Source organism: Streptomyces sp. NPDC006174, assembly GCF_040614075.1.
Taxonomy (GTDB): domain Bacteria; phylum Actinomycetota; class Actinomycetes; order Streptomycetales; family Streptomycetaceae; genus Streptomyces.
Genome location: NZ_JBEXTJ010000002.1, coordinates 1 through 461373, shown reverse-complemented (window position 1 = coordinate 461373; position 461373 = coordinate 1). Strand labels below are relative to the sequence as shown.

Here is a 461373-nt window from a genome sequence, read left to right as displayed (position 1 = left end):
CCCGTTGACCTGCACGAACTTCGCTGTTGGGCAGTTGATTTCAGCCACATCGCGTAGTGACCGGTTGAGTTCGGTTGAGTCGAAAAGAGATCACCTCATGGCAAGTGCGGAGAACAAGGATTCAGCCAGTCCGGCGGCGAAGCTGGTGGCCAAAGTGACGCGCATGCTGCGCCTCCAGCGTGAGTGGTCGCAGGACCGGCTCGGCGACGAGCTCGGCTACTCGGCCGCTGCGGTCAGCGCCATGGAGACGTGCGCGCAGCCCGCCAGTGACGCGATGCTGGTGGCGCTGAAGCGCGTCCTGAGCGAAGGCAGCGAGGTCTTCGAGACTGCACGGCTGTACATGCGGATGGAGCGGCTGCCGGAGCAGTTCCAGGACTACGCGCTGCTGGAGCAGGCCGCGATCAGTCTTCAGCTGTTCGCCACGAACGTCATCCACGGACTCTTCCAGACGGAGGCATACGCGCGGGCGCTCATCGGTGGCGGATATCCGCCACTCTCCGACGAGCGCGTGGAGGAGCTGGTCCAACTGCGGATGGCGCGCAAAGCTCTCTTCGACCGCGACCCGCTCCCGATGATCGAGATCATCATCGACGAGGCCGTCCTGCGCCGGGTCATCGGCAGCGAGGAGATCATGCGGGAGCAGTTGCTGTACCTCGTGGAGTGCGCCCGGCGGCGTAACGTCACGCTGCTGGTGCTTCCCCTGGACGCCGGGAAGTACGGGGAGTACGCGGCGGGTCACGGCCAAATGAACCTGGTGGAGACCCCGGATCATGAGCATCTCATCTACCTGGAGGCGCAGGAGGAGAGTCTGCTGATCAGTGACCCGGCAAAGGTGAGCACGTACGCTCAGCGCTATGCGAAGATCCGGTCAGAGGCATTGGGTCCTCGTGAATCGCTGGACCTCATCATGCGGTTGGCAGGAGTGAAGGAATGAGCAGCACCCTCCGATGGTTCACGTCGAGCTACAGCAACGCTAGCGGCGGCGACTGCATCGAGGTCGCCTTCGACTGGCGTACGTCCTCCTACAGCAGCGGCAGCGGCGGTGACTGCGTCGAGGTCGCCGCCTGCCCCCACGTCGTCCACGTCCGTGACTCCAAGGTCACCGACGGACCCGCCTTCGCCGTCGCGCCCGATGCCTGGTCCACGTTCGTCACCTGGGCGGACTGACGTACGCGCGGGCGATCGCCTCGGGGCCGCCCGCGTAGTGCGACATGATCAGCCACTCGTGAAGCTCCTGGTGGCGGAACTGGTACGTCGGTCCCGCCGCCCGCAGCAGCCCCGCTCCGTACGCCCACCTCACGAAGCGGCCCAGGCGGAACGGCAGCCGGCCGCGCAGGAAGAGGAGCGCGAGGAGGTAGCGGCGTGAGGCGGGCATGCCCAGCAAGGCGAGCGGGGCGGTGAGGGCGGCGCCGGTGACGGCCAGCGAGGGCGGCGTGATGGTGAAGAGGCCGACGGCCGGTGGCTGGAGGAACAGTGCCCAGCAGTTGAACGCGGCGATGCCCAGGGCATGTCCTGTGGCGCGCACCACCTCGCCGAGCATCCCGCCGCGAGGGTTGTGCTGCCGCGTCGCCCAGACGTCGGGTTCCGCGCGCCATTCCCGCTGGAAGAAGAAACCAGCCGATGGCCGGTACGAGCGCGATCGCGCCGACGCCCAGCACCATGTCGGCGGCGCGTACGTCCTGCGGTCCGACGTAGCGTACGGAAGTGGTCGACGGCCCCGGTGCGCGGCTGCCGGTCGCCCGGGACGCGGAAGCGCGTGTCGATGCCCGGCGTGCCGTCTCCGAGGAGCTGGGCCACCGCCGCCCGCTCCGCGCTCCGTACGAGACCGGCCAGCCGGGCCGCCGTCGCCTCCGCCTCCGGTCGGCGCTTGAGGATCGCCACGGCGGCCAGCCACGCGGCGAGCGCCGCCAGCGGTACGGCGACGACACCGGCCGTGTCGCCCGGCTCCAGCCCGCCCTTGGCCAGCGTCCGCACCGTCCACAGCAGTCCGCCCACCGTGACCACGGCCAGCAGCGGGTTCAGGTACCGCAGGACCGTGTGGATGCGCTGTTCCCGTTTCGCGTCCATGGCGTCGATCTTCCCCGAACGCCTGTGCCGGAAGCGGAGGTTGAGGTGCGGTTCGGGCAGCGCCTTCCGGAATCGGGCGGTCCGCCGAGGCAGGATGGGGCCATGCCCACGCGATCCGTACCTGTCCTCGTCTACGACGGCGACTGCGCCTTCTGCACGTCGTCGGTGAACGTCCTGACCCGGCGGGTGCGACCGCGCTGCACCGTCACGCCGTGGCAGTTCGCCGACCTGGACGCGCTCGGCATCACCCGGCAGCGGGCCGAGCGCGAGGTGCTGTGGGTATCGCCGCCCGGCACGGTGTACGGCGGCGCGCAGGCGGTCGCCAAGCTTCTGCTGAGCGCCGGTGGAGGCTGGGCCTGGCTCGGCGGGCTGCTCACGCTGCCTCCGGTGCGGTGGATCGCCCACGGCGTCTACCGGTTCGTCGCCGCCAACCGCACGCGGCTGCCCGGCGGTTCACCGGCCTGCGCGCTGCCGGCGGACCGCAGGCCGGGCGCCAGGGGTTAAGGGCCTGTCGTCGAACTGCCGCCTGCCGCGCGACGCCTGGTCCTAGGAGGCGCCTTGCTTCCAGTCCTGGACGAGGAGGCCGAGCATCACCTCGTCCAGGAACTCGCCCATGACCCAGGCCGACGAGCGCAGGACTCCTTCGCGGACGAAGCCGTTGCGCTCGGCGGAACGCAGCATCGCGGGGTTGTCCGCCAGCGTCTCGATCTGGAGCCGGTGCAGGCTGCGTACGATGAACGCGTAGTGGCACAGGGTCGCGACGACATCGGTTCCGTAGCCCTGGCCGCGCGCGGAAGGCAGCAGCGCGAGGCCGACGTGCGCCGACCGGTTGTGGGTGTCGATGCCCCAGAGCGTCGCGATGCCGATGAGCGTGGAGCCGCTCAGCTCCACCACCGAGAACCGGACGTTCTCCTCCTCGTCGCCCGCCGCGGGCCGCGCGCTCTTCGCGTCCGGTGGCATCGGCCGCCACGGCCGGCTCTCGAACCGCGCGGAGTTGACCACGTCGTTGAAGAGTTCGGTCCGCAGGACCGGGATGTCGTCATCGTGGCGAGCCCTGAGCCCGACCTTCTCGCCTCTCAGCATGCGCTCTTCCTAACCGACGATGCTCGGGGCGGCAACCGGTTAAGTGCCTGGCCGCCGCAGGGAGCGTGCGGGCGCACAGGGGGCGCGAAAAGTGGCGCTCGCTTGTCAGTGGCATGCCTTATTCTGCGATCCTGGCCGCGCCCCAACTCTTCTTTCTCTCATCTCGGGCGACGCGCGGCCCCTTTCATACCGTGGGGGTATCAGCAACTGTGCGCACGCGCAGAACCTCGACCGCGACAGCGTTCGCGGTCCTCTTCAGTTCCGTGGTGCTCGTCGGCGGTACGGCGGGCACCGCCGCCGCCGCCGACAGCAGCAGAATCCTTCCCGCAGCCTCGCTCGGCGACATCGTCGCCGACGGCGTGCACCAGCGGGTGTTCATCAGCGACCCGACGTCCGGCAGGATCCTCGCCACGGACTACTCCGGCAAGGTCCTCCGCACCCTCGGCTCACTGCCTGGGGTGAACGGTCTGGAGCTGTCGGCCGACTCCGGCACCCTGTACGCGGGTGTGGCGACCTCGGGCCACATCGTGGCCATCGACACCGCCACCCTGACGGAGTCCGCGCGCTACGACATCGGCCGGGGCACCCGGCCGACCCACCCGGCGCTGGCCGGCGGGAAGCTCTGGTTCGGCTACGGGGCGGCGGGCGACGGCAACATCGGTTCGCTGGACCTGTCCGGCGAGGAGCCGGTGGTCGCACTGGACCAGGACCCGCACCGTACGTGGTACTCCGCACCGGTCCTCGCCTCCTCGCCCGGTGCGCCGGACACGCTGGCCGCGGGCATCGAGGTCCAGAGCCCGGCCGAACTGGCCGTGTACGACGTCGCGTCGGGCACCGCCACCCGGACCGCCCACGTCCACGCGGACGGCGGCAACATGCGCGACCTCGCGCTGAGCCCGGACGGCGCCCAGGTCGTGGTCGCCAGTGCCGCGCCCTACCACCACCAGGTGTACCGGACGTCCGACCTCCAGGTGGAGCAGGGCTACTCCTCCGACGCGTACCCCAACGCCGTGGACATCGCCCCGAACGGGACGGTGGCGGCCGGGATCAGCGGCTGGTACGAGCCGGACGTCTACATCTACCCGAAGGGCGCGTCCAAGACCGTCCCGGTGCGGACGTACGACTTCCCCAACACCGGCACGTCCAGCGGTTCGGACACCCTGGAGCCGGCGGGTCTGGCCTGGGCGCCCGACGGCAGCCGGCTGTTCGCCGTCACGGTCAACAGCGAGGGAGCCCGTTCCTTCCGGGTCCTCACCGACCCGAGCAAGTCCGTCGCCACCGTGACCGTCAGCGCCCCCGCGAAGGCGACGCGCGCCAAGGCGCTCACCGTCAAGGGCTCCGTCAAGGCCTCCGTGGCGCTCCCGGCCGGTACGGCGCTCACCGTGACCCGTACGGACGTCGAGTCCCCCAAGGGCAAGTCGCTCGGCACCGTGAAAACGGACGCCAAGGGCGCGTTCACCTTCAAGGACACCCCGCCCGCCGGCGGCAAGGTGACGTACAGGGCCACCTACGCGGGCAGCGCCAAGCACACTGCCGCCTCCGGCTCCCGTGCCGTCGCCGTCTCGCGCGCCGCGACCTCGCTGAAGCTCAACCGGAACAACTCGCTCCACGCGTACAACAAGAACGTCTCCTTCACCGCGACCCTCGGCAAGACGTACAAGAACCGCGTCGTCGAGATCTGGGCCGACCCCTTCGGCGCCGACAAGCCGAAGAAGCTGGTCAGGAAGGCGAAGGTCAACTCCAAGGGCAACCTGTCCGTCACCGTCAACATGAGGCGCGACACGACGGTCACCGCCGTGTACAGGGGTGACGCGCGGTACGCGGCGAGGACCGCGAAGGCGACCGCCTACGCCAAGGTCGGCGTCTCGGTGAAGCTGTCCAACCACTACAAGACGGCGAAGATCGGGAAGACCAGCTACGCGTTCTACAGCAAGAAGAAGAACCCCGACTTCACCACCAGCATGACCTACTACAAGGGCCGTGCCCAGCGGCTGACCTTCCAGCTGAACTACATGGGCACGTGGTACGAGGCGGGCCAGGAGTACTTCCCGCTCGGCTCCGATGGCAAGTCCGTCGTGACGCTCCCCGGCCCGCACGAGACCGGTTACAAGCTGCGCGTACGGGCCTCGTACATCAACGGCTCCTCCGGTGACAGCGTCAACTCCACGACGCACTCGGCCTGGAAGTACTTCATCTTCACGAAGTAGCCGCCGCCATGTCGCGGGCCCTGAGCGCCAGCCACAGGTCGTAGCGGGCGCTCGGAGGCCGGAGCAGTGAGCGCTGGAGCACGGTCTCCAGCCGGGTGAGGCGCTTGCGGGCGCCGGGTACGGAGATGCCGAGCTCGGCGGCTGTCGGGCCGAGGCGGCCCTCGCGGCCCAGCCAGGCGCGTAGGGTCGCCTCGGCGGCGCCGGACACCGGCTCCAGCTGGCCGGCGGCCCACTCCTGGACGGCGGGGCGGCGCAGGACCTCATCGAGGTCGTGCGCCGCCCCGTCGTCGCGCTGTCCGGACGCTTCCTCGTCACCGGCCTCCGGAGTGCGGACCGGCGGCGGCGTGGCGCGGATGCGCAGGGCCAGGTCGAGCGCCGACTGGTCGGCCAGCCGGTGGAGGTCTAGGCCGAGCAGCTCGCCGATGAGCTTGAGGCGGGCGGCGAGCGTGTTGCGGTGGACCTTGAGGTGGTCGGTCGCGTGCGAGGCGAACGCCAGCCAGGAGGCGGCGGTGGCCACGAGCTCCTGGCTGCCGGGGTCCTGGGCCCGGCGCGGCGCATGGGTCAGGAGCGGCGTGAGCAGGGCCTCGGCCCACCGGCGTCCGGCCGGGCCGACGACGAGCGCCGGTTCCGGAGCGGCGCCGAACCGGACGTGCCGGCCAGGCACTTCGCGGGCCACGGCCAGCGCGTGGAAGGCCTGGCGGTAGCCGGTGGCGGTGTCGGCCAGCGGCAGCCGCTCGCTGACACCGACCACGCACTCCGCCACCAGCGCGGCCACCGTCTCGTCGGTGGCCGCGGCCGTGGCCGTGTCCTCGTGCGCCGGAGTCACCAGGATCAGGTGGCGGGCGTAGACAGGACACCGCACGATCCACGACCGGCCGCCGTCCGCCTCCGCGCAGACCCGCGCCACCTCGTCCCGGCTGTCACCGGGACACTCCACGACACAGACCCGTACGGGATCGGGCAGACGCGGCCGCAGCGCGCCGGCCACCTGGTGCGCGATGGAGAGCTGGCCCGTCATCAGCAGGTGCAGCACCGCCTCCCGGCCGCGCGACTCGGCCAGGTCCACCCGCCGCCGCTTGCGCGCGACCGCCTCGGCCTCCCAGCACAGCGAGAGCGGCATCAGCGCGTCGGCCAGCAGCGTGGCGAGGCCGGCGGCCACGGGCCGGGGCGTGACGACGGCCAGGAGAGGCGCCTCGGTGCGGAGGTCGTCCGTGTGCGGCGCGTGGAGAGGGAAGAGCAGGGTGGTGTGCGCGCCGGTGTCGTGCGAGTACGCCAGGGCTCCACGCTCGGCCAGCGCGCGTACGCCTTCGGCTACGAGAGCGGTTACGTCGGGGGCGGCGGGAGCCTTCCGGGCTTTCGGGGCCTCCGTGGCCTTCGGGCGGGATGTGCTGACCGGCACCGTCCCGGACGCGCTCAGCAGCGTGCCGTCGGAGCCCGCGATTCCGGCCCAGCCGTCGGCGCATCCGGCCAGCCAGCGCAGCAGCTCGGCCGTCCCGCCGTTCCTGGCCAGCCGCTGCATCCGCAGCAGGTCGTCGGCCCGTTGACGTGCTCGCACATGATCCCCCGATCATCACTGCGCTTCACTCCGCACCACATGCATCACGTGCATCGCGTGCATCACGTGCATCACTGTGCGGAGTGTTACCCCCGACCGCGCCCCACTGGGCGCATTGAACCTCCCCGTGCCCCTACCCACCGGTCTAGAGTCCGAACGTGGTGTTCCGGTACCGGCGGCAGCGGCTCACGGGGGTGGTCGCTGCCGCCGGGGCCGGAGCGTCCTCGCCTCGGTCCGGGCCTTAGCCCCGGCCGATTGTCAGTGGTGGCCTCTAACGTCGTCCGTGTCCGGACGACTTGTGAGAGAGGCCCCACCGTGGAGTTCCGCATCGAACGCAGTGCGCTGACCGAGGCCGTCGCCTGGGCCGCCCGCGTGCTGCCGGTCCGCTCGCCCGTTCCCGTACTCGGCGGGCTGCTGCTGGACACGGATGACGGGCGGCTGCGCGTGAGCGGGCTCGACTACGAGGCGTCCGCGCGCATCGACGTGGAGGCCGCCGAGGTGGTGCGTCCCGGCAAGGTGCTCGTCATGGGGCGGCGGCTGCACGACATCTGCAAGGTGCTGCCGGAGGGACCGGTGGAGTGCGCGGTGGAAGGGCCGCGGTTCACCGTCTCGGGTGACGGCGCGCGCTTCGGGCTCTCCGTGCTGCCGCTGGACGACTACCCGGCGCTGCCGTCGCTGCCGCAGGTGCGGGGTGCGGTGGAGGCGGCCGCGTTCGCGGCGGCCGTCGCCGATGTGGCGGTGGCGGCGGGTCGCGACGACACCTTGCCGGCGCTCACCGGGATCCGGCTGGGGCTCGACGCGGAGGCCGGGACGATGACGCTCGCGGCGACCGACCGGTACCGGTTCGCCGTGCGGACACTGCCGTGGAAGGCGGCTTCGGCGGGCGGCGAGAGCGCCGATGTGCTGGTCCCCGCGCGGAGGTTGACCGAGATCGCGCGTTCGCTGGGCCGGTCCGGGCTGGTGAGTGTGGCCCTGGACGCCGGTTCGGCGGGGTTCGAGCACGCGGGGATGCGGACCACCGTACGGCTGCTGGAAGGACGGCTGCCGCGCCACGACAAGCTCTTCGCGATGGAGGACCCGGCGGTGGCGGTGGTGGACCGGGCGCGGCTGGTGGAGGCCGTCAAGCGGGTCTCGGTGGTGGCCGACGGCGACAGCCCGGTGCAGATGGCGTTCTCGGCCGCCGACAACTCCGTACACCTGCAGGCCGGTTACGAGGACGACGTGGCGTCCCAGCGGCTGCCGGCGACGCTGGAGGGAGCGCGGGAGATGACCGTGGCGTTCAACCCGGGGTATCTGGCGGACGCTCTGGCCTCGTTCGAGGAGCCGTCGCTGCGGCTGCTGATGATGGGAGCCGGGCAGCGGGCGATGGTCACGGGCGAGGCGGGGCCGGACGCACACCGGCACCTGCTGATGTCGGTGAAGCCGCCGCTGCTGTGAGGCCGCCGCCACCATGAGGGCGGGGCGGGCCGGACTTCCCCGTACGGAGTCCGACCCGCCCCTCCCTCAGCTGCGTACTAGTCCTGCGGCCGGACCCCGCCCTCGTCCACCACGGACCGCTTCAGCACGGCCTGGGCGTCGAGCAGCGCGCCCTTCGTGCCGATCTCGGTGTCCTCGGTCAGGAAGGTGCGCGAGCCCAGGAAGGCCAGGTCCTCCGGGTCGAAGACCCACTCCGAGCGGGTGGAGAACCGGCCGTCCTCGCGGGCGATGCCCACCCCGTGGCGGCCCAGCGCGTCCACCGCGTCGGGGGCCTCGGTGACACCGGGGATCAAGGCCGCGGCCCGGTAGAGCGCGGCGGCCGTCTCCGGCGGCAGCACGGTCTCGCGGATCAGGTAGCCGATCTGCTCGAACACGGCCTGGGCGTGCTCCTGGCTCTCGTTCTTCGGGGTCAGGGCGGTGAGGTGGTCCAGCAGCCGCTGCGGGTCGGTCGGGAGGGCGGCCAGCCAGCGGTAGGTGGGGCGGCTGATGCCCTCGCGGGTGCTGTCGGTGTCCCCGAACTCGGCGTTGATGGGGGAGGTTTCGCCGTCCTGGCGGATGTAGCCGAGCTTCTTCTGCGGGCCGGGCTTCTGCGCGTACCAGATCTCGCGCTCCGCCGGCGGGCCGGTCACCAGCTTGCCGCTGGTGAGGTCGCCGCCCTGGACCTGGCTGCGTACGTAGACGAACTGGTCGTCGCCGACCGGGCCCTCACCGCTCTTCGCCGCCGCGTCCGAGATCCGGCCGAGCACGAGGGCCACCGGCTGCGCGTTCCCGGCGCGCTCCGAGGCCGACGCGCCGCTCTCCGTCCGTGCCGGAGCGTCTCCGCCGCCCTGCGCGGAGTAGCCCGCCACCAGCGCGCCGGCCAGCGCGAGCGCGGTGACCGGCGCGAGGAAGGACGGCCGCAGGAGGCGCGGGCGAAGGGGAGCGCGGCCCCTTCCGGAGGTGGCGGCGGTGTCGTGGTCGATCTGGTTCATCAGGCGTTCCCTGTGGTGCTCGTGGCGGCCCGGCGGAAGGTCGAATCCGGTGGCGGGCGGCAGCAGCCGCGCCAGCTCGGCGCGGTCGTCCCGGCCGTCGTCGGTACCCGTGGTCGCGGTCATCGCGATCCCCCCTCTCCTGGCAGGACGACGAATGCCGCCCTGCCTCCTACCTCTCCGCGGCCCCGGCGTGGTTCCCGCCCGGACCCCTTCCGTTCCCGCTCCAGGTGTTCGCCCGCGAGTCCGCGCAGCCGCGTACGGGCCCGGGAGAGCCGCGACCGTACGGTGCCGACCGGGACGCCGAGCGCGTCCGCCGCCTGCGCGTAGTCCAGCCCGGCCCAGACGCAGAGCGCCAGCACCTCCCGCTCGGGCAGCCGCAGGCGGTCCAGGACCGCTCGTACGGCGGCCAGTTCGCGCTGGTGGTCCAGCCGCTCGGCGGACGCCTCGGCGAAGTCCTCGGCCTCCTTCGGCTTCGGCTGCCGGGCCAGGAACGCGAGCCGGCGGCCGGCGCCGCGCCGGTGGTTGCGTGCCTTGTTGGTGGCGATGCCGAGCAGCCAGGGCCGCAGCGAGCCGCCTTCCGGGTCGATCTGCTCGCGGGTGCGCCAGGCGGCGAGGAAGGTCTCCGACATCACGTCCTCGGCGGCGGAGAGGTCACCGGTGAGGCGGCAGGCGTGGCTGTGGACGGACTTCGCGTACCGGTCGTAGAGGCCGCCGAAGGCCTCCCGGTCGCCCGCGCGGATCCGTTCCCGTACGCGTGCGTCGTCGTCCCGGCCGTCGTCGGGCGGGTGTGCCGGGCGGACCGGCTGTTCGTTGTGCTCCACACCCCGTACCTCTCCGCGGCGGCCACCGGGTTCCCGTGGCCCGCGTCACAGGAGACGTACTCCTCGCGCACCCGATCCTGCCAACCGGTCCCGGAACGCCGGAACGGGGGGCCCGCCCGGCCGGAGCCGGACGCACCCCCCGTACCGGGGTGGTTCACGCGCAGGAGGTCAGCAGCTCAGGTTCGAGCCGGTGGTGGTGCCGAGGATCTGCGTGAACTGCGTGAACTTGTTGATGCGGCTCTGGACCTGCGCCGGGTTGCCGCCGTTGCACTCGATCGAACCGTTGATGGAGCGGATGGTCTCGCCGAATCCGCGGTTGTTGACGATGGCGTTGTGCGGCGTCATGGTGCCGGGGCCGTTCTGGGTGTTCCAGTACCAGAGGCCGGTCTTCCAGGCCACGGAGGCGTTCTGCTCCACCAGGTAGGGGTTGGCCAGCAGGTTGATGCCGAGGGCGTCACCGGCGGCCTTGTAGTTGAAGTTCCAGCTCAGCTGGATGGGACCGCGGCCGTAGTACGCGGCCTGGCCGGCCGGGCAGCCGTAGGACTGGCTGGTGTCGCAGTAGTGCGGGTAGTTGGCCTCGTTGACTTCCTTGATGTACACCAGCCCGCCGGTCTCGTGGCTGACGTTGGCGAGGAAGGCCGCGGCCTCGCGCCTCTTCACCTCGGTGCTGCCGGTGTTGGCGAAGGCCGGGTAGGAGCTGAGGGCGGCGGTGAGGCCGCTGTAGGTGTAGAAGGAGTTCCGGTTCGGGAACATCTGGTTGAACTGGGCCTCGCTGACGACGAAGCCGGTGCCCGGCTGCTCGCCGCCGCCACCGGTGCCGCAGGCGCCGTTGTCGGCCCAGACGTCGGAGGAGCCGGGCCGCTCGTTCTGGGTCCACCACTTGGCGGTGTAGTTGCGGCCGTTGTACGAGGCGGTCTGGCCGCCGGTGTAGACGGACGAGGAGCTCCAGGCGCTGAAGCAGTTGGCGGCCTGGGCGGTGGCCGCGGGGAGGACGACGAACGCCGCGACGACCGCGGCGAGCGCGACCAGCAGGCTGAGGACACGTCTGATCACGTGAACACACTCCTTAGACGCGGCGCGGCGTCCGGCCGTGCGCCGCCGTGGGGGTGCCGATACTCAAGCGACGATGGTCTGGACCTGTCAAGGTCTAGACCAACCTTCTTGAATATGCCGCGCGTTGTACGTGGGCCGCGCGCCGCCCGCGACAACGATGCCATCAGGCCGCTCAACTGCTCCGATTACCGAAGCGGTCGATCCGGAACATGCTGTGAACAGGGTCCTGGCCGAAGGTAAAAGATTCGGGCGCGTCCAGCATGCGGGACGGTATCGGCCGCCTGACGTGCCGCAGGTTTGAAAGACGCCGATCACTCGTTGGTGAGTTCTCCCGGCACCGGCACCCACCCCCGGGCAAGACTCGGCAGCGCGGCACGAAGCGGCGCCGACCGGGCCGACAGCGGCTCCGGACAGACTGCGGCTGGGGGATGACGTGGAACGAACGACGGACACCCGCGAGGGCGTCGGCGGACCGGGCGAGCAGGCGGTACTGCTGGCGGCGGGCCTCGCGGACCTGGCCATGACCACGGTGGGCGCGGCCCTCACCTCCGTACGCGGACTGCTGCGGCGGTCCGACACGGCCGAGCTGGCGGCCGAGGCCGAGCAGGACCTGATCGCGCGCGGCCGCCTGGCGCTCGACCGGTACGCGGCGGCGCCCCCGGCCCACCTGGAGGTGCTGGCCCGCCATGTGATCGCCCAGCGTGACGGCGAACGTGTCTGAGGGGTGGGAACCGGGCGCCTTCAAGGCCCGGGTGGACCAGGTGCTCCACCGCTTCGCCGCCGAGGAGGCCGATCACCTCACCGCGATCGACGGCTCCCTGGGCCCGGTGGCCGACGCGGTGGAGACGGCCGTGGCGGACGGCAAACGGCTGCGGGCGGCGTTCTGCTACTGGGGCTGGCGCGCGGCCGGACAGTCCGACAGCGACGCCATGGTGCGGGCGGCGGCCTCCATGGAGCTGGTGCACGCGGCGGCCGTGGTCCACGACGACCTGATCGATGACAGCCCGCTGCGGCACGGACGGCCCACCGCTCATCTGGCCCTGCACGAGGCGGTGCGGGACCATCCCGAACCCGCTCTGGCTGCGCGGTCGTTGGCGATGCTCGCCGGGGACCTGCTGATGTCGATGGCCGGGCAGCTCTTCGTCACCAGCGGCCTGCCCGCCGCCTATCTCGGCCGGGCCCGCCCGCTCTGGGCGGCGCTGGCACGGGAGTTGATCGCGGGCGAGTGCCTGGAGATCCTGCACACCGGGTCTGCCGCCCCCGATACGGCGGTCTCGCTCAAGATCGTCCGCTACAAGACCGCCAAGTACACCGTGGAGCAGCCCCTGTTGATCGGGGCGCTGCTGGGCGGCGCAGGTGAACGGCTGCGCGCGGGCTGCTCCGCGTACGGGCTGCCGCTGGGCGAGGCGTTCCAGCTGCGGGACGACCTCCTGGGCCTGTTCGGGGACCCCGCGCTCACCGGGAAGGACGGCTCCGACGACGTACGCGGCCATCGGCCGACCGCTCTGCTCGCGGAGACCTGGCGGCTGGCCGGGAAGGAGGACCGGGACCACCTCCGCACGCTGCTCGCGGCCGGGACGGGGACCGCCGAGGACACCGACCCCGCCGACGCCGTACGCGACCTGATGCGCCGCCTGAAGGCCCCCGACCGCATCGAGGCCATGATCACCGCCCGGGTCGAGGAGGCGCTGCGCGCACTCGACGAGCTGGACCTGCCCGGCCCCGCCGCCACCGCGCTCACCATGCTGGCGCACTCGGCGGCCGTCCGCCGTTCCTGAGCCCCCCGACGCGAACCCACCAGAAAGGCTGTTCCCCGCCATGACCTACACCCAGGCATCGCTGAACGCCCTCCGCCACAGCGGTGACGAACTCGCCGACGCCACGGTCGCCACCCTCTTCGAACGCGGCGAGGTCGGCACGTTCAACACACTGATGCGGTACGTCTCCACCGCCGGAGCCCCGCTCCCCGACGGCCTGCCGGACGTGGCCCGGGAGTACCTGAACGTCACGACCGCGCCGCCGTCCTGGGTGGACTGGGGCGAGATGGAGAAGGCCCGGCTGTTCTTCATCGACAACAACGTGCACATCTCCACGGCTCTCTCCTTCGCCTCCATGCCCGCCTGTTACGTCGTCCCGCACGTGGCGAAGCTGCTCTCGGCGACGCACGGGCTGAACTACCCGTCCAAACGGATGGCGGAGACCGGCCAGTTCACCGTCCACCTGATGCGGCCCGACGCCTTCGAGGCCGGCAGCCGCTTCATCCCGGCGGCACAGAAGGTCCGCCTCCTGCACGCCTCCATCCGCCACCACCTGCGGCGCGAGGGCGCCTGGGACACGGAGAGCGCGGGGGTGCCGATCTGCCAGGAGGACATGATCGGCGGGCAGATGTTCTTCTCGATGCTGGTCCTGGACAGCCTGCACCGGCTCGGCATCCATATGTCCGAGGAAGGCGCCGACGCCTACTACTACGCGTGGCGGGTGGTCGGCGCGATGCTGGGCGTCGACCAGGAGGCCGTACCCAAGTCCCTTGCGGAGGCACGGGAGTTCCTCGACCTCTACATGATCCGGCACATGGGCCCGTCGCCTGAGGGCGCGCTGCTGACCCGGCAGCTCATCGACCTCTACGAGGAGGTCGTCCCCGGCACGTTCTTCGACCCGATCGTCTCCGCCCTCATCCGCCACCTCGTCGGCGACACCTGCGCGGACTGGCTGGAGGTGCCCCGTACCGCCTGGGACACCGTCGCCAAGGCCGTCCCGCACCTGCTCGGCGTCCTGGAGACCATCGAGGACCGCTCCCCGCTCGGCGCCTGGGCCCTGGACCGGATCGGCCACCTCACCACCGTCTTGGAGCTGTCCTCGCTGACCCGGGGCCGCGTCATGCACTACGCGATCCCCGAGCACCTCAAGAAGGAGTACGGCGTCCCGGCCGGGCCCGGCCGCGCCGGCCGCTGGAGCCCTCCGGCGGCGACGGTGCCGGGACCTCGGTAGACCGGCGGAACGACCGCAGGGCCCCGGATCGACGCGGATCCGGGGCCCTGCGGTCGTTCAGGGAGCAGGTGCTCCTCAGGTGCTCCTACAGGAACGAGTTGATCTGGATCGTCTCGGTCCGGCCCGGGCCGACGCCGATCGCGGAGATCGGCGCGCCCGACATCTCCTCCAGCGCCTTCACGTACGCCTTCGCGTTCTTCGGCAGGTCGTCGAAGGTCTGGGCCTTGGTGATGTCCTCGGACCAGCCCGGCAGGTTCTCGTAGATCGGCTTCGCGTGGTGGAAGTCGGTCTGGTTGTACGGGAGTTCCTCGACGCGCTTGCCGTCGATCTCGTACGCCACGCAGACCGGGATCTGCTCCCAGCCGGTGAGGACGTCCAGCTTGGTGAGGAAGAAGTCGGTCAGGCCGTTGACCCGGGTCGCGTACCGCGCGATCGGAGCGTCGAACCAGCCGCAGCGGCGGTCACGGCCGGTGGTCACACCGCGCTCGCCGCCGATGCGCCGCAGCGCCTCGCCGTCCGCGTCGTGCAGCTCCGTCGGGAACGGACCGGCGCCGACACGCGTCGTATAGGCCTTGAGGATGCCGATGACGCGGCTGATCTTCGTCGGGCCGACACCGGCACCGGTGCAGGCGCCGCCCGCCGTCGGGTTCGACGAGGTGACGAAGGGATACGTGCCGTGGTCGACGTCGAGCAGCGTGCCCTGGCCGCCCTCGAAGAGCACGACCTTGCCCTCGTCGATGGCATCGTTCAGGATCAGGGTCGTGTCGGCGACGAACGGCTTGATCTGCTCCGCGTACTGGAGCATGTCCTCGACGACCTTGCCGGCCTCGATCGCGCGGCGGTTGAAGACCTTGGCCAGGAGCTGGTTCTTCTGCTCCAGGGCCGCCTCCACCTTCTGCTCCAGGATCGACTCGTCGTAGAGGTCCTGGACGCGGATCCCCACCCGGTTGATCTTGTCGGCGTACGTCGGACCGATGCCGCGGCCCGTCGTGCCGATCTTGCGCTTCCCGAGGAAGCGCTCGGTCACCTTGTCGAGCGTGACGTTGTACGGAGTGATCAAATGAGCGTTGCCGCTGATCAGAAGCTTGGACGTGTCGACGCCACGCTCGTTCAGACCGCTCAGCTCGGAGAGCAGGACCGCCGGGTCGACCACGACACCGTTCCCGATGACCGGGGTACAGCCCGGCGACAGGATTCCGGAGGGGAGGAGATGCAGTGCGTACTTCTGGTCGCCCACGACGACCGTGTGACCGGCGTTGTTCCCGCCTTGGTATCGCACGACATAGTCCACGGATCCACCGAGGAGATCGGTGGCCTTCCCCTTGCCCTCGTCACCCCACTGAGCACCGAGCAGCACAAGTGCGGGCACAGGCGTACACCCCTTCCGGGCGGGGCATGTCCAAGGCCAGGGGGCGTACGTAAAGGTCGTACCTGCCGCACGACGATGTACGGCAAAGCCTGAGCCGTCGAACCGGGTGCCCCGGAATAGACGAAGCCCCTGGCGCAATAGCGCAAGGGGCTCTTGCACCAAGATGCTACCCGAGGAAGGACCGAGGTGTCGGCTGCAGAGCCCCCCGGCGACGGCGGCGACCAGCTTCTGGTGGTCATCGACCCGGCCGCCCGCCGGACCGACGGCGAGTCCGTCCGTATCGCGAAGGACGTGCTGAGCGCCGGTTCGCACGCCAAGATCTGCCTTCCGGACACGCCGGAGGAGTTCGCCCGCGCCCTGTCCCGGCGGGGCTCGCGCCGCCCGGTGGTGGTCGGCGACGACCACGCGCTGCTGCGTGCCGTGGCCCAGCTCCACCGCGAGCGCAAGCTGGCCCGAGGCGTCCTCTCGCTGATCCCCGTAGGCGCCGCGCACGCCTTGGAGGTCGCCCACGCCCTCGGCGTGCCCCGCAGCGCGGTGGCGGCCGCGCGGACGGCGCTGGACGGGGTGGTGCGGCGGCTGGACCTGCTGGTGGACGACAGCGACGGCGTGGTGCTCGGCCGGCTCTGCATCCCGGCCCCGACGCCGGTGCCCGGCGCGGGGACCCCGCACACGGGCGTCACGGCCGTCTGGGACACCTGCCGCTCCCTGGTGACGTCCCTGGTCCGCCCGGCGGCCCCGGGACCCGCCACCGCGCCTCCGGGGACGTATCGGCTGCGGGTCGAGGCGGACGGCGTGCTGCTGAGCGATCTGGACGCGCCGGTGCGTGGCGTCTCGGTGCTCTCGCAGGGCGACGGAGGCCTGGCCGACGTGGTCGTCCGCACCTCGGCCGGCGCGAACGTCACGGCGGAGGCCAAGGCCGTCACCGTCTCCGGCGCGGACTTCCGCTATCGGGCCGACATACAGACCGGCGGTCCGGTCCGCACCCGGACCTGGACCGTACGGGCGGGCGCCTGGGGCCTGATGCTGCCGCTCCCGGCGAGCGCGGACGGCCCGACGGGCGCAGGCTGAAAGGGTACGTACGGGATACGTACGCGGAGATGTACGGGAATCGGCCGCGGAGGTGACCGTCATGACCAACAGCACGATGCCCCGAACCACTGTCGGATGGCACATCGACCTCGAATTCGAGGAGGACTCCCACCGCACCCGCGCGGCGGCGATGGTCCGCCTCTCCGACGGAACCGAGCTCCGCGCCCACGGCTACGCCAGCCGCCACCCGTCGGACGAGGACCAGCAGCGGGTGGGCGAGGAGATCGCGGGAGCGCGAGCGCTCAACGAACTGGCGATGAAGCTGCTGACCAAGGCCCACGACGAGATCGACGAGGCATCGGGCCGGACGTCGTACCCGCTGAGGTAGGGCCTCCTTTCCAGTCCCTCCGGCGTTTGAGGACCCGGGGCACGGGGTCTGAGCCCGCGTTCTCAGCCCCTCCGGCGTTTGAGGAGCCGGGGTCCGGGGGCAGCACCCCCGAAACGCGGAACCGCGCCCGCGCCCCACCACGTCTCCCCGCACATGGAGACCCGACGAGAAGCCGTCACCGGCACCACCGGCTGCGTGACCGCCGTGCTCGGCGCACTGGCCGGCATCGCGCTCTGGCTCCCGTACGGCAGACGCGGCCTCTCCGGCGCCTTCGAAGGCGAGACCGACGCGGCCGTCCTCTGGCTCGGCCTGCCCGTCATGGCCCTCGGCGGAGCCACCGCCGCCCTGGCCGTCTTCGCCCTCCTACGCGCCCGCCTGCGCCCCGCGCTCGGCCTGCTCGCGATCCTCGCCGCCATCACCGCCGTCGGATACGGCTTCGACGTCCTCGCCGCCCCGCAAGCGGCACAGGACTGCGGCTCACCCTGCTGAGCGAGCAGGCAGGCGCGCCCTACACCTCCACCACCAGCTCCTTCAGCCCCCGGATCACATACCCCGGCTGCCACTCCGGCTCCTCCACCATCCGCAGCGCCGGCGCCTTCCGCAGCAACTCGCCGAAGGAAGCCGTCAGTTCTAGCCGCGCCAGCGGAGCGCCCAGGCAGTAGTGGATGCCCGCACCGAACGAGACGTGCGGGTTGTCCTCACGGGTCAGATCCAACGTCTCCGGGTCCGCGAACCGCTCCGGATCCCGGTTGGCCGAGCCGAACAGCAGCGCCACCTCCGCACCGCGCCCGATCACCTGGCCGTCGACCTCGATGTCGTCCAGCACCCACCGCTCGAACAGCTGCAACGGCGTGTCGTAGCGCAGGAGTTCCTCGATCGCCGTCGGCAGCGACGCGGGCGCGGCCCGGAGCGCGGCGAGCTGTTCCGGGTGGTGGAAGAGCGTGCGCCAGCCGCCCGCCGTGGTGTTCACCGTCGCCTCGTGGCCCGCGTTCAGCAGCAGCACGCAGGTGGAGACCATCTCCTGCTCGGTCAGCCGCTCGCCGTCGTCATGGGCAGCGATGAGCGCCGAGATCAGGTCGTCGCCCGGCGTCCTGCGCCGCTCGGCGATGAGCCCGCGCAGGTACGCGGAGAACTCCTCCGACGCCCGTACCGCCGCCGTCGCCGTCTCCTCCGACGGGTTCAGCTCGTACATCCCGCAGATCGCCGCCGACCACGGCCGCAGCGGTCCCCGGTCCTCCTCCGGCACGCCCAGCATCTCCGCGATCACCGCGACCGGCAGCGGCTCCGCCACCTCCGCCAGCAGGTCGCCGCCGCCCTTGGCCACGAACGCGTCGACCAGCCCGGCCGCCAGCCGCCGTACGGTCGGCGCGAGGTTCTCGACCGTACGCGGCGTGAACGCCTTGGAGACGAGCCGCCGGATCCGCGGGTGGTCGGGCACCTCCAGGTCCAGCAGCCCCTGACCGTTGAGCGTGGTGAACGGCTCGTGCGCGGCGGGCGGTGGTGTGCGGCCGAACTCCTCGTGGGTGAAGCGGTGCAGATACGTACGGCCGAGGCGCCGGTCGCGCAGCAGGGCCGACACGTCCAAGTGGTGCGGGATCAGCCACTGCCCGGTCGGCTCGAACCAGTGCGCCCGGCCGGCGGCGCGCAGTGCGGTGTAGGCGGGATAGGGATCGGCGACGAAGGCGGGCGACCACGGGTCGAAGGACACATGCATGACCCGACGCTACCCGCGCCCGCCACCACCGCAAGAGGCCCTGCGAGTGCCCGGAGGCCCAGGACTACCCCGGCGTCACCAGCCTCGCCTCGTACGCGAACACCGCCGCCTGCGTCCGGTCGCGCAGGCCCAGCTTCACCAGGATCCGGCTCACATGCGTCTTGATGGTGGACTCGGCGACGATCAGGTGCGAGGCGATCTCCGCGTTGGAGAGCCCCTGCGCGATCAGGACGAGCACCTCCGTCTCGCGCTCCGTGAGGTCGCCGATCCGGGCGAGCGCGGGCGGCCTCGGGGCCTCGGCGAGCTTGGAGAACTCGGTGATCAGCCGCCGGGTCACGGTCGGCGCGAGCAGCGCCTCGCCCGAGGCCACCACCCGTACGCCGTCCGCGAGCTGCCGGGCCGAGGCGTCCTTGAGGAGGAAGCCCGAGGCTCCGGCCCGCAGCGCCTGGTACACGTACTCGTCCAGGTCGAAGGTGGTCAGGACCAGCACCTTGGCGTCCGCGTCCTGCGCGACGATCTCGCGGGTGGCCTCGATGCCGTTCATCTCGGGCATCCGGATGTCCATCAGGACGACGTCCGGCCGCAGCGCGGCGACCTGGGTGACGGCCTGCCGGCCGTCCACCGCCTCTCCGACCACCGTGATGCCGGGCATCGCGTTGAGCAGGACGGAGAAGCCTTCGCGGACCATCATCTGGTCGTCGACGATCAGGACCCGGGTGTCGTTGCCGGTTCCGGTGCCCGTGCCGGTGCCGCTCATGCGCCGCCGTCCCGTTCGATGACGACGGTCCGGTCGTCCGGCGCCGCGTTCCGCTCGTCCGTTTCGTTCTCCGCCGGCTCCACCGGCTCCACCGGCAGGAACACCGTGACCTCGTACCCACCGTCCTCCGTCGCCGCCGCCGTCATCACACCGCTCAGCATCGCGACCCGCTCCCGCATCCCGGTGATCCCGTGCCCGGCGCCCGGCGACGGCTTGACCAGGCCCCTCGGCGGCCCGTTGACGATCCGCAGGCCTATCCCGCCGAGCACGTACGAGATCTCGACCCTGGCCGTGGCGCCCGGCGCGTGGCGCAGCGTGTTGCTGAGGGCCTCCTGGATGATCCGGTACGCCGACAGCTCGACGCCCTGCGGCAGCTCGCGGACGGCCCCGGTGATCACCTTCTCCGTCTCCAGGCCCGTCTCGCGGACGTTGTCCAGGAGCCGGTCGAGGACGGCGAGCGTGGGCTGCGGCGCGTCCGGAGCCTCGTAGTCCTCGGCGCGGACGACTCCGAGGACGCGGCGCAGCTCGGTGAGGGCGGCCACCGCGTTCTCCCGGATGGTGACGAAGGCCTGCTCCAGCTCGGGCGGCGGGTTCTCCACCCGGTAGGGCGCGGCCTCGGCCTGGATCGCGACGACCGACATGTGGTGGGCGACCACGTCGTGCAGCTCCCGGGCGATGGTGGTGCGCTCCTCCAGCAGCGTGCGCCGGTCGCGCTCGACGGCGGTGACGGTGCGCTGCACGGTCACCTCGCGCTCGGCGTCGCGGACCTCCTGCTCGGCGTCGCGCCGGACCTGGAAGATGGCGACCACGAGCAGCGCGAAGGCCGAGAGGACGGCCATCGGCGCGGTGATGGACGGATCCCCGCCCTCCAGCACCACTCCGAGCAGCAGGGTCAGCAGCCACATCCAGACCGCCGTACGAGGCCGGGTCCGGGCCGCCACGACCACCAGGACCACCACCTGCGCGATGAAGGCACTGGGCCCCCAGAGCCCCTCGCTGCCCAGGAGCGCGCAGAAGAGCGTCGCGACCCAGGACCCCCAGAACGCGGCGACCGGCCGGACCAGCGTCATCGCGACCGCGATCGCCGGCACCAGCCCCATGAAGATACGGAAATGCCAGTTGGCGAACCCGGCCATCATCACGACGAAGGCGGCGAACAGCACCAGCGCGTGCGGGGTCCAGACGACGGCCCGCTTCAGTCCCTCGGGCAGCCGGCGTATGAACCGCCCCTCCGGTGAGAGAGGCGGCAGCGGGCGGTAGGCGAACACATCGCGGAACAGGTCTTCCCGCAGGCCGTCCATCGCGCCGGCGGCCGCCCGGATCTCCGGGCTACTGGTCTTCGTCTGGGTCTCGGTCACGTTTCCACGGTAGGCGGCGGCCGCGTGGAGGTCGTCCCTACAGATGGTGATTCCGGGCCATCCCTCTCAAGGACTACATGCCCCCTACCGGCAGCCCCACCAGCCCGCTCACGCCCTGCTCACGCCCCCGGCGCACCGCCCGCGCCGGAGTCACGGACGGAAGAACTCCGCGTGCTCGCCGGCCCACTGCGCGAACGTCCTGGCCGGCCGCCCGGTCACCTTCTCCACGGTGTCGATCACCGTCCTGCCTTCCGGCGGAGTGTCCCGGTAGACCCCGATGAGGAACGCGATGACGTCCTCGGGCATCCCGTTCGCCCGCCAGCCGGCGAGCGCCTCCTCCTCGGTGAGTTCGACCAGCTCGATCGCCTCGCCGCGCGCCGCCGCGATCGCCGCCACCTTGTCGCCGACGGTCAGCGCCTGCGGGCCGGTGATCAGGTACACCTGGCCGCCGTGGCCGTCCTCGGTGAGCGCCGTCGCCGCGACCGAACCGATGTCGGACTCGTGGACCATCGCGCTCAGCCGGTCGACGAAGGGCTCGCGGACCACGCCGTCCGCCTTGACGCCGGGTGCCCACTCCAGCGCGTTCGCCATGAACTCGACCGGCATGACGACCGTCCACGCCAGTCCGCTCGCGCGCACCGCGCTCTCCATCGGCGTGTCCCCGCCGCCGTTGAGCACGGTCACGCGCCGCACGCCGGCCGCGCGGGCCAGCTCCATGATCTGCTCGCCGGTCGCCAGCGGAGCGAAGAGGCCGCCGTCGAAGGTGATCAGATGCAGCCCGGTCACGCCGTCCAGCGCGCTCGCCAGCGACGCCGGATCGGCGAGGTCACCACGGACGACGTCGACGCCCGCCGGGAACTCCGCGCGCGCCGGATCGCGGGTCACGGCGCGGACGTGCTCACCGCGCTCCAGCAGCTGCTCGACCACTCGACGGCCGACCGTTCCCGTGGCTCCGGTCACCAGGATCGTCATGGCGGGTCTCCTTCGTTCGGTTCGACGACTACCGACGTCGCTCGGTTCGACGACAACCAACGTAGGGACCCTTGCGGTCAGCTTCCGTCCGCGATGAACGGGGGACTTCAGAGCTCACCACGCCAGCTGCGTGATCTCCTCCGCCACGATCGCGCACGCGTCGGCGGCCGGATCGATCAGCGGGAAGTGCCCGACGTCGCCGAGCAGCGTGAGCCCGACCATCTCGCCGGACTTCGCCGCCGCGTCGACGTACGCCTCCGACACCGCCAGCGGCACGACGATGTCCTCCTCGCCGTGGACGATGGCGGTGGCGATCCCGGTCGGCAGCAAGGCGGCCGGGTCGGCCTGGGCCGTACGGTGGTCGAACTCCGCTCCTCCGCCCAGGAGTTGCGTGACCGCGCCGCCGCACACGCCCAGCTCCACCGCCGTCCGGAAGTCCGCGACCGGCGCCAGCGCGACGACTCCGCGCAGCGGCGGCGGCGCCGGCAGGCGCCACGGCGACCCCTCGGGCAGCACATGCCGCGCCGCCGCCCAGAGCGCGAGGTGCCCGCCCGCCGAGTGGCCGGTGACCACGATCCGGCGGACGTCGGCCTGCGGCAGCTCGCGCGCGGCGAGGGCCGGTACGGCGTCGAGCGCGGCGGCCACGTCGTCGAAGGTCTCCGGCCAGCGTCCCGCGACCGGGTCGCCACCGGGTACCGGCTCGCCCTCGCCGCCGCGCCGGTACTCCACGCTCGCCACGGCGAACCCTCGCCGCGCCAGGAAGCCGGCGAGCGGAGAGACGTGCGCGCGGTCGTACGGGGCCCGCCAGGCGCCGCCGTGCAGCAGGACGACGAGCGGGGCGGCGGTGCGGCCGTCGTGCGGCGCGTAGAAGTCGATGACCTGGTCGGGATGGTCGCCGTAGGCGGCGGTCCGGTCGGGGGCGACGGCAGGATGAGCGAACGCCGACGCGCTCTCGGCCTCGTCCCGATCACGCGCGACAGAGTCCGGGAAACCCGGCGAATCCGACATGCTGCTCAACCGTCCTATGCCTGTGTCCTGTGGCTGGGCCCTGTGCCTGTGTCAGCTGCCCAACTGGGTTGACCTGCGGGGACGGTACCAGTGATCGGCACCGTCCCCGCCCGGTCGCACACGCGTTGACGGTTCGTCAGCCCGCCGGCGTCTCCTCCAGCACCTCGGCCAGCACCCGCGCCGCCCGCTCCGCGTCGGCGAACCCGACGTACAGCGGCGTGAATCCGAACCGCAGCACATCGGGCCGCCGCAGGTCGCCGACGACACCGCGCTCGATGAGGCGTCGCATCACCGGCTCGGCCTCGGCGCAGCGCAGAGCGACCTGGCTGCCGCGTTCGGCGTGCGCGACCGGCGTGACCGAGGTGACCCGGCCCTCCGGTGCGTACGCCGCGACGCACTCCAGGAAGAAGTCCGTCAGCGCCAGCGACTTGGCCCGCACCGCGTCCACCGAGACGCCGTCCCACACGTCCAGTGCCGCCTCCAGCGTGAGCATGGAGACGATGTCGGGCGTGCCGACCCGGCCTCGTACGGAACCGTCCGCCGGTGCGTAGTCCGGGGTCATGCCGAACGGGTCGGCGTGCGAGTTCCAGCCCGGCAGCGGCGAGTCGAAGGCGGCTTGGTGGCGCTCGGCGACGTACAGGTACGCGGGCGAACCGGGGCCGCCGTTCAGGTACTTGTACGTGCAGCCGACCGCCAGGTCCACTCCGTGCTCGTCCAGACCGACCGGCAGAGCGCCCGCGCTGTGGCAGAGGTCCCAGACGGCGATCGCGCCCGCCGCGTGGACGGCGGCGGTCAGAGCGGGCAGGTCGTGCAGCCGGCCCGTACGGAAGTCCACCTGGTTGAGGAGGACGGCTGCCGTACGGTCTCCGAGCGCCTCGGTCACGTCGGCGGGGTCGACCGGCACGATCCGGTGGCCGGTGAGCCGGGCGGCGGAGGCGGCGATGTACCCGTCCGTGGGAAACGTCGTCGCGTCAACCAGGATCTCGTCGCGTCCCTCGCCCGCGAAAGCAGCGAGGCGGGTGGCGGCGACGACGGCCTTGAAGACGTTCACGCTGGTCGAGTCGGAGACGACGATCTGTCCGGCGGCGGCCCCGACGAGCGGCGCGATCCGGTCGCCGATCCGCTCGGGCGCGGTCCACCAGCCGCTCTCGTCCCAGGACCGGATGCGCAGCTCGCCCCACTGGCGGGTGAGGACGTCCTGCACGCGGGCCGGCACGTGGACGGGCAGCGCGCCGAGCGAGTTGCCGTCGAGGTAGACGCCGTCGTCGAGCGCGAAGAGCTTACGGCGGTCGGCCAGCGGGTCGGCGGCGTCGAGGGCGAGTGCCCGCTCACGGAACGTCTCAGACATGGCTGCGCGCCGTCCACAGCTCCGGGAACACGTTCTTCGTGGCGCGCTTCTCCAGCCAGGCCACTCCGGCGGAGCCGCCGGTACCGGTCTTGGAGCCCATCGCGCGGCGGGTGGCGACGAGGTGGTCGTTGCGCCAGCGCCAGACGAGCTCGCCGACGTCGGTGAGCAGCTCGCCGAGGCGGACCAGCTCGTCGTTCTGGTCGTCGGAGGCGTAGATCTCCGCCCACACCGCCTCGACCTCGGGCGACGGCTCGTACCGCTTGGTCAGGTCCCGGCCCGTGACGGACTCCGGGATGGCGTACCCGCGGCGGGCCAGCAGCGCGAGCGTCTCGTCGTACAGGCTCGGCTCTCCGAGCGCCTTCTCCAGCTCGGCGTGCACGCGCGGCGCGCCCCGGTGCGGCACCAGCATGGAGGCGGACTTGTCGCCGAGCAGGAACTCCATCCGCCGGTACATCGCGGACTGGAATCCGGAGCCCTCGCCGAGCGAGCCGCGGTAGGAGTTGAACTGGGCCGGAGTGAGTCCGGCGAGCGGCCGCCAGGACTCGTTGAGCGCCTCCAGCTCGCGCAGCGAACGCTTCAGCGCGTCGCGCGCGACCGGTATGCGGTCCTCGCGCAGCGCGCGGGTCGCGGTCTCCCACTCATGGACGATGACCGTGAACCACAGCTCCATGACCTGGGTGGTGACCAGGAAGACCATCTCGCCGGGGTCGTCCGAGCGGAGGTGCTGGAGGTGGGTCAGGACATCCGCCTGGACGTAGTCCTCGTACGGAGTCGTTCCCGCGAAGTCGAGGTGCGGGTTGTCCGCACCGGTGGCTTCGGGGTCGGGGTGGTTCGTCGACATCGCTGTCTCCTCGACACGAGCTTCCGGGTAGCGGTCCGCCCCTTCCGTGAGGTGATGGAGCTCCGGTCCCCTGCTCGCATACTAAGCGCCTCCCCGCCCTTTGTGCTTGGGCAGGGAGGCGCTCGGGAAGTCAGCTGAGGATGTCGGCGGCGGTCGGCGAGGAGTCGCGCAGGAACGTCGAGCAGCGCTCGTGCTCCTCGGTCTCCCCGATGGACCCGGCGGCCCGCGCCAGGGCGTGCAGGGCGCGGAGGAAGCCGCGGTTCGGCTCGTGCTCGAACGGTACGGGGCCGTGGCCCTTCCAGCCGGCCCGGCGCAGGGAGTCGAGGCCGCGGTGGTAGCCGGTACGGGCGTAGGCGTACGACTCGATGACCCGGCCGCCCTCGTACGCCTCGTCGGCGAGCTGCGCCCAGGCGAGCGAGGAGGTCGGGTACTTCGCGGCGACCTCGGCGGGCGGGGTGCCGGCGGCGAGCAGCTCGCGCGGCTCGGGGTCGTCGGGCAGGTGGGTCGGGGCGGGGCCCCCGAGAAGGTTCTCGTGGATGGACATGGATCAAGTGTGCCTGGATCGGGACGCGGGTGACACCGCACCGGCCGCCTCACTGCCCGGCTTCCGCGCCCGCTCCGGTGGCCGGAAGACGGCTCACCGCCCGGTTTCCCGCGCCCGCTCCGGCTCCAGCGGCGGCGCCACGATGCCGCAGTGGACCGTGCACTCGGGCCGCTCCTCCGCCCGTTTCCGCTCGGCGGTGACCGGCGGCGTGCGGACGGTCCAGCAGGCGATGACCGCGCCCAGCACCAGCAGGCCGGCGCACATCGGCATCGCGCGCCGGAAGGTCGCCGCGAACTCGCCCGCGTCCCGGTACGCCTCCGGGCCCATCCCGGCGAGCAGCGGCAGCGCGGCCACCGCGATCAGGCCGGCCGCTCGGGCGGCGGCGTTGTTGATCCCGCTGGCCAGACCGGCGCGCCCGGTGTCCACGGCGGCCAGGACCGTCGCGGTGAGCGGCGCCACGACCACGACGAGCCCGGCACCGAGCACCAGGACGGCGGGCAGCACCTCACCGACGTACCCGCCGAAGGACGCACTGCCCGGACCCACCCGCAGCATCAGCAGCATCCCGGCGGCGGCCAGCAGCGGCCCGGCCGTGAGCGGGATGCGCGGCCCGATCCGGCGGCCCAGCTCGCCGGACCAGGCGGAGAACAGCAGCATCAGGATGGTCGTCGGCAGCAGCGCGGTGCCGGCCCCGAGCGCCGAGTATCCGGCGACCACCTGGAGCTGGATCGCGGAGAGGAAGAAGAAGCCGCCGAGCGCCGCGTACACGCAGAACGTCACCAGGTTGACCGAGGTGAAGAGCCGCGAGCGGAAGATCGACGGCGGCAGCATCGGATCCGCCCGCCGCCGCTCCACCAGCACGAACGCCACACCGAGCAGCAGCCCGCCGAGCGCCGCACCGATCACCACCGGCGACGCGCCCCGGCCCGGCGCCTCGATCAGCGCGTACGTCACCCCGGCCAGCGCCAGCGCGCCGAGCGCGGCCCCCAGGACGTCGAACCGGCCGTGCGCCGCCGGATCGCGCGACTCCGGTACGTGGCGGAGCGCGACGGGTACGCAGATCGCGGCGAGCGGCAGGTTGAGCAGGAAGACCCACCGCCAGCCGGGCCCGTCGACGAGCCATCCGCCCACGAACGGCCCCACCGCCGCTCCGACCCCGCCGAACCCGGACCAGAGCCCGACGGCCCGCGCCCGGTCGTCCGGATGGAAGCCGGCCTGGATGAGCGCGAGGGACCCCGGCGTGAGGAGCGCTCCGCCGACGCCTTGGAGCGCCCGCGCGGCGATGAGGACCCCGGCGTTCGGCGCGATCCCGCAGAGCAGCGAGGCCAGCGCGAACCACACGACCCCGACCACGAACACGCGCCGCCGACCGTACCGGTCGCCGAGCGCTCCGCCGAGCAGGATCAGCCCGGCGAGCGTGAGCATGTACGCGTTGACGGTCCACTGGAGCGCGGCCAGATCGGTGTCGAGGTCGGCGCCGATGCGGGGCAGGGCGACGTTGATGACGGTCGAGTCGAGCATCGCCATGCCGGAGCCGAGCACGGTGGTGAGCACGATCCAGCGTCCGACGGGCGAGGCGACCCGGATCTCTCCGGGGGCGGAGGCAGCGGCCATGGGGCCAGCGTGCCCCGAAGCGCCCTTCCCCGCACCCCTGGGCACCGTCACGGGGGCGCTGCCCCCGGACCTCCGCTCCTCAAACGCCGGAGGGGCTGGAGCGCCACGGCCCCCACCGCCCGCACCAGCGCCTCCACCCCCCGCTCCACCTTCCCGCGCGGGCACCCCACGTTCAGCCGCACGAACCCCGGCGCCCCGTAGACCGCCCCGCCCATGATCGCGACCCTCTCCCGCTCCACCAGCACCCGCCGCAGCGCCTCGTCGTCCACCCCGAGCGGACGCAGGTCGATCCACGCCAGGTACCCGGCCTGCGGCGGCTCCCACTCCAGCTCCGGAAGGGCCTCGGCCAGCCGCTCCGCGACGTACGCCAGGTTCCCGGCCACATACGCCCGCACCGCGTCCAGCCAGGCCGCACCCTCCCGGTACGCCGCGATGTGCGCGGTCAGCGACAGCACCGCCGGTGAGGCGAGCCCCTCCGCCGTCTCCATGCGCCGCAGGTACTCCGCCCGGTCCGCCGGATCGCCGATGAGCCCGTACGAACCGGTCAGCGCCGGAAAGTTGAAGGCCTTCGACCCGGAGGTGATGAGCGCCCAGCGGCCCTCGCCCGCCACCCGCGTCCACGGCACATGGACGTGGCCCTCGTGCACGAAGTCCGCGTGGATCTCGTCGCTGATCACGGCCACTCCGTGCCGTTCCGCCAGCTCCGCCGTCCGGGTCAGCTCGGCGGCCGTCCAGACCCGTCCGGTCGGATTGTGCGGCGAGCAGAGCACCAGGACCTTCGCGTCCGGCCGTGCCAGCTCCCGTCCCAACGCCTCCTCGTCCCCGACCGGCACCCCGCGCGGCTCCCGGCCGAGCCCGGTGATCGCCTTGCGGAAGCCGTCGTACGTAGGGGTGTGGACGACGACTCCGTCTCCGGCTTCCGTCCACATCTGGAGGAGCTGGGAGAGCTGGCTGAGGACGGACGGGCCGTAGACGAGCCGGCCGGTGTCGATCTCGGTGCCGTACCGGGTGGTGTACCAGTGCGCGATGGCCGAGCGGAAGTCGTCCTGCCACCAGGTGGTGTAGCCGAAGACGCCGTGGTCCAGCCGGGCCCGCAGTGCGGCGAGCACCTCGGGCGCGGTGGTGAAGTCCATGTCGGAGATGGTGAACGGGAGCAGCCCGTCGACCCCGAACCGGTCGGCGACCCCGTCCCACTGGACGCACCAGGTGCCCCGGCGGTCGACGGCGGTGTCGAAGTCGTACAGCTCGGCCATGACGGGCCCTCCCTCTCTCGGCGGCACAGCAACGGGCCCGGCCCTCTGGAAGGAGGACCGGGCCCGACGCCGTACGTCCGTACCGACTGGCGGCGCGGTTACTTCAGCTTCGTGCCGGTCGAGCGCAGGTTCGCGCACGCCTCGGTGACGCGCACGGCCATGCCCGCCTCGGCGGCCTTGCCCCAGGTGCGCGGGTCGTAGGTCTTCTTGTTGCCGACCTCGCCGTCGACCTTCAGGACACCGTCGTAGTTGCGGAACATGTGGTCCGCGACCGGTCGGGTGAAGGCGTACTGGGTGTCGGTGTCGAGGTTCATCTTCACGACGCCGTTCTCCAGCGCGGTGGCGATCTCCTCGGCGGTGGAGCCCGAGCCGCCGTGGAAGACGAAGTCGAACGGCTGGCTGCCGGCCGGCTTGCCGTACTTCTCGGAGACGCCCGACTGGAGGTCCTTCAGCAGCTCGGGACGGAGCACGACGTTGCCCGGCTTGTAGACGCCGTGCACGTTGCCGAAGGAGGCGGCCAGCAGGTAGCGGCCCTTCTCGCCCAGGCCGAGCGCCTCGGCGGTGCGCAGCGCGTCGTCGACGGTGGTGTACAGCTCGTCGTTGATCTCGTGCGTGACGCCGTCCTCCTCGCCACCGGTCGGAGTGATCTCGACCTCAAGGATGATCTTGGCGGCGGCGGCCTGGGCCAGCAGCTCCTGGCCGATGGCCAGGTTGTCGGCGAGGGTCTCGGCCGAGCCGTCCCACATGTGGGACTGGAACAGCGGGTTCAGACCCTTGGCGACGCGCTCGGCGGAGACGGCGAGCAGCGGACGCACGTAACCGTCCAGCTTGTCCTTGGGGCAGTGGTCGGTGTGCAGCGCGACGGTGACGTCGTACTTGGCCGCGACGATGTGCGCGAACTCGGCCAGCGCGACCGCGCCCGTGACCATGTCCTTGTTGTACTGGCCGCCCAGGAACTCCGCACCGCCCGTGGAGATCTGGACGATGCCGTCGCTCTCGGCCTCCGCGAAGCCGCGCAGCGCCGCGTGCAGCGTCTGCGTCGAGGTGACGTTGATGGCCGGGTAGGCGAACTTGCCCGCCTTTGCCCGGTCGAGCATCTCGGCGTAAGCCTCGGGGGTTGCGATGGGCATCTGACCGCTCCTTGGGATGTGCGGGTGTACAGGCGTGTAAGTCCCTGACCTGGGGGCGACGTCATCGTCGCCCCCATCTTCCCAGACTCCTCATCCGGCTCCACCCGGCGGACCCTGTTTCACGTGAAACGTCCGCCGGGTCCGCTTTCGGCTCAGGCGAGGCCGAGGTCGGCCACCGAGTAGACCTGGACGTACGGCAGACCGGCCTCGGCGATGGCCGGGGCGCCACCGCGCTCCACGATCACGGCGACGGCGACGACCTCGCCGCCCGCCTCCCGTACGGCCTCGACGGCGGTCAGCGGCGAGCCGCCGGTGGTGGAGGTGTCGTCGACGACCAGGCAGCGGCGGCCCTTCACGTCGGTGCCCTCGATCCGGCGCTGCATCCCGTGCGCCTTCTGCGCCTTGCGGACGACGAACGCGTCCAGGCCCTGTCCGCGCGTGGCGGAGGCGTGCAGCATCGCGGTGGCGACCGGGTCGGCGCCGAGCGTCAGCCCGCCGACGCAGTCGTAGTCCAGCTCGGCGGTGGCGTCGAGCATGGCCTGGCCGACCAGCGGCGCGGCCTTGCCGTCCAGCGTGATCCGGCGCAGGTCGATGTACCAGTCGGCTTCCAGACCCGAGGAGAGCGTCACCTTGCCGTGCACCACGGCCTTGTCCTTGATCTGCTGGAGCAGGTCAGCGCGTACGTCAGTCATGTGCACGAGGGTAAGCGGTGAGCCCCGGGCCCGGACTCCCGGCTCAGAGCCGCGTCCAGCTCCAGGTCGTCGTGATCTCCAGCGGGTCGATCGGCGTGACCAGGCGAGGCGCGCTGTTCAGGCCGTTCGGCGGCCCGGACTGCGGCTCGACGCAGACCGCCTCGTCCTGCTCGTCGTAGATCACCACCCACTCGCTGCGGCTCTTCACCGTCAGCTCCAGCTGCTCCGGCCAGGTGAGCTTCACGTCCACGCCGTCGGGCATCCCGAAGCAGTCGTCCCACGGACCCGGTACGGGGTCGATGCGGCGGCCGGTCGGCAGGTGGTCCTCGCCGCGCTCCTCCTGCCAGGCGGCGTCGAAGGAGAGCTCGGCGTCCCGGCCTCCGAGGCTGCGGTGGAACCACGGGTGCCAGCCGGCCTGGGCCGGGAAGGACGTGCCGTACGTCTCCACGGCGAGGCCGAGGGTCAGCCCGTCCTCGGTCAGCTCGAAGGTCTGCGTCACCCGGCCCTCGTACGGCCACGGCTCGGCGAGGTCGTAGTAGAAGGCCGCCTGCGCCTTGTCCACGTGGGCGGTCCGCCAGGCGGTGTCCCGGCCGGTGCCGTGGATGGCGTGCGGCGGGGAGTTGAGGGGCAGTTGGTGGGCTGCGTCGCCGTTGCGGAACTGCCCGTAGCCGGTACGGCCGCACCAGGGCACCATCGGGAAGCAGCCGTACCGCTCGCCCTGGCGCAGCAGTTCGGTGGAGCCGATCCGCAGGCTGCTGATCCGGCAGCCGTGGGCGGGGTCGACGGTCAACTCGGCGTCGCCGGCACGGAGCCTGACGTTCACTTCGTTGTCTTCGTTACGGATGGTCTCTTCGCTGCTGCTCACCCGACGACCCTACTGGCGGTCTCCTGGCGGTGCCTCACCTACGGCGCCGCAACGCCCGGCTCAGCACCACGGCCGAGGCCAGCGCGAGAGCGGCGGCCGGTGCGACCCAGCGCAGAGTGGTGCTCGCGCCGCCCGCGTCCGGCGAGGGCACGGGAGCGTACCGGCCGCGCGGAGGCGCGTGGTCGACCTCCTCCGCGCTGCGGCCGATCATGGTGCGGCGGGCGTGCGCGGCCTCGGCGGGCGGCTCGTCGGGGACGGTGAACTCCACTCCGGCGACGGGGTCGAGAGCGGGCGGAGGGACGGCCGAGTCGAATACGGAGGCGGGTTCGGCCGGAGTGGCGGGTTCGGCGGGCGCCGGGAGTTCGGTGGGTTCGGCGGGCTCGACGTCTCCCGCAAGCCCTTCGGCCGAGACGTCCTCCGCGCCGTCGTCCGCCTCCCGTACGGCCAGGGTCTCCGTCACCAGCTGCTGGGTGAAGCGGTCCAGGAGGCGCTGGGCGGCCGCGAGCGCGGCGCCCTCCTCCAGCTCGGCCAGCCGGCCGTCGCCGCTCGCCGTACCGCTGTACGTGAGAGTCGTGCCGCCGTCCGTGCCCGTAGCCTTCTCCGTCTCCGTGAGGGCGAGGGTCAGGGCCAGCTTGACCGCGCCCGTCCCGCGGGCCTCCACGCCCTCGCCGGTCACCGAGAAGCGGTCGTTCTCGGGTCCGGAGAGCTTCAGCTCGCCCCGGTACGTGATGGTGTGGCCGCCGGCCCGGAACTTCCACCGGCCCGCCAGGGGCGACGCGGACGCGTCGGCGTCGCGCTGGAAGCCCGGTACGCAGCGGGCGACCCGGGCGGGGTCTGCCAGCGTGCGCCGCAGGGCCGGGACCGGGACCGGAACGAACACCTGATGCTCCATACGACCGAGCCTAATCGTCACCGGCCCGCACGTCAGGGCTTCCACCCGCACGGCCCTCCCGCACCGCACCCCTCACGCCTCCTCCCAGTACCGCGGGTGGATCAGCGTGGACGGCGCCTGTCCCGGCAGCCGCAGCCGGTCCGCCGCCCGGGCCCCTTCCCGTAGCTCCGCCTCCCCGAGCGAGCGCGCTACGGGCGCACCGGCGCCCAGCCCCGGCTCTCCCACCGCCTCCGCCGCCGCGAGCAGGAAGCCCCAGTCCTCCGCGGGCCTGCCTGCGGAGGCGAGCCGGTCCGGGCTCGCGGTGAAGCCGGAGGGACGGGCCGGGATGCGGTAAGGGCGGGTCGCGAGGCCTCCGGCGCGTACCGAGGCCTCCACCGTCCAGAAGGTGTGCGGCCGGACCACCGGCGGGCCCGCGTGCACCACGAGCCGTCCGCGCGGGGCCAGGGCCTCGGCGATCAGGCCGTAGAACTCGGCGGAGTACAGCTTCGTACTGGCCGTGATGCCCGGGTCCGGCAGGTCGGAGATCACCACGTCGTAGCGGTGGTGGTCGGTCCGCAGCCAGGTGAAGGCGTCCGCGCCGACGGCGGTGAGGCGCGGATCGCGGTAGGCGTGGCCGTTGAGCTCGGAGAGCGCGGGGTCGGTGCGGGCCAGTCGGGTGACGGCGGGATCGATCTCGACGACGGTGACCGAGCGGACGTCCTCGTAGCGGAGGACCTCGCGGGCCGCGAGCCCGTCACCGCCGCCGAGGATGAGGACGCGGGCGCGGGGCCCGTCCATCGCCGGGTGGACCAGCGCCTCGTGGTAGCGGTACTCGTCGCGGGCGCTGACCCGGAGCCGGCCGTCCAGGTAGAGGCCGAGCGAGTCGCGGCCGGTGCCGGTGAGGACGACCTCCTGCACCCCGGTCTGCACGGCGACCCGCACCTGATCGCCGTACACCGCCCGCCGCGCCGCCCGCTCGAAGTCGTCGACCAGGAACGTGGCGGTGGCCAGGACGGCGATCACCGAGCCGTTGACCAGGAAGAGGAGCCGGCGGGAGCGAGGCGTGAGGTCGCGGCGGAAGACCCACAGGACCAGCGCTCCGCCGGCGGCCGCGTTCACCGCACCCGTCAGGAGCGCGCCGGTGAGCTGGCCGAGCATCGGCAGCAGGAGGAACGGAAAGGCCAGCCCGCCGACGAGCGCGCCCACGTAGTCGGCGGCGAAGAGATCGGCCACGGCCCCGCCCGCGTCCTGCCGGTCGACGCGCTGGATCAGCGTCATCAGCAGCGGGATCTCCGCTCCGATCAGTACGCCGATCGCCAGCGAGAACCCGACCACCGCGTACCGCGACTCACCGAGCCAGGCGAACGAGGCGTACAGCACGAGCGCCGAGGAGCCGCCGATCAGCGCGAGGGCCGCCTCGATCAGCCCGAAACCGACGGCGGCGTGGCAGCGTAAACGTTTCGCGAGGAGCGAGCCGATGCCCATCGCGAAGACCATCACGGAGAGCACGACGGAGGCCTGGGTGACCGAGTCACCGATCAAGTAGGAGGCGAGCGCGACCAGTTCCAGCTCGTAGACGAGACCGCAGGCCGCGCAGACGAAGACGGCGGCCAGCACGAGGAACCGGCCGGTCCTCGGCCGTACGGGAAGCCGCGCCGCGCCCCCTCGCAGCGACACCTGCTGGTCGATCATGCTGCGAACGCTACGTCACCGCCCGGTCGCGGCTTGTCACCCACAAGGGTGCAAGTAGCCACAGGAGTGCGAGTGACGCGGCCGGGAGGCGCCAGGCCCCCGGCCGCGCGGGCCCTCAGAGCGCCGACGCCGGAATGCGCACCCCCACCCGGGTCCGGGTGACCACCAACTGGCCTTCCTGCGGGTACGCGTGCCAGGTACGCCACCGCACCTGGCCCTCGATGCGCTGGGCCAGCATCGCGGTGAAGGCGTACGGAGAGCCGGGGAAGGTGCCGGCCAGGCCGTGCGGGTGGTCGCTCACGAGCGCGAGCAGCTCCTGCGCCCGTCCCGCGAACTGGCCCTGCGTCAGGGTCTCGACGCGGGCGGCGAACTCGTACTCCCAGTCGCCGAGCCGCTTGGCGACACCGAGAGGGAGCGGAGTGCTGCTGCCCGGCATGCAGGCGACGGTCTCGGAGCAGACTCCGCGGTCCTCCTGGAGGAGCACCTGGTGGGAGGCGCCGAGGAGCCTCAACTGCAGTTCGGCGCCACCGAGCTGGAGGTCGAGGACGGCGAGGGCCGGGAGCGGCTCCCGTCCCAGGGTCCAGGCCAGGTCGGCGGCGCGGGTATCGGAATAGGCCGTCTGGAGGGTGGTGAGCATGGGTCGGCTCCGCAAACACACATGGACACATGGACAGCGGGCTTCCCCTGAGCATGCGCGTGGGAGGAGGGGGAGCGCCCGATCTGGTCCAACTGGGGTCCGAGGGCTGAATGTTCTCTTGGACGAGGGAATCACGAAGTACGCCGCACTCGCAGCGTTTTTACCCAACTTGACGTGGTTTCCATCCCCTCGGGGGCAGCCCGGTTCAACTGTTCAGCCGTTTTCGTCTGCGTGGCTCAACGACAGGGCGCCCGCAGGGAGTTCACCCTCCGGGCGCCCGGCCTGGAGTCACTGTCGGTGACGGCCTTCCGGCCCGCTCAGCTGCCTCCGCCGCAGCCGCCACCACCGCCGCCGCACGACGACCCGCCGCCGCACGAGTGGCCACCGGAGGAGGAGCCGCAGGACGAGTCGCCTCCGCCACCGCTCACCCACCAGCCACCGCCGCCCGCCGCCGAACCGCTCGCGGCCGACCGCCGCCGGGCCCCCGCCGCGTACGGCCCCTTCCTGACCCTGGTCACCCGCGCCAGGACCACCAGCAGCACGAAGAGGATCCCCACACCGACCAGCACCGTGACGAGGACAGTCATGCCCCTCACCCGCCTTTCTCTCCCCCGAAGCGAGCGGTTCCCCCGTCGCTTCCCGGATCTCTCCGGTTCATCGGTCTTCCTTCGTGACAGGGGGATCCCCCTGTCACGAACGCGCCAAAGCAGACTTGAGCAACTCCAGAGCTTGAGCGCAGGATGGCGCCCATGACACAGGGACACGGACAGGGACAGGCACAAGGCCAGGGACGCCGGGGAGCCGGACACCAGGGACGTCCGCTGCTCAACCGCAGCCTCGCCGGATTCGGTACGACGATCTTCGCCGAGATGTCGGCGCTGGCCGCGCGGACCGGCTCGATCAACCTCGGCCAGGGCTTCCCCGACACCGACGGCCCCGAGGAGATCCGGGAGGCGGCGGTCTCGGCGCTGCGCTCCGGCCACGGCAACCAGTACCCGCCGGGCCCGGGCGTCCCGGAGCTGCGCGCGGCCGTCGCCGACCACCAGAAGCGGTTCTACGGCCTGGACTGGTCGCCGGAGACCGAGGTCCTGGTCACCACCGGCGCCACCGAGGCGGTCGCCGCCGCGCTGCTGGCGCTGGTGGAGCCGGGCGACGAGGTCATCGCGTTCGAGCCGTACTACGACTCGTACGCCGCGTGCATCGCCATGGCCGGCGGCGTCCGCGTCCCGCTCACCCTCCGCGCGCCCGCCTTCCGCCCGGACCTGGACGAACTGCGCGCCAAGATCACCCCGCGCACCCGCCTCCTGCTCCTCAACACGCCGCACAACCCGACCGGCACCGTCCTCACGCCCGAGGAGCTGAGCGGCATCGCGGCCCTGGCGGTCGAGCACGACCTGCTGGTGGTCACCGACGAGGTGTACGAGCACCTCGTCTTCGCCGGCTCCCACCACCCGATCGCGGCCCTGCCCGGGATGCGCGAACGGACGGTCTCCATCTCGTCGGCCGGCAAGACGTACTCGTACACCGGCTGGAAGATCGGCTGGGTGACGGCCGACGCGCCGCTGGTGACCGCGGTGCGCTCGGCGAAGCAGTACCTGACGTTCGTGAGCGGCGGCCCGTTCCAGTACGCGATCGCGGAGGCACTCCAGCTGCCGGACACGTTCTTCACGGAGTTCCGGGAAGGGATGCGCCGCAGGCGCGACCTGCTCGCGGAGGGCCTGCGGAGCGCGGGCTTCCGGGTCTACGAGCCGGAGGGGACGTACTTCATCACCACCGACATCTCCCCGTTCGGCCAGGAGGACGCGTACGCCTTCTGCCGGGCCCTTCCGGAGCGTTGCGGGGTGGCCGCCGTACCGGTCTCGGTCTTCTACGACGACCCGGAGGCGGGCCGCAGCCAGGTCCGCTTCACGTTCTGCAAGCGCGAGGACGTGCTGGAGGAGGCGGTGGAGCGGCTCGGGCGGCTCGGATGACGCCTCCGATGTGACAGCGGCCCGGCCGGCGGTCGTGGTGACCGCCGGCCGGGCCGCTGTCGTGGTGCGAGGTGTCAGGCGCCCTCGGACTCCGTGCCCTCGCCGTCCGTCTTCTCCTCGGCCGGCGCGAGGCCCAGGCGCTCGACGAGCCACTTGTCGAACTCGATCGAGGCGCGCACCCAGCTCACCGTCGAGGAGACGAAGTGCTCCAGGCTGACGCCGGTGCCGATGAGCATCTGCGCCTCACCGATCAGCCGGACGGAGCCCGCCTCGCCCTCCTCGCCCTCGTGGGCGTGGGTGTAGACCTTGGGCCACAGCGTGCGGCGGTTCCAGTCGTCGATGGCGTCCAGGAGGACCGGACGCAGGTCGAGCGCGTGCGGGCGGTCGTAGAACGTACGGACCGAGAAGACCTGCTGCTCGTCCTCGCCCCGGAACATGAAGTACGTCCGGAACTCTTCCCACGGCGCGGCGAGGTCGCCCTCGTCGTCGACGACGTACTTGAGCTCCATCTGGTCGAGGAGCTGCTTGACGAGGTCCTGGTCAGGGACGACGGGGCCCTCCGGTCCTGCCGCCTGCGGTTCGGGCTGGCCCCCGAAATTAGGAATCGAGGACGGATCGATGCTCACCGTTATTTCCCTTCGTGCGGTTGGCGGCCATCCTCTCCCATGGCGGGCGGGGCATGGCAAGCCCGCACGGCCCCTATCCGCCACAAGCTGACACGCCGCGGGTTCGGAGAGGGGCCGGCGGAGTGGTTCCCCAGGTGGCCGGGCTCGCTGCTTACGCGGCCGGGCCGACGATCAGGCCGTCCGCGACATCCTCGCCGGCGCGGTCCACCCGTACGGTGTCGCCGTCCCGGATCTCGCCGGAAAGGATCTCCTTGGCGAGCCGGTCGCCGATGGCCGTCTGGATGAGGCGGCGCAGCGGGCGTGCACCGTACGCCGGATCGTTGCCCTCCTGGGCGAGCCAGACGAGCGCCTCCGGTGTGACGTCCAGGGTGAGCCGCCGGTCGGCGAGGCGCTTCGCCAGCCGCTCGATCTGGAGGCCGGCGATGTGTGCCAGCTCGTCGCCTTCGAGCGCCGAGAAGACCACCAGGTCGTCCAGCCGGTTGATGAACTCCGGCTTGAAGGAGGCCCGCACCACCTCCAGCACCTGCTCCTTCTTGACCTCGGGCTTGACCAGTGGGTCCATCAGGAACTGGCTGCCGAGGTTGGAGGTGAGGACGAGGATGGTGTTGCGGAAGTCCACCGTGCGGCCCTGGCCGTCGGTGAGCCGGCCGTCGTCGAGGACCTGGAGCAGGATGTCGAAGACCTCCGGGTGGGCCTTCTCGACCTCGTCCAGGAGGACGACGCTGTACGGGCGGCGGCGGACGGCCTCGGTGAGCTGGCCGCCCTCCTCGTAGCCGACGTAACCGGGCGGGGCGCCGACCAGGCGGGCGACGCTGTGCTTCTCGCCGTACTCGCTCATGTCGATGCGGATCATCGATCGCTCGTCGTCGAAGAGGAAGTCCGCGAGCGCCTTGGCCAGCTCGGTCTTGCCGACGCCGGTGGGGCCGAGGAAGAGGAAGGAGCCGGTGGGCCGGTCGGGGTCGGCGATTCCGGCGCGCGTCCGGCGTACGGCGTCGGAGACGGCCTGCACGGCTTCGCTCTGGCCGATCAGCCGCTTGCCGAGTTCGGACTCCATCCGCAGCAGCTTCTGCGTCTCGCCTTCCAGCAGCCGCCCGGCCGGAATGCCGGTCCAGGCGCCGACGACGTCCGCGATGTCGTCCGGGCCGACCTCCTCCTTGACCATGGTGTCCTTGGAGGCTTCCTGCTCCGCCTCGGCGGCCTCCTCCAACTCCCGCTCCAGGCCAGGGATCTCGCCGTACAGCAGCTTGGAGGCGGCGTCGAAGTCGCCATCACGCTGCGCTCGTTCGGCCTGGCCGCGCAGCTCGTCCAGGCGCTCCTTGAGCTCACCGACCCGGTTGAGACCCTGCTTCTCCTTCTCCCAGCGGGCGTTGAGGCCGCGCAGCTCCTCCTCCTTGTCGGCGAGGTCCCGGCGCAGCTTCTCCAGGCGCTGCTTGGAGGCGGCGTCGGACTCGTTCTTCAGCGCCAGCTCCTCCATGCGCAACCGGTCGACGGAGCGCTGGAGTTCGTCGATCTCCAGCGGCGAGGAGTCGATCTCCATACGGAGCCGGGAGGCGGCCTCGTCCACCAGGTCGATGGCCTTGTCGGGAAGGAAGCGCGAGGTGATGTACCGGTCGGAGAGCGTGGCGGCGGCCACCAGCGCCGAGTCCGCGATCTGGACCTTGTGGTGGGCCTCGTAACGGCCCTTGAGGCCACGGAGGATGGCGATGGTGTCCTCGACGGACGGCTCGGCGACCAGCACCTGCTGGAAGCGGCGCTCCAGGGCCGGGTCCTTCTCGATGCGCTCGCGGTACTCGTCCAGCGTGGTCGCGCCGACCATGCGCAGCTCGCCGCGGGCCAGCATCGGCTTGAGCATGTTGCCGGCGTCCATGGCCGAGTCGCCGCCCGCGCCGGCGCCGACGACGGTGTGCAGCTCGTCGATGAAGGTGATGATCTGGCCGTCGCTCCCCTTGATCTCGGAGAGGACGGTCTTGAGGCGCTCCTCGAACTCGCCGCGGTACTTCGCGCCCGCGACCATCGCGCCGAGGTCGAGCGAGACCAGGCGCTTGTTCTTCAGGCTCTCGGGGACGTCGCCCTTGACGATGCGCTGGGCGAGCCCCTCGACGACGGCGGTCTTGCCGACGCCGGGCTCACCGATGAGCACCGGGTTGTTCTTGGTCCGGCGCGACAGCACCTGCACGACGCGGCGGATCTCCTGGTCGCGGCCGATGACCGGGTCCAGCTTGCCCTCGCGCGCGGCGGCCGTGAAGTCGGTGCCGAACTTCTCCAGGGCCTTGTACTGGCCCTCCGGGTCGGGTGTGGTCACGCGGCGCCCTCCCCTGCTCGTCTCGAATGCGGCCAGCAGCTTCTCCGCACCGGCCCCTTGCCCGTCGAGGATCTCACCGGCGCGCCCGCCCTTCGCGGCGATCCCGATCAGCAGGTGCTCGGTGGAGAGGTACTCGTCGCCGAGCTCCTTGGCTCGCTGCGCCGCGTCCTGGATGACGGCCAGCAGCTCACGGTTGGGCTGCGGCGGGGCCACGGTGGAGCCGGTGACGCTGGGCAGGGTGCCGAGCAGCCGCTCGGTCTCGCCGCGTACGACGGCCTGGTCGGCCTCGACGGCGGCCAGCAGGTCGGTGATGTTCTCGTTGTCCTCACCCGCCAGGAGCGCGAGCAGCAGGTGCCCCGGGGTGAGATCGGGGTGCCCGTCCTTCACGGCCCTGTCGGTGGCCGCGTTGATGGCGTCCCGGCTCTTGTTGGTCAGCTCGGCGTCCACGTGTCCTTGCTCCTCCTCGCAGCTGGGGGTTGCTTGATGATTCCAACGTGCACAAAGTTGAGTCTATTCCACTCAAGGCAAGAATACGGCACACCGGCGCCTCCGATCCGAGTGAACGGGCTACCGGGCCCGCCTGCCACCGCACCGCCGCCTACGCTTCCCTCATGGCAGACGTACGGAACCTCACCGCCGAGTACCTCGCGTTCTGGCGCGAGCGGCATGTGTGCACGCTGACGACGCTCCGCCCGGACGGCACACCGCACGTGGTGCCGGTGGGTGTGACGTACGACCCGGAGGCCGGCGTGGCCCGTGTGATCACCGGCAGGAACACCCGCAAGGTCGCCAACATCCTGGCGGCGGGACCGGAGGGAGCACGGGTCGCCGTCTGCCAGATGCACAAGGCCCGGTGGGCGACGCTGGAAGGCCGCGCGACCATCCACGGGGAACCGGAGGCCGTCGCGGACGCGGAGAGCCGCTACGCGGAGCGGTACGAGCGCACGCCGAGGATCAACCCGGAGCGCATCGTGATCGAGATCGCCGTGGACCGGGCGCTCGGAAACGCCTGACCGACCCTCCCCGTACGGGGACAGCACAACGGCGCCACCGTGTTCAGGTCACGGTGGCGCCGCTGTGTGGGGGAAGCGCCTGGAGCGACAGGTGACGACGGGGGAATCGCTCAGGCACTGCGGGGGGTGGCGGAAAGGGGTTCTGACGCGATCAGCTCGTGGTCCCGCTGATCGAGGTTCACAAAGATCATCCCGTACCTGACGGCGCAGCGGACGGGCTGCGGCGCGCCACGGGGGCGTCGGAGACAGCGGTAGGCGCGGACGTCTTCGTCCTCTTCCATCACGACGACGATCGGCTCTCCGAACAGGGTGACCATCAACGAGTCGCCACGGCGGGGGAGGGCCGTGAGCAGATCGATGAAATGCCACCCTGAGCGATAGGCGGTTGCCATCTCGCGCCGGAAGGTGCGGTCGTCCGGCGGCGGGGGGGTCATGCCCGGTCCTTCGCGGTCGGGGCGAAGTCCCACCCCATGTCGGGCCCTTGCTCGACGGTCGCAGATGCTCCCGCAAGCTTCGCGGGCGCCGCGTCCCAGGCCAGGTCGGCGGGCGGCCGGGCTTGGGACTGCACGGCGACCGCACCGTCCGTACCTGCCACCTCGGTGCCCAGAGCACCGAGAGCCACGGACACGAGCCCGGCGGAGAAGGCCACGGCAAGCACCGAGCGAAGCGATTTCTTACTCATAGTGGGCTTCGTCCTCACTTCCAAGGTTTCCTCTCCCCCGCATCACAAGACGATGGCTCATCAAGGCACGTCAAACCACAGAAACGATGCATCATGTTCCTGCTGATGCATGTTCCTGGGGGGTGGAGAATTGACCACAGATAGAGCAAAAGCGACACATCCCCACTCTGTCACCACTTTGTGCGACGAGGGGGCGCGGCTCTACACGAGCGCGCTGAGCGTGGGGAAGATAGCCCGCGCCGAAGCGGAGGCGGCTCCGTGCCTCCTGGAGTTCGCCCTGCTGCACCCCGATCCGGACGACCCCGCCTGGCTACGGCCGGTGCCGGCGTTCGCGGCGCTCACGCAGCGGCTCCACCCCATCGAGCGGGAGATCCAGGAGCGGCGGCGGCTCTCGGTGGAGCTGGCCGATGCGTTCGAGCCCTTCATGGCCGTCAGCAGCCAGGCTCCGCCGACCACCCACTCGATCACGGTCGTCGAGGGCATCAACCGCATCAACGCCTCCATCGAACTCGCCCTCTCCGAGTGCCAGTCGGAGGTGCTCACCATCCAGCCCGGAGGCGGCCGCAGCGAGGTCGCGCTCAACATCGCCATGGAGCGCGGAAACACGCTCATGCAACGCGGTGTCGCCATGCGCACGCTGTATCAGCACACAGTCCGGCACAGCCAGGGAACGCTCAATTACGTGGCCCGCATGGCCGAGAGCAAGATGGAGATACGGACGCTCGAGGAACTCGTCGAGCGTCTCATGATCTTCGACCACACGGTCGCCTTCATCCCCGCCACGGAAGACCGGACCGTCGCTCTCGAACTCCGCCATCCGGTCATCGTGAAATACCTCGTCAAGGTCTTCGAGCAGTTCTGGCACCGCGGCACTCCGTTGCAGGAGCAGATCCCTTACGATCCCGGCCCGGAAGGGATTTCCGGAGTACGCCATTCCATCGCCAAACTGTTGGTCGAGGGCCACGTGGACGAGGCCATCGCCCGCCGCCTCGGCATGAACGTACGCACCTGCCGCTCCCACATCGCCAAACTCAGCGTCGCGCTCGGCAGCAACAGCCGCGCGCAACTCGGATATCTCATCGCACGGTCAGGAATCCTGGAATCGGACTCCTGACCGCGCGATCGATCCCCCCGTACGGGAACCCGGACGTGACTGCGCAATGGGGGAGAGCACAGCCGGCGCCCAGGTGGCGCCGAGGGAGTTCCCGGCTCCCCCGACATCTCCACACTCCCCTCGGAACTACGCTGGCACCACCGTCAACTTGTTGCGCTGCATAAAGCAGGGGGATCCCAAATGGGAAGCAATGAAGCCAGATCGGGACATCATCCGCACGCGCCCACCGAGCTGTGCGATCCGGCGCTCCGCCTGTACGAGAAAGCCCTGCGCGCCGGACGAATAGCCCGCCCCGATCTCGCCGACGCCCCTTGCCTGACGGAGCTGGCGCTGCTGCATCCCGACCCGTGGGACGACACCTGGATGCGGCCCGTACCGCCGTCGGCCGCTCTGGCCAACCTCCTGCAGCCGGTCTCCCGCGAGATCGACGAGCGCCTGCGCCTCGCGACCGCGCTGAGCCGGTCCCTGTACCCGCTGACCACCGTGGCCCACGACGACCCCAACCTCGCCATCACGGTGCTGGAAGGGGTCCCGGCCATCCAGACGTCCCTCAACGAGGCCACCGCCACCGCCACGGACGAGATCCTCACGGCCCAGCCCGGCAGCGACCGCCCGGCCGGCACGCTGCGGGAGGCGCTGGCCAACGCCCGTACGGCCATCCGGCGCGGGGCCAGGATCCGGCACATCTACCAGCATCCGGCGCGCTACAGCAGCACCGTCCGGGACTACCTGTCCCAGGTCCCGGCCCAGCACCTGCAGGTACGCACCACCGAGCTGACCGTCGAACGGCTGATCGTCGTCGACCGCGCCGTCGCCTACATCCCCGCCTCCGCCGACCGCACCACCGCACTGCGGATCAGCCATCCGGCCCTGGTCTCCTACCTGATCCAGGTTTACGAGGTCCTCTGGGCCCAGGCCGTCCCGCTGGCCGAGAACCACCAGGCGACCTCACCGGGCGCCCCGGTCACCGCGGTCCAGCACAGCATCGCCCGCCTCCTCGCCGAAGGCCACGTGGACGACGTGGTGGCCCGGAAGATGGGCATCAGCGTCCGCACCTGCCGCTCGCACATCGCCAAACTCATGCAGACCCTCGGCGCCACCAGCCGCACCCACCTCGGCGCCCTCCTCGCCCATTCCGGCATCGCCAGAGCCGGCCACGGCGGCACCTGAGGCAGCCGGAGCGCATACGACAGCGGGGCCGGAAGAGCGTCATGAACGCTCTTCCGGCCCCGCCGCACAAGGCGTGCGCGCTACTCCCCCGTCGCCCTCTTCTGCTTCGGCCGCCACACCACCAGCGCGCTGGTCTGCTGCACGTCCTGGTACGGCACGAGGTCGCGGCGGTACGAGGCGTGCACCTGGGCCTCGCGCTGCTGCATGGCGACCGCCGCGCCGTCCACCGCCGCCGAGAGCTCGGCCACGCGCTGCTGGAGCGCGGTCACCTGGTTCTCCAGCTCGATGATGCGCTTGATGCCCGCCAGGTTGATGCCCTCGTCCTGCGACAGCTGCTGCACCGTGCGCAGCAGCTCGATGTCACGGGCCGAGTAGCGGCGGCCGCGGCCGGCCGTACGGTCCGGGGAGACCAGGCCGAGACGGTCGTACTGGCGCAGCGTCTGCGGGTGCAGGCCCGAGAGCTGGGCCGCGATCGAGATCACGTACACCGGTGATTCATCGGTCAGCTGGTACGGATTGCGTCGACGGCCGTCCATCTCAAGCTCCCTTCGCGGCCTGGAACAGTTCCGCCCGCGGGTCCTCGTCCGCGGTCGCCTTGCGGTAGGCCTCCAGCGCGTCCCTGGCCTCCTGGCCGAGGTCCTTGGGGACCGCCACCTCCACGGTGACCAGCAGGTCGCCGCGGGTGCCGTCCTTGCGGACCGCGCCCTTGCCCCGGGCGCGCATCGTACGCCCGTTCGGCGTGCCGGCGGGCAGTTTCAGGGTGACCGGAGGGCCGCCGAGGGTCGGGACCTTCACCTCGCCGCCGAGCGTCGCCTCCGGGAAGGTGACGGGCACGGTGACCGTGAGGTTGTCGCCCTTGCGGCCGAAGACCTGGTGGGCGCCGACGTGCACGACGACGTACAGATCGCCGGCCGGACCGCCGCGCTCGCCAGGACCGCCCTTGCCGCGCAGCCGGATCCGCTGGCCGTCCGAGACGCCCGCCGGGATCCTGACCTGCATCGTGCGGGCCGACTTGGCCCGGCCGCTGCCGTGGCAGACCTCGCACGGGTCCTGGGCGATGAGGCCGCGGCCCTTGCAGTCCACGCACGGGTCGGTGAGCGAGAAGCCGCCGCCCGTACCGCGCGAGACCTGGCCGGTGCCGACACAGGTCGGGCAGACCCTGGGCGTGCCGTTCTTGTCGCCGGTGCCGGAACACGCCTTGCAGGGCGCCTGGCTGGACATCCGCAGCGGGACCGTGGCCCCGTCGACCGCCTCGGTGAAGCTGAGCGTCACCTCGGACTCGATGTCCTGGCCGCGCCGCGGCTGGACCCGGGTGCCGGTGGAGCCTCGGTTGAACAGCCCGCCGAAGACGTCGCCGAGACCGCCTCCGCCACCGCCGAACCCGCCACCCGCACCGCCCTGGCCGCCGCCCGGCGCGCCTCCGCCGAAGAGGTCGCCCAGGTCGAAGTTGAAGTTGCCGCCCGCACCACCGGGGCCGGCGCGGAAGCCACCGTTGCCGAAGAGGGCGCGCGCCTCGTCGTACTCCTTGCGCCGCTTGGAGTCGCCGAGGACGTCGTTCGCCTCGGAGATCTCCTTGAAGCGCTCCTCCGCCTTGGCGTCACCCTTGTTGGCGTCCGGGTGGAACTCGCGGGCGAGCTTGCGGTACGCCTTCTTGATCTCGGCGTCGGTGGCGTCCTTGGGGACGCCGAGGACCTTGTAGTAGTCCTTCTCGACGAAGTCCTTCGTGCTCATCGACGTCCCTCCTTCCGGACGATCGGCGCGGCGGCCGGCCCGTGGGCCGGCCGCCGGACCGGTCGGTGTGCACCGCGGTGGTCGGACGTGGTGTCGTCAGACCTCCTCGGTGCCACCGCTCTCCTCGTCGTCTGTCTTCTCTTCCTTGGCCGCCGCGGGCGTGGCGCCCGGCTGCGGCTCGGCGACGGCCACCCGCGCGGGGCGGATGGTGCGCTCGCCGATGCGATACCCCGGCTGGAGGATCGCCACGCAGGTCGTCTCGGTGACGTCCGGCGCGTAGCTGTGCATCAGGGCCTCGTGGATCGTCGGGTCGAAGGGCTCGCCCTCCTTGCCGAACTGCTGGAGGCCCAGCTTCGCGACGACCGTCTCCAGCGATTCGGCGACCGACTTGAAGCCGCCGAGCAGCTCGCCGTGCTCCCGTGCGCGGCCGACGTCGTCGAGTACGGGAAGGAGCTCGGACAGGAGGTTCGCGACGGCGATCTCCTTGACCGTGACCCGGTCCCGCTCCACGCGGCGGCGGTAGTTCTGGTACTCGGCCTGGAGCCGCTGGAGGTCCGCGGTGCGCTCGCCGAGCGCCGTACGGACCTGGTCCAGCTGGGCCGTCAGGCCGACGGTCGGATCGGTGTCCCCGGCCGGGGCCGCCGCCTCCTCCTCGGAGGGTGCGGCAACCTTCGGCTCGGCGTCATCAGGGGTGGCGCCGGAGGGGACGTCGGGCTTCTCCTCGAAGCCCGGAGTCTCCTCGGTCACGCCGCACCGCCCTTGGTGTCCTTCTCGTCGTCCACGATCTCGGCGTCGACGACATCGTCATCGGCCTTGGCCTGGCCGTCGCCGCCCGGAGCCTCGGCACCCGGCGTCGCACCCTCGGCCTGGGCGTTGGCGTACATCGCCTGGCCCAGCTTCTGGGAGACGGCCGCGACCTTCTCGGTGGCCGTACGGATCTCGGCGGTGTCCTCGCCCTTGAGCTTCTCCTTCAGCTCGCCGACAGCGGTCTCCACCTCCGTCTTCACGTCACCGGGGACCTTGTCCTCGTTGTCCTTGAGGAACTTCTCCGTCTGGTAGACGAGCTGCTCGCCCTGGTTGCGCGACTCGGCGGCCTCGCGGCGGGCGTGGTCCTCCTCCGCGTACTTCTCGGCCTCTTCGCGCATCCGGTTGACCTCGTCCTTCGGCAGCGAGGAGCCGCCGGTGACGGTCATCTTCTGCTCCTTGCCGGTGCCGAGGTCCTTGGCGGCGACGTGCATGATGCCGTTGGCGTCGATGTCGAAGGCGACCTCGATCTGCGGCACACCACGCGGGGCCGGCGGCAGACCGGTCAGCTCGAACATCCCGAGCTTCTTGTTGTACGCCGCGATCTCGCGCTCGCCCTGGTAGACCTGGATCTGCACGGACGGCTGGTTGTCCTCGGCCGTCGTGAAGATCTCGGAACGCTTGGTCGGGATCGTGGTGTTGCGCTCGATGAGCTTGGTCATGATCCCTCCCTTGGTCTCGATGCCGAGGGACAGCGGAGTGACGTCGAGGAGCAGGACGTCCTTGACCTCGCCCTTGAGGACACCGGCCTGGAGCGAGGCACCGATGGCGACGACCTCGTCCGGGTTCACACCCTTGTTGGCGTCCTGGCCTCCGGTCAGCTCCTTGACGAGCTCGGCGACGGCCGGCATACGGGTGGAGCCACCGACGAGAACGACGTGGTCGATCTCGGAGAGCTGGATGCCCGCGTCCTTGATGACGTTGTGGAACGGGGTCTTGCAGCGGTCCAGGAGGTCCGAGGTCAGCTGCTGGAACTGCGAGCGCGTGAGCTTCTCGTCCAGGTGCAGCGGGCCCTCGGCGGACGCCGTGATGTAGGGCAGGTTGATCGTGGTCTCGGTCGAGGACGAGAGCTCGATCTTCGCCTTCTCCGCGGCCTCGCGGAGACGCTGGAGAGCCATCTTGTCCTTGGACAGGTCCACGCCGTGCCCGTTTGCGAACTGCTTCACCAGGTAGTCGACGACGCGCTGGTCCCAGTCGTCACCACCGAGGTGGTTGTCACCGTTGGTGGCCTTCACCTCGACGACGCCGTCACCGATCTCCAGGAGCGACACGTCGAAGGTGCCGCCACCGAGGTCGAAGACGAGGATCGTCTGGTCGTCCTTGTCCAGGCCGTACGCCAGAGCGGCGGCGGTCGGCTCGTTGACGATGCGCAGGACGTTGAGGCCCGCGATCTCACCGGCCTCCTTGGTCGCCTGACGCTCGGAGTCGTTGAAGTACGCCGGGACGGTGATGACCGCGTCGGTCACCTTCTCGCCCAGGTACGACTCGGCGTCGCGCTTCAGCTTCTGCAGGATGAAGGCGCTCATCTGCTGCGGGTTGAAGCTCTTGCCGTCGAGGTCGATCTTCCAGTCCGTGCCCATGTGGCGCTTGACGGAGCGGATGGTCCTGTCGACGTTGGTGACCGCCTGGCGCTTGGCCACCTCGCCGACGAGCACCTCGCCGTTCTTGGCGAAGGCGACGACGGACGGCGTGGTCCTGGCGCCTTCGGCGTTGGTGATGACGGTGGGCTCGCCGCCTTCGAGAACGCTGACGACGGAGTTAGTCGTGCCCAGGTCGATGCCGACCGCACGTGCCATTTCAATTCCTCCAACTGACTACTTGAGTGGATCTGACTCAAGGATGCACGACACCGGTCCCGGAGTCAACAGACCTGAGTCGACTCCACTCAACTTAGGTGCCGGTACGCGTCACCATCGCGCCGCTCCCCCGACCCACCATCCCACCGTGGGATCGTTCTGTCACAAAATGCCGCGAGACGGTCGCAAACGTCATCGATCGGCTGGTACGGGCACACACATCATCGGACTCCGAACACCGGGCGGGCGCGATGCGGAACGCGAGACAGCGGCGCGTGCGACAGAAGAACCAGAGGAAGAAGCAGCGGCAGAGGCAGCAGGAACGGCACGAACAGCAGAGGCAGCAAGCGCGGCAGCAGCCCCAGCTCCGGCCCGAAGCCGCGGCCGAACCCCGGACACCCCCGCCACCACCGCCCCCGCCCTCACTCCCGTACGCCACCGAGCCCTCCACCCCGCGAAGGCACGCCCCGCACCCCACCGGCACCGCCCGAGGCCACTTCCCCTCCCGCCCCGCCGCACACCTGGCCGGCCTCACCGACCGGGCCGGCCACCTCGCGGACCGCCTCACCCTCCGCGCATCACCTAAAAGGGTGCTGGACCTGACGCTCGGCACCGCCTTCCTGATCGCCACCGCGCCGGCCGTCGCCCTAGGAGCCCTCGCACTCGCACTCCGCCGGGGCCCCGGCAACGTATGGGAGCGCAGTTCTCGTACGGGGCTCGGCGGCCGGGTCTTCACGCTGCGCACCCTGCGCACCCGCCGGTTCCGGCTCGGCCTGCTCTCCCGGCTGCCGCATGTCGTCCGGGGCGACCTCTCCCTCGTAGGACCGGCCCCGCTGGCCCCGGACGACCCGCGCGCGGCGTGGTCCGGCGCCCGGCAGTGGCGGCACGAGCTGCGGCCGGGACTGACCGGACCGGCACAGGTGCGCGCCCGCTCCGGCATGCCGTGGGACGACCCCGCCCTGCTGGACCAGCACTACGCAGAGCACCATGGAGTGGTACTCGACCTCGCGATCCTCGCGGAAGCCGTACGCACCACCCTGCGGACGGCACCCGGGAAGGCACGGTCAACCAAGGCACACCTGAGCGACACAGATCACCGCCCGCCCGGCTACAGCCGGGTGGACTAAGTGGATAGTGTCAGCACAGACTAATTAAGTTACTGCTTAGTAGTAGTGGGCAGTCGTAACTGGATCCCGCTCTCGCAGGCCCGAGGAGCCCCGAAATGCAACTCGCCGCGATCATCGTGTCGCTGGTGCTGACGGTCGTCGGCGTTGCGCTCATCACCCGAGCCGTCGCGCAGATCTACCGCTTCGTCCGTCTCGGACAGCCGGTACCAGCAGGCAGCCGCACCGACGACCCCAAGGCCCGCACGATCACGCTGGCCAAGGAGTTCCTCGGCCACACCCGGATGAACCGGTGGGGCATCGTCGGCTTCGCGCACTGGTTCGTCGCGATCGGCTTCCTGACGCTGCCGCCGACGCTGCTCCAGGCGTACGGGCAGCTCTTCCAGGCCGACTGGGTGCTGCCGATCATCGGCACGTTCCTGCCGTTCGAGATGTACATCGAGTTCATCGGCCTGATGACGGTCGTCGGCATCGTCGCGCTGATGGTGATCCGGCTGCTGAACCTGCCGTCCCGGGCCGGCCGCAAGTCGCGCTTCACCGGCTCGAAGGCCTGGCAGGCGTACTTCGTCGAGTACATCATCCTGATCATCGGCCTCGCGATCCTCACGCTGCGCGGCCTCGAGGGCGCGATCCACCACGTCGACAGCTACGGCGCCGCGTACTTCGTGTCGTACCCGCTGGTCCTCGCCTTCAAGGGCCTGAGCATCAGCACGCTCCAGACGCTCATCTACTTCACCGCGATGATCAAGATCGGCACCTCGCTGATCTGGATGATCACGGTCTCGCTCAACACCAACATGGGTGTCGCCTGGCACCGCTTCCTCGGCTTCCCGAACATCTGGTTCAAGCGGAACGCCGACGGCGAGGTCGCGCTCGGCGCGCTCCAGCCGATGACGTCGGGCGGCAAGGAGATCGACTTCGAGGACCCGGGCGACGACGACACCTTCGGTGTCTCCCAGGTCGAGCAGTTCTCCTGGAAGGGCATCCTCGACTTCTCCACCTGCACCGAGTGCGGCCGCTGCCAGTCGCAGTGCCCCGCGTGGAACACCGGCAAGCCGCTCTCGCCGAAGCTCCTGATCATGTCGCTGCGCGACCACGCGCACGCCAAGGCGCCGTACCTGCTCGCCGGCGGCGGCAAGGACATGGAAGGCAACGAGAAGGCCACCGAGGAGCAGCTCAAGGACGTCCCCGCCTCCGCTCTCGCCGAGGCCGAGCGCCCGCTGATCGGCACCGCCGAGGAGAACGGCGTCATCGACCCGGACGTCCTCTGGTCCTGCACCACCTGCGGCGCCTGCGTCGAGCAGTGCCCGGTCGACATCGAGCACATCGACCACATCGTCGACATGCGCCGCTACCAGGTGATGATCGAGTCCGCGTTCCCGTCCGAGGCGGGCACGATGCTCAAGAACCTGGAGAAGAAGGGCAACCCCTGGGGGCTGGCCAAGAAGCAGCGCGTGGAGTGGACCAAGGAGGTCGACTTCGAGGTCCCGATCGTCGGCAAGGACGTCGAGGACCTCACCGAGGTCGACTACCTGTACTGGGTCGGCTGCGCCGGCGCGCTGGAGGACCGGGCCAAGAAGACCACCAAGGCCTTCGCGGAGCTGCTGCACATCGCGGGCGTCAAGTTCGCGATCATGGGCGGCGACGAGAAGTGCACCGGTGACTCCGCCCGCCGCCTGGGCAACGAGCCGCTCTTCCAGCAGCTCGGCCAGGAGAACGTGGCCATGCTGAACATGGCGTACGGCGAGGACGACGAGGACGCGACGACGAAGAAGCCCAAGTCGTCGAAGAAGATCGTCGCGACCTGCCCGCACTGCTTCAACACGATCGCGAACGAGTACCCGCAGCTCGGCGGCGAGTACGAGGTCATCCACCACACGCAGCTGCTCCAGCACCTCATCGACGAGGGCAAGCTGATCCCGGTGACCCCGGTCGAGGGTCTGATCACGTACCACGACCCGTGCTACCTGGGCCGTCACAACAAGATCTACACGCCGCCGCGCGAGATCATCGCGAAGGTGCCGGGTCTGCGGAACGAGGAGATGCACCGCCACAAGGAGCGCGGCTTCTGCTGCGGCGCCGGTGGTGCCCGGATGTGGATGGAGGAGCGGATCGGCAAGCGCGTCAACAACGAGCGCGTCGACGAGGCCCTCGCCCTCAACCCGGACATCGTCTCCACCGCCTGCCCGTTCTGCCTCGTCATGCTGACCGACTCGGTCAACGGCAAGAAGAACGACGGCCAGGCCAAGGAGTCCATCCAGGTCGTGGACGTCTCGCAGCTCCTCCTGGAGTCGGTGAAGACCCCGGCCGATCCGGCGGGCGAGCCGGAGCAGGTGGACGCACCGGAGCCCGAACCGGCAAAGTGACGTGACGCATCGGCGTGATGAGCGGCCGGACCTGCCTCGGGGGCAGGACCGGCCGCTCTTTCCGTGCCGCATGCGGAGCACGACGAGGCCCGGTCTTTCCGCGCCGCGGCCGGAGCACGACGAGGCCCGGTCTCGGCGGACGACCCGGTCCCTGACGTCCTCCACGACGCTTTTCCTCCCCTGAGCGGCCCTGCGGAGACCCCTGAAATCCCCTGCCCGCGCCCCCTAGGGGATGTCACAGCTCGGCCGCAATGGCACACGGGTTCCCCGGCCCACACCCCCTGCCGACGGGGACCAGGTACGTTCGACGGGTGGCTGGATTCAGGATCGGACGCGGCCGGGACAACCGCACCCCGCAACAACCGCAGCAGCAGCGGCAGCAGCCGTACGGAGGGCAGGCACCACAGCCGCCGTACGGAGCTCAGCCGTGGCCGACGGCAGGAGGCGGCGCGCCCCCGCAGTACGGAGCGCCGCAGGGCACCCCGTACAACGGCGGCGGCCATCCGGGCGGCGGACACGACGGCAGACACGGCGGACACGGCCAGGGCCCCAACGGGACGCGCGGCGGACACGGCGAGCCGGAGTACTTCGGCGACCCCTACGCCGGCGACCCCGCGCCCCACGACCCGTACGCCAACAACCCGGGTCACACGCAGGCGTTCAGCATCGACGACCCGTACGGCGACGGCAACACCTACCGCGCCGGCTCCGCCCCCGCCCAGCCCGCCGGCCCGCGGCTGCCGTGGAAGGCGCTGCTGACCGGCATCGTGACGCGCCCCGGCCCGACGTTCTGGCAGATGCGGGACTACGCGGTCTGGGGCCCGGCGCTGATCGTCACGTTCCTCTACGGCCTGCTCGCGCTGTTCGGCTTCGACCAGGCACGCGACGAGGCGATCAACGCGACGATCTCGACGGCGATCCCGTACGTCCTCTTCACCGGCGTCGGCTTCGTCATCGGCGGCCTGGTCCTCGGCGCGGTGACCAACGCCCTGGCCCGTCAGCTCGGCGGCACGGGCGCGTGGCAGCCGACGGTGGGCCTGTCGATGCTGATCATGTCGATCACGGACGCTCCGAGGCTGCTCTTCGCCGTCTTCCTGGGCGGCGAGAACTCCCTGGTCCAGATCATGGGCTGGCTGACCTGGCTGGCGGCCGGCGCGCTGTTCACGTCGATGGTGAGCAAGTCGCACGACCTGCCGTGGCCGAAGGCGCTGGGCGCGTCGACGATCCAGCTGCTGGCGCTGCTGTCGATCATCAAGCTGGGCACGATCTGAGGCGCTGATGGAGGAGGCCTCCGGGAGCGCGCGTCCTGCGCTCCCGGAGGCCTCCCCACGTACGTACTACGTACGTACAGGGATCACGCGTCCAGAACCTGGCCGTCCCGCCGGACGACGGGCTTCTCGACGCTCCAAGGGAAGTTGATCCACTGGTCGGTCTTCTTCCACACGTACTCGCACTTCACGAGGGAGTGGGACTTCTCGTAGATGACGGCGCTGCGGACCTCGGCGACGTGGTCGACGCAGAAGTCATGGACGAGCTTGAGAGTCTTGCCCGTGTCGGCGACATCGTCGGCGATCAGGACCTTCTTGTCGGAGAAGTCGATCGCGTTGGGGACGGGCGCCAGCATGACGGGCATCTCCAGGGTGGTCCCGACCCCGGTGTAGAACTCCACGTTGACGAGGTGGATGTTCTTGCAGTCGAGGGCGTAGGCGAGCCCGCCGGCGACGAAGACACCACCGCGAGCGATGCTCAGCACGACATCAGGCTCGTACCCGTCGTCGGCAACGGCCTGCGCGAGCTCGCGCACGGCCCGTCCGAAGCCTTCGTAGGTGAGGTTTTCCCGCACGTCACTGGTCATGGTCGATCACACCTGGGTCCGATGGAAGTTCTGGAAGGACCGCGAGGCCGTCGGCCCCCGCTGGCCCTGGTACCGCGACTCGTACCGCTCGGAGCCGTAAGGGAACTCGGCGGACGAGGTCAGCTTGAACAGACACAGCTGCCCGATCTTCATCCCCGGCCAGAGCTTTATCGGCAGGGTCGCGAGGTTCGACAGCTCCAGGGTCACGTGCCCGGAGAACCCGGGGTCGATGAACCCGGCGGTCGAGTGCGTCACCAGACCGAGCCGCCCGAGCGAACTCTTCCCCTCCAGCCGCGAGGCCAGGTCGTCGGGGAGCGAGATCACCTCGTACGTGGACGCCAGCACGAACTCGCCGGGGTGCAGGATGAACGCCTCATCGCCCTCCGGCTCGACGGTGCGCGTGAGGTCCGGCTGTTCCACGGCGGGGTCGATGTGCGGGTACCGGTGGTTCTCGAACACCCGGAAGTAGCGGTCCAGCCGCACGTCGATGCTCGACGGCTGCACCATCGAAGGGTCGTACGGATCGATACGGACTCGCCCGGCGTCGATCTCGGCCCGGATGTCCTTGTCTGAGAGAAGCACGCCCCGAGGATACGCAGAAGCCACGAGCCCGCCCCAACCGGACCGGCGCCCGTGCCTTCCGCCGCTACCCCTACCGCTTCTCGAACCCCACAGGAACGGCCTGCCGCAACCGGGCGCACCGGGGACACCGGATCAACCGCCCCGGCCCGATCCGGTCGGCCCCGAGCTGCTGCATCGGGAACGACGAGGTAGCGAAAACGTGCCCTTCGGCACAGCGGACGACGGTGCGCTCCATCGACTCCATCAAGTCCCTTCCCCAACCACACATGGACGAGAAAGCCACATTAGGGGATGAACAGGACGCCACCACAAGCGGCACTCCGCCTTCTCACGCTACGCCCTCAACTCCCCTCCACCACAACCGCGTCCACCCCGCGCCCGGCATGAACCACACGACGAACAGGCCCTGCGGCTCATCCGCCCGGGGCCTGGCATGGGGTACAGTGTGTGACGATGCAGCGCGGATCGTCAGCGCGCTTCGCGGGTGTAGTTTAATGGTAGAACATGAGCTTCCCAAGCTCAGAGCGCGAGTTCGATTCTCGTCACCCGCTCCACATGAAAGCCCCAGGCCAACGGCCCGGGGCTTCTTTGTTGTCTAGACCTCTTGCCGGGTGTCGTGCCCTCCGCGTGCCCCAAGTCGCGCCAGTACGCACCCGAAGGGCCTAGCGGCCAACGCGATTCCGTCGGGCAAGTTCAAAGCAAGTCAGTGCGCGGAGTCTTGCGACATCGTCTCTCGTGAACACGGCGCGCGCTCGCGCCTCCCTTGGCATGCTTGCGGCCTACAGGTCGGCCAGAAAGAGCCGTCGCACTACACGAGGGGTTGGGTTGGAGTTCCGGGTCCTGGAGTGGCGTGAAGTGATTCCACAGGCGCACGGCGCCTACTTGACGAAGGACAGCTGGGACGACCACGGGTTCGTCACCACCTTCAACCTCTCAGTACGCATGCTGGACAGCCTCGTGGTCCAGATCGGTTTCCTGCGCATCGGGCACGCCGAGATGACGGCAACCGGGTGGTTTCGCACATCAGACCGACTGCCGGCTCGTTTCGAGTCCCTGGAGGGCGGCTACTTCAGCCTGGGGATGGAGGATGACTACTACGAAACGCTGCGGCTCCGCCTCGGCCGAACCTTGGCTCACGAGATCCTGTACGCGCTGAATGACGCGGCCTACGCCGAAGTACCGGACCAGGCGACAGCTGACCTGCCAGTGTTCTCTACATCCCTCCTGCGCGGGCGAACACTCACGGATCTGGATCGCACCCGGCGCGTCGCCCTGGGGATCCGCGCCCGAATTGTCCCTTTCAGCTGGTCGTACACGCCCGAACAAAAGGGGCTGCTTCCTGCCCACGAGTTCACATTCGAGTCGACGCCGGGAACGCTGCCACCGAGCAACCTGCACGCGCTGATCGGCCGCAACGGAGTCGGGAAGTCGAGTCTGCTCCACGGCATAGCTTCGGCCGTTGCAAGCGTAGAACTCGACATCGAGGCCGGCTCTGGTCCCGGGGACGAAGCTGGCCGCTTTGCCAGCTGCGTGGTCATCAGTTTCAGCCCCTTCGACCGTCGCGCCTTCATCGTCCCAGCCGAGGCGGAGATGCCGTTCCACTTCATCCGTCTCCGACACCCGGTGGAAAACCGGCTCAAGTCCGACGAGGAGCTCAAGGAGGAGTTCGTCCACAGCTTCGCCATTGCGCGGGTCGGGGCACGAGGTATCCGCTGGCGTCAGGCCATCGAGATCCTCAACTACGGGGCGAGCGGGTTTCTCGACGAGGACATGGAGGTGATCGAAGCCATGATCAGGGAGGGTCGTCCGGAGACCCTCGCAACGGAGATGGGCAAGGTCTTCGAGAGTCTGAGCTCTGGTCACGCGGCGGTGCTGTTGATGGTGACCCGGCTGATCGAAGTGGTTGGCGAGCGCACCCTCGTTCTGATCGACGAACCAGAGACACACCTACACCCTCCCCTGCTCGCAGCGCTGACGAACGCGCTGTCGAGGCTGCTCGCCGATCGCAATGGCATGGCGGTGGTCGCTACCCATTCCCCCGTCGTGCTGCAAGAGGTCCCGGCGTCCTGTGTGTGGGCCATGGACCGCCACGGGGACGAACTCACCGCCCGTCGTCCCGACCTTGAGACCTACGGCGAGAGTGTTGGCGAGTTGACGTACGACGTGTTTGGCCTGGAGGTTTCCTCGACGGGCTTTCACGCGGCGATTGCCGCGGAGGTCGCGCGCGGCGGAACCTATGAGGAGATCACGAGTCGGTTTACAGGCTTGGGCGCTGAGGCCCGAGCTCTTCTCCGTGCGATGACGTTCTCGCGTGCACGAGAGGAACGCTAATGCGGTGGCCGGAGAAGCCGACGATCACCGTGGAGGAAATCGTGAGGGCCTGTACTCCCTGGCTGACGAAACAAGGCTGGGATGAGGCCATGCAAACTCGGCTTCCTGAGCTCAAAGGACAGGAGAGGCGATACCGGGCTCAGGGTGAATCGGGCAACCTGTTTGAGCTACTACTCTCCGAGTTCGGCGGTCAGTGCAATGACGAAGAGAAGGACCGCCTCATAGCCACCTACGACAGAGCGCTCGTCGGTGGGGGAGGCCGCAAGCTCTACGACGCGCTCAAAGCGGCAGCAATCTACGGCTGCACCATATGTGGGGTTGCCAAGCCGGAAACGATCGACCATCACGCCCCGAAAACTATCTTCCCCCTCTTGGCACTCACGCCCCTGAATCTCGTACCTGCCTGTGGGCCCTGCAACCAAGGCAAGGGCAGATCCTTCTCCACCGACCCTGCCAGGGAGCCGTTCCACCCTTACTTCGATGACCTGGGAAGCGACCGGTGGCTGTTCGCCGATATCCGCCCTGTCAACGAAGGCGCTGTCGCAGAGTTCTCCGTGTGCCCTCCGAAGGACTGGCCGAAGCTCAAGGCCCAGCGGCTGGCTCACCACTTCACAAGCAACAAGCTCGGTACCATGTTCATGTTCGAGGCGTCCCGCCATCTGGCGGCCCGGCGCAGAAAGGACGCCCGTACTTACGAACGCTCGGGCCCTGAGGCGCTGCGACTCGTACTCGTAGACGACGCCGAAAGCATTGCAGCCGTCGACCCGAACGACTGGGAAACGGCTTGGCTCTACGCCCTAGCCGAGTGCGACTGGTACCTCAATGGCGGCATGAACGAGATATGACCAGGCACCGCCGCGACCTGAAGCGAGCTTGAGACGGGCAGCGCGATTCTTCCACTGTTCACACCATGCTCCGCAGGAAACTGCCTAGGCTTGTGGGCAGGTAGACCCGTATGCGTGGCCGGCCCGTGGTACCAACCACGTGGCCCGGAGTAGCCGGACAAACCCCGCCCCGGAACCACCGCCATCCCAGACGCCTCGCCGCAATGGATAACGGGCGCGCCTGAAGCCTGCCGTGTTCGGCACGCCTGGACCAGATCGACGCTGTGGCGTGACCGCCAGACCGCTTTCGCCACAAGACTCCAGCTCACCGCAATCTCGCCGGATAGACCGCACGGGCCACTTCCGACGTGCCACGATGGGGGAGCTCAAGCAAGCCGAGCACAAGGTCAGCGGCAGGGGCGGGAATCCCTGTCCCAGGTCTTCGATCCCTGGGTCGACGTGCCAGGAGAACGGAAACGCCGGAAACCCTCAGCACCGCAGAGATCCACGCTCGACATCTTGGAGGCAGCCGGTTGTTGCGGGTCGGCTCCGCGCGGATCTGAAACGTCGGCAGGTCCTCAGCTAATGGCCACTGTCATCAGGTGGTCGAGCTGAGGCTGACCTGCCACTGAGGCTGATCTACCCCGGGATCGACCACCGCGAGTTGGATTGGGTGGAGACCTGCATGACACCGGACTTCCGGACCCGGCTGATGCTTGTCGTCATCGCCATGCTGCTGTCCCTCGTGGTCGCTCTTGCGACAGCATTCGTTTTCTACGCCGCCAAGGAAAGCTTCCTAGTCACGTTGACTGCCGGAGGCGGCGCCTTTGTCGCCACAATGATGCTGGCCCTCGGAGTGTTCTCACTGTTCTCCCAATAGGGCGCGCCATCAAGCCGTCAAACTGAGATGGGGGGCGGGCCACTACGGTGGCCCGCCCCCCCCATCTGCACCTGACACAACACAAGATCATGACAGGTGAGCAGCCAGCCGCCGCACTTCAGGCAGTCGGGATCTTCTCGGTGCTCTGTCGCTCGTCACCCCTTGTACTCAGCGGCTTGCAGGCGTTGGGAGCGCACCCGCTTATCCAGCCCCTCCGCCACCTCCCGCTGCCGTTCCCCATCGGAGTGCTGGTAGATCAGCGCCGCCTTCTCCGAGGACTGGCCGGCGCGGACCATCGTGTCCTTGAGCGTGGCCCCCGACTGGGTGGACAAGGTGTGGCCGGTGTGGCGGAGGTCGTAGAAGCGGAAGTCCTCCGGCAGGCCCACCTTGGCGCGGGCCCTGCGCCACTTGCGGCCGAAGGTGGACCGCCGGAATGGCGCGCCCCGCTCGCCGACGAACAGGAGGCCGTTGGGCTCCTTCTCCGCGTACCAGTCCAGGTGGCGTTTCACCTCGATGTGCAAGAAGGCCGGGAGGAAGACGGTTCGGCGTCCGGCGGTCGACTTCGTGTCGCCCTCGACCCGGCGGCCTGTGGTCAGCTCCGGCGCGGCGTCGCTGATCCTGGCCGCGAGCGGTTCGAGCGTGACGTCGGGCCGCCGCAGTGCCGCCTGCTCCTCCGGCCGCATCGGCCCGTAGGCGCCGAAGTAGACCATCAGCCGCCACCTGGGGCCCATGGCATCCGCGAGCGCGTCGACCTGTTCGACGGTGGCGGTGGGGCGTTCCTTCGCCCTTTCGCTGCCGGCGCCCCTGATCCGGCAGGGGTTGCGGCGGATCAGCTCGTCGTCGGCGGCCGTCTCCATGATGGCCTTGAGGAGGCGGTACGACTTGGCGACGGTCGTCGCACCGGTTGCCTCCAGCCGTTCGGCCCGCCAGGTGCGCACACCGGGCGGTGTGATGTCGTCCAGGTTCACCGAGGCGAACGTGGGCAGCAGGTGCAACCGCAGGAGCCTGCGATACAGCTCCTCCGTGGTGGCCGAGAGGCCGCGCTCCTCGACCCACTGGACCGCGTAGGCAGCGAAATTGACCGCCCCGGCGTCCGGGTCAACCCAGTGCTTGCGCTCGATGTCGGCCTGGGTGAGCGTGAGCCAGGTCTGGGCGTCCGTGCGCGTCGAGAAAGTCTCCGGGGCCGTACGGCGGCTGCCGTCCGGGGCCCAGTAGCGTGCCTGCCAGCGCCCCGAAGGCAGTTGGCGGACCGTGCCGAATTCACGCCGCCTCTGCGGCTTGCGGGTGGCCATCAGGCGGCCTTCCCGTAGCGGGAACGCTCATCGCGGAGAGTCGGCACGGTGCGCTCCTCGATGTATGCGGCGATGGCGCTCTCGGGTATCCGCACGGGCTTGCCGAGCTTGACGTAGCGGATACGGCGCTCTTGGACGAGTCGCCGGATGAAGCGCACGCCGGTGCCGAGGCGGTGGGCAGCCTGCTCCACGGTGAGGAGGGGGTCGGTGGTGGTCACCTCCTCCGGCTGGAGGGTGCGCTGAGCAGGGACGTGCGGTATCGCCGAAGGGCGCAAAGTTGGTGCTCCGGTTCTGGCCGGCGGGCAGGGCGGCAACCCTGGGCTGGCCTGGTGTCGTTCAGGGATGGGACGGGTGATGCGTCCGCAGCGGGGGTTTGCGTTCCCACTGCGGCGGCTGGATCGGTTCGCTACGCGTCGGAAGCGGGACCGTACTCCTTGTTGACCTTGATCAGCTCGGTCGCGATGGCGTTGGAGACCATCACGTCGGCTTCCTCACGGATGTCCGGGTGGTCGGCGAGGTAGGCATCGAGCTGGTCGCGGGCTCTCCGTGCCTCGTGGTTGGCGCGGTTGGAGGCCCGATAGGTGGCGACGACGTTGTCGATCAGCTCCATGGCGCGGCCCATGGTCGCCAGGCTGGGCGGCCCGACGAAGTTGCTGAGCGGGACGCCGAAGATCTCGGCGAAGCCGATGGCCTCGTCGAGGTTGATGCGTCGCTTGCGGTTCTCGATACGCCACACCGCGGACGGGTTCATGTCGAACCCGGCCTCATTCATGTGGTCGGAGAGCGTCGTGGTGCTCCAGCCGCGCTTCTCTCGTTCCAGCTTGATCCGCACGGTGGCGTTCTCTTCGCCGCTGAGGAGCACCCCCTCGGAGCCCTCTTCGTCATCCGACATCGCCGCCTCCTCTCACTCTCCGCGTTCACCGCCACTTCGGCGCATGCCATAACGCTAGCATCGCTTCTGCTAATCGCAAAGCGCTATGCGATCCGCAGAGATGGTGGTACAGTTGAAACTCCCCAGCAGACCGCATCGGTCCGCCGGCGCGCGCTTCGACCTGCCCAGAAGCACAAAAAGCCCCCCGGTGACCCAACACCGAGGGGCTCAGCGCGCAAACCTCATGCCGCCCATCCCTGAACGACTGACCTGCAAGCCGGGATTGCCGTCCCATTGGCCTGCAAGTAGAGGAGCTACATGTCCAGTATGGACGACCCCGCCCCCAGGACGCCATCTCTTCCCGTCGGCGCAACCGCCTGGCCGCCCGTGGCCGTACCCGGCCGCCCTCGTCCCGACGAGGACGGGCCCTCCTCCGAACAGCACCACCTCGCCTCCGCCTCCGAAGGCGAAGAAGTCCTCACGGCGCTGCGGGAGCAGATCCTGCGGTACGTGGTGATGCCGAGCGAGGAGGCATCAGTGGCGGTGACGTTGTGGGTGGCGGCGACGCACCTGCAGACGGCATGGCAGCACGCGCCGCGTTTGGCGGTGGTGGGGCCTGCGAAGCGGTGCGGTAAGTCACGGCTCCTGGACGTGATCACCGAGAGCGTCCACGATCCGCTCATCACGGTCAACGCCTCGGCCGCCGCGGTGTTCCGGTCGATCACCGATACCCCGCCCACCCTGCTGGTCGACGAGGCCGACACCCTTTTCGGGTCCGCGAAGGTCGCGGAGAAGAACGAGGAGATGCGCGGCCTGCTCAACGCCGGTCACCAGCGCAACCGCCCGACCCTGCGGGTCTCAGGACCCAACCACGAGGTGTCGAAGTTCCCCACTTTCGCCATGGCAGCCCTCGCCGGGATCGGAGACCTGCCTGACACGATCATGGACCGCTCGGTCGTGATCCGTATGCGGCGCCGCATGCCGGGCGAGAAGGTCGCCGAATTCCGTACCTTCCGCGATACCCCGCCCCTCCACGCCCTGCGCGAGCGACTCGCCGCATGGCTGGGCCCACTCCACGCCAGCGCGATGGAACTGACACCCTCCATGCCGGTCGAAGACCGGGCGGCCGACACCTGGCAGCCACTGGTCGCAGTCGCCGACCTCGCCGGCGGCACGTGGCCTTCCCTCGCCCGCAATGCTTGCCGGGTCATGGCAAAGCACGAGGCCGAACAGGACCAGGACCGGAGCAGCCTGGGCATCCGCCTCCTGGCCGACGTCCGCCGCGCCTTCGCCTCCGAGGGCAACCCACCAGCGCTGCGCACCAGTCGGCTCCTGGACATCCTCAACCAGGACGCCGAGACCCCCTGGCCGGAGTACACCGCCAACGGCCTCACTCCACGGGGCCTGCAGATCCTGCTCAACGAGTACGGCATCAGCTCTGCCCCCAAGCGCTTCCACGGCAACGTCCAGGCTCGGGGCTACACCCGTCGGCACTTCGCCGACGCCTGGGCCCGCTACTGCCCCGAGCCCGCACCCGAAGCCGCGACCGGGGCCTGACCCTGCACGACCCGTCACGACTCGTCTCCGCGCAGGTCAAAGCGGTGACAGGTCGAGATCCGGTGACGAGTCGTCTCGACGTCACCGCCAGACCCGCATCTGCCCTGACCAGGCATGCGACATGTCGTGACGGGTCCTCGCGCCCCTGGGCCGAACCTCGCACCTCTTGGAGCACTCCCCCTTGCCTTCACCCACTCTCGCCGCAGGACCGTCGACCGCGCTGCCGCCCTTGGCACCGGCCATCCGCACCGGTGTCGCACTGCTGGCCGTGGCCGCCTTCGCGCTTTCCTACGACGCCCTGCGCCAGATGGCCGCCGCCAGCCACGTCCATCCCGCGCTCACCTACGCCTTCCCGCTCGTCATCGACGGGTTCATCGCCATCGGGATCGGCGCGCTGCTCGTCCTACGGACCGCCCCCTTGTCCGCCCGTCTCTACGTCTCGGCACTGGTCGGCATCGCCACCGCCACCAGCATCTGGGCCAACGTCCTGCACGCCATCCGCCTCAACCAGCAGAACCGGCGCAGCGCACTCGCTCTCGACGACCTCACCGTCGGGGCCATCTCCGCCATCGCCCCGCTCGCCCTGGCCGGAGCCGTCCACCTCTACCTCCTAGTCCAACGGCGCCCTACGCGAACGATGCCCCGCCCCGAGGCGCACAAAGACGGAGCCACCTCTCCCGAAGACGGGGTGACCCCCACACCGGCCCCGGTGCCCGACGCCGATGTGGCCAAGGCCCCTGCGGTATCCGTGTCTCAGCCCACCCAGCCACGTGGCAAACGTCGCGGCCGACCGAGCGCCACCTTCGAGCAGGCAGTGGAGATCGGACGTACGGCCCCCACGGGACGTGGCGGCCAAATCTCTCGCCGCCACATCGAGGCGGCCGTCCACGCCAAGGGACTCGGCATCGGGCGGTCCCGCCTGGACGAGGTCAAGAACCTCCTCCAGGCCGAGCTCGACCAAGCCCGAACCACGGCGTAGGCCCGCGCCCTCCCGCCAACTGCTCGCCTCGGAATCGCCGGGGCGAGCACGGCTTCCCCTTCGTACGGTCAGAGAGCCCCTCATGCACGAACAGTCCACACACCCCCTCCCCCACTCCTCTCGGCACCTGACCTCCACTCCAGCCCCAGGCGGAGCAAGGTATGGCGTTGGACCGTCCAAGGGCCGGTCCAACGCAGGTTCCTCCGCCCCGGGGGTGGCGGAGGGTCTCGGGCCCCAGGGGGCGCCCGAACAGGATCAGCCCATCGACACCTCCAGCGCTGCCGGGCCGCAACCGCGTGCCTCCGAAGCCGCCGCGCTCCACCGCGTCGCCCGCCGCCGCGACCGCAACGAGACCCAGCGCACCGCGCGCGTCGATGTCCGCTACAGCACCGAAGAGAAGGCGGACATCGTCGCCAAGGCCCGCTCGCTGAACATCGCCGCCGCCCACTACGTCGGTGCCGTGGTCATGGCCCACCTCGACGGGGACCTCTCCTTGCCCGGTCAGCGCACCCCGCTCGACGACTACATCGATGAACTCACCACGCTTCGTGGCGAGGTCGCCAAGATCGGCCACAACATCAACCAGATCGCCAGGAAGCTCAACTCCGGCGACCTCCCTCACTCCGGCGACACCGCCACCCTGGCCCAGGCCGAACGCACCCTCGCCGCGGTCGGCACCGCCGTCCGCCACATTGCGGAGGCCGCCAACCAAGCCTTCGCCACAAAGAGCCACCGATGATCGCCAAGATCAGCAGCGGCAAGAGCACGGCCGGCCTCATCCGCTACCTCTACGGACCAGGCCGCGCCAACGAGCACACCGATCCCCACCTCGTCGCCTCCTGGGACGGCTATGCCCCCGACCCCGGCCGCGCCGACGACATCACGGCGGCCAGGAAGCAGCTCGTCGACGACCTCGACCTGCACGTCAAGCAAGCTGATCGACTGGGCCGCGCCCCGAAGCAGCACGTGTGGCACTGCTCCCTACGTGCGGCACCCGGCGACCGCCTCCTCGACGACGGCGAGTGGGCGGACATCGCCCGTCGCGTCGTCGCGGCCACCGGCATCGCGCCAGCGGACGACCCGGACGGCTGCCGCTGGATCGCCGTACGCCACGCCCCCGATCACATCCACATCGCCGCCACAAAGGTGCGAGGTGACCTCCGCTCAGCACGTCACTGGAACGACTACCTCACCGCTGACCGCGAACTCGCAGCCATCGAGAAGGAATACGGGTTGCAACGGGTCATCCGCGGTGACCGCACCGCCGCCAAACGGCCCCATCGCGCCGAACAGGAGAAGGCCCTGCGGAACGGCCAGGCCAAGGCTGCCCGCGAACGCCTGCGCACCGTGGTCCGCACAGCGGCGGCGGCCGCCACAGATACCGAGGAGTTCCTCGGTCTACTCACCCACTCCAAGGGGGTTCTCGTCGAGGTCCTGCACTTTCCCTCGGGAGAACCACGCGGCTACAAGGTCGCTCTGGAGAACGACCGGAACGCCAAAGCAGAACCGGTGTGGTTCTCCGGCTCCACGCTGGCGCCGGACCTCTCCCTCCCGAAGATCCAGAGCCGTCTCGCCACAGCAGAGGTTCCAGCGTCCGCCGCCGAGGAGCGGCTCAGGCCGCACCCGTGGCATCAAGCCACCGCAGCCACCGAGCGCATCCCCCACCACCTCGACCAGCCGGACGCCGAAGCCGCCCAGGCCCACCTGGCCGCCTTCGGCGAAGCGCTCGACGCCGTAGCTCTCACCGCACCGCCGGACATTCGTACCGAACTCCGCTCAGCAGCCTCAGCTTTCGAGCGGGCGACCCGTTCGCGCGTCCGCGCCGAGCACCACCACGCTCGTGCTCTACGCGGCGCGGTCAAGGCGATGCTTCGCGAGCCGGCGCCGAAAGACGGAGCCGCCTTGGCGATGTTCCTCGACGCTGCGCTCCTCGCCGTCATCGCCGCCGCACGCTGGCACGACCGACGAGAGCACGAGCAACAGGTGGCCGCAGCCCACAAGAGCCTGCTCCACCTCCAGGCTGCCTACGACCACACGGCAGCCACGCCCCTACTGGTCCTCGGCCAACGCCGACCGCCCCAGAATCTTGCGGACCAATACGTCCGGCTCATCCGCCAGGCCGCCCCAGCGCACGCCGACCAGATCCTCGCCGACTCTGCCTCGCAGGCGCTCACCACCGCATTGGCCGAAGCAGAGGCCGCGGGCCACGACCCCAAACGCCTGCTGCAGCAGGCAGCAGACGAACGAGCCCTCGACGACGCACGCTCCCCGGCACGCACCCTCACCTGGCGCGTACATCGGCTCTCGCAGAGGCCGGCTGCCAGTCGACGAGCTCTGGCGGCGCAGGCTCGCAGCACCGGACTACGCCACGTGCCCTCGCCCGAACCTGCGGCGACGGCCCCACCCACCATTTCCGCGTCTCGCCCTCGGCGGAGGTGATCGTCCAGCGGCTACCCCTCAGCGTGACCGAATCAACGGCTCTTCTCTGACCGGAGCTGAGAGAGGGTGTGCACGACCGGCAGGTCGAACTGGCCCTTGTCCTGCTCCCAGTAGGCGAGCACCCGAGCCGTGGCTTCGGCCATGTCCGTGGGCAGGCCAGCCGCGCGGAGAGTATCGGCGACCTCTTCCATCTCGGGCGCCCAGCGCCAGGCTCGGGCTGCAACACTCGGCAGATACTCCGGATCGGAGAGGATCGCGGTGATCATGACCTCGGCTTCGGCCGTGAGGTGGTCGCCGACTCCATGGGCGTCGGCGAGCGCGTGAGCGACGCCGGCGAGGGTGCGGGCGGCCTTCTGGTAGCTGGAGAAGGCCATCTTCAAAGCGGAAGCGGAACCGAGTGTGTCCCCGACGCGGCACACGTGCAGCGCAGAGTCCGTGAACAGCGACGCCACCAGATCGACGGCAGAGTCGGCCCCTGCGAGATAGAGCCGTGTGGCACGCCCCGCGCCTGGCGGCTGACCGAAAACGGCACCGTCGACAACTGCGGAGCCAGGGCGGATCTCCTCGGCGATGCGCCGTACGCGTTGCGGGCTGATGGCGTTGACATCGGCATACACCCCCGCGAAGCCGTGCGCGGCCACCGCCGCCGCGACGTCCTCCGCCGCCTGTGGTGGGCAGACCGAGAGGACGATCGCGCTTCGGGACAGCGCCTCCGCGAGCGAGTCGTACGCCGTCGCACCGGCCTCTCTCCCGCGGACCCAGGTGTTCTCACTGCGGCCCTTGGTCACCGACAGCGCCTCATGGCCGCCGGCCACGAGCTCGGCGGTGATCGCCGCGCCCATGGTTCCAGGGTGGAGGACGGTCACGGTGATCACTGGCTGCCTCCGGCGGTGCGCGACGTGGAATGTTCCTCATCCCCATGATCCGCTGTCGTTCGGCACCGGCGGCTTCGGGATCAATGCCTGATGGCCGTCTGGGCACTGATGGCGGATAGAAGTGCCTCCGGTCTCGGACTCGCCGTTCAGGACGGGACAGCGGTACATGGGCCGCGGCCCCGACGGTCCTTGCAGCTCGTCTCACGCTGAAGCCGCGTCATGGGTACCGTGCAGGAGACGAACTCTGTACGGACAGACCGGCGGTCGCGCCGGATCGTCCGGCGGCTGGGAGGTGTCCTGATGCTGGAAGAAGCCGAGGAGATCGGCAAGCGCGCTCGCAGAGCGAGGCTGCGACTGGGCATGCCGCAGGCCGACCTGGCAACAGCCCTGGGGAAGTCGCAGGGCTGGGTGTCAAAGATGGAGCGTGGCCTGATCGAGCTGGACCGGGTCGGCCTGCTCAACCAGGTGGCCGCAGAGCTGCACGTCCATCCGAACGACCTGATCGGACGCCCGTACAGCAGCTCCCCCGACGACAGCCAGTGGCAGATCGCCGCCTCGTCGATCCTGCGCGAGCTACGTCGCTACGACCTCGTTCCCGTCTTCGACGGGGTTCCCCGACCGGCGTCACAGCTATGGCGTGAGGTGACCCGGCTGCACCGCCTGCGGGACACCGCCTCCAACGTCGCGATCCTCCGAGTTCTCCCGGACCTGTTCCGGGAAGCGCGTGCTCTGGCGGAGGACTCGGACGGGCACGAGCGGGAAGAGGCGTATGCCATTTACGCCGTGTGCTGCAAGTTCGCGCACACCGCCGCGCACGCCCTCGGACACCCCGAGCTGGTGGCCATGGCGTGCGAACGGGCCGCGTGGTCAGCCAGGTTGTCGGGAGATCCGGTGCTGCCTGCCGTCGCCGACTGGATGCGCGTCTGGGACATGTGGGCGACGGCTGACTGGGCCGACGCTCTGACCCTCTCGGACAAGGCGATCGCCTCGGTGCAACAGCCGTACGAGCACGGTGATCCGCTGGCCGTACGGGCTTGGGGCACGCTGCAGCTTCGAGCGGCCATCTCCGCCGCTCGGGCCAACCGTCCAGCGGAAGCGGAGGACCGGATCGGACACGCGAAAGACGCGGCGGAACGCATGGACGCGTACGTCGGAGCACCGGTGTACGACCGGCATTCGCTGACGTTCTCCGCCGGGAACGTGCAGATCCACGCGATCAGCGTGGCCCTGGAAATGGGCAAGCAGGGCAAAGCTCTGGAGATAAACCGCCGCACCAGCCCGAGCTTGATCGGAGCACTGCCCAACTCCCGTCAGGGGCACCACCACATGGACGTGGCGCGGGCCTGGCTGTGGGACGGGAACCGGGCAAAGGCCCTCACCGAGCTGGAGACGGCTGAGCGGATCGCGCCGCAGCTCGTGCGGAACCATCCCATCGCCCGTTCAACGCTTCGCAGCATCGTCTACGCGGAACGAGCAGCCACGAGGGAGAAGCTGCGGCACATGTCCGACCGCTTTCACCTGGACGGATAGGGGTCGTATTCCTCCGGCTCATATTCGAGGCTCGTCCTGTCCCTAACTTCGGGGCATGACGCGACGACGTTCCTCTCATCTTCCTTCGCAGGGGACCGAGTTAGGTACGGCGGCACCTTTCCGCCCACTGCTCGGCGACCTCGCCACGGACAGCGCTCGCGATGGCCGTGTGGGTGTCGTAGTCGCTCTCCCTGGTGAGGGCTCTGCGACGACGTACCACCTGCGTCCGCCTGGGGGCGGGGCCCCCTGGTCCGCGCCCGCCGACGGAACGACGCTCCGTCCCGTGCCGGTGAGGGCCACCCACGCCACGCTCTCGGCCGGACGGGACGCGGTCTACGACGCGCGGGCCCGGCAGGGATCGGTTCCCATCGAGTTCCACTTGGATGACGGCTCGACCCTCGATGGCGCGCTCATCCTCACCTTTGTCGAGCTGGAGTGGCTGCACCAGCAGACCAGCCGCCTCGTCGACGCACACGAACGCGCCATCGGCGGCACCCCGTGACCGAGCCTCGGCGACGCCACGCCCGAAAGGCCGCGCCGCGCTCCGTACGCTCCGAAGGCGGAGGCATCGCGCTCACGCTTCTGGCCGTCGCCGGCCTGGTGGGACCGGCCTGGACACTGCGTGAGCAGGCCGCCCCGCTCCTCAACGGCCTCGGTCATCAGCCCGCCGCCGTCTCGGCGGACGCGAGCTCGCCCTCCGACCACTGACTCCGCTCCGCTGTCCGGGACGTTCACCCCACGTTCCCGGCAAACGGAGCCTGCCATGCACCCGGAACATCCAGGCGTGATTCTCCAGGGAGAGATCGTGGACATCCCGTACATCGTCATCGACCAGCTCACCCCCAACCAACAGCAGGTCTGGAAGACCTACTTCGGCGACGCCGACCGCCCCCGCTACATCGAGGAAGGCATCTGGCGTCGTACGCAGGAGAAGGCCACGGCCGAACAGAGCGGCTGGACGGCCGCCGACGACGCCCGGCGGCGGATCATCCACTACCGCTACCGGTACGGCCTGGTCCCCACCACCGCCGCGCCGGCCATCGGCCTGACCGACCTGTACCTCTACCACTCCGCTACCGCTCCAGCGGACGAGATCGACGCGCACCACGACGCCCTGTGGGACTCGCTCGCCACCGGCGGCTGGAAGGAGGCTCCTGGCGGATTCTTATGGACACGCCGGGATCTGAAGTGCCGGATCACCGAGCACGACGCCCACCCCCAGGACGCGGCGGCGGGCCGTACCCTCCCCGTCGGCTACCGGAGCCTGGACGTGCAGATCGCCTCGGTGTCCTACGCACCACCGCCCGCTGTCCGGCAGCTGCCGTGGAACGTCCTCTCCACCGGGATCAGGTGCAAGGACCGCCCCGGTACGCCGACCCGCGTCCCGGACCTGTCTGTCCTCTCGGACCTCCTGCCCTTCCAGGTGGAGATTGGCTGCGGTACGTCGGTAGAGGCGGGTATCCCTCCCCTGCACCGGCTCCATGAGATCTACCGGGTGACCGACCGCCAGGGTCACGAGCCGAGGGAGCACCGCTTCACTCTCTCCCCGACCGCGGACACGCTCCTCCACGAGGTGCTGACGGAGCCGGAGGAGAAGACTGCGGAATTCGTGGTGATGTTCCGCGCCTGCTTCCTGGCCGAACCGACTCCGGCCATGTGGGCGCTGAAGGAGCTGATGGACGCCGGGCACCTCGTCGGCCCGGTCATCACCAACAACTTCGACCTGCTCGCGGCGCGCGCCGGGCTCGACGAGTGCTTCATGCGCCGCTACGACCAGGCCGTACCCGACGTCGAGTGGGTGGACGGCGCCAAGGCCCTCCTCGTCGTCGGCCTGCACGCCGACCGACGCAAGGTCCAGGCACGCGCCCGCGCTCGCGGCATGCAGGTCGTCTACCTGGACCCGGAGGGCTTCTGGCGCGACGGCCAGTTCATGCCGTACCCGCTGGAAGGCCCCCAGGACGGCGACCTGGTGTGCCGGGCGACCGCCGCCGAGGCCCTGCCCGCCCTCGTCAACCTGCTCAGACAGCACGCTGGTTGACCCACCTGCACGAAGAGGGCCGCGCCGGGTGTTGGCGCTAGCGTGACGCACCCGGCCGGCCCGGACTCCCCTGGGCGGGCGAGGGACAAGGAAAGGAGCGTCGACCCATGCGCGTATCCGTCATCGGCTGTGGTCACCTGGGCATCCCCCACGCCGCTGCCATGGCCGAGATCGGCCACGAGGTCATCGGCGTGGACCTGGACCAGGCGAAGATCGACCGCCTCAACGCCGGCGAGTGCCCCATCTACGAGGACGGCCTGCCCGAACTCCTCAGCACCCACACCGCCACTGGACGCCTGCGGTTTACCACCAGCCTCGCCGAGGCAGCCGAGTTCGCCGACATTCACTTCCTGGCCGTGGGCACGCCGATCGACGCGGACGGCCGGAGCTACGACACCGGACAGGTCTTCGGCGCCGCCCGCGCCCTCGCCCCGCACCTGACCCGCCCCACGGTCGTCATCGGCAAGTCCACCGTCACCGTCGGCACCACCCGCGACTTCGGTGCTCTCCTCGCCCGGCTCTCCCCGGCAGGTGAGGACGTGGAGGTCGTCTGGAACCCCGAGTTCCTCCGCGAAGGCCACGCCATCGACGACACCCTGCGCCCCGACCGCATCGTCGTGGGCGTGCCCTCGCCGCGCGCCGAGGACGCGGTACGCGAGGTCTACGCACCCCTCCTGGCGAACGGCATCCCGCTGTTCGTGACCGACCCCGCCACCGCCGAACTCATCAAGGGCGCCGCCAACGCCTACCTCGGCATGAAGATCTCCTTCATCAACGGCGTCGCCGACATGTGCACCGCCGCCGGAGCCGACGTCCAGCAGCTCACCGAAGCCATCGGCCTGGACCCCCGCATCGGCCGCGGCGGCCTCAACGCCGGCCCCGGCTACGGCGGCGGCTGCCTCCCGAAGGACGTCCGCGCCTTCACCGCCTCCGCCCGCACCCTGGGCGCCGCCGAAGCAGCGACCATGCTGCGCGCGGCGGAGGAAGTCAACGAGTCCCGCCCCACCGCCGCACTGAAGCTCATCGAGCAGACGCTCGGCCGACCCGTCAACGGCGTACGCATCACCGTCTGGGGCGCTTCCTTCAAGGCCGGCACCGACGATGTCCGCGAATCCCCCGCCCTGGCCATCGCAGCGCTCATGCACCAACGCGGCGCGACCGTCACCGTCCACGACCCGCACGCCGTGCCCACAGCACTGCGCCGCCACCCCGAACTCGACTACTGCGAAGACCTCGAAGGCTCACTCGCGGCAGCGGAGTTGATCGTCCTGGCCACCGAATGGCCCCACTTCCGCGAGGCCGACCCCAAGGCCCTCGCCCCACTGGTCGCGGACCAGGTCCTCGTCGACCTCCGCAACCTCATCGACGCCGATGCCTGGCGCATGGCCGGATGGACCGTACGCCAGCTCGGACGACCCGCACAGGAATAGCCGAACCCATCGATCGGAGGTCCGACGTGGACATCCTGTGGGACAACATCGAGAAGCTCTCCGCCGTCTGCCGAGCAGCCGGCGCCCACCTCCCCGACGAGGAGCTCAAAGCCCTGCAGGTCGGCAAGGTCGCCGAGGAAGCCGGCGAGGCCATGCACGCCCTCCACGGCCTGAAGGGCCTCACCACCTGCGGCGACGACCACACCTGGTCCGAGGTCCAGAACGACTTGGTCGGCTCCGTCATCGCAGCGCTCCTGGCCATGCACTACATCGACCCCACGGGCGCCCGCGCTACCTTCGACGAGATCGCCCACCGGCGGACGCACAGGGGGCGCGAGGCCGCTGCTACAGCCTGACGGCCTCCGGACCTGGCCGTCGACCGCTCCGGTTGGACGCGGGCGGCGGCCACGTCCGGCACACAAGCTGCGCCGGGCACCTGCTCCCAGCGCGATAGAACTTTCCCTACTTCATCAAGGCGGCTCGCTCCGCTCGCCGCGCGCTCCCCGGCTACGCCGGTCGCGCGGTTGGAGCGAGCACCACGATGGGGAAGACCCGCTGTGGCTGAGGCGGTCGGCTCCATGGTTTAGCCACCTACCCGCTCCACTGATCTAGCTTGAGGAATCGCAACTATTCGACTGTCGAAATAGACAGATAATCAAGGTCGAGCTGCTCTGAATTTCTCATCTGCTCCAGAGTGAAGGAGCTAGTGCCACTAACTTGTGCCGAAATCGATTTAATTACACCTGCGGGCCGACATAGAGATACCCACGCTTGCGCCAACTCGACCCATTTCTGTGCAGCCAAATTTCCAGAGGAACTAGAAATATCCGTCGCCGCTTGCGACGGGCTCACAGATGAAACCGGCGCAAAGGTCGACCAGTCATCAACCTCAGGCAGCACATGAGGCTCAAGAATGAAATGAAGCACAATCTCTATCGAGGTCGCATTCCAACCCGGCAGAGCTTCGGCGCGGATCTGATGAATGTTGCGCAGGGCTGCGCCTTCGTCACTATCGCAAACGTAGCTGATAATTCACCATCAACTCGTACGGTGATCTTGCCTCAACCCCGGCGGCCAGCAAGTGACGCTTCGTCTCTTCGGGGTCGCCGCAGTCGTGCTGAGCTACAACCGCAGCGTGCCGTTCCAAGAGCCGTGCATGGTATTCCGTCATGCGTCCGCCAGCCGACCAGAGATGGACAGCGCGACGGCTTACGCCGAAGAGGCGTGAAACTTGCTCCCAGCTGAGCCCTGAGCGCGCGTGTAGTTGACGGACCTTTATTGCAGGGACAGCGTCTTCTGTAACTGCCTGTGCTCTAACCGCCTCGCCGTTTCCTGTCTGGAAACTAACGTAGGCGATCTCATCGTGCCGGGCGGGAGCCGCGTTGACCACGCTCGTCGTGCCAGCAAATCCCCAGAAGCTGAGGGCAGCGACGGAAATAACTCGAATGTTAGCTGCTGCAACACCAGCCACGCGTGCGCTTGTTCCTTCGCTCCTACTTGCAGTTGAAAGAGCTGTCATTGCAACTCCTACGCGTAGTGCTCCAGGAAATCATCAGTCACGAGATTACTAAAGGCCCTGTAAGCCCCGTCAGCCAGTTCTCTAACCCGTGCACTCACATCAGCAGGTGAAAAATCTTCCGAATTGTCAGTAAATGAATCCAAATCAAGGACCCAGCTGTCAGACGGTAGTGCAGGGACACTCGGCTCGACAGTTCCCCTCGCGGGAATCCAGCCTGAGCGAATCAGCATTCTGTCCACCCCAAGTTCGAAAAGTGACTCACTGAGGGATTGAACTAGGTTAGCTGATTCGCTTCTTTGCGAAACCGCCCATCCGCCAAGCATTTCGGGCCTGAAGAATTCGTTAACCCTCAAGAGGGATTCACCCGAGATCTGATTGATGTAGCGAATTCCGATTCGATCACAAAGGACAGGCTCTGCCACATCGACTAGCGCATTAAGAACAGAGTGGAGCCTTGCGCAAAAGTCATCCCGAGAGACGTACTTGGAAGTCTCCAGAGACACAAACCCATCGGAGAATGAAACCTGCCACTCTCGCCTCTTATCCTGTAGCTGCCAGATCATATCGCGACCAGGTTGCTGCATTACACCTTGAGGCGTAATAACCAAGTTGATGCCGGACTGCTGTCGAGCAACTGGGTACGTGGCCTTCAGTAGCCGACTAAAGCGGTGCTGCCCATCTGATAGCGCCAACTCAGACACTGAAGGGAACCGCACCTGCGCCAGCACACGTGTCAAGGGTGCCCGGGTCAGCGGCACCTCGATCGCGGGCAAGTCACCGAACAGTCCGTCTCCCATACTTCACACTCTACTTCACAGTGCTAGCGGCCGCACCCGGTGCAGCGACACTGGGCCCAAGTGTCGCTTTTGTGAGTCCTTCAGCCTTTGGGGTCTGTGCGCAAGCAGGCATACCCGGTCCCCGAGGGGCGAAGACACTCTCCGGTGCACAACACGCACAGCCAGCCCTGCCATCCACTGGCGCACCCAAGTGGCACCAGGACCAAGGGACGACAGGGGTCACTCCCGGTTCCCATCGAAGGGAAGGCGGGAGCTGCAGGTAACGTTCCACCTGATAGGAGTGCTTGCGCTCCTTCACTACATGTGGTTCCCAAGCTCAGAACCCGAGTTCGATCCTCGTCACCCCCTCCATGACTCAGGGCCCCGGTCATCGACCCGGGCCTTGATTGTTGTCTGGACTTGTCCAGGTGTCGCGTGCCAGATGCCTGCGATTCCGCCGCCGTGCGCCGTGCCCGTACAAGCTGGTCGAGGCCGGCGGCCACCTCCCGATGCCGGTCTGTGTCGGAGTTCTGGTAGATCAGTGCGGCCCGCTCGGTCGACTGCCCCGCTCGGACCGTCGTGTCCATGGGGGTGGCCCCGGAACGAGTTGTAAGCGCGTGCCCGGTGTGCAGGAGGTCGTAGAGGCGGAAGTTCTCCGGCAGGCCGACCTTGGCCCGCGCCTTGCTCCACTTTCGCCCGAAGGTGGAGTGGCGGAACGGCTTCCCCTTCTCCCCCACGAACAGCAGTCCGTCCGGTCCCTTCTCCGCGTACCAGTCGAGATGCCGCCGGAGGTCGTTTCGCGGAGAGGCCGGCAGAACGACGAGCCTCTTCCCGCTTTCGACTTGGTCGGGCTTTCCGCACGCTTGCCGGTGGTCAGCTCCGGAGCGGCCTTCCTGACGCGCACGGTGAGGTCGTCCAGGTCGACATCCTTGCGTCGAAGCTCTACCTGTTCCTCCGGGCGGAGAGGCCCGTACGCACCGAGGAAGACCATCAGCCGCCAGCGGGGCCCGAGCACGTCGACCTGGTCGACGGTGGCGACGGGGCGTTCCGCCGCGGTTTACTCTCCGGCGCCCCGGATACGGCAGGGGTTGCGCCGGATCAACTCGTCCTCGACGGCCGTCTCCAGGATGGCCTTGAGGAGCCGATATCTCTTGGCGGCGGTGGTCTCGGCCCCCATGCGGTCAGCCGTACAGATCGCCAGGACCGCGCGACCCACGCTTGTACAGCGTCAGACTGTGGGCTCTACCAGACCGATCCTGTGCCCCAATCTGTGTCATAGGTGCCGGGTAGCCTGCCCGAGTAGGCGCCGACAGCGGACCACACATCAGCAGGAGGCATCTTGAGCGAGAGCAGCCGCGGCGTAATCTATGTTCTTGCGAATTCCCTTATTCCTGGAGTTCTGAAAATTGGCCGCACCGCAAGGGAGTCGAGTGAACGTGCTAAAGAAATCTCAAACGCAACCGGCGTGCCAGCAGAGTATGAAGTTATATACGACCAGGTTGTTAGCGATGCTAAAGCCGCAGAGAAGGAGCTTCACTCGCTACTACGATCCAGTCGCGTAAACCCGCGCCGGGAGTTCTTCAAAATTTCAATCCGTGAAGCCATTCGCCACGTTCAGCAAATTTGCGATCAGTATAAGGTTAACGAAGCGCGGGAAGCGGTCGAGATAGACGCTCTCCCAGCGCTCGAAGATCGTATGCGCCGATGGCTTCGGCGAGATCTCGTAGCGGTCAGGTTTGTGCAATACCCAGATCTCTGTCTCGTGAAATGGACAGTCCAGCCAGACCATCGAAAGATCGCAGCATTCGAAAACATTTTTGACCTGGCCGTTTTTGGGGAGATTCGCGACCGATGCGAACAGGATCGCCGGCGCCATCATGATGAGCCTCAGTGCGAAGCAGGCGTTTTTTGCCCGACCCACTACTCCCCCAAAGAGAATTTTGAAAAGCTCCTCGAGCTAGACCCGTACTCGATGATCATGACAGGTCTCGAAATCCTCACCACCGAGGCTGCAGACTACGTCGCAGAACTATGGGAGAAGCGTCGAATTGAAGCGCCCCTGCGTCCCGGGTGGAGCATCGTGGGGGTCAATTACTCCATGATGGGACCAGAAGAAGAGTGGCGCGAACTTCTCGCAAGGCGCGGAATTCCAGATAGATCCATGGATAATGACATCGAAGTAGCCTCCGGATGGAAATTACCTCATCTCGACAGATGGGAAATGGGAAACCTTGAAACGGGGCCAACAGGCGAATAGTTCAGAATGCCTGGCTTATTACCTCAACGACTCGCACCGCTGTCACGTTTCCTAGCTCCCAATTGGCGAAGCTCCGCAAGCTCTCAGACAACGTCTCCCGCTATACAGCGTAAGCGGCAGCCCGCCAGATCCGACAACGGCTGCTGGGCTCTTTAGCGCGAGACGGGACCGGTCACCGGGCAGACGGCCACGGCGCGGCAAATCTCGGCAGAACTGCTGAAGGCGCCGGATTGTACGGTCACCGAGGCTGCGCTCGGCCAGCCGAGACCGGCCGCCTACTGGCCTAGCAACGACATGCCCAAGCTCCGAGGAACCCGCATCATCCCCCTCCACCCCGTCGGCTCACCCAGAACACACGACTTGGTGGGGTCCGTTGCACTGCCGACCTTCGTGCCCCTTCCGTGCCCAGCAGAGCGGACAACAGCGGTCAGATACGGTTCCCAGAGACCGGGAGCCATCCACCTGACCAATCCGAAATCGCAGGTCAGAGCCCCTCCAGCAGCGTAAGAACCGCTGATTCCCAAGCTCAGAGCGCGAGTTCGATTCTCGTCACCCGCTCCACGACTGAGGCCCTGGTCAATGACTGGGGCCTTCTTGCTTGCCGTCCAACAGCACCGGCCCGGAGCGTCACTCGCCAGGGACAGCCGGTGAGTGATCGCCCCCATGTTTTCACCCGGAGCATACGATCGCAGGCGTCAAGGCTGAGTACCAGAGAGCCGAGGCAGCGCATGCATACTCCAGTATGCTTAGACTCATGTCCTCAACGACTCGCATCACCGTTACGCTCCCCAGCGACCAGGTGGCGGAGCTTCGCAAGCTCACGGACAACGTCTCCGGGTACGTGGCGGAAGCCGTAGCCCGCCAGATTCGGCATCAGCTCCTGGGCGACGACCTCCGCCGTCACGAGGAAGAGCACGGAGCCTTCAGCGACGAGGAGCTCGCCGAGGCTCGCGCGAAGATCTTCGGCTCCGCCGGCTCCTCCACGGGCGCGGACGCCGCGTGAGTGAGCGTATCGAAACCGTCGTCCTGGACTCGGAAGGGCTCTCCGCCTGGATCGCGCAGGACCGCAAGCTGCTCGCGATGCTTCAGATCTTCCACGACATGGGAGCCGACCTGGTCATCGGGGCCAACACCATCGTGGAAGTCAGCCACTCCCGCACCAACATGCCCCGCCTGAACTGGGCCCTGTCCCGCGTCAAGGTAGAGCCCGTCACCGAGCAGGCGGCGAAAGCAGCAGCGGAACTCCTCAAAGCTGCCGGACTGCACGGACACAAGTACGCCATCGACGCCACAGTCGCCGAGGTCGCCCTCCGCCAGCCGAAACCCGTCGCCCTCCTGACTTCCGACAGCGACGACATGACCAAGCTCTGCGGCAGCCAAGTCCGCATCATCCCCCTCTGACCAGTCCGCCCGCCCGGAGCACGCGTCGCACCAGGAGCTCTCGTGCCCCATCCGTGCCCGGCAGAGCGGACAACAGCGGTCAGATATGACTCCCAGAGACCGGGAGCCATTGACCTGTCCCATCCGAAATCGCAGGTCAGAGCCCCTGCAGTAGCTTAAGGACCGCTGATTCCCAAGCTCAGAGCGCGAGTTCGATTCTCGTCACCCGCTCTTCAGTAAAGGCTCCGGTAACCGACCGGGGCCTTCTTTGTGTTCGCCGTCGGCCCGTGGTGTGGAGGCTCTGGGGACGGCTGGAACCGCGTGGTTGCGGGTGGGCATGGTGTTCTAGCGTGTGCGGGAGTAAAGGGCGGCGGCTCGCCTACGTACGGGGGAGGACCTGCGATGGGTGACGAGGCGGCGCTGGCGGATCGGATAGCCGAGCAGCGGGCCGGGGTCGGTGATCCGAGGGCTCTCGTGGGTGAGCTACGGCGGTCGTTGCTGTTGGTGCCGTTCGACCGGGGTGGGCTCTGGACCGCCGAGTTCGGTGGGCTCCGGTGGGTGTGCGGGTTCACCGACGAGGCTGCGCTGGCCCGGTTCGCCGAGGAGCGAGCTGCCGTAGAGGGGACCGGAGCCGCCTCGCGGGGCTGGGAGTACGCCACGTTCCGGGGGGCGCGGTTGCTGGACGAAGTCATTCCGGCCATCAGGGTGCCGGCCGGCGTCGCGGTGAACGTGGCCGATCCGGACGGGTCGATGTTGTTTCCGCCGGTGGTGGGGATCGTGTCCGATGCCGTCGCCGTCGATGCGGACGTACCGAGCGGGGGGCGGGAGCGGTGAGCGGCACAGGGGCGGAAGACCTCAACATCAGTCCGGTCAGCGTTCAGCAGATCACCACCGGGCTGCGCGAGGCCGTGGCGGAGTTGAAGGAGATCGGCACCGGTACGGGGGCGGTGCTCGGCAAGGGACTCTCCGAGTTGTCCATGACCGGCATGGAGGCCGGCCACCACGGGTTGTCGGTGGACTTCGAGGACTTCTGCGAGCGGTGGGAGTGGGGCGTCCGGGCGCTGGTCCAGGACGCCAACGCGATCGCGGCGAAGCTGGGGCTGGCGGCGGGGATCGTATGGGAGGAGGACCGGTACGTCGAGGGCACGATGAAGATCGCCGTGAACGCCGGCGTTGGGAATCCGCATGCGTCCGAGGACGAGATCGTGCAGCAGGACTGGGGCGATGTGTTCACCCCGGACTATCTGAGTCCGGACTACAGCCAGGAGTCGTTCGAGCGCACGGCCGACGAGGCTGGACAGACCTGGAAGGACACCGGGCGGGCGCTCGTCACTGAGGGGAACGGCGGACGTCAGGCGGACCAGCTGAACGAGATGTTTGGCGTGGACCGGGACGCGTTCGATCGATCCGTGGACGACATGTTCGGCCCCTCCCCCGAGGAACGGGCCCGACAGCAGGAGCAGGGCGGGGGGAACTGAGTCATGGGGTTCGGGGATTTCGTCCGGGATATCACGCCCGATGTCGTCGAAGACGCCGTCGAGGACGGTGTCGAGTGGGCCGGTGACCGGGTCGAGGACGCCGGGAACTGGACCGGCGACCGGCTGGAGGACGCCGGCTGGGAGTCCGGGGCGGACTGGGTCCGCGAGAAGTCCCGGTCCGTGGCGAACCGGATGGGCGCCGAGGTCGACGAGATGGACCTGGGGCAGACCGAGGACAAGACCAAGCTGATCTACGGCAGCCCGTCCGAGATTCGGTCCACCGCCACCCACCTGCGCAAGCTCCAAGGCGCGTTCGACAAGGTCGGCGGGGGGCTCAAGGAAGTCGACTCCTCCGCGCTCAAGGGGCAGGCGGCGGACGCCTTCCGGTCATCGGTGTCGGTCGAGCCGCCGAAGTGGTTCAACGCCGCCGATGCCTTCGAGAAGGCTGCGGGCGCTCTGGACGCCTTCGCCGGGACCGTCGAGTGGGCCCAGGGGCAGGCGCAGACCGCGATCGACAAGTGGAAGGCCGGGACGAAGGCGTCGGAGGAGGCCAGGGACGCGTACAACGAGAAGACGACCACGTACAACAAGGCCGTCGACGTCTACAACGCGAAGCCCGCCGACGAGCGTGATCCCTCCACCCTGCCGCCCAAGCCTGGGACCTTCAGCGATCCGGGCACGGCGCGGATGAAGGAGGCGCAGGAGCTGCTGGCGGAGGCGCGCAAGCAGCGGAACACCGCCGCCGAGACCGCCCGCAAGGCGGTGACCGCGGCACGGGACGCCGCCCCCCAGAAGCCGCGCTACGCCGAGCAGGCCATGGACGGGCTCGCCGAGTACCAGGTCATCAAGACCCACCTCGCGGGCGGCGTCGTCAAGGGCGCGGCGGGGATCCTGAACTTCGCGCGCAGCGTCAACCCGACGGACCCGTACAACATCACGCACCCCGCGGAGTACGGGCTCGCGCTCAACAACACCGCCGCCGGGCTCGTCCGGGTCGCCAACGACCCCTGGGGAACCGGCAAGCAGATGATCGACGGCTTCATGAAGGACCCCGCCGAAGGGTTCGGCCGGCTCCTGCCCGATGTCGTCCTCACCGTCGCGACCGGCGGGGCGGGGGCGGGCGTCAAGGGGGCCCGGGTGATCAAGGAGGTTGCCGACATCGCCTCCGACGCCCGCAGGCTCGAACGCGCCGCCCCCGAGGGCACCCACAACCGCCCGGACGGTGAACGTACGACTGGGGGCACCGACCCGGTCGACCTCGCCTCCGGCCGCATGTTCCTTCCACAGACGGACGTGGTATTGCCCGGCGTACTGCCCCTGGCCTTCACCCGCCGGGCGGAGTCGGGTTACACCGCCGGCCGGTTCTTCGGACCCTCCTGGTCCTCCACCGTCGACGAACGCCTGGAGATCGACGCGGTCGGCGTCATCCATGTCACCGATGACGGGCTCCTGATCACCTACCCGCACCCGGTGCCGGGGCTGCCCACGCTTCCGGAATCAGGCACCTCACGGAGCGCCCTGAGCCGCGACGACGCCGGCGACTACACGCTCACCGACCCCGAGACCCGGCTGACCAAGCACTTCACCGGCCCTCCCTGGGCGGAACCTGGCGAAGACGGCACCGCCTGGCTCGTCCAGATCACCGACCGCAACAGCAACACCATTACCCTGGACCGCGCTGCCGACGGCACGCCCCTGGCGCTCGTCCACTCGGCCGACCACCGCCTCGTCCTGACCGTGGCCGAAGCTCGAGTCACCGGACTGAGTCTGATGGACGGCACGGGAGCGGTCCATCCCCTCAGGTCCTACGGCTACGCGTCCGGCAACCTCTCCACCATCACCCAACCGTCCGGGTCAGCCCTCACCTTCGAATACGACGACGCCCGCCGGATAACGGCCTGGACCGACTCCAATCGGAGCCGGTACGTGTATGTGTACGACGAGCACGACCGGGTGATCGCGGCAGGAGGCGAGGCCGGTCACGTCGAACTCGCACTCTCCTACGGTCACCCCGTCCCGGCCACAGGCCACCGCGTGACCACCCTGACCACTGCCGACGGCCACGCCACCCGACACCTGATCGACGCCCGGTGCCGGGTCCTTGCCACCACCGACCCGCTCGGCCACACCACTCGATCAACGTACGACAGCCACGGCAGACACCTCACCCGTACTGATCCGCTCGGCCGCGTCACCGACTTCACGTACGACGAACAAGGCCACCTGCTCACCGTCACCCGCCCCGACGGCAGTCGGCTCACGACGAAGCGCGACCCGTCGGGAAGCCACATGGAAACGCGAGGTCCGGACGGCGGGCGCCGTCTACAGGAGTTCGACGAGAAGGGCAACCTGACAGCGCTCACCGACGCGGCCGGGCACACCACCCGCTGGAACCTCGACGCACAGGGGCGGCCGGCTTCGGTCACCGACGCGCTCGGGGCCACCACCACGATCCACTGTGACGCAGCGGGCATGCCGACGGAGGTGAAGGATCCCGCGGGTGGCACCACCCATGTGAAGCGCGACGTGCTGGGGCGCCCCGTGCGCATCACTGATCCCGCCGGCGGCACCACCCGTCTCGAGTGGGACGTGGACGGTCGACTGGCCCGCAGGGTGGCCCCCGGCGGCGCGACCGAATCGTGGACCTACGACGGCGAGGGCAACTGCCTCACCTACACCGATCCGGTCGGCGGCGTCTCATCCTTCGATTACACCCACTTCGACCTGCCGGCGGCCCGCACCCATCCGGACGGAGCCCGCTACTCATTCCGGTATGATGCCCACCTGCAGCTCACCCAGGTCGTCAATCCGCGAGGAATGACCTGGAATTACTCATACGACGCGGCCGGCCGCATGATCTCGGAGACAGACTTCGACGGCCGCACCGTGTCCTACCACTACGACGCCGACGGGCAGCTCAGCTCCCGCACCGACGCCCTCGGCCAAACCATCTCGTTCAAGCGCGACCAGCTCGGTCGGGTCATCGAGAAGGACGCCGACGGGCAGGTGACCGTCTATACCTACGACCAGGCCGGACGCCTTCTGCAGGCGTCGAGCCCGGACAGCGAACTCCTCTACCGGTACGACCGCCGAGGCCAGGTCAAGACCGAGCTGGTGGACGGATACGCCATGGCCTACGCGTACGACGCCGTGGGCCGCCGCACCCGCCGCACTACACCCACCGGGCAGGTGACCGCGTACGCCTACGACAGCAGTGGGCGACCCGCACACCTGACGGCAGGGGGCTGCCGGGTCGGCTTCACCCACGATGTCGCCGGACGGGAAACAGCCCGCGTATTCGGCGGCTTCCTCACCGTCGCCTCGGCGTGGGACGAGGCCGGGCGGCTCTCTGCCGAGGAACTGACAGCCGATGGCCGCGCACTCAACGGCCGTAGTTACTCCTATCGCTCGGACGGCCACCTCACCGAACTGTCCGACCGGCTGTCGGGCTCACGTACCTTCGGCCTCGACGCGGTCGGCCGGGTCACCGCGGTGCACGCGCGAGGCTGGAAAGAGCGTTACGCCTACGACGCCGACGGCAACCAGACCGAGGCCGTCTGGCCTGACACACATCCGGGCAGCGATGGCGCCGGACCTCGGTCCTACACCGGCACGAAGCTCATCCGGGCCGGAGGCACCCGTTTCGAGTACGACGCCCTCGGGCGCGTCACCCTCCGCCGGAGGGCCCGGCTCTCCCGCAAGCCCGAAATCTGGCGCTACACATGGGACGCCGAAAGCCGTCTCACATCGGTGATCACCCCGGACGGCACCCGCTGGCGCTACCGATACGACCCGCTGGGACGTCGCACCGCCAAGCAGCGCCTGTCCACCGACGGCGGGACCGTCGTCGAAGAGGTCAGGTTCGCCTGGGACGGCCTCACCCTCTGCGAACAGACCATGCGAGAGTCCGCTCTCCCGAACACCGTTGTCCTCACATGGGATCACCGCGCCGGAGTCCCTCTCGCCCAGACCGAACGCATCCTGACCGCCGACACCCGTCAGGACGAGATCGACCGGCGGTTCTTCGCTATCGCCACCGACCTCGTCGGTGCCCCCACCGAACTCGTCGACGAGTCGGGCGACATAGCCTGGCGCACCCGCACCACCATCTGGGGCACCACTGCCTGGGCACGGACGAGTACCGCCTACACCCCTCTGCGTTTTCCCGGCCAGTACTACGACCCGGAAACCGGCCTCCACTACAACCTCTTCCGCCACTACGATCCGGAAGCAGGCCGCTACGTCTCTCCCGACCCCCTCGGTCTGGCGCCCGGACCGAACCCCGTCGCCTACGTCGACAACCCCTTCACATGGTGCGACCCGCTGGGCCTCATGCCCAAGTGCCCCAAGGAGAGGGCCCAAAAGGTTTCCGACCAGGTGATCGAACGGGCCCAGGAAGGGAAGATGAGGAAGTCCGGCAACTACCACGCCGACACACGACACCAGTTCAGCGACGACCGGGTTCTGGAGATCCTCAAGAACCCCGACGCGGTCTACCACTCCCAGGGGCAGCGGGGAAACCTCACCTTCCGGCAAGGAGAAGACGTCGTGATCACCAAGGGGCCGGGCGCCGGCGCGGGGGATGTCATCACCGCGTACGGTCCTTCGGGGATCCGAGGGGAAAGCGGCGCCAAGGCATTCGGCGGGTCGCCCGACGACCCCGGCCTGCCGGTGACCCATGACGATATTGTGAACGGCAACATTCCGGACAGCCGAGGCGGCACGCTGGCGCCCGCCGAGCAGATCCGGTGAGGTGGGACACCTGTGGAAATCGCCCTGAACACCCTTCGCGCCGTGGTGACGGACACTCCGCTCACGCCCACCCCGCGCCTCGCCCTCGACATCCCCCATTTGGTCGTCGGTGAGTTCACCGACCGGGCGGAATTCGAACGGCTGCTGCCCGGCACCTTCGGAAGCCAGGAGTGGCTGGGGTCGGAGAACGACGACCTTCTGTTTGACAACGGCAGCCGCGAGCTGGTCGGCGTGGGCCTCCACCTGCCCGCCGTATCCGGCCCGGCAGAGGCCGGGGTCCGCCTTTCCACCGAGCCCCGGGCCGTCCGGGGCGGGCTCCGTGCGGAGGAGGCACACGACTTCGCCCTCGCGCAGACAACGGTGCTGTGCTGCGACCCCGAAGCGACGGAACTGGCCTGCCTGCGGGATCTCGCGGTCCTCGACACTCCGCTGGATGCCCGGATCGGTATCGCCCCCGACCTGACGCTCCTGGTCCAGGCCGGGGCAGTCGTCGGCTGGAGTCTGGCCGACCCTGTCCGATACCTGACGACCGGGTACGCCGTCGCCGACCCGGCGCCGCCGGCGCCATCCACCAGGCGGCGACTGGCCGAGTGCCTCGCACTGATCACCCGGCCGTTGGTTGACGACGTGATGGACAAGGAACCGGACGCCTGGCGCCGACTTCGGACGACCGAGCGGGCCCTGCGCGAACAGCGGGAGGACCTGAACAGGGCAGCAGCGCTCCACCGGCTTGTGGCCCGCCTGATCGAGGACTACGAGAACTGGTGAGTAGGACAGGTCTTGGGTTTACTTCTCTCACTGTTCGCCCCGACATCTCGACGTACCGGCCGCCGCGAACCGCTGGAACCATGCCGAGCTCGAGGAGTTCCGACGGCGCCATGCCCGCGACTCCTTCGACCTGAGCGACTTGCAAGCGCGACAGGGCGGAGCCGACCGGATCGGCGACACGAAATGCGCCGCCTACGGACTCGACGAGCAGGCAATCACCGGGGTGCGGCAATGGGCACAGGCATGGGGCGACGGCCTCGGCGAACGACTCCAGGAACTGGACGTTCCGCACGAAGACTGATGGCCGCATGGAAGCCGGACGCTCGGCAGGCTATGCATCGGGCTGTTCAGACCTCAGCAGCCGTGCCCTCCGTGCCCAGCGGAGCGGACAACAGCGGTCAGGTACGGCTCCCAAAGACGATGCCCATCCATCCCGCCCAACGGGAAAGCACAGCTCAGAGCGCCTTCGGCAGCCCGAGAACCGCTGATTCCCAAGCTCAGAGCGCGAGTTCGATTCTCGTCACCCGCTCCACGAAAGAGCCCCCGACCGGCCGTCCAGGGCTCTCCTGTTGGTCCGGAGCGGAACGCGGATGTCGCCGACCGGCTTCGGTCGCCAGCCAGGCCGGGGTGTACATCAGCCCAAGAAGGGCCTGCCGCGCCGCCCCCGGCCGTGCTTGTACCAGCGACCTGCTCACGACACTGTCGCGTTCGAAGCCGTGCGGTCCACCGGGTGACGTGCAGCCGAGAACCAGGGCGCGCACCCGGTGCGGGTGGCGGGCTGCGAGTTGCTGAGCCATGCGTCCGCTCATGGACGTGCCGTAGACGTCGGCCCGGCCGACACCGAGGTAGTCCCAAGGGCATGAGGTGCGGCCGGGGTGTCAGGCGGCGATGAGGTCCTGCTCACGATCCGGCGTTCCGACCGTGGGCTGCTTGTTCGGCAGTGCGAGCCGGAAGACCTTGTGCCACGCGGAGAACACCTGCTTGGGCAGCGGGCCGGTGACGTACTCCAGCTCGTACTTCTCGAACAGCGCGCGCACCTTCACCGCGACCTCGGCGTACCGGTTGCTCGGCAGGTCCGGGAACAGGTGGTGCTCGATCTGGTGCGACAGGTTGCCCGTCATGAAGTGCATGGCCTTGCTGCCGCTGATGTTCGCCGAGCCCATCATCTGGCGCAGGTACCACTGGCCGCGTGTCTCGCCCGTGATCGACCGGCGTTCGAAGACCTGTACGCCCTCGGGGAAGTGCCCGCACATGATCACTGAGTGGGTCCAGATGTTGCGGACCAGGTTCGCGGTGAACGTGGCGGCGAGTGTGGTGAGGAAGGAGGGGCCCGAGAGCAGCGGGTGGATCACGTAGTCCTTGAGCACCTGCTTGCGGATCTTGCGGCCCACGGCCTTGGCCCGCGCGCGGAACTCCGGGTTCTTGCGGCGGCGCTTGTGGAGGTTCTTGCCGAGCTCCAGGTCGTACGCGGCGATGCCGTACTCGAAGAAGCAGGCGTTGAGGAAGTTCCACAGCGGCTGGCCGAGGTGGAAGGGGTGCCACTTCTGGTCCTCGTCGACGCGCATGATGCCGTAGCCGAGGTCGTTGTCCTTGCCGATCACGTTGGTGTACGTGTGGTGCAGCTCGTTGTGCGAGTGCTTCCACTGATCGGACGGCGAGACGTGATCCCACTCCCAGGTGGTGGAGTGGATCTTCGGGTCGCGCATCCAGTCCCACTGGCCATGCAGGACGTTGTGGCCGATCTCCATGTTGTCCATGATCTTCGCCACGGACAGCCCGGTGGTGCCGATCAGCCACGCGGGCGGGAAGATCGAGAACAGCAGCACACCTCTGCTGACCAGCTCCAGCTTGCGCTGCGCCGAGATGACCCGCCGGATGTAGGCGGCGTCCTTCTCGCCGCGGTCGGCGATCACCTCGTCGCGGATGGCGTCCAGCTCGCGGCCCAGTTCATCGATCTGCTCCGCGGTCAGGTGGGCGGTGGGGTCGATGGCGGTCAAGGTGCTCCTACCGTTCGATGTCGCAGGGGCCCGCCGCGGCGGACACACAGGTCTGGATGAGGACGCCCGGCTCGGCCTCGGTGATCTCGCCGGTACGTAGGTCGCGGACGGCGCCGGCCTTGAGCGGCGTGACGCACCCGAAGCAGATGCCCATACGGCACCCGGAGGGCATGAGCACGCCGATCTCCTCGCCGATGTCCAGCAACGGCGTGGCGCCGTCCGCGTCGACGGTTTTGCCGGTGGTGCTGAACGTGACCTCGCCGCCGTCACCGACGACGGCGATGCCGGGGCGGAAGCGTTCGGTGTGCAGGCGCTCCTGGACGCCGTGCTCTCTCCAGTGCTCCTCGGCGGCGTCGAGCAGGCCCGCGGGCCCGCACGCCCAGGTCTCGCGCTCGGCCCAGTCGGGCACAAGCTCTTGGAGACGGGCGATGTCGAGCATGCCGTCCGTGTCCGTGTGCACCTCGGTGAGCCGCAGTTTCTTGTCCGCGACCAGGCCGTGCAGTTCGTTGCGGAAGATCACGTCCTGCGGCTGTGGCGCGCAGTGGACCATGACGACGTCGTCGAGTTCGATGTCGCGCAGCATGCCCATCACGGGCGTGATGCCGCTGCCGGCCGTCAGGTAGAGCACCTTGGCGGGCTTGGCCTGCGGCAGGACGAAGTCACCGGTCGGCTGGTCGAGCTGGATCAGCGTGCCCGGTTTCGCCCTGCGGACCAGGTGGTTGCTGACCTTGCCGCCCGGGATCGCCTTCACGGTGATCGTGACACGGCCGTCCCGGCGGTTTGTCGGCGAGGTGATGGAGTAGGCACGCCACAGGCGCACTCCGTCGACGTCGACCCCGATCCTCATGTACTGGCCGGCTGTGTGGCCGCGCCAGCCCCGCCCCGGCCTGATCACGACCGTCGCGGCGTCACTCGTCTCGAAGCGCACGGCCTCGATGCGCCCCCGGAGGTCAGCGCCCGTACGAAGCGGGCTGACCAGGTCGAGGTAGTCCGACGGCAGCAGCGGCGTCGTGACCATCTCCAGCAGTTTCCACGCCCTGCCGCGAAGGGCTGTACTCGTCATGACCCCAGCTTGCTGCGCCTGTAGGCGTAAAGTCCTGACCACAGGACGTAAATCTGGTCGACTGAATTGTTCGCAGGGAACAAAAAATGAGCTATGCAATCCGGAGGGCCAGCGAACTGACCCTGGATGAGACGACGGTCACCGCCCTTCGGGCCGCACTCAAGACCACCGCCGACGAAGTCGTCCAGGCGATCATCGACGAGGTTCCTCCCTACGCCCACGCCTTGTCGGGCCGCATGGGCGCCACCATCCGCAGAGCCGTCCGCACCGCCCTGGGGCACTACCTGGACCTTGCGAGCGGGAATGCCACAGGCGGCGACGCCGGGGACGCCGCCTACGAGCTGGGCCGCGGCGAGGTGCGCGACGGCCGTTCCATGGACGCCCTGCTCAGCGCCTACCGCGTCGGCGCCCGGGTCGCCTGGCGATGTCTGGCAGCGGGTGCCGTACCCGCCGGTCTGCCCGCCGCCGAGGTCGCGAAGTTCGCCGAGCTGACCTTCGCCTACATCGACGAGCTCTCCGCCGCGAGCGCCGCGGGCCACGCCGACGAACTCGCCGCCCGGGGCAGAGCCCACGAGCGCCACCTGGAACACCTGGCCCGCGACCTCCTCGCCGGCGCGAGCCCGGACGTGCTGCTGGCCTCCGGCCAACGGGCCAGGTGGCAGCCTCCGGTTTCGCTGACCGCCGTCCTGCTGCCCGCCGCCCAGGCCCGGCCTGCCTACCGGACACTCGACCCGAGCACCCTCGTCCTCGACGATCTGCCGGATGCCACCGGTGTGCTCCTCGTCCCCGATGCCGACCGATCACGTCTCCTACGGCAGCTGACCGACCGCGCCGCCGTGGTCGGCCCGGCCCGGCCATGGACCCGCGCGTCCGCCTCGTACGCACGAGCCCTACGCGCGCGCTCCCTTTCCTCTGACATTCGCGACACCGAGGACCACCTGCCCGACCTGGTGCTCAGCGCCGACGTGGACGCGTTCGCAGACCTGCGCGCCCGAGCCCTCGCACCGTTGCAGACCCTGCCCGCCGCAACCGCACGACGGCTGGAGGAGACGTTGCGGGCGTGGCTGCTGCACCAGGGCAGGCGGGACGAGGTCGCGGCGGCGTTGTTCGTCCATCCCCAGACGGTTCGATACCGGATGTCGCAGCTGCGGGAGCTGTTTCCCGATCTCGCATCACCACACCGGGTCCTTGAACTGACGCTGGCGGTCGGCCTCCGGGTCCGCTGACGCGTCACCAGTACACCTCCGCGTCCGCGAGCGTCCGGAAATCGTGCTCGTTCCCGGTGCCAAACCGCTATGACCCTGGAAACGGCGTTCCGGTCGTCCTGACAAGGGCCGGGCCGCTCGTCCCAACAGGGACCACCGCCGTCCTGCGGCAGCCCGTACCTCCCTCCCGGCAGCCGGCCGGCCGACCGGCCGGGGCCGACCTGTGCACACCGCGCGAGGGATGATGGGAGGGAGTACGAAACGTGAGGTCAGGAGCTCCCATGACAAAGCTGGTTCACCGACCTCGTGAGGACGCGGAGTTCGATTTCATCCTCGGGAGAAGCAAGGTTCCGGTTCTCACCTACTTCACCGGGGCATGGCCCAAGGCGATCGAGCCCTGTCGGGCGATGGATTTCGTCGCGGGCGACATCGCCGCCGCCTACACGGGCCGCCTGACGGTCGTCCGCACCGACATCACGCGTTGCCCGGCGGCAACCGAGCGATACGGGATCACCGGAGCCCCGTCCTGCCTCCTGCTGAAGGAGGGAGCGGCGGTGGCGCACGGCACGGGGCCTATGACCATCGACGAGGTACGGAAGTTCCTGGACGGTCACCTCTGAGCGGCCGCTGCGGCACCCGGACCGCCGCTTCTCGTCGCGTTCGAAGCGGGCGCGGGGGTTGGCAGCCCAGCTGTACGGTCGATCTTCGGCATCGTTTTCCGAGTCTCTGGGCAGGACTCGACACCGAATGCGCATTCGTCGTGGCGGCGCTCCGCGATCTGCTCCCGAGAGCTCTCCATGACGTCCACCCCTGCATCTACATCCCGCCTGGAGACTGTCACGGACGCGGCCGTCGCGGAGGTCTCGCTGGAGGACTGCCCGACTCGGCCGTCAAAGCCCTTGGCCGCCGCCTCCGCTCGTGCCCCATCCGTGCCCAGCAGGGTGGACGACAGCGGTCAGGTACAGCTGGCCGGCGGAGACCATGGCAATCCCGGCTTCCTCACGAGCCGCTTCCCCGCTTCCGACTTGGTCGGGCCTTCCGTCCGCTTGCCGGTGGTCAGCTCCGGTGCGGCCTGGAGGCGTCATCGGATGCCGACCGCTGCCGCGAGGCGCGTCCACCTGCTCCACCGTGGCGATCTCCCGCTCGGAACGCCACTCCTTGAGGCTTTGGTGTCTGTCCAACAGGCTTTCGGGCTTGCGCTTTCCGTTGCGGCAACTTCTACGGTCATGTGTGTGGCCGGAGAGACCGGCCCGGCGAGGGAGGCACCGGCATGGCCTGGTCGATCGCGGAGGTGGCGCGGATGTCCAAGGTGACATCGCGGACGCTGCGGCACTACGACGAGATCGGCCTGCTGCCGCCCGCATGGATCGGAAGCAACGGGCACCGCTACTACGAGGAGGCCGATCTGCTGCGGTTGCAGCAGATCCTGCTGATGCGGGAGCTGGACCTGGGGCTGCGCGAGATCCAGGCGGTCCTGGACAGCCGGCTCGACCAGGTGGCCGTGCTCCGTGAGCACCACCGACGGCTGCTCGCGGGACGGGACCGGCTGGAGACGCTGGCCCGTACGGTCGGCCGCACCATCGCCGAACTGGAAGAAGGCGGGGACAACGGAAAAATGACGAGGATCAACAAGCCTGAGAATCTGTTCGAGGGGTTTCAGGCCCCCTCGGAGGCCGAGGCCGAGGTACGGGAGCGGTGGCCGCTGGCATGGGAGCAGACCCAGCAGGCAGTCGAGGCGATGACCTCCGAGGACACGGAGCGCTGGCAGCGTGAGGTGACGGCGCAGATGATCCGTATGGCGGAGTTCATGGTGGCCGGCACACCGGTCTCCGACCCCGCGGTACAGGCCGAGGTGGATGCCAACTACCAGCAGATCAGCCGGTTCTGGACCCCGGACGCGGCCGCGTACCAGGGAGTGGGCCAGACCTATGTCGACGACCCGCAGATGCGGGCGAACTTCGACACGATCGCCGAAGGCCTCGCCGTCTACCAGCGCGATGCCATGACCGTGTACGCCGACGCCCGGCTGAGCTGACCGCACGCGCCTCAGGGCCGTGCGGCGGGTCATGAACGCAGCCCGTTAATTCCTCGGTTCGGGGTGGTGTGCTTGATCCGGCCCCTGCCCAGGTAACGGCGATGACGTTGGGATGAGTACGCCTTGTCGGCGCTGGGGTGATCAGGCTTTACCACTCAACGGACTTGTCTGGCCGAAAGCGTCAAAATGACCGTGTCGCCTGATGCCCAGCTGTCCAAAGCGACGGGATATCGCTTGGCCGTACAACTACAGGCTGCTCTCATGAATCTCCTATCTCGTACGACTGCCTGTGGGGCGGTCACGTGTCCAAAAGGGGACTTAGTGAGCAGTGTTGGAGGATTCCGTCCGGCTCTCGCCACCGCGGTGGTGGTCACGCTGACGGGCGGTCTCGTCGCGAGCGCCACCTCGCCGGCGTCGGCGGCGGCGTCGTGCGCGACGAACACCTACACCAGGCAGTTCTTCCCGAATACCAATTTCTCGGGCACTCCGAAGCGCACGGACTGTGACACAGCGGTGGGCGAGAACTGGGGCACCAAATCGCCCGGCGTCTCCGGCGTCGGCAAGGACAACTTCGGTGTCCGGTGGAGCATGAAGCGCGACTTCGGCTCCGGCGGTCCCTTCACGTTCACCGCCTCAGGCCAGGACGGCATCCGCGTCTACCTCGACGGCGCACGCAAGATCGACCTGTGGAAGAACGGCACCACCAACGTATCCAAGACCGTCAACCTCACCATCCCCAAGGGAACCCACACCCTCCGTATCGACTACGCCAACTGGACCGGTAGCGCCGCCGTCAGATTCGCCTACACACCCCGCACTGGGACCACCGTGGACCGCGTCGCGCCACTGGCGCCCACCGGACTGTCGATCGCACGGAACGCCGACGCCAAGCGGAACGTCCTGCGCTGGTCGGCGAACAAAGAGATGGACAGGGCCGGTTACCGCGTCTACCGCCGTACCCCCGGCCAATCCTCCTTCGGCAGCCCCATCGCCACGGTCACCGGCACGACCTTCACCGACACCACCGCCGGCACGACCACCCACCTCTACGAGGTCCGCGCGGTCGACAAGTCGCGCAACACCTCCACGGGAACCGCCGATGTCTCGGTCACCGGCAACCCGGCCTTCCTGCGCCAGTACTTCGCCACCACTAACTTCACCGGCACCCCCAAGCGCACCGACACCGACACCGCGATCAACGAGAACTGGGGCACCAGATCGCCCGGCGTCTCCGGCGTCGGCAAGGACAACTTCGGTGTCCGCTGGCAGATCACTCGCGACTTCGGCTCCGGCGGTCCCTTCACCTTCACCGCCTCAGGCCAGGACGGCATCCGCGTCCACCTCGACGGCGCACGCAAGATCGACCTGTGGAAGAACGGCACCACCAACGTATCCAAGACCGTCAACCTCACCATCCCCAAGGGAACCCACACCCTCCGTATCGACTACGCCAACTGGACCGGTAGCGCCGCCGTCAAGTTCGCCTACACACCCCGCACCGGGACCACCGTGGACCGCGTCGCCCCACTGGCTCCCACCGGGGCGAAGGTGGTGTACGACAAGCGCACCGACTCCGCGACCTTCTCCTGGGCGCGCAACCAGGAGATGGACCTCTCCTACTACTGGGTCTACCGGGAGTACGCAGCTGGTGGCTGGGGCGCCATGGTCGGCACCGGCAAGACCACTTGGACCGAGACCGGACTGCCCCGCAACGGCAGGCCCATCCGTTACTACATCAGCGTCACCGACCGCGCCGGAAACCTGTCCGAGCGCACCCCCTTCCTGACGGTCAACCCGGTCGACACGGTCACCCCGACCGCACCCGCCATCTCGGTGTCCCACATGGCCGACACCTCCAGTTCTCTCAAGGTCAGGTGGGACAAGCGGACCGAGGAGGAAATGAGCGACGGCGGCACCATCAGCGTCTACCGCTCCACGGGTGACACACTCGGCAACAGCCCCGAACTCATCGGCACGATGTCGCAGGAGTCGTCGCCCACGTCGGTCTACATGTACGTCGACAAACTGCGGGCGTTCGACGGCACCACCTACACCTACGCCGCCGTGGTGACCGACGCCGCCGGCAACGCGTCCCCGATGTCCAGGCCGGATTCAGTGACACCCGACAACGTTCCCCCGCCCGTGCTCACCGGCCTGACCGCAACGCCGCGCGCGGACGGCACCGTACTGAGCTGGGACGCCCCCGCCGAGAGCGGCCTGCGCTATGCCTCCACCCGCGTCGTACGGGGGCCGGACGGCAGCATCGGCTATGACAGCGACGGGTGCTCCGACGCCGCCGCCCGGGACAAGCTCGCCCTGCCGAACGCGATGCTGTGCGCCGGACCGGCGGACGGCCAGACGGTGACCTTCCTCGTCACGGCGTTCGACGAGTGGGGCAACCACATCGACTTCTCCCTGGCTTCCACCGTCACCGCCACCGAACTCGACAACGGGCCCGACGATGCGATCGGCGAGGGCTCCGGGGCGCTCACCGTCCTCAACCCCGACGACGTGGTCAGAATGGGCTTCTTGGAGTGGGCCTGCACCGACGGGACTGCCTGTTCCGACATCACCGGCTACCGCGTCGAGCGTTGGAACGTCGCCACCAGGACGTACGAATTGGTCACCTCCGTCGCGGTGGCCCCGGGCCGCCGGTACCGCGCCATTGCGCGCCCCGCGCTCGGCGAGACGTCGTTCTTCCGGATCACCGGGACCCTCGCGGACGGCACACCGGGCGCCGTTGCGCACTACTCGGTGGCCAGGGGCTCCTACGTGTGAGCCCGGAACCCGTGCCACCGGCTTCGCGACGGTGGCACGGGTTCTGACCACAAAAGATCAGCAGAACGTCCGCGGCAGCACTGATCGCTGGGAGAAGCACTGTCCGTCGCGCACCGCGGCGAGGGGCCGCGACCCTGAAGTCGCGTCCCCTCGGGCCCCGTCCGTGCCCGGCGGAGCGCACAACAACGGTGAACAGCAGTGCCGAAAGTGCCGGGCGGAAAGGCGCTCACGATGGCGTATCACCAGCGCCGGTCCGTCACCGCTCTTTGACAAAGGACCAGGTCAACTGTTCGGGGCTTCGCCGTATTCCAGACCCCTCCAGCATCAGGGCCGCAGCTGTCGCGGAGATCTCGTCGGAGGACTGCGCGGCGCGGTAGTAGGTCTTCACCCGCCGCCGGCCAGGTCGCAGGTCGCGGTCGTCGACGTGCCGTCGTTGCCCGTCAGTCTTACGGTGATCCGGCCGTCGGGCGCCCGGCTGTAGGCGATCGTGCAGGTCAGTTGGCGTAGGGCCGTGGGGGTCAGGGTCTTCAGGGGCAGGGGCAGCGTGGTCGTGAGGCTGTTGTCGGTGGTTGCTTCTGTCGTGACTGTCTGGCCGTCGTGGGCTCGTGGGAGGGCTGTGGTCAGGCCTGCGGTTCGGTCTTGTTCCTGGGGGCCGGCCAGGAGCGCCAGGACGGTCTTCTCCGTGGGAGGCGGTCCTGGAGTGGAGTCGGGCGCGTCCGGATTCACGTAGGACGAGCCGAATTCCGTCGACGGTGTTCTGACCGTCCGGATCACCGGGGTCAGGTCTCCGTCCGTCGTGTGGAAGAAGAGCAGCATGTCGTCTTCGCGGTTGTAGAAGGCCTCGACGGTCGCCGGGCCGCCCGCCTCGATGACGTCCGTCTCCTGGATGCCGCAGCCGGCCAGCAGCGGTACGACGGCCGCGACGGTCAGAGCCGCCACACGCGTGCGCCTCATGCGGTGGCCTCCTCGGCGTGGAGCGGGATCTCCACCGTGAAGACCGCGCCGCCGTCGGGCCGGTTCCCCGCGCGGATCGTTCCGCCGTGCAGGCGTACGTTCTCCTGCGTGATGGCCAGGCCCAGGCCGCTGCCGGCCGAGCGGGTACGGGCCGCGTCGGCCTTGTAGAAGCGGTCGAAGATGTACGGGATCGACTCGGCGCGGATGCCCGGGCCCTGGTCCGCGACTTCCGTGATCAGTACGGGCGTTCCCGTCGGGCGTTCGCCGGTGCGCAGGCCCACCGTGACCGGTGCGCCGCCGTGGCGCAGGGCGTTGCCGACCAGGTTGGCGATCACCACGTCGAAGCGGCGCGGGTCGAGGCGCGCTCGGATGCCGGCCGGGAGTTCGGTGCGGACCCGGTCGTCCTCGTGCCAGCGCCGGTTCTGGAGGGTCTTGCGGATGGCCTCGGCCACATCGACCTCGTCGGCGTTCAGCTCGGCCGCGCGGGCGTCGAAGCGGGAGATCTCCATCAGGTCCTCGACGAGTACGGCGAGCTTGCCGGTCTCCGCGCTGACCAGCCGGACCGCGCGGGCCGTGTCGGCGTCCAGCCGGTCCGCGTCCTCGTCGAGCACCTCGGTGACGGCGAGCATTCCGGCGAGCGGCGTGCGCAGTTCGTGCGAGACGTCGGAGGCGAAGCGGCGCGCCCGGGCCTCCGCTTCGCGCAGTTCGTGCACCGAGTCCTCCAGTTGGGCCGCCGACTCGTTGAATGTGCTCGCCAGGTCTGCCAGTTCGTCGTTGCCGCGCACCGCGATCCGTGTGTCCAGCCTTCCGCTGCCCATGCTCCTGGCCGCCCGGCGCAGCTCCCGTACCGGGCGGAGCACACTGCGCGCCGCGAGCAGGCCCGGCACCAGCGCGATGGCGAGGCCCGGCAAGGCGCCGTCGCGGGCGGCTCGGAGGAGGGCCTCGACGTTGACCTGCTCGTCGGTCATCCGCATCACGGCGTACAGGACGAGTCCGCTGCGGAGCGTGCTGTACGGGCCGGTCCTGAAGACCGTGGGCATGGCGATCGTCAGGTACGGGACGCCGTCCTTCACGACCCGCTCGAAACTGCCGTACGGGTTGGCCAGCGCGGCCCGGCGCAGGTCAGGGGTGATGACGGTGGAGACGGGGTTCTCTCCGGAGGAGGCGCGGACCGCACCGTACTCGGCGAACACCACCCACGGGCGCGGCTTGCCCTTGCGGGCCAGGTCGCGCAGGACCTCCTCCAGGCCCTCGCCCTGGACCGGCAGGCCGAAGCCCGTCTGCTGGACCTGCTCGCGGAACGTCGAGACCGCCGTGTCCTGCGCGGTCTTCAGCAGCGCGTTGCGGGCCTCGCGGTAGGTCAGCGCGGACGTCGTGCCCGCGCTGACGACGGCGACGAGGAGGAAGGCGGCCAGGAGGCGGGTGCGGAGGCCGAACGCCCGGATGCGCGTACGTTCGTGCGCCTCCGGACCCGGTGGTGTTCCGCTGCCGCGCCGGCGGAAGGACCTGGTCACAGCGGGCCGAAGCGGTAGCCGAAGCCCCGCAGCGTCTGGACGTAGCGAGGGCTGCCGACCTCGTGCTCGATCTTGCCGCGCAGCCGGGCGACGCAGGCGTCGACCAGCCGGGCATCGGCGTGGAACGTGTGCTCCCAGACGCTCTCCAGGAGCTGCTGCCTGCTGAACACCTGCTCCGGCGCGGCGGACAGGTGCAGCAGGAGCCTCAGCTCGGACGGGGCCAGTGACAGCGGCCGGCCCGCCCTGGTGACCGTCAACCCGACCCGGTCGATGGTGAGTTCGCCGTACACCTCGATCGCCGGACGGCCCGGGCCGCTGTCGTCCATGCGGCGCAGTACGGCACGGATCCGGGCCTCGATCACCTCGGGACGCGCGGGCTTGACGATGTAGTCGTCGGCGCCGGCCTCCAGGCCGATGACCACGTCGAAGTCGTCGCCGCGCGCGGTGAGCATGATGATCGGCAGCTGGCTGTGGTCGCGGACCTGCCGGCAGACCTGTACGCCGTTCATGCCGGGCAGCATCAGGTCGAGGAGGAGCAGATCGGGGCGGAACTCGGCCAGCGCGGCGAGTCCGGCCTCGCCGGTTCCGGCCGTCCGTACGTCGTGGCCGCGGCGGCGCAGACCGAGTTCGACCCCCTCGCGCACGGCGGGGTCGTCCTCGATGAGGAGCACGCGGGGCATCGGTGGGTCTCCCTGGGTGATGGGCTGGGGTTGCGGCGGTGGAGCCCGCGGTGGTCAGGAGGCGTGGACTCGTTGGCGTACACGCAGGAGGCGGTCGGTCGGTTCGGTGGGCCGTGGCCGGCGCCGGCCACTTCAGCGGTGTTTCAGGTACGCCTGGAAGGCGCGGTGCAGCGCGCGGTTGGCGCTGCCGTCCAACGGTCTCTCCCACTCCCCCGAGGTCTCGACGACCTGCCCGCCGGTGCCGAGCTTCCACCGCAGCAATCCGTACGCGCGTTCGCTCGGATCGAGAGTGGAGGGTACCCCGCGCATGTCGTAGACGTCCGCGCCGAGCGCGTGGGCGTCCAGGAGCATCCGCCACTGCAGAGCGTTGGAGGGCCGGACCTCGCGGCGGTGGTCGGCCGAGGCGCCCGTCTGGTACCAGGCCCGGCGGCCCACCGTGATCATCGTGTGGGCGGCCAGGATCTCGCCCTGGTGACGGGCCAGGTACAGCTTCATCCGGCCCGGTTCCTCGGCGTTGAGCGCCGCGTGCTGGCGCTCGTAGTACGCGAGCGAGCGGCCGAGGCGGAAGCCGTCCCGCCGCTCGGTGAGCGCGAGCAGCCGGCAGAACTCGGGCAGGTCCGCAGCGCTGCCCACCACCACCTCCACGCCCTCCTTCCTGGCTCGGCGGACATTGCGGCGCCACTCCTGGTTGAGCCCGGACCACAGGTCCTCGGTCGTGCGTCCGGCTAGCGGCACCTGGAAGACGTGCCGGGGCTGGGCGTCACCTCCGTCGGCGCCGTCGTTCTCGCCGGTCGCGTCGCCGCCGCAGCGGCGCCAGCCCCGGGCCCGCAGCCGCTCGGCGACGGCGGTGCCGAGCGGGTCGACCTCGGTGGCCAGGACGTCGGCCAGACGGCGGCCCGGGCCGGTGAGCGGCTTGAGCCGGGCCGCGCTCCAGCGCCGGTGGGCCGGCGACGGGCCGATGCGTACGGCGAAGGCGCCGGTGCGGCGCAGGTGCTCCAGCAGCGGGACGAGCCAGGCGTCGAGGTCGCTGTCGCTCCAGTCGGCTACGGGGCCTTCGGGGAGGTACGCGAAGTACTTACGGGTGCCGGGGAACTGCCGCAGCAACACCAGGGCCACGCCCGTCAGTTCACCCGCCTCCGGGTCCGGCCCCCAGCCGAGCAGCTGGGAGCTCCAGCCCTCCTTGACGTCGGCCCAGGACGGGCACTGGAGGAAGCCGGCGCCGAGGGCCTGGCCGGCGGAGGACGCGAGGAAGGCGCGGTACGTCTCGGTGGTGATCGTTCGCAGGGTCGTGTCACGGTTCCGGGATGTGGTTCGCGGGGTCGCGTCCCGGTTCCGAGGTGTGGTTCGCGGGGTCTCATCTCCGTTTCGGGGTCGGCGCGCGGGGCTGGACGACGACGACGGCACGAGCAGCGCTGACACGGTCTGGCCTCTCCTTATGCCCGGGCCTGTCGGCCGGGACCGCTCCCGAGGTTTTCTCGGGGATGCGGAGGATGCTCACAGCGGTTCATGACCGGCCCGCGCGGCGCATGTGACCGGACCATGACCGTTTCCCACCAGTCGCCGTCACACTGCCCAAACGCCTCTGACCTCGGGTTTTCCGGCTCTACAGTCACGACATCGCTGACTCGTCCCGCGCTTGTCCCGCTTCCGCCTCGCGCTCGTGGCACTTCCGGAGGTCCCGTTGTCCCGCTCGTTCTCCGCTCACGCACGTGCCCGCGTACGTACCGTCCTCGTCGCCGCCCTGCTGATACCGCTCGCCGCCTGCTCGGCGAGCGGCTCCTCCGGCTCCTCCAACACCCCGGTCGCCGAGGTCACGCCGAGCCCCGACGACCGGCCCGTCACCGTCGCCGTCACGCCCGCGGGAGCGGAGGCCGCGGCCGGCGAACCCGTACGGGTCACGGCTTCCGGCGGCAGCCTCACCTCGGTGACCGTCACCGACGCCGCCGGTCACCGGCTCACCGGCAAGGTCGCCGCCGACGGCCGGTCCTGGGTCTCCGACCGCAAGGCCGTACCCGGCACCGCGTACACGGTGAAGGCGGCGACCCGGTCCTCCGGCGGCACCGCCAGGACCACCGGCGCCGGCTTCACCACGGCTCCGGCCGGCAAGGTCAACAAGGTCGACCGGCGGCCCGGCGCCGGCTCCACCGTCGGCATCGGCCAGCCGGTCTCGCTGGTCTTCGACCGTCCGGTCAGGAACCGCGCCGAGGTCGAGAAGCAGCTCAGGATCACCACCTCCAACGGCACCGAGGGCTCCTGGGGCTGGATACGCGACTGGTCGGGCCGGGACAGGGTCGACTGGCGGCCCCGGACGTACTGGAAGCCCGGCACCGAGGTCACGCTCGACGCCGAGCTGAACGGCACCGACTCCGGCCCGGACGGCGGCTGGTTCGTCCGCGACTACACGACCCGCTTCACCATCGGCGACCGGCAGATCGTCCGGGTCGACCTCGACCGTCACCAGCTCTCCCTCGTACGCGACGGAAAGACGGTCCGCCGCCTGCCGGTCTCCGGCGGCACACCCGGCGGTGACAGGCGGTCCTGGCGCGGAACCGCCGTGCTCATGGCCAAGGAAGGCACGATCAACATGAACTCCGAGACGGTCGGCCTCGGCGACGCCTACGACAGGATGGTCGACCACTCCATGCGGCTGACCTGGTCGGGCATGTACGCGCACGCCGCGCCGTGGAACGCCCGGTACCTCGGCCGGGCCAACCGGAGTTCCGGATGCATAGGCATGAGCGACGCGGACGCCGCCTGGTTCTACGCGCAGGTGCGGCCCGGCGACCCGTTCGAGATCACCGGCAAGGACACCAAGGGCGTGGTCGAGCCCGGCAACGGGTTCGGCGCGTGGAACCTCTCGTGGGCCGAGTGGCAGGAGCGGAGCGCGTTGCGCTGAGGCTCGACGGGCCGGTCAGGAACGCGTTGCGCTGAGGCCGCGTCCGTCGTCGGGGTCCGGTCACGGAGGCGTGTCGCCGCGTTGCGACGTCTCCTCCAGCAGCTCCCGCAGGTCCTTGAGCCGGTCCAGGCCCTTCACCGGGCGGGCCGTGCGGTGGTTGGCGGCGAGGCGGGTGCGGTGGCGGTGGAGGAAGGACCAGTAGCCGGCGGTGTACGGGCAGGCCTCGTCGCCGGTGCGGTCGGTGGGGCGGTAGGCGCATGGGGCGCAGAAGTCGCTCATCTTGTTGATGTAGGCGCCGCCCGAGGTGTACGGCTTGGTCGTCATCCGGCCACCGTCGGCGTACTGGGACATGCCGACCACGTTCGGCAGCATCACCCAGTCGTAGCCGTCGACGAAGCAGCGGTGGAACCAGTCGGTGACGGCCGCCGGGTCCCAGCCGTCCTGGAGCGCGCGGCTGCCGAGCACCATCAGGCGCGGGATGTGGTGGGTCCAGCCGGTGTCCCGTACCTGGGCCAGGACCGTGGAGAGGCAGTTGGCGGTGACCGCGTCGGCGTCCAGGTCGAGGAACCAGTCCGGCAGCGGAGTGGTGTGGCGCAGCGCGTTGCGGTGGCGGTACTCCTCGCCGAAGTGCCAGTAGAGGTGCCAGACGTACTCGCGCCAGCCCGCGATCTGTCGTACGAAGCCCTCGACGCTGTTGAGCGGCGCGTCGCCCTCCCGGTACGCCTGTTCCGCCGCCTCCACGCACTCCGCCGGGTCCAGGAGGCCGAGGTTCAGAGGTGCGGAGAGGAGGCTGTGGCTCAGCACCGGGTCGGCGGCCAGCATCGCGTCCTCGTGGCGGCCGAAACCGGCCAGGCGGTGAGCGACGAAGTGGCGGAGCGCGGTGCGGGCCTCGCGCCGGGTGGCCGGGAAGCGGCGCGGGCCGTCCCGGCCGACGAAGGAGACCTCGCCGTCGCGCTCCCAGCGGTCCAGGTCGCGGCGGACCTCCTCGTCGATCTCGTCCTCGCTCGGCCGCCAGGGGCCTCGCACACCGAGGGTCTCCTGGCCGCGCGGCGGCGGTTCGCGGTTGTCGTGGTCCAGGTTCCACCGACCGCCGGCCGGGTTGTCGCCGTCCATCAGCAGGTCGTGCCGCTCGCGCACCCAGTGGTAGAAGCCCTCCAGCCGGAGGGTCCCACCCTTGTCCCCGCCGCCGCTCTTCCCCACCCACTCCGCGAAGTCGTCGTGGCTCACCAGGAACCCCTTCGCCGGGAGCACCTCCACGTCCTCCAGGCCGTTCACGAAGTCCAGCGCCCGGCGTGAGGTGGGGTGGCGAACGGTCAGAGGGCTCGATGCCCGGCGTCCTCGTACCTGCTCCAGGCCCTCCGTGTACGTCTCGGCCCGGACATAGGTGACCCGGTCGCCGAGCTCGGCCGCGCGGTGCCGCATCGCCGAGAGGACCAGGTGCGCCTTGGCACGGTGGAAGCGGCGTCGGCGCAGCACCGAACGCGCCTCGATCATGATCACCGGCGCCTTGTCGTCCGGGCCGCCGTGGCGCGGGTCGAGGAAGTGCGGACCCAGCTGGTCCCCGAACAGCCAGTGCGGGCGTGGTGCCATGGGAGGGGCCGCCTCTCAGCTCCGGTGGTCGGCCCCGACGATGCTGGCAGCCTCCGCCCGTATGCGGAGGCCGACACTCCGTCGTGCCGTACGCCGACACTCCGTCGCGGTCCTGTCGCGCCTCTCGCTTCGGCCGCCCCCGTAAGGTCGAGCCCGTGAACCAGCCTCCCGGAGAGCCCGAGCAGCAGGCGCTCTTCGGCTGGGAGGAGGCGGTACCCGCCGACCCGCCGAGCCGCGGCGGGTTCCGGGACAGCGCGCGGGCCCGGCGGATGCTCGACGTACGGGAGGTCTACGCGGAGCCCGCCGCGCTCGACTCACCGCGCGGCCGGCAGATCCTCGCGCGACTGCCCGGCGTCCCCGTCACCGAGGTGCCCGGCCATTGGCGCATCCCCTCCCTCCACGGCAACGAAGGCAACATCGGCCGCTGGACCCGGATCAAGACCGAGACCCTGGTGCTCGGCGTCCGGCAGTCCCTCACCACCCGGCCCAACGGCAGGTCGGCCGACTGGATCGCGCCCGGCGCCTCCAACGGCTGCGCCATGGCGTGCGCGTACTGCTACGTCCCGCGCCGCAAGGGCTACGCCAATCCGATCACGCTCTTCACCAACATCGAGGCGATCACCGCTCACGTACGGCGTCATGTACGGGCGCAGGGGCCCAAGTCGGAGCCGAACCAGTGCGATCCGCACGCCTGGGTGTACGACATCGGCGAGAACGGCGACTGCTCCGTCGACGACCTGATCTGCGACAACACCGCCGACCTCATCGCCGCGTTCCGCGAACTGCCCAGCGCCAAGGCCTCGTTCGCCACGAAGTTCGTCAACCCCGATCTGCTGGCGCTGGATCCGCGCGGCCGCACGCGGGTGCGCTTCTCGGTGATGCCGCCACAGGACGCCCGGCTGCTGGACCTCCGTACCAGCCCGGTCGCGGAACGCATCGCGGCCGCCGCCGACTTCCTGGACGCCGGGTACGAGGTCCACTTCAACCTCTCGCCCGTGGTCCTGCGGCCCGGCTGGCAGCGCGACTGGGCCGAGCTGCTCGACCACCTGGACGATGTCCTGCCCGGCCGCGTGAAGGCGCAGGCGGCCGCCGAGATCATCATGCTGACCCACAACCAGCAGCTCCACGAGGTCAACCTCGGCTGGCATCCGCGGGCCGAGGAGCTCCTGTGGCAGCCGGCCGCGCAGGAGACGAAGCGCTCGGAGAACGGCGCCGTGAACGTGCGCTACGGCCGCGAGGTCAAGCGTGACGCCCTCGCGCGGTTGCGCGAGCTGATCGCGGAGCACGCGCCGTGGCTGCGGATCCGGTACGCGTTCTGAGCGTTCAGGCAGAGGCCGCGGCGGTCAGCGGTCGTCGGCCTCCGCGAGCGTGTGGGCGACGAGAGCGTTGGCGTGGCCGTGGCCCAAGGCGTGTTCGGTCTTGAGCCAGCTGACCAGCTCCATGTGCTTGGTCAGCGGCGAGGAGCGGATGAGCTCCTTCCACTCGGCGACCGGGCGGCCGTACTTCTTCTCGATGGCGGGGAAGTAGCTGGCAGGGCCCTTCACGGCGGCGCTCATGGAGTGTGTCCTGTCTGTTCGTCGCGGAGGATCGGGTGGGTGTCGTTGCCGTTGCTGTGTGTCTGACGCGTATGACTGGCGGCGGCCGGAAAAGTCATCGGTCCCGCAGCACAGCAGTTTCCTGTCAGCGCGATCACCGACGTGCGGCCGTGGCCGGTACGGGGAGCAACCCCCGTACCGGCCACGGCCTTTGATCAGTCGGCTAGCGCGTCATCGCGTTGTCGCGTTACGGGACGAGCCGGAGCAGCTTGTTCGGGGAGCCCGAACCGATGCCGGTCAGGACGTTGTTGGTCGCGCCGTTCACGAGAGCGGTGCCCACGGCGGCCGGGGAGGCGCCGGGGTGGTTGGTCAGGTGGACCGCGGCCGCGCCGGCGACGTGCGGCGCCGCGAAGGAGGTGCCGTTGCCGGTGTAGGTCGCGGTGTCCGAGGTGGCCCAGCCGGCCGTGATGTCGGAGCCGGGCGCGAAGAGGTCCACGCGAGGGCCGTAGTTGGAGTAGCTCGCCCGTGCGTCGGTCCGGGTCGTGGCGCCGACGGTGAGCGCGGTGTCCACGCGGGCGGGCGAGTAGTTGGACGCGAGGGCGTTGGAATTGCCCGCCGCGACCGAGTACGTCACTCCGGCCGCGATCGACCGGCGTACCGCGTCGTCCAGCGCGGTGCTGGCCCCGCCGCCGAGCGAGACGTTGGCGACGGAGGACGCCGTACGGTTGGCGGTGATCCAGTCGACGCCCGCGATGACGCCGGCGGTGGTGCCGGAGCCGCTGTTGTCGAGGACGCGCACGGCGACGATCTTCGCCTTCTTGGCGACGCCGTAGGTGGTGCCGGCGGCGGTCGTGGCGACGTGCGTGCCGTGGCCGTTGCCGTCCTGGGCGGTGGCGTCGTTGTCGACGAAGTCCCAGCCGTACGAGGCCCGGCCTGCGATGTCCTGGTGGGTGATGCGGACACCGGTGTCCAGGACGAAGACGGTGGTGCTGCCGCCGCCGGAGTCCGGGTAGGTGAACGTGCCGTTCAGCGGCAGGTTCGGCTGGTCGATCCGGTCGAGGCCCCAGGGCGCGTTGGTCTGGGTGGCCGTCGAGTGGACCTGTCGGTCCTGCTCGACCGAGGCGACCGCCGGGTCGGCGGCGAGCCGCTTGGCCTGGCCGCTGCTGAGCTTCGCGGCGTAGCCGTTCAGCGCGGAGGTGTAGGTGCGCTCGATCGTGCCGCCGTAGCCCGCTATCAGCTTCCGGCCCTGCGTAGCGGACGCGCCGAACCCGGCCGTCTCCTTCAGCGTGACGATGTAGCTGCCGGGAACCGCGTCGGCCGCGCCGGCGTGCAGGACTCTGCCCTCGGGCGCCGGGGCGGGAGCGGCCTGCGCCGGTAAGGCCGCACCTGCTCCGACGGCGAGCGCCAGTGTGGTGGCCGCGGCGATCGCTCCGGCGATCCTTCGCTTGGTGGTGCGCACTGCTGCCATGAAGAAGTCTCCTCGAACGGTGGCGCGCCAGGGGTTCACGCGCCGGGATGCGGCGTACGGGGTTTCGTCCGCCGCGTCCGACGATGGCGGCGTGCGATCGGGCGCGGCAAGGACGGTCGGCCAGATGTCATGACCGCGCCATACATGTAACCCAGCGTCAACTCGCCTTACACACAGGGCAATACGGCCGTTGCGTGCGGTGCATGAACCGTCGTCCGGGCTGTCCTCATTCGCCGGACAGCCCCGGCCCGCCCGCCCGCTCTCGCTACGATCTTCAGCTCCCGAGCATTGGAGTACCGCCATGAGCGAACGCCCCGTCCACACGGTGGAAGTGCCCCTGGGCGACGGCAGCGACGAGACCGTCCGGGTCCAGATCCGCGAGGTGGACGAGGCCCTCGTCCGCGTCGGGCGCGGCGGCCGTACGGTGGCGCGGGCCGAACGGACGCTCGGGCAGATGCTGGACACCGTACGGCCCGTGGCGGAGAGCTTCGTGGGCCGGTTCTCCGGCATGGCCCAGGCGCCGGACGAGATCACGCTGGAGTTCGGGGTGTCGCTGTCGGCCGAGGCGGACGTCGTCATCGCCAGCACCGCGACGGCGGCCAATTTCTCGGTGAGCCTGACCTGGAACAGGCGCGACACCCCGGCCGCCGACGCCGATACTGGGGCCGTACAGGGCAGTTGATACGGGTGGGGGCCCAGTGACAGACGTACCGCAGGACAGCGGCGGAGCCGGCCGGCAGCGGACTCCCGGGCCGCCGCGGGATCCCGGTCCCGGATACGGCCCCGAAGCCGCCCTCGCCGCTGCCGTCGTCCGCGTCAGGGGCCGGGACGGCGTCATCGCGGGCGCGGGCTTCCTGGTCGCCGACGATCTCGTCCTGACCTGCGCCCACGTGGTCTCCGACGCCCTCGACCGGCCCCGGGAGGAGGCCGTGGAGGCCGGGGCCGTGGTCGCCGTCGATCTGCCGCTGGCCGGGGCCGCCGGTGGAGCGTACGACGGTGGTGACCGGACCGCCGAGGTGCGGCGCTGGATCCGCGTCGAGCCCGACCGGACCGGCGACATGGCCCTTCTGTGGCTGCCGGAACCGATCCCCGGCGCCCGCCCGCTGCCCATGGCCGACCCCCCGCGGGGCGTCTGGCACCACGCCGCCCGGGCCGTCGGCTTCACCGACGACCATCCCGGCGGCATCTGGCACAGCGGTACGTTCAAGGGGCCGACCCGCGAAGGATGGATCCAGCTGTCCCGGGGCGACGGCGAGGACGTGTACGTCAAGCGGGGCTTCAGCGGCAGCCCGGTCTGGGACGACGAACTCGGCGCGGCCGTCGGGCTGATGGTGGCCGCCGAGCCCGGACGCGGGCCCCAGCAGGCGTTCGCCCTGCGGACCGGGACGCTGCTGGCCGCTCTGCCCGAGCTCGTTCCCCTGGTCACTCCGGCCACCCCTTTCCGCGGGCTGGACACCTTCCAGGAGTCCGACGCCGCGGTCTTCTTCGGACGGAGCGGCGACATCGACCGGGTGGCCGCCGCGGTGGAACGCGACAGCCCGGTCACCGTGTACGGCCCTTCCGGCTGCGGCAAGTCCTCGCTGGTGCTCGCGGGCGTGGTGCCGAGGCTGCGGGAGGACGGGTACGCGGTGCTGGTCGTCAACGCCGGGCACCTCGCGTCCCTGCGCCACGCGCTCGCCACCGAGCTGTACGACCTGCACCTGAAGGCGCGCGCGGAGAGCACCAGGAGCATCGAGCCGGTCGAGAGTGCGAAGGCCGTGGCGTCCTTGCTCGGCGAGCAGGGGCTGGCCGGCACTCTCCACGACACCCTCGGCCCCCGGGCCGCCCGGGTCCTCGTCGTCGTCGACCAGGCCGAGGCGCTCCTGGACCGTTCCGAGGCCGAGGTGGCGGAGGCCGCCGCTCTGCTCTTCCGGAAGCGGCAGCCGAAGGGCATCCGCGTCCTGCTCACCCTCCGCTCCGACTTCATGGACGCGGCGCTCAACCACCCGGTCATGGGCACGGCGCTGGACGGCGGGACCACCATCCCGCTCACCCCCATGTCCCGGCGCCAGCTGGAGGAGGTGATCCGCGAGCCGGTCAGGCCCCTGCCGGCCGTGGCGTACGACCCCGGGCTGGCGGAGCGCATCCTGAACGACGCCGGCGGCGCTCCCGGCATCCTGCCCCTGCTCGGCTTCGTCCTCACCCAGCTGTGGGACCGGCGGGCCGGCGGACGGCTGCGCCTGGAGACGTACGACGAGCTCGGCGGGGTCTCCGGCGCCTTGGCGCGCCACGCCGAGAAGGCCTGGCGGGAGTGCGTGGACCCGGCGGACGAGGCCGACGCGCTGCGGCTGCTCACCGGGCTCGTCCGGGTGGTGCCCGGCGGTGAGGCCCCGCTGCGCCGGATGATCACCCGCGAGGAGGCGGGCGAGGCACGGTGGCGGATCGCCAAGGCGCTGGCCGGACGACGCCTGCTCGTTCTGCACGGCGACCGGAACGGACCGCAGACCGCCGAGCTCGCCCACGAAACCCTGATCACCACCTGGCCGGCGCTGGCCGGCCAGGTGAAGGCCGACAGCGACCTGCTGGCCGCACGGGCGGAGCTGCGCCACGACCTGGACCGCTGGGAGAAGGCCGGACGCTCACCCGACCTGCTGCCCGGACCGCTTCAGCTGGGCTCCCTGCGACGCCGGTTGTCAGCTCGTGAGAGTGAGATGTCGTCCGAGGAACGGGAGTTCATAGTCCTCGCCCGCCGCCGTCACCGCCACCGGCGCGGCCGCGCACGGGCCGCGTGGGTCGCCGCCGCGCTCGTCCTCGCGCTCGTCGTCGGGCTCGGCACCTTCCTCGTCCAGGAGTCCCGGGTCAGCGCCGTACGGGAGGCGGAGGGACGGTCGCGGTCGCTGGCGACCCTCTCGGACGAGCTGGCGAAGCGGGATCCCGGTGGAGCGGCCCTGATCGCCATGGCGGCCCACGACCTCGCCCCGACCCAGGAGGCCGACAACGCGCTGCTGCGGCGCTACGACCACTTCGTACAGGACAGGTGGGCCCTGTCCGGGACCGAAGGCCTGATCGACCAGGTGGCGACGAGCACGGACGGCCGGGTGGTCCTCGTGACGACCAAGGTCGGAGGCGTGACGAGCTCGAAAGGGGGCGCCGTGCTCTTCGTCCGGGGTGTCGGCGAGCGGATCGTACGGGCCCGGCTCCCCCTCGCCGAGCAGGTCTTCTTCCCGATGGTCAGCAGGGACGGCCGCAGGATCGCCTACCTGTCCACCCAGGACGGCGGCACCCTGGCCTGGCACGACGTGAACCGCGAGGGTGCCGACGAGGCGGCGGTGCTCGGCCAGGAGGAGAGAATCCGCGGTGCGGAGTTCGGGGAGCCGGGATCGGCGTTCGACCAACGCCTCGGCCTCGCGGACCTCTCCCCGGACGCCCGCGAGGTCGTCACGGCGACCGACGGCACAGTGCGTATCCGGGAACTGGCGACTCGACGGACACGGGAGCTGCCCGGGCGGCTGCCCGCGATCGACCGGGTGTGGTTCGGGCCGGACAGCGACACGCTCGTGGCTCATGTGCGCCCCGACGCCGAGCAGGAGAAGGACCAGATCGCCTCACTGGTGGCGGTCGACACCGGCACGGGTAGGACGCGGAAGCTGGCGACGGGCGTCCGTGCGTCGGCGGTCCCCGCTCTCGCCCTGTCGGGCAACGGCGCGGTGCTGACCGTCTGCCGAGAGGGACGTTCAGGGGCCGGCGTCGCGTACGAGGCCGTCCGCGTGGCGGACGGCCGGGTGCTCACCCGGCACGCGACCGGAGAGCTCTCCAGCTCGTGCAAGAGCATCGCGGCCGACGGTGCGGGCGGCCACTTCGCGGTCCGTGCGGTCGGGGCCACCTGGCATGTCGTCGGGACGCGTCCGGGAAGCAAGGTACGGGAGGCCCTGGGGCCCACGAGCCTGCCCAAACTCCAGGACGAGGACCTGTCCCTCGTGGGAGATCCGGAGGAGCCCGTACTGGTCATCCGGGACGAGACCTCGGTGACCGGCCGTGTCCTGGGCTGGAACACCGTCAGGGCCGACAGCCCTCCACTGCTGCTCAGTGGCGCGGCCTGGGGCGAGGGTGGCGAGACGGTGGTCCGGCTCGGGGAGGACGGCGACAGGATGGGCATCGTGCGCATGGACGCGGAGGGATCGACCGTCGTCAAGGAGGTGAAACGGCCCTCGCGGAAGGCATGGTCGGAATTCGGACAGGGTCCGCCGCAGGTGAACGCCGGCCGGAACGGACAGCTGGCCGCCGACCACATCGGCGCGAACAAGGTCCGGGTCTGGGAACTCCCCTCACTGCAGACGGCCACCGACATCGTCGCCGCGCCACCTCCCAAGGACCGGATGGTACGGATCCTCTTCGGACCGGGCGACGAGTTGCTGACCGTCTCCGGCTCCACCGTCGAGCACTGGAACGCCCGGGACGGCCGGCGTCTGTCGAAGCCGTTCGACGTCCGCGACCTGGAGTTCGCCGCGAAGGAGGCGGCGGAGTTCACCGCCTCCTTCCACCCCGAGCCGGGACACGTACAGATCCTGGTCGCCGGTGAACCGGTCATCCATGCCGTCTCGCTGCGCACGGGCAAGGAGAACAAGAAGCTGCGGGTCGAGCTGGGACCCGACGTCAGCACCGCCGTGCTCGACCGGAGCGGCGATTTCGCCGTCGTACAGACCAAGGGCTCCATGGTGGAGGTGTGGTCGGTGCGGGAGGCCGGACATGCCTCGCGGCGGGTGCTCGGCCCGGTCGGGCCGCTGGACCAGTTCGGCGGGTTCCAGCACGGCTTCCAAGGGGACGGCTCGAAGTACTTCCTGGCCAACGGCAACTCCATACGGTTCCAGGACGTGGCGGACCCCGACGATCGCGGCGAGTCCTATGTGTTCGCGGAGGACCAGGAGTTCCTGTCGGCGTCGCGCGACGGCAGGACGCTGCTGCGGCGCATCGACAAAGAGGTGGTGAACATCCTCCACCTCGACCCGAAGCTCTGGAAGAGGGAGCTGTGCGACACCCTCGGCCGCGACCTGACCACGGACGAGCGCCGGGGCTTCCCGGCCTGGCTGCCGGACCGGATCTGCCCGCCCGGCGGCCGCTAGGAGGTGTCCGGCCGGTCAGCCTTCCCCGGCGGTACGGGTCGCCTGGACCGCCTCCTCCGGGTCCAGCCCGGCGCCTTTCTCGTACGCCTCCGAGAACGCCGCCGGGCCCAGCGTGGTCCGGGCCGCAGCGGTGATGCGGTCGACGTCGGCGCGTTCGGCGGGCGGCAGCGGCGCTCCGGCGCGGCGGCGGGCGGCTGCCGCCGCGCCCAGGAGGATGGCCGCGCGGGTGGCGGCGGAGGTGTGGGCCGGTAAAGCGGACGCGCCGGCGAGGCCTTCCAGGGAGAGGGCCAGGGCTCGGGGTTCGGCCAGGTCGCGGGCGATCTTCAGGCCGGCCAGGTGGTGGGTCGTCGCCGTGTGCGCGTCGCCGCGCAGCTCGGCGACGAAGCCGAGTTCGGCCAGGAGGAGGTGGTCGCCCGCCTGGGAGGAGACGTCCGCGTAGCCGTCGCGGAGGTGCCGCAGATGGGCCTCGGCGGCGTCGAGGTCGCCCGAGCGGCGGGCGCCGAGGGCCAGGCCCATCTCGGAGTGGATCTCGCCGTACTTGTAGCCCTGTTCGGCGGCGATCCGGCGCGCCTGCTCGTGCAGGTCGCGAGCGCGGTCGAAGTCGCGGGCCAGCAGCGCGAGCCGGCCGAGCCCGGAGAGCCGCGCCGACACCTCCGCCTCCAGGCCCAACTCCCGCGCCATGAGCAGCCCTTCGTGCTGGCGGTGCTCGGCGTCCTCGTACGCCCCCTTGATCTCGGCGAGTGCGGCGAGCGGCGAGACCGTCTGCAACTCACCCCACCGGTCGCCCAGTTCACGGAAGATGCGCGCGCTGCGCGTGCCGTCCCGGCCGAGGCCGGCGAGGTCGCCGCTGACCAGCGCCAGCGTCGCGCGCAGGCCGAGCGCGGCTGCGCTGCCCCACGGGTCGTCGGCGGCGGTGAACAGAGTGAGAGCGCGGGTGTTCAGCGCGCCGCTTCCGGCCGCGTCGCCCGCGCTGAACAGGCCGTACGCGCAGAGCCAGAGCGCGCGGGCCCGGCGTACGGGGTCGGGGATGGCCTCGGACGTGGAGGCGGTGCTGCGGCCGTCGGCCGTGTCGGCGGCGGCTCCTGGATCGCCGGTCAGGAGCGCGAAAGCAGCGTGGAGGAGGGTCAGTTCGTATGATCCGTCGGCCACCGCGAGCACGGCGGCCAGGCTGCGGCGGGCCTCGGTCAGGCGGCCGCGCAGCAGCCACCACCAGGCCAGCGCGGTGGCCAGCCGGACGGCCTCCGCCGGCTCGCCCGCGCCCGCCCGGCGCACCGCCTCGTCGAGCGCGGCGCGCAGGTTGCCGGCCTCCGCGTCCAGCCGGGCCAGCCAGGGCCGCTGCCCGGCGCCGCGCAGAGAGGGCTCGGCCTGTTCGGCCAAGGCCCGGTAGTGGAGGAGATGGCGGTCGCGTACGGCGGTGAGGTCCTCCATCTCGTGGAGCCGCTCGGTCGCGTACGCGGCGACGGACTCCAGGAGGCGGTAGCGCGGGCCGGTCGGTCCGGCCGCCACGACCACCAGGGACCGGTCGACCAGCCGCGTGACCAGGTCGAGCACCTCGTCCCGCGCCACGCCGTCGCCCGCGCAGACCGCCTCGGCCGCCGCCAGGTCGCAGCCGTCGCTGTGGGCGGCGAGGCGGCGCAGGACGATGCGCTCGGGTGCGCTGAGCAGCTCCCAGCTCCAGTCGATCACCGCCCGCAACGTCTGCTGTCGGGCCGGTGCGCCGCGCTGCCCGAAGGTCAGGACCCGGAAGCGGTCGCTGAGCCGCGCCGCCAACTCCCGTACGCCCAGAGCCCTTACGCGCGTGGCGGCGAGCTCCAGCGCGAGCGGGATGCCGTCGAGACGGCGGCAGATCTCGGCGACCGCCCGGCGCTCGGGCTCCTCCGGCGCGTCCGGGTCGCGCGGAAAGCCGGGGGCGGACGCGGCGGCTCGTTCCATGAACAGCCGTACCGCGTCGGCGGGTCGGAGCGGCTCCACCAGGAACATCGCCTCGCCCGCCAGGCCGAGCGGCTCCTGGCCAGTGGCGAGGACCCGCAGGCCGGGAGCCGTACGCAGGAGGAGCTCGGTGAGTTCGGCGGCGGCGTCGACGACGTGCTCGCAGTTGTCCAGGACGAGCAGGGTGCGGCGGTCGCGCAGAGCGGCGGCGAGGCGGTGCGGGAGAGAGGGCGTGGAGCTGCCGGTGCCCGGGAGCGAGCGGGGCGCGTCGTCGCGGATGCCGAGGGTGGCGGCGACGACCTGGGCGAGGTCGGCGGGGGTGCCGGAGCGGATACCGGAGAACTCCACCAGCCAGGCCCCGTCGGCCAGTTCGCCCGTCCGCGCGCTGTCCCGCTCGGCGGTGGCCGCCGCCACGGCCAGCCGGGTCTTGCCGACGCCGCCGGGGCCGGTGAGGGTCACCAGCCGTGCCTCGGCAAGGAGGCGGGAGAGGTCGGCGAGGGCCTGGCCGCGGCCTACCAGGGGGGTGAGCGGGGCGGGGAGGTTGGAGTGGGGAGGTGGGGTGGTGGTGGGTGCGGTGGGCTGGGAGGTGGTGGGTGCTGAATCCCGCGCCGGTACGTGGTTCGGTGCCGCATCCCGTGTCCGTACGTGGTTCGGTGCCGCATCCCGTGTCGGCGTACGGTCCACCGCACCCGCACTCAGCCCCGGCTCCTGTCGCAGTACCGCTCCGTGCAGCGCGGCCAGTTCAGGGCTCGGGTCGACTCCCAGCTCCTCCGCCAGCCGGGTGCGCAGGGACTCGTACGACGCCAGTGCCTCGCTCTGGCGGCCCGTCGCGTACAGGGCCCTCATGCGGAGCGCGTGCAGGCGCTCTCGTAGCGGGTGGAGCGCGACGAGATCGGCGAGTTCTCCGGCCAGGAGCGCGTGGTCGCCCGTCTCCAGGCGGGCCTCGGCCTGGTCCTCCAGGACGGAGAGCCGCTGCTCCGCGAGGCGCTGAGCGGCCGATCGTACGAAAGAGGCGTCGGCGAAGTCCGCGTACGCCGGTCCTCGCCACAGCTCCAGGGCCTCCGTCAGCAGCTCGGCCCGGACGCGCGGGTCCTCGACGGGACGGGCCCGGGACACCAGGGTCCGGAAGCGTACGGCGTCCACCGCGTCGTCGGTCTCGTCGGCGTCGTCGAACCGCAGCCGGTAGCCGGGAGGTTGGCGCACCACGCGGTCGCGGCCGATGGCCCGGCGCAGCTGCGAGACCTTGGCCTGGAGAGCACCCGCCGGGTTGGCCGGAGGCGCGTCGGCCCACAGGTCGTGGATGAGCCGGTCGGCGGAGACCGGCCCTCCGTCGTTCGCGAGCAGATCCGCCAGCAGGGCCCGGACCTTGGCCTCCGGGACCTTGACCTGCCGCCCCTCACCGTCCCACACCACCAGTGGCCCGAGCACCCCAAACCGCATAGGCGCCACCGTACAGGCCCGGCAAACCGGCGCCCGGTCGGCGCCGAGCCCCGTCACTACGAGCCTCGGCCGGCCACGAAGGCCTCCCGACGGCCACCCGAAGGTTTCCCGAAGGTTCTCCGAAGCGGCCCGGCGCAGTGTCGTACCAGCGGGAGAGCGGAAGGAGCGGCAGACCATGACCAAGTACGCGCGCCGCAAGGCCCTGGTCGTCGGTGAGGCCACCGGTATCGGCCTGGCCATCGCCAAGCGGCTCGTGGAGGGCGGTGCGAGCGTCCTGCTGGCCTCCCGTACCGAAGAGGAGCGCGCCCACGCGGTCGGTGAACTCGGCTCCGCCGCCCGCGTCGTTCCGCCGTCATCCGTCGTGGGCCTGCTGGACGGAGAGAGCGGCGTCGATCTTCTCTTCGCCGACGCCATTCCTACCGCCCGGCCCCTGCTGCCGCACCTCCGCGACGGCGGCGCGGTCGTGCTGACCGCGCCCACGCCGTGTCCCGACGCCGTGCGGGCGCTCGCCGCCGAACTGGCCTCCCGGGGCATCCGCGTCAACGCCGTGGCGCCGGGCTGTATCGAGGCGCCGGGCTCCGGCGCCGTACCGCTGCCTCCGCTGGGACGTCTCGGCGCCGCCGAGGAGGTGGCCCGCGCCGCGCTCTTCCTCGCCACGGAGGCCACGTTCACCACCGGCGCCCGGCTCCCCGTCGACGGCGGCCTCGGCCGTCCATGAGCGGCCCCGGCACCGTCCGTGAGCGGTATCGGCGCCGTCCGTGAAGCCTCCACCGTCCCCGCACCATCGCCCCTTCCCATCAGGAAACCTGGAGCACACCCCATGAGCACCGCACCCGATACGGCGCCCGCCTCCGCCGCGGCACCGGACCCCAAGGGCGGAGGCGAGGACACGCAGAAGCTCCCGCTCTTCGCCCTGCTGGCCCTCGCCACCGCCGTCTTCATCACCAGCCTCACCGAGACCCTCCCCGCCGGTCTGCTGCCGTCGATGAGCCAGGACCTGCGGGTCAGCGAGTCCGCCACCGGCCAGACGGTCACGATCTACGCAATCGGCACCGCCCTCACCGCGATCCCGCTCACCGCCGCCACCGCCGGCTGGCAGCGTAAGAAGCTGCTGCTCACGGCCATGGCCGGGTTCGCCATCGCCAACACCGTCACCGCCGTGTCGTCGGTCTACGAGCTGACGATGGTGGCGCGGTTCGTCGCCGGTATCGCCGCCGGTCTCGCGTGGGCCCTGCTCGCCGGGTACGCCCGCCGCCTCGCTCCCGTACACCTGCAGGGCAAGGCGATGGCCATCGCCATGGCCGGTATCCCCGTCGCACTCTCCCTCGGCGTGCCCGCCGGTACGTTCCTCGGCGAGTGGCTCGGCTGGCGCGCCGCGTTCCTCTCGATGACCGGGCTCACGGTCGCGCTGCTGGTGTGGATCTTCGCCGGCGTACCGGACTTCCCCGGCCAGGCCCGCGGCGAGCGGCCGAAGCTGCTGCGCACGCTGACCATCCCGGGCGTCTCGCCGGTCCTCTTCGTCACGCTGGTCTTCGTGCTGGCGCACACCATCCTGTACGCGTACATCGCCACGTACCTCAAGGACCTCGGCCTGAGCGGGCACACCGGCCTGATCCTGCTGGTCTTCGGCGCCGCCTCGCTGGCCAGCATCTGGATCGTCGGCGCGCAGATCAACCGCCGGCTGCGCGGTCTCACCGTCGGCGGCGCGCTGCTGGTCGCCGTCGCGTCACTGCTCCTGGCCGTCCTCTCCGACACCACCGCGCTCGTCTATGTGGCCGCGGTGCTGTGGGGTCTGGGCTGGGGCGGTGTGCCGACGCTGCTGCAGACCGCCGTCGGTGACGCGGGCGGCGAGTCTGCGGACGCGGCGCAGGCCATGCTCGTCACGCTCTGGAACGTCGCGATGGCCGGCGGCGGCATCGTCGGCGGCATCCTGCTGGACACGCTCGGCAGCGAGTCCTTCCCGTGGACGGTCGTACTGCTCCTGCTGCCGGTGATCGCGGTCACGCTCTACGCCCGGAAGGCCGGATTCCCCGCCCACCGGCCGTCCGCCGAAGCGGAGGCGAAGGCGGCGACGGAGACCGACGCCAAGGCCGAAGCTCCTGCGACCTGACGACCCGACGACCCGGCGACCCGACCGCCGGAGGGCACCCCTCCCCGTCCTCCGGCGGTCGTCTCCCGTACGAAACCCAGCCCCGGTCGTACGAAGCCCGGCCTCTGGTCGTACGACGCCCGCCGCCCCGCACCTACGACAGTCCCCTCACCGGGACACCGTCTCCGAACTCCGTGCACAGCACCGTGCCGGGGCCATGTTCATGATTTGTTGACACTTCGCCGGGCGGCTCCGCAGACCGCTCCACCACTGGTGGAGCCCGGTCCTCCACCTCCGCACGCACCTCGCAGACGCGCTGCGGAGGTGGGTTTTCGCAGGTCAGGCCCCGAACTTGCAAAATAGACGGCCGACCCGGGCAAACTCCGGCCAGGGCGGTACTTTCACCTCGTACTGATGTGCCATGTATCCACTCGGGTGCGAGCGGTGACAAGTATCGAGGGGGCGTAGCGTCACATGTCGTCAAGTGAGGTGCGGGCGGCGGTGCCGGGCGACGGCGCGTACATGCGGACGTTCATGGACGAGATCTTCCCGGCGTTCCAGCGGCCGGAGCAGCGTCGCTGGGCCCAGACGTACCTCTGGGCCCTGCTCCATGTGTCCGGCAAGAAGACACCTCGCCGCATGGCACTGGCGAAGCCCTTACCTTCGGCCGCGGCACACGGTCTCCACCAGTTCATCAACGCCAGCCCGTGGGACTGGAACCCGGTACGAAGACGGCTCGCCCGTCGCGTCGCCGAGCGGACGACACCGCACGCCTGGACCGTCGCCGAACTCATCATCCCCAAGCGCGGCGAACACTCGGTAGGCGTGCACCGGCGTCTTGATCCGGCCACCGGGCGGACCGTCAACTGCCAGCGGGCGCTGGTCTTCTTCCTCGCCTCGGGCACCCAGTGCTATCCGGTGGACTGGAGCCTCGTGCTCGGCGGCGCGTGGGACTCGGACCGGGAGCGCAGGCGCCGTGCGCGCATCCCCGGTTCCGAGGCCGGGCGCACGCCGGCCGACCATGTGATCGGGTACGCCGCCGGGGTCGCGGCGCAGCCACGGCTCGCGGGGCTGCCGTGGGTGCTGGACCTTACCCGGTGCGACGACGCGGCGCGGGTCCTGGCGGGGCTCGGGCGGCTGCGCGCCGATGTGGTGTGCGAGGTGTCGCCGGACCATCCGGTGCTCCTCACCGGCCAGCACACGCCTGCCGTGACCACGGTGAGCGCGCTCATGGAGGTGCGGCACGCCCGGCAGACCCACGTCCTGCTCCGGCAGACGCCGAACGGCCGCGTCCGGCCCGTACCCGTGCACGCCTACGCGGGCACGGTGGGAACGCCGCGGTCCGGAGCCGGCGATGAGGCGGGCGGACGCCCGTACCGCATCCTGGAGAGACCCGACCCGGACGGCAGGCAGCCGGCCCGGTACTGGCTCACCACCCTCACCGACCTGCGGGTGGAGGACGTCCTCCGGCTGGCGCGCAGCCACGCCGCCGCCCTCTCGGCCGTGACGACGCTCGGCCGGCGGTTCGGCGTGCTCGACTTCGAGGGCCGCTCCTTTCCCGGCTGGCACCACCACATGACCATGGCCTCGGCCGCCTACGTCTTCCAGCGCCTCTCCGGAGCCCCGGCCGCCGTGCTCGCCGGCGCTCCGCACTGACGTGCGGGCGCTCCCGACCGACGTGACGGCCAAGGAAAAGGCAGAGGTGGGACACATGAGACGGGTACTCGTGGTGGAGCAGGACGCCTCCGCCGCAGCGGCCATGGTGAGCGATCTGCGGCGGCAGGGATTCACCGCCGGCAGCGTCTCCACGGGAAAGCGCGCGCTCCGCGTCCACGGTGACGCGGATCTGGTGCTGTTCTCCTTGGAGCTGCCGGATATCGACGGACTGGAATTGTGCCGGTCCTTGCGCAGCGGCGGCGATACGGCCCTGATAGCGGTCACCGAAGCCGATGCCGAACTGGAGCGGGTTCTCGTCCTGCACGCCGGGGCCGACGACTGTGTGGTGAGAAGCTGGGGATTCCGGGAAGTCGGAGCGCGCATCGAGGCGGTACTGCGCCGCGTTCAGCCCCGCCAGATGCTTCCCGCCGCCATTTCTCTGCGTGATCTCCATATCGATCCGCGACGGCAGGAAGTCCGCCTCGGCGGACGGCTCATCGGCGTCACGTCGAAGGAATTCGAGCTGCTCTACACGCTGGCCGCCACGCCGGAGACGGTGGTGACGCGGAAGGAGCTGATGGCCCGGGTGTGGGGCAGCAACTGGGGGCACACCAGCCGGACCATCGACACGCATGTGAGCAGCCTGCGGGCGAAACTCGGCGCCGGTGGCTGGATCATCACGGTCCGTGGCGTCGGCTACCGCATGGGATATGCCTGGCAGATGCCGGAGACGACCGCGGGCTGAGCGTTCCCAGGCGCGCTTCCCAGAACGCCTGGCCCCGGGGCGCGCCTCACACCGCCGCGCCCTCCAGCCGCCGCAGCAGCGGATGGTCCGCCGGTCCCGTCTCGCCCACCATCCGCCGCGCCCACCACGCCGAGGCGAGGTTCGACGTCAGCAGCGTGCGGTCCGGCTCGGTGCGGGCCAGTTCGGTGAGCGCGGCGAGCGTGCCCATGCCCGTACCCGTGCAGAGCAGGGCCGTGCCGGCGGGCAGCTCCCGCTCCCGTATCCGCCGCAGGATGGCCTCGGTCGTCACCTTGTACGGGTCGAAGTGCGCGGTCCCGCCCGGGCTCGCGGCCTCCTCCGCCGGGACGAACACCACGCCGTCGACCGTGAGCCCGGCCCGCTCCCAGAAGGCGCGGGAGGTGTCGGTGAGCCAGGGTTCGTACGGCGAGACGAGCGTCAGCCGGCTCACGCCGAGCGCCTCGCAGGCCGCGAGGATCGCCTGTGTGGAGGACTGCACCGGCGAGCCGGCGCGCTCGGACAGCGCGTCGCAGAAGGCCCGGTCGCCGGCCGGCTCCAGCAGGTAGTGCGAAGCGCTGCACGCCACCACGGTCGCGTCCAGGCGCAGCGCGCCGAAGCTGCCGAGCAGGGCCGGGAGCACCTCGTTGTACGTCTCCAGCATGGCCCGCAGTCCGGCACCCGGCGTCACCGGGAAACGGGAGGTGTACACATTCATTCCGGCGCCGAGCAGCTGGTTGAACTCGGGTTCCGCCGTGGGATTTTCCGGCGGCACGACGACCCCTAGCCGGGGCAGCGAGAAGAGATCCATGCCCAGCACCGTAGGACGTACGTCACATCAACGGGTGCCTTGCGTCCGCTATTTGGCACGCCCGCACACCGACCTTGCACTCCCTTTCCTTCCTGACATTCCTTGACACTCCGCAACACAGCTCTGACACGGCGGATATTGCTCCTTCCAGCCAGGCGCCGAAAGATATGAGTCATCGCAATGCAGCCCCGAAAGAGGAGCAGAGCACATGGCAGCAGAAGGCCCCGAGAAACTGGAGAGGCCGCCCCGGATATCGGACGCGACCCTGCGGGACTCCGCACATATGGCAGGCGTCGAATTCGGCCCCGAGGACGCCGCCGCCATCGCGGACCTGCTGGTGCGTACGGGCGTCGAGCTCGTCGAGGTGGGCATGGTCTCCGGACCGGACTCCAAGGACGCCGACCTCGTCCTCGCCACGCACGAGGCGGTCACCGCCGAGCGCAGCATGACGCTCGTCGTCGTCCGCGACCGCCGCCAGGTGGCCCGCGCGCTGGACGAGGCCGAGCGGCTCGGCGTACGGCACATCATGTACTCCATCCCCACCTCCGAGCAGCACGCGCAGCTGAAGCTCGACTCGGCGAGCCCCAAGTTCCTTCAGGCGCTGGCGCGTTCGGCGATCCAGCAGGCAAAGGAGCGCGGCTTCCACGTCACGTTCAGCGGTGAGGACGGCGCCCGTACGCCACGGGAGCGGCTCGTCCCGTATGTGGAGGCGGGGTTCGCGGCGGGCGCCGACCGGTTCCGGCTCGCGGAGACCGTCGCGTACCTCTCGCCGTGGCAGATGGAGGAGGTCATCGCGGACATCACCGCGATTCCCGGCTCCGAGATCGAGATCCACTCGCACAACATGCTCGGCATGGCCGTCGCCAACTCGCTCGCCGCCGTTCGCGCCGGCGCCCAGTGGATCTCCGCGACCGTCGGCGGCATCGGTGAGCGCGGCGGCAACGCGCCGCTGGCCGAGCTGCTCACCTCGCTGCGCGTCATCCACGGCGACACGCGCTTCGACCTGACCCACCTCACCGAGCTGTCCCGGATCGCGCTGCGCGGCGCGGGCCTCGGAGAGGCGTTCCAGTCCGGACCGACCACGCCGCACGCCTTCGCGTACGAGCTGCCGGGCCAGCTGAGCCACCCGCACGCGTACGAGACGCTGCCCGCCGAACTCGTCGGCAACCGGCGCGAGTTGCGCGTCCGCTCCCGCCTCACCACCGCGCTGGTCCGTTGGGCCCTGGCCGATTCGGGCCTGGAGGTCGACGTCGACGCCTTCACGCCGTGGCTGGCCGAGCGGCAGGAGCGGGACGGCCGGCCGCTGCTGGACCGGGACACGATCCGCAAGGCCGCCATCGACTTCCGTCCCGTACCCGCGTAACCCACCTCACCCGTATACGGAGTTCACGATGTCCACCGCCACCCTGACCGGCGTATGCCCCGAGTGCGAGACCGACCTGACCGTCCCCCCGGTCACCCTCGGCGAGACGCTCTCCTGCCCCGAGTGCATCCTGACCCTCCGCGTCGAGGCCGTCGAGGACGGCCGGCTGACGCTGGAGATGGTCGAGGTGCAGCTGCGCGACTGGGGCCAGTGAGATGGGCGCCGTCCATCCCGTCGCTCTCGTCGCGGACCGGATCGCCTGGGAGGAACGGCTGCTCATCGAGGCGGCTCCCGCCTTCGGCCTCCGCATCGACTGGGTCAACGACGAGGCCCTCTCGCTCGGCCACCCGGACGCGCCGGCCATCAAGGGGTACGACACCCTCCTCATCCGCAGCCGCAGCTACACGCGCGGCGGCCTCATCGCCAGCCTCGCCGAGGCGGCCGGCGTCCCCACGCTGAACACCGCGCGGGCCATCCACGCCTGCGAGAACAAGGCCGCACTGCGCGCCTTCCTCCAGACGGCGGGCGTGCCGGTCCCCGACCACCGGCTCGTCCTCTCGCGTAAGGACTTCGACAAGGCGCTGGCGGACCTGCCGCTGCCGCTCGTCCTCAAGCCGGTCTTCGGCGGGATGGGCAAGCGGGTCACGCTGATCCGGCACGCCGACACCGCGCACTCCGTGTACGACTACATCGAGGACCTGGCCCACGCCTTCGAGCAGGCCAGCGTGGTGGAGCCGTACCTCGGCGGCAGCTCGGTGCGGTGCCTGGTCGTCGGGCGGGAGCTGATCGGCGCGGCGGAGTTCGAGAGCGGCGGCAGCGACTGGCGCAACAACGCCGCGCTCGGCAACAAGAACCGCGCCATCGCGCACGACCCCGACGTCGTCAAGATCGTCGACGGTGTGGTGGACGTGCTCGGTCCCGGCATCTACGGCGTCGACCTCTTCGCCACACCGGACGGCTACGTCGTCAACGAGGTCAACCACGCACCCGGCTTCCGGGCCGTGGCCTCCGCCACCGGAGCGGACATTCCTTCGGCCATCGGCCGTTATGTGCAGGAGCTACTCGCATGATCCGTGCAGGAGTCGTCGGCGCCTCCGGGCTCGCCGGCGGCGAACTCATCCGCCTCATCACCCAGCATCCCGACCTGGAACTCACCTTCCTCGGCGGCTCCTCCAACATCGGCCGCCGCCCCTCCGAGCTCCACCCCGGCCTCCGCAACGACCAGGGCCTGACCATCCAGCCGGTCACCGAAGAGGTCGCGGACAAGGTCGACGTGCTCTTCCTCGCCACACCGGCGCCGGTCTCGGCCGAGCTGGCCTCGCTGCTCGCGGACCGCGTCCCGGCGATCGTCGACCTCAGCGGCGCGTTCCGCATCCGTACACCGGAGCTCCACGACCGCTGGTACCCGAAGGTGAAGCGCCGCACCGACCTTGCGGACCGATTCGTGTACGGCGTACCGGAGTTGATCGGCGACCAGCTGGCGGACGCCGCACTCATCTCGCTGCCCGGCTGCTACGCCACCGCGATCACACTGGGCCTCGCGCCGCTCACGCTCGGCCTCGGGCTCGACCTGAAGACGGTGGTGGTGGACGGCAAGAGCGGGTCCAGCGGCGGCGGCGTCCAGCTGCGCACCTCCGACCTGCATCCGTTCCGCGCCGGAGCCATCGCTCCGTACTCACCGACCGGCCACCGGCACGCCGCCGAGGTCGGTGACTTCCTGGAGCGGAGCAAGCCCGGCACCATCGGCAACCTGACCATGTCGGCGTACGGCGTTCCGAACGTACGCGGTCTGCTGACCAGTTCGTACGTGTTCACCGACGAGAAGGTCGACCAGCGCGAGCTGAACCGGGCCTACTTGCGCTTCTACAAGGGACGCCCGTTCGTCCGGGTGCGGCGGCACAACGAAACGCTGATCCCGGTGCCGGACCCGCAGGTGGTACTCGGCTCCAACTACGCCGACGTGACCGTCCTGCTGGACGAGGACGGCGGCCGGATCGTCGTGCTCGCCGCGCTCGACAACCTGGTCAAGGGAGCGGCGGGTCAGGCCGTGCAGGTGACGAACCTGCGGTTCGGGCTGCCGGAGGAGACGGGGCTGACGCAGCAGCCGGTGATGCCGGCATGAGCGCATCGCCTGCCGTTCCCACGGTGGTCAAGCTCGGCGGCAGCTGCCTGGACGATCTCGACGGCACCTGGTGGGACGACCTGGCCCGGCACGGCCGCGAGCGGCCGCTGGTCCTCGTCCACGGCTGGTCCAAGCCGCTGAGGAAGCTCGACGCGCGCTACAGCGAACCGTCCGCGATCCTGCGCGACCGGTACGGCAACCAGAGCCGGTGGACCACGCCCGAGGTCATCGACGACATCAAGACGGTCAGCGCCGTGCTGGCCGAGGACGTCCTCGCGCGGCTGGAGAGCCGTGGCATCACCGCCGAGCGGCTGCTCGGCAGCGACGGCCTGGTCAGCGCCGGCGACGGCGAGCGCTGGTGGTGGCGGGAGAAGCAGCTCGTGGAGCTGGAGAACCTCGTCGGCCCGATCACCGGCGTCGACCCGGCACCGCTCAAGAACCTCCAGCCGGGCCACGCCTACCTGGTCACTCCGCTCGCCCGGAACGCGGCCGGCCAGGAGGTCAACACCGACGCCGACCGGGCCGCCGCCGCGATCGCCGGAGCCACCGGCGCCCTGGACCTGGTCCTGGTCACCGATGTCGGCCATCTGCTCATCGAAGACCGGCCGGTCCGCCGGATCGGCGCCGAGGACGCGGCGGCCTTCCGCGACAAGGGCGCGAAGGGCGGTATGCGCAAGAAGCTGCGCGCGGCCGGCGAGGCCTTGGAGCGCGGAGTCGACCGGGTCGTCATCGGCAGCGCCGCCGTCACCGAGCTGCTGGACGGCACCACCGGCACGGTCATCACACAAACCCGAGCGGAAGGCGGAGAGGCATGACGCGGTCCCGTGTGCTGGTCGTCAACAACGGCACGCTCTCGCTCAAACAACTCCGCGCGCGTTTCGAGGAGTTGGGCTCGGACACGGAGGCGGTCGACGCCTCGTCCGTCCCGGCCCGCCTGGACGGCCGCTACCAGGCCATCGTGCTGAGCGGCACCAAGGTGCGCGCGTACGACAGCGCGTTCTACAAGCCGCTGATCGACCTGGTCACCACGGCCGACGTGCCGGTCTTCGGCATCTGCGGCGGTATGCAGATCCTCGCCGTCGCGGCCGGCGGCCGCCTCGCCGAGGGTCCGCAGCGGGTCGGCGGCTACGAGGTGCAGGTGGACACGGAGGAGCCGCTCTTCACCTACGTGAAGCCCACGGTCACCGTCTTCCACCGGCACACGCTCTACCTCCAGGCGGCTCCGGCCGGCTACCGCTCGATCGGCCGCTCCGAGCACGCGCCCGTGGAGTTCCTGCGCTCGGACGACGGCCGGATCCACGGCGCCCAGGCCCACCTGGAGTTCCGCAAGGACGGCCTGGAGATCCTGCGCGGCTTTGCGCAGCTCTACCGGTGACCGAGGCCGTCACCGGGCCCGCAACCGAACCCTTCGTACAGAACGAGGACTTCACCATGAGCGCAGCAGTACCGGAAGAACCGCAGGACCCCGCCCTCACCGTCCACCTCAACGGCAGCGGCGGCGCCATCAAGGGCTGGGTGGTCATCGACACGCTCGTCGACGGCCTGGCGATGGGCGGCACCCGGATGACCACCGGTGTGAGCGAGGAGGAAGTCGCGGGCCTGGCGCGGGACATGACCGAGAAGTTCACGCTGGCCGGCCTCCGCATCGGCGGCGCCAAGGCCGGGATCGTGGCCGACGGGACGAACTCCGCGGGCGCGGCGCGCCAGGAGACGTTCCGCACCTTCGGCCGCACGGTGAAGCCGCTCCTGCACGGCGGCATCCACCTCGGCATCGACATGGGCGTCACGCCTGCCGACCGCGCGGTCTTCTTCGAGGAGGCGAAGTACGACCCGCGCTACCGGCTCGGCTCACCGGACATGCCGATCGACTGGCGTACGTACTACGAGCCCCTGATCGACGCCACCGGCCACGGTGTCGGCGTCGCGGCGGTCACCGCTCTGGAGGCGAGCGGCCGCACCGAGCCGGCGCGGGTCGTGGTGCAGGGGTTCGGCGCGGTGGGCCGGGCGGTGGCGCGGTTCCTGGAGGACCGCGGGCACATCGTCGTCGGCATCGCGGACATCCAGGGCACGATCAGCGCGGACCGGCTGCCGGTGGCCGAACTCGTCGCCATCACCGACCAGTTCGGCGCCATCGACCGGACCCGGCTGCCGCAGGACGTGAAGCTCTCCGGTGAGCCGGACGCCTGGCTCGACGTGGACGCGGACATCCTGATCCTGGCCGCGCAGAAGTACGCGATCAACGCCGAGAACGCCCACCGCCTGCGGGCCGGCCTGGTGGTGGAGGGCGCCAACCTCGCCTCCAGCGCTGCCGCCAAGGAGAAGGTGGCCGCCTCCGGTGCCGGTCTGGTGCCGGGCGTGATCGCCAACATCGGCGGCGCGGCGTCCGCCGCTCTGGCGGTCACCCGAGTCGTCCCGTTCGACCTGGAGGCACAGGCGCGTAAGGCGTGGGTCTTCGACTGGGTCGGCGACCGGGTCCGGCAGAACACCCGCGACCTGCTGGAGATCGCGGCCTCGCGCGCGGGCGACCCGCTGCCGGAGCTGCTCGCGGTCCGCCGCGAGGAGCGCGGATGAGTACGGTGGCGAAGCAGCGGCCGGCCTCGGTGCGGGCGGCTGTCACGGAGGAGCGCGCCGCCGAGTACCGCCGCCGTGGCTGGTGGCGGCCGGAGACCTTCCTCGACGATCTGCACCGCCAGGCGCGCGAGCGGCCGCACCGGCCGGCCATCGCGGGCCGGCGCGTGGCGGAGTCCCGTACGGACACGCTCACGTACGCCGAACTGGACCGGCTGACCGACCGGTTCGCGCTGGCTCTCCTCGAACTGGGCGTCGAGCGCGGCGACTTCGTTGCCGTACAGCTGCCGAACCGCTGGGAGATGGTGCCGCTGATCTTCGCCTCCATCCGGATCGGCGCGGTCATCATCCCGATCTCGCCCATCTGCACGGAGGTCGAGCTGCGCCACCGCCTCTCGCTCACTCAGGCGCGCGTGTGCATCACGCTCCCGGAGTGGTCGGGCACACCACTGGCGGAGATCGCGGCCGGCCTGCTGACCGAACTTCCGTCACTGGCACATGTGTTGGTGGTGGACGGGCCACAGCTGCCCGAAGGCGCGCGTCCGTTCCACGAGCACTTTGTGGCCGAGGCGCGGGAGGAGCGGGAAGGCGCCGCAGGCCGGCTGGAGGGTCTGGCGCTCGGCGCGGACGACCCGTTCGTGGTGCTGTTCACCTCCGGCACGACCGGCCTGTCCAAAGGCGTGCTGCACAGCCAGAACACGGTCCACTCGGCCGTACGCGGCTACGTCGACGCGTTCGGCGCGGCCGATGGTGAAGGCCAGGAGTGGGTGGCGGTGGTCTCCACGCCGCTGGTGCACTACTCGGGCTTCGCGCAAGGGGTGTTGGCCGGTGTCCTGCTGGGCGGGACGGTCGCCTTCCAGGACGTACGCCGCAACGAGGCGCTGCTCGACCTGGTCGAGCGGTACGGCGCGACCCTGCTCTACGGGCCGCCCGCCACGCTCGCCGATGTGGCCGCGTCGCAGCGCGCCGAGCGGCGGGACACCAGCACGCTGCGCCATGTGGTGATCGGCTCGGCACCGGTCCTTCAGGAGCTGGCCGACGAGGTCCACGAGACGCTCGGCGCCCGCGCCCACTCGCTCTGGGGCATGTCGGAGAACGGGCCCGTGACCACCACCCGTCCCGAGGACCCGGACGGCTGGTCGGCGCGGAGCAACGGCCGCGCGATCGACGCCATGGAGACCCGGATCGAGGTGTCGGAGGCGTACGGGACGCCGTCGGCCGACGGCGCTGTCGGCCGGCTCAAGGTGCGCGGCGCCTCGCTCGCGCTCGGGTACCACCAGCGGCCCGAGGCGTTCGCGGCCGAGCTGGACGAGGACGGCTGGTTCGACACCGGCGACCTGGCCCGGGACGACGGCCGAGGCGGCATCCGCATCATCGGCCGGGCCCGGGACGCGATCCTGCGGGACGGCCGCGTGGCGCCGATGACGGAGCTGGAGGCGGTGATCGGCAGCCACCCGAGGGCGGAGGAGGCCGCGCTGGTGGGCCTGGAGCCTTCGGGCGAGGCGGACGGCGTGATCGTCGCCGTGGTCGTCCCGCGCGGTGGCCGGGGACCGACGCTGGAGGAGGTCCGGGACCGGGTCACGGCGGCGGGCCACGACAGCCGCTTCCTGCCGGACCGCCTGGAGCTCGTCCCCGCACTACCGAAGACCCTCACCGGCAAGGTCCGCAAGGCCGAGCTACGGGAGCGGTACACGCCGGAGCCCTCCGCCTGACCCCGTACACGTACATCCATCACGTACTGGAGCTGCTGTCATGTCCGAACCCACACCGGTCTCACCCGTCTCCATGTCGGCGACCCTCGCCGCCGACGAGGCCCTGGCCCGCCGGCGCGCGGCCGGAGAGCGGGTCCTGTCGATGGCGAGCGGCGAGATCGGCCTGCCGGTCCTGCCCGCTCTCCGGGACCGGCTCGCGGCGGCGGCCGGCGAGAACGCGTACGGCTCCGTCGCCGGCAGCCCGGCCCTGCGCACCGCCGTCGCCGGATACTGGGAGCGGCGCGGTCCGGCCGTCGACCCGGGCCTCGTCGTGGCGGGACCGGGCAGCAAGTCGCTGCTCTTCGCGCTGCTCCTGGCGATCGGCGGAGACGTGATCGTGCCGGTCCCGAGCTGGGTGAGTTACGCGGCCCAGGCCCGGCTGGTCGGCGCGCGGCCCATCCCCGTACCGATCCTGCCGGGCCAGGGCGGAGTGCCGGATCCGGAACGGCTGCGCGAGGCGGTCGCCGACGCGCGGGCGGCCGGCCGGCACCCGCGCGCGGTGGTCGTGACCGTGCCGGACAACCCGACCGGGACGGTCGCATCTGCGGCCACCGTAAGGGAGTTGGCGGCGGCGGCCCGCGAACTGGACCTGGTCGTCGTCTCCGACGAGATCTACTGCGACCTGGTCTACGACAGCTCCGACCCGGCCGTCTCGCCCGCTCTCCACGCGCCTGAGCGGACCGTCGTGACGACCGGGCTCACCAAGAACCTGGCGCTCGGCGGCTGGCGTACCGGCGTGGCCCGGCTGCCCGACAGCGAGCTGGGCCGGGCCCTGCGCACCCGGCTGGTGGCGATCGCCAGCCAGATCTGGTCGAGCCCGCCCGCGCCGGTGCAGACGGCGGCCGCGTACGCGTTCGGCGAGCCGCCGGAGGTCGTCGAGCGGATCGCGGCGAGCCGGCGGCTGCACGAGAAGGTGGTGCGCGCGGTCGCCGCCCGCTTCACCGCCGTCGGCGCGGAGCTGCCGCCCGTCGCCGCGACCTGCTACCTCTACCCGGACTTCGAACCGCTCCGGGACCACCTGGCGGCGGCGCACGGCGTGCACGACGGCGACGCTCTGGCCGCGCTGTTCTCGGAGCGGTACGGGGTCGGCGTCCTGCCCGCCACCGCGTTCGGCGAGCCCGGCCGCCCGCTGCGCGTCCGCGCGGCGACCAGCCACTTCTACGGCGAGAACGACGAGCAGCGCACGGCGGCCCTGGAGTCGGCCGACCCGCTCGACCTGCCGTGGATACGGGAGTCCGTCGACCGGGTCGGTGAGGTCCTGGCCGACCTCACCGGCGCACCGGTCGCCGCTCTCGCCCCGCACGCCTGATGTCACCCGACTCACCGACGTACCCGCACACCTGCCGAAGGAGCCACCGATGCCCCACTCCCACCTCCCCGTCCTCTTCGAGGCCCTCCACCACGGCGAACGCCACGTCGGCTTCGGCCGTCCCGAGGACGGCGCCGAGCTGACCCTGTACCGGGTGGAGGACGGCCAGGTCGCCGCCGCCTTCATCGCCACCGACGGCTCGGAGGAGGCGCTGCGGGCCGCGCTCACCGACGGTGCGGCGACCGTCACCGTGACCGCCGGTGACCCGGAGCTGCGCCTGCTGCCGCCGCTGCTGCCGCAGGCCACCGGCAACGCGCTGCTCAGCGGTTTCATGGGCACGCACAAGAAGAAGTGGGGCGGCGAAGCGGCTCCGGAGGACGGTGAGTTCACGCCGCCGAAGTGGTTCTTCAAGGGATTCGGCGACTGGGTGCGGCTGCCCGGCGAGGACCTGAACGTGCCGGCGCGGCCGGTCGCCCTCATCGAGGAGCCGGAGGTCGCGCTCGTCTACGTGAACGACGCCGACGGCACTCCGCACTACGCCGGCTACACCTTCGGCAACGACCTGTGCGACATCGGCCTGCACCGCCAGGACCCGGGCTACAACCCGTACTGCAAGCTGTGCGACACCGCCCTCACCCCGTGGCTCTTCCTCGGCCCGCCGCCGCGCACGGTGACCGGCCGGGTCACCATCGTCCGGGACGGCGCGACGGCCTGGGAAGGCCCGTTCGACTGCGGCGACGACGCGCTCTACTACCGGATCCAGGACATGGCGGACCACCTGTTCACCTTCCCGGCGGTACGGCGGCCCGGCCTCGTCAACTACGTCCTCCTGGGCGCGGACGAGGCGAGCTTCCACGACGGGTTCCGCATCGCCGACGGCGACCGGATCGCCATCGACGTGAAGAGCCACGGGGTCGCCTTCGAGAACCGCGTGCGGTACGTCTCGCCGGTCCCGTCCGCCACTCCGGCCGCCGCGCCGGCGCCGGAAGCCGCCGAAGCTCCGGCGCCTGTCGCGACGGCATGAACAGCTCGTGAAGTAGGGCCGGCCGACCTGTGCAGAGGGCACAGGTCGCAGGCACGCTCTGAGAGCCACCGTCTCAACCCGCCTCACCGACGCCGGACTTCGCAGGAGGAGACCGCACCGTGCCCACCACCGCCAAGAAACAGGTGCATCTCGCAGCGCAGCTGCCCGGCATCCACAATGTGACCGTCTGGTCGGACCCGCGCTCCGAGAGCCAGATAGCCATCGACTCCTTCATCCGGCTCGCGCAGACCATCGAGCGCGGCAAGTTCGACTTCTTCTTCCTTGCCGAAGGGCTGCGGCTGCGGGAGCACAAGGGGCAGGTCTACGACCTGGACATCGCGGGCCGCCCGGAGAACCTGACCGTGCTCAGCGCTCTGGCCGCCGTGACCACGCGCCTGGGCCTGGCCGCCACGGTGAACGCGACGTTCAACGAGCCGTACGAGGTGGCGCGCCGGTTCGCCACCCTGGACCGGCTCAGCGGCGGGCGGGCCGCCTGGAACGTGGTGACCAGCTACGACGCCTTCACCGGCGAGAACTTCCGCCGAGGCGGCTTCCTTCCCGAGGCCGACCGCTACACCCGGGCCGCCGAATTCCTCACCACGGCACGGGAGTTGTGGGACAGCTGGTCGGCCGGAGACCTCACGGCCGACGCGGCGTCGGGCGAGTTCGTCGCCGCCGGAACCGGCCGCTTCGCCCACCGGGGTCAGCACTTCGACATCTCCGGCCGGTTCACGACTCCGTCGGGCCCGCAGGGCCATCCGGTGATCATCCAGTCCGGCGAGTCGGACGCGGGCCGGGAGTTCGCGGCGTCCGACGCCGAGGTCATCTTCAGCAAGCACAACCGGATCGACGTGGCCCGGGAGTTCTACCGGGACGTGAAGCGGCGCCTGGCCACGTACGGCCGGAGCCCGGAGGATCTGCTGATCCTTCCCACCGCCAACGCGGTCGTCGCGGACACCGACGAGGAGGCCGCCGCCCACGCGGAGGAGATCAGCCGCGAGCTGGTCAGCCCGCAGACCGCGATCGCGCACCTGGAGGCGGTCTGGGGCCGCGACCTGTCCGCGTACGACCCGGACGGCCCGCTGCCCGACATCGAGCCCGAGGACGACGCCCATTTCCTGAAGGGGCACTCCGTCTTCCGCAAGGGCCGGGCGGAGACGGCCCGGCAGTGGCGCAAGCTCGCGGAGGAGCGGAACTTCTCCATCCGGGAGCTGGTCATCGAGGTCGGCGGCCGCCAGACCTTCGCCGGCAGCCCGCAGACGGTCGCCGACGCCATCGACGACTACGTGCAGACCGAAGGCGCCGACGGCTTCGTCCTGGTCCCGCACCTCACACCGGGCGGCCTGGACGACTTCGTGGACCGGGTGGTGCCGATCCTCCAGGAGAAGGGCGTCCACCGCGACGACTACACCGGCACCACGCTCCGGGACCACTTGGGCCTCACCACCGCACCCCGCCCGGCCGGCTGGGGCGGCCCCGGCCAACCCCTGCGCACCGGACGCGACCAGAAGGAGACCTCCGCATGACCGGCACGACGGCCGCCACGAACGGAACGACGGGCTCCCCGGGTGACGCGTCCGGCACCACGAACGGCCCAACGGGCACGACCGGCACGACCGGTGACGCGTCCGGCACCACGAACGGCACGACCCGCACGACCGGCGCCCCGGAAGAGCTCACCTCCGACGTCACCGCTCCCCTGCACCTCGCCGTCGCGCTCGACGGTGCCGGCTGGCACCCGGCCGCCTGGCGCGAGACAGGTGCCCGGCCCGGCGAGCTGCTCGACGCCGCGTACTGGGCCGACCTGGTCGCCGAGGCCGAGCGCGGCCTGCTCGACTTCGTCACCTTCGAGGACGCCCTCGGCCTCCAGTCCGCCGCCTTCCACCTGCCCGACGACCGCACCGACCAGGTCAGAGGCAGCATCGACGCGGTGCTGCTCGCCGCCCACCTCGCCCCGCTCACCACCCGCATCGGCCTGGTCCCGACCACCAACGTCACCCACACCGAGCCCTTCCACCTCGCCATCGGCATCGCCACGCTCGACCACGCGAGCCGGGGCCGGGCCGGCTGGCGGCCGCAGATAGCGTCCCGGGCCGCCGACGCCGCGCACTTCGGCCGCCGCACCACACCGCAGCTCACCGAGGACGACGTGACCGACTCGGAGTCCATCTCCCAGCCGCTGCGCACGCTCTTCGCGGAGGGCGCCGAGGTGGTGGAGGCGGCACGGCAGCTCTGGGACAGCTGGGAGGACGGAGCGGAGATACGGGACGCGGCGACGGGCCGCTTCCTGGACCGCGACAAGGTCCACCACATCGACTTCCAGGGCAGCAACTTCAGCGTGAAGGGCCCGTCGATCACCCCGCGCACCCCTCAGGGCCAGCCGCTGGTGGTGAGCCTCGCGCATGCCACCACGCCGTACGAGTTCGCCGCGCTCAGCTCCGACGTCGTCGCCATCACGCCGCACGACCGGGCGGGCACCGCGTCGATCCTCGCTCAGGTCGCCGAGGCGGTGGAGCGCACCGGCCGGGACGTGCGCGAGCGGCCGCTGCGTACCTTCGCGGACCTCGTCGTCTTCCTGGACGACGAACCGGGCGCCGCCGCCCGCCGCAAGGCCCGCCTGGACGAGGCTGCCGGAGCCGAACTCGCCTCGGACGCCGAGATCTTCACCGGCACGCCCGCCGAACTGGCCGACCTCCTCCTCGACTGGCGCTCCACCGGCCTCAACGGCTTCCGCCTCCGCCCGGCCACGCTGCCGCACGACCTCACGGCGATCACCCGGGGCCTGGTCCCGGAGCTCCAGCGGCGTGGAGTGTTCCGTACGGAGTACGCGTCCACCACCCTGCGCGGCCACCTCGGCCTGGCCCGCCCCACCAGCCGCTACGCGAAGGCGGGTTGACGCGCGGCACCGAGGTCCGGGGGCCCGGCCCACGGTCAGGCCCCCGTCGTCGACCCCGGGCGGACGATCATCAGCACGACGACCGTCGCCCAGAGCAGGTTGAACATCCCGGTGGTCATGGCGAGCCGCGCCGCCGCCGACCGCCGCTCGGCCACCGTGAGAGCGCCCGCGCCCGCCCCCGTACCGGCAAGGTCCCCGCCCACGCCCGTACCGGCGGGCCCCTCTCCCGCTCCCTCCTCCAGCAGCTCGCGCTGCCCGGGCAGGACCATGGACACCAGCAGAGCGGCGGCGATGGTCGTCAGCACGATCGACGCCACCAGCCAGGCATCACCCAGCACCCCCATCTGCGCACCGGTGGCGAGGCCGAGAACGGGCACGGCGATGCCGACCACCGCGTACCCCCGGCAGATCTTGTGCAGGAAGGCGGCCGTACGGAGGTCATGGTCGTGCGGTCCGTCGGCGTCGGGCGCTGGCGGCTTGGCGTAGCGCGGAAACATCGAGGCGGCGACCGTGATCGGCCCGACCGCCAGGATCGATGCCAGAACGTGCAGCGAGAGCAGCAGCTTGGTCACGGAGAGGTCCCTTCGAGCTGGTATTGCATTGGCTGCCAATGCATGGGTGACCGCCCCAGGAATAGCACGCCTCGGGCCCACACAGGTAGGCGGCCTACTTATTCGGCTGGACCGCTGGCCATCCCGTCTGCCTATCTGTAGCCTGCCTACGCATGAGGCAGGATGCGGTACGCGGACATCTGGACGGACTCCTCCTGGCGGTTCTCGAACCGGCTCCGCTGCACGGATACGCGATCATCACCGCGGTCCAGCAGCGCAGCGGCGGTGCGCTCGAACTGCGGACCGGCACCATCTACCCGGCGCTGAACCGGCTGGAGCGGCTCGGCCTGCTGCGCAGCACCTGGGAGTCGGAGGGCGGGCGCAAGCGGCGGTGTTACGCGTTGACGGAGGCGGGAGCGCGCTTCCTGGCGGACGAACGCACGGCCTGGCAGGACTTCACCGCCGCGATCGGCTCGGTCCTCAACCCGGTCGCCCCGCACCCGCACGGGCAGGGCGCATGACGACCGGCGGCCTCCCGCGCGACGGCCGTGACGGGGGTGGCGGCCGTGACGGTGACCTCGTGGAGGCGTACGTCGGCGAGCTGGACGCCCTTCTGCGCGGACCCGCCCGGGCCAAGTCCCGCCTGATCGAGGAGGCGCGCGACGGGCTCACGGAGACCGTGGCGGCCTGCACACGCGAAGGCGAGCCGCACGAGCGGGCGGTCCGCCGGGCGGTGGCGGAGTTCGGATCGGCCCGTGAGCTGGCCGAGAGCTTCCAGCGCGAACTGACCATCGCCCAGGCCCGGCACACCGCCCGCGCCGTCGCCCTCAGCGCCCCCTTCCTGCTCGCGTGCTGGTTCCTGGTGCAGCGCCTCGGCGGCCCGCAGGATGCGGCCGTGCCCCGCACCGCGCACCTGGTCGCGACCAACCTGGCCACGGTCGCCGGCGCGGCGGTCCTCCTGGCCGCGGCCACCCTGGCCGCCACCGGCACCCTGGCCCGGCACCTCCCCGTCCCCGACCGCCTGCCGCTCACGGTCGCCTGGACGGGCACCACCGCGAGCGTCTCCATGGCCGTGGCCACCCTGGCCCTCGCCACCGCGTCGGTCCTCGCCGAGAACTGGCCGCTGACGGCGGCGGCCTGCGCGCTGGCCGCCGCCTCCCACGCCGTCGTCGCCGGCTCGGCCCGCGCCTGCCGCCGGTGCGCACGGCTGCCGTCGGGAGAGCCCGTCACCCTGTAGGCCCCGTGGCCCCCGGCCCGTCGCGCGGGACCCGGAACAGCCGCGTGTCCCGGAACAGCGAGGATCAGCCGCGCCCCGCAACGTCAAGGATCGGGAGATCAGCCGGTCGTGGCGCTCCGGTGCAGGCCGTCCAGGAGCTTCAGCTCGTCCTCGGAGAGCCGCAGGGCTCCGGCGGCCACGTTGGCGGCGAGGTGGCCGAGGTCGCCGGTGCCCGGGATGGCCAGCACATGCGGGCCCTGGTGCAGGGTCCACGCCAGCCTGACCTGCGCCGGGCTGACTCCGCGCGCCTCCGCCACGGCCAGCACCTCGGCCGGCTCGGCCCCGGTCGCGCCGCCCTCGCTGCCGGCCGCGGCTATCGCGTAGAACGGCACGAACGCGATCCCCTGCTCCCCGCACTCCCGCACGAACGCGTCGTCCTCGGGCCGCACGCCGATCCCGTACCGGTTCTGGACGCAGACGACCGGCGCGATGGCCCGGGCCTCGGCGAGGTGGGCCGGAGTGACGTTGGAGAGGCCCAGGTGACGGATGAGTCCGGCCTGGCGCAGCTCGGCCAGAGCACCGAAGCGCTCGGCGATCGAATCCCGGCCGACGATCCTCAGGTTCACCACGTCGAGATGGTCGCGGCCGAGCTGGCGGAGGTTCTCCTCGACCTGGCCGCGCAGCGCCTCGGGCGTCCGCGCATGAGCCGCCCACGCGCCTGTCCGGTCGCGGTCCGGGCCGACCTTGGTGGTGATCACGAGGTCGTCCGCGTACGGCGCGAGGGCGCTGTTGATCAGCTCGTTGGCCGAGCGCAGCGCGGAGAAGTAGAAAGCGGCGGTGTCGATGTGGTTCACACCGAGCTCGACGGCCCGGCGCAGGACGGCCAGGGCCGCGTCGCGGTCGCGGGGGACGGCGTCGGCCATGAGTGCCCCGCCGGTCTGCGGCAACCGCATCGTGCCGAAGCCGATGCGGTTGACCGGCAGATCGCCGAGGGTCCAGCGGCCGGACACGGCCGCGGTGATCGGGGCTGTGGTGCTGGTGGAGCTCGTGGAAGTCATGTCTCAATGATCTCCGTCCGCCGCGCCTCCGGACCATGGGGCTATCCCGCCGATCCGCCCTGAGGCCGCCCGAACCCCGGCCCTGAGGAAGCCCCCCCAGGGCCCGTCGGTCCACCAGCCGCTCAAGGCCCCGCCGCTCCACCCGTGCGTCAGCCCCGCCAGTCCGTCAGCCCGTCACCGTGAGCGGACCGTATGCGTCCGGGCGGCGGGTGGTCAGGAACGGGAACAGCTCCAGCCAGTCGCGGCGGGCGTCGAGGTCGAGGTCCGCGACCAGGACGGCGGGCTCGTCGCGCGGGGCCTGGGCCAGGACGCGGCCGTACGGGTCGACGATGAAGGAGCTGCCGTAGAAGGTGAGCCCGTTCTCGGCGCCGATCCGGTTGGGCACGACCATGAAGGTGGCGTTGGCGATCGCGTTGCCGGTGATCACCTTCTGCCAGAGCGGCTGGGAGTCGAAGCCGGGAAAGCCGGGCTCGGAGCCGATGGCGGTCGGGTAGACGAGGACGTCGGCGCCGGCGAGCGAGTAGGCGCGGGCCAGCTCCGGGAACCACTGGTCCCAGCAGGTCGGCAGGCCGAAGCGCGCCTCGTCCACCGTGACCAGCGGAAACGCGTCGTCGCCCGCCGGTCCGGCCCGGAACCAGTCGTCCTCGTAATAGCCCTCCGTGACCGGGATGTGGGTCTTGCGGGTGCGCTGGGCGAGGGTGCCGTCGGGAGCGACGAGGATCGCGGTGTTGTAGCCGAGGCCGTCGTCCTGGCCGCCGGGCGCCGGGGCCTTCTCGTACAGGGAGGCGTGGACGTGGAGGCCGTGCTCGCGGGCGGCCTCGGCGGCGAAGGTGAAGGTGGGGCCGGTCAGCAGCTCCTCCGGCTCGGCCGGTGCCGGGTGGTCGGCGCGGCGGACGACCGCGAAGTACGGCGAGAGCGTCAGCTCCTGGAGGCAGACCACCCGGGCCCCTTCGGCGGCGGCGAGGCTGATGCCCTCCAGCAGGGCGGCGCGGTGCTCGGCGGGGTCGCGGTGCCACCGCTGCTGGACGGCGGCGACGCGCAGCGGGGCGCGGTCGGCGGGGCGGGTCCGGGTCGGGGAGGCGGGCGGGTTGTACGCGGTGATCAGACGCATGACCAGTTCCAGGGGCGTGGGGAGGAGGGCGAGGAGGAGGTTGCCGGAACGTTCCGGCACCGACCGAATCTAGCTTGCCGGAACGTTCCGGCAACCGGGACGAATCTAACTCTGCCGGAACGTTCCGGCAACCCTCCACCTCGTACGACCGCGACCGTCTAGACTCACCTCCGTGACCTCCCGGACCGTGACCCTGCTCGACGTCGCCCGCGCCGCCGGAGTCTCCAAGAGCACCGCTTCCGACGCGCTCCAAGGCTCGGGCCGCGTCGCGGAGGCCACCAGGGACCGGGTCCGCTCGGTGGCGGAGGAGCTCGACTACCGGCCCAACAGCGCTGCCCGGCGGCTGCGCCGCTCCAGCACCGGGGCCATCGGCCTGCATCTGCCGCAGACCGCGACCCGGCTGGACTACTACATGAACCTCGCCTTCGGGGCCGTCGCGCGCGCCCAGGAGGAAGGGCTCGACGTCGTCCTGCTGGCCCCGGCGAGCGTCGCGGGCGCGGCGAGCGGACGAGTCGCCTCGCGGGTCGACGGGCTGCTGGTGATCGACCCCGAGGTGGACGACAGCGCGGTCCCGGGCCTGTTGGACGCGGGCGTTCCGGTGGTGACCGGAGAGCGTTACCTAGGCCCCGCCGCCGCTCCCACCGGAGCCGTGGTCTGCGACAACGCCGCCTCGCTCACCGCACTCCTGGACCACGTGACCGACCGCGGCGCCCGCCGCCCCGCCGTCCTGGCCCCCGCGGGCACCTCCGCCTGGGCCACCGCGCTACGGGCCACCGCCGCTTCCTGGGGCCGGGAGCGCGGGGTGGACGTGGCGCTGCGGACCGTACCGTTCGCCGCCACTCCGGCCGAGGCCGAGGAGACCACGCTGACCCTGCTGCGTACGGACCCGGCGGTGGACGCGGTGATCTGCGCCCCGGACGGCGCGGCTCCGGGCGTCCTCCGGGCGGCGGCGGCACTGGGCCGTACGGTCGGGCCCGGCGCACCACCGGCAGCGGCGACTCACGGCCGCACGGCCGACGGCACGAGAACCCGCACGGCCACCGGAACAAGAAGCCGCACGGCGGCCGAACCCGGCACCCACTCCCGTACTCTCCTCGTCGCCTCCTGCGTCGACAGCACCGCCACCCGCTCCGCCGAACCGCCCGTCACAGCGGTCGACCTCCGCCCGGCCGCGTACGGACGCGCCTGCGCCGAGCTGCTCTGCGACATCCTCGCGGGCCGCGCCGCCCCGGACACGGTCCGCCGCCACGCCTGGGCGCTGGAGACGCGGGCGTCCACGACCGCCGAGTCCAGCTGACCAAGGCACAACTCACCGTCAGCCTCTGCCTGTTGTGGCGGGGTGGCGTGTGTCGTCGTGGCGCGCCTGCGCCGGGCAGGCGTCCTTCGTCAGGGAGTGTGCATGTCCACCGCACAGCAGGTGCCAGACATCCTGTCACCCGATTTCGAGGCGAATCCCTATCAGGCCTACCGCCTGATGCGCGACGAATTCCCCCTTTCCCGGCATGAGGCCACCGGAAGCCATGTGATCTCGCGTTACGAGGATGTCGAGTACGTCTTCGAGGACAGGAAAGGGGAGTTCACCACCGAGAACTACGACTGGCAGATCGAACCCGTCCACGGCCGGACGATCCTCCAGCTCAGCGGAGGCGAGCACGCCGTGCGCCGGGCCCTGGTAGCTCCCGCGTTCCGTGGCAGCGACCTGCGGGAGAAATTCCTCCCCGTCATCGAGCGGAATTCGCGCGAGCTGATCGACGCTTTCCGCGCCGCCGGCTCCGTCGACCTGGTCGCCGACTACGCGAGCCGTTTCCCGGTCCAGGTGATCGCCGACATGCTGGGTCTGGACACGGCCGACCACGAGCGACTCCACGGCTGGTACACGGCGGTCATCGCCTTTCTCGGCAATCTGTCCGGCGATCCGGAGGTGGCCCGGGCGGGTGAGCGGACGCGGGTCGAGTTCGCCGAGTACCTGCTGCCGATCATCCGGAACCGGCGGAGGAATCCGGGCGACGACCTGCTGTCCGCGCTGTGCACCGCCGAGGTGGACGGCGTCCGGATGAGCGACGAGGACGCCAAGGCGTTCTGCAGCCTGCTGCTCGCCGCCGGCGGTGAGACCACCGACAAGGCGATCGCCGGTATCTTCGCCAACCTGCTTCTGCATCCTGACCAGTTGGAGGCGGTCCGCGCCGATCGCGCTCTGATCCCGCAGGCGTTCGCCGAGACACTGCGCTACACGCCGCCGGTCCACATGATCATGCGGCAGGCGGCGACGGACGTGGAACTCAGCGGCGGCACGGTACCCGCGGGAGCCACCGTCACCTGCCTCATCGGCGCCGCCAACCGCGACGCGAGCCGCTACCGCGATCCGGACACGTTCGACATCTTCCGCACCGACCTGACCACCACGACGGCCTTCTCGGCGGCCGCCGGCCATCTCGCCTTCGCGCTCGGCCGCCACTTCTGCGTCGGCGCCCTGCTGGCCAAGGCCGAGGTCGAGACCGGTGTCGGCCACCTGCTCGACGCCATGCCCGACGTGCGCGTCGCCGACGGCTTCGACCCGGTCGAGCACGGCGTCTTCACCCGTGGCCCGCAGACCTTGCCGCTCCGCTTCACTCCCGTCTCCGGCTGACCGCACGGACCGGGCCACCCGGCCGAACGCCGGCGGCCGAAGCGCAGAGCACCCTCAACGCCCCACCCCTCAAACGGAATCCGCCCGGAACCCTCTCCTCCACGTCTCCGCAATGTGAACGTTCTGCGTCGAGTGGCAACTGGCTTGGCGAGCTTGACATTTCGGCGTGCGGCCGGTGATAAGATCATCTTACTTCCAGTGGGCTGATGGCGTTGGGGGCATTCCGGGAGGGATGAATTCCTCGGCCCCACCTTCGGAGGGGCACCTCCCGAAGCGGCGCACGGTCGTGGCGAACGAGCCCTGGTCGCGTGCCGCCTGACGGGGTGTCAAGCCGTTTCCAGCCATGGCACTTGAAGTGAGTCTCATGACATTTCCACAGGGCCCCGTCATCTGGGCGCTGGTTGTCGTAGCACTGGTCGCCGTGGGTGCCGTCCTGCGGGCTCGCGCGACCAACGTCAAACTGCGCAGACGCACCGCCGAGCTGAGCACGGAGCGCGACGCGCTCCTGCGGCAGCGGGACGAGCTCCACGTCGTCCACAACGGGCTCCTCCAGCGGCAGGCCTCCGAGCTCGCCGATGTCCGCAAGGACGCCGAGGAGGAGACCAAGGCGGTCCTCAAGGCCGCCGTCCGCACCCTTCAGGGCCTCGCCGACGAGCAGCAGGTCGTGATCGAGAAGGCCCAGCGCAAGTACGGCGACGACCCCGAGATCCTCGCCGACCTGATGGCCATGGACCACGCCAACAGCCAGTTCGGGCGGCGCGCGCAGGGCATCGCGGTGCTCTGCGGCGGCTGGCTCGGCCGGCGCGAGACCGTGGCCTCCGTCTTCGACGTGGCCCGCAGCGCGCAGGGCCGTATCCGCCACTTCGACCGGGTCCGGGTCAACGGCCAGGTGAACTTCTCGGTCGTCAGCCGGGCCGTCGAACCGGTCGCGGTGGTCCTCGCCGAGCTGCTCGCCAACGCCACCAACTACTCCGCCCCCGGCACGCCGGTGGAGATCAACATCCAGGCCGTGCCGACCGGCGTCTGCCTCATCGTCGACGACGCCGGTCTCGGCATGGGCCAGGAGGAGAAGGACCGCGCCGCGTCCCTCCTCACCCCCCAGGCGGCGATCAGCGTCTCCAGCCTGGGCATCCCGCCGCAGTTCGGGTTCGCCGTCTCCGGGATGCTCGCCGCCCGCTACGGCTTCCGGGTCTCGGTGGACTCCGTTTCCCCCTATGGAGGCGTACGCGCGGTGGTACTGATCCCCGACGAGCTGCTCACCACGGAGGTCCCGCAGCCCGTCCCGGCCGCCGCCGAGGTCCCGCAGGCCCCGGAGGCGTACGGAAACCGGCAGCAGCCCCACGCCGCCCCGCAGCCCGAGCAGTGGCAGCAGGCGCCCGCCCCCACCCCGCTCTTCCCGCCGGCCGCTCAGCACCGCCAGGACACCGCGGCCGCTCAGCACCGCCAGGACACCGCCCAGCAGCACCCGGACACCGCCACCCAGCAGCTGGCCCAGATCACCACCACCTTCGGCGGGCTGCCCAAGCGTCGTCGCAAGAGCCCGGTCTCCGCGGTGCCTCCGGCCGACCCGCAGCCGGTCCGCAGCAACGAGGAGACCGCCTCCCGCCTGGGCGCGTTCCAGCGCGGCACCCGCTCCGGGCGGACCACGACGACGACCACGGAAGGATCCGAGATCCAGTGAACCCCGATCTGTCCTGGGTACTCAACGATGTGCTCCAGGTACCCGGAGCCCGGCACGCGATCCTCGTATCCGCCGACGGGCTGCTGCTCGCCAACTCCAGCGAGATCGGCCGGGACGACGCGGAGACCGTCGCCGCCGCCATGAGCTCCATGCAGTCCCTCAGCCGCGCCGTCGCCCCCTTCATCGGCACCCGCAACCCGGGCCGGTGGCGCCAGACGCTCCTGGAGTACGAGGACGGCTGGATCTTCCTCATCGCCGCCGGCACCGGCGCCTACCTCGCCGCCACCGCCGCCGCCGATGTGGACATGGAGGCGATGTCCTTCCGTATGCAGCAGCAGGTCACCGCGCTGGGGAAGGCGATGACCACGCCGCCCCGCCAGAACGCCGGCAGCGAGATATGACGGCACCGGGCGAGGAGTCCAGCGTCAGCAGCGGGTTCGTCCGGTCCTACGTCATCACCGGTGGCCGGGGGCTGCCGGACGCGGACGAGCTCTCCCTCGTCACGCTCGTCACCCTCGCTCCCGACCGGCAGCCGCCGCCCAGCCCGAGCCCGGAGATCAAGGCGATCTGGGAGCTGTGTTCCGGCGGCTACCTCTCGGTGGCCGAGGTCGCCGGCCACCTCGGCCTGCCGGTCGGTGTGGCCCGGCTGCTGCTCCAGGACTTAAACCAGCAGGGACATCTGCTGCGCCGCAAGGCGCCGCCACCGGCCCAGCTCGTCGACAGAAAGATCCTCGAAGAGGTGTTGCATGGACTCCAAGTCCGGTTCGGCTGAGAGCATCTATGTGCCGGACGCGGTCCAGCGCGCGGCGAAGATCCTCGTCGTCGGCCACTTCGCCGTGGGCAAGACGACCCTGATCGGCACGCTCTCCGAGATCACGCCGCTGCGCACCGAGGAGCGGATGACGCAGGCCGCCGCGCAGGTGGACGATCTGCGCGGCGCGCCCGACAAGAAGACCACCACGGTCGCGCTGGACTTCGGCCGCCTCACCCTCAGCGACGAACTGGTCCTCTACCTCTTCGGTACGCCGGGACAGCAGCGGTTCGTCGAGCTGTGGGAGGACATGGCGCGCGGCTCGCTCGGCGCGCTGCTCCTGGTCGACCCGGCGCGGCTGGCCGACACGTTCCCGGTGATCGACCTGGTCGAGACGTACGGGCTGGAGTACGCGGTCGCCGTCAACAGCTTCGACCCGTACTCCCAGCACGCCGAGGACGAACTGCGCGAGGCGCTCGACCTGCTGCCGGACACCCCGGTCGTCTACTGCGACGCCCGGGACCAGAAGTCCTCCGCCCAGGCCCTGATCACGCTCGTACGCCACCTTCTCACGCACGCGGCCTGACCCGTACCCGCTGCCGTACCCCTCCCGTACTCCGAAGCCGGGGCCGACCCGTCCCCGCGATCACACCGAGGAAGCCGAACATGGACCCGTCGCCGGGAGCCACCCCGTACAGCGCGCCCGCCGGGTGCCCGATGAGCCGGCAGCAGACCTCGCTGTACGGTCCGGAGTTCGCCGCCGACCCGCACCGCGTGTACGACGCGTTCCGGGCGCACGGTCCCGCCGCGCCGATCGAGCTGGCGCCCGGCGTGGACGCCACGCTGATCGTGCAGCACGAGGCGGCGCTGCGGGTGCTGCAGAACCCGGCGCTCTTCGCCCGGGACTCGCGGCGCTGGGCGGCGCTGCGCGAAGGCGCCGTACCGATGGACAGCCCGGTGCTGCCGATGATGGTGTACCGGCCCAACTGCCTGTTCACCGACGGTGCCGAGCACCTGCGGCTGCGCAAGGCGGTCACCGAGTCGCTGGCGCGGCTCAACAGCAGCAGGCTGAGCCGGGACGTCGAGCGGATCGCCGACTACCTGATCGACCAGTTCATCGAGCGCGGCACCGCCGACCTGCTCAACGAGTACGCCAAGCTGCTGCCGCTGCTGCTGTTCAACCAGATCTTCGGCTGCCCCGGCGACATCGGCGACCGGCTGACCCGCTCGATGTCGGCCATCTTCGACGGCGAGGACGTGCTGCGCGCCAACGCGGAGCTGACCGAGTGCCTGATGGAGCTGGTCGCGCTCAAGCGGCGTCAGCCTGGTGAGGACGTCACCTCCTGGCTGATCCAGCACCCGGCCGGGCTGCGGGACGAGGAGCTGAAGGACCAGCTGGTGGTGCTGATGGGCGCCGGTGTGGAGCCGGAGCGCAACCTCATCGCCAACGCGCTGCTGCTGATGCTCGCCGGTGACCAGGCGGGCGGACCCGAGCGCCGCGGTTCGGGAATGCTCGTGGAGGACGCGCTGGACGACGTCCTGTGGAACAACCCGCCGATCGCCAACTACGCGACGCACTACCCGGTACGGGACATCGAGCTGAACGGCGTGGTGCTGAAGGCGGAGACCCCGGTCCTGATCAGCTTCGCCGCCGCGAACAGCGACCCCTCGCTCACCGACGCCCGCCAGACCCTGAGCAAGGGCGCGCACCTGGCCTGGGGCGCGGGCCCGCACGTCTGCCCGGCCAAGTCACCCGCCACGCTCATCGCGCTGACCGCGATCGAGAAGATCCTCAACACCGTGCCCGACCTCTCGCTGGCCGTCCCGGCCTCGGGCGTCGGCTGGCGTCCCGGCCCCTTCCACCGGGCCCTGATCGCGCTGCCCGTACGGTTCACGCCGACCGCCGCCCGCCGCACCGCGGCGACCACCCAGCCGCCGGCGCCGACCTCGGCGCAGCTGCCCGACCCGTACCGGAACGCGGCGCCCCAGCCGGCACCCGCCGGTCGTCACGCTGCGGAGCCGGCCAAGAAGCAGAAGGGCTGGTGGAGCTCGTTCCTGGACGTCTTCCGGGTCTGACGGGCCGTCGGACGCGCAGGAGGACTCCAGGCAGTCGGCCGCGAACCGGACGGGCGTTCGACACGACCGAGGCGCAAGCGCTCTCCGTGCTCCAGAAGGTCGTTCCGGAGAACGAATTGGATCAGGCCGTCCAGGCCTGGGCGAGGCCGGTCGTACGCCGTCCCGGGGCGGCCCTGCGGGTGAGAAAAGCCCTGCTCAACTCCGGTGCGGCCGCCACCCGGACGGCCGATCCATCCTTCCTCGACGCGGAGCCGATAGCCTCGGTCACGGCAGCCGGTCGGCGCACAACCCCTCGCACTCCTGGGCCCGACCAGTCACACTCGTAACAATCAACAGGGGAGGTCCCGGGCGTGGATGTACCGTTCTGGCTCTGGGCAGCGTTCGCCGTAACGGTGGTCGTCTCGCTCGCAGTCGACCTATTGGCCCACCGCAACGCGCATGTCATCGGGTTCAAGGAAGCAGCCTGGTGGAGTGCGCTCTGGGTGAGCCTCGCGCTCATCTTCGGCGTGGTCGTCTTCTTCGTACTCGGCACGACCGCCGGTACGGAATACACGACGGCATGGCTGCTGGAAAAGAGCCTTTCCGTCGACAACCTGTTCGTCTTCGCGCTGATTTTCGCCTATTTCAAGGTTCCGCGCGAATATCAGCACCGCGTGCTGTTCTACGGCGTCATCGGCGCTCTGGTGTTCCGCGCGATCTTCCTCACGGCCGGCGTCGCGGTCGTGAACCGCTTCACCTTCGTCCTCTTCCTCTTCGCCGCGATCCTTTTCTGGAGCGCCTGGAAGATCCTCAAGGACGAGGAGGACAGCTTCGACCCGGGGCAGAGCTTCGCGGTGCGCATGCTGCGGAAGATCATGCCGGTCCGCGACGAGTACGCGGGAACGCACTTCATCATCAAGGAGGAGGGCAAGCGGGTCGCCACACCGCTGCTCGCGGTGGTCGCCGCCATCGAGGCGGCCGACCTGCTCTTCGCCGTCGACAGCGTGCCGGCCGTGCTCGCGGTCAGCGACGACGCGTTCATCGTCTACACCAGCAACGCGTTCGCCATCCTGGGCCTCCGAGCCCTGTACTTCCTGCTGGCGGGGCTGCTGGACCGCTTCCACTACCTGAGCACCGGCCTCGCGATCATCCTGGCCTTCATCGCGGTCAAGCTCGTCCTCCAGGCATCGCACAAGATGATCAGCACCTCCATTCCGGAGATTCCCTCGCCGATCAGCCTGGCGGTGATCGTGGTCATTCTGACGGCCTCGGTCGTTCTCAGCATCAAGCGCCCACCGCCGGAGAAGGACACCGGGAAGAGCGCGGAGGAACCATCTGACGGTAAGCCCGCGGAGTAAACCGGCGGGTCATGGCCGGGCAAAGTGAAGGGAAAGAGTTTCCCCGTCACGATGCCCGGCCTTTCGCTGCTCCGGGCCCGCCCGGAAGCGCGAGGGCGACATGCCGGCGACGAGCCCGGCGGCCTGAGAGCCTCAAGGACCCGGCCTCCAGAAGCTCCGTACGATTCTCCCAGAAGCTCGCATCTGCGATGGGCAATCGTCTGGAGAATGGTAAATGCGAGCCTGATTGGCCTAGCGTGTCGCGCATGCAGTCCTACACAATCGGTCAGGCAGCACGCCTCCTCGGAGTCAGCCCCGACACCGCCCGACGCTGGGCGGACGCCGGCCGGGTCGCGACCCATCGCGACGAGACCGGCCGCCGGCTGATCGACGGCCGTGCGCTGGCCGCCTTCTCGATCGAGGTCGGCCAAGGCACCGCCGGCGAAGAGGAGACCCCGTACACCTCGGCGCGCAACGCCTTCCCGGGCATCGTCACCGCCGTGAAGCTCGGTGATGTCGCGGCCCAGGTCGAGATCCAGGCCGGCCCGCACCGGCTCGTCTCGCTCCTGACCCGGGAGGCGGTCGAGGAGCTGGGTCTGGAGGTCGGCATGCAGGCGACCGCCCGCGTGAAGTCGACCAGCGTGCACATCGACCGCACCTGAAGCCCGGCCGACGACGGCGTCGACCGGGCCACCTCGTGCTGCCCGCACCACCTCCCCGCGCCCCGCGCGAACTCGTCCCTGCCCGGACGGCTTCCGGCCGATCGGGCCCGCAGCCAAGGAGTCCCGCCCTCATGTCCCTCCTGCTCACCCGCCGCCGCACCGCCGTCGCCGTCCTGACCGCCGCGCTCCTCGTCCCGCTCGCCGCCTGCGGCGACGACTCCTCCGGCGAGACGGACAGCGGCAGCGGCGCCAAGCCCTCCGACTCCGCGTCAGGCGCGCCGAAGGCCGATCTGACCGTGCTGGCCGCCTCCTCGCTGACCGATGTCTTCAAGGAGGCGGGAGCGGCGTACGAGAAGGAGAACCCGGGCACGAAGGTCACGTTCTCCTTCGCCGGGTCCCAGGAGCTGGCCGCGCAGGTCAAGCAGGGCGCGCCCGCCGACGCTCTGGTCACCGCCGACACCAAGACGATGGACGGCCTCTCCGGCGAGACCGGCACGCCGACCGTCATCGCCGAGAACCGCCTCGTCATCGCCGTCGGCGAAGGCAACCCGGAGAAGGTCGAGAACCTGAAGGACCTCTCCGACACGAAGCTGAAGGTCGTCCTGGCCGCTCCCGAGGTGCCGGTGGGCCGGTACAGCAAGCAGATCCTCGACGCGCAGAAGATCGCGGTGAAGCCGGTCTCGCAGGAGCCCAACGTCCGCGCGGTCCTCAGCAAGGTCGAGCTGGGCGAGGCGGACGCGGGGCTCGTCTACAGGACGGACGCCGAGACCGCGCCCGACAAGGTCGACGCGATCGGCATCCCGGACGCGGAGAACGCCGTCGCCTCCTACCCGGCCGCCACACTGAAGGGGTCGAAGCACAGCGAGGCCGCCGCCGCGTTCGTCGCCTGGCTCTCCACGTCCGCCGCGCAGAAGATGCTCCAGGGCGCGGGCTTCCAGCAGCCGTAACCGCACCGCCGCACACGCCGAGGGGCCCGGACCGTCCAACGGGCCCCTCACTTCCAGCAGCCGAGGTCATCCATGAAACGACCGGCACTCCGCCGTACGCCCGGAGCCCGCGCCCCGCTCCTGCTGACGGTGCCCGCGCTGCTGGCCGTGGCGTTCCTGATGCTGCCGCTGGTCGGCATCCTGGCCCGTACCTCCTGGAGCGAACTCTCCACGCACCTCAGCGCCGAGCCCACCACGCAGGCGCTCCGCCTCTCGCTCCTCGTCTCGCTCTGGTCGCTCGGCCTCTCGCTGCTGTTCGGCGTGCCGCTGGCCTGGCTGCTGGCCCGGGTGCCGTTCCCGGGCAAGGCGTTCGTGCGCTCACTGGTGCTGCTGCCGATGGTGCTGCCGCCGACGGTCGGCGGAGTGGCGCTGCTGCTGGCGTTCGGGCGGCGCGGGCTGCTCGGGCCGTGGCTGGAGGACACGTTCGGGATCACGCTGCCGTTCCACACCTCGGGCGCGGTGCTGGCGGCGACGTTCGTGGCGATGCCGTTCCTCGTCATCTCGCTGGAGGGCGCGCTCGGTGGCCTGCGTCCTCGGTACGAGGAGACCGCCGCTTCGCTCGGAGCCTCTCCGGTACGGGTGTTCCTCACCGTGACCCTGCCGATGGTCGCTCCCGGCCTGATCGCCGGAGCGGCCCTCACCTGGGCGCGGGCGCTCGGCGAGTTCGGCGCCACCATCACCTTCGCCGGCAACCTTCCGGGCACCACGCAGACCCTGCCGCTCCAGGTCTATCTGCTGCTCCAGGAGTCGCCGGAGGCGGCCACCTCGGTGTCGCTGCTGCTCCTGGCCATCGCCATGATCGTGCTGATCGCGCTGCGCGGCCGCTGGACCGGCACACCGGGCGACCACCGCGAGCGGTACGCACCGCGCCCGGAGGAGCCGACGGGTACGGACGTCCTGCCCGAACCACCGTCGTACGTAACGGAGTCGGCCCCTCAGGAACGCTGGCCGCTGCACGCCGACGTCACCGGCTTCACCCGCCTCACCCTGGACGCGGCCCCCGGCACCACCCTCGCGGTCGTCGGCCCCAACGGCGCCGGCAAGACCACGCTCCTCCGCGCCCTCCTCGGCCTCACACCGCGCGCGCACGCCGAACTGCGCCTCGGCGACAGCGAGGTGACGAACCTTCCGCCGCACCGCCGCGGCGTCGCCTGGGTCCCGCAGGACGGCGCGCTCTTCCCGCACCTGAGCGCTCTGTCCAACACGGCGTACGGGCTCCGCACCCATGGCGTCCCGCGTGCGGAGGCCCGGCGCGAGGCGCAGTCCTGGCTGGACCGGCTCGGCGTCGGCCACCTGGCCCACCGCAGGCCCGGCCAGCTCTCCGGCGGCCAGGCGGGGCGCGTCGCCCTGGCCCGCGCGCTGGCGGCCCGCCCGCGCCTGCTGCTGCTGGACGAACCGCTCGCCGCGCTCGACCAGACGACCCGGGCCCATGTCCGGCACACCTTGCGGAGGCACCTCGCGGAGTTCGGCGGGGTCTGCCTGATCGTCACGCACGACCCGGTCGAGGCGGTCTCGCTGGCCGACCGGGTCCTGGTCCTGGACGACGGCCGGGTCCTCCAGGACGAGCCGCCCGCCGAGCTGACCCGCCACCCGCGCTCGCCGTGGGTCGCCCGGATGCTCGGCCGCAACGCCTGGCCCGGCACCGCCACCGCCGACGGCCTGGACCTGGCGGACGGCGGCCACCTCGTCGTCGCCGAGCCCCTCGCGCCGGGCACCGAGGCCCTCGCGGTCATCGCGCCGGAAGCCGTCTCCGTACACCGCGAGAAGCCCACCGGCTCACCGCGCAACGTCTGGCCCGGAACGGTCCGCGAAATCACCTCGGGCGGCAGCCGGCTCCGCCTCCTCATCACCTCCGACCGGGCGCCGGACCTGGTCGCGGAGATCACGCCGCAGGCGGCGGCCGAGCTGCGCATCGCGGACGGCACCGAGGTCTGGACGGGCGTGAAGGCGACCGAGGTGACGGTGGTCCCGCTCTGAGACCGGCCGGGTTCCCGAAACCGCCTCAGCTCACCCGAAAGCATGGCGCCGGCACCGGCGGGAACCAGAACAACTGCCCTACGCGTACTCATGTACGACAGATCCGAGAGACGGGGCAATCCATGGCACTGTTCGGCAACGCGCACACGATCAACCCGGCCACCGCCCAGCAGGACTACGAGCGCCTCCTCGGCCAGGGCGAGCAGGTGCACGCCGCCTTCCTGCTGATCCGCGACACGATCCTGTTCACCGACCGCCGGCTGATCCTCGTCGACAAGCAGGGCATCACCGGCAAGAAGACCGAGTACCACTCCGTGCCGTACCGCAGCATCACGCACTTCGCGGTGGAGACGGCCGGGACGTTCGACCTGGACGCGGAGTTGAAGATCTGGATATCCGGCAACCCCACGCCGCTCCAGAAGACGTTCACGAAGGGCGTCGACATCTACGAGGTGCAGGCGATACTGACCCAGTTCGTGGCGCGCTAGCCCGGCAATGTCGGTTCAGAAGTACGGCCGCAGCCTCGGCGCCGCCGCGCTGCCCGGGGCGGTGTCCCGGAGCCGGGCCACGCGCTCGCGCAACTCCGGCAGCAGCCCGTACAGCACATCGCCGGGGCAGCGGGTCTCGTAGCTGTCACGGTGGCCGGAGATGACGTGGAGCCGGGCCACCTGGCCCTCGTCGAAGCGGCTCTCGGCGTTGGTGGAGACCAGCTCGACGGTGGCCAGCGGATCGACGCCGGGCCGCAGCTTCCAGGCGGCCAGCTCCACCAGCGCGTCCATCATGGGCTCCGGCACCTCGGTGCCCTCGCCGAAGGTGCCGATGGCCGCGATGCCGACGGTGTCCGCGTTGAACCCCTTGGTGTGGGCGCCGAGCACCGACCGTGCGACGCCGCCGGCCCGGCCCTCGTAGATGGTGCCGCAGCGGTCGACGAGGAAGTTGTAGCCGATGTCGTCCCAGCCGTCCTTCTCCACGTGGTCGCTCTGGACGGCCTGGATCAGCTCCGGGGCCTCCGCGCAGTCGTAGTCGTTGGGGTTGCCGGTGTGGTGGACGAAGACCGCCTTCGCCGCGCCGGTGTACTGCGGGCGCTCCCGGACCAGGCCCTCGTCCGCGTGCCACTCCTGGCGGCTGATGACGGCGGGCTGCGGGAGCCCGCGCGGCGGCCTCGGTCCGGTGGCCATCTCCCGCCGCTGCTCGTGGGAGGCCGGGCCGTCCTGGAACGCCAGGAGGACCATCAGCGGCAGCAGGGTGCCCAGGACGATTCGGCGGGACCACATGGACTCCACCCTGCGCTCTGATCGGGGGTGTCGCAGAGGAGCTGGCCAACCGGGTGACCTTCGCCCGGTGGCGGCTTTTCGTCCGGAATGCGCACCGGGACGGCTGTTCTTACGATGAGATCCGGATCATCCGCCGCGCCCTGCGGCGAGCCCGGCCGGATCGAGGAGCCATGGCCCACGACGCTGTGCAGGACGGGGAGGGCGGACGGCAGGACGGCTCTGCGGTCGGCCTGAAGCCGAACGCCATCGGCTTCGTCGACGCCCTCGTCATCGGCCTCAACGCGACCTCACCGGCCTACTCGCTGGCCGCCGTGATCGGCCCGATCGTGGCCCTGGTCGGCATCTACGCGCCGGGCGTCATGTTCGCCTCCTTCGTCCCGATGCTGCTGATCGCCTCGGCCTTCTACTACCTCAACAAGGTCGACCAGGACTGCGGTACGACGTTCTCCTGGGTGACCCGGGCGATGGGACCGTGGGCCGGATGGCTCGGCGGCTGGGCGATCACCATGACCGGCGTGCTGGTCGTCGGTTCGCTGGCCGATGTGGCGGTGAGCTTCACCCTGCTGGCGGTGGGTCTGGACGGCTGGGTCGCCGACGACTTCGTCCGGCAGCCGCTCACCGTGCTGCTGATCATCGTGATGACCGGCCTCTGTGTGATCGGCACCGAGCTGTCGGCCAAGGTGCAGAACGTGCTGATCCTCCTTCAGATCGCGTTCCTGCTGGTCTTCGTCGTGGTGGCGCTCTACCGGGTGTACGCGGGCACCACCGGCTTCGACTCCATCGAGCCGTCCATCGGCTGGCTGGACCCGTTCGGCGCCGGCGGTGCCGCGCTGACCGGCGGGCTGCTGCTCGGCGTGTTCATCTACTGGGGCTGGGAGTCGGCGGTCAACCTCACCGAGGAGACCGAGGACTCGGCGAGCGCGCCGGGCAGGGCGGGTCTCTGGTCCACGGTGGTGCTCCTGGTGACCTACCTGTCGGTGGCCGTGGCGGTGGTCGCGTTCGCGGGCACGGCGTTCCTGGGGGAGAACGCGGAGGAGGAGGAGTTCATCTTCGCGCAGCTCGCCGGGGACGTGCTGGGCGGCTGGGACTGGATCCTGCTGCTGGCCGTCGCCACCTCCGCGATCGCCTCCACGCAGACCACGATCATCCCGGCGTCCCGGACCGCGCTGTCCATGGCCCGGCGTCAGGCGCTGCCGCGCCACTTCGGGCACATCAGCCCGCGGTTCCGTACGCCGGACGTCAGTACGTGGTGGGTCGCCGCGATCGCCATCGTCTGGTACCTGGTGGTCAACCAGATCTCCACCACCGCGCTCTTCGACTCGCTCACCGCGCTCTCTCTCCTGATCGCCTTCTACTACGCGCTCACCGGTGTGGCCTGCGCCGTCTACTACCGGCGCCATCTGACCGAGAGCGTGCGCAACTTCGTCCTCATCGGCCTCGGCCCGGTGGTCGGCGCCGGGCTGCTGGCCTGGCTGCTGGTGCGGTCGGTGATGGACATGTCCGATCCGGCCAACTCCTACAGCGGCACCTCCTGGTTCGGCCTCGGCCCACCGCTCGTCATCGGCATCGTGATCTCACTCGTCGGCGTGGTCCTCATGGTGGTGTGGCGGCTGCGCGACGCGGTGTTCTGGCAGGAGCGGCCGAGCGTCGCCGATCCGGACCTGGTGCACGCCCCGAGCCGGAAGCCCACCGACGGGAAGTCCACCGACGGGAAGGAACGCTGAGATGTCGGTCGTCCTCGGCTACGACGAGTCCCCCGGCGCCGCCCGCGCCCTGCGTATCGCGATCGAGGTGGCGGCGGCGTACGGCGAGGAGCTGGTCCTCGTCTACGGCGCCGCCGCACCGGGCCTGCGCGACGGGGCCGAGTACCGCAGCCACTACGACGCCATCCGGCAGGCCGGCCGCACCGGCCTGGAGCACGCGCTGACGTCCGCCGAGGAGGCCGGCGTACCGGCGAGTGTGGAGGTGCTGGACGAGAGCCCGGCGCAGGCCCTCCTGGACGCGGCCGAGCGGCACGGTGCCCGGGTCATCGTGGTCGGCACCTGGGGCGAGAGCCCGATGCGCGGCGCCCTCCTCGGCTCGACCCCGCACAAGCTGCTGCACATGTCCCCGATCCCGGTGCTCTGCGTCCCGACGGAGGAGGACGCGCCCTAGACACAGCGGGCCCTCACCACGCCTCCCCGCTCTCCGCCGCTCGGCTCGGCGCACCCGCGTCCGCACCGTCCGCCTCCCTCCGCAGCAGCCGGAACGCCAGCAGCGGAAAGACCAGCACCGACACCATCGCCGCCGCCACCAGCGCCGCCGCCTCTCCCGCACCGATCACCTTCTCGTCCAGGCCGATCGCGGTGATCGCCACCACCAGCGGCAGACACGTGGCGGAGAACAGCGCGAGCGCGGACCGAGGAGCGCGCCCGGTCAGGTCGCGCGGGGCCAGGAGGTACGCCGGCACGCCTCGCACCAGCAGGAACAGCAGCAGGAAGACCGGCAGCAGCAACAGCGGCCGGCCGCCGTCCAGGAGCGCCGCGAGGTCGAAGTCGATGCCCGTGACGACGTAGAAGAACGGGACCAGGAAGCCGAAGCCGATGGCCTCGATCCTGCCGAGGATCTCGCCGCTGCGCTCCGGCACCGCACCTTGGAGGACCAGCCGGGTCAGCATCCCGGCGGCGAACGCGCCGAGCAGCGTGTCCACCCCGAAGACATGCGCCAGGCCGAGCATCCCGGCGAGCAGCAGCATCACGAAGCGGACCGCGAACTGGCCGCTGCTGTGCAGGGTCATGGCGATGATCCGCGCGAACCACGGCGGCCTCGGCCGCATCGCCCAGAACACCGCGCCCACCGTGACGACCGCGAACACCGCCAGCACCACGCTCGCCGCGCCCGGACTCCGCCCGCTGAACAGCAGGGCCATCGCCACGATCGGCCCGAACTCACCGACCGACCCGAACGCCATCACCACCGACCCGAACCTGCCCTCCAGCCGCCCCGAGTCCCGCAGGATCGGCAGCACCGCGCCGAGCGCCGTACTGGTGAGCGCGGTGCCGATCACCAGGCTCTTCGCGACGTCCGCGCCACCGAGCAGCAGCGCGATGCCGAGCCCGACGGCGAACGAGAGGATCCACGCCCCGCCGGCCCTTCGCAGCGTGTCGCCACGGACCTCGGCGAACCGGATCTCGTACCCGGCGAGGAAGATCAGCATCGAGAGCCCGAGGTCGGACAGGGTGTCGATGACCTGGTCGTGGTGGGCCCAGCCGAGCACATCGGGCCCGACCAGGATGCCGAGCACGATCTCGAAGATGACGACGGGGACCGACAGCCACCGTCCGGTCGCATAGCCGAGCAGCGGCGCGAGAACCGCCAGGGCCATGATCAGGACGAGGGTCCCGGGGTGCTCCATCGCTCGTGTATAGCAAGGAACGTCCCGGAATCAGCCGCTATGACACCCGGCCGGCGTCACCCGTTCTCCCGCGCCGGAGGTGGAGTACGGCGGTCCGCTCGGCGAACTGGCCCGGCCCGAGCCGAGCGACCGCACCAGCGAGGCGCTCAGACGTCCGAGCGGTCACCGGTACGGGTGACCGACGACATGACGGGCAAAGGCAGCCGCTCCTAGGGTGTCAGGATGCCTTCGCCCCTCACCTCCGAGCAGCCGCGCCCCACCGCCGCCGCCGGGACCACGGAGACCGGCAAGCCGCCCGACGACGGCCGCGACCACTTCTTCGACAACGCGAAGTACCTGGCGATCGTGCTGGTGGCGGTCGGGCACGCGTGGGAGCCGCTGCCGAGCGGGCGGCTGGTGGAAGCCGCGTACACGCTGATCTACACCTTCCACATGCCGGTGTTCATCCTGATCGCGGGCTACTTCTCGCGCGGTTTCGAGCTGCGGCCGGACCGGGTGTGGAAGCTGATCACCAGTCTGCTGGTGCCGTATCTGATCTTCGAGCTGCTCTACACGGCCTTCCACCGGCTGACCCGCGACCCGGAACTCCCGCTCTCGCTGCTGGAGCCCTACTGGCTGCTGTGGTTCCTGCCGGCGCTGTTCTTCTGGCGGCTCTCCACGCCGGTCTGGCAGGCGGTCCGCGCGCCGGTGCTGGTCTCGCTCGCCGTCGCCGCCGTGGCGACCGTGTCACCCGCAGCCGACGGCAACCTGCCGCTCCAGCGCATCCTGCAGTTCCTGCCGTTCTACGTGCTGGGCCTGCGGCTGCGGCCGGAGCACTTCGCGTTCCTGCGGCGTACGTGGGTGCGCGTCGTCTCCGTACCGGTCTTCGCGCTCGGGCTGCTGATCGCGTACTGGCTGGTGCCGCGGACCTCGACCTCGTGGTTCTTCCGCAAGAACAGCGCCCGCGAGATGGACACCGCCGAGTGGACCGGGCCGACGGCCACGCTCCTGCTGTTCGTGGCGGCCGTCGTGCTCGGCGCGTGCTTCCTGGCCTGGGTGCCGAAGGGCCGCGGCTGGATGACGGCGCTCGGCACCTGCACGCTGTACGGGTACCTGCTGCACGGCTTCGTCATCCGGGCCCTGCGCTACGGCGGCTTCTACGAACGGCCGTTCTTCGACACGGCCCTCGGCACGGTCGCCGTCACGGCGGGCGCGGCGGTCATGGTGACCCTGCTCTGCACTCCGTACGTACGGAGTCTGCTGCGGCCGCTGCTGGAGCCCCGGCTGGAGTGGGCCAGGCAGCGGCCGCCCGTTCCCGAGTGACCGCTCAGAGGCTCTGTGCGGGACCGGGTCCCGCAGCCGGGGTGCCGAGCAGTGCCGACGCCGTCTCCAGCGGAGTGGGAGCGGCGGCCGGGGCGGCGGCCGTCTCGGCCGTACGGCAGGTGAAGCCGAGCTTGGAGAGCGCCCGGACCACCTCGGCGGAGGAGAAGTCGCGCCGGTCCTGCCGGGTGATCACCTCGCCGACCTGCTTGACCGGGTAGACCCGGCGGCTGATGACCACCGCGTCACCGGTGACGGGCTCGGGCTTGATGCCCTTCATCGAGTCCTCCACCTCGTTCTTGAACAGATCGAAGGGGAAACGGGCGATGACACAGCGCATGGGTCCTCAACAGGGGTCGAGTGGCTCGGGAGACCGCACGGCGGAGCCGTACGGCGGAGGGCGGCGGCACACACCGCCGCCCCACGCGGGCTACGCGGCGCGGTTGGCCCGGCGCTGCGAGGCGGCCGCACGCGCGTCCGGCGTCGGCACGGCCGGACCGCGGCCGCGACGGGCCGGGGCCCCGCCGCCGCGCTTGGTGCCGCGCCCCATGAACGCGCCGCCGCCGCCGCGGCCGGAGCGCTCCTTGGGCGGGGAGGTGATGACGACCGGGACGCCCGAGGGCGCCTGCGCGCCGGTGATCCGGCTCAGCTCGGCCTCGCCGGAGCGGACCTGCGCGATCTGCGGGGTGATCCCGGCGTCCGCCATCAGCCGGGTCATCTCGCGGCGCTGGTTCGGCAGCACCAGCGTGACGACGCTGCCGGACTCACCGGCACGGGCCGTACGGCCGCCGCGGTGCAGGTAGTCCTTGTGGTCGCTCGGCGGGTCGACGTTGACGACGAGGTCCAGGTTGTCGACGTGGATGCCGCGCGCGGCGACGTTCGTGGCGACGAGGACCGTGACGTGCCCGGTCTTGAACCGGTCCAGCGTGCGGGTGCGCTGCGGCTGGGACTTGCCGCCGTGCAGCGCGGCCGCCCGGACACCGCTGTGCAGCAGGTGGTCGGTGAGTTTGTCCACCGCGTGCTTGGTGTCCAGGAACATGATCACGCGTCCGTCGCGGGCGGCGATCTCCGTGGTGGTGGCGTACTTGTCGGCGCCCTGGACGTAGAGCACGTGGTGCTCCATCGTCGTGACGGCACCGGCGGCCGGGTCGACGGAGTGGACGACCGGGTCGTTGAGGTAGCGCTTGACGAGCAGGTCGACGTTGCGGTCGAGCGTCGCCGAGAAGAGCATCCGCTGCCCGTCCGGGTTCACCTGGTCGAGCAGCTCGGTGACCTGCGGCATGAAGCCCATGTCGGCCATCTGGTCGGCCTCGTCGAGGACGGTGATGGTGACCCGGTCCAGCTTGCAGTCGCCGCGCTCGATGAGGTCCTTGAGCCGGCCCGGCGTGGCGACGACGACTTCGGCGCCGCCGCGCAGCGCGCTCGCCTGACGGCCGATGGACATGCCGCCGACGACGGTGGCGAGGCGCAGCTTCAGCGGCCGGGCGTACGGGGTGAGCGCGTCGGTGACCTGCTGGGCCAGCTCACGCGTCGGTACGAGCACCAGGGCCAGCGGACGCTTGGCGTCGGCGCGGCGGCCCTCGGTACGGGCCAGCAGCGCCAGGCCGAAGGCGAGGGTCTTGCCCGAGCCGGTGCGGCCACGGCCCAGGACGTCACGGCCGGCCAGCGAGTTCGGCAGGGTCGCCGCCTGGATCGGGAACGGGACGGTCATGCCCTCGGCGGTGAGCGCCGCCTTGAGCGCGGCGGGCATCTCCAGCTCGCCGAAGGTCTCGGCGGCGGGCAGCGCCGGGGTGATGGTCACCGGCAGGGCGAACTCGCCCTTCAGCGCGGAGCTGCGACGACTGGAGCCGCCGGAGCGCTTCGGGCCGCCGCCGAACCCGGCGGCGCGGCGCTCGCCGCCACCGGAGTAGCGCGGGGCGCCGCCGCTGCGGGCGCCGGAGGGGCCGCCGGAGCGGGTGCGGGCGAATCGGTCGTTCGAGCGGGGGGCACGTTCGCGGTTCATGCAGAACCTTTCCTCGATGGGGCACGTATCGAGGGATTCTTTTTCGGGAAGCGGCCGTGAACGGCACCCAGAATCGCAAGAACGAGCCGATGAAATGACAAAGCGGGAGAGCGAAGCCCGGCCGCCGGGAATGTGTGCACCGGACGCGGCTTCGGCAGGGGGCGCGCTCGGCGAGCCCCGGAGACAGCAACGAGCTGGGGCCCGCACCCCAAGGTGCGGGCCCCAGCTGCGCAGAACTACCTGAGTGATCAGGCGGGGGTGATGTTCTCGGCCTGCGGGCCCTTCTGGCCCTGCGTGACGTCGAAGTTCACCTTCTGGCCCTCCTGCAGCTCGCGGAAGCCGGAGGAGGCGATGTTGGAGTAGTGGGCGAAGACGTCAGCGCCGCCGCCGTCCTGCTCGATGAAGCCGAAGCCCTTTTCCGAGTTGAACCACTTCACGGTGCCAGTAGCCATGTCATATCTCCTTAGGGGATGGGCAGTGCCCGCGGGCCCACACCGTGTGGACCCCACGTCGCCGCGATGATTACCCCGTCCGGAAGAACACCGGAAAACTTGAAAGTTTTTGGGAACCACAACTGCAACTGAGATCAACCGTAGCACGGCGGCTTCGTGAGAGGCCGAACGAAATATCACGCCGAACGAGGGAACAAAACGGCGGGCGAAAAAGCCTGACCGCGCATTGAGTGAAATTCTGTGGTGCCGAATGCAGATATGTTCGCGGGCGCGCTCAGCGCTCGGTGGAGCCGCGCAGCTCCTCGTTGAGGCGCAGCGCCTCTTCCAGCTGGTCCTCCAGGATGACGATGCGGCAGGCGGCCTCGACGGGCGTGCCGGCGTCGACCAGCTCGCGGGCGCGGGCGGCGATGCGCAACTGGTAGCGGGAGTAGCGGCGGTGGCCGCCCTCGGACCGCAGCGGTGTGATCAGCCGGGCCTCACCGATCGCCCGCAGGAATCCCGGCGTCGCTCCGATCATCTCGGCGGCGCGCCCCATGGTGTAGGCGGGGTAGTCGTCGTCATCGAGACGGTCCATGGCGTGCGAGGGGGTCTCCGGGGGCAAGCTGCACCTCTTCTGTCACGCATGACCGAGGGCCCGGGGCGCCGTACGCCTGCGGGATGCCCCTCTGCCGCGTACCGCTGTTTCACCTGACTGCAGAAGAAACCCTAATCGCCCGGGAAGGTCATGTCTATCGCGGCCGGAGCAGGTTTCGGCCACCGGCGGCGGCGTGTCGGCCGAGATGGGGGTGGAACTGACCGACTGGTCAGTTGTCGTGGGACGGACCGCGGGGCCATAATGCACGCGTAGCCCTTCACGCATCCCCCGTCGTGAAGGGCTACACCCCTGTCCGGAACCGGTTCCGGCCGGTCCATGGCGGATCAGGCCCCTCCGGAAGCGGTTCGGCGCGGCGATCATCACGGGCAAGGGACTCCCCTCGTGGTCCCCTGCCCGTGTTTTTTCGAGTTAACAGTGACGTAGAGTGTTTGCGCAAGCTCAGTTCCGACTCCGAGGTGAGCGTGGAGGCCCGGATGGCCATGGTCGACGGTGACGAACCCGGCACGGAACGGAACGAACCACCCGAGCAGGCCGGCCCGCCTCCGCTGAACTCGCTGCGGGAAAAAGTCGAGTACATGGTCGAGAGGACCTTCCCGGGCCAGAAGATCTCGGGCCGGTGCTTCGCGGAGCTGGTGCGCGAGCGCGGCGGCTCGCTCTCGCACAGCTACTTCTCCAACATCCTCGCCGGCAAGGTCACCCAGCCCTCCGAGGAGATCCTCAAGGCCCTCGGCCTGGGCTTCGGCGTGGACTGGCGGTTCTTCAAGGAGGAGTCCGAGGTCGTCGACGACGTCGTGGCGGGGCTCCAGTTCCTGGTCAAGCGGCGGACCGGCGAGATCAGCGGAGTGGCGGGCCGCGGGCTGGACGACGAGGGGCTGCCGCCGGAGCTGCTGCGGTTCGCGCTCTCGCTGCTGGAGGACGCGGCGCGGGAGAACCCGGACGAGGCCTCGTGGGAGACATCGCGGGAGCCCTCGCGGAACCGCCCGCCGGGCACGTAGCGTCGGTGTCATGTCCCTGCGGAAGCTGCGCAAAGAGTGCGAGGCACAGCTCGCCGACCTGCCCATCCCGGCCCCGTTCTCGCTGACCGGCCTGGTCGCCAACATGGAGGCGGCGCGCGGCCGCACCATCCGGCTGCACGAGATGCCGGACCACCTCGCCCGCGTCAACGCCGCCTGCGGACTGCGCCTGAAGGCCGGCTCCACCAGCCTCGTCCTCTACCGCCGCAGGCCGACCGCGTACCAGACCGAGCACGTCATCCTGCACGAGCTGTGCCACGAGTGGTTCGACCACGGCACGACCCTCGACGCCGAGCAACTGCGCACGCTGCTCCCGGTCTTCGACACCTCGCTGATCGCCCGCATGATCTCGCCGGAGGCCGCCGCGTCCTTCGCCGCCGGCGGCTCCACCGTGCAGGCCCGCGCACAGTACGCCACCCACGACGAACGCATGGCCGAATTCGGTGCCTCCCTGATCCCCCGGATGGCGCGGGACCTGGCCACCGATGACATGGTGGGGCGGCTGACCGACTCCCTGTCCCGCCCGGTGGCCCACCGCCGGCGCGGACTGTTCCCGCGACGGGGGTCCTCCGGCGACGCGTGAACCGTCACCTGACACGTGCCACCACCCCGCTCGCGCCCCACCGCGCCCCTGACACCCGAGGACGAAGACCGCTGTGACCCCCCTCGACCTCGCCGGTTACCTGATAGCCGGCCTGATGACGGCCGTTGCCCTGTGGCGTATGCCCGCTGCCCTGTGGGGAGACGAGGAGGACCGCAGACGGCGAGCGCTGTGGGGCTGCTACGCCGGATTCGCCCTCGCGCTGTGGACCAAGACCGAGGCCGTGCGCACCGGACTCAACAACAGCGCCATAACCGACCTCGCCGTACTCATCAAGCACTACACCGCGACGGTGGCGATTCTGGCCATCCTCAGCTACATCGTCGCCATCTACGGCAGCTACCCGGAAGCGGGCGCCGTCCCGCGCCACGTACGGTTCGCGCGGCTCGTCCAGCAGGTCGCGGCAAAGGCCTCCGTGGCGACGCTGGTCCTGCTGACCGTCCTCTTCTTCACCGTCGTCGACCGCTCCGTCCCCTCCGACCGCTTCGTCTCCGACCACGCCGGCGAGTGGGGCGCCACGCTCTACATGAGCGTCTTCTACCTCTACCTCGGCGCCGCCTCCGCCGTCTGCGCCTTCCAGTGGGCGCTGGCCACCGCCGACGCGCAACGGCGCCATCTGCGCGTCGGGCTCGGGATGATGACGTTCGCGATGTTCATCGGCGTCGGCTACACCGTCAGCCGGACCCTCTTCCTCTGGATCAGCGTGGTGGACGAGCCGAGCGAGGCGTTCGCGCTCCGCTTCGACCAGGTCACCGAGGCCGCGCAGCTGGTCCTCTTCGCCTTCTTCGCGCTCGGTGCATCCGTCCCCGCCTTCAGCACCGGCGCACGCCGGGTGCGGCTGTGGCGGGCCCAGGTCCGGCTGCACGCCCTCTGGTACGAGCTGATGGCGTCCTTCCCCGACCAGCCCTTCGACCCGCCCGCCTCTCTCACCCGCGAGCTGACCCGGTTCAACGCGCCGGCCGACCTGCGGATCGACCGGTGGGCCGCCGACATCGCGGACGCGGTGGAGAAGCTGCGCCATTACGTCCCCGACGAGCTGGTCGCCGCGTCCGAGGAGGCCGCCGCGCGGGAGACGGCCGATGGCCACCGGGCCGGTGCGCTCGGCGACGCGTACTGGATCCGGGCCGCGCTGCTGGCCAAGGAGTCCGGAGCGCCTGCGGGCCCGGCGGCCGCGGTGGCGGCCCAGCAGGCGGCCGACCAGGACGGCGAGGTGGCCCGGCTGGAGCGGGTCGCCGCCGCGTACCGGACGGTCACGGCGGAGCGCGCCGGCGAGGTGCTCGCGGCGGCGGCCACCCGTACACCGGAGACGACGGAGCAGACCTCATGAGCACCACCACCGCCGCCGCTGACGAAACCACCTTCGCGCGGACCGTCACCGACGTCCTCCAGCCCCGCAACGCTCTGCTCGCCGGCATGCTCGGCATCGGACTCGCCGCCGCCGGTGACTGGACCGGGCTGCTCTGGGGCTTCCTCGGCGCGCTCTGCGCCGGGCTGATCCCGGCCGGGTACATCGAGTGGGAGCGCGGGCGCGGCACCTGGGGTGACCGCCATGTCGTGGACCGGACGAAGCGGGCGCCGATCTTCTTCGTCATCCTCGGTTCCATCGGGGCCGGTTCGGTGGTGATGGTCCTCGGGAACGCTCCGCACGGCATCCTCGTCGCGATGCTCGCGCTCTGGGTGATGACGATCGGGCTGCTGGCCGTCAACACGGTGTGGAAGATCTCGGTCGACTCGGCGGTGGCCTCGGCGGTGGTCTGCCTGCTCGCCGTGGTGCACACGCCGTGGTGGCTGGCCGCGTACGCGCTGACGGTCGCCGTCTGCTGGTCGCGCGTGGCCCTCGGCTACCACACGGTCGCGCAGACCGCGGCGGGCGCGGCGCTGGGAGCGGCGACGACGGTGGCGTACGCGTTCGGCTGAGCGTTCGCCACCCGCACCGGCGTGCGTACACACAGTCCTTACGGTCCCGTGACACGAGTGCGCCGCGCACCGCCCGGCGGCCGTCCTGCCCCTAGCGTGGCCGCCATGCGCGTACTGGTCACCGGCGGAGCCGGGTTCATCGGGTCACATGTCGTCGCCGCGCTCACCGCGGCCGGGCACGAGAGCGTGGTGCTCGACGCCCTCCTCCCCTCCGCCCACCCCGGCGCCCCGGGCCCCGGCGCGGCCGCTCCCCAGGTCCCTGGCGGCCCGGTGGTCGTCGGGGACCTCCGGGACCGGGAGGCGGTGGCGGAGGCGCTCGCCGGAGTCGACGCGGTCTGTCACCAGGCGGCGATGGTGGGCCTGGGCAAGGACTTCGCGGACGCGCCGCTGTACGTGGGATGCAACGACCTCGGTACGGCGGTGCTGCTGGCCGAGATGGCGGCGGCCGGAGTGCGGGACCTGGTGCTGGCCGGGTCGATGGTGGTCTACGGCGAGGGCCGCTACGACTGCCCGCGCCACGGCACGGTCCGGCCGGGCCCGCGCCCGGAGGCCGCGCTGCGGGCCGGGAGCTTCGAGCCGCACTGCCCGGAGTGCGGTACGGAGTTGGCGCCGGGCCTGGTCTCCGAGGACGCGCCCGCCGACCCGCGCAACGTGTACGCCACGACCAAGCTCGCCCAGGAGCACCTGGCCGCCGCGTGGGCGCGGGCGACGGGCGGCCGGGCGGTGTCACTGCGCTACCACAACGTGTACGGGCCGGGCATGCCGCGCGACACTCCGTACGCCGGAGTCGCCTCGTTCTTCCGCTCGGCCCTGGCGCGCGGCGAGGCGCCCCGCGTCTACGAGGACGGACGGCAGCGCCGCGACTTCGTCCACGTCCACGATGTCGCGGCGGCCAACGCGGTGGCCCTGGAGGCGGTCCGCGAGCGTCGGCCCGCCTCCTTCACCGCGTACAACTGCGGCAGCGGCGATCCGCACACGATCGGCGAGATGGCCACCGCGCTGGCCGCCGCGCACGGCGGTCCCGAGCCGGTGGTGACCGGCGAGTACCGCCTCGGCGACGTACGCCATGTCACGGCGGACTCGCGGCGGCTGCGCGAGGAGCTGGGCTGGCGGCCGGAGGTCGGCTTCGCGGAAGGGATGGTGGAGTTCGCGCGGGCGGGGCTGCGAGGGGCTGAGGCCGCACAGGTCACCGGGGGGCCTCAGCCTGTGGGGGCCGAGGCGCCGTAGGACGGGCCGCTTGAGCCTCGGTCAGCGCGGGCTGACACTCCGGCGTACGGAAAGGCTTCGCGCGGGCTCACACTCCGGCGGGCCGACAGGTACCGCTCCGGCTCACACTCCGGCGCACTGGCCCGTGCGCGGGCCGTGGACCTCGTTGGGCCGCTGTGTGGTGTCCGGCGCCGGAACGTTGGCGGAGCACGCCACCGGGCCGGTGACCTTGTTGGCGGCGAGGAGGACGCCTCCGGTGTTGCCGGTCAGGACGACGGCTCCGGTGACCGTGTTGGCGGTGCAGCCCGGGCCGCCGAGACGGACGGGTCCGGTCGTACGGCTGACAGCCAGCGGCCCGGTGACGCTGGACCCGCATGCGTGGATCGCGGCGGCGCGGTCGGACTGGAGCGGGCCCTGGAGCGTGGAGCCGGTCAGGACGAGGGACGCGCCGGCGCGCACGGTGACCGGGCCGCGCAGAGTGGCGCGGTCGGCGCAGGTGACGCCGTCCGTGACGGTCAGCGGGCCGTTGCGTACGCCGGTGACCGTCGTGGTGCACGCCGGCGCGCGCACCACTCGCGCCTTGTAGTCCAGCGCCTCGGCGAGCTTGCCGGGCTTGGCGTCCGTCAGCGGCTTGCCCAGCTTGGCGAACTCGCCACCGGTCTCCTTCTTGCCGCCGTTCCACTCCGCGATCCGGCCGAGCCGGCCGGCGGTCTTGCCGTCGTCGACGACCGCGTCCGGAGCGAGCGCGGCCATGGACTGCGAGGCGCGCTTGACGAGGTCGAGGTACGGACCCGGCGAGGTCAGGTCGTACGCGGCCGCGTCGTACTCGCCGCGCAGCCACGAGCCCCACGAGAACTCCAGGAACTCCGTCGCGCCGTCCGGGACTTCGTAGCCGATGTCCCGCGTGAAGTAGACGAGCCCGCGGTACGGGTCGTCGCGGAAGTTGGTGATCCCGAGGCGGTCCGGCAGCTGCTCGACGCTCAGCGGCCTGTTCTTCTCGTCGCGCAGCCACACCTTCTTCTCGGCCGCCATCCGCTGCCAGAAGGCGTTGGTGGAGAGCGAGCTGAAGTTGTCGGTGACGCGGAGGCGGATCGGCAGCCGGGTGGAGCCGTCGGGGCCTTCCAGGAAGGACGTCAGCGTGTGGTGCCCGTCGGTGAGGTAGAGCTTTCCGCCGGGGCCGATCACGGCCGTCTTCATCAGCGCGACCGACTCCGCGGTCTCCCGGCCGAGCGGCACGGTGCAGGTGAAGCTCGCCGGATCGTCCAGGCGTGCGCCGGAGCGCACCGAGGCCGCCTCGCCTTGGCCGTTGGTCTCGCACCAGTCGTCGAACCGCTTGTTGAAGCCGCCTGCCGCCTCGTCGCGGTCGCTGCCGTAGCGGCCGAGCTTGTAGAAGACCTGGTCGAAGCCGAGGACGGCCTGGGTCGGGTGGAGTTCGCCGAGGGTGACGTCGATCAGATCGCCCGGCTGCGCACAGCTGCGCGGCAACGGCCCGCTCCCGGCGCACGCTCCCGCACCACCCGCACCGCCCGGACTCGCCGCGACCGCTCCGGTGGAGGCGCCGACGACCACGGCGCCCGCGGCCAGCACTGCGGCCAGGAGCCGGGCCCCGCGCGGCGGCAGGCCGGTACTCGCTCTGTTCATGACGTCCTCTCCACACACCCGTACGCGTTCCTTCGCCGGAAAGATCGCAAGGCGTGGCGACGCCCGTACGGACGTGGCGTGAACGGCCGATGACGCTGTCATGCCACGGTGGGACCGGCCGCGCGTGGCACCTGGCGCGGGCACGCCGCCACCGCCATCCGGCCGACGCTGATGACCCGGAAGAACCTATACGCCGAAATGCCGGAGTTGTCTCCGTAGGGTGAGGCGGGTGACCGATTCCTCTGCCGCTCTTCCCGATGCCACCGTCCCGCCCACCGCGCCCCGGAGAGCCGTCCCGAGGGCCGACATCGTCCTGCCCTGCCTGGACGAGGCCGCCGCCCTGCCCTGGGTGCTCGGCCGGATTCCCGTCGGCTGGCGCGCGATCGTCGTCGACAACGGCTCGACCGACGGCTCCGCCGAGCTGGCCCGCTCCCTCGGCGCGTACGTCGTCACGGAGGAGCGGCGCGGGTTCGGCGCGGCCTGCCACGCCGGACTGCTCGCCGCCGAGGCCGAGTTCGTCTGCTTCTGCGACTGCGACGGCTCGCTGGATCCCGCGCTGCTGGCCGGGTTCGTCCGGCGGATCGCGGACGGCGAGTGCGATCTCCTGCTCGGCCGCCGCCGTCCCGAGGGCCGGGGCGCGTGGCCGCCGCACGCGCGCGCCGGCAACCTGGCGCTCGCCCGGATGCTCCGCCGCCGTACGGGCCTGCGCCTGCACGACCTCGGCCCACTGCGGGCGGCCCGCCGCGCCGACCTGCTGGCCCTGGACCTCACCGACCGGCGCAGCGGCTATCCGCTCCAGATGGTCGTCCGGGCCTCGGACGCCGGACTGCGGGTCGCCGAGAGCGACGTCCCGTACCGGCCGCGCACGGGAAAGTCGAAGGTGACCGGCACCTGGCGCGGCACCTGGCACGCGGTACGCGACATGCGCGGCGTCCTGCGCGAGCCACCGGCGGACCGCGCGCCGGCGCACGCCGCGACGACCGGGACGGAGGCCGCCCGATGAGCTCGTACAGGCCCGGCCCCATCCACCTCACCAGCCCGACCGGTCCCACCGAGGTGCTGGTCATCGCGAAGGAGCCGGTGGCCGGACGGGTCAAGACCCGGCTCTGTCCGCCCTTCTCTCCCGCCGAGGCCGCCGAACTCGCCGCCGCCGCGCTCGCCGACACCCTGGAGACCGCCCTCGCCCTCCCGGCCCGGCGGCGCGTCCTCGTCCTCGACGGGCGGCCGGGCGCCTGGGTGCCGCCGGGCGTCGAGGTGGTGGCGCAGAGCGACGGCGGGCTGGACGAGCGGCTCGCGGACGCCTTCGGGAGGTGTACCGGGCCGGCCCTCCTGGTCGGCATGGACACCCCGCAGATCACTCCGGCCCTCCTCGCGCCCGCGCTCGCGCCGGACGCCTGGGAGCGGTGCGACGCCTGGTTCGGCCCCGCCGAGGACGGCGGCTTCTGGGCGCTGGGCCTCGCGCGACCCGATCCGGACCTGCTGCGCGGAGTGCCGATGTCCGTTCCGGAGACCGGTGCGGTGCAGCGGCGCCGGCTGGTCGAGGCCGGTCTGGCGGTACGGGACCTGCCGGTCCTGCTCGACGTGGACACCGCGCCCGACGCCCACCGGGTCGCGGCCGAGGCGCCGGAGGGCCGGTTCGCGGCCGTGCTCGGCCGGTTGACCGGAGCGGGAGCCGGGACCGGGACCGCCGGGACCGAGGCGCGGATGGGGGCCCGATGAGCACGATGCTGCCGCCGTCGTCATCGTCCCGGACGCGCACAGGCACGGGAACGGCCTCGGGCACGGGAACGGCCACAGGCACGGCCACCCGGGATCCCCGAGGGACCACCGGCGCTCAGGAGGCCCGTACCGACGTCGGCGCCACCGTCGCCGGGGCGCGCGCGGAAGCCGAACCCCGCGCCGGAGCCGACCCCCACGGCGCCGAATCCCGTACCGCCGCCTGGTCCACCGACCCGTACGCCAACGCCCTGCGCAACGGCCGCGGCCCGCTCTTCCTGCGCCGCAGCGACGGCTGGCTGCTGCCGCTGGAGGTCGAGCGCTGGTGCTCCGAGGCCGGCGCCGCCGATCTCTCCGCGCTGAACCGGTGCGAGGGCCCGGTGCTGGACATCGGCTGCGGTCCCGGGCGGCTGGTCGCCGAGCTGACCGCGCTGGGCCACCGGGCGCTCGGCATCGACGTCAGCGAGGCGGCCGTCGCCCGCACCCGGCGCATCGGCGGCTCGGCCCTGCTCCGCAGCGTCTTCGATCCGCTGCCGGAAGAGGGCCGTTGGGGCACTCTGCTGCTGGTCGACGGCAACATCGGCATCGGCGGCGACCCGGCGGCCCTGCTCGACCGGGCGGCCGACCTCCTCTCCACCGGCGGACTCCTGATCGCGGAGACCTCACCGCTCGACATCGACGAACGCGTCCAGGTCCGCCTGGACGACGGCCTGCGCGCACCGGCGGAGAAGGCCGCGTCCGGACCGGCGGACCGGCCGTTCCCGTGGGCGCGGATCGGCACGCCGGCGCTGCTGCGGTACGCCGGCGCGTGCGGCTGGCGCCTGGCCGATCAGTGGAGCGCGGAGGGCCGCGCCTTCGTCGCGCTGCGCCGCCCGCGCCTTCCTCTGCGGGAGCGGAGCGCGCGGACCAGCAGCCAGAGCGCGGAGAGCGCGAACAGTACGCCGGTGATGAGCAGCCAGTTGGAGAGGTAGACGTCCGGCGTGGTGCCGGAGGCGGCCTCGTACCGTCGTGCGGTCCGCCGGGTGATCAGCGGGAACCAGATCAGCAGGAGCAGCACGGAGAGGAACACCGGTACGCGGACGAAGTTGACCAGGCCCCGCCGCGGACCGAGCGCCGCGCGCAGGGCCCGGTCGGCGCCCGCGTACACCGGGAGCAGCACCAGGTCGTGCAGCAGCGCCGAGCCGGCGAACCAGAGCAGGATGGCGAGCGTGTCGCCGTCCAGGAGGCGTACGCCCGCGTATCCGGCCAGGCAGAAGGTGGCCACCAGCAGAAGGAGGTGCAGCGGTCCCTCGCCGTACCACCGGCGTACGGAGAACCGTGCGCGCCGGGACGGTTCCTCTCTCGTGGACACCCTTGTGGACATCACAGCTCTCCGAACGTCAGCGATCCGACCCACTTGGTGTTCAGCACTCCGGGCGCCGCCGGCACGATGATCCGGGCCGGATGGCCGTGGTCGGCCGTCAGAGGCGCGCCGTTGACCTCCAGCGCGAGCAGCGACCGCCCGTCGCGGACCTGGTTGTCGCGCAAGGCGGCCTTACGGAAGGGCCCCCGGCGCTGGATCGACTCCACGAACACGCCCGGCGGCCGGTCCGGATATCCGGCGATCGCCGCCAGGTCCCGCAGCCGCACCCCGCGCCAGAGCTGGTCCGAGGTCGACCAGCCCTCCACACACGCGATCGGGAGCGCGGCCGTGTGCAGCTCCATGGCCAGCAACTCCTCGCGGGAGAACCGGAATTCACCGGCGGGCCCGCGCACTCTCAGCCGCCAGGCCTCGCCGCGGTCCGCCGCGGTGATCCGGACGGCGGCGGCCGTCTTGTTGATCTGGAAGCCGCCGGGCCCGGGTTCCGTACCGCCGCGCGGCGTGAGCAGCGCGGTCCGGCGCAAGGTTCCGTCGAAGCTCCGCCCGGCCGAGGTGAGCAGCAGGAGCAGCGACCCGGACCCGACCAGCGCAAGGGCCCCGCGCCGGGACAAGGTCGGCGGCAGCGGATCCGGTGAGGCCGGCTCGTCGGCCTCACCGCGCGGCATCCCATGCCTCAACACCCGTACCGCATGCGGCAGTTTGAGAACGGTGTGAGCGACGAACCCGGCGAGGAAAACCCACGCCCCGTAGAAGTGCAGCCGGTAGAACGACCCCGGGAACAGATAGTCCAGCTGGATGTTGAGCAGCCCGGTGAGGAACTGGAACAGCGCCCCGCCCACCAGGAGCAGCAGCGAGAGCCGCTCCAGAGCGTGCGCCACGGACCGTACCGGCGGCAGCGCGAAGAAGGTCGGGATCACCGACCAGAGCTTCGCGAGCAGGACCGGGACGAGCACGATCCCGAGCGTGACGTGGAGTCCCTGCGTCAGCCGGTAGAGCCAGTGCGGCCCGGTCGGCCAGGCGAACAGGTAGAAGCCGAGCCACCCTTTGTCCGGCGTCGAGTCGTTGGCCGCGTTCAGGTCCGGGTTGTAGGCGGCGTACGAGAGCAGACCGGTGCCGGCCACCACGGTGAGCCCGACGAGCAGGACGAGCCCCAGCACCGCCGTGAACCGCACCCCGCGGACCGGGCTGCGCCAGAAGCCGGGGTCGACGGGCGTGCGCGGGCGCGTGCTGCGCGAGCGGCGGAGGCAGGTCAGGGGCATGGTCCCGACGCTAGGCGCCGGAGCGCGTGCAGAAGCGGCCATGGCTCCGGCCCGGCGCCCGCGCCGCCCGTACGGCCCATCGGCCGGGCCCGGGCCCTGTCGTACCGCCGGAACGCGAGCCGGCGTGCATAGCGTGCCAGCGTGAAGACCGAGAACACCGAGAACACCGAGAACACCGAGGAATCCGAGCACACCGAGAACGCCGAGAGCACCGCGGCCACCGAACCCACGCACCAGGCCGCACAGTCGGAGGCGGAACGTAGGGGCGCCACGGAGCCGGCCGGAAGCCTCCCGCCACCGGACGACGTCCGCGCCCACCGCCACGACCTCACCGCCGCCGCTCTCGCGGCCCTGCTCGTCGCCGCCGCGATCCTCATCGGCCGGTACGTCCAGAACCGGACCGGCACGCTCCAGGTCCAGTGGCCGCCGCTCCTGGCCTCCTGGGACCCGCACCTCGGCCCCGGCACACCCGCCGCGCTGACCCTGGCCGTGCTGGTGATCGCGTACGGCCCGCCGCTCGCCGCCCGGCTGCCCTGGCGCGGCCTCCTCGCTGCGGCCTGGGCCGGGTCGAGCGCCTGGGTCTTCTCGATGGCGCTGATCGACGGCTGGTACCGGGGCGTGGAGCGGCGCCTGACCACCAAGCACGAGTACCTGCGGGTCATCGACCGCTTCGAGGACATCCCCGCCACCCTGCGCGACTTCACCGACCACATCGTGATCGGCGAGCCCGGCAACTGGCCCGCCCATGTCGCCGGACATCCGCCGGGCGCCACGCTGACCTTCGTCTGGCTGGACCGGATCGGCCTCGGCGGCGGCGCGTGGGCCGCCGTCTGGTGTGTCGTCGTGGGCAGTTCGGCGGTGCTGGCCGCGCTGATCACCGTACGCGTCCTGGCCGACGAGCGCCTGGCCCGGCGTGCGGCGCCGTTCCTCGTCCTCGCGCCGGCGGCGGTTTGGGCCGGCGTCTCGGCCGACGGGTACTTCGCCGCCGTCGCCGCCTGGTCGGTGGCGCTGCTCGCGCTGGCGGCGACGCGCCGGGTCCGCTTCCCGGTGGCGGCGGCGGTGGGCGGAGGCCTGCTGTTCGGGTGGACCTGCTACCTGAGTTACGGGCTGGGGCTGATGGCGGCGGTCCTGCTCGCGGTCCTGCTGCTCGCGCGGACGGCCCGCCCGGTGGTCCCGTTCCTGCTCGGCGCGCTGGTGGTCCCGGTGGCCTTCACGCTCGCCGGCTTCAACTGGTGGACCGCGTACCACCTGCTGGTCGAGCGGTACTACCAGGGCGCGGGAGGCGTACGCCCGTACGCGTACTGGGTCTGGGCCAACCTCGCCTGCGCCGTCCTCGCGGCGGGCCTGGCGGCGGTGGCCGGATTGCGCCGGAGTGCGCCGTACGTCTTCGGAGCCGTACGGGAGCTCCGTACGGGCAGCGGCGCACCGCGTACAGATGGCACCGTGGCTTCCGCTCAGCGGCTGGCGGTGCTCGTGGTCGGCGCGCTGGTGGCGCTGCTCGCGGCCGACCTCTCCGGCATGAGCAAGGCGGAGACCGAGCGCATCTGGCAGCCGTTCCTGCTCTGGCTGCTGCCCGCCACAGCCCTGCTGCCGGCCCGGACCGCGCGGTACTGGCTGGCCGCGTCGGTGATCCCGGCGCTGTTGATCAACCACCTGCTCTGGACAGGGTGGTGACCGGCCGGTCGCAGAGGCGGACCGTTTGCGGAGGCGGGTGCGTTTGCGGGGGCGCGGCGGAGCCGGTTACGTGGAACGGGTGAGTCCGGAACACCCCGCACCGCACCACGTGGAGGTACCTCCGATGGCGAAGAAGAACCGTTCCCTGCCCGCCAAGGGCCTGCGCGCCGGAAAGGCGGGGCTCGCGCTGAGCCTGGGCAGCAGCGCGCTCGCCGTCCTCAGGGCCTCGAAGCAGGTACGCCGGGCCAGGGGCTCGCACGACAAGCTGAACACCGCCGACGCGGTGGCCGGGATGCTGCCGCTGATCACCTCGGCCGCCTTGGTCCTGCGGCAGCTGCGCGGCCGGAAGCGGGAGAACGAGCCGGAGACCGCGTGAGCGCCGGGTATCACCCGTAGCCGGAGAACGGCCGGAGATCTCGTGAGCGCCGGGCGTCACCCGTAGCCGGAGAACGGCCGGAGATCTGGTGAGCGCCGGGCGTCACCCGTACGGGGTAACGACCGGCCATCTCATGCGCTCGACCGGCCACTTCACGCGCTGCCGCCAGGCCTCCGCAGCACCGGCGGTCCCTCCCTGATCCGGGAGGCCAGCACCGCGATGTCGTCCTCCGCGTCGCCGCCGAACCGGTCCAGCACCTGGTCCAGCAGCACTTCGAGGCTGCCGCCGGGCGGCAGGGTCAGTGAGGCCAGCCGCGCCACGGACACGTCGATGTCCTCGCCACGCCGCTCCACCAGTCCGTCGGTGTACATGAACAGCACCGTCCCCGGACCGCACGGCACGGTGGTGGTCCGGTAGCCGCCGAAGCCGGTGCCGAGCGGAGGCCCGGACTCCACCGGAATGATGTGGGCCCGGGACGCGCCCGGGTCGATGAAGACCGGCGGCAGATGGCCCGCGCTGGCCACCTCGCAGACTCCGCCGAACCGGTCCACCACGGCGAGCAGGCACGTCGCCGCCCGGTCCAGGCCCGACCGCTCCACCATCTCGTCCAGCCGCTCCAGGATCCGGTGCGGCGGCAGGTCCTCGGCCGCCAGCAGCCGCAGCAGCGAGCGGTAGTGGCTCATCGCCACGGCCGCCTCCACACCGTGGCCCATCACGTCGCCCATGGCCTTGAGGTGGCGGCCGTCCTGGAGCGGTACGACGTCGAACCAGTCGCCGCCCACCAGGACGCCGCGCTCCGCCGGAAGGTAGCGGGTGGCGATCTCCACGTGCGGGTGCGGGCCACGTGGTTCGGAGAGCAGGGAGCCCTGGAGTTCGAGGGCGATGCTGTGCTCGCGGTCGTAGCGGCGGGCGTGGTCGAGGTCGACTGCGGCCCGTCCTGCGAGCTCCCGCGCGACGATCACGTCCTGGTCGCTGAAGGCCGACGAGCCCTCGGCACGGACCAGGCTGAGCGTGCCGATCTGGCCGCTGCGGGCGATGAGCGGGACGACGAGCGCCTCGCGCAGGCCGAGCGCCTGGGAGGCGGTGATCCGCTCCGAGGTGAAGGCGGAGCGGCCGCGCAGGTGGTCCTCCCAGTCGTCGAGGACCGGCTCGTTCTCGGCCAGACAGCGGGTCACGGCGGAGTCGGCCGCGAAGTCGACGTACTCCCCCGGATGTCCGAACCGCTGCACCTGCTCGTCCAGCGGCCCGCGACCCCGCAGCGCGGCCCGCCGCAGCCGCAGGACACCGGGCTCGGCACGGCGTACGGGATGTCCCACCTCGGGCGGGAAGACGTCGACGGCCGCCACGTCGGCGAAGGCGGGCACGACGAACTCGGCCAGCTCCCGGCAGGTGGTGTCCATGTCGAGCGTGGTGCCGATCCGGACGGCGGCCGTGGAGAGCAGGGTCACATGGCCGCGCGCCTCTTCCAGCTCGGCCCGCTGCCGGGTGACGTCGCTGATCTCGACGACGATCACCATCAGCCCACAGACGGACCCGCCCGTCTCCAGCCGGTGGTAGGTGGCGCGCCAGAACCGGGGATCGTCGGCGTCCGCGACCCAGGTGCGTCCCCTGATCGTCTGTTCGCGCGGTTCGCCGTCGCGCAGGACGCCGCGGAGGACGGCGGCCTGGCCGCGGAGTTCGGGCAGCACCTCGGTGAAGGTGTGGCCGATGTGGGATCCGGCGGGGAGGCCGTTGAGCCGTTCCAGGGCGGGGTTGACGTAGGTGTAGCGGAGGTTGGCGTCGAGTACGGCCACTCCGGCGGGGTTTCCGTCGAGCAGCGCGGCCACGGTCGAGGGGTCGAAGGACGATGGCATACCGTCGCCGCACGCTTCGGCCTGCAAGGGGGTCTCCTCCGCCGTAGATCGGCCTCCGGACCTCCATGGTGTGCGGCGCCTGTCGGCACCGCATCCGCAGCGGCTCCGCAGGAGTACGGGCTCAGGAACTCGGCAGGAGTCCGGCCGGTCCTCGCTCGGCGCGCAGCCGGTCGAGGTCGAGCGTGCCCTCGGTCGGCTCGGCGGTCGGCGGCAGACCGAGAGCGGCGATGACGGGTGCCGGCAGACTGCCGGTACCCAGCAATCCGGTGACCAGCGTGGTGGTGAGCCGGTGCCAGGCCGGCGCGCGCCGGATCATCGCGTGGTCGCCACCGCGCACGGTGACCATGCAGGTACGGGCGCCGGCGCGGCGGGCCCGCGCGGTGAGCGACTGGGTGGCCTGCGGACTGGTGATCCGGTCCCGGCTGCTGTGGACGAGGACGATGTCGCGCCCGGCGAGCTGGGTCACCGGGTCGCCCGGCGGGCACCAGGGCGCGAGGCCGACGACTCCGCGTACGAGAGGGTGCCCGGCGGCGAGCAGAGCGGCGCGGGCGCCCATGGAGTGGCCGAGGAGGACCACCGGCACGTCTCCGGCCTCCTCGCCGAGGGCGTCGAGCGCGGATACGGCGTCGCGGAGGGCGTCGGCACGGTGGCCGTTCCAGCCACGGTGCTCGTACCGCACCTGCCGTACGAGGACCTCCGGACCGTCCTGGTGCGCGCGGGTGGCCCGGCGCAGGGCCCGGACGAAGGGGCGCATGCGGACGCCGGGCAGGTTGAGCGGGCCCCAGGGCGGCGGCTCGGTCCCGTTCTCGTGGCCTCCGTGCAGGACGAGAACCGCTGCCGTCGGCGGTCGTCGGTCCACGCGTACCTCCAGATCCGGGTGCGGGGCCGGTGAGCCCGCCTCTGTACGTATTCGGTGCGGACCCCGTTCCGGATGGGGCCGAATGTGTCAACGGCCGGAAAGTGCCGTTCACTGTACGGGCACGCCCTCATCCTTGTACGTACCACGAACGCATAAGAAGGAGTCGTCATGGCGGCAGGACCTCCCCTGCGCACCCCGGCACCGGACTTCACGCTCCCGGGCGGTGTCCTGTCCGGCGTGTCCGTGCCCGCGGACACCTTCGAGCGCCGCGACTACACGCTCTCCGCCGCTCGCGGCCGGGCCTTGGTGCTGGCCTTCTACCCCGGCGACAACACGAGCGTCTGCACGAAGCAGCTCTGCTCGTACTCCTCGGGCATGGAGACCTTCGAAGGGCTCGACGCGGAGGTCTGGGGCATCAGTCCACAGGGTGTGGACAGCCATGAGTCGTTCGCCCGCACCTACGGGCTCCGCATGCCGCTCCTGGCCGACGAGGGCCGGGAGATCGCCAAGGCGTACGGGGTCGCCGCACCCGGCATCGGCGTACGGCGGGCGGTCTTCCTCATCGGCCCGGACGGCGTCCTGCGCTGGAAGCACGTGGCGTTGCTGGGCGCCACCTTCCAGTCACTTTCCACTCTTGCCGATCAGCTGTCCGGCATTAAAACCGCGTAAAGACTGCCGGGTTCCGGCAGTGCCAGGAACCGGCCGTCCATGGGATCATCCAGCCAGATCGACGGAAATACCTCGGGGGAAGCCGAAAAACAGGGGAGTGATCACGTGACCTTCTTTCTCGGTCTCGGCATTGCGGGAATCGTCCTGCTGGCCCTTTCCCTGATCTTCGGCGGTGTCCTCGAAGGGATGCTCGACGGCGTGCTCGACGGGCTCTTCGACGGACTGCTCTCGCTTCCGGTGATCGCCGGCTTCATTTCGATGCTCGGTTTCGGCGGAGCGATCGTGCTCGGCACGACGGGTGCCGGGCCGTTCGTGGCCACGGTCGCGGGCGTCGGAGCCGGTGTGGTCGCGGGCTGGCTGACCTGGAAGTTCAGCAAGGCCCTCATGACGGACCAGACCTCGTCCACACCGCGCGGCGGCGACCTCGTCGGCACGTCCGGAATGGTCGTGACGGCCATCCCGGCCGACGGCTACGGCGAGGTGATGCTGCGACTGGCGGGCCAGCCGGTCAAGTACGCGGCCAAATCGCCGGCGCCGGTGGTGCGGGGCACCGAGATCTGGGTGGAGGCGGAGCTGTCGACGACGTCGGTGGCCGTCCGCCCGGTGGAGCGCTGACCACGCACCCCGGCCACCACCTCTTCCACGCACGTACTCACCTACGCACTACCTCCCTCACCCACTCACTGACCATCCACACCCCACCAGCACCTCGCACCACAACAATCTGCCGTCCCCCATCCGGGAGGCAGGGGGGACACCTCTCATGAGTCCAGTAGCTCTCGCCGTCATCGGCATCGTCGTACTTCTCGTCCTGCTCGGCCTGGTCGTCATCACGCGGTACAAGGTCGCCGGGCCCAGCGAGGCCTTCATCATCACCGGCCGGCGCGGCAAGAAGTCGACCGATCCGGTCACCGGCCTCGTCAGCGTCGACAACAGCGGCCAGAAGGTCGTCGTCGGTGGCGGCGTCTTCGTCGTGCCGTTCGTCCAGCAGAAGTTCACGCTGGACCTCTCCAGCCGGCACATCCCGATCGCCGTACGCGGCGCGGTCACGCTGCGCGGTGTGAAGTCGAACCTCGAAGGCGTCGCGATCGTCAAGGTCGGAGGCGGCGAGGACGCGATCCGCGCGGCCGCTCAGCGCTTCCTGCAGCAGCAGGACGGCATCGTCGGCTTCACGCAGGAAGTGCTCTCCGGCGCGCTCCGCGCGATCGTCGGCCGCATGTCGGTCGAGGACATCATCCGCGACCGGGCCGCGTTCGCCGGCCAGGTGGCGGAGGAGGCCGAGACCAGCCTCTCCGGCCAGGGCCTGATCCTGGACGCCTTCCAGATCCAGGACATCACCACCGAGGGCTCCTACCTGGAGGACCTCGGCCGTCCGGAGGCCGCCCGCGCCAAGCAGGAGGCGGACATCGCCGAGGCGATCGCCAAGCGCGCCTCGGAGCAGGCCCGGCTGAAGGCGGCCGAGGAGATCGCCATCGCCGAGCGGACGTACTACCTGAAGCAGGCCGAGATCAAGGCCGAGACCGAAGCTGCGGCCGCCAAGGCCAACGCCGCCGGTCCGCTCGCCGAGGCGGCCCGCCAGCAGGAAGTGCTCCAGGAGCAGGAGAAGGTCGCCGAGCGCCAGGCGGCGCTGACCGACCGCGAGCTGGACACCAAGGTACGTAAGCCCGCCGACGCCGCCCGCTACCAGGCCGAGCAGGAGGCGGAGGCCCGCCGCATCGCGCAGGTCAAGGAGGCCGAGGCGGACGCGGAGCGCTCGCGCCTGACCGGTCAGGGTGAGAAGCTCCACCGTTCGGCGCTGGCCGACGCGGTGCGCATCGAGGGTGAGGCCGAGGCCGCGTCGATCGCCGCGAAGGGTGCGGCGGAGGCGGAGGCCATGCAGAAGAAGGCCGACGCGTTCGCGCGGTACGGCGACGCGGCCGTCCTCCAGATGCTGGTCGAGGTCCTCCCGGACGTGGTCGCGAAGGCCTCCGAGCCGCTGAGCGCGATCGACAAGATGACGGTGATCTCGACGGACGGCGCCAGCCAGCTGGCCCGTACGGTCACCGACAACGTCGCGCAGGGCATGGAGCTGCTGAGCTCGACGACGGGCGTGGACGTGGCGGCGCTCCTGGAGAACCTGAAGAACCGCACGACGCTGCCGCAGCAGAGCGACACGCCCAAGGACGGCAACAAGTCCGGGAACGGGTCCGCGAACAGGTCCGAGGACAAGATCGAGATCACGGACTGACGCACACGCGCATCAGCTGCCCGGCCATGTGCCCGGCGACGTACGGACGTCCGACCGGTGTCCGTCCTGTCGCCGGGCACAGCCGCGTCCGCCGCCAAAACCGCTTCCCACCGCCTCCGGGACTGTGCGAGGTTCGCAGGATGAACGCGTCCCCGCCCCCGCCCTCACGCACCGCGCTCGACCTCCTCCGCTGGCAGTTCGACCTGACGTGGTCACTGTTCGAGTACCACCTGGAGCGCATCGAGCCGGACGACTTCCTGTGGGAGCCCGCCGCGAACTGCTGGACGGTACGCCGGTCCGGCGACGGCACCTGGACCCCGGACTGGGCGGACACCGAACCCGACCCCGTACCCGTGCCGACGATCGCCTGGCTGAGCTGGCACATGGGCTGGTGGTGGAGCGTGGCGCTGGACCACGCCGTGGGGAGGACGCCCCGGAACCGTACGGACATCACGTGGCCAGGCCCGGGAGCCCCGACCGTCGAGTGGCTGCGCGGCCTGCGGCAGGACTGGCTGACCGCCCTGGACGGGCTCACGACCGCCGACCTGGACGCTCCGGCAGGGTTTCCGGGGCCGGAGGACCCGCAGCACACCATCGCCCGCATGATCACGTGGGTGAACGCGGAACTGATGAAGAACGTTGCGGAAATCGGCCAACTCCGCCTGCAGCGGGCCGCACTCGACTGAGCATCGGCGGCACGCGTTACGGGCGGTCGGCGCCACCGACGCCGGAAGCGGGGTCGGACGCCGCCGCGCACGCGGAGCCGCGCGCGGTGGCGGCGGCGAGCCGACCCCGCCACCCGTCCGGATCCCGCCCGGCCTCCACGGCGGCCGCAGCGTCCTCGGCGAGATCGATGCCCAGATCGGCGGCCCTCCGCTCGGCCCACCGGGCCCAGGCGGCGGCCTGCTGACAGTCGGAGCACTCGGTCGCCCCGCCGAAGGACCGGAAGACGTGCTCGGTCCCGGGCCCCTGACAGGTGATGAGCGGAGCGACGACGGGAGGCGGCTCAGGCGCGGGGGCCGGGGCGGGTTCAGGTCCGGGGGCGGGCTCAGGCTCATGTGAGGGCTCGGGCGCGGGCGCTTCGGGCATCTTCTGTACGAGCCGATGCCGCAGGAACCCGACAGCGGACCGCACCCGACCGGCCGGCAGCCCACTGCTCAGCACCTGCCGAAGCTCAGCACCGGACACTCCGCGCCGCAACCACTCCACAGCCAGCGCCACCAGCGACCGCGCCTCGGCGACACCGAGCCGCAGATCACGCCGACACTCACGTAGAGACAACAACACCCGCTCCACCTGCGCCTCTTCAGCCGAAAGCACCTCCAACGCGCCTTCACCGCCGCTCGCTTGGGTGGGTGGGCGGAAAGAGTTCTCCCCCAGTTCTTCGTCTACCGGTAGTTGATGACCGACGGTCCGAGGACCCGGCTCACCGACGGTCGGAGACTGCGCACTCGGAGCCGCGTCAACTCCCACACCGGCGTCCCGCCATAGAGCACGAGCGTCGTCATCACTCAACGGCACATTGGAGAAGAGCTGATGGGTGGCCCACAACCCTCGCGCCCCAGGGACCTTCCGCTCATGCACGAACCCGTTCACGACCAACTGCTCCTTGGCCGTCTGATACCGCCGCCCCTTGATCCCGACCTCGCGAGCATGCTCGGAGAGAGCACGGTCGACCTGCCCTTCGGGCAACCCTTGGACGTAAGAGATCAAGACCTTCGCGTCACTGTTCAGACGCGGATGACGCATGACGTCGTGCGAGACCTTCGTGTAGCGCCGAACCGGCGCGATAGCATGCCAAAGCATCCCGGTGGAGTCCGTTCCACTAGTTGGGTGAAGGCCCTCGGCTAGGTGCTGTAACACCACCGGGGGCCGCCCCATGCGTACGCACAGAGCGTGATGACACGATCACCGTACAGCAGGCAAGAGCGTGTCGGCGCCCAAACCAACGCGAGACGGCCTCAAGTCCCCCTACAGGGGCACAAGATCACCCCAAACAGGGCTGTCTGTTGAACAGTCAATTTGACGAAATCTCGACGCCGCCCACCACCCCGGCTGAGACGCTGCCCCACATGACCACGCCACTGACCGCCGGCCAACGCCTCTCCGAGCTCCACCGCTACGCGGCCGTCAGCGGCGAGGACTTCACCGCCCAGAACCTCGCATCCACCCGCACCAACCAACTCCGCTTCGCCCGCTGCTCGTTCGCCGGCGCAGACCTCCGCTACGCCACGCTGGAAGGCTGCTGGTTCAAGTTCTGCGACTTCACCGGCGCAGACCTCCGCGGAGCCTCCCTACGCGGCGCGGTCCTGGCCGGCTGCAACCTACGAGACGCCGACCTCCGCGACACGGACCTGACGGGCGCCAGACTCAGCAGCGTCAACACAGGCATCCCGCGCCTGGGCCCCACAGACATCACAGGCGCCCGCTTCGAGGGAACGTCCCTGTGCAACGTCCAAGCGGAGGACGTCCTCGGCTGGCCGCCGGTACTCACCCGGAACGAGTAGCCCTATGCCGGCCGCTCTCCCCTCCCTCTGCGGTCCGGTCCTCGGAGCCTCCTCACAACGACAACGAGGTGGCCCGCACTTCTTCGACCGCGCGCTTCAGGATCGCGCCCACGGGCCGACCGACCATGATCAGGTCCTCCCCCTCCTCGTCGAGACGGTCGAGGTCATCATCGGTCAGTCCTCGGCGCAGCTCAGCGTCCTGCCTGGCTCTGTGCAGCAGCTGGATCTGCCAGCGTGTCGAGGCCGCCCGCAGGAGCTCACCACATCGGCCGTGGTGAGGTGAGGCCCCTGGTGAAAGTTCGGAGTGGGCCAGCAGCCGGGCGCACTCCGCCCAGATCGCCATCTTCTCGCCGGGCAGAGTCCAGCTCTCGTCATCCGGGAGCCGCCTCAGACAGCTCCTGACCCACGCCACGATCTCGGGCCGACTGCACTTCGCGGCGACCTCTTCGTAGATCAGGTCCGATGCGTCGGTCCAGGTGCCCGGCCCCGGGCGGGTGATCCGGATCAGCCAGCCCAGCTGGTGCCAGTGCTCCTCCGGATTGGGCACGTAACGTAGCCGCGATCTTTCCGCGATGACCTTCTGTGCGGCTTCGAGATGGGGCAGCGCTGCGTCGGGGAAGGTTTCTTCCAGTGTGAGCAGGAGATTCACGGCGACGTCGGTGCCGACCCGTGCCACCGCGTCCTGGGGAAGCGCATGGGCGATCCGCTCCGCGCTCCCATCCGGCCTCCAGAGGTCGAGGGCCTGGACGAGGCGAGGGGCGGATTCGATGTCGTGGGGCAGACCTCGCTCCAGCCTGCGTGCGAAGGCGTCGATGTTGAGAGCCAGCGCCCACAACCGCGCCATCTCCTCACCCTGTGGCCCTGATGCGGCAAAGCCGCAGATGATGCTGCCCGCGACGGCCGGAGAGCGGTGTCTGTACGCCCGATGCTGCCAGGCGCGGAAGAGCTTCTCCAGGACGTTCGGGGGAAGGGCGAGGTCTGCTTCCGCCATCATGCGCAGCAGGTTCCCGAGGTGCACCGGAGCGTCCATATCGCGCAGAATTTTGGCCTTCTTTTCCCAGTTGCCCCTGGCGGACAGGGCCGTGCCGATACTGCGCCCCGCGTCCTCGTCGATGGTTCGCGCCGCGTTGATGAGTTCGATGGCCTGGACCGGATTGATGAACTGCCTCTGGACGTGACGCAGCATGCCGGGGAGCTGCCGGGCCGTCACATCACGCTGCTGCTTCTTGCGCTGCTCGATCAGGGCGATCCTGGCAGGGGCCGGGATCGGCTTTCCCGCCGGGGCCGCCGCCGCCGGCTGAGCCGCGGGAAGGGCCGGAAGAGCCGCACCGACGCTCGCTCCTGGGCGGTACAGCACATCGAGCTCGCGCAGGATGAGGACGCTCATGGCCGGAGCGAGCCGGTTCAGCAGATGGAGTGCCTCGCTGAGCTGCGACGGGTGAAAGAGCTTCTTCAACCGCTTGGCCCACACCTTCGTATCGTCGCTGACGCTCTTGAGCAGCCCCTCCTCCTCAAGGGTCACGCAAGCGTCGCGCAGGAAGAGGCTGTAGGCGCGGAGCGCCTTGAGGGCGGAGAGCACGCTCCCGTCGCTGAGCGCCTTCAGGGAGTACGTGAGCCATTCGTCCTCCAGGAATGTCTCGAGGAACTCCATGTCCTGCGTTCGGCGCAGCGCCCGCGCGAGGTCCATGTACGCCGCGCTCGATTCCACGGACCGAGTCCTCGTCATCCGCTTCAACAGCAGGTCGTCGTCCAGCCGAGAATCGATCTTGGACAGGAACTCAGTCCCTACGGAGTCGAGTTGGCCGATCAGTAGCGCCAGCCGCGGTGCGTATTCCTTATCGCTGTCCTTCGCCTCCATCTCCACGACGTCGGCACAGCGCTCGAGGAGCGCGTTCAGCGTCGCGGTCGAGACATTGGCTTCCACGAGTGCATTCACGACGGCGAGGACGACGCTCCCCCGTCGCTCGGTGTCCAAGGCGTCATCGACGAATTGCTCGAACCGTGCACAGAGCAGAGAAGCCGCGTTGTCGGAACCACCCGGCCCCCATTGAATGTCGAACGAGGTGACAGCGGCCACGACCTGCCCCACCCCTTTGAGGTCTCCCATGTCCAGGACACAGACGACGATCGCGTCGATCACGGAAGTCTCCGCCGTGCTCCCGTCGGGAGAGTAGAGCGCCTCCATCAGGGCTCCGGGGTCGATCTTTCCCAGAGTGCGGATGAGCTGGGCCAACTGCCACGGCGTCACATCGGAGTTGCCGCTGTCCAGTACGACCTTCCGGAACCAGGAGGTGAACTTCGAATCGGGCAGGAACTTGCGTCCCCATCCGAGATCGATCCGCTCGATCAGCAGTAGCCCCTGCGCCACGCTGTACGGCGTGGAGGCGGGCAGAGCTGCGCCCAACTTCTTGAGCGCCCCGGATTCCGAGTCACCGGTGAGCGCGAGTTCCAGAGCGACGCGGGCGAGGATGAGCCCTGCGTCGTTCCGGTGTTCGGCCTCGACCAACCGCCGCACGCCGGGCGATCGGGCGAACTTTTCCCGGATCGTGGACCGGAGATCGTTGCCGTACTTATCTGCCGCGTCGAGCAGACCCATCGCGGCCCCGTAGTGCTCCACGAGACCGGGGTTGCAGCTGCTGGTGGCCTGGACGGCGAGCGGCACCACCTCGTCTGCTGTCCTGCGGTCGAACCGACGGCCGAGTTCGTGGACGAGCAGCATCCCCTGCGCGGGGTCGCCGCGCGACAGGACCGGCCTCATGTCCCGGCCGATACGTTCGATCACCTCGCCGTGGAGCGGAACGATCTGTCCGACGGCGTGGTCCTCGTTCGACCGGATGGCCCGCAGGCATGTCGTCGCCTGACGTGCGGTCATCCCGCCCCAGCCCGTCACGTAAATGCTGCGTATGAGCGTCTCGAAGAGCTGTTGCCGCTGCTCCGAACGGAAGGTGTCTCCGCCGGCCAGCAGAGCGTGGGCGACCAGGACGGGTGGAGCGTCCACGTGGATGTGGCCGGTCAGCATCGGAGAGACCAGTTCCAGCAGGCGTCGGTGGAGGCCGGCCTCGACGGTCTTGGCGGAGACCAGAAGCGTGGTGACGAAGCCCACCGCCTTTCGGTCGTAGCTGCGCAGATACGGCCGCAGCAGTGTCGCCAGCGCCATGTACTGCGCATCGGCGGTACGCATCCACTCCCTTCCCGTGGAGTCCGCGATGGCCTCGTTGGAGGCGAGCAGGGCCCGGCAGGTCGCGCTGCGCTCGATGTACCACCGTCCGGACCGGTCGCGCTGCGCTCCCGCCCGGTGGAGGGCCGAGGGCGACAGGCCGGTGAGCAAGGAGTCCGGCACACCGACCCGTAGCAGGCTGCTGGCGGCGACGGCCTTTATCCGGTCGAGCTGTGCCTGGCTGACCTGACCGCGCGCCCGGCGGACGTAGGCGGCTCGGATGGCGGCGGACGGATCGAGTTCCGCGGCCGGCCGCCGCCCGGTCGGGTAAGGGAAGGGTGCATCCTCCGCCTCCTCCCGCGGGCGGGTGTCCGTCGCCGTCGACGCAAGAGCGAGGGCGTCCTGCGCACCGGCGCCGTCCGGCAACGGAGCCCTGTCCATGAGGAGGTGCACGAGCCACCAGAAGTCGTCGTTCGCGGCATGTCGCGCCACGGCGAGCCGTCCGGCGTCCAGTCTGATGCCGTTGAGCCGTATGAACTCCTCGGAGAAGGCGCTCATCTCACCGGTCCGGGGGATGCTCGGTACAGTTGCGACACTGTTGGTCGCCCACCGCGTCCCTCCGGTGTACAGGCAGATGGCGATGATCCTGGTTCCGGTCGCCTCGGCAGCCTGGGGCAGCACGGCGTCGAGATCGGTCGCGTCGTCGTAGGGAAGCAGATCCTCCAGCACCACCACGGTCGGACTGCCCATGGGTGTCTGGGTGGCGTGCCGGGCCAGCTCGATGGTGTGCGTGAGGTCGGCCCGGTCCGGCAGGGCGCCGTCCTTCAGACGTAACTCCACCACGGCCGCGCCATTCGCACCGGACCACTCCAGTGCCGCCTGTTGCACCGAGGTCGTCCGGGCCGAGGCACGTGGACCGCCGACGACGACCGCCGAAGCGCCGGCGTTCATCCGCTGCAGGATTTCGTCCACCATCTTCAGCCTGACCAGGGAGAACGACTGGCCGGTGGCGGTGACGTCGGTGCTGACCTTTCCTACCAGGCGTGCCTCATGGGAAAGGTCGAGCAGGCCACTGCGTGCTGTCCGCTCCACCGCGAACGCCCAGGACTTCGGCCATACGTTCTCGCATACGTCGGACAGTGCCCGCTGCGGAACCAGGGGGAGCAGACCGAGGCCGTGGTCGCCGGCCGCCCGGCTCTTCACGGTGAAGTCGGCCGGTGACGGGAGCGACATCACCACGCCGTCACCGTTGACCTCACCCGAGACGAGTGTGACCGGGTCGGGCAGGTCGAGCAGGTGCCGGACCACCGCCACCGCGGTACCGACGCTGGCCGACGTGTCGTCGAGCCGGTAACTCGTCGGTATGCCGCGGAAGGTGAAGCCGCCCGTCTCCCACATGCGCAGGTCCCGCGCCGGGACGCCGAGCCGTGCGGCCAGCTTCAGTCCTGCCTGCCGCCCGGCGGAGAGGCCCGACTTGAACTTCGGCGTCAGAGCCTGACTCTCGGTGCCGGACGGCTCCTCCGGCTGATCGACGGCGTGCAGCGTCAACTCGACCAGGAAGCTGTTGCTGCTCGCCATGTGGATGACGGGGAACAGCATCTCGATACGGGTGGGGCGGCTTCCGGTCGCGCTCCCCGGCTCACCTCCCTCCTCCGGCTGCCTGACCGTCCGGACCGGGCCGCCGGTGGCCGCGGTGGTTCGCGTCGGCGCGGTGGCGCCCGTCCAGTCACTCGTCAGCGAGGCGAGGAGCTTCCCCGCAGGTTCTGCGGAGAGGCACGTGCGGACCTGGGCCCATACGCGGTCCTCGGAGGACAGACGTTCCTCAAGCAAGCGCAGCCCGGCAGACGACCCCGGAGTCCTGTCTCCGGACGCCACCGTCGCGGATCGCGGCCCGAGCCACGGGGGAACTCCGAAGAAGCCTGCGGTCCCCTTCTGCCGCAGCGCCTGGCGGGCGCTCCAGACTCTCCTGACATCAGTGGCCAGCATTCGGGCGTACGGGGCCGCCCGCCTCAGGACCTCCTCGTCCGTCGCGCCCTTCGGCGCCTCGGGAGCGTTCCGGACGCGCTGGTCCAGCGACAGCAACGCGCACTGCAACTTCAGCGCGAGTTCCCGTTGCCGCCGGTCGGCGGAGACCACCATCGCATCGTCAGCCATCGTTCTCCTCACTGAGACCGAAAAGGCGCCGGAGCAGGACGGACGGCGGCTGGCCGTCCGGGTTGGCGACCACCACCGGGTCGTCGCTCACCGGCAGGGGCTCCATGGACTCCAGGACGACGACGGTGTCAGGTCCGCCGCGCTGCCAGATCCAGAAGTCCTGGTCGTTCCGTGCCACCTCGACCTTCGCCCCGCCTCCGCCGTCGGACCGGCTGCCGGGCTCCGGCGACAGTTCGTACGTCACGATGAACTCATCGCTCTGTTCCTCGGCCGCGGTGGACGCGGCCACAACGTCACGCTCGTGAATGGGCAGGACGCGGGCGATCCGCCGCAGCCGCGTGCCGGACCGGTGGTTGCCCACGGCGGAGCCCTCCCCCTGCGCCTGCGTGTCCGCCAGCCGTTCCGCCGCCAGCCGGCCGCGTTCGGTCAGCCGCGGAGGGTCGCCGACATCCACCAAGCGCAGCGCTTCCAGAACGAGTCGCGATCCGGGCCCCAGCGCCTGCAGGGCGTGCTCCTGGCCGGACGGCGCGAGATACACCAGACTTGCCATGAAATCGGCAAGTCGTGCCGGTACGGCCTGGGCCAGTCCATCGATATCTGGCCTGATCAGCGGCTCATCCGTGTGGCCGACATTGTTAGGCATGCTGTCTGACCGCTCCATCGGGCACCTCTCTACCCCCACCATCGTTCGGGTTGGCTTACCTGGATCGGTTTCCACTACTCGTACGTACGAGGGCCGCCCCTTGGCCACCGCCGGAGGGCGAATCTCAATGTTGTTCACCCAGATACCGCCTGAACCGGAGAAGGGCGTTGGCCACGGTGGTCTTGCTGATGCCGACCTCTTGTGCGACGGCCCGGCTCGTGGGCTCCATACCGTTGCGGTGCGCGAGGTCGAGCCATGCGGCGATCACGTCGAGGACCATCTGGTCCCCCTCGGCATGGGCGAGCGCAAGCGCCCGCCGCACGGAGTCGGCCGACGCGAGCTCGTCGAGCAGCTTGGTGACCGGATTGACCTCGGCGTCGAACGCCGGAGCACGGCTGTCCAGAGGAATGGGGTCGGGCCCGCTACGAAGGGCGTCCCGCACGACGTTCATGGCGATGGTCATGAGATAGCCGGCCGGGGACCCGTCCGGATCCACGCGGCCGGTGCTCGCCGCGGTGATGAAGCGCTCCAGCGCTTCCTGGGAGACGTCCTGCGGATCTCGCCCCGCCTCCCGGACCCGCGCACTCAGCATGCGTGGCAGCGAAGCGGTGACGTGGGAGAGTGCCGCTGCCAGGTCCCGCTCTTCCGCCGGGCTCGGGGCTCCGCGGTCGTCCTGCTGCCTGAGAATTCTGACGATCGTGGCGCAGTGGGAGGAGAAGGCGTTCTGCTGGGGAGTGGTGTCGGTCACCGGCGCTCCTAGCGTCGAAGGTGTGCGGGCGGACGGTTCCATCGGCGGGTGGACATCTCCTCGGCTATCGACTCGGAGAGCTGGTGGGAGGCCCGCCGCTTTTCGCGTGGATCCGCGAAAGGGTCGACCGCGAGGTCCATCTGCTCCCGCAGGGTGTCCAGGCACTTCTGAAGGTCCTTGCGCGGGCCGGTCTTCTGGACGGACCTGAGCTCCTGGCTGATGACGCCTTCGATCTCCTCGGCCGTCTGCAGAAGCCGCTCCGAGTCACCCGGCGTCTCGTTCCTCAGCGACCGCAGGAACCGGTCGATGCCCGTCCGCGCCCGCGCGTCATAGCGTCGGCACACCTGCCGGTACATCCAGGAGAGCGCCGACGCGACCTGCATCTGGTCGTGGTCGGTTCCTCCGCTGCGAATCCTCGTGTGTCCCCGGGTGTCCGCACGCAGCAGCGCGGCTGCCGTCACCCCGGCCGCGGCCCCGACCATCATCTGTGCGGCGACGCTGGTCGTGTCGGGCGCCACCTGTAGCACGACCAGCGCGAGCACGGCGGGAACCGCCATCAGGAACAGACGGCGCCATGCGTAGCCGAACCACCCGAGCCACCGGCGCCAGTAGGCGATGTCGCGTGCGTCGAATGCCAGCTCACTCAGCAGAATTGCCGTCGCGATGGCGATCACGGTCGCTGTCAAGTTGCCTCTCCCACGGTCGTCCGAACAACACCTCGAAGATGACTACGGTGAGGAACGCCGATTTGGCCACGCAGCTTGGCACAGGGAGTCGGTGAGAGACCCTGACAAGGACAAATTCAGTGCTTAGTTACGCACAAGCAGACACATGGCCTCATGATCCGTGGCGATGGGACATGCGTCGGCACCTGTCTGCAGACCCCCGGCAGTACCGCACCGGTACGCCCGTCGGCCTCTGAAGCCGCCAGATAAGGTCATGGCCGAATAAAGAGATCACCAGGTGCGCCGGGACACGACGCACGTCTCGGGAGGCAGTCATGGGAACCCGTCGCACGTCCTTGCCCGGAGTAGGTGCTCAGTACGACTTCACCACCGAGTCCGGGCAGCACATCTCCGTCGTCGTCCACCACGACGGGCGGCGGTTCATCGGGTTCTACGAACAGGACGACCCTGATTCGTGCCGGTTGTCCGTGCCCCTGACGACGGCCGAGGCGACCGCGCTGGCCCACCTCATCGACCCCGCACCCATCGACGCCGTACGGACCGAAGGCATCGACCTGGTCACCGAGCACATTCCGCTCGGGTCCCGATCTCCTTACGGGGGACGGCTGTTGGGCGAGACGCGGGCGCGGACGCGGACCGGGGCGTCCATCGTGGCGGTGCTGCGTACGCACAGCGCTCACCCGTCGCCGGAGCCGGACTTTCGACTCGCCATCGGGGACACGCTCGTCGCCGTCGGTACGCGTGAGGGCGTCGACGCGCTCTCCGAGATCATTGCGGAGGGCTGACCGTGCATGACACGACTGCACTGCTGGTGGAGCTGGGCGCCGTCATCCTCGGGCTCGGGCTCATCGGGCGGGCCGCCGGGCGGATAGGGCTCTCGCCGATTCCGCTGTACCTGCTCGCGGGGCTCGCTTTCGGCCACGGCGGGCTCATCCCGCTCGACGCGAGCGAAGAGTTCACCATGGTCGGCGCCGAGATCGGCGTGATCCTGCTGCTGCTTCTGCTGGGACTTGAGTACAGCGCGTCCGAGTTGGTCACCAGCCTCAAGACGCAGTACCCGTCCGGCGCCGTCGACTTCGTGCTCAACGCGACGCCCGGTGCCGTCGCCGCGCTCATCCTCGGCTGGGGTCCGGTCGGTGCCGTCGCGCTCGCCGGGGTCACCTGGATCTCGTCGTCCGGCGTGATCGCGAAGGTGATGACCGACCTCGGCCGGCTCGGCAACCGCGAAACCCCGGTCGTCCTCGGCGTCCTCGTCATGGAGGACCTGGCGATGGCGGTCTACCTGCCGCTGCTCACCGCCATGCTCGCCGGTGTCAGCCTGGCGGGCGGCAGCCTCGCGCTGCTCATCGCGCTCGGCACGGTCGGCTTCGTGCTGTACCTGGCGCTGCGCCACGGCCGCCTCATCAGCCGCGCGGTCTCCTCCGACAACCCGGAGATGCTGCTCCTGGTCGTCCTCGGCCTCACCGTGCTCGTCGCCGGTGTCGCCCAGCAGCTCCAAGTCTCGGCGGCCGTCGGCGCGTTCCTCGTCGGCATCGCGCTCTCCGGTGAGGTCGCGGAAGGAGCGCGCAAGCTGCTCACGCCGCTGCGCGATCTGTTCGCCGCCGTGTTCTTCGTCTTCTTCGGGCTCTCCACCAACCCGGCCGACATCCCGCCGGTGCTGCTGCCCGCCGCCGTCCTGGCCGTCGTCACAATCCTCACCAAGATCGCCACCGGCTGGTACGCGGCCCGCCGCGCCGGCATCGGTTCGCGCGGGCGGTGGCGGGCCGGCGGCACGCTCGTGGCGCGCGGTGAGTTCTCCATCGTCATCGCCGGTCTGGCCGTGGCGACCGAGCCGCGCATCGGGCCGCTGGCCACCGCGTACGTCCTCATCCTCGTCATCGTCGGGCCGCTCACCGCCCGGTGGACGCAGCCTCTCGCCGAGAAGCTCCAGGCCGCACGCGGTGTGAAGCCCGGTGGTCCGGCGGTGGAAGCGCCGCCGAAGGCCGCTCCCGAGCGCCGGCTCGGCGACCACGACGAGCTCACTCCGGAGCCCGCCGGCGAGGCGCGCGGCGACTGACCGACCCGTACGAACCGCTCCGGCCGGTTCGGGCCGCCGTCACCACGGCTGCCTGGACCGGCCGTTGTGCTGTCCGGAACTCGCACCCGCACGTCGAGCCGACACCGCGAACCCGGGGCGGAGGGGTCACCGTCCCTGCTAGCTTCTACACGTCTGTAGAGTTTTCTTTTGTTCCGGCATTGCACCGCAACGTATGGAGATGTCATGGCCCTGTGGGATCGGATCAAGGAATCCGCTTCGTCTATGCAGACGCAGCTGGAAGCGAAGAAGAACGACCTGAAGTCGGGGGCGTTCCGGGACGCGAGCATGGCCATGTGTGCTCTGGTCGCCGCCGCCGACGGCTCCATCGACCCGTCCGAGCGCCAGCGTGTCGCCGCGCTCATCGCGAGCAACGACGTCCTGCAGAACTTCCCGGCGGACGACCTGCAGCGGCGCTTCAACGACTACGTCAACAAGCTCACCGCCGACTTCGCCTTCGGCAAGGTCAGCGTGCTCCAGGAGATCGCCAAGGCGAAGAAGAAGCCGGCCGAGGCGCGTGCCGTCATCCAGATCGGCATCATCATCGGCGGCGCCGACGGCGACTTCGACAAGACCGAGCAGGCCGTCGTGCGTGAGGCGTGTTTCGCCCTGGACCTGCCTCCGCACGAGTTCGACCTGTAGGGATACGAGTTCTCGGGCCGGCCGGGGGCCTCACAGCTCCTTGGCCGGCCAGTCCAGCAGCCGCGCGCCGATCACCGCCGTCTGCAGGCTGTAGCGGTGCATCGGGTCCGCCGGGTCGGAGCCGGTGAGCTGGTGGATGCGTTCCAGGCGGTACGTCAACGCCCGTACGCTCAAGGCCAGGCGGCGGGCCGTCTCGGCCGCCACGCAGCCCGCGTCGAAATAGACCGCCAGCGTCTTCAGCAGCGGCTCCGCGCCGCCGCGCGCCTTCTGCAGCGGGCCCAGCTCGCTGCGTACGAGATCCGCCATCGCCTGCCGGTCCCGGGTCAGCACCGGGTAGACCAGGAGGTCCGAGGCGTACAGCACGGGGTCGTCCATGCCCATCCGGTCCGCCAGGTCGAGCGCCTCCAGTGCCTCGTCGTACGAGTGGACCACGCCGCCGGGACCCTTGTGCGGGCGGCCGATCGCGACCTGGCCGCCGTCCGTCGCCGCGTGCGACTGCTTGGCGAAGTAGCGCAGGACGTCGGGCTGGCTGCCGGGCGCGATGCAGACGATCCGGCCGTCCTTCGTCGTCAGCAGGATCTTGCGGCCGCTGAACCGGGTCAGCAGCGCCGCCTCCACACTCCGCGGCACCGCGTCCGTCTCCGTGTACGCCTCCGGGCCCGTCGCCACCGCGACCGCGTGCGCCCGCGAAAGCCGCAGGCCGAAGCGGGTGGCGCGCTCCGCGAGGCGGACCAAGTCGCTCCGCCCGTACAGGAGATCGTCGATGAACTCGCGGCGCGCCGCCTCCTCCCGGCGGACCGTCAGCCGCTGCGCGCGCTCGAAACCTTCGGCGAACGCGTCCACCGCCTGCTCCACCGCGGCCAGCACCGCGTCCGCCACGTCAGGGCTGTTTCCGGCAGCCGCCTTCGGCCAGGCCTCTCGGGTCTGTGCCAGATGCATCGTCACCAGTGCGCGGAGCTGATGGCCCGCGTCGGCCGCCTCCCGGCCCAACGCGCGGCGCATCTCCAGTTCGTTACGCGTCAGACGGCGTCCCGTTGTGGCGACTTCACCCAGAATCTGGGCATAATTTCCCAGCATTTCCTCAGGGATCCTCGGCTCTGCCACGCACACTCCTTCAGCCTTGCAACAGTCCTGCCATTTCCCCAACGCACACCGGGCGGTGCCGGTGCCCGGCATCAGGAAAGCGTAAAGATTGCCGGAATCCGGCAATGCGGTGGGTGCGGGTCCGATGACAGGATCAGGTCAGCAACACAACGGGGGAACACACCGGGGAGCACGGGGGATAGCGGGGGAAACAGGCGGCCCGCCGGACGGTTCGCGGGGGATCCACGGGGGATCCGGGATCGACGGCGGGCACCTGAGGGGAACGACCCGGTGGCTGCGGCACGGTTCGCAGTGCCGCAGCGCCGGGCCCCGCCGCCGGGCCGGCCCTGATACCGAACGTGGTGAACGTCGTGACCCGGTGAGCTGTCACCACTCCCCCGTACCGGCTGAAGACCGCGCGCCGCCACACGGCCGGCGCGCAGAATCGCAGAGGGGGTGGGACCGATGGACGAGTTCCTGAACGCGGCGCTCGGCTTCCCCGCCGTCATCTTCGGCGCGGCACTCGTGGTCGTCGTCTGCTTCTGGCTGCTCGTGCTCGCCGGCGCCGCCGACCAGCACTCCTTCGACGCGGACCTCGACTCCGGCGCGGTCGGCTTCGGCGGCGTACCCGTCACCGTCTCCGTATCGCTGCTCGTCGTCATCGGCTGGTTCGGCAGCCTGACCGGCACGGTCCTGGTGCACCGGCTCCCGGCCACCGGCGCCACCCGCGCGGTGCTCGCCGTCGCCGTACTCGCCGGATCGCTGTTCCTCGCCTGGGGCACCGTCCGCCTTCTCGCACACCTCTTCCGCCGGTACTTCCCGGCGGAACCTCCGCCATCGCGCCGGGACTTCGTCGGACGCGTGTGCACCCTCCGCACCGGCTCCGTCAGCGCCGCATTCGGCCAGGCCGAGGTCGCCGCGGCCGACGGCTCGACGGCCATCGTCCAGGTCCGCCAGGCACCCCGCGTCGCGCACCTCGCCGAGCTGCACGCCGAGGAGCGCCTCGTCTCGGGCAGTACGGGACTCCTCTACGCGTACGACGAAGAGGGCGAGTTCTTCTGGGTGTCGCCGTACGACGCGGCTCTCGACCCGGGTCCGCACGCGAAATCTGGCGGCGCGGCGGGACTGCCGGAGGTCACGGGCGGCTGACGCCGGTCGTCTTGTGCCGGTATGCCGGTTTATGTGCCGGTGTGTGTAGTGCGTGTGCCGGTGTGTGGTGCCTGGTGCGGGGTCTGCTCCGGCTGTGGTGCCGGGTGCGGGATCTGCTCCGGTCCGGGCGCTCGCGGGTCGCTTGTGCGGCGCGGGCCTGACAGCACGCGTTCTTCCTTCTCCTCTTCTTCTTCGTTCTTCGCCTGCCTTCGAACTCCCAAGGACTCTTATGGATGCCATCTCCTTGGGCATCGGCGTGCTGATCGCCGTTGTCCTGCTCATCGTCGTCGCCATCGCCTTCGTCGTCACCCGGCTGTTCCGCAAGGTCGAGCAGGGCAAGGCGCTGATCATCTCCAAGACCAAGAAGGTCGACGTGACCTTCACCGGTGCCGTCGTCCTGCCGGTGCTCCACAAGGCCGAGACGATGGACATCTCGGTGAAGACCATCGAGATCCGCCGCGCCGGGCGCGAAGGCCTGATCTGCCAGGACAACATCCGCGCCGACATCCAGATCACCTTCTTCGTCCGCGTCAACAAGACCGTCGAGGACGTCATCAAGGTCGCGCAGTCCATCGGTACGCAGCGGGCCAGCGACAAGGTCGCCATCCAGGAGTTCTTCGCGGCGAAGTTCTCCGAGGCCCTCAAGACCGTCGGCAAGCAGCTCGACTTCGTCGACCTCTACACCAAGCGCGAGGAGTTCCGGGACCGGATCATCCAGGTCATCGGGACCGACCTGAACGGCTACCACCTCGACGACGCCGCGATCGACTTCCTTGAGCAGACCCCGATGTCGCAGCTCGACGGCGCCAACATCCTCGACGCCCAGGGCATCCGGAAGATCACCGAACTGACGGCGATCGAGCACGTGCGCACCAACGAGTTCCAGCGCACCGAGCAGAAGGAGATCACCCGGCAGGACGTCGACGCCCGCGAGACCATCCTGGAGCTGGAGCGCCGGCAGGCCGAGGCCGAGATCAAGCAGCGCCGCGAGGTCGAGACCCTGCGGGCCCGTGAGGAGGCGGCCACCGCGCGGGTCCAGGAGGAGGAGCGGCTCGGTTCGCAGAGCGCGTTCATCAGGACCGAGGAGCAGCTCGGCATCCAGCGCGAGAACCAGGCGCGCGAGATCGCCGTCGCGCAGAAGAACCGCGAGCGCGTCATCGCCGTCGAGAGCGAGCGCATCGAGAAGGACCGGATGCTGGAGGTCATCGGGCGCGAGCGCGAGACCGAGCTGAACCGGATCGCCGCCACGAAGGAGGTCGAAGCCGAGCGCCGCGAGGTCGCCGACGTCATCCGGGAGCGGATCGCGGTGGACCGTACGGTGGCCGAGCAGGAGGAGTCGATCCTGACCCTGCGGGCCGTCGAGGACGCGGAGCGGGCCCGCAAGTCGGTCATCATCGCCGCCGAGGCGGAGGCCCAGGAGAAGCTGGTCAAGGACATCAAGGCGGCCGAGGCGGCCGAGGCCGCCTCCACGCACCTGGCGGCCGAGCAGCTCACGCTCGCCGAGGCGCGGCTGAAGACCGCCGAGCTGGACGCGCAGGCCAAGCTGCGGCTGGCCGAAGGTGTGCAGGCCGAGTCGGCCGCGCCGGGGCTCGCGGCGGTGCAGGTCCGCGACGCGGAGGCCGAGGTCATCGAGAAGGCCGGTCTCGCGGAGGCCGAGGCCACGGCGGCCCGGCTCAAGGCCGAGGCGGAGGGCGCGCGGCTCAAGGCGCTGGCCACGGCGGAGGGTACGCAGGCCCAGGCGTCGGCGGACGCGGCCGTCATCGGCGAGAGGCTGAAGGCGGAGGCCGCGGGGCTCACGGAGAAGGCGGCCGCGATGGCGGCGCTGGACGAGGCGTCGCGCGGGCACGAGGAGTACCGCCTGCGGCTCGACGCGGAGAAGGAGATCCGGCTGGCCGGTCTCGAGGTGCAGCGGCAGGTGGCCGAGGCGCAGGCGACGGTGCTGGCTACCGGGCTGGAGAACGCCGACATCGACATCGTCGGCGGCGACTCGGTCTTCTTCGACCGGCTCGTCTCGTCGATCTCGCTCGGCAAGGCGGTGGACGGGTTCGTGGACAACTCGCAGACGGCGCGGGCGCTGGCGGGGCCGTGGCTGGACGGGTCGTCGTCCTTCACGGATGACCTGAGCCGGGTGCTGGGTTCGGTCTCCACCGGTGATGTGCAGAACCTGACGGTGTCGGCGCTGCTGATGCGGTTGATGGGGTCGTCGGGGGCGGCGTCGGGGCAGGTGGAGCAGTTGCTGGCTGCGGCGAAGGAGTTGGGGGTGGCGGATCTGGCGGTGTCTTCGGTGGCCGGTACGAAGGTTGCTCCTGCGGGGGATGTGGTGGGGCGGAACGGGGCGGCCACCGCCAGCCGTCCGGCGTGAGCCGGTTCCGGGGCGGCCACTTCTGGCCCGTCGGGCGCTGGAGGACGGAGCGCTTGGCCACCCTCAGCCCGTCCGGCGCTGCAGGACGGAACCCACAGCCTCCCCCAGCCCGTCCGGCGCTTAAGGACGGAGCGCTCGGCCACCCTCAGCCCGTCCGGCGTTTGAGGACGGAACGCTCGGCCACCCTCAGCCCGTCCGGCGTTTGAGGACGGAACCCTCTGTCGGAGGGGCCGGGCCGGCCGAGTGGGGTGCCCCACGGGGGTGGGCACCTTGCCGGCCGGGATCCTCTGGGACTGCCCTGCACGCCGGGGGCGGGACCACCGGGCCCTGGGTTCCGTCCTCAAACGCCGGACCGGCTGGATTGGGTGCCTGCTCTCACGCAAAGAGCGGGACCACCGGCCCCAGGGTTCCGTCCTCAAACGCCGGACCGGGTGGAAAAGGGCCCCGGCCCGGGTGAATAGGGCCCCGGACGGGCTGGGAGCAGGCCCCGGCTGGGCTGGGTGGGTGCCCAACGCGGGCTGGATAAGGGCCCCGCCGGACAAGACGAAGACACGTAAGGAGCGCCGTACGCATGGACAGCGACATCACCGGCACCGCCACCGCCACCACCGCACCGCAGGACAGGCAGGGCGTCGGAGGCGATGTGGATGCCGGTGCCTACGAGGTGTTGCGGCGGCGGCTCTCCGCTCAGGCCGACGAGCTCGTGCGGCGGGCCGAGGCGCTCAACGCGCGGCGGACCGAGGAGTTCGGGTCGACCGAGCTGCGGCTCCTCGCCACCGAGCAGGTCCGCACCGAGCAGCCCGCCGTCCCGCGCGACCTCATCGCCGTCGGCGGGCAGCTGCTCTTCGGGTTCGAGCGCGGGCCCGGCGCCCGAGGCGAGGCCGAGGTCGACGACGTACTCCTCGTCAAGCACGCCGAGGATGCCGAGAAGGACGACGACTCCACCCTCCTCCACCACGACGCCTTCCACCGCGAGTTCTCCTCCCTCCACCGCTACTTCCGCGACGCCCGTCTCCTCCGCCTCCGCCGCGTCAACGGCAAGCTGCTCGCCGTCTTCCGTACGGGCAAGGACGCCGAGGACATCCGCGTCCTGCGCTGGGCACTCGGCGCCGACGGGTCGCCCGGGGCCTTTCTCGACGCGCAGGGCGAGCGTGACCATGTGTTCCCCGCATCCCACGACTTCGACTGGACCGTCGCCGGGCGCGAGGCCCACATCACCGGGCGCCATCCGCACATCGTCATCGGCAAGGGCGGCAGGCTCTTCGTCGACGCGCTCGGCGGCACGCTCACCGTCAAGGTGACCGACGACACCGAGTCGCCGGACGGGATCTACGAGGAGCCCGTCGACGAGCCGTTGCAGTCGCTGGCGGACGCGGACGTGGAGTACGCCGAGGCCGGGCCGCTGGTGCTGCTGCGCGTGCGGCCGTACAAGGAGACACGCTGGCGGTACCTCGTCTTCAACTCGCTGCTCTCCACCGTCCAGCGCCTCGACTCCATCGGACTTGCCTGCCACCGGCTGCCCGAGGACCAAGGCATCATCTTTCCCGGCGGCTACTACCTCACCACCGGCACCGCCAAGACCTTCGACACCGCGGAGGAGCTGACCGAACCGGTCTTCGAAGGCGCTGTCCGCTCGCCGAACGGCGAGGACGTGCTGTACGTCTTCCGCTCCCGCGACGGCCTCCGCAGCCTCCTCCTCCCGTACAACCTGATCCGCCAGGAGGTCGCCACACCGCTCACCGGACGTGGCCACGCGCTTCTGGACGACGGCACGTTGATCCTGCTCCGCGACAACCCGGACGGCCCGGACGTTCCGGCGCGCGTCCATCCGTTGCAGCGGTGGCAGACGCCGTACGTCTCCGACACCTACGCCGCCGCCCGTCCGGCCGGCACCGGGCCGCTCGCGCGGACCGGCAACGCCGATCTCGTACGCGGGATTTCGGACTGTCTCGCGCTCGCGCACGGCGTACGGGACATGACGCCGACGACCGCCGTGTACGCGCAGCTCGCCGCCGACTGCGCGCGGGCGCAGGACCGCTACCACTGGCTTTCCGATTCCGCACTGGGCTTCCTCGGTGAGCCGTTGGCGGAGCTGCGGGCCACGGCACAACAGGTGCTGGCCGAGTTCACCGCCGTACAGGAGCTGACGCGGCGGTCCGCCGACGCGCTGGAGGAGACCGCCGGCCGCATCACCGCGCTGGTGCGGCGCGTGCGCGGCGAGGTGCCGGGATCGGCCGCCGCGTGGGTTGAGCGGTTGACCGAACTGCGGCAGGCGCACGGCCACTTGGCGACGATCAGCGAGATGCGGTACGCCGATGCCGAGCGGATCGCGGAGCTCTCGGCCCGGACCGAGGACGACATCGCGTCGGCCGCTCAGCGGGCCGTGTCGTTCCTGGCCCGCGAGGACGCCTTCGACGGGTACCGAGAGGAGATCACCAGGCTTGTCGAGGACGCCGGCGCGCTGGCGACCGTACGGGACGCGGCTACCGTGTCTGACCGGCTCGGCACGATGACGGACGGGCTCGCCACGGTCACGGACGTGGTGGCCGGTCTGGAGATCGGCGACGTGACCGTCCGTACGTCGATCCTGGAGCGGATCGCGGAAGTGCTCGGCGGCGCGAACCGGGCCCGCGCCACGCTGGACGCGCGGCGGCGGGAGCTGCTGTCGAAGGAGGGACGGGCCGAGTTCGCCGCCGAGTTCGCGCTGCTCGGGCAGGCGGTGACCGGTGCGCTGGCCGCCGCCGATACGCCGGAGACGTGTGACGACCAACTTGCGCGGCTGCTCCTTCAGTTGGAGAACCTGGAGTCGCGGTTCACGGAGTTCGACGACTTCCTCACCGAGCTGGCCGAGCGCCGGAGCGAGGTGTACGAGGCGTTCTCGGCCCGTAAGCAGACGCTCCAGGACGAGCGGGCGCGGCGGGCCGAGCGGCTGGCCGGGTCGGCGCAGCGGGTGCTGGAGACCATCGGCCGGCGGGTGGCCGCGCTCGACGATCTGGACGCCGTCCACACGTACTTCGCCTCCGATCCGATGGTCGCCAAGGTGCGCCGGACCGCTGACGAGTTGCGCGAACTCGGCGATACCGTAAGGGCCGAGGAGCTGGACGGGCGGCTGAAGGCGGCCCGGCAGGAGGCCGGACGAGCGCTGCGCGACCGGAGCGAGCTGTACGCGGACGGCGGGTCCGTGATCAAGCTGGGCCGCCACCGGTTCGCCGTCAACACACAGCCGTTCGACCTGACGCTCGTGCCTTCCGGCGACCGGCTCGCCTTCGCGCTGACCGGGACCGACTACCGGGCGCCGGTCACCGACCCGGCCTTCGAGACGACCCGGCCGTACTGGGAGCAACTGCTGCCTTCGGAGTCGGCCGCCGTCTACCGCGGCGAGTATCTGGCGGCCCGGCTGCTGGAGGAGCACGGCGCCTCGCGCCTCGTCGGACTGGCCGATGACGAACTCGTGTTGCTGGTAAGGGAGTCCGCAGCCGAGGCGTACGACGAGGGATACACCCGAGGCGTCCACGACGAGGACGCCACCGCCATCCTGCGCGCTCTGCTGCGCCTGCACGGGACCGCGGGGCTGCTGCGCCACGAGCCCGCCGTCCGCGCGGCCGCTCAGCTCTTCTGGGCGTACGGGACACAGGAGGCGCAACGAGTCTCGTGGACCCGGCGGGCCGCATCGCTGGCCCGCGCCCGTGACACGTTCGGACCGGCTCCGGCCATCGCGGTGCTCCAGGAGGAATGGGCCTTTGCCATCCGTGAGTTCGAGGACGACGCGCGGGCCGACGCCGTCGCCGCGTACCTCTTCGAGGAGGTGACGAGCGGGCCCGCCGGGTTCGTCGTGGGCGCCACGGTCGTGACGTTCCTGGACGCCTTCCACCGGGCCGCCGGGCCCGACGCGTACGCGGACGACCTCGCCGCTCTCGGCGGTGACCTGGCCGCCCGCAAGCAGCTCGTCGAGGGCTGGCTCGTCCCGTACGCGGAGGCCTCCGGCGCCGCGACCACCGACGGCGACCTCGCGGAGGCCGTGGCGGTGGAGCTGTGCCCGGAGCTGGAGCGGTACGCGTGCGACGCGCCGCTCGCCGAGCGTGTGGAGGGCCTCCTCGGGGACCACCCGCGCATCGGGAGCGGCGGGGCCATCACCGTACGGATCGATGAACTCCTGTCCCGGACGGGCGAGTTCCGGACCCGGACCGTACCCGGCTTCCGGGCCTACCAGCGGCTGCGCACCTCTCTGCTGGACGCCGAGCGCGGGCGGCTGCGGCTGGACGACCACCGGCCGCGCGTGATGTCGGCGTTCGTCCGCAACCGGCTGCTGGACGAGGTGTACCTGCCGCTGATCGGCGACAGCCTGGCCAAGCAGCTGGGCACCGCGGACGCCGACCGGCGCACCGACTCGCAAGGCCTGCTCCTGCTCGTCTCGCCGCCCGGCTACGGCAAGACGACGCTGATGGAGTATGTCGCGGACCGGCTCGGGATGGTCCTCGTCAAGATCAGCGGACCGAACCTGGGCCACGACGTGACCTCGCTCGACCCGGCCCAGGCGCCGAGCGCGACCGCGCGGCAGGAGATCGAGAAGATCAACTTCGCTCTGGAGGCAGGCAACAACACGCTGCTGTACCTGGACGACATCCAGCACACCTCGCCCGAACTCCTGCAGAAATTCATCCCGTTGTGCGACGCCACGCGCCGGATCGAAGGCGTACGGAACGGTGAGCCGCGCAGCTACGACCTGCGCGGGAAGCGGTTCGCGGTCTGCATGGCGGGCAACCCGTACACCGAGTCCGGCGAGCAGTTCCGGATCCCGGACATGCTGGCCAACCGGGCCGATGTGTGGAACCTCGGCGAGGTGCTGAGCGGGCGCGAGGACGTCTTCGCGCTGAGCTTCGTGGAGAACGCGCTGACCGCCAACCCGGTCCTCGCTCCGCTCGCCGCGCGCTCGCGCGACGACCTGGCACTGCTGGTGCGGCTGGCCGGCGGCGGCGATCCGGCGGCCCGCGCCGAGCACCTGGAACACTCTTACTCGGCAGCGGAGTTGGACGCCGTACTGGCAGTGCTGCGCCATCTGCTCGCCGCCCGGGACACCGTCGTCGCGGTCAACGCGGCGTACATCGCCTCGGCCGCGCAGACGGACGTGACGCGCACCGAGCCGCCGTTCCGGCTCCAGGGGTCGTACCGGAACATGAACAAGATCGCGGAGCGGATCGTGCCCGTCATGAACGGTGCCGAGCTCTCCGCCGTCGTGGACGACCACTACGCGGGCGAGGCGCAGACGCTCACCACGGGCGCCGAGGCCAACCTGCTGAAGCTGGCCGTCCTGCGTGGCACACTCACCGCCGAGCAGGCCGAGCGGTGGGCCGCGATCACCTCCTCGTACGTCCGCACACAGGCGCTCGGCGGGCCGGACGGCGACCCTTCCCCAAGCTCTCAGCTGCGTTCGAGCAGGGGAGACCCCATCTCCCGCGCCGTGGCCGCGCTCGGGCTGCTCGCGGACCGGATCGCGGCGGTGGAGACGGCGATCCAGCGGGCCGCCGATCCGCGCCGGCTGCTGGCGGAGCCGACGAGCCGGCCGTCCGCTCCCTCGGTGAATCAGCCACCCGGCGAGCAGAACCGGCCAGCGATCCAGAACCACCATGCGAAGATCACCAACATTCCACAGTGACCGGGAAGACCTGGCCGGAAGGATCACGGCATGCTGGGTTTCGTGCCCCCACTTCCTCAGCAGCCAGGACGCCCGCAGGCCGGACGTCCGCAGCCAGGACAGCCGTCGTCCACCGGTCACATGATCGTCTGCGGCGACGACGCGCTCGCGCGACGGCTCGCCGTGGAGCTGCGGTTCGTCTACGGGGAACGGGTCACGCTGCTCCTGCCGCCCGGCCGCGACGCCAACAGCCCGGAGACGCCGCTGACCCAACGCGGCCGCGCGGCGGCCCTGTTCGGCAGGATGTCGGCGGCGATGAACCGCACCGCCGCCAACGGAAGCGGGAACACGGGCGGCAACGACACCAACGCCGGGGTCGAGGCCGTCCGGATCATGGAGGCGCCCGAGCCCTCCGACGACGTGCTGGAGGAGGCGGGCGTCGACCGGGCGGCCGCTCTCGCACTCGTCTACGACGACGACGAGCGCAACATCCGCGCCGCGCTCACCGCCCGCCGCCTCAACCCCCGGCTGCGGCTGGTGATCCGGCTCTACAACCGCAAGCTCGGCCAGCACCTGGAGGAGCTGCTCGACCAGGCGGCCGCCGTCGCCATGCCCGGCATCGACCCGGCGCTGCTCGACGCCTCCACCACCGTCCTCTCCGACGCCGACACGGCCGCACCCGCGCTCGCCGCCACCGCGCTCACCGGCAGCAGCAAGGTCATCCAGGCCGAAGGACTGCTCCTGCGCGCCGCCGAGCGCCCGCCGCCGCGAGCCGGAGAGAGCCTCGACCCGGGGCTCTGCACGCTGGCGTTGCTCTCCTCCACCACCAACAACCCCGCAGGCTCGGAGGGTGCGGAAGGCAGCGGCGCCGAAGGCCCTCAACTCCTGCCGGACGAACAGACGGTGGCCGCCGCCGTAGGACGCGGCACCGTCGTGCTGGAGGCGATCAGCCGAGCCGACCCGGACCGCCCCGCGACCAGGATGGGCGGCAGAGGCGCGCCGCTCGCCCAGGTCTTCTCGCGCCGGCTGCGCTGGTCGGCCCTCGGTGTCGCGGTCGCGGCGCTCGCGCTGGTGATCGCCTCGGTCCTGACCACCGGGGACAGCGCGATCCACTCCACGTACCTCACACTGCTCGACCTGCTCGGCATGAACGATCCGGCGGAGGACGCACCGGCCGCCCGGCAGATCATCCAGCTCCTCTCCGGCGTCGCCGGCCTGCTTCTGCTCCCGCTGCTGATCGCCGCCGTCCTGGAGGCGTTCGGCACCCTGCGCACCGCCTCCTCGCTGCGCCGGCCGCCGCGCGGTCTGTCGGGACACGTGGTGCTGCTCGGGCTCGGCAAGATCGGTACGCGCGTCCTCGTACGCCTCCGCGAGCTGGACATCCCCGTGGTCGTCGTCGAGGAGGACCCGGACGCGCGCGGCATCCCGCTGGCCCGCTCCATGCACGTACCGACCGTCCTCGGCGACGTCACGCAGGAAGGCGTCCTCGAAGCCGCCAAGATCCGCCGCGCGCACGCTCTCCTCGCGCTCACCAGCATCGACACGACCAACCTGGAGGCGACGCTGTACGCGCGGTCGGTGAGGCCGGACCTGAGGGTGGCACTGCGGCTGTACGACGACGAGTTCGCCACCGCGGTCTACCGCACCCTGCGCACCGCGCACCCGCAGGCCCTGACCCGCTCCCGGTCCGTCTCGCACCTGGCCGCGCCGTCCTTCGCGGTCGCCATGATGGGCCGCCAGATCCTCGGCGCGGTGCCGGTCGAGCGGAAGGTGATGCTCTTCGCGGCCCTGGAGGTGGCCGGCCATCCGCAGCTGGAGGGCCGGACGGTGGAGCAGGCGTTCCAGGCCAGCTCGTGGCGGGTCCTGGCCATCGACGCGACCCCGCCCGCCGACCGCAACCCGGACCTCGCCGCACTCCCCCCGTACCCCGCGGCGGGTGGCCCTCCGCCGCCCTCCGGCCTGGTCTGGGACCTGGACCCCGAGTACGTCCTGCGCGCCCAGGACCGCGTGGTGATCGCCGCCACCCGGCGGGGGCTGGCGGAGCTGCTGCGGCGGCAGCGGACAGTGCTGCCGCGGCAGTGAGGCCGTTGCGCCGAGGCACCGTCACCTGGCTACCGGAACCTGCCCATCGCCTCGTGACGGCTCGCGCGTGGAGCTACCGGAACGTGCCCATCGCCTCCCGGACCTCCTCCAGGGTCCGTTCCGCGAGGGCGTTCGCCCGCTCGTTGCCTGAGCGCAGCACCGACCGTACGTACGTGAGGTCCGCCGCGTACTCCGCCCGCCGGGCCCGGAAGGGTGCCAGGTGGCTGTTGACCGCGTCGGTCACCGTCCGTTTGAGAGCAGCGGCACCGCCGTCGCCGATCTCCGCCGCGACCTCGTGCGGGTCCCGCTCCAGGCAGAGCGCGGCCAGCAGGACGAGCGAGGAGACGTTCGGGCGGGTGTCGGGGTCGTAGGTGATGTGCCGGTCCGCGTCCGTGGTCGCGCCCTTGATCAGGCGGGCCGTCTCGTCGGCGGTGGCGCCGAGCGGGACGGCGTTGGCGCGGCTCTTGCTCATCTTGGTGCCGTCGGTGCCGAGGAGGAGCGGCGCGGCGGAGAGCAGGGCGTCGGGTTCCGGGAAGAGGTTCCCGTACCGCTCGTTGAAGCGGCGGGCGATCGTCCGGGTGAGTTCGAGGTGCGGCAGCTGGTCGAGGCCGACCGGGACCACGTTGCCCTTGCAGGAGAGGATGTCGGCCGCCTGGTGGACCGGATAGGTGAGCATCAGCCCGCTGACCGCCGACTGCCGGGAGTGCGCGATCTCGTCCTTGACCGTGGGGTTGCGGCTCAGCTCCGCGACGGAGACGAGGCTGAGGAAGGGCAGCAGGAGCTGGTTGAGCGCGGGGACGGCGCTGTGGTTGAAGACGGTGGAGCGGGCGGGGTCGATGCCGAGGGCCAGGTAGTCCAGGAGCAGCCCGTCGGTGTACTCCGCCAGCCGCTCGGCGGTGTCCCGGTCGGTGAGGACCTGGTAGTCGGGGATGAGGATCATGACGTCGACGCCGAGGTCCTGGAGGCGGACCCGGTTGCGCAGGGTGCCGAAGTAGTGGCCGAGGTGGAGAGGGCCGGTGGGACGGTCGCCGGTGAGGACCCGGAAGCGGGCGGGTTCCTGGGCGATGCGGTGCTCCAGCTCGGCGCTGCGGAGCTCGGCGGGGGCTGGGGCGGTAGCGGTGGTGGTCATGGTCGGGCTCCTCGCGGTGGTGGATGGATGCGCGGAGGACGGCCCGAAGAAGGAGAAGAAGGCAACGAAAAGGGGCCGTCCATGGTGAACGGCCCTGAGTTCCGTGCAGACAGGTGCTGCGGCCGCTCCTTAAGAGGGGCGCCACCAGTTTCGGCACGGTACGGAGGTCATGCGGTCAGTGTATCCACCACGGGCGCATCCAGCAGGGGATTTCGCGGCAGCTGTGGGCGGGCGTGGGACGTGGCCGGCGTAACGGAACGGCGGCGTGTGGGACGTGACCGGCGCAAGGAAACGTCGGCGCGGGACGCGACCGGCGGCGCAAGGGAATAGGTCGCCGGGGCGTCCCGTTGTAGGGTGTAGTTCAACGTTCAACCAATTATGGATCATCTCGCGACCCTCAGGAGGCGGACGCCATGCAGTTCGGGATCTTCACCGTCGGAGACGTCACCACCGACCCGACCACCGGCCGGACGCCGACCGAGAACGAGCGGATCAAGGCGACCCTGGCCATCGCGCGGAAGGCCGAGGAGGTCGGCCTGGACGTCTTCGCGACCGGCGAGCACCACAACCCGCCGTTCGTCCCGTCCTCCCCGACGACGACCCTCGGCTACATCGCGGCCCGCACCGAGAACCTGATCCTGTCCACGTCCACCACGCTGATCACCACCAACGACCCGGTGAAGATCGCCGAGGACTACGCCACCCTCCAGCACCTCGCGGACGGCCGCGTCGACCTGATGATGGGCCGGGGCAACACCGGGCCGGTCTATCCGTGGTTCGGCAAGGACATCCGCCAGGGCATCCCGATGGCCATCGAGAACTACGCCCTGCTGCACAAGCTGTGGCGCGAGGACGTCGTGGACTGGGAGGGCAAGTTCCGCACGCCGCTCCAGTCCTTCACCGCCACCCCGCGCCCGCTGGACGGCGTCCCGCCGTTCGTCTGGCACGGCTCCATCCGCTCGCCGGAGATCGCGGAACAGGCCGCCTATTACGGTGACGGGTTCTTCCACAACAACATCTTCTGGCCGATGGAGCACACGAAGAAGATGGTGGCCCTCTATAGGCGCCGCTACGCCCACTACGGTCACGGCACCGCCGAACAGGCCGTCGTCGGGCTCGGCGGCCAGGTGTTCATGCGGAAGAACTCGCAGGACGCGGTACGGGAGTTCCGCCCGTACTTCGACAACGCGCCGGTCTACGGCCACGGCCCGTCCCTGGAGGACTTCACCCGCGAGACCCCGCTGACCGTGGGCTCTCCGCAGGAGGTCATCGAGCGGACGCTGACGTTCCGGGACGCGGTCGGCGACTACCAGCGGCAGCTGTTCCTGATGGACCACGCGGGGCTTCCGCTGAAGACGGTCCTGGAGCAGCTCGACATCCTCGGCGAGGAGGTCGTACCGGTGCTGCGCAAGGAGTTCGCCAACCTGCGGCCGGCCGGAGTGCCGGAGTCCGCGCCCGTCCACCCGGCGGTGACCGCCGCCCGTACGGCCCGGAAGGGAGCTTGACCAGCATGTTCGCCACCACGCCGCTGCGCGTCGTCGCCGTCTCGGCCGGGCTGAGCCAGCCGTCCTCCACCCGGCTGCTGGCCGACCGGCTGGCCGCCGCCACCCGTGAGCGCCTCGCGGCCGAGCAGGACAGAGACGGCAGGGATGTCGAGGTCCGCGTCATCGAGCTGCGCGACCTCGCCGTGGACATCGCGAACCACCTGGTCAGCGGGTTCCCGTCGGCCGGACTGCGGGAGGCGATCGACGCGGTGACGGAGGCGGACGGGCTGATCGCCGTGACGCCGGTGTTCACCGCCTCGTACAGCGGTCTGTTCAAGTCGTTCTTCGACCTGATCGACAACACCGCGCTGACCGGCAAGCCCGTCGTGATCGCCGCGACGGGCGGCACGGCCCGCCACTCGCTGGTCCTGGAGCACGCGCTGCGGCCGCTCTTCGCCTACCTGCGGGCCGTCACCGTACCGACCTCCGTCTACGCCGCGTCCGAGGACTGGGGCTCCTCCGGCGACGAGTACACCGAGGGCCTGCCGTCCCGGATCCGGCGCGCCGGCGGCGAGCTGGCCTCGGCGGTGCTGGGCCGCACGGTCTCCGGCGCCTCCCGTTCGCCGGGCCTGGACGACGGCGAGGACGCGGTCGTCCCGTTCGAGCAGCAACTCGCGGACCTGCGGCTGGACTGAGCCGGCCCGATTGTCCGTTTGATTACAGTGAGAGCGGATGCTGGAACGCATCTGTTCCGAGCCGGACCGAGCTGGAGGCAGATATGGGCAGGATCGTCGTGGGTGTGGACGGGTCCGATCCCTCGATCAAGGCGCTGCACTGGGCCGTACGCCAGGCCGAGCTGACCGGTGACACCGTGGAGGCCGTGAACAGCTGGGAGTATCCCGCGACCAGCTGGGCGTCCATGATGCCGGGCCTGCCGCAGGACTTCGATCCGCAGGCGCTGGCCCTGGTCTCTCTGAACGAGGCGCTGGAGGAGGCCCTCGGCGCCGAAGGAGCGGCCGCGATCAGCAAGATCGTGGTCATCGGCAACCCGGCCCAGTCCCTGCTGGACCGGGCCCAGGGCGCCAACCTGCTCGTCGTCGGCGCCCGTGGCCGCAGCGGCCTCAAGGCGACGCTGCTCGGCTCGGTCAGCCTCCACGTCACGCAGCACGCGCCGTGCCCGGTGACGGTCGTACGCGACTGAGCACCGGACGCCGGTCGCGCGTTGACCGTCGCTCCGCCGGTGGCCCTTCCTCGACCAGGTCGGAGGAGGGCCACCGGCTTGTCCTCGACCTGGTGGGCGAGGAGCCGCCGGCTTGCGTTCGGCCTGGTCGGAGGCCGTCCACCAGCTCGCCCCGGCAGAACGAGGAGCCGTTGTCAGTGGGTCCTCCTATCGTGTGGTCATGACCCCTGCTCTGTTCGGGCGCGACCATCCCGCAGGCATCCTCCGCTCGGAGATCGTCCGGGCCACGGACAGCCACGGCGGTCTTGTGCTGGTCACGGGTGAGGCCGGGATCGGGAAGACCACGCTCGTCACCGACGCCGCGCACGAAGCGCGGCGGCGCGGGGCGCTGGTGGTCGGCGGCTCCTGCTGGGACTCCGACAGCACTCCGGGCTACTGGCCGTGGGTGCAGATCCTGCGCGGCCTGCGCCGCTCGGCCACGGCGGCGGAGTGGGCGGCGGCCCAGGAGTCGGCGGACGGACGGCTCGGCGTCCTGCTCGGTGATCCGGGGAGCGATGGCGCGGCGGGCTCGGAAGACGTCGACGGGGACGCCGCTGCGGGTGGTGCGGCCGGCGCCTCGTCGGACGGTGCCTCCTCCGACGGTCCCGAGGCCTTCGGGTTGTACGACGCGGTGACCACGGCCCTCGTCACCGTCTCCCAGAGCCGCCCGCTGGTCGTGGTCCTGGACGACCTCCACAGCGCCGACCCGGCCTCGCTCCGGCTGCTCGAATTCGCCGCCCAGCACGCCTGGTTCGAGCGCCTGCTGCTCGTCGGCACCTACCGGGACGTCGAGGTGGAGGCCCACGGCCATCCGCTCCAGCAGCTGATCCTGCCTCTCGTCTCGCGCGCCTCGGCCACGCTCACGCTGACCGGCCTCGGCCGCGACGAGGTGGGCGCGCTGATGGCCGTGACCACGGGCCGCGAGCCCGCGCCGCACCTGGTCGACGAGGTCCACCGGCGCACCGGCGGCAACCCGTTCTTCGTCGAGCAGACGGCCCGGCTCTGGCACAGCGGCAGCCCCGTATCCACCATCCCGCCCGGCGTGCGGGAGGCGGTCCGGCAGCGGCTGAGCCTGCTGCCGGACGCGGTCGTCTCGCTGCTGACCACCGCCGCCGTGCTCGGCCGGGAGTTCCGCCGGCAGGTGCTGGCCGTGGTGCACGGTTCGCCGGTCCCTCAGGTGGAGCGGCTGCTGGAGTCGGCGGTCGTCGCCCGGGTCGTCGTCCCGCGGCCCTCCGGGAGTTACGCCTTCGCCCACGACCTGCTCCGCGAGACGCTGTACGCCTCCCTCGGCGACGCGGAGGCCCGCCACCACGCTGCCGTCGTCCGGGCGCTGGACGCGCACGGCGGCCTCGCCGACGCGGTGCGGCCCGGCGACCTCGCCCGCCACGCCCACCTCTCCGGAGGAGAGCTGGAGCGCGACCGCCGGATCGACCTGCTGCTGGCCGCCGCCCGGGACGCCTCGGGCCGCCTCGCCGACGAGGAGGCCATCGGCCACTACCGCCGGGCGCTCGCGGTGGCGTCGGGAGAAGCGGGCGGCGAGGCGGACCCGGAAGCGGGTGCGGAGTCACCAGGTACGGCGCAGGCTGCCGACCGCCGCCGGACCGCGCTCATCTGCCTCGACCTCGGCGAACAGCTGCGGCACGCCGGGGAGAGCGCCGAGGGCGGCCGTCTGCTGGACCGGGCGGTCGACCTGGCACGGGAGCTGGACGATCCCGAGCTGCTGGCCCGGGTCGCGATCACGCTGTACCGGCGAGGCACCCTGGGCGGCGGCGAGACGTTCATGGTGACGTTCCTGAGCGAGGCGCACCGCAGGGTCACCGGCAAGGACGGGCAGGACAGCCTCTCCGCCGACCGGCTCGCGCAGGAGCTGGCCATCCACATCATGGCCCTGGCCCGCGACGGCTCGGACGACGAGGCCCTCGCCTTCTCGCTCTGGGCGCGCCACGACTCCGTATGGGGCCTCGGCTCGGCGGTCGAGCGGCTCGGGCTGACCGACGAGATGGCCGTCGTCGGCCGGCGCACACAGAACCTGGACATGGAGCTGCACGCCACCTCCATGCGGTGGGTGGCGCTGCTGGAGCTCGGCGACCCTGCCTTCATCGATCAGTACCGCACGTTCATCCGAGCCGCCGAGCTCTCGGAGCTGCCTCGGTTCGCCTTGGCCATCGCCGTCGACGGCAGCCTGATCGCCTCGCTCCAGGGCCGGTTCACCGAGGCCGCCGACGCGCTCAGCGGTGAGGAGCTCGGCCTGGAGGGCGAGGACCACGAGGCGTTCGGCTTCATGGGCTGCCATCTGCAGTGGTCGCTGCATCTGCTGCGGGGCCGGTTCGCGGAGGCCGAGAAGGTGCTCGCCGCACTGCCGGCCGCCCGCTATCCGTATCCCGGGCTACTGGAGGCGCTCACCGCGGTGGAGCAGGGCGACGCGGCCCCGGCCCTCCGCCTGATCGCCGAGCAGTCCGACCGCGCGGCCCCTTATCCGCGGGCCTTCATGCCGCTCTGGCTCCGGCTGCTGGCCCAGGCGGCCGCGACCACCGGCGACCGGCGCCTGATCAGCCGCGCCGAGGACGAGCTGACCCCGTACACCGGCCAGTGGGTCGTCTCGCTGTACGGGTGCGACATCGGCGGCCCCGTCGACCTCTGGCTCGGGATGCTCGCCGCCGCGCGGGACGACCAGGACGCGGCGGTGGCCGCGCTCACCGAGGCCGCCGCCTCCGCGGACCGCCTCGGCGCCCGCCCCTGGGCCGTACGCGCGCGGCTGCACCTGGCACGCGCGCTCCTCACCCGCGCCGAGCCGGGCGACACCGGGCGGGCCCGCGCACTCCTCGCCGAAGTGGAGCGGGAGACGGGCGAGTTGGGCCTGTACCACCTGGCCGCCGAAGCCCCCGCACTCCGCGCGCCCGCGCCGGCCACCGACCACAGCACCACCGGACCCGGCCACCGGACTGCCGACACCGACACCGACCCGATCCCGGCGCCACCCGCTGCCGAGTTCCGCCGCGACGGTTCCGTCTGGCAGCTGTGCTGGGACGGGCGGACCGTGCATGTCCCCGACGCCAAGGGGCTGCGGGACCTGCACAGCCTGCTGGGACTCCCGGGCGCCGACGTCCCGGCCGTACAGCTGCTGGCTCCCGAAGGCGGCGCCGTCGTGGCCGCCGCCGGGCGGATGGGGGGCGATCCGGTGCTCGACGAGGAGGCCAAGCGCCGGTACAAGGAGCACCTGGACCGGCTGGACGCCGAGATAGACCGCGCGGCCGCACGGGACGACACCCGGCAGGTGGAGGCGTACGACCGGGAGCGCCAGGCCCTCCTCGACCAGCTGCGCACGGCGGCCGGGCTCGGCGGCCGGAGCCGACGCCTCGGCGACCAGACCGAGCGGGCCCGTAAGACGGTCACCGCCCGGATCCGCGACACCCTGCGCAAGCTGGACTCGCTCCACCCGGAGCTGGCGGCACACCTGCGGGAGTCCGTGACCACGGGAACCACCTGCGCCTACCGCCCGAGCCACGCCACCGACTGGCGGCTGTGACCCCGGGCCGACGTCCGCGACCCGGCGCCGATGCGGCGCCGGGTCACAGCTGCCGACTTCTCGCCGGTCACTTCCGGTTGTAGAGCCGCATCGTCACGGAACCGAAGACCACCATGATCACTCCGGCCCATCCCAGCGACCAGGCCAGCTCGGAGACCGGCCAGTTGCCTGCCATCAACTCGCGTACCGCCGTGGCCAGGTGGGTGATCGGGCTGTTGTTCACGAAGGCCTGCAGCCAGCCCGGCATCGTCTTCGGGTCGACGAAGACGTTGCTGAGGAAGGTGAGCGGGAAGATCACCATCATGCTGACGCCCATCACGGACTTCTCCGTGCGCAGCAGCAGCCCGAACATGGTCCAGATCCACGAGAAGGCGAAGGCGAAGACCAGCAGCAGGGCCACTCCCGCCAGCATCCCGAGCACTCCGCCGTCCGGACGGAAGCCGATGATCATGCCGACGGTGAGCATCACCACCGAGGCCAGCACATAGCGCAGGACGTCGCCGAGCAGATAGCCGACCATCGGCGCGGGCCGCCAGATCGGCAGCGTACGGAACCGGTCGAAGACGCCCTTGGTGATGTCGGTGTTGACCGAGACGCCCGTGTACATCGTGATCATCACGACGCTCATCACCAGGATGCCCGGCAGCAGGAACTGGATGTACTCCTCCGTGGAGCCGGCCAGCGCGCCACCGAAGAGGTACGTGTACATCAGGACGAGCATGATCGGGAAGGCCGTCACGTCGAAGAGCTGCTCCGGCACATGCTTGATCTTCAGCATGGCGCGCCAGCCGAAGGTGAGCGAGGCCGAGAGCGCGCTCGGCCTCGGCGGCCGGTCCAGGCCGACCAGGAGAGCGGAGAGGCGCTCCTTGTCCGGCGCGGCGAGCTCGACGTCTTCCAGATCCGTCTTGGTGGTCGCGGTGCTCATGCCGCCACTCCCTTCTTGTCCGTGAGGGCGAGGAAGACCTCGTCGAGGCTGGGCTGTCCCAGCGAGAAGTTGTCGACCGTGATGCCGGACCGGGCCAGCTCGGCCAGGGCCCGGGCCGCCTGCTCCGCCGCGCCCCGGTCGGAACCGTGCGCGTCGATCCGGGCGGTCAGCGCCACCGGGTCCGCGTCCAGCTGGACCGTGGCATCGAGCTCCAGCGACAGCACCCGCTCGGCCTCGGGCCGCTGGCCGGCGTCGCGCAGCCGCAGATGGACGGTGCCGGAGCCGACGGAGGCCTTGAGCTCGCCCTTGGTGCCCTCGGCGATCACCCGGCCGTGGTCGATCACGGCGATCCGGGAGGCCAGCTGGTCGGCCTCGTCCAGATACTGCGTGGTCAGCAGGACCGTGGTGCCGTGCGCGACGACGGCGCGCACGATGTCCCAGACCTGGTTGCGGCTGCGCGGGTCGAGTCCGGTGGTCGGCTCGTCCAGGAAGAGCAGGTCCGGGGTGTTGAGGATGGACGCGGCGATGTCGATACGGCGCCGCATACCTCCCGAGTAGTTCTTCACCTGCTTGCCGGCGGCCTCGGTCAACCCGAACCCTTCGAGCAGCTGGGCCGCCCGGTCGCGGGCCGCGGGCTTGGAGTGGCCGAGGAGGCGGGCGAGCAGGACCAGGTTCTCGGTGCCGGTCAGGTCCTCGTCGACCGAGGCGTACTGCCCGGTGAGACTGACCCGGCTGCGGACCGCGTCGGCTTCCTTCACCACGTCTCTGCCGAACACCCGTGCCGATCCGCCGTCCGGGCGCAGCAGCGTCGCGAGCATCCGTACGGTGGTGGTCTTCCCGGCGCCGTTGGGTCCGAGGACCCCGTAGACGGTGCCGGTCGGGACGGCGAGGTCGACACCGTCCACCGCGCGGTTCTCACCGAAGACCTTCACCAGCCCCGTGGTCTCGATGGCCAGTTCAGTACTCATGAATCCATTCCTTGTACGTCGTCGTCGAAGGTCGAGGGGTCGGGGATCCGGCCGTCAGGAGACATAGGGCCGGACCGCCCGCGCCTCGCGCAGGGCCCGGCCCCACCAGCCGAGCTGGTCGAGCATCAGCCGCACCGCCCGGTCCCGCGCACAGGCTCCGGCGCGGTCCTCCAGCGGTGTGCGCAGGAAGTCCAGAGCGACCCCGTTGCGCAGGGTCACCGTGTGCAGCTCCGTGAAGACCGAGCGCAGCTGCTCCACCGCGTACAGCCCGGTGGAGCCGTGGCCGTAGCTCACGAAGCCGACCGGTTTGGTCTGCCACTCCTCGTACGCGAAGTCGATGGCCTGCTTGAGGGAGGCCGGGAAGGAGCGGTTGTACTCCGGGGTCACCACGACGAAGGCCTCGGCCCTCGCGATCGCGCCGGTGAACTCCGTCATGTGCTCCGTCGCCCGCTCCGGATAGTGCACCGGAAAGTCGAAATCGGCGAGGTCCAGCACGACGAGGTCGAGCTCGCCCCGTACCCGAGCCCGCTCCACGAACCAGCGGCCGACCGCGTCGCCGATGCGTCCTTCGCGCGTACTGCCGATGATCACCGCGACCCGCAGCGGGTCACCGCCGTCACCGCCATCGCTCTCCTCGGCCTGCCCGCCGGTCCTGACGTCGTCCGACATCGCGTCTTCCTCCTCCCGCTCCCTCTCCGGCTTCCTCACCTCTGAGGCGCCAGACGCGGCGGCGCGGCCGCCAGATGCGATCTGGCGGCCGCGCCCCCGGTCGGTGTCCACGGCTGGATCGGTCCTCGCGGGAGGCGCCGGCGGTCAGGGTTCCCGCGAGTAGAAGAGATAGAACGTGGCCAGGAAGACACCCACGCCGACCACCAGCCCCAGCAAGGTCGACCGGAGCACGCCGGTATCCGTGAGGCTCACCAGGAAGCCGACCGCACAGGCGGTCAGAGCGCCGTACGCGATCGCCCGCGGCCCGTGCGGCAGCGTCCGCTGGATCCGGCCCAGCGCGAAGCAGAGGGCCGCCACCGCCGCGCCGGAGACGAGGCCCAGGACGACCTGCCCGCCGGTGCTGGGTCCGCCGTCGCGGCGGATGAACGCGGCGTAGAACCCGTAGATGATGCCGAGCGCCAGAGGCACCCCCACGCCGTACGGCGTGAGGCTGCGGGGCCGTGCGTGCGCGCGGGCCCCCTTCCGGCCGGGCATGGCTGCGTGTGTGGCCATCGCGGACAGCTCCTTCCCTCACCCCCGTCGCACGCTTCCGTCCCTCCAGAGCACACCCGCCCACGCGGCCCGGCAACTCGAACGGCGTACGGCCCTGAGCGGTCCGGCCCCGCACGGGATTCCCTGGAGGGGTGCGGACCTCATCTTCGGCGACTTCGGCGAATCCGGCGGCCTCGGCGGCCTTCAGGGACTCGGGCGTCTCGACGGTCCCGGCGGCCCTCTCGGCCGTCCTGATCGTCCTGCTCGCCGTCCTGGTGCCCTTCAGCGCGCTCTCCGCCTGGGTCGACCTGGAGATCGACGACACCGACCGGTACGTCGCCGCCGTCTCACCGCTCTCCTCCGACCCGGTGGTACAGAGCACCGTCACGGACCTGATCACCGAAGAGGCGATGCGGCAGATCGACCTCGGCCCGCTCCAGGACACGGTCCGGGACTTCCTGCGCGAGACGGTCCGGTCCTTCGCCACCACCGAGGCCTTCGCCAACGCCTGGGACACCGCGAACCGCACCGCCCACAAGGCCGTGACCGCCGCCCTGGACGGCGACAGCGGCGAGGCGGTCGCCATCGACCTGGGCCCGGTGATCGGGCAGGTCAAACAGGATCTGGTGAACCAGGGCGTGCCGTTCGCGGACCAGATCCCGGTCCAGCGGACGGAGATCACGGTGATCGGCGCGGACCGCGCGGACACGCTCCGGGACTCGTTCCACTGGCTGCGCTACTGCAGCATCTGGCCGGCCATCGCCACGCTGGTCCTGCTGGTGCTGGTGGTGGGCATCGCGACGGTACGGGGAGGGCTCCGGTCGGCCCTGAGCGCCACGGCGGCCGTCGGCGCCGGGTCGGTCCTCGGAGCGGTCGTGCTGCGGATCCTGATGGCGGTCGGGCGGAGCCGGGCGCTGGACGAGGTGCCGGGCAGCGACCGGGACGCGGCGGCCGCGGTGATCGACGCCCTCACCGCCTCACTGCGGACCACGGTGTGGGTGGTGCTGGTGGCCGGCGCGGTCCTGCTGGTGGGAGCGATGGTGGCCCGGATGCTGCTGGGACGCCGGAGAGCGGCAGCGCGGTGACCCTCCCGGTGTTTCACGTGAAACACCGGGACAGAACCCGCATGAGGGGCCGCCGGTCGGCTCAGAGCTCCGGCGGGCGTCCCTGGAGCCGGTCCATCTCGCGCCGGTCGCGCTTGGTCGGACGGCCCGCGCCCCGGTCCCGTACCGGAACCTGGATCGCGAGCTCGCGCGGCGGCGGAGGCGGGCTGTTGTCGACGAAGCACTCGGTGGCCACCGGCGGGCCGACCCGCTTCTTCACGATCTTCGAGACGACGACCACTCGGTCCCGCCCGGCGTGCCGGAGGCGCACCTCGTCACCGACCCGGACGGCCTGGGCGGGCTTGGCCCGCTCACCGCCGACCTTCACATGCCCGGCGCGGCAGGCGGCGGCCGCCTGGGCACGGGTCTTCGTCAGCCGGACCGACCAGATCCACACGTCGACCCGGACGCTTCCCTCCGCCTGCGGCACGTCACCGGAAACCATGGGTCCGACTCTAGTCCTGGTCGACGGAGCACCGGTCAGGAACGTCAGGAGCCGAAGTCTCCGATCACCTCGGCCATGTCGTAGCTGTACAGCTCCCGCTTGCATCCGGTGCGGGAGGAGCTCGGGGCGTGCTCGCTCAGCGACCACAGCTGAACTTCCAGGTGGCGGTCTGCGGCATCACGTACCGGTAGCCGAAGGCGTTCCAGACGTTGCTCTGCCGCCCGATCCGCTTCTTGTCCTTGACGTCGCTCTCCAGGCCGTCCGGCGTCAGGTCGTTCTGTCGGCGTCGTGGCGCCGCCGCGAGCCTGAAGTGGGCGGCCCGGCCCGGGACCGGTGCGGCCCGCGTCGCGGGCGCCCGGACCTCGCACATACCGCCAGGTCCGACGAGGTCGTCCTGCTCGCCTCGTACTCGTCGTGGAACCCGTCGTCCGGCATGTCGTCGGGCGGGACCGGGTCACCTGCGGCGGCCCGCGCCGTGGTCCCGGCCGGTGCGGCAGCGGCGCCCGAGCGCTTTTGATGGATGCACATCAGGCCCGCACCGGAACGGCACGGGCCTGATGGCCGGTCAGCCCCCGGGAGCGGACCCAGGGAAGGCGGGGCGGGCGCGGTCACACGCCGATGTCGCGTCCGTCCTTGCGCCAGACCGCGACGACCGAGGGACGGACGATCTTGCCGGGCCCGTCGGGCCAGGTGCTCGCCGGCTTCTCGACCGATGCGCCGTCGACCTCGCCCGGGTGCTGGACGGCGACCAGGACGCGACGGTCCTGGATGACCGGGCCACAGGTCTCCGCACCGGCCGGGACGGTCAGAAACTGCTTCAGCTCACCGCGCCGGTCACCATGGGTCGCGACACCGAAGAGGCCGTCGTGCGAACCGAGCTGGTTGCCGTCCGTGGAGATCCACAGATTGCCGTGGTCGTCGAACGCCACGTTGTCCGGGCAGGAGATGGGGCTGACGCGGTCCTTGGGGAAGCCGGCGAAGTACGTCGACGGGTCGTTCGGGTCGCCCGCGACGAGGAAGAGCCGCCAGGCGAACCCGTCGCTCGTCGGGTCGTCCCAGTTCTCCGCCAGCTCCAGGATCTGCCCGTGCTTGTTGGCGTTGCGCGGGTTGGCCTCGTCCGCCGGAGCCTTGCCCTCCTTTCCGCGGTCGGTGTTGTTGGTGAGCGCCACGTAGACGCGGCCGGTGCGCGGCGAGGGCTCGACGTCCTCGGGCCGGTCCATCTTGGTGGCGCCGACCTTGTCACCGGCCAGCCGCGTGTAGACGTACACCTCGTCGGCGGTCATGCCGGGCACGTGCGAGGTGGTGCCGGTGGCCAGCGGGATCCAGACGCCGCTGCCGTCGAACTCACCGTCGTTCGGGAGCTTTCCGCTGCCGTCGATCTCGGCGGCCGGCGAGTCGCCGGTGAGCTTCGCGACGTACAGCGTGCCCTCGTCCAGCAGCGTCAGGTTGTGCTCGCGGGCGGCGCGCGAGGTGCCCTTCTTCATCCGCTTGCTGGAGACGAACTTGTAGAGGTAGTCGAACCGCTCGTCGTCGCCCATGTAGACGACCGGGCGGCCGTCGGTCGTCAGCCGGGGTTCGGCCGCCTCGTGCTTGAACCGGCCCAGCGCGGTCCGCTTGCGCGGGGTGGAGTCGGGGTCGTACGGGTCGAGTTCGACGACCCAGCCGAAGCGGTTGGCCTCGTTGGGCTCCTTCGCCAGGTCGAACCGCCGGTCGAACCGCTCCCACTTGCGCTCGGTGGCGCCGGTACCGATCCCGTACCGCTTGTGCATGGCGGTGGTGCCGTTGGCGAAGTACTGGTTGAAGTTCTCCTCACCGTGCAGCGTGGTGCCCCAAGGCGTCGTGCCGCCCGCGCAGTTGTTGAGCGTGCCGAGCACCCTGCTGCCGGTGCGGTCGGCGGACGTACGGAGCAGATCGCTGCCCGCCGCCGGTCCGGTGACCCGGAATTCACTCGTGGCGGTGAGCCGGCGGTTCAGCGGGTGACGGCTGACCGCGCCGAGCTTTCCGGTGCGGCTCTCCTCCTGGACGACGACCACGGAGAGTCCGTGCGCGGCCCAGGCGATCTCCACCTGCTCGCGGGTGGGGTTGGCCGGATCGTAACCGCGGAACATGAGGATCTCGTCCGTGTACTCATGGTTGGCGACCAGGACCTGACGGCCGCGCTCGCCACGGAGCGGGAGGAGCGAGAGGAAGTCGTTGTTGTAACCGAACTGGCCCGCCTGCGCCTCGGCCGTCTGCTTCTCCGGATTGAAGGCGGGCGCGCCGCGCAGGATCGGCTCGCCCCAGCGGATCACCACGTTCTGGCCGTACCCGTCGGGGACGGTGACCTTGTCGTTCTTGTTGGGCGCGACGGGCGAGAACCGCAGGCCACGGGCGCCGGACGGGGCCGGTTTGTGGGGCGGGTGCGGTTTGTGGCCGTGGCCGGCGAGCGCGACGGCTTCCGCCTGCGGGACGCCCGGGCCGGTCAGCGCGGCGGTACCGGCCGCGGCGGCGACCGTCACGACGGCGGCTGCGCGCATCATCGAGCGGCGGGAGACGGCACGGGCGATGATGTCGCCGGCGTACTCGTTGTCGCTGGTGTTCGGGACTTCCTGGAAGCAGGCGTCTCCGCAGCGGTAGCGGCAGGTCAGCGCGGAACGCCCGCCCGGGTGGGAGCTGTGGGAGCTGATGAGCGGCAGCAGATTACGCACGTGGATTCCCTCCGTCGGTGTGTCGTGCGTGACGGTAGGTGCGGCCCCACGCGGTCCGAGGGACTCCCGGTGAACGGCGGGTGAAGTCCGGGCCACCGCTGTTCCCTTGACCTCGTACGTGAACACCGTGCCGGACACCGCAGGGGCTCGGTCCGGGATCGGTTTCGGCTCGGTTGGCACAGGGGTGGGCCGGACCGGCGAACGGCCGGATCCGGCCGCTAACCTTACGTATCCGTCCTGGCCAGGGTTGAAATCGCCCAGGTCGGACATTCCCCGCACCCAACTCATGCGAAAGGCCTCGCCCATGGGCATTCGGAGCTTGCTGCGTAAGGTGTTCGGCCGCACGGAGCAGGACGAGCCGACCACGGCCACCGTCCCGCCCCAGGCCGAGCGCACCCCGTCCACGGAGCCGGAGACCGCTTCGCCGACCGGTCCTGAGGTGTCCGAGCCGAAGGCGTCGGAGCCCAAGGCCTCGATTCCGGCGCCCTCTTCGCCCGTTGCGGAGAACACCGACAGTGACGCCGGTGCGGTGGACCTGGTGGCCGCGGCCTTCGACAAGGCGACCGCGCCGAAGCCGACGCCTTCCTCCACTGCCTCGCCGACGGTCCCGGCGCAGGGGACGGGGCCGGACGCGGAGCCGGTTGCGGAGGCTGCGGCGGAGCCGGTCGTTGAGCCGGTCGTTGAGCCTGTGGACGAGCCGAAGGCGGAGGCCGTCGCGGATCCGGTCGCTGAGACCGCCGTCGAGCCGAAAGCGGAGGCCGCTGCCGAGCCGGTCGTTGAGCCTGTGGACGAGCCGAAGGCGGAGGCCGTCGCGGAGCCGGTTGCCGAACCGCCGGCGGAGCCGGTCGCCGAGCCCGCCGCTGAGACCGTCGCGGAACCGAAGGCGGAGCCGGTCCCGGAGCCCGTCGTCGAGCCGGTCACGGTGGAGGAGCCCGCCGCGGAAGCGGTGGAGGCGGACGAGCCGGTCGTCGAACCCGTGAAGGCGGATGAGCCCGTCAAGGCCGAGGAGCCCGTACCGGTCGCGGTGCCGGCCCCGATCACGATCGACCTCGGCCTCGATCTCGCCCCGGAGCCGGCCGAGGAGCCGACCCCCGAGCCCGCACCCGCACCCGCACCCGCACCCGCACCCGCACCAGAAACGGAAGCCGAGCCGGTCGCGGCGACCAAGGCCGAGCCCGTCGCCCCCGCCACCACGCCGGAGGCAACTCCCGAGGCAGCCCCCGCAGCGGCGACGCCCCAGCCGGAAGCCGAAGCCACGCCCACCCCGGAAGCCGCCCCGAAGGCCCCCACCGAGGTCAACGAAGCAGCAGCCGAGCCCTCCGCCACCGCCATCGGAGCCCCGACCCCCGCTGCCAAGCCCGCCACCCCCCTGGCCCGCGTCACTTCCCGCGCGCCCCAGCTCGTCGCTCCGTACAAGGCGGCGCAGGCGGCGCTCAAGGCGTACGGGCTGACCGGGCTGCGCGCCCGCGTCTACCTGGTGCTCGACCGCTCGGGCTCCATGCGGCCGTTCTACAAGGACGGCAGCGCCCAGCACCTCGGCGACCGCGCCGTCGCGCTCGCCGCTCACCTGGACGCCGACGCCACCGTGTCCGTCGTCTTCTTCTCGACGGACATCGACGGCACCGGCACCATCGAGCTGGCCGGCCACGAGGGCCGCGTCGACGAACTCAACGCCGGTCTCGGCCGCCTGGGCCGGACGAACTACCACCGCGCGATCGAGGAGATCGTGGCGGACCACGAGAAGACGGAGGCGGCCGGTCCGGCGCTGGTGATCTTCCAGACGGACGGCCCGCCGGACGCCAAGCAGCTCGCGCGCCTGGCGCTGGCGGACGCGGCGCGGCTGCCGCTGTTCTTCCAGTTCGTCGGCTTCGGTGAGCAGGACGGCAAGGGCTTCGACTTCCTGCGGAAGCTGGGCGCGCCCAACGCCGCCTTCTTCCACGCCGGCCCGGCCCCGCGCGAGATGTCGGACGCCGAGCTCTACCGCGAGATCCTCGCCGGGCTCCCGGCCTGGCTCGCCACGCGCGAAGAGCGCTCCGAGGACTGAGCGACGGGCTGATCGACCGGCAGCCGTACGGTCACGGCGAGACCACCGCCCTCCGGGCCCGGTACCGCCGTGACCGTGCCGCCGTGGGCCACCGCGATCGACCGCACGATCGACAGCCCGAGGCCCGATCCCGGCCCCATCCGGTCACGGCCCTCGCCGCGCCGGAACGGCTCGAAGAACCCCGCGATGTCACCTTCGGAGACCACCGGCCCGGTATTGCGCACCACCAGCGCGCCGTCACCGGTCAGCGAGACGTCCACCGAACCGCCCGGCACGTTGTACGTGACCGCGTTGGCCAGCAGGTTCGACACCAGCTGGGACAGCAGCATCCGGTTGCCCCGCACCGGACAGGCCACCACCTCGACGCTCACCGGAGGACGGCCGTCCGTCCCCGGCCGCCGCGCCGTCTCCTCCGCCACCACCCGGTCGAACCGGACGTCCTCACGCTCGTCGGCGGCCAGCCCGCGTTCGCTGCGGGCCAGCACGAGCAGCCCCTCGATGAGCCGCTCGCTGCGCCGGTTGGTGTCCAGCAGCGTCTGCCGGGTGCGGACGAGGTCATCGGGCGTCGGGTCGTCCAGGCCGATCTGGATCGCCGCGCGCTGAGTGGCGAGCGGGGTCCGCAGCTCGTGCGAGGCGTTGGCGATGAACCGGCGCGGGAGGCCACGTTGACGGTGGCGAGCAGCGCGGTGCCGAGAACGAGGAAGACCCCGCCGTAGACGAGGGCGATGCGGGTTCTGATCGTCGAGTGCGGCAGCGTCGACGCCTCCACCAGCCGCCGCAACCGGAACCGGCCCGGGTCCTTCACAGGGCGTACCCGACGCCTTGGACGGTACGGATCAGCGCGGGCTCACCGAGCTTGGCGCGGAGTTTGCTCATGCGTAATCGTCGGCGCCGAGGTCGAGCCCGGCGACCCGGTCCTCCATGGTGCCGGAGGCGGTCAGCATCAGGATCCGCGTACGGGAACCGGAGGTGACCAGGCGGCGGGCCACGTCGTCGCCGTGGACGCGCGGGAGGTCGCGGTCGAGGACGACGACGTCGTAGTCGTGCAGCCCGAGGTAGGCGAGGGCCGCGTCCCCGCTGTAGACGGTGTCGACCGCGAAGCCGGCCCGGCGCAGCCCGGTCGCGACCAGTTCCGCGAGGATCTCCTCGTCCTCGGCGACCAGTACCCGCATGGTGATGTCCCCTGGCTCGTACACGCTTGTCCGCTCGCTCCCAGGATGCGACTTTCCAGGGGGAACCATTACGTGAAGGGATGTTTCGCAAAGCTCTCCACGTACGGCCCCACCGACGGGACCCGCTTTATCGATGTGAGTGGATCTTCGACGGACCGTTAGGATTTCGACCATGGCGGCCACTGGATCCGAGAAGCAGGGGGCGACGGCGTACTACGTCTCGACCCCCATTTACTACGTCAACGACGCTCCTCACCTGGGCCACGCCTACACGACCGTCGCAGGCGACGTGCTCACGCGCTGGCACCGCCAGCGCGGCGAGAAGGTGTGGTACCTCACCGGCACGGACGAGCACGGTCAGAAGATCATGCGCACGGCCGAGGCGAACAACGTGACTCCCCAGGCCTGGGCGGACAAGCTCGTCGAGGAGGCGTGGAAGCCCCTCTGGGAGCACCTGAACATCGCACACGACGACTTCATCCGGACGACGGAGAAGCGGCACACCGACCGTGTGCAGGAGTTCGTGCAGGACCTGTACGACAAGGACGAGATCTACAAGGGCGGGTACGAAGGCCCGTACTGCGTGGGCTGCGAGGAGTACAAGCTCCCCGGCGACCTGCTCGACGGCGAGGGCGAGTTCGCCGGTCAGAAGCTCTGCCCGATCCACAAGAAGCCGGTGGAGCTCCTCAAGGAGGAGAACTACTTCTTCAAGCTCAGCGCGTACGGCCCGAAGCTGTTGGAGTTCTACGCGGCGAACCCGGACTTCATCCAGCCCGAGTCGGCCCGCAACGAGATCGTGAACTTCGTCGAGCAGGGTCTGCAGGACCTGTCGATCTCGCGCTCGACGTTCGACTGGGGCGTCCCGGTGCCGTGGGACGACAAGCACGTCATCTACGTGTGGATCGACGCGCTCCTCAACTACGCGACGGCCGTGGGCTACGGTGCCAACCAGGAGAAGTTCGACGGTACGTTCCCGGCGAACGTGCACCTGATCGGCAAGGACATCCTCCGCTTCCACGCGGTGATCTGGCCCGCGATGCTGATGGCGCAGGGCCTGCCGCTCCCCGGCAAGGTCGTCGCCAACGGCTGGCTGATGGTCGGCGGCGAGAAGATGTCGAAGTCCAACCTGACCGGCATCAAGCCGCAGGACCTGACCTCGCACTTCGGCGTGGACGCGTACCGCTGGTACTTCCTGCGGGCCATCGCGTACGGCAGCGACGGCTCGTTCTCCTGGGAGGACTTCTCCGCCCGTTACACCTCCGAGCTGGCCAACGACTACGGCAACCTCGCCTCGCGTGTGGCGGCGATGGTCGGCAAGTACTTCGGCGGCGCGCTGCCGGAGGCCACGGCCGCCGGTGACGCCGAGCGGGCCGTGCGGGAGGGCCTGGCGAAGGCGGTGGCGACCGCCGATCGGAAGATCGGTGAGGAGCTGGACTTCCAGTCCGGCATCCTGGCGGTCTTCGACTTCGTGAAGCAGGTCAACGGCTACATCACGGAGCAGGAGCCGTGGAAGGTGGCCAAGGACACCACCCCGGAGGGCCAGGCCCGCCTGGCGACCATCCTGTACACGGCCGCCGAGTCGCTGCGCGGTGTCGCGGTCCTGCTGAACGCCGTGATGCCGGAGACCTCGCAGCGCCTCTGGGAGTCCCTGGGCGCCGAGGAGTCCCTGGGCGCGCTGGCCGACCAGAAGGTCCAGGACGCGGGCGTCTGGGGCACGCTGCCCGCCGGCGCCACGGTGACGAAGGGCGCGGTGCTGTTCCCGCGCCTGGAGGAGAAGCCGGCGTAGTACATACGCGAGGAGCCCGGGACCACCGCATGTGGTCCCGGGCTCCTCGCGTATCGCGTCGGGGTCAGCGCGTCCAGTTCTTGAGCGGCTCGGTGTCCAGCTCGATCCGGACCGGGTCGGGCAGCGTGACGGTCTTGCCGTACGGCACCGTCACGACCTGCTCGTAGCGCACACCGTCGGGCTGCGAGTGGACCTTGACCTCGCAGGTGCCCCGGTCGATCAGCAGGTAGACGGGGATGCCGGTCTCGGCGTACGCGCGGGGCTTCTCGACGCGGTCACGGCGGTCGGTGTCCTCGTCGTACGAGGTGACCTCGACGACCATGAGGACGTCGTCGGGGCTCGCCCATTCGCCCTGGCCTGCGAAGGTGCCGCTGCGGGCGAAGCTGCCGTCGGGGCGGGCATTGCCCTTGCGATACGCCTCGATGCGCAGACCTTGGTCGGGATAAAGCCACCGGTTCGGATCTGCTTGCATGCACAGGCGCGTCAGCCACTCGATGATCCGCCCCTGGTCCCCGTCCGGCACAGCCTTGACCCCCAGTTTCCCGTTCACGAACTCCAGCCGCAGCGCCTCCTCCGCGCGTATGGCGTGACGGGCCAGATCCTCGAAGACGTCCTGCGTCAGGACGCGGTCCTCGACCACGCTCACAACGACCTCCTCCTGCACCGGGCCACCGGGTCACTTGTGTCGGGGAACAGCTTCAGCGTACGGCCAAGGATCCCCACCCGTCAGCCAGATCACCGCCCCAGCGTCTCCGCGTCCCCCATCACGATCACCGGGTTCAGCTCCGGGTCCAGGGTCCGCAGGAGATCCTCCATGTGCTCCTCCGGGATGGAGACGCAGCCCTGGGTGGGGCCGCCGTGGTCGACGTGGATCCAGATGCCGCCGCCGCGTCCGAGGCCCAGAGGGCGGGTGCGGTCGAGCGGGGTGACGCCTGCCGTGCGGTTGTAGTTGATCGCGACGACGTAGTCGAAGGAGCCTTCCAGCGGCTCACCGAAGAAGCCCACGCCGTCCACCGCGAACCGTGGGTGCTCGTCGTACGGGAGGAGCGCGCCCGGGTCCGGGAGGCGGCCGCCCGCGTCGGTGAGCGTGTAGACGCCCCTGGGGGACCTCAGGTCGCCGGCCACGTGGTGGTCCGTCCAGCCCTCCATGCCGTTGTGCGCGTCCCACGGCCCGGCGACCGGCGCCCAGCCCGCCGCCGGGTCCTCGCGGCTGTAGAGCACCGCGCTGGACCGGTTGGCGTCCTCGTCCTCCCCGGTGACGACGAACGCCTGCCGGGCCTCCTCAGGGATCTCCGCCCGCGTCTGCGGCCCGAGGCCCGGGATCTCCGCGGGGCTCGGCGCCTCCGCCGCGGAGGGTGATGAGCGGCGTACGGAGGCGGCGTCGGACTCCGGGCCTGCGGCGCCCTGTCCAGGAGCGCCTACGGGGGCGGTGGCGGGAGTGGCGCCGGAGGAGGTGCAGCCGGTGAGGAGCAGGGCCAGGACGAGGAGTGGCGCGGCGAGCAGGGCGGGCGGGCGGAGCGGGACGGACACGGTGGCGGGCTCCTCGGGTGACGGCGGAACGGCGTGGCGGGACGGCACGCGGTGCGAGAGAGGTGTGTCGGGTACGAGAGAGGTGTCTCGGTGCCAGTCTTTGCCGGACGCGGCGCGACCGAATCCGAACCGGGGCCATCCGGCTGTACCGCGTCGCCCGCCGGTCACCGGCTCGCGCGCTCCCGCGACGAAACAGCCCCCGATCGGGTGATCGGGGGCTGTTTCACGTGAAACATCCGCAGAGCGGGACCGTACGGACTACTTGTCGGTGGGCTTCTCCTGAGTGGTCTTCTCCGACGCGCCCGCGCCCTTCGCGGCGACCGGCTTGCGCAGCTGGATGTTCAGCTCGCGCAGCCGGGACTCGTCCAGCTCGGTCGGCGCGCCCATCATCAGGTCCTGGGCGTTGCCGTTGAGCGGGAAGGCGATCGTCTCGCGGATGTTGGGCTCGTCGGCGAGCAGCATCACGATGCGGTCGACGCCCGGCGCGATGCCACCGTGCGGCGGAGCGCCGAGGCGGAACGCGCGGAGCATGCCCGCGAACTCGTGCTCGACGGTCTCGCGGTCGTACCCGGCGATCTCGAAGGCCTTGAGCATCAGCTCGGGCTCGTGGTTACGGATGGCGCCCGAGGAGAGCTCGATGCCGTTGCAGACGATGTCGTACTGCCAGGCGAGGATGTCGAGCGGGTCCTTCTCCTCCAGGTCGGCCAGGCCGCCCTGAGGCATCGAGAAGGGGTTGTGCGAGAAGTCGATCTTGCCGGTCTCCTCGTCCTTCTCGTACATCGGGAAGTCGACGATCCAGCAGAACCGGAAGACGCCTTCCTCGAAGTGGCCGGCGCGCTTGGCGGCCTCGACCCGGACGACCGACATGATCTTGGAGACCTCGTCGAACTCGCCCGCGCCGAAGAAGACCGCGTGGCCCGGGACCAGCGAGAGGCGCTCGGTGAGCGTCTTGACGTCGGTCTCGGTGAGGAACTTGGCGATCGGCCCTGCCAGCGTGCCGTCCTCGCCCACGCGCACCCAGGCCAGGCCCTTGGCGCCGTGCTCGACGGCGTACTCACCGAGACCGTCGAAGAACTTGCGGGACTGTCCGGCGGTGTCCGGGACCGGCAGCGCGCGGACGTGCTTGCCGGCGAACGCCTTGAACCCGGAGTCGGCGAAGACGTCCGAGATGTCGACGAGCTCCAGCTTGGCACGCAGGTCCGGCTTGTCGTTGCCGTACTTCAGCATCGACTCGCGGAACGGGATGCGCGGGAACGGCGAGGTGACCTCGCGGCCGTTGCCGAACTCGGTGAAGAGCTCGGTCATCAGCTTCTCGATCGGCTGGAAGACGTCCTCCTGCTCGACGAAGGACATCTCCACGTCGAGCTGGTAGAACTCGCCCGGCGAGCGGTCCGCGCGGGCGTCCTCGTCGCGGAAGCAGGGCGCGATCTGGAAGTAGCGGTCGAAGCCCGAGATCATCAGCAGCTGCTTGAACTGCTGCGGGGCCTGCGGCAGCGCGTAGAACTTGCCGGGGTTCAGCCGGGACGGGACGACGAAGTCACGGGCGCCCTCGGGAGAGGTCGCGGTGAGGATCGGGGTCGCCATCTCGTTGAAGCCGAGCGCCACCATCTTGGAGCGGATGGAGGCGATCACGGCCGAGCGCAGCAGGATGTTGCGGTGCATGCGCTCGCGGCGCAGGTCGAGGAAGCGGTACTCCAGGCGCCGCTCCTCGTTGACGCCGTCCTCGGTGTTGATCGTGAACGGCAGCGGGCCGGCCTCGCCGAGCACCTCGACCTCGGTGACCTCGATCTCGATCTCACCGGTCGGCAGCTCCGGGTTAACGTTCTCGGCGCCGCGCGCGGAGACCTTGCCGTCGATGCGGACGACGGTCTCCTTGGTCAGCTTCGCCAGGGCCTCGTTGCCGGGCGTGCCGGGACGGGCGACGAGCTGCACCAGACCGTAGTGGTCGCGCAGATCGATGAAGAGGATGCCGCCCAGGTCTCGGCGATTGTGCAGCCAGCCGCTCAGCCGGACGTCGGTGCCGACGTCAGAGGCGCGGAGCTCGCCGCAGGTGTGGGACCTGTACCGATGCATCGTCGTTCATCCAGTCTTCGCGGTTGGGGGTGGAATGAGCCACCCCAGGCTACCGCCCGGCGCCGGGCCTCTTCATTTCGCTTTCCCGCCCGCCCTCGACGGCGGCCCGCACTCGGCCGCCTCTCGGTGGCGCGCGGAGAGCACATCTTCCTAAAGTGGGGCAATGCGCACCGAGGACGTCCTGGCCGCGATCGCGACGGGCCTGTGGCGCTGGGACAACGCAGCCGGCACGGTCACGCTCGACGCGGAGGCGGCCCGGCTGCTCGGCCTGCCCGCCGAGCCCGGCAGCTACCGGGAGGCGGCGGTGCGCTCCCGTTTCCACCCGGTCGACTGGAACGAGATCTACGGGGTCGTGAACCTGGCCGTCGCCGAGGGCACCCTGGCAGAAGCCCGGCTGCGGATCGTGGACGAGCGCGGGAAGGTGCTGCGTACCGTACGCAGTCGCTCCAAGCCGGTCGTCGCGACGGCCGGGGACCGGGAGAACTACGTGCTCATCGGCACCCTCCAGGAGGTGGCCGAGCCGCAGCCGGGCTCCACGGACGCCGTCCACACGCCGATCACCGGCGACTGGCGCAGGTCCCGGGAGGCGTTCCTGCTGGACGCCGGGCGGGCGCTGGCGGAGGCCCGGTCCACGGAGGAGGTGCTGCGGGTCGCCGCGTCGCTCTCCATGCCCGGCTTCTCGCCGGACGGCCTCGCGGTCTTCGGCTCGGCCGGCGAGCGGCTGACGATCATCGGCCACCACGGGCAGAGCGCGGCGGACGAGGACCCGTTCACCGACATGCCCCTGGACACCGACTACCCGGCCGCCGAGGTCGTCCGTACGGGCCGCGCGATCTACCTGCCCTCACCCGAGGAGTACCGCCGCCGCTACCCCGCCACCTGGCCGCTCGCCCGCCGCTTCGGCCGGCAGTCCTGGGCCTACCTGCCGCTGGTCTCCTCCGGCCGCACGATGGGCGCGTGGATGGCCGGGTTCCAGCACCCGGTCGGCTTCTCGCCGGACGAGCGCGCGGTGCTCACGACGGTCGCCCGGATGCTCGCGCAGGCGCTGGCCCGCGCCGGGGTCGCGGAGACCGAACGGGAACTGTCGCTCGGGCTCCAGCGGTCGATGATGCCGACGCTGGGGCCGGACATCCCGGGGATGACGGTGGCGGCGCGGTACGTGCCGACCGGCGGCGGGCTCCAGGTGGGCGGCGACTGGTACGACATGATCCCGCTGCCCAACGGCCGGATCGCGCTGGTCATCGGCGACGTGCAGGGCCATGACGTCCGGGCCGCCGGGCTGATGGGCCAGCTCCGCATCGCCTTGCGCGCGTACGCCTCCGAGGGCCACCGCCCGGACGCCGTGCTCGCGCGGGCCTCGCGCTTCCTCACCGGGCTGACCGACGCGTACGAGGGGGTGGCCGGCGACGACGAGCCCGCCGCGCCGCGCTTCGCGACCTGCCTGTACGCCGAGGTGGACCCGGACGCCGGAACGCTGGACATCGCGCGGGCGGGCCATCCGGACCCGGTGGTGGTGAGCGCCGACGGCACGGCGGTGATCCGGCAGACGGCCGGCGGGCTGCCGCTCGGCATCGAGACGGACTCCGACTACCCGACGACCCGGGTCGTCCTGGAGCCCGGAGAAACGATCATGCTCTGCACGGACGGCCTGATCGAGACCGGCGGCCACGACATGGCCACCGGCTGGGGCAGGCTGCGCCCGGTCCTGGAGGAGCCCACCGAGGACCTGGAGGAGATGGCGGACGCCCTGGTCCAGGCGGTGCACGGGCCGACCTCGCACTACACGACCGGGCCGCTGGCGGACCGCCGCGAGGACGACATCGCGGTGCTGGTGCTGCGGCGGGAGAGCGTACGGGCGCCGGAGACGCCGGCCCGGCGCAGCGTGCTGACGATCGCGCAGGCCGAGCCGGAGCGGATCTCGGTCGGCCGCCAGCTCGTACGGGAGCTGCTGCACGACTGGAAGGACCCGGAGCAGGTCGACTCGGCGGTCCTGATGGTCTCGGAGATGGCCACCAATGTGCTGGTCCACACGGACGGCGACGCGTTGATGGCGGCGGAGGTCTCCGGGGACCGGGGAGAGCGGCGGCTGCGGGTGGAGGTGGCCGACGCGAGCGACGAGCTGCCGCACAAACGGCGGCCCGGGGAGATGGCGTCCAGTGGGCGGGGGCTGGTGCTGATGGAGATGCTGGCTGATGCGTGGGGGGTGGATCCTCGGGGGGAGGGGAAGTCGATCTGGTTCGAGCTGTACGAGGAGGACGGGGCGGGGGTTTAGGCCCGGGTGGGTGCGGGACTCCGGGCGTGCGGGATCTCCCTAGTGAGGGTTGTGTCCTCAGGCGCCGGACGGGCTGGGACGGTCGCCGCCGGACGGGCTGGAGGCGTCTCCCGAGCGCCTGCGTAGTTCGCCCAGGACTCCGAACGCCGCTGCGCACATCGGTACCGCCAGCAGCATGCCCATCAGGCCTGCCACGCTCGCGCCCGCCGTCAGCGCGATCATGACCATCGCCGGGTGCATCTGCACCGTACGGCTCTGGATCACCGGCTGGAGCACATGGCCCTCCAGCACCTGGACCGCGAGCACCACGCCCAGCGCCCACAGCGCGATCACGAAGCCCCGGTCCGCCAGCGCGACCAGCACGGAGACGGCGCCGGAGAGGAAGGCGCCGAGGTACGGGATGTAGGCGCCGACGAAGACCAGCGCGCCCAGCCCCACCGCTCCCGGCACGTCCAGGATCAGCAGGCCCACCGTGATGCACAAGGCGTCGATCAGCGCGATGAACGTGGTGCCGCGCATGAAGCCCTCGACGGCCTCGAAGGCCCGGCGGCCCATCGCCTCCACCAGGTCACCGGTGCCGCGCGGGGCCACCGCGTGCGCGAGGTCCACCGCCCGGTCGGAGTCGCGGAGGAAGAAGAAGGTGAGCAGCAGCGCCAGGACGCCGGTCGCCACCAGCGTGCCGACCAGGCTGATCCCGCTGAGCAGGCCGCCGGCGGCGCTCGCGCCGAACTTCTCGACCAGGTTCCTGGCGTTCTCGGCGAGGCTGTCGACATCGGTGTTGCCGCCGATGTCCAGGTGGTCGATCACCCACTGTCCGGCGTCCTTCAGGGAGCGGACGATCTGGTCGCCGGAGTCGATGAGGGCGGTGACCACGATGTACCCGGCGCCGCCCACCACCGCGACGAGCGCCGCGCAGGTGAGCCCGGCGGCCAGCGACCGGTTGAGCCGGCGGGCGATGAGCCAGCGGTGTACGGGGCCCAGCAGCGCGGTGCCGAGGAGGGCCAGCAGCACCGGCGTGACCGCCGTCTTGAGGGCGACGACCAGCCAGATCCCGACGGCGGCGACCCCCACGACCAGCAGGACGACACCGCACCAGGCGGCCGTGCGGCGGGCGCCTTCGGGCAGGAGGGGCTTGGAAGCGGGCACCCTCCCACCCGATCACGGCCCGCGCCGCCGAGCCCGCCGACGCACACCGCACGGGTGACGAGCCGTCAGAGAAGGCCGCCCGAGGCGTCACGCGCCGCGCATGGCGAGACCTCGCCCGACGCGTCACATGGCGCACACGGCGAGGCCCCGCCCGACACCTCACATGCCGTGGACCGCCGGGACCGTGCCGAGGCGGCCGGCCTGGAAGTCCTCGAAGGCCTGCTTCAGCTCGGCCTGACTGTTCATCACGAACGGCCCGTAGTGCGCCATCGGCTCCCGGATCGGACGGCCGCCGAGGAGGACGACCTCCAGGTCCGGAGTGTTCCCGTCCTGCTTCTCGTCCGCGCGGACGGTCAGCGAGCCGCCGCTGCCGAACACCGCGGTCTGCCCGAGGCGGATCGGCCGGCGCTCCTCGCCGACCGTGCCGCGCCCGGCCAGGACGTACGCGAGTCCGTTGAAGTCCTCGCGCCACGGCAGGGTCACCTCGGCGCCGGGCCGGACGGTGGCGTGGATCATCGTGATCGGGGTGTGGGTGATGCCGGGGCCCTGGTGGCCGTCGAGCTCACCGGCGATGACCCGGAGCAGCGCGCCGCCGTCCGGCGAGGCGAGGAGCTGGACCTCGCCGCCGCGGATGTCCTGGTAGCGCGGGTTCATCATCTTGTCGGCCTTGGGCAGGTTCACCCAGAGCTGGAGGCCGTGGAAGAGCCCGCCGGACATCACGAGCGACTCCGGCGGCGCCTCGATGTGCAGCAGCCCCGACCCGGCGGTCATCCACTGGGTGTCGCCGTTCTCGATGGTGCCGCCACCACCGTTGGAGTCCTGGTGGATGAAGGTGCCGTCGATCAGGTACGTGACCGTCTCGAAGCCGCGGTGCGGGTGCCAGGGCGTGCCCTTCGGCTCGCCGGCGGCGTACTCCACCTCACCCATCTGGTCCATCATGATGAACGGGTCGAGGTGCTGGTAGTTGATCCCCGCGAACGCGCGGCGGACCGGGAAGCCCTCGCCTTCGAACCCCGTCGGCGCCGTGGTGACGGCGAGCACGGGACGGGCCACGGCGTCACCCGAGGCGGCCACCTTGGGCAGGGTCAGCGGGTTGTCGACGGTCACTGCGGGCATGGGAGCCACCTCCGGGCGAGTCTTGTGGAATGAATTTAGTTGAATGGTGAACATCCTGCAAGGCGTGCGGCATTCCCGGCCCGCCCGGGAGGGCGCACAAGCGCTGCTACGGACGACAGCAAGGGCCCGCGCCGGAAGTGGCGCAGGCCCTCACCCGTACAAGAAGACCGCAGGTCGGCGACCCGCGGACCCGGAACTTCTACCCGTACATCCGGCGCATCGCGAAGTCGACCATCTGCTCGACCGCCTTGGCGTCGAAGACCATCCGGTGATCGCCCTCCATGTCCAGGACGAAGCCGTATCCGGTGGGCAGCAGGTCGATCACCTCGGCGCCGGTGATCACGAAGTACTTGGACTCCTTGCCCGCGTAGAGCCGCAGCTCCTTGAGCGTGGTGAACATCGGGATCACGGGCTGCTGCGTGTTGTGCAGCGCCAGGAAGCCGGGGTTGTCGCCGCGCGGGCAGTAGACCTTCGACGTGGCGAAGATCTGCTGGAAGTCCTCGGCGGAGAGGGAGCCGGTGGTGAAGGCCCGTACCGCGTCGGCCAGGGAGGGCGGGGAGGGCTCGGGATACAGCGGCTGCTCGCCGTAGCCGCCGCCCATCTGCCCCATCTGGCCCATCTGACCCATCTGCTGCTGAGCACCAGGGTTCTGGTCGTAGCCGTACATGCTGCAAAGAGTAATCGGACACATCTACGGCTTGAGGGGTTGCGCCTTATTACTGACGGGTAGCATCATCGTAGAGGTCAGCTGATACACCCGCGTCTGTCTGTACCGAACGCCGTACCGCTCTACCGCCGCCTGCCTGTCGCCCGACCCGCATCACTCCCCGGGGCGCTGCGCGCCACTGCTATTGATTACGGAGCCTTCCCATGGGGCACTACAAGTCGAATCTCCGCGACATCGAGTTCAACCTCTTCGAGGTGCTCGGGCGCGACAAGCTGTACGGCACCGGTCCGTTCGCGGAGATGGACGTCGACACCGCGAAGAGCATCCTGGAGGAGATCGCCCGCCTCGCGGAGAACGAGCTCGCCGACTCCTTCGCCGACGCCGACCGCAACCCGCCGGTCTTCGACCCGGAGACCAACACCGCGCCGGTCCCGGAGAGCTTCAGGAAGTCGTACCAGTCCTTCATGGACTCGGAGTACTGGCGCCTGGGCCTGCCCGAGGAGATCGGCGGCACCACTTCGCCGCGCTCCCTGATCTGGGGCTACGCGGAGCTGCTGCTCGGCGCCAACCCGGCCGTGTGGATGTACTCCTCCGGTCCCGCCTTCGCGGGCATCCTCTTCGAGGAGGGCACCGAGGAGCAGAAGAAGGTCGCGGAGATCGCCGTCGAGAAGCAGTGGGGCTCGACGATGGTGCTGACCGAGCCGGACGCCGGCTCGGACGTCGGCGCCGGCCGGACGAAGGCCGTGCAGCAGGAGGACGGCTCCTGGCACATCGAGGGTGTGAAGCGCTTCATCACCTCGGGCGAGCACGACATGTCCGAGAACATCCTCCACTACGTGCTGGCGCGCCCCGAGGGCGCCGGCCCCGGCACCAAGGGCCTCTCGCTCTTCCTGGTCCCGAAGTACCACTTCGACTGGACCACCGGTGAGCTGGGCGAGCGCAACGGTGTGTACGCGACGAACGTCGAGCACAAGATGGGCCTCAAGGCCTCCAACACCTGCGAGATGACCTTCGGCGACCGCCACCCGGCCAAGGGCTGGCTCATCGGCGACAAGCACGACGGCATCCGCCAGATGTTCCGCATCATCGAGTTCGCCCGGATGATGGTCGGCACGAAGGCCATCGCCACGCTCTCCACGGGTTACCTGAACGCGCTGGAGTACGCCAAGGAGCGCGTCCAGGGCACGGACCTGTCGCAGTTCATGGACAAGACGGCGCCCAAGGTCACCATCACGCACCACCCGGACGTGCGCCGCTCGCTCATGACGCAGAAGGCGTACGCCGAGGGCATGCGCTCCCTCGTGCTGTACACGGCCACCGTCCAGGACGCGATCCAGGAGAAGGAGGCCGCGGGCGAGGACGCCAAGGCGCTCAACGGCCTCAACGACCTGCTGCTCCCGATCGTGAAGGGGTACGGCTCCGAGAAGTCCTACGAGCAGCTGGCGCAGTCGCTCCAGACGTTCGGCGGCTCGGGCTACCTCCAGGAGTACCCGGTCGAGCAGTACATCCGGGACGCCAAGATCGACACCCTCTACGAGGGCACGACAGCCATCCAGGGCCAGGACTTCTTCTTCCGGAAGATCGTCCGCGACCAGGGTGTCTCGCTCAACACGCTCTCCGAGGAGATCAAGAAGTTCCTCGCGGGCGCCCAGGGCAACGAGGAGCTGGCCCCCGCGCTGGACTCGCTCGCCAAGGCGGCCGTGGACCTGGAGGCGATCGTCGGCACGATGATCACCGACCTCACCGCGACCGGCGAGGACGTCAAGAACATCTACAAGGTGGGCCTCAACACGACCCGCCTCCTGATGGCCTCCGGCGACGTCGTCGTCGGCTACCTGCTCCTCAAGGGCGCGACCGTGGCGGCCGAGAAGCTGCCGACCGCCTCCGCCAAGGACGTGGCCTTCTACCAGGGCAAGATCGCCGCCGCGAAGTTCTTCGCCGCGAACATCCTGCCGGGCGTCTCGGCCGAGCGCGCGCTCGCCGAGAACGTCGACAACTCCCTGATGGAGCTGGACGAGGCCGCGTTCTAAGGAATCGCTCTCCTGTTTCATCAACACGCGCCGCCATCCGGAATTCGTTCGGGTGGCGGCGCTGTCGTATCAGCTGAGTGCGCGGGACGCTGGGCACACAATCCGGTTCATGGGAGAGACCATGACCGCCGAGGAACTGCCCGATCGCTCGCCGTACCGCCGGCCGAACGGCTCCAGCTGGCCGGTCCCGCCACCGGACGGCTACACAGAGGACGACTTCTTCACGCTCGACCTCCCGCCGCACACCGAGCTGATCGACGGGAGCCTGGTTTTCGTCAGCCCACAGCGCGCCTTCCACACGCTGTCGATGTACCTGCTGGAGCAGGGGCTGCGGCAACACGTCCCGAACGGTCTCCGCGTGCGTCGGGAAATGGCCGTGGTGCTGGGCAGGAGAAACGTCCCGGAGCCGGATGTCGTCGTGGTCAGGGCAAGACCTGACCGCGATCGACGAGCTGTAGCCCCGGGCAGCACCCAGCCGGTCACCGGATTCCGGACCCTGGTGCCTCGATACAGTGAAGACCATGAGTTCTCGCCACCGGTTCGACCGTGCGCACACCGATGATCTGATGTCCTTCCTGGCGGCGAGCCCGTCCCCGTACCACGCCGTGGCCAACGCGGCCGCCCGGCTAAGGGTGGCCGGATTCCGTCAGGTCGCGGAGACCGACGCCTGGGACGCGAGCGCCGGCGGGAAGTACGTGCTCCGCGGCGGCGCGATCATCGCCTGGTACGTGCCGGAGGGCGCGGCCGCGCACACGCCGTTCCGGATCGTCGGCGCGCACACCGACTCACCGAACCTGCGGGTGAAGCCGCTGCCGGACACCGAGTCGCACGGCTGGCGGCAGGTCGCCGTCGAGATCTACGGCGGCACGCTGCTGAACACCTGGCTCGACCGGGACCTGGGCCTGGCCGGGCGGATCTCGCTGCGGGACGGCACCGACCGGCTGGTCAACATCGACCGGGCGCTGCTGCGGGTGCCGCAGCTGGCCGTGCACCTGGACCGGTCGGCCAACACCGACGGCCTCAAGCTCGACCGGCAGCGCCACATGCAGCCGATCTGGGGCCTCGGCGAGGTGGCCGAGGGTGACCTGATCCGGTTCGTCGCCGAGGAGGCGGGCGTCGACTCGGAGGACGTCACCGGCTGGGACCTCATGCCGCACCCCATCGAGCCGCCGTCCTACCTGGGCCGTGACCGTGAGCTGGTCGCCGGGCCGCGGATGGACAACCTGCTCTCCGTGCACGCCGCGACCGCCGCGCTGGCCGCCGTCGCCGAACTGCCCGACGGCGAACTCCCGTACATCCCCGTGCTTGCTGCCTTCGACCACGAGGAGAACGGCTCCCAGTCCGACACCGGCGCCGACGGGCCGCTGCTGGGCACGGTGCTGGAGCGCTCGGTCTTCGCCCGGGGCGGTACGTACGAGGACCGCGCCCGCGCCTTCGCCGGGGCGGTCTGCCTCTCCTCCGACACCGGCCACGCCGTGCATCCCAACTACGCCGAGCGGCACGACCCGACGCACCACCCGGTCGCCAACGGCGGGCCGATCCTCAAGGTCAACGTCAACATGCGGTACGCCACCGACGGCAGCGGCCGCGCGGTGTTCGCCGCCGCCTGCGAGAAGGCGGGCGTGCCGTGGCAGACGTTCGTCTCCAACAACTCGATGCCGTGCGGTACGACGATCGGCCCGATCACCGCCGCCCGGCACGGCATCCGGACCGTGGACATCGGTGTCGCGATCCTCTCGATGCACAGCGCACGGGAACTGTGCGGGGCTGACGACCCGTATCTGCTGGCCAACGCACTCACGGCGTTCCTGACGGACTGAACCCTCCGCGTCTCAACGACCGGGCCGCACATGGTTGTTACCGGGGCGGGTACCCGAGTTCCTGAAACCGGTCCGGATACACCGGACCGTCGAGGAGGCGGGAATCATGGGGCTCGGAGGATGCATTCTTCTGATCGGTGGTGGAGCGATTCTGGCGTTCGCGACCGACTGGAAGGTGGACACCGTCAATGTCGACCTGGTCGGCTGGATCATGATGCTCGTCGGCCTCATCGGGGTCTTCGTCTACATGAGCATCGCGCGCCGTCGTCGCATGATCATGCCGCCCACCACGACGGTCGTCCAGGACGACGAGCAGCGCTACCACTGACCGAGGCGGGCAAGGCTCATGCCTTGCCCGCCCGTCGGTCGCTACGACGTCAGCCCTGCTCGTCCATGCCTGCCAGCACCAGCGGCAGCCGGGCCGCTCCCTGAGCCGTCACACGGACCGGGACGCCCCAGTCCTGCTGGTGGACATGGCAGGCCGGATACTCGTTGGCCGGGTCGTCGTCGCAGGACGCCGCCATCGCGGAGACGTGCAGCACGCCTTCGGTGACCCCGTCCGCGAGGACCAGGTCGCGCCCGAGGTCCGTGCCCGCGCCCGAACCCTCGGCCAGCAGCTCGGGCGGAGTGGCGGAGACCAGCAGGCGGGTGGACGGGCCGTACCGGGTGTCCAGCTTCTGGCCGGCCGGTGCCTGGAAGACCACGTCGAGGCGGAGCGTGCCCGGCGCGATCTCGGTGGCGGCGCGCTGAGTGCGGTGCGCCTGCTCGGCGACGCGTACCGCCTCCTCCGGCAGGCGGAGGCGGGTCAGGCGGTGGCGGGCCGACTCGACGACGACCAGGTCGCCGTCGACCAGCACGGCGTCACTGGGCTCGCGGACGTCGGTGGCGAGCGTGGTGACCTCGTCGGTGGCGGGGTCGTACCGGCGCAGCGCGTGGTTGTACGTGTCCGAGACCGCCACGGACCCGTCGGGCAGCGCGGTCACGCCGATCGGGTGCTGGAGGAGCGCCTGGGCGGCGGCGCCGTCGCGGTGGCCGAAGTCGAAGAGGCCGGTGCCGACGGCGGTGTGCACGTGCTCGTCCCGGTCGACCCAGCGCAGCGCGGAGGTCTCGGAGTCGGCGACCCAGAGCCGCTCACCGTCGGCGGAGACCGCGAGCCCGGACGGCTGCGCGAACCAGGCCTCGGCGGCCGGCCCGTCGACCAGGCCCTCGTTGGTGGTCCCGGCGGCGACGCGTACCGTCCCGTTCTCGGGGTCGTACGTCCACAGCTGGTGCACGCCCGCCATGGCGATCCAGAGCCGGTCGCCGAACCAGGCCAGGTCCCACGGTGAGGAGAGGTCCACCTCGCGGGCCGGACCGCTGGTCGGTGTTCCCTGCCACCATTGGCGGCCGGTGCCGGCGAGAGTCGTGACCACGCCGGTCGTGAGGTCCAGGGCGCGGATGGCGTGGTTGACGGTGTCCGCGACGGCGACGCGGCCGTCCGGAAGGACGGCGAGGCCCTGCGGTTCGCTGAACCGGGCCTCGTCCGGGCCGCCGTCGTGCAGGCCGCGCTCACCGGTGCCGAAGTGGCGGCGTACGGTCTCGCCGTCCGCGTCCAACTCGACCAGGCGGTGCCGGGTGGTGTCGGAGACCAGGAAGCCGCCGTCCGGCAGGAGCAGCGCCTTGCCCGGGAAGCGCAGATGCGTGGCGACCGGCTCCGGCGCCACGTACGGGCCGTCGCCACGGCGGAGCGTGCCCTTGGCGCCGTGCTCGGCCTCCAGCTCCGCGACCAGCTTCTCGATGGCGTGCGCATGGCCCTCGCCGGCGTGCTGAGCGACGACATAGCCCTCGGGATCGATGACCACGAGCGTCGGCCAGGCCCGTACGGCGTACTGCTTCCAGGTGGCCAGCTCAGGGTCGTCGAGCACCGGGTGGTGGACCTCGTACCGCTCGACGGCGTCGACGACGGCCTGGTGCTCGGCCTCGTGGACGAACTTCGGCGAGTGGACACCGATGATCACCACGGTGTCGCGGTGCTTCTCCTCCAGCTCCCGCAGCTCATCAAGGACATGCAGGCAGTTCACACAGCAGAAGGTCCAGAAATCGAGGATGACGATGCGTCCTCGCAGCTCGGAGAGGGTGTACTGCCGGTCGCCTGTGTTGAGCCAGCCGCCCTTGCCGATGAGTTCGGGAGCGCGGACGCGTGCACGTGTTGCCATGCCACCAGTCAACACCGCCACCGCCTGCGCGCATTCCGCCGGGGGCCGGGGGAACCTGTGTCGCATGAGACTCCTCGTACGTGAGCGCCTGTTCTCCATCGGTGACGACTACTGGATCGAGGACACCGAGGGCCGCAAGGTCTTCCTGGTCGACGGCAAGGCCATGCGGCTCCGCGACACCTTCGAGCTGAAGGACGCCGACGGCCGGGTCCTCGTAGAGCTGCGCCAGAAGCTGGTCAGCCTGCGCGACACGATGCTCATCGAGCGCGGCGGCGAGGAGCTGGCCAAGGTCAAGCGCAAGCGGCTCTCGCTGCTCCGCAACCACTACCGGGTGACCCTGGTGGACGGTACGGAGATGGATGTCAGCGGCAAGATCCTGGACCGCGAGTTCGCCATCGAGTACGACGGTGAGCTGCTGGCCCAGATCTCGCGGCGCTGGCTGACGCTCCGGGACACCTACGGCATCGACGTGGTCCGGGAGGACGCGGATGTCTCCTTGCTGCTCGCCGTGGCGATGTGCGTGATCGTGCTGGCGGACAAGGAGAGCGAGGACTGATCGCCTTGGCGGGTGCGGGAGTTCGTTGTTTCACGTGAAACAGGCTGTTTCACGTGAAACAGGGCCGACCGTGGGTCAGGTGCGTGCTGCCGCTCGCCGGTCCGCCTGGACGAAGGCGGCGGCGGAGAGGACGACGGTGGCCGCGAAGGTCACCGCGAGCGTGGGGTTGAGCCAGGACGGCACGCCACCGGTGAACTCCCGGCCGTCGGTGGTGCGGCACCGGACGCGCGGCGGCATGAACTGCACCTGTTGCGCGTCCACCCGAGCGCCTTCCGGCACGTCGCGGCACAGGTGCATCGGCGTGGAGTCCGTTCCCGATCCGACCTGGCCGGCCGCCAAACCGACGAGCAGGACGCCGAAGAGGTAGAGGACCACCGTGACCACGGCGGCGAAGATCGCCATGCCACGGAGCAACGTCGATTCGGCACTGCCCGGTTGGGTCATGGCGCTCACTGTAGGCAAACGCCCCGGCCCCCAAGCGCCCCAGCTCCGTACGCGACGGTCCCGGTGCGGGCGGCCCCATGCACGACGGCCCCCATGCGGGCGGACCTCAGACCGGCGGCGCGAGCCCCAGGCGGCGGTCCTTCAGCGCCGGGAACTGCTCCCTCGTCGCGCCGACCTTCGCCGGGTCGAACTCCACGGTGAGGATCTCCTCGTCCGCGCCGGCCTCGGCGAGCACCTCGCCCCAGGGGTCGACGACGATGCTGTGACCGGCCTGCGGGATGTCGGCGTGGGTGCCCGAGGTGCCGAGCGCGAGGACGTACGCCTGGTTCTCGACGGCGCGGGCCTGCGCGAGGAGCGTCCAGTGCGCGCGGCGGCGCTCGGGCCAGCCCGCCGACACGACGAGCGTCTCGGCGCCCGCGTCGACGAGCCCGCGGAACTGCTCCGGGAAGCGCAGGTCGTAGCAGGTGGCCAGACCCAGCGTGGTCTGCGGCAGAGCGACGGTCACCAGCTCGTCGCCGGCGCCCATCATCACCGCCTCGCCCTTGTCGAAGCCGAAGCGGTGGATCTTGCGGTAGACCGCCGCGCGCTCACCGTCCGGCGAGAAGACGAGCGCGGTGTTGTAGAGAGTGCCGTCCGCCGCGCGCTCCACGAACGATCCCGCGTGCAGCCAGACCCCGGCCTCGGCGGCCGCCTCGGCCATCACCTCGTGGGTCGGGCCCTGGAGCGGCTCGGCCTCCTGCTCGAACACGGTGTAGGCGAACGCGCCGACCGGCCAGAGTTCGGGAAGGACCACCAGGTCGGAGCCGCGCTGGCCGACCACCAGAGAGGCCGCTCGCTCGCGGCGGGACTCGACGGATTCGTCCGGGTCTACTGCGATCTGGATGAGGGAGGCGCGCACACTACCACCGTCCTGGCATTCGAGCCGTCAACACGGGCCTACGATCGTCACACGAAAGCACTGCCGGGGTGCCTGCTCGCAGCGTAACTTGGACCGACCGGAACATGGGGGGTGGGAGAAGGAGCGGGGCTGGACGCGTGCAGCTGCAAGGCGGAGGATTGAGGCATGGCGGAGCCATGGTGATTGACGACAACGCCGCAGATGCGCGTGACCAGCCCCGCGACGCCGCCCCCCATGTTCCGGTCGGTCCCAAGCGACTGAACCTCCACGTAGCCCGCAGCCCGCAGCCCGCGACAGCGTCGTCCGTGCCGGCCCGCCCGTCGGCACACCCTGCTCTCCAGCCCATGCACCGAAGAACCGCCGAGGGGTCCCGTGACCGTCCATCCCAGCCTCCAGACCTACGCCGACTCCGCGACTCACTCCATCGAAGCGATAGCCGACCTGGTCAAGCCACTCGCGGAGGGGGAGTGGAACCGCCGCACGCCGTGCCCCGGATGGTCGGTGCGGGACATCGTGTCGCACGTCATCGGCATGGAGTGCGAGATGCTCGGCGACCCGCGGCCCATCCATACGCTGCCGCGCGACCTCTACCACGTACAGAGCGACTTCGCGCGCTACATGGAGATGCAGGTCGACGTCCGGCGCCACCACACCGCTCCGGAGATGACGTCCGAGCTGGAGTACGTCCTCATCCGCCGCGCCCGCCAGCTCCGCAACGAGTCCCGCGCTCCCGAGACCACGGTCCGCGCGCCCCTCGGCGCCGAGCAGACCCTCGAAGTGGCGTACAACATGCGGGCCTTCGACGTCTGGGTGCATGAGCAGGACCTGCGGACGACGCTCGGTCAGCCGGGCAACCTCGACTCCCCCGGCGCGCACATCACCCGGGACGTCCTGCTCGCCGCGCTGCCGAAGGTGGTCGCCAAGGACGCGGGCGCGCCGGCCAACTCGGCGGTGGTGCTGGACGTGCACGGCCCGGTGGAGTTCCTGCGGACGGTGCGGGTCGACGCGGAGGGCCGCGGTTCGATAGACGGTTCGCCGTCGCTCGGCCCGGCCGTGACGCTCTCGATGGACTGGGAGACGTACGTACGCCTCGCCTGCGGCCGGGTCCGTCCGGCGGCCGTGGCCGACCGGATCAAGGCCGAAGGCGATCAGGAGCTGGCCGCCGCGATCCTGGACCACTTCGCCGTCACCCCGTAATTCCGGCTTTCTCGGCGGCGCCCGCCCCGGAGTTCACGGACGGGCGGGCGCGCCGCCGAGCACGACGTACCGCAGAGGCCTACGCCGGTACGTGCACGGCCTCCACCCGGCTCACCACATGGTGGTCGCGTTCCCTGACCGCCGCACGGCGGCGCAGCCGCAGGATCTGCGTGACGCCGAGCGCCTCCAGGACGAAGACCGAGGCGAAGGCGATCCGGTAGTTGCCGCCCGTGGTGTCCAGCAGCACGCCCACGGCGAACAGCGTCGTCATGGAGGCGATGAACCCGCCCATGTTGACGATCCCCGACGCGGTGCCCTGACGCTCCGGCGGATTGGCGGGCCTGGCGAAGTCGAAGCCGACCATGGAGGCGGGTCCGCAGGCGCCGAGCACCACGCACAGGACGGTCAGCAGCCAGAGCGGTGTGTGGTCGGCCGGATAGAAGATCGCACAGGCCCAGAGAAGCGCCGTCGTCGCGACCGTGCCCAGCGCGATGGGAGCCCGCGCCTCGTGGTGGCGGGCGATGATCTGCCCGTAGACGAGCCCCACCACCATGTTGGAGAGCACCACCAGCGTGAGCAGCGTGCCCGCCGTCCCCCGGCTCAGTCCCTGCGCCTCCACCAGGAACGGCATTCCCCAGAGCAGCAGGAACACCATCGCCGGGAACTGCGTGGTGAAGTGCACCCACATCCCGAGCCGCGTGCCCGGTTCCCGCCAGGCGGCCGCGATCTGCTTGCGCACATACGTACCGCCCGCGTGTTCGGCGGGCGGCGGCTCGTGGCCTTCGGGATGGTCCTTGAGGAACAGGAGCAGCGGGACGAGCACGGCGACCCCGGCCAGCGAGCTGCCGACGAAGGTCGTCGTCCAGCCGAAGCTGTGCAGGGCCCGCGCGATGAAGAGCGTGGAGACCAGGTTGCCCGCCATCCCGAAGAGCGCCGCGACCTGGCCGATCAGCGGCCCGCGCCGGGCCGGGAACCAGCGGCTGCCGAGCCGGAGCACGCTGATGAACGTCATCGCGTCACCGCAGCCGAGCAGAGCGCGTGCGGCGAGCGCCATGCCGTACGACGGTGAGAGCGCGAACCCGAGCTGGCCGACCGTGAACAGGACGGCCCCGATGGTGAGGACCCGCTTGGTGCCGAGCCGGTCGACCATCAGCCCCACGGGTATCTGCATGCCCGCGTAGACGAGGAGCTGGAGGATGGAGAAGGTCGAGAGGGCCGAGGCGTTGACGTCGAACCGGTCGGCGGCGTCGAGACCGGCCACACCCAGGCTCGTACGGAAGATGATGGCGACGAAGTAGACGGCGACGCCGATGCCCCACACCCAGGCGGCGCGCCGCCCTCCGGGTGGATCGCCGGGCAGCGGGAGGGATGGCGCGGCGGCCGAGCTCACCGGTCCTCACCCCGCACCAGCACCCGTACGCGGCTGACATGGCGCCGCACGACCTGCGCGGCCTCCTCGGCGTTGCCGCCGCGGATCGCCTCCAGCAGCTCGCTGTGCTCGGTGATGTTGGCCTCGATCCTGCCCGGATGCGCCTCCATCACCGCGACGCCCATCCGCAACTGGCGGTCGCGCAACTGGTCGTAGAGGCGCGAGAGGATCTCGTTGCCGGCGTTCTTGACGATCTCGGCGTGGAAACACCGGTCCTTGACGGCGACCTCCGCCAGATCTCCGACCTCCGCCAGCTGCCGCTGCTCCTCCAGGAGCTGTTCGAGCCGCGCGATCAACTGAGGTGACGCGGGAACAGCTTTACGCGCCGCGAACTCCTCGACCAGCAGCCGGGTCTCCACCACGTCCTTGATCTCCTGCGCGGAGACGGCGAGCACAAGGGCGCCCTTCTTGGGATAGAGCTTGATCAGCCCCTCGACCTCCAGCCGCAGCAACGCCTCCCGTACCGGCGTCCGCGACACCCCTACCGCATCCGCGAGCCCTCCTTCGGTGAGCAGCGTCCCGCCCTCGTAGCGACGGTCCAGAACCGCCTCCTTGATGTGCGCGTAGACACGCTCGGCGGCGGGCGGCTGCTTGAGAGAGGTGGTCGTCGGCTGTGCGGGAGCGGTGGCTGCGGCAGGCATGCGCACAGCATAGATACAACATGCACGCATGAAGGAGGAGCGTCCGGATTCTGGACCCGGGCAAGGCCGAGCCAGAACTCGACGATCCATGATCCCCTGAATTCATGATGAGCTGTACTGTCCACTTCATGATGACTGTCGCTCCCGACATCGAGGTGCTCGCACGGTTCGGCCGTGCGCTCGCCGATCCGATCCGCTGCCGCCTGCTGCTCGCGCTCCGCGAGGCTCCCGCGTACCCCTCCGATCTCGCCGACGCCCTGGGCATCTCGCGCACCCGGCTCTCCAACCACCTGGCCTGCCTGCGCGACTGCGGACTCGTCGTCACCGTTCCGGACGGCCGCCGGACGCGCTACGAGCTGGCCGACGAACGCCTCGGCGACGCCCTGGACAACCTGCGCACCGCCGTGGTGGCCGTGGAGACCGAGCGCACCTGCGCGGACGCCGCGACGGAAGGGTGCTGCTGACCGATGACCGCGACACCCCTGACCCTCGCCCCGACCCGCCGCGACGCACTGGCCCGCCGCATACGGCTGCTGGTCGCCGCGACCATCGCGTACAACGCCATCGAGGCGGTCGTCGCCCTCACCGCCGGAACGATCGCCTCCTCCAGCGCCCTGGTCGGCTTCGGTCTGGACTCCGTCATCGAGGTCTCCTCGGCCACCGCCGTCGCCTGGCAGTTCTCCGCCCGCGACCACGCGGTGCGCGAGGCCCGCGAGAAGGCCGCCCTGCGGATCATCGCCGTCTCGTTCTTCGCGCTCGCCGCATACGTCTCCGTCGACGCGGTCCGGGCGCTGGCGGGCGACGGCGAAGCGGATCGCTCCCTCACCGGCATCGTGATCGCGGCCCTCTCCCTGGCGGTCATGCCGTTCCTGTCGGCCGCGCAGCGTCGGGCGGGCCGCGAACTCGGCTCCGCCTCCGCCGTCGCGGACTCCCGGCAGACCCTGCTCTGCACGTACCTCTCCGCCGTCCTCCTCGTCGGCCTCCTCCTCAACGCCGCACTCGGCTGGTCGTGGGCCGATCCGGTCGCCGCCCTCGCCATCGCCGTCATCGCGCTCAAGGAGGGCCGCGACGCCTGGCAAGGCAAGGGCTGTTGCGCGCCGGCCGCCGCGATGGTGGACTCCGCCGGCCTTTCGGAAGCCGAGGCGGAGGCGTGCAGTTGCCGGCCCGGCTGTACGTGCCGCACCCCCGCGGAAACCGGTGGCTGTTGACCGGTCGTCAGACGGCGTAGCCGTACGAACGGGCCCAGGGTCAAGGCTGCGCAAATTCACCCGTCCGGCACGCATCCATTGGCCCGTCCCAGGAGTCTCACCACCGAGCGGCACCCATATGTGGCCGCACATCAGGGGCATTTGGAGCGTTCAGTTGAAAATCGGGATCAAGCGCATCAATCGCGTGACCATCACGAGCACCGTGGCTCTCACCGCGGGTGCGGTGCTGGCGAGTAGCGCCTTCGCTTCGACGGCGCAGGCCGCCACGGCGCCGCCGGCTCCGACGATCGTCGCCAAGGGCGGCTTCGTGATGAACAGCGGCACCGGCACGTCGCTCTACGGCAAGGCCGCGGACACCCGCCGCTCCACCGGATCCACCACGAAGATCATGACCGCGCTCGTGGTGCTCCAGCAGAAGAATGTGAACCTCAACACCAAGGTCACGGTCCAGAAGGCGTACAGCGACTACATCGTCTCGAAGAACGCCTCGTCCGCCCGGCTCATCGTCGGCGACAAGGTCACCGTCCGCCAGCTCCTCTACGGCCTGATGCTCCCGTCCGGCTGCGACGCCGCGTACGCGCTGGCCGACAAGTTCGGCACCGGCTCCACGCGTGCGACCCGCGTGAAGTCGTTCATCGGCAAGATGAACACCACGGCCAAGAGCCTCAAGCTGAAGAACACCAACTTCGACTCGTTCGACGGTATAAGCAGTGGGAAGAACTACTCGACCCCGCGCGACCTGACGCTCATCGCCCGCCAGGCGATGAAGAACGCCACGTTCCGGGCGCTCGTCAAGACCAAGTCGACGAAGCAGAAGGTCACCACGAAGAGCGGTGGCTACCGCTACATGTCGTGGACCAACACCAACAAGATGCTCAGCACCTACAGCGGCGCGCTCGGCGTGAAGACGGGTTCCGGCCCGACCGCGAAGTACTGCCTGGTCTTCGCCGCGACGCGCAACGGCAAGACGGTCATCGGTACGGTGCTCACGTCGTCCTCCGAGGCGAACCGCATGGCCGACGCGAAGAAGCTCATGGATTACGGGTTCAAGAAGTAACCCGCAGGCGTTGTACGGCTAAGGGGCCCGGCCCGCACGGTGTGTGCGGGCCGGGCCCCTTGCCGTGCGTACGGCGTACCGGCCTACGGCTGCTGTCGGCGCAGGTCGGCCGTGAAGGCGCCCCAGGCGGCGGGCGCGAGGGTGACGACAGGGCCACCGGGGCGCTTGGAGTCGCGGACGGCTACGGTGCGGGGGATGTTGCGGGCAACTTCCACGCACTCCTGTCCAGCGTTGCCGCCGCTGTAGCTGGACTTGACGAATTTGTACGCGGGCACAGGGCCTACAACTCCTTGAGAATGCCATCGACCAGTCTGACCGAGTTGCGCTGCGCCAGGCTCAGCCGCGTGATGCGGTCGAAGAGTCTGACGTGGTGGTCGGCATCATTATCGCTCTCCAGCCAGAGCGTGCTCGATGTCGTATCCATGTGGACCACATCAAGCGCTCCGGGGTCAGCGAACGACACGATGGTGAAGGCGCTCGTCATTCCGGGGTGAGCACCCGCCAGGTAGGGCACGACCTGCAGCTTCACGTTCGGCTGCCGAGCCATGTCCAGCAGGTGGCCGAGTTGCTCTCTCATCACCTGACGCCCTCCCACCAGTTGGCGCAGAGCACTTTCATGGATCACCGCCCACAGCTCCAGCGGACGGTCACCGGTCAATCGAACCTGTCGTGCCATCCGAGCCTCGACGAAGGGTTCGATCTCGTCAGGATCCTCCCAGGAGCCGTTCCCCACCGCCAAGGCCCTCGCATAGTCGGGCGTCTGCAACAAGCCAGGCACAATGGCGAGTTGCCAAGTTCGCAGACTGCTGGCGATGTCCTCCAACGCCACATACTCGACCATGGACTCAAGCCCCGGGTACTGGTTCCACCAGCCACTCGCTTTGCGGCGCTCGCGATCTGCCTTCGCCAGAGCCAAGAGCCTGTCGATGGCACCGGCATCAACCTCACCGTACAGATGACACAGGGCCCGGATATCAGGGTCCCGTATCGGTACGAGGCCCCGCTCGATCTTGGCAACCTTGGCGACCGACGCCGTCAACGCATCCGCCGCGTGCGACTGACGCATGTCGTGCGCCTCCCGCATCCGGAGCAACTCACCGCCGAGACGGCGTCCCAGCACCGTAGAGACTGTCCGGCCTCGATCAGGACTGTTGCCTGCCACGCTGCATTCCCTCCGCCGAGTGGCCCAAGTCTGGGACCTCTCCCCTTCGAACACCAACTAGCGCAGAGAATTTTCTGCCCGAACTTATTGCTGCACATGCGATCGTGCCGCTACCGTCAGTGTTCCGCCGCTAGCACAGCGGAGCCGTCACGGCGGAAGCGCACCGCCCTGCCCAGGCGCAGCCGCGGCACAGCCACCGCCCATCCCACCCCGGAGGCACGCGACCATGACCGCAGCCCAGGAGACCTCAGCCCCCGCCCCCGAGCCCGTCCTCCGCGAGGATCGGGTCGACTACACGCCCACCGCTCGTGCCGTCTCGCTCAGCCGGCATCGGGCCGCTCGGATGGTTCTGCAGTGGGGGCACCCGGGAATGGCCGGTGACGCGGCCCTGATCGTCAGCGAGTTGGCCACCAACGCCCTGCTCCACGGCGCCATCCGGGGACGCCTCTTCCGGGTCCACCTCACGCTTACCGAGTTCATCCTCCGGGTTGCCGTCAGCGATCCGCGCGGGGAGCGGTTGCCCTGCCTCCGGCAGCCCGACTCCGATGACTGCTACGGGCGCGGGCTCCTGATCGTCGCTCAGCTCGCCGACCGGTGGGGCGTCGAGCCCCGGACCGTCGGCAAGAGCGTGTTCGCCGAGCTCTCCGTACGGTGAGCAGGCCGTGGACATGGCGGTGGGCCCGTACGCGACCGCGTACGGGCCCACCGGCAAAACGCTACGCCCAGGTGATCAGGCGCTTCGGCTGTTCCAGGATCGCCGCCACATCCGCCAGCACCTTGGAGCCGAGCTCGCCGTCGACCAGGCGGTGGTCGAACGACAGGGCCAGTGTGGTGACCTGCCGCGGCTTCACCTTGCCCTTGTGCACCCACGGCTGGAGCTTGATCGCGCCGACCGCCAGGATCGCGGACTCGCCCGGGTTCAGGATCGGCGTACCGGTGTCGACGCCGAAGACGCCGACGTTGGTGATCGTCACCGTGCCGCCGGCCATCGCCGCCGGAGACGTCTTGCCGTCCCGCGCCGTGGTCACCAGCTCGCCGAGCGCCGTCGCGAGCTGCGGCAGCGTCTTGTCGTGCGCGTCCTTGATGTTCGGCACGATCAGACCGCGCGGCGTGGCCGCCGCGATGCCCAGGTTCACGTAGTGCTTCTGCACGATCTCCTGGTTGGCCTCGTCCCAGGCCGCGTTGACCTCGGGGTTCCGCTTGATCGCGACCAGGAGGGCCTTGGCGATGATCAGGAGCGGGTTGACCCGCACCCCCGCCATCTCCTTGTCCTCCTTCAGCTCCGCCACCAGCTTCATCGTGCGCGTCACGTCGACCGTCACGAACTCGGTGACGTGCGGCGCGGTGAAGGCCGAGCCGACCATCGCCTGCGCGATCGCCTTGCGGACGCCCTTGACCGGGATGCGGGTCTCGCGCGCGGAGGCAGTGACCTCCACAGCGGCCGCCACCGGCTCGGACACGGAAGGAGCCGGAGCCGCCGCAGCCACGGCCTCCGCCGGAGCCGCCGCCGCGTGCACGTCCTCGCGGGTGATGATGCCGTCCTTGCCGGTCGGCACCACCGTCGCCAGGTCGATCCCCAGGTCCTTCGCCAGCTTCCGTACCGGCGGCTTCGCCAGCGGGCGGCCGACCGGAGCCTCCGGAACAGCAGGCGCCGGCGACGCGTGGCCGTTCAGCTCCGCCTGGACCGCCGCCGCCACCGCAGCCGCCTCCGGAGCAGCGGCCCCCTTGCGCGGGCGGCGCTTGGTCGAGGACTCCGCGACCCCGTAGCCGACCAGGACCGGCGTACGGCCCTTCGGCTCGTCGGACGAAGCGGGCTCCTCCACCGGCTCCTGGACCGGAGCCGGAACCGGAGCCTCCTCATCGCTGCCAGGCGCCACATCCACCGTGATGATCACCTGGCCGACATCGACCGTCGTACCTTCGCCGAACCGCAGCTCGTGCACCACGCCGTCGAACGGGATCGGCAGCTCCACCGCCGCCTTCGCCGTCTCGACCTCGCACACGACCTGGCCGTCGGTGACCGTGTCACCGGGCTGGACGAACCACTTGAGGATCTCGGCCTCGGTGAGCCCCTCGCCCACGTCGGGCATCTTGAACTCGCGGAAGCGAGCGGACGTCTGTGTCATCGTCGTCACGATCCCTGTCCCTCAGTACGCGAGCGAGCGGTCGACGGCGTCGAGCACCCGGTCCAGGCCCGGCAGATACTCGTCCTCCAGCCGGGCCGGCGGATACGGCACGTGGTAGCCGCCGACCCTGAGCACCGGCGCTTCCAGGTGGTAGAAGCTGCGCTCGGTGATGCGTGCGGCGATCTCCGCGCCGGAGCCGTAGAAGACGGGCGCCTCGTGGACGACGACGAGCCGGCCGGTCTTCTCGACCGACGTCTGGATGGCGTCGAAGTCGATCGGCGACATCGAACGCAGGTCCAGGACCTCCACCGACTTGCCCTCCTCCTGCGCGGCCGCGGCCGCTTCCAGACAGACCTTGACCATCGGCCCGTACGCGACGAGCGTCAGGTCGCCGCCCTCGCGGACGGTGACGGCCTTGTGGAGCGGTCCGGGGATGGACTCGGTGTCGACCTCGCCCTTGTCCCAGTAACGCCGCTTCGGCTCGAAGAAGATGATCGGGTCATCGCTCTGCACGGCCTGCTGCATCATCCAGTAGGCGTCGCTCGCGTTGGACGGAGAGACCACCTTGAGTCCTGCCACGTGCGCGAAGAGCGCCTCGGGCGACTCGCTGTGGTGCTCGACCGCGCCGATGCCACCGCCGTACGGGATACGGACGACGACCGGCAGCTTGATCTTGCCGAGCGCGCGGGCGTGCATCTTGGCGAGCTGCGTGACGATCTGGTCGTACGCCGGGAAGACGAAGCCGTCGAACTGGATCTCGACGATCGGGCGGTAGCCGCGCAGGGCCAGGCCGATCGCGGTGCCGACGATGCCGGACTCGGCGAGCGGCGTGTCGATCACCCGCTCCTCGCCGAAGTCCTTCTGGAGGCCGTCGGTGATCCGGAAGACACCGCCGAGCTTTCCGACGTCCTCACCCATGATGAGGACCTTGGGGTCGGTATCGAGGGCCAGACGCAGCGACTCGTTGAGCGCCTTCGCGATGGACATCTTTTCCACGGCCATGGCTACTTGCCCTCCTCGGCGGAGTCTGCGAACGATGCCTGGTAGGCGGCGAACTGGGCGCGCTCCTCGTCGACGAGGGAGTTGCCGTCGGCGTACCCGTGCTCGAACAGGGACAGCGGCTCCGGGTCCGGCATCGCGCGCACCACCTCGCGCACGCGCTTGCCGAGGGTCTCGCTCTCCGTCTCCAGCGCGGTGAAGAAGGCCTCGTCGGCGAGGTTCTCGTTCTCCAGGTACGTGCGCAGCCGCAGGATCGGGTCCTTGGCCTCCCACGCGGCGCGCTCGTCGTCGGCCCGGTACTTCGTCGGGTCGTCGGAGGTGGTGTGGGCGCCCATGCGGTACGTGAACGCCTCGACCAGGGTCGGGCCCTCGCCGCGGCGGGCGCGCTCCAGCGCGGAGCGGGTGACGGCGAGGCACGCGAGGACGTCGTTGCCGTCGACCCGGACGCCCGGGAAGCCGTAGCCCTGCGCGCGCTGGTAGAGCGGCACGCGGGTCTGGCGCTCGGTGGGCTCGGAGATGGCCCACTGGTTGTTCTGGCAGAAGAACACGACCGGTGCGTTGTAGACGGCGGAGAAGGTGAACGACTCCGCGACATCGCCCTGGCTGGAGGCACCGTCACCGAAGTACGCGATCACGGCCGAGTCCGCGCCGTCCTTGGCGACGCCCATGGCGTAGCCGGTGGCGTGCAGCGTCTGCGAGCCGATGACGATCGTGTACAGGTGGAAGTTGTTGGCCGTCGGGTCCCAGCCACCGTGGTTGACCCCGCGGAACATGCCCAGCAGGTTGGTGGGGTCGACCCCGCGACACCACGCCACGCCGTGCTCACGGTAGGTCGGGAAGACGTAGTCGTCGTCGTTCAGCGCCCGGCCGCTGCCGATCTGCGCGGCCTCCTGGCCCAGCAGCGAGGCCCACAGGCCCAGCTCGCCTTGCCGCTGCAGTGCGGTCGCCTCGGCGTCGAAGCGGCGGGTCAGCACCATGTCCCGGTACAGACCGCGCAGCTCTTCGGCGCTCAGGTCGATGCTGTAGTCCGGGTGCTCGACGCGCTCGCCCTCGGGCGTCAGCAGCTGCACGAGCTGGGGCTCGGAACTCTGCGGCTTCTTCGCGGCGCTGGTCCGCTTACTGGCGCGTCGCGGTTTACGCGCGGCGGCAGTGCTCTCCACGGTCACGTGCGTGCTCCTCCGTCGGTCCGGCCCCCGGGGTCTGCCGGGAGACCAGTGCGGCTCGCCTGTGTCCGGACCCGTGCACGGGGTGGGTGCCGCTCGGCCGGGATACAGGCGTGACAGGTGCCCCGGCGAACGCCCTGTCATAGGCACGTTACCCAGTGCGTCGCATAACTGCGAAACCCTATCTGACCTGCGATTTTGCTTGGATTTCCAAGTAAATCGAAAAAATCGGGAAGGTCTGCTGGTCACAGCACTGGTAACAGCCTCGCAGGCCGCCGGAACAACGGCACGTTATCCCGCGGATCAGCGGCTGGGAAGAGCGGAGAGGAGGCGAGTATGTGAGACTGCGACCGTGCGCGAAGATGGAAAAATCACGGTATTTCTGCTCGACGATCATGAGGTCGTCCGGCGTGGCGTCCATGAGCTGCTCTCCGTCGAGTCCGACATCGAGGTGGTCGGCGAGGCGGGTACGGCCGCCGACGCCCTGGTCAGGATCCCGGCGACGCGTCCCGATGTGGCGGTGCTCGACGTGCGGCTGCCGGACGGCAGCGGCGTGGAGGTGTGCCGGGAGGTCCGTTCGCTGGACGAGAACATCAAATGCCTGATGCTCACCTCGTACGCCGATGACGAGGCCCTTTTCGACGCGATCATGGCCGGCGCGTCGGGTTATGTGCTCAAGGCGATCCGCGGCGACGAACTGCTCAACGCGGTACGGGACGTCGCCGCCGGGAAGTCGCTGCTGGATCCCGTGGCCACCGCCCGCGTGCTGGCGCGGCTCCGCGACGGCGGCACCGCCAAGGGCGACGAGCGGCTCGCCAACCTCACCGAACAGGAGCGCAGGATCCTGGACCTGATCGGTGAGGGACTGACCAACCGGGTCATCGGCGAGCGGCTGCACCTCGCCGAGAAGACGATCAAGAACTACGTCTCCAGCCTGCTGTCCAAGCTCGGCATGGAGCGCCGCTCGCAGGCGGCCGCGTACGTCGCGCGGATGCAGGCCGAGCGCCGCTGAGGCCGCCGGTCACGGGACTTTGGTCCCGGACCGCCCGGGGCCGGGGACTCTTACCCGGTCCCTACGTGTGCCGGAGAGTGGACCGTATGCCCTCCGACGAACACCGTGCGCCCGCACCGGCGGCCGCGATCGAGCTGCTCCGCCGGGTCCCTTACGGCCGCCTCGCCACCAGCATGCGCGCCCTGCCGTTCCTGGCGGTGGCCCGGCACGTGGTGTGCGACGGCCGCATCCTGCTGCGGATGCACAGCGGCTTCGGCTACCACGAGGCGTGCGACGGCAGCGTCGTCGCCTACGGAGCCGACAACTACAACGCGGCTCCCGCCGGTGCGACCGATGACCTGTGGTCGGTGCAGTTCACCGGGCCCGCCGAGATCGTCCATCCCTGTCCCGAGCAGGAAGAACTCTTCGGCTCCGCACCCGTCCGCGCCAACGGTGAACCCTTCGCTCCGGCCTACCTCCGGGTCGACCCGCACTTCGTCACGGAGCACACTCTTGACTTCGGCGCAAGTCAGCTTGTCCGCCACGCAGCGTGATCTACCATTTGGTAAGTGCCGCGCTCATATGTCACCCGCCCACCAGTTCCGCCGGTCGGCGAGGTGCTGCGCCGCTACCCGGACGTCGGTGAACCGCTCGCCTGCGAGCCGATCACCAAGGGCCTGCTCAACCACGGATACCGCGTGTCCACCACCCGCGGCTCCTACTTCCTCAAGCACCACCTCGACAAGAAGCACATCGACGACGCCACCGGTGAGCGCGCCACGATCGTGCGCCAGCACCGCGCCACCCAGCGGCTGGCCTCGCTCGGCGTGCCCGTCGTCCCGCCGCTGACCGATACGGACGGCACCACCGTCACCGTGATCGGCGGCCGCTGCTACGCCCTGCACCCGTGGGTCGACGGCCTGCACCGGGTCGGATCCCAGCTCACGCCCCACCAGTCCCGGCGTCTCGGGACGCTCCTCGGAGCCGTACACACCGCTCTTGAGCAGGTCATGCCGACGGACGGTGAACCCGGGCCGTCGGACGGGCCGTTACCCGCCGGCTACGGGAGTCCGCATGCCGCCGACACCTTCGCGCTGATCGACGAACTGCTCGCCGTCGCCCGTGGTCAGCGGCCCCGGGACGCGCCGCGTGACGCCTTCGACGAGCTGGCCGTGCACCGGCTCGTGGAGCGCCGGGCGCTGCTGGAGCTCCATGCGCACCGCCGGCCGCCGACGCCGGACGGGCCCGCCACCGGGTGGGTGCACGGCGACTTCCATCCGCTCAACCTGCTCTACCGGGGCGCCGATCCGGTCGCGATCGTGGACTGGGACCGGCTCGGTGTGCAGCCGCGCGCGGAGGAGGCGGTCCGGGCGGCGGCCATCTTCTTCGTGCAGCCGGGCGGTGAGCTGGACCTGGCGAAGGTACGGGCGTACGCCCGCGCCTACCGGCGTGCGGCGGGCGCGGGCCCGGCCGAACTGGCCGCCGCCGTGCACCGGGTGTGGTGGGAGCGGCTCAACGACTTCTGGATACTCCGCTGGCGCTACCGCCTGGACGACCGAAGGGCCGACCCGCAGTTTCCCGCGGTGTCGGCCCTGGCGGTGTGGTGGACCCGTGAGTACGAGGCGGTGTGCGCGGCGTTCACGGAGTGAGCGGGGTCAGGGGGTGGTGCCTCCGGCTGCCGGGCCGGCCGTGTCGCCCGTGCCGCTGTTGCCGGCGCTGCCGGCGTTGCCCGCGTTGCCGCCGCCGTTCGCGCCCTCCGAGCCGCCGGGCTCGCCGCCGTTGCCGCCCGGCGTGCCCGGGTCGGTGGTCGGGTCGGTCGGGTCGTCGCTCGGCTCGCCCGTGGTGCCCTCGTTGGTGTTGCCGTCCGTCGTCCCGGTGTCCGTGTTGTCGGACGGGGTCGGCGACGGCGTGAACGAGGGCTGGGTCTCGGTCGGCGGCGGGTTGTACGGCGGCGGCTCGGGCTGTGTCTGACCGCCCGTGGAGTCGCTCGGCTGCTCCGGCTCCTCCTCCGTCGGCTCCTCCTCGGACGGCTTCTCCGACGGCTCCTCCTCGGAAGAGCTCACCGAGGTGGACGGCGTGACCGGCTCCTTCTTGTCGCCGCCGTCCTTCGCCGCGCTGATGGCGAAGGCGACGCCGGCGCCGATCGCGACCAGGGCCAGCAGCACGAAGAGCCACATCCTGCTGCGCCGGCCACCGCCGCGCCGACCGCCGTCGTAGCCGCCGTCGTCCGGGTTCATCGGCGGCAGGATCGGACCCTGCGAGGTGTCCCCGTGCGTCGGGTGGCCCATGGCCCGGGTCGAGCCCGTCATCCCGTGCGGCGGGGTCTGACCGCCTTCGCCCAGCGCGACCGGACCGGTGTTCCACGTGCCGGTGTGGCCGCCCTGCACCTGGAGCATCTGCAGGCTGTACTGGACCAGTCCGCGCATCTCCTCGGCGCTCTGGAACCGGTCGTCCGGGTCCTTCGCCAGCGAGCGCATCACCAGCCCGTCCAGCTCCGGCGGCACCACGTCCGAGACCTCGGACGGCTGCACCGGAGTGTCCTGGACATGCTGGTAGACCACCGAGAGCGGCGTCTCGCCGGTGAACGGAGGCCGCAGCGCCAGCAGTTCGTAGAGCAGGCAGCCGGTGGCGTACAGGTCGGAGCGGTGGTCGACGGCCTTGCCGAGCGCCTGCTCGGGCGAGAGGTACTGCGGCGTACCCATGACCATGCCGGTCTGGGTCATCGTCGACTGGGCGCCGTGCAGCGCCCGCGCGATGCCGAAGTCCATCACCTTGACCGCGCCTGAGTCCGTGATGATCACGTTGGCGGGCTTGATGTCCCGGTGCACGATGCCGTGCTGGTGCGAGTAGGCCAGCGCCTCCAGCACACCGGAGACGATGATCAGCGCCTGCTCGGGCGGCGGCGCCTCGGCGGTGAGGAGGAGGTCGCGGATGGTGCGGCCCTCGACCAGCTCCATCACGATGTACGGGACGGTCTGGCCGCCCACGGTGTCCTCGCCGGAGTCGTACACGGCGACGATCGCGTGGTGGTTGAGGCCGGCGACGGACTGCGCCTCGCGCGTGAAGCGGGCCTTGGAGACCGGGTCCTCGGCCAGGTCGGAGCGGAGGAGCTTGACCGCGACCGTACGTCCGAGCCGGACGTCCTCCGCCGCGTACACCTCCGCCATACCGCCCCGGCCGAGCCGGTAGGTCATCCGGTAGCGTCCGTCACCGACGACGCCACCGACACCCCAGGCGTCGGAGCCATCCGAAACTCCGCCGCCGTTTGCTTCGGAATCGGGTGCCATCAGTCCTCGCCGTCGTTTCTGTCCGCGCGTCCGCGGGTTCTCACGGTGCCTTGCTGCATTGCCACGTCACGCTACAGCCTCCGCCGGACACCCAGGTTCCGCACCGGACCGATCATCCGATCGCCCGGCGCGCCTCACACCACGATCTCCTGTTTTTCCTGTAACGCTTCCGCGACGCTTGCTGTGCACAGGGTCACGGAACGGATACCCGGCTTGACGTGTCGGACCCCTCGGGCAGACTTGGCGCGTAATCGCGTTGTAGGGAGTCGTACGGAACCGGTTCGCAGGGGACCGCGTCCTACAGAAACATCGCTTGTGCAGCACAGCGCGTGCCAGAGCACGCGCCGCCGAGGGGGAAAGCAAGTCATGAGCCAGGACGGCGCACAGGGCCGCTACGCGGGCGGAGCGGTGGCGGGCGGCCGCTACCAGCTGCGCGACCTGCTCGGCGAAGGCGGGATGGCCTCCGTCTACCTGGCCTACGACTCCGCCCTCGACCGCCAGGTCGCGATCAAGACCCTCCACACCGAGCTGGGCCGCGAGCAGTCGTTCCGCGAGCGGTTCCGGCGCGAGGCGCAGGCCGTCGCCAAGCTCCAGCACACCAACATCGTCTCGGTCTTCGACACCGGCGAGGACGAGCTCGGTGGCGCGCTGATGCCGTACATCGTCATGGAGTACGTCGAGGGTCAGCCGCTCGGTTCGGTGCTGGCCGACGACATCCGCCAGTACGGCGCGATGCCCGCCGACAAGGCGCTCAAGGTGACGGCCGACGTGCTCGCCGCGCTGGAGACCAGCCACGAGATGGGCCTGGTCCACCGCGACATCAAGCCCGGCAACGTCATGATGACCAAGCGCGGCGTCGTCAAGGTCATGGACTTCGGCATCGCCCGCGCCATGCAGTCCGGTGTCACCTCGATGACGCAGACCGGCATGGTCGTCGGCACCCCGCAGTACCTCTCCCCCGAGCAGGCCCTCGGCCGCGGTGTGGACGCCCGCTCCGACCTCTACTCGGTCGGCATCATGCTCTTCCAGCTCCTCACCGGCCGGATCCCGTTCGACGCGGACTCGCCGCTCGCCATCGCGTACGCGCATGTGCAGGAGGAGCCGGTCGCGCCCTCCACCATCAACCGCTCGGTCACTCCGGCGATGGACGCGCTGGTGGCCCGCGCCCTCAAGAAGAACCCGAACGAACGCTTCCCGAGCGCCGCCGCGATGCGCGACGAGATCGCGCGGGTGCTGAACGCCTCGGGCGGCCGGACCGGCGCCCCGGTGATCGTGGCCGGCGGCGGTCCCGCCAACAGCGGCTCCGGCGTCGGCTCGGCGGTGTTCCCGCCCGTCGACCAGGCGACCCCGGCCCCGCAGAGCGTCCAGACGCCGTACCAGCCGCACGCGCAGCAGCCGTACCCGTCGGGCCCTTCGGGTCCGTACAACCAGCCGGCCCCGACGCCCGCGCCGAGCTACGGCTACCCGCAGGCGGCCCAGGGCTACCCGGGCCCGCTCGCCCACCGGACGCCGCCGCCGTACACGATCAACCCGCAGCACCAGACGGCCGTCGGGACCACGGGCGGCTCCTCCGGCAAGCGGAACATGCCGGTCATCGTCGGCTCGATCGTCGTCGCGCTCCTCGCCGTCGGCGGCCTGATCACCGCGCTCTCCCTCCAGGACAAGGGCAAGGACGACGAGGCGGGCAAGGGCGGCGACCCCGGCACCAGCGAGACCTCCACCGAGGACGGCTACCGGCCGCCGGAGCGCAACCGGACGATGAAGACGACGGCCTGCACGGACGCCACCGAGGACTCCGACGACCCGAAGAAGGTCCAGGCGCCCAACTTCGTCTACAAGGACATCCTCTCGGCGAAGGAGTGCGCGGCGGCCGCGGGCTGGACGATCAAGGAGATCGAGGAGCCCGGCAACACGTACGCGGAGGGCCAGATCGTCGGCCAGTTCCCGTCGTCGGGAGCGGCGGTCTCCGAGCAGGGCGCCCACTTCGAGCTGAAGATCTCGACGGGTCGGCCTTCCTGACTCGGTGGGTCGGTTTTCCTGTCCCGACGGGCCGGCGTGACTGACTCGACCGGCCCTCCTGGCTGACTCGACCGGTCGGCCTTCCTGACTCGGTGGGCCGGCCTGGCTGATCGTTCCTGTTCGACGGGTGATCACTGCGGGTCTCGGACGTCCGTTCCGGCTCTGTTTCGTGGTGGCCATCGACGCCTTACGGCCGGTTATCTCCTCCTGGGCCGTCCGGGATGCCGGATGGAAGAGCGCGTGTGACGCTGATCTCATGGCTCCAGGACGTCCGGCCGTGTGGTCGTCGAGGTGCGCGGTCTGTCTGCTGGTGACGGCCGGCGCGGTGCTGGGGCCGTGCGGCGGGGCCGCTGTCGGGTCGTCGGTGAACGACGGGCCGTCCAAGCGGGCTGTGCCTCCGGGGGCTTCGAGTCCTGCTGCTCCGCCGTCTTCCTCGGGCTCTTCGTCCGGTGCTTCGCCTGGTGTTTCCGGTGGCAAGCCGGCCGTCGGTGCTTCGTCGGGCGGTACGTCCTCCTCCTCGGCGCATCCCTCCGCGCTGCCGCTGCCCGTGCCCCTGCTGCCGTCGTCCGGCGGGCCCGGTGCCGGCCTGGAACCCGTCGGCATTCCTCCTGCGGACGCCGAGGCCGTGCACGGCGCCGAGGCTCCCATGGGCTCCGCCTCGCCGTCTCCCAGCCGTTCCGTTTCCGTCGAGGTGTCGGGATCGACCGCGCCGATGGCCGGGCGGGAGGCCGGGGCCGGGAAGGCTCGTCCCGGGCGTTCGCTGAGCCCGCTGGAGTTGGCGCGGGCCGACGCTCCGGGCGAGCCTGAGCCGTCGGAGGAGGCCGAGGCGACCGCCGCCGACCTGCCGGTCTTCACGCCGCCGCCCGACGCGTTCAGCGATCCCGGGTCGCCGTCCGCACGCGCTCTGGACGCCGCCGCCGTACGGCAGGTTCAGCAGGTCTCGCTCGGTACGGGCATCGCGCTGGTCGGGCTCGGACTCGCCTTCCTGGCCTTCCGCTTGCGCCGCGTGAACTGACCGCTCCACCCCGTGGCCGTGCCACTTTCGGGACTTGCCAGGACCAACATACTCGGTATACATACTCAGTATGTCGATCCGTCACGGGCTACTGGCCCTTCTGGAGCAGGGCCCTCGGTACGGCTCCCAGCTCCGCACCGAGTTCGAGTCACGCACCGGCTCCACCTGGCCGCTCAACGTCGGCCAGGTCTATACGACGCTCAGCCGCCTGGAGCGCGACGGCATGGTCGTGCAGGACGGGGCCGACGAGGCCGGGCACGACCTCTACGCGATCACCGGCGACGGCCGCTCCGAGCTGCGCAGCTGGTTCGAGACGCCGGTGGACCGCACCAACCCGCCACGCGACGAACTGGCCATCAAGCTGGCCATGGCCGTGGGAGCGCCAGGTGTCGACATCCGTGATGTCATCCAGTCCCAGCGCCACCACACCCTCAAGGCCATGCAGGACTACACCCGGCTCAAGGCCCAGGCCCTGGCCGACGTCCCGGCCAACCGGGACGAGGTCGCCTGGCTCCTCGTGGTGGAGCAGCTGATCTTCCAGGCGGAGGCCGAGGCCCGCTGGCTCGACCACTGCGAGTCGCGCCTCGTCCGCCTCGCCGAAGCCGCCGCCACCGAGCCCTCGCCCGAACCCGGCCCGACGGCCACCCGCGGCCCGGCCCGCGCCCTGGCCGGGCGCACGAAGAGCCGGCGCTGAGCTACCTGTAGCTGAGAGGCCCGTAGCCGACCTGCCCGTCTCCTGTTCCGCACTCCACGACCAGCGCATTCTTTCCAGGGGGAACCACCCGCCATGTCATCGCCCGCCGCCACACCGCCGCCGCCGTCCTCCGGGACGCCCGCAGGCGACCCCGTACTCGAACTGCGGGACCTGACCCGCACCCATGGCTCCGGCATCGCCGAAGTGCACGCCCTGCGCGGGATCAGCCTCTCCGTGTATCCGGGTGAACTGGTCGCCGTGATGGGCCCCTCCGGCTCCGGCAAGTCGACCCTGCTGACCCTGGCCGGCGGGCTCGACGACGCCACCAGCGGCCAGGTGATCATCGAGGGCCAGGACATCGCCTCGCTCGGCCGCAAGGGCGTCGCCGCACTGCGCCGCCGGAGCGTCGGTTACGTCTTCCAGGACTACAACCTCATCCCGGCCCTGACCGCCGCCGAGAACATCGCACTGCCGCGCGAACTCGACGGCGTCTCCGTGCGCAAGGCCCGCAAGGAGGCCCTCGCCACGCTGGCCGAGATGAAGCTGACCGAGATAGCCGACCGCTTCCCGGACGAGATGTCCGGCGGCCAGCAGCAGCGCGTCGCCATCGCCCGCGCACTCGTCGGCGACCGGCGCCTCGTTCTCGCCGACGAGCCGACCGGAGCGCTCGACTCCGAGACCGGCGAGGCCGTCCTCGCCCTGCTCCGCACCCGCTGCGACCAGGGCGCGGCAGGCGTCATGGTGACCCATGAGCCCCGGTACGCGGCCTGGGCCGACCGGGTCGTCTTCCTCCGCGACGGTTCGATCGTCGACCAGACGCTGACCGCGGGCGCCGACTCGCTGCTGACGGCGGGAGCGGCCGGAGCCACCGCTTCCTCCGTCGCCGACGGATCCACCGAGGGCGCCAAGTGAGCCTCTTCACCGGGTGGCGCGCCGCCTTCCGCATAGCCAGGCGCGACGCCGTACGGGCCAAGGGCCGCAGCGCCCTCGTCGTCGCCATGATCGCGCTGCCGGTCCTCGGTGTGACCGCCGCCGACCTGACGTACCGCAGCGCCCTGCCCACCCTCGCGGAGGATCTGACGGCGGATCTGGGAGCGGCGGACGCCCTCTTCATCGACCAGGGCATGGGCCCGGTCCGGCTGGAGCAGATGCCCGACGGCATCATGTGGGGCACGCCCGAGGACGCACCGGAGACGCTGCCCGAGGACGAGCGCAAGCCCGTCGACGTACCGGCGACCTTCCCGAAGGGCTCGCGGTACCTCACCGAGCAGTCCCTGCCCGCGTCCGTGACGACCCGCCACGGCATCACCGACACCCAGATCACCGAACTGGCCGTCGCCGACCCGCTGCTGCGCGGCCGGGTCGAGCTGACCGAAGGCGCCTACCCGCGGGCCAAGGACGAGATCGCGGCGACCGAGGCCTTCCTCGACGCGTCCGGGCTCTCCGTCGGCGACCGCGTCACCGTGCGCGGCCCCGAGCAGGTCTACACCCTCACCGGCTCGGTGGAACTGCCCGCCGACCTGAAGTCCGAGTCGCTCTTCGCCGTCCCCGGCGCGGTCATCGCGCCGTGGCAGAAGACCGCCGACGGCGACAAGGAGATCCTCCCGCCGCAGGCCGGCGACCTGAAGTGGCTGGTCCAGGGCCCGTCCGATGCGGGTGTGACCTGGTCGGACGTGCGCGCCGCCAACGAGAAGGGCGTGGTGGTACGGGCCCGGCAGGTCGTCCTGGACCCGCCGCCGGACTCCGAGGTCCCCCTGGCCGCGCAGATGGGAGGCTCGGAGACCGGCAACGCGGAGATGACCGCGGCCGCCCTCACCGTGGCCGCCATGGCCGTCCTGGAGATCGTGCTGCTGGCCGGACCGGCGTTCGCCGTGGGCGCCCGCCGTTCGCGCCGGCAGCTGGGCCTGGTCGGCTCGTGCGGCGGCACCCGTGGCCAGGTCCGGGCCGTGGTGCTCGCGGGCGGTGCGGTGCTCGGCGGAGTCGGCGCGGTCGTCGGCGTCGGCGCCGGATTCGGCCTCACCGCCCTGTTCCGCCCGATGATCGAGGACTTCACCGGCCGCCGCTTCGGCGAACTGACCGTGCAGCCCTGGGAGATCCTCGCCATCGCCGTACTCGGCCTGGTCACCGGTGTCCTCGCCGCACTCGCGCCGGCGATCGTGGCGGGCCGCCAGTCCGTCCTGGAGTCGCTCACCGGCCGCCGCGGCTCCCGCCGCGGCTCCCGGGTGCTGTCGGCCGTCGGCTCCCTCGTGCTCGCGGGCGGCACCGCCCTCGCCGTGTACGGAGGCGTCAGCGGAAGCATCAATCTGGTCGCGGGCGGTTCCGTCCTCGCCGAGCTGGGCCTCCTCGGCTGCATCCCGGTCATCGTCGGGTTCCTCGGTCGGCTCGGCCGCGGGCTGCCGCTGACGCCCCGCATCGCCCTGCGCGACGCGGCCCGCAACCGGGGCCGTACCGCGCCGGCCGTCGCCGCCGTGATGGCCGCCGTCGCGGGCAGCGTCGCCATCGCCACGTACACCAGCAGCAGCGCCGCCGAGCAGGCGTACGACCACGTGCCGGACCTGACCTCGGGCACCGCGGCGGTGATGGCCTTCGACACCTCCCAGAAGGCCAACCTGCCCCGCGCACGGGCCGCCGTCGAGCAGAACTACCCGGTCAGCGGTGGGCGCGCCGACGTCGGACGAGTGTGGGCCGGCAGCGACTGCTCGGTGTACTACGAGGAGGAGAACGACTGCGGAACCATCGGGCTCGTCAAGCCCACCGGAGAGGGCCACTCCTGCCCGCTGAAGGGCAGGGGTGCCAAGGAACTCGCGCTGCGGATCTCGGCGGACGAGCACAAGCGGCTGATGAACTCTCCCGCCTGCGTGGACGAGCGGTGGACCTCGGTCTCCCTCGGCAACGACGACAGCAAGGTCGTCATCGGTGACGCCGGGCTGCTCACGTCGTACGTGAAGCTCGACGACCCGGCGGCGGCGAAGGCCCTGGCCGCCGGCACACCCGTGCTGCTCAACCCGGCGTACGCCGAGAACGGCGAGGTCACCCTCAAGGCCGTCCACACCTACAGCGAGCGCGACAAGAAGAACCGGGCCCTCCACCCCGGCAAGGCCCGCACCACCACGGACCGGCTGAAGGTGTACGTCGCTCCCGACCGGTACGCGGCGACCCCGGGCATCCGGATGATCCTGCCGCGGCGGACCGCGGACGAGCTCGGCCTGCACACCGAGGAGCACGCCAGCATCTACACGCTGAGCCGCGAGCCGAACGACGCCGAGCGGCAGGCGGCCGACGCGGCGATCGAGCAGGCCGGAAACCGCGCGTACGTGATGACCGCGAGCCCCGCGCAGCAGGGAGAGGACGAAGCGATCCTGCTGATCCTGGCCATCTTCGCCGGGGTCGTGACCCTGGGTGCGGCGGCCATCACCACCGGGCTCTCCAAGGCCGACGCGGAGGCCGACCTCACCACGCTCAGCGCGGTGGGCGCGCCGCCGGGCGTACGGCGCTCGCTCTCCGGCTTCCAGTGCCTGGTCGTCGCGCTGACCGGCGTACTGCTGGGAACGGCGGCGGGGATCGTGCCGGCGGTCGCACTGCGCCTGACCGACCTGCGCGCGGCGGTGGCGGAGATGCGGACGGATCCGATGGAGTCGGCGTACACACCGATCGTGATGCCGTGGCCGACCATCGCGCTGCTGGCCCTGGTCGTGCCGGTGCTGGCCGGGCTGCTCGCCGCCGGCCTCACCAGCTCCCGGCTGAAGCTGGCCCGCCGCGCGGGCTGACCGGCTCTTCCGGTGCCCGCAAGACCCTCCCGGTGCCCCTGGAGACGGTGGATCATCCGTTTCCGGGGGCACCAATGTGGGTGTACGGCATGTGTGCGAGACAATGGCGGCATGGAAATGCCGAGGAATGACCGGTCGCAGGAGCACCCGCAGGTCCTTGTCGTGGGCCAGGACGGAATGGCTGTCGGCGGCGGTGCCAATGACGACGAGTCGCGCGAGGTCCCGGTGACGGAAATGGTCGAACAGCCCGCGAAAGTCATGCGCATCGGCAGCATGATCAAACAGCTTCTGGAGGAGGTCCGGGCGGCTCCTCTCGACGAGGCGAGCCGGGTCCGGCTCAAGGAGATCCACGCCAGCTCCGTGAAGGAGCTGGAGGACGGTCTCGCGCCGGAGCTGGTGGAGGAGCTGGAGCGGCTCTCGCTGCCGTTCACCGAGGAGTCGGTGCCCTCCGAGGCCGAGCTGCGGATCGCGCAGGCCCAGCTGGTGGGCTGGCTGGAGGGCCTCTTCCACGGCATCCAGACGGCGCTGTTCGCCCAGCAGATGGCGGCCCGCGCGCAGCTGGAGCAGATGCGCCGCGCGCTGCCGCCCGGGATGGCCCACGAGGACGAGGAAGGCGGCGGCGCGGACCCGCACGGTCCGATCCGCTCGGGACCGTACCTGTAGAGCGCGTGAAACCCGCGGGGCCCGGCACACACCGTGTGTGCCGGGCCCCGCGGTCTTTCTACGCGCCCGGTGCGGCCAGCAGCACCTTGCCGATGTGGGCGCTGGATTCGAGCACCCGGTGCGCCTCGGCGGCGTCCTCCATCGGCACCGTACGATCCACCACGGGCCGGACCACGCCGTCCGCGATCAGCGGCCAGACATGCTCGCGTACGGCGGCGATGACGGCGGCCTTCTCGGCGAGCGGGCGGCCCCGCAGCGAGGTCGCGGTGACGGCGGCCCGCTTGCTCAGCAGCGCGCCGAGGTTCAGCTCGCCCTTCGCGCCGCCCTGGAGGCCGATGATCGCCAGGCGGCCGTTGACGGCGAGCGCCTTCACGTTCCGCTCCAGGTACTTGGCGCCGACGATGTCCAGGATGACATCGGCCCCGGCACCGTCGGTCGCCTTCGTCAGCTCCTCGACGAAGTCCTGCTCGCGGTAGTCGATGAGGATGTCGGCGCCGAGCGCGGCGCACTCGGCGAGCTTCTGCGGGCTGCCCGCCGTGACCGCGACCCGGGCGCCGACCGCCTTCGCCAGCTGGATCGCCATCGTGCCGATCCCGCTGGAGCCGCCGTGGACGAGCAGGGTCTCGCCGGGGCGCAGGTGGGCAATCATGAACACGTTCGACCAGACCGTACTGGTGACCTCGGGCAGCGCGGCCGCCGTCGTCAGGTCCACACCGTCCGGTACGGGGAGGAGCTGGCCCGCCGGTACGGCGACCTTCTCCGCGTAGCCGCCGCCCGACAGCAGCGCGCACACCTCGTCGCCGACCGCCCAGCCGGTCACTCCGGGGCCGAGCGCCGCGATACGGCCGGAGCACTCCAGGCCCGGGTACGGGGAGGCACCGGTCGGCGGGTTGTAGAAGCCCTGCCGCTGGAGCACATCGGCACGGTTGACGGCACCGGCGACGACCTCGACGAGGACCTCGCCGTCGCCGGGTACGGGATCGGGCACCTCGGCCCAGACGAGCGCTTCGGGGCCACCGGGTTCGGGGATCGTGATCGCATGCATGGCCGCGAGGCTACTCCCGCCGCTGTCCGTACGCCGGTTCCACCAGGGCTCGTACGCCGGTTCCGGCGGGACTCGTGCGCCGGTTCCGCCGGGTTCAGGGGCGGTGCGGCGGCAGATGAGGCAAGGAGGGGCCGGACGGGCCGGAACCGGACGGCGGGCTGGCGCGCACGATGGTGATGACCCGGTCCGTCAGCTGCAACGGGCTGGCCGCCGGATCGTCGTAACCGAGCAGCCGGTGACCGCGCAGCACACTGACGACCAGGTCGTCGGTCTCCCGGACGCTCTTGCCCACCTCGGCCTTTATCACCGGACGTTCGATGAGATCGAGGCCGCTGCCCTGCTGGATCAGGTCCTCCATCACCGTGCCCGCGCTCGGGCTCAGGACGGAGAGGCCGAGCAGCCGTCCGGCCGCGCCGCTGCTGGTGATCACCGCGTCGGCACCGGACTGCCGCAGCAGCGGTGCGTTCTCCTCCTCGCGGACCGCCGCCACGATCTTGGCGCCGCGGTTCAGCTGACGTGCGGTCAGCGCCACCAGCACGGCGGTGTCGTCGCGCTGGGTGGCGATGATGATCTGACGCGCCTTCTGCAGCTCGGCCCGCAGCAGGACATCGCTGCGGGTGGCGTCGCCGAGCACGCCGGTGAAGCCTTCGGCGTTGGCGGCCTCGATCACCTTGGAGGCCGGATCGACGATGACGATCTGCTCCTTCGGCAGGCCGGTGGCGCAGAGGGTCTGGATCGCCGAACGGCCCTTGGTACCGAAGCCGACGACGACGGTGTGGTCACGCAAGTTGGCTCTCCAACGCTTCAGCCGGAAGTCCTCACGGGTCCGTTCCGTGAGGACCTCCAGTGTGGTGCCGACCAGGATGATCAGGAACATCACGCGCAGCGGTGTCACGAGCACCACGTTGATCAGCCGGGCTCCGGCGCTGTACGGAGTGATGTCGCCGTACCCGGTGGTGGAGAGCGTGACCGTCGCGTAGTAGACCGCGTCCAGCAGATCGACCTTGCCGTCCGCGTTGTCGTTGTAGCCCGCACGGTCGAGCCAGACGATCAGCACCGTCGCGGCCAGCACCAGCAGCGCCATCAGCAGCCGCTTGCCGACCTGCCGTGCCGGACCGTGGGTGACCCGGCGCGGGAGCATCACCCGTGTCGATACGACGTGTTCGTCGGCCCGCCGGGCCATCGCGTCCTGGCCGGGAAGTTTCACGTGAAACACCCTTCCGTCCACGGCGTCGCCGGGGCCCATGGGAGATCCAGAATCTCCACCTCGGTGCCGGACCGTACCCCGCCGGCGGGCACCACGGCCAACCCGTCCGCCGCCGCGATCCCGCGCAGCATGGCCGGACCGTTGTACCGCAGCGGCGCCACATGGTCCCGGCCGCCCGTACGGCCCGCGCGGTGGACCACGGGGACGAGGCGGGTGTCGTGCGGATGACCAGGCACGTCGGCGTGGACCAGCGCCCGGTACACGTCCTGAGCCGGGCGGCCCGCGAGCCCGGCGAGCAGCGGTTCGGCAAGGGTCAGCAGCCCGGATACGGCCGCGAGCGGATTGCCGGGCAGCCCGACCAGGTACGGCCCGTCCGGCGCGAGGAGCGCCAGCAGCATCGGGTGTCCGGGACGCACGGCGACGCCGTCCACGAGCAACTCGGCTCCGATGGCGGCCAGGACCGGATGCACATGGTCGACCGGGCCCGAGGCGGTGCCACCGGTGGTGATGATCACATCGGCGTCGGAGGAGGTGAGGGCCGTACGCAGCGCCTCGGCGTCGTCGCCGAGGCGGCGGAGCGGGGAGACCTCGGCGCCGAGAGCCCGCAGCCAGGGGGCGAGCATGGGGCCGAGGGCGTCGCGGATGAGGCCGTCGCGCGGGAGGCCTGCGGCGAGGAGCTCGTCACCGAGGACGAGGACGTCGACGCGGGGACGCGGGACGGCGGGCAGCGCGTCGTACCCGGCGGCCGCGGCGAGCCCGAGCACCGCCGGCGTGACCACCGTGCCGGCCGGCACCAACTGGTCGCCCGCGCGGCACTCCTGGCCCCGCGGCCGGATGTCCTGGCCGGTGACGACGGGCCGCCGGGCGGAGAGCAGCCGCCGGGCCTCGTCGACGTGGGCGTGCTCGCTGCGGATGACCGCGGTGGTGTCGGCGGGCGTACGGGCGCCGGTGGCGATGCGTACGGCGGTGCCGTCGGGAAGGGGCGCGGTGGCGGGGCCGTCACCTGCTCGCAGCCCGGTGCCCTCCTCGTACGCCCAGGGTCCGGGCCCGGCGACGGCCCAGCCGTCCATGGCCGAGGTGTCGAAGGACGGCAGGTCGGTGAGTGCGGCGAGCGGCTCGGCGAGCACGTGGCCCAGGGCCCGGTCGAGCGGCAGCCGCACCACGGCAAACGGCCCACCACGCCCGGCCCGCGCGGCGATGGCCCGGGCACGGTTCCAGGGGAGAGCGGGAGAGGCGGGGCGCGAGGGGGCCGCGTGCGGGACGGCGGGCTCACCGGGGGTGGGGTCACGCGGCACCTGATCATCCGCCTGGTTCTCAGCTCGGTTGCGCGGCTGTCGGCTCTCCTGGGTGCGTGGCTGGCTGGTCGCCCGGTTGGACGCCTGGTCGTCAGCTCGATTGCGCCGCTGCTCGTTCGCCCGGTCACGCGGACGCTCGTCCGCCTGGTCACGCATCCGGTTCCGGCCGCCGACCAGCGCCAGGGCCTGCTCGACGGCCAGCTCCTCGGCGTCGGCTTCGGCCGTGGTGCGCTGTACGGCGCCGTCGGCCGTGCCGGACCGTCCGGGCAGGTCGCCGCCGGTCATGGCGTTCCGGCCTGGTCGCCGCTCGCCTCCGGCGGAGTCGCCTTCTCCGCTCCGCCGGCCTCCGCCTCCCAGCGCAGGGCGAGCGCTGTGGCCTTGCGGGCGGCCTCGGCAACCGCCGCCGCGGCTTCCTCCGGGCTCGCGCCGGCGCTCGCCCGGGCCGCCGCGTACCCGACCAGGAAGGTCGTGAGCGGAGCGGCGGGCCGCGCGACCCCGTGCGCGGCGTCGCGGGCGAGGTCGAGCAGGACGTCGGTGTCGACGTCGAGTTCGATGCCCAGTTCGTTCTTGACCGAGGTGATCCATTCGTCCAGCACGGCCCCATGCTCCCTGATCCGTGCGCGGGCGGTGGCGATGTCGTCCCAAGTGTCGCAGTCGAACGCGGCGTCGGGCCCGGCGTCGACCCGGGCCAGATCCAGCTCGCCGGTCAGCAACCGGAGCGGCAGCCCGGCGAGCGAGCCGTGCTCGGTGGCGACGAGAGCCAGCTCCCGGCGGAGCGATTCGGCGCGGTAGACGGCGACGAGCGGCTGGTCGCGGCCGTCGGGATCGGTGCAGAGCGCGCCGTCCCGGCCGTCCTCACCGGCGGCGGCGAGCAGCGCGCCGACCGTGGCGGGGCCGAGGAACGGCAGGTCGGCGGAGAGGACGAGCACCTGCTCCGCCGTCGTCAGCCGCATCCCGGCGCCGAGCGCCGCTAACGGACCGCCGCCCTCCGGGACTTCGCGGGTCCAGGCGACCGGCCGGAAGGTGGGCCTGCGGTCGCCGACCACCACGGTGGCACCCGCACCGGAGCAGGCCGCCAGCACCCGGTCGAGCAGCGCACGGCCACCGACCCGTACGGCCGGTTTGTCGGCGCCGCCGAGCCGCTTGGCGGCCCCGCCGGCCAGGACGATCACGTCGTAGGCGGTCATACGTCGAGTATGGGCGGCGCCTCACACCGACGCCCCCTCCGGGTGGCCGCGAGGCCGGGTCCGGAGGGGGCGTGCACGTGACGGCGTGCTCTACAGGGTGCGCAGCAGCACCGCGGGCTGCTCCACGCAGTCGGCCACGTACCGGAGGAAGCCGCCGGCCGTTCCGCCGTCGCACACCCGGTGGTCGAAGGTGAGCGAGAGCTGGACGACCTGACGTACAGCCAGCTCACCGTTGTGCACCCAGGGCTTGGGCATGATCCGGCCGACGCCGAGCATCGCCGCTTCCGGGTGGTTGATGATCGGAGTGGAGCCGTCGACCCCGAACACCCCGTAGTTGTTCAGCGTGAACGTGCCGCCGGTCAGCTGGGCCGGGCTGAGCTTCCCGGTCCGCGCCAGCTCGGTCAGCCGGGCGATCTCGGCCCCGATCGATTCCGCGTTACGGGTGTGCGCGTCGCGGACGACCGGGACGACGAGGCCCCGCTCCGTCTGCGCCGCGAACCCGAGGTGCACGCCGGGCAGGCGCACGATCTCCCGCGCGGCCGTGTCCACGGTGGAGTTGAGCTCCGGATACCGCGCGAGCGCCGCCGCGCAGATCCGCGCCAGCAGCGCCAGGACCGACACCTTGGGCCCGCCGGACGGACCCGACGCGGCGTTCATCGCGGCGCGGGCGGCCATCAGCTCGGTGGCGTCCGCGTCCACCCAGCAGGTGGCGTCCGGGATCTCGCTGCGGCTGCGCGTCAGCTTGTCCGCGACCGCGCCACGCACTCCGCGCAGCGGAATCCGCTCGGCGGTCGCCGATGCGGCCGCACTCGCGACGGCCGTGCTCGCCACGGCCGTGCTCGCCACGGCGGCCGTGGGCGCCTCCGCCACGACGGGTTCGGCAGCCGGACGCGCCGCCGTCTCCGTGGCCTCGTCCGCCACCCGCCGGATCGCGGAATCCACGTCGGCCCGCAGGATCAGCCCGTCGGGCCCCGATCCCGTCAGCCGCCGCAGATCGATCTCGTGCTGCCGGGCCAGCCGGCGTACGAGCGGAGAGACCACGGCCACGGGCCCCTGCCGACCGTTCACTTCACCGATCGCGGCAGGCACGGCCACCGGCTCGGCCACCGACACGGGAGCGGGCGTAGGAGTGGGAGCCGCAGGAGCACCGACCCGCTCCGGCCGGATACGCCGACGCCGGGCGGCCGGCGCCCCGGTCCCGTACCCCACGAGCACGTTCCCGGACCCGGAGTCACCGGAAGGCTCAACGGCAGCGGGTCCGTCGTCCTCAGGAGAAGCGGAAGAGGCCTCCGTCGCGCCCACCGCGACCGTCAGCAGCGGTGCGCCGACCGGGAGTTCGGAACCCCCCTCGCCGAACCGCGCGGTCACCACACCTCCGTACGGGCACGGCACCTCCACCATCGCCTTGGCCGTCTCGACCTCGACGACGGGCTGGTCGATGGCGACGACATCGCCGACCTCCACCAGCCAGCGCACGATCTCCGCCTCCGTCAGCCCCTCACCGAGGTCCGGCAGCTTGAATTCGAGGACCTGGACCATCAGCTGTCCGCCTCCCACTGCAACCGGGCCACCGCGTCGAGCACCCGGTCAACTCCCGGCAGATGGTGCCGCTCCAGCATGGGCGGCGGATACGGGATGTCGAAGCCGGCCACCCGCAGCACCGGAGCCTCCAGGTGGTGGAAGCACCGCTCGGTGATCCGGGCCGCGATCTCGCCGCCGGGGCCACCGAAGCCGGGCGACTCGTGGACGACGACCGCGCGTCCGGTGCGCCGCACCGAGGCGGCGACCGTCTCGTCGTCGAACGGCACCAGCGAGCGCAGGTCCACGACTTCGAGGTCCCAGCCCTCCGCGACCGCCGCCTCGGCGGCCTCCATGCAGACCGGCAGGGACGGCCCGTACGTGATCAGCGTGGCGCTGCGTCCGGTCCTCCGGACCACGGCCTTGCCGATCGGCTCGACGGCGGCCGGGGCCTCGGGCGACCAGTCGGCCTTGGACCAGTAGAGCCGCTTGGGCTCCAGGAAGACCACCGGGTCATCGGAGGCGATGGAGGCTCGCAGCAGGCCGTACGCGTCGTCCACCGTGGCCGGTGTGACGACGTGGAGGCCCGGCGTGGCCATGTAGTACGCCTCGGAGGAGTCGCTGTGGTGCTCGACGCCGCCGATGCCACCGCCGTACGGAACGCGCACGGTGATCGGGAGCGGCATGGCTCCACCGGTGCGGTTGCGCATCTTGGCGACATGGCTCATGAGCTGCTCGAACGCCGGATAGGCGAACGCGTCGAACTGCATCTCCACCACGGGCCGCAGCCCGTACATCGCCATGCCGACGGCCGCGCCGAGGATGCCCGCCTCTGCGAGCGGCGTGTCGGTGCACCGCTCGTCGCCGAACTCCTTGGCCAGCCCGTCGGTGATCCGGAAGACCCCGCCCAGGGTGCCGACGTCCTCGCCGAGCACGTGCACGGTCGGATCCTCGGCCATCGCATCGCGCAGCGCCCGTCCGAGGGCCTGCGCCATCGTGGCCGGTTTCGCCTTCGCCGTACGTCCACCGGCTTTCGTCGCCGCCGTGGTCATCGGCCTGCCTCCGCGCTGTGCTCGTGGTCCTGCTCGGCGTCCAGCTCGGCACGCAGGGCGGCGGCCTGCTCGCGGAGCTGGCTGGTCTGTTCCGCGTACACGTGGGTGAAGAGGTCCATCGGGGTCAGCTCCGGATCGGCGTTCATCCGGTCGCGGAGAGCGGCGGCCATGCGCTCGGCGGCCTCCTTCGCCTGCGCGATGCCCTCGTCGTCCAGGAGCCCGCGGCCGGTCAGCTCGCGCTCCAGGAGCTGGACCGGGTCGTGCGCCCGCCATGCCTCGACCTCGCTGTCCACCCGGTAGCGCGTGGCGTCGTCGGCGTTGGTGTGGGCCTCCATGCGGTAGGTGACGGCCTCGATCAGCGTCGGCCCTCCGCCCCGCCGGGCCCGGGCCACGGCCTCGCCGAGCACCTGGTGCACGGCGGCCGCGTCGTTGCCGTCGACCAGCCGGCCCGGCATCCCGTATCCCACGGCCTTGTGCGCGAGGGAGGGAGCGGCGGTCTGCTTGGCCAGCGGTACGGAGATGGCGAAGCCGTTGTTCTGCACGAGGAAGACCACCGGGGCCTTCCAGACGGCCGCGAAGTTCAGCGCCTCGTGGAAGTCGCCCTCGCTGGTGCCGCCGTCGCCGACCATGGCGAGCGCCACCACGTCGTCGCCCTTGAGCCGGGCCGCGTGCGCCAGGCCCACCGCGTGCGGCAGTTGGGTGGCGAGCGGGGTGCAGAGCGGGGCGATGCGGTGGACACGCGGGTCGTAGCCGGTGTGCCGGTCGCCGCGCAGCAGCGTCAGCGCCTCGACCGGGTCGAGTCCGCGCGCCACGGCCGCCAGCGTGTCCCGGTAGCTGGGGAAGAGCCAGTCGCGCTCCTCCAGCACCAGGGCCGCGGCGATCTCACACGCCTCCTGGCCGGTGCTGGACGGATAGACCGCCAGCCGGCCCTGCTTGGTCAGCGCGGTGGCCTGCGTGTTGTACCGGCGGCCGCGGACCAGCTCGGCGTGGAGCCGGAGCAGCAGCTCGGGGTCGACGTCGGCGACCGCGTCCGTACCGAGCACCCGGTAGGGCTCCGGGTCCGGGAGCAGCGGGGCGGGGTCGGTGATCGGCTTCCAGGCCGGGGGCGGCGTGGGCCGGTAGGTGGCCGCGCCGGGCAGCTCTTGGACCGTCATGGAAGGCACCTCCAGGCATCGATGGAGATCGGGGTGGCGATCGGGCGATCGGCGATCGTGGGTGTGATCGAGGGTGTCGATATGGGGCGGGATGACAAGAGATGTCGCGAGGGTGTCGCGGGGCGTGCGAGGCACCGGTGTGGTGTGCCTCACCTACCGATTGTTCGGTCGCGAGCGCATTTTGGCTACAGGCACCTTCAGCCTGTGGACAAACGGTTCTCCACAGCTTGGGATGGAGACAGGTCGTCCACAACAGGGAGGCGCGGGCAGATGGCAGCTGAACAAATGGCCGGAACGGGCGAGGACCCCGGCCGCGCCGCGCTCCCGGCGACGACACCACCGCCCGCCTCGCCGGGCCCGGAGCCGGTCGCGCCTCCGCCCGCACGTCCCTTGGACGCCATCGACCGGGACATCCTGCGCATCCTCCAGACCGACGGCCGCGCCTCGATACGTTCGGTGGCCGAGCGGGTCCATGTCTCGCGCGCCAACGCCTACGCCCGGATCAACCGGCTCGTCGAGGACGGCGTGATCCGTGGATTCGGCGCCCGGGTCGACCACGAGCGGGCCGGCCAGGGGGCGTCGGCGTACATCACGCTCAAGATCGTGCAGAACTCGTGGCGCACCGTGCGCGAGCAGCTCCAGGCGCTGCCCGGGGCCACGCACATCGCGCTGGTGAGCGGCGATTTCGACGTCCTGCTGCTGGTGCACACGCCGGACAACCGGGCGCTGCGGGAGCTGGTCCTGACCCGGATCCAGTCGATTCCCGAGGTGCTGTCGACGCGGACGCTGCTGGTCTTCGAGGAGACGGACCTCGGCCCGCACCCGGACCGCCCGGCCGAGCTGGCCTGACAGGGGCCGGAATCAGCCGTTGCGGTCGCCGGTCGCCCGCATCCCTTCGAAGGCGAGCTGGACCACCGTCTCGGCGAGCTGTTCCTCGCCCGGGAAGCCGCCGGGCTGCGGCCGGTACCACTCGACCAGCGAGTTGACCATGCCGAAGAGCAGCCGGGTGGCCAGCCGTATGTCCACATCGGCCCGGAGATCCCCGTCGGCCACGGCGGCCTTCAGCAGCTCCGCCACCCGGTGGTCGAACTCGCGCCGCCGCTCCAGCGCCCACCGCTCGGTCTGGGTGTTGCCGCGCACCCGCAGCAGCAGCGTGACGTACGGAACCTCCGCCATCAGCACTTCCACGGTCCGGCGCGTGACGTACTCGACGCGCTCGATCGCGCGCCCGCGCACCGCTCCCGGCTCGTCCAGGACGGCGAAGAGCCCGTCGAGCGCCCGGCTCACGGCCCGGCGCAGCAGCTCCTCCTTGCCCGCCACATGGTGGTAGATCGAGGACTTGGAGATGCCCGCCGCCTTGGAGAGGTGCTCCATGGAGGTGCCGTCGTAACCGCGCTCGTTGAAGACACGGACGGCGATGGTGAGCAGAGTCTCCGGGGTGTACGTGTCCCGCTTGGCCGTGGTCATGTCCGCGATCCTCCCCCATGGGGGGCCTTCTCCGCGCAGGCGGGGACCTCCGAAGTTGTCCACAGGTTCGCCGGGACCCCTTGTCCCGACCGATCGTTCGGTTACTCTGACTCCGTCCGTACGTCCCTGCCCGGCTCGATGAGGAGTTGGTCCGCCATGGCCGCCGCGCTCACCCCCCAGCAGCTGTCCGAGACCCACCGGCCCACGCTCGACCGGGCCCTCGACACGATCGGTACGCGCGCGTACTGGTCACCGCACCCCGAGCACCCGAAGGCGTACGGCGAGGGCGGCGCGCCGGGCAGTCTCGGGGCCACCGAGGGCAAGGCCGCGTTCGACGCGGTGCTGAACAGCCGGCTCGACCTGGACCAGCCCGGCACCGACGGCTGGACGGGCGGCGAGACCTCGCCGTACGGGCCGGAGCTCGGCGTCGAGTATCCGCACGCCGACCTCGACGTCCTGCTCCCGGCGATGAAGGCCGGCACGGCTGCCTGGCGGGCGGCGGGCCCCGAGACCCGGGCCCTGGTCTGTCTGGAGATCCTGGCGCGGATCAGCGCCCGGACCCATGAGCTGGCCCACGCCGTGATGCACACGAGCGGCCAGGCCTTCATGATGGCGTTCCAGGCGGGCGGCCCGCACGCACAGGACCGTGGCCTGGAAGCCGTCGCGTACGCCTATCAGGAGCAGGTCCGCACGCCGGAGAACGCCGACTGGTCCAAGCCGCAGGGCAAGCGCGATCCGCTGAAGCTGACGAAGACGTTCACCACGACCGGCCGCGGGATCGCGCTGGTCATCGGCTGCAACACCTTCCCGACGTGGAACGGCTACCCGGGCCTGTTCGCCTCGCTCGCCACCGGCAACCCGGTGCTGGTGAAGCCGCACCCCAGGGCCGTGCTGCCGCTCGCGCTGACCGTCCGGATCGCCCGTGAGGTGCTGGCCGAGGCGGGCTTCGACGCCAACCTGGTCGCGCTCGCGGCCGAGCGTCCGGGTGAGGGCATCGCGAAGACCCTCGCCGTCCGTCCCGAGATCCGCATCATCGACTACACCGGCTCCACCGCCTTCGGCGACTGGCTGGAGGCCAACGCCCGCCAGGCGCAGGTCTACACGGAGAAGGCCGGCGTCAACACGATCGTCGTCGACTCCACCGACGACTACCGGGGCATGCTCGCCAACGTGGCGTTCTCGCTCTCGCTCTACAGCGGCCAGATGTGCACCACTCCGCAGAACCTGCTGATCCCGAGGGACGGCATCGCCACGGACGACGGCGCCAAGTCGTACGACGAGGTGACCGCCGACATCGCGGCGGCCGTCGACGGACTCCTCGGCGACGACGCCCGCGCGGCGGCCCTGCTCGGCGCGCTGGTCAACCCGGACGTCAAGGCCCGGGTCGAGGCGGCCGGTGAGCTGGGCGAGGTGGCTCTCGCCTCGCGTACGGTCGCCAACGCCGAATTCCCGGACGCCGTCGTCCGTACGCCGGTCGTCGTCAAGCTCGACGGCACGAAGAGTGACGAGGACGCGGCGTACCTCTCGGAGTGCTTCGGTCCGGTCTCCTTCGCGGTGGCCGTCGAGTCGACGGACGCGGCCCTGGAGCTGCTGCGCCGCACGATCCGCGAGAAGGGCGCGATGACGGTCGGCGCCTACACCACCTCCGCCGAGGTGGAGCAGGCGATCGAGGAGGTCTGCCTGGAGGAGTCGGCCCAGCTCTCGCTGAACCTGACCGGCGGGGTCTACGTCAACCAGACGGCGGCCTTCTCCGACTTCCACGGCTCCGGCGGCAACCCGGCGGCCAACGCGGCCCTGTGCGACGCGGCCTTCGTCGCCAACCGCTTCCGCGTGGTGGAGGTCCGCCGCCAGGCCTAGGCGCTACCGACGAGGGTCGGGGACATCGGCGTAGCGCTGCACCCAGGCGTGCATCGCGATGGCCGCCGCGGCCCCCGCGTTGATGGACCGGGTCGAGCCGAACTGCGCGATCGAGCACACCAGCGAGGCGTGCTTCCGCGCCTCCTCGGTCAGGCCGGGACCCTCCTGTCCGAACAGCAGCACACACCGGCGCGGCAGCTCGGTCCGCTCCAGCGGTACAGCGCCGGGGAGGTTGTCGATCCCGATGATCGGCAGGTCCTCGGCCGCCGCCCAGGCGGTCAGGTCCGCCGTGTCCGGGTGGTGGCGCACATGCTGGTAGCGGTCGGTGACCATGGCGCCGCGCCGGTTCCAGCGCCGCCGGCCGACGATGTGGATCTCCTTGGCCAGGAAGGCGTTGGCGGTCCGGACGACCGAGCCGATGTTGAAGTCGTGGCTCCAGTTCTCCACGGCCACATGGAAGTCGTGGCGCCGCAGGTCGAGGTCGGCGACGATCGCCTCCCGCGTCCAGTAGCGGTAGGCGTCACCGACGTTGCGCCGGTCGCCGTGGGCCAGCAGCTCGGGGTCGTACCGCTCGTCCTCGGGCCACGGCAGCGGGTGCGGGCCGACGCCGACCTCCTGGCCGTAGCCGTCGTCGTACTGGAGGGGCTCTGGGGTGCCGCCGGTGCTGCCGGTCTCGCTGCTCACCCGACGAGCGTATGGCCCCCGCCACCACCGTGCGGCGGGGCCTCCCCCGTACCGCCGCGTTCCTCCGGCGCCGAGCGCGTGGCGGGCACCTCCTGCGGGCCGCCGTCCTCAAGCGAGCGCGACCGCCGCGGCAGCCATCCGAGCAGCCGCTGCCGGCCCAGCGCGGCCCGGCCGCCCAGCCAGACGAGGAAGACCGTCGGCAGGAACACCGCGTCCGCCGCGATCATCGCCATCGAGAAGAACGGCAGCCCGAGCAGCACGGCGATCCCGGCGTGCTCGCCGATCATGATGACCAGCAGGACGTTCTTGAGCCGCCGGTTGAACAGGGTGAACGGGAACGCGACCTGGACGATGACCGTCGCGTACGTCAGCACCATGACCATCAGCCCGCTGGAGGCGAGCACGTCAGAGAGGGCGGGCCACGGCGAGAAGTAGTCGAGCTTGAGCGGGTAGTAGAGCGCGGTGCCGTCCTGCCAGCGGGAGCCCTGGATCTTGTACCAGCCGGCCGTCGCGTAGATCAGGCAGACCTCGATCATGATCACGACGAGCGTGGCGTTGTGGGCGAGGTTGGCCAGTACGTCGAGCAGGGCGCGCGGCTGTCCGTGCGGCGCGAAGCGGTTCGCGGCCCACCAGGCGGCGGCGGAGAGCCAGAGGATCCACAGCAGGACCGGCAGCCACCAGGTCCCGCCGAGGCCGTCCACCAGCGTGGCCCCCAGCAGGACCGGGCCGAGGACCGCCCAGAGCACCGGGCCCACGACGTCCCGCCGGGGCGGCAGGCCGAGCGCGTCGCGCTCCGTCTCGCGGGCCGCGCGGCGGGCGTCCAGCGACCAGACCTGGGCGCAGCGCGTGAGCACCAGGTAGATCGCCATCAGGTGGATGACGTTGTCGCCGCCGTCGCCCATGAAGACGCTGCGGTTCTGGACGGAGAGCACGCCGACCATGAAGAGGACCGACATCGTCCGGGTGCGCCAGCCCAGCAGCAGACCGGCGGCGGAGAGGACGGTGAGCGCGTACACCACCTCGAACCAGAGCGCGCTGTCCGACCAGAGGAGGACGGAGAAGGCGTCGTTGCCCGCCGTGAGCTGCCGCGCCAGGTCCCAGTGCCACGGGCTGCCGGGGCCGTACAGCTCATGGCGGTGCGGCAGCTCGCGCACCAGGAAGAACAGGTAGGTGGCGGCGACGCCGATCCGGATGACGGCGCTCTGGTACGGGCCGAGGGCCGATGCGGTGATGCGCTGGAGGGCGCGGGCCAGGGCGGTGCCGGCGGCGGTGATCCGGTCGGGTGCGGGCCGGCCGGCCGGCGGTGCGGTGGGCGGCGTGGTGGTCACTTGGTCCCCTCCTCGGCGCGCGCCGCGTCGCGCGGTGCGGGCAGATCGTCGGGGGTCACGGGCCACCAGGGGAGTTCGCGGTAGCTCGGGCGGGTGTTGGCCTTCTCGGTGGACCACGGAGGCGGGGAGATCGTGCTGCTGGCCGACCGCATCTGGATCCGCTCGACCGTGCCGCCGAGGTCGCGCTCGCTGAGCCGCAGCATCGCGATGCGCCGGATGTAGCGCTCGGAGAGGTCGCCGCGCAGCCCGTTGGGCTTGTTCCGGTCGTCGTGCGAGTTCAGGTAGAAGTCCCAGCCCCGGCGGAGCTCGTTCTGGTGCACATGGCTGGGGAAGAGGCTGCCGCGTATCGCGTCGCCGTCCTCCTGCGTGAGGCTGATCCAGCCGGTGGTGCGGCGCCCTTCCGCCCCGGACACCTCGGCCCGGACGTGGACCGCGATGTTCTGCTGGAGCGGGTTGGGAGCGAAGAGCTTCCAGTTCTGTTCGAACTCCGGGTAGATCCAGTCGTCGACCGTCTTGCCGTGCTGCTTGGTCAGTGTGTTGGACGGGGCGACGTGCAGGAAGACCATCGCCACCTGTGCGCAGGCCAGGAGCCCGATGAGGGAGAGGGAGAGGGCGGCGACGAGCTGGTAGCCGAAGGAGAGACCGGCTATGCCTACGCCGGTTCCGGGCGGGTTCGGCGCGGAGAGCGGAGCTTCCGCTTCGGAGGCCGGGGCGTCCGGTCCGGGTGCCGGAGCGTCCGGTTCGGGACAGGTCCGGCTCACGGCCTGCGGCCGGACGTCCTCGTGCACGCTGCCGGAATCTCCACTGCCGGAGTTCCCGTCGTGGTCCGCATCCATCCCGCCCCGCTCACCATCGATCACCACTCGGTTATCCACAGGGTTGACACCCTACGGGCCTCCGACCGACCATTGAAGTCAATGAACCGAACGATCGGTCGGTAGGGAGCCCGGGATGGCGGCAGTGACTGCGGACCAGAAGACGCAGAGCACCTCAGGCACGGCGAAAGCGGCAGGAAGGGCGCCCGGCGCGGCCGAGGACCCGGCGGACGCGGCACGTCTCGCGGTCTTCGACGCGGCGGTGGCCGCCGACGAGCGCATCGAGCCGCGCGACTGGATGCCCGAGGCCTATCGCGCCACGCTGGTCCGCCAGATGGCCCAGCACGCCCACTCGGAAATCATCGGCATGCAGCCCGAGGCCAACTGGATCACCCGCGCGCCCTCACTGCGCCGCAAGGCGATCCTGATGGCCAAGGTCCAGGACGAGGCCGGACACGGCCTGTATCTCTACAGCGCCGCCGAGACGCTGGGCACCAGCCGCGAGGAGCTGCTCGACAAGCTGCACGCCGGCCGCCAGCGCTATTCGTCGATCTTCAACTACCCGACCCTGACCTGGGCCGACGTCGGGGCGATCGGCTGGCTGGTGGACGGCGCGGCCATCACCAACCAGGTGCCGCTCTGCCGCTGCTCCTACGGCCCGTACGCCCGCGCGATGGTCCGCATCTGCAAGGAGGAGTCCTTCCACCAGCGCCAGGGGTACGAGCTGCTCCTCGCCCTCAGCCGCGGCACCGAGGCCCAGCACGCGATGGCCCAGGACGCGGTGGACCGCTGGTGGTGGCCGTCCCTGATGATGTTCGGCCCGCCGGACGACGCCTCGTCCCACTCCGAGCAGTCGATGGCCTGGAAGATCAAGCGGCACTCCAACGACGAGCTGCGGCAGCGCTTCGTGGACATCTGCGTGCCGCAGGCGCAGACGCTGGGCCTGGCCCTGCCGGACCCCGACATCCGGTGGAACGAGGAGCGCGGACAGCACGACTTCGGCGCGATCGACTGGACGGAGTTCCAGGAGGTCCTCAAGGGCAACGGCCCGTGCAACGAGCAGCGGATCACCCAGCGGCGCAGGGCCCACGAAGAGGGCGCCTGGGTCCGGGACGCGGCCGCGGCGTACGCCGCCAAGCACACCACCCCGTCCACCCGGACAGCACAGCCCGCACAGCATGTGGAGGAGACGGCATGAGCAGCTCGACCGACTGGCCGCTGTGGGAGGTGTTCGTGCGCTCGCGGCGCGGGCTCTCCCACACCCACGCGGGCAGCCTCCACGCGCCCGACGCCGAGATGGCCCTGCGCAACGCGCGCGATCTCTACACCCGCCGCTCCGAAGGCGTCTCGATCTGGGTCGTCCCGTCCACGGAGATCACCGCCTCCTCGCCCGACGAGAAGGACTCCTTCTTCGAGCCGGCCGGCGACAAGCCCTACCGCCACCCGACCTTCTACGAGATCCCGGACGGGGTGAAGCACCTGTGAGCGCCGCCCTCGCCCTCGGCGACGACGCGCTGGTGCTCTCGCACCGGCTGGGGGAGTGGGCGGGCCACGCTCCCGTCCTGGAGGAGGACGTGGCCCTCGCCAACATCGCCCTGGACCTGCTGGGCCAGGCGCGGGTGCTGCTCTCGCTCGTCGGTGACGAGGACGAGCTGGCCTACCTCCGCGAGGAGCGGGCCTTCCGCAACCTCCAGCTGGTCGAGCAGCCCAACGGGGACTTCGCCCACACCATCGCCCGCCAGCTCTACTTCTCGGTCTACCAGCACCTGCTGTACGAGCGGCTGGCGGCCGGGGACGGCGAGTTCGCGGGCCTGGCGGCGAAGGCCGTCAAGGAGGTCGCCTACCACCGGGACCACGCCGAGCAGTGGGTCCTGAGGCTCGGCGACGGCACCGCCGAGAGCCATGAGCGGATGCGGGCCGGCCTGGAGGCGCTCTGGCGCTTCACCGGCGAGATGTTCCAGCCGGTGGAGGGCCTGGACGCCACTGGCACCACGGGCGCTACGGACACCACCGGCACCACGGACACCACCGGCACGACTGGCACCACCGGCTCCGGCGTCGACTGGCAGGATTTGGAGCGCAGTTGGCTGGCTTCCGTCACCGGCACCGTGGAGCGGGCCACGCTGACGCTGCCGAGCGGGCCGCGCACCGGAGCCTGGGCGGCGGGCGCGGGACGGCAGGGCCTGCACACCGAGCCGTTCGGCCGGATGCTCGCCGAGATGCAGCACCTGCACCGCAGCCACCCGGGGGCGTCATGGTGACCGACACCCCGCTGGAGGCGGAGCTGCGCTCCCTCGCCGGTTCCGTCCCGGACCCCGAGCTGCCGGTGCTGACCCTGGCCGAGCTCGGCGTCCTGCGCGGCGTGGACGTGGAGGGCCCGGGCCGGGTGACGGTGCGGCTCACTCCGACGTACACCGGCTGTCCGGCGATCGAGGCCATGTCCGCCGACATCGAGCGGGTGCTCCACGAGAACGGTGTGCCCGAGGTCTCCGTGGTCACGGTGCTCGCACCGGCCTGGTCGACCGACGACATCAGCGCCGAGGGCCGCCGCAAGCTCGCCGAGTTCGGCATAGCGCCGCCGCGCGTCCACAGCGCCGACGGCGGCCCGGTGCCGTTGACGCTCTCGGTGCGCTGCCCGCACTGCGGCTCCACGGAGACGGAGCTGCTCAGCCGGTTCTCCTCCACGGCGTGCAAGGCCCTGCGCCGCTGCGTCGCCTGCCGCGAACCGTTCGACCACTTCAAGGAGTTGTAGATGTTCCATCCGCTCCGGGTCAGCGCGATCGAACGGATCACGGACGATGCGGTGGCCGTGACCTTCGCCGTGCCGGCCGAGCTGCGTGAGATCTTCCGCCACCAGCCGGGCCAGCATCTGAACGTGCGCTTCACCGTGGAGGGCAAGGAGATCCGCCGTTCGTACTCGATCTGCGCACCGGCCACCGAGCAGCCGGCCGAGCCGGTGGTCCGGGTCGGTATTCGCGGGGTCGAGGGCGGAGCGTTCTCCACCTACGCCTTGAAGGAGCTGGCCGTCGGAGACCAGGTGGAGGCCATGCCTCCGATGGGCCGCTTCGTGCTGGAGCCGCGTCCGGGCCTCTTCGCGGCGGTGGTCGGCGGCAGCGGGATCACGCCGGTGCTGTCGATGGCGGCCACACTGCTGGCGCGGGAGGAGAAGGCGCGGTTCTGTCTGATCCGCAGCGACCGCACGGCGGCCTCGACGATGTTCCTGGACGAGGTGGCTGACCTCAAGGACCGTTATCCGGACCGCTTCCAGCTGATCACCGCCCTCTCCCGTGAGGAGCAGTCGGCCGGTCTTCCCTCCGGCCGCCTGGACACCGAGCGGCTCACCGCGCTGCTGCCTGCGGTGCTGCCGGTGGCGGAGGTGGACGGCTGGTTCCTGTGCGGGCCGCTCGGTCTCGTACGCGGGGCGGAGAAGGCGCTGCGCGGGCTGGACGTCGACCGGACCCGGATCCACCAGGAGATCTTCCACGTCGACGACGGCCCGTCCGATGTCACGGTGGTCAAGGTCACCGCACCCTCCGACGCCACGCTGACGGCCACCCTGCACGGCCGCTCGGGCAGCTGGCCCGTGAAGGACGCGGAGTCGCTGCTGGAGACGGTGTTGCGGAGCCGCGCGGACGCTCCGTACGCCTGCAAGGGCGGGGTGTGCGGGACCTGCCGGGCGTTCCTCGTCTCGGGCGAGGTCCGGATGGAGCGGAACTTCGCGCTGGAGCCGGAGGAGACGGACGCCGGGTTCGTGCTGGCCTGCCAGTCGCATCCGCTCACCCCGGAGGTGGAGCTGGACTTCGACCGCTGACGGCGCTCCTGTTCCGCTGCCGACAGGCCGTTCCTTCCCGTAGAACCTGTTCCCTTCTCCTAGAACCTGTTCTATCTTGACGGCCCGCCAGGGACCGCCAACGGGAGGCCGGGGCAGTGGACTTCACCTTCACCGAGGAACAGCAGGCAGCCGTGGAGGCGGCCCGGGCGGTCTTCTCCGGGGTCGCGCCCGACAGCGTGCCCAGTCCCGCGCTCACGCCGGGCGCCGTGGCCGAGGACATCGACCGGCGGCTGTGGGGCGAGCTTGCGGGGTCGGATCTGCTCGGTCTGACGCTCGCGGAGGAGTACGGCGGCGCCGGGCTCGACCCGGTCGCGCTCTGCCTGGTCCTGCGTGAGTCGGCCAAGGTGCTGGCCCGGGTCCCGCTGCTGGAGAGCTGCGCGGTCGCGATGGCCGTCGAGCGGTACGGCGAGCGCGGCCTCGCGGCGGAGCTGCTGCCCAGGGCCGCGCGCGGCGAGCTGGTCCTGACCGCCGCGGCCAACGGACGCACCGGCCACGACCCCGCCGAACGCGCCGTCACCGTACGGCCGGAGGGTTCCGCGGCCGTCCCTCCGGACTCAGCCGCTCCGGGCTCAGCGCCTTCCGGGTCAGCCCCTCCAGCCTGGATGCTCGACGGCGTGCAGTCGGCGGTCCCCTGGGCTCAGGCGGCCGACCGGATAGCCGTTCCCGCGCACACCGGCGACGGCCGGTCCGTCCTGGCCCTCGTGGACCCCGCCCGCGCGGGCGTCACCCTCGCGGACCAGGTCTCCACCAGCGGTGAGCGTCTGGCGGAGGTCCGGCTCGACTCCGTACGCGTGGAGGCGCATGAACTGATCGACGCGCCCGGGGCCTGGGAGTGGCTGCGGAACCTGCTGACCACCGGGACCTGCGCGCTGGCGCTCGGTCTCGGCGAGCGGGTGCTCGCGATGACGGCCGAATACACCGGCAAGCGCGAGCAGTTCGGGTTTCCCGTCGCCACGTTCCAGGCGGTGGCCGTGCAGGCCGCCGACCGGTACATCGACCTGCGGGCGATGGAGGTGACGCTCTGGCAGGCGGCCTGGCGGATCTCCACCGACGCCGGCGGCCCGCTGCCGGCCGAAGGCGACATCGCGGTGGCGAAGATCTGGGCCTCGGACGGGGTCCGCCGCATCGTGCAGACCGCGCAGCACCTGCACGGCGGCTTCGGCGCGGACACCGACTACCCGCTGCACCGCTTCCACGCCTGGGCGAAGCAGATCGAGCTCTCCCTCGGCCCGGCGGCCGCCCACGAGGAGGCCCTGGGCGACCTGCTGGCCGCCCACCCGCCGGCCTGACGCGGAGAGCCCACAGGAAGATCAGAGGACGAAGGCCGAGGCTCCGTCGTCCGTGACCATCGGACGCCCGGCCCCGTCCCAGGCGAGCATGCCGCCGTCAATGTTCACGGCGTCGATCCCCTGCTGGACCAGATACTGCGTGACCTGGGCGGACCGGCCGCCGACCCGGCACATCACATGGACGCGCCGACCGTCCTCGGCGGCCTCCGTCAGCTCACCGAACCGGCCCACGAAATCGCTCATCGGAATGTGCAGCGCACCCTCCACATGACCGGCCGCCCACTCGTCGTTCTCGCGGACGTCCAGAACCAGGCCGTCCGACGGCACCGCAGCGACGTCCACCGAGGGCAGCGGGGCGAAATTCATGGGTCATGCCTTCTCTCGTACGTACGTGGCCACGTCACCCGGAACGCTACTGCACCATCTCCGCGAGCTCGGCCTCGCGCCGGGACACCTCGCCGAGCAGCTGCTCACCGATGTCCTCCAGCAGCTGGTCCGGGTCGTCCGGGGCCATCTTGAGCATCGAGCCGATCGCGCTCTCCTCCAGCTCGCCTGCGAGCACCGTGAGCAGCTCCTTGCGCCTGCTGAGCCACTCAAGCCGGGCGTAGAGCTCCTCGCTCTCGCTCAGCGGCGTGAGCGGCTCGGCCGGGCCCGCCGCCCACTCCGCCGCCAGCTCCTTGAGCAGCTCGACGTCACCGCGCCCGTACGCGGCGTTGACGCGGGTGATGAACTCGTCCCGGCGCTCCCGCTCCGGCTCGTCCTGGGCCAGGTCCGGGTGGGCCTTGCGGGCCAGCTCGCGGTAGAGCTTGCGGGCCTCCTCGCTCGGCCTGACCCGCTTCGGCGGCCGTACCGGCTGCTCGGTGAGCATGGCGGAGGCCTCCGGCGAGAGGCCGTCGGAGTCCATCCAGTCGTGGAAGAGCTCGTCGACGCCGGGCATCGGCATGACGATGTCCCGCGCCTCCTTGGCCTTGCGCAGGTCCTCGGGGTCACCGGACTTCGCGGCCCGCGCCTCGGCGATCTGCGCGTCCAGCTCGTCGAGGCGCGCGTACATCGGGCCGAGCTTCTGGTGGTGCAGCCGGGAGAAGTTCTCGACCTCCACGCGGAAGGTCTCCACCGCGATCTCGAACTCGATCAGCGCCTGCTCGGCCACCCGCACGGCCTTGGCCAGCCGCGCCTCGGGACGCGGCGCTTCCTCTGCCGAAGAGGCAGCGGTCTCCGGTGCGGGGTGCGGCTCGGCGGGCCGGTCGTCGTCCTGCCGGTCATCATCGTTCCGGGTGGGAGGCACTCCGGCGGCTTCGTGGGTCACCCGTCCAGCGTATGGCCCCCGCCGCACACCCCGTACCGCACGGTCCCGGCCCCGCGCGCCCGGCCGTCCTCAGATACCGCGCTCGGCGGCCATCCGACCCGTCTTGATCGCCCGCTCCAGCTCCGCGTGGTCCGCCTCCGTACGGTCGGCGTAGGTCACCGCGAAGTCGGCGATCGCCGCGTCGAGTTCGTCGTTCTTGCCGCAGTAGCCGGCCAGCAGCCGGGGGTCGGCGCTGTGGGAGTGGGCGCGGGCCAGCAGGGCCCCGGTCATCCGGCCGTAGTCGTCGACCTGTTCGACGGTGAGCGCGGCCGGGTCGACGCTGCCCTTGCGGTTGCGGAACTGGCGTACCTGGTACGGCCTGCCGTCCACGTCCGTCCAGCCGAGCAGGATGTCGCTGACCACCTGCATCCGCTTCTGGCCGAGCACCACCCGGCGGCCCTCGTGGTCCTCCTGCGGCGCCTCGAAGCCGACGGCCGGCAGATACGGCGCCAGCACCGACTCACGCGCCTCCTTCACCTGGAGGACCAGCGGCTCCCCGCGGTGGTCGAGCAGCAGGACGACGTACGAGCGGGTCCCGACGCTGCCGGTACCGACCACCCGGAACGCCACGTCGTGGATCGCGTACCGCTCCAGCAGCGGCACCCGGTCCTCGGCGACCGTGGCCAGATAGCCGCCGAGCCCGGCCGCCACCGCCGCGGCCTCCGCGTCCGGCACGCGGCGCAGCACCGGCAGCGCGTCGACGAAGCGCCGGCCGCCGTCGAGGCAGTCCTCCGTGGACCGGGCCGCGAACCGGGCGCTGGTGTTCCTGCGGGCCTTCTCGGAGACCTTCTCCAACGTGCCGACCAGGTCACGGGCGTCGGTGTGCGAGACGAGCTCCTCGTCCGCGATGGCGTTCCAGGCGTCGAGCGCGGGCAGCCGGGCCAGGAGCCGCATGGTGCGGCGGTAGGCGCCGACGGTGTCGTACGCGCCTTTGCGGCAGGTGTCCTCGTCCGCGCCGACGGCCCGGCCCGCCAGGACGAGTGAGGTGGCGAGCCGCTTGAGGTCCCACTCCCAGGGGCCGAAGACGGTCTCGTCGAAGTCGTTGAGGTCGATGACCAGGTTGCCGCGGACGTCACCGTAGAGGCCGAAGTTGGCCGCGTGGGCGTCGCCGCAGAGCTGCGCGCCCACACCGGTGACCGGAGTGCCCATCAGGTCGTGGGCCATCAGTCCGGCCGAGCCGCGCAGAAAGGCGAAGGGCGAGGCGGCCATCCGGCCCACCCGGATCGGCGTGAGCCCCGGCACGCGGCCCCGGTTGGACTCCTCGACGGCCCGTACGGCGTCGGGACGGCCCGACGGCAGGATCAGCGACGCGTGCGCGGAGCGCGGTACCTGGCCGCGCAGCGCCTTGCCGGCCGCCTTCGGTGATCCGGCCTCTCCGTGCCGCGCGAACCCGGCCACGACCGGAATACGAGCCTTTGCCCCGGTCCCGGCCGGTGTACGGGTGTCCGGGACCGGGCGCTCCGCAGCCGCGCCCTCGTCCACACCCACGCCTGCGATGACGCCCATGGAGCGTCGCCTCCCCTGCCTCGTCAGCTCTCCGACCGCCACGAACCGTACCGCCGTTCCCGCACGGCCGTCAGTACCGGTCGGCGGCGCTCAGCAGCCGGTGCCCGGTTCCGGTTTCGCGAGGTACGTGTCGGCCCACTGGCCGAGCTCCTTGAGCGCCGGTTCCATCGCGGCGCCGGCCTCGGTGAGGCGGTACGCGACGCGCAGCGGCGGACCCTCGTCGACCTCGCGGATCACCAGGCCGGCCGCACCCAGCTCGGCCAGCCGGTCCGAGAGCATGCGCTCGCTGATCCCGGGGATGGCGCGGCGCAACTCCGCGAAGTGCACCGGCCTCTGCAGCAGCACCGAGACGATCGGCCCGGTCCAGCGCTTGCCGAAGAGCTCGAAGACACGGCTGATGCCCACATCGACCCGCCGACAGGCCTGCTCGCTGTGATCTGCCATGCCCCTAGAGTACTGCGCCACCGTAGGGCGCTTATGAAAAGTAAGCAGCTATGCTATTAGTAGTTACGTACGGAAAGGAGCGACGCGCGGACCTCCGCCGCCGCCCCGTCCCCTTCGCTCTCTGTGGAGATCCCCATGGCCACGCTGCTGCACCTCGACTCCGCCGTCCTTCCTCAGGGTTCCGCGTCCCGCGACGTCACCGCCGCGTTCGTCGAGGCCTGGCTCGACCAGAACCCGGACGGGACCGTCGTCCACCGCGATCTCGCCGCCGACCCGGTGCCCCACCTGGCCGCGGCGGCGGTCGTCGCCGGGGCCGACGACCCGCTGCGCCGGGAGCTGGCCGAGGAGCTGGCCGCGGCGGACGCCGTCCTGATCGGCGCTCCGATGTACAACTTCACGATCCCGTCGACCCTCAAGGCCTGGCTGGACCAGGTGATCATCGTCGGTCACAACGCGGGACCGGACTCCCCCATCGCCGGGACCCCGGTGACCGTCGTCGCCAGCCGCGGCGGCTCGTACGCTCCGGGTACGCCGCGCGAGGACTTCGAGTTTGTCCAGAATTACTTGGAGAAGCTGCTCACGAGCATGTTCTCCGTCGAGGTGGACTTCATCGTTCCGGAGCTGACCCTCGCCCACTCGCAGCCGTCGATGGCCGAGCTGATCCCGCTCGCCGAGGCTTCTCGCGCCAAGGCGTTCGAGGAGGCCCGGGAGAAGGCCAAGGCCCTCACCGCCCGTCTGGCCGCCTGACCGACGGGCGAGGCGCCGCCAGAAAGCGGAAAGAAAACAGGGCCGCGGAACTCCGTCGAGTTCCGCGGCCCTGCGCTGTCATCAACCGGATGTTTCACGTGAAACACCGCACGGCACGCCCACGCTCAGATCCGCCCACCAGCCGACGCCCCGGGACCGGCACCGGCCCCGGCCCCGGCAGGCTCGTCGGCGCCTTCGCTCTCGGACCGGTCTCCCGTACCGCGACCGGCCGCCCCGCCGCCGCGCGGAGCGCTCCCGCCGCTCCGGCCGGCCGTGGCGGCGCCACGGGCCGCCTCCGCCGCCGCGGCTATCTCCTGGGCCTCCCGCTCGGCCTGCTCGGCCTTCTCACGCGCCTGGGCCGCGAGGTCCACCCGGCCCTCGGGCTTGATGTGGGCGATGACCCCGGGATGGGCGATCGACGGCAGGAGGTGGCGCCACATCTCGGCCACCTGCTCGCGCAGATCGGCGCGGCCGGTGTCGGCTTCCGATATCAGCTGGATACCGGTGAAGGACGCCACGATGACCTTGGCCGAGACCATCGGATCGACATGCGGCAGCACCTCACCCCGCTCCTTGCCGAGCTCCAGCATCCGGGCCGTCGCGTCGATCCAGTCGCCCCACGGGTGCGGCCCGCCGAGGAAGACGCCTTCGATGGAGAGGCGGGTCCCGGCGCGCGCCATCGCGTTGTGGCGCAGGGCGTAGGCGAACTGCTGGCCGCCGTCCACCAGCGACTGGAGCGGCGATCCCTCCTGGGCGAAGTCGACCGTGGAGGTCTGCTCGTCCATGATCGCCTGGGCGATGGCCTCCTTGGACGCGAAGTGGAAGTACAACGCGCCCTTGGTCACCTTGGCGCGACGGAGGATCTCCGAGATGGCGGCGCGCTCGTAGCCGTAGTCGTCGAAGACACTCGCCGCGGCGTCCACGATCGACCGCCACGTCTGCACCGCGCGAGCCTGCTTCGCCATTCCTGCCTCCGGGACGTTCTGTGCGCTCAGCCCTTCACTGCCGAGCGGCCGTCGATCCAGCCTGTGCAGCCAGCGTATGCATGTATGCCACCTCATAGACCGTCGGGCTGTCCGGAAACCGCTCCAGTGACCGCGCTGGAGAGCCCCGCCGCCCGCCTGGGCCACCGCCGGGCCCTCCCGACCGCCCTGCCTGTTTACCCCACCACTGCCGTGCCGACACAGCCGACGGACCAGCCAAGAATCCGGGTCCGGCTCGGCCATCCGCTCAGACGGCGACCACGCAGTTGTCGGAGCTGTGGGTGCCGAGGACGGTGACGACCCCGGCCGTGCCGTCGCCGAAGAAGCGGGCCAGGATGCCCGCAGGACGGCCGCCGAAGAGCAGCGGGCCGAAGACCGGTGCGATGTCGGCCTCATGGGTCGCGTCCGCGCCGTCGGCGGCCAGCGAGAGGCGGCAGGTGCGCGGGGAGACGAAGTCCTGGACGATGCTGGTGCCGGTCCCGGCGGCCGAGACCACCGCCTCCTCCCACTCCGCCGGGTCCGTCTCGCGCCCGATGGCGACCTGCTTGCCGCTCATCCCGATGCTCGCCTTGAGCACCAGCGTCTCCCGGTTCTCCACGGCGTACGGGACGAGGTCCAGCTTGCGGTCGCCCCGGTGCGTGAACCGGTGGGACAGCACCCGCGTCCACGGCAGGTACCGGTCGACCAGGGCCTGCTCGGCGGCGCTCATCCACGGGCGGCCCTCCGACAGCAGGCCCAGCGTCAGCTTGCTGGAGAGGAAGGTGGAGGTCTGCGTGCCCACGAGCAGACAGCCGTGGTCCAGCGCGTCCTGGACGGGCGCGGTGTCGATGCCGAGTTCGGCCCAGTCCGGGATGGTGAAGTCCCGCAGGCCCACGCCGTAGCGCAGGTGCGGCGGACAGTCCCAGGCCTCGTGGAGATCCTCCGGCTCGAAGAAGCGCGCGGTCAGACCCTGGCTCGCGAAGTACTCGGTCTGCAGGTCGAAGTACCGGGTCGCACCTCCCTGGTCACGCGCGCTGCCCAGTACCGCCACACGTGGTGCCACGTTCAGCTCGGCGCACAGGTCGTGGAACATCCTGGCGCGTACGGCGAAGGGATGGTGGCTGCTGAACGGCAGCCGGCCCTGCTCGTCGGCGTACAGCTCGCGCCAGACCGCCAGCCTGGAGCGCACCTCCACCGGACCGCCGAGCGCCCCGCTGACGTTGAACTCCAGGAACTGCGGGCCGTTCGGGCCGATCACGATGTCGGGCCGCGTCACGCAGTCCGCGTACCGCTCCTCGGTGAACTGGTCGGCCACGAAGAGCTGGTGCTCGCTCTCCGGCATGCCGTACGCCGCGAGCCGGCCCTCCGTGGTGGGCGCCGTCTCCAGTGCCGTACGCCGCACCAGGTCGAGCAGGGCCGCGGTCACCCGGAACAGCTCCGCGTACGCCGTGCGCGGCAGCGCGATCGGTGCGGCGGGCAGCAGCCGCTGGTACGGCCAGCCGGTTTCCCGTATCTCGTGGTCCAGCATCCGGCGGATCGTCGCCGGCGGGACGGGCGGCGGTGCGATGCGCCGGTCGCCGAACCACGGATGACCCGACGCGGCCTGTGGACCGGCCTCCACGAGCGCACTCTCCGGCTTCATCATGAGCCTTTCGGTAGGGATGGCGTACGGTCGCACCGCACGGCAACTGCCTGTCGCAGGAGGGGGAACGGCACATGACGCTGCGCCGCGTCGGGGACAACGAGTACGTCGAGGAACACGGCGGGGACTACGAGGACTTCACGGACGGGATGCTGATCAAGCACTGGCCGGGCCGGACCATCACCGAGACCGACAACACCTGGCTGACCCTGCTCACCATGAACCAGCACCCGCTGCACTTCGACCGCGCCTATGGTGAGGGTGCCGAGTACGGGCGGGTCCTCGTCAACAGCGGGATCACCCTCTGCCTGGTCGGCGGCATGACCGTGCAGGCGCTCTCCGCGCGGGCGGTGGCCAACCTGGGCTGGGACAAGGTCCGCCTGAAGGATCCGGTGTACGTCGGCGACACGCTGTACGCCGAGAGCCGGATCCTCCACAAACGGCTGTCCCGGTCCCGCCCCGGGCAGGGCATCGTCACGGTGGAGACGACGGGCAGGAAGTCGACCGGAGAGCCCGTCATCGTGTTCGAGCGCTCCTTCATGGTCCGCTGCCGCGAGACGCCGGACGAGGCACCTCAACCGCCCACGGCCCCGTAGAGCGCCGCGGCGGCGGCCGTGTCCTCGATGGCCATACCGACGCCTCGGAACACCGAGATCCGGCCAGCCGCCGCGCCTTCCCGGCCCTTGGCGGCCGACCCGTCGACCAGCGCGCCCAGTTCGACCAGCTGATGCTCGCCGATCAGCCCGGCGGCGAGCGCGGCCCGTACCTCGGCGGCCTCCTCGACCGCCGCCGCGCGCTCCTCCACGACCACGAGCGCCTCCGCGAGCAGCTCCGGCGCGACCTCGATCGCGTACTCGTCGGTGCCGCCGATCACGTTGACGTGCGCTCCGGGTGCCACCCACTCGGCCGCCACCAGCGGCACGGGGTCGCTGGTGGAGGTGGTCGTGCAGATGATCTCGGCGCCCACCACGGCGTCCTTCGCCGTGCCGCACACCGTGACCTCCACCGCCGGGCCCGAGGTCTCCCTGACCCACCGCGCGAACTCCTCCGTACGGGCACGGGTACGGGAGAACACCCGCACCGAGCGGACCGGCCGCACCGCCGACACGGCCCGCACCAGCGCCCGCGCCTGGACCCCGGCGCCGATGACGGCGAGGTCCCCGGCGTCCTCGGGCGCGCACAGACGGGTCGCGAGCGCGGCGACCGCACCGGTGCGTACGGCGGTCAGTTCGGCGCCCTCCAGCAGCGCCGTGATCCGGCCGGTCTCCAGGTCCGTCAGGACCACCGTGCCGTGGATCAGCGGAAGGCCGCGGTCCGGGTTGTCCGGCGTGAGCGTGGTGATCTTGACGCTGCCCACACCGCGCCGCTCCCAGACCGCCGTCGCCGCCAGCAGCTCCCGTCGCGGACCGTGCTGGACGACGGTCCGCGACGGCGAGGAGGTCCGGCCAGCCGAGAGATCGGCGAAGGCCTCGGCCAGCGCCTCGACCACGGCTAGCAGACGCTCCTCGCCGGCCATGTCCGCGGCGGAGATCATCCGTGGTCCCGTCAGGCCCGCGGCGCCGGCCGTCTCCGGTCCCGGCAGGCCGTCCTCGCCGCCGGTCATCCGTGGTTCCGTCATGCGCTCCCGCCGTTCCCGCGTGCGCTCAGCTCGGCGACGACGTCGACGATCAGGTCCTCCTGCCCGGCGATGGCCTGGCGCCTGCCGAGCTCGAAGAACACATCACGCGGATCGACCCCGCCCCGGGCCGCGTGGTCGAGCACCTGATGCTTGAACCCGGAGAAGACTCCGGCCAGTCCGCTGACGATGCTCAGCGAGCCGATCACCGGTGGTGCCGGCATCAGTTCCCGCTCCGCGAACTCGGCCGCGTCGAGCAGCGCGTACAGGTCGATCCCGGTGCGGAACCCGGTCCGCTCCAGGACCGGTACGAGGGCCTCCAGCTGGGTGTTGCCGGCTCCGGCGCCGAAGCCGCGTGCGCAGCCGTCGATGATCGTGGCGCCCGCGCCGGCGGCGGCCACCGAGTTGGCGACGGCCATGCCGAGGTTGTTGTGCCCGTGGAAGATGACGGGCACGTCGACGGCCCCGGCGATCGCGCCGATCCGCTCGGTGACGTCCTCGGGCAGGAAGTGGCCGGCGGAGTCCATGATCCCGACGGCCTGCGCCCCGTAACCCACCGCGTTCGCCGCGTGCTCGGCCAGCTCGGCCGGAGTGGCCATGTGGCTCATCATCAGCACGCAGTGCGCCTCGGCGCCCTCCGTGCGCAGGAATTCGAGGTGGCGCTCGGCCAGCGACGTCTCGGTGCAGTGCACACCGATACGGAGGATGTCCGCGCCGTGCCCGACCGCCTTGCGCAGGTCGGCGGAGGTGCCCCAGCCGGGCAGCATGAAGACGCCCATCCGGCTGGTGGTCAGCGCCTCCCGTACGGTCGCCAGCATCACGTCGTCGCTCACCGCGGCCCGCCCGACCTGGAGCGAGGAGGCGCCGAGCCCGTTGCCGTGGCCCACCTCCACCACCGGGATCCCGGCGGCGTTCGCGGCGCGCGCGTAGCCGCCGATCGCGGCGGCGCCGAGCTGGTGCCGGACCGCGTGCTGGCCGTCGCGCAGCGTCGGGTCGTGGATCGTCACGGCGTTCATCGGCCCGCCCTCGTCCGGGCGGCCGGGAAGAGCCGGGCCGCGTGCTGCTCGGCGACCATGATGGCCGCCGCGTTGATGATGTCCAGGTTCCCGGCGTACGGCGGCAGCACATCGCTGTCCGCCACCACCTCCACGGAGACGGTGATCCGGTCGCCGCTCACCGCGCACGCGACGACCTCGTAGCCGGGCTGGACGGCGCGGACCCGGTCGGCCGCCTCGGCGACCACGGCACGCACCGCCTCGGCGTCGGCTCCCGGGACGATCGCGTGCACGGCCGTCCGGAACGGCGCCGGAGGGACGGCGGGGCTGATGTTGAGGACCGCCTTGGTGTCGCGTACGCCGGAGAACGCGGTGACGGCGTACGCGGTCGTCGCCACGTACTCGTCCAGGTTCAGCCGGGTCGCGCGTCCCGCGATGGTCGAGGCCACGGTGGAGACGACCTCGATGTACTCCACGGCGAACCGGTCGGCGAGCGCGTGCGCGATCGGGACCGACGCCTGGCCGCCGCAGCTGATCAGGTTGACGTTGCGCACCGCCGGCGGCTGCATGCCGGTGACGGTCGGGACCACCATCTGGCCGACCTTGCTCGGCGTCATGTCGATCACCAGCGGGCCCAGCGGTTCGAGCAGCCGCCAGTGTTCGACGTGCGACATGGCATTGGTGGCGTCGAGGACGATGTCGACCGCCGGCGAGGCGGCGAGGACCGCGTCGATGCCGTCCGCCGACGTGGGACAGCCGAGCTCGGCGGCGTGCCGGAGGCCGGCGGAGCCGGGGCTGCGTCCGGCCACCAGCGCGCACTCCAGGAGCTTCGAGCGGAGCACCTTGCCGACCAGGTCGCGGCCGATCGCACCGGTGCCGATGACGGCCACGGACGCGCGGCGTGCGGTCCCGGGCGGGACGTCGGTGAGGTCGTCAACGACGCTCATGGGCCACCTCCTCACCGTCGCGCCGGGCACCTGAGGCGCGGTCGCCGAAACGTTCCGCCCACGCGTCACCCAGCGCCACCGTCGTACGGGCCATGCGGGCGAACGGAGGGCCGACCATGTTCCCGTCCAGCAGCGCGATCCCGTCGCCTGCCGCCCGTACGGCCTCGACGACCCGGCGGGCCTGGCGCAGCCGCTCCGGATGGGGCCGCAAGGCGCTGTTGATCGCTGCCAGTTCGGACGGGTGCACGGTCGCCTTGCCGTGGAAACCCAGCTCCTGGACGCGGGCGAGCTCCTCGGCCAGTGCATTGGGCTCGCCGAGCCGGTAGTTGGCGGTGTCGATGCAGGCCGCGCCGTGCCGGGCGCAGGCCATGGCCATCGCCTGGCGGGCCGGGAGCATGTTCGCCCAGCCGATCTCGACGCCCATGGTGGCGGCCAGGTCCGCCGAGCCGAAGACCAGGCCGTCGGCGGCATCCGCGATGGCGTCGACACCGGCGACGGCAGTCGGCGTCTCCAGGGTCACGTAGATCTGCGGACGCAGTCCCGCCGAGGCGAGCGTGTCCCGCATGAGGGCCACTTCGACGGCGGAGTCGACCATGGTCATCAGGACGAAGCCGGGCCCGACCGCGCACTCGGTGAGCATCACCAGGTCGTGCACGGCCTCCATGGTGCCCAGTTCGTTGACCCGTACGGCGATGTTCTCCGGCGCCGGGGATCTCTCCAGCGCCGTACGGCACACCTTCCGCGCCGCCTCCTTCTCCGGTCGCGGAACCGAGTCCTCCAGGTCGATGAGGTGGAGGTCCGCGTCGTACGTCCAGGCCTTGACGACCCGGTCGAGCGCCAGCGCCGGTGTGTACAGGATGCTGCGCGGAACAGCTCTGGCCGCGCCCGTCACCGGTCCGCCTCGCCGGTGAGCGGTACGGCGGCCTGCGCGCCCACCTCGACCAGGACCTTGCCCAGGTCGCGGATCTGCCGCTCGGTCTGGCCCGACCGCATCATGACCCGCAACCCCGCCGTACCGCGCGCGACGATCGGGAAGAAGACCGGGGACACGTAGAAACCGGCCTCGATGACACGGCGGCCCGCCTCGATCACGGTCTCGTCGCTCATCGGCACCAGCCGGATCGGGAAGGTGCTGCCGGCCTGGTCGGTGTGGACCAGCGAGTCGAAGAGCGCGATGTTTCCGTAGAGCTGGTTCTGGCGCGCGGTCAGTTCCGCGGTCCGGTGGATCTCCGCCGAGGCGAGCCCGGCGCCGACCGAGGCGGTGTCCAGGAGCTGCGAGTAGTTCAGGGCGCCGCCGAAGCGCTCGATGACGCGCAGCGTCTCCTTGGACTGACCGTCGAGGACGACCGCCGCGCCGCTGGTGCCGAACGCCTTGTTGAGGGTGACCACCGTGATGGTGCGCTCGTCCTGGATCGGGTTGTGCGTACGGACGTAGCCGATGCCCCGCTCGCCGTACGCCGACAGCGAGTGCGAGTCGTCGTAGTAGACGAGCATGCCGTAGCGGTCCTGGAGCGCGGAGAGCTCCTTGACCGGCGCGTAACCGCCCAGACTGTCACTGCCGTCGCAGACGTAGGCGACCCGTTCGTACTTCTTGCACATGTCCTCGATGAAGTCGAGGTCGTGGTGGCGGGAAGTGACGACCTCGGTCTCGTCCGCGCAGACCGGCTTGACGTTGGCCATCGACACATGCGCGTTCTTGTCGAAGATCATCAACGGCCGGACACCGTTGCCCAGATGGCCGGAGGCGATGAGCGGCAGCAGGCCGAAGGTCGCGGTGCTGGCGGCGATGGAGGCGACGACCTGGCCGCCGAAGAGCTCGCCGAGCGAGGTCTCCAGCTCCTGCATGGCGGGTATCTGGACCCGGCTGCGGGCGATGCAGTGGTCGAGCACGCCGTAGCGGCGCAGTGCGGCGATGCCGCCTTCGATCACGTCCGGGTGCGAGTCGAGGTCCAGGTAGGAACAGCAGCTGAAGTTGACGAACTCATGGCCGTCCGGGATGAATTCGTGGCCCTCGGTGGCCCGCAGGAGGCCCGTCCCGGCGTCGTAGTCGGCGACGATCCCGGCCAGGCCGTGCCGCTCCGACAGGTCCCAGAACGCGTTGCCGATGCCGATGAGCTTGTCGTTGTTCCGGTACCGGTGGGCGGGGGTGATGCTCTGGCGCTCGGTCATGAGGTGGTATCCGCCGGTTCGTAGTTGTAGACGCCCTTGAGCTTCCGGTAGACCGCGGTGTAGATCGCCACGCCGAGCACGTAGGGACGGCGGAAGATCTTCGGGTCGCGCAGCCAGAAGTTCATGTTGATGTTCATCTCGTCCAGCGACTCGGCCTGGTGCCACCAGCCGAGCGGAAGGTAGAGCATCTCGCCGGGTTCCAGGACCAGTTCACGGCGCTGGACGAGCTTGGAAGCGAGCTTCGGGTAGCGCGCCCAGTCCACGTCGTCGAAGTCGAAGACCTGCGACTTGTCGCCGAACCCGTGGCGCAGGGACCTCGGGTAGTACTCCCAGAAGCCCGGCGGAGCCAGGACGAACCGCTTGCGGCCCTCCAGGCAGATGTTGAAGTTCTCCAGCTCGTCGAAGTGACTCTGGGTGAAAACGCCCTTGTGGCTGATCCACAGGTTCGCGGCGTTCATGGGGCCGCGGTAGTCGAAGAGCTTCCCGGCGTCGAAGCCGAGGATCGCGTTGACGTCGGCCGGGCTGTTGCGGAAGTTCGAGACGATGCGATTCCAGGTACCGGGATCGTCCATGTACCGGTCGTCCTCGAAGAACTCGCGGAGCCTGATCTCCTTGGTGGTCCACCGCTCCGAGTTCTGCTTGTTGCCCCGCTCGGTGAACAGGGTGACCATCATGTCGCCGAGGCGCTCCGCGACACCGTCGCGGCCCAGCCCCTGCGTGCCTTTCGGCAGGGTGATGACCACGGGCACATCGGCTCGGATGAGAGCCTCCCGCCCGAAGGCCATGAATTCGTCGAAGGATATCCGGGGAACCGGTAGGCCCCCGATGCCGTCCCGACCGGACACGGAATGCGATGTGTTCATCATTCTGCCCTCGCTGTTGTTCACTGTTCCGCCGTTGTCAATTCAGGATTCACCGCCGAGACCGGCCTCCCCTTCCGCAGCGCGGGCTGTCCGACGAGGCTGACCACCAGCGCGACCAGCCCGCCGACGGCTCCCGCCCAGGCGGCGTGCGCCGAGGTGCCCTGCTCGCCCAGGTGTCCGCCGACGGCGATACCCGACGCGATACCGAGGGCGCCGCAGCTGTTGAGCCAGGAGAACGCCTCGGACAGGGAGCCCTTGGGGGCCACCGATTCGAGGAGGGTGCTCCCGGCGATCAGGGCCGGCGAGATCGCGATGCCCGCGAGGACCGCGAAGAGGGCCATCACCGGGAAGGTGTCCGCGAAGGCCAGCGGAATCGCGCTGAGTGTCAGCACACAGGAGGTGACCACGAGCAGACCGGACTGCGGCACGCGCCAGTCGACGGCGCCGTACGCCAGTCCGGCGACGAGGCTGCCGACCGCGATCAACGCCAGCAGCACGCCGCCCAGTCCGGGCTCCGACCGCTCCTGTGCGAACGCGATCATCGAGACGTCGACCGCGCCGAACAGGAAGCCCATGCCCGCGTAGGCCGCCATCAGCACCCAGACGCCGGGCACCGCGATCGCCCGCTGCGGGCTGCCGCCCGGCTCGCGGGCACGCATCGGCTCGGAGCTCCGGTGCAGCGCCACCACGACCGATCCGGTCACGGTCAGGACCGCGCAGGCGATCAGTCCGCCGGCCGGGAAGGCCGCCGGGCTCAACACCGTGACCAGCAGCGGCCCCAGGAGGAAGATCGTGTCGTCGAGGATCGACTCCATGGCGTACGCGGTACGCAGCGAACCCTGATCGACGAACGCCGCCCACCGCGCCCGCATGAAGCCGGTGAACGACACCGAGGTGCATCCGGTGACGAGGGCCGCGGCGATCATCGCCCAGAGCGGCAGCTCCAGGCCGATCGCCGTCAGCAGCAGCGCCATGCCGACGGCGTGGCCCGCACACGTGGTCAGCAGGACCTTGCGCTGGCTGTGCCGGTCGGCGAGACGCCCGAGGAACGGCGCCGCCACACCTTGTGAAATGAGCATGGCCGCCGCCACCACACCGGCCTCACCCAGAGATCCGGTGACGGCCGAAATAAGCATCAGACAGCCGATGGAACGCATGGCGATCGGAAAGCGGCCGACCATGCCCCAGAAGGCCAGCGTGCCCGCGCCGGGCGATCTCAGCAATCGCAGGTAGGACCCGAGCCCGAAATTCGACGGCGGCGCACTCTCGGACACCATTCTCCTGTCGGCACAGAGACGAATGAATCGAATAACCTCGTGGTCCCGAGGTCGAGAACAACGCGATCAGCCGCACGTTCGGAAACCCGCATTCCGCGTCCGTCAGCGATCCGAACTCCTTTGCCACACTCCCCATGTGGCGGATCGTCATGCTAGGCAGGCCACCACGGGGTGTCAATACCCCGAATGGAGACAAAGGAGTTACCGACCAGGCAGTTCACCGCTGCCGACGACCGTACGCAGGCACCGCTGTTGACCGTACGGAGTCGCCTACAGGAATCCACGCGGCTCGCCGCACACGATCAACTGGTCGTCGGCCAAAGTATCTCACTCGGCATGATCAGAATATTCCGGGCGGAGTAATATTCGTGTTTTCCCATACGATGGCGGCAGACCGTACGTGCCGGAGCCAGTCATAAGCGGCAATCAGGAGGCAGCGTGACCGAGGTCAAGGTCGAGATCCAGGAGATCGACCAGGAGATCGGCCGGCAAGCCCTCGCCCCGGAGACCCCGGTGGACGAGGAGAGCGAAGCCACGAAACAGCGGAAGAACGGCCTGGAGCAGGGCGTGAGCGACGAGCTCGCCGCGAACATGAAGGACGGCTGGGCGGACACCGAGCGGCATGACCTGCTGCCGATCCCTCAGGCCCGGCACACCGCACGCCGCCGCGCCGGCCTCTCGGCCCGCTTCCCGGGCGAGCGTCTGGTGATCCCGGCCGGCAATCTGAAGGTCCGCGCCAACGACACCTTCTACCGGTTCCGTCCGTCGTCCGACTACACGTATCTGACGGGTGACCAGACCGAGGACGCGGTGCTGGTCCTGGAGCCCGCGGCGGACGGCGGCCACAAGGCGACCGCGTACCTGCTGCCCCGGTCCGACCGGGAGAACGGCGAGTTCTGGCTCTCCGGCCAGGGCGAGCTGTGGGACGGCCGGCGCAACAGCCTCACCGAGAACGAGCGGCTCCTCGGCCTGCCCTGCCAGGACGTCCGGCCGCTCGCCGAAGCGCTCGGGTCGGGCACCGGGCCGGTCCGCCTGCTGCGCGGTTACGACGCGGGCATCGAGGAGGCCCTCGCCGACAAGGTCACCGCGGAGCGGGACGAGGAGTTCCGCGTCTTCCTCTCCGAAATGCGCCGGATCAAGGACGAGTTCGAGATCGCCGATCTCCGCTTCGCCTGCGAGGCCACGGCCCGCGGCTTCGAGGACGTCGTCCGCTCGCTCGACCGGGCGCAGGAGACGTCGGAGCGGTACATCGAAGGCACGTTCTTCCTGCGGGCCCGCGTGGAGGGCAACGACGTCGGCTACAGCACGATCGCCGCCGCCGGACCGCACGCCACCACCATCCACTGGGTCCGCAACGACGGCGCGGTCCGCGACGGCGAACTGCTGCTGCTCGACGCCGGCGTCGAGACCCGCAACCTCTACACCGCCGACGTGACCCGCACCCTGCCGGTCAACGGCCGGTTCACGCCCCTCCAGCGCAAGATCTACGACGCGGTGTACGAGGCCCAGTCGGCCGGCATCGCGGCGGTGAGGCCGGGCGCTCCGTACCGCGACTTCCACCGGGCCGCACAGCGCGTGCTGGCCACCAAGCTCGTCGAGTGGGGCCTGTTCGACGACGGCCTGGACGTGGAGAAGGTCCTGGAGCTCGGCCTCCAGCGCCGCTGGACCATGCACGGAACCGGCCACATGCTCGGCCTGGACGTGCACGACTGCGCCGCGGCCCGGACCGAGGCGTACGTCGAGGGCCCGCTGGAGCCGGGCATGTGCCTGACCGTGGAGCCGGGCCTCTACTTCCAGGAGGACGACCTGACGGTGCCCGAGGAGTACCGGGGCATCGGCGTACGCATCGAGGACGACATCCTCGTCACCGAGGACGGCAACGAGAACCTCTCGGCCGGCCTGCCCCGGGAGGCCGACGAGATCGAGGCATGGATGGCCCGCCTCAAGGCCTGATCCCCGGAAGGTGCCGTCCCGGCCCCGGGGCGGCACCACCGCGAGGCACCCCACCGTGAGGACAGACACGGGCCACTCCACCACGAGGACATAACAGAACGGTCGGCACCGTGATCACGATGCCGACCGTTCGTCGTTGCCCGCAGGACACTTTTTCGGTGTCCCACTTTGTGCGCGAGGGGGGATTTGAACCCCCACGTCCCTAAGGACACTGGCACCTGAAGCCAGCGCGTCTGCCGTTCCGCCACTCGCGCAAGAGTGGTGTTCCCAGACCCTCTCTCACCTGTGTGGTGCGAGCGCCTGGCGACATCCGGAAGATTAGCACGGTGGACAGGGTGGATTCACATCCGTTGTTTCGCGGACCCCGGGACGGGAAACGGGAACGCGGAGCCGCCGCCCCCACTCCTCCAGAGAGCATCCGGTGTGCGGGACACTGTGAGGAGGCCACCTCTACGATCCGTGTGAGGGGTGACACTCATCCACAGGGCAGAGAAGGGGAACCAGCCGATTTCCCGACGCGTGGATACGATCAGTAAGCAGTACAGGGACGATGACACCGGAGGAGGTGCCCCATGGGGGTCATGAAGCGTTTCGAGCAGCGCCTCGAAGGGCTGGTCAACGGCACCTTCGCCAAGGTCTTCAAGTCCGAGGTGCAGCCGGTCGAGATCGCCGGCGCGCTCCAGCGGGAGTGCGACAACAACGCGACGATCTGGAACCGCGAGCGGACCGTCGTCCCCAACGACTTCATCGTCGAGCTCAGCACACCCGACTACGAGCGGCTCAGCCCGTACTCGGGCCAGCTGGGCGACGAGCTGTCGGGCCTGGTGCGCGACTACGCCAAGCAGCAGCGCTACACGTTCATGGGGCCGATCAAGGTCCACCTGGAGAAGGCCGACGACCTGGACACCGGTCTCTACCGGGTGCGCAGCCGCACTCTGGCGTCGAGTTCGTCACAGCAGGACCAGTTCGACGAGCCCCAGCGGCCCGCTCCCGGGCGGCCCGCCGCGCAGGCCCCCGGTGGCTACGGCTACCCGCCGGCCGCCGCTCCGCCGATGCCCGCGGCCCCGCCGCCCGGCGGTGGACGGCCCGCGGCGCCCGTGGGCGACCGGCGCCCGCCGGCCGGGCCCGGCGCGCTGCCGGACGCCCAGGTGCGGCGCTGGATCGAGATCAACGGCACCCGCCATCAGATTTCCCGCCCGACGTTGGTGATGGGACGATCCACCGACGCCGACGTGCGGATCGACGACCCCGGCGTATCGCGCCGGCACTGTGAGATCCGGACCGGAACGCCCTCGACGATCCAGGATCTCGGGTCCACCAACGGCATCGTGGTGGACGGGCAGCACACCACCCGCGCTACGCTCCGCGACGGCTCGCGGATCGTCGTGGGCAGCACCACCATCGTTTACCGGCAAGCCGAAGGGTGAAGCGGGGGCAATGTCAGAGCTGACCCTGACGGTCATGCGGCTAGGTTTCCTGGCTGTTCTGTGGCTGTTCGTGATCGTGGCCGTCCAGGTCATCCGCAGCGACCTGTTCGGAACGCGCGTCACGCAGCGCGGCTCACGCCGCACTGCCGCCGACGCGCGCCCGCAACAGGGCCGCCAACAACAACAAGCGGCGCCGCCCCAGCAGCGCCAGCAGCCCGGGCGCCAGCGCCGCGGGGCACCCACCAAGCTGGTCGTGTCCGAAGGCACCCTCACGGGCACCACGGTCGCGCTCCAGGGCCAGACCATCACGCTGGGCCGGGCCCACGATTCGACGATCGTGCTGGACGACGACTACGCGTCCAGCCGGCATGCCAGGATCTACCCCGACCGGGACGGCCAGTGGATCGTGGAGGATCTCGGGTCCACCAACGGCACGTATCTGGAACGGACCCGGCTCACCACCCCGACGCCTGTTCCGCTGGGCGCGCCGATCCGTATCGGCAAGACCGTCATCGAGCTGCGGAAGTAGTACGACAATGAGCGAGCGGAGCGAGCGAGCCGCGGCGGTCCGGACGACGGACGCGGCCCGGTTCCCGACCGGAGGGTGGGCAGTGTGGCTCGAGACAGGCTGTACCCCGACGGAGCGTCGAGCGGGCAGGTGCGCATGAGTCTGTCCCTGCGCTTCGCCGCCGGATCGCACAAAGGCATGATCCGGGAGGGGAACGAGGACTCCGGCTACGCCGGCCCGCGTCTCCTCGCCATCGCCGACGGCATGGGCGGACAGGCGGCCGGTGAGGTCGCCAGCTCCGAGGTGATCTCCACGCTCGTCCAGCTCGACGACGACGTCCCGGGCTCGGACATCCTGACCTCGCTGGCCACGGCGGTGCAGCAGGCCAACGACCAGCTGCGCGTCATGGTCGAGGAGGACCCCCAGCTGGAGGGCATGGGCACCACGCTCACCGCCCTGCTCTGGACCGGCCAGCGGCTCGGTCTGGTGCACGTCGGCGACTCCCGCGCGTACCTGCTGCGCGACGGCGTCCTGACCCAGATCACGCAGGACCACACCTGGGTGCAGCGCCTCGTCGACGAGGGCCGCATCACCGAGGAAGAGGCCACCACCCATCCGCAGCGCTCGCTGCTGATGCGGGCGCTGGGCAGCGGCGACCACGTGGAGCCGGATCTCTCCATCCGCGAGGTCCGTGCCGGTGACCGCTATCTGATCTGCTCCGACGGCCTCTCCGGCGTGGTCTCGCACCAGACCATGGAAGAGACCCTGGCCAGCTACCAGGGCCCGCAGGAGACCATCCAGGAGCTCATCCAGCTCGCTCTGCGCGGCGGCGGCCCCGACAACATCACCTGCATCGTGGCCGACGTCCTGGACGTCGACAACAACGACACCCTGGCCGGCCGGCTCAACGACACCCCGGTCGTCGTCGGAGCGGTCGCCGAGAACCAGGCGGTGCTGAACGACGGCGGGGCCATGCAGACGCCCGCCGGCCGCGCGGCCGGTCTCGGCCGCCCGGTCCCACCGCCCTCGGGCGGCTTCGGCCCGCCCGGCAGCGGTGACTCCGGTTACGGCTCCGTGCCGGACGGCTCGTACGACGCGTACGCCGACGACGACCTCGACAAGCCGCGCGGCGGCCGCAAGTGGCTCAAGCGGTCCTTCTTCACCGTGCTGGCCCTGGCCGTGATCGGCGGCGGCCTCTACGGCGGCTACCGCTGGACGCAGACCCAGTTCTACGTCGGCGCGCAGAACGAGAACGTGGCGCTGTTCCGCGGCATCAGCCAGGACCTCGCCTGGATCTCGCTCTCCGAGGTCGAGAAGAACCACCCCGAGATCGAGCTCAAGTACCTGCCGCCGTACCAGCGCAAGCAGGTCGAGGCCACGATCGCCGAGGGCAGCATGACCGACGCCCGCAAGAAGGTCGACGAACTCGCCGCCCAGGCATCCGCCTGCAAGAAGGACGCGCAGCGCCGCGCCGCCGAAGCCGAGACTTCCGCCACTCCCCCCACCACGGGGACCAAGCCGAACACCGCGACTCCCACTCCCGGCCCCAGCCTCTCGGAGGAAGAGAAGAAGCTGGTCCCGCAGTGCGGTAAGCAGTAAGCCGTAGGGGGCCTTCAGCACCATGAGCGTTGTCACCAACACGACCACCATCGGCGCGATCGACGCACCGAGCCGCCGCAACACCGAGCTGGCGCTCGTCATCTTCGCCGTCGCCATCTCGGTGTTCGCCTACGCCAACGTGGGCCTCGCCCTCAACGGCGAACTGCCCTCGGGCATGCTCGGTTACGGAGCGGGGCTCGCCCTGCTCGGCGGCGTCGCCCACCTCGCGGTGCGCCGGTTCGCCAAGCACGCCGACCCGCTGCTGCTGCCCCTGGCCGTCCTCCTGAACGGCCTCGGCCTGGCGATCATCTGGCGCCTGGACCAGTCCGAACGGTTCCAGGCCCTGAAGACCTTCGCCCCAGCCGCTTCGAAGCAGTTGCTGTTCTCCGCGATCGGCGTGGGCATGCTCGTCGCGGTGCTGGCCATCCTGAAGGACCACCGCATCCTCCAGCGCTACACGTACATCTCCATGCTCGTGGCGCTGTTCCTGCTGATCCTGCCGATGTTCTTCCCGGCGGTGAACGGCGCCAAGATCTGGATCAAGATCCCCGGGGTCGGTACGCTCCAGCCCGGCGAGTTCGCCAAGATCATCATCGCGGTGTTCTTCGCGGGTTACCTGATGGTCAAGCGGGACGCGCTGGCTCTGGCCAGCCGCCGGTTCATGGGCCTGTACCTGCCTCGCGGCCGTGACCTGGGCCCGATCCTGATGGTCTGGGCGTTCTCGATCCTGATCCTGGTCTTCGAGACCGACCTCGGTTCCTCGCTGCTCTTCTTCGGCATGTTCGTCGTGATGCTGTACGTCGCCACCGAGCGCACCAGCTGGATCGTCTTCGGTCTGCTGATGTCCGCGATCGGTGCTGTCGGTGTCGCCTCGTTCGAACCGCACGTCCAGCAGCGCGTCACCGCGTGGCTGGACCCGTTCGCGGGCTGGGGTGTGGAGCCGGCGAGCGAGCAGATGGCCAAGTCGCTGATGGCGTTCGGCTCCGGAGGCACCCTCGGGACCGGTCTCGGACAGGGTCACTCCGACCTGATCGGCTTCGCCGCCAACTCCGACTTCATCCTCGCCACCGTCGGCGAGGAGCTGGGGCTCGCCGGGATGATGGGTGTGCTCCTGGTCTACGGCCTGATCGTGGAGCGCGGCGTGCGCACCGCGCTGGCGGCCCGCGACCCGTTCGGCAAGCTCCTCGCGATCGGCCTCTCGGGATCGTTCGCGATCCAGGTGTTCGTCGTCGCCGGCGGTGTGATGGGGCTCATCCCGCTCACCGGTATGACCATGCCGTTCCTGGCGGCGGGCGGTTCCTCCGTACTGGCCAACTGGGCCCTGATCGCCATCCTCATCCGGATCAGCGACACCGCACGCCGCCCCGCCCCGGCGCCCGCACCCTCGACCGACGCAGAGATGACGCAGGTGGTCCGACCGTGAACAAGCCACTGCGCCGGATCGCGGTCTTCTGCGGGATCCTCGTCCTGGCCCTCCTGATCCGGGACAACTGGCTCCAGTACGTCCGTGCGGACGAGCTGAACAGCCACAAGTACAACCGCCGCGTCCAGATCGAGCGCTACGCCCACGAGCGCGGCGACATCATCGTGGACGGCAAGGCCATCACCGGCTCCGCCGAGACCGAGGACGGCGACTTCACGTACAAGCGGGTCTGGAAGGACGGGCCTCTCTGGGCCCCCGTGACCGGCTACTCCTCGCAGGCCTTCGACTCCTCGCAGCTGGAGAACCTCGAGGACGGCATCCTCACCGGCAACAGCGACCAGCTGTTCTTCGACCGGACGATGTCGATGTTCACCGGCGAGAAGAAGCAGGGCGGCAACGTCGTCACCACCCTCAACGGGGCCGCGCAGAAGGCCGCGTTCAAGGGGCTCGGCGAGAAGAAGGGTGCCGTCGTCGCCCTGGACCCGCAGACCGGTGCCATCCTCGCGCTCGCGAGCACGCCGTCGTACGACCCCTCGGTCTTCGCCGGGAACTCGCTCAAGGACTCGGACGCCCGGCAGCAGCTCCTGAAGGACAAGGACAAGCCGATGCTCAACCGGGCACTGCGCGAGACCTACCCGCCCGGCTCCACGTTCAAGGTCGTCACCGCCGCCGCGGCCCTGGAGAACGGGCTCTACGACGACATCGACGCCAAGACGAACTCCCCGCTGCCCTGGACGCTGCCGCAGACGCAGATCCCGCTGCAGAACGAGGGCGACATCCCCTGTGAGAACGCGTCGTTGCGCGAGGCCCTGCGGGTGTCGTGCAACTCCGTCTTCGGGAAGGTGAGCGACGACCTCGGCAACAAGAAGATGATCGAGCAGACGGACAAGTTCGGCTTCAACAAGGAAGTCTTCACGCCCGTCCGCGCCGACGCGAGCATCTATCCCGAGGACAACCGGCCGCAGAACGCGATGGCCGGCATCGGCCAGGCGTCCAACCGGACCACGCCGCTCCAGATGGCCATGGTGGCCTCCGCCATCGCCAACGACGGCAAGCTGATGCAGCCGTACATGGTCGCCAAGCGCCAGGCGCCCAACCTGGACGACATCTACACCGCCGAGCCCGAGGAGCTCAGCCGGGCACTGTCCGGCGAGAACGCCCAGAAGGTCCAGCAGATGATGGAGACCGTCGTCGAGAAGGGCACGGGAACCAACGCGCAGATCCCCGGCGTCACAGTGGGCGGCAAGACCGGTACCGCCCAGCACGGTCTGAACAACAGCGAGAAGCCGTACGCCTGGTTCATCTCGTACGCGAAGACCGACAACGGCTCCCCGGTCGCCGTCGCCGTCGTGGTCGAGGACGGCAACGCCAACCGGGACGACATCTCCGGTGGCGGCCTGGCCGCCCCGATCGCGCGCGACGTGATGAAGGCGGTCGTCGACAGCAAGCAGTGAGGCCCGTCACGGCGGCCGTCCGCCCATACCGGACATCGGATACCGGTCGGATATCGGCTGCCGGGTGCGGGCGGATCACGTCACCCGTGCCCGGTAGCGTATGCGCGAACAGCGCACCGCCGGACCACACACACGGGTGCGGTCAGGACTGACGGAGAGGGCTGGAACAGTTATGGAAGAGCCGCGTCGCCTCGGCGGCCGGTACGAGCTGGGCTCGGTGCTCGGCCGTGGTGGCATGGCCGAGGTCTACCTCGCCCACGACACCCGGCTCGGCCGCACCGTAGCTGTGAAGACGCTCCGGGCCGACCTGGCCCGCGATCCGTCCTTCCAGGCCCGGTTCCGCCGTGAGGCCCAGTCGGCCGCCTCGCTCAACCACCCCGCGATCGTCGCCGTCTACGACACCGGCGAGGACTACGTCGACGGGGTCTCCATCCCGTACATCGTGATGGAGTACGTCGACGGGTCGACCCTGCGGGAGCTCCTGCACTCCGGCCGCCGGCTGCTGCCCGAGCGCACGCTGGAGATGACGGTCGGCATCCTCCAGGCGCTGGAGTACTCGCACCGCGCCCAGATCGTCCACCGCGACATCAAGCCGGCCAACGTCATGCTGACGCGCACCGGCCAGGTCAAGGTCATGGACTTCGGCATCGCCCGGGCCATGGGCGACTCCGGCATGACCATGACGCAGACCGCCGCGGTCATCGGCACCGCGCAGTACCTCTCCCCGGAGCAGGCCAAGGGCGAGCAGGTCGACGCACGGTCCGACCTGTACTCCACCGGCTGTCTGCTCTACGAGCTGCTCGCGGTCCGGCCGCCGTTCGTCGGGGACTCGCCCGTCGCCGTGGCCTACCAGCACGTGCGCGAGGAGCCGCAGCCGCCGAGCAACTTCGACCCCGAGATCACGCCCGAGATGGACGCGATCGTGCTGAAGGCGCTCACCAAGGACCCGGACTACCGCTACCAGTCCGCCGACGAGATGCGGGCCGACATCGAGGCCTGCCTCGACGGCCGGCCGGTCGCGGCAGCGGCGGCGATGGGCGCCGTGGGGTACGGAGGCTACGACGGCTACAACGCCGACCAGCCCACCGCCGCCCTGCGCCCGACCGACCCCAACAACGCGCAGACGTCGATGCTGCCGCCGGTCAACCCGGACGACGGCGGCTACGGCTACGACGACCGCGCGAGCCGTCGGCGCCAGCCGCAGAAGAAGAGCAACACCTCGACGATCCTGCTGGTCGTCGCGGGCATCCTGGTGCTCATCGGCGCGATACTGATCGGCCGGGCCGTCTTCAGCGACAGTGGCAACGACGCCCGGGTACCCGTGCCGAACCTGGTCGGCTCCACCGTCCAGGAGGCGGAGCAACTCGTCGAACGGGCCGGGGTCGTCCTCAAGGTCACCGGCGAGGAGCCGTGCGAACAGCAGGAGAAGGGCGACATCTGCTCGCAGTCCCCGGAGAACGGCGAGATGGACGAGAACGGGACCGTCGAGGTCATGGTCTCCTCCGGCGCTCCGAAGATCGAGGTGCCCGACGTCCTGGAGAAGTCCGAGGACGGCGCCCGCAAGGCCCTGGAGGACAAGGGCTTCACGGTCAACGTGACCGCGGTCGAGTCCGAGAAGACCGAGGGCACGGTGATCAAGCAGAAGCCCGACGGCGGCAGCGAGGCGGAGGACGGCTCCGAGGTGACCATCACGGTCGCCAAGAAGGAGACCCTGGACCTGCCCGACATGCGCACCCGCACCTTCGCGGCCGCGGAACAGCAGCTGCGGGACATCGGCTTCAGCAACATCTCGCGGGCCGACGTCGACTCGGAGGAGCCGAAGGACACCGTCGTCGAGCAGACGCCGCAGCCCGGCAAGCACGCCAAGGACGCGCAGATCGTCCTCAAGGTCTCCAAGGGCCCGCCGGAGCCGCCGGAGCCGGAGAAGACCCAGGTCCCGCAGATCCAGGGCATGACGCTCGGCGAGGCCAAGGCGAAGCTCCAGGAGGCGGGCCTCCAGGTCGGCAACGTCCAGGGGTCGCAGGAGGACAACGCCATCGTGGCCGTCGTGCAGCCGGGGGTCGGTGAGACCGTGGACAAGAACTCGGCGGTCAACATCTTCGCCACGCCGGGCGGCGGCGGGGACCAGGGCGGCGGCGGCATCTTCGGAGGCCCGTCGGGCGAGTAGCGCCGGCGTAGCCGTACGTACGGGAAAGGGCCCCGGTCACCGTGGATGGTGACCGGGGCCCTTCGCCGTACCCCCTAGAGCAGCTCCACCGGCTTCGTACGGTCCTTGTCGACCTTCTCCGTACGCTCCAGCTCGCCCCAGACGATGTACCGGTACTTCGACGTGTAGACCGGGGTGCAGGTCGTCAGCGTGATGTAGCGGCCGGGCTTCTTGACGCCCGACTCCTCCGGGACCGGCTCGATGACCTCGACGTTGAACTTCGAGGTCTCGGGGAGCGACTTGTAGACCCTGTAGACGTACCAGGTGTCCTTGGTCTCGAAGACGATCGCGTCGCCGTTCTTCAGCTTGTCGATGTTGTGGAACTTGGCGCCGTGCCCGTCCCGGTGCGCGGCCAGCGTGAAGTTGCCCTTGTCGTCCCAGGGAAGCGCGGAGGGGACCGGGTCGGTGTAGTAGCCCGCGATGCCGTTGTTCAGGGTCTTGGGGTCGGTGCCCTTCTTGACCAGCACCTCGCCGTTCTTCATGGCGGGTACGTGGAGGAAGCCGACGCCGTCCTTGGTGTCCAGGGCTCCCGGCCCGTCCGCCCACTTGCTGCGGACCGTGTCGCCCTGCTTGCCGGCCTCGCGGTCGGCGAGCACGTTGGTCCACCAGAGCGAGTACGCGACGAAGAGCGCGAGCACCAGGCCCGCGGTGATCAGCAGTTCGCCGAAGACGCTGACGGCCGTGGCGATGGGGTGCCGGCTAGGCCGGGGCGCGGGAGGCGCGGGCACGTCGGTCCGCTCGTCGTGCTCGGTCCTCGCTGCCACCGCACCGTCCCTGTCGTGATGATGTTCAGCCCACGAGCGCCTTGGGCTTCCCCTCGCCGCGCGGCCGTTCGTCGACCATCTTGCCCCAGACGATCAGCCGGTAGGTACTCGTGAACTCCGGGGTGCAGGTCGTCAGCGTGATGTACCGGCCCGGCTCGGTGAACCCGGATCCGACCGGGATCGGTTCGATGACCGAGATGTTCGACGGCGAGGTCTGCGGCAGGATGCTGGTCATCTCGTACGTGTAGTACGCGTCCCTCGTCTCGACCACGATCGGGTCGCCGGGGCTGAGCTTGTTGACGTAGCGGAACGGTTCTCCGTGGGTGTTGCGGTGGCCCGCCACCGCGAAGTTGCCCTGCTCGTCCTCGGGCATCGCCGTCTTCAGCTTGCCTTCGCCGTAGTGGCCGAGCAGGCCCCGGTCGAGGACCTTCTCCTTGTTGATGCCCTCGGCTACGGGGACGACGACGTCGAGCTTGGGGATGTGCATGATCGCGAAGCCCTGGCCCGGCGCGAACACCCCGGGCTTGCCGGCCCCGGTGGCCCACTCCTCCTGGATCTTGTTCGTCTCCTTGCCGGCGATCTGCTCGGCCCGGACGTTGGTCCACCAGAGCTGGTAGGTGACGAACAGCAGCATCAGGACGCCCAGCGAGATGAAGATCTCGCCGACGGCCCGGCTGGCGACCACGGCGGGACTGTCCTTGGCCGCCTTCGCCGCGCGCCGCGCCTCCATCCGGGACATGGGAGCGGCCGGCGCGGTGGCGTTCGCGGCCGCCGGAGCGGGACGGCGGCCGCCACGGCCCTTGGCCGCCCGCCGCCGCTCGGCCCGTCCGCCGATGGCCGGTTCGGCCGGTTCGGACCGTTCGGCCGGCTCGTACGACGCGTACGGCTCGGGTCCTTCGGACGGCTCCGCGACTATTCGCCGGGTCTCCGCGGTCCGCAGCCCCAGCGTCTCGTCGGCCGGAGGCACCACGGGCAAGGGAGCAGGCGCGGGCGAGGGAGCAGGCGTGGGAGCCGGCACCGGAGAGGGCCCGGGAGAGGGCGCAGGGGGCTGCTGGGAGCCGTACCAGTCCCGCCGGTATCCCTCGGGGTCGTACCACTCGCTCGGGGCGCCCTGAGGCTCCTGAGGCCCCTGAGGCCCTCCGTACGCCTGCGGCTCTCCCTGCGGGCCCTCGCTCCGGAACCACGGAGAAGCGTGCTGCCCCGGCAACGGACCGGCGAGCGGGTCCGGCAGCGGGTCGTCGAGCGGGTCCGGCAGCGGGTCGTTGAGCGGGTCCGCGAGCCCGCCCACCGCCGCGACGAACGCCCCGTCGGCCCCGTACGCTCCACGCGCGTACGGGCCCTGGAGCCCGGGGCCGTCATCGGGACGGGGTGCGGTCACGCCGCGGCCTTGCCCACCACCGGCGCGAGACCCGCCGACCGCGCCACGGCCCCCTGGTCGCCGCACTGCTCCAGCCAGTTGGCGAGCATCAGGTGGCCGTACTCGGTGAGCACCGACTCGGGGTGGAACTGCACGCCTTCCACCGCCCGGTCCCGGTGACGCAGCCCCATGATGATGCCGTCCGCCGTACGCGCGGTGACCTCCAACTCAGGCGGCAGCGCGGCCGGTTCGGCGGCGAGCGAATGGTAGCGGGTGGCGGTGAAGGGGGACGGCAGCCCGGCGAAGACGCCCTTGCCCTCGTGGTCCACCGGCGAGGTCTTGCCGTGCAGCAGCTCAGGAGCCCGGTCGACGACACCGCCGTACGCCACGGCCATCGACTGCATCCCCAGGCAGACGCCGAAGACCGGGACGCCGGTGTCCGCGCAGTGGCGCACCATCTCGACACAGACCCCGGCCTGCTCGGGCGTGCCGGGGCCGGGGGAGAGCAGGACGCCGTCGAAGCCGTCCTGGGCGTGGGCGGTGGTCACCTCGTCGTTGCGCAGCACCTCGCACTCGGCGCCGAGCTGGTAGAGGTACTGGACGAGGTTGAAGACGAAGCTGTCGTAGTTGTCCACGACGAGGATGCGTGCGCTCACTGCCCGGCTCCTGCCCCACCGGCGCTCGCGCCGTCGACGGTCACATCACCGAACGGGAGCAGCGGCTCCGCCCACGGGAAGACGTACTGGAACAGCGCGTAGACGACCGCGAGAACCAGCACGAGCGCGATGACACTCCGCACCCATGCGTTGCCCGGCAGATGCCGCCAGATCCAGCCGTACATGCTGACCCCTCCGTTCGGTACTCGCACCAGATTAGAGTGCCGCGGCCGGAGAGTGGGTCAGCCTGTGGAAAACCCCGGCCGGTCCCGGGTCAGCCGGTGAGGTCCGGCGGCCTTCCCTCGCTCACCGGCCGCGTCGCGTCCAGGTGCGCCCAGGCGATCAGCCGGTGGCTGCTGCCCCACTCGGGCTCGCAGGTGGTGAGCGTCAGATAGCGGCCGGGGCCCTCGAAGCCGGAGCGGCGGGGCACCGGGTCGACGACGGCGGTGTCGGTCGGCACGGTCCGGTACGGCTTCTTCGCGATGCGGTACGTGAACCAGGTCGTGCCGTCGTTGACGATCACCGCGTCCCCGGGGCGCAGGCGGGGAAAGTCCTTGAAGGGGTCTCCGTACGTCCGGCGGTGGCCGGCCACCGCGAAGTTCCCGCGCTCTCCGGGCCGGGCGGTGCCGCTGTAGTGGCCGAGGCCCTTCTGCAAGGTCCTGGCCTCGGTGTTCTCCAGGACGGGCCACTCCCAGTCGACGCCGAAGCGCGGGATGTGCAGCGTCGCGAAGGGCTTTCCGTCGCGGTACGGGGCCGGAGCGGAGGCGGCGGTTCCCGGTGGAGCGGCCACCGGCTCCTGGGCCCAGCCGCTGCGGAGTGTCTCGATCTCGCCTTCGGCCGCGTCGGCCGCCTTGACGCCTGTCCACAGCAGGACGTAGGCGACGAACAGGACGGTCAAGGCGCCGACGGTGATGCACAGTTCGCTGAAGGTCCGGACGACGAGGCGTACCGATCGCACCGACGGTCGTGACGACACCGGACGGCCTCCCGGGGGATCAGCTCGGGTTCACTCCACAGGCTTCGCGTGCTGGAGATCCACTGTGCCCGAGTAACCGGGAAGAGTCACCGCGTCGTCCTCGTCGACTTTCCAGCCCAGCCCGTACGCCTTCACGTACAGCTGGTAGTTCTGGATCGCCGTGGAGTCGTTGAGCGCCTGCTTGAGCTTGCCGGGGTCGCCCACGGCGGTGACCTTGTACGGCGGGGAGTAGACGCGGCCCTGCAGGATCAGGGTGTTGCCGACGCAGCGGACCGCGCTGGTGGAGATCAGCCGCTGGTCCATCACCTGGATCCCGCGCGCCCCGCCCTGCCAGAGGGCGTTCACCACGGCCTGGAGGTCCTGCTGGTGGATGACCAGGTCGTTGGGTTGCGGCTCGGGATAGCCGGGGTTGGCGGTGGCGTCCGGCGGGGCGTCGTTGAGGGTGACGCTGACGGCGTCACCGGTGATCTTCGTGGTGCCGGCCGCCTTCTCCAGGGCCTTGAGCTTGGCGTCCTCGGCCTCGGTGGAGCCGTCGTCGCGCTGGGCGAGTGCGTCGATGTCCGCCCGCGCGGAGGCGACCGAATCGTTCAGCTCGGCGTTGTGCTCGCTGCGTTCCTTGATCAGGTCGGAGAGCTTGAGCAGGGAGGAGTCGCTGCGCAGATTGGTGCCCTTGGCCGTGTTGGCGCTGGTGACGAAGATCAGTCCGGCCAGGGCGAAGACGGCAGCGGTGAGTCCCCGGGCCGCCCACGTGGAGGTGTGCCGGACCGGCTCTTCGGGAGAGTCGGCAGAATTGCTCAACGTACCCTTATCTCATCGGGCGCCATGGAAGCACTACGCTAACGGACGCCCGGGGGAGCCAGCATGCCCCCTCTGGCCATCCCCGCCCCGGCGCCCGCCACAGATCCCTGCGCGGTCACGCAGCGCATCGACAGGAGAGTCCCTCGTGCCGAAGTCACGTATCCGCAAGAAGGCCGACTTCACGCCGCCCTCGGCGAAGCAGGCAACGGCCATAAAGCTGACCAACCGCAGTTGGGTCGCTCCGGTGATGCTGGCCCTGTTCCTCATCGGGCTGGCCTGGATCGTGGTGTTCTACGTGACCGAGGGCGATCTGCCGATCGACGCCCTGGGCAACTGGAACATCGTCGTGGGCTTCGGCTTCATCGCCGGTGGCTTCGCCGTCTCCACGCAGTGGAAGTAGCGCGTCCCCACGGCACACAGCGGGCTCGAGCACAAGCCCTGCCCTGAGTTACCCACAGAGTTATCCACAGCTGGGGGAAAAGGTCAGACGATCTGTGGATAACCTCCACTCACGTTGACGCCGGTGTGACTGCAGCCTCCCTCACCAAGGGGGGCTGCATCTCGTATTTCAGCGGGAAAAACCCAGCTCAGCGACGGTGGGCACAGATGTTCCCCTTGCCATGCACAAGGCCGACCACTCACTGTGGACAACTGAGCTCTGTCCTGGGGGCGGAGCCCTCTTCTCAGCGACTCAGCTCAGCGCCATCGTGCGGGCGACGATGATCGCCACCGACGCCAGCAGCACCAGCGCACAGGTCCCGGCCTGCACCGCCGTACGGCGCTCGCGCGGCGCGTGCACCAGTCCTACGGCGATCAGGACACCCGCGACGAGACCGCCCACATGGGCCTCCCACGCGATGCCGCCCAGGGTGAAGGTGAAGACCAGGTTCAGCGCCAGCAGGATCAGCACCGGCCGCATGTCGTAGTTCATCCGGCGCATCAGCACCGCGGTGGCGCCCAGCAGACCGAAGATCGCGCCGGAGGCGCCGAGCGACGGCTGGTTCGGCGCGGCGATCAGATAGGTCAGCGCGCTGCCGGCCAGCCCGGAGAGCAGATAGAGCGCGAGATAGCGGACGCGGCCGAGCGCGGCCTCCAGCGGTCCGCCGAGCCACCACAGACCCAGCATGTTGAACCCGATGTGCCACACCTCCTGGTGCAGGAACATCGAGGTCACCAGGCGATACCACTGACCCTCGGCGACGCCTTCGACCGAGCCCGGCAGCGGCGTCGGGTCCCAGGCGCGGCCGAGCAGCACCAGATCGTCGAGCAGGGACGGCGGAGCGGCCGCGACCACGACGAAGACCACGAGGTTGATCCCGAGCAGGATCTTGGTGACCAGCCGCGGATCGGCGGCCACCGTGCCGCCGGCCACCGTGCGGGGCCTGTTCGCTGTGGGATGGTGGCCGGTGCCCGAGCCCTGGCGTACGCAGTCGGGGCACTGGAAGCCGACGGAGGCGCTGACCATGCACTCGGTGCAGATCGGCCGCTCGCAGCGCGTGCAGCTGATCCCGGTCTCGCGGCCGGGGTGCCGGTAGCAGGTCGGCACGGCCTGACCGCCCTCCGGTGCGCCCCGGTCCGCCGGCGGCTGCTGGTCCATCGGTCCTGGCCTGCCTCTCGGTCTCACCCCGGGCGCCGCGACACACGGCCGCCCCGCTGGTCCGCTATGTAACAGTACGGACGGGCGGGGCGGTTGGTTCCCGGTGGAGCGGGACGTCAGCGGGTCTCGACGACGACCGACTCGATCACGATGTCCTGGAGCGGGCGGTTGGTGCGCGGGTTGGTCCCGGTCGCCGCGATGGCGTCGACGACCTTGCGGCTCGCGTCGGCCACGACCTCGCCGAAGATGGTGTGCTTGTTGGTCAGCCAGGCGGTGGGCGAGACCGTCACGAAGAACTGCGAGCCGTTGGTGGCCGGTCCCGCGTTGGCCATGGCCAGCAGATACGGCTGGGTGAAGGCCAGGTCCGGGTGGAACTCGTCCGCGAACGTGTAGCCCGGCCCGCCGGTGCCGTTGCCCAGCGGGTCGCCGCCCTGGATCATGAACCCGCCGATGACCCGGTGGAAGACGGTCCCGTCGTACAGCGGGTTCGTGGACTTCTCACCGGTCGCGGGGTTGGTCCACTCGCGCTGCCCGGCGGCCAGCTCGACGAAGTTCCTGACCGTCTTGGGGGCGTGGTTCGGCAGCAGCCGGATCTCGATGTCGCCCCGGTTGGTCTTCAAGGTGGCGTAAAGCTGCTCGGCCACGGTCTGCCTTCCCTCATCCTTCGCTGACGTCCGCCGATCCTCCCACGGACCGGGAAACGTACGGCCGGATGCCTGCTGGAACGGCGCGTTCACCGCCGAACCATGGCATTGTCGTCGGCACACTTCACGCGCACCTTTTTACCGGCTTGAACCGTTTTGACGAAGACAGCGATCATGACCCGGATGCCCGTCCCGAGTGCCGGTCATGGCCGCGACAGGCATGATTTCGAATTGGGCGGAAAGGCGGAGTACCTACCCGCCACCAAGGAGGAGGATCCCGTGACCCGCATCGACAGCGTGCGCGCCGCAACCGACTCGGCCAGGGACAGCGCGCAGCACGCCGCGGAAGTGGTGGCGCCGTACGCCGACACGGCCAAGAAGCAGGCTGCACTGTACGCGCACGAGGCCCGTGTCCAGCTCGCGCCCAAGGTGACGAAGGCCGCCAAGCAGGCCCGCGTCCAGTACGAGTCCCACCTCGCACCGCGCCTCGAACAGGCGCTGGCTCACGTGCCGCCGAAGGTCGACGAGGCCGCGCAGCGTGCGGCGCACTCGACCCGCAAGGCCGCCAGGACCGCCGCCGACTACACCGCGCCGCGCGTCGAGCACGCCAAGGCGATGGCCGTGCCGGTCGCCGAGCAGGCGACCGCCCGGAGCGCCGCCGCGCTGGCCGCACTGCGGAGCAACGTGACGGCCAAGGAGATCCAGAAGCTGGCACGTAAGCACGAGCGGCGGGCCAAGGCCGGCCGGGCGACCAAGGGCCTCCTGGTTCTGGGTGTCCTCGCCGGTGGCGCCTACGCCGCCTGGCGCTGGTGGGACAAGCAGGCCAACCCGGACTGGCTGGTCGAGCCGCCGGCCGCCACCGAGGTGGGCGACGAGCACGATCCGCTGAGCTCGGTGGACGGCAGCGGCCAGGCCGTGCTCGACCCGGAGGTCAAGGCCAAGCAGGCCGAGGCCGAGGCCAACGGCGACACCCTGGGCCTCGACGACCGCCCCTGAGGCTGTCGGCCCGTAACCGCACGCAGGAGAAGAGAGCGCCGGTTCCCACAGCCTTCACGGGCCTTGTGGGAACCGGCGCTCTCTTCTTTCCACGAGCGGCCCTTCACGGCTGCCGCCCTCGCCCGCGGTCGACCGCCGTCCGGGTGACACACTGATCCGCGAGGGGCCGGCGTGAGCGCGGTCCGTCCCCGTCCTCACGAAAGGTCCTTCCTGTGGTGCGCATTCCCCGGCCGCGCAGGGCCGTCGTCGCGGCGGCGGTCTGTGCCCTGACCGCCGGTGTCCTGGTGTCGTGCGGCGCGGACTCGCCGGGCGAAGGCGTCACCGCCGCACCGCACGCCGGCGACGCGGCCTGCAAGCAGCTCGCCGACCGTTACCCGGACCGCCTCGGCGGCCAGGACCTGACGTTCACCGACCGGCCAGGGGTCGCGGTCTGGGGCGAGAACGCGATCGTGCTGCGCTGCGGCGTCGAGCTGCCCGTCCCGACCACCGACCCGTGCGCGACCGTCGACGGCGTGGACTGGGTCTTCCGCGAGGACCGCTCGGAGGACGACGAGAAGATGGTCGTCACCTACGGCCGCGACCCTGCCGTGGAGGCCGTGGTCTCCGACGACATCGCCACCGTGGACGACGTCCTGGTCGACCTGTCCGTGCTGGTCAAGCCGGTGAAGACGTACACGAAGTGCATCAGCCTGGACGACGTGCAGCCGCCGACGCCCTCCGGCTGACGCCGCGGCGGGCCGCTTTGCTTGTGCTCAGCATCGAGCCCCAAGCACCGAGCCGCCCCCGGATGAACCGAAAAAACGGAACACCCTCCGACCTACATGACGTAGGTCGGAGGGTGTTCATCGATGTGGAGCCTAGGAGATTCGAACTCCTGACATCTGCCTTGCAAAGGCAGCGCTCTACCAACTGAGCTAAGGCCCCGAAACACAGCAAACAAGGACATCGCCGAACACGTCCGTGCCGCGGCAACCGTCGCAGACCAGAGTACCGGGTGCTCCGCCCAATCTTGCAAAAGGATAGGACTCCCGGTGGACGACCACGCTCCGTAAGATGCTCGACGAGGTTCGCAGCAGCGAAGCCGCAGCGAAGGGGAGACGCAATGGACGCAGCGCAACAAGAGGCGACGGCAAGAGCCAGGGAGCTTCAGCGCAGTTGGTACGGGGAGCCGTTGGGGGCGCTCTTCCGTCGGCTGATCGATGATCTCGGCCTGAACCAGGCACGGCTCGCCGCGGTTCTGGGGCTCTCCGCCCCGATGCTTTCGCAGCTGATGAGCGGCCAGCGCGCCAAGATCGGGAACCCGGCGGTCGTCCAGCGCGTCCAGGCACTTCAGGAGCTGGCGAGCCAGGTGGCGGACGGCAGCGTCAGCGCGGGCGAGGCCACCGACCGGATGGAGGAGATCAAGAAGTCGCAGGGCGGGTCCGTCCTGACCGGCACCGGCCAGACCACCTCGACCGGCGGCGCCCCCACCGTCCGCCGCGTGGTGCGCGAGATCCAGTCCCTCCTCAGGTCGGTCTCGGCGGCCGGCGACATCATCGATGCCGCCGACGCCCTCGCCCCGACCCACCCGGAACTGGCAGAGTTCCTCCGGGTGTACGGGGCCGGCCGCACCGCGGACGCGGTCGCGCACTACGAGGGACACCAGAGCTAGCGGTTCGGCAGCACAACGGAGCCAGGGCCTCGCACGGCCGGGGTCCCTGGTCCCCGCAGGATCGCGGGCGATGAACACGAACTGGGAGCGGGCACAGCGCAATGGGTGAGGTCTTCGCCGGTCGGTACGAGCTGATCGATCCGATCGGACGTGGTGGGGTCGGCGCCGTCTGGCGGGCCTGGGACCACCGGCGCCGCAGGTACGTCGCGGCCAAGGTCCTGCAGCAGAGCGACGCGCACACGCTGCTGCGCTTCGTCCGCGAGCAGGCGCTGCGCATCGAGCACCCGCACGTCCTGGCACCGGCCAGCTGGGCCGCCGACGACGACAAGGTCCTGTTCACCATGGACCTGGTGAGCGGCGGTTCGCTCGCCCATGTCATAGGCGACTACGGCCCGTTGCCGCCGCGCTTCGTCTGCCTGCTCCTGGACCAGCTGCTCTCCGGACTCTCCACGGTGCACGCCGAAGGGGTGGTGCACCGCGACATCAAACCGGCCAACATCCTTATGGAGGCCACCGGAACGGGCCGTCCGCATCTGCGCCTCTCCGACTTCGGCATCTCGATGCGCAAGGGCGAGCCCCGGCTGACCGAGACCAACTACGTGGTCGGTACGCCCGGTTACTTCGCTCCCGAGCAGATGATGGGCGCCGAGCCCGACTTCCCGGCGGACCTCTTCGCGGTCGGCCTCGTCGCCCTCTACCTCCTCCAGGGCCAGAAGCCCGACTCCCAGGCGCTGGTCGAGCACTTCGCCGCCCACGGCACCCCGAGCGCACCCGAAGGCATCCCCGAGCCGCTCTGGCAGGTGCTGGCCGGGCTGCTGCAGCCGGACCCGCAGGCCCGGTTCCGTACGGCGACGGGAGCACGCAAGGCCCTCACCGCGGCGGTCGAGATGCTGCCCGAGCCCGGCCTCGACGACGAGCCGGTGGAGGTCTTCGACCAGATCGGCCCGCTGCCCGCGGGGTTCGGCCCCGACGGCCCCGTAAAGGCCGCTCAACCGTCCCAGGAGCCTCAGCCGTCCCAGGAGCCTCAGCTCTCCCAGGCGCCTCAGCCGCCTGCCTCGCCGCCGCCCGTCTCCATGTCGGAGACCGGCAGCTTCCACCTGGCGCCTCCGCCGCAGCGGCAACAGGCCCAGCCGCAGCCCCGGTTCCACCAGCCCACGCCCACCCAGGCGCCCCCCGCATCACCTCCGTACGCCGTCGGCGCCCCGCACCCCTCCCAGGCGCCGACCTCCGGCGTACCGCACGACGCTTCGGCCACCCGCCCCTACACCACCCAGCAACACCACCAGCACCAGCCCCTCGCGGCCCACGCCCCTGCTCCCGCACCCGCACGGCAGACGCGGCCGGGACCGCCCCCGAAGGTGGCGGTCCCGGTGCTGGTGGTGGCGCTGATCTGCTTCGCGGTCGGCATCTGGGCGCTCACCCAGATGTAAGAGCGGCCCGCTACCAGCCCTGCTGCGGCGGCCCACCGAACGGCGACTGCTGCTGTACGGGACCACCTGCGGCGGCCGCGCGGCGGCGAGCCAGCAGCGTCCAGGCGCCGAGGCCGAGCACCAGCACGGCGCCCGTCCCGAGCGCTCCCGCCGCGACGACCTGCATCGTCGCGCTCTTCGCGGCCTTCGGAGCGCTGTCGCCGCTCTGGGCCAGCTCCTTGTCCTTCTCCGTCACGGCGAAGATGCCGGGGTCACCCCCGTACGGCGACGGGCCGGCCTCGTTCTTCACCTGGACCGACATCGTCAGCGCGATCGGGTTCTTGCCGTAGCTCTCGGCGACCTTCGGGCTGAGCGTCACCGACAGGTAGTACCAGCCGGCGAAGCGCAGCGTGCTGACCTGCGTGCTGTAGTCGTACCGGTTGCGGTACGCCACCGGCGGCAGCGGCTTCAGCGCCGTGCTCGCGGACTTGCCGGAATACGAGAGGGAGGTGTCGGTGATGTGTCCCTGGGCCGGGTTGTCCAGCGACAGGGTGAGCGCGTTGCCGATGAACTCCGTCGATTCGACGGTGGTGTTGCTGAGCACGGCGGAAACGTAGAGCTGCTGCCCCCAGTCCACCGGCACCCGGTAGAAGCGGGTCTGGCCGGGCGCGATCTCGTCGATCCACTCACCGGTCTTCAGGCTGGTGGCGTCGTAGTAACTGCTGCCGCCCGTACGCTTCTGCGCCTCGACGTCCAGCGGTGCGGGCGTGGCGGAGGGCCAGTCCTTCGGCGCGGTGGTCTCCGTCGGGCCACCGCTCCTCAGCGCGGGCTCCTCGACGAAGCGGAGCTCCAGATTCCAGGCCTCGGGGCTGGAGGTGGGCTTGCTCTCGCGCTCGACCAGGACGTCGTACGTCCCGGCCTCCTTGCAGGTGGTGCTCGACCCCTTGCCGATGGTCCGGTGCGCGTACGCGGCGATCGGCCGCGGTGTCTCGCCCGAGCCGAAGGTGGTCTGATTCGAGCTGCACCGCGAGTCGTTGAGGTCCCGGATGCTGACGGTGATGCCGTCGCCGTACGCCACCGAGCCCTCGCTCCTGGGGACCGCGACCGCCGAGACATAGGCGTCGGTGGCGCTGTCGAGCTTCACCCGGTAATAGAGCTTCTCGCCCGGCGAGATGGAGCTGCGGTACACGGTGCCCGGCTGCAGGACCGAGGCTTCGGCGTTGCGCTCCGCGCCTTGTACGTTCTTCGCGTCGGGATCGAAGTCGTACGCCGGCGGGCCGTCCGCGTACGCCTGTCCGGGCAGCGCCGCCACGGCGCACATCGCGGCGAATGCCGCCAGCATCGCCCGCCCCCTGTTGCGCTGCCTCTTCACGCGCTCCCTCTCGTCGTCGCCACGGCCGCAATGCCGGTCCATCCTGCCCCGGCCGCACCACTGCTGTCTCCGGCCGGAGCCGGATTGCCCTGCTCGTCCCGGTATCGGCTGCATGTACCGCCCTTCAGGAGACCGCTCAGCGCATTTGCTCCAGCAAGCTACTAATTTGCTCAGGTGAACTCAAGACAGATGCCGTTACGGTCCCGCAACAGCGCACCCACGCGCACGAACACCCCACGGCCGCCCCGACCCGCCCCCGGACAGCACGAAGCCCCGGCCGCTCAGCGACCGGGGCCCGTAACAGACTGTGCCGTCTCACACACCCGAACCTGCGGGCACGGAGTCGGTCGCCTCCGTCCACAGGTCCTGCTCGGCGCGATCCGCCTGGATCTGGCGGTACACGAGGAGCCCGCCGATGGCAGCCAGTGCGACCAGGAGAAGCTTCTTCACCGCGCGACCTCGTCTTTCCTTGGAATAGGGGCCTTCTGTCGCCGACTATACACACCGGCCGATACCGATCGGTGACCTGCCTGGAACCCAAATGCGGCCCGCCCCCGGCACCCCGACAGGGCCCGCGCCGACCCTCGTAACGCGTTCCGGACGGCCCGTCAGCCCCGGTTGCACCATACGAGTGGTGTTAATCCGAAGATCGGCGCAGAGCGGGCGTCGCTCCCTGAAAACGCGGCCCGGATCCACATGATCGGAGAAGTCAGCAACCGGACCACCCGAAAGCGAGGGGCCATGAGCACCTTCCAGCCCAAGAGCATCTGGACCGCCTTCATCACCGCCTTCTTCGCCCTCCTGGCGTCGCTGGGCCTCGCCACCGCCGCGGCGAGCACCGCGAACGCCACGAACGCCGCCGCGCAGCCGAGCGCCACGACCCACGAGCACACGGGTGCCACCACGGCAACCCCGCTCACTCCCTCGGTGCGATGGACCCTTCCGCGTGACCGGGCCCTGCCGCCCACGATGAAGCAGCGCATCCGGGCCGAGGCCCACGGCTCCTCCCCTGCCACCCGCCACCTCGCGGCCGACCCGGCGTCCGCGACCCGCACCACCGCCGCCCACCACACAGCACCGGAGAGCGACACCCCGGCCCCGCCTCCCTGATCCCCCCGGCCCACCGCACTCCGGGGCCCCTGGTCGGTACACACCGGCCGGGGGCCTTTTCGTGTGCCCGGGACCAGGGCGCCGCCCTTCCGTACGACGGAAGACCTGCGCCCGTACGAGGAGGGGAGCCACCGACGTACAGGACGGGCCTCCGGTACGCCCGGCGCCGGGCACACCCCGTACCGCCGTCGGACGGCTCCCGCGTCCGGCCGGCTCAGCCTCCGCCACCCGCCCAACGCGAAGACCCCCAGCCACAGATGGCTGGGGGTCTTCGTTCTGTGGGGCTAACAGGATTTGAACCTGTGGCCTCATCCTTATCAGGTCGATCAAGAAAGACCGGATACGCGGGTTGGCTCCTGGTGACCCACACACGAAGGTCCGCCGAAGTCCTCCTGCGTCCGCCTTCGGTCGCAGTCGTTGGTGTCAGGTGCTGATGTCAGACATCAGATAGCACCTTGACAGCTCGGACTGCGTCTCACTGACTCCCAGCAGCCCCCTGCGCCTGATGAACAGCCGCAGGGGGCTCGCGCGCTCAGCTTTCGTCGCGCTCGATAAGGAAGGCAGACTCCTTACGGATGCTCAGCACCTTCAGCTTCGCACCGTTGTAGAAGTTGACGTAGTCACCCTCGACGCCGTACGACTCCGCGGTGACCTTCTGCTCACGCGCCCCCGGGACGCCCCTGTTGATCCAGAAGTGAGCCATGCCCGTCAGCCCTTCGGGGGGTACGGGTCGTTTCCGGGAGCGATGGTGCGCTTGTCCTTGATGGTCCCGTCACGTCCGTGACGGATGACTTCGCCGCCACCGTTGTTACGGGAGATCTCAGCGACACGCTTATCTGCCGCCGCCTGGGTGTCAGCCACGGTCGAGGCGCGAGACGCACCTTCGGCCTTGCCCTGCCACTTTCCGTCCTGCCGTTTCGTGACGTGATACGTCTTCGGCCTGGCCACGATTCCTCGAATCCGAGTGGGCCTCCGTCACCCCCTCTTGGGCTTCTTAGCCACCGGAGGTAGGGTCCTAAGGCGCGCCAACGCATCAGGCCCCTGGTTTGGGAAGGCACAACTCTGTGTCAACCCCGAGTAGGGGTCTGCTCGCTTTGAGCACCCCTAGTACACCACCCGCCCTCACTCTCCGCAATCATCTGCGATCACTAGATGTGGGGCCAATTCATCCACAGGGCCACTACATGTGGCCCCACAGGGTTGATCAGCGCATTCCCCAGGCTCTTCCGAGTTACCCACAAGGTGATCCACAGGCGGGCAAGGGTTGCTTTGTCATCTCTTGTACACATTTAGTCACGATGTGATCTGCGTCACACTCAACCCTGCACCACCACTTACCCCGGCTCCCATCCCGTCCGCCTTCGACCCACACACCGTGGAGCGGTCGCGGTTCAGGGCGTCAAGGTGGAGCGCGCCACTGTACGAACGACCTTGACGCCCTGGGCCGCGACTGCTCGGCTCTGCCTGGGTCGAAGGTGGTCGGGATGGGAGCCCCACGACGCTCGCCCCGCTCCGGCCGGCACTCGCGAACGGCGCCCCTCCCATCCCGGAGTCTGAGCGCCCCCGCCGGAGGCATCCTCTTGAACCCACGGGCTTGGTTCACGTCTCATGCCCAACGGGCCTATCCACTGCGGGCGCGCGTCGGCGGCGGCAGCGCCGAGCGGGCCGAAGGCAGGAGCGCGGGCGCAGCCAGAGCCGGGAAGCGCGCCCGGCGGAGCGGAGCGCAGCCGGGTGCCTTGATGAAGTAGGGAAACCTCTAACGCCCGGGTCGCGCTCAGGCGTCGAAGTCGTACTCCAGGACGTAGGCGGCCGCGTCCAAGACCATCTCGTTGACCTCGACGGGGCGGCCCTCCTCCGCGAACGCGGTCCGGCAAATGATCATCACGGGCGTGCCAGCCGGAAGGCTCAACTTCGCCGACTCCTCTGGAAAAGGCATGCGCGAACGGATCTCTTCGCGGAAGTGGACCGGCTTATGGCCCAGTTCAGCCAGTCGCGCGTAGGTCCCTCCAGGACCCGTGTCCTGCTGAGTGATCGCCGAGCCTGCGACCAGAGTTGCGGGAAGGTACGAAGTTGCCAGCAACACCGGCTTGCCGTCCAAGACGAACCGCCGACTCCTGATGCATGCGTTCTCCCCCTCCCCCATGGCCAGCACCCGCGATGCGATCTCCGACGCGGGCCCCTCTGTCACCTCAACCTGATCCACCACCAGGTCTCGGCCTCCGAGGTCCGCCTCCCAGACTGAGCGCCCGGATCCCCACTGCTCCCGCGCCAGTCGCTGAATACCTCGACGCCTCAACGGCTGGAAGGAACGGACGAAGACACCTGCGCCCTTCCGTGCCTCGGTGAGGCCCTCGCTCTGGAGCACGCCCAAAGCCTGCCGGGCCGTCATTCGCGCCACGTCGTAATTCGCCATGAGGTCGTTCTCGCCAGGCAGGCGGTCCCCCGGAGCGAACTCGCCTGAACGGATCTTCGCCTTCAGTTCGTTGGCGATCCGCTGGTACTTGGGCTCGCGGCCGCTGGCTTGGGTGGCCATCAATGGGGTCCTCTCCTCTCTAGACAGCTTAGGCCCGCTAGGCACTCACGGGACAACTAGGTGCGTGAGTCGCCTCGCACCTCTTACCAGCCGATTCCGTGCCCCGCGTGAGTCGACTCGCGGTGCGCCTTCCCACTCCGCGCGGCTCAAACGGGGGAGTGGAACGACAAGACCGTTGACATCTCTATACATCTCTAGTTCTCTAGAGATGTCAAGTGAAGGGTCTGGTCATGCCGGGAGCGGCACCCCTACCGCCAAGCAGATGTGCCGCTCCCGTCCCAGTGAAGGGAAGTTCCATCATGCCTGCGACGCTCATCCCCACGCACCTTGGTGCGAAGCCCACGCTCACTGCCCATGACGAGCACGTCTGCCAGGACTGCAAGGGCACCGCCGTTGATATCGACTCGGACGGTTCGCAGACCGGTTTCGTAGGCACCCTGATCCCCTGCATCTGCACGGGAGCCGAGCACGGGACCAGCCCGGTATGTGACTGCCACATCGACGGATGGCCCTTGGACGGCGGCCTGACCGGATGGGTCGTAGCCACGTACGAGGACGACGACTGCCCCTTCTACGCCCCGTGCCCCACTCACGCCCCTGCTCGCGCGTCCGGGATCCAGGGGGTGGCCGCGTGACACGTCTGCCGATCGCCCCGGCTGCTGTCGCTGATGTGGCGGCAGTGGTCGGGGTCGCCCCGCTGACACTGGCGGACATGCTGCGGGTGGCAAACACTCCGGGCTTCGACCGCTGGCAGGAACAGGTCCGCCGTACCGGTGGGTGCTCCGACCCGATCCATCTCCAGGGTTGGACGATCACCAAGGATAAGGCGACCACCGAGACCCTCTACTCCTACTCGACCGAGGCGGAGCCAGGGGGCCGCTTACGCGTGGCCTGCGGCAACCGTCGCGCCTCGCGCTGTCCGGCCTGCGCCTGGACCTACGCGGGAGATACCTTCCACCTGATCCGTGCCGGGATCACGGGGGACGATCACAAGAAGATCCCCGCTACGGTCCGGAACCACCCCCGCGTCTTCGCAACGCTCACCGCCCCCAGCTTCGGCCCGGTCCATAACCGTCCTGATACCGGCCGCTGCCGCTGCGGTGCCCAGCACTCCGAGAACGACCCCGCCCTCGGCACAGCCCTGACCCCGGACCGCTACGACTACGCGGGGGCGGTGCTCTGGAACAACTACGCCGGTCAGCTCTGGCAGCGCTTCACCATCTACCTGCGCCGGGAGATCGCCTCTCGCGTGGGACTCTCCCAGCGGGCCCTGGCCGACGTGTGCCGGGTCTCCTTCGGCAAGGTCGCAGAGTTTCAGAAGCGCGGCGCAGTCCACTTCCACGCGGTCCTGCGCCTGGACGGCCCAGAGGGCCCCAATACCTCGCCCCCTGCCTGGGCGATCGTGCCGCTCCTGGACGACAGCATCCGCGCCGCAGCCGCACGGGTCGCGGTCACCGTCCCGCCCGCCGGCGCTTTCCCCGAACGCGAACTTCGCTGGGGCACCCAGGTCGATGTGCAGCCTATCGGCGCACTCGGCCACGAGGACCTGACCGAACAGGCCGTCGCCTCCTACGTGGCGAAGTACGCGACTAAGGCCGCCGAGACCACCGGCACCATCGACCGTCGGATCGGAGAACGCGCCGAACTCGACAAGCTCCCCGCCCTGCCCGACCACACCCGCCGCCTCATCGAGGCCTGCTGGAACCTCGACGCGGCCTACCCCGAACGCCTCCTCGCCCGCTGGTCGCACATGCTCGGCTTCCGCGGCCACTTCTCCACCAAGTCGCGCCGCTACTCCACCACCCTCGGCGCGCTGCGCAAGGTGAGGGCCGACTACCGGGCCCGTCAGGACCGCGAGGTGAACGGGCTCCCCGAGGATCTGGAGGACGCGGAGAACTCCACCCTCGTGATCGCTCACTGGACCTACGCCGGGCACGGCCACACCCCAGGGGAGTCCTGGTTGGCCTCGACCATCGCCCGCGATATCCAGACCAGCCGCGAGACGGCCCGTGAAGCACGCGCGGACCTCGAAGCCCTCGACGGAGGTGACTGGGATGTCTGACGAGCTGCTGACGGTGCCTGAGGTGATGGCCCGCCTCAAGGTTGGCCGGACCACGGTCTACGACCTGATCCGTACGCGTCGCCTGCCCTCGCTGACGATCGGCTCCAGCCGCCGTATCCCGGCTGACGGTCTGCGGACGTTCCTCGCGTCTCGTCTTGAGGAGGCTGCCTGATGGCGAAGCGTCGTCCCAATGGCGGGGGCACCGTCACGAGGCGGAAGGACGGGCGCTATCAGGGCGCCGCGTACGTGACCAACACGGACGGGCACCGGGTGCGGAAGTTCGTCTACGGCTCGACGTACGACGAGGCGGCCGAGAAGCTGGGCAAGCTCCAGGAGCAGGAGCGCAACGGGGTGCCGGTGCCGTCGCGGACCTGGTCGCTCGGTGAGTGGCTGGCCTACTGGCTTGAGCACATCGTGAGGCCGAACCGGGAGCACAACACGTACGTGAAGTACGAGTCCAAGGTGCGGCTGTACCTGGTCCCCCATCTGGGCAAGAAGCCGCTGGTTCGGCTGACCCCGGCTCAGCTCCGCTCGTTCATGGCCGAGCTGAAGCGCACGGAGGTTCCGCCGGCCGCCCGCTTCGAGGTGCTGCGGGTCCTGCGGAACGCGTTGAACCGGGCCGTTCGCGAGGAGCTGCTGACGCGGAACGTGGCTGAGCTGGTGGACATGCCGAAGGTGACGAAGAAGGAGGCGAAGCCGTGGAACGCGCGGGAGGCCATCACGTTCCTTCGGTCCGCTCGGGCCCACCGGCTGTACGCGGCCTGCGTCCTGGTGCTCGTCCTCGGCCTGCGTCGCAGTGAGGTGCTGGGGCTGCGCTGGCAGGACATCGACTTTGATCAGCGTCAGTTCACGCCGCTCAAGCAGGTGCAGCGGGTGAAGGGTGTCGGCCTGGTCCTCAAGGATCTCAAGACGGAGTCGTCGCACGCCGTGCTCCCGCTGCCGGAGTTCTGCGCCCGCGCCCTGAAGGAGCGTCGGGAGCTCCAAAACCTCGAACGGCGGATCGTGGGCGAAGGCTGGAGCCAGGAGCCGGGGCAGGACCTGATCTTCTCGTCGGAGCGTGGCGGGCTGATCGACCCCGTGGGCTTCTCCAGGAGCTTCAACGCGCTCGTGAAGCGGGCCGGGGTCCGCCGGATCACGGTGCGGCTCGCTCGGCACACCTGCGGCACCCTGCTGGCGTTCCTGAAGGTGCATCCCAAGGTCGCCCAGGCGATCCTCCGGCACAGCCAGATCAGCATGACGATGGACGTCTACACCCACGTGGTGGGCGACGGTGAGCGGGAGGCCGTGACGATGCTCGCGGAACTCCTGGAAGATCCACTGATCGGCTGATGTCAGCCGTAGATGTCAAAGGCCCCCCACCGTTCCCGGTGAGGGGCCTTCGTGCTGGTGGGGCTAACAGGATTTGAACCTGTGGCCTCATCCTTATCAGGGATGCGCTCTAACCAACTGAGCTATAGCCCCGCCGCGCTCTCGCGCTGACTTCTGAAGATTAGCGCACGTCGGGGCCAGTCCCAAAATCGATACTCGGCGCGCTACTCGTCCTCGGCCAGCGTGAGCTCGACGCCGCCCACGAAGCCCGCGGACAGGTTGTAGATGAAGGCGCCCAGCGTCGCCAGCGCGGTGGCCAGGACCACGTCGATCACGGCGATGACCGAGGTGAAGATGAGCACGCGCGGCAGCGAGAGGAACGACTGCAGGTCGAAGCCGTTGCTCTCGTTCGAGCCGGTCGCCTCGCTGATCGTGCCGCCCACCGTGGTGAAGACGCCCATCGCGTCCATCACCATCCACAGGATCGCCGCCGCCACCACCGTGCAGATGCCCAGCGCGATCGACAGCAGGAAGCTGACCTTCATCACCGACCACGGGTCGGCCTTGGCCACCCGCAGACGGGCCTTGCGGGTACGCGGAGTGGTCCGCGCCCCCGTGCGCGGCTTGCGCGTCGCCTGCGCGCCGCCCAGCGTGCCCCCGTCCTGCCCGGGGCGCTGCTGGCCGCCCTGGGTGCCACCGCCGGGCGCCTGGTACGCCTGAGGCGGGTGGTACGGCCCCGACGGCCCCGGTGCGGGCTCACGCTCGCCGGGCAGGGGCCCGGTCGCGTAACCCTCGTACTGGGGCTGAGGCCCTCGTGTGTCTGTCACAGTGCCCCCTTGGGAGTCCGTGGCAGGGCCACGGGCACCGTTCGCTCCTGCTCCGGAAGCGGCCGAACCGGCGCCCGTGGCTCCACTCACGCTCTTACTCCTCGTGCTCCCCGGTCGAAGGCTCCGTGCCCTCGACAGTGCCCTCTACCACGCTCGCGGCGTGGACCGCGGCCGTCTCGCCCTCGGCATCATCGGCCCCATCGACCTCTTCCGCCTCACGACCGGCCTCGGCATTGCGCGCGATGCCGACGACGGCATCCCGCTTGCCCAGATTGATCAGTTGGACGCCCATGGTGTCACGGCCCGTCTCCCTGACTTCATTGACTCGCGTACGAATCACACCACCGCCGAGCGTGATGGCGAGGATCTCATCCGTCTCCTCGACCACCAGCGCACCGACGAGCGAACCCCGGTCCTCGACGATCTTGGCAGCCTTGATGCCGAGGCCGCCGCGGCCCTGGACGCGGTACTCGTCGACGGGGGTGCGCTTGGCGTACCCGCCGTCGGTAGCGGTGAAGACGAACGTACCGGGCCGGACGACATTCATCGAGAGCAGTTCGTCTCCCTCGCGGAAACTCATGCCCTTGACACCCGAGGTGGCACGGCCCATCGGCCGCAGCGCGTCGTCCGTCGCGGTGAACCTGATCGACTGCGCCTTCTTGCTGATGAGCAGCAGATCGTCCTCCGCCGACACCAGCTCGGCGCCGATCAGCTCGTCGTCGCCGCCCGCCGGCATCTCGCGCAGGTTGATCGCGATGACACCGCCCGAGCGAGGCGAATCGTAATCCTTGAGCGCGGTCTTCTTCACCAGACCGCCCTTCGTCGCGAGGATCAGATACGGCACGGCCTCGTAGTCGCGGATCGCCAGGATCTGCGCGATCTTCTCGTCCGGCTGGAAGGCCAGCAGATTGGCGACGTGCTGGCCGCGCGCGTCCCGGCCGGCGTCCGGGAGCTCGTACGCCTTCGCCCGGTAGACGCGGCCCTTGTTCGTGAAGAACAGCAGCCAGTGGTGCGTCGTGGAGACGAAGAAGTGGTCGACGATGTCGTCCTCCTTCAGCTTCGTTCCGCGCACCCCCTTGCCGCCGCGCTTCTGCGAGCGGTAGTCGTCCGTCTTCGTGCGCTTCACATAGCCGCTGCGGGAGATCGTGACGACGATGTCCTCCTCGGCGATCAGGTCCTCGATGGACATGTCACCGTCGAAGGGCACCAGCTTGGAGCGCCGGTCGTCGCCGAACTTCTCGACGATCGCGGCCAGTTCCTCGCTGACGATCTGGCGCTGCCGCTCGGGCGAGGCAAGGATCGCGTTGTACTCGTTGATCTTCGCCTGGAGCTCGTCGTGCTCGGCGGTGATCTTCTGGTGCTCCAGCGCCGCCAGTCGGCGCAGCTGCATCTCCAGGATCGCGTTCGCCTGGATCTCGTCGATCTCCAGCAGGCCCATCAGGCCCTCACGCGCGATCTCCACGGTGTTGGAGCGCCGGATGAGGGCGATGACCTCGTCGATGGCGTCCAGGGCCTTCAGGAGGCCGCGCAGGATGTGCGCCCGCTCCTCGGCCTTGCGCAGCCGGAACCGCGTACGCCGGACGATGACCTCGATCTGGTGCGTCACCCAGTGGCGGATGAACGCGTCGATCGACAGCGTGCGCGGGACCCCGTCGACGAGCGCCAGCATGTTGGCGCCGAAGTTCGACTGGAGGTCGGTGTGCTTGTACAGGTTGTTCAGGACGACCTTGGCGACCGCGTCGCGCTTGAGCACGACGACCAGGCGCTGCCCCGTACGCGAGGAGGTCTCGTCGCGGACGTCCGCGATGCCGCCGACCCTGCCGTCCTTGACCAGGTCGGCGATCTTCTGCGCCAGGTTGTCCGGGTTGGTCTGGTACGGAAGCTCCGTGACGACCAGGCACTGGCGGCCCTGGATCTCCTCGACCGCGACGACCGCGCGCATCGTGATGGAGCCGCGCCCGGTGCGGTACGCCTCCTCGATGCCCTTACGGCCCACGACCAGCGCGCCGGTCGGGAAGTCGGGGCCCTTGATGCGCTCGATCAGCGCGTCCAGCAGCTCCTCGTGCGAGGCCTCGGGGTGCTCCAGGTACCACTGGGCACCGGCGGCGACCTCGCGCAGGTTGTGCGGCGGGATGTTGGTCGCCATGCCGACCGCGATGCCGGCGGAGCCGTTGACCAGCAGGTTCGGGAAGCGCGCCGGCAGGACCGTCGGCTCCTGGTTGCGGCCGTCGTAGTTGTCCTGGAAGTCGACGGTCTCCTCGTCGATGTCCCGGACCATCTCCATGGACAGCGGCATCATCTTGCACTCGGTGTACCGCATGGCGGCGGCCGGGTCGTTGCCCGGGGAACCGAAGTTGCCGTTGGAGTCCACCAGCGGCATGCGCATCGACCAGTGCTGCGCGAGGCGCACCAGGGCGTCGTAGATGGAGGAGTCGCCGTGCGGGTGGTACGTACCCATGACGTCACCGACGACGCGGGCGCACTTGTAGAACCCCTTCTCGGGGCGGTAGCCGCCGTCGTACATCGCGTACAGCACCCGGCGGTGGACGGGCTTGAGGCCGTCCCGTACGTCGGGCAGCGCACGCGAGACGATGACGGACATCGCGTAATCGAGATAGGAGCGCTGCATCTCCGTCTCGAGCCCCACGGGCTCGACACGCATGCCCACACCGGGGACGGTGACTTCCTCGGGCGTCGCGGGTTCAGGTGTCACAGGGGTGTTCTCGTCGGCCATTGCTGGTCAAAGTCCTTTCGAGCTGCGGCGTCGCTGGTACGGCCGACTCAGATGTCGAGGAAGCGGACGTCCTTGGCATTGCGCTGGATGAACGAGCGCCGTGCCTCGACGTCCTCACCCATGAGCACCGAGAACAGATCGTCGGCCTGCGCCGCGTCGTCCAGCGTGACCTGGCCGAGGACCCGGTGGTCGACGTCCATGGTCGTGACGCGCAGCTCTTCGGCGTTCATCTCGCCGAGGCCCTTGAAGCGCTGGATCGAGTCTTCCTTGATCCGCTTGCCGTTCTGCTTGCCGAGCGCCACGAGCGCGTCGCGCTCCCGGTCCGAGTACGCGTACTCGAAGTCGTCCCGGCCCCACTTGATCTTGTAGAGCGGCGGGCGCGACAGGTAGACGTTGCCCTGCTCGACCAGCGGCCGCATGAAGCGGAAGAGGAACGTCAGTAGCAGGGTGTTGATGTGCTGGCCGTCGACGTCGGCGTCCGCCATCAGAATGATCTTGTGATAGCGGAGCTTCTCGATGTCGAAGTCCTCGTGGACCCCGGTGCCGAAGGCCGAGATCAGCGCCTGGACCTCGGTGTTCTGCAGGATCTTGTCGATCCGGGCCTTCTCGACGTTCAGGATCTTGCCGCGGATGGGCAGGATCGCCTGGTACATCGGGTTGCGGCCGGACTTGGCCGAACCACCGGCGGAGTCACCCTCGACGATGAAGATCTCGCACTTGGTGGGGTCGTTCGACTGGCAATCGCTCAGCTTGCCCGGCAGCGAGGCGCTCTCCAGGAGCCCCTTGCGCCGCGTCAGGTCACGCGCCTTGCGCGCCGCCACACGGGCGGTCGAGGCGGCGATGCCCTTGCGGATGATGTCGGCGGCCTCGTTCGGGTTGCGGTCGAACCAGTCCGTCAGCTGCTCGTGGACGACCTTCTGCACGAAGGTCTTGGCCTCCGTGTTGCCCAGCTTGGTCTTCGTCTGGCCCTCGAACTGCGGCTCGCCCAGCTTCACCGAGATGATCGCGGTGAGACCCTCGCGTACATCCTCGCCGGTGAGGTTGTCGTCCTTCTCGCGCAGCAGCTTCTTCTCGCGCGCGTACCGGTTGACCAGGGAGGTCAGCGCGGCGCGAAAGCCCTCCTCGTGCGTACCGCCCTCATGCGTGTGGATCGCGTTGGCGAAGGAGTAGACCCCCTCGGTGTACTGCGTGTTCCACTGCATGGCGATCTCGGCCGAGAGGAGACGGTCCTTGTCCTCGGCCTCGATGTCGATCACCGACTGGTGGATGACGTCGCCCTTGCGGGAGTTGAGGTACTTGACGAAGTCGACGATGCCGTTCTCGTAGTGGTACGTGACCGTGCGGGTCGACTCCTCCTCGGGCACCTCGACGGCCTCGGCGCTGTCGGCGCCCGCCGTGGCCTTCGCCGACTCGCGCTCGTCGGTCAGCTTGAGGGTGAGGCCCTTGTTGAGGAACGCCATCTCCTGGAAGCGGCGCGAGAGGGTCTCGAAGCTGTACTCGGTGGTCTCGAAGATGTCCCCGTCGGCCCAGAAGGTGACCGACGTACCGGTCTCGTCCGTGGCCTCGTGCTGGGCCAGCGGGGCGGTGGGGACACCGAGCTTGTAGTCCTGGGTCCAGCGGTATCCGTCCGTCTTGACCTCGACGGCGACCCGGGTGGACAGGGCGTTGACGACGGAGACACCGACGCCGTGCAGACCGCCGGAGACGGCGTAACCGCCTCCGCCGAACTTGCCGCCCGCGTGCAGCACGGTGAGCACGACCTCGACGGCCGGCTTGCCCTCGGACGGCACGATGCCGACCGGGATGCCACGGCCGTTGTCGATCACGCGCACGCCGCCGTCGGCGAGGATCGTGACGTCGATGGAGTCCGCGTGACCCGCCATCGCCTCGTCGACCGAGTTGTCGACGACCTCCTGCACGAGGTGGTGCAGGCCGCGCTCACCGGTCGAGCCGATGTACATACCAGGCCGCTTGCGGACCGCGTCCAGCCCTTCCAGCACGGTGATCGCGCTGGCGTCGTACGAGGCCGTGGCCTCGCCCGGCTCACCGGCTGTGGACGGAATGTTCTCGTTGGGGTTGCCGGAATCGGCCACGAAGCGCCCTTTCTGGCACAGCACAGGCCGTCTTCCGGACAGGCGGGAGCGGCTGCGTCGTTCGGCTTGTATCGACGACTCCCGCCTCAGCGGCGGGATTACTCACCAGTCTACCGGTAGCACTGACATGAATGGGGGTTTGCCGGTACCTGAGTACGCATGTGCCGCCCTGAATCAGCGGTTGACGACTCCCCATATTCAGGGAGGGGCTCCAAGAGGCCCTGACGGGCATTGAGCGCTTCGGCCTGTCAACCTCCCGCTACGGTGAGGGACGCTCCGGCCGCACCTCCCGGTTTCCGCCGGTACGAACCCCGCCGAACCGGGGTCACCGGACGGCCCCGGGCCCCTTGCCCAGGCATCAGGAACACGACAATTTTCGGCCAGAAGCGCAGCTCAGAGCCGGGCAGCAGTCCGTACGGTATCCAGCCGGGCCTTCACCCGTAGGTGTCGCCGGGGCCCTTGCTGCCGGGCGCCCGCAGCGGCCCGAACCGGCGCTCCGGGCCTCCAGGACCGACCACCTTGATCATCCGTACGGTGCCCTGCCCCAGATCCGCGTTGAGCCGGGCCACCAGTTGCGGGGCCAGCAGCCGCAGCTGGGTCGCCCACGCCGTGGAGTCGCAGCTCACAGTGAGCACCCGCGCCGCCGGGTCCTCGTCGTACCGCAGCGGCACGCAGTGGTTGGCCAGATCGTCGCCCACGATCTGCGGCCACCGCCCCATCACACCGCCCACCGCCGCCGGGGTCTCCCAGCCGCGCTCGGTGATCAGCCGGTTGATGGCCGAGCCCAGCGGCTGCGGATCGCGGCCGTCCGAGCGGGCCCCGGACCGCAGTCCGCCGCCGCGCCTGGCCTGCTTCTTCTGCTGGGCCGCCGCGCCTCGCGCCTTGGCCTGCTCCTTCGCCGCGCGCAGCGCGACCCGGGCGAGGTCGACGCCGGAGACCTCGGGCTGCTTGGGGCTCCCGGCGGCCGCCGGCGTACCACCGGATCCGTCGGCACCGCGGGCCGCAGGCTCCGTACCGCTCGCAGTCCCGTCCGCGCCGGGCGCGCGCCCCGTACCGCCGGAAGCGCCCCCGGGCTCCTCGCCGCGGCCGGTCATACGCGCTCCACCTCGCCCGCCGTCACCGCGTACCGCGCGCCCGCCAGCACGGCCGGTACGTCCTCCGCCACCGCGGCCGTCACCAGCACCTGCTCGCCCGGCGCCACCAGCTCCGCCAGCCGTTCGCGGCGGCGCGCGTCCAGCTCGGCGAAGACGTCGTCCAGGACCAGAACCGGCTCGTTGCCCTCGGCGCGCAGCAGCTCGTAACTGGCCAGCCGCAGCGCCAGCGCGTAGCTCCAGGACTCGCCGTGGCTCGCGTACCCCTTCGCCGGCATGGACCGCAGGCCGAGCAGCAGGTCGTCCCGGTGCGGACCCACCAGCGTCACGCCGCGCTCGATCTCCTGCTTGCGGACCCCGGCGAGCGCCGCGATCAGCTGTTCGTACAGCTCGTCGCGGGTCCGGCCCGCCGCCACGTCCTCGCCGACCGAGCTGCGGTACTCCAGCGTCACCGGTCCGCCGCCCGGCGCCACGTCCCCGTACGCCTTGTCGGCCAGCGGCTGGAGCGTGGCGATCAGGTCGAGGCGCTGCGCGAGCAGCTCGGCGCCGACCCGGCCCAGGTGCTGGTCCCAGACGTCGAGCGTGGACAGGTCAATGGAGCGGCCGCCGTGGCGCCGGGCCATCGCGGCGGACTTCAGGAGGGTGTTGCGCTGCTTGAGGACGCGCTCGTAGTCGGAGCGGACCCCGGCCATCCGCGGCGAGCGCGCGGTGACCAGCTCGTCCAGGAACCGCCGCCGCTCCCCGGGGTCGCCCTTGACCAGCGCCAAGTCCTCCGGCGCGAACAGCACCGTCCGTACGATTCCGAGCACGTCACGCGGTCTGACCTGCGAGGACCTGTTGATACGGGCCCGGTTGGCGCGGCCGGGATTCAGCTCCAGCTCGATCAGCTGCGAGCGCTCGCCCTGTGTCACCGCCGCCCGGATCACGGCCCGCTCGGCGCCCATCCGCACCAGCGGAGCGTCCGAGGAGACGCGGTGGCTGCCGAGGGTGGCGAGATAGCCGATCGCCTCGACGAGATTGGTCTTGCCCTGTCCGTTGGGCCCCACGAACGCGGTGACGCCCGGGTCGAGAGGGACCTCGACCCGGGCGTACGAGCGGAAGTCGGCCAGCGAGAGATGGGTGACGTGCATGGTGGCCGACCTCTCCCGGTGGTGCTTCGCTGGTTGTCACACTGCCGACGCGCCGCCGGCGGTCCGATCAGTTCTCGGACTTGGACTCGACAGCGTGGCCGCCGAACTGGTTGCGCAGCGCGGCGATCATCTTCATCTGCGGCGAATCGTCCTGGCGCGAGGCGAACCGCGCGAACAGGGACGCCGTGATGGCGGGCAGCGGCACCGCGTTGTCGATCGCGGCCTCCACCGTCCAGCGGCCCTCGCCGGAGTCGGCGGCGAAGCCCCGGAGCTTCTCCAGGTGCTCGTCGTCGTCCAGGGCGTTGACCGCGAGGTCGAGCAGCCAGGAACGGATGACCGTGCCCTCCTGCCAGGAGCGGAAGACCTCGCGTACGTCGGTGACGGAGTCGACCTTCTCCAGCAGCTCCCAGCCCTCGGCGTAGGCCTGCATCATGGCGTACTCGATGCCGTTGTGGACCATCTTCGCGAAGTGGCCGGCGCCGACCTTGCCCGCGTGGACGGAGCCGAAGTCGCCCTCGGGCTTGAGCGCGTCGAAGATCGGCTGGACCTTCGCCACGTTCTCCTCGGTGCCGCCGTACATCAGGGCGTAGCCGTTCTGCAGGCCCCAGACACCGCCGGAGACGCCGCAGTCGACGAAGCCGATGTCCTTGAGGCCCAGCTCGACCCCGTGCTTCTCGTCGTCGGTCCAGCGCGAGTTCCCGCCGTCGACGACGACATCGCCGGGCGAGAGCAGTGCGGCGAGCTCGTCGATCGTGGACTGGGTCGCGGCTCCGGCCGGAACCATGACCCAGACGACCCGCGGGCCCTTCAGCTTGCCCACAAGCTCTTCGAGACTGTGGACATCGGCGACATCCGGGTTGCGGTCGTAACCGATGACGGTGTGGCCTGCGCGGCGGATGCGCTCGCGCATGTTGCCGCCCATCTTGCCGAGGCCGACGAGACCGAGCTCCATCAGAGATTCCTTAAGCGTCGTGGCGATAGCGTCGGGGCGTTCTCCGCCCAGGACCGAGCCTACGCCCGGCGGGGCCCAGCACGGCCGGGACAGCGCGGTGGGCCCGCTCCGCGCCGAACGGGCCCACCGGTGACAACTCGATCAGCCGGAGAGGCGCACCGGCATGATCAGGTACTTGTACGCGTCGTCCGCCTCGGCGTCCACGGCCGGGCGCCCGCTGAGCAGCGCGGGCTTGGTGGACGTGGTGAAGGAGAGCTGGGCGACCGGGGAGTCGATCGCGCCCAGGCCGTCCAGCAGGAACGTCGGGTTGAAGGCGATCGAGATGTCGTCGCCCTCCAGCACCGCGTCGACGCGCTCCACAGCCTGTGCGTCGTCGCTGGAACCGGCTTCCAGGATCAGCACGCCCTGCTCGAAGCTGAGCCGGACGGGGGTGTTGCGCTCGGCGACCAGGGCCACCCGCTTGACGGCCTCGACGAAGGGAGCCGTCTCGATGACCGCGACCGAGTTGAACTCGGTGGGGAAGAGCGTGCGGTACTTCGGCAGGTCGCCTTCGAGCAGCCGGGTGGTCGTCGTGCGTCCCGCGCCCTCGAAACCGATCAGACCCTCACCGGCACCGGAGCCGGAGAGCGCCAGGGTGACCGTGTCACCGCTGGTGAGCGCCTTGGCGGTGTCCAGGAGCGTCTTGGCGGGCACCAGAGCGACCGCGGAGGCCTCCGGGTCCTCCGGCTTCCAGAGGAACTCGCGGACCGCGAAGCGGTAGCGGTCGGTGGAGGCGAGGGTGACGGTGTCGCCCTCGATCTCGATGCGGACACCGGTCAGCACGGGCAGCGTGTCGTCGCGGCCCGCGGCGATGGCGACCTGGGCGGCGGCCGAGGCGAAGACCTCACCGGGGACGGTGCCGGTGGCGGTCGGCATCTGCGGCAGCGCCGGGTACTCCTCCACAGGCAGTGTGTGGAGGGTGAAGCGCGAGGAGCCGCAGACCACCGTGGCCCGTACACCGTCTGTGGAGATCTCCACCGGGCGGTTGGGCAGGGCGCGGCAGATGTCGGCGAGCAGCCGGCCGGAGACGAGCACCGTGCCGTCCTCGTCGACCTCCGCGTCCACGGAGACCTTGGCCGAGACCTCGTAGTCGAAGCTGGAGAAGGAGAGGGCTCCGTCCTCGGCCTTCAGCAGAAGGCCCGCGAGAACGGGCGCCGGCGGACGGGCCGGGAGGCTGCGGGCCACCCAGGCCACCGCCTCCGCGAGTACATCGCGCTCCACCCGGATCTTCACCGGAACCGCCTCCTGCTGTTGCTCGCTCGCCCTGCTGGCCTTCGTCGTCTGGACCGGAGCTCCCTGCCGACGGCCGGGGTGGCTCCTGGGTCCAGTCTGACGCACGGCACCGACAGTCGTTGCTGCTCGGGGTCAAGTCGAGCAGAACGCGGCGAGGCGGTCGCCGGTCGAGTTGTACACAGGCCCCACTTCGAAGCTGATTCCTGGCTAACTCTGAGTGGTAGTAGTAGTAGGCCCTGTGGAAACCGTGGATAACGTCGTTTGCGCAGGTCAGCATCGGTTTTTTGTCCACCGGTCCTGTGGGCGACACCCGTGGACAACCGGGGCTTTCTGTGGACGGGCGGAAGTTCTGCACACCCGGTGCACAGGAGGGGGTCACTTCTCCCCAGGCCTGTCCCCAGCTTTACCCGCGTTCCCCACAGCCCAATCAGGCAGCTTGGTGTGACGCCTTTCACTCCGGGCGGTGAGAGCGGGTGTTGTGTTGCCGAACAGTGGACGAAGGTGTGGAGAAGCCGGGCCGAGCTGGGGACAACACCGTCCAGCCTGTGGGCCGACGGTGGACAACCTGGAGCGCCTCCTGTGGACGAAGATTCTGTCCACAGGCTGTGGATCACGGTTGGCCACAAATCCCCAACCATGTGACCTGGCCTGATGGAGTATCGGCAGTCGGCCCTGTGGACGCAATATGGACAACTTCCCGGTCCCCAGGCTGTGGACGGAAGAAAGTTCGCACATCTGTGGAGAAGGGCCTCTGAGCAGCCCGTATTCGAACAGTGCCGGGGTGCCGGAGGCCGCTGCGGCGGCTCTCGGCCCTCCTCAGGAACGACGAAAGGCGCCTCGCGCGGACCGTGGGAGGTCGTCGCGAGGCGCCTTATGAGGCTGTGAGGAGCCTTTCGTCAGCCGTTCTTGATGCGGTTGGTGAGCTCGGTGACCTGGTTGTAGATGGAGCGGCGCTCCGCCATCAGCGCCCGGATCTTCCGGTCCGCGTGCATCACCGTCGTATGGTCGCGGCCGCCGAACTGCGCGCCGATCTTCGGCAGCGAGAGATCGGTGAGCTCGCGGCACAGGTACATCGCGATCTGGCGTGCCGTCACCAGGACCCGGCTGCGCGAGGATCCGCAGAGATCCTCCACGGTCAGACCGAAGTAGTCCGCGGTGGCCGCCATGATGGCCGGCGCGGTGATCTCCGGCGCCGACTCCTCGCCACCGGGGATCAGATCCTTCAGCACGATCTCGGTCAGCCCGAGGTCCACCGGCTGCCGGTTGAGCGAGGCGAAGGCCGTCACCCGGATCAGCGCGCCCTCCAGCTCACGGATGTTGCGCGAGATCCGCGAGGCGATGAACTCCAGGACCTCCGGCGGCGCGTTCAGCTGCTCCTGCACCGCCTTCTTACGGAGGATGGCGATCCGGGTCTCCAGCTCGGGCGGCTGGACGTCGGTGGTCAGACCCCACTCGAAGCGGTTGCGCAGCCGGTCCTCCAGCGTCACCAGCTGCTTGGGCGGCCGGTCCGAGGAGAGCACGATCTGCTTGTTCGCGTTGTGCAGCGTATTGAAGGTGTGGAAGAACTCCTCCTGCGTCGACTCCTTGCTCGCCAGGAACTGGATGTCGTCGACGAGAAGGATGTCGACATCGCGGTACCGCTTGCGGAAGGTGTCGCCCTTGCCGTCGCGGATCGAGTTGATGAACTCGTTGGTGAACTCCTCCGAGCTCACGTACCGCACCCGGGTACCCGGGTAGAGGCTCCGCGCGTAGTGCCCGATCGCGTGCAGCAGATGGGTCTTGCCGAGCCCCGACTCCCCGTAGATGAAGAGCGGGTTGTACGCCTTGGCGGGTGCCTCGGCGACGGCCACCGCTGCGGCGTGCGCGAACCGGTTGGAGGCGCCGATGACGAAGGTGTCGAAGAGGTACTTCGGGTTCAGCCGGGCGTGCGGCTCACCGGGGCCCGGCGCGGGCGCCGGCTGGGCGCCCATCGGACCGGGGACCGAGCCGCCGGTGCGGCCGGGGCCGGTGGGGCGGTGCTGCTGGTCGTGCCGGTCACGCTGCTGCTCGTACCCCTGGCGCTCGGGCGGCTGCGAGCGGTAGTCGTGCTGCGGCTGCTGCGGCCGGCCGGTGCCGTACGGCTCGCGCCACTGCTCGGAGGGCTGGTCGCGGTACGACTCGGTCTCGCGGTAGGAGTCGGAGGCGGGCTGCTCGCGGTCCTGGTAGCCGCCGTGGCGCGGCTGCTGCCAGGAGAGGTCCTCCTGGGTGCGCGGCCAGGCGCCCGGCTCGGGCCGCTGCTGCTGGTAGTCGGGGTAGGCCGGGCGGGCCGTCGGCATGCCGTCGTCGGAGGGCCGGTGGCCGTAGCCGTCGTACCCGTCGTCACGGCCGTCGTCGCGGGGCTGGCCCTGGTAGCGGCGGCCCTGCTGACTCTGGTGGGACTGGTGCATCGGCGGCGCCGGCGGGGAAGGCGGTTCGCCCGCGGAGTCGTCGACGGTGATCGCGATCCGGATGGGGCGGCCGCACTCCCGGGTCAGCGTCTCGCTGATGAGCGGTGCGAGGCGGCCTTCGAGGACGCGCTTGCCCCATTCGTTGGGGACGGCCAGGAGTGCGGTGTCCGCGACGAGTGCCAGCGGCTGGCAGCGCTCGATCCACTGCTTGTCCTTCGGCTCGATGCCCTGCTGGCCCTCCCCGAGGAGTTGTTCCAGCACTCGTGGCCACACTGCGGCAAGATCGGCAGGTACGTCAGCCACAAGGCACGCTCTCTCGCATGTCCCACGAATGTGTGGTTCTCGGGACGGGATGGGTCGGGACGGGTGAGGCCCGGCAGTCGGGAAGGAAAAGAACCGGAGTTCAGCCACGGTAGTCAGGCCGGGCCGCGCGGTTCAAGTTGTTGTCCACAGGCTGTGCACAATGAGGGGTCGCGCGGAGCCGGTTTGACCGGATGGCGTAGCCGCGCGTACCGTGACCAGGTCGAGTTGTCGATGGCTGCTGCCGCCTGCCTCCGATGGGCAAAGATCACGATCTGTGATTGTGAAGCGGTGCACTAAGGCGTTTACGCGAGTTCCTCGTGGGCGCACGGTGACAGCCAGGCGATGTCCCGCCAAGACACGAATCATTTCTGGAGCCCCCGAGTGAGCAAGCGCACCTTCCAGCCGAACAACCGCCGTCGCGCCAAGACCCACGGCTTCCGTCTGCGCATGCGTACCCGTGCCGGCCGTGCGATCCTCGCGAACCGCCGCGGCAAGGGCCGCAGCAGCCTGTCCGCCTGATCGCTCACAGGTCCATGACGTGCTGCCTACCGAGAATCGGCTGAGGCGGCGCGAGGACTTCGCGACCGCGGTACGACGAGGACGTCGAGCCGGACGTCCACTGCTCGTCGTCCATCTACGCAGCGGTGAAACGGACCCGCACGTGACGGGGGAGACTCTCCCCGCGCCGCGTGCGGGTTTCGTTGTCAGCAAAGCGGTGGGAGGCGCGGTCGTCCGCACCGCGGTGAAGCGCAGGCTTCGCCATCTGGTCCGCGACCGGCTGGCACTGCTGCCCCCCGGTAGCCTTGTTGTCGTACGAGCGCTGCCCGGTGCGGGCGACGCCGACCATGCACAGCTGGCCCGAGACCTGGATGCCGCCCTTCAGCGGTTGCTGGGAGGGGGCGCGAGATGAAGTACCCGCTGCTTGCCCTCATCAAGCTGTACCAGTGGACGATCAGCCCACTCCTCGGGCCTGTCTGCCGTTACTACCCGTCGTGTTCCCACTATGGATATACGGCTATCGACCGGCACGGTGCGATCAAGGGAACAGCGCTGACCGCCTGGCGCATCCTGCGATGCAATCCGTGGTCACCCGGCGGTGTGGACCATGTCCCGCAACGTAAGCGTCCGCGGTGGCACGAGCTGCTGCGCGGCGGCAAGGGCGGGGAGTCCGCCGCTGATGTGCCGTCCGGGGGGTCGGTCTCCGAACCTCCGAGCCCGGCCACAGAGACCTCGCCCAATGCTCAAGGAGCCTGATTAGTGGACACGATTGCCAGTCTGTTCAGCTTTATCACCACGCCTGTCTCGTGGATCATCGTCCAGTTCCACAAGATCTACGGAGCGCTCTTCGGCGATGACTCCGGGTGGGCCTGGGGCCTGTCCATCGTGTCCCTGGTGGTGCTGATCCGGATCTGCCTGATCCCGCTCTTCGTGAAGCAGATCAAGTCGACCCGCAACATGCAGGTGCTCCAGCCGAAGATGAAGGCGATCCAGGAGCGCTACAAGAACGACAAGCAGCGTCAGTCCGAAGAGATGATGAAGCTGTACAAGGAGACGGGCACCAACCCGCTCTCCTCGTGCCTTCCGATCCTGGCGCAGTCCCCGTTCTTCTTCGCCCTGTACCACGTGCTGTCGTCCATCGCCTCGGGCAAGAAGATCGGCGCGATCGACCAGCAGCTGCTCGACAGCGCGCGTGAGGCGCACATCTTCGGTGCCCCGCTGGCCTCCAAGTTCATGGACAGCGCCGACAAGGTCGCCTCGCTCAACGCGTCCCTGGGTGACGTCCGCGTCGTCACCGCGCTGATGATCGTGCTGATGTCCGCGTCGCAGTTCTTCACCCAGCGCCAGCTGATGACGAAGAACGTCGACCTGACGGTGAAGACCCCGTACATGCAGCAGCAGAAGATGCTGATGTACATCTTCCCCGTCATCTTCGCCGTGATGGGCGTCAACTTCCCCGTCGGTGTCCTCGTCTACTGGCTGACCACGAACGTCTGGACCATGGGTCAGCAGATGTACGTGATCAACCAGAACCCGACGCCGGGCAGCAAGGCGCAGGACGCCTACCTCCAGCGGGTGCTCAAGACTGTGACCTCACGCGGCCAGGTCCGCGGCCGGACGCAGCGCAGGACCGTCAAGGCGATCGTCGCCAAGGGCCCCGACCGCAACGACATCGAGCGCAAGTTCATCACCGGACTGGGCAAGCTGGATCTCGTCGCCCAGGAGGACGGCACCGTCAAGAAGGGCGAGGTCCTTCCCGAGGGAGAGGGCGCCGCGCCCAAGCGCCAGCAGCCCAAGCGCCAGACCAAGGCGAAGCGCCAGACGCACACCACCGCCGGGGCCAAGGACGAGACCGAGGCCGGCTCCAAGACCTCGCTCCAGAAGCAGGACGCACCGCAGGACGACAAGCCGACGTCGGCGGACAGGTCCGCCTCCGGCTCCTCACGCCAAGCCAAGTCCGGACAGCGCAAGGGCCCGCAGCGGCCCAAGCACCCGTCCAAGAAGTAAGAAGGAGTCCACCCGTGACGGAAGGCACCACCTCCGAGGCCGCCGCCGAGGGAAGCGACACTCTGACCCGCCTGGAGCAGGAGGGGGAGATCGCAGCCGACTACCTCGAAGGCCTGCTCGACATCGCCGACCTCGACGGCGACATCGACATGGACGTCGAGGCGGACCGGGCCGCGGTTTCGATCATCAGCGACTCGCCGCGTGAGCTCCAGAAACTGGTCGGGCGCGACGGTGAGGTGCTGGAGGCGCTCCAGGAGCTGACCCGGCTGGCGGTCCACCGGGAGACCGGCGACCGCAGCCGTCTGATGCTGGACATCGGCGGTTTCCGGGCCCAGAAGCGCGAGATCCTCGCCGAGCTGGGTGCCAAGGCCGCCAACGACGTCAAGACCTCGGGTCAGCCGGTCAAGCTGGACCCGATGACGCCGTTCGAGCGGAAGGTCGTGCACGACGCGATCGCCGCAGCCGGTCTCCGGAGCGAGTCGGAGGGCGAGGAGCCGCAGCGCTTCGTCGTCGTTCTCCCGGCCTGACCGGATCCTTGTACTGTCGGCCCCGTCTGTTCGCAGGCGGGGCCGATCTTTGTCAGCCTGATAGTCAGCCACCCACAGTGCGCTAGTGCGGTACGGAAGGACGGTCCCCGTGACGGACGCTGCAGAGCTCCCCCAGGCACCTGAAGAGGCGCAGGCGGTGTTCGGAGAGCTCTTCCCGGAGGCTGTCCGGTACGCGGAGCTCCTGGCCGATGCCGGGGTGAAGCGGGGTCTGATCGGGCCGCGCGAGGTGCCGCGGCTGTGGGAGCGGCACCTGCTGAACTGTGCGGTGCTTTCCGAGGTGGTGCCGGAAGGCGTCACGGTCTGCGATGTGGGTTCGGGCGCCGGCCTGCCCGGTATCCCGCTGGCCCTGGTCCGTCCCGATCTCAAGATCACGCTGCTGGAGCCGCTGCTCCGCCGGACGAACTTCCTCCAGGAGGTCGTCGAACTGCTCGGCCTGGACCATGTGACGGTGGTGCGCGGGAGGGCCGAGGAGGTCCTGGGGACGCTCCAGCCTGTCCATGTGGTGACCGCTCGCGCCGTGGCACCGCTGGACCGGCTGGCCGGCTGGGGTGTGCCTCTGCTGCGTCCTTACGGCGAGATGCTCGCACTGAAGGGCGATACCGCCGAGGAGGAGATCACCGGTGCCAGGGCGGCTCTGAGCAAGCTCGGTGTGGTGGAGACCGAGGTGCTCCAGGTCGGTGAGGGCCTGGTCGATCCGCTGTCCACGGTGGTGCGTGTGGTGGTGGGCGAGAGTCCGGGCGGTGTGAGGTTCGCCGCAAAGAGGGCCAAGGCCGCGCGAGTGGGACGCACCCGGCGACGCCGCTGAGGACTGTCGGCCGACGTACGTACGGGCCGGTCGAAGACTGGTCCGGAATGGGCTCTTGCAGGCGATCTCTGCCGACTAGCAGGGAAAAGCCGGGAAAGCGGCCATCCGTAACCCCTGCGGAGTGTCGTGGCCTGGTAGTTGCGACGCGGGGGCATCGTGTTTCACGTGAAACGTCGCTCTCTGCTGCAGGGAATCATCGGCCGCGGTCGTGCGGCTGCCACACCGCGCGACCGGAAGCCCGTACGGGTTACCGAGTTGTCCACACGCCCGGATTCATCCACAGATCAGCGGGCCTCGCTGGTTCACGACCCCGAAAGCATGGCAGGCTCTGCTCATTGCGAGCCTGAAGTCGAGGAGAGTGAACCGTTGCGGTCCGACGCCAACATCGCGGGACCGATGACCGATCCGGTCCCCGGTCCCCGAACCGAGTCCGTGGGGGAGGATGTTTCACGTGAAACACCGCCGCCGATGGACGACACACCCATCGGTCGCGCCGCCCAGCTGGCCGTCGAGGCCCTCGGCCGCGCCGGTGAGGGGCTGCCTCGCCCGGACCGCACACGCGTCATCGTGGTGGCCAACCAGAAGGGCGGGGTCGGTAAGACGACCACGACGGTCAACCTCGCTGCCTCGCTGGCCTTGCACGGTGCGCGGGTCCTGGTGGTCGACCTCGACCCGCAGGGCAATGCCTCCACGGCGCTGGGGATCGACCACCACTCCGATGTCCCCTCGATCTATGACGTCCTGGTGGAGAGCCGTCCGCTCTCCGAGGTGGTCCAGCCCGTTCCGGACGTCGAAGGTCTCTTCTGCGCTCCCGCCACGATCGATCTCGCCGGTGCGGAGATCGAGCTCGTGTCGCTGGTGGCGCGGGAGAGCCGGCTGCAGCGGGCCATCCAGGCGTACGAGCAGCCGCTGGACTACATCCTCATCGACTGCCCTCCCTCCCTCGGCTTGCTCACGGTGAACGCGATGGTGGCCGGGGCGGAGGTACTGATCCCCATCCAGTGCGAGTACTACGCGCTGGAGGGCTTGGGCCAGCTGCTGCGGAACGTCGACCTGGTGCGGGGCCACCTGAACCCCGATCTGCATGTCTCCACGATCCTGTTGACCATGTACGACGGCAGGACCAGGCTCGCCTCCCAGGTCGCCGAGGAGGTCCGTACGCACTTCGGCAAGGAAGTGCTGCGGACGAGCATCCCGCGGTCCGTACGTATCTCCGAGGCGCCGAGTTACGGGCAGACCGTGCTGACCTACGACCCGGGGTCCAGCGGCTCGCTCTCCTACCTCGAAGCCGCCCGGGAGATCGCTCTGCGGGGTGTCGGGGTGCACTACGAGGCCCAGCACACCCACGCCAGCATTCAGAACAGCCAGCAGAACGTTTCGGAGGGCATTCAGTGAGTGAGCGACGTAGAGGGCTGGGACGTGGGCTCGGTGCGCTGATCCCCGCCGCTCCGCAGGAGAAGCAGGTGCCGGGGCCCGGAGGCGGTTCCGCCTCCGGTGGGGGGCCGGTTCTGACGGCGGAGCGAGGGGTGGCGGCCGCGAAGGTGACCGCGCTGCCCTCGTCCCCGGTGGTACCGGAGCCGGCGTCCGCGCCGGACCAGGAGTCGGGGACGTCCGGTGCGTACTTCGCCGAGCTGCCCATCGGCACGATCATGCCGAACCCCCGCCAGCCCCGTGAGGTCTTCGACGAGGACGCGCTGGCCGAGCTGGTCACCTCCATCAAGGAGGTGGGACTTCTCCAGCCGGTCGTCGTACGCAAGGTGGGAACGGACCGCTACGAGCTCATCATGGGCGAGCGCCGTCTGCGCGCCTCCCGTGAAGCGGGCCTGGAGCGGATTCCGACCATCGTCCGCGACACGGACGACGAGAAGCTCCTCCTGGACGCACTGCTGGAGAACCTCCACCGGGCTCAGCTGAACCCGCTGGAGGAGGCTGCCGCGTACGACCAGCTCCTCAAGGACTTCAAGTGCACCCATGACCAGCTGGCCGACCGGATCGGCCGCTCCCGGCCCCAGGTGTCCAACACGCTGCGGCTCCTGCGGCTCTCGCCGCCGGTGCAGCGGCGGGTGGCCGCGGGTGTTCTCTCGGCCGGTCACGCCAGGGCCCTGCTGTCGGTGGACGACTCCGAGGAGCAGGACCGGCTGGCCCACCGCATCGTTGCGGAAGGGCTTTCGGTTCGCGCGGTCGAGGAGATCGTGACGCTCATGGGCTCCCGTCCCATGAGCTCGCCCAAGCCCAAAGGACCCCGGGCCGGTGCGCGGCTCTCCCCCGCCCTGTCCGACTTGGCGACCCGGCTCTCCGACCGCTTCGAGACCCGGGTGAAGGTCGACCTGGGCCAGAAGAAGGGGAAGATCACCGTCGAGTTCGCCTCGATGGAGGATCTGGACCGGATTCTCGGCTCTCTCGCCCCGGGCGAGGGAAAGGTGCTGGAGCGCCGTCTCGCCGAGGCGCCCGACGAGGACGACGAGAGCTGAGGCCTGGGGCTTCCGCTCGTCCGTAGGACCGCGTGAAGGGCGGGCCGCGTTCCGGTACTCACCGGAACACGGCCCGCCCTTTGCCCTTTCCCGGTATCCGCATCACCTCTGGGTGGATACGATGCGATCTGGGATGGCGCATCCACGGTGATCGACCTCGGAGGAGGGCGGGGACCTTGCGAACAGTGAGCCGCAGCCGGCTGGTGACGGTCGGGCTGGGCCTGGGAGCCGTCGGGGGATTCGTCGGCAGCCTGTTCCATGAACGGAACGCGCTGGCGGCCGCACGTGATGCGGCGGGCGAGAGAAGTGAGGATTCGCCGCCATGGGGCGTCGGCTTGTACCGCTCACCTTGGACAACCTTCAGGATCTCCCCGAGCGCTGCCGCGCGTGCGTCTTCTGGGAGCTTGACCCGGTCAGCGGGGAAGCCGCGGTAAAGGCCGGCGAGCCGGAGCTGGAGAAGGAGGCGTGGATCTCCGCGGTTCTCCTGGAGTGGGGCTCCTGCGGCCGGGTGGTCTATGTGGACGATGTCCCGGCGGGCTTCGTCCTCTACGCGCCGCACGCCTATGTCCCGCGCTCGACAGCTTTTCCCACCAGCCCTGTCTCCCCGGACGCCGTTCAGCTCATCACCGGTCTGGTCGTTCCGGGGTATGAGGGCCAGGGGCTCGGTCGCGTCATGGTGCAGACGGTGGCCAAGGACGTGCTCCGCCGGGGTTTCAAGGCGATCGAGGCGTTCGGGGACACCGGGACGGAGCAGTTCGGCTGCGTGCTCCCGGCGGACCATCTGCTGGCGGTCGGCTTCAAGACCGTGCGGCCTCATCCCCGGTATCCGCGGCTGAGGCTGGAGCTGCGGACGACGCTCTCCTGGAGGGAGGACGTCGAGATGGCGCTCGACCGGCTCCTGGGAGCGGTGCAGAAGGAACCGGTGCTGCGGCCGCTCTGATCCGAACCCGGCGATACGGAAACGGGCCCACCCCGGTGCGGGGGTGGGCCCGTTTCACGTGAAACATCGCGCCGGGGCGCGCGTGGTTACTTGGCGGTGATGAAGCCTTCGAGGTCGCGGAGGATCGCGGCCTTCGGCTTGGCGCCGACGATGGTCTTGGCGACCTCGCCGCCCTGGTAGACGTTGAGCGTCGGGATGGACATCACGCCGTACTTGGCGGCGGTGGCCGGGTTCTCGTCGATGTTGAGCTTGACGATCTCGATCTGGTCGCCGTGCTCCGCCGCGATCGCCTCCAGGGAGGGGGCGATCTGACGGCACGGACCGCACCAGGCAGCCCAGAAGTCCACCAGGACGGGCTTCTCGCTCTTGAGGACGACATCGTCGAAGGTGTCGTCGGTAACGTGCTTCAGGTCGCCGGCCACGGCGGCCTCCTTGGTCTCTCGGGGTGGGCGTGCGGTAGGGCAGTTCAGACGGCCGGGGTCTTTTCCGGCTCGGCGGGCTCCGCGTCGGCCAGCGCGGCGAGGAAGCGCTCGGCGTCCAGAGCCGCCGAGCAGCCGGTGCCGGCTGCGGTGATGGCCTGCCGGTAGGTGTGGTCGACCACGTCACCGGCGCCGAAGACACCGGTCAGGTTGGTGCGGGTGGAGGGCGCCTCGACCTGCAGGTACCCCTCGTCGTCGAGCTCGAGCTGGCCCTTGAAGAGCTCGGTGCGCGGGTCGTGGCCGACGGCGATGAAGAGGCCGGTCACGGAAAGCTCGGAGAGCTCGCCGGTCTTGGTGTTCCGCAGGGTCAGACCCGACAGCTTCTGCTCGCCCTTGACCTCGGCGACCTCGCTGTCCCAGGCGAACTTGATCTTCGGGTCAGCGAAGGCCCGGTCCTGCATCGCCTTGGAGGCACGCAGGGTGTCGCGGCGATGGACGATCGTGACGGACTTGGCGAAGCGGGAGAGGAAGGTCGCCTCCTCCATCGCCGTGTCACCGCCGCCGACCACGGCGATGTCGTGGTCCTTGAAGAAGAAGCCGTCGCAGGTGGCGCACCAGGAGACACCGCGGCCGGAGAGAGCGTCCTCGTTGGGCAGGCCGAGCTTGCGGTGCTGGGAGCCGGTGGTGACGATGACGGCCTTGGCGCGGTGCACGGTGCCCGCCGTGTCGGTGACCGTCTTGATATCGCCGGTGAGGTCGACCGCGACGACATCGTCGGGAACCAGTTCGGCGCCGAAGCGCTCGGCCTGGGCTCGCATGTTGTCCATGAGCTCGGGGCCCATGATGCCGTCCTGGAAGCCGGGGAAGTTCTCCACGTCGGTGGTGTTCATCAGCGCGCCGCCGGCCGTGACCGCGCCCTCGAAGACCAGGGGGCTCAGTGAGGCACGGGCGGTGTAGAGCGCGGCGGTGTACCCGGCCGGTCCGGAGCCGATGATGATCACATTACGGACGTCGCTCACGGGTTTCTTCCTCGTCTCTGCAGACTGCCTACTGCCTACGGGGTCGGTTCAACGACTCTCACCCCACCCAACGGATCCTACGGGTGATGCATTCCCGACGTGCCGTAGTGGTCCTCAGGGGTGGTCGTACGTCTCCGTCAGCAGCAGCCGACCGGTCGACCCGGGAGCGGTGTCCACGCAGTCGGAGGCGACGACATAGGCCTGCACACGGGTCGGGTCGCTCGGGTGCGGAAGGACGACGAGGAAGGTGTCCGTCCCCTGATACGTCCCCTCGTCGAGCGCGAGGGCCGGTGTGGTGCGACCGGTGGCCTGCTGCACGCACGGCGGAACCACGGCGGCAGGCGCGAGGAGCGGGCTCCTGGAGGCCTGGGTGCCGGGCGACTCCGCCTCCGGCTCCATCTGTTCGTCCGCGCTCGGCGACCGCTTCTGCCCGGTGAAGTCCTCCGCACCCACTCCGCCCGCCAGGAGGTCCTGGACCTTGGTCTCCAGCGTGTCCTGGGAGTAGGCGTGGGCCCCGCTCTCGGAGGCGCTGACGGCCCGGTCGGCCGATGCGCCGGCGGAGTCGGAGGAGGACGACAGGTTCTGCAGGAGGAAGACGCTCATGCCGATGATCGCGGCGCCGCATGCGGTGCCCAGGAACACCGCACGCCGACGGCGTCGGGCCCGGGTGCGCCCGGGTCCGGTCGAGCCCTGAGGGTGGCCCGCCGGGCGGGCCGGGGAGGAGCCGGTGCGGGGCGTCACGGACGACGGTCCACCGGTCTCCGCGCTCGATGTTTCACGTGAAACATCGTCAGCGCGTGAAACAGCGGCGGCCCGGAAGGTGTCGGCCGCATCATCGGCGGAGGCGTCGGCCGTACGGGCCTCGGCGGCGAGCGCCGCGTCGATGCGGGCGACGATGTCTTCGGGCATCGGCTCGGGTTCAGGCAGGTCGCCGAGCAGTCCGCGGATCTCCTCCAGGGAGTCCAGTACCTCCGCACACAGCTCGCACGCGGCGAGGTGGCCGCGGATCTCCTCCGCGCGGGAAGGCGGCAGCAGCCCCTCGGTGAGGTCGGAGATCTCGGAGACCTCCGGGTGCTGAGCCGTGTCGGTCGTGGATGTCACGGGCGTCCACCTCCTCCCTTCGCAGCGGCCGGGTCGTTCGCTTCCGTGTCCTTCGGTCCTGACGCAGGTGGGACGGATGGACCGGGCGTCCGGTTCCTTCCGGTGACGCGGGTCTCCCCGTCGGGGTTCTCGGCTCCGGGGCCGCCGCGCAGGTGCCGGACCAGAGGGGCCAGTCTCGCCCGGCCCCGGGCGCACCGGCTCTTCACGGTGCCGGTCGGTACGTCGAGGATGCCGGCGGCCTCGGCCACCGGGTAGCCCTGCATGTCGACCAGGACGAGGGCCGCTCGCTGTTCCACGGGGAGGGTGGCCAGGGCGGCGATGAGCTGGCGGTGCAGGTCCTGCCGCTCGGCGGGCGCCTCGGCCGACTCGTGCGGTTCCAGGAGCTGGTCGAGCCGCTCCGCGTCGTCCACCGGTGACGTCTTGCGGGAGGCGGCCTTACGGACCCGGTCGAGGCAGGCGTTGACGGTGATGCGGTGCAGCCAGGTCGTGACGGCGGACTGGCCGCGGAAGGTGTGGGCGGCCCGGAAGGCGGAGACGAGAGCGTCCTGGACGGCGTCGGCCGCCTCTTCCCTGTCCCCGAGGGTGCGCAGCGCCACGGCCCACAGCCGGTCGCGGTGGCGGCGTACGAGCTCACCGAAGGCGTCGGGGTCGCCCGCCACATGGCCGGCGAGCAGGTCCGCGTCGCTCGGTGCCTCTGGTGGAACGGAATCCACCGCGCTCCCCCTCCGAACCGGATCCGATGTCGTGTGCCACATTATCGGGCCGCGCGCCGGATGATCAGGGCCGGTGCGGAGTCTCCACACCGGCTCCCGATCAGGCACTCCGGATCAGCCGAGGACGGAGATGTCCGCGATCCCGCCGCGGTAGCCGCCGGTGTCGTCCGCGGGCAGCTCCGTGACGTGGATCAGGATGTAGCGCGTCCGGACGGGCTTCTCCAGCTCCTCCTTCAGCGTCTCGCCCGCGACCTTCTTCTCGACGATCCGTTGCGGGAAGTCCGCGGAGGAGGACGGTGACGAGGCGTCCGGCCCCGCGCCGAACACCGCCGTCGTCTGGCCGGTGCGGTACATGTCCACCTCGATGGAGCGGACGTCCTGGACCTTTCCCAGGTCGACGATGATCCCGCTGCCCTGTTGGCGCTGGGGCAGGTTGCCGAAGTTGGCGGAGCCCCGGTAGCGAGGGGTGACCCAGGCCGTGGAGGAGTCGTCGTCGATGGCGTTCGGTACGTCGCCCGGCTGGAGCCCCGAACCGTCGGGCGTGAACTCGGTGGCGTCCACGATGGTCAGTGGCTTGGGCGGGGCGGGGGCCGGCTTCTCGTCGTCGGTCGGCTGGGTGACGCCGGGGTCGTCGGAGCTCTTGCGCTGGTCGAGCAGGATCTCCGCGAGCTGCCAGCTGCCGAGGCCGAGCGCGGCGATGAGCAGGGCCGAGACGCTCCACTTGAGTACCCGTCCGGTACGGCTCTGGAGAGGGGCCGGAGGGGCTGCCAGCACCGGCTGGGTCACGGACGGGGGATGGCTGGACGGCCTTCCGTAGGTGCCCTGCTGATAGGTCGTCTGATAGACGGGCTGCTGGTAGACGGGCTGGGCGGCGAACGTGGGCTCCGGTGGCCGGACGCGCGGCATGGCCGCGACGGCCTTGGCCAGCTCGTCCGGGGTCGTGCAGGGCGGTTCCTGCCGGGAGGCGGTGGCCCCGTCGTTGGCCAGCGCGCGCATGGCGAGCTCGGAGAGGCCGCGGTGGACGCCGGCACGGACCTGGTCCGGAGCGATGAGCCCCATGCCCTTGGGCAGTCCGGAGAGACCGTACGCGTCGCTCTCGTACGGCCAGCGCTTGGTCAGCGCCGCGTACAGGAGTGCGCCGATCGCCTCGGTGTCCTGGCGCAGCGGGCGCTCGGAGGTGATGCCGCGCAGGGCGGCGTTCACCGCGAGACCGCGGATCCGGTACTGGCCGGTGGAGCTGCGCAGTACGGCGCCGGGCGTGAGCCGAAGGTGCGTCAGGCCTTCGCGGTGGGCGGCGGCCATCGCATGGGAGAGCTGGCTGACGAGCTGGTAGGCGTCGTGCGCTTCCATCGGTCCGGCGGCCAGCAGAGCGGTGAGCTCGACGGCGTCCGGGAGCCATTCGTGGACGACGTAGACGAGGTCGTCCTCCTCGACGGCGTCGAGGACCTGGACGAAGCGGGGGTCGCCGAGCAGGGCGGACGACCGGGCCGCGGCCAGCACGGAACGGGCCCGAGGGTGGTTGGCGGGCAGCAGGTGAACGCCGACCGCACGGCGCAGTTTCTCGTCGACCGCCCGCCAGCTGCTGAAGCCGTCGAGACGGGTGACGCACTCCTCCAGGCGGTAGCGCTCGGCCAGTTTGTGGCCGCTGTGTACGTCGGGGGTCGCCGGAACGGCCTCGGAACGTGCCCGCCCGCCGTCCTGGCCCTCGGGGCTTCCGGGCTTCTCGGGGCTCGCGCCCTCGGTCTCCTCGGCCTGTGTCGTTCCGTCGTTCGTCGCCTCGTCCGCCTTGGCGGCCGGCGGCTCGTTGCCGCCGTTGTCGGCCACGTCGACGGCAGCCGTGCTACGTTCCGCCACCGTCGTTCCTGCCTCCCCATCCGTTGCGCGAAGCCGGCCAGCTCGCCACAGTCACGCCAATTGTGCCCACACTCCGGCGCTATCCACGACACGCGGAGTCCGGCGATGGTTGTGCGACCGTGCGCTCAATCAGCGACCGAGCCGTCCACGGACCATGCCGACCAGGCCGTTGACCTCTTCGATACGCATCTTCTTCGCCGCGACGAAGAAGATGCCCATGAGGATGATGCCGCCACAGATCAGCGCGGCCAGCGATCCGAGAGCGCCCGTGCCGAGGAGCTCGAGGATCGCGAAGCCGATGCCGCCGCCGATGACGGCCGCGGGAACCGCCGCCATGCAGAGCCGGGCGTAGGTCCGCACGATGTGCGCCCCGTCCAGGTCACCGCCGAGCCGGGTGCGCAGTCGGCGCCAGGCGACACCGACGCCGACCGCGTAGGCCAGACCGTAGGAGAAGGCCATGCCGACGACGGCCCAGCGGGCGGGCAGGACGACGTAGCAGAGCGCGGAGGCGGCGGCGTTGACGGCCGCCACGATGACCGTGTTGTAGAAGGGCGTGCGGGTGTCCTCGTACGCGTAGAAGCCGCGGAGCACGACGTACTGCACGGAGTACGGGATCAGGCCGAGCGCGAACGCCATGAGGATGAAGCCCATGGACCGGGCGGCCTCGGCGCCGCTGGAGGCGTACAGCAGGGTGCACATCGGCAGGCCGAGCGCGAGGAAGGTGAAGGAGACCGGGACGATGGCGACGGCGGAGTTGCGCAGCCCCTGCGAGATGTCGTCGCGGACCGCGCCGGGGTCGTTGTCGTGGGCGGCCCGGGAGATGCGGGGCAGCAGCGCGGCCATGACGGAGACGGTGATGATGGCCTGCGGCATGCCCCAGATCAGCTGCGCGTTGGAGTAGGCCAGGAAGCCGGTGCCGTCCCTGCCGGACAGCTTGCCCGCCGCGGTGGCGAGCTGGGTCACGACCAGGACGCCCGCCTGGTTGGCGAGGACGAACAGCACGGTCCACTTGGCCAGTTTGACCGTCTTGCCGAGCCCGTGGCCCTTCCAGTCGAAGCGGGGGCGGAAGCGGAAACCCGCCTCGCGCAGGTACGGGATCATCGCCAGCGCCTGGACGACCAGTCCGAGGAGGGTGCCGATGCCCAGAAGCCGGATGCCCTCCGGCGGGATCGTGTCCACGCCCATCCGGGATTCGGCGGAGGTGCCGTAGACCCAGATGAAGAGGCCGAACGTGATGATCATGACGATGTTGTTGAGGACCGGGGTCCACATCATCGCGCCGAACTTGCCCCGGGCGTTGAGGATCTGACCCATCACCACATGCACACCCATGAAGAAGATGGTGGGCAGGCAGTACCGGGCGAAGGTGACGGCGACGCTGTTGGCGGCGACGTCATCGGCGATGGTGTTCGACATCAGCTGGATGAGCACCGGCGCGACGAGGACCGCGACGGCCACGATCAGGCCGAGGGCCAACATCACCAGGGTCAGCAGCCGGTTGGCGAAGGCCTCGCCGCCGTCCTCGTCGTCCTTCATGGCGCGGACGAGCTGCGGGACGAAGACCGAGTTGAGGCCGCCGCCGACGGTGAGGATGTAGATCATGGTCGGCAGCGTGTACGCGATGGTGAAGCTGTCACCGAGCAGAGCGGCGCCGAGCGCCGCGGTGATCACCAGCGAGCGGATGAAGCCGGTGAGCCGGGAGACGAGAGTGCCGGCCGCCATCAGCGCGCTGGACCTCAGCACTCCGGAGAACTTGCCGCCGCCGGACTTCGGCGGGACGGGAGCGGGCAGCGGTTCCGGCTGGGCTGGGACCGGAGGCTTCCCGGACCCTTCCTGGTCCCGGAAGAGGTGGGCGAAGGCGTCGGGCTCCTGCCGGTCGTCGGACGCCTGGGTGACCAGGTCGTCGACGCCGACGAACTGCGTGGTCGCCGGGCGGTCGCCGTACGGGAGGTGGCGTGAGGGCCCCGAAGGCTCGGGCGGGGGCGTCTGGGCCCAGATGCGCGGGTCGGGGGCGTACGGGGCGGCGGGCGGCTGCTGGTAGAGCGCCTGCGGCTCCTGGTAGGTGCCGGGAGGCGGCGGCGGGTGGGAAGCGCGGTCGTAGAGCGCCTCGCCGACCGGGTCCTGGGCCGCGAGGTCCTGCGCCCGGTAGGGGTCGTCCTCGTAGGCGTGCTGGAGGTACGGGTCGGGCGGCACCTGGCCGTCCTGGCCCGGGCCCGGAGGGACCGGGGGGCCGGACGGAGACCCCGCTCCGCCGGCGCCCTGGCCGCGGTCACCGTCGTACGGCGCGTTCATCGAAACCCCTACCTCATCGTCCCCGGCCGACCGGCCACGCCAGACATCGCTCAACGGTCCACTTTCTCACCCGTTCCCGACGGGGCCCCGCTTTCCGGTCCGGTGTCCGGGGTCGGGTCACTCGGCTGCTCGGGTTCGCCGCCGTCGCCGTTCGCCGTGTCGCTTGCCACGGCGCGCTTGCGGTGGCTGTACATCCTGACGCCTGCCAGCACCAGAAGGAGCAGGCCACCGGCGATAACGAGCAGGACGGTGGGGGTGACCTCGGAGACCTTCACGGTGAAGGTCATCTCCTCGCCGTACGGTGTGCCGTCCTCGGTGAAGAGCCGGGCGGTGACCTGGGCGCGTCCGTTGGCGCTGGTCGCCGTGTCGAACTTCACCGACTGGCTGTGCCCGCCGGCGATCCGGACCGGCAGCTCGGCCATCGTCCCGCCGTCGTTGAACTTCAGGCGGATGTTGTCCGAGGTCAGCCTGAGGACGAGCCGGTCGACGCCCTGCACCAGCTTGTTCTGCACGGTCACCGGGATCGTCGCGCTGCGGCCGGAGAGCGTGACGTCCGACTTGTCGATCAGCTGGACCTCGCCGGTGAGGTCCTTGAGGTGCTTGAGCACATCACCGCGGTAGCTCCGCGCCTCCTCGGACCGGCCTCGCCAGGACGTCGACATCGAACGGTTGACCGCGTTGCCGAAGGGGGTCACCACGCGCTCGGGCAGCGTGAGGATGGTCTCGAAGCTGTCGATGGAGCCCTGGGTGCTCCGGATCTCCTGGAACGCCTGGGTGGGCAGCTCCTGGCCGCGGAGCTTCTTCGGGTACGCGGAGGCCCTCGGCACCTTCGTGGTCGCCAGCGGGTCCGGCTTCGCCTCGGAGGCGGCGACCAGGTCCTGCGGCTGCGTCCAGCGGTCGCCCGACAGGGCCTCCAGCGCGCGCGCCATCGACTGCGCCTGAGCGGCCGTGGGCATCCGCTGAGGTGCCACGACGATGGAGCGCTCGTTGTCCGGCGCCTGCTCGTTCAGCGCGAGGGTCTGCGCCAGGAACTTCTGGACCGCGAGAGTCGAGGTGCCTGCGCGGAGCAGGTCACCGTTGAAGGCGGTCGACAGCCGGGAGTCGGCGACGACGGCGGTGGTCCCTCCACCGATCGGCCGGGCCGCCGTCGGGGTGTACGGCAGGCCGCCGGTCTCCTGGAAGCTGTCGCTGCGGGCGATCACATGGTGGGCGCCGGCGGAGGTCGCCACGTCCACGATGCCCGAATCGACCGCGCCGTTCACGGGCCAGGCGAAGTCGGTGGACGGCTTCACGTGGAGGATGGTCTCCACCGTGGTGGCGCCCACCGTGGAGGCGTTCTGCAGATGGCTGAGCGTGCCGGAGACGCCCTTGCCGCGGTGCGCGATGGAGGCCAGGTCCGGGTCGGCGAACGGCAGCGCGATCACCTTGCCGTCCTCGACCACCTTCTGCAGGGCGGTGAGCCACTGTCCGGCGACGGCCCCGTTCTTGCCCGGGACGGTCGTGTCACCGGACTTCACCTCGTATCCGCCGGCCATCGCGGCGACGCTCGCCAGGAGGTCCGGGTCGATGACCCAGGTGACGGGGAGGCGGCTGCCCAGGGCCACCATCTGCTCCAGCCGCCCGCCCGGCGCCAGCTCCTCGGCCAGCTTGTCGTCGGCGAACACCGGCGTCTGCTGTTCGTCCGAGCGCGTCTCGGCGGTGACGTGCGGTGAGGCGATCAGCGGCCAGAGGAAGGTGAGCTTGGTCCGCTTGTCGCTCTTCTCGGGCTGCCACGGGAGGTACGAGCGCTCGATACCCAGCACCTGCTCGTACGGGGCGGCCGCCGTGCGGCCGGAGACCGAGACGCCGAGCTGGTAGACGCCCGACGCGTCGAGGTCCAGCTTGTCCACGGGCACGGTGAGCGTGAAGTTCTGCGCGATCCCCCGGGCGAGCTTCGGGATCTTCACCGTGTACTTGTCGTCGATCGGTTCCGGGTCGGCACCGGGCAGGTAGCCCTTGCGCTTGGCGGCGTCGTCGACCTCTCCGCGGCCGGAGAGCCGGGGTCCCACGCGCAGATCGACCTCGGCGTCGTCGATCGCCTCCTTGCCCTTGTTGGTGAGCGTCCCGGAGACGGTCAGGGTGTCGCCCTCCACGGGTGCGGCGGGGGAGAGCGTGTCCAGGGACACATCGACCGGGCTGGATCCGGTGGGGGCCTTCACCGGTTCGGCGGCGCCCGCGCTCCCGGCCGCCGGAAGAGCCAGCAGTCCGGCCAGCAGAGGAGCTCCGAGAAACGCCGAGGCCGTGCGCCGCAGCCACCGGCGGGCAGGAGAGGGACGCATCCCCTGGTTGTCTGCCGCCTGGGCCACGCGCCTACCCGTCCCTCGTCGTCATCGGAGTCTGTCGATCGTTGTCGGTCCTGCGTCCCCGCATGGTAACGAGGTGCGGAGGGCCGAAGTGCTGGGGTCCGGCTCACATGATCGCGGGAGGTCCGCAGGGTCCGGATAAACGATGACGCCGCGGCCGGTCGGTGCACGTACCCTTTTCTGTTGTGCCGAACGCCAACGAAGAGAACGCCAGTGCCCTGAACCAGGTGCAGCATCACGCGGTGAGTGAGCTGCTGCGCGTGTCCCCGGTCGCCGACGACCTCGCCCGCCGATTCCGCCAGGCCGGATTCGGCCTCGCGCTGGTCGGCGGCTCGGTCCGCGACGCGCTGCTCGGCAGGCTCGGGAACGACCTGGACTTCACCACCGACGCCCGCCCCGAGGACGTGCTGGCCATCGTCCGCCCCTGGGCCGACGCGGTGTGGGAGGTCGGGATCGCCTTCGGCACCGTCGGCTCCCAGAAGGACGGCTACCAGATCGAGGTCACGACCTACCGCTCGGAGGCGTACGACAGGACCTCGCGCAAGCCGGAGGTCTCCTACGGCGACTCCATCGAGGAAGACCTCGTGCGCCGGGACTTCACGGTCAACGCGATGGCCGTCGCGCTGCCGGAGAAGGAGTTCATCGACCCGCACGGCGGCCTGCAGGACCTGGCCGAGCGGGTGCTGCGTACGCCGGGAACGCCCGAGGCGTCCTTCTCGGACGACCCGCTGCGCATGCTGCGCGCCGCCAGGTTCGCCGCGCAGCTCGACTTCGAGGTCGCTCCCGAGGTCGTGACCGCGATGACGGAGATGGCCGGCCGGATCGAGATCGTCTCCGCCGAGCGGGTCCGCGAGGAGCTCAACAAGCTCCTTCTCTCCGCCCACCCGCGCAAGGGCCTCGGGCTTCTCGTCGACACCGGGCTGGCCGACCAGGTGCTGCCCGAGCTCCCGGCGCTGCGACTGGAGAGTGACGAGCATCACCGCCACAAGGACGTCTACGAGCACTCGCTGACCGTCCTGGAGCAGGCCATCGACCTGGAGGAGGACGGCCCCGACCTCGTCCTGCGGCTCGCGGCGCTGCTCCACGACATCGGCAAGCCGAGGACGAGGCGGTTCGAGAAGGACGGCCGGGTCTCCTTCCACCACCACGAGGTGGTCGGCGCCAAGATGACCAAGAAGCGCATGACCGAGCTGAAGTACTCCAACGACCTGGTCAGGGACGTCGCGAAGCTGGTCGAGCTCCACCTGCGCTTCCACGGGTACGGCGACGGGGAGTGGACCGACTCCGCCGTCCGCCGGTACGTGCGCGACGCCGGGCCGCTCCTCGAACGCCTCCACAAGCTGACCCGGTCGGACTGCACGACCCGGAACAAGCGCAAGGCGAACGCCCTCTCCCGGACGTACGACGGTCTGGAGGAGCGGATCGCGCTGCTCCAGGACCAGGAGGAGCTCGACTCCATCCGCCCGGATCTGGACGGCAACGAGATCATGCAGATCCTCGGCGTGGGTCCCGGGCCGGCGATCGGCAAGGCGTACGCGTTCCTGCTGGAGCTGCGGCTGGAGCACGGCCCGATGGAGCGCGACGCGGCGGTGGCGGCGCTCAAGGAGTGGTGGGCGGAGCAGAGCTGAGTCGGCACGGGTGATGTTTCACGTGAAACATCACCCGCGCCCGATGTGGTGAGGGGCGTTGTTTCACGTGAAACAACGCCCCTCACCACATCCGGGACCGGCTACCCGCCGCTGCTCGTGCAGCGCCGGCGGAACATCGCCACCGCGACGGCCGCGTACAGCACGGACACTCCGGCCACCACGGTCACGGACCTGCCGTCCGGCGGAAGCAGCAGCGCCGCGAACCCCGCCGCGCTCACGAACGCGACGTTGAACAGCACGTCGTAGAGCGAGAAGACCCGGCCGCGGAAGGAGTCGTCCACCGCGGTCTGGACGACCGTGTCCGTCGCGATCTTCGCTCCCTGGGTCACGACACCGAGCACGAAGGCGGCGAGCAGCATCGGTACGGGGGCGAAGGAGAGGCCCAGCGCCGGCACCAGGACAGCCGCGGTTCCGGCACAGGCCACGATCCATCCGTACCGTCCGAGCCGCCCAACGGCCCACGGGGTCACCACGGCGGCGACGAAGAAGCCCGCACCGGAGGCTCCGACCGCCAGGCCGAGCAGAGCCAGCCCGTCGGACCCGTCGTCCGACCAGGCGTAACGGCAGAGCATGAGCACCATCACGGTGAGCGCGCCGTAGCAGAAGCGGAGCACCGTCATCGCGGCCAGCGCCCGGGCCGCGTGGGTCCGCTCTCCCAGGTGGCGCAGTCCGGCGACGATCCCGTGGGCCGTGACGGCCAGTGCGGCCCGCAGCCGGAGAGGCGTCCCGTCGGGATCGGGTCCCAACAGGGTGCGTGGCAGACTCAGCGACGCCAGCGCGGAGAGCAGATAGAGCAGGGCGCCCAGCAGGACGACCGCCGCGTCTGACTCGTCGGCCACCAGCCGTACGACGAAGGCGAGGCCACCGCCCGCGGTGGCGGCGAGGGTGCCGGCCGTCGGGGAGAGCGAGTTGGCGATGACGAGCCGCTCGTCGTCGACCACGCGCGGCAGCGCGGCGGAGAGCCCGGCCAGCACGAACCGGTTGACGGCGGTGACGCAGAGGGCCGAAGCGTAGAAGAGCCAGTCCGGTACGGAGGCCAGGATCAGCAGGGCCGTGCAGCAGGCGAGAGAGGCGCGCAGGAGGTTCCCGTACAGGAAGACCTGGCGGCGGGGCCAGCGGTCGAGCAGCACGCCGGCGAAGGGGCCGATCAGTGAGTACGGGAGGAGGAGGACCGCCATGGCCGAGGCGATGGCGGCCGCCGAGGTCTGCTTCTCCGGCGAGAAGACGACGTACGCGGCGAGAGCGACCTGGTAGACACCGTCGGCGGACTGGGAGAGGAGCCGCACGGTGAGCAGGCGGCGGAAGTTCCGCAGACGCAGCAGGGTGCCCAGATCACGCGCGACAGACATGGGAGCAAGCGTCACACACGTCGGGGGTCCGCGGGCGGATTGCCCGGGGACCCCCGACGTGCGGCAGGAGGAGGTGAGCGTCCCCGCTCAGTGCTCCGGTGAAGCGGTCATGCGTGAGGGCCGGTTCAGCTCTCGGTCTCGCCGTTGATGAACCTCTCGACGTTCTCGCGGGCCTCGTCGTCGAAGTACTGCACCGGCGGGGACTTCATGAAGTAGCTGCTCGCCGAGAGGATCGGGCCGCCGATGCCGCGGTCCTTGGCGATCTTCGCCGCACGGACGGCGTCGATGATGACACCGGCCGAGTTCGGGGAGTCCCACACCTCGAGCTTGTACTCCAGGTTCAGCGGAACGTCACCGAAGGCGCGGCCCTCGAGGCGCACGTACGCCCACTTGCGGTCGTCCAGCCAGGCCACGTAGTCCGAGGGGCCGATGTGGACGTTGTCCGCACCCAGCTCGCGGTCACGGATCTGCGAGGTGACGGCCTGCGTCTTCGAGATCTTCTTGGACTCCAGGCGCTCGCGCTCGAGCATGTTCTTGAAGTCCATGTTGCCGCCGACGTTCAGCTGCATCGTGCGGTCCAGGATGACACCGCGGTCCTCGAAGAGCTTCGCCATCACGCGGTGCGTGATGGTGGCGCCCACCTGGGACTTGATGTCGTCGCCGACGATCGGGACACCGGCCTCGGTGAACTTGTCCGCCCACTCCTTGGTGCCGGCGATGAAGACCGGGAGGGCGTTGACGAAGGCGACCTTGGCGTCGATGGCGCACTGCGCGTAGAACTTCGCAGCGACCTCGGAACCGACGGGCAGGTAGCAGACGAGAACGTCGACCTGCTGGTCCTTGAGGACCTGGACGATGTCGACCGGGGCGTCCGCGGACTCCTCGATCGTCTCGCGGTAGTACTTGCCCAGACCGTCGTGGGTGTGGCCGCGCTGGACGGTGATGCCCGTGTTCGGCACGTCGGCGATCTTGATGGTGTTGTTCTCGCTGGCGCCGATGGCGTCCGCGAGGTCGAGGCCGACCTTCTTCGCGTCGACGTCGAAGGCGGCGACGAACTCGACGTCGCTGACGTGGTAATCGCCGAACTGGACGTGCATCAGGCCGGGCACCTTGCCGGCCGGATCTGCGTCCTTGTAGTACTCGACGCCCTGCACCAGCGAGGCGGCGCAGTTGCCCACGCCTACGATGGCTACGCGAACCGAACCCATTCCGGTTGCTCCCTGTGTGATCGGTGTTTCCGATGAAGTCCCCGCGGAGTGCGGTGACTTCACTTGGCGGTGTCGTCGGACGGATCCGGCGGGGTGTCACCCCGGCGCCGGGGCAGGCCGCCCGTCTCTCCTGATGTGTCCTGCTGAGCAGAGCCCTCGGGCGAGGACCGTCTCCGATCCCGTCCCGACCGCTCGCTCTCGATGAGCTCGTTCAGCCAGCGCACTTCGCGCTCCACGGACTCCATGCCGTGTCGCTGCAGCTCAAGTGTGTAGTCGTCGAGTCGTTCACGCGTGCGGGCGAGAGAGGCGCGCATCTTCTCCAGGCGCTCCTCCAGCCTGCTGCGCCGGCCTTCGAGCACCCGCATCCGCACCTCGCGTTCGGTCTGCCCGAAGAAGGCGAAGCGAGCCGCGAAGTGCTCGTCCTCCCAGGTATCCGGACCGGTGTGCGAGAGCAGCTCCTCGAAGTGCTCCTTACCTTCCGCCGTCAGCCGGTAGACGATCTTGGCCCGGCGTCCCGTGAGGGAGGAGGCGGGCGTGGTGTCCGCCGGGTCGCTCGCGGGCTCCTCGATCAACCAGCCGCTGGCCACCAGCGTCTTGAGGCACGGGTAGAGCGTGCCGTAGCTGAACGCACGGAAGATCCCCAGCGAGGTGTTGAGGCGTTTGCGCAGCTCATAGCCGTGCATCGGAGACTCGCGGAGCAGTCCGAGAACGGCGAACTCGAGGATGCCGGAGCGTCGGCTCACGGGCGCCTCCTCCTTCTGCCGCTGGTTCCACGGGAACCGTCTGCCGGATCCACTGACGTACTTATGCCGTGCTGATGTATCGACTCGATACATCAGCACGATAGATCGGACCGACGGGTTCGACAAGGGTGACCTTCGTGAGCGGCGTCACATCGCCAATTCGTAGGTATCGACTTGCGTTGTTTGGGGTGAAGTTCGGCCCTAGGAGGGTTTTGACCGTGCGTAGTCTGTGCGGCATGCAGACCACCGGGAACCGTGAGGCGCCGTTGTGCGTCAGTTATCGCGGACTGCCGGATGTACTGCGGATGAGCCTTCCGCAGGGCTGGTCCGTAATTCGGGGGGACCGGATCTCAACTGCCGCTTCCAGGCGCTCTCGCCTGCCCGAGGAGTAGTCGTTCCATGAGCGAGCACCGTCGCAAATCGTCCCAGCCGCAAGGTGGCGGGCGGGCCGCGGCCAGACGAGCCGCCCAGCAGCCGGCGGGACGCCGAGCAGCGCCATCACGCAGAGCCACATCCGTGTCACCTGCCGAGCCGCAGGGCGAGGAGCGCCCGTACGGCAGCCGTGCCGAGGCCCGCCGTGCGGCTCAGCGCGGCGGTGGCCGGCGTCGCGGTGGCGGCGAGGCCGGGCCTCCCGGCAAGAAGCGCCTCATCGACTACCCGCGCCACGGCCGGTACGGATTCCGTCGATGGCTGCCTTCGTGGAAGCTGGTCTCGGGCCTCTGCGTGGGCTTCCTCGGCATGCTGATGGGTGTCGCCGGTGTCTCGTACGCGCTGGTGAGCAAGCCGAACATCCAGGACGCGGCCACGGCTCAGAACAACGTCTACTACTGGGCCAACGGCGACCAGATGGTGGCGACCGGCGGTGTGGTCAACCGCCAGGAGATCAGCTACGAGCAGATCCCCGTGGCGATGCGCAACGCCGTGGTCGCGGCCGAGAACAAGAGCTTCTGGACCGACAAGGGCATCGACCCCAAGGGCATCGGCCGTGCGGTGTTCAACATGGCCACGGGCGGTCAGACCCAGGGTGGTTCGACCATCACCCAGCAGTACGTGAAGAACTCGCGGCTGAACCAGGACCAGACGTTCACGCGGAAGTTCAAAGAGCTCTTCATCACCCTGAAGGTCGCCGGCGAGGAGAAGAAGGAGGACGTCATGGCCGGCTACCTCAACGTCTCCTACTACGGCCGTGGTGCCTCCGGTCTGCAGGCCGCGGCCCGTACGTACTACGACACGGACGCCACGGACCTGGACCCGAGCCAGTGCGCGTTCCTGGCGACGCTGCTCAAGGGCGCGAGCTACTACGACCCGGCCGGTGCCACCGACATCGATCCCGAGGGCGCGACCCCGGCGAAGAACCTCGACCGCGCCGAGAAGCGCTGGAAGTGGATCCTCGACGAGCAGGTCAAGGACGGCAAGATGTCAGCCGAGGAGCGGGCGACGTACAAAGAGTTCCCCATGCCCGAGAAGCCGAAGAAGAACGCCAAGCTGGGCGGTCAGACCGGTTATCTGGTGGAGCTGGCGCGTAAGTACTTCCTCGCCAACAACGACCGGAACATCAAGGCCAAGGACATGGAGCTCGGCGGCTTCGAGATCCACACCACCTTCGACAAGAAGAAGGTGGACCAGCTCGCCGCAGCGGTGGACAAGGTCTACAAGGCCAAGATCCGTCCCGAGGAGCGTCCCAAGACGGACACCCATGTGGAGTTCGGCGGTGCCTCGGTGGACGCCAGGACGGGCGCCATCCTCGCCACGTACGGCGGGCAGGACGCCACGAAGCACTTCACCAACAACGCCGACGCGACCGGCGCCCAGGTCGGCTCGACCTGGAAGCCCTTCGTGCTGGCGGCGGCGATGCAGTACGGCGTACGCGATCCGAAGCTCGGGCCTGACCAGGACCTCTCGCAGCGCACCATCGTCTCGCCCAAGAGCATCTACAACGGCGACAACAAGCTGCAGATCAAGGAGTACAACGGCGAGGTCTGGAAGGACAAGAACGACGAGGAGTGGCTCCAGACGAACGACGGCGACTACGACCACGGTGAGATCGACCTGCGGCACGCCATGGAGCAGTCGGCCAACTCCCCCTTCGTCCAGCTCGGTATGGACGTCGGGACGGACAAGGTCAAGGAGGCCGCCGTCGCCGCCGGTCTGAAGGACGACGACATGATGGCGGATGCCACCGTTCCGTCGTTCTCCATCGGTACGTCCTCGCCGAGCGCCATCCGGATGGCGGGCGCCTACGCCACCTTCGCGACGAGCGGCCAGCAGAATTCCACGTACTCGGTCACCGAGGTGAAGCAGAACGGCGAGGTCGTCTTCCAGCACAAGAAGAGGTCCAAGCGCGCCTTCACCCCGCGCATCGCGGACAACATCACGGACGTGCTGAAGAACGTGGTGGAGAACGGCACGGGCGAGCCCGCGCGGCTGGAGGGACGTGAGGCGGCGGGGAAGACGGGTACCACGGACGGCAACAAGTCCGCCTGGTTCGTCGGCTACACCCCGCAGCTCTCGACGGCGATCAGCATGTTCCGGATGGACGACGACGAGACCAACAAGGACCGCGAGTTCGAGAAGATGTTCGGCACCGGCGGCGAGAAGAAGATCCACGGAAACTCGTTCCCGGCGTCCATCTGGCACGACTACATGACCGCGGCGATGAAGGGGAAGAAGGTCCTCTCGTTCCCGAAGCCGGAGCCCATCGGCGAGGAGGTCTGGGGCGGTGGCGCGGTCAGCCCGAGCCCGACGCCCAGCCCGACGCCCTCTCCGACGCCCACCACGGAGGAGCCGGAGCCGCCGTCGCCGTCCCCGACGCCGACGCCGACCACTCCGTCCCCGACGCCGACGCCGTCGCCGAGCAAGACGTGTGAGCTCTGGGACTGGGAGTGCCAGAACCCCAACGGCGGTGGTGCGAACGCCGGAGCCGACGGTGGTGCGAGCGCGGGAGCGGACGGCGGAGCCAACAGCGGCACCACCGAAGGTGGTGCGAACGCCGGAGCCGACGGTGGTGCGAGCGCGGGAGCGGACGGCGGAGCCAGCACCGGCACCACCGAAGGTGGTGCGAACGGCGGCCTATGGAGCGGCGCCAACGGCGGATAGCCGCACCGCAGCAGGGCCCGCGACGGGCCCTGGACGCCTGTAGGACGAGGGCCGCCGCACCGGACAAGGGTGCGGCGGCCCTCGCCGCGTTCCGGGCCTGTCACAGCCCCTCCTCCCGTGTCCCTGCCCGGGCCACAGCCCCGTACGGCAGGATGTGCGGCATGCCAAGCCCCAGCGCAGAGGACACGAGCGTGCAGCAGCAGGAGCGGCCCGTCGTGCGGCCCACCGATCAGGACGAGGTCGCGGCGGCCGGCAGCGAGCTGTTCGGCGGGCGGGTGGGGCGCTGGGCGCGGCTCGGCGACGGTCCGCTGACGCCCGTACGCGTCGTCGCCCTGACCATGATCGGGATGTTCGCCCTCGGCATGGTCCAGAAGATCCCCTGCTACGAGTGGGCCTGGTTCCGCGGCGCCACCTCGCAGTACACGCACGCCTGCTACTCCGACATCCCGCACCTCTTCCTGGGACGCGGCTTCGCCGACGGGCTGGTGCCGTACTTCGACCGGCTGAGCGGCGACATGCAGTACCTGGAGTACCCGGTACTGACCGGGGTGTTCATGCAGATCGCCTCCTGGCTGACCCTCACGCCGGACAGCGACCCGATCCAGCAGCGCGAGCAGATGTACTGGATGGTCAACGCGGGCATGCTGATGATCTGCGCGGTCGTCATCGCCGTGTGCACCGTACGCACGCACCGGCGGCGTCCCTGGGACGGCCTGCTGGTCGCGCTGGCGCCCGCGTTCGCCCTCACCGCCACGATCAACTGGGACCTGCTGGCCGTCGCGCTGACGGCCGCGGCGATGCTCATGTGGTCGCGGGGCCGGGTCCTCGCGTTCGGCATCCTCATCGGCCTCGCGACGGCCGCCAAGCTCTATCCCGTCCTGCTGCTCGGCCCGCTCCTGTTGCTCTGCTGGCGGGCGGGCCGGTGGCGCGAGTACGGCACGGCGCTGCTCGGCGCCGGAGCGGCCTGGCTGGTGGTGAACCTGCCGGTGATGCTCTACGCCCCCGAGGGATGGCGGAAGTTCTACACCTTCAGCCAGGAACGGCCCATCGACTTCGGCTCCTTCTGGCTCATCATCACCCAGCGCACCGGCAAGCCCATCGACGTGGAGACGGTGAACACCGCATCCGTGGTCCTGATGGTGGTCTTCTGCGCCGGCATCGCGGGCCTGGCGCTCACCGCCGCACGCCGGCCGCGCTTCGCCCAGCTGGCGTTCCTGGTGGTGGCCGCGTTCATCCTGACGAACAAGGTCTACTCACCGCAGTACGTGCTCTGGCTGATCCCGCTCGCCGTGCTGGCCCGGCCGCGCTGGCGCGACTTCCTCATCTGGCAGGCCTGCGAGGTCATGTACTTCCTGGGGATCTGGTTCTACCTCGCGTACACGAGCGGCGGCGACAAGCACCAGGGGCTGCCGCAGGAGGGTTACCAGCTCGCGATCGCGCTGCATCTGCTGGGCACGCTGTACCTGTGCGCCCTGGTCGTCCGGGACATCCTGCTGCCGGACAAGGACCCGGTGCGCCGGGACGGTTCGGACGACCCGTCGGGCGGAGTGCTCGACGGGGCGCCGGACGCGTTCGTGCTGTCCGCTGATTCCCGTACGCCGGGGCACACGGCCCCGACGGTCGCGGGACCTCCGGTGGAGTGGGGCACGGCCCGGGATCGGTGACCCGGGCGGCTCGCTCAGCGGTCGACGAGCCGGTCGTACTGCGTGGTCGTGTGGCGCAGATGGGCGACCAGCTCGTCACCGACCCGCGGCTCCTGCGCGTCCGACGGCACGAACAGGATCGACACCTGCATGTGCGGCGGCTCGGCGAACCAGCGCTGCTTGCCCGCCCAGACGAACGGCGACAGATTGCGGTTGACCGTGGCCAGGCCCGCGCGCGCGACGCCCTTGGCCCGCGGCATCACCCCGTGTAGCGCCTTCGGCGCCTCCAGGCCGACCCCGTGCGACGTACCGCCCGCGACGACGACCAGCCAGCCGTCTGAGGCGGCCTTCTGCTGGCGGTAGCCGAACCGGTCGCCCTTGACGACGGGCGTGACGTCCAGGACGGCACCCCGGTACTCCGTGGCCTCGTGGTCACCGAGCCAGAGCCGGGTGCCGATACGGGCGCGGAAGCGGGTCTGCGGGAACTGCTGCTGGAGCCGGGCCAGCTCCTCGGCGCGCAGATGGCTCACGAACATGGTGTGCAGCGGCAACCGGGCGGCGCGCAGCCGGTCCATCCACCCTATGACCTCCTCGACGGCGTCCGAGCCGTCGGTGCGGTCCAGCGGCAGGTGCAGCGCGAAGCCTTCGAGGCGTACGTCCTCGATCGCCGCGTGCAGCAGCCCGAGCTCCTCCTCCTTGACGCCGTGGCGCTTCATCGAGCTCATGCACTCGATGACGACCCGGGCGCCGACCAGGGCGTGCACCCCGTCGACGGAGGAGACGGACCGGATGACGCGGTCCGGCAGCGGTACGGGCTCCTCACCGCGCCGGAACGGGGTCAGGACGAGCAGGTCGCCGCTGAACCAGTCCTTGATGGTGGCGGCCTCGTACGTCGTGCCGACGGCGAGGGTGTCGGAGCCGAAGCGGATCGTCTCGTCGGCGAGCCGTTCGTGGCCGAAGCCGTACCCGTTGCCCTTGCAGACCGGTACGAGGCCGGGGAACTGGTCGATCACGGACTTCTGGTGCGCCCGCCAGCGCGCGGTGTCGACGTAGAGGGAGAGCGCCATGGCCGGCCCGGAACCTTTCTGGTGGCTGTGGATGCGGTGGTTCGTGCTGTGGTGAAGCGCGTCAGCGGCGCGACATGTAGATGTCGAGCGCCTTGTGGAGCACCTTGTTCAGCGGGAAGTCCCACTCGCCGACGTACTCCACGGCCTCGCCGCCGGTGCCGACCTTGAACTGGATGAGGCCGAAGAGGTGGTCGTTCTCGTCCAGCGAGTCGCTGATGCCGCGCAGGTCGTAGACGGTGGCGCCCATCGCGTAGCTGTCACGGAGCATCCGCCACTGCATGGCGTTCGACGGCCGCACCTCGCGCCCGATGTTGTCGGAGGCGCCGTAGGAGTACCAGACGTGCCCGCCGACGACGAGCATCGTGGCGGCGGAGAGGTTCACGCCGTTGTGCCGCGCGAAGTAGAGCCGCATCCGGTTGGGGTCCTCGGAGTTGAGGACGGTCCACATGCGCTGGAAGTACGAGAGCGGGCGCGGGCGGAAGTGGTCGCGCACGGCCGTGATCTCGTACAGGCGCTGCCACTCGGCCAGGTCCTCGTAGCCGCCCTGGACGACCTCGACGCCGGCCTTGTCGGCCTTCTTGATGTTGCGGCGCCACAGCTGGTTGAAGCCCTTGAGGACATCTTCCAGGGAGCGGTTGGCCAGCGGCACCTGGAAGACGTAACGAGGCTGTACGTCACCGAATCCGGCGCCGCCGTCCTCGCCCTGCTGCCAGCCCATCTTCCGCAGCCGGTCGGCGACCTCGAAGGCGCGCGGCTCGATGTGGGTCGCCTCGACATCGCGCAGGCGCTTGACGTCCGGGTCCTGGATGCCGGACTTGATGGCCGCCGAGTCCCAGCGCCGGATGACCACCGGCGGCCCCATCTTCACGGAGAACGCGCCCTGCTGCTTGAGGTGGGCGAGCATCGGCTGGAGCCAGTCGCTCAGGTTGGGCGCGTACCAGTTGATGACAGGGCCCTCGGGCAGGTACGCCAGATAGCGCTTGATCTTCGGCAGCTGGCGGTACAGGACGAGGCCGGCACCGACGATCTCGCCGTTCCTGTCGAACCAGCCCAGGCTCTCCGAGCGCCATTCGGTCTTCACATCAGCCCACGCCGGGACCTGGCAGTGACTGGCCGAGGGCAGGCTCTGGATGTACGCCAGATGCTGCTCTCGGCTGATGGTCCTCAGGGTCAGGCTCATGCGGGGCGCTCCTCGGCAGGTGTGTCCCCATCGGTCAGGGGCTCCGGCTCTCGCGCCGAAGCCTACTGTGACCGACGGGCACCCGGCCTGGCCGCGTAGGGCCGGAACGCCCGCGAAGGACCGGCGCGGCCGCGTGGACGGCCGCACCGGGTCCTGCGCCGGTCAGGTGACGACGCCGCCGAAGAGGCCGCCGTGCGCCATACCGAGGTAGAAGCCCACCGCCGAGGCGCCGATCCCCATGATCAGGCCGAACCTCTCCCAGGTGGTCTTCGAGATGTACTGGCCGTAGACGCCGGTCAGGATCCCGATCAGCCCGGCCCACGAGCTGATCAGGTGCAGATGGTGGAACATCGCCGTCACGAAGGCGAGGACGCCGAGCACCCCGGTCACCGCCATCAGGACGTCCTGGACGGGGTGGGGCCGGCCGTCCGTCGCGAAGAGCGAGCCGGTGGCGGGGCGGCCGGTCGTGGACCGGGAGCCGGCGGGACGAAGGGTCTGTGCCATGGATGACCTCCTGGCGAGACGGGCGGTGGAATGTAGCGCCTCTCACACCGCATCTGTCTCGATTGTGCCCCTGAGGCTCCGGATCCGCCCTCCGGAATCCGGGCCGCATGTGCCCGCTGACCTCCGGATTTCAACCGGAAGCCGGTCTACAGGTAGTCTGTACGGTCTGCACCGGTGTCTGCCCAGGCCAGCACGGCGAGCCCCTCCCCCGGGAATCTTCCCGGGAGCGGATTGTCAGTGCCGGGTGTTCTTCTCGACAGGCGCCGTTGCGATACGCATCACGACCCTCCTGCCACGGAACGACCGTGGCCGCTGAGTCCAAAGGAGGTGGGTTCCACATGCGTCACTACGAGGTGATGGTCATCCTCGACCCCGATCTCGAGGAGCGAGCAGTCTCCCCGCTGATCGAGAACTTCCTCTCCGTCGTCCGTGAGGGCGACGGAAAGGTGGAGAAGGTCGACACCTGGGGCCGTCGTCGGCTCGCTTACGAGATCAAGAAGAAGCCCGAGGGCATCTACTCGGTCATCGACCTGCAGGCCGAGCCTGCGGTCGTCAAGGAGCTCGACCGCCAGATGAACCTGAACGAGTCGGTCCTCCGGACCAAGGTCCTCCGTCCCGAGATCCACTGAGCATCTAGCTCAGCGGTTTTCGGGTCCGAGTAGCAGCAAGCAGCCAGAAGCAATCCCCGCCGAGAGGTTCACCCATGGCAGGCGAGACCGTCATCACGGTCGTCGGCAATCTCGTCGACGACCCCGAGCTGCGCTTCACCCCGTCCGGTGCGGCGGTCGCGAAGTTCCGTGTCGCGTCCACTCCCCGCATCTTCGACCGGCAGACCAACGAGTGGAAGGACGGCGAAGGCCTGTTCCTCACCTGCTCGGTCTGGCGTCAGGCGGCGGAGAACGTCGCGGAATCGCTCCAGCGAGGCATGCGCGTCGTCGTGCAGGGCCGGCTGAAGCAGCGGTCCTACGAGGACCGTGAGGGCGTCAAGCGCACGGTCTACGAGCTGGATGTCGAGGAAGTCGGCCCCAGCCTCAAGAGCGCCACGGCCAAGGTCACCAAGACCACCGGTCGCGGCGGTCAGGGCGGCCAGGGCGGATACGGCGGCGGTGGCGGCCAGCAGGGTGGCGGCAACTGGGGCGGCGGTCCCGGTGGCGGTGGCCAGCAGGGTGGCGGCGGTGCTCCCGCCGACGACCCGTGGGCGACCGGCGCGCCGGCAGGCGGCCAGCAAGGCGGGGGCCAGCAGGGCGGCGGGGGCGGCTGGGGCGGAAGCCCCGGTGGTTCCGGCAGTTCCGGCGGCTCCGGCGGCGGCTACTCGGACGAGCCCCCCTTCTAGGGCGGCTCGTACCCCCACTTCTTGATCACACAGGAGAAACACCATGGCGAAGCCGCCTGTGCGCAAGCCTAAGAAGAAGGTCTGCGCGTTCTGCAAGGACAAGACCCAGTACGTGGACTACAAGGACACGAACATGCTGCGGAAGTTCATTTCCGACCGCGGCAAGATCCGTGCCCGCCGCGTCACCGGCAACTGCACGCAGCACCAGCGTGACGTCGCCACGGCTGTCAAGAACAGCCGTGAGATGGCGCTGCTGCCCTACACGTCCACCGCGCGATAAGGGAAGGGTGACAACAGCATGAAGATCATCCTCACCCACGAGGTCTCTGGCCTCGGCACCGCCGGCGACGTCGTCGACGTCAAGGACGGGTACGCCCGCAACTACCTGGTTCCGCGTGGCTTCGCCATTCGCTGGACCAAGGGCGGCGAGAAGGACGTGGCGCAGATCCGCCGCGCCCGCAAGATCCACGAGATCGCCACGATCGAGCAGGCCAACGAGATCAAGGCCAAGCTCGAAGGCGTGAAGGTCCGCCTGGCCGTTCGCTCCGGCGACGCCGGCCGGCTCTTCGGCTCGGTCACCCCGGCCGACGTCGCTTCGGCGATCAAGGCCGCCGGTGGTCCGGACGTCGACAAGCGTCGCGTGGAGCTCGGTTCGCCGATCAAGACGCTCGGCGGGCACCAGGTGTCCGTCCGTCTGCACCCCGAGGTCGCTGCGAAGCTGGCCGTCGAGGTCGTTGCTGCCTAAGAGCAGAGCTCAGCAGAGCAGGTGAAGGGCCGCATCCCGTTGGGGATGCGGCCCTTTGCTGTGTGCCGGGGGAGTGTTTCACGTGAAACGGACCGTTTCACGTGAAACAGCGCCGTCGGGACAGTTGGCGAGGTCGTAGCGTTTCACGTGAAACAGTCCCGTTGAGCCCGCGCCTCAGCGGGTCGCTCCGGTGACGATCCAACGGCCGGAGCGCGTACGTACCCAGAGGGTCACCAGCCGGACGGCCATCATCAGCGTCATCGCCCACCAGAGCGCGGTGAGGCCTCCGCCGAGAGCAGGCACCAGAAGCGCGACCGGAGCGAAGACGGCCAGCGTCACCAGCATGGCCCAGGCGAGGTAGCGTCCGTCGCCCGCTCCCATCAGCACGCCGTCCAGGACGAAGACCACTCCGGCGATCGGCTGCGAGACCGCCACGACCAGGAGCGCGGGGAGCAGGGTCTCCTTCACCGCCGGATCGCTGGTGAAGAGCGGGATGAAGAGCGGCCGGGCGAGCATGATCAGCACGCCGAGCGCGATGCCGCAGCCGATGCCCCACTCGAGCATGCGGCGGCAGGCCTCCCGCGCGCCCTTCTCGTCGCCGGCCCCCAGATAGCGGCCGATGATCGCCTGGCCCGCGATGGCGATGGCGTCGAGCGCGAAGGCGGTCAGGCTCCAGAGGGAGAGGATGATCTGGTGCGCGGCGATGTCGACGTCGCCGAGGCGCGCGGCCACAGCGGTGGCGATCATGAGGACGGCCCGGAGCGAGAGCGTACGGACCAGGAGCGGTACGCCCGCGCGGGCGCTGGCCCTGATGCCGGCGGCGTCGGGGCGCAGGGAGGCGCCGTGTCTACGGGCTCCGCGCACGACCACGACGAGATAGGCGGCGGCCATACCCACCTGGGCGATCACCGTGCCCCAGGCGGATCCGGCGATGCCGAGCCCGGCCCCGTAGACGAGGACCACGTTGAGGATGCCGTTCGCCGTGAAGCCGCCGATGGCGACGTACAGCGGGGTCCGGGTGTCCTGGAGTCCGCGCAGCACACCGGTGGCGGCGAGGACGACGAGCATCGCCGGAATTCCGAAGCTGGAGATCCGCAGATAGGTGGTGGCGTACGGGGCGGCGGTGTCGGAGGCGCCGAAGACGTCGACGAGCCAGGGGGCCGAGGGGATGGCGAGCGCCACGACGAGGGCACCGAGCAGCAGGGCCAGCCAGATGCCGTCCATGCCCTGGCGGATCGCCGCGGGCAGATCACCGGCTCCGACCCGTCGGGCGACGGCGGCCGTGGTGGCGTAGGCGAGGAAGACGAAGATGCTCACGGCGGTCATCAGCAGGGCCGCCGCGATCCCGAGACCGGCCAGTTGCGGGGTGCCGAGGTGGCCGACGATGGCGCTGTCGACCATCACGAACAGGGGCTCGGCGACCAGTGCGCCGAAGGCTGGTACGGCGAGGGCGATGATCTCGCGGTCGTGCCGTCGGCGGCCTGTTCGCGGGGTGGTGGGGGCCGGGGTCATGAGGGTCAATCTAATCTTCCACAGGTAAGAGATGCAATGGGCTAGTGTCCCTTACTCGATCTCCCGTGGGGCGTCCGCCCGTGCGCCGTTTGCAGTGATCTTGAGATCAGGGCGAAAGTTTTTCTCTCCCACAGTCAGTGGACGGAGAACATGCAGGTCAGAAGGGTAGTACTGATCCTGCTATGAGTTTGTCCACAGTGCTGTCCCCCGTTCCGTGCACAGGTTCCGAGGGGTTCTCCACAGCATCTGGTCCGTCATCCACATGCCCTGTGGATAACCAGATTGGCTGACGGTGGAGACGGGCCTACCGTGGTCCGGCGCCCGCACTCCGTTCCGGCACCGGAATCAGCTGAACCAGACGCGCCGGAAGCGGAGTCGGGCGACTTGTTTGTCAGCGCCGTGCCGTAAGAAAGAGTGGCACGGCTAGGTCCGCGATGCGGACGGGAGGAGGTGGGCCGGTGAGCATTCCCGAGCCTTTGGACGACCCCTGGACCGAGGCCGGTCCCGGCGACCGTCTGCCTGTCTCCCGCCCGCGCCGCGGGGAGCGCAAGGGCAACCGCGAGGACCGGCACGACCGGGGCTCGGACGACGGATGGGACGGCGGCGGCCCGGCAAGCTTCGAGCGGGTGCCACCGCAGGACCTGGACGCGGAGCAGTCGGTGCTCGGCGGCATGCTGCTGTCCAAGGACGCCATCGCCGACGTCGTGGAGATCATCAAGGGCCACGACTTCTACCGCCCGGCGCACGAGACCGTCTACACGGCCATCCTCGACCTGTACGCCAAGGGCGAGCCGGCCGACCCGATCACGGTCGCCGCCGAGCTGGTCAAGCGCGGTGAGATCACCAAGGTCGGCGGAGCGCCGTACCTGCACACCCTGGTCCAGTCCGTGCCGACCGCGGCCAACGCCTCGTACTACGCGGAGATCGTCCACGAGCGGGCGGTCCTGCGGCGGCTCGTCGAGGCCGGCACGAAGATCACGCAGATGGGATACGCGGCCGACGGCGACGTCGACGAGATCGTCAACTCCGCGCAGGCCGAGATCTACGCGGTCACCGAGCAGCGCACCAGCGAGGACTACCTGCCGCTCGGCGACATCATGGAGGGCGCGCTCGACGAGATCGAGGCCATCGGGTCGCGCAGCGGCGAGATGACCGGCGTCCCGACCGGCTTCACTGACCTCGACGCCCTGACGAACGGCATGCACCCCGGCCAGATGATCGTCATCGCGGCCCGTCCCGCCATGGGTAAGTCCACGCTGGCCCTGGACTTCGCGCGCGCCGCGTCGATCAAGAACAATCTGCCCAGCGTCATCTTCTCCCTAGAAATGGGCCGCAACGAGATCGCGATGCGTCTGCTGTCGGCCGAGGCGCGCGTGGCTCTGCACCACATGCGGTCCGGCACGATGACGGACGAGGACTGGACGCGTCTCGCGCGCCGGATGCCCGAGGTCTCGGCCGCCCCGCTCTACATCGACGACTCCCCCAACCTGTCGATGATGGAGATCCGCGCGAAGTGCCGCCGGCTCAAGCAGCGCAACGACATCAAGCTCGTGATCATCGACTATCTGCAGCTGATGCAGGCCGGCGGATCGAAGCGTTCCGAGAGCCGTCAGCAGGAGGTCTCGGACATGTCCCGAAACCTGAAGCTGCTGGCCAAGGAGCTGGAAGTCCCGGTGATCGCGCTCTCGCAGCTGAACCGTGGCCCCGAGCAGCGCACGGACAAGAAGCCGATGGTCTCCGACCTGCGTGAGTCCGGCTCCATCGAGCAGGACGCCGACATGGTCATCCTGCTCCACCGCGAGGACGCGTACGAGAAGGAGTCACCGCGCGCCGGCGAGGCCGACATCATCGTCGGCAAGCACCGTAATGGTCCGACGGCCACCATCACCGTGGCCTTCCAGGGCCATTACTCACGTTTCGTGGACATGGCGCAGACCTGAGGCGCGTAGCTGTAGGTTCTCAAATCCCGTGTCATTTTCTCAGTCGCGATGTCATCAGGCTGGCTGATCTGACACAGGATTGAGAATCGCTGATCACTTCCGTCACTCGTTCAGGTGACCTTGTTTTGGGCCCGGCTCGGGAGTCTCACTCGAATGCGAACGTAGCGCTCGCGGGGGGAGGCTGCCGACGATTCGGGGGTGACTCATGGCGGCAGGGCTGAGCGCGGCATCGATCACCGTGAGCGTTCGGGGAGCGAACGGCAGCCTGATCAAGAACCGGGAGTGGACCGGGATCTCGATCGACCAGCTTGCGGCGGCGGTCCCCTAGCGGACCTTCCGCTGGTACAGGGGCCAACGGCACTACTCGGGTACCTACTGGTCCGCCACTATGCGCGATCACGTCATCTACGAGTCGCGCCTCGAACTCGCGCGTCTCCTCTTCGCTGATTTCGATCCGTCCGTACGGCGTGTCGTGGCCCAGCCCTTCCTGCTCAAGGACGAGGTGGACGGGGCTGTACGCAAGCACATTCCGGACTATCTCCTGGTCACCGACGAGGGACCCGTGGTCGTGGATGTGAAGCCACTGCACCGGTTGTCCAAGCCGGAGGTGGCCTTCACTTTCGGCTGGACCCGTGAGGTGGTGGAGGTCCGCGGGTGGAAGTACGAGGTCTGGAGCGAGCCACCCGCGGCACAGGTGGAGAACATCCGCTTCCTGTCGGGCTACCGCAGAGACTGGCTGTTCGATCGCGGGCTCGTCGACGAGCTCCGAGGCGCTGAGCTCGACGGAGTCCCTCTGCGTCGCGCGGCGGCCAGCTTGCCCAGCCGCCCGGAGGAGCAAGTTCGGTTTGCGGTTTATCACTTGCTGTGGACACGCGAGCTCACGGTGGATCTCGACCGGCCGCTTAGCCCGACGCACGTGCTCAGGAGGACGGCGTGACCAGGGCCGGAGCGCGGGTCGGTGTTGGTACACATTTCCGCTACGACGGGGAGACCGTCGAGGTGGTCGAGATGGCCGCCACCACGGCCGGCAACGAGGTCGTCCTCAAGGACCGCCACGGCAGGCTCCTGCGTCTGTCCTTGCGGGAACTGCTCTTCTCCGACCGGGCCACCCTTATCCCCGAGGGGCCTGGACCGTCCTCGGACGACGCCGGGGAGATTGCCTCGGTGGTACTGGGGCAGTTGGACGAGGAGGACAGACGGCAGATCCTGGAGCGGGCCGAGCACATTCGGGAACTCCTCTCGGGATATCGGTCCGGCAGCATCGAACTTGCGCGTGAAGGCGAACCGCGAACTCCGTACGCGCCGACGCTGTCGCTGGACGCCCGCTACGCGGCGAAAGCTACGGAACTCGGAGTCGCTGATCGCACCATTCGACGGTGGGTCGCCGACTACCGCCGACACGGTGAGGCCGGCCTGGTCCAGCGGACAAGTACCCAGGCACGGCCCTTCGGCAGGGCCGACGACCGATGGGTGGAGACCGCCCTGGAAGTCATGGTCGAGCACACCGGAGAGTCGAAGCCATCACGCAAGATGGTCATAGACCGGACTCAGGCCCGGGTGATCGCGCGGTTCGGTCCTGAAGTCGTACCCCAGCCCAGCCAAGCCACGGCCTACCGGGTGCTCACAGAGCTGGAGCGGCGACACCCGCTGTTCCGGTTGAGTACGAAGCGCAATCGGGATATTGCCGATCGGCCGGAGGGTCCGTACGGCAAGCTGCGGCCGACGCGGCCGGGTGAGTACCTGCTGATGGACTCCACCCGCCTGGACGTCTTCGCGTTCGACCCGCTGACGCTGAAGTGGGTTCAGGCCGAGTTGAGTGTCGGGATGGACTGGTACACCCGCTGCATCACGGGGATCCGGCTCACGCCGGTCTCGACGAAGGCGGTGGATATCAGTGCGGTGCTGTTCGCGTCGTTTCGGCCGCGGTCGGCTGGGCGGGACTGGCCGCGGCACGCGGTCTGGCCCGAGCACGGCATTCCCCGCACTGTCCTGGTCGATGTCGAAGGCGCCACTGGACCGGGGCTGGCCTCGTCCGCCTCTGGTCCCCGAGACGCTGGTCGTCGACCACGGCAAGGTCTATGTCTCGGAGCATCTGACCAGTGTCTGCCGACGGATGGGCATCTCCATCCAGCCGGCCCGGCTGCGGACGGGCCGCGACAAGGGGCCGGTCGAGCGCTACTTCCGGACCCTGAGGGAGGGGTTGCTGCAGGTGCTGCCCGGCTACAAGGGGCCCGACATCCACTCGCGGGGCGAGAGCCCGGAGGACCACGCATTCTTCTTCCTCGACGAGCTTGAGTCGATCATCCGGGAGTGGACCGCGGCGGTCTATCACTGCAGGCCGCACTCAGGTCTGGTCGATCCGGGCCTGCCGGGTTTGCGGATGTCCCCGGCGAAGGTGTTCGAGCACGGGATGGCCCGCGCCGGCTACATCGAGGTTCCCCGGGATCGCAATCTTGCGTTCGAGTTCCTGCAGACGAAGTGGCGCACGGTCCAGCACTACGGGGTCGAGATCGGCCGCCGCCGCTACAGCGGCCCCGGCCTGCCCGAGCCGGGGGTCCGCAGCCCCTACGACAGTCCGGTCAAGAACGGCTGGCCCTTCCAGGTGGACCCCGACGACATCACCCGGATCTACTTCCGCGATCCGGATAGGCGGGCCTGGCACACGCTGGTCTGGGAACACGCGCCGTCGGCCGAGATGCCGCTGAGCGAGGACGCGCTGACATTCGCCCGGCAGTTGGCTGCCTCGAAGTATCGCTTTCCCGACGACCGGCTTGCCGTCGCTGACTTGTTGGAGCGGTGGAATCTCGGCCTGGGCACCACGATCGCCGAGCGGCGCATGGCCCTGCGGCTCTCGCGCGAGCAGGCCGCGCATCGAACTTCCGGAGAGTGAGGCGGAGACGGTCGTCTCGCTTCCCTCCGTACGCAAGGCCCTTGGCCAGGACGAGCAGACCGCGGAACTGCGGGAGCCCGACGTGGTGACGGAGACCGGGGATGACGACGAGGCCGATCTGGAGGACCTCGCCGGGGAGGACGACTTCTACGCCGATGCCCTGGAGGACGTGTGAACGACGGCAGCGTTCCGCAACCGGGCAATCTTGCCTTGTCGCGGAAGGAGGACTTCAAGGCGTTCGCCGAGAGCCCTCGCCGCAGCCGGCCCGACCTGCTGACCCGCAAGCAGCTGAAGTCCCTGCCCACACAGGCGCCGGCGGACTACGACCGTGAGCGTCGGCGGTGGCACGCGAACATCGGCCCGGTCAAGACGCCGCAACTGACAGAGCTCCATGAAGACCTATGGGACATCGTCGACAGCAACGAGCAGGACGGCGACAAGGCCAAAGGTGCAGTGGCCGTCGACGCGTTCCCGGGGCTGGGCAAGACAACCTCGGTGCTCGCCTTCGCCCGCGACTTCCACCAGCGGGAGGTCGAGGAGTCGGGAGCGTTCACGAGCCAAGGGCACGAGCGGATCCCGGTCTGCCGGGTCGGACTGACTGGGAACACCGGAATGAAGGATCTCAACCGGGCCATGCTGGAGTTCTTCGGCCACCCCGGACAGATGCGGGGGACCACCGCCCAGTTCGGACGGCGGGTGCTGGACTGCGTGCTGTCCTGCGATGTCCGCCTGGTGGTTCTGGACGATCTGCACTTCTTGAAATGGGGACAGAAGAGCGGCATCGAGGTGAGCAACCACCTGAAGTGGATCGCCAACGAGTTCCCGGTGACGTTGCTGATGGTGGGGGTCGAGCTCGCGAAGAAGGGCCTGTTCGGCGAAGGAACGAACGGGCGCGACACAGCTCTGGCCCAGACCGGCCGCCGCACCACCCGCCTCGGGCTTCGTCCGTTCACCATCGATACGGAGGCCGGTCGTCGGGAATGGCGGCAGATGCTGCTGGCCCTCGAACAGCGCGTCGTGCTCGCCGACAAGCACCCCGGCATGCTCGCGGACGAGCTGTCGGACTACCTCTTCGCCCGCAGCACCGGACACATCGGCTCGCTGATGACGCTGATCAACCGCAGCTGCCAGCGGGCGGTCCGCACCGGCGCCGAACGTCTTGACCAGGAGCTGATGGACCGGGTGAAGAACGACGAGGCATCCGAGGCTGCCCGCCTCGAACTGCAGACTGCGCTGGAGAAGAAACGGCTGACCAGCCGCCCGCGGCCCCGGAGCCGACGCCCCGCATGAGAACGCCGACCCGCACCCTGCCGATCCGGCTGCCTCCGCTGCCCGGCGAGGCTCTGGACTCATGGCTGGAGGCGATGGCCAGGCGGATGGACACCGCGCTCGGTGATGTCCTGCTGCATTTCGGCTTCCCGGTCCGGCACCGGGCCGGAGACCAGTTCAGGGGCATCCCGGCAGACTGGACGATCGTCCTCGACGAACAGCTGACCAATGCCGTCGCGCACGCCACCGGGACGTCCCCGGAGACAGTCGCTGCCCTGACCTTGGCGCACTACGACGGACGGGCCCTCCACATGAGTGCCGGAGGCCGGGCCGTGTCACGGCACGTCCTTTGGGGCCGCGGAGGGGGATCCCGGTTCTGCCCGGAGTGCCTTCTTGCCAGTGATGGGCGATGGCAATTGTCCTGGAGGCTCGGTTTCTCCTTCGCCTGCACCCAGCACCGCAGACTGCTGGCGGACTGCTGCCCGCACTGCGGGAGGGTGCCGCGGCAGCGGCCCCGTTCCGGCCGGTCGGTCCCCCAGCCTGAACTCTGCGGCAATCCACCGACCCGCCCCGCCCGCCCGTTCTCGGCGGGCTGCGGCACCGATCTGACCCGCGCTTCGACGCTCCTCTTGTCTCCTGGCCATCCGGTTCTCATGGCACAGGACCGAGTGATGGAGATCATCGACGGGGCAACAGCTGCTTTCGGCCCCTACCGGATCTCTCCCCAGCCGGCATCGGCAGTGCTGGCCGACATCCGGGCCCTGGGCATCCGCGTCCTGAGCGACCTTCCCGGAGCTGTCCTACGGGAACGGATCCCGGCTGACATTGCGGAAGCGCACCTCACCACCGGTCCGGTCTCCCCTCACATCGAACAGGCAACGGAACGCCCTGGCTTCATGGCCCCTTTCCGAGCCGTGGACACAGCCGTCGCGGTCACCATGGCTTTGAGCATCCTGGAGCAACCAGGAATCAAACCGGCCGGCGAGGCCCTGAGGGACCTGCTGGAAGCAGTACGCGAGGAACTCGCGCGGATCTCCGCGACCAGCATCGACAGCTGGGGGCGGGGCATCAGTCCGGTGCTGCAGTCCGTGCACCTGGCCGCCCTCGCCCCTTCCCTCCGCCCCAGCGAATGCGTCCGTTATCGCATCGCGGCCGAGACTCCCCGCCGACCGATCAGGACCACGCAAGACATCGAGCAGCGAGCCAGGAAGATCCCCACGATGTTCTGGCCGCCCTGGACGATCCGGCTCGCACCACCTGAAGGAATTCATGCGCGGGCTCTGGCCCCCGTTCTCGCCGCCCTGCTGCTGATACCCGACAGCCACGCATCCCTGGACCAGGCAGCCGAGCTGATCGGCAACGCCATCGACGGCATCGAAGTCTCACGACTCCTCCAGGAACTCGACGACCTTCCGCAATGGCCGGGCATCGCCACTGCCCTGGACCGGCTCGTCGACTACCTCGACACCAACAGCGCCCCCATCGACTAAGGCCGGCGCCGACTCCTCGACTACACCGGCCTGCTTTCTCATGCCCGCTGGCTGGAGATCTGCCGCCGCACCGGAACACCACCGGGAACCGGACGGCGCGAATGCATCGCACGCAGCCAGCTCTTCCAACGTCTCAGCGGCCTGCCCGCCGAGTCTCTCCCCGATGACCTGGGCGGGCTCGACAGCGCAGAGTTCCGGGCGACGTCCTTGCGGTTCACCGCGCTTCAGACCCCCGAACTCGCGCACGCCCTCCAGCAAGAAGCCCTCAGCTTCCTGGCCTCACACCACATCCACGACGAGCCCCTGAACTGGCAGCCGCCCGCCACCCTGCTGGGAGGGCTTTCCCTTCCCGGCCCCGACCCGGCGCGCGTCGACCTGCCCCGCCTGCACCAGCTCGTCCGCGAACGCCAGCACCCCGTTCAGCACACCGCCCAGGTCCTGGGCACGACCGTCGAGGCCATCCGGCATGTTCTCGACGAACACCCAGCCCCCGCACCCCCGCTGACGAAGAGCGCCGCCAGAGCCACGGGCCGCATCCGGCGGCAAGCCCGGCAAGCCATCCCGGCAGAGTGCTTCACACGGCTCTACCTCGACGAACACCGGTCCCTCCAGCAGATCGCCACCCTCACCGGCTTCTCCCGCAGCGTGCTGACCGGCCTCGCCAAGGACTACGGCATCCCGCTCCGCGAGGGGCCCAAGGACTACAAGCGCCGCGGCACCGTCGACCGGGATTGGCTCATCGAGCAGTACGTCCACCACCGTCGGACCTTGCCGGACCTCGCCCGAGAAGCCGGCATGAGCACCGCGAACATGGCGCGCTGGGCCCACACCCACAACGTTCCGCTGCGATCACGCGGAGGAGCCAGCCACAGCCAGGCACTTGGCGCTGCCGAGCAGACCAGCAGAGCGCCCCGCATCCTCCGGCCGGCACTCACAGGGCAGGGGGCCAGAGAACGCCTGAACCGATTCGCGGCCGCATCCGCATACCCCAGTCTCGGCGCGGCGGCCAGCGGCTTGGGGCTCAACGCATTCGTCCTCGTCGCGCAGATCAACCGGATCGAACGAGCTTGGCGGATTGCTGCTGGTTAGAGCCGAACGCGGTAGGCCCATGAAGCTGACCCCCTTGGGGGGGAACGTGCTTAGGGCTGTTCGCCGAGCTGGTACGCAGCCGTGAAGGCTGAGGCTCGCTCTGCGGTGACATGACTGTCTCGCGATCAGCGAGTGTGCCCTGTCGGAGACCGGAATCCGTATTTGCTCGCGGCCCGCTGTGCGCGTACTCGCTGCCCCTTCATCTGCATCTGCGCAAACTGCTCACTCACTCCGTATGCCGCGGCTACGCGCGCATTGTCCCAACCGTCGAACGCCATGCGCTCCGCCGCAGCGAGCGGAATCAGCAGCTCACCGGCCATGAACGTTGCCTGCTTCTCCTGTTCCTCATCGAACTGACGCTTGTGGTCCTCGCCGAAGATCACGTTGTCGAAGGGGTGTTCCAGTAGGTGGTGGCCGAGTTCGTGCGCGATGTTCGACCTGCGTCGGGCTATGGTGTGCGACTCATTCTCGATGATGATCCGTGCCGTTCCCAGGGGCACCAGCGCGGCCGACCACGCGGACGCGTCCACCGTCGTGAAGTGGTTGATGACCTCATCATCGATGCCAAACTCGACCAGACTGCCGAGCGTATATATGTCGATGCCGTGTTCCTCGGCGAGTGCATACGGGTCGAACGGGGCGTTGGTCCTCAAGCCGAGGGCAGCTCGCTCCTCCTGGGTCACTCTCGCATGAGGGCCTGCGTCCAGCGCACCTCAATTGCTCCGACCGCCACGTTCCGCACGGAACCGCCGTGCGGCCGCTCCGATAACCTCTTGGAGGTAGTCCACGTCACCTTCGGAGAGATCCCGGCGAGCCCGGAGTAGTGGAACGAGTGACGCCGCGAGCTCCGGCTCCTCTTCAGGTGTCTCTGCGCCGGGAACCACGTAGAACACTTCCGCTGGCATGCGCAGCCACGTCGTCATCGCCGCGAACGCCGTGACGTCGGGCTTCAGCCCGTTAGCCATGCGCGAGATGGTGGATGCGCTTACCCCAATCTCCTTCGCCAGCTGTCGGCCGGATAGATCCTTCTCCAGGCGGGCCGCCTCCAAGGCCGCGTGCAAGGCCTTGACGTCCACGCTCGGACTGTCACTCATCACTGCCCCCGACTTCTCGTAGTGCTCGACATGTCGATCACCTCTGCTACAGTGTATCTGCTCGAAACTTCGAGCATCGATTGACATTCGGCGTGGGTGTCGGTCGGCCTGTCCCCACGCCGAAGGAGTACCCAATGACGCAGGACAACCACGGGCCCCGCCCCGTCACGATCATCGTCAACACCCGATCGCACCCCTGGACGGCGAAGGACATCTCCTTCGAGCAGGTTGTCGAGCTGGCCTACCCCGGCCAGCCCGGCACCGGCGAGGACACCTTCACGGTCCGATACAGCCGCGGCCACGACGGTCACGGGTCGGGGAGCCTGACCGCCGGCCACAGCGTGCGGGTGAAGAAGGGAATGGTCTTCGATGTCTACCGCACCTCTCGTTCGTGATCCCGATCTGTCCCGCCTGCTCGATGAAGGGTTCGACGTCGTCGTGCAGGCGGGGCACCTGCTCGTTCGGCACATCCCCTATGTCACCGAGGCGAGGATCATCGAGTACGGCTTCTTCGCCTATCCGGTGACTGTTAGCGGAGACCGCGTCGTATCCGACACCGACCACCGCATTTGGTTCGGAGGCTCGACCCCTTGCGACGAGCACGGCCGGAAACTGACGATGGCCAATCCTGAATCCCGAGCGGTCGCCGAGGGACTGCAGGTGAGCTTTATGCTCTCCAGCAAGCCGAGCCCGAGCGGGTACCCTGACCACTACTCCAAGGTCACCGCCTATGTACGGATGGTCGCCGACCAGGCACAGGCCATCGACAGCTCGGTGACGCCCACTCCCGGCGCGGCCTGGCAGGAGATCGACGACGACACGCCGTTCGTCTACCGGGACACGGCCACGTCGCGAGCTGGCCTCGCCGCCGTCAACCGGCGGTACCGGGGCCACCGGATCGTGATCGTCGGCCTCGGCGGGACCGGGAGCTACATCCTCGACCAGGTTTCCAAGACCGAGGTTGACTCGATCCTGGTTGTCGACGGTGACACTTTCGACAACCACAACGCCTTCCGAGCACCGGGCGCGGCTACCCTCGACACGTTGCGCGACCGTCCCAACAAGGCGGCGTACTTCGCGGCGGTCTATTCGAACATGCACCGTGGCATCACCGTGTGCGAGGAGTACCTGGACGAGGACAACCTCGAAGTCCTCCAAGGGGCGACGTTCGTCTTTCTCGCATCGGACGACGCCGCGGGCAAGCCCGTCATCATGGACTGGTTGGAGGCCCACGACGTGCCGTTCATCGACGTTGGACTGGGCATCGACGAGACCGATGGCCGACTCGGCGGTCTGCTGCGGGTCACGGCAAGTCTGCCGGGGCGCCGCGAGCAGGCCCGCTGCAGGATTCCGATCCCGGCACCTGAACGAGACGACTACGGGCGAAATATTCAGACCGCTGACCTGAACGCGCTCAACGCGATGCTCGCGGTCATCCGCTGGAAGCGCTACGTCGGCACCTACGCAGATGCGACGGGAGAGGGCTTCGCCACCTACTCGTTGATCACGAACGAGATCTCCAACGAGGACCTGACGTGACCGCAGTCGGCTTCCTCCGGCCGGAGTTCGTCGAGAGCTTTCCAGCAGCCATGGAGCAGGGGGTGCTGTACATCTCGATCGCGTACAGCACCTGCGGCCATCTGTGCTGCTGCGGTTGCGGACAAGAGGTGATCACGCCGTTGTCACCAGCGCAGTGGTCGTTCACCTACGACGGCGAGAACGTCTCCCTGACACCTTCGGTCGGCAACTGGGATCTGTCGTGTCAATCGCACTACTGGATCCGCAAGGGCAAGGTGCAGTGGAGCCGCTGGTACTCGCCTGAGGAGGTCACCGCGAACCGTGAACGCGATCGGCACGAGCTCGCGCGGCAAACCGGCGAGATCACGGACGGCCGGTTCGCCAGGTTGCGTCGACGGTTGTGCGCACGGCGCTTGTGAATCCACACAGATTTTGGATGGAGACCCCGGACGTCGAGAAACCTGGGACACCGCCTGGTCGCGTCTTCCATCGCTCACTGTGCCGTTTCAGCGGCTCACGCACTGTCCTGAGGCGCCACTGCAGTGGAGGTGCCAACAACTGCTGACCGTCAGCACCGGCGAACAGGTCTGGGGTCTCCTCGATGTCCTTCCCGACACCTTCGACAAGATCCCGGAGACCTTGGAGGCGGAGTCCAGGAAGGACATCGTCAGCCGCATTGAGCGAGCAGTGACCGTGCGCGAGTGGGTGGAATCTGACACGGGATTGAGAACCGCTGGCCAATCCCATCACTCGTCAGCGGATCGGACACGAACACGTCCTTCCTGTAGGGCTCGCGGAGCTTGTGACCGACCGGCGGGCAGCCGGGTCAGCGTTGCTGCCACAGATCCGTCAGAAGCACCCGCACATCTCCGGTCAGTGGAGCCGCGACTGGCTCCCCGAGCAGGGGGAGGCCGCCGAGTAGGCGGGAGAGAGCGCGGTCAGTGGATTGCTGCTTTTCTATGCTGGTGCCCACATTCACTCGTTGGGGGACTCCGTTGCCAGTGGGATACCGCACCGCCAGCAGTCGTTCGCGTGGTCGTCCTGGCAGACGTAGCCGATGGCACCATCCACGCACCATTCGGCGGCTTCCTCGGACAGCAGGTCGGGCCCGGCATGGAGCAGCCGACGAAATTCCGTGGTGTCTGCAATGTCGGCCGGGCGGTTGGTGAACCACTCGTCGAACCAAGGCTTGTCCCGGTGAATGCGCCAGTGAGCATTCTCCCGGTCGTCGACAGCCGTAAGGAACCGATCGACGATGCGCCCCCAACTCGGAGCTCCGAACCAGCCGTTGTCGGACGTGCAGAAGGATTCGATCAGGGTTCGCAGGCCGAACTCCTTCTCGTTAAGGCAGTACCTTCGCCCCCATGAGATCGCGACCTGTGCCATCTCCGCGATTTCTTCTCGCGGATCAACCTCGTGCGCCGGGTCGTCAGGGTTGTGGCAGGCCAGCCCGAGCTCAAGCACGGACTGCCCGGTCGGTAGAACCCTAGACGGGTTGACGATCGCGAGACCGACAGCGATCCAGTCGACATGGTCGAACGACAGCATCGAGCGAACGAGTCGGGTGGTTGCCGCGTTGATCCGCATCATCGTGCCGTCGTGGAGCGGACTCTGTCCTGCATGCCAGTTCTCGACGGGTGTGTTGCGCCACACGACGAGCGTGATGCGGGTGGCAGCCAGCCAGAGCAGGGCGTCGTCGTCGAGGTGCCCGAACCGCTTGGCGCACTCCTGAGCGCCGTAGGTGATCAACTCTTTCGGTTTCGGCCACCTGTGGCTGTCAGGCCCGTCAGGCGCGTACTCGTAATCGCCGGCGTACTCGTCGAGGATCTCGCTCAACTCGGCTGCGTTGTAAGCCTCGCTGTACTCGGAGCCGTCTGGCCCCTCGACGGTGTACATGTCGTGGTCCCACGAGACATACACGTCGCCCCAGAGCACGACATCATTGCTCTCGATGGCGTTATCCGTCACAACCGGCCTGATGGTGATCGGCGCAGTACGCCCGTCGGTTCGCTCGCAGTCCTTCTCGGCTGCCCATGCGGTGATGACCCCGAGCGGCTTCGGAAGGAGAGGGCCGACGTTGGTGATGCTGAACGGCTCGTCGTCGTCATCGGTGTCGAACCGGCTGTTGACGAACGTGACCGCCTCGGAGGGCGTGCTGACGATGGACTGGGTACCACTCTCGTTGTCGACCACTCGCCACAACGCACTGTTCTTCACGATGCTCTCCGATCGCGGTGAGCGCACCCGGGGCGGGTACGATGCGCCGGGTCGCTCGGCACTGACACCAATTATGGGCTGATCAAGCCGTCCGTAGTCCCGCAGGCGCTTGTCGGCGACAACGCTCGGACCTGCGCGTGCAAACTGCTTTTCGCGACCGCGGAGACACAGCAGAGTCCAACAGCGGAGGAGGCGAAGATGGCGCTGAACAAGAAGGGTTCCCGGCGCATAACCATTGACGGGATCGAGTACCGCTGGCGGATCCGCAGGAAGCCCTCCTACATGCAGGGACTCTGCTGGACACCGATGACCTATGCGGTTGAAGCGGCCAGCGGCAGCCAGCCAGGCACGACCTTGATCGTCACCAGCAGTCAGGCCCATCCCAGCAACTGGGTGGGCGTCGAGACGGAGCCCATTCGTCCGGCTCACGTTGCTGCCAGCATTCGAGAGGCACGGGATCAAGGCTGGGATCCAACCCGGGTCGGTTCTCCTTTCCAGCTCGACCGATCCGCAGGATTCGTCGCCCAAGCATGAGACAGAGCGGAGTAGGGCGGCGCATCTGGCCCGGCATCATGGCCTGGTGACCACATGGATGCGCTGCTACTGGGACGAAGAAGACACCTGGTTCTACTTCGAGGTCGACGCCGAAGGCTGTGATCCGGCAGGTCGAACTCGAAGGGCCTGAGCTGGTCCCGATCGCAGCTGCTTCCCTCGCCGAGTGGCAGCGGGCCCGCGACGCAGGCCGCCTCGGTGATTACGACAGCAGATTCGGGATCACCGCCGAGCTGCCCGTCTCGGAATGGGAAGGCCACGACCCCGAACAACTCACCTTCGAGGAGTTCGAGGATGTCTGGGGCCCTGCCCGTCAGCAGATTGCATCCCGGCCCAGCTGACCTCTCGGCGCCGCACTGGCTTCTTGGCATCATCGCGACATGACCCCGACCCTTCCCCGCACCGTCCGAGCCGTCGACACCGCTCAGCTCCTGGACCTGGCCCAGGAGGCCGCCATGCATGGCTTCAGCCAGCGGCTCCCGGTCGACTGGCTACGAGAGCACCTCGCCGCAGAAGCGACGTACTACCTCTTCCCGCCACTCGTGCAGCGGCTCACGCACCGTCCCGAGGTGCCGCTGCAGTGGAGGTGCCAGCAACTGCTGACCGTCAGCACCGGCGAGCAGATCTGGGGTCTCCTCGACGTCCTTCCTGACACCTTCGACAAGATCCAGGAGACCTTGGACACGGCATCCAAGAAGGACATCGTCAACCGCATCGAGCAAGCAGTGAAGGTGCGGGAGTGGATGGAACGGACGGCTGCCGATGCAGGCTCGTGAGGTCCGGCGCGGCCGGCTGGGCAGTCTGAGGAAATGACATCGATCTGAGACAGCCGTTTGCCGACACATCGTAAGACTGGAGGGGAACGTCCAGGTCATAGCGTCGGCGCATGACACCGAAAGTGAGAACCTACAGTAGCCGCGTCACCGGCCCGGAATGATCCGCTCCACGACTGTGTCCACCAGAGTGCCGAGGGCGATGTCGCCGAGCATGTCGGGCAGCGTGAAGTGCTCCAGGAGTACGCCGGTCATGGCCAGGTAGAGGACGAGGAAGGCGGAGTGGTCGCCGGGGAGGTGCGTGTCGCGGTGGAAGGCGGCACTCTCCTCGAAGGCCGTGCGGACGGTCCGGGTCAGCTGGGCCCGTAGCTCCGGGCGGCGGGTCGCCTCCAGGCGGAGCTCCAGCAGGGCCAGGTAGCCGGTGCGGTCGTCGGTCATCCGCCGGACCAGCCAGTGCATCAGCTCGGCGACCAGTTCACGGGAGGGCTCGGGGCGCAGCGCCTGTTCGACCTGGGCCGGGTCCGGGGTCATCCGGTGGTGGATGCGGGCGCCGGTCTGCATGAACAGGTCGTCACGGCTGCTGAAGTAGTTCGACGCGGTGCCCACCGGCACGCCGGCCCGGGCGTCCACAGCGCGGAAGGTGAGGCCGCGGGCGCCCTCCTGCGCCAGGACCTCGATCGCCGCGTCCGTGAGCGCCACCCTGCGCTCGGGGTTCTTCGCCATGCGTCCTTCTCCCTGCTCGTCGTCCTCCGGAAAGAGGTTGCGCGACCACTACACCTGAAGCACTATAAGTGTCCTGGTTGCGGCTCCTCACTCTGGTGACACGGTCGCCGCCTCGTCCTGGGCCGTCGGGCCCGCGCCGGCACGTCGAACGGGGAACACATGCGCAAGCTCACCTACTTCATCGCCTGTTCGATCGACGGCTTCATCGGTGACCCGCAAGGTGATGCCGAGACGATGATGGCCTTCGTCGACGAGGAGTTCATCGCCTTCCTCAAGGAGGAGTACCCGGAGACGATCTCCGCCCCGGGCCGCAAGGCTCTGGGAATCGAGCACCTGGAGAACCGGCGGTTCGACACCGTGGTCCAGGGACGGGCCAGCTACCAGGTGGGCCTGGACATGGGGGTGACGAGCCCTTACGGCCATATGCGCGAGTTCGTCGCTTCCCGGACGCTCACCGAGTCGCCGGATCCGAACGTGGAGCTGATCGCGGAGGACGTGGTCGGCAGGGTCAGGAAGTTGAAGGCGGAGGAGAACGGGCTGGGCATCTGGCTCTGCGGCGGATCCCGGCTGGCGGGCCAGTTGACCGACGAGGTCGACGAGCTCGTGATCAAGACCTATCCGCTGGTGTACGGCTCCGGGATGCCGATGTTCGGGTCCGGTTTCGCGGCCCACGAGTTCACGCTGGAGCAAGTGCGCACGTTCGCGAACGGGGTTCTGGTGCGGACGTACGGCCGGAAGCGCTGAAGCCTTCTCCCCGGACTCTCGCCGCCCGGTAAACCGCTCGTCCGGCGGCAGCTCGTCAGGTAATGGTTGACCATGACTTCTCCGCGTGAAGAACTGCTTCCCAGCACCCGGCGCTCTCTCCTCCACCGCGTCGCCACGGCCCAGCGGGAGGGCCGGGCGCCTTCCCTCGCGGCCGCCGTGCGGCGGGAGGGCCGGGTGGCGTGGAGCGGGGGCCGTACGGGCCTGGAGGGGCAGGCGCCGGACGCCGATACGCAGTACCGGATCGGCTCGATCACCAAGACGTTCACCGCGGTGCTGGTCCTGAGGCTGCGCGACGAGGGCCTGATCGATCTGGACGACCAGCTGGAGAAGCACCTCCCCGGCACCGGAGCGGGTGGTGCCACCGTTTTCCAACTGCTCGGCCACAGCGCGGGCCTGGGCGCCGAGACGCCCGCCCCGTGGTGGGAGCGGACGCCGGGGAGCCTGCGGCCCGAGCTTGCCGATGTGCTCGGCGAGCGGCCGCAGATCCATCCGGCGGGCCACCGCTTCCACTACTCCAACCCGGGCTATACGTTGCTCGGTTCGCTGGTCGAAGCGGTGCGCGGGGTTTCCTGGGAGGAGGCGCTGCGCCGCGAGATCCTGGAGCCGCTGGGCCTGCACCGCACGGCCTACGAGCCGGTCGCCCCGTACGCGGAAGGCTGGGCCGTGCACCCCTGGGCCGATGTGGTGGTGAGCGAGCCCGCCGAGGACCTCGGGCTGATGGCGCCCGCCGGTCAGCTCTGGTCGACCGCGGCCGACCTGCTGCGCTTCGCCGCCTTCCTGGCCGAGGGCGACGACCGGGTCCTGTCGGCCGCTTCCGTACGGGAGATGAGGACGCCCGCCGCGGCTGCCGAGACCGGGGGTTACGGATACGGCCTCGGCCTGCAGATCGTGAAGACCGACAGCCGTGTCCTTTTCGGGCACGCCGGTTCGCTGCCCGGCTTCGTCGCCGGCCTCTGGTTCAGCGAGCAGGACGACATCGCCGCGGTCGCCCTCGCCAACGCCACCTCCGGCCTGCCCGTCGCCACGGTGGCCGCCGAACTCCTGGCCATCGTCGCGGACGCCGAGCCGCGGATCCCGGAGCCCTGGCGCCCGCTGCCCGAGGTCGACCAGGAGCTGCTGGCTCTGACCGGGATCTGGCACTGGGGGACCCATACGTTCACGCTGAGGCTGACCGGGGGCCGGGGTCTTGCGCTCAGGCCGTTGGGTGGTACCGGTCGCGGAGCGGCCTTCGTGCCTCAGGCGGACGGCACCTGGACGGGCCTGGACGACTACTACGCGGGGGAGACCCTGCGTGTCGTACGCCGGGTCGACGGCTCGGTCGACCACCTCGACCTCGGGTCGTTCGCCTTCACCCGGGAGCCGTACGAGGCGGGCGCCGACGTTCCGGGCGGGCTGGACCCGGCGGGCTGGCGAGGGCTCGGCGGCTGACGCCTGGGCTGTGACGGCCGGTGGGGTCGGTGTTTCACGTGAAACACCGACCCCACCGGCCGTTGCCATGCAGAGAGCGAGCCCTTCAGAGAGCGAGCTTGAAGCCCACGTGGCTGGCCGTGAAGCCGAGCCGCTCATAGAAGCGGTGCGCGTCCTCGCGGGTGACGTCCGAGGTCAGCTGCACCAACTGGCAGCCCTGGCGGCGGGATTCGTCGACCCCCCACTGGATCAGCTGCGTACCGAGCCCGCTGCCGCGCTCGTCGGCGTGGATGCGGACGGCCTCGATGATCGAGCGGGTGGCGCCGCGCCGGGAGAGGCCGGGGATCACGGTCAGCTGGAGGGTCCCGACCACACGGTCCTCGCGGACGGCGACGACGACGTGCTGGTTCGGGTCGTCGGCCAGCCGCCGGAGCGCCGCGCGGTACGGGGTGAGGTCGTCCGGCGACTCGCGCTGCGCGCCGAGCGGGTCGTCGGCCAGCATGGCCACCACGGCGTCGAGGTCGGGCTCGGCAACGGGGCGTATCTCAAGATCGCTCATGGTCGGCAGAGTACGCGCTCGACGGCCGTCAGACCGCGACCTTCAGCTCCTCGACCGCCCGGACCAGCGGCGCCAGTTCGGGGTTCTCCGAGGCCTCGTCCAGCGCCGCACGCAAGGCGCTGTCGTTGGTCGGCCGGGCCTCCGCGAGCAGGGTGAGACCGGCCTCGGTGACATCGGTGTAGATGCCTCGCCGATCGGTGTCGCACAGATACCGGGTCAGCAGGCCGCGGTCCTCCAGCCTCGTGACCAGGCGGGTGGTGGCGCTCTGGCTGAGAACCACGGCGTCGGCGACCTGCTTCATCTGGAGATGGCCGCCGGGGCCGCTGTGCTGTCGGCTCAACACGTCGAGCAGCGAGTACTCCCGCGCGCTGAGCCCATGACCCGACTGGAGGGCGCGCTCGATGCGGGTCTCGATCTTCCCGTGGAGCAAGGAGAGGGCGCACCAGCCCTGGGCGAGGGCGGTCAGGGCCGGGTCGGTCGCGGTCATGGTCTCTCCTCCGTGCGGGAGCTGCGTGATTCCAGGATAGGGGACGCCTGCAATAGCCCGCGCTTGCAATTAACCAGCGCCTGCAATTATTGTGGACGCTCGTAAGGTGCAGACGCAATCTTCAGAGAAGGTGGAACCCATGCCGCTCGCGCTCCTGGCCCTGGCCATCGGGGCATTCGGGATCGGAACGACCGAGTTCGTGATCATGGGGCTGCTCCCCGAGGTCGCCGCGGACTTCCAGGTCTCGATCCCGACCGCAGGCTTCCTGGTCACCGGCTACGCGCTCGGGGTCGTCCTCGGTGCCCCGCTGATGACCCTCCTCGGCACCCGGGTCACCCGTAAGCGGATGCTGATGCTTCTGATGGGGCTCTTCATCGTGGGCAACCTGGTGTCCGCCCTCGCTCCCGTCTTCGGCGTCATGCTCGCCGGCCGGGTCATCGCCTCCCTCGCGCACGGTGCCTTCTTCGGCATCGGCTCGGTGGTCGCGGCCGATCTCGTCGCTCCGCAGAAGAAGGCCGGAGCCATCGCCATGATGTTCACCGGACTCACGGTCGCCAATGTCGTCGGCGTCCCGCTCGGCACCTACGTCGGACAGTCCGCGGGCTGGCGGACCACCTTCGTCATCGTGGCGCTCCTCGGCGTGATCGGGCTCCTCGGAGTGGCGAAGCTCGTCCCCGAGCAGCCCAAGGCCGAAGGCGTACGCATCCGCCACGAACTGGCCGCGTTCCGCAACGTCCAGGTCCTCCTCGCGATGGCCATGACCGTCCTGGGCTTCGGCGGAGTCTTCGCCGCGATCACCTACATCACCCCGATGATGACCGAGATCGCCGGCTACTCGGCCTCCTCCGTCACCTGGCTGCTGGTCCTGTTCGGCCTCGGCATGGTGGGCGGCAACCTGGTCGGCGGACGGTTCGCCGACCGCCACCTGATGCCGATGCTGTACGTCTCGCTCGGCGCGCTCGCCCTCGTCCTCGGCCTGTTCACCGTGACCGCCCACAACAAGGTCGCCGCGGCCGTCACCATCGTCCTCATCGGCGCCCTGGGCTTCGCGACCGTCCCTCCGCTGCAGAAGCGGGTCCTCGACCAGGCCGCCGGCGCTCCCACCCTGGCCTCCGCGGTCAACATCGGGGCCTTCAACCTCGGCAACGCCCTCTCCGCCTGGCTCGGCGGCCTCGTGATCGCCGCCGGCCTCGGCTACACCGCCCCCAACTGGATCGGCGCCGCCCTCGCCGCCTCCGCCCTGGTGCTGGCCGTGGTCTCCAGCCTGCTGGAACGCCGTACCGCCGACACCGGAGACCGGATCGTCGCCGGGCACAGCCCGGCGACGGTCACCGCTCAGGCCCGGCACTGAGCCCCACCGCAGGCCCTCCCTCACCGCACCACGCAACGAACAGGAGCAGTCCCATGAGCACCACCACCGTCGCCCCGCTGACCATCCAGGACGCCGAGGCTCTCGTCACCGCCGCTCGCAGCGCCGCCGAGGCGGCCGGAGTCGCCGTCGCCGTGAGCGTCGTGGACGCGGGCGGCCACCTCCTGGCCTTCCGGCGTGACGACCGAGCGGTCCTCATCGCCGGAGAGACCAGCACCCGCAAGGCGTTCACCGCGCTGCAGCTCGACACCCCGACCGCGGACCTGGTCGACGCCGTCCAGCCCGGCGGGCTCTTCCACACCCTGCCGACCGCGCTGGACCGCCCGCTGCTCTTCATCGCCGGAGGCGTCCCGCTGCACCGCGGCGGCCGGTTGATCGGCGCCATCGGGGTCGGCGGAGGAGCGCCGGAGCAGGACCACGGGTTCGCCTCCGCCGCCGCCGCGGACTCCCTCGTCTAAGGCGGAGAACCCGAGCCGGATGCCGGCGTGGCCGCACCGCCCGACCGGCGGTGCGGCTGTCGCGCGTCAGCCCGTCGCGATGGTGAGCGGGGCGAACCTGCGGGTCGCGTCGCCCGGGAGGTCCGCTGTGCCGTACGTCATCACCGCGGTCCGCGAGCCCGGTTCGAGGCCGCGCTCCACCAGCCAGCCGTGCAGCTCCTCGTGGCGCGCGTCGACGTCGGCCCGCAGCGGCCGGTCCGTCGTGGCGGCCAGCGCGGTGACGAGGGCCTTGGCGGTCGCCGTGTCGCGCGCGATGAGCGGGCCGACGGCGTGGGCGTCGCCGCTCGGCCAGAGGGCCGCGTAACCGGTCAGTTCGCCGTTCTCCTCCGCGACCTGGAGCCGGTCGGAGAAGGCCGGGAGCCGGGCGATGATGTGCGTACGGTCGACCCCGAAGACCGGCAGGTCGAGGCGGATCATCGCCTGGAGATCGTCCGCGGCGGCCGCGCGCGTGGTGACGGCCGAGGGCCGGTTCTCCGCCTGGAACGGGCCGAGCACCCGCTCGGTCCGGCCGACGTGGGCGAAGCCGAGCTCCTCGTAGAGCCGCTGTGCCTGAGGTGTGGCGTACAGCGCGAGCGGAGTGGACCCGGTCTCGTCCATGACATGGCGCATGAGGCGTCGGGCGATCCCCTGGCGGGCGTGGCGTCCGGCGACGAGCAGCATCCCGACGGCCGCCAGACGGGGCCCGTACGACGTCACCACACAGGCCGCGACCAGGCCCTTCCCGTCCGGCTCCGCGATCCCGTACCCCGTGCCCGCGGAGAGCAGCAGCCCCCATCGGTGTTCGTCGCGTGGCCAGCCGCGTTCCTCGGAGAGGTCGGCGCAGGCGACCAGATCTCGCCGGGTGAGGCGCCGTACGGGCAGGTCGACGAGGGGCAGGGGTGATGGGCTGTGCATGGGGCCAGGCTGTCCGACGTGATGATCCCTCGTCCACCGGTTTCCCGGAACTGGCCGAGAACCGAAGCGTCCGCCGTCATGTTTCACGTGAAACATGACGGCGGACGCATGCGGAGACCCGGCGCCGTCAGCTCAGGTCAGGCGCATGCATCGCCCGTACGCCTTCGATGTTGCCGTCCAGATAGTGGCGCAGCGAGAGCGGTACGAGGTGAACGGCGGCGATCCCGACCCGGCTGAACGGCACCCGGACGATCTCGTACTCACCGCAGGGCTCGTCGATCTCCGGGCCGTGCCGCCGGGTCACGTCCATCGACGCGAGCCGGCAGACGAAGAAGTGCTGGACCTTCACCCCCGTGACTCCGCCGTCCGCGATGTGCTCGACGGTGTCGACGAAGCAGGGCACCACATCGACGATCTTGGCGCCGAGCTCCTCGTCGACCTCGCGGTGCAGGGCCTCGACGACGGTGGCGTCCTCCGGCTCGACTCCGCCGCCGGGCGTGAGCCAGTACGGATCGACCCCCGGCTTCGTACGCTTGATGAGGACGAGGTCGTCGCCGTCGAGCAGGATGGCGCGTGCGGTGCGCTTGACCACAGGACGTTCGGTCATGGCAAGAGAGTGGCCCGCGCGGACCCGTCTGAAACTCCCCCGGCCTACCGGGCCGCCTCGTCCAGCGCCCGCGCGACGTCCGCCAGCAGGTCCTCCGGGTCCTCCGCGCCGACCGAGAAGCGGATGAAGCCCTCCGGCACGGCGTCGCCACCCCAGCGGCCCCGGCGCTCGGCGGTGGACCGTACGCCTCCGAAACTCGTCGCGTCGTCGACCAGCCGCAGCGCGGAGAGGAAGCGCTCCGCCGTCTCCCGGTCGGCCAGCTCGAACGACACCACCGAACCGAAGCGCCGCATCTGGCGCACGGCGATCCCGTACGACGGGTCGGTCGGCAGCCCCGGATACCGCAGCCCGGTGACCTCGGCCCGCTCGGCCAGCGTCTCGGCGAGGGCCAGCGCCGTGGTGCACTGCCGCTCGATGCGCAGCTGGAGCGTGGAGAGCGAGCGGTGGGCGAGCCAGGCCTCCATCGGGCCGGGGATCGCACCGACGACCTTGCGCCAGCGCCGTACATCGGCGGTCAGTCCGGCATCACGGCAGGTGACATGGCCCAGCAGGATGTCGCCGTGCCCGGTCATGCCCTTGGTGTCGCTGGCGACCGAGAAGTCCGCGCCGAGCTCCAGCGGGCGCTGGCCGATCGGCGTGGCCAGGGTGTTGTCGACGGCGACCAGCGCGCCCGCCTCGTGCGCGGCGGCCACGAGCCGGCGGATGTCGCAGACGTCCAGGCCCGGGTTGGAGGGGCTCTCGATCCACAGCAGCTTCGCGCCCTCCAGCAGCGCCAGCTGGGCATCGCCGCCGGTCGGCGCGGCCTTGACCTCGACGCCGAAGGCCGTCAGCTGCTCCCGTACGAGCGGCAGCGCCTGGTAGCCGTCGTCCGGCAGCACCACGGTGTCGCCGGTGCGGACCTGCGAGAGCAGCACCGCGGTGATCGCCGCCATGCCGGAGGCGAACACCGTCGTGCTCACGTCCTCGCCGGGCGCCTCCAGCTCGCCGATGGCCCGCTCCAGATGGGTCCACGTCGGATTGGTGTCCCGGCCGTAGGTGTAGGGGCCCACCGGTTCGCCGGAGAGGTGGAAGTGCGCGGCGAAGACCGGCCCGGGCAGGGTCGGCTCGTACTGCTCCGGTTCGGGAAGTCCGGCGCGTACCGCGCGCGTTCCGTCGCCCATGGTGCTCATGCTGCTCCGTAGTCAAGTGGTCGGGTGGCCCCGGAGGGCCGGGAAATCAGTCCTCGTCCGGCAGGACCATGTTGAGGGCCCAGGAGACGACCGAGATGATCAGGGCGCCGAGTACCGCGGTCCAGAAGCCCTCGACATGGAAGCTGAGATCGAAGACGTTGGCCAGCCAGGAGGTCAGCAGCAGCATCAGCGCGTTGACCACCAAGGTGATCAGCCCGAGCGTCAGGATGAACAAGGGGAGGGTCAGCAGCTGGACCACCGGCTTGACCAGGAAGTTCACCAGACCGAAGAGCAGCGCGACCAGGATCAGGGTGAGGACCTTGCGGCCGGTGGAGCCGCCCTCCAGCGTGATGTCCCCGATCAGCCAGATGGCCACGGCCAGCGCACCCGCGTTGGCGATCGTCTTGACTACGAAATTCTTCATGTGTCTGATCGTGGCAGACATGATCGGTGGTGGACACCGACAGCGCACGCGAACCGACGGCACAGGTCACAAGGGGCGGACGAGCCGATGAAGGCATTCAGACTGGACGAACTGGAGGCGGAACGGGCCGCCAACGACGGCGCGTACCTGCAGTTCGTGCGGGAGCGGAACATGTCCGTCGGCCTGTACGCGCTGGACGCGGGCGAACTCGATCCGCAGCAGCCGCACCAGCAGGACGAGGTGTACTTCGTCGTCAGCGGCCGTGCGTCGATCACGGTCGGGACGGAGACGACCCAGGTCGGCCGGGGGAGCGTCGTCTATGTGCCGGCCGGAGTGGCCCACAAGTTCCACCACATCACCGAGGACCTTCGGGTGATGGTCGTCTTCTCGCCTCCGGAGGGCTGAGATCTCCCTGGTCGGAGGTCTCCGTCGCCCCGGGTTCCCTAAGGGTTCGATCAGGGGTCTTCAAGGGCTGCGCAGCCCCCGCCGGGGTCCCTCGCGCCTTTAGCATCGAGGCAGCAACCCAGAGAGACGAGGTAGATGGCGATGGCCGTGCGGGAGATTTACGCGGGGATGCCCTGGTGGGTGAAGTGGATCGCGGTGCCCGTCATCGCGATCTTCGTGTTCGGCGGTCTGATCGCCAGTGTGATCGGCTTCGTGATCGGCCTGCTCTTCAAGGTGCTGGTCTTCGTCGTGCTGGTCGGCGGCCTGGTCTTCGTCGTACGCAAGTTCATGTCCTCCTCGTCCTCGCGTGGTGACTGGTAGGAAGGCTGCCGCGGGCCCGTGCGGGATCGGGGGTGCGCACAGGCCTGCGGATTAGCCCAGCTGAGCTAAGTCCCGGAGGAAAACACCCTCCTGCCGGAGGCGGCCGATACAGTGACATAACGCTGCCGCCACCTGGAATGTGACCTTCTGTCACCGAACCGACCGAGTGACCAGTGGTTTGAACGACAGTCCGGTCGTGGGTGCGGCAGGCCCGTGGGGGCGGCCCCCACGGGAGGGCCGACGGCCCGTCACCATGCCTGGGAGTGACCTTTGACCACGGCATCGAGCACCGCTGTCCCGACGTTGATCGGCTCTGTTCAGCGGGCGTTGAGGCTGCTGGAGGCTGTGGGCAGCCATCGGGACGGGGCGCCCGCCAAGCAACTCGCGCGGGAGGCGGGGCTACCGCTGCCGACGGCGTACCACCTGCTGCGCACACTGACCCATGAGGGCTACCTCCGCCGGGAGAACGGCGTCTTCCTCTTCGGTGCGGCCGCCGAGAACCTGACCGCTGCCCGGGGCTCCAGGCGCCGCCCCGCCTCCGTCACCGACTCCCTCGCACACTGGCGGGACACCATCGGCGTCCCGGTGTACTGCGCCGTCTACCGCGACGGCGAGATCGAGCTCATCGCGGTCGCGGACGCTCCCGACGCCCCGGCGGTTGACGAGTGGGCTTCCTTCCGGGAGACCGGTCACGCGCACGCGATCGGGCAGTGTCTTCTCGGCCAGCTCGACGAGAAGGACCGCGAGGACCACCTCGACCGGCACCCCGTTCGGCCCCTTACTCGTTACTCAGTGCGAGATCGCACGGCGCTTCTGGAACGGCTCCGAACGCTGCGCCGGGGTGAACCGGTCATCGAACGCCAGGAGTACGCACTGGGGACCGTCTGCGCCGCCATTCCCGTCACAGCCGGTGCCACCATTGCGGCGATGGCCATTTCCGTACCTCTGGACCGGGAAGAACGGTTGCTGCCCGCAGTCGAACAGCTACGTGGCGAAGTGGCGAGCCTCTTGCGTTCGTTCGTGTTCTCTATCAGTATCTGAAAAATCACTCCTTGTGATCTGCTATCGCGTGCACCACGATGGCGTCAATGGGGCCATGGGGGATCATTCCTGGCCAGTTTCATCTACTGCGGGGTTGAACGATGCGCGAGTCGGTTCAAGCAGAGGTCATGATGAGCTTCCTCGTCTCCGAGGAGCTCTCGTTCCGTATTCCGGTGGAGCTCCGGTACGAGGTGGCTGATCCTTATGCCATCCGGATGACGTTCCATCTGCCCGGCGATGCCCCGGTGACCTGGGCGTTCGGCCGTGAGCTGCTGCTGGACGGGCTCAACAGCCCCAGTGGCGACGGCGATGTGCACATCGGCCCGACCGAACCCGAAGGTCTCGGCGATGTGCACATCCGCCTCCAGGTCGGTGCGGACCGCGCGCTGTTCCGGGCCGGTACGGCACCGCTCGTCGCCTTCCTCGACAGAACCGACAAGCTGGTGCCGCTCGGTCAGGAGCACACGCTGGGTGACTTCGACGGCAACCTGGAGGACGCGCTCGGCCGCATCCTCGCCGAGGAACAGAACGCGGGCTGAGCCGCACCGCACGTACCTCCCCGCCTCACGCCTCTCACGCCTTACGGCGGCGCCCCCTGCCCGTCCGTGCGGGCGCGGCGGCCGTGGACGAGGAGGTGGAGGCGCCCGGGCGGTCCGCGGAGACCACCAGCGCGGCGAGCACCGTCGTCACCGGCACCGAGGCGACCAGACCGATCGAGCCGACCAGCGTCCGCACGATCTCCTCGGCGACCAGCTCGCTGTTGGCCACCGCGCCCACGCTGCTCTGGGCGATGGAGAAGAGCAGCAGCAGCGGCAGCGCCGCGCCCGCGTACGCCAGCACCAGGGTGTTCACGACCGAGGCGATGTGGTCCCGTCCGATTCGGATACCTGCCCGGTAGAGCCCGCGCCAACCCATCCGCGGGTCCGCCTGGTGCAGTTCCCAGACGGCGGAGGTCTGGGTGACCGTCACATCGTCGAGCACACCGAGCGATCCGATGATGACACCGGCCAGCAGCAGACCGCTCATGTCGATGTCCGGGTAGAGGCCGTGGATGAGGCCGGTGTTGTCGTCGGTGTTGCCGCTCAGGTCCGCCCAGCCGATGAAGAGCGACCCGAGCAGGCCGATCAGCAGCAGGGAGATCAGCGTTCCGATGACGGCGACGGAGGTCCGGGCCGTCACCCCGTGGCACATGTAGAGCGCCGCCAGCATGATGGCGCTGGCCCCGATCACCGCCACCACCAGCGGATTCGAGCCCTGGAGGATCGCCGGCAGGATGAACAGGGTCAGTACGGCGAACGAGACGGCCAGCGCCACCAGCGCCATCACCCCGCGCAGCCGGCCCACCGCGACCACCGCCAGGGCGAAGATCGCGGCCAGCAGCGTCATGGGGATCTTCCGGTTCACATCGGTGACGCTGTACTGGAGGTCGCGCGGTGCGTCGGGTGCGTACGCCACCACCACGCCCTGGCCCTCGCGCAGTTGACGCGGCGCGTCCGGCTGGACCACCTCGACGAACTTACGGCCCTTGTCGTCGCCGCTGGTCACCTCGACGGTCGCCTTCGCGCACTTCCCCTCCTGCTCGGCGACCGCCTCGCGGCCCGAGGGCGTGGAGGTGTCGCCGGTCGGCGGGACCTGTGCGGCGTTGACGTCGGCGCAGTCGACCTTGACGACCTGGACGACCTTGCCGTCCTGGGTCTGCCGGTCGAATCCGACGCCGGTGCGCTCGTGGTCGGGGGCGCCGCCGGGCCAGAACGCGATCAGACCGACGACGACCGCCGTGGCGAACGGGATCACCACGGCGGCGATGACCTTGCGCAGGTGCTTGGAGACCGGTGCGGCGGGTCCGTGGCTGTGCGTGTGGCCGTGGCTGTGGCCCTGGGGCGGCGGCTGGGGTGCGGGGTCGCTTTGGGGGGAGGTCACGGGGCGATCATCGCAAGAACGGGAGGGCCCTCTGGTCAGCTCGCCGGAAAGGACGCTAGCGTGGAGGCACCTTTGCACACGCGGGAGCTCGGAGCACCGGGCTGAGAGGGCGCTGACCGCCGTACATCCGTACGGGACACGCTGCGCCGACCGCCGAACCTGTTACCGGGTAATGCCGGCGTAGGGAGTAGGTCTCATGACCACAGCGGACGCAAGCACGCCTGCCTCGAAACAGAACGACGGAACGCCGGACGGCGCTCCGAACGACGAGGCCGGGAAGTCCATCGGCTGGCACAAGGGGTACGTCCAGGGCTCACGCCCGGACCTCCGGGTGCCGGTTCGACAGGTGCACCTCACCAACGGCAAGGACGTGACGCTGTACGACACGTCGGGGCCGTACACCGATCCCGGAATCGACACCGATGTCCGCCGGGGCCTCGCGCCCCTGCGGGAGAACTGGATCATCGCCCGCGGCGACACCGAGGAGTACGCGGGCCGCCCGGTCCGCCCCGAGGACGACGGGCTCAAGCACACCTCGCCGCGCGGCGGGCTGCGCAACCTCGACGCCGTCTTCCCGGGCCGCCCGCGCCAGCCGCGCCGCAGCCGCGACGGACGGCCCGTCACCCAGCTCGCGTACGCCCGGCGCGGCGAGATCACGCCGGAGATGGAGTACGTCGCGATCCGGGAGAACGTCGAGGCCGAAGTCGTACGCGAGGAGATCGCGGCGGGCCGGGCGGTGCTGCCGGCCAACGTCAACCATCCGGAGATCGAGCCGATGATCATCGGCAAGCGGTTCCTGGTGAAGGTCAACGCCAACATCGGCAACTCGGCCGTCACCTCCTCCATCGAGGAGGAGGTGGACAAGATGACCTGGGCGACCAAGTGGGGCGCCGACACGGTCATGGACCTGTCCACCGGCCGCAACATCCACACCACCCGCGAGTGGGTGCTGCGCAACTCCCCCGTGCCGATCGGAACGGTGCCGCTCTACCAGGCGTTGGAGAAGGTGGACGGCCGAGCCGAGGAGCTCACCTGGGAGATCTACAAGGACACCGTCATCGAACAGGCCGAGCAAGGCGTGGACTACATGACGGTGCACGCCGGAGTACGCCTGCCGTACGTGCCGCTGACGGCCCGCCGTAAGACCGGCATCGTCTCGCGCGGCGGATCGATCATGGCGGCCTGGTGCCTGGCGCACCACAAGGAGTCGTTCCTCTACGAGCACTTCGAGGAGCTCTGCGAGATCCTCGCGACGTACGACGTCACCTACTCCCTCGGTGACGGACTGCGCCCCGGCTCGATCGCGGACGCCAACGACGAGGCGCAGTTCGCCGAACTGCGCACGCTGGGCGAGCTGAACACCATCGCCAAGCGGTTCGGCGTGCAGACGATGATCGAGGGCCCCGGGCACGTCCCGATGCACAAGATCAAGGAGAACATCGACCTCCAGCAGGAGATCTGCGAGGAGGCGCCGTTCTACACGCTCGGCCCGCTGACCACGGATGTCGCGCCCGCCTACGACCACATCACCTCGGGCATCGGCGCCGCGATGATCGCCTGGTGGGGCACCGCGATGCTCTGCTACGTCACGCCCAAGGAGCACCTGGGCCTGCCCAACCGGGACGACGTGAAGACCGGAGTCATCACCTACAAGATCGCCGCCCACGCGGCCGACCTCGCCAAGGGCCACCCGGGCGCGCAGGAGTGGGACGACGCGCTCTCCGACGCGCGGTTCGAGTTCCGGTGGGAGGACCAGTTCAACCTGGCCCTCGACCCGGACACGGCCCGGGAGTTCCACGACGAGACACTGCCGGCCGAGCCGGCGAAGACGGCGCACTTCTGCTCGATGTGCGGGCCGAAGTTCTGCTCGATGAAGATCTCGCAGGACATCCGGCGTCAGCACGGCGGTTCGCAGGAGGAGATCGAGGAGGGCATGGCCGAGAAGTCGAAGGAGTTCGCGGCCTCCGGCAACCGGGTCTACCTGCCGATCGCCGACTAGCACCGCGGACCGCCTCTCCGTCCCCGACGCCCCGTCCGGCGCCGGGGACGGCTTGCGTACGGGCCAGTCGTCCATGACGTGACGCCAAGATCCTTCAGCCATGGGCGACTTGCCGTCTTGGTCATCATCTGGCGTGATAACGGGCCTTGTTAAGCGACAGTATGGACACAGTCGTGTGGCAGCTGGATGTACGTTTCGCAGCTGCGTCAACTGAGCTTGACCCGTTCCTTATCTGTGGCTTACTTTCCGGCTTGCTTGGCTGAAATTTGGTGGCCCTCGCACGGAGGGCCTGGGGAGGGAATCACAGTGAACTGGTACCTGGCCGTACTCAAGAACTACGCAGGCTTCAGCGGACGAGCGCGCCGCAAGGAGTACTGGATGTTCACGCTCATCAACCTGATCATTGCGGCTGTCCTGTACGGTCTCGGCCTCGCGATCGACACGGCGATCCCGTACCTCATCTACGTCCTCGCGACGTTCATCCCGTCGCTCGCCGTGCTGGTGCGCCGCCTGCACGACACCGGCCGGTCCGGCTGGTGGTTCTTCATCTCGTTCGTCCCGCTGGTCGGCGGCATCATCCTGCTCGTCTTCCTCGCCTCGGAAGGCAAGCAGGAGCCGAACCAGCACGGCACCAACCCGAAGCTCGCTCCGCAGGTGGTCTGATCCACCACTGCTCCGGCCCTGCCGGAGCGTCGCACAGGCCGGGCGCGGCACTCGCCGCCCCGGCCTGTGGCGTTTTTCGGAACGCGCGGGTCCTACTCCGGCCGGTGGTCCGGTCCGCCGAAGTCCGGGCTGGTGAAGTCGGGGCTCGTGAAGGTCGGGCGGGGTCCGGCCGACGGGCCGTCCTCCGGGCCGGAGAAGTCCGGCCTGCTGTAGCCGACCTTCGGGATGCGGTTGGGCGAGCGGTGCGGGGTCCGCGCGGCGGGGCCCGCGGTCGGGTCGGCCAGGGCATCCCGCAGGAACGGCAGGATGCCGCGCTCCAGCAGCGCGTGGCGCCAGGCCTCCCGGGCCCGGGCGACCTCTTCCGGAAGCTCGGCCTCCTCGTCCTCGGCGGCGAGCGAGGTCGAACCGTTGCGCAGGGCCGTGACGAGCAGTCCCACGGCGGCGACCAGGATGGCCGCGGCGGCGAGGGCCGCGAAGAACCACCCGGCCGCGACCATGGTGGTGCCAAAGCCGACGGACGGGCTGAGGGCCCTCATCAGATAGCCGACGAGCAGGAAGATCACGGCGGCGGCGCCCGCGAGGAGCGGCGTCAGGACCGTGAGGACCGCTCCTACGCCGGCGCCCGGCCCGGTGGCCGACGAGGCGTCCCCGTACTGCTCGCCCTCCGGTACGGTCGCGTTCGCCGCGCGCAGCTCGGTCCGGGCCTTGACGTAGTGCTCGTACTCGGTGGCCGCGGCGGAGGTGATCAGCGCCGTGGCGTTGAGCGCCATCGTGCGCAGCTGTTCGGTGTTGAGCCGGTCGCCGACGCCTTCCAGGTCCGGGCGTTCGTGGGCGTGACGCAGCGCGTCGCCGAGGATCCGGGCGTACTCGGGACCGTCCTCGGCTTGCAGGTGCGGAGCGCTTGTCATCTGCATCCCCCGATGCTCCGTCGGGCCCGGCAGCCCGCGTTGGCCGGGCGATCGGGCGGAAACGGAGGAGAGCCTGCTACTGATGAGCCGATGGTAGAGCGCTCACGGCGCGCGGTGACAGGGTGTTTCCGGAAATAGGCCCGATGATCGGCGCGGTCCGATCCAGGAGCGTCTTCCCCGTCAGCGCTCAGTCATGCAGCGGGAGTTGGACGACCAGAAGCTTTCCGGCCATGGTCACTCCGCCGTCCATGGCGATGGCGAGCCCGTCCGCGTAGACGTGCGGACCGTTCACCACCGGCCCCGAACCGTCCTCGCCGTCCTCCGTGCCGACCTCGCCCAGGAGGTACGGAATCGGGCTGTGACCGTGGACGACGCGCTGTCCGCCGTACGTCGTCAGCAGCTCGCGCACCGCTTGTGCGCCGCCCTCGTCGCGGAAGGCGAACCGCTTGGTGAGCTTGCGGAAGAGGTCCCAGCACTCGTCGGCGTCGTTGCGCGTGAGGATGTCGGTGATCGTGTCGTTGACGGCGTCGATGGTGGTGCCGTAGTCCAGGTAGGCCGTCGTGTCGGAGTGCATCAGCAGATGCCCGTCCTCCTCGACGACCGCGTCGAGCCGGGACATCCACTGCAGGTGCACGTCCTGAAGGCGGTCCATGTCGCTCTTCTGGCCGCCGTTGAGCAGCCAGGCGGCCTGGAAGGTGGCGGTGCCCGCACCGGAGTTGACGGGGGTGTCGGAGAACCGCTTGGCGCCGATCAGCAGCAGTTCGTGATTGCCCATCAGGGCCTTGCAGTAGCCGCCGGCCGCCGCCGCCTCGGCGGAGAGCCGCATGACGAGGTCGATGACGCCGATGCCGTCCGGGCCCCGGTCGGTGAAGTCGCCCAGGAACCAGAGCCGGGCGTTGCCCGCGGCCCAGTTGCCGTCGGCGTCGATGAGGCCCTGCGCGGCGAGGGCGGCCAGCAGCTCGTCCAGATAGCCGTGGACGTCGCCGACGACGAAGAGCGGGCCGCGCCCTTCCTCGGTGACGGGACGGGACTCGGGGACGGTGTCCATCGCGACGGTGTCGCCGCGGTTGATGACCGGGAGGTCGCGCTCGGTGGGGGTGTAGCCCTCCGGAGGCTCGTCGCCGACGGCCACGTTGCCGGGATGCGGCGGGCGGGGCGGGGCGGGGGCGTGCGGGAGCACGGAGGCGTGCGGCGCGGGCGGCGCCGGCGCGTGCGGAGGCACGGACGGGTGCGGCGCCGCGCCGGGCGCCGGCGGTGGTACGGGTGTCTGCGCGTACGGCGGAACTCTGAAGTCACGCAACGTCGCCGTCCGCACCACGGGTTCCTGACCGGCCCCCTGAGTCATCGACCCCTCCACCACCGTCGCGCCGCCGTACACCTGACGGGCCCTGCCTGGTAGAGGTGGTCCGCGGTGTCGTGCGCCCATCATAGGAATGCGGATCGATCTGTGTGACGCACCAGGGGTGGTGAATCCGCGCGCACGTACGGTTCACCGGCCGATTGGTCCGAAAAAAGACGATCAATCCCTGCTCGGGGAGCGTGGCGGGCTGACCGTGGTGCGCGGTGGACGGCGTTGCGAGGAGGTCCGGACGATGAGCTCCGTCGGTATCACCTGCTCCACCGGACCGTCGTGCTCCACGCCTTCGATGGCGTCGATGAGGAGCTGGACGACGGCCGTGCCGATGCGGCGCGGCTTCAGCGAGAGCGTCGTGATGGGCGGTTCGGTGGCCGCGTACACGGTGGACTCGCTGCAGCAGACCAGCAGCAGGTCCTCGGGGACCCGCAGGCCGTAGCGGCGGGCGGCCGCGAGGAGGTCGGTGCCGTTGGGGTCGAAGAGCCCGTAGACGGCGTCGGGCCGGTCCGGTCGGGCGAGCAGCCGGTCGGCGGCGACCGCGCCCGCGCAGGGGTCGTGTGCCGGGTAGGACTCGTAGACGGGATCCTGGCCGACCCGCTCGCACCAGTGGAGGTAGGCGGTGGTGGAGAGCCGCGTGTACGTGTCGGTGGTGGTGCCGGTCAGCAGGCCGATCCGGCGGGCCCCGGCGGCGGCGAGGTGGTCGAGGAGGTCGAGCACGGCGGCCCGGTGGTCGTTGTCGACCCAGGCGGTGACGGGGAGCGTGCCGGCCGGGCGGCCGTCCGAGACGACGGGCAGCCCTTGGCGGACGAGTTCGGTGACGACCGGGTCCTGGTCGGAGGGGTCGATGACGACGGTCCCGTCGAGCGCGACGTTCGACCAGACGTCGTGGCGGGAGGTGGCGGGGAGGATGACGAGTGCGTAGCCGCGGGCGAGCGCCGCCGAGGTCGCGGCTCTCGCCATCTCCGCGAAGTACGCGAATTCGGTGAAGGTGAAAGGTTCATCCCCGTACGTGGTCACGGTCAGGCCGATCAGCCCCGACTTGCCGGTACGGAGGGTTCGGGCCGCTGCGGAGGGGCGGTAGCCCAAGCGCTCTGCGACCTCGCGGACATGGCTGCGGGTGGCGTCCGGGAGCCTGCCCTTGCCGTTGAGCGCGTCGGAGACGGTCGTGATCGAGACTCCGGCCGCGGCGGCCACATCACGGATCCCCGCCCGTCCTGGCCGGCCGCTGCGCCGGGGGGTCTCCGTCCGGCTCACCTGGTGCTTCCCTGCTGCTGTCATGGCGAGCCGATAGTAGGGCTCCGAGGGGTGGTCGGTCCGGTCGCATATGCACCCATTGACAGGCACGTTTCTGCATGATCATTCACTGTCAATTGCCTTGCAAAGAAAGGGCGTTGGCGGCTCTGGCTTTAATGTGTCAGGTGTTGGCGGTCGACGGCCTGCTGAATGGTCGATGTCTCGAAGAGGTCTCAACTCACCACTTCGGGGGACGCGCGCCACGGCGTGAGACACGGGCGCGCGCCGGAACTGCAAACGCTCCCCCTGAGGAAGCCTCCTGGCGCGGACCATTCCCGGCACTGCGGGAGATTCCGCTCCCGGGCCATTCGCAGCGGCGCCCAATCCTCATAAGGTGAGCAGTATTGATGTGTACGACGGTATGGATGCGTACGACGGTCGAGGAGGACCTGCGGTGAGCGAGACGAGCCCCAAGCTGCGCGCCGAGCTGGACGGTGTTCCCGCCTATGTGCCGGGCAAGCCGGCCGCGGTCGGCGGACCGGTCGCGTACAAGCTGTCCTCCAACGAGAACCCCTACCCGCCGCTGCCGGGGGTCCTGGAGTCGGCGATCAGTGCGGCGGGCAGCTTCAACCGCTACCCGGACATGGCGTGCACCGGGCTGATGAGCGAGTTGTCGGACCGGTTCGGTGTGCCGCTCTCGCGCCTGGCCACCGGCACCGGATCGGTCGGGGTGGCGCAGCAGCTGCTCCAGGCCACCTCGGGCCCGGGCGACGAGGTCATCTACGCCTGGCGGTCCTTCGAGGCGTACCCGATCATCACGCAGGTGAGCGGTGCGACCTCGGTGAAGGTCCCGCTGACCAGCGGTGAGGTGCACGATCTCGACGCGATGGCCGCGGCGATCACCGACCGGACCCGGCTGATCTTCGTCTGCAACCCGAACAACCCCACCGGGACCGTGGTGCGCCGGGCCGAGCTGGAGCGGTTCCTGGACCGGGTGCCGAGCGATGTGCTGGTGGTGCTCGACGAGGCGTACAAGGAGTTCATCCGGGACGCCGATGTGCCCGACGGCATCGAGATCTACCGGGACCGGCCCAATGTGGCGGTGCTGCGGACCTTCTCGAAGGCGTACGGGCTCGCGGGGCTGCGCGTCGGGTTCGCCGTCGCCCATGAGCCGGTGGCCGCCGCGCTGCGGAAGACCGCCGTCCCCTTCGGCGTCAGCCAGCTCGCGCAGGACGCGGCGGTCGCCTCGCTGCGCGCCGAGGACGAGCTGCTGGGCCGGGTCGGCTCGCTGGTCTCCGAGCGGAGCCGGGTGGGCGAGGAGCTGGTGCGGCAGGGCTGGACCGTGCCGGAGTCGCACGCCAACTTCGTCTGGCTGCGGCTCGGCGAGCGGACCCTCGACTTCGCCGCCGCCTGTGAGCGGGCCGGTGTGGTGGTGCGGCCGTTCAAGGGTGAGGGCGTACGGGTCTCGATCGGGGAGAGCGAGGGCAACGACCTCTTCCTGAAGGCGGCGGAGGCGTTCCGCGCGGAGCTGTAGCACTTCGGCGCTCGGCGGCCGGTGGCCCCTGACCTCGTTCTACGAGGTCAGGGGCCTTTTGCGTACGTCCAGGGGCGCGTGTGGCCGAAAGGGGTACCCCCGGCGAACGGCCCGAAAGTGTGTGCGCCATAATTGCTTGTGAATGTGAACGCGTTCACAAGCGTGCCCCGTTTGGTCCCATGATCGGTGGGATTAAAGGGGCGGAGTGCCCGGTGTGGCCACGGCGACGTGGCGTCACCACGGCGACGTAAGGAGAAAGACGACGTGGACCTCGCTCTGGCGCCGGAGACCCTGGCGCGCTGGCAGTTCGGCATCACCACCGTCTACCACTTCCTCTTCGTTCCGCTGACGATCTCGCTCGCCGCGCTCACCGCCGGCCTGCAGACCGCCTGGGTGCGGACGAACAACGAGAAGTACCTCAGGGCCACCAAGTTCTGGGGCAAGCTGTTCCTGATCAACATCGCCATGGGCGTTGTGACGGGCATCGTCCAGGAGTTCCAGTTCGGTATGAACTGGTCGGACTACTCGCGCTTCGTCGGTGACGTCTTCGGCGCTCCGCTCGCCTTCGAGGCGCTGATCGCCTTCTTCTTCGAGTCCACCTTCATCGGGCTGTGGATCTTCGGCTGGGACCGGCTGCCGAAGAAGATCCACCTCGCCTGCATGTGGATGGTCTCGCTCGGCACGATCCTCTCCGCCTACTTCATCCTGGCGGCCAACTCCTGGATGCAGCACCCGGTCGGCTACCGCATCAACGAGGAGCGCGGCCGCGCCGAGCTCACCGACTTCTGGAAGGTGCTCACCCAGGACACCGCGGTGACGCAGTTCTTCCACACCATCACGGCGGCCTTCCTGGTCGGCGGGGCGTTCATGGTCGGCATCGCCGCCTTCCACCTCGCGCGCAAGAAGCACATCCCGGTGATGCGGACCTCGCTGCGGCTCGGTCTGGTCACGGTCGTCATCGCCGGACTGCTCACCGCCGTCAGCGGCGACTCACTGGCCAAGGTGATGTTCCGCCAGCAGCCGATGAAGATGGCCGCCGCCGAGGCGCTGTGGGACGGGCAGAACGGCGCGCCCTTCTCGATCTTCGCGTACGGAGATGTCAGCGAGGGCCACAACTCCGTCGAGATCTCGCTGCCCGGCGTGCTCTCCTTCCTCGCCGACAACGACCTGAACTCCTACGTCCCCGGCATCAACGACATCAACAAGACGCTGGAGGAGAAGTACGGTCCCGGCGACTACCGGCCCAACATCCCGGTCGCGTTCTGGGGCTTCCGCTGGATGATCGGCTTCGGGATGGCCTCCTTCGGCCTCGGCATCCTCGGGCTCTGGCTGACCCGGCGGAAGTTCCTGCTGCCACCGGCGCTGCGGACCGGTGAGGACGAGGTGCCGAACCTGGTCCTCTTCCGGAACAAGGCGCTGAGCCCGAAGTTCACCAAGCTCTACTGGCTCACCGCACTCTGGACCCTGCTCTTCCCGCTCATCGCCAACTCCTGGGGCTGGATCTTCACCGAGATGGGCCGCCAGCCATGGGTGGTCTACGGCGTCCTCCAGACCCGCGACGGGGTCTCCCCCGGCGTATCGCAGGGCGAGATCCTCACCTCGATGATCCTTTTCACCCTCGTCTACGCGATCCTCGCGGTCGTCGAGGTCAAGCTGCTCGTGAAGTACATCAAGGCCGGGCCGCCGGAGCTCACCGAGTCCGACCTCAACCCGCCCACCCGGATCAACGGCCACGACGACGAAGACGCCGACCGGCCCATGGCCTTCTCGTACTGAGAGCACAGGAGCTGAGAGATGGAACTCCACGACATCTGGTTCGTGCTCATCGCCGTCCTCTGGATCGGCTACTTCTTCCTGGAGGGATTCGACTTCGGCATCGGAGTCCTCACCAAGCTGCTCGCCCGCGACCGCAAGGAGCGGCGGGTCCTCATCAACACGATCGGGCCCGTCTGGGACGGCAACGAGGTCTGGCTGCTCAGTGCGGGCGGCGCGACCTTCGCCGCCTTCCCCGAGTGGTACGCCACGCTGTTCTCCGGCTTCTACCTGCCGCTGCTGATCATCCTGCTCTGCCTGATCGTGCGCGGCGTCGCCTTCGAGTACCGGGCCAAGCGGACCGGTGAGCGGTGGCAGACGAACTGGGAGAACGCCATCTTCTGGACCTCGCTCATCCCGGCGGTGCTGTGGGGCGTGGCCTTCGGGAACATCGTGCGCGGTGTGAAGATCGACGCCGACATGGAGTACGTCGGCAACTTCTTCGACCTGCTGAACCCGTACGCGCTCCTCGGCGGGCTCGTCACGCTCTTCCTCTTCACCTTCCACGGCGCGGTGTTCGCCGCGCTCAAGACGGCCGGTGACATCCGGGTACGGGCGCGCTCGCTGGCGCTGAAGCTGGGCCTGGCCACGGCGGTGCTGGCGCTGGGATTCCTGCTCTGGACCCAGGCCGCGAGCGGTGGCCGATGGAGCCTGGCGGCGCTGATCGTGGCGGTGGTGGCGCTGGTGGCGGCGATCGGGGCCATCGCCAAGGGACGCGAGGGCTGGTCGTTCGCGTTCTCGGGACTGACGATCGTGGCAGCGGTGGGGATGCTGTTCCTGACGCTCTTCCCGAACGTCATGCCATCCTCGCTGAACGAGGCCTGGAACCTCACGGTCACCAACGCCTCCTCCACGCCGTACACGCTGAAGATCATGACTTGGTGCGCCGGCATCGCCACACCGATGGTGTTGCTGTACCAGAGCTGGACGTACTGGGTGTTCCGCAAGCGGATCGGCACCCAGCACATCGCGGATGCGCACTGATCCGTACCGGCCTCGCCGGGTCGTGTTTCACGTGAAACACGACCCGGCTCACCTCGCTGACACCGCTGGGGGATGTTTCACGTGAAACCGATCGACCCGCGTCTGGTGCGGTACGCCCGAGCCACCCGCTTCTTCCTTGCTGCCGTGGTGGGTCTCGGCCTGGTCGGCGCCGCGCTGGTGATCGCTCAGGCGATGCTCATCGCGGAGGTCGTGGTGGGCGGGTTCGAGGACGGGCTCACCGTCACCGAGCTCCGTACGCCGTTGCTCCTGCTCGCGGCGGTCGCCGTCGGCCGCGCCCTGGTCGCCTGGCTCACCGAGCTGGCGGCCCACCGGGCGAGCGCGGCGGTCAAGTCCGAGCTGCGCGGCCGGCTCCTGGAGCGGGCCGCGCAGCTCGGACCCGGCTGGCTGAGCGGTCAGCGCACCGGCTCTCTGGTGGCGCTGGCGACACGTGGAGTGGACGCGCTCGACGACTACTTCGCGCGCTATCTGCCGCAGCTCGGACTCGCGGTCGTCGTGCCGGTGGCGGTGCTGGCCCGGATCGTCACCGAGGACTGGGTCTCGGCGGCGATCATCGTGGTCACGCTGCCGCTCATTCCGCTCTTCATGATCCTGATCGGCTGGGCCACCCAGTCCCGGATGGACCGGCAGTGGCAGCTGCTCTCCCGGCTCTCCGGTCACTTCCTGGACGTCGTCGCCGGGCTGCCGACGCTCAAGGTCTTCGGCCGCGCCAAGGCGCAGGCGGAGTCGATCCGCACCATCACCTCGCAGTACCGCCGGGCCACCCTGCGCACTCTGCGGATCGCCTTCCTCTCCTCGTTCGCCCTGGAGCTGCTCGCGACCCTGTCGGTCGCGCTCGTCGCCGTCACCATCGGCATGCGGCTGGTACACGGAGAGCTCGACCTCTACACCGGTCTGGTGGTCCTGATCCTGGCCCCGGAGGCATATCTGCCGATCCGGCAGGTCGGTGCGCAGTACCACGCGGCGGCGGAGGGGCTCTCGGCCGCCGAGGAGATCTTCGCGGTCCTGGAGACCGAGCCCCGGGCCGGCGGCACCGAGGACGTGCCGGACTCGACGCGCCTGGAGCTGGAGGACGTGACGGTACGCCATGAGGGCCGCACCGATCCGTCGCTGGACGCGGCCTCGCTCACCGTCGAGCCGGGGGAGACCGTGGCCTTGGTCGGGCGGAGCGGCGTCGGCAAGTCGACGCTGCTGAACGTGGTCCTGGGGTTCGCCGTACCGGATGAGGGACACGTCCGGGTCGGTGGCCGGGACCTCGCGGAGCTGGACCTGGAGCGCTGGCGGAGCCGGATCGCCTGGGTGCCGCAGCGGCCGCACCTCTTCGCGGGCACGATCGCGGAGAACGTCCGCCTCGCCCGGCCCGACGCCGCCGACGAGGCGGTGGCGGCGGCGCTGCGGGAGGCCGGTGCGTACGACTTCGTTGCCGAGCTGCCGGACGGCGAGCGGACCCTGCTCGGCGAGGACGGGGCCGGGCTCTCCGCCGGTCAGCGCCAGCGCCTCGCCCTGGCCCGCGCGTTCCTGGCCGACCGGCCGCTGCTGCTCCTGGACGAGCCGACCGCGAGCCTGGACGGCGAAACGGAGGCGGGCATCGTCGAGGCCGTACGGAGGCTGGCGGTGGGCCGGACCGTGCTCCTGGTCGTCCACCGCCCGGCGCTGCTCGCGGTGGCGGACCGGGTGGTGACGCTGGAGCCGCGCGAGGTGCAGGCTTCCGTGCCTGCCACGACGGATGCGCCCGGACTGCCCGTTCCGCAGCCCCTCGCGGGCGGTGAGCCGCTGGACGCGCGGCGGCCCGGAGACGTGCTGGAGGCGGCGGACCTGCTGGAGCCCGGAGACGTACGGGAGGCCGCGACCGAGGTGCTGCGGGAGACCGACGCGCGCTCCGGGCGGGTCCTCGCGCGGGTCCGGGAGGCGGCGGGTGCGCAGCGCGGGCAGCTGGGCCTGGCGCTGCTGCTCGGCAGCCTCGCCGTCGGTTCGGCCGTGGGGCTCATGGCCGTCTCCGGCTGGCTGATCTCCCGAGCCTCCGAACAGCCGCCCGTGCTCTACCTGATGATGGCCGTCACGGCGACGCGCGCCTTCGGCATCGGCCGGGCGGTCTTCCGGTACGCGGAGCGCCTCGTCTCCCACGACGCCGTGCTCAAGCTGCTGGCCGAACTGCGGGTGGCGGTCTACCGCGGCCTCGAACGTGTCGCGCCCGCCGGGCTGCGCACGGTGCGCCGAGGTGATCTGCTCTCCCGGCTCGTCGCCGATGTGGACGCGCTCCAGGACTACTGGCTGCGCTGGCTGCTGCCCGCCGGAACCGCGCTCACGGTCTCGGTGGCCGCCGCCGGGTTCACCGGCTGGCTGCTGCCCGAGGCGGGCGTGGTCCTGGCGGGCGGGCTGCTCGTCGCCGGCGTCGGTGTGCCGCTGGTCAGCGGTGCCTTCGCCCGCCGTACGGAACGTCAGCTGGCGCCCGCGCGCGCCGCCCTGGCCACCCGCGTCACCGATCTCCTCGGCGGAACGGCCGAGCTGACCGTCGCCGGCGCGCTCCCGGCCCGCCAGGCCCACATGCGGACCGCCGACGGCCTGCTGACCCGGATCGCCTCCCGCGCGGCCACCGCCACGGCCCTCGGCGGCGGCCTCTCGGCCCTGGTCTGCGGGCTCACCGTGGTGGCCGCCGCACTCGTCGCCGTGCCCGCCGTGAAGGACGGCCGACTCTCCGGCGTCGCGCTCGCGGTGGTGGTGCTCACGCCGCTCGCCGCCTTCGAGGCCGTCACCGGAATGCCGCTCGCGGTGCAGTACCGCCAGCGGGTGCTGCGGAGCGCGGAGCGCGTGTACGAGGTGCTCGACGCCCCCGTCCCCGTACAGGAGCCCGCGAGCCCGGCGGATGCGCCTGCCTCGCCGTTCCCGCTGGAGGTACGGGGTCTCTCGGCCCGCTACCCGGGGGCCGACCGCGACGCCCTGGAGCCGCTCGACCTCACCTTGGTGCCCGGCCGCCGGATCGCCGTCGTCGGCCCTTCCGGCTCCGGCAAGACGACGCTCGCGCAGGTCCTCCTCCGCTTCCTGGACGCCTCCTCGGGGACGTACCGCCTCGGCGGTGTGCAGGCGGCCGACCTGGACGGCGACACCGTACGGCGCTCCGTCGGCCTGTGCGCCCAGGACGCCCACGTCTTCGACAGTTCCATCCGCGAGAACCTGCGCCTCGCCCGTACCGGCGCGACCGACGCCGAACTGGACGACGCGCTCTCCCGGGCCCGGCTGCTGGAGTGGGTCCGCTCGCTCCCGGAGGGGCTGGACACTCCGGTGGGTGAGCACGGCGCCCGGCTCTCCGGCGGCCAGCGCCAGCGCCTGGCCCTGGCCCGGGCGCTGCTGGCCGACTTCCCGGTCCTCGTCCTGGACGAGCCGGCCGAGCACCTCGACCTGGCGACCGCCGACGCGCTCACCGCCGACCTGCTGGCGGCGACCGAAGGGCGGACGACCGTCCTGATCACCCACCGGCTGGCCGGAGTCGAGGCGGTCGACGAGGTGCTGGTGCTGGAGGCGGGCCGGGTGGCGCAGCGCGGACCGTACGCGGAGCTGGCGGCCGAGGAAGGGCCGCTGCGCCGGATGCTGGAACGGGAGAAGGAGACGGTGGCGGCGAGGGCGTGAGCCTGTGTGGCCGGCCTGCGGAGGAAAAACCCGACTTTCCTCCGCAATCGCCACTAACTAGGCTCGGCTCATGGCAGAGCCGGAGCCGGACCCGCAGGACTCACTCGACGCCGCCACGCAGGCCACTCGCAGCCTGCAAGGCCTCTCCACCGAGCTGACCGCCCGGGTCCCGCAACTCCTGGAGGCGATGCGTGCGGTCGGCACCGGGCTGGAGCTGCACTCCACTCTCGACCGCATCTGTGCGACCGCCGCCGAGCTCGCCCACGCCCGGTACGCCGCCATCGGCGTCGTCGACGAGGCGGGTGAAGGGCTCTCCGACTTCGTCACGCACGGCGTCCCGGACGAGGTCGCGCGGGCGATCGGGCGCACACCCGACGGCCACCGGGGTCTGCTGGGCGCGCTGATCCACGATCCCGAACCCGTACGGCTGGCCGATCTGGCCGGTGATCCGCGCTCCGCCGGATTTCCGTCGGGCCACCCGCCGATGCGGAGCTTCCTCGGCGTACCGATCCGGGTCCAGGGAGAGGTCTTCGGCAACCTCTACCTGACCGAGAAGCAGGACGGCGGCGAGTTCAGCGACTACGACCTGCACATGGTGCGGGTGCTCGCCACCGAGGCCGGGATCGCCATCGGCAACGCCCGGCTGTACGAGGCGGCGCGCCAGCGGGAGCGCTGGATCGACGGTTCGGTGGCGGTGACCACCGCTCTCCTCTCGGGCGGGGACGCCGACGACGCGCTCTCCGTGGTCGCCGAACAGGCCCGCCACCTCGCCGATTCCGCCGCCGGGATCGTGCTGCTGCCCACCGGTGACGGCGGGCTGGAGATCGTCGCGGTCTCCGCCGACGACCCCTCGTCCTCGCTCGGAGTGATCATCCCGGCCCGCTCCACGGTGGTGGCGAAACTGCTGGCGGGCGAGGCGGTCTTCATCGACGACTCGGCCGCCGACAGCCGGATGGTCACCAGGCTGGCCGGCCTCTTCGGGCCCAGCATGCTGCTGCCGCTGCAGAGCGGCGGCCGGGTGCTCGGCGCACTGGCGACGCCCCGGGCGCGCGGCGCGCGGCCGTTCAGCCGGACCGAGCGGACACTCGCCACCCAGTTCGCCTCGCAGGCGGCCCTCGCGCTGATGATGGCCGAGGCGCAGCGCGACCGGGAGCGGCTCGCGGTCTACGAGGACCGCGACCGGATCGCCCGCGACCTCCACGACCTCGTCATCCAGCGGCTGTTCGCCACCGGGATGATGCTGGAGAGCGCCCAGCGCCGGTCGGTGGTCCCGGAGGTGCGGACCGGTGTGGGCCGGGCGGTCGACGAGCTGGACGTGACCATCCAGGAGATCCGTACGGCGATCTTCGCGCTCCAGCAGGAACCGGCCGAGGCCCCGTCGGGGCTCCGCACCCGTGTTCTGCGGGAGATCAACATGGCGGCGGTCCCGCTCGGCTTCAAGCCCTCGCACCGCTTCCTCGGCACCGTGGACGCGCTCGTCGGCGAGCTGACCGGCAAGAACCTGGTCGCCGCGCTGCGCGAGGCCCTGTCCAACGCGTTCCGGCACGCCGGAGCCTCGGTGATCGACGTGGTCGTGGACGCCACGGCGACCCTGCCGGACGGGCGGAGCGCGGTGCGTCTCTCGGTGGCGGACGACGGGGTCGGCATCCCGGAGGGCGGTCGCCGCAGTGGGCTGCGGAACCTGGCGCGCCGGGCGGAGTCGCTGGGCGGGGCGAGCTGGTTCGGGCCGGGGATCGGGGAGGACGGGGGCGGGACGACGGTGGTGTGGGAGGCGCCGCTGTGAGGCGGCCGGTGCGCGCGGTCAGCGGGTGGCACGGCGAGTCGCTCAGGTGACGGCTGTCAGCGGCCGGCGAGGATCCGCTCGATGACCACGGCCACGCCGTCCTCCTCGTTGGTGAGGGTCTGCCCCGAGGCGGCGGCCAGCGCGGCGGGGTGGGCGTTGCCCATCGCGTACGAGGCTCCGGCCCAGCCGAGCATCTCGACGTCGTTCGGCATGTCGCCGAAGGCGACCACCTCGGTGGGCGCGATGCCGCGCTCCTCGCAACAGGCGGCGAGCGTGCTGGCCTTGGAGACGCCGAGCCCGCTGACCTCCAGGAGCGCGGAGGGGCTGGACCGGGTGATGGAGGCCCGCTCCCCGGCCGCCGTACGGGCCAGAGCGAGGAAGGCGTCCGGCGGCATCTCGGTGTGGTGGGCGAGGAGCTTCAGCACCGGAGCGCCCTCGCCCGGCACGTCCTCGTGCAGCAGCTTCTCCGCGATGGCGACGGTGGCGCCCGGGTCCAGGTGGAAGGGCGGATAGGCCGGCTCGTAGTGGATGCCGGTGGTCAGCTCGACGGCGAAGGAGGTGCCGGGAGCGACATCGCGCAGCGTGTGCACGACGTGCAGAGCGGCCTCGCGCTCCAGCGCCCGTACGGTGAGCAGCTCGCGGTCCGCCCGCAGATCGGTGACCACGGCGCCGTTCGCGCAGATCGCCAGCCCGTGACCCTGCACATGGTCGCTGACGACGCCCATCCAGCGGGCCGGCCTGCCGGTGACGAAGAAGACCTCGATCCCGGCTTCCTCGGCCGCCGCGAGCGCGGCGACGGTGCGCGCGGAGAGGGTCTTGTCGTCACGCAGCAGGGTGCCGTCCAGGTCGGTCGCGATCAGCCGGGTCACGGCAGGCAGAGGCGCATCGGTAGCTGAGGTCACCTCGTCATTCTCGCCCACCGGAGTGCACGTGCGTGCGGAGGGGCGCACATGTGAGTGGGCGCGCCTCTGAACTGCAGAACATTCCTCAGGCATATGCCAAAGAGTTTCAGGCGCACGCGAGGAGTCCGCCGGAGTCCTCGGGGAAGGCGTGCGGGATGGGAGAGATCCGCGTCGGAACCTGCTCATGGACGGACAAGGCGCTGGTGGCGAGCGGCTGGTACCCGCCGGGCCGCCGCGATGCCGAGGGCAGGCTGCGGCACTACGCCGAGCGGTTTCCGGTGGCCGAGGTGGACTCCACGTATTACGGACTGCCGTCCACCCGCAACAGCCTGCTGTGGGCGGACCGCACGCCTGCGGGCTTCCGGTTCGATGTGAAGGCGTTCTCCCTGCTCACCGGCCATCCGACCCGACCGGAAGCGCTCCCCGCCGACCTGCGCCCGGCCCTGGTGCGGCAGTCGGCACGTGACGGTGTCGATCCCGGGCTCCTCGACGAGGTCTGGAATCGGTACAGCGCGGCCCTCGAACCGCTGCGGGCCTCCGGCCGGCTCGGGACGCTGGTGTTCCAGTTCCCGCCCGGGCTCCAGCCGGGCCGGCCGGCGGTGGAGTTCCTGCGCCGGTGCCGTGAGCGGGCGGCGGGCTGGCCGGTGGCCGTGGAGTTCCGGCATCCGGGCTGGTGGCGCGAGGACCACCGCGACGCGACGACCGCCCTGCTGACCGAGCTGGACGCGACCGCCGTGGCCGTGGACATGGTGCAGACGCTGCCCATGTCCGTACCACCGGTCGTACGGGTCACCACTTCGGCGCTCGCGCTGGTGCGGTTCCACGGCCGCAACACCGCCTGGGGAACCGGCACCAAGGAGGAGAGGTTCCGGCACACCTACACGCCGGAGGAACTCACCGAGTGGGTACCGCGCATCCGCGCGACGGCCGAGCGGGCGCGGGAGGTCCACGTCCTGTTCAACAACTGCTGCGGTGACGCCGCCGTCCGTGCGGCGGAGGCGATGCGCCACCTGCTGGGCCTCTCGTAGGGTCGTCCTCATGCGACTGAGCACTGTGATTCTGCCGATCGACCGCTGGCACGAAGGAGGCCGCGACGCGTGGGTGCGCGCCGAGGAGCTGGGCTTCCACACCGCCTACACCTACGACCACCTCTCCTGGCGGAGCTTCCGCGACCGTACGTGGTTCGGCGCGCTCCCCACGCTCACCGCGGCCGCGACCGCCACGAGCCGGCTGCGCCTCGGCACGCTGGTCACCTCGCCGAACTTCCGCCACCCCGTGACCCTAGCCAAGGAGCTGATCTCGCTGGACGACATCTCCGGCGGCCGGATCACGCTCGGCATCGGCGCCGGAGGCAGCGGGTTCGACGCCACCGCGCTGGGCCAGGAGGCGTGGACCCCGAAGGAGCGTGCCGACCGGTTCGGCGAGTTCGTCCCGCTCCTGGACCGGCTGCTCACCGAGGACGCGGTGACTCATGAGGGGACGCACTACTCCGCCGTGGAGGCCCGCAACATCCCGGGCTGCGTCCAGCGACCCCGGCTGCCGTTCGCGGTCGCGGCGACCGGCCCGCGCGGTCTGCGGCTGGCCGCCCGCCATGGGCAGGCGTGGGTGACCACCGGCGACCCGAAGCTGTACGAGAGCGGCACGCCCGAGCAGTCGGTGGAGGCGCTCCGCGAGCAGAGCAGGAAGCTCGCCGCCGCCTGCGAGGAGGTCGGCCGGGACGCCTCCGAACTGGACCGGATCCTGCTCACCGGCTTCACCCCGGACCGCAACACCCCGCTGGAGTCGGTGGACGCCTTCGTCGACTTCGCGGGCCGCCACGCGGAGCTCGGATTCACCGAGATCGCCATCCACGCTCCGATCCCGGACTCGGACTTCGACACCGACCCGGCCGTCCACGAGCGCATCGCGACGGAGGCGCTCGCTCAGCTGAGCTGACGGCCGGGCCGGTTTCCTTCCCGGAGCAGCAGGAACCGAGGCGGCACCGCGTCGGCGAGCCAGACCCCGTTGGCGCTGACCCGGAACACATGGCCGGCGCGGTGCATGGCGCCCGCGTCGACCGTGAGGACCAGAGGACGGCCACGGCGGGCGCCGACCCGGGTGGCCGTCTCGCGGTCGGGGGAGAGGTGGACGTGGTGGCGGGTCATGGGGCGCAGGCCCTCGGCCCGGATCGCGTCCAGCGTCTGGGCCACCGTCCCGTGGTAGAGGTACGCCGGCGGCTCCGCGGGCGGCAGGTCCAGGTCGACGGTGACCGTGTGGCCCTGGTTGGCGCGGATGCGGTCGCCGGCCACCGTGAAGCGGCGCTTGTCGTTGACGGTGACCACGTGGTCGAGCTCGGCGCGGCTGATGGCGAAGCCGTGGAGGGCCGCCGCGCTCAGCAGCGTCTCGACGCCCACCCAGCCGTTGCCGTCGAGGGTGATGCCGATGCGCTCCGGCTGGTGCCGCAGATGTTTCGAGAGGTACTTGGACACCTTGACGGTGCGACGTTCGTCCATCCCGCCAGAGTGCCCGTGCGCGGTTCATCGGTGCATCCGGATTTCTTACAGGCTTCTTTTCGTCTTTCTTCGCACCGATGTTTGATCCACAGCCAACTCCACTTATCCACAGGCTGTTTGATAACTCTGTGGACAACCGGCAGGCAACTTAACCCTTTTCATCAACTTTGTTGGCTGTTGCGTGAGATGAGGTAAGCGCGTCCAAGGTACGTGCCTGCACCTCGCGTTCGGCGGCCGCCGCCACGAAGGCTGCCACCTGGTCGGCCCCAACCAGCCCCTGCACAGCCTGCGTTGTCCGGGCCGGCAGGAGCACCGGCCGGGTCTCGCTGCCTTCGATCGTGCTTTCCTGGGCGCCGAGGTGATGATGCAGATGCCGGGTGGCGAACATCCGCATCGCGCGCGCCAGTTCGGCGTCCACCGTCTGCTGCGCGAGCGGTCGCAGCCGGCGCACCATCGACGCTGCCTCGGCCGCGTCGGAGTCGGTGGGTGGCCGGTGGCCGAGATAGCGGGCGAAGACATGCTCGGTGGTGAACTCCAGGAAACGGGAGGCTATGTGCTCGACCTGGCCGCGAAGTTCCGTGAGATGACCGGAGATCGCGAGCAGCGGGACGCCTGCCGCATGCAACTCCACGGCTACCGCCAGCTCTTGCGGGCTCGGTACGAGGAACTCGTCGGCCTTGCCCGGGACGCGCTCCAGTACGCCGAGCGCCACCGCCTCCGCGATCGCCTCGTCGTCCTGCGTGCCGCCGAACCTCGCGTCCAGCTCCGATCGGGTGATCCGGTCCGCCTCCTCGTCGGTCCAGGGCCCGTGCACCTCGGCGACCAGGCCGAGCACGCCGCCCAGCCCGCGCCCCGCGTCCCACGCCTCCAGCAACTCCTTGATGCTGGCCAAGGTGTAGCCCCGGTCGAGCAGGTCAGCGATCTGGAGCAGCCGGGCCAGATGCGCCTCCCCGTACACATTGGCCCGCCCGCGCCGCTCCGGCGTCGGCAGCAGCCCGCGGTCCTGGTACCCCCTGATCGTGCGCACCGTGGCCCCGCTGGCATGGGCCAGGTCCTCGATCCGGTACTCGGCGCCGCTGCCGCTGCCTGACGTGGTACCTCCAACCTCCCGCCCGCTCACAGCGGCGGCTTCACTCGGGCGAGCCGCCGCAGCGCTCCGGGGCTGACCCGGGAGAGCAGCCGGGCGCCGCGCGCCTCCGGGGTCACCGGCACCACGGCCCGGTTGCGCACGACCGCCTCCAGGATCGCGTCGGCCACCCTCGTAGGCGGGTAGTTGCGCCGCCCGTAGAGCTTGGTGGTCCGCTTCCGCAGCCGCTGTTCCTCCTCCGCGTCGGTCCCGGCGAACCGGGCGGTCGCGGTGATGTTGGTGTTGACGATGCCGGGGCATATGGCGCTCACGCCGATGGACTTCTCCGCCAGCTCGGCCCGCAGGCACTCGCTCAGCATCAGCACGGCCGCCTTCGACGTGCTGTAGGCGGGCAGAGCGCGGGAGGGCTGAAAGGCGGCGGCCGATGCCGTGTTGACGATGTGGCCGCCCTGGCCTCGGTCGGCCATCTGCTTGCCGAAGATCCGGCAGCCGTGGATGACGCCCCAGAGGTTGACGTCGAGGACCCGCTTCCACTCCTCGCTCGTGGTCTCCAGGAAGGAGCCGGAGAGGCCGATCCCGGCGTTGTTGACCAGGACGTCGACAGTGCCGTACTCGGTGGCGACCTTCTCGGCGAGCTTCTCCATCGCCGCCTCGTCGCTGACGTCGACCGCCTCGCCCCAGGCCGCCGGCGCCCCGACCAGCCGGGCCAGCTCCGCCGTCCTCACGGCCCCTTCCGCATCCAGGTCGACGGCCACCACCCGGGCGCCCGCCTCGGCGAAGGCGAAGGCCGTGGCCCGCCCGATCCCGGAGGCGGCACCGGTCACCAGCACCAGCTGACCGCCGAACCGCTCCGCGTACGGCCCCTTCGCCGCGGGCTGCTGGACGGCCAGGCCCTCCTGGCCGCCCGCCTCGTTGGCCGCGGCGAACTCACCGATCCACGCCGCCAGCTGGTCGGGCCGGGTACGCGGCACCCAGTGCTTGGCCGGCAGCGACCGGCGTACCAGACGCGGGACCCACTGCTCCAGGCCGTCGTAGAGCCGCTCGGAGAGGAAGGAGTCGCCGGTCGGCGTGACGAGCTGGACCGGCGCGTGCGCGTAGGCGTCGGCGCGCGGCCTGGACAGCCGGGCGCGGACGTTGTCCCGGTAGAGCCAGGCCCCGTGGGCCGCGTCATCCGGCAGGGAGGCGGTCGGATAGTCGCCGGCGGGCACCTTCTCCAGCCGTTCGAGGATGCCCGGCCACCGCTTGCCGAGCGGCCCGCGCCAGGCCAGCTCCGGCAGCACCGGCGTATGGAGCAGGTACACATACCAGGACTTCGCGCCCTGGCCCAGCAGTTGACCGACCCGGCGCGGAGTCGGCCGGGCCATCCGCTGCTTGATCCAGTGGCCGAAGTGGTCCAGCGACGGGCCGGACATCGAGGTGAACGAGGCGATCCTGCCCTCGGTCCGCCCGACCGTGACGAACTCCCAGGACTGCACGGACCCCCAGTCGTGCCCGACCACATGGACCGGCCGGTCCGGGCTGACGGCGTCGATCACCGCGAGGAAGTCGTCGGTCAGCTTCTCCAGCGTGAAGCCGCCCCGCAGCGGCTTCGGCGCCGTCGACCTGCCGTGGCCACGGACGTCGTACAGCACGACATGCCACTGCTCGGCCAGCCGCACGGCGACCTCGGACCAGACCTCCTTGCTGTCCGGATATCCGTGGACCAGCACCACCGTCGGCCGGTCTCCGTCTCCCAGCTCGGCGACACACAGCTCGACGCCACCCGTACGCACCCGGCGCTCGCGCGCTTCCGGCAGATTCACGCCGCCACCCTCTCCTCGGCCCAGCGCCGCACATGCGGCAGATCGTCGTCCAGCCAGAAAGCGCTCTGCTCGGGGTCCTTGGAGTCGGTGACGACCAGGATCTCCTCGAACTTCGCACCCGTACCCCGGAATCCGAGGTGCGGTTCGACCGCCCACAGCCCCGGCCGCGGCGGATGGTCGGAGAAGCGGTACGGGCTCCACAGCGGTGACCAGCCGTCCCGGTGGCCGTGCACCGCGTCGCTCACCAGCCCCTTGAGCGACTGCGTACCGAACCCGAACACGCTCGGGGACCAACGCCGTTCGGTGACGCGGTCCACCTTGTGCGCGATGACGCCGAAGGGGTAGGCGCGGTGCCTGTTCGCGTAACCCTGCGCGGACATGAGGCGTTCGACGTCCTCATAGATCTCGCGGAGCGAACGGCGCTCCCGTACCTCCCGCAGGATCAGCTCCCGGTGCGCCTCCAGGTCGGCGAGGAGCTTGTCGTGGAGCGGGTTGAGGCCGAGGCAGCCCGAATAGCCGATGTCGGCGGTGTAGCCCTTGTGGACCGGCGCCATGTCGAGGATGAACGGCATGCCCGGCTCCAGCTTCCGGTCCGTCGGAAAGAACTGGAGCGGCACCTTGAACCCGGCGAAGGCCGTCCGGTCGCCGAACCAGGCGAACGGCAGGTGGAACCAGTCCCGTACGCCACGATCCCGCAGCCACACCCGCTGCATCCGGGCCGCCTCGCGCTCGGTCACTCCCGGTCTCAGCTGACCGGCGACCGCCTCGGCGCAGGCGTAGGCGAGGTGCTGCGCCTCCCGGAACCCTCGCAGCTCCGGTGCTGCGGACCCCGGCAGTGCCCGGGCCCTCGACCCTCGTACTTCCGAGGCGTTCTCGTCCTGTGCTGCCGCGACCATGCCTCCGTCCGTTCCCTGCCGTGTGCGGTACGTGCCCGTAACGTGCCACTGATGAATGTGACAATGTCCGGCGGCTGCGTCAAGGGGTGTGTACGAGCCTGTGGACAACTCCGGGCGGTGCCGTACGCGAGGGCCGGAACTCCTCCTTCCCGGGGGTCCCCTACGGGGCCGTACGCCTGGAGTCTGATGCCGATCCAGCCGTCAGGGCTGACGATCCCTGTGGCCCACGCCACTACCGTCGTATCCGTGAACGCCGTCATCGCTACTGAAGCCCTGAGCAAGCGGTTCCCCCGGGTGACCGCGCTCGACCGGCTCACGTTGGACATCGGACCAGGTGTGACCGGCCTGGTGGGTTCCAACGGAGCCGGCAAGTCCACGTTGATCAAGATCCTTCTTGGTCTCTCTCCCGCCACCGAAGGCCGGGCCGCGGTGCTCGGGCTCGATGTGGCGACCAGCGGTGCCGCCATCCGCGAGCGGGTGGGGTACATGCCGGAGCACGACTGCCTGCCGCCGGATGTGTCGGCCACCGAGTTCGTCGTGCACATGGCGCGTATGTCCGGCCTGCCGCCGACCGCGGCCCGGGAGCGCACCGCCGACACGCTGCGCCACGTCGGCCTCTACGAGGAGCGCTACCGTCCCATCGGCGGCTACTCGACCGGTATGAAGCAGCGGGTGAAGCTGGCCCAGGCCCTGGTCCACGACCCGCAGCTCGTCCTCCTCGACGAGCCGACCAACGGCCTGGACCCGGTCGGCCGCGACGAGATGCTCGGCCTGATCCGCCGCATCCACACCGACTTCGGCATCTCCGTCCTGGTCACCTCGCACCTCCTGGGCGAGCTGGAACGCACCTGCGACCACGTCGTCGTCATCGACGGCGGAGCCCTCCTGCGCTCCAGCTCCACCAGCGACTTCACGCAGATCACCACCACGCTCGCGGTCGAGGTGACCGACAGCGACACCCACCCCGACGGCACCGACGCCCTGCGCCAGGTCCTCACCAAGGCCGGCGTCGCGCTGGTCGGCCAGGACGGACTCGACGCGGAAGGCCTGCCGGGCGCGGGCCACATCCTGCTGGTCGAGGCCACCGGCGAGGAGACGTACGACCTGGTCCGCGACAGCGTCGCCGGACTCGGTCTCGGCCTCGTCCGCATGGAGCAGCGCCGCCACCACATCGCCGAGGTCTTCCGTACGGAGCAGAGCGCGGCGCGCACCGGCACCGTCCCGGCCCCCGCCGCCGGTGTCGTCCAGCAGGCCGCCACACCGGGGCCGTACCAGAAGGAAGGGGAGCGGTCGCGATGAGCACCGAGACCAAGGCCGCGGCCGGGCGCGACACCTCCCGGATCCACAACATCGGCTACCGCTCCTACGACGGCAGGCGGCTCGGCCGGGCCTACGCCCGCCGCTCGCTCTACTCCCAGACCCTGCGCGGCTCCTTCGGACTCGGCCGTTCCGCCAAGTCCAAGGTGCTGCCGATGCTGCTGTTCGGCGTGATGGCGCTGGTCGCGGCGATCCTGGTGGCCGTCTCCATGGCCGCGCCGGACTCCACCAAGCTCGTCATCAAGTACACGTCGTACGCGATCTACCTGCAGGCGGTCATCGGCCTCTTCATCGCCGCACAGGCGCCGCAGGCGGTCTCCAGGGACCTCCGTTTCAAGAGCGTTCCTCTGTACTTCTCGCGGCCGATCGAACGCGCCGACTACGTCGTCGCGAAGCTCGCCGCCATGGCGACCGCTCTCTTCATCCTCACCGGAGCGCCGCTGCTCATCCTTTATGTGGGTTCTCTGCTCGCGAAGTTCGACTTCGTCGACCAGACCAAGTGGTTCGGCCAGGGGCTGGTGTCGGTGGCGCTGCTGTCCGTGCTCTTCGCCGGTCTGGGCCTGGTGATGGCCGCCCTGACCCCGCGCCGCGGCTTCGGCGTCGCCGCGGTGATCGCGGTGCTGACCATCTCCTACGGTGCCGTCTCCACGGTCCAGGCCATCGCCTGGGAGACCGGTTCGCCGGGCGCCGTGGAGTGGCTCGGCCTCTTCTCGCCGATCACGCTGATCGACGGCGTACAGACCGCGTTCCTCGGCGCCACCTCCTCCTTCCCCGGAGGGGAAGGCCCGGGGGCCGGTACGGGAGTGGTCTACCTGTTCGTTGTTCTCGCGCTCGTCGCCGGCTCGTACGCCGTCCTGATGCGCCGCTACCGGAGGGTCGGGCTGTGACCACCATCGAGATCGACCACACCTCGCGCTGGTTCGGCAATGTGGTCGCCGTCAACGACGTCTCCATGACGGTCGGCCCCGGCGTCACCGGACTGCTCGGCCCCAACGGCGCCGGAAAGTCCACGCTCATCAACATGATGGGCGGATTCCTCGCTCCGTCGACGGGGAAGGTCACGCTCGACGGAGAGCCGATCTGGCGCAACGAGAGCGTCTACACGAAGATCGGCATCGTCCCGGAGCGGGAAGGGATGTACGACTTCCTGACCGGCAAGGAGTTCGTCGTCGCCAACGCCGAACTCCAGGGCCTGGGCGGCGCGGAGGCGCAGCGGGCGCTGGCCACGGTCCAGATGGAGTACGCACAGGACCGCAAGATCTCCACGTACAGCAAGGGCATGCGCCAGCGCGTGAAGATGGCGTCCGCGCTGGTCCACGAGCCCTCCGTGCTGCTGCTCGACGAGCCGTTCAACGGGATGGACCCGCGGCAGCGGATGCAGCTGATGGAGCTGCTGCGGCGGATGGGTGCCGAGGGCCGTACGGTCCTGTTCTCCTCGCACATCCTGGAGGAGGTCGAGCAGCTGGCCTCGCACATCGAGGTGATCGTGGCGGGCCGGCACGCCGCCTCCGGCGACTTCCGGAAGATCCGCCGGCTGATGACGGACCGGCCGCACCGCTACCTGGTCCGCTCCAGCGACGACCGGGCGCTCGCGGCCGCGCTCATCGCCGACCCGTCGACGGCCGGCATCGAGGTCGACCTGACCGAGAAGGCGCTGCGCATCCAGGCCGTCGACTTCGGACGGTTCACCGAACTGCTGCCGAAGGTGGCCCGCGAACAGGGCATCCGGCTGCTGACCGTCTCCCCGTCCGACGAGTCCCTCGAATCGGTCTTTTCCTACCTCGTAGCGGCCTGAGTAGTGGCCTGAAAGGAGCTGTGCACCGTCATGTACGACCCCACAGTCGCCCGGCTCACCTACCGGGCCCTGCTCGGCCGGCGCCGGGCCGCCATCCTCTTCGTCCTTCCCGCGCTGCTGCTGCTTCTCGCGGCGGCGGTCCGCATGTTCGCCGGAGCCGATGACCAGGTCGCCGCCAACGTCCTCGGCGGGTTCGCCATCGCCACGATGGTGCCGCTGATCGGCGTGATCGCCGGAACCGGCGCGATCGGTCCCGAGATCGACGACGGCTCGATCGTCTACCTGCTGGCCAAGCCGGTGAAGCGCCCCACGATCATCTTCACCAAGCTGATCGTCGCCATCGCGGTGACCATGGTCTTCTCAGCTCTGCCGACCCTGCTCGCCGGGTTGATCCTCAACGGCAACGGTCAGCAGATCGCCATCGCCTACACGATCGCGGCGCTCGTCGCCTCGATCGCGTACAGCGCGCTGTTCCTGCTCCTGGGCACCGTCAGCCGCCACGCGGTGGTCATCGGCCTGGTGTACGCACTGGTCTGGGAAGCCCTCTTCGGCAGCCTGGTGCCGGGCGCGCGGACGCTCAGCGTCCAGCAGTGGTCCCTCGCCGTCGCGGAGAAGGTGGCCGGTCAGGGCATGGTCACCTCGGACGTGGGACTGCCGCTCGCGACGGTCCTGCTGGCCGCCGTGACCGCGGCCGCCACCTGGTACGCGGGCCAGAAGCTGCGCGCGCTGAAGCTGGCCGGGGAGGAGTGAGTCCTCGCCGCGCCTGATCCCGGCGGCATCCCGTGCAACCCCCGCCCCCTGTTCCCCAGAGGGCGGGGTTGTCGTATGACCGGGACAGATGTGCGCGTAACCGTACGTTTATCGGTTCGTTGGTCACGGCGCGTGGAGGCAACTGGAATCCGTGGCGTCGTAGCGTTCGTGAAATCGGGGAGTGCCGGACCCGGGTGAGGCTGGAGCCCACCGGTCCGGTCATCGAGTGAGTGGCAACCGTGAGCGTCCTCCACCCCTGCAGCCCGGGGTAGGGGCCGTCCCTTGTCATTCCCTCGTACGGAAGGCATGCCCATGCCCACGGAAGTCGCCCTGCTCGAATCGCGCGCGCTGCGCGTCGAGCAGATGGGGCGCGTCGACGTTCTCGACAAGGTGAAGATCCTTGTCATGCTCCCGGACGGAATTCACGTTCGCACAGAGGGCGTTGCACGTTACTTCGAAGTATCCACAGGGGCCGTCAAAAAGGTCACCCAGCGCCATCGGGAAGAGGTGACGGAGAACGGCCTCAAGCTGCTTCGAGGCTCTGACCTGCGGATCTTCCATAGGGACATGTTGTCCCTATGGGAAGGTGGGGAGGAGGAAAGTTATCCACAGGCAGCCACTCAGCTGACCCTCCACACCCGCCGAACCGTCCTCAACGTCGCCATGCTTCTTCGCGACAGCGACATCGCCCGCTGCGTCCGTACGTACCTCCTCGACGCCGAGGAGACACTGCGGGCCCAGTACGACACGCTCGATGCGCGGGTCACTCGGATCGAGAGCTGCCTCGCCGGTGTCGGCAGTGCGCTCCAGGAGCTCGGGCCGGTGCTCTGCCGGATGTCCGAGCGGCTGGACAGCCTGGAGCGGAAGGTGGAGGTGACGCAGCAGCTGGTCGGTGCGATGAGCGTGCGGCTCTCCGACCTGTCGCAGGACGTCGTACGGATGGACGCCCGGTTCGACGCGCGGATGGAGGCCTTCGCGTATCAGCTGAAGGATCTGCGGCGCCGCACCGGACGCCGCTGAGCCGTGCAAAAAAGCTTTGCCCGCCGTCGCTGGAGCTCAGCGACGGCGGGCAGGGCCCGCGGGTCCGGCGCGTCAGTGCGGCGCGGTGGCGATGGAACTCGTGCGGAGCAGCTCCTCCAGGACCACCGCGATGCCGTCGTGCTCGTTCGACGCGGTGATCTCGTGCGCCACGGCCTTCAGCGTGTCGTGAGCGTTGGCCATGGCCACGCCGTGCCGCGCCCAGCCGAACATCGGGATGTCGTTCGGCATGTCACCGAAGGCGATGGTGTCGGCGGCCTTCACGCCGAGCCGGCGTGCGGCCAGCGAGAGACCCGTCGCCTTGCTCAGGCCGAGCGGAAGGATCTCCACCACGCCGGGGCCCGCCATGACCACGTCGACCAGATTGCCGACGGCGGCCCGCGCCGCGGTGGCCAGGGCGTCGTCGTCGAGTTCCGGGTGCTGGAGGTAGACCTTGTTCAGCGGGGCCGTCCACATCTCGGAGGCGTCGTCCACGAAGACGTACGGCAGCGGCCCCTCCTGCACCCGGTAGCCCGGGCCGACCAGCACCTCGCCCTCCAGGCCGTCGCGGCTGGCGGCCAGCGCGAGCGGGCCGACCTCCGCCTCGACCTTGGAGAGCGCGAGACCGGCGAGCTGCCGGTCCAGGGTGAGCGAGGTCAGCAGCTTGTGCTCGCCCGCGTGGTAGACCTGCGCGCCCTGACCGCAGACGGCGAGGCCGTCGTAGCCGAGGTCGTCCAGGATGTGCCGGGTCCAGGGGACCGAGCGGCCGGTGACGATGATGTGCGCGGCACCGGCCGCCGTGGCGGCGCCCAGTGCCTCGCGCGTGCGCTCGGAGACCGTGTCGTCGCCGCGCAGCAGCGTGCCGTCGAGGTCGGTCGCGACGAGCTTGAAGGGGAAGGTCACTTGGCGACCGGTTCCAGGACCTCGCGACCGCCCAGGTACGGACGGAGCACCTCGGGCACCCGGACCGAACCGTCGGGTAGCTGGTGGTTCTCCAGGAGCGCCACGATCGTGCGCGGTACGGCGCAGAGCGTGCCGTTCAGCGTGGCCAGCGGCTGGACCTTCTTGCCCTCGCGCATCCGGACGGAGAGGCGGCGGGCCTGGAAGCTGTCGCAGTTCGACGCGGAGGTCAGCTCGCGGTACTTGCCCTGGGTCGGGATCCACGCCTCGCAGTCGAACTTGCGCGAGGCCGACGCGCCGAGGTCACCGGTGGCGACGTCGATGACCTGGAAGGGCAGTTCGAGGTCGGTGAGCCACTGCTTCTCCCACTCCAGGAGCCTGCGGTGCTCGGCCTCGGCGTCCGCCGGGTCGACGTACGAGAACATCTCGACCTTGTCGAACTGGTGGACGCGGAAGATGCCGCGGGTGTCCTTGCCGTACGTCCCGGCCTCGCGGCGGAAGCAGGGGGAGAAGCCCGCGTACCGCAGGGGCAGCTTGTCCGCCTCGACGATCTCGTCCATGTGGTAGGCCGCGAGCGGGACCTCCGACGTACCGACCAGGTAGTAGTCGTCCTTCTCCAGGTGGTACACGTTCTCCGCGGCCTGGCCGAGGAAGCCGGTGCCCTCCATGGCGCGCGGGCGGACCAGCGCGGGGGTCAGCATCGGGATGAAGCCGGCCTCGGTGGCCTGGGCGATCGCCGCGTTGACGAGGGCCAGCTCCAGGAGCGCGCCGACGCCGGTCAGGTAGTAGAACCGCGATCCGGAGACCTTGGCCCCGCGCTCCATGTCGATGGCACCGAGCGCCTCGCCGAGCTCCAGGTGGTCCTTGGGCTCGAAGCCCTCGGCGCCGAAGTCACGGATGGTGCCGTGCGTCTCCAGGACGACGAAGTCCTCCTCGCCGCCGACCGGCACGTCCGTGTGGACGATGTTGCCGAGCTGGAGGAGCAGCCGCCTGGCCTCGGCGTCGGCCTCGTCCTGGGCGGCGTCGGCCGCCTTGACGTCGGCCTTGAGCTGATCGGCCTTCTTGAGGAGCTCGGCGCGCTCCTCCGGGGTGGCCTTGGGGATCAGCTTGCCGAGCTGCTTCTGCTCGGAGCGGAGTTCGTCGAAGCGGACGCCGGACGACCTGCGCAGCTCGTCGGCGGAGAGCAGGGCGTCGACGAGCGCGACGTCCTCTCCACGGGCGCGCTGGGAGGCGCGAACACGGTCGGGGTCCTCACGGAGCAGGCGAAGGTCAATCACCCCTCCAGGCTACCGGTGCGCGGATCTGGCACTCGAATCGATATCGCCGAGCGTGTCACTTTGACCGAATTGCCGCAATTGGTATTTCTGGTGGTGAATCGCGAGGTGCACACGCGGGTGGTGCGTCAATAACGGTGGTTAACTCCCCTGAACAGGGCAGAAGGTGCGGGCTCTCTTGACGTACGAGCCTTGGGTGGAGGGGGAGTTGGGGGCGCCCTCGCTTGCGTTGTCCACAGGAGGGTGCGTTCCGGAATAGTTATCCACAGGCTGTGAAGAAGTTCTGTGGATGTCGGAACGGAATGTTCCGGAGGCTGGACGAAGGGCGCTCGCTTCCCTGGACTTCCGAGCCAAAACCCCTCCCGTAGGCTCATTCGGGTGGCAATTCGTCGCTCTGGTGAGTCGATCAAGGGAATTCGCTCGACCTGGGCGGGCTCGTGGCGAGTTCGACCTCTGTGGAGGCATCCAGGCTCACTGCGTTGATTTGTCGACGATGTCGCATTGAGGTGTCGACTTGTCCCCAGGTCGAGAAGCGGGCCTGTGGATAACTCTGTGGGTGGATGACAATCTGTAGGTAGGACCACAGCGCAGCGCACAGAGCGGCCCGGGCCGGAGCGCTCCGCTCCGGGACGAGCCGCGGCGACGGAAGCCGACGGAAGCCGACCGGAGCCGACCGGAGCCGACCAAACTGAGCGGAGCCGGTCAGGTCCGCCCGTCCTGGCTGCGCGCCAGCCAGTCGGAAGCCTCGGTGAAGGCGCTGTCCGAGGTTCCGGCACGCAGCGGCCGGACCTCGTCGGCGGAGACGCCCGCCCGCGGGTACGAGCCGAGGAACCGCACCTTCGGGCAGATCCGCTTCAGCCCCATCAGCGCCTCCCCGACCCGCCGGTCCGCGATGTGTCCCTCGGCGTCCACGGCGAAGCAGTAATTGCCGATGCCCTCGCCGGTCGGGCGCGACTGGATCAGCATCAGGTTGACGCCGCGCACCGCGAACTCCTGGAGCAGCTCCAGCAGCGCACCGGGATGGTCGTCGCCCAGCCAGATCACCACCGAGGTCTTGTCGGCCCCGGTCGGGGCGGACGGCCGGGCCGGGCGGCCCACCAGGACGAAGCGGGTCTGGGCGTTCTCGGCGTCGTGGATCTCCGTGACCAGCGGTTCGAGGCCGTAGGTGGCGGCGGCGAACTCACCGGCGAACGCGGCGTCGTAGCGGCCCTCCTGGACCAGCCGGGCGCCGTCCGCGTTGGACGCCGCCGACTCCCACACGGCCTGCGGGAGGTGGGCCGCCATCCAGTTGCGGACCTGCGGCTGGGCGGCCGGGTGCGCGGTGACCGTCTTGATGTCCGACAGCTTGGTGCCCGGCCGCACGAGCAGCGCGAAGGTGATGGAGAGCAGCACCTCGCGGTAGATCATCAGCGGTTCGCCGCTGGTCAGCTCGTCGAGCGTGGCCGTGATACCGCCCTCGACGGAGTTCTCGATCGGTACGAGGGCCGCCGCCGCCTCTCCGTTGCGTACGGCGTCCAGGGCCGCCGGCACGGAGACCATCGGGACGAGCTCGCGGGTGGCGGCTTCCGGGAGCGTGCGGAGGGCGACCTCGGTGAAGGTGCCTTCGGGACCGAGATAGGCGTAGCGCGTGGCTGACATACGCTCACCCTATTGCGCCGTACGGCAGGGGCGTCGCCGTCTCAGAATCCGGTCGCGACCGAGCGCCCCCGGGCTCCGAGAGGCGCCCAGCCTCCTCACGACTCCAGCAGCCGCTGCCCCACGTACTCACCCTCCGCCGCCCCGCCCGGCACCGCGAACAGCCCGCTCGCCTCGTGCCGGATGAACGGCGACAGCGCGTCGCCCCGGTCGAGCTTCCGCTGCACCGGCACGAAGCCCTTGAACGGGTCCGCCTGCCAGCACACGAAGAGCAGCCCGGTGTCCGGAGTGCCGTCCTCCGCGATCCCGTCGTGGTACGAGAACGGGCGCCGCAGCATGGCGGCCCCGCCGTTCTCCTCGGGCGAGGAGATCCGGGCGTGCGCGTTGTCCGGGATCAGGAGCCGGCCGTCCGGGCCCGCCTTGTCGAGGTCCATCTCCGTGGTCCCGCTCCCGCCGCTCAGCGGCGCCCCGTCCGCCTTGCGCCGCCCGATGACCCGCTCCTGCCGGTCCACCGGAAGCTTCTCCCAGTCGTCCAGCAGCATCCTGATCCGGCGGACGACGGCGTACGAACCACCCTCCAGCCACGCGTGCGGCGTGCCGGGGGAGGCGGGCACGAAGACGCGGCGCTCGAAGTCCTCGTCGGCCGGCTTCGGATTGCCGGTCCCGTCGATCTGGCCCATCAGGTTGCGCGCGGTCATCGGCCGGTCCGTGGCCCCAGGAGTACGGTTGAAGCCGTTCATCTGCCAGCGCACCTTCACTGTTCCCGCGCTCTCCTTCTGGATGGCCCGCAGCGCGTGGAAGGCGACCAGCGCGTCATCGGCGCCGATCTGCACCCACAGGTCGCCGTCGGACCGCCTGGCGTCCAGCTGGTCGGAGGAGAACGCGGGCAGCGGGTCGAGCCCGGCGGGCAGCCGCGAGGTGAGACCCGTACGCGCGAAGAACGTACGGCCGAAGCCGAAGGTGACGGTGAGGGAGGAAGGGCCGGCGTCCAGCGCGATGCCGGTGTCGTGGCCGGGCCCGTCCGCCGCGCCGTCCGCCGGTCGTCCTGCCATCAGCTCGCGGGCCGTCGCCGACCAGCGCCGCATCAGGGCCACGGCCTCCTTGCGGCCCGCGCCCGCCACGAGGTCGAAGGCGACGAGGTGGCCCCGGGCCTGAAGCGGAGTGGTGATCCCCGGTTGATGTTTCCCGTGAAACATCGCCTCGGTGGAGCCGACGGTGGTCAGGGCGGTCGGCGGATCGGAGCGGGTCGCGGCGTACCCGGCGGCCCCGCCGCCCGCGCCCAGCACCAGCCCGGCGGCGCCTGCCGCACCGACACTGCCGAGCAGCCGCCGCCGCGAGACACCGGCGGGCGTGGAGTCCGGGCCCTGGTCCTGGTCCTGCTTCCTGGTCGTGCTCACGTACCTCAGCCGATCTTCACGTTCTTGTCGATGGTGACCTGGTCGATGTCGGACGTCCGTACCGTCACGTCTACCTTCCACTCCCCCGCCATCGGGATCTGGACATTGCTCGCCGACCAGTGCCCTTCGGCGAGCCGGTCCGGCGCGACCGGCAGCGGGCCGATCTCCTGCGCCTCCAGGGTGAGGGCGACCTTCAGCTCGGGGACGTCCATCGGCTTGCCGTCGCTGCCGTCGACCCGTACGTGCAGTTCGTTGGCGCCGGAGCGCCCGGGGTCGATGTCGATCCGGACGGTTCCCTTGCCGTTCCGGCCGCCGGTGTCGAAGGGCATGCTCAGGTTGACGGGTCCCGCCGCCGGGGCCGCCGCCGCGGTGGAGGTGCCCTTGGCCTCCACCTCCGTACGGCCCGGCTCGGTCGACGTCAGCACGGTGGTGACGGCCAGCAGCACCACGGCGATCGCCGCTTCGGCCAGCACCGAGCGGCGCAGCCCGGAACGCTCCGCGTCGGCGTCCCGTACCCGCTTCTTCTTCGTGGCGGTCAGGACGGCCTGCTGCCGGGCCAGTTGGGCGGCGCGCTCGGAGTCGACACCGTCCGCGACCTCACCATCCGGTTCCGCGGCGGCTTCCGGCTCCACCGAGGCGGGCACCGCCGCATCCGTCAGCCGCCCCGTCCACCGCCGCGAGAACCACGCCACGGCGAGCAGGACCGCGATGAGCGCGACCTTGAGGATCAGCAGCTGCCCGTACCGCGTCCCGGTCAGCGCCGGCCAGGAGCCGACCTGTCGCCACGACTGGTAGATCCCGGTCGCCGCCAGGACGAGCACGCTGCCGAACGCGACCCGGGAGAACCGCCGTACGGCCGCGCTCCCGATGTCCGGCGTCCGGTACAGCGCCACCAGCAGCGAGACGAGACCGCCGAGCCAGGCGGCCACCGCCAGCAGGTGCAACACGTCCACCGGCATGGCGATCCCCGCCTGGATGCCGGTCGACGCGTGTTCCGACATGGCCCAGGTGGCGGCGATGCCGGCCGCGACGACGCCGCCGCCGACTGCGAGGCCGAAGGTGAGGTCCTTCTTCTCGACGGCGTCCTCGCGCCGGGCGTACGTACCGAACAGCACGGCGATGAACAGCGCGGCCGCGCCGAGCAGCAGCAGCCGCGAGACGAGAGCGGCGCCGGGCTTGGTGTCCAGGACGGCCTGGAGCCCGTCCAGGTCGAAGGCGTCCGCGAACTTCCCGCTGCCTGTGTACGGGTTGCGCAGCAGCAGCATGACCAGCGTCGCCGCGGTCAGCGTGACCCAGCCGCGCACCACGAGCCGCTGCATCGGCCGCGCGCTCGCGCCGCGCGGCCAGCAAGCCAGGACGAAGGCCGCGCCGCCGACGAGCAGGACGAACCCGGCGTACGCGATGTACCGCGCGATGCCGTAGACGACACCGACCGGACCGCCGCCGACCTCTTCGGAGGGCAGGGCCACGGTGGTCTCGGAGGGGGCGCCGATGGAGAAGGTGAAGGCGCCGGAGATGGGGTGGCTGTCGGCGGAGATCGCCTGCCAGGCCACGGTGTACGTGCCTTCGGGAAGGCCGGAGTGGAGCTCGACGCCGTAGCGGACGGTGGAGCCGTCGGACAGGTCCTTCGGCTCGGCGCCGGTGTCCACGCGCTTGCTGCTCGGGTCCAGGACCCGGATCGACCCGTCGCCGACGGCGATAGCCTCGGAGAAGGTGAGGGTGACCTCCTCGGGCGCGGTGGCCACCACCGCCCCGTCCTGCGGGTCGCTCCCGGTGAGGGCGGCGTGCGCGGACGCCGGTCCGGCACCGGCCAGCAGCAGCCCGAACACCAGGCTGAGCAGCGCGGCGACGAGCGCGGCGGCGGCGAACGGCCGCGGTATCGGGGACGCTCCGGAGCGCGGGGCGGTGGCAGTCGTCACGGTCGGACCCTCACTGCTTCTTCGGGTTGTGGGTGGTTTCCTTCACCGGCAGGTCGACCGTGATGGGGTCGGCCTTCTCGAAGTGCAGCTCGACGGAGACCTTCTCGCCCTGCTGGGGCTGCTTCTTGAGCTTCATGAACATGATGTGGTTGCCGCCGCGTTCGAGATCCAGCTCGCCGCCCGCCGGCACCTCGAACGATTCGACCTCGCGCATCTGCTGGTTCTTCGTCTCGTGGATCGTGACGTCGTCGGAGAGCGGGCTGGTCACCGAGGTCAGCCGGTCGGCGGTGGACCCGCTGTTCTGTACGACGAGGAAGCCGGCGGCCATGTCGCTGACAGGCTGCGGCATAAACGCGCCCACGACCTTCAGCTCCGGCTCGCCGCTGTCCGTGGAGCAACCCGCCAGTGTCACACCCGTGGTGAGGGCGAGGACGGCGGCGAGGGCCGCGCGGCGGCTCACGGACTCTCTCCCTTGATCAGCTTGGGGAGGTCCTTGGCGTACTCCTCGGCGGTGGTGTCCTCGCCGTACAGCACATAGCCGCCGTCCGTCTTCGGCGAGAAGGCGACGACCTGCGCCCCGTGCATCGAGACGGGCTTGCCGTCCTTGTCCTTCGTCGCCGGCTCGATGCCGATGCCGATCTGCCGCGCGCCCGCCTGGATGGTGGGGAAGTCGCCGGTGAGGCCGGTGAAGGTGGGGTCCTGCGCCTTGAGCCACTTGCCGAGCGAGGCAGGCGTGTCGCGCTCGGGGTCGGTGGTGACGAAGACGACCTGGAGCTTCTCCTGGTCGGCCTTGGGCAGGCCTCGCTTGGCGATGGAGATGTTGCTCATGGTCAGCGGGCAGACGTCGGGGCAGTGGGTGTAGCCGAAGTAGATGAGCGTCGGCTTGCTCTTGGTCACCTCGCGGAAGTCGTACTTCTTGCCGTCGGTGTCGGTGAGGACGAGGTCCGGCTTGGTGAACGGCTGGTCGAGAACGGTCGCGGCCTCGGTCTTCGGTGAGGCCTCGACATCGGCGATCGACGAGGACTCCGTCGTGCCGTCGCCGCTGCCGCAGGCCGAGAGGGCCAGTGCGGCCGCCGCGGCGAACGCCACGGCCGTCACTGCTTTTCTGTTGCGCATGAAGGGGTGTCCTGAACGTGGTGCGGGTGGTGGGGCCGGCGAGCCGGGCCGTACGCGTACGCCGTACGGCCCGGCCCGGTGGATCAGGCCGTACGGCGGCGGCCGGCGAGCACGCCGAAGGCGACGCCCGCGATGCCGACGAGGATGCCGATGATGCCCAGCGTGCGGGCCGTGGTGTCGCTGGAGGAGGAGGACGCGGCGTGCGTCTCCTTCGTGTCACCTTCGGACGAGGCGGCCTTGTCGGTCGCCTTGTCGTCGGCCGCGTGGTCGTCACCGGCCTCGTCGGCTCCACCGCCGCCGTGGTAGTCGTCGGTCGCGGCGGACAGGGCCAGGACCGGGGCCGGGCTGTCCGGCTCCTCGCCGCGGGCCTTCGGCTCCTCGATCCAGCGGACGACTTCCTTGTTGTCGTACGTCTGGATGGCCTTGAAGACCAGCTGGTCGGCGTCCTCGGGAAGCTGGCCGACAGAGACCGGGAACTGCTGGAAGTAGCCGGGCGCGATCTTGGAGCCGTCGGCGGTCCAGGTCACCTTGGTGACGGCCTCGGTGATCTTCTTGCCGTGCACCTCGAGAGGCTTGTCGAGCTTGCCCTTGGTGATCGCGATCTTCCAGCCCGGCACGGCCTCCGGGGTGACGGAGGAGAGCGGGTGGTCGGCCGGGAAGTTCACCTCGACCTTGACCGTGGAGGCCTGGTCCCGCTCGTTGGGGACCTTGAAGTTGAGGGTGGCGTAACCGCCCTTGGCGGCCTCGCCCTGCGCCTGGACGCTGACGTGCGCGGCGGCGGGACCGGCGAGCAGCAGGACGGTGGACGCGGCGACGCCGGCGGCGATGGCGGTACGGGAGACGTTCATGGCGGTATTCACTCCACAGGGGGACGCGGAACACGGTGGTCCGGCGCGCGGACGCGCGACGGCGGGACGACACCTCGTCCGGTTCGTGGAGGAATCCGGCCATGCCCGCGTGAGCCGTCCCTGAGGGACCGCCCGTTCATGGACGGTCGGTGTCACGGGTACGGCGGAGGGCGCAGGTGTCGCGTCAGGCTGCGAGGGCGTACGGGGCCGGCGGCCCGCGCCTGATCACCAGGTGGTCCAGCGGGCCTTCGGTGGCCGGTACCGGGTCGTCGTCGGCCGTACGCAGCGCGCGCGGGCCGCTCGCGAGCTGCTCACGCGCTCCGGCGCGCAGGGCCCGTACGAGCGCGAGCGCGGCGCGCAGGGAGCGCAGCCGGGCGCCGGCCGCGAGCGCCTGGGCGCCGTGCGCCGAGAGCCGGGCCAGCCGGAAGAGGGCGGCCTCGCCGCGCCGCAGCAGCCAGCCGGCGGCGAGCGCGGCCAGCAGGTGGGCCAGGAACATCGGCAGGCCCGGCAGCAGCGCGACCATCGAGGCGTACGCCGCTACCGTGCCCGGTCCGCCGTCCGCGGCCGCCGCGGTGGCTCCCGAGGCGAGGTGGCCGTGGCCCGCGACCGTGGAGGGGTCTATGCCGGCCGTGGTGACGATGCGGTGGGCGTCGGCGGCGTCGAGCTGACCCGGCCCGCCACCGCACACCAGCCCGGCGGCCAAACGGATCAACGGATTCTCACCGCTGTCCCGGGGCGCGGCGGTGGCGACGGCCTGCGCGCTGCCGTGGCTGCCGTACGCGAAGAGGACGTGCAGAGCGAGCTGGCCGCCCGCCAGCGCACCGGCGATCGACGGCAGGGAGCGTTCCCGTCCGGCGAGGACGGAGACCACGGAGAGGACGCCGAGGAACCCGGCGAGCAGGGTCCACGCGGGCACCGGAGCGCCTGCCGCGAACCCGTGTCCCGCCGCGGACAGCACGACGCAGACCGCGGTGAACACCGCGGCCCTCATGAGCCGCAGACCGGCTCCGGCGTGTGCGACAGGCGTGGACATGGCCGGGACATCATCGCACTGCACACCCCTTGGCGGTACGGCAGGTCCCAAACATCAGCCTCCGTCCGCAAGCGCGCTTGTCGCGGCTGTTGGCGGGGGATGTACGGACTGTGGACGCTCTTCTTCCGGATACCGCCCGGCTTCCGCCGTGGAGGCCATACACCGGTGCGTGGAATATCCGCATCCGCCGAATGAGGGCTCTCACGGCCGATCCGTGCTTACGAAGTGCCTTGTGCGGCAATACGTATCGGTACGTCGAGCCGCAGCCAGGAGGCTGGAGCATGAGCATCTGGTGGTCACTCCATTTGCGGCGCGAAGCTGCGAGCGTTCCGCTCGCCCGTCGTTTTCTGCTCGGCACCATGGAAACCGCGGGGGTGGATCCGGACATCTCCTTCGACCTGTCGGTCGCACTCAGCGAGGCCTGTGCCAACGCCGTCGAACACGGCGGCGACCGGTCGGGCCTTGAGGAGCAAGGGGATCGCGGACCCGAAAAACCTCCGGCGGACTCCGGGCAGTACCGGGTCACGGCCTATCTGGACGGCGAGAAATGCCGTATCGAGGTGGCCGACTCGGGTCCGGGCTTTCCCGCCCGGCGCGCGCTTCGCCCCGCCGCGCACACCGAACACGCGGAGCACATCGAGCACGTCGAACGCATGGAGCACGTCGAACGCATGGGCCACCCCGAGCCCGTCGGTGCCCAGCCCACGTTCGCCCCGTACATCCCGTGCGTCGCCGAGAGCGGCCGCGGGCTGGACCTCATCGAGCAGCTCGCCGACCACGTCCAGTTCGGCAACCGGCCGGGCCGGGGCGCGGTGGTCAGCTTCGACAAGGTCCTGAAATGGCGGGAGGGCGCGCTGCTCATGGTGTGAGCGGCGCGCCCTCTCATCAGGCGAAGAGGTCAGCCCTTCAGCTGAGCCATCCACGCCTCGACCTCGTCGGCCCGGCGCGGCAGCTTGTCGGAGAGGTTCCGGTTGCCGTCCTCGGTGACCAGGATGTCGTCCTCGATCCGGACGCCGATGCCCCGGTATTCCTCGGGCACGGTCAGGTCGTCGGCCTGGAAGTACAGGCCCGGCTCCACGGTCAGGCAGACGCCCGGCTCCAGGACGCCGTCGACGTACGCCTCGGTCCGCGCGACGGCGCAGTCGTGGACGTCCATGCCGAGCATGTGGCCGGTGCCGTGCAGGGTCCAGCGGCGCTGGAGGCCCAGCTCCAGGACCTTGTCCACGGACAGGTCGCCGAGCAGGCCCCACTCCACGAGCTTCTCGGCGAGCACGCGCTGCGAGGCGTCGTGGAAGTCGCGGAAGGAGGCACCGGGCTTCACGGCGGCGATGCCCGCCTCCTGGGCCTCGTACACCGCGTCGTAGATCGTGCGCTGGAGCGGCGAGAACCTGCCGTTGATCGGCAGCGTGCGCGTCACGTCGGCGGTGTAGAGGTCGTTGGTCTCCACTCCGGCGTCCAGGAGCAGCAGCTCGCCGGCGCGGACGGCACCGTCGTTGCGGACCCAGTGGAGTGTGGTGGCGTGCGGTCCGGCGGCGCAGATCGAGCCGTAGCCGATGTCGTTGCCCTCGATGCGGGCGCGGAGGAAGAACGTTCCTTCGATGAAGCGCTCGCTGGTCGCCTCGGCCTTGTCCAGGCTCCTGACGACGTCCTCGAAGCCGCGCGCGGTGGCGTCGCAGGCCTTCTGCAGCTCCGCGATCTCGAAGGCGTCCTTCACGAGGCGGGCCTCGGAGAGGTGGACGCGCAGCTCCTCGTCGCGCTCGGCGGTCACCTTGTCGGTGAGCGCGGCCTCGATGGCGGCGTCGTGGCCACGGACGTTACGGACCGGGCCGGTGGCCTCGGCCAGCGCGGCGGCGATCTCGCGGACGTCCTGCGCCGGGATGCCCAGCAGCTGCTCGGCCTCGGCGAGCGAGTGGCGGCGGCCGACCCACAGCTCGCCCTGGCCGTCCAGCCAGAACTCGCCGTTCTCGCGGTCGGAGCGCGGCAGCAGGTAGATCGTGGCCCGGTGGCCGCTGTCACCGGTCGGCTCCAGGACGAGGACGCCGTCCTGCGTCCGGTCGCCGGTGAGGTACGCGTACTCGGTGGAGGCGCGGAAGGCGTACTCGGTGTCGTTGGAGCGGGTCTTCAGATTGCCCGCGGGGATCACGAGGCGCTCGCCGGGGAAGCGCGCGGAGAGCGCGGCGCGGCGGGCGGCGGTGTGCGCGGCCTGGGCGATCGGTTCGAGCCCGTGCAGCTCGGTGTCGGCCCAGCCCGACTTCATGTTCTCGGCAAGCTCGTCGGAGACACCCGGATACAGGCCGTTCTTCCGCTGCTTGATCGGCTCCGCCGCTTCGTTCTCCTCGGTCTCCTGCTCCGGGGTCTCCGGGATGAGCTCCTCAGACACGATTTGTCTCTCCTTGTTACGACACTGGACCATTACCCATCGTACGGGCGTACGGAAGGGGTCCCAGGGCCGAAAGGCCTGTTACCTAGGAGGTCATTCGAAGTGCGCGGCGAGGAGGACCACGTCCTCGGTGGAGTCGCTCCGGTCGAGCCCGTCGGGCAGCACCGTGCGCAGGACGTGGTCGGCGACGGCTTCGGGATCGTGCCGGCCCGCCTTCGGTACGGAGGCGGCGGCGGAGTGCAGCCGGGCGAAGGCGCGGTCCATCGCGTCGCCGGTGCGGCGCAGCAGCCCGTCGGTGTAGAGCAGCACCGTTTCTCCGGGCGCGGGCGAGAACTCCACGCTCGGCGCCTCCCAGCAGGTCAGCATTCCCAGCGGCGCGGAGAGCGTGGTCTCGACGTACTCGCAGCGCCGCTCGCCGAGCACCAGCGGCGGAGTGTGCCCGGCCCCGGCGAGCACGACCTTGCGGGCGGCGGGCTCGCAGTAGGCGAAGAGGGCGGTGGCGGTCCGCGCGGGTTCGGTCAGCCGCAGCAGGAGTTCCAGATCGGAGAGTACGGCGACGGGGTCCTCGCCCTCCATCACGGCGTACGCCCGCAGGCTGGCGCGCAGTCGGCCCATGGCGGCCATGGCGCTCGGCCCCGATCCGCCGACCGAGCCGACCGCGAGGCCGAGCGCGTGGTCCGGGAGCGGCAGCGCGTCGTACCAGTCGCCGCCGCCTCGCGGGCCGGTCCGGTGGCGGGCGGCGAGCTGGACGCCGGGGATGCGGGGCAGCCGGCTGGGCAGCAGCTCCCCGGCGACGGTCGCGATGTCGGCGCGGGCGCGCTCCAGCTCGATCAGGCGGGCCAGGTGCTCGGTGGCGTACCGCGCGTACAGGCCGACGAGGTGGCGCTGCTTCTCCGAGGGCTCGCCGGGTTCGGCGTAGAGCCAGAGGGCCGCGCCGAGCCGTCCGGCGGCCTCGGAGGCCAGCGGCAGGGCGTAACTGGCGGCGTAGCCGAGGTGGGTGGCGACCTCGCGGTGGCGGGGGTCCAGGCCGGTGTCGCCGAGCAGGTCGGCGGTGGCGATGCCGTCGGCGGTGCCGGGGTAGCCGTCGAGGACGCGGCCGAGCGCGGTGGCGTCGCGCCGTACGGTCTCGATGTGCCCGAGGTCCGCGTGGCTGAGGCCGAGGCCGAGCGTGGTGGACGGCATCGCGTGGCCGCCGGCCGGTTCCAGGACGAGGAGGCCGCGGCGGGCGCCGACGAGGGCGGCTCCGGCGTGCAGCAGCTCGTTCAGGGCGGCGTCGAGGGTGGTGGTGGAGGCCAGCCGCTCGGTGAGCTCGTGCAGGGTCGTGAGATCCGAGACCCAGCCCGCGAGCCGGTCCTGGATGAAGGCTCCGGGCGCTGCCGGAACCTCTCTCAGAGGAGCGGCAGTGTGCGTTGAAACCGGAACTTCTGGATCGATTCCAGCCACTTTCGGCAGGTGCGGGGCGCTCATGGCAGTCAGCTTTCCGGCCGGTGCGATTCGTCGAATAGCATCGCAAACCCCCATGTGATTCTGCGCCACTATCAATGCATCCACATGTACACGCACAAGTAACCTGATGTCCAGCATTGTCCCCTGTAGGCTCGCCGGATCAGCTCCCTTCCAGTGTCAGTCAAGTTGGCCGAAAAATGCACCCTCCGGCGGCTAATTACGATCGACTGGGGCCGTTCAACAAGGCTCCACCAGGGGTGCCTCGGGGAGGAAATCCCAGGGGCGGCGTCATTCCGGGCAGGCTGGGTACGTAATCGGCGATGCTCGGGGCAGACGCTCACGGGCGGATGTGATCGCTCAGGAACCTGACAGCGGGTCCGGACGTCCTTACCCGTGACGGTCGCGATCAGTGACGGTCACGCCTCCGCCCCACGCGGCGGGGTTCGGGCCCGGCCGGCAGACACGCGGCGCCCGTGGCGGGCGCCCCCGGCTCCACGCAGCTCGGCACCACCCCAGATCGGTTCCACTCGGATCGGTTCCACTCGGCTCGGCTCGGCTCACGCTCGGTACCGACGGCACGCCCGTACCGCAGAAACCTGATGAGCACGTACGCACAGCGAAGAGACGCACGCGATGTCCCACCCGCGTGGCGTCATGTGGACTCGGCGTTCAACGGAAAGGAACGAGCGCTCATGCGCGAGATCCTCGGAAGGCGACGCAGGCTCCGGCTCCGGCGCAAGGAAGGTGCCGCCCGGCTCGACGCGGCCCTGACCTTCGCCACCGCATGGCAGTGGCCCGTGCTCCCCGGAGCCGGGACCGCGCCGGCCGCCCTGCGCGACGGGCGTGGCCTCGGCTGCGCCTGCCCCGACCCCGACTGCGCCGTCCCCGGCGCGCACCCCTTCGAACCCGGACTGCTGGCGGCCACCACGGACGAGCGCATGGTGCGCTGGTGGTGGACCAACCGCCCGACCGCACCGGTGATGCTGGCGACCGGCGGCCGGGCGCCCTGCGCGGTGAGCCTGCCCGCGCTGGCCGGCGCGCGGGCTCTGGTCGCGCTGGACCGCATGGGCATGCGGCTGGGCCCCGTCGTGGCGACGCCCACCCGGTGGTCGCTGCTGGTGGCGCCGTACACGCTGGAGCGGCTCGGTGAGCTGCTGTACAGCAAGGACTGGGTGCCCAGCTCGCTCCGGTTCCACGGTGAGGGCGGCTATCTCGTGCTGCCACCCTCCGAGATCGGCACCGGCCAGGTGCGCTGGGAGCGGGCTCCCGCACCTCCGGCGGCCCTCCCTTCGCCTCCGGTCTTCCGCCGCGTCACCAAGGGCGGCGGCGCTCCGGCGGCCGCGCCCTGGCTCCCGGACGTCGAGGCGGTCCTGGACGCGCTGGTCGCGGCGAGCACCAGCGCCCCGGACGGCGGCAGCCGGCTGGCGTACTAGCCGCTGTCACCGGCCCGGCCCTCACTCGTACGGGTGTGAGCCGGGCCGTATGCGCGGTGAACGGGCGCCGGACGGCCCGGCCGCGCGTCCCGCGTCGATATCGTCGCCCCCTGATGCGTACCTGTTCATTCACGATATCCGTGGTGGTGCGCGCGGTCGGCAAGGGGGCCACCATGAATCTCCGCATGATCGGTCTCACGGCGGCTGTCGCTTTCGCCTGCCTCATTCCGATCGTTGCTTCCGCGGATCCTGAGGGTTCCTCGGTTGCGGTAGCGCCAAGCGAAGAATCGACGAACAGTTCATCAGAAATCCGCGTAAAGAAGCTTTCTGATGAACTGTCCGCCGATAACGCCGATTCCTCTTCTCCGGCACTGCCGGCATCACCATCGGAAATGGATGGTGAGGACGCGGTCCGGTGCGGTCCTGAGGTGGTCTCGCCGGAGGGCGTCGAGGCGCAGACCTGTGTCATGACCGGAGGCGGCGAGACCTGGGCGCGCGCCTACTACCGCAACACCTCCGGCGGAGAGCTCCGTTCCGTACTCACGCTGATGGGACCGGGCGGGCGGACCGTGGAGCTGCACTGCGTCCTAGCGGCCCACGACGAGCCGGGCAGCTGCGAGACTCCGCGAAGCCGCTCGGCGGGTGGTCCGGATGCCTATGCGGCGGTGGCGGAGTACGCCGGCGCGGGTCCGGTGGAGGAGGCGCCGCTGCTGCTCCGCGCCGGATCACATCGCGCGCCGGGCGCAGCGGAGTGAGCCGGAGTGGGTCCGGAGGCGGGTCTCGGGGCGGCCGGCCGGAGCGTGCCGGGGCCGGAAACGGAGACGCCCGGTCGCTGGCGACGGGGGATGCACCAGCGACCGGGCTTCTAGAACGGTAACAAGAGATCTGCCGTTCGCAAATTCGATCTCGCCTACAGGGGTGGCGATTTACTTGTGAGTACGGTGAGTTGTGACGCGGCTCACCGGCTCGAAGCGGCTGCCGCCGAGGCCCTGACAGGACCTCGGCAGGATGTCCGCAGGGTCAGCTGAGCGTCACCTGGCGGTTGGTGAGACCGCCACGGGCCCGGCGCTCCTCGGCGGTGAGCGGGGCGTCGGAGGCGAGCGCCGTCGCCAGCCGCTCGGCGAACGCGACGGCCGGCTTCTCGCACGCCTCGGCGCCCATCGACGTCGGCAGGTCCCAGACGGGCACGACCAGGCCGTGCGCCCGGAACGAGCCGACCAGCCGCGTGTCTTCGCCGAGCGAGGAGGTGCCGGCGGCGTGCAGCCGGGCGAGCGCGTCGAGGAGCTGCTCCTCGGGGTGCGGCATGACCCAGCGCAGGTGGTTCTTCTCCGGGGTCTCGCACCAGTACGCGGCGTCGACGCCGGCGAGCAGCACCGTCGGGATCGCGGCGGCGTTCGCGCGCTCCAGGGAGGCGGCCACCTCGGGAGTGGCGTTCTCCGCGTCCGGCACCCAGAACTCGAAGCCGGTGTGGACGACCGGCTCGAACGCGGCGTCCGGGTCGAGCAGATCCTGCAGCCGCGGCCCGTCGGCCGGTACGCGTCGGGCGGTGACCGGCGTGCCGGGCTCGACCTCCAGCGCGCGCTGGAGCGTGTCCGCGAGGTCGCGGCTGAGGTCGCCGGAGGAGGTGTCGTTCTGCAGGGCGAGGAGGACGGAACCGTCGTCGCGGCGCAGCGCGGGCCACGCCATCGGCAGCACGGTCGCGAGCGTCACCGACGAAACGCCCTCCGGCAGCCCGCCCTTCAGCGTCAGTTCGACCGTGGCGGCGGGCACCAGTTCGCGCAGCGCGACCCAGTCGCTCTCGCCCGCGAGTCCCTCGAACGGGCGGTGCACGAGCTCGGTCACGGCCTGGGCGGCGGCGCGTCCGTGACACGCCTTGTAACGGCGGCCCGAACCGCACGGGCAGGGCTCACGGGCCCCGACGACCGGGATCTCACCGTCCTTGAGCTGCTGCTTCCCGGCCTTGGTCTGAGGGCGCTTCTTGGCCATGGTGGGCATTCTCCCGATTGCGACAGTGCGGTCTCGGCGCGAGCCTAGCGGCCCGCGACACCCTCGCCGGACACCCGCCCACCGCGGCCCTCGCCGCCGCACACCACCGCTGAGCCCGCCTCAGCTCGCGTCGTCGAGGATGTCGGAGAAGTCGAGCCCCTCGAACCCGGTGAGTCCGCCGACCGCGCCGAGCTCGGGCGGCTTCGGGCAGGGGACGTGTGCCCAGACGGTGACCTCGCCCGACGAGTCGTCCCGTACGCCCCACTCCTGAGCCAGGGCGCTGATGATGTTGAGCCCGCGCCCGCCGCGTGCCGTCACCGAAGGGGTGGATGGAACGGGACGGGTCGGACCGCCGCCGTCCGTGACCTCCACGGTCAGACCGCCGCCGGTGTCCACGCGCCACGCGGCCAGGATGTCGCCGTCACCGACATCCGTGTGCCGTCCCAGCGGCCTGCCGTGCCGGCACGCGTTGCTGAGCAGTTCGGAAAGAATGAGAACGGCGTCGTCCACGACCGCGTCCGACACCCCGTTGCCGCGCAACTGCTCACGCATCCGGTGCCGTGCCTGCCCCACGCCCGCAGGGCCATGGGGAACGGCCATGCTCGACGACGCAGGCACCTCTTGTGCCACCACCAACGCCACCCCCGAGACCTCCTTTGCCCCACGCCACGGGTTGGATGCCCCACTGAGCTGCGCCGGAAACCGGCCAAGCCACTGCCGGTGGCGCACTCGTGACAACCGAACGCGCAGCGAATGCGCCGGTGTACTCCCCGTCACGGTGGTGCGCGGGTGGTTCGTGTGCCCGTTGTGTGGTGGTCGGGTGCTAAATGCGGCCCAGTTGGGACAGCACCTGCTTCGGCCGGTTGGTGATGATGGCTTCGACGCCGAGTTGGGCGCAGAGCTCCACGTCCACCGGTTCGTTCACCGTCCACACGTGCACCCGGTGGCCCGCCCGGTGCAACCGTTCGATGTATCCGGGGTGGCCGCGCACGATCCGCATGCCGGGTCCGGCGATCCGCGAACCGGCGGGCAGCCGTCCGTCGCGCAGCCGGGGCGAGACGAACTGCATCAGGTAGACCGTGGGCAGCGCGGGCGCGGCGGCCTGGACGCGGTGCAGGGAGCGGCCGGAGAAGCTCATGATCCGGATGGGGGAGGGCTCGTCGGGCGGCGGCGTGGCCAGCTCGAAGCGGTTCAGCAGGTTCAGGAGCCGCTCCTCGACCTGTCCGGCCCAACGGGTGGGGTGCTTGGTCTCGATGGCCAGCTGGAGCGGCCGCCCGGTGGCCCGTACCTCGGTGAAGAGCTCCAGGAGCCGTTCCAGCGTGAGTACGGAGGTGAGCTCGCCTGGCACCGGATCCCAGTCCGGGGACTCCTCGCGGTCTTTCCAGGAGCCGAAGTCGAGGGCGGCGAGGTCGGCGAGCTCCAGCGCGGAGACGGCGCCGCGCCCGTTCGACGTACGGTTCACGCGGCGGTCGTGCACGCAGACGAGGTGGCCGTCGGCGGTCAGCCGGACGTCGCACTCCAGGGCGTCGGCGCCGTCCTCGATCGCCTTGCGATAGGCGGCCAGGGTGTGTTCGGGAGCGTCGTCGGACGCGCCGCGATGGGCGACGACCTGGATGGAGGCGTGCGGGCTGCGCTGCCGTGCGTGGGTCACCCGGGCCATGGTGTCACCGCTGCGGGGGTAGGCGAACCCATGTCACCAGGGAGGACCGTTTTGTCTGATGTAAAGATTGGTGTGCGGATGCACAGGTCCTGCTTACAGTGGCCAGACGCGCTGTGGGAAAAGCTGACCGCAGACACGTGCACAGCGGATTTCTTGCCGAATGCCGACTGGATGCCGAGTGGAACCGAGGAGTAAAGAGCTGTGAGCACCGAGAACGAGGGCACCGAGGGCAACGCGGTACCGGCCGTGCCGCCCGTTCCGCCCGCACCTCCCGTGCCGGCCACCACTCCCGAGCCCGTGACCGCTCCCGAGCCGAAGGCCGCTCCGGCCGCGGACGGCGTACGCGACGAGGCCGAGGACGGCGCCGGTATGGAGACGACCTTGCCGGCAACCCCACCGGCGGCCCCCACGACGCCTCCCGCGCCGTCCACCCCGGCGCACACGGACGCGCCGCGCCACACGCCCACGGCCCAGGGCGCTCCGGCGCACCCGCCCACGCACCAGGCCGCTCCGGCGCACCAGGCCGTCCCGCATGACTCCGCGTCACACTCCGGCACGCACCAGGTCCCACCGGCGTACGCGGGCGGGCCCACGCACCACCAGCCCGAGCCCCACACCCCTCAGCACCCCCACCAGCCCCCGCACTCCCCGTACGGGGCGGCGCCCGAGCCCCCCGCCGGCGCCGCCTCCTGGCCCCCGCCCCCGCCCGCGGTCCCGTCGTACGTGAGCGGCGGCGCGGCCCACACGCCCGGCGGCGGCAGCGGCAACGGCGGCGGCAACGGCGGCCCCGCTTGGGGTGCCCCGCAGCCCGGCCACGACCCGTCCCACGGCACCGGCAAGCGCCGGGGCGCGGGCGGCCTGGTCGCGGCGGTCGCGGTGGCGGCCCTGGTCGCGGGCGGCATCGGCGGCGCGCTCGGCTTCTGGGCCGCCGACCGCAACGACAGCGGCTCCTCCGGCAGTTCGACCACGGTCTCCGCGTCGGACACCCCGAAGGACCTCAAGCGCCCGGCGGGCACAGTGGCCGGCGTCGCGGCGGAGGCGCTCCCGAGCGTGGTCACGATCGACGCGCAGGGCGGCGACGGCGAAGGCGGCACGGGTACGGGCTTCGTGTACGACAAGGAGGGCCACATCCTCACCAACAACCACGTGGTGGCCTCCGCGGCGGAGTCCGGCGAGCTGTCGGCGACGTTCTCCGACGGCAAGAAGTACGCGGCCGAGGTGGTCGGCCGGGCCCAGGGCTACGACGTGGCCGTACTGAAGCTCAAGAACCCGCCGGCAGGCCTGGCCCCGCTCCCGCTCGGCAACTCGGAGAGCGTGGCCGTCGGCGACTCCACGATCGCGATCGGCGCTCCCTTCGGCCTCTCCAACACGGTGACGACGGGCATCATCAGCGCCAAGAACCGCCCGGTCGCCTCCGGTGACGGCTCCAGCAACAAGAACTCGTACATGAGCGCCCTGCAGACCGACGCCTCGATCAACCCGGGCAACTCCGGCGGCCCGCTCCTGGACGCCACGGGCGCGGTCATCGGCATCAACTCCGCGATCCAGTCGACGGGCGGCGGCCTCGGCCAGTCCCAGGCCGGCTCGATCGGCCTCGGCTTCGCGATCCCGATCAACCAGGCGAAGAACGTCGCCGAGCAGCTGATCAAGACCGGCAAGCCGGTCTACCCGGTGATCGGCGCGACGGTCTCCATGGAGGAGAAGACCGGCGGCGCCGAGATCTCCCCCGAGGGCGCCGGCAACACCCCCTCCGTCACGCCGAACGGCCCGGCGGCCAAGGCCGGCCTCAAGGCGGGCGACGTGATCACCAAGTTCAACGACACCGTGATCGACAGCGGCCCCACCCTGATCGGCGAGATCTGGACCCGCAAGCCCGGCGAGAAGGTGACCCTGACGTACGAGCGCGACGGCAAGACGTCCACCGCCGAAGTCACCCTGGGCCAGCGCGAAGGCGACAGCTGACCGGCTAGGCTGTCCTACGCGTCGCACCGGCCCCACAAGGCCTGACGGCCCATCGGCCATCACGGCCTGGGGCCGCCGACGCGGGGTGGGTTGCCCGAGCGGCCTAAGGGAACGGTCTTGAAAACCGTCGTGGCAGCGATGTCACCGTGGGTTCAAATCCCACACCCACCGCAGGCGAGAGGCCCCTGACCAGTGCTTATGGTCAGGGGCCTCTCGCCATGCCCGCTCCCCGCCGGGAACCGCTGTTCCCCCTGGTTTCCCGCTCTGTCGGGCACGGAAGGGGCACGCGGGGGGCACGGCCGGGCCACGGCTTTTGAGCTGCCGGGGCTGCTCGTCAGCGGTTGATCGGGATCTCGTAGACGATCTCGCAGTGCGCTGCGGGCACCACAATGTCCGCTGTCTCCACGGGATGGCCCTCGTCGCTGTAGTACGTCCGCCGGATGTGCGTCACGAGCGCGGCTTTCTGGATGCCGAGTAGTGATGCTTCCTCGACGGTCGCGTGCCGGGGTTCGGGCTGCTCCACCGCGTGGCTGATGGTGACTCCGATCGCGGCCATGCGGTTCACGACCCCGGCTCCCGCGTGGGGCCCTCCCTCGGGAAGAACGACGAGGGTTCCGCCAGTGACGGCGTACGGCTCCCAACTCGTCGACAGTTGGACCGGCTTCCCGTCCGCGAGGAACTCGTACGTCGTCCGCACGCACGGCTCGCCCTCGGCGATCCCGAGCCGCGTCGCGATCTCCGCCGGGGCCGGCACCTTCGCGTCGGTCCGGCTCTCCCAGTCGCTCTGTAGGCGAAGGGCCTTCATGTCCTGGCGGAACGGGGACCCGCTGGGCTGCTCACGCGCCGACGACCGGACGACTCTCACGCGCTCCCGGGGCTCGGCGACGTAGGTGCCCGATCCGGCTCGGCCTTCCAGCACGCCTTGGGAGATCAGCAACTCCTGTGCCCTGCGCACCACGTTCTCACCCACGCCGCACTCCTGGCCGATCTGGGCGCGGGATGGGAGGCGGTCACCAGGTTCCCAGACGTGCTCCGCGATGCGCTGCCGGAGTTCGTCGGCGATGCGGAGGTACGGCGGTTGTTCAGACATATGGAAAATCTAGTCCACTAGCTCTAATCTAGTTAACTAGCTTTACTGAAAGTGATCGCTGGCAACGGAGGGTGCGCTGTGTCCGCTTCGGGAGTGACCGCGGCGGCTATCGCCGCCCGCTTGTCCGCCGTCGGCCTCCGCCCGCGCGTGGAGGAGCACACCCGGTTCACGACGGTCGAGGCAGAGGTACCGGACACGCTCTCCGCCGATTCATGGCGGGAGGTCCTGGACGCGGTGGCCGATGCCGATCGATTCGGCCTCGTGGCCACCAGCTTGAACGGCCGCACCTTATGGGCGGTCGTACGTAAAACGGTCCCCACGACAGGCGACGTCGGGGGACCGGGCTATCAGCGATAGGAGCTGAACAGCATGCTCAACCGTATCCGCCGAGCCATCTCGCGCACCAGAGCGCGGTGCTTCCCCAACGGTCGGCACCGCCGCCCCTTAACTCCCTCCCGGCCGCTGGTCCCTCTCACCTGCCCCGCGCCCGCTGACCCTTCGACCGTCGCCCTGGGTTGGGCTCCGGCCGGCACGAGCCACCGTTACCCGCTGAGGGGAGAAGACGTCGCACTTGTCCGTCCGTACCTGCTGGCGTGGGAAGAGCAGCGTGCAAGGACACGCGCGGCACTCGTCGCCCCGCACCTGCCGGCCGATGCCCGGTCGGCCCTCGCGGGGGCCCACTGATGCCTCCTCGCCGACAACCGCACCCGATGGGCACAGCTTCCGCCGCCTACCGCTCGATCGCCTGCTGGATTGGCACACACCACTCCTGCACCGAGCCGTCCCCGCCTGCGACGACGGACGACGTGCCGGTGATCTATGAGGTGTGCATCTGCCCGTGCCACTCGAACCCCAACTTGTCCGTGCCCGTGGAGGTGACGGCATGAGGGCCCCAGCCCCCGGCGGTGCACTGGTCTCTTCCGTCGAGGTCACTGCGGCCACCGTGCAGCGCGGCGACATCATCGAACTCGGCGGTCAGGCCTGCCGGGTGAGTGACCTCTTCCAGCTCCCTCAAGGAGCCAAGCAACTGGTCTTTGAGTCGGGCGAACTGCTGGCCATACACGCTCGCACCCGGCTCATCGCCTTGCGACTGCTGAGAAGGCGGTGACCCGCTCCGTGCCCCGACGCCATCACGACATCGCAGACGATCTGCGCCACCAGATCACGACGGGCAGCATCAAGCCTGGCGAACGCCTCCCGTCCGAAGCCGGCCTGGCCGCCCGGTACAGGGTCAGCACGGTGACCCTGCGACGCGCTCTCGCCGTGCTCCAGGGCGAAGGACTCGTCGAGAAGGTCCACGGCAAGGGCAACTACGTCCGTCACCCACGCCGCAAGATCATGTACGTCGGCGGCTGGGGCACGCTGGACCCCTGGACCGCGGCTGAGCCAACGTTGCGCATCACGGTTCGCAGCACCACGGTTCCGGCCTCCGTGCAACTGACGACGTTGCTGAAGGTGCCGATGGGCAGCCCCCTCGCGGAGTACACCTGCCTCAGCCTCGAACAAGGGTCGCCGCACGGGCTGGCCCGCATCTACATACCGCGCGACCTGGCCCCGGCCGGGGTCCTCGACGACGACTCCGTATGCCGGGAGGCAGCCACCCGATTCGCCGTCCTCGGCCCGTCGCCGGCCACCATCCGAGAGACGGTCTCCGCCCGCTCCCCCACCCCAGACGAAGCGTCGGCCCTCCGCATCGGAAACAACATGGCCGTGCTCGCGATCACGCGCATCGCCACCGACACCAACGGCCGCGTCGTAGAAGCCGCGCTCCTGGCCTTTCCGGGAGACCGAGTCGACGCCGTCTTCACCGCCCACCACGTGCTCAACGAGAGGCCAACCCAAGGATGACAACACCGAACGAACTGCGGCTTCTCCCGTGGTCGGGCCCAGGGGACAAGCCCTGCTACCTGAGCACCGACGACCCGGAAGGCTACATGTCCCGCCTCGCGGACGGCATCGAGGCGGCCCAACTCGGCATGGCGAGTGAATTGCTGGAAGCCGCCTCGCACACTCTGGACGATCAGAATGCGGATGCCGATGAACTCCGCTGGCTGAGCCACACCCTGACCGGCGCCCTGAAGGATGTGCTCCGCGTTGCGGTCAGCCGTAGTCATCTCTCGGCTGTTAGCGATCCTCACGATTAGGCGCTGACCGGCGAAAGCCTCCTTCTGCGTGGGGAGGGGAACCTGAGCACAGATCTGGGCCTCCTCCCCCTTCCGGTTGTTTTAGTGCGGATATGTGGCATGAACTGATGTTAGGGGAAATTATCTTGCGCTGACGCTGTCTTCAGCTAGTACAAAGGAGAAGCCGAGGTAAAAAATCTAGACCCTCCAGATTGATTTATCCGATCCCTCCACCCATTTCTTAGCGTCCGAATAGATTGACATCTTTCGGAAATTTTCTACGTCAATCGACGAGCGTGCAGATCTTTCGACCACATCCGCGCCAATCTTCCCGTTCCAGCGCCTTTTTATTAGAATCGAAAAGGCTTTGGCGAGATCATGTCCAGCGCAGTATCGAGATTTGTCTTTGATTATTTTCAATGCCTCGTGAAAGGTGACAGAGAGGTCCTCCGGGAGGATCTTGGTTCCCTTAGTGCGCGAAAGGGTAACCCGCAGCAGTGAGTCCACGTCGACCTTAAGATCTGGACCGATCACTTCCGAAAGAGGAAACTTTCCTAGATTAAGCCCGAGGCCATCTCTCTCGGATATGAAGCGAAGTACGCCGATGGGGAATGCCATCTCTATGCAGCTCGAATGCAATTCCCTCGACGTGCAACCTTCAGCACCTACGCGGAACCCGCCGCCTGCGCAAAAGCTGCTCGCCATTCCTTCATATGTTCCCTCGGAAAAGAAGATGCAGGAATCCAAATCATAGTAGTCTGTGTGAACTATTCTTTCGTCCTGGAGGTCGCCTGGGAGCAGGCCGACCCAGTCTCTATCCAGTACGGCGAATACGCCATCAAAATTATCAGCGATAACCCTTTTCAGGCAGGCGTGAGCGCTTTCCTTGCCGTAGGCTGCCGTCGGAACGCAATCTCTCAGGTCCGCAAAACGATCAAGGACGGCAACATCGGCAACTCCTTCCACGATGACAAAATAGCGACTGTCGTTAGATCTGAGCATGATCAATTCGGCATACAGGTCGTCGCCGGTAAGTTCCGCCAGCAAGGTTCCCCCCATTTACCTAGTCTGACTCGGGCGCGAGCGAAGTCATGCGGTCGATCCACTTCCCAGCAATTTGCGGTGAGTGAGTGGCAACGATTGACCTAAACTGAACCAACGCAGAAATCCGGCGTAGGTCATCGATGAACCTTTTCTGCCAAGATACGTGCAGAGAGATTTCCGGTTCATCGATCAAGACCAACGCTCCTGGGCCGACATTGAAAAGTAGATCGTATAGGAGCACCAACTCATGCTGCTCGCCCGAAGAAAGCATTGACAGACTGAGATCCGTCCCTTCGTCCGTGACGATTCTAAGGCCGCGCTTACGATCTACCTCCAAGCGCTTATAAAGGAATCTGCTATTTACGATCTCCTGTAGCAGGCTTACCCTATCCAGGATGTAGCGGAATGTGGAGAGCTTCTTGTCGCTGTCTTCCAAATAAGTCCAGAGGACATTTCGCTGCCATGCAGCCATTCCCTCGGGAATTACAATCCCACCAGACTTTTCATCGAGCAGGGAGATTTCGGCCAGGCGGCGCCTCAAACGGTTTTGCTCGTCGTACCGAGCGCCGATTCTCTGTTCATCGGGATACTCCGACTGTGCCTTGAGTAGCCTCGTCGGATACGTGCGGTCGAGCTCTTGTGAGACTCGCGAGTTTTCGGCCAGTGCTTCAGCAAGCCGGCGACTTAGATCTTTAGCGAATTCCTCGACCTTGATCGAACCCACCCGTCGCGTGTTGGGGCCGCTCAAATTCTGAAGCCCCAACAGGCGCTGAGTTTCGATTAGATGAACATCGTTACTCATGATAAAGTTTCGCAGAGCCGCAGGAATCTTCTTTTCCTGGGTCGTGCGGAGGAAGCTTGACGGAAGCCTTTCTCCGTAAATATCCAGAAGCTCGGATGTTGTCATTGTCGTGCCAGTCGCGTCTTCCCAGACGTCGGGCGCGACTTGGTCAATTTCAAGCATGCGAGAGACGTATTCCCGAAGGCGAGGAGAGTTGAGTCCCCCGTTATCGAAACTCGCACTCCATCTGACAGAGTCTCTAGCTCCAGGGAAGGTGAGAGTGAGTGACACTTGCCTCACCTTCTTTTCGAAACCGTCTCCCAACGGTAGGCTCTCCTGGTGATTTCTGGACACCTGCAAAATAGAGCCGTCAGAATATAGCAACTCGGCTGAACCGAATGGGATGCGGGCGATCCTGTGTAGCTGTAGCGGGGCCGCCAATGCGCGAATAAGCTCCAGGACTTTAGTCTTCCCCACTCCATTTGGTCCATGCAGGATTACAAATTCATCATCTTCGGGAAATTTAATAACATGGTTAAAGCGACCTAGTAGATTTTTTACTCGAATTTCCGTAAGGGACCTCACGATGCAACGCTCCGCTCTTGGTTGCCTGTTCGAATATGACTGACGGGACACGATGATTGATGACTGGAGATGACTCTAGCCACGTACCTTCGGTCTAGGTGGGTGGATGCCTAAGATTGTTGGACTGCCGGGCGCCCTGCATGTGCAGGATGCCCATTTGTCCAGGGTGATCCAGGTCGGCGGAGCGGGTTTGGCCGGTGTCCTGCCCGGTTTGGGGTCGAGCATGATCAGGGGGCCGTACGCTGGCCGGCAACTCGGGCAGGCTGTGATCCTGCCCGGAATTTGAACGAGTGGCCCCCTGGTCGTGCTCGACGCGGGACCCGAACTGGGGAGGTGGCTAAAGCCGTGGAGCCGACCGCCCCAGCCACAGCGGGTTTCTCCCCACCATGGTGCTCGCTCCAGCCGCGCGACCGGCGTAGCCGGGGCCAGAGCGGGCCGAAGGCAGGAGCGTCAGGCCCCGGCGGTGAGCCGGGGAGCGCGCGGCGAGCGGAGCGAGCCGCCTTGATGAAGTAGAGAAAGTCTTATCCCGCTGTGATGAGCTGCTTGCCGTCGTGGCTCCGCACGTGAGGGCCGTTGCCGTCCAGGGCGTCTAGGAGACGGACCGCGTAGACCTCGGACATGCGCTCGCTGACCTCGTCGGGTGTGAGCCAGGAGACGGCTGTCGACTCTCTTGATGTGCGCTCGGTGCCGCCGGAGGGCTTGCAGCGGAAGACCAGGGCGACGATGCCTCGGGTCGTGTTCTTGTAGACCCCGGTGAGCTGGTCCACCTCAACGTGGATGCCTGTCTCTTCCCAGACCTCGCGGGCAACGCCGGCCTCGGGTGTCTCGTTGAGTTCGAGGATGCCGCCGGGGAGCTCCCAGGTGCCGTTGTCGGCTCGGCGGATCGCCAGGAGGCGGCCGTCCTCGCGCACCACTACTCCGGCGACGGACACGGAGTGCAGGGGAGAGGGTGTCGCTTCCTGTGGTTGACTCATGTAGAGGAGCATAGGAGGCAGGGAAGGACTATGGGAACTGCGGCGGGAGGGGCCGGTTCCGGTCCTCGGTATGTACAGATCGCTGATGACCTCGTGCAGCAGATCCGGGCAGGCGTCCTCAAGGCCGGCGACATGGTGCCGAGCGAATCCGAGCTGGTGGACCGCTACGGCGTCTCCGGCGGGACGATCCGCAAGGCCATGGTCGAGGTACGGGCGAGTGGGCTCGTCGAGACCAGGCATGGCAAGGGCTCGATCGTGAAAAATCGGCCCCCCGTACGGCACCGCTCCTCCGATCGGTTCCGGCGCTCGCTCCGGCAAGGTGGCCAGGCCGCCTACCTCGCAGAGTCCGCACAGTCCGGCGCCACCGCGAAAGTCAGCGTCCTCTACATCGGTCCCATGGACGCGCCCGAGGATGCCGCCGAGCGTCTGGGCGTGCCCGCCGGTACGCAGGTGTTGGCCCGTCGGCGCCTCTACTTCCGTAATGGCACCCCGGTGGAGACCGCCTCGTCGTACCTGCCCTGGGACGTGGTGAAGGAGATCCCGGAGCTGTTCGCCGAGAACCCCGGGGGCGGCGGCATCTATGCCCGACTCGAAGACCACGGGCATGAGTTCGCGGAGTTCGTCGAGACGCTGCAAGCACGCCCAGCCTCGAAGTCGGAGGCGTCGGAACTGGCGCTCAGCCCTGGTGCGCCCGTGGTTCACCTGATCCGGGAGGCCCGCACGACCGCGGGTCGGGTGGTCGAGGTGTGCGACACGCTCATGGCCGCTGACCAGTTCGTTTTCGAGTATCGGATCCCTGCCGCCGACTGACGCCCGCTCAACTTCCCTCAACCCGTCGTGAGTTCTTCCTCGCGACGGGTTGACTCATGTACAGGAGTCATGCACTCTTCTTCATGTCACTCATATACATAAGTGACGGAGTTCAGCATCTATAGAGGAGTAATCTGCTGTGCGTCAGATTCCCGTCGACACCTCCAGCGCTGTCGTGATGGTCGCCAAGATTCCGCAGGTCAAGGTCCGTGACCGCCGCACCGGGGAGATCGCCACCGACATGGAGACCGGTGCTCAGCTCATGACCGTGGACGTGATGTTCGCGGCGAACGAGGAGGTGGAGATCCTGTCCGTCACCGTTCCGGAGCCCGGGATCACCGGTGAGCTGGCCATGGGGACGCCGGTCGCGCTCACCGGCCTGGTCGCCCGTCCGTGGGAGAACGACTTCAACGGCCAGCGGCGGCACGGCATCGCGTTCCGCGCGGTCGCGGTCACCTCGCTCGCCGACATCGCCACCGCAGGGTCGAAGGCAGCCTGATCATGACCGCCTTCACGGTCGCTCTGGTGCTGGTCGTCGCCGCTGCGGGTCTCCTGCGGTGGCGGCGGCCCGCCTGGTACTGGCTGGCCTTCGGGGTCACTCTGGCCGCGCTGCGGGTCTTGGTCCGGTACCGCTCGGTCATGGACGCGTGCGGGTTGACCGTTCCGCCGGCGCGGTGGCGGTTATCTCTGGCTCGGGCCACCAACCGGCCGATACCTGAGCCCCGACCTCCGCGTATCCGGCGACTGCGGCCGACTCGCACCGGCCTGGTCCTCCGACTCAAGCTCCGTCCCGGCCAGGACGTCTTCGACATCGCTGCGGCATCGGACCGGCTTCGACACTCGTTCTCGATGTTCGGCGTGACCTCGCGTGAGGTGCGGTCCGGTGTCGTCGAGGTGCGGATGACCGGATACGACGTTCTCAAGCGGGTGCAGATGCCTGCTGAGACGGAGACCCGGGCGATGCGGGTACCGGTCGCCCTCCGGGAGGACGGGTCGGTGCACTACCGCGATTACCGCGCGATACCTCACGCCCTCACCCTCGGCGCCACGGAGTCCGGCAAGTCGGTCTACCAACGCAATCTGGTGGCCGGCCTTGCTCCTCTGGACGTTGCCCTCGTCGGCATCGACTGCAAGCAAGGGGTCGAACTCTTCCCGCTGGCGCGCCGGTTCTCAGCGCTGGCCGACAGCCCGGACACCGCTGCCGAACTCCTCGATGCACTCGTGGCGCGGATGGCGGACGTCTACCGCCTCATCCGTACCCAGCAGCGCATCACCGTCGATGTGCCGGACGCGGAGATCGCCGCCGACATCTGGGATCTGCCTGATGAGCTCCGACCGACCCCGGTCGTCGTCCTGGTCGACGAGGTGGCCGAACTCGCCCTGTACGCAACGAAGGAGGAGGAGAGGCGGCGGGACCGCATTATCACCGCCCTGGTCCGTCTCGCGCAGCTCGGCCGCGCCGCCGGTATCTACCTCGAAATCTGCGGTCAGCGCTTCGGCTCCGAACTCGGCAAGGGCATCACCATGCTCCGCGCTCAACTCACCGGCCGCACCGCCCACCGTCTCAACGACGAGACCTCCGCCAACATGGCCTTCGGCGACATCGCCCCGGATGCGGTCCTCGCTGCCATCCAGATTCCCGCCGAACTGCGCGGCCTCGCCATCGCGGGAGACGCGTCCGGCGGTTGGCACTGCATCCGCGCTCCGCACACTTCGCTCCGCCAGGCCGTGAACCTCTGCAACCGGTACGCCGACAGGACCCCGGACCTGCCCGAGCTGGCCCCTTTCCGGCCCACCACCGGCACCGCCACCGAGCCCGTGCCATCGGCGAAGGCCGCTCCGGCCGCCGCCTGATCTCTCCCCCCACCCGGTAGGCGTGACCGTCTTCGCGCCGAGTCCCTACCACTGCCATGCCCAGAGAAGGGAGAACCGCCATGTGCCCCGACTGCGAGGACTTCGCCCGGACCGTGCTTCTGCTCGGCCAACTCGCCCTTTACGCCGACACGGCCGGCGCCGACCTCGACTTCGTGGACGTCGTCAGCCCGTCCCTCGCCGTGTCGCTGCCGGAGCCGCCGTCGGGCAGGTTCCTGGACGACTCCGACCCCGCTGAGGACTCCTGATGGGCGCCCTGCAAGGTCTCCGGATCGACGCGGTGTTGATACAGGCGGTCATCGCCGGAGCTCTGTCCTTCGCCCACCTGCACGACCTCGCCGCCGCGGCCGGACAGGACGGCTGGAAGGCATGGGCCTACCCGGTCAGCGTCGACCTGCTCCTTGTCGCCGCCTGGCGTCGGCTGCGCAGTGAGGGCCCGTCCCGGTTGGCCTGGTGCTGGTTCCTGATCGCCCTGTTCGCGTCGCTCGGCGCCAACGTCGCCACCGCCGGGTTTCTCGACCTGGCGGACCCGCCAGCCCCGCTCCGGCTCGGCATCGCCGGATGGCCCGCACTCGCCTTCCTCGGCGGCACTCTCCTCGCCCACTCGTCGGGGAAGCCGGAGCCAGCTCCGTCGGCCGCCGTCAGGGAGACGAAAGACGTCGGGCCGACGCGTGTGCCTGACGTCGCCCCGATCCCATCCCCGGCCGATGAACTCCCTGCGACAACGTCCCTGTCCTCGCCACCGGCCCCGTCCCCGGATACGCCCGTTCCCGCCGTGCTGATCGACCACGCCCGCAAGGTCGCCGACGAGTACCGCACCCGCACCGGATCACCGATCGACACCGACACCCTCCGCTCCCGCCTCGGCGTTCCGCCCCACCTCGCCGACGCCATCGCCGCCCGCCTCAGCTGACCGCAAAGGAGAACTGAGATGACCCACGATCCCGCCGACCTGACCGTGGCCGACTACCTCGACGGAGCGCGTGAGATGGCCGCAGCCGGACGTCCCTTCCTCGCTCACCTGCTCGCCGAGGAAGCTGCACGGCGCGTCGACGACCCGGCCACCGCCCGCCGCATCCGCGCCCAGTACACCGACCCGACGACCGACAGGGGCTGACCGGCATGCCCGCCCGCGACAGCTTCCACTCCGTGATGCGTATCGGCCCCGTGCGTATCGGCACCCACCGCGACCGCACCGGCCGCACCGCCCACGCCGCCGTCTGCACTGCCGACCGCTGCGGCTGGTCCGCCGACTACTCCAGCCGGACCGCCGCCCAACTCGCCGCCCGTACCCACCGCTGCACCGTCCGTTAGGAGACAGCGTCCATGGACGTCCCCCTCTGGATCGCCCTGCTGGTCGTCGGCTACCTCGGCATCAAGCTCTTCCGCCCGCCGGCGTGGCTGATCTGCGTGCTCCTCCTCGGCGGCTACCTCCTCGCCGACAGCCTCTTCGCCTCGGTCATCGACACCGCCGTCAAGTAGCCCGCGCCCGGGAGAGGAGAACCACCCATGTTCCAGCCCAAGATCCCGACCATGCCGCAGCCCTCGGGCCTGGTCACCCCGCCCGCCGTCATCCAGCCGACCACCATCACGCCGGGCACGCCTGCCCCGGCACCCGCCGCCGCCCCTCCGCCGACCCGTCCGGTCGTACAACTCACCCCCGGCACCGCGGTCGCGCTCGTCGGTGCCGGCACTGCCGTCGTCCTGGTCGTCGGCACCGTCCTGGTCTCGCTGCTCCTGGCGGTCGCCGTCACCAGTGCATCGGTCGCCGTCTGCGCTGTCGTCCTGCGCTCCCTGATCGCGTCCGACGCCAAACGCCGCTGACCGTCCCCCGGGCGGCCTCGATACCGCCAAGCATCCGCTGCCCGGGAGCCGTGCCCTCCGATCGATCTCGCAACCGGAAGGAACCTCCAGCATGGCCCACCGGCCCTCACCCTCGAAACAGAAGCGGTCCATGCCCGCCCCACAGCTCGACCCGACCGTCCTCGGGGACGTCCTCCGGGTGGCCTCGGCCTCCGACTACACCCGCTGGGAGGACCAGATCCGCCGCACCGGCGGCTGTGCCGACCCCGTCCACCTGAGCGGCTGGGTAACCCACAAGGACAAGACCACCGGCGAGACCCTGCACCGCTACTCGACCGCGTACGAGCCGGGCGGGCGTCTCCGCATCGCCTGCGGCAACCGCCGCGCCTCCCGCTGCCCCTCCTGCGCCTGGACCTACGCGGGCGACACCTACCACCTGATCCGCGCCGGCCTTGCCGGAGACGACCGCCGCGACATCACCGCCGCCGTCCGCGACCACCCGCGCGTATTCGCCACCCTCACCGCACCCTCGTTCGGCCCTGTCCACAACCGCCCCGACCGGGGCACCTGCCGGTGCGGCACGGCGCACGCCTCGGACTCCGGGGACCTGGGCTCCGCCCTTGACCCGGAGACCTACGACTACGCGGGCGCCGTGCTCTTCAACAACCACGCCGGGGAGCTCTGGCAGCGTTTCACCACCCGACTCCGCCGCGAACTCGCCATCCACGCGGGCATCCCACGCCGCGAGCTGGGCGACCATCTCCGCGTCTCCTTCGGCAAGGTCGCCGAATTCCAGAAGCGCGGAGCCCTCCACTTCCACGCCGTCGTACGTCTCGACGGCCCGGAGGGACCTTGTACTCCGCCGCCCTCTTGGGCCACGGTCGATCTCCTCACCGACGCGATACGAGCCGCAGCCGCGCACTCGTACACGTCGGTCTCTGTCCCGGCTGCCGGTGAACTGTCGGCCCGGACCTTCCGGTGGGGCCGACAGCTCGACGTCCGCCCGGTCAAGGCCTTCGGCGATGGTTCAGATGTCACCGAACAGGCCGTCGCCTCGTACGTGGCCAAGTACGCCACCAAAGCCGCCGAGAACACCGGCACCCTGGACCGCCGCATTGGCGAACTCGCCGAACTCGACCGGCACCGCGTTCCCGATCACACCCGTCGGCTCATCACCGCATGCCGTGAGCTCGACAGCTTCTATCCGGACCGGCGCCTCTGGGCCTGGGCTCACATGCTCGGCTTTCGCGGCCACTTCTCGTCCAAGTCCCGCACCTACTCCACCACCCTCGGCGCCCTCCGTCAGGAACGCGCCGACTACCGTGCCGCTCAGGAAGCGCCTGCTCTCGGCCTCGCCGACCGCGAACCGGACACCGTCCTCGTCCTGACCGACTGGCAGTACGTAGGCCACGGGCACACCCCCGGCGAAGGAGCTCTCGCCGCCACCATCGCCCGAGACCTCCAGACCAACCGCGAGACCGCCCGCGATGCACTGAAGGAGCGCACTGCCAACGAGGGGGAGTGGTGACCGTGGCGGACCGACTGCTCACCGTGAACCAGGTCGCCGAACGACTCGGCACCGGTCTCCGCTTCCCTCGCCGGCTCATCGAGGAACGCCGCATCACGTTCGTCAAGGTCGGCCGACACGTCCGTATCCCCGAGAGCGCCGTGGAGGAGTACGTCAGTGCCCACACGGTGGCGCCAATCGTCCTGCGGCCTGCCTCTGCGCACTCGTACCGGAGGGCCGCCTGATGGCCGCCAAGCGTAAGTCCCGACGCGCCTTCGGCCGGATCCGGAAGCTGCCGTCCGGCCGGTTCCAGGCTCGGTATCCGGGGCCTGACGGCGTGCTGCGTGCCGCTGATCAGACGTTCCCGACAACGACGGACGCCGATCGCTGGCTGGCACGGAAGCGCATCGAGATGGAGGAGGGCCGCTGGCTCGACCCCGCCGAAGGGAAAACCACCGTCCGCGACTGGTCGGCACGATGGCTCACCGCGGTCTCCCCGCAGCTGAAGCACAAGACACAGGCGTCGTACCGGTCCCTGATCAACTCGCTGATCGTTCCGGCGCTCGGTGACCGTGAACTTTCCAGTCTCCGGCCGATCACCATCGTCGAATGGGTCGGTGCGATGAAGACTCGTGGTCTCAGCGCCTCGCGGATCAGGCAGGCCTACCGGGTGCTCTCGCAGATCATGCGGGCGGCCGTCGACAACGAGATGATCGGGCAGACGCCGTGCAGGGGCGTGAAGCTGCCTCGGATGCCGCAGACCGAACCGCACATCCTCACCCCGCTGGAAGCCTCAAGGATTGTGCGGAGTGCGACGAAACCGCATGACCTGCTGATCTCCTTGCTCGCCTATGCGGGTCTGCGGGTCGGGGAGGCGTTCGCGTTGCGGCGAGCGGACATCGATGTGTCGGGCGGCCTGGTGCTCGTCGATGAGAACCTGGCCGAAGCGAATGGCACCCTCGTCTTCGACACTCCCAAGTCCCATCAGAAGCGGGTCCTGCGGATCGGGCCGTCACTCGCGGCGCGGATCGGCCGGCACTTGGAGACGCTGCCCGGCGGAGAGGACGCTCTCCTCTTCGTCACGCCCGGCGGCAAGCCTCTGCGCTATAACCAGTGGCGCAAGGCGTACTTCGATCCCGCCGTGGCGGCGGCCGGGCTCACTGACATCACGCCGCACGATCTCCGCGCCTCGCACGGGACGTGGGTCGCCGACCGGTACGGCGTGATGACCGCCGCCCATCGGCTCGGCCACTCGAACGCGAGCGTCACTACCCGGCACTACGCCCGGCCGGTCGCTGGTCGGGATGACCAGGTTGCCGAAGCGGCGGACTCCTGGCTCAGTGGCGAAGAAGACGATGACGACGGCCACGCCGCAGCGCCTGCTCATACGTGATCTGGTGCCGGATAAGGCAACGGTTGCCCCGTCGACGACGGTCCATGGGCGCCGGCCGTCGGCGAGAAGATGGTCAGCGCGACCGCCCCGCTCTTCCCTGACGCCCAGAGTTGGGAGGGCTTTCTTGTCCACGTGTTTCATCCCGCAGAGCCCAGGGTCAACGTTGCCTAAGACAAACCTGGTTCAGTCTTATAGTGCGCAGGTGGAGTCCCCGGCTGATGCCGCAGGTCAGCCGGGGCGGCCAATGGGGCTGGGGCGGAGGACTTCGGATAAATTTCCGGTCAGTTAGGTGTGGTGGGTAGGCCTTGAGTGGGAGAGGCCCTCTCGTCTACTTTTCCTGTTTCGGCATCAACGTAGACGGGGTAGACGTCGGCGCCAGCAGAGACCGGGATGGTCCATTGGGCCCGCCATTCGCCTTCGCGTCGGATGGCCAGCAAGTTTCCTGCCCCTGTTTTCGCTCCACCAGCGAACTCGGAAGCGGCGGCCGCGGCCTGTTTTTCGCTCACCCGGCGTGGGGGAAGCGAGACCGGGTCCTCTGTGTGGCGGGTCAGAAGCGCAGAGACACGGCCAGCCCGGTTGATCTGTACATCTAGGCGCATAGGCATGAGCAACCCGTCGATACGGCTTCGCCAGCTGACCATCCATCCGAACTCCGCATCATCTCCGACCGGGAAAGATTTCGCGTATGAGTCCTTAAGGCCCCAAGGAAATCGTTCTTTCGCATACTTCGTTGCGATTAGGAGTGCTTCTTCGGCTGTTTCGGGCGCGACTCCGACACCTGTCACAGGGAAACTGCCGGGACCCGGCTTGCTAGAGTTTTCCAAGCTGACCGTCAACTGTTCCTTGTCGGGCCAGCTCAGTTCGGCGAACCCTGTCTGGGTGGTGATCAGCAGTAGGTCCGGGGCACCGTTCTGGCCGGACTGGAGCTGCACGTTCGCGATCTCGAAGTGGTCGTCGAAGGCCTCGGCAAGGACCTGCTGTGCCTGGGATCTTTTGTCGCCTCCTGCGATCTGCAAGCTCGTGGAGTCCACCGCCAAGGGCGTGATCCACACTTTCCACACCACAGCACAGGCGACAAAGCAAGTAGCGAAAATTACGGCAGTGGGCTTCGTCGCGGTGCGTAGAGGGAAAAGTTCACCACTCGTCGCCCGGACAACAGCCCAACCGGCAAGGGACCCGACTCCCGCGCCCAACGTATTCGTGAGCACATCTCCGCTGTCACAGCTTCGCCCCACCCATGGGGCCAGTGCCTGAGTGAGCTCGGTCGCCACCGACAGCAGTGTCCCACCCAGGAAGACGGGAAAGACTCGCCGGACAGCAAGAACCCCAAAGAGCCCGATCGGTAGGAACATCGCCACATTCAGCAGGCCCTGTTCAGTTGCGAAAGGTTCACTGAAATTCCGATTGAGCACACACTGGCCCGACACGTGCCCCGGGGACGGAAAAAATACGGTAACACTCAACTCTGCCACCAGGGCAGCAGAAAGCCCAGCATGTGACCATGGGCGACTCGAGAACCTCTTCGCCGCAAAATAGCCGATGCAGGTCGCAATAGTCACCGCGGTCAATGCGATGAGAACGAACTCACCGCGACCATTGAAAACAGCTTGCAGCATGGTGGCGCAACACCTTCGAACGGGAGCGCCCCGCCTCGCGTGAGCTGCGGGGCGGGGCAGTGGGCAAAAACTCAGCAGGTGCCAGAAGGTGTCTGGAACGTCCCCTGCCCGGTCACCGAAAGCATCCCGATGGTGGAGTAGCAGTCAGACGCCCAGTTGCGATCCCATGAGGCACTCTTGGTCGTGCCCGATGCCTGGCTGAACGTCGAGCCCCACGTGGTGGTGCCGGCGTAGTTGAAGCCCAGCTTCGCCGAGATCGTCCCGCCGCTCGACTTCTCGTACCAGGTTCTGACGTTGACCGGACCGGAGCCCTGCGTCTTATCGTGGAACAGGCGTCCACTGGACAGCGTCGTGCATACCCGGCCATAACCGATCTGGCCGCTACTCGGACATGATTCCTGGATTGACACGTCGCCGCTCGGAGCCGACGTTGATGCTTGAGCAACGCCACCTCCCGCTATTGCCGCCAACGTCAGACCAGTCACTGCTGCACTGCGGATTACCTTATGAGCGAACATATTGAAACCTTTCCAGAGTAGCGGAATTAATTTCGCGGGCAACAGGAAAGGGTTGGTGCATGCGTCATGCTTGACATTTGGTGCGAAGCCCCCCTGTGGCGGTTGATTGCAAATGGTGATCGATAAGCTACGTGGCGCTATTTAGAGAATCAAGCGCATATCGAGCCATGACTTGAATGGCTACGGTTGATCGGTAGCTATACGCCCAAGCCGGGCGCATCTTGGCTGGAAGTGCATATGCCGGAAGCTACGTGCGGCCGCATGCTCCACGTCCAACGTCGGCGCCGACCTGAAGGCGAAGCGCCGGCACCGAGGCGGCGAGGAGAGTCCTGACAGGGAAAGGCTCTCTGCACCACGGCGTGCAAGAGCACGCACTGCCTGATGCGGCACTAACCTCCGTCCACTTGGCTGTCCGGACACCATGGGGTGGCTACAAGCCGGTAGACAGCGACTTCGTCTCGCGGGGTGTCAATGTGATGATGCCGGTGTTTTCGATCATCGGGACAGCCGTGTCGGGGCGTTCGCTGTGACAGAGGTACGCCGAGCACGACAGGAGATCCGGTCGGATGCTGGGGCACGTAGCGGGCACGACGTCGAGAACGACGGTCCGAGCTTGGAGCGTGCAAGCCCCTGACCTGCGACGGAGAACAGAAGCCGCTCGACCCCCGAAAGGTCTTGAAAACCGTCGTGGCAGCGATGTCACCGTGGGTTCAAATCCCACACCCACCGCCAGGTGAGAGAAGTGGCAGGTCAGAGGGCGGGCCCCGGAATCCGGGGCCCGCCCTCTGACGACAGATCGCGGCGGACCGACAGCAGATCCTCCAACTGCTCCT

At 70.1% G+C, this 461373-nt stretch carries 413 protein-coding genes, 5 tRNA genes, 11 pseudogenes and 1 riboswitch; of the genes and pseudogenes, 229 read left to right on the top strand and 200 right to left on the bottom strand.

Annotation, left to right across the window (positions count from 1 at the left end):
* The first annotated feature begins 97 nt into the window (after positions 1–97).
* Both ABZ267_RS06535 and ABZ267_RS06530 read left to right on the top strand, forming a co-directional pair.
* Positions 98–934: a DUF5753 domain-containing protein gene (locus ABZ267_RS06535; RefSeq protein ID WP_356756111.1), complete on the top strand. Its 837-nt coding sequence runs from the start codon at positions 98–100 to the stop codon at positions 932–934.
* A complete protein-coding gene (locus ABZ267_RS06530) occupies positions 931–1167 on the top strand; it encodes a DUF397 domain-containing protein (RefSeq protein ID WP_356756110.1) in 237 nt (78 codons plus the stop codon). The genes ABZ267_RS06535 and ABZ267_RS06530 overlap by 4 nt, the downstream gene beginning before the upstream one ends.
* Here ABZ267_RS06530 and ABZ267_RS06525 read toward each other — a convergent pair.
* On the bottom strand, positions 1151–1528 hold the full coding sequence (locus ABZ267_RS06525) for a hypothetical protein (RefSeq protein ID WP_356756108.1): 378 nt from the start codon (positions 1526–1528) through the stop codon (positions 1151–1153). The two genes, ABZ267_RS06530 and ABZ267_RS06525, sit on opposite strands and share 17 nt — an antisense overlap.
* A gap of 641 nt (positions 1529–2169) precedes the next feature.
* Between ABZ267_RS06525 and ABZ267_RS06520 the strand changes: the two genes are divergently transcribed.
* The gene (locus ABZ267_RS06520) at positions 2170–2571 is read left to right on the top strand and encodes a DCC1-like thiol-disulfide oxidoreductase family protein (protein WP_356756106.1); all 402 of its coding nucleotides are present in this window, start codon (positions 2170–2172) and stop codon (positions 2569–2571) included.
* A gap of 42 nt (positions 2572–2613) precedes the next feature.
* On the opposite strand, the gene ABZ267_RS06515 is transcribed toward ABZ267_RS06520, so the two are convergent.
* Positions 2614–3150 (bottom strand): GNAT family protein, encoded by a 537-nt coding sequence (locus tag ABZ267_RS06515; protein WP_356756104.1) that lies wholly within the window; start codon positions 3148–3150, stop codon positions 2614–2616.
* A gap of 209 nt (positions 3151–3359) precedes the next feature.
* On the opposite strand from ABZ267_RS06515, the gene ABZ267_RS06510 reads away from it, so the two are divergent.
* A complete protein-coding gene (locus tag ABZ267_RS06510) occupies positions 3360–5357 on the top strand; it encodes an Ig-like domain repeat protein (RefSeq protein WP_356756102.1) in 1998 nt (665 codons plus the stop codon).
* Here ABZ267_RS06510 and ABZ267_RS06505 read toward each other — a convergent pair.
* Positions 5347–6876, bottom strand: coding sequence for a helix-turn-helix domain-containing protein (locus ABZ267_RS06505; RefSeq protein ID WP_356756145.1), 1530 nt, complete (start codon positions 6874–6876; stop codon positions 5347–5349). The two genes, ABZ267_RS06510 and ABZ267_RS06505, sit on opposite strands and share 11 nt — an antisense overlap.
* Before the next feature lie 351 nt (positions 6877–7227).
* On the opposite strand from ABZ267_RS06505, the gene dnaN (ABZ267_RS06500) reads away from it, so the two are divergent.
* Positions 7228–8349, top strand: coding sequence for a DNA polymerase III subunit beta (dnaN, locus tag ABZ267_RS06500; RefSeq protein WP_356756100.1), 1122 nt, complete (start codon positions 7228–7230; stop codon positions 8347–8349).
* Between the two features lie 77 nt (positions 8350–8426).
* On the opposite strand, the gene ABZ267_RS06495 is transcribed toward dnaN (ABZ267_RS06500), so the two are convergent.
* The 3 genes from ABZ267_RS06495 to ABZ267_RS06485 form a co-directional block, all read right to left on the bottom strand.
* Positions 8427–9482, bottom strand: coding sequence for a CU044_5270 family protein (locus tag ABZ267_RS06495; protein WP_356756098.1), 1056 nt, complete (start codon positions 9480–9482; stop codon positions 8427–8429).
* A complete protein-coding gene (locus ABZ267_RS06490; RefSeq protein ID WP_356756143.1) occupies positions 9479–10099 on the bottom strand; it encodes an RNA polymerase sigma factor in 621 nt (206 codons plus the stop codon). The genes ABZ267_RS06495 and ABZ267_RS06490 overlap by 4 nt, the downstream gene beginning before the upstream one ends.
* Before the next feature lie 249 nt (positions 10100–10348).
* The gene (locus ABZ267_RS06485) at positions 10349–11233 is read right to left on the bottom strand and encodes a glycoside hydrolase family 19 protein (protein WP_356756096.1); all 885 of its coding nucleotides are present in this window, start codon (positions 11231–11233) and stop codon (positions 10349–10351) included.
* Positions 11234–11666: 433 nt separating this feature from the next.
* On the opposite strand from ABZ267_RS06485, the gene ABZ267_RS06480 reads away from it, so the two are divergent.
* Genes ABZ267_RS06480 through ABZ267_RS06470 form a run of 3 tightly spaced genes read left to right on the top strand, consistent with a single transcriptional unit; the run spans position 11667 to position 14221 of the window.
* On the top strand, positions 11667–11954 hold the full coding sequence (locus ABZ267_RS06480) for a hypothetical protein (protein ID WP_356756094.1): 288 nt from the start codon (positions 11667–11669) through the stop codon (positions 11952–11954).
* Positions 11947–13011 (top strand): polyprenyl synthetase family protein, encoded by a 1065-nt coding sequence (locus ABZ267_RS06475; RefSeq protein WP_356756092.1) that lies wholly within the window; start codon positions 11947–11949, stop codon positions 13009–13011. Before ABZ267_RS06480 ends, ABZ267_RS06475 begins: the two co-directional genes overlap by 8 nt.
* A 40-nt stretch (positions 13012–13051) precedes the next feature.
* A complete protein-coding gene (locus tag ABZ267_RS06470) occupies positions 13052–14221 on the top strand; it encodes an oxygenase MpaB family protein (RefSeq protein WP_356756090.1) in 1170 nt (389 codons plus the stop codon).
* An 85-nt stretch (positions 14222–14306) separates the two neighbouring features.
* On the opposite strand, the gene ABZ267_RS06465 is transcribed toward ABZ267_RS06470, so the two are convergent.
* Positions 14307–15590: an adenylosuccinate synthase gene (locus tag ABZ267_RS06465; RefSeq protein ID WP_015609547.1), complete on the bottom strand. Its 1284-nt coding sequence runs from the start codon at positions 15588–15590 to the stop codon at positions 14307–14309.
* A 186-nt stretch (positions 15591–15776) separates the two neighbouring features.
* Between ABZ267_RS06465 and ABZ267_RS06460 the strand changes: the two genes are divergently transcribed.
* From ABZ267_RS06460 to ABZ267_RS06450, 3 genes are all read left to right on the top strand, one after another.
* A complete protein-coding gene (locus ABZ267_RS06460) occupies positions 15777–16658 on the top strand; it encodes a diacylglycerol kinase (RefSeq protein ID WP_356756087.1) in 882 nt (293 codons plus the stop codon).
* 76 nt (positions 16659–16734) lie between these two features.
* A complete protein-coding gene (locus tag ABZ267_RS06455) occupies positions 16735–17007 on the top strand; it encodes a DUF1876 domain-containing protein (RefSeq protein WP_356756141.1) in 273 nt (90 codons plus the stop codon).
* A gap of 153 nt (positions 17008–17160) precedes the next feature.
* Positions 17161–17496, top strand: a complete 336-nt coding sequence (locus ABZ267_RS06450; RefSeq protein WP_356756085.1) for a hypothetical protein — start codon at positions 17161–17163, stop codon at positions 17494–17496.
* Positions 17497–17515: 19 nt separating this feature from the next.
* On the opposite strand, the gene ABZ267_RS06445 is transcribed toward ABZ267_RS06450, so the two are convergent.
* The 17 genes from ABZ267_RS06445 to ABZ267_RS06365 all read right to left on the bottom strand — a co-directional run bounded on the left by ABZ267_RS06445 (position 17516) and on the right by ABZ267_RS06365 (position 34890).
* Positions 17516–18721 carry a cytochrome P450 gene (locus ABZ267_RS06445; RefSeq protein WP_356756084.1) on the bottom strand — a complete coding sequence of 402 codons (1206 nt, stop codon included), beginning with the start codon at positions 18719–18721 and terminating at the stop codon, positions 17516–17518.
* A 64-nt stretch (positions 18722–18785) separates the two neighbouring features.
* Positions 18786–19478 carry a response regulator transcription factor gene (locus ABZ267_RS06440; protein ID WP_356756082.1) on the bottom strand — a complete coding sequence of 231 codons (693 nt, stop codon included), beginning with the start codon at positions 19476–19478 and terminating at the stop codon, positions 18786–18788.
* Positions 19475–20836: a histidine kinase gene (locus ABZ267_RS06435; RefSeq protein WP_356756080.1), complete on the bottom strand. Its 1362-nt coding sequence runs from the start codon at positions 20834–20836 to the stop codon at positions 19475–19477. Before ABZ267_RS06435 ends, ABZ267_RS06440 begins: the two co-directional genes overlap by 4 nt.
* A gap of 150 nt (positions 20837–20986) precedes the next feature.
* On the bottom strand, positions 20987–21808 hold the full coding sequence (locus tag ABZ267_RS06430) for an NAD(P)H-binding protein (RefSeq protein WP_356756078.1): 822 nt from the start codon (positions 21806–21808) through the stop codon (positions 20987–20989).
* A gap of 114 nt (positions 21809–21922) precedes the next feature.
* Positions 21923–22816 (bottom strand): alpha/beta hydrolase, encoded by an 894-nt coding sequence (locus tag ABZ267_RS06425; RefSeq protein WP_356756076.1) that lies wholly within the window; start codon positions 22814–22816, stop codon positions 21923–21925.
* 136 nt (positions 22817–22952) lie between these two features.
* Positions 22953–24164, bottom strand: coding sequence for a kynureninase (gene kynU, locus ABZ267_RS06420; RefSeq protein ID WP_356756074.1), 1212 nt, complete (start codon positions 24162–24164; stop codon positions 22953–22955).
* A complete protein-coding gene (locus ABZ267_RS06415; RefSeq protein ID WP_356756072.1) occupies positions 24157–25005 on the bottom strand; it encodes a tryptophan 2,3-dioxygenase family protein in 849 nt (282 codons plus the stop codon). Before ABZ267_RS06415 ends, kynU begins: the two co-directional genes overlap by 8 nt.
* Before the next feature lie 130 nt (positions 25006–25135).
* Positions 25136–25549, bottom strand: a complete 414-nt coding sequence (locus ABZ267_RS06410; protein WP_030588667.1) for a DUF3151 domain-containing protein — start codon at positions 25547–25549, stop codon at positions 25136–25138.
* Positions 25550–25642: 93 nt separating this feature from the next.
* Positions 25643–27163 (bottom strand): MFS transporter, encoded by a 1521-nt coding sequence (locus ABZ267_RS06405; protein ID WP_356756070.1) that lies wholly within the window; start codon positions 27161–27163, stop codon positions 25643–25645.
* Positions 27164–27210: 47 nt separating this feature from the next.
* On the bottom strand, positions 27211–28416 hold the full coding sequence (locus tag ABZ267_RS06400) for a MalY/PatB family protein (protein ID WP_356756068.1): 1206 nt from the start codon (positions 28414–28416) through the stop codon (positions 27211–27213).
* A 98-nt stretch (positions 28417–28514) separates the two neighbouring features.
* Positions 28515–29546, bottom strand: coding sequence for a class II fructose-bisphosphate aldolase (gene fbaA, locus ABZ267_RS06395; RefSeq protein WP_018514124.1), 1032 nt, complete (start codon positions 29544–29546; stop codon positions 28515–28517).
* A gap of 152 nt (positions 29547–29698) precedes the next feature.
* The gene (gene pyrE, locus ABZ267_RS06390) at positions 29699–30238 is read right to left on the bottom strand and encodes an orotate phosphoribosyltransferase (RefSeq protein WP_356756066.1); all 540 of its coding nucleotides are present in this window, start codon (positions 30236–30238) and stop codon (positions 29699–29701) included.
* A 43-nt stretch (positions 30239–30281) separates the two neighbouring features.
* The gene (locus ABZ267_RS06385) at positions 30282–31082 is read right to left on the bottom strand and encodes an aldose 1-epimerase (RefSeq protein ID WP_356756139.1); all 801 of its coding nucleotides are present in this window, start codon (positions 31080–31082) and stop codon (positions 30282–30284) included.
* Positions 31083–31137: 55 nt separating this feature from the next.
* Positions 31138–31995 carry an SRPBCC domain-containing protein gene (locus tag ABZ267_RS06380; RefSeq protein WP_356756064.1) on the bottom strand — a complete coding sequence of 286 codons (858 nt, stop codon included), beginning with the start codon at positions 31993–31995 and terminating at the stop codon, positions 31138–31140.
* A 72-nt stretch (positions 31996–32067) separates the two neighbouring features.
* Entirely contained in the window at positions 32068–33666 is a 1599-nt protein-coding gene (locus ABZ267_RS06375; protein ID WP_356756062.1) for a polyamine aminopropyltransferase, read from the bottom strand.
* Between the two features lie 115 nt (positions 33667–33781).
* Positions 33782–34303 carry a DUF2617 family protein gene (locus ABZ267_RS06370; RefSeq protein WP_356756060.1) on the bottom strand — a complete coding sequence of 174 codons (522 nt, stop codon included), beginning with the start codon at positions 34301–34303 and terminating at the stop codon, positions 33782–33784.
* 317 nt (positions 34304–34620) lie between these two features.
* Positions 34621–34890, bottom strand: a complete 270-nt coding sequence (locus ABZ267_RS06365) for a hypothetical protein (protein ID WP_356756058.1) — start codon at positions 34888–34890, stop codon at positions 34621–34623.
* A gap of 162 nt (positions 34891–35052) precedes the next feature.
* Here ABZ267_RS06365 and ABZ267_RS06360 point away from each other — a divergent pair, with 162 nt between their 5' ends.
* On the top strand, positions 35053–36273 hold the full coding sequence (locus ABZ267_RS06360; RefSeq protein ID WP_356756057.1) for a pyridoxal phosphate-dependent aminotransferase: 1221 nt from the start codon (positions 35053–35055) through the stop codon (positions 36271–36273).
* Between the two features lie 74 nt (positions 36274–36347).
* Here ABZ267_RS06360 and ABZ267_RS06355 read toward each other — a convergent pair whose 3' ends face one another.
* Together ABZ267_RS06355 and clpB are read right to left on the bottom strand one after the other, a co-directional pair.
* Positions 36348–36899, bottom strand: coding sequence for a YbjN domain-containing protein (locus tag ABZ267_RS06355; RefSeq protein ID WP_356756055.1), 552 nt, complete (start codon positions 36897–36899; stop codon positions 36348–36350).
* A gap of 151 nt (positions 36900–37050) precedes the next feature.
* A complete protein-coding gene (gene clpB, locus ABZ267_RS06350; protein WP_356756053.1) occupies positions 37051–39648 on the bottom strand; it encodes an ATP-dependent chaperone ClpB in 2598 nt (865 codons plus the stop codon).
* Between the two features lie 164 nt (positions 39649–39812).
* On the opposite strand from clpB, the gene ABZ267_RS06345 reads away from it, so the two are divergent.
* Complete coding sequence (locus tag ABZ267_RS06345) at positions 39813–40214, top strand: TIGR03618 family F420-dependent PPOX class oxidoreductase (RefSeq protein WP_356756051.1); 402 nt, start codon at positions 39813–39815, stop codon at positions 40212–40214.
* Between the two features lie 110 nt (positions 40215–40324).
* Here ABZ267_RS06345 and ABZ267_RS06340 read toward each other — a convergent pair whose 3' ends face one another.
* Both ABZ267_RS06340 and ABZ267_RS06335 read right to left on the bottom strand, forming a co-directional pair.
* Positions 40325–40648: a (2Fe-2S)-binding protein gene (locus ABZ267_RS06340; RefSeq protein WP_356756049.1), complete on the bottom strand. Its 324-nt coding sequence runs from the start codon at positions 40646–40648 to the stop codon at positions 40325–40327.
* The gene (locus ABZ267_RS06335) at positions 40645–40896 is read right to left on the bottom strand and encodes a hypothetical protein (RefSeq protein ID WP_356756047.1); all 252 of its coding nucleotides are present in this window, start codon (positions 40894–40896) and stop codon (positions 40645–40647) included. The genes ABZ267_RS06340 and ABZ267_RS06335 overlap by 4 nt, the downstream gene beginning before the upstream one ends.
* 109 nt (positions 40897–41005) lie before the next feature.
* Between ABZ267_RS06335 and ABZ267_RS06330 the strand changes: the two genes are divergently transcribed.
* Together ABZ267_RS06330 and ABZ267_RS06325 are read left to right on the top strand one after the other, a co-directional pair.
* Entirely contained in the window at positions 41006–42010 is a 1005-nt protein-coding gene (locus ABZ267_RS06330; protein WP_356756045.1) for a helix-turn-helix transcriptional regulator, read from the top strand.
* Positions 42011–42190: 180 nt separating this feature from the next.
* Positions 42191–43180 (top strand): helix-turn-helix transcriptional regulator, encoded by a 990-nt coding sequence (locus tag ABZ267_RS06325; RefSeq protein WP_356756043.1) that lies wholly within the window; start codon positions 42191–42193, stop codon positions 43178–43180.
* Positions 43181–43260: 80 nt separating this feature from the next.
* Here ABZ267_RS06325 and ABZ267_RS06320 read toward each other — a convergent pair whose 3' ends face one another.
* From ABZ267_RS06320 to dnaK, 4 genes are all read right to left on the bottom strand, one after another.
* Entirely contained in the window at positions 43261–43716 is a 456-nt protein-coding gene (locus ABZ267_RS06320; protein WP_356756041.1) for a helix-turn-helix domain-containing protein, read from the bottom strand.
* A 1-nt stretch (position 43717) separates the two neighbouring features.
* Positions 43718–44911, bottom strand: a complete 1194-nt coding sequence (gene dnaJ / locus ABZ267_RS06315) for a molecular chaperone DnaJ (RefSeq protein WP_356756039.1) — start codon at positions 44909–44911, stop codon at positions 43718–43720.
* Between the two features lie 96 nt (positions 44912–45007).
* The gene (grpE, locus tag ABZ267_RS06310) at positions 45008–45658 is read right to left on the bottom strand and encodes a nucleotide exchange factor GrpE (protein WP_356756037.1); all 651 of its coding nucleotides are present in this window, start codon (positions 45656–45658) and stop codon (positions 45008–45010) included.
* Complete coding sequence (dnaK, locus tag ABZ267_RS06305; RefSeq protein ID WP_356756035.1) at positions 45655–47511, bottom strand: molecular chaperone DnaK; 1857 nt, start codon at positions 47509–47511, stop codon at positions 45655–45657. Before dnaK ends, grpE begins: the two co-directional genes overlap by 4 nt.
* 521 nt (positions 47512–48032) lie before the next feature.
* Between dnaK and ABZ267_RS06300 the strand changes: the two genes are divergently transcribed.
* From ABZ267_RS06300 to ABZ267_RS06290, 3 genes are all read left to right on the top strand, one after another.
* The gene (locus ABZ267_RS06300) at positions 48033–48638 is read left to right on the top strand and encodes a sugar transferase (RefSeq protein WP_356756137.1); all 606 of its coding nucleotides are present in this window, start codon (positions 48033–48035) and stop codon (positions 48636–48638) included.
* Between the two features lie 95 nt (positions 48639–48733).
* Positions 48734–51001, top strand: coding sequence for a (Fe-S)-binding protein (locus ABZ267_RS06295; RefSeq protein ID WP_356756033.1), 2268 nt, complete (start codon positions 48734–48736; stop codon positions 50999–51001).
* Between the two features lie 311 nt (positions 51002–51312).
* The gene (locus tag ABZ267_RS06290) at positions 51313–52272 is read left to right on the top strand and encodes a Yip1 family protein (protein WP_356756031.1); all 960 of its coding nucleotides are present in this window, start codon (positions 51313–51315) and stop codon (positions 52270–52272) included.
* A gap of 83 nt (positions 52273–52355) precedes the next feature.
* Here the strand turns inward: ABZ267_RS06290 and ABZ267_RS06285 are convergent, their stop codons facing one another.
* Both ABZ267_RS06285 and dcd read right to left on the bottom strand, forming a co-directional pair.
* A complete protein-coding gene (locus tag ABZ267_RS06285; protein WP_010063158.1) occupies positions 52356–52856 on the bottom strand; it encodes a phosphoribosyltransferase in 501 nt (166 codons plus the stop codon).
* Positions 52857–52862: 6 nt separating this feature from the next.
* Positions 52863–53438, bottom strand: a complete 576-nt coding sequence (dcd, locus tag ABZ267_RS06280; protein WP_003967584.1) for a dCTP deaminase — start codon at positions 53436–53438, stop codon at positions 52863–52865.
* A gap of 480 nt (positions 53439–53918) precedes the next feature.
* On the opposite strand from dcd, the gene ABZ267_RS06275 reads away from it, so the two are divergent.
* From ABZ267_RS06275 to ABZ267_RS06260, 4 genes are all read left to right on the top strand, one after another.
* Positions 53919–53992 (top strand) — tRNA-Gly (locus tag ABZ267_RS06275).
* 271 nt (positions 53993–54263) lie between these two features.
* A complete protein-coding gene (locus ABZ267_RS06270) occupies positions 54264–55769 on the top strand; it encodes an AAA family ATPase (protein ID WP_356756029.1) in 1506 nt (501 codons plus the stop codon).
* Complete coding sequence (locus ABZ267_RS06265) at positions 55769–56614, top strand: hypothetical protein (protein WP_356756027.1); 846 nt, start codon at positions 55769–55771, stop codon at positions 56612–56614. Before ABZ267_RS06270 ends, ABZ267_RS06265 begins: the two co-directional genes overlap by 1 nt.
* A 664-nt stretch (positions 56615–57278) precedes the next feature.
* Complete coding sequence (locus ABZ267_RS06260; protein ID WP_228868032.1) at positions 57279–57473, top strand: hypothetical protein; 195 nt, start codon at positions 57279–57281, stop codon at positions 57471–57473.
* A gap of 155 nt (positions 57474–57628) precedes the next feature.
* On the opposite strand, the gene ABZ267_RS06255 is transcribed toward ABZ267_RS06260, so the two are convergent.
* The 3 genes from ABZ267_RS06255 to ABZ267_RS06245 form a co-directional block, all read right to left on the bottom strand.
* Entirely contained in the window at positions 57629–58765 is a 1137-nt protein-coding gene (locus ABZ267_RS06255; RefSeq protein WP_228868039.1) for a tyrosine-type recombinase/integrase, read from the bottom strand.
* Positions 58765–58983 carry a helix-turn-helix domain-containing protein gene (locus ABZ267_RS06250; RefSeq protein WP_070204304.1) on the bottom strand — a complete coding sequence of 73 codons (219 nt, stop codon included), beginning with the start codon at positions 58981–58983 and terminating at the stop codon, positions 58765–58767. Before ABZ267_RS06250 ends, ABZ267_RS06255 begins: the two co-directional genes overlap by 1 nt.
* A 188-nt stretch (positions 58984–59171) precedes the next feature.
* The gene (locus ABZ267_RS06245; RefSeq protein ID WP_282688831.1) at positions 59172–59657 is read right to left on the bottom strand and encodes a helix-turn-helix transcriptional regulator; all 486 of its coding nucleotides are present in this window, start codon (positions 59655–59657) and stop codon (positions 59172–59174) included.
* Between the two features lie 306 nt (positions 59658–59963).
* On the opposite strand from ABZ267_RS06245, the gene ABZ267_RS06240 reads away from it, so the two are divergent.
* The 4 genes from ABZ267_RS06240 (at position 59964) to ABZ267_RS06225 (ending at position 64611) form a co-directional block, all read left to right on the top strand.
* Positions 59964–61193: a DUF3631 domain-containing protein gene (locus ABZ267_RS06240; protein ID WP_356750073.1), complete on the top strand. Its 1230-nt coding sequence runs from the start codon at positions 59964–59966 to the stop codon at positions 61191–61193.
* 145 nt (positions 61194–61338) lie between these two features.
* Positions 61339–62172: a DUF2637 domain-containing protein gene (locus ABZ267_RS06235; protein ID WP_308123664.1), complete on the top strand. Its 834-nt coding sequence runs from the start codon at positions 61339–61341 to the stop codon at positions 62170–62172.
* Between the two features lie 214 nt (positions 62173–62386).
* The gene (locus ABZ267_RS06230) at positions 62387–62911 is read left to right on the top strand and encodes a MobC family plasmid mobilization relaxosome protein (protein ID WP_356750054.1); all 525 of its coding nucleotides are present in this window, start codon (positions 62387–62389) and stop codon (positions 62909–62911) included.
* Entirely contained in the window at positions 62908–64611 is a 1704-nt protein-coding gene (locus ABZ267_RS06225; protein ID WP_356750052.1) for a mobilization protein, read from the top strand. Before ABZ267_RS06230 ends, ABZ267_RS06225 begins: the two co-directional genes overlap by 4 nt.
* 32 nt (positions 64612–64643) lie before the next feature.
* Here the strand turns inward: ABZ267_RS06225 and ABZ267_RS06220 are convergent, their stop codons facing one another.
* Positions 64644–65486: a DUF1932 domain-containing protein gene (locus ABZ267_RS06220; protein WP_356750050.1), complete on the bottom strand. Its 843-nt coding sequence runs from the start codon at positions 65484–65486 to the stop codon at positions 64644–64646.
* Between the two features lie 300 nt (positions 65487–65786).
* On the opposite strand from ABZ267_RS06220, the gene ABZ267_RS06215 reads away from it, so the two are divergent.
* From ABZ267_RS06215 to ABZ267_RS06190, 6 genes are all read left to right on the top strand, one after another.
* Positions 65787–67016 (top strand): helix-turn-helix transcriptional regulator, encoded by a 1230-nt coding sequence (locus ABZ267_RS06215; RefSeq protein WP_098894558.1) that lies wholly within the window; start codon positions 65787–65789, stop codon positions 67014–67016.
* 283 nt (positions 67017–67299) lie between these two features.
* Positions 67300–67518 carry a hypothetical protein gene (locus tag ABZ267_RS06210; RefSeq protein ID WP_356750049.1) on the top strand — a complete coding sequence of 73 codons (219 nt, stop codon included), beginning with the start codon at positions 67300–67302 and terminating at the stop codon, positions 67516–67518.
* Positions 67515–67724, top strand: a complete 210-nt coding sequence (locus ABZ267_RS06205; RefSeq protein WP_257134082.1) for a hypothetical protein — start codon at positions 67515–67517, stop codon at positions 67722–67724. The genes ABZ267_RS06210 and ABZ267_RS06205 overlap by 4 nt, the downstream gene beginning before the upstream one ends.
* Before the next feature lie 97 nt (positions 67725–67821).
* Entirely contained in the window at positions 67822–69054 is a 1233-nt protein-coding gene (locus ABZ267_RS06200; protein ID WP_356750071.1) for a hypothetical protein, read from the top strand.
* A 107-nt stretch (positions 69055–69161) separates the two neighbouring features.
* The gene (locus tag ABZ267_RS06195; RefSeq protein ID WP_356750047.1) at positions 69162–70484 is read left to right on the top strand and encodes a UDP-glucose/GDP-mannose dehydrogenase family protein; all 1323 of its coding nucleotides are present in this window, start codon (positions 69162–69164) and stop codon (positions 70482–70484) included.
* Positions 70485–70510: 26 nt separating this feature from the next.
* Positions 70511–70840: a MazG-like family protein gene (locus ABZ267_RS06190; protein ID WP_356750045.1), complete on the top strand. Its 330-nt coding sequence runs from the start codon at positions 70511–70513 to the stop codon at positions 70838–70840.
* Positions 70841–72011: 1171 nt separating this feature from the next.
* Here the strand turns inward: ABZ267_RS06190 and ABZ267_RS06185 are convergent.
* Positions 72012–72800, bottom strand: a complete 789-nt coding sequence (locus ABZ267_RS06185; protein WP_356750043.1) for a TIGR04255 family protein — start codon at positions 72798–72800, stop codon at positions 72012–72014.
* A gap of 422 nt (positions 72801–73222) precedes the next feature.
* Positions 73223–73985 (bottom strand): annotated as a pseudogene (locus tag ABZ267_RS06180) (site-specific integrase); the annotation flags it as partial.
* Positions 73986–74118: 133 nt separating this feature from the next.
* On the opposite strand from ABZ267_RS06180, the gene ABZ267_RS06175 reads away from it, so the two are divergent.
* From ABZ267_RS06175 to ABZ267_RS06145, 7 genes are all read left to right on the top strand, one after another.
* Positions 74119–75036: a GIY-YIG nuclease family protein gene (locus ABZ267_RS06175; protein WP_356750041.1), complete on the top strand. Its 918-nt coding sequence runs from the start codon at positions 74119–74121 to the stop codon at positions 75034–75036.
* A gap of 754 nt (positions 75037–75790) precedes the next feature.
* Complete coding sequence (locus ABZ267_RS06170; protein WP_345115270.1) at positions 75791–76039, top strand: type II toxin-antitoxin system CcdA family antitoxin; 249 nt, start codon at positions 75791–75793, stop codon at positions 76037–76039.
* A complete protein-coding gene (locus ABZ267_RS06165) occupies positions 76036–76437 on the top strand; it encodes a PIN domain-containing protein (protein ID WP_356364080.1) in 402 nt (133 codons plus the stop codon). The genes ABZ267_RS06170 and ABZ267_RS06165 overlap by 4 nt, the downstream gene beginning before the upstream one ends.
* Positions 76438–76818: 381 nt before the next feature.
* Positions 76819–77250, top strand: coding sequence for a hypothetical protein (locus tag ABZ267_RS06160; RefSeq protein WP_356750038.1), 432 nt, complete (start codon positions 76819–76821; stop codon positions 77248–77250).
* A complete protein-coding gene (locus tag ABZ267_RS06155) occupies positions 77247–77894 on the top strand; it encodes a hypothetical protein (RefSeq protein WP_356750036.1) in 648 nt (215 codons plus the stop codon). Before ABZ267_RS06160 ends, ABZ267_RS06155 begins: the two co-directional genes overlap by 4 nt.
* A gap of 3 nt (positions 77895–77897) precedes the next feature.
* Positions 77898–82646 (top strand): putative T7SS-secreted protein, encoded by a 4749-nt coding sequence (locus ABZ267_RS06150; RefSeq protein ID WP_356750034.1) that lies wholly within the window; start codon positions 77898–77900, stop codon positions 82644–82646.
* A 12-nt stretch (positions 82647–82658) separates the two neighbouring features.
* On the top strand, positions 82659–83414 hold the full coding sequence (locus ABZ267_RS06145; RefSeq protein WP_356750032.1) for a hypothetical protein: 756 nt from the start codon (positions 82659–82661) through the stop codon (positions 83412–83414).
* A 611-nt stretch (positions 83415–84025) separates the two neighbouring features.
* Here the strand turns inward: ABZ267_RS06145 and ABZ267_RS06140 are convergent.
* The 3 genes and pseudogenes from ABZ267_RS06140 to ABZ267_RS06130 form a co-directional block, all read right to left on the bottom strand.
* Positions 84026–84265, bottom strand: a pseudogene (locus ABZ267_RS06140) (alpha/beta hydrolase); the annotation flags it as partial.
* A gap of 27 nt (positions 84266–84292) precedes the next feature.
* Positions 84293–85411 (bottom strand): acyl-CoA desaturase, encoded by a 1119-nt coding sequence (locus tag ABZ267_RS06135; protein ID WP_356363599.1) that lies wholly within the window; start codon positions 85409–85411, stop codon positions 84293–84295.
* A 7-nt stretch (positions 85412–85418) separates the two neighbouring features.
* Complete coding sequence (locus tag ABZ267_RS06130) at positions 85419–86474, bottom strand: ferredoxin reductase (protein ID WP_356750030.1); 1056 nt, start codon at positions 86472–86474, stop codon at positions 85419–85421.
* A gap of 86 nt (positions 86475–86560) precedes the next feature.
* Between ABZ267_RS06130 and ABZ267_RS06125 the strand changes: the two genes are divergently transcribed.
* The 3 genes from ABZ267_RS06125 to ABZ267_RS06115 all read left to right on the top strand — a co-directional run bounded on the left by ABZ267_RS06125 (position 86561) and on the right by ABZ267_RS06115 (position 89714).
* Entirely contained in the window at positions 86561–87700 is a 1140-nt protein-coding gene (locus tag ABZ267_RS06125; RefSeq protein WP_356750028.1) for a helix-turn-helix domain-containing protein, read from the top strand.
* A 260-nt stretch (positions 87701–87960) separates the two neighbouring features.
* The gene (locus ABZ267_RS06120; RefSeq protein ID WP_356750026.1) at positions 87961–88299 is read left to right on the top strand and encodes a thioredoxin domain-containing protein; all 339 of its coding nucleotides are present in this window, start codon (positions 87961–87963) and stop codon (positions 88297–88299) included.
* A gap of 650 nt (positions 88300–88949) precedes the next feature.
* Positions 88950–89714, top strand: a complete 765-nt coding sequence (locus tag ABZ267_RS06115) for a MerR family transcriptional regulator (protein ID WP_356750024.1) — start codon at positions 88950–88952, stop codon at positions 89712–89714.
* Positions 89715–89773: 59 nt separating this feature from the next.
* Here ABZ267_RS06115 and ABZ267_RS06110 read toward each other — a convergent pair.
* A pseudogene (locus tag ABZ267_RS06110) lies at positions 89774–89863 on the bottom strand (IS5/IS1182 family transposase); the annotation flags it as partial.
* Between the two features lie 172 nt (positions 89864–90035).
* On the opposite strand from ABZ267_RS06110, the gene ABZ267_RS06105 reads away from it, so the two are divergent.
* A complete protein-coding gene (locus ABZ267_RS06105; protein ID WP_356750022.1) occupies positions 90036–92492 on the top strand; it encodes a PA14 domain-containing protein in 2457 nt (818 codons plus the stop codon).
* 384 nt (positions 92493–92876) lie between these two features.
* Here ABZ267_RS06105 and ABZ267_RS06100 read toward each other — a convergent pair whose 3' ends face one another.
* The 4 genes from ABZ267_RS06100 to ABZ267_RS06085 all read right to left on the bottom strand — a co-directional run bounded on the left by ABZ267_RS06100 (position 92877) and on the right by ABZ267_RS06085 (position 97059).
* Positions 92877–93446 carry a hypothetical protein gene (locus ABZ267_RS06100; protein WP_356750020.1) on the bottom strand — a complete coding sequence of 190 codons (570 nt, stop codon included), beginning with the start codon at positions 93444–93446 and terminating at the stop codon, positions 92877–92879.
* A complete protein-coding gene (locus ABZ267_RS06095; RefSeq protein WP_356750018.1) occupies positions 93443–94960 on the bottom strand; it encodes a HAMP domain-containing sensor histidine kinase in 1518 nt (505 codons plus the stop codon). The genes ABZ267_RS06100 and ABZ267_RS06095 overlap by 4 nt, the downstream gene beginning before the upstream one ends.
* Positions 94957–95640: a response regulator transcription factor gene (locus ABZ267_RS06090; RefSeq protein WP_356750016.1), complete on the bottom strand. Its 684-nt coding sequence runs from the start codon at positions 95638–95640 to the stop codon at positions 94957–94959. Before ABZ267_RS06090 ends, ABZ267_RS06095 begins: the two co-directional genes overlap by 4 nt.
* A 132-nt stretch (positions 95641–95772) precedes the next feature.
* Positions 95773–97059, bottom strand: coding sequence for a peptidoglycan bridge formation glycyltransferase FemA/FemB family protein (locus ABZ267_RS06085; RefSeq protein WP_356750014.1), 1287 nt, complete (start codon positions 97057–97059; stop codon positions 95773–95775).
* Between the two features lie 241 nt (positions 97060–97300).
* Here ABZ267_RS06085 and ABZ267_RS06080 point away from each other — a divergent pair, with 241 nt between their 5' ends.
* Positions 97301–98536: an Ig-like domain-containing protein gene (locus tag ABZ267_RS06080; protein ID WP_356750012.1), complete on the top strand. Its 1236-nt coding sequence runs from the start codon at positions 97301–97303 to the stop codon at positions 98534–98536.
* A gap of 60 nt (positions 98537–98596) precedes the next feature.
* Here the strand turns inward: ABZ267_RS06080 and ABZ267_RS06075 are convergent, their stop codons facing one another.
* Positions 98597–100126, bottom strand: a complete 1530-nt coding sequence (locus ABZ267_RS06075) for a cryptochrome/photolyase family protein (RefSeq protein WP_356750010.1) — start codon at positions 100124–100126, stop codon at positions 98597–98599.
* Between the two features lie 155 nt (positions 100127–100281).
* On the opposite strand from ABZ267_RS06075, the gene ABZ267_RS06070 reads away from it, so the two are divergent.
* Entirely contained in the window at positions 100282–101445 is a 1164-nt protein-coding gene (locus tag ABZ267_RS06070) for a spore photoproduct lyase family protein (protein WP_356750008.1), read from the top strand.
* 24 nt (positions 101446–101469) lie between these two features.
* On the opposite strand, the gene ABZ267_RS06065 is transcribed toward ABZ267_RS06070, so the two are convergent.
* Together ABZ267_RS06065 and ABZ267_RS06060 are read right to left on the bottom strand one after the other, a co-directional pair.
* Positions 101470–101682 (bottom strand): DUF4287 domain-containing protein, encoded by a 213-nt coding sequence (locus ABZ267_RS06065; protein ID WP_356750006.1) that lies wholly within the window; start codon positions 101680–101682, stop codon positions 101470–101472.
* A 226-nt stretch (positions 101683–101908) separates the two neighbouring features.
* The gene (locus ABZ267_RS06060) at positions 101909–103129 is read right to left on the bottom strand and encodes a S8 family peptidase (protein ID WP_356750004.1); all 1221 of its coding nucleotides are present in this window, start codon (positions 103127–103129) and stop codon (positions 101909–101911) included.
* 301 nt (positions 103130–103430) lie between these two features.
* On the opposite strand from ABZ267_RS06060, the gene ABZ267_RS06055 reads away from it, so the two are divergent.
* Both ABZ267_RS06055 and ABZ267_RS06050 read left to right on the top strand, forming a co-directional pair.
* Positions 103431–103811: a CU044_2847 family protein gene (locus ABZ267_RS06055; RefSeq protein WP_176145749.1), complete on the top strand. Its 381-nt coding sequence runs from the start codon at positions 103431–103433 to the stop codon at positions 103809–103811.
* 16 nt (positions 103812–103827) lie between these two features.
* Complete coding sequence (locus ABZ267_RS06050) at positions 103828–108228, top strand: trypsin-like peptidase domain-containing protein (RefSeq protein WP_356750002.1); 4401 nt, start codon at positions 103828–103830, stop codon at positions 108226–108228.
* 15 nt (positions 108229–108243) lie between these two features.
* Here ABZ267_RS06050 and ABZ267_RS06045 read toward each other — a convergent pair whose 3' ends face one another.
* Positions 108244–111597 (bottom strand): BTAD domain-containing putative transcriptional regulator, encoded by a 3354-nt coding sequence (locus ABZ267_RS06045; protein WP_356750000.1) that lies wholly within the window; start codon positions 111595–111597, stop codon positions 108244–108246.
* A 175-nt stretch (positions 111598–111772) separates the two neighbouring features.
* Between ABZ267_RS06045 and ABZ267_RS06040 the strand changes: the two genes are divergently transcribed.
* The 4 genes from ABZ267_RS06040 (at position 111773) to ABZ267_RS06025 (ending at position 116087) form a co-directional block, all read left to right on the top strand.
* A complete protein-coding gene (locus ABZ267_RS06040; RefSeq protein ID WP_356749999.1) occupies positions 111773–112315 on the top strand; it encodes an SDR family oxidoreductase in 543 nt (180 codons plus the stop codon).
* A 102-nt stretch (positions 112316–112417) separates the two neighbouring features.
* Entirely contained in the window at positions 112418–113707 is a 1290-nt protein-coding gene (locus ABZ267_RS06035; RefSeq protein WP_356749997.1) for an MFS transporter, read from the top strand.
* Positions 113708–114160: 453 nt separating this feature from the next.
* Positions 114161–115342, top strand: a complete 1182-nt coding sequence (locus ABZ267_RS06030; protein WP_356749995.1) for a transposase — start codon at positions 114161–114163, stop codon at positions 115340–115342.
* A gap of 55 nt (positions 115343–115397) precedes the next feature.
* Positions 115398–116087, top strand: a complete 690-nt coding sequence (locus ABZ267_RS06025; RefSeq protein ID WP_356749993.1) for a response regulator transcription factor — start codon at positions 115398–115400, stop codon at positions 116085–116087.
* Between the two features lie 46 nt (positions 116088–116133).
* On the opposite strand, the gene ABZ267_RS06020 is transcribed toward ABZ267_RS06025, so the two are convergent.
* Positions 116134–116892 carry an arylmalonate decarboxylase gene (locus ABZ267_RS06020; protein ID WP_356749991.1) on the bottom strand — a complete coding sequence of 253 codons (759 nt, stop codon included), beginning with the start codon at positions 116890–116892 and terminating at the stop codon, positions 116134–116136.
* Between the two features lie 208 nt (positions 116893–117100).
* Between ABZ267_RS06020 and ABZ267_RS06015 the strand changes: the two genes are divergently transcribed.
* The 12 genes from ABZ267_RS06015 (at position 117101) to ABZ267_RS05960 (ending at position 129925) form a co-directional block, all read left to right on the top strand.
* Entirely contained in the window at positions 117101–118255 is a 1155-nt protein-coding gene (locus ABZ267_RS06015; protein WP_356749989.1) for a LeuA family protein, read from the top strand.
* Positions 118256–118283: 28 nt separating this feature from the next.
* Entirely contained in the window at positions 118284–118469 is a 186-nt protein-coding gene (locus ABZ267_RS06010) for a lysine biosynthesis protein LysW (RefSeq protein WP_015609635.1), read from the top strand.
* A 1-nt stretch (position 118470) separates the two neighbouring features.
* Positions 118471–119325 (top strand): RimK family alpha-L-glutamate ligase, encoded by an 855-nt coding sequence (locus ABZ267_RS06005; RefSeq protein WP_356363727.1) that lies wholly within the window; start codon positions 118471–118473, stop codon positions 119323–119325.
* Positions 119322–120377: an N-acetyl-gamma-glutamyl-phosphate reductase gene (argC, locus tag ABZ267_RS06000; protein ID WP_356749987.1), complete on the top strand. Its 1056-nt coding sequence runs from the start codon at positions 119322–119324 to the stop codon at positions 120375–120377. The genes ABZ267_RS06005 and argC overlap by 4 nt, the downstream gene beginning before the upstream one ends.
* A complete protein-coding gene (locus ABZ267_RS05995) occupies positions 120374–121192 on the top strand; it encodes an acetylglutamate kinase (RefSeq protein WP_356749985.1) in 819 nt (272 codons plus the stop codon). Before argC ends, ABZ267_RS05995 begins: the two co-directional genes overlap by 4 nt.
* Positions 121189–121752 carry a gamma-glutamyl-gamma-aminobutyrate hydrolase family protein gene (locus ABZ267_RS05990; RefSeq protein WP_356749983.1) on the top strand — a complete coding sequence of 188 codons (564 nt, stop codon included), beginning with the start codon at positions 121189–121191 and terminating at the stop codon, positions 121750–121752. Before ABZ267_RS05995 ends, ABZ267_RS05990 begins: the two co-directional genes overlap by 4 nt.
* A gap of 56 nt (positions 121753–121808) precedes the next feature.
* Positions 121809–122948: a Glu/Leu/Phe/Val dehydrogenase dimerization domain-containing protein gene (locus ABZ267_RS05985; RefSeq protein WP_356749981.1), complete on the top strand. Its 1140-nt coding sequence runs from the start codon at positions 121809–121811 to the stop codon at positions 122946–122948.
* Positions 122945–124657, top strand: a complete 1713-nt coding sequence (locus ABZ267_RS05980) for an AMP-binding protein (RefSeq protein ID WP_356749979.1) — start codon at positions 122945–122947, stop codon at positions 124655–124657. The genes ABZ267_RS05985 and ABZ267_RS05980 overlap by 4 nt, the downstream gene beginning before the upstream one ends.
* 40 nt (positions 124658–124697) lie before the next feature.
* Positions 124698–126005: a pyridoxal phosphate-dependent aminotransferase gene (locus ABZ267_RS05975; protein WP_356749977.1), complete on the top strand. Its 1308-nt coding sequence runs from the start codon at positions 124698–124700 to the stop codon at positions 126003–126005.
* Positions 126006–126054: 49 nt separating this feature from the next.
* Positions 126055–127029, top strand: coding sequence for a fumarylacetoacetate (FAA) hydrolase (locus ABZ267_RS05970; RefSeq protein ID WP_356749975.1), 975 nt, complete (start codon positions 126055–126057; stop codon positions 127027–127029).
* 119 nt (positions 127030–127148) lie between these two features.
* Positions 127149–128555, top strand: coding sequence for an NtaA/DmoA family FMN-dependent monooxygenase (locus tag ABZ267_RS05965; protein WP_356749973.1), 1407 nt, complete (start codon positions 127149–127151; stop codon positions 128553–128555).
* A complete protein-coding gene (locus ABZ267_RS05960; RefSeq protein WP_356749971.1) occupies positions 128552–129925 on the top strand; it encodes an LLM class flavin-dependent oxidoreductase in 1374 nt (457 codons plus the stop codon). The genes ABZ267_RS05965 and ABZ267_RS05960 overlap by 4 nt, the downstream gene beginning before the upstream one ends.
* 35 nt (positions 129926–129960) lie before the next feature.
* Here the strand turns inward: ABZ267_RS05960 and ABZ267_RS05955 are convergent, their stop codons facing one another.
* Complete coding sequence (locus ABZ267_RS05955; protein ID WP_356749969.1) at positions 129961–130497, bottom strand: hypothetical protein; 537 nt, start codon at positions 130495–130497, stop codon at positions 129961–129963.
* A gap of 152 nt (positions 130498–130649) precedes the next feature.
* Here ABZ267_RS05955 and ABZ267_RS05950 point away from each other — a divergent pair, with 152 nt between their 5' ends.
* On the top strand, positions 130650–130997 hold the full coding sequence (locus ABZ267_RS05950; RefSeq protein ID WP_356749967.1) for a helix-turn-helix transcriptional regulator: 348 nt from the start codon (positions 130650–130652) through the stop codon (positions 130995–130997).
* Positions 130994–131713, top strand: a complete 720-nt coding sequence (locus ABZ267_RS05945) for a permease prefix domain 1-containing protein (protein WP_356749965.1) — start codon at positions 130994–130996, stop codon at positions 131711–131713. Before ABZ267_RS05950 ends, ABZ267_RS05945 begins: the two co-directional genes overlap by 4 nt.
* A 98-nt stretch (positions 131714–131811) precedes the next feature.
* Here ABZ267_RS05945 and ABZ267_RS05940 read toward each other — a convergent pair whose 3' ends face one another.
* Together ABZ267_RS05940 and ABZ267_RS05935 are read right to left on the bottom strand one after the other, a co-directional pair.
* On the bottom strand, positions 131812–132750 hold the full coding sequence (locus ABZ267_RS05940) for an oxidoreductase (protein WP_356749963.1): 939 nt from the start codon (positions 132748–132750) through the stop codon (positions 131812–131814).
* Between the two features lie 166 nt (positions 132751–132916).
* Complete coding sequence (locus tag ABZ267_RS05935; RefSeq protein ID WP_356750070.1) at positions 132917–133861, bottom strand: carbon-nitrogen hydrolase; 945 nt, start codon at positions 133859–133861, stop codon at positions 132917–132919.
* Between the two features lie 172 nt (positions 133862–134033).
* On the opposite strand from ABZ267_RS05935, the gene ABZ267_RS05930 reads away from it, so the two are divergent.
* From ABZ267_RS05930 to ABZ267_RS05870, 13 genes and pseudogenes are all read left to right on the top strand, one after another.
* Positions 134034–135158 (top strand): LacI family DNA-binding transcriptional regulator, encoded by a 1125-nt coding sequence (locus ABZ267_RS05930; protein WP_356749961.1) that lies wholly within the window; start codon positions 134034–134036, stop codon positions 135156–135158.
* 102 nt (positions 135159–135260) lie between these two features.
* A complete protein-coding gene (locus ABZ267_RS05925) occupies positions 135261–136487 on the top strand; it encodes a cytochrome P450 (RefSeq protein ID WP_356749959.1) in 1227 nt (408 codons plus the stop codon).
* Positions 136488–136851: 364 nt separating this feature from the next.
* Complete coding sequence (locus ABZ267_RS05920) at positions 136852–138168, top strand: ATP-binding protein (RefSeq protein ID WP_356749957.1); 1317 nt, start codon at positions 136852–136854, stop codon at positions 138166–138168.
* The gene (locus tag ABZ267_RS05915) at positions 138165–138569 is read left to right on the top strand and encodes a roadblock/LC7 domain-containing protein (RefSeq protein ID WP_018514044.1); all 405 of its coding nucleotides are present in this window, start codon (positions 138165–138167) and stop codon (positions 138567–138569) included. The genes ABZ267_RS05920 and ABZ267_RS05915 overlap by 4 nt, the downstream gene beginning before the upstream one ends.
* Positions 138566–138940, top strand: coding sequence for a DUF742 domain-containing protein (locus ABZ267_RS05910; RefSeq protein ID WP_356749955.1), 375 nt, complete (start codon positions 138566–138568; stop codon positions 138938–138940). The genes ABZ267_RS05915 and ABZ267_RS05910 overlap by 4 nt, the downstream gene beginning before the upstream one ends.
* Complete coding sequence (locus ABZ267_RS05905; protein WP_356749953.1) at positions 138915–139505, top strand: ATP/GTP-binding protein; 591 nt, start codon at positions 138915–138917, stop codon at positions 139503–139505. The genes ABZ267_RS05910 and ABZ267_RS05905 overlap by 26 nt, the downstream gene beginning before the upstream one ends.
* An 80-nt stretch (positions 139506–139585) precedes the next feature.
* Positions 139586–140995 carry a cytochrome P450 gene (locus ABZ267_RS05900; RefSeq protein ID WP_356749951.1) on the top strand — a complete coding sequence of 470 codons (1410 nt, stop codon included), beginning with the start codon at positions 139586–139588 and terminating at the stop codon, positions 140993–140995.
* 44 nt (positions 140996–141039) lie between these two features.
* Positions 141040–141321 (top strand): annotated as a pseudogene (locus ABZ267_RS05895) (enoyl-CoA hydratase/isomerase family protein); the annotation flags it as partial.
* 24 nt (positions 141322–141345) lie between these two features.
* Complete coding sequence (locus ABZ267_RS05890; RefSeq protein ID WP_356749949.1) at positions 141346–142332, top strand: TerC family protein; 987 nt, start codon at positions 141346–141348, stop codon at positions 142330–142332.
* A gap of 245 nt (positions 142333–142577) precedes the next feature.
* Positions 142578–142973, top strand: a complete 396-nt coding sequence (locus ABZ267_RS05885; protein WP_356364204.1) for a helix-turn-helix transcriptional regulator — start codon at positions 142578–142580, stop codon at positions 142971–142973.
* A gap of 131 nt (positions 142974–143104) precedes the next feature.
* Complete coding sequence (modA, locus tag ABZ267_RS05880; protein ID WP_356749947.1) at positions 143105–143920, top strand: molybdate ABC transporter substrate-binding protein; 816 nt, start codon at positions 143105–143107, stop codon at positions 143918–143920.
* A gap of 72 nt (positions 143921–143992) precedes the next feature.
* On the top strand, positions 143993–145936 hold the full coding sequence (locus tag ABZ267_RS05875) for an ABC transporter permease (RefSeq protein WP_356749945.1): 1944 nt from the start codon (positions 143993–143995) through the stop codon (positions 145934–145936).
* Positions 145937–146058: 122 nt separating this feature from the next.
* Complete coding sequence (locus tag ABZ267_RS05870) at positions 146059–146424, top strand: PH domain-containing protein (protein ID WP_018514034.1); 366 nt, start codon at positions 146059–146061, stop codon at positions 146422–146424.
* A 15-nt stretch (positions 146425–146439) separates the two neighbouring features.
* Here the strand turns inward: ABZ267_RS05870 and ABZ267_RS05865 are convergent, their stop codons facing one another.
* On the bottom strand, positions 146440–147210 hold the full coding sequence (locus tag ABZ267_RS05865) for a peptidoglycan recognition protein (protein WP_356749943.1): 771 nt from the start codon (positions 147208–147210) through the stop codon (positions 146440–146442).
* Between the two features lie 170 nt (positions 147211–147380).
* Here ABZ267_RS05865 and ABZ267_RS05860 point away from each other — a divergent pair, with 170 nt between their 5' ends.
* Both ABZ267_RS05860 and ABZ267_RS05855 read left to right on the top strand, forming a co-directional pair.
* Entirely contained in the window at positions 147381–148934 is a 1554-nt protein-coding gene (locus ABZ267_RS05860; protein WP_356749941.1) for an APC family permease, read from the top strand.
* A gap of 1 nt (position 148935) precedes the next feature.
* Positions 148936–149364: a universal stress protein gene (locus ABZ267_RS05855; protein ID WP_356749939.1), complete on the top strand. Its 429-nt coding sequence runs from the start codon at positions 148936–148938 to the stop codon at positions 149362–149364.
* Between the two features lie 13 nt (positions 149365–149377).
* Here the strand turns inward: ABZ267_RS05855 and ABZ267_RS05850 are convergent, their stop codons facing one another.
* The gene (locus tag ABZ267_RS05850) at positions 149378–150604 is read right to left on the bottom strand and encodes a cation:proton antiporter (RefSeq protein ID WP_356749937.1); all 1227 of its coding nucleotides are present in this window, start codon (positions 150602–150604) and stop codon (positions 149378–149380) included.
* A 222-nt stretch (positions 150605–150826) separates the two neighbouring features.
* Between ABZ267_RS05850 and ABZ267_RS05845 the strand changes: the two genes are divergently transcribed.
* Entirely contained in the window at positions 150827–151906 is a 1080-nt protein-coding gene (locus tag ABZ267_RS05845) for an acyltransferase family protein (protein ID WP_356749935.1), read from the top strand.
* 4 nt (positions 151907–151910) lie between these two features.
* Here ABZ267_RS05845 and ABZ267_RS05840 read toward each other — a convergent pair whose 3' ends face one another.
* The 4 genes from ABZ267_RS05840 to ABZ267_RS05825 all read right to left on the bottom strand — a co-directional run bounded on the left by ABZ267_RS05840 (position 151911) and on the right by ABZ267_RS05825 (position 154958).
* A complete protein-coding gene (locus ABZ267_RS05840) occupies positions 151911–152243 on the bottom strand; it encodes an SCO5918 family protein (protein ID WP_356749933.1) in 333 nt (110 codons plus the stop codon).
* 90 nt (positions 152244–152333) lie between these two features.
* Positions 152334–153905, bottom strand: a complete 1572-nt coding sequence (locus ABZ267_RS05835) for a DEAD/DEAH box helicase (protein WP_356749931.1) — start codon at positions 153903–153905, stop codon at positions 152334–152336.
* Positions 153906–154153: 248 nt separating this feature from the next.
* On the bottom strand, positions 154154–154357 hold the full coding sequence (locus ABZ267_RS05830; RefSeq protein WP_018522223.1) for a cold-shock protein: 204 nt from the start codon (positions 154355–154357) through the stop codon (positions 154154–154156).
* Positions 154358–154631: 274 nt separating this feature from the next.
* Positions 154632–154958, bottom strand: a complete 327-nt coding sequence (locus ABZ267_RS05825) for a MerR family transcriptional regulator (RefSeq protein ID WP_356749929.1) — start codon at positions 154956–154958, stop codon at positions 154632–154634.
* 422 nt (positions 154959–155380) lie between these two features.
* Between ABZ267_RS05825 and ABZ267_RS05820 the strand changes: the two genes are divergently transcribed.
* The 5 genes from ABZ267_RS05820 to ABZ267_RS05800 all read left to right on the top strand — a co-directional run bounded on the left by ABZ267_RS05820 (position 155381) and on the right by ABZ267_RS05800 (position 159710).
* A complete protein-coding gene (locus tag ABZ267_RS05820) occupies positions 155381–155947 on the top strand; it encodes a hypothetical protein (RefSeq protein ID WP_356749927.1) in 567 nt (188 codons plus the stop codon).
* A 10-nt stretch (positions 155948–155957) separates the two neighbouring features.
* A complete protein-coding gene (locus tag ABZ267_RS05815) occupies positions 155958–156548 on the top strand; it encodes a toxin (protein ID WP_356749925.1) in 591 nt (196 codons plus the stop codon).
* Positions 156549–156621: 73 nt separating this feature from the next.
* Positions 156622–157893, top strand: a complete 1272-nt coding sequence (locus ABZ267_RS05810; RefSeq protein WP_356749923.1) for an MAB_1171c family putative transporter — start codon at positions 156622–156624, stop codon at positions 157891–157893.
* Positions 157890–158483: a hypothetical protein gene (locus ABZ267_RS05805; RefSeq protein WP_356749921.1), complete on the top strand. Its 594-nt coding sequence runs from the start codon at positions 157890–157892 to the stop codon at positions 158481–158483. The genes ABZ267_RS05810 and ABZ267_RS05805 overlap by 4 nt, the downstream gene beginning before the upstream one ends.
* Before the next feature lie 105 nt (positions 158484–158588).
* Positions 158589–159710: an NAD-dependent epimerase/dehydratase family protein gene (locus ABZ267_RS05800; RefSeq protein WP_356749919.1), complete on the top strand. Its 1122-nt coding sequence runs from the start codon at positions 158589–158591 to the stop codon at positions 159708–159710.
* Between the two features lie 102 nt (positions 159711–159812).
* Here the strand turns inward: ABZ267_RS05800 and ABZ267_RS05795 are convergent, their stop codons facing one another.
* Complete coding sequence (locus tag ABZ267_RS05795; RefSeq protein ID WP_356749918.1) at positions 159813–161330, bottom strand: ParB/Srx family N-terminal domain-containing protein; 1518 nt, start codon at positions 161328–161330, stop codon at positions 159813–159815.
* A 220-nt stretch (positions 161331–161550) separates the two neighbouring features.
* On the opposite strand from ABZ267_RS05795, the gene ABZ267_RS05790 reads away from it, so the two are divergent.
* The 3 genes from ABZ267_RS05790 to ABZ267_RS05780 are packed head-to-tail and all read left to right on the top strand — an operon-like array spanning position 161551 to position 164017.
* Entirely contained in the window at positions 161551–162333 is a 783-nt protein-coding gene (locus ABZ267_RS05790) for a glycosyltransferase family 2 protein (protein ID WP_356749917.1), read from the top strand.
* Complete coding sequence (locus tag ABZ267_RS05785; protein WP_356749916.1) at positions 162330–163049, top strand: DUF2064 domain-containing protein; 720 nt, start codon at positions 162330–162332, stop codon at positions 163047–163049. Before ABZ267_RS05790 ends, ABZ267_RS05785 begins: the two co-directional genes overlap by 4 nt.
* On the top strand, positions 163046–164017 hold the full coding sequence (locus tag ABZ267_RS05780) for a class I SAM-dependent methyltransferase (protein ID WP_356749915.1): 972 nt from the start codon (positions 163046–163048) through the stop codon (positions 164015–164017). The genes ABZ267_RS05785 and ABZ267_RS05780 overlap by 4 nt, the downstream gene beginning before the upstream one ends.
* 391 nt (positions 164018–164408) lie before the next feature.
* On the opposite strand, the gene ABZ267_RS05775 is transcribed toward ABZ267_RS05780, so the two are convergent.
* Complete coding sequence (locus tag ABZ267_RS05775; RefSeq protein ID WP_356749913.1) at positions 164409–165665, bottom strand: molybdopterin-dependent oxidoreductase; 1257 nt, start codon at positions 165663–165665, stop codon at positions 164409–164411.
* A gap of 351 nt (positions 165666–166016) precedes the next feature.
* On the opposite strand from ABZ267_RS05775, the gene ABZ267_RS05770 reads away from it, so the two are divergent.
* Together ABZ267_RS05770 and ABZ267_RS05765 are read left to right on the top strand one after the other, a co-directional pair.
* On the top strand, positions 166017–167339 hold the full coding sequence (locus ABZ267_RS05770) for a hypothetical protein (protein WP_356750068.1): 1323 nt from the start codon (positions 166017–166019) through the stop codon (positions 167337–167339).
* A gap of 124 nt (positions 167340–167463) precedes the next feature.
* Positions 167464–167715, top strand: a complete 252-nt coding sequence (locus ABZ267_RS05765) for a hypothetical protein (RefSeq protein WP_356749911.1) — start codon at positions 167464–167466, stop codon at positions 167713–167715.
* Between the two features lie 152 nt (positions 167716–167867).
* On the opposite strand, the gene ABZ267_RS05760 is transcribed toward ABZ267_RS05765, so the two are convergent.
* Both ABZ267_RS05760 and ABZ267_RS05755 read right to left on the bottom strand, forming a co-directional pair.
* Positions 167868–169568, bottom strand: a complete 1701-nt coding sequence (locus ABZ267_RS05760; protein ID WP_356750066.1) for a SpoIIE family protein phosphatase — start codon at positions 169566–169568, stop codon at positions 167868–167870.
* 121 nt (positions 169569–169689) lie between these two features.
* The gene (locus tag ABZ267_RS05755) at positions 169690–170427 is read right to left on the bottom strand and encodes an alpha/beta fold hydrolase (protein ID WP_356749909.1); all 738 of its coding nucleotides are present in this window, start codon (positions 170425–170427) and stop codon (positions 169690–169692) included.
* 168 nt (positions 170428–170595) lie between these two features.
* Between ABZ267_RS05755 and ABZ267_RS05750 the strand changes: the two genes are divergently transcribed.
* From ABZ267_RS05750 to ABZ267_RS05735, 4 genes are all read left to right on the top strand, one after another.
* Positions 170596–171096: a peroxiredoxin gene (locus ABZ267_RS05750; RefSeq protein ID WP_356749907.1), complete on the top strand. Its 501-nt coding sequence runs from the start codon at positions 170596–170598 to the stop codon at positions 171094–171096.
* A gap of 105 nt (positions 171097–171201) precedes the next feature.
* Positions 171202–171711 (top strand): hypothetical protein, encoded by a 510-nt coding sequence (locus ABZ267_RS05745; protein ID WP_356750064.1) that lies wholly within the window; start codon positions 171202–171204, stop codon positions 171709–171711.
* 148 nt (positions 171712–171859) lie between these two features.
* Entirely contained in the window at positions 171860–173323 is a 1464-nt protein-coding gene (locus ABZ267_RS05740) for an SPFH domain-containing protein (protein WP_356749905.1), read from the top strand.
* A 140-nt stretch (positions 173324–173463) separates the two neighbouring features.
* A complete protein-coding gene (locus ABZ267_RS05735; RefSeq protein WP_356749903.1) occupies positions 173464–174009 on the top strand; it encodes a DinB family protein in 546 nt (181 codons plus the stop codon).
* Between the two features lie 16 nt (positions 174010–174025).
* Here ABZ267_RS05735 and ABZ267_RS05730 read toward each other — a convergent pair whose 3' ends face one another.
* Positions 174026–175129 carry a hypothetical protein gene (locus ABZ267_RS05730; protein WP_356749901.1) on the bottom strand — a complete coding sequence of 368 codons (1104 nt, stop codon included), beginning with the start codon at positions 175127–175129 and terminating at the stop codon, positions 174026–174028.
* 266 nt (positions 175130–175395) lie between these two features.
* On the opposite strand from ABZ267_RS05730, the gene ABZ267_RS05725 reads away from it, so the two are divergent.
* A complete protein-coding gene (locus tag ABZ267_RS05725) occupies positions 175396–175830 on the top strand; it encodes a pentapeptide repeat-containing protein (protein ID WP_356749899.1) in 435 nt (144 codons plus the stop codon).
* Positions 175831–175882: 52 nt separating this feature from the next.
* Here the strand turns inward: ABZ267_RS05725 and ABZ267_RS05720 are convergent, their stop codons facing one another.
* From ABZ267_RS05720 to ABZ267_RS05705, 4 genes are all read right to left on the bottom strand, one after another.
* Positions 175883–181141 carry a hypothetical protein gene (locus ABZ267_RS05720; RefSeq protein ID WP_356749897.1) on the bottom strand — a complete coding sequence of 1753 codons (5259 nt, stop codon included), beginning with the start codon at positions 181139–181141 and terminating at the stop codon, positions 175883–175885.
* Positions 181134–181802: a hypothetical protein gene (locus ABZ267_RS05715; protein ID WP_356749895.1), complete on the bottom strand. Its 669-nt coding sequence runs from the start codon at positions 181800–181802 to the stop codon at positions 181134–181136. Before ABZ267_RS05715 ends, ABZ267_RS05720 begins: the two co-directional genes overlap by 8 nt.
* A gap of 106 nt (positions 181803–181908) precedes the next feature.
* Positions 181909–182532 (bottom strand): sigma factor, encoded by a 624-nt coding sequence (locus ABZ267_RS05710; RefSeq protein WP_356749894.1) that lies wholly within the window; start codon positions 182530–182532, stop codon positions 181909–181911.
* Positions 182533–182540: 8 nt separating this feature from the next.
* A complete protein-coding gene (locus ABZ267_RS05705; protein ID WP_356749892.1) occupies positions 182541–183206 on the bottom strand; it encodes a hypothetical protein in 666 nt (221 codons plus the stop codon).
* 326 nt (positions 183207–183532) lie between these two features.
* Here ABZ267_RS05705 and ABZ267_RS05700 point away from each other — a divergent pair, with 326 nt between their 5' ends.
* From ABZ267_RS05700 to ABZ267_RS05690, 3 genes are all read left to right on the top strand, one after another.
* Complete coding sequence (locus ABZ267_RS05700) at positions 183533–184003, top strand: TrkA C-terminal domain-containing protein (protein ID WP_026241825.1); 471 nt, start codon at positions 183533–183535, stop codon at positions 184001–184003.
* Between the two features lie 2 nt (positions 184004–184005).
* Complete coding sequence (locus ABZ267_RS05695) at positions 184006–185274, top strand: cation:proton antiporter (protein WP_356749889.1); 1269 nt, start codon at positions 184006–184008, stop codon at positions 185272–185274.
* Between the two features lie 204 nt (positions 185275–185478).
* Positions 185479–185934: a TerB family tellurite resistance protein gene (locus ABZ267_RS05690; RefSeq protein WP_026241823.1), complete on the top strand. Its 456-nt coding sequence runs from the start codon at positions 185479–185481 to the stop codon at positions 185932–185934.
* 30 nt (positions 185935–185964) lie between these two features.
* Here the strand turns inward: ABZ267_RS05690 and ABZ267_RS05685 are convergent, their stop codons facing one another.
* Positions 185965–187038: a helix-turn-helix domain-containing protein gene (locus ABZ267_RS05685; protein WP_356749887.1), complete on the bottom strand. Its 1074-nt coding sequence runs from the start codon at positions 187036–187038 to the stop codon at positions 185965–185967.
* Positions 187039–187482: 444 nt separating this feature from the next.
* Between ABZ267_RS05685 and ABZ267_RS05680 the strand changes: the two genes are divergently transcribed.
* From ABZ267_RS05680 to ABZ267_RS05665, 4 genes are all read left to right on the top strand, one after another.
* Positions 187483–188166, top strand: a complete 684-nt coding sequence (locus ABZ267_RS05680; protein ID WP_356749885.1) for a hypothetical protein — start codon at positions 187483–187485, stop codon at positions 188164–188166.
* Between the two features lie 229 nt (positions 188167–188395).
* Complete coding sequence (locus ABZ267_RS05675) at positions 188396–190528, top strand: flotillin family protein (protein ID WP_356749883.1); 2133 nt, start codon at positions 188396–188398, stop codon at positions 190526–190528.
* A gap of 571 nt (positions 190529–191099) precedes the next feature.
* Positions 191100–196181 (top strand): DNA repair ATPase, encoded by a 5082-nt coding sequence (locus ABZ267_RS05670; protein WP_356749881.1) that lies wholly within the window; start codon positions 191100–191102, stop codon positions 196179–196181.
* 30 nt (positions 196182–196211) lie between these two features.
* Positions 196212–198242, top strand: a complete 2031-nt coding sequence (locus ABZ267_RS05665; RefSeq protein WP_356749879.1) for an NAD-binding protein — start codon at positions 196212–196214, stop codon at positions 198240–198242.
* 73 nt (positions 198243–198315) lie between these two features.
* Here the strand turns inward: ABZ267_RS05665 and trpS are convergent, their stop codons facing one another.
* Positions 198316–199371 (bottom strand): tryptophan--tRNA ligase, encoded by a 1056-nt coding sequence (trpS, locus tag ABZ267_RS05660; RefSeq protein WP_356749877.1) that lies wholly within the window; start codon positions 199369–199371, stop codon positions 198316–198318.
* 413 nt (positions 199372–199784) lie between these two features.
* Between trpS and ABZ267_RS05655 the strand changes: the two genes are divergently transcribed.
* The 4 genes from ABZ267_RS05655 (at position 199785) to ABZ267_RS05640 (ending at position 205600) form a co-directional block, all read left to right on the top strand.
* Positions 199785–200876 carry an LLM class flavin-dependent oxidoreductase gene (locus ABZ267_RS05655; RefSeq protein ID WP_356749875.1) on the top strand — a complete coding sequence of 364 codons (1092 nt, stop codon included), beginning with the start codon at positions 199785–199787 and terminating at the stop codon, positions 200874–200876.
* 5 nt (positions 200877–200881) lie between these two features.
* The gene (locus tag ABZ267_RS05650; protein ID WP_356749873.1) at positions 200882–201550 is read left to right on the top strand and encodes an FMN reductase; all 669 of its coding nucleotides are present in this window, start codon (positions 200882–200884) and stop codon (positions 201548–201550) included.
* Between the two features lie 83 nt (positions 201551–201633).
* Entirely contained in the window at positions 201634–202056 is a 423-nt protein-coding gene (locus ABZ267_RS05645; protein ID WP_356749871.1) for a universal stress protein, read from the top strand.
* A gap of 199 nt (positions 202057–202255) precedes the next feature.
* Positions 202256–205600, top strand: a complete 3345-nt coding sequence (locus ABZ267_RS05640) for an AAA family ATPase (RefSeq protein ID WP_356749869.1) — start codon at positions 202256–202258, stop codon at positions 205598–205600.
* Between the two features lie 67 nt (positions 205601–205667).
* Here the strand turns inward: ABZ267_RS05640 and ABZ267_RS05635 are convergent, their stop codons facing one another.
* The 4 genes from ABZ267_RS05635 to ABZ267_RS05620 form a co-directional block, all read right to left on the bottom strand.
* On the bottom strand, positions 205668–206525 hold the full coding sequence (locus ABZ267_RS05635) for an ABC transporter permease (protein ID WP_356749867.1): 858 nt from the start codon (positions 206523–206525) through the stop codon (positions 205668–205670).
* Positions 206522–207493 carry an ATP-binding cassette domain-containing protein gene (locus ABZ267_RS05630; RefSeq protein WP_356749865.1) on the bottom strand — a complete coding sequence of 324 codons (972 nt, stop codon included), beginning with the start codon at positions 207491–207493 and terminating at the stop codon, positions 206522–206524. Before ABZ267_RS05630 ends, ABZ267_RS05635 begins: the two co-directional genes overlap by 4 nt.
* A gap of 54 nt (positions 207494–207547) precedes the next feature.
* Positions 207548–208162 carry an NAD(P)H-dependent oxidoreductase gene (locus ABZ267_RS05625; protein ID WP_356749863.1) on the bottom strand — a complete coding sequence of 205 codons (615 nt, stop codon included), beginning with the start codon at positions 208160–208162 and terminating at the stop codon, positions 207548–207550.
* Positions 208163–208306: 144 nt separating this feature from the next.
* Positions 208307–208714: a hypothetical protein gene (locus ABZ267_RS05620; RefSeq protein WP_356749861.1), complete on the bottom strand. Its 408-nt coding sequence runs from the start codon at positions 208712–208714 to the stop codon at positions 208307–208309.
* Between the two features lie 131 nt (positions 208715–208845).
* On the opposite strand from ABZ267_RS05620, the gene ABZ267_RS05615 reads away from it, so the two are divergent.
* Positions 208846–209778 carry a hypothetical protein gene (locus ABZ267_RS05615; protein WP_356749859.1) on the top strand — a complete coding sequence of 311 codons (933 nt, stop codon included), beginning with the start codon at positions 208846–208848 and terminating at the stop codon, positions 209776–209778.
* Positions 209779–209839: 61 nt separating this feature from the next.
* On the opposite strand, the gene ABZ267_RS05610 is transcribed toward ABZ267_RS05615, so the two are convergent.
* The 3 genes from ABZ267_RS05610 to ABZ267_RS05600 all read right to left on the bottom strand — a co-directional run bounded on the left by ABZ267_RS05610 (position 209840) and on the right by ABZ267_RS05600 (position 212928).
* Entirely contained in the window at positions 209840–210241 is a 402-nt protein-coding gene (locus tag ABZ267_RS05610) for a S4 domain-containing protein (RefSeq protein ID WP_356749857.1), read from the bottom strand.
* A gap of 136 nt (positions 210242–210377) precedes the next feature.
* The gene (locus ABZ267_RS05605; RefSeq protein WP_356749855.1) at positions 210378–210611 is read right to left on the bottom strand and encodes a hypothetical protein; all 234 of its coding nucleotides are present in this window, start codon (positions 210609–210611) and stop codon (positions 210378–210380) included.
* A gap of 238 nt (positions 210612–210849) precedes the next feature.
* Positions 210850–212928 carry a PhoX family protein gene (locus ABZ267_RS05600; RefSeq protein WP_356749853.1) on the bottom strand — a complete coding sequence of 693 codons (2079 nt, stop codon included), beginning with the start codon at positions 212926–212928 and terminating at the stop codon, positions 210850–210852.
* A 304-nt stretch (positions 212929–213232) separates the two neighbouring features.
* On the opposite strand from ABZ267_RS05600, the gene ABZ267_RS05595 reads away from it, so the two are divergent.
* Entirely contained in the window at positions 213233–214972 is a 1740-nt protein-coding gene (locus ABZ267_RS05595; RefSeq protein WP_356749851.1) for a VWA domain-containing protein, read from the top strand.
* On the opposite strand, the pseudogene ABZ267_RS05590 reads toward ABZ267_RS05595, so the two are convergent.
* Positions 214906–215777 (bottom strand): annotated as a pseudogene (locus ABZ267_RS05590) (HAMP domain-containing sensor histidine kinase). The gene ABZ267_RS05595 and the pseudogene ABZ267_RS05590 sit on opposite strands and share 67 nt — an antisense overlap.
* A gap of 73 nt (positions 215778–215850) precedes the next feature.
* Positions 215851–216144 (bottom strand): annotated as a pseudogene (locus tag ABZ267_RS05585) (response regulator); the annotation flags it as partial.
* A 172-nt stretch (positions 216145–216316) separates the two neighbouring features.
* On the opposite strand from ABZ267_RS05585, the gene metG reads away from it, so the two are divergent.
* Positions 216317–217930, top strand: coding sequence for a methionine--tRNA ligase (metG, locus tag ABZ267_RS05580; protein WP_356749849.1), 1614 nt, complete (start codon positions 216317–216319; stop codon positions 217928–217930).
* 64 nt (positions 217931–217994) lie between these two features.
* Here metG and ABZ267_RS05575 read toward each other — a convergent pair whose 3' ends face one another.
* The 3 genes from ABZ267_RS05575 to aspS all read right to left on the bottom strand — a co-directional run bounded on the left by ABZ267_RS05575 (position 217995) and on the right by aspS (position 221533).
* Positions 217995–218576, bottom strand: a complete 582-nt coding sequence (locus ABZ267_RS05575) for a Uma2 family endonuclease (protein ID WP_356749847.1) — start codon at positions 218574–218576, stop codon at positions 217995–217997.
* An 89-nt stretch (positions 218577–218665) separates the two neighbouring features.
* Positions 218666–219460, bottom strand: a complete 795-nt coding sequence (locus ABZ267_RS05570; protein WP_356749845.1) for a L,D-transpeptidase family protein — start codon at positions 219458–219460, stop codon at positions 218666–218668.
* Between the two features lie 258 nt (positions 219461–219718).
* Complete coding sequence (gene aspS, locus ABZ267_RS05565; protein WP_356749843.1) at positions 219719–221533, bottom strand: aspartate--tRNA ligase; 1815 nt, start codon at positions 221531–221533, stop codon at positions 219719–219721.
* A 163-nt stretch (positions 221534–221696) separates the two neighbouring features.
* Here aspS and ABZ267_RS05560 point away from each other — a divergent pair, with 163 nt between their 5' ends.
* Complete coding sequence (locus ABZ267_RS05560) at positions 221697–223805, top strand: SpoIIE family protein phosphatase (RefSeq protein ID WP_356749841.1); 2109 nt, start codon at positions 221697–221699, stop codon at positions 223803–223805.
* 57 nt (positions 223806–223862) lie between these two features.
* On the opposite strand, the gene ABZ267_RS05555 is transcribed toward ABZ267_RS05560, so the two are convergent.
* From ABZ267_RS05555 to ABZ267_RS05545, 3 genes are all read right to left on the bottom strand, one after another.
* Positions 223863–224951, bottom strand: a complete 1089-nt coding sequence (locus ABZ267_RS05555) for an AI-2E family transporter (protein ID WP_356749839.1) — start codon at positions 224949–224951, stop codon at positions 223863–223865.
* A gap of 159 nt (positions 224952–225110) precedes the next feature.
* Entirely contained in the window at positions 225111–226067 is a 957-nt protein-coding gene (locus ABZ267_RS05550; protein ID WP_356749837.1) for a pirin family protein, read from the bottom strand.
* Between the two features lie 199 nt (positions 226068–226266).
* On the bottom strand, positions 226267–226734 hold the full coding sequence (locus ABZ267_RS05545; protein ID WP_007447855.1) for an SseB family protein: 468 nt from the start codon (positions 226732–226734) through the stop codon (positions 226267–226269).
* 203 nt (positions 226735–226937) lie between these two features.
* On the opposite strand from ABZ267_RS05545, the gene ABZ267_RS05540 reads away from it, so the two are divergent.
* From ABZ267_RS05540 to ABZ267_RS05525, 4 genes and pseudogenes are all read left to right on the top strand, one after another.
* A complete protein-coding gene (locus ABZ267_RS05540) occupies positions 226938–228764 on the top strand; it encodes an acyl-CoA dehydrogenase (protein WP_356749835.1) in 1827 nt (608 codons plus the stop codon).
* 121 nt (positions 228765–228885) lie between these two features.
* Positions 228886–229206: pseudogene (locus ABZ267_RS05535) on the top strand (Uma2 family endonuclease); the annotation flags it as partial.
* Between the two features lie 79 nt (positions 229207–229285).
* A complete protein-coding gene (locus tag ABZ267_RS05530) occupies positions 229286–230584 on the top strand; it encodes a M18 family aminopeptidase (protein ID WP_356749833.1) in 1299 nt (432 codons plus the stop codon).
* 106 nt (positions 230585–230690) lie between these two features.
* Positions 230691–230912, top strand: coding sequence for a DUF6458 family protein (locus ABZ267_RS05525; RefSeq protein ID WP_356364091.1), 222 nt, complete (start codon positions 230691–230693; stop codon positions 230910–230912).
* Positions 230913–230961: 49 nt separating this feature from the next.
* Here the strand turns inward: ABZ267_RS05525 and ABZ267_RS05520 are convergent, their stop codons facing one another.
* Positions 230962–232779, bottom strand: coding sequence for an NHL domain-containing thioredoxin family protein (locus ABZ267_RS05520; RefSeq protein WP_356749831.1), 1818 nt, complete (start codon positions 232777–232779; stop codon positions 230962–230964).
* A 64-nt stretch (positions 232780–232843) separates the two neighbouring features.
* Here ABZ267_RS05520 and ABZ267_RS05515 point away from each other — a divergent pair, with 64 nt between their 5' ends.
* Positions 232844–233335 carry an LURP-one-related family protein gene (locus ABZ267_RS05515; RefSeq protein ID WP_356749829.1) on the top strand — a complete coding sequence of 164 codons (492 nt, stop codon included), beginning with the start codon at positions 232844–232846 and terminating at the stop codon, positions 233333–233335.
* A 75-nt stretch (positions 233336–233410) separates the two neighbouring features.
* On the opposite strand, the gene ABZ267_RS05510 is transcribed toward ABZ267_RS05515, so the two are convergent.
* Positions 233411–233779 carry a hypothetical protein gene (locus ABZ267_RS05510; protein WP_356749827.1) on the bottom strand — a complete coding sequence of 123 codons (369 nt, stop codon included), beginning with the start codon at positions 233777–233779 and terminating at the stop codon, positions 233411–233413.
* Between the two features lie 106 nt (positions 233780–233885).
* Positions 233886–234677, bottom strand: coding sequence for a carbon-nitrogen family hydrolase (locus ABZ267_RS05505; protein WP_356749825.1), 792 nt, complete (start codon positions 234675–234677; stop codon positions 233886–233888).
* A gap of 372 nt (positions 234678–235049) precedes the next feature.
* Between ABZ267_RS05505 and ABZ267_RS05500 the strand changes: the two genes are divergently transcribed.
* Positions 235050–235874: a maleylpyruvate isomerase family mycothiol-dependent enzyme gene (locus tag ABZ267_RS05500; RefSeq protein ID WP_356749823.1), complete on the top strand. Its 825-nt coding sequence runs from the start codon at positions 235050–235052 to the stop codon at positions 235872–235874.
* Positions 235875–235953: 79 nt separating this feature from the next.
* Here the strand turns inward: ABZ267_RS05500 and ABZ267_RS05495 are convergent, their stop codons facing one another.
* Positions 235954–237264 carry an MFS transporter gene (locus ABZ267_RS05495; RefSeq protein WP_356749821.1) on the bottom strand — a complete coding sequence of 437 codons (1311 nt, stop codon included), beginning with the start codon at positions 237262–237264 and terminating at the stop codon, positions 235954–235956.
* A complete protein-coding gene (locus ABZ267_RS05490; RefSeq protein ID WP_356749819.1) occupies positions 237261–237944 on the bottom strand; it encodes a GntR family transcriptional regulator in 684 nt (227 codons plus the stop codon). Before ABZ267_RS05490 ends, ABZ267_RS05495 begins: the two co-directional genes overlap by 4 nt.
* A gap of 128 nt (positions 237945–238072) precedes the next feature.
* Here ABZ267_RS05490 and ABZ267_RS05485 point away from each other — a divergent pair, with 128 nt between their 5' ends.
* The 3 genes from ABZ267_RS05485 (at position 238073) to ABZ267_RS05475 (ending at position 240209) form a co-directional block, all read left to right on the top strand.
* The gene (locus ABZ267_RS05485) at positions 238073–238408 is read left to right on the top strand and encodes a metalloregulator ArsR/SmtB family transcription factor (protein ID WP_356749817.1); all 336 of its coding nucleotides are present in this window, start codon (positions 238073–238075) and stop codon (positions 238406–238408) included.
* 3 nt (positions 238409–238411) lie between these two features.
* Positions 238412–239152 carry a cation transporter gene (locus ABZ267_RS05480; protein WP_356749815.1) on the top strand — a complete coding sequence of 247 codons (741 nt, stop codon included), beginning with the start codon at positions 238412–238414 and terminating at the stop codon, positions 239150–239152.
* Positions 239153–239306: 154 nt separating this feature from the next.
* Positions 239307–240209, top strand: coding sequence for a serine hydrolase (locus tag ABZ267_RS05475; RefSeq protein WP_356749813.1), 903 nt, complete (start codon positions 239307–239309; stop codon positions 240207–240209).
* Positions 240210–240292: 83 nt separating this feature from the next.
* Here ABZ267_RS05475 and ABZ267_RS05470 read toward each other — a convergent pair whose 3' ends face one another.
* Positions 240293–240484, bottom strand: coding sequence for a DUF397 domain-containing protein (locus ABZ267_RS05470; protein WP_356749811.1), 192 nt, complete (start codon positions 240482–240484; stop codon positions 240293–240295).
* A 5-nt stretch (positions 240485–240489) separates the two neighbouring features.
* Positions 240490–241371, bottom strand: a complete 882-nt coding sequence (locus ABZ267_RS05465) for a helix-turn-helix transcriptional regulator (RefSeq protein WP_356749809.1) — start codon at positions 241369–241371, stop codon at positions 240490–240492.
* Positions 241372–241597: 226 nt separating this feature from the next.
* On the opposite strand from ABZ267_RS05465, the gene ABZ267_RS05460 reads away from it, so the two are divergent.
* Positions 241598–242026: an ATP-binding protein gene (locus ABZ267_RS05460; protein WP_356749807.1), complete on the top strand. Its 429-nt coding sequence runs from the start codon at positions 241598–241600 to the stop codon at positions 242024–242026.
* 61 nt (positions 242027–242087) lie between these two features.
* Here the strand turns inward: ABZ267_RS05460 and ABZ267_RS05455 are convergent, their stop codons facing one another.
* Genes ABZ267_RS05455 through pdhA (ABZ267_RS05445) form a run of 3 tightly spaced genes read right to left on the bottom strand, consistent with a single transcriptional unit; the run spans position 242088 to position 245662 of the window.
* Positions 242088–243506, bottom strand: a complete 1419-nt coding sequence (locus tag ABZ267_RS05455; protein ID WP_356749805.1) for a dihydrolipoamide acetyltransferase family protein — start codon at positions 243504–243506, stop codon at positions 242088–242090.
* 12 nt (positions 243507–243518) lie between these two features.
* On the bottom strand, positions 243519–244499 hold the full coding sequence (locus tag ABZ267_RS05450) for an alpha-ketoacid dehydrogenase subunit beta (RefSeq protein WP_356749803.1): 981 nt from the start codon (positions 244497–244499) through the stop codon (positions 243519–243521).
* A gap of 2 nt (positions 244500–244501) precedes the next feature.
* A complete protein-coding gene (gene pdhA, locus ABZ267_RS05445) occupies positions 244502–245662 on the bottom strand; it encodes a pyruvate dehydrogenase (acetyl-transferring) E1 component subunit alpha (RefSeq protein ID WP_356749801.1) in 1161 nt (386 codons plus the stop codon).
* Positions 245663–246011: 349 nt separating this feature from the next.
* On the opposite strand from pdhA (ABZ267_RS05445), the gene ABZ267_RS05440 reads away from it, so the two are divergent.
* From ABZ267_RS05440 to ABZ267_RS05430, 3 genes are all read left to right on the top strand, one after another.
* A complete protein-coding gene (locus ABZ267_RS05440; RefSeq protein ID WP_356749799.1) occupies positions 246012–246671 on the top strand; it encodes a response regulator transcription factor in 660 nt (219 codons plus the stop codon).
* Between the two features lie 86 nt (positions 246672–246757).
* Positions 246758–247204 carry a pyridoxamine 5'-phosphate oxidase family protein gene (locus tag ABZ267_RS05435; RefSeq protein ID WP_356749797.1) on the top strand — a complete coding sequence of 149 codons (447 nt, stop codon included), beginning with the start codon at positions 246758–246760 and terminating at the stop codon, positions 247202–247204.
* Positions 247205–247267: 63 nt separating this feature from the next.
* Positions 247268–248299: a phosphotransferase gene (locus ABZ267_RS05430; protein ID WP_356750062.1), complete on the top strand. Its 1032-nt coding sequence runs from the start codon at positions 247268–247270 to the stop codon at positions 248297–248299.
* 6 nt (positions 248300–248305) lie between these two features.
* Here ABZ267_RS05430 and ABZ267_RS05425 read toward each other — a convergent pair whose 3' ends face one another.
* Positions 248306–249937, bottom strand: a complete 1632-nt coding sequence (locus tag ABZ267_RS05425) for a protein kinase (protein WP_356749795.1) — start codon at positions 249935–249937, stop codon at positions 248306–248308.
* A 366-nt stretch (positions 249938–250303) separates the two neighbouring features.
* Between ABZ267_RS05425 and ABZ267_RS05420 the strand changes: the two genes are divergently transcribed.
* From ABZ267_RS05420 to ABZ267_RS05395, 6 genes are all read left to right on the top strand, one after another.
* On the top strand, positions 250304–251956 hold the full coding sequence (locus tag ABZ267_RS05420; protein ID WP_356749793.1) for a protein kinase: 1653 nt from the start codon (positions 250304–250306) through the stop codon (positions 251954–251956).
* Positions 251957–252503: 547 nt separating this feature from the next.
* Positions 252504–252971, top strand: coding sequence for a hypothetical protein (locus ABZ267_RS05415; RefSeq protein WP_356749791.1), 468 nt, complete (start codon positions 252504–252506; stop codon positions 252969–252971).
* A gap of 70 nt (positions 252972–253041) precedes the next feature.
* The gene (locus ABZ267_RS05410; RefSeq protein ID WP_356749789.1) at positions 253042–253665 is read left to right on the top strand and encodes a PadR family transcriptional regulator; all 624 of its coding nucleotides are present in this window, start codon (positions 253042–253044) and stop codon (positions 253663–253665) included.
* A gap of 93 nt (positions 253666–253758) precedes the next feature.
* Positions 253759–254577: an ABC transporter ATP-binding protein gene (locus ABZ267_RS05405; protein ID WP_356749787.1), complete on the top strand. Its 819-nt coding sequence runs from the start codon at positions 253759–253761 to the stop codon at positions 254575–254577.
* Entirely contained in the window at positions 254574–257432 is a 2859-nt protein-coding gene (locus tag ABZ267_RS05400; protein ID WP_356749785.1) for an FtsX-like permease family protein, read from the top strand. Before ABZ267_RS05405 ends, ABZ267_RS05400 begins: the two co-directional genes overlap by 4 nt.
* A 111-nt stretch (positions 257433–257543) precedes the next feature.
* Positions 257544–258095 carry a bacterial proteasome activator family protein gene (locus ABZ267_RS05395; protein ID WP_356749783.1) on the top strand — a complete coding sequence of 184 codons (552 nt, stop codon included), beginning with the start codon at positions 257544–257546 and terminating at the stop codon, positions 258093–258095.
* Positions 258096–258153: 58 nt separating this feature from the next.
* Here the strand turns inward: ABZ267_RS05395 and ABZ267_RS05390 are convergent, their stop codons facing one another.
* The 7 genes from ABZ267_RS05390 to pdhA (ABZ267_RS05360) form a co-directional block, all read right to left on the bottom strand.
* Positions 258154–259140 (bottom strand): NAD(P)H-quinone oxidoreductase, encoded by a 987-nt coding sequence (locus tag ABZ267_RS05390; RefSeq protein ID WP_356749781.1) that lies wholly within the window; start codon positions 259138–259140, stop codon positions 258154–258156.
* 94 nt (positions 259141–259234) lie between these two features.
* The gene (locus ABZ267_RS05385) at positions 259235–260386 is read right to left on the bottom strand and encodes a potassium channel family protein (RefSeq protein ID WP_356749779.1); all 1152 of its coding nucleotides are present in this window, start codon (positions 260384–260386) and stop codon (positions 259235–259237) included.
* Entirely contained in the window at positions 260344–261927 is a 1584-nt protein-coding gene (locus tag ABZ267_RS05380; RefSeq protein WP_356749777.1) for a molybdopterin-binding protein, read from the bottom strand. Before ABZ267_RS05380 ends, ABZ267_RS05385 begins: the two co-directional genes overlap by 43 nt.
* Positions 261924–262829, bottom strand: a complete 906-nt coding sequence (locus ABZ267_RS05375; protein ID WP_356749776.1) for an NTP transferase domain-containing protein — start codon at positions 262827–262829, stop codon at positions 261924–261926. Before ABZ267_RS05375 ends, ABZ267_RS05380 begins: the two co-directional genes overlap by 4 nt.
* A gap of 90 nt (positions 262830–262919) precedes the next feature.
* Positions 262920–264368 carry a dihydrolipoamide acetyltransferase family protein gene (locus tag ABZ267_RS05370; protein WP_356749774.1) on the bottom strand — a complete coding sequence of 483 codons (1449 nt, stop codon included), beginning with the start codon at positions 264366–264368 and terminating at the stop codon, positions 262920–262922.
* Positions 264368–265399, bottom strand: coding sequence for an alpha-ketoacid dehydrogenase subunit beta (locus tag ABZ267_RS05365; protein ID WP_356749772.1), 1032 nt, complete (start codon positions 265397–265399; stop codon positions 264368–264370). The genes ABZ267_RS05370 and ABZ267_RS05365 overlap by 1 nt, the downstream gene beginning before the upstream one ends.
* A complete protein-coding gene (gene pdhA, locus ABZ267_RS05360) occupies positions 265396–266553 on the bottom strand; it encodes a pyruvate dehydrogenase (acetyl-transferring) E1 component subunit alpha (protein ID WP_356749770.1) in 1158 nt (385 codons plus the stop codon). The genes ABZ267_RS05365 and pdhA (ABZ267_RS05360) overlap by 4 nt, the downstream gene beginning before the upstream one ends.
* A gap of 270 nt (positions 266554–266823) precedes the next feature.
* On the opposite strand from pdhA (ABZ267_RS05360), the gene ABZ267_RS05355 reads away from it, so the two are divergent.
* On the top strand, positions 266824–267402 hold the full coding sequence (locus ABZ267_RS05355; RefSeq protein ID WP_356749768.1) for an Lrp/AsnC family transcriptional regulator: 579 nt from the start codon (positions 266824–266826) through the stop codon (positions 267400–267402).
* 12 nt (positions 267403–267414) lie between these two features.
* Here ABZ267_RS05355 and ABZ267_RS05350 read toward each other — a convergent pair whose 3' ends face one another.
* Positions 267415–268020 (bottom strand): TetR/AcrR family transcriptional regulator, encoded by a 606-nt coding sequence (locus tag ABZ267_RS05350; protein ID WP_356749766.1) that lies wholly within the window; start codon positions 268018–268020, stop codon positions 267415–267417.
* 156 nt (positions 268021–268176) lie between these two features.
* Between ABZ267_RS05350 and paaN the strand changes: the two genes are divergently transcribed.
* Positions 268177–269877: a phenylacetic acid degradation protein PaaN gene (paaN, locus tag ABZ267_RS05345; RefSeq protein ID WP_356749764.1), complete on the top strand. Its 1701-nt coding sequence runs from the start codon at positions 268177–268179 to the stop codon at positions 269875–269877.
* Between the two features lie 3 nt (positions 269878–269880).
* On the opposite strand, the gene ABZ267_RS05340 is transcribed toward paaN, so the two are convergent.
* From ABZ267_RS05340 to ABZ267_RS05330, 3 genes are read right to left on the bottom strand one after another with little or no spacing between them, the layout of a single operon-like run.
* Entirely contained in the window at positions 269881–270561 is a 681-nt protein-coding gene (locus tag ABZ267_RS05340) for a TrmH family RNA methyltransferase (protein ID WP_356749762.1), read from the bottom strand.
* Positions 270558–271889, bottom strand: a complete 1332-nt coding sequence (locus ABZ267_RS05335; protein WP_356749760.1) for an HTTM domain-containing protein — start codon at positions 271887–271889, stop codon at positions 270558–270560. Before ABZ267_RS05335 ends, ABZ267_RS05340 begins: the two co-directional genes overlap by 4 nt.
* Positions 271886–272725 carry a DUF5819 family protein gene (locus ABZ267_RS05330; protein WP_356750061.1) on the bottom strand — a complete coding sequence of 280 codons (840 nt, stop codon included), beginning with the start codon at positions 272723–272725 and terminating at the stop codon, positions 271886–271888. The genes ABZ267_RS05335 and ABZ267_RS05330 overlap by 4 nt, the downstream gene beginning before the upstream one ends.
* A 115-nt stretch (positions 272726–272840) precedes the next feature.
* Here ABZ267_RS05330 and paaA point away from each other — a divergent pair, with 115 nt between their 5' ends.
* From paaA to ABZ267_RS05300, 6 genes are all read left to right on the top strand, one after another.
* Positions 272841–273902 (top strand): 1,2-phenylacetyl-CoA epoxidase subunit PaaA, encoded by a 1062-nt coding sequence (paaA, locus tag ABZ267_RS05325; protein WP_356749758.1) that lies wholly within the window; start codon positions 272841–272843, stop codon positions 273900–273902.
* Positions 273899–274189: a 1,2-phenylacetyl-CoA epoxidase subunit PaaB gene (paaB, locus tag ABZ267_RS05320; protein WP_018513917.1), complete on the top strand. Its 291-nt coding sequence runs from the start codon at positions 273899–273901 to the stop codon at positions 274187–274189. Before paaA ends, paaB begins: the two co-directional genes overlap by 4 nt.
* Positions 274186–274965, top strand: a complete 780-nt coding sequence (gene paaC / locus ABZ267_RS05315) for a 1,2-phenylacetyl-CoA epoxidase subunit PaaC (RefSeq protein ID WP_356749756.1) — start codon at positions 274186–274188, stop codon at positions 274963–274965. The genes paaB and paaC overlap by 4 nt, the downstream gene beginning before the upstream one ends.
* Complete coding sequence (gene paaD / locus ABZ267_RS05310) at positions 274959–275456, top strand: 1,2-phenylacetyl-CoA epoxidase subunit PaaD (RefSeq protein WP_356749754.1); 498 nt, start codon at positions 274959–274961, stop codon at positions 275454–275456. The genes paaC and paaD overlap by 7 nt, the downstream gene beginning before the upstream one ends.
* A complete protein-coding gene (locus tag ABZ267_RS05305; RefSeq protein WP_356749752.1) occupies positions 275457–276515 on the top strand; it encodes a 2Fe-2S iron-sulfur cluster-binding protein in 1059 nt (352 codons plus the stop codon).
* Between the two features lie 116 nt (positions 276516–276631).
* Positions 276632–277825, top strand: a complete 1194-nt coding sequence (locus tag ABZ267_RS05300; RefSeq protein ID WP_356749750.1) for an acyl-CoA dehydrogenase family protein — start codon at positions 276632–276634, stop codon at positions 277823–277825.
* A gap of 21 nt (positions 277826–277846) precedes the next feature.
* On the opposite strand, the gene ABZ267_RS05295 is transcribed toward ABZ267_RS05300, so the two are convergent.
* The 4 genes from ABZ267_RS05295 to ABZ267_RS05280 all read right to left on the bottom strand — a co-directional run bounded on the left by ABZ267_RS05295 (position 277847) and on the right by ABZ267_RS05280 (position 281120).
* Entirely contained in the window at positions 277847–278191 is a 345-nt protein-coding gene (locus ABZ267_RS05295; protein WP_356749748.1) for a rhodanese-like domain-containing protein, read from the bottom strand.
* Between the two features lie 46 nt (positions 278192–278237).
* Positions 278238–279131: a hypothetical protein gene (locus tag ABZ267_RS05290; protein ID WP_356749746.1), complete on the bottom strand. Its 894-nt coding sequence runs from the start codon at positions 279129–279131 to the stop codon at positions 278238–278240.
* Positions 279132–279200: 69 nt separating this feature from the next.
* Entirely contained in the window at positions 279201–280676 is a 1476-nt protein-coding gene (locus tag ABZ267_RS05285) for a DUF2252 domain-containing protein (protein WP_356749744.1), read from the bottom strand.
* Between the two features lie 90 nt (positions 280677–280766).
* The gene (locus ABZ267_RS05280) at positions 280767–281120 is read right to left on the bottom strand and encodes a helix-turn-helix domain-containing protein (protein ID WP_356749742.1); all 354 of its coding nucleotides are present in this window, start codon (positions 281118–281120) and stop codon (positions 280767–280769) included.
* Between the two features lie 135 nt (positions 281121–281255).
* On the opposite strand from ABZ267_RS05280, the gene ABZ267_RS05275 reads away from it, so the two are divergent.
* Positions 281256–281867, top strand: coding sequence for an NAD(P)H-dependent oxidoreductase (locus ABZ267_RS05275; protein WP_356749740.1), 612 nt, complete (start codon positions 281256–281258; stop codon positions 281865–281867).
* A gap of 125 nt (positions 281868–281992) precedes the next feature.
* On the opposite strand, the gene ABZ267_RS05270 is transcribed toward ABZ267_RS05275, so the two are convergent.
* Both ABZ267_RS05270 and ABZ267_RS05265 read right to left on the bottom strand, forming a co-directional pair.
* Entirely contained in the window at positions 281993–282832 is an 840-nt protein-coding gene (locus tag ABZ267_RS05270) for a ScbR family autoregulator-binding transcription factor (protein ID WP_356749738.1), read from the bottom strand.
* A 265-nt stretch (positions 282833–283097) separates the two neighbouring features.
* The gene (locus ABZ267_RS05265; RefSeq protein WP_356749736.1) at positions 283098–284474 is read right to left on the bottom strand and encodes a hypothetical protein; all 1377 of its coding nucleotides are present in this window, start codon (positions 284472–284474) and stop codon (positions 283098–283100) included.
* Between the two features lie 71 nt (positions 284475–284545).
* Here ABZ267_RS05265 and ABZ267_RS05260 point away from each other — a divergent pair, with 71 nt between their 5' ends.
* Positions 284546–285067 (top strand): MaoC family dehydratase, encoded by a 522-nt coding sequence (locus ABZ267_RS05260; protein ID WP_356363650.1) that lies wholly within the window; start codon positions 284546–284548, stop codon positions 285065–285067.
* On the opposite strand, the gene ABZ267_RS05255 is transcribed toward ABZ267_RS05260, so the two are convergent.
* From ABZ267_RS05255 to ABZ267_RS05225, 7 genes are all read right to left on the bottom strand, one after another.
* Positions 285046–286020: an ornithine cyclodeaminase family protein gene (locus ABZ267_RS05255; protein ID WP_356750059.1), complete on the bottom strand. Its 975-nt coding sequence runs from the start codon at positions 286018–286020 to the stop codon at positions 285046–285048. The two genes, ABZ267_RS05260 and ABZ267_RS05255, sit on opposite strands and share 22 nt — an antisense overlap.
* Positions 286021–286085: 65 nt before the next feature.
* Entirely contained in the window at positions 286086–287102 is a 1017-nt protein-coding gene (dmpG, locus tag ABZ267_RS05250) for a 4-hydroxy-2-oxovalerate aldolase (RefSeq protein WP_356749734.1), read from the bottom strand.
* Positions 287099–288028, bottom strand: a complete 930-nt coding sequence (locus ABZ267_RS05245) for an acetaldehyde dehydrogenase (acetylating) (RefSeq protein ID WP_356749732.1) — start codon at positions 288026–288028, stop codon at positions 287099–287101. The genes dmpG and ABZ267_RS05245 overlap by 4 nt, the downstream gene beginning before the upstream one ends.
* Positions 288015–288920 (bottom strand): aldolase/citrate lyase family protein, encoded by a 906-nt coding sequence (locus ABZ267_RS05240; RefSeq protein WP_356749730.1) that lies wholly within the window; start codon positions 288918–288920, stop codon positions 288015–288017. Before ABZ267_RS05240 ends, ABZ267_RS05245 begins: the two co-directional genes overlap by 14 nt.
* Entirely contained in the window at positions 288917–290197 is a 1281-nt protein-coding gene (locus tag ABZ267_RS05235; RefSeq protein ID WP_356749728.1) for an aminotransferase class I/II-fold pyridoxal phosphate-dependent enzyme, read from the bottom strand. The genes ABZ267_RS05240 and ABZ267_RS05235 overlap by 4 nt, the downstream gene beginning before the upstream one ends.
* Positions 290194–291060: a cupin-like domain-containing protein gene (locus ABZ267_RS05230; RefSeq protein ID WP_356749726.1), complete on the bottom strand. Its 867-nt coding sequence runs from the start codon at positions 291058–291060 to the stop codon at positions 290194–290196. Before ABZ267_RS05230 ends, ABZ267_RS05235 begins: the two co-directional genes overlap by 4 nt.
* Positions 291061–291080: 20 nt before the next feature.
* Complete coding sequence (locus ABZ267_RS05225; RefSeq protein ID WP_356749724.1) at positions 291081–292334, bottom strand: MFS transporter; 1254 nt, start codon at positions 292332–292334, stop codon at positions 291081–291083.
* A 483-nt stretch (positions 292335–292817) separates the two neighbouring features.
* On the opposite strand from ABZ267_RS05225, the gene ABZ267_RS05220 reads away from it, so the two are divergent.
* Positions 292818–294290, top strand: coding sequence for an aminopeptidase P family protein (locus ABZ267_RS05220; protein ID WP_356750057.1), 1473 nt, complete (start codon positions 292818–292820; stop codon positions 294288–294290).
* 171 nt (positions 294291–294461) lie between these two features.
* On the opposite strand, the gene ABZ267_RS05215 is transcribed toward ABZ267_RS05220, so the two are convergent.
* A tRNA-Leu gene (locus tag ABZ267_RS05215) sits at positions 294462–294544 on the bottom strand.
* Between the two features lie 318 nt (positions 294545–294862).
* Here ABZ267_RS05215 and ABZ267_RS05210 point away from each other — a divergent pair.
* The 6 genes from ABZ267_RS05210 (at position 294863) to pknB (ending at position 302868) form a co-directional block, all read left to right on the top strand.
* Positions 294863–295717: a DUF3662 and FHA domain-containing protein gene (locus tag ABZ267_RS05210; protein WP_356749722.1), complete on the top strand. Its 855-nt coding sequence runs from the start codon at positions 294863–294865 to the stop codon at positions 295715–295717.
* A 10-nt stretch (positions 295718–295727) separates the two neighbouring features.
* Positions 295728–296246, top strand: coding sequence for an FHA domain-containing protein (locus ABZ267_RS05205; RefSeq protein ID WP_003967913.1), 519 nt, complete (start codon positions 295728–295730; stop codon positions 296244–296246).
* Positions 296247–296381: 135 nt separating this feature from the next.
* Positions 296382–297824 carry a Stp1/IreP family PP2C-type Ser/Thr phosphatase gene (locus ABZ267_RS05200; protein ID WP_356749720.1) on the top strand — a complete coding sequence of 481 codons (1443 nt, stop codon included), beginning with the start codon at positions 296382–296384 and terminating at the stop codon, positions 297822–297824.
* A gap of 22 nt (positions 297825–297846) precedes the next feature.
* Positions 297847–299247 (top strand): FtsW/RodA/SpoVE family cell cycle protein, encoded by a 1401-nt coding sequence (locus ABZ267_RS05195; protein WP_356749718.1) that lies wholly within the window; start codon positions 297847–297849, stop codon positions 299245–299247.
* Positions 299244–300701, top strand: a complete 1458-nt coding sequence (locus ABZ267_RS05190) for a penicillin-binding protein 2 (RefSeq protein WP_356749716.1) — start codon at positions 299244–299246, stop codon at positions 300699–300701. Before ABZ267_RS05195 ends, ABZ267_RS05190 begins: the two co-directional genes overlap by 4 nt.
* Positions 300702–300873: 172 nt before the next feature.
* Positions 300874–302868 carry a Stk1 family PASTA domain-containing Ser/Thr kinase gene (pknB, locus tag ABZ267_RS05185; RefSeq protein WP_356749714.1) on the top strand — a complete coding sequence of 665 codons (1995 nt, stop codon included), beginning with the start codon at positions 300874–300876 and terminating at the stop codon, positions 302866–302868.
* A gap of 74 nt (positions 302869–302942) precedes the next feature.
* Here pknB and ABZ267_RS05180 read toward each other — a convergent pair whose 3' ends face one another.
* The 6 genes from ABZ267_RS05180 to ABZ267_RS05155 all read right to left on the bottom strand — a co-directional run bounded on the left by ABZ267_RS05180 (position 302943) and on the right by ABZ267_RS05155 (position 307458).
* On the bottom strand, positions 302943–303671 hold the full coding sequence (locus ABZ267_RS05180) for a class E sortase (RefSeq protein WP_356749712.1): 729 nt from the start codon (positions 303669–303671) through the stop codon (positions 302943–302945).
* A 25-nt stretch (positions 303672–303696) separates the two neighbouring features.
* Positions 303697–305049 carry a class E sortase gene (locus ABZ267_RS05175; protein WP_356749711.1) on the bottom strand — a complete coding sequence of 451 codons (1353 nt, stop codon included), beginning with the start codon at positions 305047–305049 and terminating at the stop codon, positions 303697–303699.
* Positions 305046–305684 (bottom strand): aminodeoxychorismate/anthranilate synthase component II, encoded by a 639-nt coding sequence (locus tag ABZ267_RS05170; RefSeq protein ID WP_018513899.1) that lies wholly within the window; start codon positions 305682–305684, stop codon positions 305046–305048. Before ABZ267_RS05170 ends, ABZ267_RS05175 begins: the two co-directional genes overlap by 4 nt.
* On the bottom strand, positions 305681–305869 hold the full coding sequence (locus tag ABZ267_RS05165) for a hypothetical protein (protein ID WP_069735720.1): 189 nt from the start codon (positions 305867–305869) through the stop codon (positions 305681–305683). The genes ABZ267_RS05170 and ABZ267_RS05165 overlap by 4 nt, the downstream gene beginning before the upstream one ends.
* A gap of 89 nt (positions 305870–305958) precedes the next feature.
* Positions 305959–306660, bottom strand: coding sequence for a class E sortase (locus ABZ267_RS05160; RefSeq protein ID WP_356749708.1), 702 nt, complete (start codon positions 306658–306660; stop codon positions 305959–305961).
* A 30-nt stretch (positions 306661–306690) separates the two neighbouring features.
* Positions 306691–307458 (bottom strand): DUF881 domain-containing protein, encoded by a 768-nt coding sequence (locus ABZ267_RS05155; RefSeq protein WP_356749706.1) that lies wholly within the window; start codon positions 307456–307458, stop codon positions 306691–306693.
* A 145-nt stretch (positions 307459–307603) separates the two neighbouring features.
* Between ABZ267_RS05155 and crgA the strand changes: the two genes are divergently transcribed.
* The gene (gene crgA / locus ABZ267_RS05150; RefSeq protein WP_356749704.1) at positions 307604–307858 is read left to right on the top strand and encodes a cell division protein CrgA; all 255 of its coding nucleotides are present in this window, start codon (positions 307604–307606) and stop codon (positions 307856–307858) included.
* 291 nt (positions 307859–308149) lie between these two features.
* Here crgA and ABZ267_RS05145 read toward each other — a convergent pair whose 3' ends face one another.
* Positions 308150–309055 (bottom strand): rhomboid family intramembrane serine protease, encoded by a 906-nt coding sequence (locus tag ABZ267_RS05145; protein WP_356749702.1) that lies wholly within the window; start codon positions 309053–309055, stop codon positions 308150–308152.
* Positions 309056–309171: 116 nt separating this feature from the next.
* Positions 309172–309699, bottom strand: a complete 528-nt coding sequence (locus tag ABZ267_RS05140) for a peptidylprolyl isomerase (protein ID WP_356364251.1) — start codon at positions 309697–309699, stop codon at positions 309172–309174.
* Between the two features lie 279 nt (positions 309700–309978).
* On the opposite strand from ABZ267_RS05140, the gene ABZ267_RS05135 reads away from it, so the two are divergent.
* Together ABZ267_RS05135 and ABZ267_RS05130 are read left to right on the top strand one after the other, a co-directional pair.
* On the top strand, positions 309979–310695 hold the full coding sequence (locus ABZ267_RS05135; protein WP_356749700.1) for a DUF5324 family protein: 717 nt from the start codon (positions 309979–309981) through the stop codon (positions 310693–310695).
* 212 nt (positions 310696–310907) lie between these two features.
* Positions 310908–311420 carry a DUF3515 family protein gene (locus ABZ267_RS05130; protein ID WP_356749698.1) on the top strand — a complete coding sequence of 171 codons (513 nt, stop codon included), beginning with the start codon at positions 310908–310910 and terminating at the stop codon, positions 311418–311420.
* 126 nt (positions 311421–311546) lie between these two features.
* On the opposite strand, the gene ABZ267_RS05125 is transcribed toward ABZ267_RS05130, so the two are convergent.
* Positions 311547–311619: transfer RNA gene (locus ABZ267_RS05125), tRNA-Ala, on the bottom strand.
* 178 nt (positions 311620–311797) lie between these two features.
* Between ABZ267_RS05125 and ABZ267_RS05120 the strand changes: the two genes are divergently transcribed.
* Positions 311798–312346 carry a DNA-binding protein gene (locus ABZ267_RS05120; RefSeq protein ID WP_356749696.1) on the top strand — a complete coding sequence of 183 codons (549 nt, stop codon included), beginning with the start codon at positions 311798–311800 and terminating at the stop codon, positions 312344–312346.
* A 101-nt stretch (positions 312347–312447) separates the two neighbouring features.
* Complete coding sequence (locus ABZ267_RS05115) at positions 312448–313776, top strand: serine/threonine-protein kinase (RefSeq protein ID WP_356749694.1); 1329 nt, start codon at positions 312448–312450, stop codon at positions 313774–313776.
* 10 nt (positions 313777–313786) lie between these two features.
* Here ABZ267_RS05115 and ABZ267_RS05110 read toward each other — a convergent pair whose 3' ends face one another.
* Together ABZ267_RS05110 and ABZ267_RS05105 are read right to left on the bottom strand one after the other, a co-directional pair.
* Positions 313787–315097 (bottom strand): hypothetical protein, encoded by a 1311-nt coding sequence (locus tag ABZ267_RS05110; RefSeq protein WP_356749692.1) that lies wholly within the window; start codon positions 315095–315097, stop codon positions 313787–313789.
* Positions 315098–315442: 345 nt separating this feature from the next.
* Positions 315443–315577, bottom strand: a complete 135-nt coding sequence (locus tag ABZ267_RS05105; protein WP_003958712.1) for a DLW-39 family protein — start codon at positions 315575–315577, stop codon at positions 315443–315445.
* A gap of 291 nt (positions 315578–315868) precedes the next feature.
* Here ABZ267_RS05105 and ABZ267_RS05100 point away from each other — a divergent pair, with 291 nt between their 5' ends.
* Positions 315869–316237: a DUF6344 domain-containing protein gene (locus ABZ267_RS05100; protein ID WP_356749690.1), complete on the top strand. Its 369-nt coding sequence runs from the start codon at positions 315869–315871 to the stop codon at positions 316235–316237.
* Between the two features lie 532 nt (positions 316238–316769).
* Here ABZ267_RS05100 and ABZ267_RS05095 read toward each other — a convergent pair.
* The 3 genes from ABZ267_RS05095 to ABZ267_RS05085 all read right to left on the bottom strand — a co-directional run bounded on the left by ABZ267_RS05095 (position 316770) and on the right by ABZ267_RS05085 (position 318770).
* Positions 316770–316940, bottom strand: a complete 171-nt coding sequence (locus ABZ267_RS05095; RefSeq protein ID WP_356749688.1) for a hypothetical protein — start codon at positions 316938–316940, stop codon at positions 316770–316772.
* A gap of 5 nt (positions 316941–316945) precedes the next feature.
* Positions 316946–317185, bottom strand: a complete 240-nt coding sequence (locus ABZ267_RS05090; protein ID WP_356749686.1) for a DUF2188 domain-containing protein — start codon at positions 317183–317185, stop codon at positions 316946–316948.
* 826 nt (positions 317186–318011) lie between these two features.
* The gene (locus tag ABZ267_RS05085; protein WP_356751609.1) at positions 318012–318770 is read right to left on the bottom strand and encodes a GntR family transcriptional regulator; all 759 of its coding nucleotides are present in this window, start codon (positions 318768–318770) and stop codon (positions 318012–318014) included.
* Between the two features lie 631 nt (positions 318771–319401).
* Between ABZ267_RS05085 and repSA (ABZ267_RS05080) the strand changes: the two genes are divergently transcribed.
* From repSA (ABZ267_RS05080) to ABZ267_RS05070, 3 genes are read left to right on the top strand one after another with little or no spacing between them, the layout of a single operon-like run.
* Positions 319402–320832, top strand: a complete 1431-nt coding sequence (repSA, locus tag ABZ267_RS05080; RefSeq protein ID WP_356751607.1) for a replication initiator protein RepSA — start codon at positions 319402–319404, stop codon at positions 320830–320832.
* Positions 320825–321004 carry a helix-turn-helix domain-containing protein gene (locus ABZ267_RS05075; protein ID WP_356751605.1) on the top strand — a complete coding sequence of 60 codons (180 nt, stop codon included), beginning with the start codon at positions 320825–320827 and terminating at the stop codon, positions 321002–321004. Before repSA (ABZ267_RS05080) ends, ABZ267_RS05075 begins: the two co-directional genes overlap by 8 nt.
* The gene (locus ABZ267_RS05070; RefSeq protein ID WP_356751603.1) at positions 321004–322161 is read left to right on the top strand and encodes a site-specific integrase; all 1158 of its coding nucleotides are present in this window, start codon (positions 321004–321006) and stop codon (positions 322159–322161) included. The genes ABZ267_RS05075 and ABZ267_RS05070 overlap by 1 nt, the downstream gene beginning before the upstream one ends.
* A gap of 55 nt (positions 322162–322216) precedes the next feature.
* On the opposite strand, the gene ABZ267_RS05065 is transcribed toward ABZ267_RS05070, so the two are convergent.
* From ABZ267_RS05065 to dnaA, 9 genes are all read right to left on the bottom strand, one after another.
* Positions 322217–322293: transfer RNA gene (locus ABZ267_RS05065), tRNA-Ile, on the bottom strand.
* Positions 322294–322364: 71 nt separating this feature from the next.
* Positions 322365–322967: a DUF3566 domain-containing protein gene (locus ABZ267_RS05060; RefSeq protein WP_356751601.1), complete on the bottom strand. Its 603-nt coding sequence runs from the start codon at positions 322965–322967 to the stop codon at positions 322365–322367.
* Positions 322968–323061: 94 nt separating this feature from the next.
* The gene (gene gyrA, locus ABZ267_RS05055; RefSeq protein WP_356751599.1) at positions 323062–325701 is read right to left on the bottom strand and encodes a DNA gyrase subunit A; all 2640 of its coding nucleotides are present in this window, start codon (positions 325699–325701) and stop codon (positions 323062–323064) included.
* A 47-nt stretch (positions 325702–325748) separates the two neighbouring features.
* Positions 325749–327818: a DNA topoisomerase (ATP-hydrolyzing) subunit B gene (gene gyrB, locus ABZ267_RS05050; protein WP_356751597.1), complete on the bottom strand. Its 2070-nt coding sequence runs from the start codon at positions 327816–327818 to the stop codon at positions 325749–325751.
* 410 nt (positions 327819–328228) lie between these two features.
* Entirely contained in the window at positions 328229–328888 is a 660-nt protein-coding gene (locus ABZ267_RS05045) for a DciA family protein (protein WP_356751595.1), read from the bottom strand.
* Positions 328885–330015, bottom strand: coding sequence for a DNA replication/repair protein RecF (gene recF, locus ABZ267_RS05040; RefSeq protein ID WP_356751593.1), 1131 nt, complete (start codon positions 330013–330015; stop codon positions 328885–328887). The genes ABZ267_RS05045 and recF overlap by 4 nt, the downstream gene beginning before the upstream one ends.
* A gap of 67 nt (positions 330016–330082) precedes the next feature.
* Positions 330083–330967, bottom strand: coding sequence for a phosphogluconate dehydrogenase (NAD(+)-dependent, decarboxylating) (gene gnd / locus ABZ267_RS05035; protein ID WP_356751591.1), 885 nt, complete (start codon positions 330965–330967; stop codon positions 330083–330085).
* 141 nt (positions 330968–331108) lie between these two features.
* Complete coding sequence (dnaN, locus tag ABZ267_RS05030) at positions 331109–332239, bottom strand: DNA polymerase III subunit beta (protein WP_356751589.1); 1131 nt, start codon at positions 332237–332239, stop codon at positions 331109–331111.
* Between the two features lie 896 nt (positions 332240–333135).
* Positions 333136–334968 carry a chromosomal replication initiator protein DnaA gene (gene dnaA / locus ABZ267_RS05025; protein WP_356751587.1) on the bottom strand — a complete coding sequence of 611 codons (1833 nt, stop codon included), beginning with the start codon at positions 334966–334968 and terminating at the stop codon, positions 333136–333138.
* A 381-nt stretch (positions 334969–335349) separates the two neighbouring features.
* On the opposite strand from dnaA, the gene rpmH reads away from it, so the two are divergent.
* The 9 genes from rpmH to ABZ267_RS04980 all read left to right on the top strand — a co-directional run bounded on the left by rpmH (position 335350) and on the right by ABZ267_RS04980 (position 342237).
* Positions 335350–335487, top strand: coding sequence for a 50S ribosomal protein L34 (rpmH, locus tag ABZ267_RS05020; RefSeq protein WP_003967884.1), 138 nt, complete (start codon positions 335350–335352; stop codon positions 335485–335487).
* A 19-nt stretch (positions 335488–335506) separates the two neighbouring features.
* Positions 335507–335878, top strand: coding sequence for a ribonuclease P protein component (gene rnpA / locus ABZ267_RS05015; protein WP_078949725.1), 372 nt, complete (start codon positions 335507–335509; stop codon positions 335876–335878).
* Positions 335875–336222 (top strand): membrane protein insertion efficiency factor YidD, encoded by a 348-nt coding sequence (yidD, locus tag ABZ267_RS05010; protein ID WP_356751585.1) that lies wholly within the window; start codon positions 335875–335877, stop codon positions 336220–336222. Before rnpA ends, yidD begins: the two co-directional genes overlap by 4 nt.
* 3 nt (positions 336223–336225) lie before the next feature.
* On the top strand, positions 336226–337473 hold the full coding sequence (gene yidC, locus ABZ267_RS05005) for a membrane protein insertase YidC (RefSeq protein ID WP_356751583.1): 1248 nt from the start codon (positions 336226–336228) through the stop codon (positions 337471–337473).
* Between the two features lie 14 nt (positions 337474–337487).
* A complete protein-coding gene (locus ABZ267_RS05000; RefSeq protein WP_356751581.1) occupies positions 337488–338000 on the top strand; it encodes a R3H domain-containing nucleic acid-binding protein in 513 nt (170 codons plus the stop codon).
* A gap of 109 nt (positions 338001–338109) precedes the next feature.
* Positions 338110–338826: a 16S rRNA (guanine(527)-N(7))-methyltransferase RsmG gene (gene rsmG / locus ABZ267_RS04995; protein WP_356751579.1), complete on the top strand. Its 717-nt coding sequence runs from the start codon at positions 338110–338112 to the stop codon at positions 338824–338826.
* A 318-nt stretch (positions 338827–339144) separates the two neighbouring features.
* Complete coding sequence (locus ABZ267_RS04990) at positions 339145–340221, top strand: AAA family ATPase (RefSeq protein ID WP_356751577.1); 1077 nt, start codon at positions 339145–339147, stop codon at positions 340219–340221.
* On the top strand, positions 340218–341297 hold the full coding sequence (locus tag ABZ267_RS04985) for a ParB/RepB/Spo0J family partition protein (RefSeq protein ID WP_356751575.1): 1080 nt from the start codon (positions 340218–340220) through the stop codon (positions 341295–341297). The genes ABZ267_RS04990 and ABZ267_RS04985 overlap by 4 nt, the downstream gene beginning before the upstream one ends.
* 322 nt (positions 341298–341619) lie before the next feature.
* Positions 341620–342237, top strand: coding sequence for a GNAT family N-acetyltransferase (locus tag ABZ267_RS04980; protein WP_356751573.1), 618 nt, complete (start codon positions 341620–341622; stop codon positions 342235–342237).
* Positions 342238–342323: 86 nt separating this feature from the next.
* Here the strand turns inward: ABZ267_RS04980 and trxA are convergent, their stop codons facing one another.
* The 7 genes from trxA to ABZ267_RS04945 form a co-directional block, all read right to left on the bottom strand.
* A complete protein-coding gene (trxA, locus tag ABZ267_RS04975) occupies positions 342324–342659 on the bottom strand; it encodes a thioredoxin (RefSeq protein ID WP_356751571.1) in 336 nt (111 codons plus the stop codon).
* 44 nt (positions 342660–342703) lie between these two features.
* Positions 342704–343675, bottom strand: coding sequence for a thioredoxin-disulfide reductase (gene trxB, locus ABZ267_RS04970; protein ID WP_356751569.1), 972 nt, complete (start codon positions 343673–343675; stop codon positions 342704–342706).
* Between the two features lie 114 nt (positions 343676–343789).
* Positions 343790–344776, bottom strand: a complete 987-nt coding sequence (locus ABZ267_RS04965; RefSeq protein ID WP_356751567.1) for a hypothetical protein — start codon at positions 344774–344776, stop codon at positions 343790–343792.
* Entirely contained in the window at positions 344773–345489 is a 717-nt protein-coding gene (sigM, locus tag ABZ267_RS04960; RefSeq protein WP_356751565.1) for an RNA polymerase sigma factor SigM, read from the bottom strand. Before sigM ends, ABZ267_RS04965 begins: the two co-directional genes overlap by 4 nt.
* Before the next feature lie 114 nt (positions 345490–345603).
* Positions 345604–347343, bottom strand: coding sequence for a protein kinase family protein (locus ABZ267_RS04955; RefSeq protein WP_356751563.1), 1740 nt, complete (start codon positions 347341–347343; stop codon positions 345604–345606).
* Positions 347344–347472: 129 nt separating this feature from the next.
* Positions 347473–349635 carry a murein biosynthesis integral membrane protein MurJ gene (gene murJ, locus ABZ267_RS04950; RefSeq protein ID WP_356751561.1) on the bottom strand — a complete coding sequence of 721 codons (2163 nt, stop codon included), beginning with the start codon at positions 349633–349635 and terminating at the stop codon, positions 347473–347475.
* A gap of 50 nt (positions 349636–349685) precedes the next feature.
* Complete coding sequence (locus ABZ267_RS04945; RefSeq protein ID WP_356751559.1) at positions 349686–351980, bottom strand: DUF6049 family protein; 2295 nt, start codon at positions 351978–351980, stop codon at positions 349686–349688.
* 182 nt (positions 351981–352162) lie between these two features.
* Between ABZ267_RS04945 and ABZ267_RS04940 the strand changes: the two genes are divergently transcribed.
* Positions 352163–353605: a CCA tRNA nucleotidyltransferase gene (locus tag ABZ267_RS04940; RefSeq protein ID WP_356751557.1), complete on the top strand. Its 1443-nt coding sequence runs from the start codon at positions 352163–352165 to the stop codon at positions 353603–353605.
* A gap of 101 nt (positions 353606–353706) precedes the next feature.
* On the opposite strand, the gene ABZ267_RS04935 is transcribed toward ABZ267_RS04940, so the two are convergent.
* The 3 genes from ABZ267_RS04935 to ABZ267_RS04925 form a co-directional block, all read right to left on the bottom strand.
* The gene (locus tag ABZ267_RS04935) at positions 353707–354975 is read right to left on the bottom strand and encodes an MFS transporter (protein ID WP_356756722.1); all 1269 of its coding nucleotides are present in this window, start codon (positions 354973–354975) and stop codon (positions 353707–353709) included.
* Positions 354976–355100: 125 nt separating this feature from the next.
* The gene (locus ABZ267_RS04930; RefSeq protein WP_356756724.1) at positions 355101–356183 is read right to left on the bottom strand and encodes an inositol-3-phosphate synthase; all 1083 of its coding nucleotides are present in this window, start codon (positions 356181–356183) and stop codon (positions 355101–355103) included.
* Positions 356184–356242: 59 nt separating this feature from the next.
* Positions 356243–356926, bottom strand: a complete 684-nt coding sequence (locus ABZ267_RS04925) for a helix-turn-helix transcriptional regulator (RefSeq protein WP_356756726.1) — start codon at positions 356924–356926, stop codon at positions 356243–356245.
* Between the two features lie 399 nt (positions 356927–357325).
* On the opposite strand from ABZ267_RS04925, the gene ABZ267_RS04920 reads away from it, so the two are divergent.
* Both ABZ267_RS04920 and ABZ267_RS04915 read left to right on the top strand, forming a co-directional pair.
* Positions 357326–360022, top strand: a complete 2697-nt coding sequence (locus ABZ267_RS04920) for a transglycosylase domain-containing protein (RefSeq protein WP_356756728.1) — start codon at positions 357326–357328, stop codon at positions 360020–360022.
* 161 nt (positions 360023–360183) lie between these two features.
* The gene (locus tag ABZ267_RS04915; RefSeq protein WP_356756730.1) at positions 360184–361686 is read left to right on the top strand and encodes a glycosyltransferase 87 family protein; all 1503 of its coding nucleotides are present in this window, start codon (positions 360184–360186) and stop codon (positions 361684–361686) included.
* A 14-nt stretch (positions 361687–361700) separates the two neighbouring features.
* On the opposite strand, the gene ABZ267_RS04910 is transcribed toward ABZ267_RS04915, so the two are convergent.
* From ABZ267_RS04910 to ABZ267_RS04900, 3 genes are all read right to left on the bottom strand, one after another.
* Positions 361701–362732: an alanine racemase gene (locus ABZ267_RS04910; RefSeq protein ID WP_355122465.1), complete on the bottom strand. Its 1032-nt coding sequence runs from the start codon at positions 362730–362732 to the stop codon at positions 361701–361703.
* 61 nt (positions 362733–362793) lie between these two features.
* Positions 362794–363912 (bottom strand): peptidoglycan bridge formation glycyltransferase FemA/FemB family protein, encoded by a 1119-nt coding sequence (locus tag ABZ267_RS04905; protein WP_356756732.1) that lies wholly within the window; start codon positions 363910–363912, stop codon positions 362794–362796.
* 162 nt (positions 363913–364074) lie between these two features.
* Positions 364075–364416: a hypothetical protein gene (locus tag ABZ267_RS04900; RefSeq protein ID WP_356756734.1), complete on the bottom strand. Its 342-nt coding sequence runs from the start codon at positions 364414–364416 to the stop codon at positions 364075–364077.
* A 338-nt stretch (positions 364417–364754) separates the two neighbouring features.
* On the opposite strand from ABZ267_RS04900, the gene rpsF reads away from it, so the two are divergent.
* The 4 genes from rpsF (at position 364755) to rplI (ending at position 366494) form a co-directional block, all read left to right on the top strand.
* Positions 364755–365045 carry a 30S ribosomal protein S6 gene (gene rpsF / locus ABZ267_RS04895; protein WP_018957345.1) on the top strand — a complete coding sequence of 97 codons (291 nt, stop codon included), beginning with the start codon at positions 364755–364757 and terminating at the stop codon, positions 365043–365045.
* A 74-nt stretch (positions 365046–365119) separates the two neighbouring features.
* On the top strand, positions 365120–365749 hold the full coding sequence (locus ABZ267_RS04890; RefSeq protein ID WP_356756736.1) for a single-stranded DNA-binding protein: 630 nt from the start codon (positions 365120–365122) through the stop codon (positions 365747–365749).
* A gap of 43 nt (positions 365750–365792) precedes the next feature.
* A complete protein-coding gene (gene rpsR / locus ABZ267_RS04885; RefSeq protein WP_003967857.1) occupies positions 365793–366029 on the top strand; it encodes a 30S ribosomal protein S18 in 237 nt (78 codons plus the stop codon).
* Between the two features lie 18 nt (positions 366030–366047).
* Entirely contained in the window at positions 366048–366494 is a 447-nt protein-coding gene (gene rplI, locus ABZ267_RS04880; protein ID WP_018513854.1) for a 50S ribosomal protein L9, read from the top strand.
* A gap of 174 nt (positions 366495–366668) precedes the next feature.
* On the opposite strand, the gene ABZ267_RS04875 is transcribed toward rplI, so the two are convergent.
* Positions 366669–368006, bottom strand: a complete 1338-nt coding sequence (locus tag ABZ267_RS04875; RefSeq protein WP_356756738.1) for an MATE family efflux transporter — start codon at positions 368004–368006, stop codon at positions 366669–366671.
* Positions 368007–368464: 458 nt separating this feature from the next.
* Here ABZ267_RS04875 and dnaB point away from each other — a divergent pair, with 458 nt between their 5' ends.
* The 7 genes and pseudogenes from dnaB (at position 368465) to ABZ267_RS04840 (ending at position 376684) form a co-directional block, all read left to right on the top strand.
* On the top strand, positions 368465–369946 hold the full coding sequence (dnaB, locus tag ABZ267_RS04870) for a replicative DNA helicase (RefSeq protein WP_356756739.1): 1482 nt from the start codon (positions 368465–368467) through the stop codon (positions 369944–369946).
* 340 nt (positions 369947–370286) lie between these two features.
* Positions 370287–370883: pseudogene (locus ABZ267_RS04865) on the top strand (TnsA-like heteromeric transposase endonuclease subunit); the annotation flags it as partial.
* Positions 370884–370954: 71 nt separating this feature from the next.
* Positions 370955–371329 (top strand): annotated as a pseudogene (locus tag ABZ267_RS04860) (transposase); the annotation flags it as partial.
* A gap of 613 nt (positions 371330–371942) precedes the next feature.
* A complete protein-coding gene (locus ABZ267_RS04855; RefSeq protein WP_356756768.1) occupies positions 371943–372836 on the top strand; it encodes a hypothetical protein in 894 nt (297 codons plus the stop codon).
* Positions 372837–373007: 171 nt separating this feature from the next.
* Positions 373008–374126, top strand: coding sequence for an AAA family ATPase (locus tag ABZ267_RS04850; RefSeq protein WP_356756741.1), 1119 nt, complete (start codon positions 373008–373010; stop codon positions 374124–374126).
* The gene (locus ABZ267_RS04845; RefSeq protein WP_356756743.1) at positions 374123–375595 is read left to right on the top strand and encodes a TniQ family protein; all 1473 of its coding nucleotides are present in this window, start codon (positions 374123–374125) and stop codon (positions 375593–375595) included. Before ABZ267_RS04850 ends, ABZ267_RS04845 begins: the two co-directional genes overlap by 4 nt.
* Positions 375596–375802: 207 nt before the next feature.
* Positions 375803–376684, top strand: a complete 882-nt coding sequence (locus ABZ267_RS04840) for a hypothetical protein (protein WP_356756745.1) — start codon at positions 375803–375805, stop codon at positions 376682–376684.
* 125 nt (positions 376685–376809) lie between these two features.
* Here ABZ267_RS04840 and ABZ267_RS04835 read toward each other — a convergent pair whose 3' ends face one another.
* Both ABZ267_RS04835 and ABZ267_RS04830 read right to left on the bottom strand, forming a co-directional pair.
* On the bottom strand, positions 376810–377367 hold the full coding sequence (locus ABZ267_RS04835; RefSeq protein ID WP_356756747.1) for an ImmA/IrrE family metallo-endopeptidase: 558 nt from the start codon (positions 377365–377367) through the stop codon (positions 376810–376812).
* A 30-nt stretch (positions 377368–377397) separates the two neighbouring features.
* Positions 377398–377760: a helix-turn-helix transcriptional regulator gene (locus tag ABZ267_RS04830; RefSeq protein ID WP_356756749.1), complete on the bottom strand. Its 363-nt coding sequence runs from the start codon at positions 377758–377760 to the stop codon at positions 377398–377400.
* Between the two features lie 152 nt (positions 377761–377912).
* Between ABZ267_RS04830 and ABZ267_RS04825 the strand changes: the two genes are divergently transcribed.
* The 4 genes and pseudogenes from ABZ267_RS04825 to ABZ267_RS04810 all read left to right on the top strand — a co-directional run.
* Complete coding sequence (locus tag ABZ267_RS04825; protein ID WP_356756751.1) at positions 377913–378173, top strand: multiubiquitin domain-containing protein; 261 nt, start codon at positions 377913–377915, stop codon at positions 378171–378173.
* Positions 378148–379317 carry a ThiF family adenylyltransferase gene (locus tag ABZ267_RS04820; protein ID WP_356756753.1) on the top strand — a complete coding sequence of 390 codons (1170 nt, stop codon included), beginning with the start codon at positions 378148–378150 and terminating at the stop codon, positions 379315–379317. Before ABZ267_RS04825 ends, ABZ267_RS04820 begins: the two co-directional genes overlap by 26 nt.
* On the top strand, positions 379314–379715 hold the full coding sequence (locus ABZ267_RS04815) for a DUF6527 family protein (protein WP_356756755.1): 402 nt from the start codon (positions 379314–379316) through the stop codon (positions 379713–379715). Before ABZ267_RS04820 ends, ABZ267_RS04815 begins: the two co-directional genes overlap by 4 nt.
* Before the next feature lie 88 nt (positions 379716–379803).
* Positions 379804–380007, top strand: a pseudogene (locus tag ABZ267_RS04810) (hypothetical protein); the annotation flags it as partial.
* A gap of 264 nt (positions 380008–380271) precedes the next feature.
* Here ABZ267_RS04810 and ABZ267_RS04805 read toward each other — a convergent pair.
* Positions 380272–381513 carry a hypothetical protein gene (locus ABZ267_RS04805; RefSeq protein ID WP_356756757.1) on the bottom strand — a complete coding sequence of 414 codons (1242 nt, stop codon included), beginning with the start codon at positions 381511–381513 and terminating at the stop codon, positions 380272–380274.
* 198 nt (positions 381514–381711) lie between these two features.
* Here ABZ267_RS04805 and ABZ267_RS04800 point away from each other — a divergent pair, with 198 nt between their 5' ends.
* The 3 genes and pseudogenes from ABZ267_RS04800 to ABZ267_RS04790 all read left to right on the top strand — a co-directional run bounded on the left by ABZ267_RS04800 (position 381712) and on the right by ABZ267_RS04790 (position 382841).
* Positions 381712–382047: a hypothetical protein gene (locus ABZ267_RS04800; protein ID WP_356756759.1), complete on the top strand. Its 336-nt coding sequence runs from the start codon at positions 381712–381714 to the stop codon at positions 382045–382047.
* Positions 382048–382105: 58 nt separating this feature from the next.
* A pseudogene (locus tag ABZ267_RS04795) lies at positions 382106–382406 on the top strand (hypothetical protein).
* Positions 382407–382445: 39 nt separating this feature from the next.
* Positions 382446–382841, top strand: a complete 396-nt coding sequence (locus ABZ267_RS04790; protein WP_356756761.1) for a hypothetical protein — start codon at positions 382446–382448, stop codon at positions 382839–382841.
* Positions 382842–382985: 144 nt separating this feature from the next.
* Here ABZ267_RS04790 and ABZ267_RS04785 read toward each other — a convergent pair whose 3' ends face one another.
* Entirely contained in the window at positions 382986–383561 is a 576-nt protein-coding gene (locus tag ABZ267_RS04785) for a TetR family transcriptional regulator (RefSeq protein ID WP_356756763.1), read from the bottom strand.
* A 159-nt stretch (positions 383562–383720) separates the two neighbouring features.
* Between ABZ267_RS04785 and ABZ267_RS04780 the strand changes: the two genes are divergently transcribed.
* Together ABZ267_RS04780 and ABZ267_RS04775 are read left to right on the top strand one after the other, a co-directional pair.
* Complete coding sequence (locus ABZ267_RS04780; protein ID WP_356756764.1) at positions 383721–384305, top strand: dihydrofolate reductase family protein; 585 nt, start codon at positions 383721–383723, stop codon at positions 384303–384305.
* Positions 384306–384377: 72 nt separating this feature from the next.
* The gene (locus ABZ267_RS04775; RefSeq protein ID WP_356756766.1) at positions 384378–385754 is read left to right on the top strand and encodes a serine hydrolase domain-containing protein; all 1377 of its coding nucleotides are present in this window, start codon (positions 384378–384380) and stop codon (positions 385752–385754) included.
* An 85-nt stretch (positions 385755–385839) separates the two neighbouring features.
* Here the strand turns inward: ABZ267_RS04775 and ABZ267_RS04770 are convergent, their stop codons facing one another.
* Both ABZ267_RS04770 and ABZ267_RS04765 read right to left on the bottom strand, forming a co-directional pair.
* Positions 385840–386292: a GNAT family N-acetyltransferase gene (locus ABZ267_RS04770; protein ID WP_356757036.1), complete on the bottom strand. Its 453-nt coding sequence runs from the start codon at positions 386290–386292 to the stop codon at positions 385840–385842.
* 28 nt (positions 386293–386320) lie between these two features.
* Entirely contained in the window at positions 386321–386779 is a 459-nt protein-coding gene (locus tag ABZ267_RS04765) for a MarR family transcriptional regulator (RefSeq protein WP_356757034.1), read from the bottom strand.
* A gap of 139 nt (positions 386780–386918) precedes the next feature.
* On the opposite strand from ABZ267_RS04765, the gene ABZ267_RS04760 reads away from it, so the two are divergent.
* Positions 386919–388130, top strand: a complete 1212-nt coding sequence (locus ABZ267_RS04760; protein ID WP_356757032.1) for an MFS transporter — start codon at positions 386919–386921, stop codon at positions 388128–388130.
* Positions 388131–388183: 53 nt separating this feature from the next.
* Positions 388184–388606 (top strand): heme-binding protein, encoded by a 423-nt coding sequence (locus ABZ267_RS04755; RefSeq protein ID WP_356757030.1) that lies wholly within the window; start codon positions 388184–388186, stop codon positions 388604–388606.
* A 66-nt stretch (positions 388607–388672) separates the two neighbouring features.
* On the opposite strand, the gene ABZ267_RS04750 is transcribed toward ABZ267_RS04755, so the two are convergent.
* From ABZ267_RS04750 to ABZ267_RS04735, 4 genes are all read right to left on the bottom strand, one after another.
* Entirely contained in the window at positions 388673–389539 is an 867-nt protein-coding gene (locus ABZ267_RS04750; RefSeq protein ID WP_356757028.1) for a GNAT family N-acetyltransferase, read from the bottom strand.
* A gap of 127 nt (positions 389540–389666) precedes the next feature.
* A complete protein-coding gene (locus ABZ267_RS04745; protein ID WP_356756023.1) occupies positions 389667–390146 on the bottom strand; it encodes an NUDIX hydrolase in 480 nt (159 codons plus the stop codon).
* A 44-nt stretch (positions 390147–390190) separates the two neighbouring features.
* The gene (locus ABZ267_RS04740) at positions 390191–391315 is read right to left on the bottom strand and encodes a cystathionine gamma-lyase (RefSeq protein ID WP_356756021.1); all 1125 of its coding nucleotides are present in this window, start codon (positions 391313–391315) and stop codon (positions 390191–390193) included.
* A gap of 46 nt (positions 391316–391361) precedes the next feature.
* Positions 391362–391739: a phage holin family protein gene (locus tag ABZ267_RS04735; protein WP_356756019.1), complete on the bottom strand. Its 378-nt coding sequence runs from the start codon at positions 391737–391739 to the stop codon at positions 391362–391364.
* 87 nt (positions 391740–391826) lie between these two features.
* On the opposite strand from ABZ267_RS04735, the gene ABZ267_RS04730 reads away from it, so the two are divergent.
* The 4 genes from ABZ267_RS04730 to ABZ267_RS04715 all read left to right on the top strand — a co-directional run bounded on the left by ABZ267_RS04730 (position 391827) and on the right by ABZ267_RS04715 (position 394084).
* Positions 391827–392144, top strand: a complete 318-nt coding sequence (locus ABZ267_RS04730; protein WP_069743704.1) for a cupin domain-containing protein — start codon at positions 391827–391829, stop codon at positions 392142–392144.
* A gap of 147 nt (positions 392145–392291) precedes the next feature.
* Positions 392292–392504, top strand: coding sequence for a DUF5326 family protein (locus ABZ267_RS04725; protein ID WP_356756025.1), 213 nt, complete (start codon positions 392292–392294; stop codon positions 392502–392504).
* A gap of 270 nt (positions 392505–392774) precedes the next feature.
* Positions 392775–393545, top strand: a complete 771-nt coding sequence (locus ABZ267_RS04720) for a helix-turn-helix domain-containing protein (RefSeq protein WP_356756017.1) — start codon at positions 392775–392777, stop codon at positions 393543–393545.
* Positions 393546–393646: 101 nt separating this feature from the next.
* The gene (locus ABZ267_RS04715) at positions 393647–394084 is read left to right on the top strand and encodes an SsgA family sporulation/cell division regulator (protein WP_356756015.1); all 438 of its coding nucleotides are present in this window, start codon (positions 393647–393649) and stop codon (positions 394082–394084) included.
* Positions 394085–394118: 34 nt separating this feature from the next.
* Here ABZ267_RS04715 and ABZ267_RS04710 read toward each other — a convergent pair whose 3' ends face one another.
* Positions 394119–395465, bottom strand: coding sequence for a YibE/F family protein (locus tag ABZ267_RS04710; protein ID WP_356756013.1), 1347 nt, complete (start codon positions 395463–395465; stop codon positions 394119–394121).
* A gap of 70 nt (positions 395466–395535) precedes the next feature.
* Positions 395536–395669: riboswitch (TPP riboswitch) on the top strand.
* On the opposite strand from ABZ267_RS04710, the gene thiC reads away from it, so the two are divergent.
* Both thiC and ABZ267_RS04700 read left to right on the top strand, forming a co-directional pair.
* On the top strand, positions 395662–397464 hold the full coding sequence (thiC, locus tag ABZ267_RS04705) for a phosphomethylpyrimidine synthase ThiC (protein WP_356756011.1): 1803 nt from the start codon (positions 395662–395664) through the stop codon (positions 397462–397464). (Overlaps the previous riboswitch by 8 nt.)
* A gap of 306 nt (positions 397465–397770) precedes the next feature.
* Complete coding sequence (locus tag ABZ267_RS04700; protein ID WP_356756009.1) at positions 397771–398127, top strand: DUF805 domain-containing protein; 357 nt, start codon at positions 397771–397773, stop codon at positions 398125–398127.
* A gap of 92 nt (positions 398128–398219) precedes the next feature.
* Here the strand turns inward: ABZ267_RS04700 and ABZ267_RS04695 are convergent, their stop codons facing one another.
* The 3 genes from ABZ267_RS04695 to ABZ267_RS04685 form a co-directional block, all read right to left on the bottom strand.
* On the bottom strand, positions 398220–399041 hold the full coding sequence (locus ABZ267_RS04695; protein WP_356756007.1) for a hypothetical protein: 822 nt from the start codon (positions 399039–399041) through the stop codon (positions 398220–398222).
* Positions 399042–399222: 181 nt separating this feature from the next.
* Positions 399223–400380, bottom strand: coding sequence for a metallophosphoesterase (locus tag ABZ267_RS04690; RefSeq protein WP_356756005.1), 1158 nt, complete (start codon positions 400378–400380; stop codon positions 399223–399225).
* Positions 400381–400554: 174 nt separating this feature from the next.
* A complete protein-coding gene (locus tag ABZ267_RS04685) occupies positions 400555–401667 on the bottom strand; it encodes a LacI family DNA-binding transcriptional regulator (RefSeq protein WP_151511369.1) in 1113 nt (370 codons plus the stop codon).
* Between the two features lie 409 nt (positions 401668–402076).
* On the opposite strand from ABZ267_RS04685, the gene hisC reads away from it, so the two are divergent.
* The 5 genes from hisC (at position 402077) to ABZ267_RS04660 (ending at position 411377) form a co-directional block, all read left to right on the top strand.
* A complete protein-coding gene (gene hisC / locus ABZ267_RS04680; protein ID WP_356756003.1) occupies positions 402077–403156 on the top strand; it encodes a histidinol-phosphate transaminase in 1080 nt (359 codons plus the stop codon).
* A gap of 264 nt (positions 403157–403420) precedes the next feature.
* The gene (locus ABZ267_RS04675) at positions 403421–404932 is read left to right on the top strand and encodes a cytochrome ubiquinol oxidase subunit I (RefSeq protein WP_356756001.1); all 1512 of its coding nucleotides are present in this window, start codon (positions 403421–403423) and stop codon (positions 404930–404932) included.
* 18 nt (positions 404933–404950) lie between these two features.
* Positions 404951–405952, top strand: a complete 1002-nt coding sequence (gene cydB / locus ABZ267_RS04670; RefSeq protein WP_356755999.1) for a cytochrome d ubiquinol oxidase subunit II — start codon at positions 404951–404953, stop codon at positions 405950–405952.
* Positions 405953–406033: 81 nt separating this feature from the next.
* Positions 406034–409594, top strand: a complete 3561-nt coding sequence (cydD, locus tag ABZ267_RS04665; protein WP_356755997.1) for a thiol reductant ABC exporter subunit CydD — start codon at positions 406034–406036, stop codon at positions 409592–409594.
* A gap of 70 nt (positions 409595–409664) precedes the next feature.
* Positions 409665–411377: a GAF domain-containing protein gene (locus ABZ267_RS04660; protein ID WP_356755995.1), complete on the top strand. Its 1713-nt coding sequence runs from the start codon at positions 409665–409667 to the stop codon at positions 411375–411377.
* Between the two features lie 56 nt (positions 411378–411433).
* Here ABZ267_RS04660 and ABZ267_RS04655 read toward each other — a convergent pair whose 3' ends face one another.
* Positions 411434–412279 carry a Cof-type HAD-IIB family hydrolase gene (locus ABZ267_RS04655; protein ID WP_356755993.1) on the bottom strand — a complete coding sequence of 282 codons (846 nt, stop codon included), beginning with the start codon at positions 412277–412279 and terminating at the stop codon, positions 411434–411436.
* Positions 412280–412434: 155 nt separating this feature from the next.
* Between ABZ267_RS04655 and ABZ267_RS04650 the strand changes: the two genes are divergently transcribed.
* Positions 412435–413307, top strand: coding sequence for a DUF72 domain-containing protein (locus tag ABZ267_RS04650; protein WP_356755992.1), 873 nt, complete (start codon positions 412435–412437; stop codon positions 413305–413307).
* Positions 413308–413317: 10 nt separating this feature from the next.
* Positions 413318–414214 carry an LLM class flavin-dependent oxidoreductase gene (locus ABZ267_RS04645; protein ID WP_356755990.1) on the top strand — a complete coding sequence of 299 codons (897 nt, stop codon included), beginning with the start codon at positions 413318–413320 and terminating at the stop codon, positions 414212–414214.
* Here ABZ267_RS04645 and ABZ267_RS04640 read toward each other — a convergent pair.
* The 4 genes from ABZ267_RS04640 to ABZ267_RS04625 form a co-directional block, all read right to left on the bottom strand.
* Positions 414202–414771, bottom strand: a complete 570-nt coding sequence (locus tag ABZ267_RS04640; protein ID WP_356755988.1) for an RNA 2'-phosphotransferase — start codon at positions 414769–414771, stop codon at positions 414202–414204. The genes ABZ267_RS04645 and ABZ267_RS04640 overlap by 13 nt on opposite strands.
* A gap of 148 nt (positions 414772–414919) precedes the next feature.
* Positions 414920–415891, bottom strand: coding sequence for a MerR family transcriptional regulator (locus tag ABZ267_RS04635; protein ID WP_356755986.1), 972 nt, complete (start codon positions 415889–415891; stop codon positions 414920–414922).
* Entirely contained in the window at positions 415888–417660 is a 1773-nt protein-coding gene (locus ABZ267_RS04630) for an SDR family oxidoreductase (RefSeq protein ID WP_356755985.1), read from the bottom strand. The genes ABZ267_RS04635 and ABZ267_RS04630 overlap by 4 nt, the downstream gene beginning before the upstream one ends.
* A complete protein-coding gene (locus ABZ267_RS04625) occupies positions 417657–418556 on the bottom strand; it encodes a M24 family metallopeptidase (protein ID WP_356755983.1) in 900 nt (299 codons plus the stop codon). The genes ABZ267_RS04630 and ABZ267_RS04625 overlap by 4 nt, the downstream gene beginning before the upstream one ends.
* Before the next feature lie 219 nt (positions 418557–418775).
* On the opposite strand from ABZ267_RS04625, the gene ABZ267_RS04620 reads away from it, so the two are divergent.
* The 5 genes from ABZ267_RS04620 (at position 418776) to ABZ267_RS04600 (ending at position 423438) form a co-directional block, all read left to right on the top strand.
* A complete protein-coding gene (locus ABZ267_RS04620) occupies positions 418776–419855 on the top strand; it encodes an ABC transporter ATP-binding protein (RefSeq protein WP_356755981.1) in 1080 nt (359 codons plus the stop codon).
* A complete protein-coding gene (locus ABZ267_RS04615; protein ID WP_356755979.1) occupies positions 419852–420760 on the top strand; it encodes an ABC transporter permease in 909 nt (302 codons plus the stop codon). The genes ABZ267_RS04620 and ABZ267_RS04615 overlap by 4 nt, the downstream gene beginning before the upstream one ends.
* A complete protein-coding gene (locus tag ABZ267_RS04610) occupies positions 420757–421668 on the top strand; it encodes an ABC transporter ATP-binding protein (protein ID WP_356755977.1) in 912 nt (303 codons plus the stop codon). Before ABZ267_RS04615 ends, ABZ267_RS04610 begins: the two co-directional genes overlap by 4 nt.
* Positions 421669–421698: 30 nt before the next feature.
* Complete coding sequence (locus ABZ267_RS04605; protein WP_356755975.1) at positions 421699–422418, top strand: ABC transporter permease; 720 nt, start codon at positions 421699–421701, stop codon at positions 422416–422418.
* Positions 422419–422730: 312 nt separating this feature from the next.
* Positions 422731–423438 (top strand): hypothetical protein, encoded by a 708-nt coding sequence (locus ABZ267_RS04600; protein WP_356755973.1) that lies wholly within the window; start codon positions 422731–422733, stop codon positions 423436–423438.
* Between the two features lie 72 nt (positions 423439–423510).
* Here ABZ267_RS04600 and ABZ267_RS04595 read toward each other — a convergent pair whose 3' ends face one another.
* The 9 genes from ABZ267_RS04595 to ABZ267_RS04555 all read right to left on the bottom strand — a co-directional run bounded on the left by ABZ267_RS04595 (position 423511) and on the right by ABZ267_RS04555 (position 433557).
* A complete protein-coding gene (locus ABZ267_RS04595) occupies positions 423511–424338 on the bottom strand; it encodes an HAD family hydrolase (protein ID WP_356755971.1) in 828 nt (275 codons plus the stop codon).
* On the bottom strand, positions 424335–425612 hold the full coding sequence (serS, locus tag ABZ267_RS04590; protein WP_356755969.1) for a serine--tRNA ligase: 1278 nt from the start codon (positions 425610–425612) through the stop codon (positions 424335–424337). Before serS ends, ABZ267_RS04595 begins: the two co-directional genes overlap by 4 nt.
* Positions 425613–426311: 699 nt before the next feature.
* Positions 426312–427247, bottom strand: a complete 936-nt coding sequence (gene pheA, locus ABZ267_RS04585; protein ID WP_356755968.1) for a prephenate dehydratase — start codon at positions 427245–427247, stop codon at positions 426312–426314.
* Between the two features lie 95 nt (positions 427248–427342).
* Positions 427343–428641, bottom strand: a complete 1299-nt coding sequence (gene efeB / locus ABZ267_RS04580; RefSeq protein ID WP_356755966.1) for an iron uptake transporter deferrochelatase/peroxidase subunit — start codon at positions 428639–428641, stop codon at positions 427343–427345.
* A gap of 5 nt (positions 428642–428646) precedes the next feature.
* Positions 428647–430560, bottom strand: a complete 1914-nt coding sequence (locus ABZ267_RS04575; RefSeq protein ID WP_356755964.1) for a copper resistance protein CopC — start codon at positions 430558–430560, stop codon at positions 428647–428649.
* Between the two features lie 10 nt (positions 430561–430570).
* Entirely contained in the window at positions 430571–431020 is a 450-nt protein-coding gene (locus ABZ267_RS04570; protein ID WP_356755962.1) for a copper chaperone PCu(A)C, read from the bottom strand.
* The gene (locus ABZ267_RS04565; protein WP_356755960.1) at positions 431017–431676 is read right to left on the bottom strand and encodes an SCO family protein; all 660 of its coding nucleotides are present in this window, start codon (positions 431674–431676) and stop codon (positions 431017–431019) included. The genes ABZ267_RS04570 and ABZ267_RS04565 overlap by 4 nt, the downstream gene beginning before the upstream one ends.
* An 83-nt stretch (positions 431677–431759) precedes the next feature.
* The gene (locus tag ABZ267_RS04560; RefSeq protein WP_356755959.1) at positions 431760–432524 is read right to left on the bottom strand and encodes a YcnI family protein; all 765 of its coding nucleotides are present in this window, start codon (positions 432522–432524) and stop codon (positions 431760–431762) included.
* Positions 432525–432708: 184 nt separating this feature from the next.
* Positions 432709–433557: a hypothetical protein gene (locus tag ABZ267_RS04555; RefSeq protein ID WP_356755957.1), complete on the bottom strand. Its 849-nt coding sequence runs from the start codon at positions 433555–433557 to the stop codon at positions 432709–432711.
* A 281-nt stretch (positions 433558–433838) separates the two neighbouring features.
* On the opposite strand from ABZ267_RS04555, the gene ABZ267_RS04550 reads away from it, so the two are divergent.
* On the top strand, positions 433839–434426 hold the full coding sequence (locus tag ABZ267_RS04550; protein ID WP_356755955.1) for an ATP-binding protein: 588 nt from the start codon (positions 433839–433841) through the stop codon (positions 434424–434426).
* 29 nt (positions 434427–434455) lie between these two features.
* On the opposite strand, the gene ABZ267_RS04545 is transcribed toward ABZ267_RS04550, so the two are convergent.
* Positions 434456–435937: an aminopeptidase P family protein gene (locus tag ABZ267_RS04545; protein ID WP_356755953.1), complete on the bottom strand. Its 1482-nt coding sequence runs from the start codon at positions 435935–435937 to the stop codon at positions 434456–434458.
* A 93-nt stretch (positions 435938–436030) separates the two neighbouring features.
* On the bottom strand, positions 436031–437521 hold the full coding sequence (locus ABZ267_RS04540) for a PP2C family protein-serine/threonine phosphatase (RefSeq protein ID WP_356755951.1): 1491 nt from the start codon (positions 437519–437521) through the stop codon (positions 436031–436033).
* Between the two features lie 554 nt (positions 437522–438075).
* Here ABZ267_RS04540 and ABZ267_RS04535 point away from each other — a divergent pair.
* Entirely contained in the window at positions 438076–438816 is a 741-nt protein-coding gene (locus ABZ267_RS04535) for a bifunctional DNA primase/polymerase (protein WP_356755949.1), read from the top strand.
* 143 nt (positions 438817–438959) lie between these two features.
* Positions 438960–439571, top strand: a complete 612-nt coding sequence (locus ABZ267_RS04530) for a hypothetical protein (protein ID WP_356755947.1) — start codon at positions 438960–438962, stop codon at positions 439569–439571.
* Positions 439572–439836: 265 nt separating this feature from the next.
* Here the strand turns inward: ABZ267_RS04530 and ABZ267_RS04525 are convergent, their stop codons facing one another.
* From ABZ267_RS04525 to ABZ267_RS04515, 3 genes are all read right to left on the bottom strand, one after another.
* Positions 439837–440802: a DUF5926 family protein gene (locus ABZ267_RS04525; protein WP_356755945.1), complete on the bottom strand. Its 966-nt coding sequence runs from the start codon at positions 440800–440802 to the stop codon at positions 439837–439839.
* Between the two features lie 120 nt (positions 440803–440922).
* Positions 440923–441531 carry an ATP-binding protein gene (locus tag ABZ267_RS04520; protein ID WP_356755943.1) on the bottom strand — a complete coding sequence of 203 codons (609 nt, stop codon included), beginning with the start codon at positions 441529–441531 and terminating at the stop codon, positions 440923–440925.
* 94 nt (positions 441532–441625) lie between these two features.
* Positions 441626–442462 (bottom strand): glycerophosphodiester phosphodiesterase, encoded by an 837-nt coding sequence (locus ABZ267_RS04515; protein WP_356755941.1) that lies wholly within the window; start codon positions 442460–442462, stop codon positions 441626–441628.
* Positions 442463–442663: 201 nt separating this feature from the next.
* Here ABZ267_RS04515 and ABZ267_RS04510 point away from each other — a divergent pair, with 201 nt between their 5' ends.
* Positions 442664–444424 carry a trypsin-like peptidase domain-containing protein gene (locus tag ABZ267_RS04510; protein WP_356755939.1) on the top strand — a complete coding sequence of 587 codons (1761 nt, stop codon included), beginning with the start codon at positions 442664–442666 and terminating at the stop codon, positions 444422–444424.
* Positions 444425–444508: 84 nt separating this feature from the next.
* A tRNA-Ser gene (locus tag ABZ267_RS04505) sits at positions 444509–444595 on the top strand.
* A 163-nt stretch (positions 444596–444758) separates the two neighbouring features.
* Here ABZ267_RS04505 and ABZ267_RS04500 read toward each other — a convergent pair.
* Positions 444759–445514 (bottom strand): GntR family transcriptional regulator, encoded by a 756-nt coding sequence (locus ABZ267_RS04500; protein ID WP_356755937.1) that lies wholly within the window; start codon positions 445512–445514, stop codon positions 444759–444761.
* Between the two features lie 78 nt (positions 445515–445592).
* Here ABZ267_RS04500 and ABZ267_RS04495 point away from each other — a divergent pair, with 78 nt between their 5' ends.
* The 4 genes from ABZ267_RS04495 to ABZ267_RS04480 all read left to right on the top strand — a co-directional run bounded on the left by ABZ267_RS04495 (position 445593) and on the right by ABZ267_RS04480 (position 447658).
* Entirely contained in the window at positions 445593–445871 is a 279-nt protein-coding gene (locus ABZ267_RS04495; protein WP_280931353.1) for a hypothetical protein, read from the top strand.
* Between the two features lie 526 nt (positions 445872–446397).
* On the top strand, positions 446398–446622 hold the full coding sequence (locus ABZ267_RS04490; RefSeq protein ID WP_106960431.1) for a hypothetical protein: 225 nt from the start codon (positions 446398–446400) through the stop codon (positions 446620–446622).
* The gene (locus tag ABZ267_RS04485; RefSeq protein ID WP_356755935.1) at positions 446619–447362 is read left to right on the top strand and encodes a GntR family transcriptional regulator; all 744 of its coding nucleotides are present in this window, start codon (positions 446619–446621) and stop codon (positions 447360–447362) included. Before ABZ267_RS04490 ends, ABZ267_RS04485 begins: the two co-directional genes overlap by 4 nt.
* Positions 447359–447658 carry a hypothetical protein gene (locus ABZ267_RS04480; RefSeq protein WP_356755933.1) on the top strand — a complete coding sequence of 100 codons (300 nt, stop codon included), beginning with the start codon at positions 447359–447361 and terminating at the stop codon, positions 447656–447658. Before ABZ267_RS04485 ends, ABZ267_RS04480 begins: the two co-directional genes overlap by 4 nt.
* A 177-nt stretch (positions 447659–447835) precedes the next feature.
* On the opposite strand, the gene ABZ267_RS04475 is transcribed toward ABZ267_RS04480, so the two are convergent.
* From ABZ267_RS04475 to ABZ267_RS04465, 3 genes are all read right to left on the bottom strand, one after another.
* Positions 447836–448696 (bottom strand): hypothetical protein, encoded by an 861-nt coding sequence (locus tag ABZ267_RS04475; protein WP_356755931.1) that lies wholly within the window; start codon positions 448694–448696, stop codon positions 447836–447838.
* A gap of 4 nt (positions 448697–448700) precedes the next feature.
* Complete coding sequence (locus ABZ267_RS04470; protein WP_356755929.1) at positions 448701–450047, bottom strand: AAA family ATPase; 1347 nt, start codon at positions 450045–450047, stop codon at positions 448701–448703.
* A 521-nt stretch (positions 450048–450568) separates the two neighbouring features.
* On the bottom strand, positions 450569–451033 hold the full coding sequence (locus ABZ267_RS04465; RefSeq protein WP_356755926.1) for an NUDIX domain-containing protein: 465 nt from the start codon (positions 451031–451033) through the stop codon (positions 450569–450571).
* 18 nt (positions 451034–451051) lie between these two features.
* Here ABZ267_RS04465 and ABZ267_RS04460 point away from each other — a divergent pair, with 18 nt between their 5' ends.
* From ABZ267_RS04460 to ABZ267_RS04405, 12 genes are all read left to right on the top strand, one after another.
* Positions 451052–451831 carry a GntR family transcriptional regulator gene (locus tag ABZ267_RS04460; protein WP_356755924.1) on the top strand — a complete coding sequence of 260 codons (780 nt, stop codon included), beginning with the start codon at positions 451052–451054 and terminating at the stop codon, positions 451829–451831.
* 139 nt (positions 451832–451970) lie between these two features.
* Entirely contained in the window at positions 451971–452330 is a 360-nt protein-coding gene (locus ABZ267_RS04455) for a hypothetical protein (RefSeq protein WP_356755922.1), read from the top strand.
* 2 nt (positions 452331–452332) lie between these two features.
* The gene (locus tag ABZ267_RS04450) at positions 452333–453685 is read left to right on the top strand and encodes an FtsK/SpoIIIE domain-containing protein (protein WP_356755920.1); all 1353 of its coding nucleotides are present in this window, start codon (positions 452333–452335) and stop codon (positions 453683–453685) included.
* A gap of 80 nt (positions 453686–453765) precedes the next feature.
* Complete coding sequence (locus ABZ267_RS04445; RefSeq protein ID WP_356755919.1) at positions 453766–453951, top strand: hypothetical protein; 186 nt, start codon at positions 453766–453768, stop codon at positions 453949–453951.
* Complete coding sequence (locus ABZ267_RS04440) at positions 453951–454616, top strand: DUF2637 domain-containing protein (RefSeq protein WP_356755917.1); 666 nt, start codon at positions 453951–453953, stop codon at positions 454614–454616. Before ABZ267_RS04445 ends, ABZ267_RS04440 begins: the two co-directional genes overlap by 1 nt.
* Before the next feature lie 18 nt (positions 454617–454634).
* Positions 454635–454820, top strand: coding sequence for a hypothetical protein (locus tag ABZ267_RS04435; RefSeq protein WP_356363990.1), 186 nt, complete (start codon positions 454635–454637; stop codon positions 454818–454820).
* 5 nt (positions 454821–454825) lie between these two features.
* Positions 454826–455017: a mobile element transfer protein gene (locus ABZ267_RS04430; RefSeq protein WP_356363992.1), complete on the top strand. Its 192-nt coding sequence runs from the start codon at positions 454826–454828 to the stop codon at positions 455015–455017.
* A 12-nt stretch (positions 455018–455029) separates the two neighbouring features.
* Positions 455030–455185 carry a hypothetical protein gene (locus ABZ267_RS04425; protein WP_098894951.1) on the top strand — a complete coding sequence of 52 codons (156 nt, stop codon included), beginning with the start codon at positions 455030–455032 and terminating at the stop codon, positions 455183–455185.
* 27 nt (positions 455186–455212) lie between these two features.
* Complete coding sequence (locus ABZ267_RS04420) at positions 455213–455527, top strand: SpdD-like protein (RefSeq protein WP_356755915.1); 315 nt, start codon at positions 455213–455215, stop codon at positions 455525–455527.
* Between the two features lie 91 nt (positions 455528–455618).
* A complete protein-coding gene (gene repSA, locus ABZ267_RS04415; RefSeq protein ID WP_356755913.1) occupies positions 455619–457034 on the top strand; it encodes a replication initiator protein RepSA in 1416 nt (471 codons plus the stop codon).
* Between the two features lie 2 nt (positions 457035–457036).
* Positions 457037–457258, top strand: coding sequence for a helix-turn-helix domain-containing protein (locus ABZ267_RS04410; RefSeq protein WP_356755911.1), 222 nt, complete (start codon positions 457037–457039; stop codon positions 457256–457258).
* On the top strand, positions 457258–458406 hold the full coding sequence (locus ABZ267_RS04405) for a site-specific integrase (RefSeq protein WP_356755909.1): 1149 nt from the start codon (positions 457258–457260) through the stop codon (positions 458404–458406). The genes ABZ267_RS04410 and ABZ267_RS04405 overlap by 1 nt, the downstream gene beginning before the upstream one ends.
* Before the next feature lie 281 nt (positions 458407–458687).
* Here ABZ267_RS04405 and ABZ267_RS04400 read toward each other — a convergent pair whose 3' ends face one another.
* The gene (locus ABZ267_RS04400; RefSeq protein WP_356363266.1) at positions 458688–460022 is read right to left on the bottom strand and encodes a VanZ family protein; all 1335 of its coding nucleotides are present in this window, start codon (positions 460020–460022) and stop codon (positions 458688–458690) included.
* A 71-nt stretch (positions 460023–460093) separates the two neighbouring features.
* On the bottom strand, positions 460094–460540 hold the full coding sequence (locus ABZ267_RS04395) for a hypothetical protein (RefSeq protein ID WP_109164593.1): 447 nt from the start codon (positions 460538–460540) through the stop codon (positions 460094–460096).
* Positions 460541–461373: the final 833 nt, after the last annotated feature.

Excerpts from the sequence above, each read along its gene's own strand:
- ABZ267_RS06535 (WP_356756111.1), top strand. The coding sequence starts at position 98 with ATGGCAAGTGCGGAGAACAAGGATTCAGCCAGTCCGGCGGCGAAGCTG.
- ABZ267_RS06530 (WP_356756110.1), top strand. The coding sequence starts at position 931 with ATGAGCAGCACCCTCCGATGGTTCACGTCGAGCTACAGCAACGCTAGC.
- ABZ267_RS06520 (WP_356756106.1), top strand. The coding sequence starts at position 2,170 with ATGCCCACGCGATCCGTACCTGTCCTCGTCTACGACGGCGACTGCGCC.
- ABZ267_RS06515 (WP_356756104.1), bottom strand. The coding sequence starts at position 3,150 with ATGCTGAGAGGCGAGAAGGTCGGGCTCAGGGCTCGCCACGATGACGAC.
- ABZ267_RS06505 (WP_356756145.1), bottom strand. The coding sequence starts at position 6,876 with ATGCAGCGGCTGGCCAGGAACGGCGGGACGGCCGAGCTGCTGCGCTGG.
- ABZ267_RS06495 (WP_356756098.1), bottom strand. The coding sequence starts at position 9,482 with ATGACCGCGACCACGGGTACCGACGACGGCCGGGACGACCGCGCCGAG.
- ABZ267_RS06470 (WP_356756090.1), top strand. The coding sequence starts at position 13,052 with ATGACCTACACCCAGGCATCGCTGAACGCCCTCCGCCACAGCGGTGAC.
- ABZ267_RS06455 (WP_356756141.1), top strand. The coding sequence starts at position 16,735 with ATGCCCCGAACCACTGTCGGATGGCACATCGACCTCGAATTCGAGGAG.
- ABZ267_RS06450 (WP_356756085.1), top strand. The coding sequence starts at position 17,161 with ATGGAGACCCGACGAGAAGCCGTCACCGGCACCACCGGCTGCGTGACC.
- ABZ267_RS06445 (WP_356756084.1), bottom strand. The coding sequence starts at position 18,721 with ATGCATGTGTCCTTCGACCCGTGGTCGCCCGCCTTCGTCGCCGATCCC.
- ABZ267_RS06440 (WP_356756082.1), bottom strand. The coding sequence starts at position 19,478 with ATGAGCGGCACCGGCACGGGCACCGGAACCGGCAACGACACCCGGGTC.
- ABZ267_RS06430 (WP_356756078.1), bottom strand. The coding sequence starts at position 21,808 with ATGACGATCCTGGTGACCGGAGCCACGGGAACGGTCGGCCGTCGAGTG.
- ABZ267_RS06425 (WP_356756076.1), bottom strand. The coding sequence starts at position 22,816 with ATGTCGGATTCGCCGGGTTTCCCGGACTCTGTCGCGCGTGATCGGGAC.
- kynU (WP_356756074.1), bottom strand. The coding sequence starts at position 24,164 with ATGTCTGAGACGTTCCGTGAGCGGGCACTCGCCCTCGACGCCGCCGAC.
- ABZ267_RS06415 (WP_356756072.1), bottom strand. The coding sequence starts at position 25,005 with ATGTCGACGAACCACCCCGACCCCGAAGCCACCGGTGCGGACAACCCG.
- ABZ267_RS06410 (WP_030588667.1), bottom strand. The coding sequence starts at position 25,549 with ATGTCCATCCACGAGAACCTTCTCGGGGGCCCCGCCCCGACCCACCTG.
- ABZ267_RS06405 (WP_356756070.1), bottom strand. The coding sequence starts at position 27,163 with ATGGCCGCTGCCTCCGCCCCCGGAGAGATCCGGGTCGCCTCGCCCGTC.
- ABZ267_RS06400 (WP_356756068.1), bottom strand. The coding sequence starts at position 28,416 with ATGGCCGAGCTGTACGACTTCGACACCGCCGTCGACCGCCGGGGCACC.
- fbaA (WP_018514124.1), bottom strand. The coding sequence starts at position 29,546 with ATGCCCATCGCAACCCCCGAGGCTTACGCCGAGATGCTCGACCGGGCA.
- pyrE (WP_356756066.1), bottom strand. The coding sequence starts at position 30,238 with ATGACTGACGTACGCGCTGACCTGCTCCAGCAGATCAAGGACAAGGCC.
- ABZ267_RS06380 (WP_356756064.1), bottom strand. The coding sequence starts at position 31,995 with ATGGAGCATCAGGTGTTCGTTCCGGTCCCGGTCCCGGCCCTGCGGCGC.
- ABZ267_RS06375 (WP_356756062.1), bottom strand. The coding sequence starts at position 33,666 with ATGATCGACCAGCAGGTGTCGCTGCGAGGGGGCGCGGCGCGGCTTCCC.
- ABZ267_RS06370 (WP_356756060.1), bottom strand. The coding sequence starts at position 34,303 with ATGCTCACCACCCTCCAGACGGCCTATTCCGATACCCGCGCCGCCGAC.
- ABZ267_RS06365 (WP_356756058.1), bottom strand. The coding sequence starts at position 34,890 with ATGACTGTCCTCGTCACGGTGCTGGTCGGTGTGGGGATCCTCTTCGTG.
- ABZ267_RS06360 (WP_356756057.1), top strand. The coding sequence starts at position 35,053 with ATGACACAGGGACACGGACAGGGACAGGCACAAGGCCAGGGACGCCGG.
- ABZ267_RS06345 (WP_356756051.1), top strand. The coding sequence starts at position 39,813 with ATGGCAGACGTACGGAACCTCACCGCCGAGTACCTCGCGTTCTGGCGC.
- ABZ267_RS06340 (WP_356756049.1), bottom strand. The coding sequence starts at position 40,648 with ATGACCCCCCCGCCGCCGGACGACCGCACCTTCCGGCGCGAGATGGCA.
- ABZ267_RS06335 (WP_356756047.1), bottom strand. The coding sequence starts at position 40,896 with ATGAGTAAGAAATCGCTTCGCTCGGTGCTTGCCGTGGCCTTCTCCGCC.
- ABZ267_RS06330 (WP_356756045.1), top strand. The coding sequence starts at position 41,006 with ATGTTCCTGGGGGGTGGAGAATTGACCACAGATAGAGCAAAAGCGACA.
- ABZ267_RS06325 (WP_356756043.1), top strand. The coding sequence starts at position 42,191 with ATGGGAAGCAATGAAGCCAGATCGGGACATCATCCGCACGCGCCCACC.
- ABZ267_RS06320 (WP_356756041.1), bottom strand. The coding sequence starts at position 43,716 with ATGGACGGCCGTCGACGCAATCCGTACCAGCTGACCGATGAATCACCG.
- dnaJ (WP_356756039.1), bottom strand. The coding sequence starts at position 44,911 with ATGAGCACGAAGGACTTCGTCGAGAAGGACTACTACAAGGTCCTCGGC.
- dnaK (WP_356756035.1), bottom strand. The coding sequence starts at position 47,511 with ATGGCACGTGCGGTCGGCATCGACCTGGGCACGACTAACTCCGTCGTC.
- ABZ267_RS06295 (WP_356756033.1), top strand. The coding sequence starts at position 48,734 with ATGCAACTCGCCGCGATCATCGTGTCGCTGGTGCTGACGGTCGTCGGC.
- ABZ267_RS06285 (WP_010063158.1), bottom strand. The coding sequence starts at position 52,856 with ATGACCAGTGACGTGCGGGAAAACCTCACCTACGAAGGCTTCGGACGG.
- ABZ267_RS06265 (WP_356756027.1), top strand. The coding sequence starts at position 55,769 with ATGCGGTGGCCGGAGAAGCCGACGATCACCGTGGAGGAAATCGTGAGG.
- ABZ267_RS06260 (WP_228868032.1), top strand. The coding sequence starts at position 57,279 with ATGACACCGGACTTCCGGACCCGGCTGATGCTTGTCGTCATCGCCATG.
- ABZ267_RS06255 (WP_228868039.1), bottom strand. The coding sequence starts at position 58,765 with ATGGCCACCCGCAAGCCGCAGAGGCGGCGTGAATTCGGCACGGTCCGC.
- ABZ267_RS06245 (WP_282688831.1), bottom strand. The coding sequence starts at position 59,657 with ATGTCGGATGACGAAGAGGGCTCCGAGGGGGTGCTCCTCAGCGGCGAA.
- ABZ267_RS06240 (WP_356750073.1), top strand. The coding sequence starts at position 59,964 with ATGGACGACCCCGCCCCCAGGACGCCATCTCTTCCCGTCGGCGCAACC.
- ABZ267_RS06225 (WP_356750052.1), top strand. The coding sequence starts at position 62,908 with ATGATCGCCAAGATCAGCAGCGGCAAGAGCACGGCCGGCCTCATCCGC.
- ABZ267_RS06215 (WP_098894558.1), top strand. The coding sequence starts at position 65,787 with ATGCTGGAAGAAGCCGAGGAGATCGGCAAGCGCGCTCGCAGAGCGAGG.
- ABZ267_RS06195 (WP_356750047.1), top strand. The coding sequence starts at position 69,162 with ATGCGCGTATCCGTCATCGGCTGTGGTCACCTGGGCATCCCCCACGCC.
- ABZ267_RS06185 (WP_356750043.1), bottom strand. The coding sequence starts at position 72,800 with ATGGGAGACGGACTGTTCGGTGACTTGCCCGCGATCGAGGTGCCGCTG.
- ABZ267_RS06170 (WP_345115270.1), top strand. The coding sequence starts at position 75,791 with ATGTCCTCAACGACTCGCATCACCGTTACGCTCCCCAGCGACCAGGTG.
- ABZ267_RS06160 (WP_356750038.1), top strand. The coding sequence starts at position 76,819 with ATGGGTGACGAGGCGGCGCTGGCGGATCGGATAGCCGAGCAGCGGGCC.
- ABZ267_RS06150 (WP_356750034.1), top strand. The coding sequence starts at position 77,898 with ATGGGGTTCGGGGATTTCGTCCGGGATATCACGCCCGATGTCGTCGAA.
- ABZ267_RS06130 (WP_356750030.1), bottom strand. The coding sequence starts at position 86,474 with ATGACGAGTACAGCCCTTCGCGGCAGGGCGTGGAAACTGCTGGAGATG.
- ABZ267_RS06125 (WP_356750028.1), top strand. The coding sequence starts at position 86,561 with ATGAGCTATGCAATCCGGAGGGCCAGCGAACTGACCCTGGATGAGACG.
- ABZ267_RS06120 (WP_356750026.1), top strand. The coding sequence starts at position 87,961 with ATGACAAAGCTGGTTCACCGACCTCGTGAGGACGCGGAGTTCGATTTC.
- ABZ267_RS06115 (WP_356750024.1), top strand. The coding sequence starts at position 88,950 with ATGGCCTGGTCGATCGCGGAGGTGGCGCGGATGTCCAAGGTGACATCG.
- ABZ267_RS06100 (WP_356750020.1), bottom strand. The coding sequence starts at position 93,446 with ATGAGGCGCACGCGTGTGGCGGCTCTGACCGTCGCGGCCGTCGTACCG.
- ABZ267_RS06090 (WP_356750016.1), bottom strand. The coding sequence starts at position 95,640 with ATGCCCCGCGTGCTCCTCATCGAGGACGACCCCGCCGTGCGCGAGGGG.
- ABZ267_RS06075 (WP_356750010.1), bottom strand. The coding sequence starts at position 100,126 with ATGGCACCACGCCCGCACTGGCTGTTCGGGGACCAGCTGGGTCCGCAC.
- ABZ267_RS06065 (WP_356750006.1), bottom strand. The coding sequence starts at position 101,682 with ATGAGCGCCGCCGTGAAGGGCCCTGCCAGCTACTTCCCCGCCATCGAG.
- ABZ267_RS06060 (WP_356750004.1), bottom strand. The coding sequence starts at position 103,129 with ATGGCAGCAGTGCGCACCACCAAGCGAAGGATCGCCGGAGCGATCGCC.
- ABZ267_RS06055 (WP_176145749.1), top strand. The coding sequence starts at position 103,431 with ATGAGCGAACGCCCCGTCCACACGGTGGAAGTGCCCCTGGGCGACGGC.
- ABZ267_RS06045 (WP_356750000.1), bottom strand. The coding sequence starts at position 111,597 with ATGCGGTTTGGGGTGCTCGGGCCACTGGTGGTGTGGGACGGTGAGGGG.
- ABZ267_RS06040 (WP_356749999.1), top strand. The coding sequence starts at position 111,773 with ATGACCAAGTACGCGCGCCGCAAGGCCCTGGTCGTCGGTGAGGCCACC.
- ABZ267_RS06035 (WP_356749997.1), top strand. The coding sequence starts at position 112,418 with ATGAGCACCGCACCCGATACGGCGCCCGCCTCCGCCGCGGCACCGGAC.
- ABZ267_RS06030 (WP_356749995.1), top strand. The coding sequence starts at position 114,161 with ATGTCGTCAAGTGAGGTGCGGGCGGCGGTGCCGGGCGACGGCGCGTAC.
- ABZ267_RS06025 (WP_356749993.1), top strand. The coding sequence starts at position 115,398 with ATGAGACGGGTACTCGTGGTGGAGCAGGACGCCTCCGCCGCAGCGGCC.
- ABZ267_RS06020 (WP_356749991.1), bottom strand. The coding sequence starts at position 116,892 with ATGGATCTCTTCTCGCTGCCCCGGCTAGGGGTCGTCGTGCCGCCGGAA.
- ABZ267_RS06015 (WP_356749989.1), top strand. The coding sequence starts at position 117,101 with ATGGCAGCAGAAGGCCCCGAGAAACTGGAGAGGCCGCCCCGGATATCG.
- ABZ267_RS06010 (WP_015609635.1), top strand. The coding sequence starts at position 118,284 with ATGTCCACCGCCACCCTGACCGGCGTATGCCCCGAGTGCGAGACCGAC.
- ABZ267_RS06005 (WP_356363727.1), top strand. The coding sequence starts at position 118,471 with ATGGGCGCCGTCCATCCCGTCGCTCTCGTCGCGGACCGGATCGCCTGG.
- argC (WP_356749987.1), top strand. The coding sequence starts at position 119,322 with ATGATCCGTGCAGGAGTCGTCGGCGCCTCCGGGCTCGCCGGCGGCGAA.
- ABZ267_RS05995 (WP_356749985.1), top strand. The coding sequence starts at position 120,374 with ATGAGCGCATCGCCTGCCGTTCCCACGGTGGTCAAGCTCGGCGGCAGC.
- ABZ267_RS05990 (WP_356749983.1), top strand. The coding sequence starts at position 121,189 with ATGACGCGGTCCCGTGTGCTGGTCGTCAACAACGGCACGCTCTCGCTC.
- ABZ267_RS05985 (WP_356749981.1), top strand. The coding sequence starts at position 121,809 with ATGAGCGCAGCAGTACCGGAAGAACCGCAGGACCCCGCCCTCACCGTC.
- ABZ267_RS05980 (WP_356749979.1), top strand. The coding sequence starts at position 122,945 with ATGAGTACGGTGGCGAAGCAGCGGCCGGCCTCGGTGCGGGCGGCTGTC.
- ABZ267_RS05975 (WP_356749977.1), top strand. The coding sequence starts at position 124,698 with ATGTCCGAACCCACACCGGTCTCACCCGTCTCCATGTCGGCGACCCTC.
- ABZ267_RS05970 (WP_356749975.1), top strand. The coding sequence starts at position 126,055 with ATGCCCCACTCCCACCTCCCCGTCCTCTTCGAGGCCCTCCACCACGGC.
- ABZ267_RS05960 (WP_356749971.1), top strand. The coding sequence starts at position 128,552 with ATGACCGGCACGACGGCCGCCACGAACGGAACGACGGGCTCCCCGGGT.
- ABZ267_RS05950 (WP_356749967.1), top strand. The coding sequence starts at position 130,650 with ATGAGGCAGGATGCGGTACGCGGACATCTGGACGGACTCCTCCTGGCG.
- ABZ267_RS05945 (WP_356749965.1), top strand. The coding sequence starts at position 130,994 with ATGACGACCGGCGGCCTCCCGCGCGACGGCCGTGACGGGGGTGGCGGC.
- ABZ267_RS05940 (WP_356749963.1), bottom strand. The coding sequence starts at position 132,750 with ATGACTTCCACGAGCTCCACCAGCACCACAGCCCCGATCACCGCGGCC.
- ABZ267_RS05935 (WP_356750070.1), bottom strand. The coding sequence starts at position 133,861 with ATGCGTCTGATCACCGCGTACAACCCGCCCGCCTCCCCGACCCGGACC.
- ABZ267_RS05925 (WP_356749959.1), top strand. The coding sequence starts at position 135,261 with ATGTCCACCGCACAGCAGGTGCCAGACATCCTGTCACCCGATTTCGAG.
- ABZ267_RS05920 (WP_356749957.1), top strand. The coding sequence starts at position 136,852 with ATGACATTTCCACAGGGCCCCGTCATCTGGGCGCTGGTTGTCGTAGCA.
- ABZ267_RS05910 (WP_356749955.1), top strand. The coding sequence starts at position 138,566 with ATGACGGCACCGGGCGAGGAGTCCAGCGTCAGCAGCGGGTTCGTCCGG.
- ABZ267_RS05905 (WP_356749953.1), top strand. The coding sequence starts at position 138,915 with ATGGACTCCAAGTCCGGTTCGGCTGAGAGCATCTATGTGCCGGACGCG.
- ABZ267_RS05900 (WP_356749951.1), top strand. The coding sequence starts at position 139,586 with ATGGACCCGTCGCCGGGAGCCACCCCGTACAGCGCGCCCGCCGGGTGC.
- ABZ267_RS05885 (WP_356364204.1), top strand. The coding sequence starts at position 142,578 with ATGCAGTCCTACACAATCGGTCAGGCAGCACGCCTCCTCGGAGTCAGC.
- modA (WP_356749947.1), top strand. The coding sequence starts at position 143,105 with ATGTCCCTCCTGCTCACCCGCCGCCGCACCGCCGTCGCCGTCCTGACC.
- ABZ267_RS05875 (WP_356749945.1), top strand. The coding sequence starts at position 143,993 with ATGAAACGACCGGCACTCCGCCGTACGCCCGGAGCCCGCGCCCCGCTC.
- ABZ267_RS05870 (WP_018514034.1), top strand. The coding sequence starts at position 146,059 with ATGGCACTGTTCGGCAACGCGCACACGATCAACCCGGCCACCGCCCAG.
- ABZ267_RS05865 (WP_356749943.1), bottom strand. The coding sequence starts at position 147,210 with ATGTGGTCCCGCCGAATCGTCCTGGGCACCCTGCTGCCGCTGATGGTC.
- ABZ267_RS05860 (WP_356749941.1), top strand. The coding sequence starts at position 147,381 with ATGGCCCACGACGCTGTGCAGGACGGGGAGGGCGGACGGCAGGACGGC.
- ABZ267_RS05855 (WP_356749939.1), top strand. The coding sequence starts at position 148,936 with ATGTCGGTCGTCCTCGGCTACGACGAGTCCCCCGGCGCCGCCCGCGCC.
- ABZ267_RS05850 (WP_356749937.1), bottom strand. The coding sequence starts at position 150,604 with ATGGAGCACCCCGGGACCCTCGTCCTGATCATGGCCCTGGCGGTTCTC.
- ABZ267_RS05845 (WP_356749935.1), top strand. The coding sequence starts at position 150,827 with ATGCCTTCGCCCCTCACCTCCGAGCAGCCGCGCCCCACCGCCGCCGCC.
- ABZ267_RS05840 (WP_356749933.1), bottom strand. The coding sequence starts at position 152,243 with ATGCGCTGTGTCATCGCCCGTTTCCCCTTCGATCTGTTCAAGAACGAG.
- ABZ267_RS05835 (WP_356749931.1), bottom strand. The coding sequence starts at position 153,905 with ATGAACCGCGAACGTGCCCCCCGCTCGAACGACCGATTCGCCCGCACC.
- ABZ267_RS05830 (WP_018522223.1), bottom strand. The coding sequence starts at position 154,357 with ATGGCTACTGGCACCGTGAAGTGGTTCAACTCGGAAAAGGGCTTCGGC.
- ABZ267_RS05815 (WP_356749925.1), top strand. The coding sequence starts at position 155,958 with ATGTCCCTGCGGAAGCTGCGCAAAGAGTGCGAGGCACAGCTCGCCGAC.
- ABZ267_RS05805 (WP_356749921.1), top strand. The coding sequence starts at position 157,890 with ATGAGCACCACCACCGCCGCCGCTGACGAAACCACCTTCGCGCGGACC.
- ABZ267_RS05800 (WP_356749919.1), top strand. The coding sequence starts at position 158,589 with ATGCGCGTACTGGTCACCGGCGGAGCCGGGTTCATCGGGTCACATGTC.
- ABZ267_RS05795 (WP_356749918.1), bottom strand. The coding sequence starts at position 161,330 with ATGAACAGAGCGAGTACCGGCCTGCCGCCGCGCGGGGCCCGGCTCCTG.
- ABZ267_RS05785 (WP_356749916.1), top strand. The coding sequence starts at position 162,330 with ATGAGCTCGTACAGGCCCGGCCCCATCCACCTCACCAGCCCGACCGGT.
- ABZ267_RS05780 (WP_356749915.1), top strand. The coding sequence starts at position 163,046 with ATGAGCACGATGCTGCCGCCGTCGTCATCGTCCCGGACGCGCACAGGC.
- ABZ267_RS05775 (WP_356749913.1), bottom strand. The coding sequence starts at position 165,665 with ATGCCCCTGACCTGCCTCCGCCGCTCGCGCAGCACGCGCCCGCGCACG.
- ABZ267_RS05765 (WP_356749911.1), top strand. The coding sequence starts at position 167,464 with ATGGCGAAGAAGAACCGTTCCCTGCCCGCCAAGGGCCTGCGCGCCGGA.
- ABZ267_RS05760 (WP_356750066.1), bottom strand. The coding sequence starts at position 169,568 with ATGCCATCGTCCTTCGACCCCTCGACCGTGGCCGCGCTGCTCGACGGA.
- ABZ267_RS05750 (WP_356749907.1), top strand. The coding sequence starts at position 170,596 with ATGGCGGCAGGACCTCCCCTGCGCACCCCGGCACCGGACTTCACGCTC.
- ABZ267_RS05740 (WP_356749905.1), top strand. The coding sequence starts at position 171,860 with ATGAGTCCAGTAGCTCTCGCCGTCATCGGCATCGTCGTACTTCTCGTC.
- ABZ267_RS05735 (WP_356749903.1), top strand. The coding sequence starts at position 173,464 with ATGAACGCGTCCCCGCCCCCGCCCTCACGCACCGCGCTCGACCTCCTC.
- ABZ267_RS05730 (WP_356749901.1), bottom strand. The coding sequence starts at position 175,129 with ATGCTTTGGCATGCTATCGCGCCGGTTCGGCGCTACACGAAGGTCTCG.
- ABZ267_RS05725 (WP_356749899.1), top strand. The coding sequence starts at position 175,396 with ATGACCACGCCACTGACCGCCGGCCAACGCCTCTCCGAGCTCCACCGC.
- ABZ267_RS05720 (WP_356749897.1), bottom strand. The coding sequence starts at position 181,141 with ATGGCTGACGATGCGATGGTGGTCTCCGCCGACCGGCGGCAACGGGAA.
- ABZ267_RS05715 (WP_356749895.1), bottom strand. The coding sequence starts at position 181,802 with ATGGAGCGGTCAGACAGCATGCCTAACAATGTCGGCCACACGGATGAG.
- ABZ267_RS05700 (WP_026241825.1), top strand. The coding sequence starts at position 183,533 with ATGGGAACCCGTCGCACGTCCTTGCCCGGAGTAGGTGCTCAGTACGAC.
- ABZ267_RS05690 (WP_026241823.1), top strand. The coding sequence starts at position 185,479 with ATGGCCCTGTGGGATCGGATCAAGGAATCCGCTTCGTCTATGCAGACG.
- ABZ267_RS05680 (WP_356749885.1), top strand. The coding sequence starts at position 187,483 with ATGGACGAGTTCCTGAACGCGGCGCTCGGCTTCCCCGCCGTCATCTTC.
- ABZ267_RS05675 (WP_356749883.1), top strand. The coding sequence starts at position 188,396 with ATGGATGCCATCTCCTTGGGCATCGGCGTGCTGATCGCCGTTGTCCTG.
- ABZ267_RS05670 (WP_356749881.1), top strand. The coding sequence starts at position 191,100 with ATGGACAGCGACATCACCGGCACCGCCACCGCCACCACCGCACCGCAG.
- ABZ267_RS05665 (WP_356749879.1), top strand. The coding sequence starts at position 196,212 with ATGCTGGGTTTCGTGCCCCCACTTCCTCAGCAGCCAGGACGCCCGCAG.
- trpS (WP_356749877.1), bottom strand. The coding sequence starts at position 199,371 with ATGACCACCACCGCTACCGCCCCAGCCCCCGCCGAGCTCCGCAGCGCC.
- ABZ267_RS05655 (WP_356749875.1), top strand. The coding sequence starts at position 199,785 with ATGCAGTTCGGGATCTTCACCGTCGGAGACGTCACCACCGACCCGACC.
- ABZ267_RS05650 (WP_356749873.1), top strand. The coding sequence starts at position 200,882 with ATGTTCGCCACCACGCCGCTGCGCGTCGTCGCCGTCTCGGCCGGGCTG.
- ABZ267_RS05645 (WP_356749871.1), top strand. The coding sequence starts at position 201,634 with ATGGGCAGGATCGTCGTGGGTGTGGACGGGTCCGATCCCTCGATCAAG.
- ABZ267_RS05640 (WP_356749869.1), top strand. The coding sequence starts at position 202,256 with ATGACCCCTGCTCTGTTCGGGCGCGACCATCCCGCAGGCATCCTCCGC.
- ABZ267_RS05635 (WP_356749867.1), bottom strand. The coding sequence starts at position 206,525 with ATGAGCACCGCGACCACCAAGACGGATCTGGAAGACGTCGAGCTCGCC.
- ABZ267_RS05630 (WP_356749865.1), bottom strand. The coding sequence starts at position 207,493 with ATGAGTACTGAACTGGCCATCGAGACCACGGGGCTGGTGAAGGTCTTC.
- ABZ267_RS05625 (WP_356749863.1), bottom strand. The coding sequence starts at position 208,162 with ATGTCGGACGACGTCAGGACCGGCGGGCAGGCCGAGGAGAGCGATGGC.
- ABZ267_RS05620 (WP_356749861.1), bottom strand. The coding sequence starts at position 208,714 with ATGGCCACACACGCAGCCATGCCCGGCCGGAAGGGGGCCCGCGCGCAC.
- ABZ267_RS05610 (WP_356749857.1), bottom strand. The coding sequence starts at position 210,241 with ATGGTTTCCGGTGACGTGCCGCAGGCGGAGGGAAGCGTCCGGGTCGAC.
- ABZ267_RS05605 (WP_356749855.1), bottom strand. The coding sequence starts at position 210,611 with ATGTGCGAGGTCCGGGCGCCCGCGACGCGGGCCGCACCGGTCCCGGGC.
- ABZ267_RS05595 (WP_356749851.1), top strand. The coding sequence starts at position 213,233 with ATGGGCATTCGGAGCTTGCTGCGTAAGGTGTTCGGCCGCACGGAGCAG.
- metG (WP_356749849.1), top strand. The coding sequence starts at position 216,317 with ATGGCGGCCACTGGATCCGAGAAGCAGGGGGCGACGGCGTACTACGTC.
- aspS (WP_356749843.1), bottom strand. The coding sequence starts at position 221,533 with ATGCATCGGTACAGGTCCCACACCTGCGGCGAGCTCCGCGCCTCTGAC.
- ABZ267_RS05560 (WP_356749841.1), top strand. The coding sequence starts at position 221,697 with ATGCGCACCGAGGACGTCCTGGCCGCGATCGCGACGGGCCTGTGGCGC.
- ABZ267_RS05550 (WP_356749837.1), bottom strand. The coding sequence starts at position 226,067 with ATGCCCGCAGTGACCGTCGACAACCCGCTGACCCTGCCCAAGGTGGCC.
- ABZ267_RS05545 (WP_007447855.1), bottom strand. The coding sequence starts at position 226,734 with ATGTACGGCTACGACCAGAACCCTGGTGCTCAGCAGCAGATGGGTCAG.
- ABZ267_RS05540 (WP_356749835.1), top strand. The coding sequence starts at position 226,938 with ATGGGGCACTACAAGTCGAATCTCCGCGACATCGAGTTCAACCTCTTC.
- ABZ267_RS05530 (WP_356749833.1), top strand. The coding sequence starts at position 229,286 with ATGAGTTCTCGCCACCGGTTCGACCGTGCGCACACCGATGATCTGATG.
- ABZ267_RS05525 (WP_356364091.1), top strand. The coding sequence starts at position 230,691 with ATGGGGCTCGGAGGATGCATTCTTCTGATCGGTGGTGGAGCGATTCTG.
- ABZ267_RS05520 (WP_356749831.1), bottom strand. The coding sequence starts at position 232,779 with ATGGCAACACGTGCACGCGTCCGCGCTCCCGAACTCATCGGCAAGGGC.
- ABZ267_RS05515 (WP_356749829.1), top strand. The coding sequence starts at position 232,844 with ATGAGACTCCTCGTACGTGAGCGCCTGTTCTCCATCGGTGACGACTAC.
- ABZ267_RS05510 (WP_356749827.1), bottom strand. The coding sequence starts at position 233,779 with ATGACCCAACCGGGCAGTGCCGAATCGACGTTGCTCCGTGGCATGGCG.
- ABZ267_RS05490 (WP_356749819.1), bottom strand. The coding sequence starts at position 237,944 with ATGCCTGCCGCAGCCACCGCTCCCGCACAGCCGACGACCACCTCTCTC.
- ABZ267_RS05485 (WP_356749817.1), top strand. The coding sequence starts at position 238,073 with ATGATGACTGTCGCTCCCGACATCGAGGTGCTCGCACGGTTCGGCCGT.
- ABZ267_RS05480 (WP_356749815.1), top strand. The coding sequence starts at position 238,412 with ATGACCGCGACACCCCTGACCCTCGCCCCGACCCGCCGCGACGCACTG.
- ABZ267_RS05460 (WP_356749807.1), top strand. The coding sequence starts at position 241,598 with ATGACCGCAGCCCAGGAGACCTCAGCCCCCGCCCCCGAGCCCGTCCTC.
- ABZ267_RS05450 (WP_356749803.1), bottom strand. The coding sequence starts at position 244,499 with ATGGCCGTGGAAAAGATGTCCATCGCGAAGGCGCTCAACGAGTCGCTG.
- ABZ267_RS05435 (WP_356749797.1), top strand. The coding sequence starts at position 246,758 with ATGCCCTCCGACGAACACCGTGCGCCCGCACCGGCGGCCGCGATCGAG.
- ABZ267_RS05425 (WP_356749795.1), bottom strand. The coding sequence starts at position 249,937 with ATGGCACCCGATTCCGAAGCAAACGGCGGCGGAGTTTCGGATGGCTCC.
- ABZ267_RS05420 (WP_356749793.1), top strand. The coding sequence starts at position 250,304 with ATGAGCCAGGACGGCGCACAGGGCCGCTACGCGGGCGGAGCGGTGGCG.
- ABZ267_RS05410 (WP_356749789.1), top strand. The coding sequence starts at position 253,042 with ATGTCGATCCGTCACGGGCTACTGGCCCTTCTGGAGCAGGGCCCTCGG.
- ABZ267_RS05405 (WP_356749787.1), top strand. The coding sequence starts at position 253,759 with ATGTCATCGCCCGCCGCCACACCGCCGCCGCCGTCCTCCGGGACGCCC.
- ABZ267_RS05395 (WP_356749783.1), top strand. The coding sequence starts at position 257,544 with ATGGAAATGCCGAGGAATGACCGGTCGCAGGAGCACCCGCAGGTCCTT.
- ABZ267_RS05390 (WP_356749781.1), bottom strand. The coding sequence starts at position 259,140 with ATGCATGCGATCACGATCCCCGAACCCGGTGGCCCCGAAGCGCTCGTC.
- ABZ267_RS05385 (WP_356749779.1), bottom strand. The coding sequence starts at position 260,386 with ATGGGCCCCGGCGACGCCGTGGACGGAAGGGTGTTTCACGTGAAACTT.
- ABZ267_RS05380 (WP_356749777.1), bottom strand. The coding sequence starts at position 261,927 with ATGACCGGCGGCGACCTGCCCGGACGGTCCGGCACGGCCGACGGCGCC.
- ABZ267_RS05375 (WP_356749776.1), bottom strand. The coding sequence starts at position 262,829 with ATGACCGCCTACGACGTGATCGTCCTGGCCGGCGGGGCCGCCAAGCGG.
- ABZ267_RS05370 (WP_356749774.1), bottom strand. The coding sequence starts at position 264,368 with ATGGTCCAGGTCCTCGAATTCAAGCTGCCGGACCTCGGTGAGGGGCTG.
- ABZ267_RS05365 (WP_356749772.1), bottom strand. The coding sequence starts at position 265,399 with ATGACCACGGCGGCGACGAAAGCCGGTGGACGTACGGCGAAGGCGAAA.
- pdhA (WP_356749770.1), bottom strand. The coding sequence starts at position 266,553 with ATGACGGTCCAAGAGCTGCCCGGCGCGGCCACCTACCGGCCCACGCCG.
- ABZ267_RS05355 (WP_356749768.1), top strand. The coding sequence starts at position 266,824 with ATGGCAGCTGAACAAATGGCCGGAACGGGCGAGGACCCCGGCCGCGCC.
- ABZ267_RS05350 (WP_356749766.1), bottom strand. The coding sequence starts at position 268,020 with ATGACCACGGCCAAGCGGGACACGTACACCCCGGAGACTCTGCTCACC.
- paaN (WP_356749764.1), top strand. The coding sequence starts at position 268,177 with ATGGCCGCCGCGCTCACCCCCCAGCAGCTGTCCGAGACCCACCGGCCC.
- ABZ267_RS05330 (WP_356750061.1), bottom strand. The coding sequence starts at position 272,725 with ATGGATGCGGACCACGACGGGAACTCCGGCAGTGGAGATTCCGGCAGC.
- paaA (WP_356749758.1), top strand. The coding sequence starts at position 272,841 with ATGGCGGCAGTGACTGCGGACCAGAAGACGCAGAGCACCTCAGGCACG.
- paaB (WP_018513917.1), top strand. The coding sequence starts at position 273,899 with ATGAGCAGCTCGACCGACTGGCCGCTGTGGGAGGTGTTCGTGCGCTCG.
- paaD (WP_356749754.1), top strand. The coding sequence starts at position 274,959 with ATGGTGACCGACACCCCGCTGGAGGCGGAGCTGCGCTCCCTCGCCGGT.
- ABZ267_RS05305 (WP_356749752.1), top strand. The coding sequence starts at position 275,457 with ATGTTCCATCCGCTCCGGGTCAGCGCGATCGAACGGATCACGGACGAT.
- ABZ267_RS05295 (WP_356749748.1), bottom strand. The coding sequence starts at position 278,191 with ATGAATTTCGCCCCGCTGCCCTCGGTGGACGTCGCTGCGGTGCCGTCG.
- ABZ267_RS05285 (WP_356749744.1), bottom strand. The coding sequence starts at position 280,676 with ATGGGCGTCATCGCAGGCGTGGGTGTGGACGAGGGCGCGGCTGCGGAG.
- ABZ267_RS05280 (WP_356749742.1), bottom strand. The coding sequence starts at position 281,120 with ATGGCAGATCACAGCGAGCAGGCCTGTCGGCGGGTCGATGTGGGCATC.
- ABZ267_RS05275 (WP_356749740.1), top strand. The coding sequence starts at position 281,256 with ATGGCCACGCTGCTGCACCTCGACTCCGCCGTCCTTCCTCAGGGTTCC.
- ABZ267_RS05270 (WP_356749738.1), bottom strand. The coding sequence starts at position 282,832 with ATGGCGAAGCAGGCTCGCGCGGTGCAGACGTGGCGGTCGATCGTGGAC.
- ABZ267_RS05265 (WP_356749736.1), bottom strand. The coding sequence starts at position 284,474 with ATGATGAAGCCGGAGAGTGCGCTCGTGGAGGCCGGTCCACAGGCCGCG.
- ABZ267_RS05260 (WP_356363650.1), top strand. The coding sequence starts at position 284,546 with ATGACGCTGCGCCGCGTCGGGGACAACGAGTACGTCGAGGAACACGGC.
- dmpG (WP_356749734.1), bottom strand. The coding sequence starts at position 287,102 with ATGAACGCCGTGACGATCCACGACCCGACGCTGCGCGACGGCCAGCAC.
- ABZ267_RS05245 (WP_356749732.1), bottom strand. The coding sequence starts at position 288,028 with ATGAGCGTCGTTGACGACCTCACCGACGTCCCGCCCGGGACCGCACGC.
- ABZ267_RS05235 (WP_356749728.1), bottom strand. The coding sequence starts at position 290,197 with ATGACCGAGCGCCAGAGCATCACCCCCGCCCACCGGTACCGGAACAAC.
- ABZ267_RS05230 (WP_356749726.1), bottom strand. The coding sequence starts at position 291,060 with ATGAACACATCGCATTCCGTGTCCGGTCGGGACGGCATCGGGGGCCTA.
- ABZ267_RS05210 (WP_356749722.1), top strand. The coding sequence starts at position 294,863 with ATGGGGGTCATGAAGCGTTTCGAGCAGCGCCTCGAAGGGCTGGTCAAC.
- ABZ267_RS05205 (WP_003967913.1), top strand. The coding sequence starts at position 295,728 with ATGTCAGAGCTGACCCTGACGGTCATGCGGCTAGGTTTCCTGGCTGTT.
- ABZ267_RS05200 (WP_356749720.1), top strand. The coding sequence starts at position 296,382 with ATGAGTCTGTCCCTGCGCTTCGCCGCCGGATCGCACAAAGGCATGATC.
- ABZ267_RS05195 (WP_356749718.1), top strand. The coding sequence starts at position 297,847 with ATGAGCGTTGTCACCAACACGACCACCATCGGCGCGATCGACGCACCG.
- pknB (WP_356749714.1), top strand. The coding sequence starts at position 300,874 with ATGGAAGAGCCGCGTCGCCTCGGCGGCCGGTACGAGCTGGGCTCGGTG.
- ABZ267_RS05165 (WP_069735720.1), bottom strand. The coding sequence starts at position 305,869 with ATGTACGGCTGGATCTGGCGGCATCTGCCGGGCAACGCATGGGTGCGG.
- ABZ267_RS05145 (WP_356749702.1), bottom strand. The coding sequence starts at position 309,055 with ATGGACCAGCAGCCGCCGGCGGACCGGGGCGCACCGGAGGGCGGTCAG.
- ABZ267_RS05120 (WP_356749696.1), top strand. The coding sequence starts at position 311,798 with ATGGACGCAGCGCAACAAGAGGCGACGGCAAGAGCCAGGGAGCTTCAG.
- ABZ267_RS05115 (WP_356749694.1), top strand. The coding sequence starts at position 312,448 with ATGGGTGAGGTCTTCGCCGGTCGGTACGAGCTGATCGATCCGATCGGA.
- ABZ267_RS05110 (WP_356749692.1), bottom strand. The coding sequence starts at position 315,097 with ATGCTGGCGGCATTCGCCGCGATGTGCGCCGTGGCGGCGCTGCCCGGA.
- ABZ267_RS05100 (WP_356749690.1), top strand. The coding sequence starts at position 315,869 with ATGAGCACCTTCCAGCCCAAGAGCATCTGGACCGCCTTCATCACCGCC.
- ABZ267_RS05095 (WP_356749688.1), bottom strand. The coding sequence starts at position 316,940 with ATGGCTCACTTCTGGATCAACAGGGGCGTCCCGGGGGCGCGTGAGCAG.
- ABZ267_RS05085 (WP_356751609.1), bottom strand. The coding sequence starts at position 318,770 with ATGGCCACCCAAGCCAGCGGCCGCGAGCCCAAGTACCAGCGGATCGCC.
- ABZ267_RS05075 (WP_356751605.1), top strand. The coding sequence starts at position 320,825 with ATGTCTGACGAGCTGCTGACGGTGCCTGAGGTGATGGCCCGCCTCAAG.
- ABZ267_RS05070 (WP_356751603.1), top strand. The coding sequence starts at position 321,004 with ATGGCGAAGCGTCGTCCCAATGGCGGGGGCACCGTCACGAGGCGGAAG.
- gyrA (WP_356751599.1), bottom strand. The coding sequence starts at position 325,701 with ATGGCCGACGAGAACACCCCTGTGACACCTGAACCCGCGACGCCCGAG.
- ABZ267_RS05045 (WP_356751595.1), bottom strand. The coding sequence starts at position 328,888 with ATGACCGGCCGCGGCGAGGAGCCCGGGGGCGCTTCCGGCGGTACGGGG.
- recF (WP_356751593.1), bottom strand. The coding sequence starts at position 330,015 with ATGCACGTCACCCATCTCTCGCTGGCCGACTTCCGCTCGTACGCCCGG.
- gnd (WP_356751591.1), bottom strand. The coding sequence starts at position 330,967 with ATGGAGCTCGGTCTCGTCGGCCTCGGCAAGATGGGCGGCAACATGCGC.
- yidD (WP_356751585.1), top strand. The coding sequence starts at position 335,875 with ATGAAGTACCCGCTGCTTGCCCTCATCAAGCTGTACCAGTGGACGATC.
- ABZ267_RS04990 (WP_356751577.1), top strand. The coding sequence starts at position 339,145 with ATGGCAGGCTCTGCTCATTGCGAGCCTGAAGTCGAGGAGAGTGAACCG.
- ABZ267_RS04980 (WP_356751573.1), top strand. The coding sequence starts at position 341,620 with ATGGGGCGTCGGCTTGTACCGCTCACCTTGGACAACCTTCAGGATCTC.
- murJ (WP_356751561.1), bottom strand. The coding sequence starts at position 349,635 with ATGAACGCGCCGTACGACGGTGACCGCGGCCAGGGCGCCGGCGGAGCG.
- ABZ267_RS04935 (WP_356756722.1), bottom strand. The coding sequence starts at position 354,975 with ATGTCTGTCGCGCGTGATCTGGGCACCCTGCTGCGTCTGCGGAACTTC.
- ABZ267_RS04930 (WP_356756724.1), bottom strand. The coding sequence starts at position 356,183 with ATGGGTTCGGTTCGCGTAGCCATCGTAGGCGTGGGCAACTGCGCCGCC.
- ABZ267_RS04920 (WP_356756728.1), top strand. The coding sequence starts at position 357,326 with ATGAGCGAGCACCGTCGCAAATCGTCCCAGCCGCAAGGTGGCGGGCGG.
- ABZ267_RS04915 (WP_356756730.1), top strand. The coding sequence starts at position 360,184 with ATGCCAAGCCCCAGCGCAGAGGACACGAGCGTGCAGCAGCAGGAGCGG.
- ABZ267_RS04910 (WP_355122465.1), bottom strand. The coding sequence starts at position 362,732 with ATGGCGCTCTCCCTCTACGTCGACACCGCGCGCTGGCGGGCGCACCAG.
- ABZ267_RS04905 (WP_356756732.1), bottom strand. The coding sequence starts at position 363,912 with ATGAGCCTGACCCTGAGGACCATCAGCCGAGAGCAGCATCTGGCGTAC.
- ABZ267_RS04900 (WP_356756734.1), bottom strand. The coding sequence starts at position 364,416 with ATGGCACAGACCCTTCGTCCCGCCGGCTCCCGGTCCACGACCGGCCGC.
- rpsF (WP_018957345.1), top strand. The coding sequence starts at position 364,755 with ATGCGTCACTACGAGGTGATGGTCATCCTCGACCCCGATCTCGAGGAG.
- ABZ267_RS04890 (WP_356756736.1), top strand. The coding sequence starts at position 365,120 with ATGGCAGGCGAGACCGTCATCACGGTCGTCGGCAATCTCGTCGACGAC.
- rpsR (WP_003967857.1), top strand. The coding sequence starts at position 365,793 with ATGGCGAAGCCGCCTGTGCGCAAGCCTAAGAAGAAGGTCTGCGCGTTC.
- rplI (WP_018513854.1), top strand. The coding sequence starts at position 366,048 with ATGAAGATCATCCTCACCCACGAGGTCTCTGGCCTCGGCACCGCCGGC.
- ABZ267_RS04875 (WP_356756738.1), bottom strand. The coding sequence starts at position 368,006 with ATGACCCCGGCCCCCACCACCCCGCGAACAGGCCGCCGACGGCACGAC.
- ABZ267_RS04855 (WP_356756768.1), top strand. The coding sequence starts at position 371,943 with ATGTCGAAGGCGCCACTGGACCGGGGCTGGCCTCGTCCGCCTCTGGTC.
- ABZ267_RS04845 (WP_356756743.1), top strand. The coding sequence starts at position 374,123 with ATGAGAACGCCGACCCGCACCCTGCCGATCCGGCTGCCTCCGCTGCCC.
- ABZ267_RS04825 (WP_356756751.1), top strand. The coding sequence starts at position 377,913 with ATGACGCAGGACAACCACGGGCCCCGCCCCGTCACGATCATCGTCAAC.
- ABZ267_RS04820 (WP_356756753.1), top strand. The coding sequence starts at position 378,148 with ATGTCTACCGCACCTCTCGTTCGTGATCCCGATCTGTCCCGCCTGCTC.
- ABZ267_RS04800 (WP_356756759.1), top strand. The coding sequence starts at position 381,712 with ATGGCGCTGAACAAGAAGGGTTCCCGGCGCATAACCATTGACGGGATC.
- ABZ267_RS04790 (WP_356756761.1), top strand. The coding sequence starts at position 382,446 with ATGACCCCGACCCTTCCCCGCACCGTCCGAGCCGTCGACACCGCTCAG.
- ABZ267_RS04785 (WP_356756763.1), bottom strand. The coding sequence starts at position 383,561 with ATGGCGAAGAACCCCGAGCGCAGGGTGGCGCTCACGGACGCGGCGATC.
- ABZ267_RS04780 (WP_356756764.1), top strand. The coding sequence starts at position 383,721 with ATGCGCAAGCTCACCTACTTCATCGCCTGTTCGATCGACGGCTTCATC.
- ABZ267_RS04775 (WP_356756766.1), top strand. The coding sequence starts at position 384,378 with ATGACTTCTCCGCGTGAAGAACTGCTTCCCAGCACCCGGCGCTCTCTC.
- ABZ267_RS04770 (WP_356757036.1), bottom strand. The coding sequence starts at position 386,292 with ATGAGCGATCTTGAGATACGCCCCGTTGCCGAGCCCGACCTCGACGCC.
- ABZ267_RS04765 (WP_356757034.1), bottom strand. The coding sequence starts at position 386,779 with ATGACCGCGACCGACCCGGCCCTGACCGCCCTCGCCCAGGGCTGGTGC.
- ABZ267_RS04760 (WP_356757032.1), top strand. The coding sequence starts at position 386,919 with ATGCCGCTCGCGCTCCTGGCCCTGGCCATCGGGGCATTCGGGATCGGA.
- ABZ267_RS04755 (WP_356757030.1), top strand. The coding sequence starts at position 388,184 with ATGAGCACCACCACCGTCGCCCCGCTGACCATCCAGGACGCCGAGGCT.
- ABZ267_RS04750 (WP_356757028.1), bottom strand. The coding sequence starts at position 389,539 with ATGCACAGCCCATCACCCCTGCCCCTCGTCGACCTGCCCGTACGGCGC.
- ABZ267_RS04745 (WP_356756023.1), bottom strand. The coding sequence starts at position 390,146 with ATGACCGAACGTCCTGTGGTCAAGCGCACCGCACGCGCCATCCTGCTC.
- ABZ267_RS04740 (WP_356756021.1), bottom strand. The coding sequence starts at position 391,315 with ATGAGCACCATGGGCGACGGAACGCGCGCGGTACGCGCCGGACTTCCC.
- ABZ267_RS04735 (WP_356756019.1), bottom strand. The coding sequence starts at position 391,739 with ATGAAGAATTTCGTAGTCAAGACGATCGCCAACGCGGGTGCGCTGGCC.
- ABZ267_RS04730 (WP_069743704.1), top strand. The coding sequence starts at position 391,827 with ATGAAGGCATTCAGACTGGACGAACTGGAGGCGGAACGGGCCGCCAAC.
- ABZ267_RS04715 (WP_356756015.1), top strand. The coding sequence starts at position 393,647 with ATGCGCGAGTCGGTTCAAGCAGAGGTCATGATGAGCTTCCTCGTCTCC.
- thiC (WP_356756011.1), top strand. The coding sequence starts at position 395,662 with ATGACCACAGCGGACGCAAGCACGCCTGCCTCGAAACAGAACGACGGA.
- ABZ267_RS04695 (WP_356756007.1), bottom strand. The coding sequence starts at position 399,041 with ATGCAGATGACAAGCGCTCCGCACCTGCAAGCCGAGGACGGTCCCGAG.
- ABZ267_RS04690 (WP_356756005.1), bottom strand. The coding sequence starts at position 400,380 with ATGACTCAGGGGGCCGGTCAGGAACCCGTGGTGCGGACGGCGACGTTG.
- ABZ267_RS04685 (WP_151511369.1), bottom strand. The coding sequence starts at position 401,667 with ATGACAGCAGCAGGGAAGCACCAGGTGAGCCGGACGGAGACCCCCCGG.
- cydB (WP_356755999.1), top strand. The coding sequence starts at position 404,951 with ATGGAACTCCACGACATCTGGTTCGTGCTCATCGCCGTCCTCTGGATC.
- ABZ267_RS04660 (WP_356755995.1), top strand. The coding sequence starts at position 409,665 with ATGGCAGAGCCGGAGCCGGACCCGCAGGACTCACTCGACGCCGCCACG.
- ABZ267_RS04650 (WP_356755992.1), top strand. The coding sequence starts at position 412,435 with ATGGGAGAGATCCGCGTCGGAACCTGCTCATGGACGGACAAGGCGCTG.
- ABZ267_RS04645 (WP_356755990.1), top strand. The coding sequence starts at position 413,318 with ATGCGACTGAGCACTGTGATTCTGCCGATCGACCGCTGGCACGAAGGA.
- ABZ267_RS04640 (WP_356755988.1), bottom strand. The coding sequence starts at position 414,771 with ATGGACGAACGTCGCACCGTCAAGGTGTCCAAGTACCTCTCGAAACAT.
- ABZ267_RS04625 (WP_356755983.1), bottom strand. The coding sequence starts at position 418,556 with ATGGTCGCGGCAGCACAGGACGAGAACGCCTCGGAAGTACGAGGGTCG.
- ABZ267_RS04615 (WP_356755979.1), top strand. The coding sequence starts at position 419,852 with ATGAGCACCGAGACCAAGGCCGCGGCCGGGCGCGACACCTCCCGGATC.
- ABZ267_RS04605 (WP_356755975.1), top strand. The coding sequence starts at position 421,699 with ATGTACGACCCCACAGTCGCCCGGCTCACCTACCGGGCCCTGCTCGGC.
- ABZ267_RS04600 (WP_356755973.1), top strand. The coding sequence starts at position 422,731 with ATGCCCACGGAAGTCGCCCTGCTCGAATCGCGCGCGCTGCGCGTCGAG.
- pheA (WP_356755968.1), bottom strand. The coding sequence starts at position 427,247 with ATGTCAGCCACGCGCTACGCCTATCTCGGTCCCGAAGGCACCTTCACC.
- ABZ267_RS04565 (WP_356755960.1), bottom strand. The coding sequence starts at position 431,676 with ATGCGCAACAGAAAAGCAGTGACGGCCGTGGCGTTCGCCGCGGCGGCC.
- ABZ267_RS04560 (WP_356755959.1), bottom strand. The coding sequence starts at position 432,524 with ATGAACGTCTCCCGTACCGCCATCGCCGCCGGCGTCGCCGCGTCCACC.
- ABZ267_RS04555 (WP_356755957.1), bottom strand. The coding sequence starts at position 433,557 with ATGTCCACGCCTGTCGCACACGCCGGAGCCGGTCTGCGGCTCATGAGG.
- ABZ267_RS04550 (WP_356755955.1), top strand. The coding sequence starts at position 433,839 with ATGAGCATCTGGTGGTCACTCCATTTGCGGCGCGAAGCTGCGAGCGTT.
- ABZ267_RS04540 (WP_356755951.1), bottom strand. The coding sequence starts at position 437,521 with ATGCTGGACATCAGGTTACTTGTGCGTGTACATGTGGATGCATTGATA.
- ABZ267_RS04535 (WP_356755949.1), top strand. The coding sequence starts at position 438,076 with ATGCGCGAGATCCTCGGAAGGCGACGCAGGCTCCGGCTCCGGCGCAAG.
- ABZ267_RS04525 (WP_356755945.1), bottom strand. The coding sequence starts at position 440,802 with ATGGCCAAGAAGCGCCCTCAGACCAAGGCCGGGAAGCAGCAGCTCAAG.
- ABZ267_RS04515 (WP_356755941.1), bottom strand. The coding sequence starts at position 442,462 with ATGGCCCGGGTGACCCACGCACGGCAGCGCAGCCCGCACGCCTCCATC.
- ABZ267_RS04500 (WP_356755937.1), bottom strand. The coding sequence starts at position 445,514 with ATGTCTGAACAACCGCCGTACCTCCGCATCGCCGACGAACTCCGGCAG.
- ABZ267_RS04490 (WP_106960431.1), top strand. The coding sequence starts at position 446,398 with ATGAGGGCCCCAGCCCCCGGCGGTGCACTGGTCTCTTCCGTCGAGGTC.
- ABZ267_RS04480 (WP_356755933.1), top strand. The coding sequence starts at position 447,359 with ATGACAACACCGAACGAACTGCGGCTTCTCCCGTGGTCGGGCCCAGGG.
- ABZ267_RS04475 (WP_356755931.1), bottom strand. The coding sequence starts at position 448,696 with ATGGGGGGAACCTTGCTGGCGGAACTTACCGGCGACGACCTGTATGCC.
- ABZ267_RS04465 (WP_356755926.1), bottom strand. The coding sequence starts at position 451,033 with ATGCTCCTCTACATGAGTCAACCACAGGAAGCGACACCCTCTCCCCTG.
- ABZ267_RS04460 (WP_356755924.1), top strand. The coding sequence starts at position 451,052 with ATGGGAACTGCGGCGGGAGGGGCCGGTTCCGGTCCTCGGTATGTACAG.
- ABZ267_RS04450 (WP_356755920.1), top strand. The coding sequence starts at position 452,333 with ATGACCGCCTTCACGGTCGCTCTGGTGCTGGTCGTCGCCGCTGCGGGT.
- ABZ267_RS04445 (WP_356755919.1), top strand. The coding sequence starts at position 453,766 with ATGTGCCCCGACTGCGAGGACTTCGCCCGGACCGTGCTTCTGCTCGGC.
- ABZ267_RS04440 (WP_356755917.1), top strand. The coding sequence starts at position 453,951 with ATGGGCGCCCTGCAAGGTCTCCGGATCGACGCGGTGTTGATACAGGCG.
- ABZ267_RS04435 (WP_356363990.1), top strand. The coding sequence starts at position 454,635 with ATGACCCACGATCCCGCCGACCTGACCGTGGCCGACTACCTCGACGGA.
- ABZ267_RS04430 (WP_356363992.1), top strand. The coding sequence starts at position 454,826 with ATGCCCGCCCGCGACAGCTTCCACTCCGTGATGCGTATCGGCCCCGTG.
- ABZ267_RS04425 (WP_098894951.1), top strand. The coding sequence starts at position 455,030 with ATGGACGTCCCCCTCTGGATCGCCCTGCTGGTCGTCGGCTACCTCGGC.
- ABZ267_RS04420 (WP_356755915.1), top strand. The coding sequence starts at position 455,213 with ATGTTCCAGCCCAAGATCCCGACCATGCCGCAGCCCTCGGGCCTGGTC.
- repSA (WP_356755913.1), top strand. The coding sequence starts at position 455,619 with ATGGCCCACCGGCCCTCACCCTCGAAACAGAAGCGGTCCATGCCCGCC.
- ABZ267_RS04405 (WP_356755909.1), top strand. The coding sequence starts at position 457,258 with ATGGCCGCCAAGCGTAAGTCCCGACGCGCCTTCGGCCGGATCCGGAAG.
- ABZ267_RS04400 (WP_356363266.1), bottom strand. The coding sequence starts at position 460,022 with ATGCTGCAAGCTGTTTTCAATGGTCGCGGTGAGTTCGTTCTCATCGCA.
- ABZ267_RS04395 (WP_109164593.1), bottom strand. The coding sequence starts at position 460,540 with ATGTTCGCTCATAAGGTAATCCGCAGTGCAGCAGTGACTGGTCTGACG.